This is a genomic window from Cryobacterium arcticum, assembly GCF_001679725.1.
Classification (GTDB): Bacteria; Actinomycetota; Actinomycetes; order Actinomycetales; family Microbacteriaceae; genus Cryobacterium; species Cryobacterium arcticum_A.
The window spans coordinates 3,373,332-3,827,798 of the sequence record NZ_CP016282.1 but is presented as its reverse complement, the minus strand read 5'-3'; the positions used below and the strand labels follow the sequence as shown (position 1 = coordinate 3,827,798).

At 69.1% G+C, this 454,467-nt stretch carries 426 protein-coding genes, 4 tRNA genes, 3 pseudogenes and 2 riboswitches (1 of these 435 cut by a window edge); of the genes and pseudogenes, 221 read left to right on the top strand and 212 right to left on the bottom strand.

Annotation, left to right across the window (positions count from 1 at the left end; all coding sequences use genetic code 11):
- Positions 1-746: the 5' portion of an SDR family NAD(P)-dependent oxidoreductase gene (locus PA27867_RS17420; protein WP_066600265.1), read on the bottom strand. The gene continues 7 nt to the left of window position 1, outside the view; only the first 746 of its 753 coding nucleotides appear in the window; it begins with the start codon at positions 744-746; its stop codon lies beyond the left edge, outside the window.
- Between the two features lie 200 nt (positions 747-946).
- Here PA27867_RS17420 and PA27867_RS17415 point away from each other — a divergent pair, with 200 nt between their 5' ends.
- The 9 genes from PA27867_RS17415 to PA27867_RS17375 all read left to right on the top strand — a co-directional run bounded on the left by PA27867_RS17415 (position 947) and on the right by PA27867_RS17375 (position 10,084).
- Positions 947-1,861 carry a VOC family protein gene (locus PA27867_RS17415; RefSeq protein WP_066598324.1) on the top strand — a complete coding sequence of 305 codons (915 nt, stop codon included), beginning with the start codon at positions 947-949 and terminating at the stop codon, positions 1,859-1,861.
- Entirely contained in the window at positions 1,858-2,511 is a 654-nt protein-coding gene (locus PA27867_RS17410; RefSeq protein ID WP_066598323.1) for an alpha/beta hydrolase, read from the top strand. The genes PA27867_RS17415 and PA27867_RS17410 overlap by 4 nt, the downstream gene beginning before the upstream one ends.
- Before the next feature lie 124 nt (positions 2,512-2,635).
- Positions 2,636-3,040, top strand: a complete 405-nt coding sequence (locus tag PA27867_RS17405) for a LexA family protein (protein ID WP_236900930.1) — start codon at positions 2,636-2,638, stop codon at positions 3,038-3,040.
- A 7-nt stretch (positions 3,041-3,047) separates the two neighbouring features.
- Positions 3,048-4,358 (top strand): Y-family DNA polymerase, encoded by a 1,311-nt coding sequence (locus PA27867_RS21130; RefSeq protein ID WP_066598322.1) that lies wholly within the window; start codon positions 3,048-3,050, stop codon positions 4,356-4,358.
- Between the two features lie 87 nt (positions 4,359-4,445).
- On the top strand, positions 4,446-6,608 hold the full coding sequence (locus PA27867_RS17395; RefSeq protein WP_084021284.1) for an ATP-dependent Clp protease ATP-binding subunit: 2,163 nt from the start codon (positions 4,446-4,448) through the stop codon (positions 6,606-6,608).
- Between the two features lie 123 nt (positions 6,609-6,731).
- Positions 6,732-7,070 (top strand): hypothetical protein, encoded by a 339-nt coding sequence (locus tag PA27867_RS17390; RefSeq protein ID WP_157109278.1) that lies wholly within the window; start codon positions 6,732-6,734, stop codon positions 7,068-7,070.
- Positions 7,071-7,277: 207 nt separating this feature from the next.
- A complete protein-coding gene (locus PA27867_RS17385; RefSeq protein WP_066598320.1) occupies positions 7,278-8,417 on the top strand; it encodes a sensor histidine kinase in 1,140 nt (379 codons plus the stop codon).
- A 1-nt stretch (position 8,418) separates the two neighbouring features.
- Positions 8,419-8,949: a hypothetical protein gene (locus tag PA27867_RS17380; protein WP_157109277.1), complete on the top strand. Its 531-nt coding sequence runs from the start codon at positions 8,419-8,421 to the stop codon at positions 8,947-8,949.
- An 85-nt stretch (positions 8,950-9,034) separates the two neighbouring features.
- Entirely contained in the window at positions 9,035-10,084 is a 1,050-nt protein-coding gene (locus PA27867_RS17375; RefSeq protein ID WP_066598318.1) for a zinc-dependent alcohol dehydrogenase family protein, read from the top strand.
- Positions 10,085-10,193: 109 nt separating this feature from the next.
- Here the strand turns inward: PA27867_RS17375 and PA27867_RS17370 are convergent, their stop codons facing one another.
- The 3 genes from PA27867_RS17370 to PA27867_RS17360 form a co-directional block, all read right to left on the bottom strand.
- On the bottom strand, positions 10,194-10,769 hold the full coding sequence (locus PA27867_RS17370) for a nitroreductase family protein (protein WP_066598317.1): 576 nt from the start codon (positions 10,767-10,769) through the stop codon (positions 10,194-10,196).
- A 157-nt stretch (positions 10,770-10,926) separates the two neighbouring features.
- Entirely contained in the window at positions 10,927-12,627 is a 1,701-nt protein-coding gene (locus PA27867_RS17365) for a long-chain-fatty-acid--CoA ligase (protein ID WP_066598316.1), read from the bottom strand.
- Positions 12,624-13,694, bottom strand: coding sequence for a threonine aldolase family protein (locus PA27867_RS17360; RefSeq protein ID WP_066598315.1), 1,071 nt, complete (start codon positions 13,692-13,694; stop codon positions 12,624-12,626). Before PA27867_RS17360 ends, PA27867_RS17365 begins: the two co-directional genes overlap by 4 nt.
- Before the next feature lie 190 nt (positions 13,695-13,884).
- On the opposite strand from PA27867_RS17360, the gene PA27867_RS17355 reads away from it, so the two are divergent.
- Positions 13,885-15,144, top strand: coding sequence for a phosphotransferase (locus PA27867_RS17355; protein WP_167550864.1), 1,260 nt, complete (start codon positions 13,885-13,887; stop codon positions 15,142-15,144).
- Between the two features lie 8 nt (positions 15,145-15,152).
- Here PA27867_RS17355 and PA27867_RS17350 read toward each other — a convergent pair whose 3' ends face one another.
- The 7 genes from PA27867_RS17350 to PA27867_RS17320 form a co-directional block, all read right to left on the bottom strand.
- A complete protein-coding gene (locus PA27867_RS17350) occupies positions 15,153-16,277 on the bottom strand; it encodes an ABC transporter permease (RefSeq protein WP_066600259.1) in 1,125 nt (374 codons plus the stop codon).
- A gap of 32 nt (positions 16,278-16,309) precedes the next feature.
- Positions 16,310-17,194, bottom strand: a complete 885-nt coding sequence (locus tag PA27867_RS17345; protein ID WP_066598314.1) for an ABC transporter ATP-binding protein — start codon at positions 17,192-17,194, stop codon at positions 16,310-16,312.
- 119 nt (positions 17,195-17,313) lie between these two features.
- Positions 17,314-17,820 carry a universal stress protein gene (locus PA27867_RS17340; RefSeq protein WP_066598313.1) on the bottom strand — a complete coding sequence of 169 codons (507 nt, stop codon included), beginning with the start codon at positions 17,818-17,820 and terminating at the stop codon, positions 17,314-17,316.
- A 108-nt stretch (positions 17,821-17,928) separates the two neighbouring features.
- The gene (locus PA27867_RS17335) at positions 17,929-18,507 is read right to left on the bottom strand and encodes a GrpB family protein (protein ID WP_066598312.1); all 579 of its coding nucleotides are present in this window, start codon (positions 18,505-18,507) and stop codon (positions 17,929-17,931) included.
- Between the two features lie 80 nt (positions 18,508-18,587).
- Positions 18,588-20,204 carry an HNH endonuclease signature motif containing protein gene (locus tag PA27867_RS17330; protein ID WP_066598311.1) on the bottom strand — a complete coding sequence of 539 codons (1,617 nt, stop codon included), beginning with the start codon at positions 20,202-20,204 and terminating at the stop codon, positions 18,588-18,590.
- A 131-nt stretch (positions 20,205-20,335) separates the two neighbouring features.
- Positions 20,336-21,040, bottom strand: coding sequence for a response regulator (locus tag PA27867_RS17325; RefSeq protein ID WP_066598310.1), 705 nt, complete (start codon positions 21,038-21,040; stop codon positions 20,336-20,338).
- Positions 21,037-22,467, bottom strand: coding sequence for a sensor histidine kinase (locus PA27867_RS17320; RefSeq protein ID WP_066598309.1), 1,431 nt, complete (start codon positions 22,465-22,467; stop codon positions 21,037-21,039). Before PA27867_RS17320 ends, PA27867_RS17325 begins: the two co-directional genes overlap by 4 nt.
- Before the next feature lie 129 nt (positions 22,468-22,596).
- On the opposite strand from PA27867_RS17320, the gene PA27867_RS17315 reads away from it, so the two are divergent.
- The 4 genes from PA27867_RS17315 to PA27867_RS17300 all read left to right on the top strand — a co-directional run bounded on the left by PA27867_RS17315 (position 22,597) and on the right by PA27867_RS17300 (position 27,802).
- Positions 22,597-23,241: a TetR/AcrR family transcriptional regulator gene (locus tag PA27867_RS17315; RefSeq protein WP_066598308.1), complete on the top strand. Its 645-nt coding sequence runs from the start codon at positions 22,597-22,599 to the stop codon at positions 23,239-23,241.
- Positions 23,242-23,337: 96 nt separating this feature from the next.
- Positions 23,338-25,872 (top strand): MMPL family transporter, encoded by a 2,535-nt coding sequence (locus tag PA27867_RS17310; RefSeq protein WP_066598307.1) that lies wholly within the window; start codon positions 23,338-23,340, stop codon positions 25,870-25,872.
- A 165-nt stretch (positions 25,873-26,037) separates the two neighbouring features.
- Entirely contained in the window at positions 26,038-26,634 is a 597-nt protein-coding gene (locus PA27867_RS17305; protein ID WP_066598306.1) for a TetR/AcrR family transcriptional regulator, read from the top strand.
- Between the two features lie 121 nt (positions 26,635-26,755).
- Positions 26,756-27,802 (top strand): medium chain dehydrogenase/reductase family protein, encoded by a 1,047-nt coding sequence (locus PA27867_RS17300; protein ID WP_066598305.1) that lies wholly within the window; start codon positions 26,756-26,758, stop codon positions 27,800-27,802.
- 105 nt (positions 27,803-27,907) lie between these two features.
- On the opposite strand, the gene PA27867_RS17295 is transcribed toward PA27867_RS17300, so the two are convergent.
- Positions 27,908-28,582: an SDR family NAD(P)-dependent oxidoreductase gene (locus PA27867_RS17295; RefSeq protein WP_066598304.1), complete on the bottom strand. Its 675-nt coding sequence runs from the start codon at positions 28,580-28,582 to the stop codon at positions 27,908-27,910.
- A complete protein-coding gene (locus PA27867_RS17290; RefSeq protein ID WP_066598303.1) occupies positions 28,575-29,981 on the bottom strand; it encodes a DUF6421 family protein in 1,407 nt (468 codons plus the stop codon). Before PA27867_RS17290 ends, PA27867_RS17295 begins: the two co-directional genes overlap by 8 nt.
- 407 nt (positions 29,982-30,388) lie before the next feature.
- On the opposite strand from PA27867_RS17290, the gene PA27867_RS17285 reads away from it, so the two are divergent.
- Entirely contained in the window at positions 30,389-31,021 is a 633-nt protein-coding gene (locus tag PA27867_RS17285; protein WP_066598302.1) for a hypothetical protein, read from the top strand.
- A gap of 21 nt (positions 31,022-31,042) precedes the next feature.
- On the opposite strand, the gene PA27867_RS17280 is transcribed toward PA27867_RS17285, so the two are convergent.
- Positions 31,043-31,708: a GAP family protein gene (locus tag PA27867_RS17280; RefSeq protein WP_066598301.1), complete on the bottom strand. Its 666-nt coding sequence runs from the start codon at positions 31,706-31,708 to the stop codon at positions 31,043-31,045.
- Between the two features lie 22 nt (positions 31,709-31,730).
- On the bottom strand, positions 31,731-32,942 hold the full coding sequence (locus tag PA27867_RS17275) for an ROK family transcriptional regulator (RefSeq protein ID WP_084021282.1): 1,212 nt from the start codon (positions 32,940-32,942) through the stop codon (positions 31,731-31,733).
- Positions 32,943-33,112: 170 nt separating this feature from the next.
- On the opposite strand from PA27867_RS17275, the gene PA27867_RS17270 reads away from it, so the two are divergent.
- From PA27867_RS17270 to PA27867_RS17220, 11 genes are all read left to right on the top strand, one after another.
- Positions 33,113-34,123, top strand: a complete 1,011-nt coding sequence (locus PA27867_RS17270; RefSeq protein ID WP_208857269.1) for a substrate-binding domain-containing protein — start codon at positions 33,113-33,115, stop codon at positions 34,121-34,123.
- A gap of 82 nt (positions 34,124-34,205) precedes the next feature.
- Positions 34,206-35,186 (top strand): ABC transporter permease, encoded by a 981-nt coding sequence (locus tag PA27867_RS17265; protein WP_066598298.1) that lies wholly within the window; start codon positions 34,206-34,208, stop codon positions 35,184-35,186.
- A complete protein-coding gene (locus PA27867_RS17260) occupies positions 35,183-35,968 on the top strand; it encodes an ATP-binding cassette domain-containing protein (protein WP_084021280.1) in 786 nt (261 codons plus the stop codon). Before PA27867_RS17265 ends, PA27867_RS17260 begins: the two co-directional genes overlap by 4 nt.
- A 3-nt stretch (positions 35,969-35,971) precedes the next feature.
- Complete coding sequence (locus PA27867_RS17255) at positions 35,972-36,850, top strand: sugar phosphate isomerase/epimerase family protein (protein ID WP_066598297.1); 879 nt, start codon at positions 35,972-35,974, stop codon at positions 36,848-36,850.
- Positions 36,851-36,900: 50 nt separating this feature from the next.
- Entirely contained in the window at positions 36,901-37,776 is an 876-nt protein-coding gene (locus tag PA27867_RS17250; RefSeq protein ID WP_066598296.1) for a sugar phosphate isomerase/epimerase family protein, read from the top strand.
- Entirely contained in the window at positions 37,763-38,419 is a 657-nt protein-coding gene (locus tag PA27867_RS17245) for a nucleoside/nucleotide kinase family protein (RefSeq protein ID WP_236900756.1), read from the top strand. The genes PA27867_RS17250 and PA27867_RS17245 overlap by 14 nt, the downstream gene beginning before the upstream one ends.
- Positions 38,420-38,533: 114 nt before the next feature.
- Positions 38,534-39,709 carry an ROK family transcriptional regulator gene (locus tag PA27867_RS17240; protein ID WP_066598294.1) on the top strand — a complete coding sequence of 392 codons (1,176 nt, stop codon included), beginning with the start codon at positions 38,534-38,536 and terminating at the stop codon, positions 39,707-39,709.
- A gap of 70 nt (positions 39,710-39,779) precedes the next feature.
- The gene (locus PA27867_RS17235) at positions 39,780-41,129 is read left to right on the top strand and encodes an extracellular solute-binding protein (RefSeq protein ID WP_066598293.1); all 1,350 of its coding nucleotides are present in this window, start codon (positions 39,780-39,782) and stop codon (positions 41,127-41,129) included.
- Between the two features lie 100 nt (positions 41,130-41,229).
- The gene (locus PA27867_RS17230) at positions 41,230-42,180 is read left to right on the top strand and encodes a carbohydrate ABC transporter permease (protein ID WP_066598292.1); all 951 of its coding nucleotides are present in this window, start codon (positions 41,230-41,232) and stop codon (positions 42,178-42,180) included.
- Positions 42,177-43,067, top strand: a complete 891-nt coding sequence (locus tag PA27867_RS17225) for a carbohydrate ABC transporter permease (protein ID WP_066598291.1) — start codon at positions 42,177-42,179, stop codon at positions 43,065-43,067. The genes PA27867_RS17230 and PA27867_RS17225 overlap by 4 nt, the downstream gene beginning before the upstream one ends.
- Entirely contained in the window at positions 43,064-44,617 is a 1,554-nt protein-coding gene (locus tag PA27867_RS17220; RefSeq protein ID WP_066598290.1) for a glycoside hydrolase family 3 protein, read from the top strand. Before PA27867_RS17225 ends, PA27867_RS17220 begins: the two co-directional genes overlap by 4 nt.
- Here PA27867_RS17220 and PA27867_RS17215 read toward each other — a convergent pair.
- On the bottom strand, positions 44,610-45,563 hold the full coding sequence (locus PA27867_RS17215; RefSeq protein ID WP_084021279.1) for an ROK family protein: 954 nt from the start codon (positions 45,561-45,563) through the stop codon (positions 44,610-44,612). The two genes, PA27867_RS17220 and PA27867_RS17215, sit on opposite strands and share 8 nt — an antisense overlap.
- Before the next feature lie 132 nt (positions 45,564-45,695).
- Between PA27867_RS17215 and PA27867_RS17210 the strand changes: the two genes are divergently transcribed.
- The gene (locus tag PA27867_RS17210; protein WP_084021278.1) at positions 45,696-46,724 is read left to right on the top strand and encodes a zinc-binding alcohol dehydrogenase family protein; all 1,029 of its coding nucleotides are present in this window, start codon (positions 45,696-45,698) and stop codon (positions 46,722-46,724) included.
- Between the two features lie 7 nt (positions 46,725-46,731).
- On the opposite strand, the gene PA27867_RS17205 is transcribed toward PA27867_RS17210, so the two are convergent.
- Both PA27867_RS17205 and PA27867_RS17200 read right to left on the bottom strand, forming a co-directional pair.
- Entirely contained in the window at positions 46,732-47,928 is a 1,197-nt protein-coding gene (locus PA27867_RS17205) for a hypothetical protein (protein WP_157109276.1), read from the bottom strand.
- An 81-nt stretch (positions 47,929-48,009) separates the two neighbouring features.
- The gene (locus PA27867_RS17200) at positions 48,010-50,364 is read right to left on the bottom strand and encodes an ATP-binding cassette domain-containing protein (protein ID WP_066598288.1); all 2,355 of its coding nucleotides are present in this window, start codon (positions 50,362-50,364) and stop codon (positions 48,010-48,012) included.
- Positions 50,365-50,504: 140 nt separating this feature from the next.
- Between PA27867_RS17200 and PA27867_RS17195 the strand changes: the two genes are divergently transcribed.
- From PA27867_RS17195 to PA27867_RS17180, 5 genes are all read left to right on the top strand, one after another.
- On the top strand, positions 50,505-52,127 hold the full coding sequence (locus PA27867_RS17195) for a peptide chain release factor 3 (RefSeq protein ID WP_066598287.1): 1,623 nt from the start codon (positions 50,505-50,507) through the stop codon (positions 52,125-52,127).
- 27 nt (positions 52,128-52,154) lie between these two features.
- Complete coding sequence (locus tag PA27867_RS17190) at positions 52,155-52,739, top strand: RDD family protein (RefSeq protein ID WP_084021277.1); 585 nt, start codon at positions 52,155-52,157, stop codon at positions 52,737-52,739.
- A gap of 94 nt (positions 52,740-52,833) precedes the next feature.
- Positions 52,834-53,010, top strand: coding sequence for a DUF1059 domain-containing protein (locus tag PA27867_RS20370; RefSeq protein ID WP_084021276.1), 177 nt, complete (start codon positions 52,834-52,836; stop codon positions 53,008-53,010).
- Entirely contained in the window at positions 53,007-54,122 is a 1,116-nt protein-coding gene (locus PA27867_RS17185) for an EAL domain-containing protein (protein WP_066598285.1), read from the top strand. Before PA27867_RS20370 ends, PA27867_RS17185 begins: the two co-directional genes overlap by 4 nt.
- A gap of 31 nt (positions 54,123-54,153) precedes the next feature.
- Positions 54,154-54,648 carry a hypothetical protein gene (locus PA27867_RS17180; protein ID WP_066598284.1) on the top strand — a complete coding sequence of 165 codons (495 nt, stop codon included), beginning with the start codon at positions 54,154-54,156 and terminating at the stop codon, positions 54,646-54,648.
- Positions 54,649-54,659: 11 nt separating this feature from the next.
- Here the strand turns inward: PA27867_RS17180 and PA27867_RS17175 are convergent, their stop codons facing one another.
- The 6 genes from PA27867_RS17175 to PA27867_RS17150 form a co-directional block, all read right to left on the bottom strand.
- Positions 54,660-55,100, bottom strand: a complete 441-nt coding sequence (locus PA27867_RS17175) for an SRPBCC family protein (protein WP_066598283.1) — start codon at positions 55,098-55,100, stop codon at positions 54,660-54,662.
- Positions 55,101-55,185: 85 nt separating this feature from the next.
- Entirely contained in the window at positions 55,186-56,268 is a 1,083-nt protein-coding gene (locus PA27867_RS17170; RefSeq protein ID WP_066598282.1) for a sulfate/molybdate ABC transporter ATP-binding protein, read from the bottom strand.
- Positions 56,265-57,083, bottom strand: coding sequence for an ABC transporter permease (locus PA27867_RS17165; protein WP_066598281.1), 819 nt, complete (start codon positions 57,081-57,083; stop codon positions 56,265-56,267). The genes PA27867_RS17170 and PA27867_RS17165 overlap by 4 nt, the downstream gene beginning before the upstream one ends.
- Positions 57,084-57,087: 4 nt before the next feature.
- The gene (gene modA / locus PA27867_RS17160) at positions 57,088-57,891 is read right to left on the bottom strand and encodes a molybdate ABC transporter substrate-binding protein (protein WP_066598280.1); all 804 of its coding nucleotides are present in this window, start codon (positions 57,889-57,891) and stop codon (positions 57,088-57,090) included.
- Positions 57,888-58,292 carry a TOBE domain-containing protein gene (locus PA27867_RS17155; RefSeq protein WP_066598279.1) on the bottom strand — a complete coding sequence of 135 codons (405 nt, stop codon included), beginning with the start codon at positions 58,290-58,292 and terminating at the stop codon, positions 57,888-57,890. The genes modA and PA27867_RS17155 overlap by 4 nt, the downstream gene beginning before the upstream one ends.
- A 56-nt stretch (positions 58,293-58,348) precedes the next feature.
- Positions 58,349-59,347: an epimerase gene (locus tag PA27867_RS17150; RefSeq protein WP_066598278.1), complete on the bottom strand. Its 999-nt coding sequence runs from the start codon at positions 59,345-59,347 to the stop codon at positions 58,349-58,351.
- Between the two features lie 103 nt (positions 59,348-59,450).
- Here PA27867_RS17150 and PA27867_RS17145 point away from each other — a divergent pair, with 103 nt between their 5' ends.
- Both PA27867_RS17145 and PA27867_RS17140 read left to right on the top strand, forming a co-directional pair.
- Complete coding sequence (locus tag PA27867_RS17145) at positions 59,451-59,726, top strand: helix-turn-helix transcriptional regulator (protein ID WP_066598277.1); 276 nt, start codon at positions 59,451-59,453, stop codon at positions 59,724-59,726.
- Complete coding sequence (locus PA27867_RS17140; protein ID WP_066598276.1) at positions 59,723-60,208, top strand: hypothetical protein; 486 nt, start codon at positions 59,723-59,725, stop codon at positions 60,206-60,208. The genes PA27867_RS17145 and PA27867_RS17140 overlap by 4 nt, the downstream gene beginning before the upstream one ends.
- A 153-nt stretch (positions 60,209-60,361) precedes the next feature.
- On the opposite strand, the gene PA27867_RS17135 is transcribed toward PA27867_RS17140, so the two are convergent.
- From PA27867_RS17135 to PA27867_RS17115, 5 genes are read right to left on the bottom strand one after another with little or no spacing between them, the layout of a single operon-like run.
- Positions 60,362-61,831: an amidohydrolase family protein gene (locus PA27867_RS17135; protein WP_066598275.1), complete on the bottom strand. Its 1,470-nt coding sequence runs from the start codon at positions 61,829-61,831 to the stop codon at positions 60,362-60,364.
- Positions 61,832-61,887: 56 nt separating this feature from the next.
- Complete coding sequence (locus tag PA27867_RS17130) at positions 61,888-62,253, bottom strand: hypothetical protein (protein WP_066598274.1); 366 nt, start codon at positions 62,251-62,253, stop codon at positions 61,888-61,890.
- Positions 62,250-63,110 (bottom strand): extradiol ring-cleavage dioxygenase, encoded by an 861-nt coding sequence (locus tag PA27867_RS17125; protein ID WP_066598273.1) that lies wholly within the window; start codon positions 63,108-63,110, stop codon positions 62,250-62,252. Before PA27867_RS17125 ends, PA27867_RS17130 begins: the two co-directional genes overlap by 4 nt.
- Before the next feature lie 40 nt (positions 63,111-63,150).
- Positions 63,151-63,942: a citryl-CoA lyase gene (locus PA27867_RS17120; RefSeq protein WP_066598272.1), complete on the bottom strand. Its 792-nt coding sequence runs from the start codon at positions 63,940-63,942 to the stop codon at positions 63,151-63,153.
- On the bottom strand, positions 63,939-65,189 hold the full coding sequence (locus PA27867_RS17115; RefSeq protein ID WP_084021273.1) for a CaiB/BaiF CoA transferase family protein: 1,251 nt from the start codon (positions 65,187-65,189) through the stop codon (positions 63,939-63,941). Before PA27867_RS17115 ends, PA27867_RS17120 begins: the two co-directional genes overlap by 4 nt.
- 139 nt (positions 65,190-65,328) lie before the next feature.
- On the opposite strand from PA27867_RS17115, the gene PA27867_RS17110 reads away from it, so the two are divergent.
- Positions 65,329-66,135, top strand: coding sequence for an IclR family transcriptional regulator domain-containing protein (locus PA27867_RS17110; protein WP_066598271.1), 807 nt, complete (start codon positions 65,329-65,331; stop codon positions 66,133-66,135).
- Between the two features lie 11 nt (positions 66,136-66,146).
- On the top strand, positions 66,147-66,683 hold the full coding sequence (locus PA27867_RS17105) for an NADPH-dependent FMN reductase (protein WP_208857268.1): 537 nt from the start codon (positions 66,147-66,149) through the stop codon (positions 66,681-66,683).
- Positions 66,684-66,900: 217 nt separating this feature from the next.
- Here PA27867_RS17105 and ald read toward each other — a convergent pair whose 3' ends face one another.
- Positions 66,901-68,007 (bottom strand): alanine dehydrogenase, encoded by a 1,107-nt coding sequence (gene ald, locus PA27867_RS17100; protein ID WP_066598269.1) that lies wholly within the window; start codon positions 68,005-68,007, stop codon positions 66,901-66,903.
- Positions 68,008-68,219: 212 nt separating this feature from the next.
- Positions 68,220-69,923 carry a cation:proton antiporter gene (locus tag PA27867_RS17095; protein WP_167550863.1) on the bottom strand — a complete coding sequence of 568 codons (1,704 nt, stop codon included), beginning with the start codon at positions 69,921-69,923 and terminating at the stop codon, positions 68,220-68,222.
- A gap of 67 nt (positions 69,924-69,990) precedes the next feature.
- Here PA27867_RS17095 and PA27867_RS17090 point away from each other — a divergent pair, with 67 nt between their 5' ends.
- Both PA27867_RS17090 and PA27867_RS17085 read left to right on the top strand, forming a co-directional pair.
- Positions 69,991-70,344: a VOC family protein gene (locus tag PA27867_RS17090; RefSeq protein ID WP_066598267.1), complete on the top strand. Its 354-nt coding sequence runs from the start codon at positions 69,991-69,993 to the stop codon at positions 70,342-70,344.
- Between the two features lie 157 nt (positions 70,345-70,501).
- Positions 70,502-71,881: an NAD-dependent succinate-semialdehyde dehydrogenase gene (locus PA27867_RS17085; RefSeq protein WP_066598266.1), complete on the top strand. Its 1,380-nt coding sequence runs from the start codon at positions 70,502-70,504 to the stop codon at positions 71,879-71,881.
- Positions 71,882-72,003: 122 nt separating this feature from the next.
- Here PA27867_RS17085 and PA27867_RS17080 read toward each other — a convergent pair whose 3' ends face one another.
- From PA27867_RS17080 to PA27867_RS17065, 4 genes are all read right to left on the bottom strand, one after another.
- Positions 72,004-72,387, bottom strand: a complete 384-nt coding sequence (locus PA27867_RS17080) for a fluoride efflux transporter FluC (RefSeq protein ID WP_066598265.1) — start codon at positions 72,385-72,387, stop codon at positions 72,004-72,006.
- A complete protein-coding gene (locus tag PA27867_RS17075) occupies positions 72,384-72,827 on the bottom strand; it encodes a FluC/FEX family fluoride channel (protein WP_084021272.1) in 444 nt (147 codons plus the stop codon). The genes PA27867_RS17080 and PA27867_RS17075 overlap by 4 nt, the downstream gene beginning before the upstream one ends.
- Positions 72,827-73,573 carry a 2,3-bisphosphoglycerate-dependent phosphoglycerate mutase gene (locus PA27867_RS17070; protein ID WP_066598264.1) on the bottom strand — a complete coding sequence of 249 codons (747 nt, stop codon included), beginning with the start codon at positions 73,571-73,573 and terminating at the stop codon, positions 72,827-72,829. The genes PA27867_RS17075 and PA27867_RS17070 overlap by 1 nt, the downstream gene beginning before the upstream one ends.
- Before the next feature lie 35 nt (positions 73,574-73,608).
- A riboswitch (Fluoride riboswitch) is annotated at positions 73,609-73,681 on the bottom strand.
- Positions 73,682-73,691: 10 nt separating this feature from the next.
- Positions 73,692-74,237, bottom strand: coding sequence for a universal stress protein (locus tag PA27867_RS17065; RefSeq protein ID WP_066598263.1), 546 nt, complete (start codon positions 74,235-74,237; stop codon positions 73,692-73,694).
- Positions 74,238-74,325: 88 nt separating this feature from the next.
- Here PA27867_RS17065 and PA27867_RS20365 point away from each other — a divergent pair.
- Positions 74,326-74,418, top strand: a pseudogene (locus tag PA27867_RS20365) (RidA family protein); the annotation flags it as partial.
- Here the strand turns inward: PA27867_RS20365 and PA27867_RS21245 are convergent.
- The 3 genes from PA27867_RS21245 to PA27867_RS17050 all read right to left on the bottom strand — a co-directional run bounded on the left by PA27867_RS21245 (position 74,415) and on the right by PA27867_RS17050 (position 76,589).
- Positions 74,415-75,692 (bottom strand): alpha/beta fold hydrolase, encoded by a 1,278-nt coding sequence (locus PA27867_RS21245; RefSeq protein WP_066598262.1) that lies wholly within the window; start codon positions 75,690-75,692, stop codon positions 74,415-74,417. The pseudogene PA27867_RS20365 and the gene PA27867_RS21245 sit on opposite strands and share 4 nt — an antisense overlap.
- A 95-nt stretch (positions 75,693-75,787) precedes the next feature.
- Positions 75,788-76,132, bottom strand: coding sequence for a transcriptional regulator (locus tag PA27867_RS17055; RefSeq protein ID WP_066598261.1), 345 nt, complete (start codon positions 76,130-76,132; stop codon positions 75,788-75,790).
- Positions 76,122-76,589 (bottom strand): hypothetical protein, encoded by a 468-nt coding sequence (locus PA27867_RS17050; RefSeq protein WP_157109275.1) that lies wholly within the window; start codon positions 76,587-76,589, stop codon positions 76,122-76,124. The genes PA27867_RS17055 and PA27867_RS17050 overlap by 11 nt, the downstream gene beginning before the upstream one ends.
- A 132-nt stretch (positions 76,590-76,721) precedes the next feature.
- Between PA27867_RS17050 and murJ the strand changes: the two genes are divergently transcribed.
- From murJ to PA27867_RS17025, 5 genes are all read left to right on the top strand, one after another.
- On the top strand, positions 76,722-78,293 hold the full coding sequence (murJ, locus tag PA27867_RS17045; protein ID WP_167550862.1) for a murein biosynthesis integral membrane protein MurJ: 1,572 nt from the start codon (positions 76,722-76,724) through the stop codon (positions 78,291-78,293).
- 245 nt (positions 78,294-78,538) lie between these two features.
- Positions 78,539-79,480, top strand: a complete 942-nt coding sequence (locus PA27867_RS17040; RefSeq protein ID WP_084021269.1) for a carbohydrate ABC transporter permease — start codon at positions 78,539-78,541, stop codon at positions 79,478-79,480.
- A 4-nt stretch (positions 79,481-79,484) separates the two neighbouring features.
- Positions 79,485-80,441, top strand: a complete 957-nt coding sequence (locus tag PA27867_RS17035) for a carbohydrate ABC transporter permease (protein WP_084021268.1) — start codon at positions 79,485-79,487, stop codon at positions 80,439-80,441.
- A 52-nt stretch (positions 80,442-80,493) separates the two neighbouring features.
- Positions 80,494-81,837, top strand: a complete 1,344-nt coding sequence (locus PA27867_RS17030) for an ABC transporter substrate-binding protein (protein ID WP_066598257.1) — start codon at positions 80,494-80,496, stop codon at positions 81,835-81,837.
- A 101-nt stretch (positions 81,838-81,938) separates the two neighbouring features.
- The gene (locus PA27867_RS17025) at positions 81,939-84,056 is read left to right on the top strand and encodes an alpha-galactosidase (protein WP_208857267.1); all 2,118 of its coding nucleotides are present in this window, start codon (positions 81,939-81,941) and stop codon (positions 84,054-84,056) included.
- Positions 84,057-84,084: 28 nt separating this feature from the next.
- Here the strand turns inward: PA27867_RS17025 and PA27867_RS17020 are convergent, their stop codons facing one another.
- Complete coding sequence (locus PA27867_RS17020) at positions 84,085-84,936, bottom strand: siderophore-interacting protein (RefSeq protein WP_066598256.1); 852 nt, start codon at positions 84,934-84,936, stop codon at positions 84,085-84,087.
- A 250-nt stretch (positions 84,937-85,186) separates the two neighbouring features.
- Here PA27867_RS17020 and PA27867_RS17015 point away from each other — a divergent pair, with 250 nt between their 5' ends.
- Positions 85,187-85,594, top strand: coding sequence for an SRPBCC family protein (locus PA27867_RS17015; protein ID WP_066598255.1), 408 nt, complete (start codon positions 85,187-85,189; stop codon positions 85,592-85,594).
- A 70-nt stretch (positions 85,595-85,664) separates the two neighbouring features.
- Positions 85,665-86,213, top strand: a complete 549-nt coding sequence (locus tag PA27867_RS17010; RefSeq protein ID WP_236900754.1) for a YdeI/OmpD-associated family protein — start codon at positions 85,665-85,667, stop codon at positions 86,211-86,213.
- A gap of 37 nt (positions 86,214-86,250) precedes the next feature.
- On the opposite strand, the gene PA27867_RS17005 is transcribed toward PA27867_RS17010, so the two are convergent.
- Entirely contained in the window at positions 86,251-86,964 is a 714-nt protein-coding gene (locus PA27867_RS17005; protein WP_066598253.1) for an SDR family oxidoreductase, read from the bottom strand.
- Positions 86,965-87,010: 46 nt separating this feature from the next.
- A complete protein-coding gene (locus PA27867_RS17000; protein ID WP_066598252.1) occupies positions 87,011-88,087 on the bottom strand; it encodes an alkene reductase in 1,077 nt (358 codons plus the stop codon).
- A gap of 163 nt (positions 88,088-88,250) precedes the next feature.
- Between PA27867_RS17000 and PA27867_RS16995 the strand changes: the two genes are divergently transcribed.
- Positions 88,251-88,853, top strand: coding sequence for a TetR/AcrR family transcriptional regulator (locus PA27867_RS16995; protein WP_066598251.1), 603 nt, complete (start codon positions 88,251-88,253; stop codon positions 88,851-88,853).
- A 28-nt stretch (positions 88,854-88,881) separates the two neighbouring features.
- Here PA27867_RS16995 and PA27867_RS16990 read toward each other — a convergent pair whose 3' ends face one another.
- The 4 genes from PA27867_RS16990 to PA27867_RS16975 are packed head-to-tail and all read right to left on the bottom strand — an operon-like array spanning position 88,882 to position 92,429.
- Positions 88,882-89,595 (bottom strand): SDR family oxidoreductase, encoded by a 714-nt coding sequence (locus PA27867_RS16990; RefSeq protein ID WP_066598250.1) that lies wholly within the window; start codon positions 89,593-89,595, stop codon positions 88,882-88,884.
- Positions 89,596-89,639: 44 nt separating this feature from the next.
- Positions 89,640-90,494 (bottom strand): alpha/beta fold hydrolase, encoded by an 855-nt coding sequence (locus PA27867_RS16985; RefSeq protein ID WP_066598249.1) that lies wholly within the window; start codon positions 90,492-90,494, stop codon positions 89,640-89,642.
- 43 nt (positions 90,495-90,537) lie between these two features.
- Complete coding sequence (locus tag PA27867_RS16980) at positions 90,538-91,533, bottom strand: NADP-dependent oxidoreductase (protein ID WP_066598248.1); 996 nt, start codon at positions 91,531-91,533, stop codon at positions 90,538-90,540.
- 50 nt (positions 91,534-91,583) lie between these two features.
- The gene (locus PA27867_RS16975; RefSeq protein ID WP_066598247.1) at positions 91,584-92,429 is read right to left on the bottom strand and encodes an alpha/beta fold hydrolase; all 846 of its coding nucleotides are present in this window, start codon (positions 92,427-92,429) and stop codon (positions 91,584-91,586) included.
- Positions 92,430-92,489: 60 nt separating this feature from the next.
- On the opposite strand from PA27867_RS16975, the pseudogene PA27867_RS21400 reads away from it, so the two are divergent.
- Positions 92,490-92,627 (top strand): annotated as a pseudogene (locus tag PA27867_RS21400) (TetR family transcriptional regulator); the annotation flags it as partial.
- A gap of 365 nt (positions 92,628-92,992) precedes the next feature.
- The gene (locus PA27867_RS21305; RefSeq protein WP_257783945.1) at positions 92,993-93,121 is read left to right on the top strand and encodes a hypothetical protein; all 129 of its coding nucleotides are present in this window, start codon (positions 92,993-92,995) and stop codon (positions 93,119-93,121) included.
- 18 nt (positions 93,122-93,139) lie between these two features.
- Here the strand turns inward: PA27867_RS21305 and PA27867_RS16970 are convergent, their stop codons facing one another.
- Positions 93,140-93,856, bottom strand: a complete 717-nt coding sequence (locus PA27867_RS16970; protein ID WP_066598246.1) for an MBL fold metallo-hydrolase — start codon at positions 93,854-93,856, stop codon at positions 93,140-93,142.
- Positions 93,857-93,909: 53 nt separating this feature from the next.
- On the opposite strand from PA27867_RS16970, the gene PA27867_RS16965 reads away from it, so the two are divergent.
- Positions 93,910-94,467 carry a TetR/AcrR family transcriptional regulator gene (locus PA27867_RS16965; protein WP_066598245.1) on the top strand — a complete coding sequence of 186 codons (558 nt, stop codon included), beginning with the start codon at positions 93,910-93,912 and terminating at the stop codon, positions 94,465-94,467.
- Between the two features lie 69 nt (positions 94,468-94,536).
- On the top strand, positions 94,537-95,076 hold the full coding sequence (locus PA27867_RS16960) for a hypothetical protein (protein ID WP_157109274.1): 540 nt from the start codon (positions 94,537-94,539) through the stop codon (positions 95,074-95,076).
- A gap of 120 nt (positions 95,077-95,196) precedes the next feature.
- Here PA27867_RS16960 and PA27867_RS16955 read toward each other — a convergent pair whose 3' ends face one another.
- From PA27867_RS16955 to PA27867_RS16940, 4 genes are read right to left on the bottom strand one after another with little or no spacing between them, the layout of a single operon-like run.
- The gene (locus PA27867_RS16955) at positions 95,197-96,108 is read right to left on the bottom strand and encodes a carbohydrate ABC transporter permease (RefSeq protein WP_066598243.1); all 912 of its coding nucleotides are present in this window, start codon (positions 96,106-96,108) and stop codon (positions 95,197-95,199) included.
- Positions 96,105-97,040, bottom strand: a complete 936-nt coding sequence (locus PA27867_RS16950) for a carbohydrate ABC transporter permease (RefSeq protein WP_084021267.1) — start codon at positions 97,038-97,040, stop codon at positions 96,105-96,107. The genes PA27867_RS16955 and PA27867_RS16950 overlap by 4 nt, the downstream gene beginning before the upstream one ends.
- A 1-nt stretch (position 97,041) precedes the next feature.
- Entirely contained in the window at positions 97,042-98,358 is a 1,317-nt protein-coding gene (locus tag PA27867_RS16945) for an ABC transporter substrate-binding protein (RefSeq protein ID WP_066598242.1), read from the bottom strand.
- 33 nt (positions 98,359-98,391) lie between these two features.
- Positions 98,392-100,572 carry an alpha-galactosidase gene (locus PA27867_RS16940; protein ID WP_084021266.1) on the bottom strand — a complete coding sequence of 727 codons (2,181 nt, stop codon included), beginning with the start codon at positions 100,570-100,572 and terminating at the stop codon, positions 98,392-98,394.
- A gap of 211 nt (positions 100,573-100,783) precedes the next feature.
- Here PA27867_RS16940 and PA27867_RS16935 point away from each other — a divergent pair, with 211 nt between their 5' ends.
- Positions 100,784-101,935 carry an ROK family protein gene (locus tag PA27867_RS16935; RefSeq protein WP_066598241.1) on the top strand — a complete coding sequence of 384 codons (1,152 nt, stop codon included), beginning with the start codon at positions 100,784-100,786 and terminating at the stop codon, positions 101,933-101,935.
- Positions 101,936-101,993: 58 nt separating this feature from the next.
- Here the strand turns inward: PA27867_RS16935 and PA27867_RS16930 are convergent, their stop codons facing one another.
- The 4 genes from PA27867_RS16930 to PA27867_RS16915 form a co-directional block, all read right to left on the bottom strand.
- Positions 101,994-102,191 (bottom strand): hypothetical protein, encoded by a 198-nt coding sequence (locus PA27867_RS16930; protein WP_157109273.1) that lies wholly within the window; start codon positions 102,189-102,191, stop codon positions 101,994-101,996.
- A 99-nt stretch (positions 102,192-102,290) separates the two neighbouring features.
- A complete protein-coding gene (locus tag PA27867_RS16925) occupies positions 102,291-103,373 on the bottom strand; it encodes a D-2-hydroxyacid dehydrogenase (RefSeq protein WP_066598239.1) in 1,083 nt (360 codons plus the stop codon).
- Positions 103,370-104,398 (bottom strand): sugar kinase, encoded by a 1,029-nt coding sequence (locus PA27867_RS16920; protein WP_066598238.1) that lies wholly within the window; start codon positions 104,396-104,398, stop codon positions 103,370-103,372. Before PA27867_RS16920 ends, PA27867_RS16925 begins: the two co-directional genes overlap by 4 nt.
- Positions 104,395-105,168 carry a fumarylacetoacetate hydrolase family protein gene (locus PA27867_RS16915; RefSeq protein WP_066598237.1) on the bottom strand — a complete coding sequence of 258 codons (774 nt, stop codon included), beginning with the start codon at positions 105,166-105,168 and terminating at the stop codon, positions 104,395-104,397. The genes PA27867_RS16920 and PA27867_RS16915 overlap by 4 nt, the downstream gene beginning before the upstream one ends.
- Positions 105,169-105,206: 38 nt before the next feature.
- On the opposite strand from PA27867_RS16915, the gene PA27867_RS16910 reads away from it, so the two are divergent.
- Complete coding sequence (locus PA27867_RS16910; protein ID WP_236900753.1) at positions 105,207-105,983, top strand: IclR family transcriptional regulator; 777 nt, start codon at positions 105,207-105,209, stop codon at positions 105,981-105,983.
- 25 nt (positions 105,984-106,008) lie between these two features.
- On the opposite strand, the gene PA27867_RS16905 is transcribed toward PA27867_RS16910, so the two are convergent.
- Positions 106,009-107,436, bottom strand: a complete 1,428-nt coding sequence (locus PA27867_RS16905; protein WP_066598236.1) for an MFS transporter — start codon at positions 107,434-107,436, stop codon at positions 106,009-106,011.
- Between the two features lie 222 nt (positions 107,437-107,658).
- Between PA27867_RS16905 and PA27867_RS16900 the strand changes: the two genes are divergently transcribed.
- On the top strand, positions 107,659-108,237 hold the full coding sequence (locus tag PA27867_RS16900; protein WP_066598235.1) for a TetR/AcrR family transcriptional regulator: 579 nt from the start codon (positions 107,659-107,661) through the stop codon (positions 108,235-108,237).
- Positions 108,238-108,304: 67 nt separating this feature from the next.
- On the opposite strand, the gene PA27867_RS16895 is transcribed toward PA27867_RS16900, so the two are convergent.
- From PA27867_RS16895 to PA27867_RS16885, 3 genes are all read right to left on the bottom strand, one after another.
- A complete protein-coding gene (locus PA27867_RS16895; RefSeq protein ID WP_066598234.1) occupies positions 108,305-109,411 on the bottom strand; it encodes a Gfo/Idh/MocA family protein in 1,107 nt (368 codons plus the stop codon).
- Positions 109,408-110,211 (bottom strand): sugar phosphate isomerase/epimerase family protein, encoded by an 804-nt coding sequence (locus PA27867_RS16890; RefSeq protein WP_066598233.1) that lies wholly within the window; start codon positions 110,209-110,211, stop codon positions 109,408-109,410. Before PA27867_RS16890 ends, PA27867_RS16895 begins: the two co-directional genes overlap by 4 nt.
- A gap of 105 nt (positions 110,212-110,316) precedes the next feature.
- Positions 110,317-110,682, bottom strand: a complete 366-nt coding sequence (locus PA27867_RS16885) for a VOC family protein (protein WP_066598232.1) — start codon at positions 110,680-110,682, stop codon at positions 110,317-110,319.
- A 61-nt stretch (positions 110,683-110,743) separates the two neighbouring features.
- Between PA27867_RS16885 and PA27867_RS16880 the strand changes: the two genes are divergently transcribed.
- The 3 genes from PA27867_RS16880 to PA27867_RS16870 all read left to right on the top strand — a co-directional run bounded on the left by PA27867_RS16880 (position 110,744) and on the right by PA27867_RS16870 (position 113,694).
- Positions 110,744-111,184 carry a MarR family winged helix-turn-helix transcriptional regulator gene (locus PA27867_RS16880; protein WP_066598231.1) on the top strand — a complete coding sequence of 147 codons (441 nt, stop codon included), beginning with the start codon at positions 110,744-110,746 and terminating at the stop codon, positions 111,182-111,184.
- 127 nt (positions 111,185-111,311) lie between these two features.
- Complete coding sequence (locus PA27867_RS16875) at positions 111,312-112,661, top strand: hemolysin family protein (RefSeq protein WP_066598230.1); 1,350 nt, start codon at positions 111,312-111,314, stop codon at positions 112,659-112,661.
- Positions 112,654-113,694: a hemolysin family protein gene (locus tag PA27867_RS16870; RefSeq protein ID WP_066598229.1), complete on the top strand. Its 1,041-nt coding sequence runs from the start codon at positions 112,654-112,656 to the stop codon at positions 113,692-113,694. Before PA27867_RS16875 ends, PA27867_RS16870 begins: the two co-directional genes overlap by 8 nt.
- 139 nt (positions 113,695-113,833) lie before the next feature.
- On the opposite strand, the gene PA27867_RS16865 is transcribed toward PA27867_RS16870, so the two are convergent.
- Complete coding sequence (locus PA27867_RS16865) at positions 113,834-115,099, bottom strand: MFS transporter (protein WP_066598228.1); 1,266 nt, start codon at positions 115,097-115,099, stop codon at positions 113,834-113,836.
- 307 nt (positions 115,100-115,406) lie between these two features.
- On the opposite strand from PA27867_RS16865, the gene PA27867_RS16860 reads away from it, so the two are divergent.
- From PA27867_RS16860 to PA27867_RS16850, 3 genes are all read left to right on the top strand, one after another.
- On the top strand, positions 115,407-115,946 hold the full coding sequence (locus PA27867_RS16860) for a hypothetical protein (protein ID WP_066598227.1): 540 nt from the start codon (positions 115,407-115,409) through the stop codon (positions 115,944-115,946).
- On the top strand, positions 115,943-116,377 hold the full coding sequence (locus tag PA27867_RS16855; RefSeq protein ID WP_066598226.1) for a rhodanese-like domain-containing protein: 435 nt from the start codon (positions 115,943-115,945) through the stop codon (positions 116,375-116,377). Before PA27867_RS16860 ends, PA27867_RS16855 begins: the two co-directional genes overlap by 4 nt.
- Positions 116,378-116,494: 117 nt before the next feature.
- Positions 116,495-116,860 (top strand): DUF1622 domain-containing protein, encoded by a 366-nt coding sequence (locus tag PA27867_RS16850; protein WP_066598225.1) that lies wholly within the window; start codon positions 116,495-116,497, stop codon positions 116,858-116,860.
- Positions 116,861-116,867: 7 nt separating this feature from the next.
- On the opposite strand, the gene PA27867_RS16845 is transcribed toward PA27867_RS16850, so the two are convergent.
- The 3 genes from PA27867_RS16845 to PA27867_RS16835 all read right to left on the bottom strand — a co-directional run bounded on the left by PA27867_RS16845 (position 116,868) and on the right by PA27867_RS16835 (position 119,769).
- Positions 116,868-118,028, bottom strand: a complete 1,161-nt coding sequence (locus PA27867_RS16845; RefSeq protein WP_084021265.1) for a methyltransferase — start codon at positions 118,026-118,028, stop codon at positions 116,868-116,870.
- A gap of 92 nt (positions 118,029-118,120) precedes the next feature.
- Positions 118,121-119,113, bottom strand: a complete 993-nt coding sequence (locus PA27867_RS16840) for an LLM class F420-dependent oxidoreductase (RefSeq protein ID WP_066598224.1) — start codon at positions 119,111-119,113, stop codon at positions 118,121-118,123.
- Between the two features lie 74 nt (positions 119,114-119,187).
- On the bottom strand, positions 119,188-119,769 hold the full coding sequence (locus PA27867_RS16835; protein WP_066598223.1) for a signal peptidase II: 582 nt from the start codon (positions 119,767-119,769) through the stop codon (positions 119,188-119,190).
- A 256-nt stretch (positions 119,770-120,025) separates the two neighbouring features.
- Between PA27867_RS16835 and PA27867_RS16830 the strand changes: the two genes are divergently transcribed.
- The 3 genes from PA27867_RS16830 (at position 120,026) to PA27867_RS16820 (ending at position 122,603) form a co-directional block, all read left to right on the top strand.
- Positions 120,026-121,039 (top strand): diacylglycerol/lipid kinase family protein, encoded by a 1,014-nt coding sequence (locus tag PA27867_RS16830; RefSeq protein ID WP_066598222.1) that lies wholly within the window; start codon positions 120,026-120,028, stop codon positions 121,037-121,039.
- Between the two features lie 74 nt (positions 121,040-121,113).
- Positions 121,114-121,896, top strand: coding sequence for an alpha/beta fold hydrolase (locus PA27867_RS16825; RefSeq protein WP_157109272.1), 783 nt, complete (start codon positions 121,114-121,116; stop codon positions 121,894-121,896).
- A complete protein-coding gene (locus PA27867_RS16820; RefSeq protein ID WP_236900752.1) occupies positions 121,893-122,603 on the top strand; it encodes an esterase/lipase family protein in 711 nt (236 codons plus the stop codon). Before PA27867_RS16825 ends, PA27867_RS16820 begins: the two co-directional genes overlap by 4 nt.
- Before the next feature lie 11 nt (positions 122,604-122,614).
- Here the strand turns inward: PA27867_RS16820 and acs are convergent, their stop codons facing one another.
- The 4 genes from acs to PA27867_RS16800 form a co-directional block, all read right to left on the bottom strand.
- Entirely contained in the window at positions 122,615-124,765 is a 2,151-nt protein-coding gene (gene acs, locus PA27867_RS16815) for an acetate--CoA ligase (protein WP_084021263.1), read from the bottom strand.
- 273 nt (positions 124,766-125,038) lie between these two features.
- A complete protein-coding gene (locus PA27867_RS16810; RefSeq protein ID WP_066598221.1) occupies positions 125,039-125,845 on the bottom strand; it encodes an ABC transporter permease in 807 nt (268 codons plus the stop codon).
- Between the two features lie 112 nt (positions 125,846-125,957).
- Positions 125,958-127,007, bottom strand: coding sequence for an aliphatic sulfonate ABC transporter substrate-binding protein (locus PA27867_RS16805; protein WP_066598220.1), 1,050 nt, complete (start codon positions 127,005-127,007; stop codon positions 125,958-125,960).
- Between the two features lie 101 nt (positions 127,008-127,108).
- Complete coding sequence (locus tag PA27867_RS16800) at positions 127,109-128,068, bottom strand: ABC transporter ATP-binding protein (RefSeq protein WP_084021262.1); 960 nt, start codon at positions 128,066-128,068, stop codon at positions 127,109-127,111.
- Between the two features lie 157 nt (positions 128,069-128,225).
- Here PA27867_RS16800 and PA27867_RS16795 point away from each other — a divergent pair, with 157 nt between their 5' ends.
- From PA27867_RS16795 to PA27867_RS16760, 8 genes are all read left to right on the top strand, one after another.
- Positions 128,226-129,062, top strand: a complete 837-nt coding sequence (locus PA27867_RS16795; protein WP_066598219.1) for an SDR family oxidoreductase — start codon at positions 128,226-128,228, stop codon at positions 129,060-129,062.
- A 132-nt stretch (positions 129,063-129,194) separates the two neighbouring features.
- A complete protein-coding gene (locus tag PA27867_RS16790; protein ID WP_066598218.1) occupies positions 129,195-130,229 on the top strand; it encodes a LacI family DNA-binding transcriptional regulator in 1,035 nt (344 codons plus the stop codon).
- Positions 130,226-131,731, top strand: coding sequence for a sugar ABC transporter ATP-binding protein (locus tag PA27867_RS16785; protein ID WP_066598217.1), 1,506 nt, complete (start codon positions 130,226-130,228; stop codon positions 131,729-131,731). Before PA27867_RS16790 ends, PA27867_RS16785 begins: the two co-directional genes overlap by 4 nt.
- A gap of 19 nt (positions 131,732-131,750) precedes the next feature.
- A complete protein-coding gene (locus PA27867_RS16780) occupies positions 131,751-132,737 on the top strand; it encodes an ABC transporter permease (RefSeq protein WP_066598216.1) in 987 nt (328 codons plus the stop codon).
- A 47-nt stretch (positions 132,738-132,784) separates the two neighbouring features.
- A complete protein-coding gene (locus PA27867_RS16775; protein WP_066598215.1) occupies positions 132,785-133,729 on the top strand; it encodes a substrate-binding domain-containing protein in 945 nt (314 codons plus the stop codon).
- Positions 133,726-134,709, top strand: a complete 984-nt coding sequence (locus tag PA27867_RS16770; protein WP_236900751.1) for a ribokinase — start codon at positions 133,726-133,728, stop codon at positions 134,707-134,709. The genes PA27867_RS16775 and PA27867_RS16770 overlap by 4 nt, the downstream gene beginning before the upstream one ends.
- Positions 134,706-135,089 carry a D-ribose pyranase gene (gene rbsD, locus PA27867_RS16765; RefSeq protein WP_066598214.1) on the top strand — a complete coding sequence of 128 codons (384 nt, stop codon included), beginning with the start codon at positions 134,706-134,708 and terminating at the stop codon, positions 135,087-135,089. Before PA27867_RS16770 ends, rbsD begins: the two co-directional genes overlap by 4 nt.
- Before the next feature lie 115 nt (positions 135,090-135,204).
- Complete coding sequence (locus PA27867_RS16760; protein WP_084021261.1) at positions 135,205-135,972, top strand: VIT1/CCC1 transporter family protein; 768 nt, start codon at positions 135,205-135,207, stop codon at positions 135,970-135,972.
- Positions 135,973-136,026: 54 nt separating this feature from the next.
- On the opposite strand, the gene PA27867_RS16755 is transcribed toward PA27867_RS16760, so the two are convergent.
- The 5 genes from PA27867_RS16755 to PA27867_RS16735 all read right to left on the bottom strand — a co-directional run bounded on the left by PA27867_RS16755 (position 136,027) and on the right by PA27867_RS16735 (position 140,892).
- Entirely contained in the window at positions 136,027-136,734 is a 708-nt protein-coding gene (locus PA27867_RS16755) for a M50 family metallopeptidase (protein ID WP_066598213.1), read from the bottom strand.
- A complete protein-coding gene (locus PA27867_RS16750; RefSeq protein WP_066598212.1) occupies positions 136,735-137,313 on the bottom strand; it encodes a GNAT family N-acetyltransferase in 579 nt (192 codons plus the stop codon). It lies immediately after the preceding gene.
- Between the two features lie 78 nt (positions 137,314-137,391).
- Entirely contained in the window at positions 137,392-138,240 is an 849-nt protein-coding gene (locus PA27867_RS16745; protein ID WP_084021260.1) for a hypothetical protein, read from the bottom strand.
- Between the two features lie 65 nt (positions 138,241-138,305).
- Positions 138,306-138,677 (bottom strand): DUF488 domain-containing protein, encoded by a 372-nt coding sequence (locus PA27867_RS16740; RefSeq protein ID WP_066598211.1) that lies wholly within the window; start codon positions 138,675-138,677, stop codon positions 138,306-138,308.
- A 22-nt stretch (positions 138,678-138,699) separates the two neighbouring features.
- On the bottom strand, positions 138,700-140,892 hold the full coding sequence (locus PA27867_RS16735; protein WP_066598210.1) for a heavy metal translocating P-type ATPase: 2,193 nt from the start codon (positions 140,890-140,892) through the stop codon (positions 138,700-138,702).
- 97 nt (positions 140,893-140,989) lie between these two features.
- Here PA27867_RS16735 and PA27867_RS16730 point away from each other — a divergent pair, with 97 nt between their 5' ends.
- The gene (locus PA27867_RS16730) at positions 140,990-141,241 is read left to right on the top strand and encodes an SHOCT domain-containing protein (protein ID WP_066598209.1); all 252 of its coding nucleotides are present in this window, start codon (positions 140,990-140,992) and stop codon (positions 141,239-141,241) included.
- Positions 141,242-141,269: 28 nt separating this feature from the next.
- Here PA27867_RS16730 and PA27867_RS16725 read toward each other — a convergent pair whose 3' ends face one another.
- The gene (locus PA27867_RS16725; protein WP_167550861.1) at positions 141,270-141,899 is read right to left on the bottom strand and encodes a GNAT family N-acetyltransferase; all 630 of its coding nucleotides are present in this window, start codon (positions 141,897-141,899) and stop codon (positions 141,270-141,272) included.
- Positions 141,900-141,959: 60 nt separating this feature from the next.
- Positions 141,960-147,821 carry an SCO7613 C-terminal domain-containing membrane protein gene (locus tag PA27867_RS16720; protein WP_066598208.1) on the bottom strand — a complete coding sequence of 1,954 codons (5,862 nt, stop codon included), beginning with the start codon at positions 147,819-147,821 and terminating at the stop codon, positions 141,960-141,962.
- Between the two features lie 501 nt (positions 147,822-148,322).
- Here PA27867_RS16720 and PA27867_RS16715 point away from each other — a divergent pair.
- Entirely contained in the window at positions 148,323-148,604 is a 282-nt protein-coding gene (locus tag PA27867_RS16715) for an HPr family phosphocarrier protein (protein ID WP_066598207.1), read from the top strand.
- A gap of 214 nt (positions 148,605-148,818) precedes the next feature.
- On the opposite strand, the gene PA27867_RS16710 is transcribed toward PA27867_RS16715, so the two are convergent.
- Positions 148,819-149,634 (bottom strand): alpha/beta fold hydrolase, encoded by an 816-nt coding sequence (locus tag PA27867_RS16710; protein WP_066598206.1) that lies wholly within the window; start codon positions 149,632-149,634, stop codon positions 148,819-148,821.
- A gap of 93 nt (positions 149,635-149,727) precedes the next feature.
- Here PA27867_RS16710 and PA27867_RS16705 point away from each other — a divergent pair, with 93 nt between their 5' ends.
- Complete coding sequence (locus PA27867_RS16705) at positions 149,728-150,648, top strand: AEC family transporter (RefSeq protein ID WP_066598205.1); 921 nt, start codon at positions 149,728-149,730, stop codon at positions 150,646-150,648.
- A 224-nt stretch (positions 150,649-150,872) separates the two neighbouring features.
- Positions 150,873-151,904, top strand: a complete 1,032-nt coding sequence (locus tag PA27867_RS16700; protein ID WP_066598204.1) for a phosphotransferase family protein — start codon at positions 150,873-150,875, stop codon at positions 151,902-151,904.
- On the opposite strand, the gene PA27867_RS16695 is transcribed toward PA27867_RS16700, so the two are convergent.
- Entirely contained in the window at positions 151,894-152,511 is a 618-nt protein-coding gene (locus PA27867_RS16695; RefSeq protein WP_066598203.1) for an antibiotic biosynthesis monooxygenase, read from the bottom strand. The genes PA27867_RS16700 and PA27867_RS16695 overlap by 11 nt on opposite strands.
- A 142-nt stretch (positions 152,512-152,653) precedes the next feature.
- Positions 152,654-153,490 (bottom strand): exodeoxyribonuclease III, encoded by an 837-nt coding sequence (locus PA27867_RS16690; RefSeq protein WP_066598202.1) that lies wholly within the window; start codon positions 153,488-153,490, stop codon positions 152,654-152,656.
- A gap of 69 nt (positions 153,491-153,559) precedes the next feature.
- On the opposite strand from PA27867_RS16690, the gene PA27867_RS16685 reads away from it, so the two are divergent.
- From PA27867_RS16685 to cofC, 3 genes are read left to right on the top strand one after another with little or no spacing between them, the layout of a single operon-like run.
- Positions 153,560-154,561: a TIGR03557 family F420-dependent LLM class oxidoreductase gene (locus PA27867_RS16685; RefSeq protein WP_066598201.1), complete on the top strand. Its 1,002-nt coding sequence runs from the start codon at positions 153,560-153,562 to the stop codon at positions 154,559-154,561.
- Between the two features lie 2 nt (positions 154,562-154,563).
- Positions 154,564-155,523 (top strand): coenzyme F420-0:L-glutamate ligase, encoded by a 960-nt coding sequence (locus PA27867_RS16680; protein WP_066598200.1) that lies wholly within the window; start codon positions 154,564-154,566, stop codon positions 155,521-155,523.
- A complete protein-coding gene (gene cofC, locus PA27867_RS16675) occupies positions 155,520-156,224 on the top strand; it encodes a 2-phospho-L-lactate guanylyltransferase (RefSeq protein WP_066598199.1) in 705 nt (234 codons plus the stop codon). The genes PA27867_RS16680 and cofC overlap by 4 nt, the downstream gene beginning before the upstream one ends.
- Before the next feature lie 87 nt (positions 156,225-156,311).
- Here the strand turns inward: cofC and PA27867_RS16670 are convergent, their stop codons facing one another.
- From PA27867_RS16670 to PA27867_RS16655, 4 genes are all read right to left on the bottom strand, one after another.
- Positions 156,312-157,031, bottom strand: a complete 720-nt coding sequence (locus PA27867_RS16670; protein WP_066598198.1) for a PTS sugar transporter subunit IIA — start codon at positions 157,029-157,031, stop codon at positions 156,312-156,314.
- 175 nt (positions 157,032-157,206) lie between these two features.
- Positions 157,207-159,561 carry an arylsulfatase gene (locus tag PA27867_RS16665; RefSeq protein ID WP_066598197.1) on the bottom strand — a complete coding sequence of 785 codons (2,355 nt, stop codon included), beginning with the start codon at positions 159,559-159,561 and terminating at the stop codon, positions 157,207-157,209.
- Positions 159,562-159,737: 176 nt separating this feature from the next.
- Positions 159,738-160,766 (bottom strand): formylglycine-generating enzyme family protein, encoded by a 1,029-nt coding sequence (locus PA27867_RS16660; RefSeq protein WP_084021258.1) that lies wholly within the window; start codon positions 160,764-160,766, stop codon positions 159,738-159,740.
- 684 nt (positions 160,767-161,450) lie between these two features.
- Positions 161,451-163,325: an HNH endonuclease signature motif containing protein gene (locus PA27867_RS16655; protein ID WP_157109271.1), complete on the bottom strand. Its 1,875-nt coding sequence runs from the start codon at positions 163,323-163,325 to the stop codon at positions 161,451-161,453.
- Positions 163,326-163,691: 366 nt separating this feature from the next.
- Here PA27867_RS16655 and moaA point away from each other — a divergent pair, with 366 nt between their 5' ends.
- Entirely contained in the window at positions 163,692-164,753 is a 1,062-nt protein-coding gene (gene moaA / locus PA27867_RS16650) for a GTP 3',8-cyclase MoaA (protein ID WP_236900750.1), read from the top strand.
- Positions 164,754-164,879: 126 nt separating this feature from the next.
- On the opposite strand, the gene PA27867_RS16645 is transcribed toward moaA, so the two are convergent.
- The 12 genes from PA27867_RS16645 to PA27867_RS16590 form a co-directional block, all read right to left on the bottom strand.
- A complete protein-coding gene (locus PA27867_RS16645; RefSeq protein WP_066598194.1) occupies positions 164,880-165,530 on the bottom strand; it encodes a DedA family protein in 651 nt (216 codons plus the stop codon).
- Between the two features lie 211 nt (positions 165,531-165,741).
- The gene (locus PA27867_RS16640) at positions 165,742-166,428 is read right to left on the bottom strand and encodes a lysoplasmalogenase (protein WP_066600204.1); all 687 of its coding nucleotides are present in this window, start codon (positions 166,426-166,428) and stop codon (positions 165,742-165,744) included.
- 139 nt (positions 166,429-166,567) lie between these two features.
- The gene (locus tag PA27867_RS16635; RefSeq protein ID WP_066598193.1) at positions 166,568-167,338 is read right to left on the bottom strand and encodes a DUF4386 family protein; all 771 of its coding nucleotides are present in this window, start codon (positions 167,336-167,338) and stop codon (positions 166,568-166,570) included.
- Positions 167,322-168,275, bottom strand: coding sequence for an alpha/beta fold hydrolase (locus tag PA27867_RS16630; protein WP_236900749.1), 954 nt, complete (start codon positions 168,273-168,275; stop codon positions 167,322-167,324). The genes PA27867_RS16635 and PA27867_RS16630 overlap by 17 nt, the downstream gene beginning before the upstream one ends.
- 153 nt (positions 168,276-168,428) lie before the next feature.
- Positions 168,429-168,914, bottom strand: coding sequence for an ASCH domain-containing protein (locus tag PA27867_RS16625; RefSeq protein ID WP_066598191.1), 486 nt, complete (start codon positions 168,912-168,914; stop codon positions 168,429-168,431).
- Positions 168,911-169,972 carry a 2-phospho-L-lactate transferase gene (cofD, locus tag PA27867_RS16620; RefSeq protein WP_066598190.1) on the bottom strand — a complete coding sequence of 354 codons (1,062 nt, stop codon included), beginning with the start codon at positions 169,970-169,972 and terminating at the stop codon, positions 168,911-168,913. The genes PA27867_RS16625 and cofD overlap by 4 nt, the downstream gene beginning before the upstream one ends.
- 29 nt (positions 169,973-170,001) lie before the next feature.
- The gene (locus tag PA27867_RS16615; RefSeq protein WP_066598189.1) at positions 170,002-170,781 is read right to left on the bottom strand and encodes an ABC transporter ATP-binding protein; all 780 of its coding nucleotides are present in this window, start codon (positions 170,779-170,781) and stop codon (positions 170,002-170,004) included.
- Between the two features lie 110 nt (positions 170,782-170,891).
- The gene (locus PA27867_RS16610) at positions 170,892-172,019 is read right to left on the bottom strand and encodes a putative F420-0 ABC transporter permease subunit (RefSeq protein ID WP_084021254.1); all 1,128 of its coding nucleotides are present in this window, start codon (positions 172,017-172,019) and stop codon (positions 170,892-170,894) included.
- A gap of 55 nt (positions 172,020-172,074) precedes the next feature.
- On the bottom strand, positions 172,075-173,067 hold the full coding sequence (locus tag PA27867_RS16605) for a putative F420-0 ABC transporter substrate-binding protein (RefSeq protein WP_066598188.1): 993 nt from the start codon (positions 173,065-173,067) through the stop codon (positions 172,075-172,077).
- 490 nt (positions 173,068-173,557) lie between these two features.
- Positions 173,558-174,868 carry an FAD-binding oxidoreductase gene (locus PA27867_RS16600; protein ID WP_066598187.1) on the bottom strand — a complete coding sequence of 437 codons (1,311 nt, stop codon included), beginning with the start codon at positions 174,866-174,868 and terminating at the stop codon, positions 173,558-173,560.
- 197 nt (positions 174,869-175,065) lie between these two features.
- Positions 175,066-175,542 (bottom strand): DUF2231 domain-containing protein, encoded by a 477-nt coding sequence (locus tag PA27867_RS16595; RefSeq protein ID WP_066598186.1) that lies wholly within the window; start codon positions 175,540-175,542, stop codon positions 175,066-175,068.
- Positions 175,543-175,784: 242 nt separating this feature from the next.
- Complete coding sequence (locus tag PA27867_RS16590) at positions 175,785-177,122, bottom strand: PLP-dependent aminotransferase family protein (RefSeq protein ID WP_066598185.1); 1,338 nt, start codon at positions 177,120-177,122, stop codon at positions 175,785-175,787.
- Between the two features lie 237 nt (positions 177,123-177,359).
- Here PA27867_RS16590 and PA27867_RS16585 point away from each other — a divergent pair, with 237 nt between their 5' ends.
- From PA27867_RS16585 to PA27867_RS16540, 9 genes are all read left to right on the top strand, one after another.
- A complete protein-coding gene (locus PA27867_RS16585; RefSeq protein WP_157109270.1) occupies positions 177,360-178,238 on the top strand; it encodes a nitrilase-related carbon-nitrogen hydrolase in 879 nt (292 codons plus the stop codon).
- A gap of 312 nt (positions 178,239-178,550) precedes the next feature.
- Entirely contained in the window at positions 178,551-179,987 is a 1,437-nt protein-coding gene (hydA, locus tag PA27867_RS16580) for a dihydropyrimidinase (RefSeq protein ID WP_157109374.1), read from the top strand.
- Positions 179,988-179,995: 8 nt separating this feature from the next.
- Positions 179,996-181,012: a TIGR03842 family LLM class F420-dependent oxidoreductase gene (locus PA27867_RS16575; protein ID WP_066598183.1), complete on the top strand. Its 1,017-nt coding sequence runs from the start codon at positions 179,996-179,998 to the stop codon at positions 181,010-181,012.
- Positions 181,009-181,953 carry an ABC transporter permease gene (locus PA27867_RS16570; RefSeq protein WP_084021253.1) on the top strand — a complete coding sequence of 315 codons (945 nt, stop codon included), beginning with the start codon at positions 181,009-181,011 and terminating at the stop codon, positions 181,951-181,953. Before PA27867_RS16575 ends, PA27867_RS16570 begins: the two co-directional genes overlap by 4 nt.
- Positions 181,950-182,777: an ABC transporter ATP-binding protein gene (locus PA27867_RS16565; protein WP_066598182.1), complete on the top strand. Its 828-nt coding sequence runs from the start codon at positions 181,950-181,952 to the stop codon at positions 182,775-182,777. Before PA27867_RS16570 ends, PA27867_RS16565 begins: the two co-directional genes overlap by 4 nt.
- Positions 182,774-183,604 (top strand): ABC transporter permease, encoded by an 831-nt coding sequence (locus tag PA27867_RS16560; protein ID WP_066598181.1) that lies wholly within the window; start codon positions 182,774-182,776, stop codon positions 183,602-183,604. The genes PA27867_RS16565 and PA27867_RS16560 overlap by 4 nt, the downstream gene beginning before the upstream one ends.
- 181 nt (positions 183,605-183,785) lie before the next feature.
- On the top strand, positions 183,786-184,937 hold the full coding sequence (locus PA27867_RS16555; RefSeq protein WP_066598180.1) for an ABC transporter substrate-binding protein: 1,152 nt from the start codon (positions 183,786-183,788) through the stop codon (positions 184,935-184,937).
- A gap of 94 nt (positions 184,938-185,031) precedes the next feature.
- Positions 185,032-186,375: an aspartate aminotransferase family protein gene (locus PA27867_RS16550; protein WP_066600198.1), complete on the top strand. Its 1,344-nt coding sequence runs from the start codon at positions 185,032-185,034 to the stop codon at positions 186,373-186,375.
- A 316-nt stretch (positions 186,376-186,691) separates the two neighbouring features.
- Entirely contained in the window at positions 186,692-188,191 is a 1,500-nt protein-coding gene (locus tag PA27867_RS16540; protein WP_066598178.1) for a CoA-acylating methylmalonate-semialdehyde dehydrogenase, read from the top strand.
- Between the two features lie 131 nt (positions 188,192-188,322).
- Here PA27867_RS16540 and PA27867_RS16535 read toward each other — a convergent pair whose 3' ends face one another.
- Both PA27867_RS16535 and PA27867_RS16530 read right to left on the bottom strand, forming a co-directional pair.
- Positions 188,323-188,577: a zinc-ribbon domain-containing protein gene (locus PA27867_RS16535; protein ID WP_066598177.1), complete on the bottom strand. Its 255-nt coding sequence runs from the start codon at positions 188,575-188,577 to the stop codon at positions 188,323-188,325.
- A 94-nt stretch (positions 188,578-188,671) separates the two neighbouring features.
- Complete coding sequence (locus PA27867_RS16530; RefSeq protein WP_066598176.1) at positions 188,672-188,950, bottom strand: GlsB/YeaQ/YmgE family stress response membrane protein; 279 nt, start codon at positions 188,948-188,950, stop codon at positions 188,672-188,674.
- 145 nt (positions 188,951-189,095) lie between these two features.
- On the opposite strand from PA27867_RS16530, the gene PA27867_RS16525 reads away from it, so the two are divergent.
- From PA27867_RS16525 to PA27867_RS16510, 4 genes are all read left to right on the top strand, one after another.
- Positions 189,096-189,758, top strand: a complete 663-nt coding sequence (locus PA27867_RS16525) for a LuxR C-terminal-related transcriptional regulator (protein WP_066598175.1) — start codon at positions 189,096-189,098, stop codon at positions 189,756-189,758.
- Positions 189,759-189,861: 103 nt separating this feature from the next.
- Positions 189,862-190,278, top strand: a complete 417-nt coding sequence (locus tag PA27867_RS16520) for a hypothetical protein (protein WP_066598174.1) — start codon at positions 189,862-189,864, stop codon at positions 190,276-190,278.
- A gap of 60 nt (positions 190,279-190,338) precedes the next feature.
- Positions 190,339-191,955 carry a xylulokinase gene (locus PA27867_RS16515; RefSeq protein ID WP_066598173.1) on the top strand — a complete coding sequence of 539 codons (1,617 nt, stop codon included), beginning with the start codon at positions 190,339-190,341 and terminating at the stop codon, positions 191,953-191,955.
- Between the two features lie 36 nt (positions 191,956-191,991).
- The gene (locus PA27867_RS16510) at positions 191,992-192,696 is read left to right on the top strand and encodes an alpha/beta hydrolase (protein ID WP_066598172.1); all 705 of its coding nucleotides are present in this window, start codon (positions 191,992-191,994) and stop codon (positions 192,694-192,696) included.
- Between the two features lie 12 nt (positions 192,697-192,708).
- Here PA27867_RS16510 and PA27867_RS16505 read toward each other — a convergent pair whose 3' ends face one another.
- Entirely contained in the window at positions 192,709-193,578 is an 870-nt protein-coding gene (locus PA27867_RS16505; protein ID WP_066598171.1) for a helix-turn-helix transcriptional regulator, read from the bottom strand.
- A 132-nt stretch (positions 193,579-193,710) separates the two neighbouring features.
- Here PA27867_RS16505 and PA27867_RS16500 point away from each other — a divergent pair, with 132 nt between their 5' ends.
- On the top strand, positions 193,711-194,907 hold the full coding sequence (locus PA27867_RS16500) for an MFS transporter (RefSeq protein WP_066598170.1): 1,197 nt from the start codon (positions 193,711-193,713) through the stop codon (positions 194,905-194,907).
- Between the two features lie 57 nt (positions 194,908-194,964).
- Here PA27867_RS16500 and PA27867_RS16495 read toward each other — a convergent pair whose 3' ends face one another.
- The gene (locus PA27867_RS16495; RefSeq protein ID WP_066598169.1) at positions 194,965-195,900 is read right to left on the bottom strand and encodes an AraC family transcriptional regulator; all 936 of its coding nucleotides are present in this window, start codon (positions 195,898-195,900) and stop codon (positions 194,965-194,967) included.
- Positions 195,901-196,016: 116 nt separating this feature from the next.
- Here PA27867_RS16495 and PA27867_RS16490 point away from each other — a divergent pair, with 116 nt between their 5' ends.
- Positions 196,017-196,754, top strand: coding sequence for an SDR family NAD(P)-dependent oxidoreductase (locus tag PA27867_RS16490; RefSeq protein WP_066598168.1), 738 nt, complete (start codon positions 196,017-196,019; stop codon positions 196,752-196,754).
- 64 nt (positions 196,755-196,818) lie between these two features.
- Here PA27867_RS16490 and PA27867_RS20805 read toward each other — a convergent pair whose 3' ends face one another.
- From PA27867_RS20805 to PA27867_RS16465, 6 genes are all read right to left on the bottom strand, one after another.
- Positions 196,819-196,980, bottom strand: a complete 162-nt coding sequence (locus PA27867_RS20805) for a hypothetical protein (RefSeq protein ID WP_157109269.1) — start codon at positions 196,978-196,980, stop codon at positions 196,819-196,821.
- Positions 196,981-197,255: 275 nt separating this feature from the next.
- Positions 197,256-197,873 (bottom strand): hypothetical protein, encoded by a 618-nt coding sequence (locus PA27867_RS16485; RefSeq protein ID WP_066598167.1) that lies wholly within the window; start codon positions 197,871-197,873, stop codon positions 197,256-197,258.
- The gene (locus tag PA27867_RS16480) at positions 197,870-198,445 is read right to left on the bottom strand and encodes a hypothetical protein (RefSeq protein WP_066598166.1); all 576 of its coding nucleotides are present in this window, start codon (positions 198,443-198,445) and stop codon (positions 197,870-197,872) included. Before PA27867_RS16480 ends, PA27867_RS16485 begins: the two co-directional genes overlap by 4 nt.
- Positions 198,442-198,837 carry a hypothetical protein gene (locus PA27867_RS16475; protein WP_066598165.1) on the bottom strand — a complete coding sequence of 132 codons (396 nt, stop codon included), beginning with the start codon at positions 198,835-198,837 and terminating at the stop codon, positions 198,442-198,444. Before PA27867_RS16475 ends, PA27867_RS16480 begins: the two co-directional genes overlap by 4 nt.
- The gene (locus PA27867_RS16470; protein WP_066598164.1) at positions 198,837-199,025 is read right to left on the bottom strand and encodes a DUF2273 domain-containing protein; all 189 of its coding nucleotides are present in this window, start codon (positions 199,023-199,025) and stop codon (positions 198,837-198,839) included. Before PA27867_RS16470 ends, PA27867_RS16475 begins: the two co-directional genes overlap by 1 nt.
- A complete protein-coding gene (locus PA27867_RS16465) occupies positions 199,022-199,504 on the bottom strand; it encodes an Asp23/Gls24 family envelope stress response protein (protein ID WP_066598163.1) in 483 nt (160 codons plus the stop codon). The genes PA27867_RS16470 and PA27867_RS16465 overlap by 4 nt, the downstream gene beginning before the upstream one ends.
- Positions 199,505-199,725: 221 nt before the next feature.
- On the opposite strand from PA27867_RS16465, the gene PA27867_RS16460 reads away from it, so the two are divergent.
- The 5 genes from PA27867_RS16460 to PA27867_RS16440 all read left to right on the top strand — a co-directional run bounded on the left by PA27867_RS16460 (position 199,726) and on the right by PA27867_RS16440 (position 204,964).
- Positions 199,726-200,157 carry a DUF2975 domain-containing protein gene (locus tag PA27867_RS16460; protein WP_236900747.1) on the top strand — a complete coding sequence of 144 codons (432 nt, stop codon included), beginning with the start codon at positions 199,726-199,728 and terminating at the stop codon, positions 200,155-200,157.
- 76 nt (positions 200,158-200,233) lie between these two features.
- Entirely contained in the window at positions 200,234-201,523 is a 1,290-nt protein-coding gene (locus PA27867_RS16455; RefSeq protein ID WP_066598161.1) for an ROK family transcriptional regulator, read from the top strand.
- A gap of 80 nt (positions 201,524-201,603) precedes the next feature.
- On the top strand, positions 201,604-202,689 hold the full coding sequence (locus tag PA27867_RS16450) for a sugar ABC transporter substrate-binding protein (protein WP_066598160.1): 1,086 nt from the start codon (positions 201,604-201,606) through the stop codon (positions 202,687-202,689).
- A gap of 107 nt (positions 202,690-202,796) precedes the next feature.
- The gene (locus PA27867_RS16445) at positions 202,797-203,663 is read left to right on the top strand and encodes an ATP-binding cassette domain-containing protein (RefSeq protein WP_084021251.1); all 867 of its coding nucleotides are present in this window, start codon (positions 202,797-202,799) and stop codon (positions 203,661-203,663) included.
- Complete coding sequence (locus PA27867_RS16440; protein WP_084021250.1) at positions 203,660-204,964, top strand: sugar ABC transporter permease; 1,305 nt, start codon at positions 203,660-203,662, stop codon at positions 204,962-204,964. Before PA27867_RS16445 ends, PA27867_RS16440 begins: the two co-directional genes overlap by 4 nt.
- A 154-nt stretch (positions 204,965-205,118) precedes the next feature.
- On the opposite strand, the gene PA27867_RS16435 is transcribed toward PA27867_RS16440, so the two are convergent.
- Complete coding sequence (locus PA27867_RS16435) at positions 205,119-205,673, bottom strand: GNAT family N-acetyltransferase (RefSeq protein WP_066598159.1); 555 nt, start codon at positions 205,671-205,673, stop codon at positions 205,119-205,121.
- 55 nt (positions 205,674-205,728) lie between these two features.
- Positions 205,729-206,655 carry a LysR family transcriptional regulator gene (locus PA27867_RS16430; protein ID WP_066598158.1) on the bottom strand — a complete coding sequence of 309 codons (927 nt, stop codon included), beginning with the start codon at positions 206,653-206,655 and terminating at the stop codon, positions 205,729-205,731.
- A gap of 133 nt (positions 206,656-206,788) precedes the next feature.
- Here PA27867_RS16430 and PA27867_RS21300 point away from each other — a divergent pair, with 133 nt between their 5' ends.
- From PA27867_RS21300 to PA27867_RS21120, 3 genes are all read left to right on the top strand, one after another.
- Positions 206,789-206,911 carry a hypothetical protein gene (locus tag PA27867_RS21300; RefSeq protein WP_255579372.1) on the top strand — a complete coding sequence of 41 codons (123 nt, stop codon included), beginning with the start codon at positions 206,789-206,791 and terminating at the stop codon, positions 206,909-206,911.
- Positions 206,912-206,983: 72 nt separating this feature from the next.
- Positions 206,984-207,529 carry an orotate phosphoribosyltransferase gene (pyrE, locus tag PA27867_RS16425; RefSeq protein WP_066598157.1) on the top strand — a complete coding sequence of 182 codons (546 nt, stop codon included), beginning with the start codon at positions 206,984-206,986 and terminating at the stop codon, positions 207,527-207,529.
- Complete coding sequence (locus PA27867_RS21120; RefSeq protein ID WP_066598156.1) at positions 207,529-209,526, top strand: septum formation family protein; 1,998 nt, start codon at positions 207,529-207,531, stop codon at positions 209,524-209,526. The genes pyrE and PA27867_RS21120 overlap by 1 nt, the downstream gene beginning before the upstream one ends.
- Before the next feature lie 77 nt (positions 209,527-209,603).
- On the opposite strand, the gene PA27867_RS16415 is transcribed toward PA27867_RS21120, so the two are convergent.
- The 3 genes from PA27867_RS16415 to PA27867_RS16405 all read right to left on the bottom strand — a co-directional run bounded on the left by PA27867_RS16415 (position 209,604) and on the right by PA27867_RS16405 (position 212,480).
- On the bottom strand, positions 209,604-210,404 hold the full coding sequence (locus PA27867_RS16415; protein ID WP_066598154.1) for an HAD-IIA family hydrolase: 801 nt from the start codon (positions 210,402-210,404) through the stop codon (positions 209,604-209,606).
- A 124-nt stretch (positions 210,405-210,528) separates the two neighbouring features.
- On the bottom strand, positions 210,529-211,173 hold the full coding sequence (locus PA27867_RS16410; RefSeq protein ID WP_066598152.1) for a metal-dependent transcriptional regulator: 645 nt from the start codon (positions 211,171-211,173) through the stop codon (positions 210,529-210,531).
- 26 nt (positions 211,174-211,199) lie between these two features.
- Complete coding sequence (locus PA27867_RS16405) at positions 211,200-212,480, bottom strand: Nramp family divalent metal transporter (protein ID WP_084021248.1); 1,281 nt, start codon at positions 212,478-212,480, stop codon at positions 211,200-211,202.
- Positions 212,481-212,550: 70 nt separating this feature from the next.
- On the opposite strand from PA27867_RS16405, the gene PA27867_RS16400 reads away from it, so the two are divergent.
- On the top strand, positions 212,551-212,943 hold the full coding sequence (locus tag PA27867_RS16400) for an ArsR/SmtB family transcription factor (protein WP_236900746.1): 393 nt from the start codon (positions 212,551-212,553) through the stop codon (positions 212,941-212,943).
- A 25-nt stretch (positions 212,944-212,968) separates the two neighbouring features.
- Here PA27867_RS16400 and PA27867_RS16395 read toward each other — a convergent pair whose 3' ends face one another.
- Positions 212,969-213,262 carry a hypothetical protein gene (locus tag PA27867_RS16395; RefSeq protein WP_066598149.1) on the bottom strand — a complete coding sequence of 98 codons (294 nt, stop codon included), beginning with the start codon at positions 213,260-213,262 and terminating at the stop codon, positions 212,969-212,971.
- A gap of 249 nt (positions 213,263-213,511) precedes the next feature.
- Positions 213,512-214,201 (bottom strand): DedA family protein, encoded by a 690-nt coding sequence (locus tag PA27867_RS16390; RefSeq protein WP_066598147.1) that lies wholly within the window; start codon positions 214,199-214,201, stop codon positions 213,512-213,514.
- Between the two features lie 204 nt (positions 214,202-214,405).
- Here PA27867_RS16390 and PA27867_RS16385 point away from each other — a divergent pair, with 204 nt between their 5' ends.
- The 5 genes from PA27867_RS16385 (at position 214,406) to PA27867_RS16365 (ending at position 219,343) form a co-directional block, all read left to right on the top strand.
- Entirely contained in the window at positions 214,406-215,035 is a 630-nt protein-coding gene (locus tag PA27867_RS16385; RefSeq protein ID WP_066598145.1) for a TrmH family RNA methyltransferase, read from the top strand.
- A gap of 33 nt (positions 215,036-215,068) precedes the next feature.
- Positions 215,069-215,443 carry a DUF4440 domain-containing protein gene (locus tag PA27867_RS16380; RefSeq protein ID WP_066598143.1) on the top strand — a complete coding sequence of 125 codons (375 nt, stop codon included), beginning with the start codon at positions 215,069-215,071 and terminating at the stop codon, positions 215,441-215,443.
- Between the two features lie 89 nt (positions 215,444-215,532).
- A complete protein-coding gene (locus tag PA27867_RS16375) occupies positions 215,533-216,153 on the top strand; it encodes a TetR/AcrR family transcriptional regulator (protein WP_084021246.1) in 621 nt (206 codons plus the stop codon).
- A gap of 13 nt (positions 216,154-216,166) precedes the next feature.
- On the top strand, positions 216,167-217,837 hold the full coding sequence (locus PA27867_RS16370; protein WP_066598139.1) for an MDR family MFS transporter: 1,671 nt from the start codon (positions 216,167-216,169) through the stop codon (positions 217,835-217,837).
- Positions 217,838-218,155: 318 nt separating this feature from the next.
- The gene (locus PA27867_RS16365) at positions 218,156-219,343 is read left to right on the top strand and encodes an NAD(P)-dependent malic enzyme (protein WP_066598138.1); all 1,188 of its coding nucleotides are present in this window, start codon (positions 218,156-218,158) and stop codon (positions 219,341-219,343) included.
- Between the two features lie 422 nt (positions 219,344-219,765).
- On the opposite strand, the gene PA27867_RS16360 is transcribed toward PA27867_RS16365, so the two are convergent.
- The 3 genes from PA27867_RS16360 to PA27867_RS16350 form a co-directional block, all read right to left on the bottom strand.
- Positions 219,766-220,809, bottom strand: coding sequence for a hypothetical protein (locus PA27867_RS16360; RefSeq protein ID WP_066598137.1), 1,044 nt, complete (start codon positions 220,807-220,809; stop codon positions 219,766-219,768).
- A 133-nt stretch (positions 220,810-220,942) separates the two neighbouring features.
- A complete protein-coding gene (locus PA27867_RS16355) occupies positions 220,943-223,300 on the bottom strand; it encodes a YhgE/Pip domain-containing protein (RefSeq protein WP_066598136.1) in 2,358 nt (785 codons plus the stop codon).
- On the bottom strand, positions 223,297-223,968 hold the full coding sequence (locus tag PA27867_RS16350) for a hypothetical protein (protein WP_236900745.1): 672 nt from the start codon (positions 223,966-223,968) through the stop codon (positions 223,297-223,299). Before PA27867_RS16350 ends, PA27867_RS16355 begins: the two co-directional genes overlap by 4 nt.
- A 76-nt stretch (positions 223,969-224,044) precedes the next feature.
- On the opposite strand from PA27867_RS16350, the gene PA27867_RS16345 reads away from it, so the two are divergent.
- From PA27867_RS16345 to PA27867_RS16315, 7 genes and pseudogenes are all read left to right on the top strand, one after another.
- The gene (locus tag PA27867_RS16345; RefSeq protein ID WP_167550860.1) at positions 224,045-224,617 is read left to right on the top strand and encodes a TetR/AcrR family transcriptional regulator; all 573 of its coding nucleotides are present in this window, start codon (positions 224,045-224,047) and stop codon (positions 224,615-224,617) included.
- A 66-nt stretch (positions 224,618-224,683) separates the two neighbouring features.
- Complete coding sequence (locus tag PA27867_RS16340; protein WP_335582769.1) at positions 224,684-225,244, top strand: DUF3151 domain-containing protein; 561 nt, start codon at positions 224,684-224,686, stop codon at positions 225,242-225,244.
- A gap of 3 nt (positions 225,245-225,247) precedes the next feature.
- On the top strand, positions 225,248-226,534 hold the full coding sequence (locus tag PA27867_RS16335; protein WP_066598134.1) for an adenylosuccinate synthase: 1,287 nt from the start codon (positions 225,248-225,250) through the stop codon (positions 226,532-226,534).
- A gap of 77 nt (positions 226,535-226,611) precedes the next feature.
- On the top strand, positions 226,612-227,277 hold the full coding sequence (locus tag PA27867_RS16330; protein WP_066598132.1) for a GNAT family N-acetyltransferase: 666 nt from the start codon (positions 226,612-226,614) through the stop codon (positions 227,275-227,277).
- 92 nt (positions 227,278-227,369) lie between these two features.
- The gene (locus tag PA27867_RS16325) at positions 227,370-228,311 is read left to right on the top strand and encodes a DMT family transporter (RefSeq protein WP_335582768.1); all 942 of its coding nucleotides are present in this window, start codon (positions 227,370-227,372) and stop codon (positions 228,309-228,311) included.
- Between the two features lie 83 nt (positions 228,312-228,394).
- Positions 228,395-228,712 (top strand): annotated as a pseudogene (locus PA27867_RS16320) (chorismate mutase); the annotation flags it as partial.
- A gap of 149 nt (positions 228,713-228,861) precedes the next feature.
- Positions 228,862-229,803, top strand: coding sequence for an SDR family NAD(P)-dependent oxidoreductase (locus tag PA27867_RS16315; protein ID WP_066598122.1), 942 nt, complete (start codon positions 228,862-228,864; stop codon positions 229,801-229,803).
- Between the two features lie 182 nt (positions 229,804-229,985).
- Here the strand turns inward: PA27867_RS16315 and PA27867_RS16310 are convergent, their stop codons facing one another.
- Entirely contained in the window at positions 229,986-230,900 is a 915-nt protein-coding gene (locus PA27867_RS16310; RefSeq protein WP_084021243.1) for an endonuclease domain-containing protein, read from the bottom strand.
- 372 nt (positions 230,901-231,272) lie between these two features.
- Here PA27867_RS16310 and lhgO point away from each other — a divergent pair, with 372 nt between their 5' ends.
- On the top strand, positions 231,273-232,481 hold the full coding sequence (gene lhgO, locus PA27867_RS16305) for an L-2-hydroxyglutarate oxidase (RefSeq protein WP_066598118.1): 1,209 nt from the start codon (positions 231,273-231,275) through the stop codon (positions 232,479-232,481).
- Between the two features lie 78 nt (positions 232,482-232,559).
- Here the strand turns inward: lhgO and purL are convergent, their stop codons facing one another.
- Positions 232,560-234,866 (bottom strand): phosphoribosylformylglycinamidine synthase subunit PurL, encoded by a 2,307-nt coding sequence (purL, locus tag PA27867_RS16300; protein ID WP_066598116.1) that lies wholly within the window; start codon positions 234,864-234,866, stop codon positions 232,560-232,562.
- 271 nt (positions 234,867-235,137) lie between these two features.
- Here purL and PA27867_RS16295 point away from each other — a divergent pair, with 271 nt between their 5' ends.
- A complete protein-coding gene (locus PA27867_RS16295) occupies positions 235,138-235,776 on the top strand; it encodes a TMEM175 family protein (RefSeq protein WP_066600187.1) in 639 nt (212 codons plus the stop codon).
- A gap of 42 nt (positions 235,777-235,818) precedes the next feature.
- Here the strand turns inward: PA27867_RS16295 and PA27867_RS16290 are convergent, their stop codons facing one another.
- The 5 genes from PA27867_RS16290 to PA27867_RS16270 form a co-directional block, all read right to left on the bottom strand.
- Complete coding sequence (locus PA27867_RS16290) at positions 235,819-236,622, bottom strand: energy-coupling factor transporter transmembrane component T family protein (protein ID WP_084021242.1); 804 nt, start codon at positions 236,620-236,622, stop codon at positions 235,819-235,821.
- Entirely contained in the window at positions 236,619-238,517 is a 1,899-nt protein-coding gene (locus PA27867_RS16285) for an ABC transporter ATP-binding protein (protein ID WP_066598115.1), read from the bottom strand. The genes PA27867_RS16290 and PA27867_RS16285 overlap by 4 nt, the downstream gene beginning before the upstream one ends.
- Positions 238,518-238,525: 8 nt before the next feature.
- Complete coding sequence (locus PA27867_RS16280; protein ID WP_066598113.1) at positions 238,526-239,152, bottom strand: ECF transporter S component; 627 nt, start codon at positions 239,150-239,152, stop codon at positions 238,526-238,528.
- A gap of 161 nt (positions 239,153-239,313) precedes the next feature.
- Positions 239,314-239,958: a YkoF family thiamine/hydroxymethylpyrimidine-binding protein gene (locus tag PA27867_RS16275; RefSeq protein WP_066598110.1), complete on the bottom strand. Its 645-nt coding sequence runs from the start codon at positions 239,956-239,958 to the stop codon at positions 239,314-239,316.
- Between the two features lie 33 nt (positions 239,959-239,991).
- A riboswitch (TPP riboswitch) is annotated at positions 239,992-240,101 on the bottom strand.
- 171 nt (positions 240,102-240,272) lie between these two features.
- On the bottom strand, positions 240,273-240,743 hold the full coding sequence (locus PA27867_RS16270) for a DUF3817 domain-containing protein (RefSeq protein ID WP_066598108.1): 471 nt from the start codon (positions 240,741-240,743) through the stop codon (positions 240,273-240,275).
- Between the two features lie 120 nt (positions 240,744-240,863).
- Here PA27867_RS16270 and mgrA point away from each other — a divergent pair, with 120 nt between their 5' ends.
- A complete protein-coding gene (mgrA, locus tag PA27867_RS16265; protein WP_066598106.1) occupies positions 240,864-241,889 on the top strand; it encodes an L-glyceraldehyde 3-phosphate reductase in 1,026 nt (341 codons plus the stop codon).
- 29 nt (positions 241,890-241,918) lie between these two features.
- Here the strand turns inward: mgrA and PA27867_RS16260 are convergent, their stop codons facing one another.
- The 6 genes from PA27867_RS16260 to kynA form a co-directional block, all read right to left on the bottom strand.
- Entirely contained in the window at positions 241,919-242,419 is a 501-nt protein-coding gene (locus tag PA27867_RS16260; RefSeq protein ID WP_157109268.1) for a hypothetical protein, read from the bottom strand.
- Between the two features lie 148 nt (positions 242,420-242,567).
- Positions 242,568-243,266, bottom strand: coding sequence for a phosphoribosylformylglycinamidine synthase subunit PurQ (gene purQ / locus PA27867_RS16255; RefSeq protein ID WP_066598103.1), 699 nt, complete (start codon positions 243,264-243,266; stop codon positions 242,568-242,570).
- Positions 243,266-243,535 (bottom strand): phosphoribosylformylglycinamidine synthase subunit PurS, encoded by a 270-nt coding sequence (gene purS, locus PA27867_RS16250; RefSeq protein ID WP_066598101.1) that lies wholly within the window; start codon positions 243,533-243,535, stop codon positions 243,266-243,268. Before purS ends, purQ begins: the two co-directional genes overlap by 1 nt.
- A 39-nt stretch (positions 243,536-243,574) precedes the next feature.
- Positions 243,575-244,903 (bottom strand): kynureninase, encoded by a 1,329-nt coding sequence (locus tag PA27867_RS16245; RefSeq protein ID WP_066598098.1) that lies wholly within the window; start codon positions 244,901-244,903, stop codon positions 243,575-243,577.
- Positions 244,900-245,871: an amidohydrolase family protein gene (locus tag PA27867_RS16240; protein WP_066598097.1), complete on the bottom strand. Its 972-nt coding sequence runs from the start codon at positions 245,869-245,871 to the stop codon at positions 244,900-244,902. Before PA27867_RS16240 ends, PA27867_RS16245 begins: the two co-directional genes overlap by 4 nt.
- Complete coding sequence (gene kynA, locus PA27867_RS16235) at positions 245,868-246,722, bottom strand: tryptophan 2,3-dioxygenase (protein ID WP_066598096.1); 855 nt, start codon at positions 246,720-246,722, stop codon at positions 245,868-245,870. The genes PA27867_RS16240 and kynA overlap by 4 nt, the downstream gene beginning before the upstream one ends.
- A gap of 185 nt (positions 246,723-246,907) precedes the next feature.
- Here kynA and PA27867_RS16230 point away from each other — a divergent pair, with 185 nt between their 5' ends.
- Positions 246,908-247,609 carry a TetR/AcrR family transcriptional regulator gene (locus tag PA27867_RS16230; RefSeq protein WP_066598094.1) on the top strand — a complete coding sequence of 234 codons (702 nt, stop codon included), beginning with the start codon at positions 246,908-246,910 and terminating at the stop codon, positions 247,607-247,609.
- Between the two features lie 10 nt (positions 247,610-247,619).
- Here PA27867_RS16230 and PA27867_RS16225 read toward each other — a convergent pair whose 3' ends face one another.
- The 3 genes from PA27867_RS16225 to purD form a co-directional block, all read right to left on the bottom strand.
- Positions 247,620-248,447, bottom strand: a complete 828-nt coding sequence (locus tag PA27867_RS16225; RefSeq protein ID WP_066598093.1) for a VOC family protein — start codon at positions 248,445-248,447, stop codon at positions 247,620-247,622.
- A gap of 410 nt (positions 248,448-248,857) precedes the next feature.
- Positions 248,858-249,757, bottom strand: coding sequence for a phosphoribosylaminoimidazolesuccinocarboxamide synthase (locus tag PA27867_RS16220; RefSeq protein ID WP_066598092.1), 900 nt, complete (start codon positions 249,755-249,757; stop codon positions 248,858-248,860).
- A complete protein-coding gene (purD, locus tag PA27867_RS16215) occupies positions 249,757-251,025 on the bottom strand; it encodes a phosphoribosylamine--glycine ligase (RefSeq protein ID WP_066598091.1) in 1,269 nt (422 codons plus the stop codon). Before purD ends, PA27867_RS16220 begins: the two co-directional genes overlap by 1 nt.
- An 82-nt stretch (positions 251,026-251,107) precedes the next feature.
- Between purD and PA27867_RS16210 the strand changes: the two genes are divergently transcribed.
- Together PA27867_RS16210 and PA27867_RS16205 are read left to right on the top strand one after the other, a co-directional pair.
- On the top strand, positions 251,108-251,311 hold the full coding sequence (locus tag PA27867_RS16210; protein ID WP_066598089.1) for a hypothetical protein: 204 nt from the start codon (positions 251,108-251,110) through the stop codon (positions 251,309-251,311).
- Positions 251,312-251,328: 17 nt separating this feature from the next.
- Positions 251,329-251,691, top strand: a complete 363-nt coding sequence (locus tag PA27867_RS16205; protein WP_066598087.1) for a sterol carrier family protein — start codon at positions 251,329-251,331, stop codon at positions 251,689-251,691.
- 111 nt (positions 251,692-251,802) lie between these two features.
- Here PA27867_RS16205 and PA27867_RS16200 read toward each other — a convergent pair whose 3' ends face one another.
- The 8 genes from PA27867_RS16200 to PA27867_RS16165 all read right to left on the bottom strand — a co-directional run bounded on the left by PA27867_RS16200 (position 251,803) and on the right by PA27867_RS16165 (position 261,310).
- Positions 251,803-253,371 carry a glycoside hydrolase family 32 protein gene (locus tag PA27867_RS16200; RefSeq protein WP_066598084.1) on the bottom strand — a complete coding sequence of 523 codons (1,569 nt, stop codon included), beginning with the start codon at positions 253,369-253,371 and terminating at the stop codon, positions 251,803-251,805.
- On the bottom strand, positions 253,368-254,444 hold the full coding sequence (locus tag PA27867_RS16195) for an ATP-binding cassette domain-containing protein (RefSeq protein WP_066598082.1): 1,077 nt from the start codon (positions 254,442-254,444) through the stop codon (positions 253,368-253,370). The genes PA27867_RS16200 and PA27867_RS16195 overlap by 4 nt, the downstream gene beginning before the upstream one ends.
- On the bottom strand, positions 254,441-255,424 hold the full coding sequence (locus PA27867_RS16190) for an ABC transporter ATP-binding protein (protein WP_066598079.1): 984 nt from the start codon (positions 255,422-255,424) through the stop codon (positions 254,441-254,443). Before PA27867_RS16190 ends, PA27867_RS16195 begins: the two co-directional genes overlap by 4 nt.
- Positions 255,421-256,362 (bottom strand): ABC transporter permease, encoded by a 942-nt coding sequence (locus tag PA27867_RS16185; RefSeq protein WP_066598077.1) that lies wholly within the window; start codon positions 256,360-256,362, stop codon positions 255,421-255,423. Before PA27867_RS16185 ends, PA27867_RS16190 begins: the two co-directional genes overlap by 4 nt.
- Before the next feature lie 13 nt (positions 256,363-256,375).
- Positions 256,376-257,353: an ABC transporter permease gene (locus tag PA27867_RS16180; RefSeq protein ID WP_066598075.1), complete on the bottom strand. Its 978-nt coding sequence runs from the start codon at positions 257,351-257,353 to the stop codon at positions 256,376-256,378.
- Positions 257,354-257,446: 93 nt separating this feature from the next.
- A complete protein-coding gene (locus tag PA27867_RS16175) occupies positions 257,447-259,114 on the bottom strand; it encodes an ABC transporter substrate-binding protein (RefSeq protein WP_066598074.1) in 1,668 nt (555 codons plus the stop codon).
- Between the two features lie 65 nt (positions 259,115-259,179).
- Positions 259,180-260,196, bottom strand: a complete 1,017-nt coding sequence (locus PA27867_RS16170) for a LacI family DNA-binding transcriptional regulator (RefSeq protein WP_066598073.1) — start codon at positions 260,194-260,196, stop codon at positions 259,180-259,182.
- A 133-nt stretch (positions 260,197-260,329) separates the two neighbouring features.
- Entirely contained in the window at positions 260,330-261,310 is a 981-nt protein-coding gene (locus tag PA27867_RS16165; RefSeq protein ID WP_208857266.1) for a ribokinase, read from the bottom strand.
- Positions 261,311-261,487: 177 nt separating this feature from the next.
- Between PA27867_RS16165 and PA27867_RS16160 the strand changes: the two genes are divergently transcribed.
- Genes PA27867_RS16160 through purM form a run of 3 tightly spaced genes read left to right on the top strand, consistent with a single transcriptional unit; the run spans position 261,488 to position 264,657 of the window.
- Positions 261,488-261,952, top strand: a complete 465-nt coding sequence (locus tag PA27867_RS16160) for a hypothetical protein (RefSeq protein WP_157109267.1) — start codon at positions 261,488-261,490, stop codon at positions 261,950-261,952.
- Positions 261,953-261,967: 15 nt separating this feature from the next.
- Positions 261,968-263,557, top strand: a complete 1,590-nt coding sequence (purF, locus tag PA27867_RS16155) for an amidophosphoribosyltransferase (RefSeq protein WP_084021240.1) — start codon at positions 261,968-261,970, stop codon at positions 263,555-263,557.
- Complete coding sequence (purM, locus tag PA27867_RS16150) at positions 263,554-264,657, top strand: phosphoribosylformylglycinamidine cyclo-ligase (RefSeq protein WP_066598070.1); 1,104 nt, start codon at positions 263,554-263,556, stop codon at positions 264,655-264,657. The genes purF and purM overlap by 4 nt, the downstream gene beginning before the upstream one ends.
- Positions 264,658-265,018: 361 nt before the next feature.
- Here the strand turns inward: purM and PA27867_RS16145 are convergent, their stop codons facing one another.
- On the bottom strand, positions 265,019-265,258 hold the full coding sequence (locus PA27867_RS16145) for a DUF3073 domain-containing protein (protein WP_066598068.1): 240 nt from the start codon (positions 265,256-265,258) through the stop codon (positions 265,019-265,021).
- 149 nt (positions 265,259-265,407) lie between these two features.
- Between PA27867_RS16145 and PA27867_RS16140 the strand changes: the two genes are divergently transcribed.
- Positions 265,408-266,505: an NAD(P)-binding domain-containing protein gene (locus PA27867_RS16140; protein ID WP_066598065.1), complete on the top strand. Its 1,098-nt coding sequence runs from the start codon at positions 265,408-265,410 to the stop codon at positions 266,503-266,505.
- A 368-nt stretch (positions 266,506-266,873) separates the two neighbouring features.
- On the opposite strand, the gene PA27867_RS16135 is transcribed toward PA27867_RS16140, so the two are convergent.
- The 4 genes from PA27867_RS16135 to PA27867_RS16120 all read right to left on the bottom strand — a co-directional run bounded on the left by PA27867_RS16135 (position 266,874) and on the right by PA27867_RS16120 (position 271,695).
- Positions 266,874-269,027 (bottom strand): APC family permease, encoded by a 2,154-nt coding sequence (locus PA27867_RS16135; protein ID WP_084021448.1) that lies wholly within the window; start codon positions 269,025-269,027, stop codon positions 266,874-266,876.
- Between the two features lie 190 nt (positions 269,028-269,217).
- The gene (locus PA27867_RS16130; RefSeq protein WP_066598063.1) at positions 269,218-269,838 is read right to left on the bottom strand and encodes a PadR family transcriptional regulator; all 621 of its coding nucleotides are present in this window, start codon (positions 269,836-269,838) and stop codon (positions 269,218-269,220) included.
- Positions 269,835-270,710: a DUF4097 family beta strand repeat-containing protein gene (locus tag PA27867_RS16125; RefSeq protein WP_066598059.1), complete on the bottom strand. Its 876-nt coding sequence runs from the start codon at positions 270,708-270,710 to the stop codon at positions 269,835-269,837. The genes PA27867_RS16130 and PA27867_RS16125 overlap by 4 nt, the downstream gene beginning before the upstream one ends.
- Before the next feature lie 145 nt (positions 270,711-270,855).
- Positions 270,856-271,695, bottom strand: a complete 840-nt coding sequence (locus PA27867_RS16120; RefSeq protein WP_420480678.1) for a CPBP family intramembrane glutamic endopeptidase — start codon at positions 271,693-271,695, stop codon at positions 270,856-270,858.
- Positions 271,696-271,825: 130 nt separating this feature from the next.
- On the opposite strand from PA27867_RS16120, the gene PA27867_RS16115 reads away from it, so the two are divergent.
- Positions 271,826-273,034: a M20/M25/M40 family metallo-hydrolase gene (locus tag PA27867_RS16115; RefSeq protein WP_084021239.1), complete on the top strand. Its 1,209-nt coding sequence runs from the start codon at positions 271,826-271,828 to the stop codon at positions 273,032-273,034.
- Positions 273,035-273,185: 151 nt separating this feature from the next.
- A complete protein-coding gene (locus PA27867_RS16110; RefSeq protein ID WP_066598057.1) occupies positions 273,186-273,941 on the top strand; it encodes a MerR family transcriptional regulator in 756 nt (251 codons plus the stop codon).
- Positions 273,942-273,971: 30 nt separating this feature from the next.
- Here the strand turns inward: PA27867_RS16110 and PA27867_RS16105 are convergent, their stop codons facing one another.
- The gene (locus PA27867_RS16105; protein WP_066598056.1) at positions 273,972-274,583 is read right to left on the bottom strand and encodes a YczE/YyaS/YitT family protein; all 612 of its coding nucleotides are present in this window, start codon (positions 274,581-274,583) and stop codon (positions 273,972-273,974) included.
- A 63-nt stretch (positions 274,584-274,646) separates the two neighbouring features.
- Here PA27867_RS16105 and PA27867_RS16100 point away from each other — a divergent pair, with 63 nt between their 5' ends.
- Complete coding sequence (locus PA27867_RS16100) at positions 274,647-276,098, top strand: PLP-dependent aminotransferase family protein (protein ID WP_066598055.1); 1,452 nt, start codon at positions 274,647-274,649, stop codon at positions 276,096-276,098.
- Positions 276,099-276,170: 72 nt separating this feature from the next.
- Positions 276,171-279,533, top strand: a complete 3,363-nt coding sequence (locus PA27867_RS16095) for an efflux RND transporter permease subunit (RefSeq protein WP_066598054.1) — start codon at positions 276,171-276,173, stop codon at positions 279,531-279,533.
- Between the two features lie 17 nt (positions 279,534-279,550).
- Here PA27867_RS16095 and PA27867_RS20800 read toward each other — a convergent pair whose 3' ends face one another.
- The 3 genes from PA27867_RS20800 to PA27867_RS16080 all read right to left on the bottom strand — a co-directional run bounded on the left by PA27867_RS20800 (position 279,551) and on the right by PA27867_RS16080 (position 284,069).
- Positions 279,551-281,350: a M23 family metallopeptidase gene (locus PA27867_RS20800; RefSeq protein WP_157109266.1), complete on the bottom strand. Its 1,800-nt coding sequence runs from the start codon at positions 281,348-281,350 to the stop codon at positions 279,551-279,553.
- Between the two features lie 309 nt (positions 281,351-281,659).
- The gene (locus PA27867_RS16085; protein WP_066598052.1) at positions 281,660-282,829 is read right to left on the bottom strand and encodes an alpha/beta hydrolase; all 1,170 of its coding nucleotides are present in this window, start codon (positions 282,827-282,829) and stop codon (positions 281,660-281,662) included.
- Positions 282,830-282,962: 133 nt separating this feature from the next.
- Positions 282,963-284,069 carry an FUSC family protein gene (locus tag PA27867_RS16080; protein WP_084021235.1) on the bottom strand — a complete coding sequence of 369 codons (1,107 nt, stop codon included), beginning with the start codon at positions 284,067-284,069 and terminating at the stop codon, positions 282,963-282,965.
- A gap of 308 nt (positions 284,070-284,377) precedes the next feature.
- Here PA27867_RS16080 and PA27867_RS16075 point away from each other — a divergent pair, with 308 nt between their 5' ends.
- Positions 284,378-286,558 carry a DEAD/DEAH box helicase gene (locus tag PA27867_RS16075; protein WP_066598050.1) on the top strand — a complete coding sequence of 727 codons (2,181 nt, stop codon included), beginning with the start codon at positions 284,378-284,380 and terminating at the stop codon, positions 286,556-286,558.
- 258 nt (positions 286,559-286,816) lie between these two features.
- On the opposite strand, the gene pstS is transcribed toward PA27867_RS16075, so the two are convergent.
- Entirely contained in the window at positions 286,817-287,896 is a 1,080-nt protein-coding gene (gene pstS, locus PA27867_RS16070) for a phosphate ABC transporter substrate-binding protein PstS (protein WP_066598048.1), read from the bottom strand.
- Positions 287,897-287,996: 100 nt separating this feature from the next.
- On the opposite strand from pstS, the gene PA27867_RS16065 reads away from it, so the two are divergent.
- The 10 genes from PA27867_RS16065 (at position 287,997) to PA27867_RS16020 (ending at position 300,196) form a co-directional block, all read left to right on the top strand.
- Entirely contained in the window at positions 287,997-288,614 is a 618-nt protein-coding gene (locus tag PA27867_RS16065; RefSeq protein WP_066598044.1) for a hypothetical protein, read from the top strand.
- 110 nt (positions 288,615-288,724) lie between these two features.
- Positions 288,725-289,435, top strand: a complete 711-nt coding sequence (locus tag PA27867_RS16060; RefSeq protein ID WP_066598041.1) for a YcnI family protein — start codon at positions 288,725-288,727, stop codon at positions 289,433-289,435.
- 8 nt (positions 289,436-289,443) lie between these two features.
- Positions 289,444-290,133 (top strand): copper resistance CopC family protein, encoded by a 690-nt coding sequence (locus PA27867_RS16055; protein ID WP_167550859.1) that lies wholly within the window; start codon positions 289,444-289,446, stop codon positions 290,131-290,133.
- A gap of 360 nt (positions 290,134-290,493) precedes the next feature.
- Entirely contained in the window at positions 290,494-291,927 is a 1,434-nt protein-coding gene (locus tag PA27867_RS16050; protein ID WP_066598039.1) for a PepSY-associated TM helix domain-containing protein, read from the top strand.
- A gap of 85 nt (positions 291,928-292,012) precedes the next feature.
- A complete protein-coding gene (gene recQ / locus PA27867_RS16045; RefSeq protein WP_167550858.1) occupies positions 292,013-294,067 on the top strand; it encodes a DNA helicase RecQ in 2,055 nt (684 codons plus the stop codon).
- Between the two features lie 214 nt (positions 294,068-294,281).
- A complete protein-coding gene (locus PA27867_RS16040) occupies positions 294,282-296,378 on the top strand; it encodes an acyl-CoA dehydrogenase (RefSeq protein WP_066598037.1) in 2,097 nt (698 codons plus the stop codon).
- A gap of 164 nt (positions 296,379-296,542) precedes the next feature.
- Positions 296,543-297,505, top strand: coding sequence for an ABC transporter ATP-binding protein (locus PA27867_RS16035; RefSeq protein ID WP_066598036.1), 963 nt, complete (start codon positions 296,543-296,545; stop codon positions 297,503-297,505).
- A complete protein-coding gene (locus PA27867_RS16030; RefSeq protein ID WP_066598034.1) occupies positions 297,502-298,326 on the top strand; it encodes an ABC transporter permease subunit in 825 nt (274 codons plus the stop codon). The genes PA27867_RS16035 and PA27867_RS16030 overlap by 4 nt, the downstream gene beginning before the upstream one ends.
- A gap of 85 nt (positions 298,327-298,411) precedes the next feature.
- Positions 298,412-299,368 (top strand): prolyl aminopeptidase, encoded by a 957-nt coding sequence (gene pip / locus PA27867_RS16025; protein ID WP_066598033.1) that lies wholly within the window; start codon positions 298,412-298,414, stop codon positions 299,366-299,368.
- 138 nt (positions 299,369-299,506) lie between these two features.
- On the top strand, positions 299,507-300,196 hold the full coding sequence (locus PA27867_RS16020) for a hypothetical protein (RefSeq protein ID WP_066598030.1): 690 nt from the start codon (positions 299,507-299,509) through the stop codon (positions 300,194-300,196).
- Positions 300,197-300,211: 15 nt separating this feature from the next.
- Here the strand turns inward: PA27867_RS16020 and PA27867_RS16015 are convergent, their stop codons facing one another.
- From PA27867_RS16015 to PA27867_RS16000, 4 genes are read right to left on the bottom strand one after another with little or no spacing between them, the layout of a single operon-like run.
- The gene (locus PA27867_RS16015; RefSeq protein ID WP_066598028.1) at positions 300,212-301,264 is read right to left on the bottom strand and encodes a glycosyltransferase; all 1,053 of its coding nucleotides are present in this window, start codon (positions 301,262-301,264) and stop codon (positions 300,212-300,214) included.
- A complete protein-coding gene (locus tag PA27867_RS16010) occupies positions 301,264-302,232 on the bottom strand; it encodes a glycosyltransferase family 2 protein (RefSeq protein ID WP_157109264.1) in 969 nt (322 codons plus the stop codon). The genes PA27867_RS16015 and PA27867_RS16010 overlap by 1 nt, the downstream gene beginning before the upstream one ends.
- Positions 302,229-303,497, bottom strand: a complete 1,269-nt coding sequence (locus tag PA27867_RS16005) for a glycosyltransferase (protein ID WP_066598024.1) — start codon at positions 303,495-303,497, stop codon at positions 302,229-302,231. Before PA27867_RS16005 ends, PA27867_RS16010 begins: the two co-directional genes overlap by 4 nt.
- 1 nt (position 303,498) lies before the next feature.
- Positions 303,499-305,088, bottom strand: a complete 1,590-nt coding sequence (locus tag PA27867_RS16000; RefSeq protein WP_084021233.1) for a sugar transferase — start codon at positions 305,086-305,088, stop codon at positions 303,499-303,501.
- Between the two features lie 499 nt (positions 305,089-305,587).
- Between PA27867_RS16000 and PA27867_RS15995 the strand changes: the two genes are divergently transcribed.
- From PA27867_RS15995 to PA27867_RS15940, 12 genes are all read left to right on the top strand, one after another.
- Positions 305,588-306,652 (top strand): Gfo/Idh/MocA family protein, encoded by a 1,065-nt coding sequence (locus tag PA27867_RS15995; RefSeq protein ID WP_066598017.1) that lies wholly within the window; start codon positions 305,588-305,590, stop codon positions 306,650-306,652.
- A 79-nt stretch (positions 306,653-306,731) separates the two neighbouring features.
- Complete coding sequence (locus PA27867_RS15990) at positions 306,732-310,703, top strand: DUF4082 domain-containing protein (protein WP_335582767.1); 3,972 nt, start codon at positions 306,732-306,734, stop codon at positions 310,701-310,703.
- A 137-nt stretch (positions 310,704-310,840) separates the two neighbouring features.
- Positions 310,841-311,887, top strand: a complete 1,047-nt coding sequence (locus tag PA27867_RS15985; RefSeq protein ID WP_236900744.1) for a dTDP-glucose 4,6-dehydratase — start codon at positions 310,841-310,843, stop codon at positions 311,885-311,887.
- Positions 311,887-313,035, top strand: a complete 1,149-nt coding sequence (locus PA27867_RS15980; protein WP_066598015.1) for a DegT/DnrJ/EryC1/StrS family aminotransferase — start codon at positions 311,887-311,889, stop codon at positions 313,033-313,035. Before PA27867_RS15985 ends, PA27867_RS15980 begins: the two co-directional genes overlap by 1 nt.
- Complete coding sequence (locus PA27867_RS15975) at positions 313,028-313,669, top strand: NeuD/PglB/VioB family sugar acetyltransferase (protein WP_066598013.1); 642 nt, start codon at positions 313,028-313,030, stop codon at positions 313,667-313,669. Before PA27867_RS15980 ends, PA27867_RS15975 begins: the two co-directional genes overlap by 8 nt.
- Positions 313,670-313,677: 8 nt before the next feature.
- A complete protein-coding gene (locus tag PA27867_RS15970) occupies positions 313,678-314,889 on the top strand; it encodes a glycosyltransferase family 4 protein (protein WP_157109263.1) in 1,212 nt (403 codons plus the stop codon).
- Positions 314,886-316,355 carry a lipopolysaccharide biosynthesis protein gene (locus PA27867_RS15965; protein WP_066598008.1) on the top strand — a complete coding sequence of 490 codons (1,470 nt, stop codon included), beginning with the start codon at positions 314,886-314,888 and terminating at the stop codon, positions 316,353-316,355. The genes PA27867_RS15970 and PA27867_RS15965 overlap by 4 nt, the downstream gene beginning before the upstream one ends.
- Positions 316,352-317,464, top strand: coding sequence for a DegT/DnrJ/EryC1/StrS family aminotransferase (locus PA27867_RS15960; protein ID WP_066598006.1), 1,113 nt, complete (start codon positions 316,352-316,354; stop codon positions 317,462-317,464). The genes PA27867_RS15965 and PA27867_RS15960 overlap by 4 nt, the downstream gene beginning before the upstream one ends.
- A gap of 107 nt (positions 317,465-317,571) precedes the next feature.
- Complete coding sequence (locus tag PA27867_RS15955; RefSeq protein ID WP_208857265.1) at positions 317,572-318,597, top strand: glycosyltransferase family 2 protein; 1,026 nt, start codon at positions 317,572-317,574, stop codon at positions 318,595-318,597.
- A gap of 7 nt (positions 318,598-318,604) precedes the next feature.
- A complete protein-coding gene (locus tag PA27867_RS15950) occupies positions 318,605-319,855 on the top strand; it encodes a hypothetical protein (RefSeq protein ID WP_066598003.1) in 1,251 nt (416 codons plus the stop codon).
- Positions 319,852-320,637 (top strand): hypothetical protein, encoded by a 786-nt coding sequence (locus tag PA27867_RS15945; protein WP_066597999.1) that lies wholly within the window; start codon positions 319,852-319,854, stop codon positions 320,635-320,637. The genes PA27867_RS15950 and PA27867_RS15945 overlap by 4 nt, the downstream gene beginning before the upstream one ends.
- Positions 320,638-320,729: 92 nt before the next feature.
- The gene (locus PA27867_RS15940) at positions 320,730-322,646 is read left to right on the top strand and encodes an O-antigen ligase family protein (protein WP_167550857.1); all 1,917 of its coding nucleotides are present in this window, start codon (positions 320,730-320,732) and stop codon (positions 322,644-322,646) included.
- Here PA27867_RS15940 and PA27867_RS15935 read toward each other — a convergent pair.
- Entirely contained in the window at positions 322,636-323,703 is a 1,068-nt protein-coding gene (locus tag PA27867_RS15935; protein ID WP_167550856.1) for a glycosyltransferase family 4 protein, read from the bottom strand. The genes PA27867_RS15940 and PA27867_RS15935 overlap by 11 nt on opposite strands.
- A gap of 395 nt (positions 323,704-324,098) precedes the next feature.
- Between PA27867_RS15935 and PA27867_RS20795 the strand changes: the two genes are divergently transcribed.
- Positions 324,099-325,682 (top strand): DUF4082 domain-containing protein, encoded by a 1,584-nt coding sequence (locus PA27867_RS20795; protein WP_167550855.1) that lies wholly within the window; start codon positions 324,099-324,101, stop codon positions 325,680-325,682.
- A 100-nt stretch (positions 325,683-325,782) separates the two neighbouring features.
- Here the strand turns inward: PA27867_RS20795 and PA27867_RS20335 are convergent, their stop codons facing one another.
- From PA27867_RS20335 to PA27867_RS15910, 4 genes are read right to left on the bottom strand one after another with little or no spacing between them, the layout of a single operon-like run.
- Positions 325,783-327,660, bottom strand: coding sequence for a glycosyltransferase family 2 protein (locus tag PA27867_RS20335; protein WP_167550854.1), 1,878 nt, complete (start codon positions 327,658-327,660; stop codon positions 325,783-325,785).
- Positions 327,657-329,540: an asparagine synthase (glutamine-hydrolyzing) gene (gene asnB / locus PA27867_RS15920; protein ID WP_066597987.1), complete on the bottom strand. Its 1,884-nt coding sequence runs from the start codon at positions 329,538-329,540 to the stop codon at positions 327,657-327,659. Before asnB ends, PA27867_RS20335 begins: the two co-directional genes overlap by 4 nt.
- 5 nt (positions 329,541-329,545) lie before the next feature.
- Positions 329,546-330,946: a glycosyltransferase family 4 protein gene (locus tag PA27867_RS15915; RefSeq protein WP_066597985.1), complete on the bottom strand. Its 1,401-nt coding sequence runs from the start codon at positions 330,944-330,946 to the stop codon at positions 329,546-329,548.
- Positions 330,943-331,527 (bottom strand): acyltransferase, encoded by a 585-nt coding sequence (locus PA27867_RS15910; RefSeq protein ID WP_066597983.1) that lies wholly within the window; start codon positions 331,525-331,527, stop codon positions 330,943-330,945. The genes PA27867_RS15915 and PA27867_RS15910 overlap by 4 nt, the downstream gene beginning before the upstream one ends.
- A gap of 368 nt (positions 331,528-331,895) precedes the next feature.
- On the opposite strand from PA27867_RS15910, the gene PA27867_RS15905 reads away from it, so the two are divergent.
- The 3 genes from PA27867_RS15905 (at position 331,896) to PA27867_RS15895 (ending at position 334,945) form a co-directional block, all read left to right on the top strand.
- A complete protein-coding gene (locus PA27867_RS15905) occupies positions 331,896-332,636 on the top strand; it encodes a hypothetical protein (RefSeq protein WP_157109260.1) in 741 nt (246 codons plus the stop codon).
- Positions 332,637-332,720: 84 nt separating this feature from the next.
- Entirely contained in the window at positions 332,721-333,917 is a 1,197-nt protein-coding gene (locus PA27867_RS15900) for an MFS transporter (RefSeq protein ID WP_335582766.1), read from the top strand.
- Entirely contained in the window at positions 333,914-334,945 is a 1,032-nt protein-coding gene (locus PA27867_RS15895) for a TolB family protein (protein WP_066597979.1), read from the top strand. The genes PA27867_RS15900 and PA27867_RS15895 overlap by 4 nt, the downstream gene beginning before the upstream one ends.
- Here PA27867_RS15895 and PA27867_RS15890 read toward each other — a convergent pair.
- From PA27867_RS15890 to PA27867_RS15875, 4 genes are all read right to left on the bottom strand, one after another.
- Entirely contained in the window at positions 334,942-335,733 is a 792-nt protein-coding gene (locus tag PA27867_RS15890) for a transglutaminase-like domain-containing protein (protein ID WP_066597975.1), read from the bottom strand. The genes PA27867_RS15895 and PA27867_RS15890 overlap by 4 nt on opposite strands.
- Positions 335,734-335,860: 127 nt before the next feature.
- Positions 335,861-335,933 (bottom strand) — tRNA-Phe (locus PA27867_RS15885).
- Between the two features lie 67 nt (positions 335,934-336,000).
- Positions 336,001-336,077, bottom strand: a tRNA-Asp gene (locus PA27867_RS15880).
- Between the two features lie 67 nt (positions 336,078-336,144).
- A tRNA-Glu gene (locus tag PA27867_RS15875) sits at positions 336,145-336,217 on the bottom strand.
- Between the two features lie 313 nt (positions 336,218-336,530).
- On the opposite strand from PA27867_RS15875, the gene PA27867_RS15870 reads away from it, so the two are divergent.
- Both PA27867_RS15870 and PA27867_RS15865 read left to right on the top strand, forming a co-directional pair.
- Positions 336,531-337,946 (top strand): M23 family metallopeptidase, encoded by a 1,416-nt coding sequence (locus PA27867_RS15870; RefSeq protein WP_236900743.1) that lies wholly within the window; start codon positions 336,531-336,533, stop codon positions 337,944-337,946.
- The gene (locus PA27867_RS15865) at positions 337,939-339,315 is read left to right on the top strand and encodes an NlpC/P60 family protein (protein WP_236900742.1); all 1,377 of its coding nucleotides are present in this window, start codon (positions 337,939-337,941) and stop codon (positions 339,313-339,315) included. Before PA27867_RS15870 ends, PA27867_RS15865 begins: the two co-directional genes overlap by 8 nt.
- A 72-nt stretch (positions 339,316-339,387) precedes the next feature.
- Here PA27867_RS15865 and PA27867_RS15860 read toward each other — a convergent pair whose 3' ends face one another.
- Positions 339,388-339,879 carry an inorganic diphosphatase gene (locus tag PA27867_RS15860; protein WP_066597972.1) on the bottom strand — a complete coding sequence of 164 codons (492 nt, stop codon included), beginning with the start codon at positions 339,877-339,879 and terminating at the stop codon, positions 339,388-339,390.
- Positions 339,880-339,924: 45 nt separating this feature from the next.
- On the opposite strand from PA27867_RS15860, the gene tilS reads away from it, so the two are divergent.
- The 16 genes from tilS to cls all read left to right on the top strand — a co-directional run bounded on the left by tilS (position 339,925) and on the right by cls (position 353,841).
- Positions 339,925-340,956, top strand: coding sequence for a tRNA lysidine(34) synthetase TilS (tilS, locus tag PA27867_RS15855; RefSeq protein WP_066597970.1), 1,032 nt, complete (start codon positions 339,925-339,927; stop codon positions 340,954-340,956).
- Complete coding sequence (hpt, locus tag PA27867_RS15850; protein ID WP_066597968.1) at positions 340,943-341,503, top strand: hypoxanthine phosphoribosyltransferase; 561 nt, start codon at positions 340,943-340,945, stop codon at positions 341,501-341,503. Before tilS ends, hpt begins: the two co-directional genes overlap by 14 nt.
- A gap of 83 nt (positions 341,504-341,586) precedes the next feature.
- The gene (gene ftsH / locus PA27867_RS15845; protein ID WP_066600122.1) at positions 341,587-343,599 is read left to right on the top strand and encodes an ATP-dependent zinc metalloprotease FtsH; all 2,013 of its coding nucleotides are present in this window, start codon (positions 341,587-341,589) and stop codon (positions 343,597-343,599) included.
- A gap of 10 nt (positions 343,600-343,609) precedes the next feature.
- Positions 343,610-344,179 carry a GTP cyclohydrolase I gene (gene folE, locus PA27867_RS15840; RefSeq protein WP_066597967.1) on the top strand — a complete coding sequence of 190 codons (570 nt, stop codon included), beginning with the start codon at positions 343,610-343,612 and terminating at the stop codon, positions 344,177-344,179.
- A gap of 13 nt (positions 344,180-344,192) precedes the next feature.
- Positions 344,193-344,999: a dihydropteroate synthase gene (gene folP / locus PA27867_RS15835; protein WP_066597963.1), complete on the top strand. Its 807-nt coding sequence runs from the start codon at positions 344,193-344,195 to the stop codon at positions 344,997-344,999.
- Positions 344,996-345,406, top strand: a complete 411-nt coding sequence (folB, locus tag PA27867_RS15830) for a dihydroneopterin aldolase (protein WP_066597959.1) — start codon at positions 344,996-344,998, stop codon at positions 345,404-345,406. Before folP ends, folB begins: the two co-directional genes overlap by 4 nt.
- Entirely contained in the window at positions 345,403-345,975 is a 573-nt protein-coding gene (gene folK / locus PA27867_RS15825) for a 2-amino-4-hydroxy-6-hydroxymethyldihydropteridine diphosphokinase (protein ID WP_066597955.1), read from the top strand. Before folB ends, folK begins: the two co-directional genes overlap by 4 nt.
- Positions 345,972-346,463, top strand: coding sequence for a DUF3180 domain-containing protein (locus PA27867_RS15820; RefSeq protein WP_066597953.1), 492 nt, complete (start codon positions 345,972-345,974; stop codon positions 346,461-346,463). The genes folK and PA27867_RS15820 overlap by 4 nt, the downstream gene beginning before the upstream one ends.
- Positions 346,456-346,992 carry a PH domain-containing protein gene (locus PA27867_RS15815; RefSeq protein WP_236900741.1) on the top strand — a complete coding sequence of 179 codons (537 nt, stop codon included), beginning with the start codon at positions 346,456-346,458 and terminating at the stop codon, positions 346,990-346,992. Before PA27867_RS15820 ends, PA27867_RS15815 begins: the two co-directional genes overlap by 8 nt.
- Positions 346,989-348,686, top strand: coding sequence for a PH domain-containing protein (locus PA27867_RS15810; RefSeq protein ID WP_066597952.1), 1,698 nt, complete (start codon positions 346,989-346,991; stop codon positions 348,684-348,686). The genes PA27867_RS15815 and PA27867_RS15810 overlap by 4 nt, the downstream gene beginning before the upstream one ends.
- Positions 348,683-349,444 (top strand): Rossmann-like and DUF2520 domain-containing protein, encoded by a 762-nt coding sequence (locus tag PA27867_RS15805; RefSeq protein ID WP_084021227.1) that lies wholly within the window; start codon positions 348,683-348,685, stop codon positions 349,442-349,444. Before PA27867_RS15810 ends, PA27867_RS15805 begins: the two co-directional genes overlap by 4 nt.
- A gap of 2 nt (positions 349,445-349,446) precedes the next feature.
- Positions 349,447-350,322, top strand: a complete 876-nt coding sequence (panC, locus tag PA27867_RS15800) for a pantoate--beta-alanine ligase (RefSeq protein ID WP_157109370.1) — start codon at positions 349,447-349,449, stop codon at positions 350,320-350,322.
- A 55-nt stretch (positions 350,323-350,377) separates the two neighbouring features.
- On the top strand, positions 350,378-351,928 hold the full coding sequence (lysS, locus tag PA27867_RS15795; RefSeq protein WP_066597945.1) for a lysine--tRNA ligase: 1,551 nt from the start codon (positions 350,378-350,380) through the stop codon (positions 351,926-351,928).
- A 4-nt stretch (positions 351,929-351,932) separates the two neighbouring features.
- Positions 351,933-352,085: a hypothetical protein gene (locus PA27867_RS20790; RefSeq protein WP_157109259.1), complete on the top strand. Its 153-nt coding sequence runs from the start codon at positions 351,933-351,935 to the stop codon at positions 352,083-352,085.
- A 113-nt stretch (positions 352,086-352,198) separates the two neighbouring features.
- On the top strand, positions 352,199-352,375 hold the full coding sequence (locus PA27867_RS20980; RefSeq protein WP_162942781.1) for a hypothetical protein: 177 nt from the start codon (positions 352,199-352,201) through the stop codon (positions 352,373-352,375).
- 11 nt (positions 352,376-352,386) lie between these two features.
- Positions 352,387-353,841, top strand: coding sequence for a cardiolipin synthase (cls, locus tag PA27867_RS15790; protein ID WP_066600113.1), 1,455 nt, complete (start codon positions 352,387-352,389; stop codon positions 353,839-353,841).
- Between the two features lie 6 nt (positions 353,842-353,847).
- On the opposite strand, the gene PA27867_RS15785 is transcribed toward cls, so the two are convergent.
- From PA27867_RS15785 to PA27867_RS15770, 4 genes are all read right to left on the bottom strand, one after another.
- Complete coding sequence (locus PA27867_RS15785) at positions 353,848-354,843, bottom strand: pirin family protein (RefSeq protein WP_066597940.1); 996 nt, start codon at positions 354,841-354,843, stop codon at positions 353,848-353,850.
- 9 nt (positions 354,844-354,852) lie between these two features.
- Positions 354,853-356,415: a hypothetical protein gene (locus PA27867_RS15780; protein ID WP_066597939.1), complete on the bottom strand. Its 1,563-nt coding sequence runs from the start codon at positions 356,413-356,415 to the stop codon at positions 354,853-354,855.
- Positions 356,416-356,532: 117 nt separating this feature from the next.
- Positions 356,533-356,763, bottom strand: coding sequence for a helix-turn-helix domain-containing protein (locus tag PA27867_RS15775; protein ID WP_066597938.1), 231 nt, complete (start codon positions 356,761-356,763; stop codon positions 356,533-356,535).
- Positions 356,763-357,407: a hypothetical protein gene (locus PA27867_RS15770; protein WP_066597937.1), complete on the bottom strand. Its 645-nt coding sequence runs from the start codon at positions 357,405-357,407 to the stop codon at positions 356,763-356,765. The genes PA27867_RS15775 and PA27867_RS15770 overlap by 1 nt, the downstream gene beginning before the upstream one ends.
- A 242-nt stretch (positions 357,408-357,649) precedes the next feature.
- Between PA27867_RS15770 and PA27867_RS15765 the strand changes: the two genes are divergently transcribed.
- From PA27867_RS15765 to PA27867_RS15740, 6 genes are all read left to right on the top strand, one after another.
- Positions 357,650-360,175, top strand: coding sequence for an ATP-dependent Clp protease ATP-binding subunit (locus PA27867_RS15765; protein WP_066597935.1), 2,526 nt, complete (start codon positions 357,650-357,652; stop codon positions 360,173-360,175).
- Between the two features lie 139 nt (positions 360,176-360,314).
- On the top strand, positions 360,315-360,827 hold the full coding sequence (locus tag PA27867_RS15760) for an amino-acid N-acetyltransferase (protein WP_066597933.1): 513 nt from the start codon (positions 360,315-360,317) through the stop codon (positions 360,825-360,827).
- A 279-nt stretch (positions 360,828-361,106) separates the two neighbouring features.
- A complete protein-coding gene (locus tag PA27867_RS15755) occupies positions 361,107-364,202 on the top strand; it encodes an ExeM/NucH family extracellular endonuclease (RefSeq protein WP_066597931.1) in 3,096 nt (1,031 codons plus the stop codon).
- 246 nt (positions 364,203-364,448) lie between these two features.
- Positions 364,449-366,935, top strand: a complete 2,487-nt coding sequence (locus PA27867_RS15750; RefSeq protein WP_066597929.1) for a bifunctional metallophosphatase/5'-nucleotidase — start codon at positions 364,449-364,451, stop codon at positions 366,933-366,935.
- 53 nt (positions 366,936-366,988) lie between these two features.
- Positions 366,989-367,624, top strand: a complete 636-nt coding sequence (locus PA27867_RS15745) for a hypothetical protein (RefSeq protein ID WP_066597927.1) — start codon at positions 366,989-366,991, stop codon at positions 367,622-367,624.
- 102 nt (positions 367,625-367,726) lie between these two features.
- The gene (locus PA27867_RS15740) at positions 367,727-368,137 is read left to right on the top strand and encodes a dehydrogenase (RefSeq protein ID WP_236900739.1); all 411 of its coding nucleotides are present in this window, start codon (positions 367,727-367,729) and stop codon (positions 368,135-368,137) included.
- A 48-nt stretch (positions 368,138-368,185) separates the two neighbouring features.
- On the opposite strand, the gene radA is transcribed toward PA27867_RS15740, so the two are convergent.
- The gene (gene radA, locus PA27867_RS15735; protein WP_066597924.1) at positions 368,186-369,550 is read right to left on the bottom strand and encodes a DNA repair protein RadA; all 1,365 of its coding nucleotides are present in this window, start codon (positions 369,548-369,550) and stop codon (positions 368,186-368,188) included.
- 46 nt (positions 369,551-369,596) lie between these two features.
- Positions 369,597-370,379: an SGNH/GDSL hydrolase family protein gene (locus PA27867_RS15730; protein WP_066597922.1), complete on the bottom strand. Its 783-nt coding sequence runs from the start codon at positions 370,377-370,379 to the stop codon at positions 369,597-369,599.
- Between the two features lie 76 nt (positions 370,380-370,455).
- Between PA27867_RS15730 and PA27867_RS15725 the strand changes: the two genes are divergently transcribed.
- Together PA27867_RS15725 and PA27867_RS15720 are read left to right on the top strand one after the other, a co-directional pair.
- Positions 370,456-370,545 (top strand) — tRNA-Ser (locus PA27867_RS15725).
- A gap of 210 nt (positions 370,546-370,755) precedes the next feature.
- Positions 370,756-371,217 (top strand): SRPBCC domain-containing protein, encoded by a 462-nt coding sequence (locus PA27867_RS15720; RefSeq protein WP_167550853.1) that lies wholly within the window; start codon positions 370,756-370,758, stop codon positions 371,215-371,217.
- A gap of 96 nt (positions 371,218-371,313) precedes the next feature.
- Here PA27867_RS15720 and PA27867_RS15715 read toward each other — a convergent pair whose 3' ends face one another.
- Together PA27867_RS15715 and PA27867_RS15710 are read right to left on the bottom strand one after the other, a co-directional pair.
- Entirely contained in the window at positions 371,314-371,628 is a 315-nt protein-coding gene (locus PA27867_RS15715) for a winged helix-turn-helix domain-containing protein (protein ID WP_066597920.1), read from the bottom strand.
- Positions 371,625-372,056 (bottom strand): chemotaxis protein CheY, encoded by a 432-nt coding sequence (locus PA27867_RS15710; RefSeq protein WP_066597919.1) that lies wholly within the window; start codon positions 372,054-372,056, stop codon positions 371,625-371,627. The genes PA27867_RS15715 and PA27867_RS15710 overlap by 4 nt, the downstream gene beginning before the upstream one ends.
- 110 nt (positions 372,057-372,166) lie before the next feature.
- Here PA27867_RS15710 and PA27867_RS15705 point away from each other — a divergent pair, with 110 nt between their 5' ends.
- Both PA27867_RS15705 and PA27867_RS15700 read left to right on the top strand, forming a co-directional pair.
- Positions 372,167-373,003 carry an MBL fold metallo-hydrolase gene (locus PA27867_RS15705; RefSeq protein WP_066597918.1) on the top strand — a complete coding sequence of 279 codons (837 nt, stop codon included), beginning with the start codon at positions 372,167-372,169 and terminating at the stop codon, positions 373,001-373,003.
- Positions 373,004-373,111: 108 nt separating this feature from the next.
- Positions 373,112-373,654, top strand: coding sequence for an AAA family ATPase (locus PA27867_RS15700; protein WP_066597917.1), 543 nt, complete (start codon positions 373,112-373,114; stop codon positions 373,652-373,654).
- A 73-nt stretch (positions 373,655-373,727) separates the two neighbouring features.
- On the opposite strand, the gene PA27867_RS15695 is transcribed toward PA27867_RS15700, so the two are convergent.
- From PA27867_RS15695 to PA27867_RS15650, 10 genes are all read right to left on the bottom strand, one after another.
- Positions 373,728-374,927 (bottom strand): N-acetylglucosamine-6-phosphate deacetylase, encoded by a 1,200-nt coding sequence (locus PA27867_RS15695; protein ID WP_066597914.1) that lies wholly within the window; start codon positions 374,925-374,927, stop codon positions 373,728-373,730.
- A complete protein-coding gene (locus tag PA27867_RS15690) occupies positions 374,924-375,898 on the bottom strand; it encodes a DUF4862 family protein (protein WP_066597912.1) in 975 nt (324 codons plus the stop codon). The genes PA27867_RS15695 and PA27867_RS15690 overlap by 4 nt, the downstream gene beginning before the upstream one ends.
- Positions 375,895-376,674, bottom strand: a complete 780-nt coding sequence (gene nagB / locus PA27867_RS15685) for a glucosamine-6-phosphate deaminase (RefSeq protein WP_066597908.1) — start codon at positions 376,672-376,674, stop codon at positions 375,895-375,897. Before nagB ends, PA27867_RS15690 begins: the two co-directional genes overlap by 4 nt.
- A complete protein-coding gene (locus PA27867_RS15680) occupies positions 376,674-377,378 on the bottom strand; it encodes an N-acetylmannosamine-6-phosphate 2-epimerase (RefSeq protein WP_066600107.1) in 705 nt (234 codons plus the stop codon). Before PA27867_RS15680 ends, nagB begins: the two co-directional genes overlap by 1 nt.
- On the bottom strand, positions 377,375-378,325 hold the full coding sequence (locus PA27867_RS15675; RefSeq protein WP_066597905.1) for an ROK family protein: 951 nt from the start codon (positions 378,323-378,325) through the stop codon (positions 377,375-377,377). The genes PA27867_RS15680 and PA27867_RS15675 overlap by 4 nt, the downstream gene beginning before the upstream one ends.
- Positions 378,325-379,281 carry a dihydrodipicolinate synthase family protein gene (locus tag PA27867_RS15670; protein WP_335582765.1) on the bottom strand — a complete coding sequence of 319 codons (957 nt, stop codon included), beginning with the start codon at positions 379,279-379,281 and terminating at the stop codon, positions 378,325-378,327. Before PA27867_RS15670 ends, PA27867_RS15675 begins: the two co-directional genes overlap by 1 nt.
- Positions 379,282-379,295: 14 nt before the next feature.
- Positions 379,296-380,102, bottom strand: a complete 807-nt coding sequence (locus PA27867_RS15665) for an ABC transporter ATP-binding protein (RefSeq protein ID WP_066597899.1) — start codon at positions 380,100-380,102, stop codon at positions 379,296-379,298.
- Positions 380,099-382,162 (bottom strand): dipeptide/oligopeptide/nickel ABC transporter permease/ATP-binding protein, encoded by a 2,064-nt coding sequence (locus PA27867_RS15660; RefSeq protein ID WP_066597896.1) that lies wholly within the window; start codon positions 382,160-382,162, stop codon positions 380,099-380,101. The genes PA27867_RS15665 and PA27867_RS15660 overlap by 4 nt, the downstream gene beginning before the upstream one ends.
- Positions 382,163-382,166: 4 nt before the next feature.
- Positions 382,167-383,123, bottom strand: coding sequence for an ABC transporter permease (locus PA27867_RS15655; RefSeq protein ID WP_066597894.1), 957 nt, complete (start codon positions 383,121-383,123; stop codon positions 382,167-382,169).
- An 87-nt stretch (positions 383,124-383,210) separates the two neighbouring features.
- Complete coding sequence (locus PA27867_RS15650; protein WP_208857263.1) at positions 383,211-384,806, bottom strand: ABC transporter substrate-binding protein; 1,596 nt, start codon at positions 384,804-384,806, stop codon at positions 383,211-383,213.
- 81 nt (positions 384,807-384,887) lie between these two features.
- On the opposite strand from PA27867_RS15650, the gene PA27867_RS15645 reads away from it, so the two are divergent.
- A complete protein-coding gene (locus tag PA27867_RS15645) occupies positions 384,888-385,652 on the top strand; it encodes a FadR/GntR family transcriptional regulator (RefSeq protein ID WP_236900738.1) in 765 nt (254 codons plus the stop codon).
- Between the two features lie 35 nt (positions 385,653-385,687).
- Here PA27867_RS15645 and PA27867_RS15640 read toward each other — a convergent pair whose 3' ends face one another.
- The 8 genes from PA27867_RS15640 to PA27867_RS15605 all read right to left on the bottom strand — a co-directional run bounded on the left by PA27867_RS15640 (position 385,688) and on the right by PA27867_RS15605 (position 391,767).
- A complete protein-coding gene (locus PA27867_RS15640) occupies positions 385,688-386,467 on the bottom strand; it encodes an SDR family oxidoreductase (RefSeq protein ID WP_066597891.1) in 780 nt (259 codons plus the stop codon).
- Between the two features lie 61 nt (positions 386,468-386,528).
- Positions 386,529-387,740 (bottom strand): NAD(P)/FAD-dependent oxidoreductase, encoded by a 1,212-nt coding sequence (locus PA27867_RS15635; RefSeq protein WP_066597890.1) that lies wholly within the window; start codon positions 387,738-387,740, stop codon positions 386,529-386,531.
- Between the two features lie 37 nt (positions 387,741-387,777).
- Positions 387,778-387,987 carry an RNA polymerase sigma factor gene (locus tag PA27867_RS15630; RefSeq protein WP_066597888.1) on the bottom strand — a complete coding sequence of 70 codons (210 nt, stop codon included), beginning with the start codon at positions 387,985-387,987 and terminating at the stop codon, positions 387,778-387,780.
- A 328-nt stretch (positions 387,988-388,315) separates the two neighbouring features.
- Positions 388,316-389,359 carry an NAD(P)-dependent alcohol dehydrogenase gene (locus PA27867_RS15625; protein WP_066597883.1) on the bottom strand — a complete coding sequence of 348 codons (1,044 nt, stop codon included), beginning with the start codon at positions 389,357-389,359 and terminating at the stop codon, positions 388,316-388,318.
- A 115-nt stretch (positions 389,360-389,474) separates the two neighbouring features.
- The gene (locus tag PA27867_RS15620; protein WP_066597882.1) at positions 389,475-389,786 is read right to left on the bottom strand and encodes an AzlD domain-containing protein; all 312 of its coding nucleotides are present in this window, start codon (positions 389,784-389,786) and stop codon (positions 389,475-389,477) included.
- Positions 389,783-390,526 carry an AzlC family ABC transporter permease gene (locus tag PA27867_RS15615; protein ID WP_066597880.1) on the bottom strand — a complete coding sequence of 248 codons (744 nt, stop codon included), beginning with the start codon at positions 390,524-390,526 and terminating at the stop codon, positions 389,783-389,785. Before PA27867_RS15615 ends, PA27867_RS15620 begins: the two co-directional genes overlap by 4 nt.
- Before the next feature lie 8 nt (positions 390,527-390,534).
- Positions 390,535-391,284 (bottom strand): ABC transporter permease, encoded by a 750-nt coding sequence (locus PA27867_RS15610; protein WP_066597878.1) that lies wholly within the window; start codon positions 391,282-391,284, stop codon positions 390,535-390,537.
- A gap of 42 nt (positions 391,285-391,326) precedes the next feature.
- Complete coding sequence (locus PA27867_RS15605; RefSeq protein WP_066597875.1) at positions 391,327-391,767, bottom strand: Lrp/AsnC family transcriptional regulator; 441 nt, start codon at positions 391,765-391,767, stop codon at positions 391,327-391,329.
- A 68-nt stretch (positions 391,768-391,835) separates the two neighbouring features.
- On the opposite strand from PA27867_RS15605, the gene PA27867_RS15600 reads away from it, so the two are divergent.
- A complete protein-coding gene (locus tag PA27867_RS15600; protein ID WP_066597874.1) occupies positions 391,836-392,510 on the top strand; it encodes a LysE family transporter in 675 nt (224 codons plus the stop codon).
- On the opposite strand, the gene PA27867_RS15595 is transcribed toward PA27867_RS15600, so the two are convergent.
- The 3 genes from PA27867_RS15595 to PA27867_RS15585 all read right to left on the bottom strand — a co-directional run bounded on the left by PA27867_RS15595 (position 392,507) and on the right by PA27867_RS15585 (position 395,552).
- Positions 392,507-393,292, bottom strand: coding sequence for a glucosamine-6-phosphate deaminase (locus tag PA27867_RS15595; RefSeq protein ID WP_066597873.1), 786 nt, complete (start codon positions 393,290-393,292; stop codon positions 392,507-392,509). The genes PA27867_RS15600 and PA27867_RS15595 overlap by 4 nt on opposite strands.
- A gap of 85 nt (positions 393,293-393,377) precedes the next feature.
- The gene (locus PA27867_RS15590) at positions 393,378-394,622 is read right to left on the bottom strand and encodes a PTS transporter subunit EIIC (protein ID WP_066597872.1); all 1,245 of its coding nucleotides are present in this window, start codon (positions 394,620-394,622) and stop codon (positions 393,378-393,380) included.
- 180 nt (positions 394,623-394,802) lie between these two features.
- Entirely contained in the window at positions 394,803-395,552 is a 750-nt protein-coding gene (locus tag PA27867_RS15585) for a GntR family transcriptional regulator (RefSeq protein WP_066597869.1), read from the bottom strand.
- 209 nt (positions 395,553-395,761) lie between these two features.
- On the opposite strand from PA27867_RS15585, the gene PA27867_RS15580 reads away from it, so the two are divergent.
- The 5 genes from PA27867_RS15580 to PA27867_RS15560 all read left to right on the top strand — a co-directional run bounded on the left by PA27867_RS15580 (position 395,762) and on the right by PA27867_RS15560 (position 400,273).
- On the top strand, positions 395,762-395,995 hold the full coding sequence (locus PA27867_RS15580; RefSeq protein WP_066597867.1) for a glucose PTS transporter subunit EIIB: 234 nt from the start codon (positions 395,762-395,764) through the stop codon (positions 395,993-395,995).
- Positions 395,992-396,504, top strand: a complete 513-nt coding sequence (locus PA27867_RS15575) for a PTS sugar transporter subunit IIA (RefSeq protein ID WP_236900737.1) — start codon at positions 395,992-395,994, stop codon at positions 396,502-396,504. The genes PA27867_RS15580 and PA27867_RS15575 overlap by 4 nt, the downstream gene beginning before the upstream one ends.
- 119 nt (positions 396,505-396,623) lie before the next feature.
- Positions 396,624-397,859 carry an N-acetylglucosamine-6-phosphate deacetylase gene (gene nagA, locus PA27867_RS15570; protein WP_084021225.1) on the top strand — a complete coding sequence of 412 codons (1,236 nt, stop codon included), beginning with the start codon at positions 396,624-396,626 and terminating at the stop codon, positions 397,857-397,859.
- Positions 397,860-397,928: 69 nt separating this feature from the next.
- Entirely contained in the window at positions 397,929-398,456 is a 528-nt protein-coding gene (locus tag PA27867_RS15565) for a pyridoxine/pyridoxamine 5'-phosphate oxidase (RefSeq protein ID WP_066597865.1), read from the top strand.
- 95 nt (positions 398,457-398,551) lie between these two features.
- Positions 398,552-400,273: an HNH endonuclease signature motif containing protein gene (locus PA27867_RS15560; protein WP_066597862.1), complete on the top strand. Its 1,722-nt coding sequence runs from the start codon at positions 398,552-398,554 to the stop codon at positions 400,271-400,273.
- A 4-nt stretch (positions 400,274-400,277) separates the two neighbouring features.
- Here PA27867_RS15560 and PA27867_RS15555 read toward each other — a convergent pair whose 3' ends face one another.
- Together PA27867_RS15555 and PA27867_RS15550 are read right to left on the bottom strand one after the other, a co-directional pair.
- Complete coding sequence (locus PA27867_RS15555; protein WP_066600095.1) at positions 400,278-400,673, bottom strand: ChaB family protein; 396 nt, start codon at positions 400,671-400,673, stop codon at positions 400,278-400,280.
- A gap of 174 nt (positions 400,674-400,847) precedes the next feature.
- A complete protein-coding gene (locus PA27867_RS15550) occupies positions 400,848-401,471 on the bottom strand; it encodes a superoxide dismutase (RefSeq protein ID WP_066597861.1) in 624 nt (207 codons plus the stop codon).
- Positions 401,472-401,519: 48 nt separating this feature from the next.
- On the opposite strand from PA27867_RS15550, the gene soxR reads away from it, so the two are divergent.
- Together soxR and PA27867_RS20975 are read left to right on the top strand one after the other, a co-directional pair.
- Positions 401,520-401,996 carry a redox-sensitive transcriptional activator SoxR gene (soxR, locus tag PA27867_RS15545; protein WP_236900736.1) on the top strand — a complete coding sequence of 159 codons (477 nt, stop codon included), beginning with the start codon at positions 401,520-401,522 and terminating at the stop codon, positions 401,994-401,996.
- A gap of 69 nt (positions 401,997-402,065) precedes the next feature.
- On the top strand, positions 402,066-403,175 hold the full coding sequence (locus tag PA27867_RS20975) for a hypothetical protein (RefSeq protein WP_167550852.1): 1,110 nt from the start codon (positions 402,066-402,068) through the stop codon (positions 403,173-403,175).
- A 28-nt stretch (positions 403,176-403,203) separates the two neighbouring features.
- Here PA27867_RS20975 and PA27867_RS15535 read toward each other — a convergent pair whose 3' ends face one another.
- On the bottom strand, positions 403,204-403,989 hold the full coding sequence (locus PA27867_RS15535; protein WP_066597858.1) for an IclR family transcriptional regulator: 786 nt from the start codon (positions 403,987-403,989) through the stop codon (positions 403,204-403,206).
- 300 nt (positions 403,990-404,289) lie between these two features.
- Between PA27867_RS15535 and PA27867_RS20330 the strand changes: the two genes are divergently transcribed.
- From PA27867_RS20330 to PA27867_RS15500, 7 genes are all read left to right on the top strand, one after another.
- Positions 404,290-406,701, top strand: coding sequence for a tagaturonate reductase (locus PA27867_RS20330; protein WP_167550851.1), 2,412 nt, complete (start codon positions 404,290-404,292; stop codon positions 406,699-406,701).
- A 50-nt stretch (positions 406,702-406,751) separates the two neighbouring features.
- Positions 406,752-408,137, top strand: coding sequence for a glucuronate isomerase (gene uxaC, locus PA27867_RS15525; protein WP_066597856.1), 1,386 nt, complete (start codon positions 406,752-406,754; stop codon positions 408,135-408,137).
- A gap of 120 nt (positions 408,138-408,257) precedes the next feature.
- A complete protein-coding gene (locus tag PA27867_RS15520) occupies positions 408,258-409,718 on the top strand; it encodes a glycoside-pentoside-hexuronide (GPH):cation symporter (protein ID WP_084021222.1) in 1,461 nt (486 codons plus the stop codon).
- A gap of 48 nt (positions 409,719-409,766) precedes the next feature.
- Complete coding sequence (locus PA27867_RS15515; RefSeq protein ID WP_066597854.1) at positions 409,767-411,311, top strand: UxaA family hydrolase; 1,545 nt, start codon at positions 409,767-409,769, stop codon at positions 411,309-411,311.
- Positions 411,287-412,318: a sugar kinase gene (locus tag PA27867_RS15510; protein WP_066597853.1), complete on the top strand. Its 1,032-nt coding sequence runs from the start codon at positions 411,287-411,289 to the stop codon at positions 412,316-412,318. The genes PA27867_RS15515 and PA27867_RS15510 overlap by 25 nt, the downstream gene beginning before the upstream one ends.
- Positions 412,319-412,323: 5 nt before the next feature.
- Entirely contained in the window at positions 412,324-412,965 is a 642-nt protein-coding gene (locus PA27867_RS15505; protein WP_066597851.1) for a bifunctional 4-hydroxy-2-oxoglutarate aldolase/2-dehydro-3-deoxy-phosphogluconate aldolase, read from the top strand.
- 90 nt (positions 412,966-413,055) lie between these two features.
- Positions 413,056-415,335 carry a putative bifunctional diguanylate cyclase/phosphodiesterase gene (locus PA27867_RS15500; protein ID WP_066597849.1) on the top strand — a complete coding sequence of 760 codons (2,280 nt, stop codon included), beginning with the start codon at positions 413,056-413,058 and terminating at the stop codon, positions 415,333-415,335.
- Here PA27867_RS15500 and PA27867_RS15495 read toward each other — a convergent pair.
- The gene (locus PA27867_RS15495; protein WP_066597847.1) at positions 415,321-415,734 is read right to left on the bottom strand and encodes a PLDc N-terminal domain-containing protein; all 414 of its coding nucleotides are present in this window, start codon (positions 415,732-415,734) and stop codon (positions 415,321-415,323) included. The genes PA27867_RS15500 and PA27867_RS15495 overlap by 15 nt on opposite strands.
- Before the next feature lie 183 nt (positions 415,735-415,917).
- Here PA27867_RS15495 and PA27867_RS15490 point away from each other — a divergent pair, with 183 nt between their 5' ends.
- A complete protein-coding gene (locus tag PA27867_RS15490; protein ID WP_066597845.1) occupies positions 415,918-417,483 on the top strand; it encodes a sensor domain-containing diguanylate cyclase in 1,566 nt (521 codons plus the stop codon).
- A 15-nt stretch (positions 417,484-417,498) separates the two neighbouring features.
- Here the strand turns inward: PA27867_RS15490 and araA are convergent, their stop codons facing one another.
- Together araA and PA27867_RS15480 are read right to left on the bottom strand one after the other, a co-directional pair.
- A complete protein-coding gene (gene araA / locus PA27867_RS15485) occupies positions 417,499-419,031 on the bottom strand; it encodes an L-arabinose isomerase (RefSeq protein ID WP_066597843.1) in 1,533 nt (510 codons plus the stop codon).
- A complete protein-coding gene (locus PA27867_RS15480) occupies positions 419,031-419,741 on the bottom strand; it encodes an L-ribulose-5-phosphate 4-epimerase (protein ID WP_066597840.1) in 711 nt (236 codons plus the stop codon). The genes araA and PA27867_RS15480 overlap by 1 nt, the downstream gene beginning before the upstream one ends.
- Positions 419,742-419,950: 209 nt before the next feature.
- Between PA27867_RS15480 and PA27867_RS21240 the strand changes: the two genes are divergently transcribed.
- Both PA27867_RS21240 and PA27867_RS21235 read left to right on the top strand, forming a co-directional pair.
- Positions 419,951-420,424: a LacI family DNA-binding transcriptional regulator gene (locus tag PA27867_RS21240; protein ID WP_236900735.1), complete on the top strand. Its 474-nt coding sequence runs from the start codon at positions 419,951-419,953 to the stop codon at positions 420,422-420,424.
- Between the two features lie 33 nt (positions 420,425-420,457).
- Positions 420,458-420,988: a substrate-binding domain-containing protein gene (locus tag PA27867_RS21235; RefSeq protein ID WP_236900734.1), complete on the top strand. Its 531-nt coding sequence runs from the start codon at positions 420,458-420,460 to the stop codon at positions 420,986-420,988.
- A 1,225-nt stretch (positions 420,989-422,213) separates the two neighbouring features.
- Here PA27867_RS21235 and PA27867_RS15470 read toward each other — a convergent pair.
- Positions 422,214-423,719, bottom strand: a complete 1,506-nt coding sequence (locus PA27867_RS15470) for an alpha-N-arabinofuranosidase (protein WP_066597838.1) — start codon at positions 423,717-423,719, stop codon at positions 422,214-422,216.
- The gene (locus tag PA27867_RS15465) at positions 423,716-424,771 is read right to left on the bottom strand and encodes a LacI family DNA-binding transcriptional regulator (protein WP_066597837.1); all 1,056 of its coding nucleotides are present in this window, start codon (positions 424,769-424,771) and stop codon (positions 423,716-423,718) included. The genes PA27867_RS15470 and PA27867_RS15465 overlap by 4 nt, the downstream gene beginning before the upstream one ends.
- 112 nt (positions 424,772-424,883) lie before the next feature.
- Here PA27867_RS15465 and PA27867_RS15460 point away from each other — a divergent pair, with 112 nt between their 5' ends.
- Positions 424,884-425,843, top strand: coding sequence for an ABC transporter ATP-binding protein (locus tag PA27867_RS15460; protein ID WP_236900733.1), 960 nt, complete (start codon positions 424,884-424,886; stop codon positions 425,841-425,843).
- Positions 425,840-426,682, top strand: a complete 843-nt coding sequence (locus PA27867_RS15455) for an ABC transporter permease subunit (RefSeq protein ID WP_066597831.1) — start codon at positions 425,840-425,842, stop codon at positions 426,680-426,682. Before PA27867_RS15460 ends, PA27867_RS15455 begins: the two co-directional genes overlap by 4 nt.
- 31 nt (positions 426,683-426,713) lie before the next feature.
- Here the strand turns inward: PA27867_RS15455 and PA27867_RS15450 are convergent, their stop codons facing one another.
- Positions 426,714-427,205, bottom strand: a complete 492-nt coding sequence (locus tag PA27867_RS15450; protein ID WP_066597830.1) for a glutathione peroxidase — start codon at positions 427,203-427,205, stop codon at positions 426,714-426,716.
- 121 nt (positions 427,206-427,326) lie between these two features.
- Here PA27867_RS15450 and PA27867_RS15445 point away from each other — a divergent pair, with 121 nt between their 5' ends.
- The 3 genes from PA27867_RS15445 (at position 427,327) to PA27867_RS15435 (ending at position 431,985) form a co-directional block, all read left to right on the top strand.
- Complete coding sequence (locus PA27867_RS15445; RefSeq protein WP_066597828.1) at positions 427,327-429,081, top strand: pyruvate dehydrogenase; 1,755 nt, start codon at positions 427,327-427,329, stop codon at positions 429,079-429,081.
- Between the two features lie 164 nt (positions 429,082-429,245).
- Positions 429,246-430,466, top strand: a complete 1,221-nt coding sequence (locus PA27867_RS15440) for an AI-2E family transporter (RefSeq protein ID WP_084021220.1) — start codon at positions 429,246-429,248, stop codon at positions 430,464-430,466.
- A 73-nt stretch (positions 430,467-430,539) separates the two neighbouring features.
- Positions 430,540-431,985 carry a dihydrolipoyl dehydrogenase family protein gene (locus tag PA27867_RS15435; RefSeq protein WP_066597827.1) on the top strand — a complete coding sequence of 482 codons (1,446 nt, stop codon included), beginning with the start codon at positions 430,540-430,542 and terminating at the stop codon, positions 431,983-431,985.
- 22 nt (positions 431,986-432,007) lie between these two features.
- On the opposite strand, the gene PA27867_RS15430 is transcribed toward PA27867_RS15435, so the two are convergent.
- The 3 genes from PA27867_RS15430 to PA27867_RS15420 all read right to left on the bottom strand — a co-directional run bounded on the left by PA27867_RS15430 (position 432,008) and on the right by PA27867_RS15420 (position 434,851).
- Complete coding sequence (locus PA27867_RS15430) at positions 432,008-433,453, bottom strand: MATE family efflux transporter (protein ID WP_066597826.1); 1,446 nt, start codon at positions 433,451-433,453, stop codon at positions 432,008-432,010.
- 149 nt (positions 433,454-433,602) lie between these two features.
- On the bottom strand, positions 433,603-434,046 hold the full coding sequence (locus PA27867_RS15425; protein ID WP_066597824.1) for a MarR family winged helix-turn-helix transcriptional regulator: 444 nt from the start codon (positions 434,044-434,046) through the stop codon (positions 433,603-433,605).
- A 25-nt stretch (positions 434,047-434,071) separates the two neighbouring features.
- Positions 434,072-434,851 (bottom strand): dienelactone hydrolase family protein, encoded by a 780-nt coding sequence (locus tag PA27867_RS15420; protein ID WP_066597819.1) that lies wholly within the window; start codon positions 434,849-434,851, stop codon positions 434,072-434,074.
- Between the two features lie 105 nt (positions 434,852-434,956).
- Between PA27867_RS15420 and PA27867_RS15415 the strand changes: the two genes are divergently transcribed.
- On the top strand, positions 434,957-435,199 hold the full coding sequence (locus PA27867_RS15415; RefSeq protein ID WP_066597815.1) for a three-helix bundle dimerization domain-containing protein: 243 nt from the start codon (positions 434,957-434,959) through the stop codon (positions 435,197-435,199).
- Here the strand turns inward: PA27867_RS15415 and ppk2 are convergent, their stop codons facing one another.
- Positions 435,200-436,024 carry a polyphosphate kinase 2 gene (gene ppk2 / locus PA27867_RS15410; RefSeq protein ID WP_208857352.1) on the bottom strand — a complete coding sequence of 275 codons (825 nt, stop codon included), beginning with the start codon at positions 436,022-436,024 and terminating at the stop codon, positions 435,200-435,202. It abuts the gene before it with no gap.
- Between the two features lie 183 nt (positions 436,025-436,207).
- On the opposite strand from ppk2, the gene PA27867_RS15405 reads away from it, so the two are divergent.
- The 3 genes from PA27867_RS15405 (at position 436,208) to PA27867_RS15395 (ending at position 437,898) form a co-directional block, all read left to right on the top strand.
- Complete coding sequence (locus PA27867_RS15405) at positions 436,208-436,606, top strand: DUF6855 family protein (RefSeq protein WP_066597811.1); 399 nt, start codon at positions 436,208-436,210, stop codon at positions 436,604-436,606.
- Between the two features lie 47 nt (positions 436,607-436,653).
- Entirely contained in the window at positions 436,654-437,004 is a 351-nt protein-coding gene (locus PA27867_RS15400; protein WP_066597809.1) for a DUF6412 domain-containing protein, read from the top strand.
- A 93-nt stretch (positions 437,005-437,097) separates the two neighbouring features.
- Entirely contained in the window at positions 437,098-437,898 is an 801-nt protein-coding gene (locus PA27867_RS15395; RefSeq protein WP_066597808.1) for a YidC/Oxa1 family membrane protein insertase, read from the top strand.
- A gap of 92 nt (positions 437,899-437,990) precedes the next feature.
- On the opposite strand, the gene PA27867_RS15390 is transcribed toward PA27867_RS15395, so the two are convergent.
- The 4 genes from PA27867_RS15390 to PA27867_RS15375 form a co-directional block, all read right to left on the bottom strand.
- Entirely contained in the window at positions 437,991-438,392 is a 402-nt protein-coding gene (locus PA27867_RS15390; protein ID WP_066597807.1) for an SPW repeat domain-containing protein, read from the bottom strand.
- 108 nt (positions 438,393-438,500) lie between these two features.
- Positions 438,501-439,421 carry an endo alpha-1,4 polygalactosaminidase gene (locus PA27867_RS15385; RefSeq protein ID WP_084021219.1) on the bottom strand — a complete coding sequence of 307 codons (921 nt, stop codon included), beginning with the start codon at positions 439,419-439,421 and terminating at the stop codon, positions 438,501-438,503.
- 25 nt (positions 439,422-439,446) lie between these two features.
- A complete protein-coding gene (locus tag PA27867_RS15380) occupies positions 439,447-439,947 on the bottom strand; it encodes a CarD family transcriptional regulator (protein ID WP_066597804.1) in 501 nt (166 codons plus the stop codon).
- A gap of 201 nt (positions 439,948-440,148) precedes the next feature.
- Positions 440,149-440,829 (bottom strand): potassium channel family protein, encoded by a 681-nt coding sequence (locus PA27867_RS15375; RefSeq protein WP_066597802.1) that lies wholly within the window; start codon positions 440,827-440,829, stop codon positions 440,149-440,151.
- Between the two features lie 121 nt (positions 440,830-440,950).
- On the opposite strand from PA27867_RS15375, the gene PA27867_RS15370 reads away from it, so the two are divergent.
- The 3 genes from PA27867_RS15370 to PA27867_RS15360 all read left to right on the top strand — a co-directional run bounded on the left by PA27867_RS15370 (position 440,951) and on the right by PA27867_RS15360 (position 444,162).
- On the top strand, positions 440,951-442,072 hold the full coding sequence (locus PA27867_RS15370) for a hypothetical protein (RefSeq protein ID WP_066597800.1): 1,122 nt from the start codon (positions 440,951-440,953) through the stop codon (positions 442,070-442,072).
- Between the two features lie 72 nt (positions 442,073-442,144).
- Positions 442,145-443,170, top strand: coding sequence for a hypothetical protein (locus PA27867_RS15365; RefSeq protein WP_066597798.1), 1,026 nt, complete (start codon positions 442,145-442,147; stop codon positions 443,168-443,170).
- A 20-nt stretch (positions 443,171-443,190) separates the two neighbouring features.
- Positions 443,191-444,162 carry a hypothetical protein gene (locus PA27867_RS15360; protein WP_066597796.1) on the top strand — a complete coding sequence of 324 codons (972 nt, stop codon included), beginning with the start codon at positions 443,191-443,193 and terminating at the stop codon, positions 444,160-444,162.
- Between the two features lie 17 nt (positions 444,163-444,179).
- Here the strand turns inward: PA27867_RS15360 and PA27867_RS15355 are convergent, their stop codons facing one another.
- On the bottom strand, positions 444,180-444,821 hold the full coding sequence (locus PA27867_RS15355) for a TetR/AcrR family transcriptional regulator (protein WP_066597794.1): 642 nt from the start codon (positions 444,819-444,821) through the stop codon (positions 444,180-444,182).
- Positions 444,822-444,906: 85 nt separating this feature from the next.
- Here PA27867_RS15355 and PA27867_RS15350 point away from each other — a divergent pair, with 85 nt between their 5' ends.
- The 4 genes from PA27867_RS15350 to PA27867_RS15335 are packed head-to-tail and all read left to right on the top strand — an operon-like array spanning position 444,907 to position 447,813.
- Positions 444,907-445,902, top strand: coding sequence for an ATP-binding cassette domain-containing protein (locus tag PA27867_RS15350; protein ID WP_066597792.1), 996 nt, complete (start codon positions 444,907-444,909; stop codon positions 445,900-445,902).
- Positions 445,899-446,738 carry an ABC transporter permease gene (locus PA27867_RS15345; protein ID WP_066597791.1) on the top strand — a complete coding sequence of 280 codons (840 nt, stop codon included), beginning with the start codon at positions 445,899-445,901 and terminating at the stop codon, positions 446,736-446,738. Before PA27867_RS15350 ends, PA27867_RS15345 begins: the two co-directional genes overlap by 4 nt.
- 42 nt (positions 446,739-446,780) lie before the next feature.
- On the top strand, positions 446,781-447,161 hold the full coding sequence (locus PA27867_RS15340; RefSeq protein ID WP_066597790.1) for a VOC family protein: 381 nt from the start codon (positions 446,781-446,783) through the stop codon (positions 447,159-447,161).
- A gap of 7 nt (positions 447,162-447,168) precedes the next feature.
- Positions 447,169-447,813: a GyrI-like domain-containing protein gene (locus PA27867_RS15335; protein ID WP_066597786.1), complete on the top strand. Its 645-nt coding sequence runs from the start codon at positions 447,169-447,171 to the stop codon at positions 447,811-447,813.
- Positions 447,814-447,892: 79 nt separating this feature from the next.
- On the opposite strand, the gene PA27867_RS15330 is transcribed toward PA27867_RS15335, so the two are convergent.
- Positions 447,893-448,690: a LysR family substrate-binding domain-containing protein gene (locus PA27867_RS15330; RefSeq protein ID WP_208857351.1), complete on the bottom strand. Its 798-nt coding sequence runs from the start codon at positions 448,688-448,690 to the stop codon at positions 447,893-447,895.
- A gap of 135 nt (positions 448,691-448,825) precedes the next feature.
- Here PA27867_RS15330 and PA27867_RS15325 point away from each other — a divergent pair, with 135 nt between their 5' ends.
- Positions 448,826-449,266: a DUF5997 family protein gene (locus tag PA27867_RS15325; protein ID WP_066597782.1), complete on the top strand. Its 441-nt coding sequence runs from the start codon at positions 448,826-448,828 to the stop codon at positions 449,264-449,266.
- Positions 449,267-449,425: 159 nt separating this feature from the next.
- Here PA27867_RS15325 and PA27867_RS15320 read toward each other — a convergent pair whose 3' ends face one another.
- Positions 449,426-450,085 carry an alpha/beta hydrolase gene (locus PA27867_RS15320; protein ID WP_066597780.1) on the bottom strand — a complete coding sequence of 220 codons (660 nt, stop codon included), beginning with the start codon at positions 450,083-450,085 and terminating at the stop codon, positions 449,426-449,428.
- Positions 450,086-450,295: 210 nt separating this feature from the next.
- On the opposite strand from PA27867_RS15320, the gene PA27867_RS15315 reads away from it, so the two are divergent.
- Positions 450,296-450,883, top strand: a complete 588-nt coding sequence (locus tag PA27867_RS15315) for an NUDIX hydrolase family protein (protein WP_066597778.1) — start codon at positions 450,296-450,298, stop codon at positions 450,881-450,883.
- Positions 450,884-450,976: 93 nt separating this feature from the next.
- On the opposite strand, the gene PA27867_RS15310 is transcribed toward PA27867_RS15315, so the two are convergent.
- From PA27867_RS15310 to PA27867_RS15300, 3 genes are all read right to left on the bottom strand, one after another.
- Positions 450,977-451,939: a nucleoside hydrolase gene (locus PA27867_RS15310; RefSeq protein ID WP_066597776.1), complete on the bottom strand. Its 963-nt coding sequence runs from the start codon at positions 451,937-451,939 to the stop codon at positions 450,977-450,979.
- A 146-nt stretch (positions 451,940-452,085) separates the two neighbouring features.
- On the bottom strand, positions 452,086-452,577 hold the full coding sequence (locus tag PA27867_RS15305) for a GNAT family N-acetyltransferase (protein ID WP_066597774.1): 492 nt from the start codon (positions 452,575-452,577) through the stop codon (positions 452,086-452,088).
- Between the two features lie 244 nt (positions 452,578-452,821).
- Positions 452,822-454,360: a DEAD/DEAH box helicase gene (locus PA27867_RS15300; RefSeq protein ID WP_066597772.1), complete on the bottom strand. Its 1,539-nt coding sequence runs from the start codon at positions 454,358-454,360 to the stop codon at positions 452,822-452,824.
- Between the last annotated feature and the right edge of the window lie 107 nt (positions 454,361-454,467).

Genomic DNA, 454,467 nt, shown 5'->3' with positions numbered 1-454,467 from the left:
GCGGAGTAGCCGCCGTCGACGAGGTGGTAGCTGCCGGAGATGAAGGAGGCGGCGTCACTGAGCAGGAACAGCGTGAGCGCGGCGACCTCCTTGTCGGTGCCGAGGCGGCGGGAGGCGTGCTGTGCCTCGAGGGCGGTCAGCGCCTCGGGGGAGAGGCTCGAGCGCACCAGCGGGGTGTCGATGAAGCCGGGTCCGACGGCGTTCGTGCGCACGCCATCCGCCGTGTATTCGAGGGCGGCGACCTTGGTGAGGCCGATCAGCGCGTGCTTGCTGGTGACGTAGGCGGCGTTCTCCGCGATGCCGACCGAGCCGAGCACGCTGGCCATGTTCACCACGGCGCCGCCGCCGGCGGCGACGATCGCAGGCAGCTGGAACTTGAGGCCGTAGAAGACGCCGTCGAGGTCCACCGCGCGCACGCGGTCCCAGGCGGCGATGTCGTAGTCGCCGATCTTCTGCGGTGCGGCACCGATGCCGGCGTTGTTCACGGCCAGGTGCAGGGCGCCGAAGGTCGTCTGGGCGAACGCCACGGCCGCTTCGGAGTCCTCCCACTTCGCGGTGTTCTGGCTGAAGGCGGCTGCCTTCCCGCCGGCGGCGATGATCTCGTCGACGACGCTCTGCGCGGCCTCGAGCTTGATGTCGGTGACCACGACCGAGGCACCCTCAGCGGCAAGCTCCCGGGAGATTTCCGCGCCGATACCGCTTCCGCCGCCGGTGACGATCGCTACCTTGTTCTCGAACCTGGTCATGATGACCACTTCCAATCTGATCTGTATAGATGTACTTCGCACAGCGTTGAACTGCATGCGTTCGTATAGAGGAAACCGTGATCGGCCTCGCCCTATTCCGACACGACTCTGGCCGACTGTCACATTAGTTGCAGCTACAAGCATCTCTGATATGGTTGTAGATACAAGCAACGCCATCCACCACAGCCGGGAGCGAAATCATGAGCGTCGACCTGAACCAGCGGATTCTCAACGCCGACACCTCGATGGGCGCGGTGACGCTGCGGGTCGGCGATCTCGAGACGATGTCGGACTACTACTCCCGGGCGTTCGCCATGGAGCCCTTTGAGGAGCGCAGCCGCTCCCGCGAGGTGCACCGTGTGCTCGGGCGGGGCGCGACGCCGCTCGTGCGGCTGATCCACACTCCGGACCTGCCCGGCGTGGACCCCCGCCAGGCCGGACTGTTCCACACCGCGTTCCTCTTCGAGACTCCCGAAAGCCTCGCCGCCACGGTCTACCGTGCCGCACAGGACCCGCGCAGCCGCTTCATCGGATCCAGCGACCACCTCGTGAGCGAGGCGTTCTACTTCACCGACCCGGAGGGCAACGGCGTGGAGCTGTACACCGACCGTGACCGCGACACCTGGATCCACGACGGCGAGCAGATCCGGATGGCCACCGAGTACCTCGATCCCAACGCCTACCTGCAGACGCACCTCGACCAGAGGGCCATGGATGCCGGCCCCGCCCTACCCGGCGTCGTTGGCCACGTGCACCTGCAAGTCGGCGACCTGCAGACCGCGCGGGCGTTCTACGTCGACGCGATCGGATTCGAGGCCACCCAGGGTAGCTACCCGGGCGCGCTCTTCGCCTCGGCCGGCGGCTACCACCACCACATCGCCATGAACACCTGGAACAGCCGCGGCTCGGGTCCGCGCGCGGCGAGCCTGGGCCTCGGTGATGTCTCGGTGACCGTGCCCACGCCGGCCGACCTGCAGTCCCTGACCGCGCGCCTGACCGCCCGCTCGATCCCATTCGCCGGTGACGGCCGCTCGGTGTCGATCACCGACCCCTGGGGCACGCAGGTCACGGTCTCGCTGCCCGACGTCTCCACCGACGAACTCATCGCCCGATGATCGCGCAGCGCTCCGGCATCCGTTCGCCCGGATGGGCCGCGAATGCGGCCGAGGCATCCGCCGTGGTCCTGCTGCTGCACGGCTATGGGTCGAACGAGTCCGACCTGGCCGGGCTCGCGCCGGCGCTGAGGCTCGCCCTGCCGTGGGCGGCCCTGCGCGCCCCGCTCGAGCTGGGCAACGGGGGCGCGGCGTGGTTCACCATCACGACCCCCGGAAACCCGGACGCGGAGCCCGTCGCCCAGGCCACGGACGCGATCTGGGGCTGGGTCGACGCCAACCTGGCCTCCACCACCTTGGTGATCCCCATCGGCTTCTCGCAGGGTGGCCTGATGACCAGCCAACTTCTGCGCACCCGGCCCGAGCGGGTCCTGGCGCCCGTCGTGCTCGGCGGCTTCGTGCTCGGTGCGGACCAGCCCGGCGACGCGACCCTCGCCGGGACCCGCCCACCGGTGTTCTGGGGCCGCGGCACCGACGACCGCGTCATCGGGGAGCCCGCGATCGCGCGTACGAGCGCGTTCCTGCCGACCCACTCGAGCCTGGTCGAGCGGAGATACCCGGGCCTGGCGCACGGAATCAACGCCGCCGAGATCGACGACGTGCGGTCGTTCCTGGCGCTGAACGCCGGCGCCGAATCCGTCACCGTCGGATGACGGCTTCCTGCGTCAAGGTCGACCGGCACGCGAGACAATAGGAGGAGCGCGAACGACTGGCAGCGTCGCAGAAGGGAATCACGCCGTGCACGCAGTGAACCCGATCGTCCGGCCGGTCTCCGGGGTGTCGGCGGATACCGGCCAGCGCTTCATCCAGGAAGCACTCGAGTCCGTACACGCCGGTTTCCCCTCCCCGGCGCAGGGCTACTACAACGGCCCTGTCGACCTCAACCGGCATCTGATCCGGGATCCCACCTCCACGTTCATCGTGCGGGTGAGCGGCGACAGCATGACCGGCGCCGGAATCTTCGACGGCGACGAGGTCATCGTCGACCGGTCCCTCGAGGCCCGCGACGGCAGCGTGGTGATCGCGGTGGTCGACAACGAACTCACCATCAAGCGGCTCCGCCTCGACGGCGACACCGTGCGCCTGGTGCCCGAGAACCCGGCCTACCCCGACATCGTGCTGCACGAGCTGAGCGAACTGTCGGTGTGGGGCGTCGTCACCAGGTGCCTGCACCGTGTCTAGCCATACCGTGTCTAGCCATACCGGGTCTAGCCGTACCGGGTCCCAGCCGCCCTCCATCGCGATCGTCGACGCGAACAATTTCTACGTCTCCTGCGAGCGCATCTTCGACCCGCGCCTCGAGGGCAAGCCGGTGGTCGTGTTGTCGAACAACGACGGATGCGTCATCGCCCGCTCGCAGGAAGCGAAGACCCTCGGCATCGACATGGCGGCGTCGTGGCAGAGCATCGCCGCCGAAGCCGCAGCCAAGGGCGTCATCGCTCGCTCCAGCAACTACGAGCTCTACGGCGACATCTCCGCCCGATGCGTGGAGCTGCTCGGCCGGTTCACCTCCTCGCAGGAGGTGTACTCCATCGACGAGAGCTTCATCCGGCTCACCGGCAGCGCCGAGCAGGTCAGCGGGATCGCCCGGGAGATCCGCGTGGCCACCAAGAAGATGATCGGCCTGCCGGTGAGCATCGGCATCGCGTCGAGCAAGACCCTGGCCAAGCTGGCGAACCGGGGCTCCAAGTCATCCGCGGCGCTGCAGGGGGTCTGCAACTTGGGTTCCTATGCCCCGGCGCAGGTCACCGCGATTCTCGCGTCGGTGGACGCGAGCGACGTGTGGGGGATCGGCTCCCGCACGGCACAGAAGCTGGCGGGGATGGGCATCCACACGGCGGCCGACCTGCGCGACACCGACGCCGTGCAACTGCGCCGGCGGTTCGGGGTGAACCAGGAGCGGGTGGTGCAGGAGCTGCGCGGCGTCGACTGTCTGCCGCTGGAGGAGGAACGGTCGGACCGGGAGCAGATCCAGTTCTCCCGTTCGTTCGCCGTGCCGATCAGCACCGTGGCCGAGCTCGAAGAGGTGCTCTCGGTCTACACGCAGCGGGCCGCCGCCCGGCTGCGCGAGCAGGGCTCGCTGGCCCGCATGATGGGCTGCACGGCCTCGACATCGCCGTTCCGGGACAACCATGTCAGCCACGCCGTCTCGCTCGCGTTCCCCGACCCCACCGACGACCCGGTGCAGATGTACCGGGCCGCCATCACCGCGCTCGGCCCGCAGCTGCAGGCCGGCCAGCAGTACGTGCGGGTGGGCGTGAGCCTGTACGAGTTCTCGTCGCGCGACTCGCACGCCAGCCTCGACATCTTCGGCACCGCGCCGGCCCCGTTCGCGGCCGGCGCGGTGCTCGACTCCATCGCCGCCAAGTACGGCCAGGAGAACCTGGGTCTCGGCCGGGCCGGCCTCAAGACCAACCGGGCCTGGACCATGCGCCGCGAGATGGTGTCCCCACGGGCCACCACGCACTGGGACGAACTCATCACTGTCGCTGCCAAGTGAGGTGCGCTCGCGACCGCTAGCGCATCCGCCGCCCTCGCTGTAAACTTGAGTCGAGTCAACTCAAGTATTTGCGAAGGATGTTTGTACATGGCCAACATGCAGGGCGCCCCCGGAACCGACGAGAAGCAGAAGACCGCGCTGGAACAGTACGGCGTGAACCTCACCGAAATTGCCAAGAGCGGCAAACTCGACCCCGTGATCGGGCGTGACGCCGAGATCCGCCGGATCAGCCAGGTGCTCACCCGCCGCACCAAGAACAATCCTGTGCTCATCGGCGAACCCGGGGTGGGCAAGACCGCCGTGGTGGAGGGCCTGGCCCAGCGCATCGTGGCCGGCGACGTGGCCGACTCGCTCAAGGACAAGCAGCTCGTGGCCCTCGACCTGGCCGCGCTCGTGGCCGGAGCCAAGTACCGAGGCGAGTTCGAGGAGCGGCTCAAGGCCGTGCTCAAGGAGATCAACGACGCCGACGGGCAGATCATCACCTTCGTCGACGAACTGCACACCCTGATGGGCGCCGGCGGTGGCGAAGGCTCCGTCGCCGCATCCAACATGCTCAAGCCCATGCTCGCCCGTGGCGAACTGCGGCTGATCGGCGCCACGACGCTCAACGAGTACCGCGAATTCATCGAGAAGGATGCCGCGCTCGAGCGCCGCTTCCAGCCCGTGCTCGTGGACGAACCGACTGTTGAAGACACCGTCGCCATCCTCCGCGGTCTCAAGGAGCGCTACGAGGCGCACCACAAGGTCTCCATCGCGGACGCCGCGCTGGTCGCCGCGGCCGCGCTGTCGAACCGGTACATCACCGCCCGGCAGCTGCCCGACAAGGCCATCGACCTGATCGACGAGGCCGCCAGCCGACTGCGGATGGAGATCGACTCCTCGCCGGTGGAGATCGACGAACTGCGCCGCAGCGTCGACCGGCTCAAGCTCGAGGAACTGGCCCTGAAGAAGGAGAAGGACGACGCCTCCAAGGCCCGCCTGGAGAAGCTGCGCGAAGACCTGGCCGAGCGGCAGGAGAAACTCGGCGAGCTGCAGGCCCGCTGGGACAAGGAACGGTCCTCGCTCAACCGGGTCGGCGACCTGCGCAAGCGCCTCGACAGCGCGAAGAGCCAGGCCGAGGTGGCCGAACGTCGCGGCGACCTGGAAAAGGCCTCCCGGCTGCTCTACGGCGACATCCCGGTGATCCAGCGCGAACTCGCCGAGGCCGAGCAGACCGAGCAGGAGGGCGCCCGGATGGTGGGCGACCAGGTCACCGCCGAAGACATCGCCGCCGTCGTGGCCGCGTGGACCGGTATCCCGGTGGGCCGGCTGCTGCAGGGGGAGACCGAGAAGCTGCTCAACCTCGAGGGTGAACTGGGCCACCGGCTGATCGGCCAGAAGCAGGCCGTGCGCGCCGTGGCCGACGCCGTGCGCCGCAGCCGGGCCGGTATCTCCGACCCCGACCGTCCCACCGGTTCGTTCCTCTTCCTCGGCCCCACGGGCGTGGGCAAGACCGAACTGGCCAAGGCGCTCGCCGAGTTCCTCTTCGACGATGAGAAGGCCATGGTGCGCATCGACATGAGCGAGTACGGCGAGAAATTCTCCGTGTCCCGCCTCGTCGGCGCCCCTCCCGGCTACATCGGCTACGAGCAGGGCGGCCAGCTCACCGAGGCGGTGCGCCGCCGGCCCTATTCGGTGATCCTCTTCGACGAGGTGGAGAAGGCGCACCCCGAGGTGTTCGACGTGCTGCTGCAGGTGCTCGACGACGGCCGGCTCACCGACGGCCAGGGCCGCACGGTCGACTTCCGCAACACCATCCTGGTGCTCACCTCCAACCTCGGCTCGCAGTACCTGGTCGACCCCACCCTGAGCTGGGAGGAGAAGGAGCAGGCCGTGCAGCAGATGGTGCGGCAGGCGTTCAAACCCGAGTTCGTCAACCGGCTCGACGACATCGTGGTGTTCTCGTCGCTGTCCACCGACGACCTCGCGCAGATCGTGGAGCTCTACGTCGACCGGCTGCAGCGCCGGCTGAGCGAACGCAGGCTCGAGCTGGCGGTGACCCCGGATGCCCGCGCCTGGCTGGCCGAGCGCGGCTACGACCCGATCTATGGGGCCCGGCCGTTGCGGCGGTTGATGCAGACCGAGATCGACGACAGGCTGGCGACGGCGTTGCTGGGCGGGAGCATCCGCGATGGTGAGACCGTTCTGGTGGACCTCGCCGAGAACGGCGAGTCGCTCACGGTGTCGCCGACGCCGCTCGGGCACGCCTGAGGTACGCTTCCCCGGCGGAAGAATGTCCCCGAAAAGGGGGACATTTGCGCCCGGACCTGCTTGAATGCTGAAGAGGGCGGGCGAGTGCGCCGGTGACGCCTCAGCCAGCGTGAGGATCGTCGATTGTCGCAAGCCCCTGAGTGGCCCGTTCCTGATTTTGTGGAGCCGCGCACGCGGGAAGTTCCCTATGCGCAGATCCCGTTCCTCGCCGGGGTACTCGTCATCGTGGCGTTCGCCGCCGCCGGCGCACCGGACACCCTGTCCAAGACCGGATTCCTGGTGGGGCTGGCCCTCGCTGTCGCCGTGACCGTGGCGGGCCTGGTCGTGCCGTGGGAACGGCACGGCTATCAGTGGCTCGTGATCGTGCCGCTCGTGGACGTGCTCGTGGTCGCCTTCCTCCGCGACGGTGTGCGGGAAACCCTGCCGGCCGTGAGCATGCTCGTCGTCGTGCCGGTGCTGTGACTGGCCTACGGTTTCGCCTGGTGGGCGCTCGGCCTGGCGCTGGTCGGCGCGTTCTTCGTCGGCGTCTTCCCCCTGTTCCAGATCGGCGAGCTGCCCACGGATGCGATCGGCTGGGCGAACGTCCTGCTGCTGCCGATCACGACGTCGTTCATCGCCATCACGGCCCGGGTCGCCGCCAACGGTCTGCGCGCCCAGCAACGCCGGCTGGTGGTGGTGTCCCGGGAGCTGCGGGACGCGTTGCTCGAGACCACCGACCGGCAGGCCACCTTCGAGGCGGTGATGGACACCGTCGATGCCGGGATCGAGCTCTACAACCCGCAGGGCGAGGTGGTGCTGAGCAACGCCGCCGCCCGCAGGTTGGCCGTGCGCACCGACTCGGCCACCGGCGGCTACGGCAGGGACGCCTCCCTGGTCTTCGACGTGGACCGCACCACCCTCGTCTCCCTCGACGACCAGATCGCCGCCAGGGCCCTGCGCGGCGATCTCGTGGCCAAGCGGGTCTACTGGGTCGGCGGACACGACGATCAGAGCGCCATCATCGCCTCCTCCGGGGTGGTCGAACGGGAGAACGGGTACGCCCTCGGCACGGTCGTGGTCGCCACCGACGTCACCCCGCTGGTGGAAGCGATCGCCGTGCGCGACGACTTCCTCGCCACCGTGTCGCACGAGCTGCGCACCCCGCTCACGTCGATCATCGGCTACCTCGACCTCATCGACGCCGAGGAGCTCGGCATCACCATGGAGATCGGTGTGATCGAGCGGAACGCCGAGCGCCTGCTCTCGGTGATCGCGCATCTTCTCAGCGCCACCGACGGCCAGCCGGCGATCCACCGGGTCGACGCCGACCTCGGCCTCATCCTGCAGTCGTGCCTGGACACCGCCATGCCGCGCGCGCAGTCCGCCGGCGTGACCATCAGCGCCCGGCCGGGCGCGGTGGTGTTCGCCGAGGTCGACCCGGTGGCCATCGAACAGGTCATCGACAACCTGCTCACCAACGCCATCAAGTTCTCCCGGCCGCAGGGCGCCGTCACGCTCAGCGTCGACATCGAGGGCACGGATGCGGTGCTGCGCGTGACCGACAACGGCGTGGGCCTCAGCGCGGAGGACGCGCGGCAGGTCTTCGACAGGTTCTTCCGCGCCCGCACCTCCACCGAGCTGGCGATCCCCGGAATGGGCCTGGGCCTGGCGATCGTGCGCGCTTTCGTCACCGCGCATTCCGGCGTGGTCGAGCTCAGCAGCGTCCTCGGCGAGGGCACCACCGTCACCGTGCGCCTCCCGCTCCGCCCCGCCGCCCCCGCCGACGAGGCTCCCGCCCCTGTCCTCGCGAGTTCCCCACAACACTCGTGACGTGCTGTTGACTGAACTGATGACGTCATTGCCACCGAGCTACTCACTGACCGACAGCAGCGAATGGCGTGCGGATGTGCTGCCGCAGATCGACGCGAAGCTGCGAAGCTGCATCTATGACAGCGACTGGTTGAGCGACGCCCCATCGCCCTTCGACGTCCAGCACCGGGAAACGGCTCGCTTCTACGAGACGAACTCGGGCGTCTCGCCGACGATCCTCGGTCAGTTCGACCCGGAACAACCGCGAGCGTCGATCCCACCGGACCGGACGTTTCTGGGTCTCTTCGAAAAGCGCGCGGTCATCGTCGGGGGAGAGGTGGCGCGGCTCTGGCCGCTGCGGTACGAGACCGCGCTCGCCCCTCGGGATTCGGGATATTTCGCCATCACCGAGGGCTCCATCTTCAGCCATTTGAGGGTGCAGCTGTTCTATACGATCGGCGGTGCCGTGGGCCAGGCCCAGGTGTTGTCGGCCCGCATGGGTGGCTCGCCCGTCATCGTCGCTCGGCTCCTGAGCCAGACCGACTGGTACTGACGCATCCGGGGTCGGGGGTCTGAGAAGATGCCCAGTCGTGGGCTCCGCCTGGGCGCGGGCGCGGGCTCGGCGTTAGGCTTTTTGGATGCGTGCAACAGTGATTTACGGCGAGCGGGACATCCGACTCGAAGAAGTACCCAACCCCATCCTCTCCACCGGCGGCGACGCCATCGTGCGGGTCGTCGCGGCCTGCGTCTGCGGCTCAGACCTCTGGCCGTACCGCGGAGTGACCCCCACGAACGAACCGCACCGGATCGGCCATGAGTTCGTCGGCATCGTCGACGAAATCGGGCCCGATGTGCAGACCGTCAAGGTGGGCGACTTCGTCATCGCCCCGTTCTACGACTGCGACAACACCTGCGTCAACTGCCGCAACGGCGTCAGTACCTCCTGCCTGAACGGCGGCTGGTGGGGCTCCGACGACAGGCTCGGCGGCTTCGCCGACGGCGCCCAGGGCGAGCGCGTGCGGGTTCCGCACGCCGACGGCTCGCTCGTCGCCACCCCCGTGCAGCCGACGGATGCCCAGGTTCCGGGCCTCCTCACCCTGGCCGATGTCATGGGCACCGGGCACCACGCCGCCGTCTCGGCCGGCGTCACCACCGGCAGCACCGTCGTGGTGGTCGGCGACGGGGCCGTGGGCCTCTGCGCCATCATCGCCGCCAAGCGCCTCGGCGCCTCCCGGATCGTCGCGATGTCCCGGCACGCCGACCGGCAGGCCGTGGCCCGCGAATTCGGGGCCACCGACATCGTCGAGGAGCGCGGCGACGCGGGCGTTGAGCGCATCCACGAGATGTTCGACGGCGTCGGCGCTGACTGCGTGCTCGAGTGCGTCGGCACCCAGGAATCGATGGACCAGGCGATCCGCTCGGCCCGCCCCGGCGGCATGGTGGGCTACGTGGGCGTGCCGAACGGTGGCGCCGAGCTGCCGATCAAGGCGCTCTTCGGCCGCAACGTCGGCGTGAACGGCGGCGTCGCATCCGTGCGCGGCTACGTCGAAGAGCTGCTGCCCGAGGTGCTCAGCGGAGCGATCAACCCCGGCCGGGTCTTCGACCTGCAGCTGCCGCTGACCGAGGTCGCCGAGGCCTACGCCGCGATGGACGAACGCCGCGCCATCAAGGTGCTGCTGCGCCCGTAGTCCGCACGGTTTCACCACGAACGCCCCCTCGCGCACTGCGAGGGGGCGTTCGTCATGTACCTGGGATGCGTCGTGCCGAGGTGCACCCAACTGGCACTCGGGGAACGACCTAGTCGTTGACGAGCAGCACTTCGGAGAGCGGCTTGCGGGTGCGCGGGGCGATCTCGCGCTCGAGAAGCTCGGGGCTGAGCGAGTCGGCGTCGCCGAGCACACCGAGCACCGTCACGGTGACGGCGTCCTGGCCGGCCTTGAGGTGGAACGCGTCGGCCAGGCCCTTGCGGTCGATGCCGCCGAGCTGGTGGGTGAACAGGCCCTCGTGCTGCGCCTGGATGGTGAGGTGCGCGACAGCCTGGCCGAGGTCGTACTGGGCCCAGGGGTTGTCACCCTCGGCGATGTTGAGGATCAGCACGGAGGCTTTGTCGGCCCAGGCCTGGTTGAAGCCCATCAGGTGGGAGTGGATCTTGCGGAAGCTCTCGGAGCCGCGGCGGGCGACGATGAAGCGGGCCGGCTGGTTGTTGTTGCCGGACGGCGCCCAGCGGGCGGCCTCGAGCACGGTGGTGAGGGTGTCTTCGTCGATGACGGCGGTGGGGTCGAATCCGCGGGGGCTCCAGCGCGCGGCGAGCGCGGGCAGGATCGGTGACGTGGTGTCGGCGGAACGGCTGTGGGTGTCGGTGATGAGGGTCATGGTGCCCGGCTTTCTGTGTTGCCTGTGGAAGTGGAACGGGTGCGGGGCTCCATCGACCCATGTCATGTCAACGCACAGCGCGCCAAGTTATTCCATGCGTTCGCATCCGGCACGCGCTGCGAGTGAGACCCTGCCGCGCCTGCCGCGATCGCGTGGCTCAGCTTGCCGGGGTGTCAGCCAGGCTGTCGCGCACCTGGCGGCGCATGACCTTGCCGATCAGCGACCGGGGCAGGTCGTCGACCTCGACGATGCGGCGCGGCACCTTGTAGGCGGAGATGCGGGTGCGGCAGTACTCGCGCAGGCCGTCCACATCGAGGGTGGCGCCGGCGATGAGCACGACGGCGGCCACGACATCCTCGCCGCCGCCGGCGCTCTTGAGCCCCACCACGGCGGCGTCGGCGATGTCGGGGTGCGACAGCAGCGCGGCCTCAACCTCGGACGGCGACACGTTGAAACCCCCGGTGATGATGAGTTCCTTGATGCGGTCAACGATGGTGACGTAGCCGTCGGAGGATACCGTGACGATGTCGCCGGTGCGCAGCCAGCCATCCGCCAGGAGGGTCTGGGCGGTCTCGGTGGGGCGGTCCCAGTAGCCGGAGAAGACCTGCGGGCCGCGCACGAGCAGCTCGCCCTCTTCGTCGAAGCCGCGGTCCACGGTGGGGTCGGAGGGGTCGACCACGCGGATCTCGGTGCTGGGGAACGGCACCCCCACGGTGCCGGGCCGCCGGCTCGGGCCCATCGGGTTGCCCACCGCGATGGGTGAGCACTCGGTCATGCCGTAGCCCTCCACGAGGAGGCCGTCGGTGGCGGTCTCCCACAGCTCGACGGTCTTCAGCGGCAGGCTCATCGCGCCGGAGATGGCGTACTTGGTGCCGTGCAGGCTGATGCCCTTGTCGTTCGCGGCCGTGACGAGCTTCTCGTAGATCGGCGGGACGGCGGGCAGGAAGGTAGGCGGGGTGCGCTTGACAGCGTTGAGTACCAGGCCCACGTCGAACTTGGGGAAGAGGACCAGGCGGGCGCCGATGGACATGGCGACGGTGAGGCACAGGGTGAGGCCGTAGGCGTGGAACATCGGCAGCACGCCGTAGAAGACTTCCTTGCCGCGCTCGAGCCCGGGCACCCAGGCCTCGCTTTGCTGCGCGTTGGCCTGCAGGTTGAAGTGGGTGAGGATGGCGCCCTTGGGCGCCCCGGTGGTGCCGCTGGTGTACTGCAGCACGGCGGTGTCGCCGAGCAGCGGGCGCGGATGCGCGGTGCGCAACCGGCGCGAGCCCACCAGGGCCGGCCACTCGATGGCGTCCTTGAGCGGCTGGGTCACCGTGAGGGCGGCACGGGCGGTGCGGGACTTGGGGATCGGCAGGCGCAGGGCCAGCCGGGTGGCCAGCGGCATCGACTTGGTGACGTCCACGGCCACGACGGTGTGCAGGCCCATGTCGCGCGGGAACCCGCGCACCATGGAGTAGACCTTGTCCCAGACGATGGCGACGCTCGCGCCGTGGTCCTCGAACTGGTGGCGCAGTTCACGTTCGGTGTAGAGCGGATTGTGCTCCACGACGATCGCGCCGAGGCGCAGCACGGCGTAGAACGCCACGATGTGCTGCGGGCAGTTCGGCAGCACGAGCGCCACCCGGTCGCCGGGCTTCACTCCGAGCCGGCGCAGCCCATTGGCCACCCGGGAGATCTCGTCACCGAGCTGGCCGTAGGTCATGGTGCCGCCGAAGAAGTCCAGCGCCACCTTGTCGGCAAATCGACGGGCGGAGCCCTCGATCATGTCGACCAGGGTCTCGGTGGGGTCCGCGATGGCGTTGGGCACGCCCACCGCGTAGGAACTCAGCCACGGCTTGCTCGCGAAGACGTTCATGCTGCGGCCAGCTCCTTCGTCAGGGCCGCGACAAAGTCGTCGACGTCCTCGGGGGTGGTGTCGAACCCGCACATCCAGCGCACCTCGCCGGTGGCCGGGTTCCAGTCGTAGAAACGGTACAGCTCGCGCACCTTGTCGGCCACGCCCGCGGGCAGCACGGCGAAGATCGCGTTGGCCTGGGTGGGCTGGCTGAACGAGACCCCGGTGATCGAGCCATCCGCCAGGCCCTCTTCAAGCGCACCACGCAGGCGCGCGGCCATGGCGTTGGCGTGGTCGGCGTTGCGCAGCCACAGGTCCCCGTCGAGTAGGGCGATCAACTGGGCGGAGATGAAGCGCATCTTCGAGGAGAGCTGCATGTTGAGCTTGCGCAGGTATTTCAGGCCTGTGGATGCGTCGGGGTTGAGCACCACGATGCACTCGCCGAGCATCATGCCGTTCTTGGTGCCGCCGAAGCTGAGCACGTCGACGCCGGCGTCGCGGGTGAATTCGCGGAACGGCACGCCGAGGGCCGCGGCGGCGTTGGAGATGCGGGCGCCGTCCATGTGCAGCAGCATGCCCTTGGCGTGCGCGTGGTCGGCGATGGCGCGCACCTCGGCCGGGGTATACAGCGTGCCGAGCTCGGTGGTCTGGGTGATCGACACCACGAGCGGCTGCGCGCGGTGCTCGTCCCCCCAGCCCCAGGCCTCCTGGTCGATCAGCTCGGGGGTGAGCTTGCCGTCGGGCGTCTGCACGGGCAGAAGCTTGAGGCCGCCGACCCGCTCCGGGGCTCCGCCCTCGTCGGTGTTGATGTGCGCAGTGCTCGCGCAGATCACCGCTCCCCAACGCGGCAGCATCGACTGCAGGCCGGTGACGTTCGCTCCGGTGCCGTTGAACACCGGGAACGCCTCGACGCCCTCGCCGAAGTGCCGGGCGAAGACCCGCTGCAGTTCGGCCGTGTACACGTCGTCGCCGTAGGCGATCTGGTGGGCGCCGTTGGCGCGCACGATCGCGTCGAGGATCTCCGGGTGTACGCCCGAGTAGTTGTCGGAGGCGAAGCCACGGGAGAACAGGTCATGGAGGGAAGTCACCTCACTATCTTGGCGCAAACGGATGCAGCGCATCTGTGTGTCCGCCTTGCGGCGGCACCTGAGTCGTCGGTCCCGGCCGACAGGCCGCTGGAGCGTCGTCCGTGAGAATCACGTTGGATCTAGCTCCGCGGGTATTCTCGTCAGACCGCCCCGATTCGACGGGTGCACCGCCCGACACCCGGAGGCTCCCGTGACCGATCCTGATTCTCAGACCAGCGACCTGTCGGAGATCGCGGGAGGGGCTCTCCGCTCGTCCCTGAGCCCCTATGAACTACTGGTCGACCGTGACGACGTCGTGGCGTACCTCGACGGGGCCGGTTACCTGCCCCGCCTGGCCGCAGCCGCCGACGAGATCGAGGTCGACGAGGTCACCGCGGGCAATATGAACCGGGTCTTCATCGCCCGAGGACCCCTGGGCAGCCTGGCCGTCAAGCAGGCGCCACCGTGGGTGCAGGCCGTCGGTCCCGACTGGCCGGTCGATCCCAACCGGATCGCCTCGGAGGCTCGTGCCTACGCGATGCTCGCCGACCTCGCGCCGGCGAGCGTGCCGGCCGTCGAGCCGGTCGACCTCGAGCGCTACGTGCTGGTGATGGAAGACCTCTCCGACCTCGACGTGCTGCGCGATGCGCTCGTGCGTCAGGTGGCGGATGTCGTCGCCGGCGCCGAGCCGGTTCCCCTCGACTTCGAGACCCTCGGCACCGTCGTGGGGCGCTTCAGCGCTGAACTCACCCTGGCCACGAGCCTCGTGGGCCTCGGACCGGATGAGCACGCCGCGCTCATCGAGACCGCGGCCAACCCGGAGCTGTGCGCCCTGACGGTTGACGCCGTCCTCGACGAGCCCTACCGTCTGAACGACCACAATCACTGGATCCCCGAGCTCGACGCCGAGGTGCGCGCGCTGTACACGGACGCTGAGCTGCTCGCGGCGGTGATGCAGGTGCGGGACATCTTTGCCACGCGTGCCGAGGCCCTCATCCACGGTGACCTGCACTCCGGCTCGCTCATGGTCGGCGTGCGAGACGGCGAGCAGGCCACCAAGGTCTTCGACCCCGAGTTCAGCTTCGTCGGTCCCGCCGGCATGGACCTGGGTTTGTTCTGGGCCAACCTCACTATCGCGGCTATCGCGGCGACCCAGGTGGATGCCGTCGACCTCGCCGCAGCCCGCACCTCGGCGATCGAGTCGAGCTGGAGCGCTTTCGTGGCCGTGGTCGCCGAACGCTGGCCACAACGCCTGGGCGCTCCCAACGGCTTGGACCTCGACGCCTGGCTCGCCCGCATCCGCAGCGACGCCTGGCGATTCGCCGGAGTCGAAGCGGTGCGCCGGGTGGCCGGCTACTCGCACGCCGCCGACTTCACCTCGTTGCCTGCCGACCGGATTCCGGCCGCGTACGCCGACCTGCTCGGACGGGCCCGGGCCTGGATCATCACCGGCACCGACGCGATCGACTGATCGGTGCGTCAGCCGCGCAGCGCCTGCTTGTAGGTGACCCGTCCGCCCATCCGCAGCAGTGAGTTGCGGTAGATGCGGGAGCCGAACAGGATCACGCCCGCCGTGGTCACCAGCAGGAGCGCCAGCGACAGAAGCGGCTCCCACCATTCGGCCGTGCCCAGGAAGATGCGCACAGGCATCCCGACCGGCGCCGCGAACGGAACGTACGACATGATGCCGAGCACGAGCGGGTTGTCGTTGAAGAAGATCACCGCGAAGTAGGGGATCATCACCAGGTAGGCCACCGGGGAGGTGGCGGTTCCCACGTCTTCCTGCCGGGACACCATGGATGCCGTCGCCGCGTAGAGCGAGGCGAGCATCACGAAGCCGAAGGCGAAGAACACCGCGAACCAGCCGATGGCCGGGCCCAGGTCGGCCAGCAGCACCCGTTGACCAGTGACGGCCATGCCGATGGCCACGAGCAGGGCTATCGCCACGATCTGACCGAACGCCATGATCGAGTTGCCCAGCACCTTGCCGGCCAGCAGGGCGCGCACCGGGATGGTGCTCATCAGGATCTCGACCACCCGGGTCTGCTTCTCCTCGACGACGCTCTGCGCGATGGTGGACCCGAAGGTGAGCGCCGACATGAAGAACACCAGCCCGAATCCGATTGCGACCAGGTAGACCAGGAAGCCACCCTGCGCGGCCGGGTCGAGCAGCTGCACGCTGGGCGAGACGCTGAGCGCGTTGATGACGTCCATGGGGGCGGAGTCGAGGGCGATCACGGAGACGCCGAGCAGCGAATCGTCGGCCGGCACGATGGCGGCAGCCACGGTGCCGTCACGCACGAGGGCCTCGGCGTCTGCCACGTTGTCGGCGGCTACAGCGGTGAGCCCGTCGGCCTGCCCGACCACGGCACTGGCAGAGCCGACCACGGCCACCTGGGTGCTCGACGGGTTGGCGCTGAGCAGACCGCCGGCCACGACCGAGCCGATGGCCAGCAGCAGCAGGATGCCGGTGGAGATGAGGAACGCCTTGCTGCGCATGCGCGCCGTGATCTCGCGGGTGGCCACGAGCCACACGCTGCTCCAGAAGCCGGGAGCGCTGTGGGTGGCGCGGGTGCGGGGCTGGGCGGGGGAGTCCTGACGGATGTCGGTGTCGGTGCCCGGTGTGATGTCGGTGCTCACTGCACGACCTCCTTGAAGATGCTGGCGAGGGTGGGCCGGAGATGGCCGAAGGAGTGCACCGCGCCGCGCGAGAGGGCCTCGCGGAGCACGGCCTGGCTGGCGGCATCCGAGTCGGCCTCGAAGACCGCCTCTCCGCCGTCGAAGTCGATGACGGTGATGCCCTCGACGGCGCGCATCCAGCCGGCGTCGGCGTCGGTGCTGATCTCGAAACGCGGGGTGCTGAACTGGTCGCGCAGGCGCTCGCGGGAGCCGTTGGCACGGATCTCGCCGGCGGCGATGATCACCAGGTCGTCGCAGAGCCGCTCGACGAGGTCGAGCTGGTGGGAGGAGAAAAGCACGGGGGCGCCGGCGGCTGCATGCTCCTGCAGTACGGTGAGCACCACCTCGACGGCGATCGGGTCGAGGCCGGAGAACGGTTCGTCGAGCACCAGGAACTCGGGGTCGTGCACCAGCGCGGCCGCGATCTGGGCGCGCTGCTGGTTGCCCAGGGAGAGGGCCTCGACCAGGTCGCCGGCGCGCTCGCCGAGACCGAGCCGCTCGAGCAGGTCGTCGGTGTTGCGCTTGGCGGCGGCCGGGCTCAGGCCGTGCAGCCGAGCCAGGTAGACGAGCTGTTCACCCACCTTCATCTTCGGGTACAGGCCGCGTTCTTCAGGCATGTATCCGAAGCGGCGCCGGTCGCCGTCGGTGAGCGGCGTGCCGTCGAGCAGCACCTCGCCCGAGTCGGCCGAGAGCACGCCGAGGATGATGCGCATGGTGGTGGTCTTGCCGGCGCCGTTCGCGCCGACGAACCCGGTCATCCGGCCGCTGCCCACGGTGAAGCCCACATCTGTGAGTACCTGATGCGCACCGTAGTGCTTGTTGATTCCCCTGATCTCGAGCATGGGTGCCCTTTCGTCGCGTGACTCTAACGCTAAGGATGGCCGCAGGCCGCCACATCCGCCGCGGGACGGAGCGTGCGCGTCAGCCCCGCGGGGGAGGCGGTGGGGGGAGGCACCCGCGCTCACGCCTCCTCCCAGGGCAGTTCGGTGCCGAACGGCACGGGGTTCAGCGGGATGATCACCACCGGGCGCTGCTGGCCGTGGGCGAGCCGCACGGCCACCGAGCCGGTGAAGAACGTCCGCAGGTTGTGCCGGATGGTGGGTTCTCGGGATCCCACGATGATCATCACGGCCCGCACGGTACCCGCGAGGGTGCCCAGGGCCCTCGCCGGGTCTCCAGCCAGGGCGCGCGTAGACCAGGTGACCTTCCGTCCGGCCAGCACGCGTTCGATCTGCGCGCGCAGTCCCTCATCGAAGACCGTCGTCTGCTGCTCCAGCGAATCGGGGTCGAACGAGGCCGAGGTCATACTGCCATCGGGGAGCTCCTCGAGCATGTAACGGCTCGGGTCCACGGATGCGCAGATCAACTCGGCGCCGAACATTGCGGCGAACTCGGAGGCCGCCAGCACCACCGCGTCCGGCTGGCCCGAGGTGACGCCGACGACGACAGGTGGTGGCACACGCACCATGGCAGCTCCTTTGCGAAGGAGGGCCCCGGGGTGCCGGATCACCCGGTTCCGGGCTCTCCCTCCGACACTACCGGGGAGCGCGGCCGCGAAGACAGGTACCTGACCAGATCAGCGTCCGAGAGCCGCCCGGGCTCGCGCCTTGATCGCCAGGATGACGTCGGACTTCGCGTCGGCGTAGTCGTTCATGTCGTCCCATTTCTTGTCGAGCAGGGCTCTCTTGGTGCTCTCGTACAGGGCGCGGTCGCCCGCATCGGTGCGGAGATGATCCCGGAGAAGGAGGTACTCCGTCACTGCGGGATCATCTCGGTCGTAGAGGTGCACATGCACGTCTCGGGCCGGCGTACGCACGAGGCGATGCCTGGGTTCGCGTACCCGCAGCTCGTATCCGGCGGTCAGGAGCGGTTCGAGGTAGTCCTCCTCGGCCGTGATGTCGTCCACCGCGACGACGATGTCGATGATCGGTTTCGCGGCCAGGCCGGGAACCGAGGTCGACCCGATGTGTTCGATGAGAAGGTGTTCGACATCGACGCCGGATGCGGTGAGAGCCGCCCGGATGCGCGACCGATGCTCGAGATAGGAGCCTGGCCACCCGTCGTCATAACTGTGCAGATGGATCTCGACTCGCTCGGGACCCCCGACCAGGTCGAGTGCCGTGACGTCGGGGCGTCGCTGTTCTCGATGTTTCATCACCAGAACATCCTCGCAGGGCCGGCCCCGTGACTGCCGGCCCCGTGACTGCCGGGCCCGTGCACGCCCCAGCCACAGGTCTAGAAGGGTGGCTCTTCTTCGTCTAGAGGAGGTGGCCCGGACGTTGGAGGCACCGGAGGTGGTGATGTGAGCCCCTGTGCCTCCGGCTTCCTGGGCACGACCGGTTGCAGGGCGGCGCGGACGAGGTCGTGGGCGCGGGGGTTTGTGTAGGTTTTGCCGCCGGGGGTGGTCCAGGTGAGGGTGCCGTCGGGTGATTGGCGGGTGCTGAAGCTGGATTGGTGTTTGAGGCGGTGGTCGGGTCGGCAGAGGCTGACGAGGTTGTCAGCGCTGGTGGTTCCGCCGGCGTTCCAGGCTTGGGTGTGGTCGATCTCGCTCTTGACGGCCTGGCGGTTGCAGCCAGGGGTTTGGCAGGTGTTGTCGCGGATTTGCACGTACCGGCGAAGGTCGGCGGGCGGGGTGTACGAGTCGCGGTCGACGGAGAGGATGGTCCCGGTGTGCGGGTGGGTGAGGATGCGGGTGAAACTCGTCGCTGTGCCGGTGAGGCGCCGGGCGGTTTCGAGGTCGATGGGTCCGTAGCCGTCGAGGATGGCGGGTTGGTCGCTGTGGCCGAGGAGGGTGAGGACCGGGACGGTGATGTTCACGGTGCCGCGGATGCCGCGGCCGAGTTTTCCGTCGGCGCCGATGCCGTCCAGCAGGAGGTCGCGGTAGGTGTCGGCGCGGCGCTGGTCGCGGGTGCGGCACACGATGGCGTCCGGCTGCGGTGGGGTGAACGCGCCGTCAGTGCCAGTGCCAGTGCCAGTGCCAGTGCCAGTGCCAGTGCCAGTGTCCGCGACGCTGTCCGTGTCGGCTGAGCTGGCTTCTGTGTCGTCTTCGTCGTTGAGGGTCTTGGCGATCTGGGTGAGGCGTTCGTAGATCGCTGCGGCTTCGTCGGCCTTCAGATAGGCGTTGAGCCAGGACATTCCGTTGATGTCGGGGCGGAGCACGACGCGGCGCTCGCGGATACCCGCGTTGACACGGTCCTGCAAGGGGATGGGGTGGAGGGATTCCCTGAGTTCCCGGGCGACCTTGGCGAACTTGCCGGGAGTGAGCTTCTCGGCCGCGGTCAGCGTCATCTCTTCCAGTCGCGGCAGCACATGCTCGGGCAGGTCCACCGGAAGTGATGCCGTGACCTCCATCATCTTCATGACGTGACCCCAGCCGATCCGGCCCTCGGCCAGTGCCCGCTGGAAAAGGGGGAGTTGCTCTGTGAAGCGGGCGGCGTCACAGATCATCATCGCTGCGGTTTGGAAGTTCATCCGCAGCGCGCAGCCGACCTCGGCGGCCATCGCTCGACGGGCGAGCTCCTCGTCGTTCAACGCCGGGCCGTGTTTCTGGGTGTCGGGGTCGTTGCGGCCGGACTCGATCGGGTCACCGGCGAGGCCGGCGATGATCCAGCGGTCGTGGCCGAGGCGGTCCAGCCCGGCCAGCAGCCGGGTGCGCTCGGCGTACGCGGCGGCGATGACCTTTGCGTTGGCGATCAGCGGGTCGATGACCGCTCTGATGGCTTCGGCGACCGGGTCGGCATAGTCGTCCAGCTCAGCGGCAGCGCCGGCCGTGGCGGAGTGTCCGGTGAGGCGTCCGGCAGCGTCCGGGGTGTCGTCCGGGGCGCTGTCTGGTGTGGCATTCGAGGTGGCCATAGGGACAGTGAAGCACTAGCCACTGACACCCCGCATCCCAATGAATCAGCGGTGGAGAACCCGTTCAAGCTGCCGCCTGTGGAGGAGTCGCGCGGCCGAGTGCAGCGGCCGTTGGGTCGCACGAGCGACGGTCAGCGCGGCCTGCCGGCGCCGGGTACGACGATCCCGTGCTCGTAGGCGTACACGACGGCCTGGATGCGGTCGCGAAGCTGCAGTTTCTGCAGCACCTTGGAGACGTGGGTCTTGACGGTGGCCTCGCCGAGGTAGAGGCGACCGGCGATCTCGGAATTGGCCAGGCCCAGCGCGAGCAACTCGAAGACCTCGCGCTCCCGGTCGGTGAGCTCGCCCACGGCCGACGGCTCTGGCGGACGTCCGCGCTCAATCGAGTGGGCATCCGCCGGCCCGGAATCGGCGAACCGTTCGATCACCCGGCGGGTGATCTCGGGGGAGAGCAGGGCATCGCCGCGGGCCAGCACCTGCACGGCCTCCACCAGCGCCTCGGGCGTCGAGTTCTTGAGCAGGAACCCACTGGCGCCGTGCTGCAACGCCTGGAACAGGTAGTCCTCGCGGTCGAAGGTGGTGAGCACGAGCACGGCGGCCCGGCTGGCCGGGTCGGCGACGATCGCGCGGGTGGCGGTGAGCCCGTCCATGCCGGGCATCTGCACATCCATGCAGATCACGTCGGGTTGCAGAATCGCTGCCTGACGGATGGCGGCGGCACCGTCGGCGGCGTCGCCCACCACCTCGATGCCCGGTTCGGACTCGAGGATGATGCGGAAACCCGCGCGCACCAGCGCCTGGTCGTCGACCAGGAGCACCCGGATCGGCGCGGTCATGCCTGCGTCCCTGCGCTCATATCGTGTTCGTTCCTGTCGTGTTCGTTCCTGTCGTGTTCGATGCTGCCCCGCTCGGATGGAACGCCGGGCCGGGGTGATGCCAGGGGAACCCGGGCTCGCACGAGGTAGCCGCCGCGCGGACGGTTGGCGAGTTCGAGGCTGCCGCCCACGGCCGCGATCCGCTCGCGCATGCCGCGCTGGCCCAGGCCTGCCCCAAGCCCACCTGGCCCAAGCCCACCGGCCCCAGGCCCACCTGCCGGCCGGGCGCCCCGGCCGGTGTCGGTGACCTCGAGCTCCACGGCATCCGCTTCATAGCGCAGCCTCACCTCGGCCGTGGCGCCCGCGCCGGCGTGCTTGCGGGTGTTGGTGAGGGCCTCCTGCGCGATCCGGTACAGGCTGAGCCCGATGGTGCCCGGCACCGGACGGGGGTCGCCGATCACCTGCACCCGCACGGATAGGCCGGCATTGGTGGTCTCCAGGGCGAGCTCGGCGAGCTGGTCGACTCCACGGGTGCTGGTGGTCTGGTGCGCGGGCTGGGTGCCCTCGCAGTCGTTCTCGTCGGCACGCAGGGCGCCGAGCATGGTGTGCAGCTCCTCCACGGCGGTGCGGGCGCTATCCTCGATCACCGTGATCGCCCGGGCGGCGGCAGCGGGATCACGGTCGAGGATGCGCCGCGCGGCTCCGGCCTGCACCCCCATCAATGAGACGTGGTGGGCCACCACGTCGTGCAGTTCACGGGCGATCCGCACCCGCTCCAGCGTGACGGCCTGGGTGGCCGTGCGTTCCCGTTCGGTGGCCAGCTCGCGGGTGCGGGTCTCGAGCGCGTCGGAGCGCCGGGCCGCCTGCCAGGCCGTGTCACCGAAGTGGTACGCGGCCCAGAAGTAGACCAGGTTGATCAGCACCTGCAGAAGGCCGTAGGCGGCGTAGGGCGAGAAGAAACCCTCGCGGGAGAGCTCGGGGATCGCGGTGGCCTGGTTGGCGTGCTCGAGCAGGGTCCAGAACAACCAGACGAACATGCTCGCGATGATGCCCAGGCGCGTCCAGCGGGCCACAGTGCGGCGGTGGCTCCATGCGCCCACCGAGTAGATCGCGACATAGAGGCAGATGCTCGAGAAGAGCGGGTCGGACACCCCCATGCTGCCGAAGATGCCGAACACCAGCGAGACCACCAGCGCCACGGCCTCCGGCCAACGGCGCCGGCCGGCCAGCGGCAGCGCGATCAGCACCACCCACCAGGCCGCGAGCCACCAGGGCGCCTCGTCCATGATGCCGGCGCTGCGTGTGAGCGTGAGGCTCAGCGCCGTGAAACCGGCCAGTGCCAGGGCCACCCAGGCATCCACCCGGTAGCCGGACCTCGGCCCGCGCGGCCGCCGCCAGCCGTCGGCCAACGGGTCGATGGACTCGGTCGGGAGGGTCTGGATGCTCATGCGACCACGCTAGCGCCGTGCGTCCCCGAGCACCTCAGCCCTGCGGGGGAGGAACCGGATCGCGACAGAACACGCCGATCTCGACGCATCCGGTTGCACCCCGTGCGTCGTTGCACTTAGTGTAATCATGTGAGTCCTCGTCTTATCGCCCCCGATCGCCGTGCCGAACTCAAGGCGCGGCACCGTGAGGCCATCCTGGATGCCGCCGACGCGCTCATTCGTGAGCGGGGCAAGCCGCAGTTCAGTGTCGACGAGCTCGCGGAGCGAGCGGATGTCTCCCGCCGCACCGTGTTCAACCACTTCTCGTCGCTCGACGATGTGCTCATGACCACCTGCACGCGGCTGCTCAGCGACGTCGTCAACGACTTCCGGGCAGCGACGCAGACGGCACCCGCGGCCGACGGCAGCCTTGTGGCCCTCTTCGACGAGATCACCTCGGCGGTGCGCGCGATCGACCTCCCGACCGTGGTGGCCTACCTGTGGGGTGTGCTCGCGGAGGAACGCGAGAACGGACGCTCCCCGCACGCCCTCAGCGACGTCTTCACCCGGGCCACCGAGCAGCTTTCGCTGGAGATCGCCGACCGCAACCCCGCGATCGACAGTTTCGAAGTCGCGATTCTCCTCAGCTCGGTGATGAACGGTGTCGCCGTGATCTCCGGCCACTGGATCACCCGCACCGGTGGGCTGCTCGACGCGTCCTCCCGGATCGTGTGGGACGACCTGGTCGACCGCCTGATCGCCTCGATCCGCGCCGGCTACCCTGCCGGCAGCTGACTCCCCCTCTTCCTCCGCCCGACCAGCTCTCTTCCCGATGACGCGATGCGAGATCCAGCAGTGACAACCCGACATCAAGAAAGAACCTGAAGACACATGGCATCCCTTCTCTACCGACTCGGTCGGTTCTCCGCGCACCGAGCGTGGCTGGTCATCGTCGCCTGGGTGGTCATCCTGGGCCTTGCCGGGGGCGCGTTCGCGCTCTTCGGCGGAACTCTCACCTCCTCCGTCAGCATCCCCGGCACCGCCACCCAGGCGGTCAGCGACGAGCTCGCCGAGAAGTTCCCCGCCGCCAGCGGCGGACGGGGCACCGTCGTGTTCACCACCACAGACGACTCCGCGTTCACGGACGAGCAGAAGACAGCGGTCGGTGAGCTGCTCACCGGCCTCGTCGGAAGCGATCATGTGAAGTCGGTGACGAACCCCTTCGACACCCAGGCCCAGATCGACGATCAGGCGCAGAAGGTCGTGGACGGCCGCCAGCAGATCGCGGACGGCACCACCCAGATCGACGCCGGACAGGCGCAGATCGACGCAGCCACGGCCCAGCTCACCGCCGGCCAGGCGCAGCTCGACGCAGCCCGCGCCCAAGCGGACGCCGCCGGTCAGCTCGACGCCGCCCAGGCGACGCTCGACGCACAGCAGGCCCAGCTCGACGCGGGCACTGCGGCGATCGCCCAGCAGCAGGCCACGCTCGATGCGAGCCGCACCGAGCTGGAGGCCCAGAGCGCCACGCTCGAGCAGGGCTCCGACCTGCTCGACCTGACCGAGGGCATCCGCCAGGTCTCGACCGATGAGACCACCGCCGTCGCCAGCATCCAGTTCGACACCTCGCTCAACCAGGTGCCGGCCGAGTCGAAGGAGGCGATTGTCGAGGAGATGGACAACGCCGGGATCGACAACGTCACGGCCGAGGTGTCCAACGACATCGCCGCCAGTATCCCCGAGATCCTCGGCCCGGGCGAGATCGGCGGCGTGCTCATCGCGGCCGTCGTGCTGTTCATCATGCTCGGCACGCTCATCGGCGCCGGCCTCCCGCTCCTCAATGCGCTCGTCGGAGTCGGCGTCGGCGTGCTCGCCTCGCTCGCGCTGTCCGGCTCCATCGAGATGCTTTCCGTCACCCCGGTCCTGGGTGTGATGCTCGGCCTCGCGGTCGGTATCGACTACTCGCTGTTCATCCTCAACCGGCACCGCACCCAGCTGCGCAACGGGGTGCCGATGCAGGAGTCGATCGGCCTGGCGAACGGCACCTCGGGTAACGCCGTGGTGTTCGCCGGCGCCACAGTGCTCATCGCGCTGCTCGCCCTCAACCTCACCGGCATCCCGTTCCTCGGGCTGATGGGTACCGTCGGCGCCGTCTGCGTCTTCGTCGCGATCCTCATCGCGATCACCCTCACGCCGGCACTGCTCGGCCTGGTGGGCACGAAGATCCTCACCAAGAAGGCCCGCGCACACCTGGGCACTCCCGAGGTCAAGGTCGTGGCGCCCGACAAGCCGATGAACACGGTGCGCGCGGTCGTGACCGTGATCGCCGGCATCGCGGTGCTGCTGATCGTGGCGATTCCCGCCCTATCGATGCGCCTGGGCCTCCCGGCGGGCTCGTCCGAGCCGCTCGACTCGAGCGCCTACCGCGCCTACAAGCTCGTCGACGACAAGTTCGGCGCCGGCATCAACGGCCCGCTGCTCGTGGTGGCCGACCTCGACTCGGCCATTACCGATGACGATCTCCTCGCCGAACAGGTGCGCATCGGAACGGCCCTCAAGGCCGTGAACGACGTCGTCGCGGTCGCGCCGATCGGTGCCTCAGACGACGACCTGCTGCTGGCCTTCCAGGTCATCCCCGAGGAGGGCCCGACCAGCGAATCGACCGAGCAGCTCGTGCGCGACCTGCGCGACCTCGACGTCGACGGCGTGAGCGCACTCGGCGTCGCCGGCAACGCATCCGGCAACATCGACGTGAGCGAAAAGCTCGCCGACGCGCTGCCGCTCTACCTGCTCGTGGTCGTGGGGCTCTCGCTGATCATCCTGATCTTCGTGTTCCGGTCGATCCTGGTGCCGGTCACCGCCACGCTGGGCTTCGTGCTGTCACTGTTCGCGGCGTTCGGCGCCATCACGGCGGTCTTCCAGTGGGGCTGGCTCGGATTCCTCTTCGGCATCCACGATCCGGGGCCCATCCTGAGCTTCCTGCCGATCCTCGTGGTCGGTGTGCTGTTCGGCCTGGCCATGGACTATCAGCTGTTCCTGGTGAGCGGGATGCGTGAGGCGTACACGCACGGCGCGCCGGCGCGGTTGGCGGTGCAGCGCGGTTTCCACGCCGGGCGCACCGTGGTGATCGCGGCCGCGTTGATCATGGCCTCGGTGTTCTCCGGCTTCGTCTTCTCGAACTCCGTGATGATCCAGTCGATCGGTTTCGGCCTGGCGGTCGGCGTGCTGCTGGATGCGTTCGTCGTGCGGCTGCTCATCATCCCGGCCGTGATGCACCTGCTGGGTGACGCGGCCTGGTGGCTGCCGAAGTGGCTCGACCGCATACTGCCCAACGTGGATGTCGAGGGCGCCTCGCTGGAGCGCACCCACCCGGTACACCCCACGGCTGAAGCCGAGCCCGAGCCCGTTGCGGCACCGCAGAGCTAATCGGCGATAGCGCAGCGAGCTGACCACGATGCGGCCCAGTCCTCTCCCGGACTGGGTCGCATCGTGGTATCTGGCGACGCACGCTCCCGGTTGGGTCGCAGCCACCGTGGACCGATTCCGGCCGCGGGCTTGACATCCGGCACTTGTGACTGTTCAATCACATACATGACCTCCACTCCGCAACGTGTGATTCCCGGCCGTTCCAGGTCCACCGCCGAGCAGCAGCGCACACGAATCCTGCAGAGCGCCGTGGCGGTCTTCGCCCATGCGGGCTATCACGCCACCCCGGTGACGGAGATTGCGGAGAAGGCCGCGGTCTCCCCGGCCTATGTCTTCAGGCTCTTTCCGGGCAAGCTCGCCCTCTTCGTGGCGGCGGTGAACCAGTGTTATGCACAGGTTGCCGATGCTCTGGTCGCCGGCGGAGAGGCGGCCGGCCCGGTCGGGCCCGACGGAATCCTCGACGCCATGACCGACGCCTACGTGGACCTCATCGGCGATCGCGACCTGATCATGCTTCAGGTGCACGCCCAGAGCGCGTGTGACATCCCCGAGATCCGCGAGGCGGTGCGCGCGGGGGTCTCCCTGGTCGTGCGGGCGGTGGCACGGGTGTCCGGCGCCGAGCCGGCGGCCGTGCAGCGGTTCATCGCCTACGGACAGCTGTGCCACCTGATCGTGCAGGCGGATCTGCACGACCTGACCGACAGCTGGGCCGAAACGCTGACCGACGGCATGCGTCACAACGGACCTCAGGCCGCCCGCTGAGGGCTGGCGCCCCGCACGGGCACTTTCTATACCCGAAAATGTGACTGATCAGTCACACACGTAGCACCACCCATCACCACAACCACAACCACAACCACAACCACAACCAAGGAGCACCCCGATGAACACTCTCAACCTCACCCCGGCCACCACCGTGCGCGTCGTGCTGCCCGGGCTGGTGGAACCCGACGGACTGCAACTGCAGACCGATCCGATGCCGGCGCCCGCGGCCGGCCAGCTCCTCGTAGCCGTCGAGGCCACCGGAATCTCCTACGCGGAACAGGCCATGCGACGGGGTCGCTATTTCGGCCAACCCGACTTCCCCTTCACGCCGGGCTACGACCTGGTCGGGCGGGTGCTGGCCGCCGGATCGCCCGGTGACGCCGGACTCGTCGGGCGCCGGGTCGCCACCCTGACCAAGACCGGAGCCTGGGCGACGCACGCCGTCGTCGCGGCACGCGACAGCGTCGTCGTTCCCGAGACCGTCAGCTCGGCGGATGCGGAAACCGTCGTCGTCAACGGAGTCACCGCCTGGCAGATGCTGCATCGCGCCGCCCGGGTGCAGCCGGGGCAGACGATCCTGCTCTTCGGGGCCAACGGCGGTGTCGGCGGCATCCTGATCCAGCTGGCCCGGCACGCCGGCATCCACGTGATCGGAGCGGCCTCACCCCGGCACCATGACGCCCTGCGCGCCGCCGGCGTCACCCCCGTCGACTACAACGACCCCGACCTCGCGGGCCGGGTGCGCCAGATCGCGCCCGGTGGCGTCGACGCCGTCTTCGACAACATCGGCGGCGAGATCACAAAAGCCTCCTGGAAGCTTCTGGCCTCCGGCGGGGCCCTGGTGTCATATTCGCTCATCTCCGCGCTCGGCGGGCAGCGGAGCCTGCTGATGCCGTTCGTCGCGGCCATCGGTCAGGCCCTGCTCTGGAGCGCCCTGCCCAACGGCAAGCGCGCCACCTTCTACGACCTGTGGTCCGGTCACTCGCTCCGGCCGGCTCACTTCCGTCGGCACCTCGAGGAGGACCTGGGCACCGTCTTCGGCCTCGTGGCCGATGGCGTGCTCACCGCGAACATCGCCGCGACTTTTCCCCTCACCGAGGCGGCCGCGGCGCTCACCCTCGCCGAGTCCCGCACCCTCAACGGCAAGGTCATCCTGCTGCCGTGACCTGTCGCCCTGCGCGGGTCAGGCGCCGGCTCGCGCCTGGCGCGCCACCCGCGCAGCGGCGCCTGACGCGCGTGGCGCGCCGGAGCAACTGGGAGGGCGGCGCGGTCAGGGAGCGAGGATGCGGCGGGTGTTGTTCAGGGCATCCGCAGGGGAGTCCCAGAGGGCCACGACCTCGGTAGCCAGCCGGGATTCGAGTCCCTCGAGGGCGCGCACCGCGAAGATCACGGCCGCGGCGGTGCCGCCGGACGTGGCGAAGCCGTGGCCCACCGCCCGGGTCCAGGTCTCGGCGGCTGCCTTGGCGCTCGCGTAGTTTGCGCCGCCGGGGGTGGGCGCATCCACCGACACCGACGACACGATCGCCAACCGGCCGGCGGCCGAGGCGAGCAGGTCGGCGTTGAACGCGCGCGTGGTGTTGCGCAACGTCGTGACGATGCGCTCGTGCAGAAAGTCCCAGTCCGCGTCGGTCTGGCCGGCCAGCCCGCCGCCGCCCCGCCACCCGCCGACCAGCTGCACCAGGCCATCCACGGATGCGTGCTCGGCGTGCACGGTCTCGGCCAGGGCCGTCACCTGGTCGGGGTCGGCCAGATCGCAGACGTACACGGATGCGTCCGGCGCCACCGCGAGCACCCGCTCGAGGCGCTCCGCATTGGAGCCCACGGCGAGCACCGTGGCACCGGCGCCGGCCAGGGCGGCCGCGACGGCCACCCCGGCGGCGCTGGTGGCACCCGCGATGAGCACCGTGCGCCCGGCGGCGCCGGGTGTGCCGGCGGCGTCAGGCATCCGCGGTGATGCCCACGGTCGACTCGATGACCGACTTCATCTTCTTGTCGAGTGCCTCGAAGAACATCGAGAGCGGGAACTCGTCGTCGAGAACGAGGTCGGTGTAGCCCTTGGGTGGCCCGGCGAGCACCTCGAGCGGAAGCCCGCGAGCCCAGGTGGACGCGGGGTTGGGCGTGAGGGTCTTCGTGAGCATTTCGTAGGCGGCCAGCCAGTGCGCCTTCTTCGGCCGGTCGATCGACTCCCAGTACAGCTGGTCGATCTGCGCGCCGAGCGCGACGACCACGTCGGGCACCGCGTCCCAGTCGAAGGACAGCGCCGTGTCGGTCCAGTGCAGTACGTGGTGCTGGTGCAGCCAGGCGAACAGCAGTTGTCCGCCCAGGCCGTCGTAGTTGCGCACCCTCGTGCCGGTGATCGCGAACCGGAAGATCCGGTCGAAGATCACCGCGTACTGCACGAGCTTGGCGTGCCGGCGGGCCTCGGGGCTGGCGGAGTCGTCGCGTTCGATCTTCACCGATTCGCGGAACGCGGTGAGGTCGCAGCGGAGTTCCTCGAGCGAGTAGAGGAAGAACGGCATCCGCTGCTTGATCATGAACGGGTCGAACGGCAGGTCGCCGCGCATGTGAGTGCGGTCGTGGATGAGGTCCCACATCACGAAGGTCTCTTCGGTGAGGTGCTGGTCATCCAGCAGCGCCACGGCCTCGGCAGGCAGCTCCAGCCGGGTGATCTCGGCCGCGGCCCTCACCACGGTGCGGAACCTCGCGGCTTCGCGGTCGGCGAAGATCGCGCCCCAGGTGAACGTGGGGATCTGCCGCATGGCCACGGTCTCGGGAAACAGCACCGCAGAGTTGGTGTCGTACCCGGCCGTGAAGTCGAGGAACCGGATGGGCACGAACAGCTTGTTGGTGTACTCCAGCTCCAGCTCGGCCACGAACTCCGGCCAGATCACCTCGATCAGCACGGCCTCGACCAGCCGGTTGGCACTGCCGTTCTGGGTGTACATCGGGAACACCACGAGGTGCCGGGTGCGGTCGACCCGGTGGTGCTCGGGGTGGAAGGCCATCAGCGAATCGTAGAAGTCGGGCACGCTGAAGTCCTCGGCCGCCCAGCGGTCGAAGTCCACCACAACCGCGGCCAGGTACTCCGCGTCGTGCGGGAACCGCGGCGCCAGCTCGGTGACCGCGCCCGTGATCTCGGCGACCCAGCCCCGCGCATCCGCGTGAGCGTCGGCCTCGGGGATCGAGCCGTCCTGCGCCTGCACGCCCTGCAGGGCGGTGGCGGCCTGCTTGAGCCTGAGCCACGCGGGCGACCCGGTGAGGTCGGTGGCGGCCGTGTCTTCGAGAACTGTGTCTTCGAGAACCTCGGGCTCACCGACCAGTGCATCTGCAATGTAATTCGACATGGGAACCTCCCGTCCTCGTGAGTGCCGCGGGCGCGACGTGCGTGCGACGCACACCGCTGTGCGCCGCCACCAGCGTATCCGGGCCCTCGCGGCGTTTTCATGCAGCGTCCCGCAGTGAATCGCCGCATCCGCCGGGGTGCGCGCGCGTTTGTGGCGCGTGCTGGTGCCGTGCGCGGCCGCTGTGCGGCGAGTCCGCCCGGGAGACCGCAGAAAGGATGCACGGCAGGCTCCTCCGGCACTAGTCTGTGGCTGTCCGGACTGCGGATGTTCGGGGCGGGGGATGGGCCATGACGAGTTCACGTTCAGGAAATTCGCGTTCACACAGTCGATTCGACCGGGTTCGCCGCCAAGCGCTCGTGGCCGCATTCGCTGTTGCGGGGATCGTCCTCACCGGGTGCAGCGCGCCGATGGTCGCACCGACTCCGGCGCCCGTCGCATCCGTTGCCGACACCCAGGCCCCCACGGAGCCGTCGACCGCCGCTCCCACCGCCGACACCCCGATCGACGCCCTCGCCGCCTGGGCGATGTGCAAGGCCTTCGGTGATGACGGCAACCAGAGCGTGCACGCCGTCACCCGGATCTACGGACCCGGGAACATCACCTCGACCGACGGGGGCTTCACCGTACAACTCATCGGCGAGGTCGGTGCCCGTGCCGCGACCGATTCCTGGTGCGAGGTCTTCGGGACGTTCGGCGACCCGCACGCGACCTTCCACCTGTTGCAGGCCGACCCCGCCGACTCCACCCCCAGCGCTCCCTTCACTGCTCTCGCGCCGGGGGGCGGGGAGCGCACCGAGGGCACCCCGATCGACGCTCTCACGGCGTGGACGCTCTGCAAGGGCTTCGAACGAGGGATCCCTCTGAACCTCGAGGGCGAAACCGGTACCGCGACCAACGATTACGACCCGAAATTCGTCGTGGACTCCGATGGCGTGTTCACCGTCTATATCCTCGGGTCGGCGGAGGCGGAGCAGACCGCAACCTGCACGATTTCCGGGCCGCTCGGCGATCCCACGGCGCAGTTCCTCCTGCCTCGTTAGCTTCCCCGCTCCGGGCACCGCTCACAGGTCGGCCAGACCGCCGCCGATGAGGGCGGCGCCGATGACGATCAACACCACGCTCATGATCGCCGTGTTGTGGCGCACCAGGAATCCCCTGGCCTCGTCCAGCCGGCCGCGCATCCGGTCGCCGGAAACGACGATGAGGACCACCGGCACGATCACGCTCAGACACGCGACCATCGTGTACCAGGCGGCCACAGTGACCGTCGCGACCAGGGGGAGGCCGGAACTGCCGATCGTGATGCCGGCCCCCACGCCGAGCAATAGTTCCTTCGGGTTGGCCACCGAGAGCAGAAACGCCAGCCGCGCCGCGCCGGCGGGCGAGCTGCCCTCGATCGCGCCCATCCAGCCGGGCAGGGCCGCGTCGGCGTCCGTTCGGGGACGGCCCCGCCACTTCCACAGCGCCAGCACCAGGAGCGCGATGCCCACGATCACGCGAAGCAGCGCAACGAGGGGTGACGCCTCTTCTGAGCGTTCGATGAGGTCGGAGATCGCGGACACGGCCAGAACTATCACCGCCACTCCGACGACCCGTCCGGCCAGGAACGCCAGCCCCGCCCACCGACCCGACGGGGACAAGAGCACCAGAACAACGGCGATGATGGGGAACGGGCTCAGCGCGACCGCGACGGCGACCGGGAGGACTGCGCCGAAAGCCTCGATCACGACGGATCCCCTCCAGTTCGGTTCAGCCCAATCCTGCCACCGCTGCGGCGCCGGGTGAGGGGACGTCGCCCGCGTGCGACGAGAGGGTCGCGTCGATCGAGTCGGTGTCGAGGATGCGGTCGACCGTGATGAGGGCCAGCCCGGTGACGCCGACGAACTCGCCGAGGTCCGAGGTGTGCAGGCGCAGGTTGCGGGTCGCCAGCGGCGAGGTGCGCTGGTAGATCCGCTCCCGGATGCCGCTGAGTAGCACCTCCTCGCACTCGGCCAGCTGACCCGAGATCACGATTTGGGCCGGATTGAGAATGCTCACGAGGTCGGCCACGGCATCGCCGAGTACCCGGCCGGCCTGCCGGACCAGCCGGGAGGCGTCGATATTGCCCTGCCTCACGAGCCGCACGATGTCGGCGACGCCGGCGACCTCCATGTCGAGCGCCAGGAGGTCACGGGTGAGCGCCCACCCCCCGGCGTAGGCCTCGACGCAACCGACGTTGCCGCACTGGCACGGCAGCAGAGACGCCTCATCGCCCAGCACCGCCCGCGTGTGGCCGATGTCGCCGGCGGCGCCGTCGTTGCCGCGCACGATCTGTCCGTTGAAGAAGAGTCCGGAGCCGATACCGGTGCCGAGCTTGAGGCTGATCAGGTTGTCGGAGCCGGACAGGCGCGCTTCGGCCACGGCGCGCGCGTTGGCGTCGTTCTCCACGACAACCGGAACCCGGTACCGGGAGCCGAACCAACCGGCGATGTCGAAACGGTCCCAGCCGGTCATGATCGGCGGGTTTACCACCCGACCGGCCTTGAACTCGACCGGACCCGGCACCCCCACACCCACGCCCCAGACGATCGCCGTTCCGCGCAGCTCCTCGAAGCAGTCGACCACGTCCTGCAGCACGCGTTCGGGTCCCTCCCACACGTTCACGGTGCGGTTGGCCTCGCGCAGCGGTGTGCCGGCGAGGTCGCACACGGCCACCGTGAACCCGGACGCGCCGATGTCGGCGGCGAGGATGACCGCCCGATCGAGGGCGAAAGCGAACCGGCTCGACGGGCGTCCGCCGGTGGACTCGCCGCCGCCGACCGGCGTGATCAGCCCCGCCTCGTGCAGGGATGTGAGCCTTTGGTTGACGGTGGACCTGGATAAACCGGAGATCTCAATCACGTCGGTGCGGCTGAGTTCACCATGCTCACGGAAGAGCGCGAGCACATCCGAAATATGCGAGCTGATCACCTGAGTTTTCACGACGCTCCAAAGCTGACGAAGAGGTTAATCCGATGATAGCCATATCTGTCACGCTAAAGTGCCCAGACTTTTGTATTGCCGAAAACTAAAAGTAGTGATAGTTCTTATCTACCGGCACGCAGTGGTGCCCCAGATCCACAAGGATGAAGATGTTCCGCAAAGATGCAACATTGAAGCGATCCCTCGGCGTCGTCGTTTCCCTCGGGGCGATCGCCGTTGTCCTGTCGGGATGCTCGACCCCGGCCGCCGAGACGGGAGAGGGCAGCGCGAAGGTCGCGGCCGTCATCAAGGGCCTCGACAACCCGTTCTTCCAGGCCATGGAGGACGGCATCAACGACACGGCCGACGCCGACGGCGTTGACGTCACCGTTCAGGCCGCCGCCGACATCGGCGACACCACCGGCCAGGCCGACAAACTCACCGCGCTCGCCGGGCAGAACTTCGGCTGCTTCGTCGTGAACCCGATCAGCGGCACCAACCTCGTGCAGTCGCTCAGCCAGATCTCCACGGCCGGCACGCCCATCGTCAACATCGACAACCCCATCGACGCCGACGCCGCGAAGACCGCCAACATCGACATCAAGACCTACATCGGCACCGACAACGAGGCCGCCGGAGGCAAGGCCGGCGACTTCATCGCCGAGCAGGTGGGGAGCGGCGAGGTAGCCGTCATCGGCGGCATCGCCGGCGACGTCACCAGCGCTGCCCGCATCGACGGCTTCAAGGCCGCGGTGGACGGCAAGCTGGACATCATCCAGGAGACCGCCGCCGACTGGAAGCGGGAGCTCGCCCTTACGGCGGCGACCGACATCATCGCGGCCAACCCGAACGTCAAGGCGTTCTTCGCCGCCAATGACGACATGGGCCTCGGCATCGTCAAGGCGATCGAGAACGCCGGTCTCACTGGTTCCATCGTGGTCGTGAGCGTCGACGGCAACAAGGACGCCCTGCAGTCGGTGGCCGACGGTGGCCTCACCGCCACGGTGGCGCAGTACCCCTACGCGATCGGCACCCTGGGCCTGCAGGCCTGCGAGGTCCTCGCCGGTGGCGGTGACGTGCCCGCAACTATCGAGTCGCCCACCGCTCTCGTCACCACGGATGTCGCCGCCGACGCCCTGGCCAAGTTCCCGCAGCCGTTCGAAGACTTCGAGAACCCGCTGACCGACCTGCTCGACAAGTAGCACCCCGACCCCGGTGCGCCCGCTCCTCAGCGGGTGGGCGTACCGGCCCCGCACCGACTTCCCACACGAGTATGGACACCCAATGACAACAACCGCGACCGAGCGCCCCAGTGCCCTCCACTCGCTGCTGGCCCAGACCCGCCAGCTCAGCTTCTGGGCCGAACACGCCGCTCCGATCGGCCTCGTCGGCCTGGTGATCGTCTTCTCGATCCTGAGCCCCAGCTTCCTCACCCTAGGCAACATCAGGGCCATGCTCGTGGCCGCCGCGATCCTCGTGATCCTCGCGGTGGCACAGGCCTTCGTCATCACCACCGGCGGCATCGACCTGTCCATCTCGGCCACGATGACCTTCGGCGCTGTCGGCTTCGGCATCGCCTGGCAGGCCGGGCTCGGCTTCCTTCCCTCCGCCCTGATCGCGATCCTGGCCGCCCTGATCATCGGCATCCTGAACGGCCTGCTGATCGCCAAGGGCAAGGTGACCGACTTCATCGTCACCCTCGGCACCCTGTCGATGGCCACGGGCCTCGCGCTGATCGTCTCCGACGGCAAGCCGATCACGGTGAACAGCTCCGAGTTGCTCACCCTCACCTCCGGCTCGGTCGGCCCGTTCGGCTACCCGATCATCCTCGCCGCGATCGTGGGCCTCGCGGGCTGGTTCGTGATGTTCCGCACCCGCTTCGGCCTGCACATCCAGGCGGTCGGCGGCAGCGAGGAGAGCGCCGTGGCCAACGGGGTCAGCGCCGTGAAGGTGCGCATCGCGGTGTACCTCATCTGCGCCGGCCTGGCCGGTCTCGCCTCGCTGCTGCTGGTCGCCAGGGTCGGCGCCGCCGAGCCGGCCATCAACACGGCGTACCTGCTCAACGCCATCGCCGCCGTCGTGCTCGGTGGGGTGAGCCTCACCGGCGGCAAGGCCAAGATCGTCGGCCCCATCATCGGTGCCCTGCTGCTCACCGCCCTCACCAACGGACTCACGCTGCTCGGGGTGAGCCAGTTCTACCAGCCGCTCGCCGTGGGACTCGTCGTGGTCCTGGCCGCCCTACTCACGAGGTACCAGAAGAAATGACCGACACCATGGCAACCCCCGCCGCAGGCTCGACCGACTCCGACGTGCTGCTCTCCGCGACCAACATCAAGAAGAGCTTCGGCGGCGTGCACGCGCTCAAGGGCGCCTCCATCGAACTCCGTCGCGGCGAGATCACGGCGCTGATCGGCGACAACGGCGCCGGCAAGTCCACCCTCGTCCGCTGCCTCTCCGGCATCCACCCGCCGGACTCCGGAACCATCACCCTCGACGGAGAGGTGGTCAGCTTCGGCACTCCCAAGGAGGCGCAGAAGCACAAGATCGAAACCGTGCAGCAGAACCTGGCCCTGGTCGAGGAGCTCGCCGTCTGGCAGAACTTCTTCCTCGGCCGCGAACTCACCCACGGCGTGGGGCCGTTCCGCACCCTCAACCGCAAACTGATGAAGTCCACCGCGCAGCGCCTGATCACCGACCTGGCCGTGAATGTGCCGCCGGTGGCCAGCAAGGTGCGCCGGCTCTCCGGCGGTCAGCGCCAGGCTCTGGCCATCGCCAGGGCCGCCGGCTGGGGCGGCAAGATCGTGATCATGGACGAGCCCACCGCCGCGCTCGGCGTGCAGGAGACCGAGAAGGTGGAGCAGACCATCAAGTCGCTGCGCGACAACGGGGTGGCGGTGCTGCTGATCAGCCACAACTTCGACCAGGTGATGCGGCTCTCCGACCACGTCTGGGTGATGCGGGCGGGCCTGGCCGTGGCCGGCCGGCGCACCGCTGAGACCTCCGGCGAGGAGCTCGTGGCGCTCATCACCGGGGCGAAGGAGGCGTAGGCGATGACGGGCAACCTGCTCGGCATCCACGCCGGGGTCTGGGTGGGCGACTGGGCGGATGACTCGGCGCGCTACGCGATCGAGTCGAGCGCCCAGGCCGGCTACGACCTGATCGAGATCCCCGCCGTGGATCCGCGAACCACCGATCTGGCGCTCACCGTTCGGCTGCTCGAGCAGACCGGTCTCGACGCCGTCGTGTCGCTGGCACTCGACGCCAGCACCGACATCAACACCGAGGACGCCGAGGTGTCTGCCCACGGCGAGCGGCTCCTGAGCCGCACGGTGGACTTCGCCCGCGACATCGGGGCCCGCTATATCGGCGGCGTGACGTACTCGGCGATGGTCAAGTACACGCATCCAGCCACCGAGGCGTCGCGGCAGAACTCACTCGCCGTGCTGCGGCGGATCGCCGACAAGGCCCGGGCGTCGGGCATCACGATCGGGGTGGAGTACGTCAACCGGTACGAGAGCAACCTGCTGAACACCGCCGCGCAGACCGTGCGGTTCATCGAGGACCTCGACGCCGAGAACGTGTTGCTGCACCTGGACACCTTCCACGCCAACAGCGAGGAGCTCTCGCTCGCCCAAGCGGTGCGCGACGCCGGCGCCCTGCTCGGCTACATCCACGCCAGCGAGAGCCACCGCGGCCACCTCGGCACCGGGATCCTCGACTTTCCCGGCCTGTTCCGCCAGCTCGCCCTCTCCGGCTACACCGGGCCGATCACCTTCGAGTCGTTCTCCAGCGCGATCCACCCCCGCGACACCGCTGACACCATCGGCATCTGGCGCGACCCGTGGACCGACCCGGCTCTGGCGGCCCGGAACGCGTACGCCTTCCTCCGCGCCCAGCTCGACGCGGCGGCGCTGGCGCACGCCGCGTGACCCGCACCACCCACTCACGACCCACCCACACGACCTACAAAGGAAGAACCATGCCAGTCAACAAGCTCGGAGTCCACGCCCTCGTCTTCGCCGGAGGCACCACCCCCACCGAGGTGGAGTACATCATCACCGAGACCAAGAAGGCCGGCTACGACCTCGTCGAGTTCTCGCTGCACGACTCGCCCCAGCTCGACGTGGCAGCTACCAAGGCGGCCCTGGACAAGGCCGGCCTGGGTGTCGTCGCGTCGCGCGGACTGTCGTTCACGGCGGATGTGTCGAGCGATGACGCCGACACCGTCGCCCGCGGCGCCACCCTGCTGCAGGACTCGCTGGCCATCACCGCCGGGCTCGGCGGCACCCACTTCACCGGAGCCCTGTACAGCGCCCTCGGCAAGTACATGCAGCCGCTCTCCAGCGCCGGCCGGGCCAACGTCGTGGCCGTGCTCAAGGACCTGGCGACCGAGGCCGCCGGCCGCGGCATGACCCTGGGCCTGGAGATCTGCAACCGGTACGAGACCAACGTGATCAACACGGCGGCGGATGCGCTGCGCCTGGCCGACGACATCGGTCACGACAATGTGCTCATCCACCTGGATAGTTATCACATGAACATCGAAGAAGACGACTTCACCCGGCCGGTGCTGCTGGTCGGCGACCGGCTCGGCTATGTGCACATCGGCGAGAACCACCGCGGCTATCTCGGCAGCGGCCACATCGACTTCTCCGCCTTTTTCCACGCCCTCGCCGACATCGACTACAGCGGCCCGATCACCTTCGAGTCCTTCTCCTCCGCCGTGGTCTCGCCCACCCTGTCGAACGACCTGTCGATCTGGCGCAACCTCTGGAACGACGGCCCCGAGCTGGCCCGGCACGCCCACGACTACATGGTGCACGCCATCGATGGTGCCTCCCGTGTCTACTCCTGACCCGGCGACCGTCGACGCCCTGGCCGCGCGGGCCGTCGGCCTGCTGGGCGACGCTCCCCGCATCATCGTGGGTATCACCGGCAGCCCGGGCGCCGGCAAGACCACCTTGGCCAAGGAACTCGTCGACCGGCTGAACGCCGGGGACGACGGTGCTCGGGCGGTGTACCTGCCGATGGACGGCTTCCACCTGGCCAACGCCACGCTCGACCGGCTCGGTATCCACGGCCGCAAGGGAGCCGTCGACACCTTCGACGGCTGGGGGTTCGTGGCCCTGCTCGCCCGGGTTCTCGACGAGCAGGACCACACCGTCTACGCCCCGAGCTTCGAGCGCACCGTCGACGAGGGGATCGCGGGGGAGGTCGCGATTCCGGCCGGCACGAGAATCGTGATCGTGGAGGGCAACTACCTCCTGGTCGACCAGGAACCGTGGAACCGGATTCCGGGACTCCTGGCCGAGGCCTGGTTCTGCGAGACGGCCGCGGACGAACGGCTCACCCGGCTGGTCGACCGGCACACCCGGCACGGCCGCAGCCCCGAGGCGGCGCGTACCTGGGCGAACTCGGTGGACGGGGCGAACGCCCGGCTCATCGAGACCACACGCACACGGGCCGATCTGATCGTCTCCGGCGGCGCCCGGTCCTAGCCGAGCGGCGACCGGTGCTGGTGCACCGGTCGCTGCGTTACGAATTGGTAAACAACCCGGCCAATAGTTTGTTCTCCCTTGCGCGCATTTAGTTCGTAAGATTTACTAACAAACATGACAGCCACCGGCACCCCGCGGACGATCCAGGACCGGGCCCTGCGCCCGACCACCAAGGTGCTGCCCGAGCACATCCGCCTGAACAACCGCACCCTGGTGCTGCAGACGCTCTACCGCACCGGCCTGCAGAGCCGCGCCGACCTGGCCCGCGAAACCGGGCTCACCCGGGTCACGGTGTCCGATCTGATCAGCGAGCTGATGGGGGAGAACCTCGTCATCGAGCTCGGCCAGCGCCAGGAACCTCGCCCCGGCAAGCCGGCCACGCTGCTGGACATCAACCGGGCCGCGTTCCAAATCGTCTCGCTCGATCTGTCCGGCCACACCCGGCTGCGGGGCGCCGTGCTCAGCCTCGACGGCGCCGTGCTGTCCAGCTCCGACCTCGAGCTGTCCGGGGCGCGCGGGGAGGCGGCCTACGACACCGTCGCCGAACTGCTCAAGCGCGTCATCGCCGGTGCCACCGCGCCCATCCTCGGAGTGGGGATCGGTTCGCCCGGCATCGTCGACCGGGCCGGCGTCGTGCGCAACGCCCCCAACCTCGGCTGGCGCGACCAGCCGCTGCAGGCCCGCCTGCAGGAGGCCACCGGGCTGCCGGTGCGGGTGGTCAACGACGCGAACGCCGCGGTCCTGGCCGAACACAGCTTCGGCGGCGCCGACCACGACCTGCTGCTGGTCAAGGTCGGCCACGGCGTCGGCGCCGGTCTGCTCGTCGGCGGCCGGGCCATTTTCGGCGAGCGCTTCGCCGCCGGAGAAATCGGCCACGTCGTGGTCGGCACCGACGACGGCCCGCTCTGCGCCTGCGGCAAATTCGGCTGCCTCGAAGCCTGGCTCTCCGTTCCCCGGCTGACCAGCGCCATCCAGGAGGCCACCGTCTCGGCCCGCACCCCGGCTGAGGCCGGATTGGCCGTCGACCGGGTCCTCACCGAGGCCGGCCGGCGCCTCGGCATCATCCTCGCCCCCGTCGTTGGCGCACTCAACCTGCTCGACATCGTGCTCAGCGGACCCCCCGAACTCCTCGACGGCACCCTCTCTGCCGCCACCGTCGAGACCCTCCTGGCCAGAACCATGGCCACCGAAACCGGCGACCTCACCCTCCGGATGACCGAGCAAGGCGAAGACATCGTCCTGCGCGGCGCGGCCGTCATGGTTCTTTCCGCACAACTCGGGGTCTCCTGACCCGACGGATCCACCCGGCACCAACGATGTGGCGACCGCCAACGTCGGCAATCCACGAAAGGAAGATCTCATGAAGAGACAGCTCGTATCTCTCGCCGCGTTGGCCACGGCCTCCGCTCTCGTGTTGGCAGGATGTTCGTCGGATGCCACGGACAGTGAGCCCTCCGCGGACAACAGCGACACCACCATCACGCTGTGGCTGGCCGGCGGTGACACCCCGGATGAGCTCCGCAACTACCTCAAGACCGAGTTCACCAAGGAGACCGGCGCGAACCTGGACATCCAGCAGCAGGACTGGGGAGACCTGGTCACCAAACTGACCACCTCGTTGCCCGATGCCAACAACACCCCCGACGTGACCGAGCTCGGCAACACCCAGTCCTCGACGTTCACCAATGTGGGCGCGTTCCTCGACATCACCGACATGTACGACGAGCTCGGCGGTGACAAGCTGCTGCAGTCGTTCGTCGACGCCGGCAAGGTGGGCGACAAGAACTTCGTGCTGCCGTACTACTTCGGCTCCCGCGCCGTGTTCGCCCGCTCCGATGTCTGGGCGGCTGCCGGGGTCGACACCCCCACCACCCTCGACGAGTTCAACGCCGGCGTCGCCGCGGTCAACGCGGCCAACCCGCTGAACATCCCCGGCTTCTCCGGGTTCTACCTGGGCGGCCAGGACTGGCGGAACGGCATCTCGTGGATCTTCGCCAACGACGGGGAACTCGCCACGGTCAAGGACGGCACCTGGACCTCGACCCTCGCGTCGGAGAACACCCTGACCGGGCTCGCCCAGCTGCAGGACCTGTACCGGTCCGCCTCCAACGCACCCAACGACGCGAAGGACAGCAACCAGTACATCTACCTCAACGACAGCGACGAGATCAAGGATGCCGAGGGCGCCGTCACGGCGAACACCTCCCTCTCCGCCGCCACGATCATGGCCCCCACCTGGGCGCACTGGTCGATCGGTACCCTGGGCACCGACGCCGACGGCAAGGCCACTCGCACCTGGGACGACACAAAGAATACCGTCTTCGCTCTCCCCGGCAACGACGGCAAGCCCGCTCCGGTCTTCGCCGGGGGATCCAACATCGGTATCTCGGCCACGAGCAAGCACCCCGACCTGGCCAAGAGCCTGATGAAGATCATCTTCTCGGAGGACTACCAGACCATGCTCGGCACGAACGGGCTGGGACCTGCGAACAGCGACTACGTCGACTCGCTCGGTGACGACCAGTTCGCCACGGCCCTGATCGCGTCGGCGTCGAACTCCAAGCTCACCCCGGCGGCGCCGGGCTGGGCCACGGTGGAGGGCTCGCTCGTGATGGAAGAGTTCTTCAGCAAGATCAAGGACGCGACCGATCTCAAGGCCCTCGCGCAGGAATACGACAAGAAGCTCACGCCCATGCTGAACGGCGAGTAGCCTCCCGTCAGCAGTCCTGGCCCCGGCCCGGCCGGCCCGCCCCTCCTCCCGAGGGGCGGCCGGCCGGCTCCCCACCCGGCAGTACCGAAAGGAGAGCGGCGTGAGCACGCAGAATCTCGTGGTGGACCAGGCCGCTCCGGCGGGCCCGCCGCCACCCCGCCCGCCCAAGCGCGGCAGGTCCACGCCGTACCTGCTCGTGATCCTCGCCTGCGCCATCCTGATCCTGGCGTTGGGCTACCCGCTCGTCTGGCAGTTCGTCACCTCGATGCAGAAGTTCGGGCTCTCCCAACAGTTCGGCCAGCCGCCGGAGTTCGTCTGGTTCGACAACTACGTGACCCTCTTCACCGACCCGTACATGTGGACCGTGGTGGCCAGGTCGCTGGCCTTCTGCCTAGTCACGGCCGGCGTCACCATGGCCATCGGCACCCTGATGGCCCTGCTGATGGATGCCGTGCCCGGCGCGGTGCGCATCAGCCTGCAGATCTCGCTGCTGCTGGCCTGGGCCATGCCAGTCGTGGCGGCCATGACGGTGTGGAACTGGCTGATCGACTGGCGCCGCGGCGTGCTGAACACCGTGCTCACGGGCATGGGTCTGGACTTCCAGAACCACAACTGGCTGGCCGAGCCGCTCTCGTTCTTCTTCATCGCCCTGGTGATCGTGGTGTGGATGAGCGTGCCGTTCGTGGCCTTCTCCATCTACGCCGGCCTCACCCAGGTCTCCACCGAGGTGCTCGAAGCCGCCCAGCTCGACGGAGCGGGGCTGGCCCAGCGGCTGCGGTTCATCATCGTGCCGATCATCCGGCCGGTGCTCGCCATCATCCTGCTGCTGCAGGTGATCTGGGACCTGCGGGTCTTCACCCAGATCCGGCTGCTGCAGGACGCCGGCTCGATTGCGTCCGAGACCAACCTGCTCGGCACCTACATCTACCAACTCGGCGTCGGCTCCAGCGACTTCGCCATGGCCAGCGCCGTGTCGGTCTTCGTGCTCGTGCTCACCGTGGCGCTGAGCTGGTTCTACGTGCGCAGCATGCTCAAGGAGGACGACTCATGACCGCGACAGTTCAGGCCGCCGGCACAGTTCGGCCTGCCAGCACAGTTCGGCGCCGCATCCGCCCGGTCCGGATCATTCTCGGGCTCCTGGGCATCGTGGTCGCGCTGGTCTGGGCGTTCCCGGTCTACTGGATGCTCAATTCGGCGCTGCTGCCCAACGTGGTGCTGCAGAGCAGCACTCCCACCTGGCTGCCGTTCGGCGGGTCGTTCGACAACTTCGCCGCCGTGTTCGCGGGCGGCACCTTCCTGCCCGCCCTGGGCATGAGCACCGCGATCGCCGGCATCACCGTGGTGTTCTGCCTGTTCTTCGCCTTCCTCGGCGCCCTGGCGATCAGCCGGTTCCGCTTCCGCGGCCGCACGGGGTTCGTGCTGGCCGTGCTGCTCATCCAGATGCTGCCCGCCGAGGGCCTCTTCATCGCCCAGTACAAGCTCATGGGCAGCCTCAACCTGCTCAACTCGATCGTGGGGGTGAGCGTCATCTACATCGCCGCCGTGGTGCCGTTCACCATCTGGATGCTGCGCGGTTTTGTCGCCGGGGTGCCGGCCGATCTCGAGGAGGCGGCCATGATCGACGGCCTGAGCCGCACCCAGGCGTTCCTACGCATCACCTTTCCGCTCCTCGCCCCCGGTCTCGTGGCCTCCGGCGTGTACGCCTTCCTGCAGGCCTGGAACGAATTCACCGTGGCCCTGGTGCTGCTGCAGGACAACTCCAGCCAGACGCTGCCGCTGTGGCTCCGCGGCTTCATCCAGGCCAGCGCGAGCCGGGCCACCGACTGGGGCCAGGTGATGGCGGCCTCGACGCTGGTGGCCATCCCGGTGATCATCTTCTTCCTCATCGTGCAGGGCCGGATGACCAGCGGACTGGTCAGCGGGGCGGTCAAGGGATGAGCGCGAACGAGGCCGCCGCCGGTTCCGCCGCCGAGCCAATCGCCGGGCCCGTTGACGCCGACCTGCGCCGGCACATCCGGACCACCCTGATGCCCGGCTTCGTCGGCACCGAGCTGCCCGGCTGGCTGGCCGAACGCCTGCGCGACGGGCTCGGCGCCGTCTGCCTGTTCGGGCAGAACATCGTCTCGACCGGGCAGCTGCGTGCGCTCACCGACGCCATCCGCGCCGCCAACCCGCTCGCGGTCATCGCGATCGACGAGGAGGGCGGCGACGTCACCCGGCTCTACTTCTCCTCGGGTTCGCCCTACCCCGGCAACGCCATCCTCGGCCGCATCGACGACGTCGGCTACACCGAGGAGGTGGCCCGCCAGGTCGGTTGGGAGTTGCGGAAAGTCGGCTGCACCGTGACCTTCGCGCCGGACGCCGACGTGAACTCCAACCCGCTCAACCCGGTGATCGGCGTGCGCAGCTTCGGCGCCGACCCGGCCACGACTGCCCGGCACACCGCCGCCTGGGTGCGGGGCGTGCAGTCCACCGGGGTGGCGGCGTGCCCCAAGCACTTCCCGGGCCACGGCGACACCGCGCTGGACTCCCACTTGGCCATGCCGGTGGTGGATGTGCCGCTGGCGACCCTGCGGGAGCGGGAGTTGGTGCCGTTCCAGGCCGCGATCGCCGCGGGGGCCAAGACCATCATGACCTCGCACATCCTGTTGCCCCGGATCGACCCGGAGAACCCGGCGACCCTCTCGCCCGGCGTGCTCGGCGGGCTGCTGCGCGATGAACTGGGCTTCGGCGGTGTCATCGTCAGCGACGCCCTCGACATGACGGGCGCCAGCGGCACCCTCGGCGTGCCCGGGGCGGCCGCGGCCGCCCTCGCCGCGGGCTGCGACCTGCTCTGCCTCGGCACCGAGAACACGGCCGAGCAGCTCGACCGGATCGAGGCCGCGGTGCTCGCCGCCGTCGAAACCGGCCGCCTGAGCGGCGACCGGCTCGCCGAGGCCGCCAACCGGGTGCGCGGGCTGGCCGCAGGGCTGCTCGAGGAGGCCCGGCAGGTGCAGCTGCCGGATGCCGCGCTGACGGCGGCCGAGCCGGCCTTCGACACCGCGCGCATCACGGCCTCCTTCGCCGTGAACGCGCAGGCCCGGCGCTGGCTGGCGGCGGCGGCGCCGTCCGTGACGGTGGTGCGGATCGACACCGAGAGCAACATCGCGGTGGGCGGCGCCCCGTGGGGACCGTTCTCCGAGGTGCTCGTCGACCCGGGTTCACGCCCGGCGGCGTTCTGGCAGGCCGGCCCCCTGACACGGGCGAGCGCTCAGTCCTCCGCGCCCGAACCTGCCGCCGGGATACCGGTGCTGGTGATCGGCAAGGACAACCACCGGCATCCGTTCGCCTGCGACCTGATCGATCTGCTGCGCACCCAGCGCGACGACGTGCTCGTGATCGACATGGGCTGGCCGTCGGACGACCTCGCCTATGCGGACATCGCCACCTTCGGCGCCTCCCGGCTCGTCGGCCGGGCCCTGCTCGAGCTGCTCGCGCCGGTCACCTGACCAGGTCGCGGGCGCGCAGGGCGCCGCCGAGCAGGCCGGCGTTCTCGCCGATCGACGCCGGCACGATCCGGGGCCGACGGTGGAAGCTCAGCAGGGCGTCCACCCGCTCGCGCAGCGGAACGAAGAGGCGATCGCCGGCCTGGGCCAGCCCGCCCCCGATCACCACGGCCTCCGGGGCGAGGACCGCGGCGAGCTGGGCGATGCTGAGCGCGAGGGCATCCAGCGCCTCGCTCCAGATCGCGGTCGCCGCCTTGTCGCCTGCCTCGGCCCTGGCCAGCACCTCGCGTGCGCCCGTGACCGGCGTGCCGGTGCGCTGCTCGTAGCGGCGCACGATGGCGCCCGCCGAGGCGATGGTCTCCAGGCAGCCGCGCGCGCCGCAGCCGCAGAGCGGGCCGGCCGGATCGACGATGGAGTGACCGATCTCGCCGGCGTACCCGCCTCCGGTGTGCGCCCGGGAGTCGATGAACAGGGACCCGGCGATGCCGGTGCCGATGACCAACACCACCACGGTGCCAAACGGCCGAGCCGCGCCGAGCCGGAACTCGGCCTCGCCGGCGGCCCGCACGTCGTGCGAGAACGTGGTGGGCAAGTGGATGTGTTCCTTGGTGAGCTGCGCGAAGGGCACGTTCGACCAGTGCAGGTTCGTGGACAGCACGCCGATGCCGGCGTCGTCATCGACAACTCCCGGAACCAGCAGCCCCACCGCGCGCGGGTGAATGGAAGGGAAGTCCGCGGCGAACTGCAGCCGCAGCTCCTCCACCCGGTGCACCACCGCGAGCGCGGTGCCGTCGCCCCTGCGAGGAGTGGGCGTGCGGCTGAGCCCGAGCATGCGACCTGCCTCGTCGAAGAGGGCTGCCTTGGTGTCGGTGCCGCCCACGTCGACCGCGATCACGGCCTCGCCGGAGCCGAGCGGGAGAGCCTGGTCGACCATCGAGGCGAGGGTCATGGCGGGGGCTCCTCAGCGGTCGATTGGTGTGCCAATTCTCCCACGCACAGATCGTGTTTGTAAAGGTCGGTAACAATTAGTCGCCCGGTCTGGGCCCGCGGCGTACAGTGTGCGGCGTCAGGGAATCCACCGATGCTGGAGGCGCTCGTGATCATCACCGAAGCCTGGGTCACGACCGGCGACCACGGCATCTCGCGCCGGGACCGTGCGGTCGCGGCACCCGAGGCCGACGAGGTGCTCGTGGAATGCCTGGCCTGCGGCGTCTGCCGCACCGACCTGCACGTCGTGGACGGCGAGCTGCCGCCGCACCGCAGCGCCGTGGTGCCCGGGCACCAGGTGGTCGGCCTGGTCATCGCGACGGGCCCGGCCGTGCGCCGGCTCCAACGAGGCGACCTGGTCGGGATCGCCTGGCTGAGGGAGACCTGCGGCAGCTGCGACTACTGCCTCACCGGGCGGGAGAACCTCTGCGCCTCTGCCCGCTTCACCGGCTACGACGCCGACGGCGGCTTCGCTCGGCACGCCGTGGTGCGCGAGGCGTTCGCCTACCCGCTACCGGCGGGCACCGACCCGGTCGCCGCGGCACCGCTGCTCTGCGCCGGCATCATCGGCTACCGGGCGCTGCGCCGGGCCAACCTGCCGCCCGGCGGCCACCTCGGCCTGTACGGCTTCGGCTCCAGCGCGCACATCACGGCGGCCCTCGCGTTGGCGGCAGGGGCATCCGTCTCGGCCATGACCCGCGGCGACGCCAACCGCGACCTGGCCCGCACGATGCCGCTCCGGTTCGTCGGCGACGAGGCCTCCCGACCGCCCGACGACCTGGACTCCGCGATCCTGTTCGCCCCTGCCGGCGGCCTCGTGCCCGTGGCGCTCGAGGCCACCCGGCCCGGCGGCACGGTCGTGGTCGCCGGCATCCACCTCAGCGACATCCCGGTGCTCGGCTACGAAGAGCACCTCTTCCACGAGCGCGACCTGCGCAGCGTCACCTGCAACACCCGCGCCGACGGCCGCGAGTTCCTGCGCCTGGCCCAGAACCTGAGCCTGCGCCCGACGGTCACGACCTACGGGTTCGATCAGGTCGACCGCGCGCTCGACGACCTGCGCGCCGGCCGCGCCTCGGGGTCGTTGGTGGTGTCGATCGGGCGGGCTCAGACCCCCACGTAGGTCGTGATCAGAGGCCCAGAAGGTACCCGTCCGCGTGATTCTCGCCGACCGTTCCGTCGTAGGTCACGCCACCCCAGACCAGGATGCTGTCGGGGCCGGTGATCACCGTCGCCGAGCCGCGACCGCTCCACGATGGTCGCGGGAGTGGTGTGATGACGCCCGCGACGGGGTCGAGCAGGAACTGACCGCCGACCAGGACCTGGTCCCCGACGATCTGGGGTGGGCGGCCGTTCGCGTATTCGTCAAGGGGAGTCCCCGTGGGGAGGTCGGGCAGAGCGGTCCAGCCCTGGTCGACCGGGTTGAAGATACCGCCCTCGGCGTAGGGTTGCCCGGCGCCCAGGGCGATGCGGTCGGCGGTCACTCCGTAAAAGGGGAACACGACCCGGCCGGCTACTGCGAGGGCCCCGATCCCTGTGATGTCGCTGTCGGGTAAGACTGTCCATTCGGTGAGGCTGCTGTCGAGGATCGCCAGCCGCACCACGGCAGGTCCTTCGGAGCCGGCGTCGAAGGAACCGAGGGAGTTGGCGCCGAGGATCAGTTGGTTGTCCAGCCACACCGCTTCGCGGTCATAGCTCCGACCAAGCGGATCGTCGGGCAGCGCTGTCCACGTCGAGCTGCCGGGGTCGTAGACCGAATCGACGCCGCCCGCGATTTCGTCTGACCCCGAAATGGAGAGCACCCGGTCCCCAGCCGCGATGAGCGCGCCGCCGGAGGGCGGGGACGGCAGGGTGGTCCAGGTATCTGTGTCGAGGGTATAGCGCAGGAAGGAGACCGGAACTTGGCCGTCGGGGCCGACTTCGAGGCCGCCGTTGGCGATGTCGAAGGCGAAGAGGTAGAGGTCGCCGCCCAGGACCACGGAGCTGTACTGACTCACCGGAACGGGTGCCGGCGCGATGCGCTGCCACATGTCGGTGTACGGGTTGTAGCTCGCGCCGGTCCGCTGGGCCGGTTCAGTGACGTCGCAGTCTGCGAGCGCGGGGCATGGCCGGTCCGACCAGCCGCCGACGATCACGAACCTGTCGTGGACCCAGGCGCCGACGCTGTCGCGCCGAGCCGAGAGCGGGCTCTCCGGCAGCTCGCCCCACGCTTCGTCGGTGAACATCGGGAATTCGCTGGTGGACGGACTCGGTGTGCTCGCAGCTCCTGCCGCGCATCCCGAGAGAGCGAGCGCCAGCACCGCGGCGAGACCTCTGATCCGTTTCATCGTTGCCCCTCACGCACTCTGTACCGAGAGTGCTGTACCCAGGAATGTCCGGACGGGGCAGATCGGTTCCCGGCGGCGGGCTCAGGCCCCCACGTAGGTCGCGAGGTGCTGGCCGGTGAGGGTGGACCTGTCGGCCACGAGGTCGGCGGGCGTGCCCTCGAAGACGATGCGGCCGCCGTCGTGGCCGGCGCCGGGGCCCAGGTCGATGATCCAGTCGGCGTGCGCCATCACGGCCTGGTGGTGCTCCACCACGATCACCGACTTGCCCGAGTCGACCAGCCGGTCGAGCAGGCCGAGCAGCTGCTCCACGTCGGCCAGGTGCAGGCCGGTGGTGGGTTCGTCGAGAACGTAGATGCCGCCCTTCTCCGAGAGGTGGGTGGCCAGTTTCAGCCGCTGCCGTTCGCCGCCGGAGAGGGTAGTGAGCGGCTGGCCCAGACTGAGGTAGCCGAGTCCCACATCCGCCATGCCCGTAAGGATCGTGTGCGCGGCCGGCGTCTTCGCCTCGCCGGAGGCGAAGAAGTCCACGGCCTCGGTCACCGACATCGCGAGGACCTCGCTGATGTCGCGTCCGCCCAGGTGGTACTCCAGCACGGATGCGTCGAACCGCTTGCCCTCGCACACCTCACAGGTGGTCGAGACGCTCGCCATGATGCCCAGGTCGGTGTAGATCACGCCGGCGCCGTTGCAATTGGGGCAGGCGCCCTCGGAGTTGGAGCTGAACAACGCCGGTTTCACGCCATTGGCCTTGGCGAATGCCTTGCGGATCGGTTCGAGCATTCCGGTGTAGGTGGCCGGGTTGCTGCGCCGGGACCCCTTGATGCCGGCCTGGTCGATGGACACCACGCCGGCGCCGGCGGGAATCGAGCCGTGCACGAGCGAGCTCTTGCCGGAGCCCGCCACTCCGGTGAGCACCACGAGCACGCCGAGGGGGATGTCGACGTCGACATCCTGCAGGTTGTTCGCGGTGGCGCCGCGGATCTGCAGACTGCCGGTGGCCGCGCGCACGGCCGGCTTCACGGCCGCCCGGTCGTCGAGGTGCCGCCCGGTGAGGGTGTCGCTGGCCCGCAGCCCCTCGAGGGTGCCTTCGAAGCAGATCTCGCCGCCCGCGGTGCCCGCGCCGGGGCCCAGATCGATCACGTGGTCGGCGATGGCGATCATCTCCGGCTTGTGCTCCACCACGAGCACGGTGTTGCCCTTGTCGCGCAGCCGCAGCAGCAGGTCGTTCATGCGCTGGATGTCGTGCGGGTGCAGGCCGATGGTGGGTTCGTCGAAGACGTAGGTGACGTCGGTTAGTGACGAGCCCAGGTGCCGGATGATCTTGGTGCGCTGCGCCTCACCGCCGGACAGGGTGCCGGAGGGGCGGTCGAGGGAGAGATAGCCGAGCCCGATCTCCACGAAGGAGTTGAGGGTGTGCCGCAGCTCAGCCAGCAGCGGCGCCACCGAGGGTTCGTCCAGCCGGTTCACCCACTCGGCCAGGTCGCTGATCTGCATTGAGCAGGCCTCGGCGATGTTCAGCCCATCGATGCGCGACGACCGCGCGGCGGCGCTCAGCCGACTGCCGCCGCAGTCCGGGCAGGTGGCGAAGGTCACGGCCCGGTCCACGAAGGCGCGGATGTGCGGCTGCATTGCCTCGCGGTCCTTGGACAGGAAGGACTTCTGCACCTTGGGGATCAGGCCCTCGTAGGTCATGTTGATGTCGCCGACCTTCACCTTGACCGGCTCCTTGTAGAGGAAGTCCTGCAGCTGGCGCGTGGTGTAGTCGCGGATCGGCTTGTCGGCGTCGAGGAAGCCCGAGCCGGTGAAGATGCGCACGCCCCAGCCATCCGCCGTGTAACCGGGGATGGTGAGTGCGCCCTCGTTCAGCGACTTGGAGTCGTCGTAGAGCTGGGTGAGGTCGATGTCGTTGACCGTGCCCATGCCCTCGCAACGCGGGCACATGCCGCCGGTGATGCTGAAGCTGCGCCGCTCCTTCACGGTGGTGCCACCGCGTTCCATGGTGACCGCGCCAGAGCCCGAGATGGAGGCCACGTTGAAGGAGAACGCCTGCGGCGCGCCGATGTGCGGCTCACCGAGCCGGCTGAAAAGGATGCGCAGCGCCGCATTGACGTCGGTAGCGGTGCCCACGGTGGACCGGGAGTTGGCGCCCATCCGCTCCTGGTCCACGATGATGGCCGTGGTCAGCCCGCTGAGCACGTCCACATCGGGCCGGGCCAGCGTGGGCATGAAGCCCTGCAGGAAGGCGCTGTAGGTCTCGTTGATCATCCGCTGCGACTCGGCCGCGATGGTGCCGAACACCAGCGAGCTCTTGCCGGAACCGGAGACCCCGGTGAACACCGTGAGCCGGCGCTTGGGGATCTCGACGGTGATGTCCTTGAGGTTGTTCTCCCTGGCCCCCTGCACCCGGATCAGATCGTGACTATCGGCGAGCATGCTCATGGTGTCTCCTCGTGCGTCGTCTGGCTTGATTCAAGCAGAGCGGGTGCCGCTGGTCGACCCGCGCCGGGTAGATTTGAAGGTAGTGCGCGTATTTTCGTGTACTACAAGAGGTAGGAACTGAGCACGTGGCTGACACAACCATGACCCCGGGCACCGAGGTGTCCCCGAAAGAGGTCGAGGCCCAGGCCGTGCGCCGGCGCACCTTCGCCGTCATCTCGCACCCCGACGCGGGCAAGTCCACGCTCACCGAGGCGCTGCTGCTGCACGCCCGCGCCATCACCACCGCCGGCGCCACGCATGGCAAGGCCGGCCGCCGCGGCACCGTCTCCGACTGGATGACCATGGAGCAGGAGCGTGGCATTTCGATCACCTCCGCCGCGATCCAGTTCGAGTACCGCGACAGCGTGATCAACCTCGTCGACACCCCCGGCCACGCCGACTTCTCCGAGGACACCTTCCGGGTGCTCTCCGCGGTGGATGCCGCCGTCATGCTCGTCGACGCCAGCAAGGGCCTCGAGGTGCAGACCATGAAGCTCTTCGAGGTGTGCAAGCAGCGGGGCCTGCCCGTCATCACCGTGATCAACAAGTGGGACCGGCCCGGCTCCGCCGCCCTCGACCTCATGGACGAGATCCGCACCCGCACCGGGCTCATCCCCACCCCGCTCACCTGGCCGGTCGGCATCGCGGGCGACTTCCGCGGCGTGATCGAACGGGAGAGCAGCGACTTCATCCGCTTCAACCGCACCGCCGGCGGCGCCACCCGCGCCGACTCCGAGCGCACCACCGCCGCCGAGGCCGCGATCGAAGAGGGCGACGCCTGGGTTGCCGCCGCCGAGGAGTCCGAACTCCTCGCCGAGGAGGGCCAGAACCACGACGAGGAGTCCTTCCTCGGCGGCGTCACCACCCCGGTGCTGTTCTCCGCCGCGGTGCTCAACTTCGGCGTGCAGCACATCCTCGACACCCTGGTGGACTTCGCCCCGCCCGCCGAGGCGCGCCTGGACGCCGACGGCGGCCACCGCCCGGTGACCAGCCCGTTCTCCGGCTTCGTCTTCAAGGTGCAGTCCGGCATGAACTCCTCGCACCGCGACTACGTCGCCTTCGTGCGGGTCTGCTCCGGCCAGTTCCGCCGCGGCATGGTCGTCACCCACTCCGCCACCGGCCGGCCGTTCGCCACCAAGTACGCGCAGCAGCTCTTCGGCAAGGACCGCGAGGTGGCCGAGGAGGCCTGGCCCGGCGACATCGTGGGCCTGGTCAACGCATCCGCGCTCCGCGTCGGCGACTCCATCCACGAGGGAAGCCCGGCCGTCACCTTCCCGCCGCTGCCGATGTTCGCGCCCGCGCACTTCCGCGCCGTGCGCCCCGCCGACACCAGCAAGCACAAGCAGTTCCGCCGCGGCATCGACCAGCTCGACCACGAGGGCGTCATCCAGGTGATGCGCTCCGACCTCCGCGGCGACCAGGCCCCCGTGCTCGGCGCCGTGGGCCCGATGCAGTTCGAGGTCGTCGAGGAGCGGATGTCGCACGACTTCGGCGCCGCCATCCGCAGTGATGTGCTGCCGTACCAGCTGGCGCGCCGCACCGACAAGGAGAGCGCACTGATCCTCGGCCACGACCGTCAGGTGGAGGTGCTGCGCCGCAGCGACGGCACCCTGCTGGCCCTGTTCAGCACCCCGTGGCGGCTGCGGAACACCGTGCGCGACCACCCGGAACTGCTGCTCGAAGACCTCGCCGGCGGCGGGCCCATCGACGAGGTGCGCTACTAACCCGGCCCCACACCCTAGGGTGAGCGTGTGACGCCAGCAGAGTTGAATGCCCAGACCGACCTCGCTCGGCCGCCTGCCGCCGCAGTGGCTCGAGCCGTCGCGTTCTTCATCGATGTGGTCGGCACGACGCTGCTGACTGGAATCGTGTTCTTCACCTGCTTCATGGTGGGCTTCAACCTCGACACGGTGGGTAACGTCACGGTGGCCAATGCTGTGCTCAAGCTGGGCGTCGGCTCGCTGTTCCTCGTGCCGATCGGCGTGCTGTTGCTCAACCTCCGTCTTTCCAGAACCAGACGGGCATCGATAGGTCAGCTTGCCGCGCACATCCGGCTGGTCGATGAGCGAACCGGCGGCCCGGTCAGTTACGGCGGGTTCTTTGCCCGCACCCTGGTACTCGCGGTGCCTGTCGTCGCCACCGCCTCGTCGGCCTGGACACTCTTCGGCATCGTTGCCAACGGTGGGGTGGGGAACAGCGAAAGGGGCACATCGCTTCTCTCCGTGCTGCCGATCCTGCTGGTGGTCTGGCTGGCCTTCGGCTTCCCCATGCTGTTCGGCGATCGGCGGGGATGGCAGGACAAAGCGGGAAAGACCCAGGTCGTGACCGCTGCATGACCAATCCGCAAGCGGATCGCCGCCGAACTATGCTAGGAAGCATACGAAAGCATAGAAGTCGCCCGGGTGGCGAGAACGACAGGGGGAGAGTGTTATGAAGTCATTTGCATGCGGCGACGTGGTGCCGGGCTGCACGGCGAGTTGGGTCAGTTCCACCGATGACGAGATCCTCGTGCTGGTCGCCCAGCACGCCAGCGCCGCCCACGGCATCGAGACCGTGAGCCCCGAGCTGGCCCAGAGCGTCATGGACCGGATCGTGGTCGTCTCCTGACGACTCCGCTCCCCGCCGCACCGCTCTCGGCTGCGCAGTGGAGCGCCCTGCTGGACGCGGTCAGCGCCGGAACCGGGGTGTCGGCCGCCTTCCAACCGATCGTCGACACCGCCCGTGGCGTCGTGGTGGGGTTCGAGGGACTGGCCCGCTTCGAGATGCCCGACGGCGCCGGCGTGGAAGACCTGTTCGCGCAGGCGCGCGCGACCGGCCGGGCGGCGGAGATCGAGGCGGCCTGCCTGCGCGTGATCCTCGCGGAACGAGGGACGCTGCCGGCCAACTGCTTCCTCACCGTGAACGTGTCGCCGCCGGTGCTCCGGGCCGACGTCATCCGCGCGGTCTGGCGGGAGCACTCTGACCTGCAGGGCGTCTTCGTGGAGCTCACCGAACAATCGTCGATCGAGTCCGCCACCGATCTGGAGCCGGAGCTCGACGCCATCCGTGCCGCCGGCGGCCTCATCGCCGTCGACGACCTCGGCTCGGGCTATGCCGGCCTGTCTCGCCTGCTCGCGCTCAAGCCGGCCTTGATCAAACTCGACCGTGAACTCATCCAGGGCATCGACGCCGACGAAGCGAAGCGGGCCCTCGTGGAGATGATCGGCACCTTCGCGAGCCGGATCGACTCCTGGGTGCTGGCCGAGGGCATCGAGACCGCGGCGGAGTACGACACCATCACGGCACTCGGGGTTCCGCTCGCCCAGGGGTACTACCTCGCCCGGCCCGGGCCCGCCTGGCCGGCCCTGGCGACAACGGTCCTGCCGGCAAAGGTGTCGAATCCGGTGCCCACCGTGCGCGACCTGCTCGACGTCGCCCCCGCCGTGGCGAGCGTCGCGCTGGCCGCCCAGATCTTCACCGACGAGCCCGGGGTGCGCACCGTGGTTCTCATCGACCACCACACCCGACCGGTCTCGGTTCTCGACAGCGAGAGCGCCCACCTCGGCATGGCGGTGGATGCGCTGCGGGTCACACTCGACACCCCGGTGCGGGATGCCCTGCTCCGGGCGATCACCCGCGACCGGGCCCACCGTTATGATCCGCTGATCGTGACCGACAACGCCGGCCGCTACGCCGGCATCGTGCGTCTGGAACGGCTGGTCACCACCGCGGTTCGGTGACGGGTCCCTCAGCCGCGGCTAGGGTATCGATGTGACCACTGATCGGCGCACGGCCCTGAGGCGCAGGTATCTGAACCTCGGTCTGGGTGAACTGGCCGCATGCCTCACCTTCGCCGTGGTGGCCGGCGTCATGATCGCGCCCAGGCTCGAGTCCGCCGGGGATGCCGCCGCCCTATGGTCGGCGCTGCTTCCGCTGCTCGTGGTTCTCCTGCAGGCGGGCACGTATTGGCTCCTGGCCCGGAGCTGGGTCGAACGGGCGGCGATGCCCACTTCGCTCGCGGCCGTGTACCGGGCATTCCGGCTGCTGGATGTGCTGCTGCTGGCGGGCGGCCTCGTCGGCGTAGTGATCTGGTGGCCGGAGAACATCGCCGTCGCCGTGCTCACGGTGGCCGTGTGGGCATTCGGGGTGGTGGAGTACCTCAACTACTTCGTTGTGCGCCTGGCCTACCCCGCCGCACGCTGGTCCACCTCGGTGCGCCGCGGGCAGACGCCCCGACTGGTGCTGGACCTGCGGAATTCGGCCTAGCCGCGCCCGGGTCAGTCGCGGCCGGACAGCAGCAGGTCCAGGCTGTCGAAGAACTCGTTGTAACCCACCAGGGTCTGAGCCAGCTGCTCGGTGGTGAGGTCGTCGCGGGGTTGAGTGAGCCGCATCTCGGTGCCGCCCTCGGCCGGGGCGAAGGTCACCACGACGGGTTCGACGGTGTCGGTCGCCGGGTCGTCGTCCATGGTGAAGGCCAGGAGGTGCGGTGGCTCGACCTCGGTGTAGCGGCCGTGCCATTGGATCGCGGTGCCGTCCGGAACCCGCATCTCGGCAGTCCAGAGGCCGCCCACCCGCACGTCCATCGACACCGTTTCCGGCGGCACCTCGACGGCGGCACCGCCGAACCACACGGCGAACTGCTCGGGCTTGGTCCAGGCGGCGAACACGCGCTCGGGCGGCGCCGCGATGGTTCGGGTGATGGTCAGTCCGACGCTCATCAGCGGCCTCCTCAGTCGGCGACGCGTTTCGCCACGAGAATAGCGCGCCTGCCCGCGCCGATGTGGTCGGCTGGGCCTGAGAGTCTCAATTGCCGCTGGGGTCCTCGGCTCGGGCGCTGGGATAGAGCGTGCCCGCGCTCGCCGGAAACGAGAACCAGACCGGGGAGCCGACGGCCGGGTCGAGCTGGGCCGCCTGCTGTGGGCTGACATCCGCGGCCAGCACGGAGCTGCGGACTCGCACGACGTCGCCGCGGGGTTCGAGGTCGATCATGCGCGCGCACACCCGGGTGACGGCCAGGTCGGTGGGCTGCTCGACCGTCACCGTCACCGCGGCGGGACGAACCGCGAGTGACAACCGGGCGCCCTCGGGCGCGGTCCCGTCGGCGGCGAGGGTGATCTCGTCGCCCTCCGCGGTCAGGAGGGTGTGACCGCGACGGATGCCGGTGACCAGGTTGACCCCGGAAAGTGAGGCCGCGAAGGCGCCCCGGGGAAGGTCGAAGACCTCGGCAGGGATGCCCTCGTCGCTGATCCGGCCGTTCTCCACGATGACCACCCGATCGGCGAGCGTGTACGCGTCGAGCACATCGTGCGTCACGATGACGGCACTGCGATCGACAAGCACGCGGCGCAGCATCCGCCGCACCGCCGGCGCCACCGAGACGTCAAGGGCGGCCAGCGGTTCGTCGAGCAGCAGCAGGCCGGGGTCGGAGGCCAAGGCGCGGGCCACCGCGATGCGTTGCGCCTGCCCGCCGGACAGCTCGGCCGGGCGACGCGCCGCGAGCGGTTCGGCATCCACCTCGCCCAGCCAACGGGCGGCCGTCTCGCGGGCGCCGGCCGTCGTGGCGCCGGTGCTGCGCGGGCCGAATGCGACGTTGTCGAGCACGCTGAGGTGCGGGAACAGCAGGGGTTCCTGGGCGAGGAGGGAGACGCCGCGCTGGTGCGCCGGCCGCCAGATGCCGCGGCCCGGCCCGTCCGGCAGGTCGAACAGCACCGTGCCGTTCAGCTCGCTCCGCCCGCTGTCGGGCCTGATCAGACCGGCGATCGCGCCGAGCAGCGTGGACTTGCCGGCGCCGTTCGGCCCGAGGACCGCGACGGTCTCGCCCGCCGCCACGGTGAGGTGCAGGCGCACGTCCCGCTCGGCGACATGCACGTCGACGGAGAAGCTCACGAGGGCACCCGAGCCGGCCGCAGGGAGGGCAGGCCCGCACGGTGGGCCAGGCTCACGATCACGATCGCCACGAGCACCAGCACGAGCGAGAGGGCCACCGCGGTGTCGGGGTCGGTCTCCCGCTGCAGGTAGATCTCCAGTGGCAGGGTACGGGTGGTGCCCTGCAGACTGCCGGCAAAGGTGAGGGTGGCGCCGAACTCGCCGAGCGCGCGGGCGAACGACAGCACCGCGCCGGAGATGACGGCCGGCACGACGAGCGGCAGGGTGATGCGCCGCAATACCGTCGTGGGGCTCGCCCCGAGGGTGGCCCCGACGGCCTCGTAACGGGTGCCCACCGTGCGCAACGCGCCTTCGAGGCTGAGCACCAGGAACGGCAGCGCCACAAAGGTCTGCGCGATGACGACGGCCGTGGTCGAGAAGGCGATCTCGATGCCCAGCGCCTGGAAGGTCTGGCCCAGAAGGCCCCGGCGGCCGAAGGTGTAGAGCAGGGCGATGCCGCCCACGACCGGCGGGAGCACCAGCGGCAGCAGCACCAGCGAGCGGAGCATCTTCTGCCCCCAGAAGTGGGTGCGGGCCAGCACCAGCGCCATGGGCACCCCGAAGAGCACGCAGAGCGCCGTGGCCGCGAGCGACGTGCGCAGGCTGAGCAGCAGCGCGGCAACCGAGGACTCCGAGGTGATCAACGGAATGAACTCCGCCCAGTTGACCCGCAGCACCATCGCCGCCAGGGGCAGCAGCACAAATGCCGCGCCGACCACGGCGAGGGTGGCGACCCAGGCGGGGACGCCGGAATACTGCTTCGCTGCCGGGCTCATGCGGTTACGGTGCCCCGAACCCGGCGGCCGCCAGCACGCGCTGGCCGGCGCTACCGGTGACGTAGTCGATGAAGGCCTGGGCGACATCCGCCTCGGCGGAGCCCTTGAGCGCCACGATCGGGTAGGTGTTCACGGCCTCGCCGGACTCGGCGAAGTCGATGCCCTCGACGGCGTCGCCCGCCGCCTGGACATCCGTGACGTAGACCAGGCCGGCGTCCGCCTGGCCGGAGGTGATCTTGCCGAGCACATCGGTGACCGATGACTCCTCGCTCACCGAGCTGAGGCTGACCCCGGCCGCCGACGCGACGGCGGCGGTGGCCGAACCGCACGGCACCGCGGGGGCGCAGACGACCAGTTGGAGCCCGGGCTCAGCCAGGTCGGCGAAGTCGGTGATGCCGGCGGGGTTGCCCGGCGGCACGGCGATCTCGAGCACATTGGTGGCGAAGTCGACGGGGTCTCTCTGCTGGAGGCCGGCATCCGTGAGCTTGGTCATGTTCTTGGTGTCGGCGGAGGCGAACACGTCGGCCGGGGCGCCCTCGGTGATCTGGGTGACGAGGTCGGAGGAGCCGGCGAAGTTGAGCGCCACCGTGGTGCCGGGGTGCTCGGCCTCGAAGGCGTCGACGAGTTCGGTGAACGTGGCCGTAAGTGAGGCCGCGGCGAAGACGGTGATGCTGCCCTCGAGGCCGTCGGCCGAGGCCGAGGAGGTGGAAGCCGTCCCGGCGGGTGCCGCGCAGCCGGTGAGGCCGGCGGCCAGGATGCCGAACGCGGCCAGCAGAGCGAATGGGCGGAGTCGACGTGTGCCGGTCACGACTTGCCCGCCGGGGTCTCGACGATGACTGTGGTGGCCTTGACGACGGCGATGGCCACCGAGCCGAGTTCGAGGCCGAGCTCGCGCACGGCCTCGCTGCTCATCAGCGACACCACCCGGTGCGGACCGCACTGGATCTCGACCTGCGCCATGACGGTGTCCATGACGATGTCGGTCACCAGGCCGACAAACCGGTTGCGGGCTGAGCGGCCGATCCCGGACGGGTCGTCGGGCAGCACCGCGTTCTGGCGGGCCAGCCGGGCCAGCGCGAGGCCGTCGACAACGGTGCGGGAGGAGGCATCCTTCGAGCTGGGCAGGGTGCCGTTCTCGATCCAGCGCCGCACGGTGTCGTCGCTGACGCTGAGGAACGCGGCCGCGTCTTTGATCCGTATCTGAGGCATGAAACGTACTCTATTACCGTTTTCGCGGAAATGATCCCGGATTGGGCGCAAGCATCTCAGCGGCTACGGCTGCCCCGTCGTGGCACGACGTCGTCGATCGCCGGGTCAAGGTGCGGCCAGGCGAAGGTATACCCGGCGGCGAGTAACCGTTCCGGCTCCACCCAGCGGCTCTTCAGTACTAGTTCGGGCTCGGTTCGGAGCACCCACATGGCCGGTTCGAGCATCCAGCGGAAGGCCGGCAAACCGATCGGGGCCCCCACCGCGCGGCGCAGCGTGGCCATGAGCGTGCGATTGTCGCTGGGGTGAGGCGCCGCCAGGTTGACCGGCCCGGTGATCTCATCGTGGGAGACGATGAACTTCATGGCGCCGACAACGTCGTCGATGTGGATCCAGCTGAACCGTTGGCGGCCGTGCGAACGGTGCGCGGGCGCCGAGCCGTCGCCGGAGGGGGCGTGGCCGATGCCGCGGTAGCGCCGGTGCGGAAACCACCAGCCATCGATCTGCACTCCGCCGAGGCCCCATCGAGCCAGCCGCACGAGAATCGCGGTGGCGGGACCGTCGCCGAGCACGATCGCCATCCGCAGCGCCACCCGTCGGGTCTGGGGGAGGTCGCCGGTGAAGAACTCACGCTCCCAGTCGCGCGCGATGTCGACCGAGAAGCCGGTGCCGAGCTCGCCCGTGGACTCGGTCATCGGGCGGTCGAGCGCGTATCGGTAGATCGTGGCGGTGCTCGCGTTCAGCCACAGCCGCGGCGGCTTCGCGCTCGCCGCGACCGCCCGATGCAGCGCTCTGGTGGTGTCGACGCGGGAGTGGAGGATCTCGGTGCGATTGGCCTCCGTGTACCGGCAGTTCACGATCTTTCCCGCCAGGTTCACCAGCAGATCGGCGCCGTCGACCAGTGACAGCACGGCGGCGTCGTCGCCCCACCTCGCGTCGGGACCCGAGCGGCCGATGCAGGCGACCTGGTACCCCTGGTCGAGGAGCTCGCGAATGAGCCTGTGGCCGATGAATCCGGATGCCCCGGCGACCACTGCGCGTTTTCTCGTGTCCCCCACGGGCTCAGCTTACGATGCGCGGCACGGGGCGCGAGCGTCTGACCGGGGGGTTTCTCTCCGTCGCATCTTGTGCGAATACAGACATATGTAGTACATTTACTACATGAAGAAGCAAGTGCAGGATGAGCAGCCTCAGTTCTATACGCGGCTGCCCGTGCTGCGCGCCGAGCGCGGCATGAGTCGCAAAGAGCTTGCTGAGCTGGCCGGGGTGCACTACCAAACCATCGGCTACCTCGAGCGCGGGGAGTACAGCCCGAGCCTGGTGCTCGCACTGCGAATTGCCGCGGCACTGGGGGTTCCGCTCGACGCCGTCTTCTCGCTGACCCCGTTCGCCAGCATGGCCGACCAGCTCTACAACACCGAAGGAGAACGCCGATGAACACATCCTTGACCTCCCAGCAGCGCCGGGCGGCCCGACTGGACGACCCCTCGATGGAGAGCCTGCGCAACCCGCGAGCTCGGCGCCTCTTGGCTGCCGGACTCATCGCCATCCTGGTGGTGGAAGGGGTGCTCATCGGCACCGCCGGGCTGATGCCCGTCGGCGTCTTCATCGGCGGCATGGTGGTGCTCATGATCGCGATGGTGATCACGCTCGGCGGTCTCAAGGCCTCCACGCGCGGCGTTGAAGAGCTCTCGCCCGAGGTGCTCGACGAGCGGCAGGCGCAGATCCGTGGCCTGGTCTACGCGCAGTCGTACCGGGTGCTCTCGGTGGTCTTCGTGATCACCGTGGCGCTCATGCTTCTGGCCCAGAGCCCCTGGTGGGCCGCGCCCGCCGAGGCGATGGTCATCATCCCCGTGATCGCATGGCAGCTGATCATCACCATTCCGACCTTCGTGACGGCGCTGCGGATGAAGGTCTAGGCATCCGCCGCGCGCACCTCGGCTGGGGCGAGATGCGCGGGTGGTATGCCGCTACGCAGGTGGCGTGCCCGGGGCGTAGCGGCGCCTGACCCGCGCACCTCGGCTGGGAAGCGGCGCCTGACCCGCACAGCAGCGTCCGCCTCCCAGGCCGGCTCAGACCTCCGCGGCCTCGTGCGTCGAGCTCGTGCGGTACTCCGTGTAGGTGTACGGGTTGTCGAGGATCTTCGTGGCCGGGATGTCGGGGTTCATGCCCGCGTTCCAGACCTCATCGCCGAGGGTGGACTGCAGGTGGGTGATGGTGTCCTCCACCGCGGTGCGGGCCGTCGCGAGCTGGTCGCCGACGAGGGCGTTGGCGTACTTGACGATCCTCCCGTTCACGAGCACGGTGTGCACGTCGGCCCGGTTGGCCTGCAGGGCGATGTGCCCGTAAGGGTTCAGAACCGGGAACATCGACGGTGAGGCGTCGTTCTTCACCAGCACCACATCCGCCTTCTTGCCCACCTCGATAGAGCCCAGGGTGGCCTCCTTGCCGAGTGCTGCTGCGCCGCCGCGGGTGGCCCAGTCCACCACGTGTTCGGCGCGCAGGTGCGAGTGCGTGACGGTGTCGCCCAGCTCGTGCGCCTTCATGTGCTCGATCGAGCGGTCGGCGCCGAGGGTGGTGCGCATCGCGGCGAACAGGTCGCTGCTGAACCAGACGCTGGTGTCCACCGAGAGAGACACCGGGATGCCGTGCGAGCGCAGCACCCACGACGGCGGGTAGCCCTGGCCGCAGCTCTGCTCGCTCTCGGTCGACAGCGACACCGATCCACCGGTGGCGGCGATGCGCTGGTAGGAGTCGTCGGAGAGGGTGGCCGCGTGCACGTAGACCGTGCCGGGGGTCATGAAGCCGTTCTCGTACATCAGCCGGATGCCGTCGTCGTTGGTCGCTCCCCACACCCCGGCGTGCGTGGTGACGGCCAGGTCGAGGTCGCGAGCCACCTCGAAGGCGCGCCGCTCGGGGAAGGTGGGATCGCCGGTGACGTCGAACGCCATCTGGAAGCCAAGCATCTCGTTGCCCTTCTCGCGGGCGGCGGCGAAGGCCTTGAACTCGTCGGAGTCCGACCACTCCCAGGGCCCGGCGAAGATGTTGCCGTAGGCCAGCACCGAGCGGCCGGGCGCCTCCTGCAGCGCCGCGAGCGCCGCCTCAGCGTGCTCGATGGTGCGCAGCCCGTGCGACCAGTCCACCGTGGTGGTGATGCCGGCGTCGATGGCGTCGAGCGAGGAGAGCAGGTTGCCGGCGTAGACATCCTGCGGGCGGAAGTGCTTGCCGTGTTCGAGGTAGTACCAGACGAAGTACTGGGTGAGGGTCCAGTCGGCGCCGTAGCCGCGCATCGCGGTCTGCCACATGTGCCGGTGCGTGTCGATCATGCCCGGCATCAGGATGCCGCCGGCCGCGTCGATCTCGAAGGTGCCGTCCGGCACCACGAGGTGCGGGCCGATCGCCGCAATGCTGTCGTCGACGATGAGCACATCGGTGTGCGGCAGGATCTGCCGGCCGGCATCCATCGTGAGCACGGTGGCGTCGCGGAAAACCGTGGCGGGCGGCGCGTGGTCGGGCAGGGCGGGAACGGGGGTGACGGGCATGACGGGCTCCTTTGCCTTAGTCGGGCGAATGACGAACTGGGGGCGGTGCGGCAGTGTTACAGGGCGACGCTCGGGTACTCCTTGCCCATCCAGTGGGCGAGGTTGGCGCCGTACTCCCGTTGGAAGGAGAGCGGGCCGGACCGGGCGGCGTAGTCGGCGTCGTAGATCGCGATGAAGATCGTGAGCGAGAGGAAGAAGTGCGCACCGAGTTCGAACAGGGTCACGTAGTCGTGCTCGACGAGCGCGCGGCGTTCGGTGTCGGTGAAGCCCAACCAGGTGGTGCGTTCCACCCGGTTCAACCAGGGTCCGCGCTCCGTCTCCCACCAGGCCACCAGCTCGGCCGGGTCGGCCTTGTACCGGGCGAGCAGCTCGGGGTCGGCGTCGACCTGGAACAGGAACTTGTTCACGTAGTAGATGCTCACGACGGCGCCCCCTCCGGGTACCACGTCACATAGGCCTCGCGGGTATGGAAGAGGTCGAGGCTGTCGACGTAGGACGCCTCGATCGGCCCGGCGATGCCCATCATCAGGATCAGGTCCATGAACCCGTGGGTGGCGTTGCCGGCACCCGACATGCTCTCGTGGGTGACGTTGGCGAGGATCCCGTCGATGTCACCGGTGCGCAGCCACTCGATGGCCTGCAGGTCGAACTCGGGGTCGGGGCCGGTCTCGCCGAACTGGCGCGGGCCGCCGAGCTCGAGCGAGAGGTGACCGCTGCCCACCGCCGCCACCCGCAGGTCGCTCGGCCACTCGTCGATGATCGAACGGATGGCCCGGCCCAGGTCCCAGAACCGCTTGGGGCTCGGCAGCGGGGGAGCGAAGATGTTCGTGTAGATGGGCACGATCGGCAGGTCGGCATCCGGCCGGGTGGTGATGATCGGGCAGATGATCGAGTGGTCGATCTTGAGCTCGTGGCTGACCGAGAAGTCGAAGCCGCGGTCGAGCAGCCCCTGCAACATGTAGCCGGAAAGCTCCTCGTGGCCCTGCAGCAGGAAGGTCGGCAGACCGAACTCCCGGGTCTCGTTGTAGAAGGTGGCGTCGTACATCGGCTGCTTGCCGATGAGGAAGGTGGGGTAGTTGTCGGAGAAGAACTGATGGAAGTGGTCGGCACCGACCATCACCAGGATGTCGGGCTTGGCCACCGTGAGGGTCTCGCGATAGGCCTCCACCTTGCGCTTCCACTCGTCGGCCTGCGGCATCCGCTCTTCCGGCGGCGCCGTGGTGGCTTTGAGGTAGAACGGGTGGTGGGTGGTGGCGAGCACCGCGCTCAGGGTGGCCATTTCTCTCCTTCGAGACTTCTGCTTCGAGGCTGACGCTGGACTAGTTGGTGGGGATGGCGGGCACGTACACGGCGTTGCGGTCGACCTCGGCGTAGATCGCCGGGGCGATGGGGTTGATGCGCTCCTCGGCGAGGTGGCCGATCAGCCCGGCGGTGCGGGCGAGCAGGGCGAAGCCGCGCAGCAGCTCGATGGGCAGGCCCAGGTCGGCCAGCGCGGCGCCGGCCACACCCGCGCCGTTCAGCGGCAGGTCCTTGCCCAGCACCTGGCCGTTGGTGCGGCCGATGGCCTCGAACAGGCGCAGGTGCGCACCGCGCAGGCCCTGCTCATCGGCGATGCGGATGATCACGTCAGTGCGGGGATCGCGCAGCTTGTGCACCGGATGGCCGAGGCCGGGCACCCGGCGGCCGGACTGCTTCGTCTGGGTGAGCAGGGTGAGGGCCGCGGCATCCCACTGCTCGTCGGTGAAGCCGCTCGTGTCGCCGAGGTCGGCCAGCGCGGTGTGCAGGAACATTCCGGTGTCTTCGGTGACGCCGAGGAAGCGGCTGCCACCGCCGAGCAGGCCCGCGGCTATGGCGCCTTGCAGCGAGTCGGGGGCGGAGTAGTAGGTGAGCCGGGCGGCGATGGCGGTGGGGGTGAAGCCGTGGTCGGCCAGCGAGACGAGAACGGCCTCGAACACGCGCAGCTGCCCGGGGGTGGGTCGCTGCTGGGTGGCCAGCCAGAAGGCGAGTTCGCCGAAGGTGACGGTGCCGAGCAGGTCGCCGGCGAGGTCGTGGCCGAGCAGCGAGATGGTGTCGCGGTCGCTGGTGCCCAGGCCGGTGGGGTAGTCGGTCACAGGTCGAACTCGCTCTCGTCGTAGGGGATGTTCTCGTGGTCGGCGTCAGATCGGGAGAGCCACTGGCGGATCTCCGCGGCATCCTGCCCGAGCGCGGGTGGCGGTGACAGGTAGCGGGCGGGGGTGAGGGAGAAGTCGATGGGGTTGCGCACCATGGGGATGGCCGCGTCGCCCGTGCCCACCTGCACGACCGGCTTGAGGCCCAGCCGTTCGGCCAGGGCAACGCCGTCGTCGATGGTGTTGATCGGTCCGCAGGCCACTCCGGCCAGGGTGAGCTCATCGAACCACTCTGCGGTGGTCTTCGTGGCGAGGGCGGCCACCAGTAGCGGCCGGAGCGTCTCCCGGTTCTGATTGCGGGACACGGTGCGGGCGAACCTGTCGTCTTCGGCCCACTCCGGGTGGCCGAGCGCGCCCGCGAGCTTGACGAACTGGGCATCGTTGGCCGCCACGATCACGATGTCACCGTCGCTGGCCGGCAGGGGTTCGTAGGGGAACAGGCTGGGGTGGGCATTGCCCATGCGGAACGGCACCTGGCCGCCCGCGACGTAGGTGGAACTGTGGTTGGCCATCGCCGACAGGGCGGTGGAGAGCAGGTTCACCTCCACCTGCTGGCCCTGCCCGGTGCTGTTGCGGTGGTTGAGCGCAGCCAGGATGCCGACGGTGGCCTGCATGCCCGTCATGACGTCGAACACCGAGACTCCGCTGCGGAACGGGGTGCCGTCGGCGTCGCCGGTGAGGCTCATCAGGCCGCTCATGGCCTGCACGATCAGGTCGTAGCCGGGCAGCGCGGCGCCGCCGGCGGTGCCGAAGCCGCTGATCGACGCGTAGATCACGGCCGGGTTGCCTTCGCGCACGGAGGCGTAGTCCAGGCCGAACTTGGCCAGGCCCCCCGGCTTGAAGTTCTCGATCACGATGTCGGCCCGGCGGGCGAGTTCCTGCGCGAGAGAGCGATCGCCGGCGTCGGCGAGGTTGAGGGTGATGCTGCGCTTGTTGCGGTTGACGCCCAGGTAGTACGTGGAGACGCCGTCGCGTTCGGGCGGCGCCCAGTCGCGGGTCTCGTCGCCGGAGGGGCCCTCCACCTTGACGATGGTGGCGCCGAGGTCGCCCATCAGCTGGGTGGAGTACGGGCCGGCCAAGACACGGGAGAAGTCGGCCACGAGCAGGCCGTCGAGCGGGCCGGCCTGGGGTGCGGGCGCCTCGACGGTGCGCGGGGCACCCGTGGGGGTCGATGCGAATGGGTGAGGCATCTTTGCCTTTCAATTCTGCGGACGACTGTCCGCTGGGCGGACAGTGATCTATAGTGAACCCCAGAAGCGATCGACGGTCAAGGGTGGCGGGCAGATTTCCCGTGGTCCGCCCGGCGTGGCCCGACGCGGAGAGGTTGTGATGGCGCGCGCCACCGAGAGTCCCGATTTCATCGAGGCGATTGCCCGCGGCCTGGACGTGCTCACGGTCTTCGCCCCCGGCCGCCCGGTGCTCAACCTCAGTGAGGTGGCGACCGCGACAGGGCTCGCCCGGCCCACCGCTCGGCGCATCCTGATCACCCTGGCCGAGCTCGGCTATGTGCGGAGCGACGATGCCGGCTTCAGCCTCACCCCGCGGGTGCTGGAGCTGGGCATGGCCTACGTGTGCTCGAGCAACATCTGGGAGCTCTCCCGGCCGCACCTCACCGACCTGAGCACCCGCGTGAACGAGTCCTGCTCGGTGGCCCAACTCGACGGCGCCGACGTGGTCTACGTCGCCCGGGTGGCCGTGCCCAAGCTGGTGGCGCTGTCGGTCACGATCGGCACCCGGTTTCCCGCCTACGCGACCTCGCTCGGCAAGGTGCTGCTGGCCGGGCTGACCCCGGATGCCCTCGAGGCGACGCTGAGCAAGCCGAGCCGGTCGCCCGTGACGGCGGTCTGGACGCCCAGCCGGACCGAGATCGATGCGGCGCTCGCCGAGGTGCGGGAACGCGGCTGGGCGATCACCGACCAACAGCTGGCTCCGGCCATCCGGTCGGTCGCGGCACCCATCCGCAATGGCGCGGGTGCGGTTGTCGCGGCCGTCAATCTCAACACGCATGCGTACGAGACGAGCATGCAGACCCTGGTCGACGACTACCTGCCGCAGCTGTTGCGCGCAGCCGAGGGAATCAGCGCAGATTGGGCACGCTGGGATGCGCGGCCCGTGGGAGAGGTGGCCGACAGATGAGGTTGATGGTTGTGATCGCGAGCACCCGGGTGGGCCGGGTCGGCGGGCCGGTGGGCGACTGGGTCGCGCAGGCGGCGCGGCAGGCCGGCGATGTCGAGGTGGATGTGGTGGACCTCGCCGCGTTCGTGCTGCCGATGCTGGCCGAGCCCCACCATCCTCGCCTCAAGCAGTACACGAGCGAGCTCACCTGGGAGTGGAGCCGCCGGGTGGAGGCTGTGGACGCTGTGATCTTCGTGCTGCCGGAGTACAACCACAGTTACTCCGCCCCGCTGAAGAACGCGATCGACCACCTGCACGGCGAGTGGGCGGGCAAGCCCGTTGGGCTGGTCAGCTACGGCGGGCTCTCCGGCGGCACCCGGGCGGTCACGGCGCTGCAGCCGGTGATGGTGAACCTCGGCATGCGGGTGCTCGCGGCCAATGTGGAGATCGCCTGGGTGGCCGAGCACGTCGTCGAGGGCGTGTTCCTGCCGTCCGAGCGTCACGAGCGGGCGCTCGCCTCCCAGTTGGCGGAGCTGGCCGCGCTGGTGCCGGCCGTCGACGTCGCCTGAGCGCGATCCGCAGGGGATGAGGCCCCGCGCGCCGGTGCTGCGCCGCGAGGATGGTTTCTGCCGTTGCGCGGGTGCCGCGCCGCCAGGCGGGTGGCACGCCACCCGCGAAACGGCGCGTGCCCCGCGTGGCGCGTGGGGACGCATCCGTCGGTCTCGTTGCGCGGGTGCCGCGCCGTTATGCGGGTGCCGCGCCCCGAGCGTGGCGCGCCGACTCGTGTCAGCCGCGGGCGGCGGCGAGCGGCAGGCCGAGTGCGGCGGCGACGCCGGCGTTGGTGACGGTGCCGGCGTGGATGTTCAGGCCGGCCTCGAGCGCGGCGTCATCGGCGATGGCCAGTTCCCAGCCCTTGTCGGCGAGCGCGATCACGTAGGGCAGGGTGGCGTTGGTGAGCGCCCGGGTGGACGTCTCAGGCACGGCGCCGGGCATGTTGGCGACGCAGTAGTAGACCGAGTTGTGCACGTCGAAGGTGGGTTCGTCGTGCGTGGTGGGCCGGGAACCCTCGAAGCAGCCGCCCTGGTCGATGGCGATGTCCACGAGCACCGAACCCTTCTTCATACCGGCGACCATCTCGTCGGTGACGAGCTTGGGCGCTGCGGCACCGGGGATGAGCACCGAGCCGATCACGAGGTCGGCGTCGGCAAGCTGGGCGGCGATCTCATACGCGGTGGAGACCCGGGTCTGGATCGTGCCGTCGAACCGATTCTCCAGCTCGCGCAGGCGCGGCACGGACAGGTCGATGATGGTGACGTCGGCGCCCATGCCCAGGGCGTTGGCCGCCGCGTGCTCGCCCGCGACGCCGCCGCCGATCACGACGACCTTGGCCTTGGGGGTGCCGGGCACGCCGCCGAGCAGGATGCCGCGCCCGCCGGCCGCGCTCATCAGGTGGTACGCGCCCACCTGGGTGGCCAGTCGCCCGGCGACCTCGCTCATGGGAGAGAGCAGCGGCAGGGTGCGGTTGGGCAGCTGCACGGTCTCGTAGGCGATGGCGGTGGTGCCGGAGGCGAGCAGCGCCTCGGTCTGGGCGCGATCGGCGGCGAGGTGCAGGTAGGTGAAGAGCACCTGGTCGGCGCGGAGGTAGCCGTATTCGGCCGCGATGGGCTCCTTCACCTTGAGCAGCAGCTCGGCGGCGGCCCACACCTCGGCCGCGGTGTCGAGGATGGTGGCACCGGCCAGGGCGTAGGCGTCGTCGGTGATGGAGGAGCCGAGGCCGGCCCCACGCTGGATGACCACGTCGTGGCCTCGACGGGTGAGTTCGGACACTCCCGCGGGGGTGATGGCCACTCGGTTCTCGTTGTTCTTGATCTCGCTGGGGATTCCGACGCGCATGATTGCTCCAGTTGGGGGAAGGGATTGGATGCGGGGTCAGCCCGAAGAATCAACTGGTCCCTGCAGGAAATACTGCTGGCTTCCTGTTTCAAATGGGTTTCCGCCGAATAATCGCGCGCAAACTCGGTCGGGCGGTTTTATTTTCCGACGATGATCCCTCCCTCACGCCGCGGTGACCGTAGATTGTTCGGTCGCCTGGCCGGGCGCATCCGTCAGTCGAGCAGGGGTGTCACGCCGGCTTGGAGCGCGTCGAGCTCGTGCCGCACGTCGCCGGCGCTGGCCGGGGAGATCTTGCGATCGACGACGGCCTGGGTGAGGGCGGCCCGCTGCAGGTCGAAGTACTCGCCGCTGGTGTTGTCCTCGCGCCCGGCCACGGCGGCCGCGGCTACGGCGCGGGCGTCGGCCCGCCCCTCCTCGACCTCGGCGTCTTCCGCGGTGGTATCGATGCGGAGTGTCTTGGCCAGGAGCGGCAGGGTGGAACCCTGCAGCAGCAGGGTGCCGACCGCCACGATGAACGCCACGGTCTGGATGATCGTGCGGCCGGGGAACGGGGCGCCGGAGGCGATGGTGAGCGGGATGCCCCCGGCCGCGGCGAGCGTGATGATGCCGCGCATGCCGGTCCACGACACGAGGAGGTTCTCGGCCGGGGTGAGGACGGTGATGTGCCCGCGGTCGCGTCCGCCCTGCCGGCCGCCCGGGCCGGGGCGACCGCCCCGCCGGCCGTTTGGTCCGGTCGCGCTGTCCAGCCTCTGTTGCATACGCAGCCTCTGCACGCTGTCCGGCCGCCGCGACCTGTCAGTTCTCCCCGGTCGTCCCTCGACGGGGCGCGCAGGCCCGCCGCGCCGACGCTGCCGCCGTGCGGCGGAAGGGTCGAGCGAGGCCGCCACCCGCTTGGCGTAGATCAGAAGGGCCAGCTGGGCGCGGCCGTAACTGAAGTACACCCAGGCGAACCGGCAGAGGATCACCGCGAGCAGCACGATCAGGCCCAGGCCGATGGTGGACCAGGTGGGGGTGCTCGACTCGGCGAGGTCTTCCAGCACGAACCGGAACTGCAGGCCCATGTACGCGAAGACGAACGCCTCGAGGATCAGGTCGACGACGGGCCAGAGCGCGGCCTCCTGCAGCCGGGTGCGATACGCCGTGGACGGCGCCGTGCTGGGGCGCACGGTGAAGTGCGAGATGCTCACAGTGAAGCCGGCCGCGACGACCGCGATGATGCCGGAGGCGTGCAGCTGCTCGGCGGCGAAATAGGCCAGGAACGGAACCAGTAGGTTGAGCCCGCTCTCGATGGTGGGGTTGCCCACCCGTCGGCGCACCGCGATGACGATGCGACCGATGACCACACCGAGGATCAGGCCGATCAGGGCCTCCCAGCCGAAGAGGAGGAACGGGTTCTCGATGAACTCGCTGTCCCCGGTGACGGCCGCCACCGCCACCGCGAACAGGGTCAGTGCAGCCGCATCGTTGACCAGGCTCTCCCCGGTGAGGATCGAGATCGTGCGCCGCGGCAGCCCGATCTCGCGGCCGTGGCTGACCGTGGTGACCGAGTCCGGCGGTGAGACCACGGCGGCGAGCACGAACGCCCCGGCCAGGCCGATCTCCGGGGCGATCCAGGAGGTGAGGAAGCCCACCACCACGGTGGTGAAGACCACCAGGCCCACGCCGAGGCCGAGGATGCTGCGCAAGTTCTTGACGAACGCGAAGAAGGAGAAGTTCAGGGTGGCGGAGTACAGCAGCGGCGGGATCACGACCCCGAGGATCAGCTCGGGATCGAGTTCTAGCCGGGGCAGGCCGGGTATGAACGAGATGGCCGCCGCCAGGGTGACGGTGACGATGCCGGCCTGCAGACCGCGCAGGTGGGCGAAGGCGGCGATGATCAGAGCGCCGGTCATGACGAGGAGCAGCTGGACGTCCATGATGCCTGTCTTTCCGCGATCGGTGTCGTGCCAGTCTTCCGTATCGGTGGCGTGCCAGGATGTCGGCATGGAACGTGTACTGGGAATCGGTGGATATTTCCTGCGGGCCGCGGACCCGATGGCGCTAAGCGCCTGGTACCGCGAGTGCCTGGGCCTGGATGTCGACGCCAACGGCCTGTGGAGCCAGGCGGCCGGGCCGACGGTGTTCGCGACCTTCGACGCCGATAGCGACTACTTCGGCTCGCGGACGCAACAGACCATGCTCAACTTCCGGGTGAACGACCTCGACGCGATGCTCGCACAGCTGCGCGCTGCCGGCGCGGATGTGGCCGAGGACATCCAGGATATGGACGGCGTGGGCCGGTTCGGCTGGGTCACCGACCCGGAAGGAAACAGGATCGAACTGTGGCAGCCGGCGTGAGCTCGCATCCGCGCTGGGCATATCGATCTCAGGGGTTCATATGGCACTATGGGGGCGGATTCGTCCGAAATAAGCCCGCTCGGCTGCGGAAAGAGTTGCCAAAACGATGGATCGCGCATCCATTGGCCGGACCGTGCGTCACCGAAGGAGAACCAGCATGAGCCACTACGCCGTCATCAATCCCGCCACCGGTGAGACCCTGCGGGAGTACCCCACCATTACCGCGGATGGACTGGAGGCGGCCGTGGCCACGGCCGACGCCGCCCGGAGCGACTGGTCCCGCACAGCAGGGGTTGCCGCGCGCACCGCCCTCGTGCAGAAGGTCGCCGAGCTGCACACCGACCGCCGCGACGAGCTGGCCGCGATCATCGTCCGCGAGATGGGCAAGACACTGGACCAGGCGCTGGGCGAGGTGGACTTCGCCGCCGCGATCTACCAGTACTACGCCGACAACGGCGCCGCCTTCCTCGCCGACGAGCCCATCGAGCTTTCCGACGGCGAGGGCAGCGCGTTCATCCGTCGCGGCGGCCTCGGCGTGCTCCTGGGGATCATGCCCTGGAACTTCCCGTACTACCAGGTGGCCCGTTTCGCCGGCCCGAACGTCGTGGGCGGCAACACCATCCTGCTCAAGCACGCCCCGCAGTGCCCGGAGTCCGCGGCCGCTATCGCCGAGATCTTCGCCGAGGCCGCCCAGGCTGTGGGCGCCCCGGCCGGGGTCTACGTGAATATCTACGCCACCAACGAGCAGGTCGCGACCCTGATCGCCGACCCGCGGGTGCAGGGCATCTCGGTCACCGGCTCCGAACGGGCCGGCGCGGCCGTGGCCGAGCTCGCGGGCAAGCACCTGAAGAAGGTCGTGCTCGAGCTCGGCGGCTCCGACCCGTTCATCCTGCTGTCCACCGACGATCTGGATGCCGCGGTGCAGGACGCCGTCAACGCCCGCCTGGACAACAACGGCCAGTCCTGCAACGCCGCCAAGCGGTTCATCGTGATCGACGACCTCTACGAGCAGTTCGCCGAGAAGTTCACCGCCGTGTTCACCGCCGCGCAGCCGGCCGACCCGTTCGCCGACGACACCCTGCTCGGGCCGCTCTCGTCTGCCGCCGCCACCGAACGTCTCGAGGAGCAGCTGGGCCGGGCCGTTGCCCAGGGTGCGACCGTGCTGGCCAGCGGTACTGCCACCGGCAACTTCTTCCCGCCGGCAGTGCTCGCCGATGTCACGCCCGAGATGGACGCCTACCGGGAGGAGTTCTTCGGCCCCGTCGCGGCGCTCTACCGGGTCTCTTCCGAGGACGAGGCCGTGCGGGTTGCCAACGACACGCCCTTCGGCCTGGGCTCCTACGTCTACACGACCGACCAGGACCAGGCATTGCGGGTGGCGGACGCCATCGACGCCGGCATGGTCTGGGTCAACCTGGTGCTCGGCGACGCGGCCGAGCTGCCGTTCGGCGGCGTCAAGCGCTCCGGCTCGGGCCGCGAGATGGGCCGGTTCGCCATGGAGGAGTTCACCAACAATAAGCTGATCCGCCTGGGCTGACCGCGCCGCTCCCCGGCACGTCGGTGTCAGGGCTGCTGCACGTGGCTGCGAAGCGCGGCCGCCGCGAAACGTGCGGCGGCCGCGCTGCCAGAACTGAGGTGGAAGTCCGTGGTGATGCCGACTCAGCCGTAGACGCCGAGACCGAGCCAGAGGCCGAGGAACGCGCAGGCGACCGCGAGTACGAGCATCCCGAGGCCGTTGACGAGGGCGGAGAACGAGCGGCGGTCCAGCGCCAGCCGCACCGTCTCGACGCTCGCGGTGCTGAAGGTCGTGAAGCCGCCCATCAGGCCGCCGCCGAGCACGAGGTGCCAGGCCTCCGGCAGCCAGAGCGCCAGGGTCAGGCCCGTGATCACGCCCAGCAGGAACGACCCGAGCACGTTGATGAGCAGGGTGCCCACGGGAAGCGTCGTTCGCACCCGGGCACGCACGACGCCGTCGAGGGCCAGGCGCAGCGCGGCGCCGAGCCCGCCGGCCAGGGACACGGCCACGAACAGCAGCGGGGTCACGAGTCGGCTCCCCGGCGGCGGCGGTGTTGGGCCGCTCCGCAGGCGATGCCGGCCCAGGCCGTGATGGCGCCGACGATGACGGTGCCCAGCGCGTAGAGCAGGGCCGTGCCGAGGCGGTCGTCGGCGAGGAGCAGGCTCGTGTCGGTGGCCAGGGCGCTGTAGGTGGTGAAGCCGCCGAGCACGCCGGTGCCGAGCAGCAGCCGCAGCTGGCGGCGGCGGCCGTCGTCCGGGCCGCTTCGCGCCAGGGTCTCCAGCAACAGGCCGAGCAGGAAGGCGCCGACCACGTTGATGCCCACGATCACCACGGCAACGCCGGCCACGGGCGGCACCGAGATCGCCAACAGCTCGCGGAGGGCGGTGCCGACGGTTCCGCCGGCGAACACCAGGGCCAGGTACTGCCAGCGCAGATGCACCGGACGCGCCGCGGGGGCCGCGCGCATCAGGTGCCGCCGTCGAGGGTGAGGGCCAGCGCGGCCGCCTCGGCGCGGGGAGCGTCGAGGTATCGCCGGCCGCCGTCCCGGTAGACCAACGGATGCCCGGTGGGCAGGTTGAGCGCGTGGATGGCGGACTTGTCGAGCTGCTCGAGCACGGCGCAGTAGGCGCGCAGCGAATTACCGTGCGCCACGACCAGCACGGTTCGGGCATCCGCCAACAGCGGTTCGACGCGTTCGGCGTGGAACTCGGCAACGCGGCCCATCACGTGACGCAGGGACTCGGTGCTCGTGAGCGCCCGCGCGGGCAGGCCGCGGAACAACGCGGTGGCGGCGAACTCGGCGACCTGCTCCGCCGACATCTCGGGCGGAGCCGTGTCGACCGACCGGCGCCAGGCCAGGAACTGGTCCTCGCCGAACTCGGCCCGCACGTCGTCTTTGTGCCGGCCGGTGAGGGCGCCGTAGTTACGCTCGATCAGCCGCCAGTCGATGCTGACCGCGGTCTTCGGCAGGCCCAGGTCGTCGGCGACCAGCCGGGCGGTCTGGGTGGCGCGCCGCAACGGGGAGACGAGCAGAGCATCCGGAACAAGGTCGTTGGCGGCCAGTAGGGCCGCAGCCGCGCGTGCCTCGTCGGCGCCGGGCGCCGACAGGGCGGGGTCGAGAATGCCGGTGAAGAGGCCGGCTGCGTTCGCGGTGCTCTGGCCATGTCGTAGCAGAACGAGGGATCCGCCGCTCGGCCTGCTCGTCACGCTCACCCACCAGTCTCATCGGCCGGACCCGGCACGACCTGAAGTCGGTAGGAACCATCAGCGCAATCGGCGGTTCGAGCGGGTGCTCTGGTGGGATCCATCACCACGCAAAAGGGTACACCGCTCAGTCCGACTCCCAGGGCAACTCGTCGTCGAAGGACTCCGGCGAGAGTGGGATCACCACCACGGGACGATGCTGGTGATGGGCCAGGTTCATGGCGATGGAGCCGACAAAGAACTCCTGCAGGGTGCCCCGCACGGTTCCGTCACGGGTGCCCACCACGATCATCGTCGCGCGGAGCGACTCGGCCAGGGTGCCAAGGGCGCGGGCCGGGTCGCCGCTGAGATGGCGGGTGCTCCACCGAATAGCGTGCCCACCCAGGATCCGCGTGAGGTGAGCGGAGAGGTAGGGATCGAAGGCTGCCGCGGATGTCGACGGTTCGGAGTCGCCCGCCAGTTGCGGCGCATCCGTGAGGGGGTCGATCGCCGGGGGTGCGGCCGGTTGGCGAGAGGCGGCGTCGGGATGGTGGGACCGCGGCTGCCGGCCCGGGTCGGCCCAGGCGCAGACGAGTTCGGCGTCGAAACGGGCCGCGAAGACCGCCGCCTGCAACACCACGCCGTCGGCCTGGCCGGGGTAGACGCCCACCACCACATGGGCTCGGATGCTCATGGCGCACAGGGTGGCAGAAGACCCGGGTCGGCGGTAGGCCCCTATGCAAGAGTCGGGTGCCGTGCGGGTGGGCGATCGCTTGCGTGACCACGACGCGCCGAGCATCCTGCTGGGCGTCACCGTGCTGGGCTACACCGACCAGCTGGTGGAGATCGAAGCCGTCGCCGGGGTGCTGGACTAGACAGCGAGCTCCTTGCGCATCCGGCAATTGCGCATGAGCGCGCCACGGATGACCGGATGCTGTTCCGAAACGACCACGAAGCCGTGCCGCTCGAAGAACGGCCGGGCCGTGATGCTCGCGTTCGTCCACAACGCCGGCACCGTGAGTTCTCCGGCCCGGCGCTCGACCTCCCTGAGGAGGGCGCCGGCGACGCCTCGGCGCCCGAACCGCGATGCCACGAACATCATGTCGATGTAGCCCTGATCGTCGACATCGGAGAATCCGGCGACCTCGCCGTCGACCGTCGCAACCACGGTGCCGAGCCTGCTGCGGACGAGATCCCACTCGGCCACATCACGTTCTTGCGGTGCTGACCAGGCCGCAATCTGGTCGGGGGAGTAGTCGCCGGCAGCGGTGACCGTCACGGCGTCGAGAAAGACCGCCAGAGTTCCCGCCGCGTCCGCCGACTCGTAGGGGCGAACCGTCGCCGAGCTGCCGGCAGGCCCGTCCAGGAATGCGGTGAGGGCAGCGACCCATAGATCGTGGGCTTCCAGGTGGGCATCGTGACCGCCCGCGGCAAGATCGACGTGCTGCACACGGCGACCGCGACGGAGGAATTCATGTTTGGCCACAGTGTCGAACATGCCGTCGCGACCGAAGACGGCGAGAGTGGGCACCGCCACGGTCGTCCACTCATCCCAGCGGGCGCGGGCATCGACGGGTTCGATCGTCGCGATCATGATGTCGGCATCGAAGCGACGCCAGAGTCCGTCGGGGCGACGCTCCAGGTCGTCGATCCACGCACGCGACAGGGCAGAATCGCCCAGAAAGAGCTCGGCCTCGCTCCGGTCTGCAAATGGCGTGGGCCAGGAGTCGAAGAACTGGCGCATCCCCGCCCGGCTCTCCGCGGTGCCGTCACCGCCGACGCCGGCCTCCAGAAGAACGAGCCGATCCACGAGGTCAGGCCTGGCGGATGCGACGAGCAGCGCCGTGTGCCCTCCCAGGGACTGGCCCACCAGGGCAACAGGTTCGCCGACGACCGACTCGAGCAGGTGGATCACATCGGCCACGTGAGCCTTCCGCGAGACGTCGTCGGGCCGACGGGTACTCCGGCCGTGACCGCGCGCATCCATTGTCAGGACCCGATGGTGGGGGAGCGCCCGCGCGGTGGCCAGCATCTCGGTGCTGCTCCCCGCCAAACCATGCAGAAGCACGATTGGTGACCCCGTACCCGCGGTATCGGTCACGTACAGTTCGACCGGCCCCCGCCGCACGGTGAATTCCGAGGTGCCCATGGGTCCATTCTGGGTGGCGGGGCCCGGTCGCTTCGCCGCGCACGCGGCGAACACCAGACAAGGTGTGCCTCTGGCGACAGGAACGCATCGCCTGCTTACGGCACGGGCGGTGGAGCGGTGGGGATGGCGTCGACGCGCGACGAGTCGGCCAGGTCCTGCAGTGCGGCGAGGTGCCGGTCGAAGGCCAGGCGGCCCCTGCCGGTCAGCGACACGTTCGTGCGGCGGCGTGAATCCGGTCGGTCCGGGGACGTCTCCTTCGACGTGGCGACGTAGCCGAGATCGACCAGGTTCTTGATCGTCTTGGAAAGATTCGCCTCGCTGACTGCCAGGGTCGCCGTGATGGTCGAGAATTCGGCATAGTCCACCGGCCGGAGCAACGCGCAGAGTCGCAGCCGGGTGGGCGCGTGGATGGACTCGTCGAAGCGTGCGTCAGAGCCCACGCTGCAACTCCGCTGCGTAGATTCGGTCGTAGAGCAAGCCGCCCGGGAACATGGTCAGGAAGCCGATCGCCGCGGTCGCGATCACCCAGGCGGGCTGGTCAATAGTGGTGACAAGGGACGACGCGGAGAGCATCGCCAGCACCACCGCACCCATCCCGATCAGGATCAGCAGGCTGCGTGGCCCGGGAACCCGGTTGGTGGACAGGCCCGTTTGCTTCTTGTAGGCATATTCGAGGGCGACGACGACGGCGCAGGCGCCAGCGATGAGGATCAGCATCCAGACCGGATCGGCGATCACGGGCGACGCGACGATACCGGCGGTGGACAGCCCCAGAATCGGGTACATCCATCCCGGTGCCTTCGCCCGCACAGCGAGTTGCCGCCTATCCGCCGCGATCGCGTTGAGGGACGCCTGGGCTCCCGTCGAATCTTCCCGGGCCATCGGATTACTTTCCATGTGGTTGAGTCTTTCACTTGCCAATGAGTTATGCAACCGTGGAGGCTTCGGGTTGTGGGACGCTGGGCGCATGGGGGAACATACGTCGGCGTGCCGACTCTGCCGGGCTGGTGCGGGGCATCCGCTGTGAGCGTGCGACGTTCGATCGGATCGATGATGGTCGCGACCTTCGTGTCGCGGGGCCTGGGGTTCGTGAAGACGATTCTGCTTGTCGCTGCCATCGGCGCGACGAGCGACTATGCGGGCGGCCAAGCCTTCGAGACCGCGAACACGGCCCCCACGTATCTCTTCGCGCTGATCGCCGGCGGTGTGCTCGGTGCGGTGCTCGTGCCCCAGATCGTGCGGAACCTGGACGCCGGGCCCGTCGGCCGGGAGAACACCGACCGGCTACTCACCGTGGTGCTCGTGGGCGGCGCCGCTGCCACCGTGCTGCTCACCCTCTGTGCCCCGGCCATCGTGGCGGCCTACACGGTGGGTTGGTCGGACGAGTGGCGCACCCTCGCGACCTCGATGGCCTATTGGTGCCTGCCGCAGGTGTTCTTCCTGATCGCCTTCGCCGTCTTGTCCCAGATGCTGAACGCCCGCGGCGTGTTCGGCGCCCCCGCCTGGGCGCCCGCGATCTCTAATCTGCTCGGCATCGCCGGCATTCTGGTGTTCCTGCTGGCGCTGCCGTCCGGGCTGGACGACGCCGCCTCGTGGAGCCCCCTCATGATCGCGGTGCTCGCGGGCTCCGCCACCCTCGCCATCGCGGTGCAGGCGCTGCTCCTGATCATTCCGCTGCGCCAGATCGGGTTCCGTATGCGATTCCGGTGGGGTGTCGGCGGGCTCGGCCAGATGTCGACCGTGGCCGGCTGGACACTGCTCGGCGTGGTGGCCGGCCAGGCGGCATACCTGGTCACCGCCAACGTCGCCAACAACGCGGGGCATGCCCTCAATCGGATGGAAGTGGACGGGGCCAGCCTGAATTCGCTCTCGCTCGCTTACCTCCTGGCACTGCTACCGCACGGCATCGTCACGGTGTCCCTGACCACGGCGCTCTACACCCGGATGAGCGCACTGGCCGGCCGGAACGATCTGGCGGAGACCGACAAGCACTCGTCGGTGGCGACCCGGCCGGTCGCCTACGTGTCAATCGCCGCCGCTGCCCTCTTCGTGGCCGTGGGGCCGCTGCTCACCCAGCTGATCTTCGGCAGCGCGGTCGTCGGACATGTTCTCGCGGTGCTGTCACTCGGACTGGTGGGCTTCAGCCAGGCCTACGTGCTCAACCGCACGTCCTTCGCCCTGCAGGATGCCCGGGGGCCGTTCTGCACCCAACTCGTCATCGCCGGGCTCTCCGCGGCCGGATCGGCGGCGGCCCTGCTGCTGCCCCCGGAGTCCACCGTGCTCGGCATCGCGGCGGGCATCTCCGTCGCCAACCTCGCCGGCTGGCTGACCGCCCACCTCGCGCTCCGGCGCACATTCCGGATGCGCGGCCACCTGCCCGCGCGACGACCGCACGAGGTCCTGTACTACCTGCGGCTCCTCACCGCCGCGGGCGTCAGCGCCGCGGCCGGTTCGATTCTGGTGTCCGTCGTCGGCGCCCCGGTGGGTTTTGTCGGCCGGGCGGCGCTCCTGGCCGCGGCGGCGGTCGTGGTCGCGGGTGTCTTCGTAGGTCTCACCCGGCTGCTCGGCGATCGCAGCTGGGACGGCATCCGTCGCCGGTGAGGGACTGAACGGTCGGGAAGACCGGGCTCTTCGGGGCGCCCATTCACGGGCTTGACGTCTCTCGATGTGCCCGGCCATCCACGTCACTTCATTTCGTGATTGAAAATAGTGAGGCGAAAATCACTAAATACTCCACGCGATGAGGGACGAGTGCGGCAAATGTAACGGTTTGGCCGAGTGTGTTGACGAAGTTCCTTGCAGCATGCAAGGATCTCTCTCAACAACGAAGTTATGGAGGCCGTCCCATGGTGGTGACCGCACTGAAGGAACCCGCGTCGCTCGCGACTCGGAGAACACTCAGAGTGAAGACCGGACGCAGGGACTCGCAGACGCGAGCAGCGATCCTCTTCCTCGTCCCGGCGAGCATCGGCTTCCTGGCGTTCTTCGCCTGGCCCACACTGCGCGGCCTGTACCTCAGCTTCACGGACTACAACCTGCTGCGGGCCCCCACGTTCATCGGCCTGGACAACTACATCGCGATCGCGGCCGACCCGGTGTTCTGGAACTCGCTCAAGGTGACCCTCGAGTACGTGGTCATCAACGTCGGAGTGCAGACCGTCGCGGCGCTGGCCCTGGCCGTGCTGATGCAGCGCTTCACCCGCTCGATGGTGGTGCGTGGAGTGATCATGCTGCCCTACCTGATCGCCAACGTGATTGTGGCGCTGGTCTGGTTCTGGCTGGCCGACTACAACCTCGGCCTCATCAACGCGGCCTTGGACAACTTCGGCCTCGGCAAGATCGGGTTCTTCGGCAACGAGGACCTCGCGATGGGCACCATCGCCATGGTCAACGTCTGGCGGCACCTGGGCTACACGGCCCTGCTGCTCTTCGCCGGACTTCAGGCGATCCCGCGCGACGTCTACGAGGCCGCCGAGGTCGACGGCGCCGGTGAATGGCGTGTGTTCCGCAGCGTGACCCTGCCGCTTCTGCGGCCGGTGCTCGCGTTTGTGCTCGTCGTCACGGTCGTCGGCTCGTTCCAGATCTTCGACACCATCGCCGTCACCACCGGCGGAGGCCCCATCGACGCCACTCGGGCCATCAACTACTACATCTACCAACGCGCCTTTGAGCGACTCGACTTCGGCTATGCCTCTGCCCTGGCCGTGATCCTGATGATCCTGCTCGCCGCCATCGCCCTGGTGCAGAACAAGCTGCTGCGCGCCAACGAGTCAGACCTGGAGAGATAGCACCATGGCCATCATCGCCTTCAAGACGCCCAAGCGTCCGTCCCTCTCCGCCAAGCGTGCGTCGAACGTGGAGGATGCCGCACTGGCCAAGTCCAAGGTCTCCCTGTTCTTCGGCCGGCTCGCCCTGGTCATCGTGATCCTCATCACGCTGTTCCCGATCTACTGGATGTTCCGCACTGCCTTCAGCAACAACCGGGCCATGTTCTCCGAACCGCTCAGCCTGTTGCCGGTGGACTTCACCTTCGGCCCCCTGCAGCGGGTGCTGGGCCTGGCCACAACCGAAGAGGCGCTGGCCGAGGGCGGCTCCGGCGCATCGATCAATTTCGGCCAGTACATGCTGAACTCGGTGCTGGCCTGCACCCTCATCACGGTGCTGCAGGTCACTTTCAGCTCGATGGCCGCATACTCGTTCGCCCTGCTCAATTGGAAGGGCCGCGACAAGGTCTTCGCGATCTTCCTCATCGCCCTCATGGTGCCCGGGATCTTCACCCTGCTGCCCAACTTCATCCTGGTGAAAGACCTCGGGCTGCTCAACAGCATCCTCGGCATCGCACTGCCGGCGATGTTCATGACCCCGTTCGCGATCTTCTTCCTGCGGCAATTCTTCCTGGGTGTGAACCGCAGCATCATCGAGGCGGCCGTGATCGACGGCGCCAATCACTGGCGCATCTTCAGCCGGATCGTCGTGCCACTGGCGTGGCCGCAGATCATCACCCTGGGCATCCTGCAGTTCATCCAGTACTGGAACGACTATCTCTGGCCATTCCTCGTAGGCCAGAGCGAGACCTCCAAGCTGCTCACCGTGGGCCTGGGCATCTTCAAATCTCAGACCCCGCAGGGCAACCCCGATTGGGCCGGCCTGATGGCCGGAGCCCTGGTTGCCGCCGTGCCCATCTTCATTCTGATGCTCGTCTTCGGTCGCAAGATCGTGGGCTCCATCCAGTCTTCCGGCGTCAAGTAACCGCGCCCCTCCCCATCCCGCACCAGAACCCCAAGAGAAAGAGAACACGACCATGAAGAAGAACCGACTGGCGATCCTGACCCTCGCCGCGATTCCTCTCGTCCTCACCGGATGCTCCGCGTCAGCGGGCTCCGATTCGGCCGAAGGAGTCACCCTGTCCTACGGCCTGTGGGACGCGAACCAGCTGCCCGCTTACGAGCAGTGCGCGGCGGACTTCCACGCGGCCAACCCCACCATCACCGTCGATGTGGAGCAGCTGGGCTGGGACGACTACTGGAACAAGATCAACACCGGCTTCGTCTCGGGTGAAAACTACGATGTCTTCACCGGCCACCTGGCCAACTTCCCCGAATTCATGCTCAACGAGCAGATCCTGCCGCTCGACGACTACATCAAGGCCGACGGGGTCGACCTCTCTGTCTACCAGGCCGGTCTCGCCGACCTCTGGAAGGGGTCGGACGACAAGCAGTACGGGCTGCCCAAGGACTTCGACACCGTCGCCCTGTTCTACAACAAGCAGTTCACCGACGCCGCCGGGCTCACCGCCGAGCAGCTGGGCGCCCTGGACTGGAACCCCGAAGACGGCGGCAGCTACGAGGCCGCCATCGCGCACCTCACCGTCGACACCAACGGTGTACGAGGCGACGAGGCCGGCTTCGACAAGACCAGCGTGGCGACCTACGGCCTGTGGATGGAGAACTCCGGCGGCGCCGACGGCCAGACCCAGTGGGCCTACCTGACCCACACCAACGGTTGGGACGAGACCAACGGCGCCTGGGGCGACGAGTACAACTTCGACTCCCCGGCCTTCCAGGACACCATCGACTGGTGGTACTCGCTGGTAGAGAAGGGCTACATGCCCACCTTCGAAGCGCAGACGGGTATCGGCTGGGCCGACCAGCTCGCCGCAGGCAAGGCCGCCATGGTGGGCAACGGCTCGTGGATGACCGGCGCCGTGTTCGGCTCGGCCAGCGACACCTTCACCCCGGCCATCGCCCCCACCCCCGTGGGTCCGAGTGGTGAGCGCGCTTCGATGCTCAATGGTCTGGCCGACAACATCTGGGCCGGCACCAAGCACCCGGATGAGTCCTGGGACTGGGTGAAGTACCTCGGCTCAAGCGCCTGCCAGGACGTCGTCGCCGATGCCGCCGTCGTCTTCCCCGCCATCACCACGGCGACCGACAAGGCCGTGGCGGCCTTCGCCGCCAAGGACATCGACGTGAGCCCGTTCATCATGCAGGTCGACGATAAGACCACCTTCCTCTACTCGATCACCGACCACCGCTCCGATGTGCTGGCCCTGGTGACCCCGGCGATGGAATCGATCATGTCGGGCAAGACGAAGGCCAGTTCCATGACGGCCGTGAACGAGCAGGTCAACGCGCTCTTCAAGTAACACCCGCACTATTGCGAGAGCCGATCGGCTGGGTTCCCACCAACCCAGCCGATCGGCGCACCACCCCCTGCACCTCACCTCTCGACCGCAAGGAACCAGCCGTGACCCAGTCCGTGACCCGCGCCCCCGACACCCTCATCGAACTCGTCGCCGACGGGGTGTCCCTCCGTGTCGACCTGTCCAGTGGAACGCCGGTCATCGACCACTGGGGTGCTGAACTCGGCACCGGCGAGCTGGCCGAGCTGCTGCACGACGGCGTGCCCCAGTCGAACATCGACGACCCCGAGCGTCCCGGCCTCTGGCGGGAGAACGCCCGGGGGTTCCTTGGCCGGCCGGCCGTGCTCGGACACCGGAACGGCGCCGACTGGTCGCAGTTGTTCGGCATCAGCCGGGTCGAGGCGACAGCACACAGCCTGGTCGTCGAGTCGACGGATGCCGTCGCCGGCCTCACCGTGCGCGTCAGCTTCGACCTGCAACCGGCCGGCGTGCTCCTGATCGAACAGAGCGTCACCAACGACGGTGACACCCCGTTCGACCTGACCGAGCTCACCACCTGGCTGCCGCTGCCCGATGCCGCCACCGAGACCCTCGACTTCACCGGTCGCTGGCTCAAGGAACGCCAACCGCAGCGCCGCCCGATCCAGGTGGGTACCTGGGCACGCGAGATCCGCGAGGGCCGCTCCGGCCACGACTACACGATCGTGCAACTCGCCCTCAGCGACGGGGCCGACTATCAGACCGGGTCGGTGTGGAGCACGGGCCTGCTCTGGAGCGGCAACACCCGCCACCTGGTGGAACGGCTGCCGACCGGGCAGACCTCCTTCGGCGCCGGTGAACTCCTGCTGCCGGGCGAATCCATCCTGCCGCCTGGCGCGAGCTACGTCGCCCCGACGGTCGCAGCCACCTACTCCTCCACGGGGATCGACGGCATGACCGACCGGCTGCACCGGTGGTTGCGCGCCCGTCCGCAGCATCCGGTGCGGCCGCGACCGTTGACGCTCAACGTGTGGGAGGCCGTGTACTTCGACCACGACCTGGTCAAGCTGGGCGCCCTCGTCGATGTGGCGGCCGAGGTGGGCGTTGAGAGATTCGTTCTCGACGACGGCTGGTTCCTCGGTCGTCGCAACGACTTCGCCGGGCTCGGCGACTGGGTGGTGGATACCGCCGTCTGGCCGGATGGGCTGCACCCGCTGGCCGACCGGGTGGCGGCGGCCGGGATGGAATTCGGGCTCTGGTTCGAGGGCGAGATGGTCAATGCCGATTCCGACGTCTACCGTGCCCACCCCGAGTGGATCTTCCAGGCCGGCGGGCGTGTGCCGCCGGAAGCCCGGCACCAGCAGGTGCTCGATCTCAGCCACCCGGGCGCCTATGCGCACGTGCTGGGCCAGGTCGACGCGATCCTCACGGAATACGGCATCAGCTACATCAAGTGGGACCACAACCGGGTGCTCACCGAACCCGCCCACCTCGGGGTGGCTGCGGTGCACCGCCAGACGGAAGCGATCTACCGGCTCTTCGACGAGCTCAAGCACCGCCACCCGCGGCTGGAGATCGAGTCCTGTTCCTCGGGCGGTGGCCGGGTCGATCTGGGCATGGCTCAGCACGCCGACCGGTTCTGGACCTCGGACTGCAACGACGCGCTCGAACGCCAGTACATCCAGCGGTACACCCAGTTCGCCATCCCGCCGGAACTGCTCGGCACCCACATCGGGCCGACGCACTCGCACACCACGGGGCGCACGCATGCCCTCTCGTTCCGGGCGATCACGGCACTGTTCGGGCACGCCGGCATTGAGTGGGACATTACCGAGGCCACCCCGACCGAACGCGCGGCCCTCGCATCCTGGGCCGCGTACTACAAAGACAAGCGCGCCCTGCTGCACTCGGGGCGGGTCGTGCGAGTGGAGCAGCCCGACGATACGGCGTTCGTGCACGGCGTGGTGGCGCAGAATGGCGCCGAGGCCGTGTTCGCCTATGTGCAGCTCTCGGCGCCCGGCCCCAGTAACCCGCCGCGAATCCTGCTGCCCGGGCTCGAGGCCGAGGCGGTGTATCGGGTGCGACTGGCGGAGCCGGCCGGCGCGGCGGGCACCACCCAGGCGCAGCAACCGCGCTGGTTGACCGGGCTGGAAACCACCGGGGCGGCGCTCGCGCAGATCGGTTTGCGTCCGCCGATCCTGCAACCGGAGACCGCGATCCTGATCGAACTCGAACGACTCTGAGACGCGCGAGAGCGTCAACGATGCGACGCTAGGACACCGGCAGGATCACGCCGACGGGTTCGCGTTTCTCGGCCTGGAAGCGGTCCTCGGTGCGGCCCAAGGCCCAGTAGCCCGAGAGGGAGAGTTCGGACCTGTGCACCCCGCGTCCGGCGAATACCTCGCGCAGTCCCTTCATGGCGGAGCGCTCGCCGTGGGCGAAAATCTGCGGGCGGCCGGGCAGCCAGGTGGCCGCATCCACCTCTCGCACGAGGATTGCCGGGTCGTCGCCGAACAGCCAGCGGATCTGCACCGCCGGCGGGGCTTCGAGGGGGAGGACCTCGCTGGCGTCGGGCACCTGGATGAAGGCGAGGCCAGACGCGGTGCCGGGCAACGCGGCCAGGGCCGAGGCGATGGCCGGCAGCGCCGACTGGTCGCCGGCGAACAGGTGCCAGTCGGATGCCGGATCGGGAGCGTAGCCGCCGCCGGGGGCGGAGAGGGTGAGGAGGTCGCCCGGCTGGGCGGCGTTCGCCCACGGCCCGGCCAGTCCGGTGTCGCCGTGCACGACGAAGTCGATGGTGAGCGTGCGAGCTTCCGCGTCGACGGCCCTGACGGTGTAGGTGCGGGTCACGGGCAGGTCGTCCGGGGCCAGCGTCTGGCGCAGCTCGGTGAGATCGAAGGGAGCGGTGAGGCCCAGTTCGGGCTTGGTGAAGTAGATCTTCACGTACTTGTCGGTGGAGTCGTTGGTGACGAAGTCGTCGAACTCGTCCCCGGAGAGCACGATCCGCACCAGGTGTGCGCTGAGCTGTTCGCGCCGCACGACCTGGAGGGTGATCTGCGGCCGGGCGGCCCGAGCGGGAGCGATCCGGGTGGCGGGCGTGGGTGCGGCGGTGGGGGAAGTCATCACCTTCGACACTAGGTTAGGTAACCCTCACTTGGCAATGGCGGGTGCACCACGACGGGCGGTACCGCGCCGGCGGGAGTCACACTGGCGGTCGCCGGCACCCTGTCACGCCGGTGACCAGCGGTGCGAGTTGAGCCGGTGAACGCGGGTCCACTTCGGTTACTATCTCGTCACCAGTATTCGGCGGACTGGCGTTTGTCGGTCCAGCTGGCACCTGCGCATCGACCGACTGTCAGAAGGGTTCACTCATATGACCGACTACACCGCGACGATCGACCTTCCCCAGTCGCTGGATGATTCGTTCGCTTTCATAGCCGACCCCCGCAACCTCCCCTACTACTTCCCCCGCATCACTTCGGCCGAGCTCGTGGGGCCCGAGCTGGTGCGCACGACCGCGGTCATCGATCCCAACGGTGCCGATGACGACAATGGTGAGCCGGTCACTGCCGACGCCTGGTTCCGTTCCGACCCCGCCGACCATGTCATCTCGTGGGGCTCGCCCGAGAACGACGAGTATCACGGCCGACTCAGCGCCGAAGAAAGCGACGATGTCACTCGCCTGAACCTCACCCTCACGACCTCGGCGAGCTACCCGGGAATCCAGGACAGTCTCGACGAGGCGTTGAGATCGATCGCGGCCAAGCTCGCCGACAGCTAGGTGACCGGTGGCTACCCCCGCCACAGCGCCAAGGGTGCATGCCGAGACTCGCGCTGAGTGGCGCCGGTGGTTGATCGCACACCACGAACACGAGAAAGCCGTCTGGCTGGTGTCGTGGAAGAAAGCCACGGGCAGGCCCTCGGTCAGTTACGACGATGCCGTCTCAGAGGCTTTGTGCGTGGGCTGGGTGGACAGCAAACCGCAGAAACTCGACGAGGAGCGAACGATGCTCTATTTCTCGCCCCGAAAACCGACGAGTGCCTGGTCCCGGCCGAACAAGATCCGGGTGGAGACCGGCCGTGCGGCCGGACTTATGCTGCCTGCCGGTGAAGCGGTGATCGCTCAGGCGATGAGTAGTGGCGCCTGGACGCTGCTCGATGATGTCGAGGACCTGATTGTTCCAGCGGACCTCGACGAGGCGTTCGGCGAGAAGCCTCCCGCACGGGCGAACTGGGACCGGTTTCCCCCGTCGGCCCGCCGCGGCATCCTCGAATGGATCGTCCAAGCCAAACGACCCCAAACCCGAGCCGCTCGGATCCTCGAAACCGCAGAGCGCGCCTCCCGAAACCAACGCGCAGCCCAATGGAGCAGGACCACCGCTGGCGGAGGTGCCGACTGAGTGCACCTCCGCTAGCGGTCGGGTGGTCCCGTATCGACTAGCTGGTCACCGCGACCAGCTGCGGGTAGACGGCCTCGAGCGGTGCGCTGAGCCCGGCCTTTGCCTGTACCGAGGCCTCGTCGGCGAGGACTTCGTATTCGCCGGCCTCAGTCGCGTCGAACACCCTCGCGACGAGCACCGCGGGGTCGAGCTTCGCGTCGTTCGTGTGCGCCGCCATGGCCGTGTCGACCCAGCCGACGTGAACGCCGACGACGTGTACTCCGGCCGGCGCCAGCTCGAGGCGGATGGAATTGGTCGCCGACCACAGCGCCGCCTTGGTGGCGCTGTAGATGCCGGCGACGGCATACCAGCTGAGCGCGGAGTGGATATCGATGATGGCCGCACCGGTGCGGTGCGCGAGCAGCGGCGCGTAGGCGCGGGCCAGGAACAGCGGGCCGAGGAAGTTGGTCTCCACGTTCGCGCGGATCTCCTCGTCGCTGTGCGTCAGGATGCCAGGGGTGGACGCGGAGGTTCCGGCGTTGTTGATGAGCACAGTCACGTCGGGCGCTGCGGCGATTACGGCCGCAATCGATGCCGCGTCGGTGACGTCGAGGACCAGCGGCACGATGCGCTCGTCATCCCAGTTGCGCGGGGTGCGGGCTGTCGCGTAGACCTTGGCGGCTCCGCGGGCGAGGGCTTCGTGAACGAAGTTGGTGCCGATGCCGCCGTTCGCGCCGGTGACGAGGACGACTGCTCCAGTAAGTGAGGGCATGATGGTGAACTTTCTGTTGGGGGGGTGTGGGGTGTGGGGGTGTGCGTCAGGCCGGGGTGAGAACCGGGTAGTCGGTGTAGCCGGCGGCGCCGCCGACGTAGAGCGTGGCGGGGTCCAGCTCGTTCAGCGGCGCACCGGCGCGCAGGCGTTCGACGACGTCGGGGTTCGCCAGGGCGAATCGTCCCAGTGGAGCGATGTCGGCCAGGCCGGCATCGATGTCGTCGGCGATCTGCTCGCGACCCCGTCCGTAGCGCACGACGAGGACGGCGGTCGGCCAGGCCTCCCGCAGCGAGCGCAGCAACTCGTCGTCTCCGACGTGGTGCACGTGCAGGAAGGCGAGCTGGAGCTTTGCCAGTTCGCCGACCAAGTGGTGGTACTGCAGGCGCACGGTCTCGGTGTCGCCTTCGTCGAGTCCGCCCAGCGGCATGGCCGGGGAGAGACGGATGCCGACCCGGTCCGCGCCGATCTCCTCGGCGACAGCCTGGGCGACCTCGATGGCGAATCGCGAGCGGTTCTCCACGTTGCCACCGTAGCTATCCTTGCGGTGGTTCGCGTTGGGGGAGAGGAACTGGTGGAGGAGGTAGCCGTTGGCACCATGGATCTCGACGCCGTCCGCGCCCGCGGCGATCGCCGAGGCTGCTGCATGCCGGAATTCCGCGATGGTGGACTGAATCTCCGCGACACTCAATTCGCGCGGCGTGGGGATCGGCTGCGGGCCGGTCGCAGTGAACATCTCCTGCTCGGGGTTGATGGCCGACGGTGCAACCGGCTGGCGGTGGTGCGGGGTGTTGTCAGGGTGCGAGATCCGGCCCGCGTGCATGAGCTGGATGTACAGGGCGCCGCCATTCGCGTGCACGGTGTCGGCGACCTTGCGCCAGCCGGCGATGTGCTGCTCGGTGTAGATGCCGGGGGTACCGAAGTAGCCCTGGCCATCGTCAGAGGGCTGGGTGCCCTCCGTGATGATCAGTCCGAGCGATGCGCGCTGGCCGTAGTACTCGGCAACGAGATCGCCTGGCGTGCCGTCAGTCTCCGCGCGATTTCGGGTCATCGGTGCCAGAGCGAGCCGATGTGGCAGTTCAAGGCGTCCGAGGGTGAAGGGCTGCCAGAGGGAGGGTGCGGTCATGGAGATGGGTCCTTACGTGGTCGATATGAGTCGTCACTGTCGTGCCGTCGAGGGCCAGGGGCCTTCGACCGGCGTGGGAGAATGAGCTGAGGCACATTCGAGCACGCACTGTAGTGACTTCACTCATAACTGATCATGGTCATTAAATATTTCCGGAGGAGCTATGACCGTCCAATCCCGGCCGCTCGGCCGTCGTGAGCGCAACAAGCTCGACAAGCTCGCGCGTATCACTGCCGCGGCGGGGGAGCTCTTCGCGGAGCGCGGCGTTGAGGACGTGACCACGCAGGAGGTCGCCGACCGAGCCGATATCGGCACCGGAACGCTCTTCCTGTATGCGAAGACGAAGGGCGAGCTGCTCCTGCTCGTGCAGAACTCGGCCTACGCGGGGGCGTTGGAGCAGGGCCGAGCCGATGCCGCGGCCGCCGACGGCGTTCTCGCCGGCGTTTTGGCCGTCGTCCGCCCCGTCGTCGAATGCAACCGCAAGCAGGTTGAGAACGGTCGTACCTACCTCCGCGAGATCGTCTTCGGCGATCCGGAGGAACAGCACCACCGCGAAGCCCTCACGCTCACGGGACAAACCGAACAACTCGTCGCCGAGGTCATCGCGCGCGATACGCGCGTCGCGCCCGCCACGGCGGCGACGCTGGCCCACGTCGTTTCGGCCATCATGTTCATCAGCATGGCCGCCACGGTGAACGCCGGGCGAGCGGTCGACGAGATCGTCGACGAGATCGCCGAGCAGGTCAGAGCGATCCTTCCGGGCTGACGCCCGGGCCGGGTCAACGACGCGGCAGCTAGTGCAGGGTGCCGCTCAGTTCGGGGTACAGCACGCCGATCGGGGCGGCAAGGCCCGCCTTGACCTGGGCCGTCAGGTCGTCGGCGATGACCTCGAAGGCGTCGTTCTCGACACCGTCGAGCACGGCGTCCACCAGCTCTGCCGGCTGTAACTTGGGTCCGTCGCTGTGGGCGGCCATGACGGTATCCACATAGCCCACGTGCACTCCGGTGACGAGGACGCCGCGGGGTGCGAGTTCCAGTCGGAGGGAGTTGGTCGCCGACCAGAGCGCGGCCTTCGACGCACTGTAGGGGCCTCCCCACGCGAGCCAGCTCGCGACCGAGTGCATGTCGATCAGTACGGCATTCTCGGCGGCGCTGAGGATCGGGGCAAACGCCCGCGCCACGAGCACTGGGGCGAAGAAGTTGATCTCCATCACCTTTCGCAGGTCCTCCTCGGTGACGTCCAGCATGCTGGCGGTCGGCGGGAGGCCACCGGCGTTGTTGATCAATACCGTGACATCCCCGGCAGCCGCGACCGCCGCCGCGATCGAGCCGGAATCGGTGACGTCCAGGGTCAGCGGAACGATGCGCTTGTCATTCCACTCGTGCGGCGCGCGCGCGGATGCGTACACCTTGGCGGCCCCGCGAGCGAGGGCGGCGTGCACAAACGCGCCGCCGATGCCCCCGTTCGCGCCAGTAACGAGGACGACAGCGTTGTTCAAGGACGGCATGGTGCCAACTCTCTCAGGTGGGGGAGGGATGGGGAGCGGGAGGGCTACGGGGCCAGGAACTTCACCGCCACGGGGGCGAAGTTCTCGTGGAACTGGAAGATGCCACCGTGGCCGGAATCGGGGTAGATGATCAGCTCGGAGCCGGCGATGCGCCTGTGGAGGTCGTTCGAGAGCACCGAGGGCACCATCCGGTCGTTGTCTCCGTTGGCGATGAGGGTCGGCTGGGTGATCACCGACAGATCGGAGGGGGCTGAGCGGCCGAAGCGTTGAATGGCCTTCAACTGGGTTCGGAAGGCCGTGAGCGTGATGTTTTTGTCGCGGTCGACGGTGCGTTCCTTCAGGCGATTGATGAACGCCGTGCCGGCGCGCTTGCCGGTGGTGTTGCGGTTGAAGAAGAGGAACTCTTTCGGGTCCGACCGGGTGAGGGTCGCGCGGACCAGATCCCAGCAGGTGGTGCCGACGACCTTGTCCATGCCGGTGCCGCCGCGGGGGCCGGTGCCGGTGAGCACCAGCTTCCGCACCATGTCGGGATGCTTGACGACGAAGTCCTGCACGATCATCCCGCCCATGGAGAAGGAGAAGATGTCGATCAGGGAGTACCCGAGGGCCGTCACGAATGTGTAGGCCTGATCGGCGGCCTGGTCCAGCTGGCGGGGGAACGTTCCGGTGGAGGCGCCGACGCCGGGCTGGTCAAAGGTGATCACGTGCCGGGTCGCTGCGATCGGGTCGATGATCCGCGGATCCCAATTGTCCAGGGTGGCGGCGAGGTGCACGAAGAACACCACCGGGATGCCGCCCTTCTGGCCGAGCTCCCGGTAGGCGTAGGTGATACCGCCCACGGTGATGGTCTTGGTAGGCGCTTTCGCGTACGAGGTGATGACGGGTTCGGCGGTGCCCATGAGGGGTCTCCTTGTTGTGGGTTTTTTGCGCGTGAGGGGCTGATTATGGGTTGGTGATGACGAGCTTGCCCCGGAAGCCGCCTCGCACAACGGCCTCGAGGGCTGCGGGGGTGTGGCTGAAGGGGTAGGTCTTCCCGACGATCGGGCGGACGATACCGGCGTCGACCAGGGCGGTGATTTCCCGTAACTGCTCGCCGCTGGCACGCATGAAGAGGAACTCATAGCTGACGCCGAGCTTCTTCGCCTGCCGACGCACCTTGCTGCTGAGGGCAGTGATCGCCAGGCGCAAAACCGGGTTCAGTCCGGCCGCGCGGGCGAAATCGGGGTCGGGAGGACCGGAGATTCCGATGGCCTTGCCGCCGGGAGCCAGGATGCGCAGGGATTTCTCGAGGTTCGTGCCGCCCACGCTGTCGAGCACAAAGTCGTAGCCGGAGAGCTCCTGTTCGAAGTCCTGGGTGCGGTAGTCGATGACGGTGTCGGCGCCGAGCTCGCGCAGGAAGTCGGCGTTGGATCCGCTGGCGGTGGTCGCGACATAGGCGCCGAGATGCTTGGCCAGCTGGATCGCGATGGAGCCGACCCCGCCGGAACCGGCGTGAATGAGCACTTTTTGTCCGGGCTGAACGTTGCCGCGCTCGACGAGCGCCTGCCACGCGGTCAACGCGACGAGGGGGAGCGAGGCGGCTTCCTCGGCGCTGATGGTATCGGGCGCTGGGGCAAGGTCGGACTCGGCAATGGCGATTCGTTCGGAAAAGGTGCCGATGCGACCGTCGCGGACGCGGCCGTAGACGGCGTCGCCCGGCGTGAAGCCGCGCACCCGGGACCCCACTTTGAGCACCGTTCCCGCAATGTCATGGCCGAGAGTCAGGGGCATCTTGTAGGGGAGGATCTGTTTGAATTCGCCGGTGCGAATCTTGTCGTCCAACAGGTTGAGGCCCGCGGCGAGCATCTGAACCAGGACATCCTCGTCGCCCACTGCGGGTTCAGAGACGTCCGCTTCGTGTAGCGGGCCGGTGTACGTGTCGAAGATGAATGATCGCACGGGGTGATGCTCCTTTGAAACGGGATGACGAGGTCGGGGGGAGGGGGGTATCAGCGGTACAAGAAGTCGCGGGTGGCAGCGACGAAGGCGTCATGGTTCTGGAAGACGACCCCGTGGCCGGAATCCGGGAAGACCGTGACGGTCGCGCCGGGCACAAGGCGGGCGAGGGTATGGGCGTTGGCCGGGGGCACCATCCGGTCGCTGTCGCCATGCACGATCAGAGCCGGACCGGGTGCGGAGAATGTCGCGGACGGCGCCGCGCCCCATTCCTTCACCGCGGTCAGCTGCGCCCGGTACGCGCCCGGCGTGACGCGAGCGTCCCGGTCGGTGGTGCGCTCGGCGAGCCTGTCGAGGTAGTCGTGGGCAGCTTTCCTGCCGGTCCGCGTGCGGGTGAAGAACAGTAGGGTCTTCGGGTCGGTGAATGTCAGGGCCGCGCGCAGGACGGAGCGGACCATGACCCCGGTCATTCGAGTCAGCCCGGGCCCGCCCGCTGGGCCCGCTCCGGCGAGGATGAGCCGGTCGACGAGGTCGGGCGCCTGCGTGACCAGCGCCTGGGCGACCATCCCGCCCATCGAGAGGCCGAAGAGGTCAACGCGGGTGAATCCGAGCGCGCGGACGACCGCGATCATGTCGGCCGCCATGTCGTCGATCGAGCTGCGGATGGCGCCGGTGGAGTCGCCGACTCCGCGATAGTCCACCGCGATGACGCGGCGGTCCCTGGCGAGGCCGTCGATGACGAGGGGGTCCCAGCCGTCGAGGTTCGCGCCCAGGTGGGTCAGCATGACCAGCGGGAGTTCGTCGTCGGGGCCGTACGACCGGTACGCGAAGACCGCGCCGCCGGCGGCGACGGCGCTCGTCGGCACATCCCGATACAGGGTCGCCCGTTTCGACGCCATGATGTCTCCTGCCCGTGCGCTATTTCCGACTAGGCTCAATTATGAGTGTCATCATAAACAATGTCAAGAAAGGAGAACATGCCCCTCGGGCGCCGTGAGCGCGCAAAGCGTGACAAGCGTGAACGCATCCTGAATGCGGCACGCGAACTGTTCGACCAACACGGCGTTGGGGCAGTCACGACACAGCAGATCGCCGACCGGGCGGACGTCGCGATCGGAACGCTGTTCCTGTATGCCTCGACGAAGTCGGGACTGTTGATCATGGTTCAGAACGACAAATTCGCCGCCGCCATCGAGGAGGGTCTGGTCGCGATCGCCGCGGATCCGTCGGGCGCCGCGGATGTTTTGGAATCAGTCATGGCCGTAATCCGACCTGTGGTCGTCTGTGCCAGAGAGCGGATCGACAACGGTCGGACCTACCTGCACGAACTCGTCTTCGGTGACCCCGCCGAACCGAACCGTCGAGAAGGTCTGGCACGCGCGGCCGGGCTCGAGGAGGGTGTCGCACATGCCCTCGCTCGGGACGGCGCGCTCGAAATGCCGCTGCGGCCACGTTGGCGCGCGTGGTCAGTGCGATCATCCACATCAGTGTCACTGCCATCGTCTACCTGGAATGGAACGACAATGCCGTGCTCGCTGATATCCGTGACCAGATCCGCACCGTCCTGGCGCCCATCCCAACCGGGGCCTGACTCGCTCCGGCTTGGTCGTCAGGCGTGCGCCGCCTTCTCGACCGCGGCGACCGCTGCGGCGACCCCGCCGTTCCACGGGGCGCCGTGGCCGGGCAGCACCCAGGTTGCACCGGTGGGCAGCAGAGCCCGGAGCGAGGCGATCGCCTGGTCCGGTTCGTCGGTGAACGGCGCCGGCTGTGGGCCCATCTGGCCGGTGAGCACGTGACGGGTGGTGAGTCCGTCGCCGACGAAAACGGCGTCGGCGACCGGAACGTGGATCGCGATGCTGCCGGCCGAGTGCCCGGGCAGCGCGATGATCCGGGGTGCGCCGGGCAGGTCGAGAGTCTCGCCGTCGTGCGCGAGGGCGACCTCGGTTAGGTAGGTCGCGCGTATGCCGCCCTTGCGGAGGGAGTAGCCGACGAAGCCCAAGAGGGGGCCGAGTTTCATCGACTGCTTGGCGTTGGCCGGCTTCTTACCGCCCTTCGCGCGGTCGGCGTCACCGGGGTGCACGAAGACGGGCACGCCGTGATCGCGGCGCAGGCGTTCGGCGAAGCCGACATGATCGCCGTCACCGTGGGTGAGGATCACGCCCTTCACGTCGGCGAGGGTGCGGCCCATGGAGGCGAGTTCGGTGAGTAGTTCGCGCCAGAGACCGGGCAGCCCGGCGTCGATGACGGTCACTCCCTCGTCGGTGTCGACGAGGTAGACGGCGACGATGTCGTTGCCGATGCGGTGGAGGTGAGGTCCGAGTTTCATGATGGCTATGCTACATAGCCATCATGGCTATCGTCAATAGCTATACTCGAATCATGCCCACTCCAGACCGGACTTCTCTCGACGCCATCGTGCTCGCCGCTGCTGACCTGCTCGAGCAGAGCGGGCTCGCGGGGGTGACCATGCAGGCCGTCGCCCAGCGCGTCGGTGTGCGGGCGCCGTCGCTGTACAAGAGAGTGCCCAGCCGGGAACGGCTGATCCAGCTGGTCGCGGAGACCACCATCACCGAGCTCGCCGGCCGGCTGGATGCCGCCGTCGGGCCGGTCGAGCTGGCCAACGCGCTGCGCGCGATCGGTCACGAGCGACCGGCCGCTTTTCAGCTGATCATGACGCCCGGGCCCGGCGTGCCCGCGGTCGGCGACGAATTCGTGCGGGCGGCGAGTGCGGCCATCCTGCGTGTGGCCGATGAACTGGCGGGCGAGGAACATGCCCTCGAGGCGGCCCGCACCTTGACCGCGTGGGCGGCCGGCTTCATCACCATGGAGCTGAACGGCGGCTTCAATCTCGGCGGCAACGTCGAGACCGCCTGGCAATACGGGGTCGAGCGGATCGTCGCGGCGATCACGGCCACGCGGGAGGCGCCGGTCGGCTGAGTGAGCCGTTCCGCGGACAGGCCTAGACGCCGGTCGGGGGTCGGGGCACAGTTCGTAGCAAAGCTGCCGATGCGCGGCAGGGGATGGATGCGAGTGGATGCGGATGCGACGGGCCGCTGGTCGACCGCGAGCCTGCGCCGGCGGTTCATCAGCCCGGAGCTGATCTCCGGGTCGGTGCTCGTCTGCGTCGTGATCGCAGTGGCGGACGAGGGCGGCGGCATCCTGGATGTCTTCGCGATCACGCTTCTCAGCGTGCTGGTGTTCTGGGCGACCGAGGTCTTCGCCTACACGGTCGCCGCGCAACGCAAGCGGCCGGACGCCGAGACCGTGCGGGTGGCGGCGTCGGTGCGCGGCGCGCTGGTCGAATCCGAGGGGCTGCTGCTGGCCGGGGTGCTGCCGTTGGTGTTCCTGCTGCTGGGCCTGTTCGGGGTGCACGAGGGCGAGGTGGCCTACTGGACGGCGCTGTGGGTGGAGGTAGGGCTGCTCGCCGTGGTGGGCTGGATCGCCTTCGGCGGAACCGGAGTCACCTGGTACTGGCGGGTGTGCGGCGCACTGGCCACCGCGGCGCTGGGACTGCTGGCCGTGCTGCTGAAGATCCTGGTGCATTAGCTTGCCTCGCAGGCCCGCCCAGGCCCAGGCAACCTGCCGGGCGACGTCCTGCATCGAGCGCGATTCGTGGTCGGCGCGTCGACGCAGGGCGTCGGCCTCGGTCAGGCCAGGAGGAGCCGGCTACTTCACCGAGCCGCGGGTGACCCCGCTCACCACCCACTTCTGCGCGATCACGTAGACGATCAGCAGCGGCGCCAAGGCCATCAGGTAGGACGCGAACGCCACCGGGTAGTTGGTGTTGAACTGGCCCTGGAAGATGAACTGCGCCAACGGCAGGGTCTGTGCCGACGGGTCGGAGAGCACCACCAGCGGCAGCAGGAAGTCGTTCCACGCCCAGACGCAGGTGAGGATGCCGACCGTGGCGTTCATAGGGGAGAGCAGCGGGAAGATCACCTTCCAGAACACGCCCCAGGTGCTCGCGCCGTCCAGCCGCGCCGCCTCCTCGAGCTCCACCGGAATGGAGTTGATGTAGGCGACGAAGATGAAGATGTTGAACGAGAGCCCGTAGACCGTGTACAGCAGGATCAGGCCCACCGGGGTGTCCAGGCCGAGCAGTGCGGTCTCCTTGACCACCGGGAGCATGATGATCGGGAACGGCACGAAGATCGCCGCGAGGAAGTAGAAGTACAGCCCCTTGAAGAACTTCTTGTGCATGTTGCGGGCGATCGCGTAGGCGACCAGCGAGTTGGTGAGCAGGGTGAGGAACACCGCGCCCACCGTGATCAGGGCCGTGTTCATCAGCGCCCGGGGGAAGTTCGTCAGCTGGTAGGCATCCGCGAAGTTCTCCCAGCGGATACTGGTGGGCAGCTCGAACCCGGTGCCGCCGAGCTGGTCGGGCGTCTTGAGCGCCGTGACCACGGTGAAGTACAGCGGGATCAGAACCGTGAGGGAGCACACCGCGATGAGAGCGGTGAGCCACCAGTTGGTGCCGCCGTTGCCGCCGTCGAGCCGCCGGCGGGTACGCGGGGCGCGGGTGGGCGCATCCGGACTCTCGGGCAGTGGGGCCGTGGTGCTGGTGAGTGTGTCGGTCATGAGAAGCTCGCCTCCCGGCGCTGCAGGATGCGCAGCTGGAGAAATGAAACGATGATGATGACGAAGAGGTACACGACGGCGTTGGCCATCTGGTAGCCGTATTCGCCGCCCTGGAAGCCGCCTCGGAAGATGACCAGGGCGATGGATTCGGTGGACGTGCCCGGGCCTCCCGCGGTGAGGGCCACGATCTGGTCGAAGACCTGCAGGAACGACTTGAACGACAGCACCATGTTGATGGTGAAGTACGCGCCGATCAGCGGGAAGGTGATCGACCGGAACCGGCGCCAGCCGCTCGCACCGTCGATGGCGGCGGCCTCGTAGAGGTCGGCGGAGATCGTCTGCAGCCCGGCCAGGTAGAGGATGACGTTGAACGCCGCCGCCTGCCAGACCGTTGTGATGACGATGCCGATCCAGGCGAAGTCGGGGCTGGCCAGCAGGTTGCCCGACAGGCCAGGCAGGCCCAGCGCCGTGAAGATCGTCGGGAACGAGTTGGCGAACAGGTAGTTGAACACGTAGCCGATGATCAGGATCGCGAGCACGTAGGGGATGAAGAACACCCCGCGGAACGCCGCCTGGAACTTGATCTTGGAGTTGAGGCCCAGCGCGATCGCCAACGCGATCACGTTCACCAGCACGGTCGACACGATGGCGAAGCCGAAGGTGAACCCGTAGGAGTTGAGCACCCGGTCGTCCTGGAACAGGTTGATGTAGTTGGAGAAGCCGACCAGGTCCCAGGTGCCGTAGCCGGCGTAGTTGGTGAGGCTGAAGAACATGCCGGAGAGCACCGGAATGGTGTGCAGGCCGAAGAAGATCACGACGGCCGGCACGACCATCCAGTAGAAGGTGCGGGGCGTGCGGGCGATATTCGACCGGGTGCGTGCCGGTTTGGGTGCTGCGGCGGGCTTCTCTGCCCGCGAGATCGTGTCGGTCATCTCACTTGCCCTGTCTCTGTGTCGTGGTGCGGGCGGCGACCTTGCTCCACTCGGAGTCGAGATCCTCGAGGAAGGCCTCGGTGTTCCCGGTGATCACGAGCGACTGCAGCATGTTGACCAGCGGCACCGCCGCGGGGATCTGGTGGTCGATGAAGCCGATGATCTTGCCCGCACTGAAGTACGGTTCGAGGCCGGCCAGGGCGGGGTCGCTGTTGGGCGTGGCGTCCGCCAGCGGCGAGAAGGTGCTCTGCGCCTCGGAGTACGCGGTGACGACGTCGGGCGACATGAGGTAGTCGACGAACTTCTGCGCCTCGACGGGGTGCGGGGTGTTGCGGCCGATGGCGATGCCCACGTCGACGCCGGAGACCACGACGCGGGAATCGGCGTCGTCGGTGACCGGGTACGGGAAGGAGCCGATGGCGGCGTCCGGGTTGTTGGCTCGGATGGCCGGGATCGCATAGGAGCCCTGCAGGTACATGGCCGACTCACCGTCGGCGAAGGCCTTGTTTCCGGAGTTGTAGTCGCGGCTGGCGAAGTTGTCCTGGCAGTAGCTGAACAGCTCCACCTCCTTGGCGGCGGCATCCGCGAAGTCGTTCTCGAACGACACGGCACCACCGGAGACCTCGGAGCCCTCGGCGCGGAGGGCGTCGAAGAAGCCGTCCGGCATGAGGGTGCCGCCCAGGTTGACGAAGGCGGGCGAGGCGGTCCAGGCGTCCTTGAGGGTGCAGAAGAACGGGGTGACCCCGTTGGCCTGGAAAGTATCGGCGGCCGCGATCAGCTCGGACCAGGTCGTGGGCACGTCCACGCCGTTGGCGGCGAAGATCTCGGGGTTGTAGAGGATGCCGCTGGCGTTGCTGGCGAACGGCAGCGCGTTCACTTCGTCGGCGCCGTCGGCGGAGCAGGTGCCGAGTGCTTGCACGATGTCCTGCACGGCGGGGTTCACGGTTGTGGTGACCTGCTCGTCGGCGAGGTCGGCGAAGATGCAGGCGCGGGCCAGCTCGCCGTAGTTGCCGTTGGCGTTCAGCGTGAGCACATCGGGCACCTTGTCCTTGACGAGCAGGGTGCGGATGGCGGTGTCCGGGTCGGGCACCGAGTTCTGGATGACCCGGATGCCCGGGTTCTGGGCCTCGAAGTCCTTGATGATCGCCGTGAAGTTGCCCACGGCCTCCGGCTTGAACTGGAAGAAGTTCAGCGTGACCTGACCGTCGTCGCCGGCGGAGCATCCGCTCAGAGCGGCGAGGGTGGCCGCGGCGGCCAGCACAGCTGTGGCGCGGCGGAGCCGGCGACGTCTCGGATGGGTGGAACTGGGGGACTGCATGGCGCCTCCTTGCGCTAGATCCGCTAAAAGACTTTAGGCGGACGTGATCTCAAAGACCGCGAGATGTTCGGGAAAAAGAACCGGGCCCTGCAGCCCGATCGTGCCGAGCGCCCGGCCGGAGATCGTGAGCGGCCGTTGACTCCAGGCCAGCGGCGACTGGCCGTTGCCGGTGCCGGTGGACTCGAGGGCGAGAGGCCGCACGGTGTATTGGCGGTCGTCGTCGAGGCCCGGGAAGCGGAGAGTGCCGACCGGGTAGAAGGTGCTCGCGGCCACCTGGGTGAACACGAACAGGGCGCGGCTGCGGTCTGCCGCGACAACGCCACGCAGGTCGACGGCCGGGTCGGGGTGGTCGGCGTGCACGCTGGTGCCGGTGTGGAGCAGGTCGCGGTTGGCCTTGTACAGGGCGATCCAGCCGGCCAGCTCGGTGTACTCGGCGTCGGAGAGGGCGGCGATGTCCCACTCGATGCCGAGGTGGCCGAGAAGGGCCACGCCGGCCCGCAGCGAGAGCTCGTGGCGGCGGCCGGTGGAGTGCGAGACGGGGCCGCTGATGTGGGCGCCCATCAGCTCGTAGGGAACCAGCAGACCCGTGTACTTCTGGATGGTGAGGCGCTCGATGGGGTCGATGCAGTCGCTGGTCCAGATGCGGTCGGTGTGGTCGAGGATGCCCAGGTCGACGCGGGCGCCGCCCGAGGCGCAGCTCTCGATCTCCAGTCCGGGGTGCCGGGCCTTGAGCTCGTCGAGCAGCGTGTAGAGCGCTGTCACGTTGTCGTGCACGGCGGCAGTGCCGGTCAGCGTGCTGCCCGCGTCGATGAGATCCCGGTTGTGGTCCCACTTGAGGTAGCCGATCGGGTATTCCACCAGCAGTGCGTCGAGACGGTCGAGCAGGTAGGCATACGCGCCCGGGTGTGAGAGATCGAGTACCTGCTGCTGGCGGCCCTCCACGGGGAGCCGTCCGGCGGCCTGAAGCATCCAGTCGGGGTGCGCGCGGGCCAGGTCGGATTCGGGGTTGACCATTTCGGGTTCGACCCAGAGGCCGAACTGCATGCCGAGGCCGGTGACGGTGTCGATGAGCGGGCCGAGGCCGTCCGGCCAGACGTCGGTGTCGACGACCCAGTCGCCCAGGCCGCTGGTGTCGTCGCGGCGCCCGTGGAACCAGCCGTCGTCCAGTACGTACCGTTCCACACCCACTCGGGCGGCGGCTTCCGCCAGGGTCGTGAGCCGGGCGAGGTCGTGATCGAAGTACACGGCCTCCCAGGTGTTCAGGGTGACCGGGCGCGGGGCCGCCGGGTGTGTGGGGCGGGCCCGCAGACGAGTGTGGATGCGTGCCGAGAGCTCCGTGAGTCCCTCGCCCCAGGACGCGATCACGGTCGGGGTGCTGTAACTCGCACCAGGAGCGAGCCGGATCTCGCCGGCGGCGAGGAGCTCGCCGGCTTGCAGGAAGCTGGAGCCGGTGATGAGCTTCTCGGCGGCGAGGCGGTGGTTGCCGCTCCAGGCGAGGTGCACGGCGTGCACGAGACCGCGCTCGAAGCCGAAGCCGGGAGTGCCGGCGGCCAGCAGCAGGGTTGCATCCGCGCCGGGGCGGCCCTTGCGGCTGTCCCGCTGGTGTCGGCCGATGGTGAACCCGTGCCGCTGCGGGGTGCGCTCGCGCAGGTGCCGGCCGGTGGTGTCGAGGATCTCGGTCGCCGTGGCCGGGAGGGGCAGTGTGACGCAGAGATCGGCGAGGTCGTAGTGGTCCTCACCGGTGTTGGTGAGCGTGAGCCCGGAGCCGAGCACGCCGGCGTCGTCGACGGTCAGGTCGATGCGGAGGATGAGCCCGCTGACGGCGTCGGCGGCGTGCACGGTGAGGGTGCTGCGGGTGTGCTGGATGGCGGTGGTGAGCAATGCCGGCGAGAAGAAGCGTCCGGCGCGGCTGCCGGTGAGGCCGGGGGTGCCCTGCCAGCCCGTGGACTCCTGGGGCAGCAGGCTGAGGCGCGCCGGGATGTCGAGGCCGCCGGACACCCGCTGGGGCTGGGCGGCCAACACGATGGCGTCGAGCTCCGTGGAGTCAGGTGAACCGAGGTCGGCGCCCCAGTGCACGATCACCGGGAGGGCGGGGCCGCTCGTGTCGACGAGAACACTGGTTCCGCCGTTACGGAGATGGATGACGGCCGGTTCGTTGGTGGCGCCGGCTTCGTCGGCGGGATGGCGATCAACGACGGCGTGGTGCTGGGACATGCATATATTTCTATATTGCAAGTAAAGCAAAGTCAAGTTTGGTTTCACTGTGACAAATCGAGCTGATTTAGGGCCGGAACGGCATCATTTTGTTGCGTTATGAATATAAACCGGAGGGCAGGGACCGGTATCCTGATCGTACTCACCAGCTTCTGTGTCAACGGCGCCGGGGCGCCGGTGCCGGCACTGTCCGATCGAAAGTTGCCCACCCATGTCATCCGTCGAGGCCGCCGAGCGCCGCTACCGCGCACCGTCCAGTGAGCTGGCCCGGGAGGTTCTCATCCACGGGCCGATTCTGCGCAGTGTGCTCGCCCAGCGGTTGGGCCTGTCCTTGGCCACCCTCACCCGGCTGGCCCGCCCTCTTCTCGACGGCGGTCTGTTCGTGGAGGTGACCGAAGAGCTCGACGGCGCCATGGGCCGACCGGCCAAGCCGCTCGACGTGCGCGCCGACGCGCGGCAGTTCCTCGGGGTCAAGCTCACCGGCGACACCGCTGTCGCGGTCACGACCGACCTCCGCGCCGCCGAGGGGCGCCGGGCCGAACGCCCGCTGCCGAGTCACGAGCTTGACGATGTCGTGGCGGTGATCGTGGAGCTGGCCGGAGAGCTCGCGAACGAGCAGGAGTTCACGGCCATCGGCATCAGCGTAGGCGGACAGGTCTCCGACAACCGGGTGATCGACCGGGCGCCCTTCCTCGGCTGGCGCGGGGTGCCGCTGGCGGACGCCGTCGAGGCGCGGCTCGGCGTGCCGGTCATGGTGGAGAACGATGTGGTGGCCCTCGCCGCCGCGGAGCACTGGTTCGGACTGGGCCGCGGTTTCTCCAACTTCGCGGTGCTCACCGTGGGCGCCGGCGTGGGCTACGGGCTCGTCATGCACGACCAGGTGGTCAGCACCTCGGAGGCCGGGCTCGGCCTGGGTGGTCACTTCCCGCTCGACCCCACCGGGCCGCTCTGCTTCCTGGGGCACCGGGGCTGCTCAACGGCGATGCTCACCATCCCGAGCATCCGGGCGCAGGTGGAGGTGGCCCTGGGGCATCCGGTGAGCTATGCCGAGGTGCTCGAGATGGCCGCCGCCGGCCAGCCGGTGGCCCTCGCGGTGCTGCGCGCCGCGGGCAACGCCCTCGGGCGGCTCATCGCGGCGGTCGCCAACCTCGCGATGGTCGAGCACGTGGTGCTCGCGGGTGAGGGTCTGGGTTTCCTCGACGTCGTGCGGGGCGAGATGGATGCCGCGATTCTCGCCGACCGCGACCCGGAGGCCGCCCGGGTGGACGTGCTGCTCGACCCCAGTGGCTTCATCTCCTGGGCTCAGGGCGCAGCGGCCGTCGCCATCCAGCGCACCGTAGACACCCTCGCCGCCGGCGGCTGACCTGCCCACCGGTGTTTGACTCACAGGTCGCGAGAGGTGTTTCGCGGGCTCGGCGGTGTCAGCGCTTGCGGGAGCTCCGACCGGATGCGCTGCGGGACGCACGAGGCGGGGTGGTGCGGGCGCGGGCCCGACGGGCATCCGCCGCTCGCAGCCGCTCGGGGTCGCCGTTGCCGCCGCCCACCCAGTAGAGAACGAACTGGGCGGCCTCGGTGAGGGCCGCGGTGCATCGGTGGCTGACTCGCACAAGGAGATTCATGCGGCCACCCTAGCGGTGCCACCCTCCCGCGAACTGTGAAAAAAGCCCCTCAAAATGCGCTTTCTCGGCGCTTTTGTCGCAGTTCGCGGGCGGGGGAGGCTAGTAGAACTCAACGGTGTCGACAGTGTTGAGCAGGGGACGGCCGTCGAGGAAGCGGGTGGCGTTCTCGGCGAACAGCTCGGCGATGCGGCGTTCCTCGCCGGCGTCCAGGGCGGCCGTGTGCGGACTGACGAGCACGTTCGGGAGGTCCCAGAGCGGGCTGCTTGTGGGCAGGGGTTCGCTGGCGAACACATCGAGAGCGGCGAAGCCGACTTGCCCGTTCTGCAGGGCCACGGTGAGGGCCGCCTCGTCGATGACGGTGCCGCGGCCCACGTTCACGACGGTCACGCCGGGCGTGGCAGCGGCGAAGACGGCCGCGCCCACGAGTCCGTCGGTGGCCGCGGTGCCCGGCAACGAGACCACGATGGCGTCGGCCCGGCCGGCGTGCTCGGCGAGGTCGTCGATCGAGACATACTCATCGACGTGTTCCACCGTGCTGCTGCTGCCGGGACGGCGGGTGCCGATGACGTGCATGCCGAGAGCCTGGCTGAGGCGGGCGATTTCCTTACCGATACCGCCCAGCCCCACCAGGAGCACGGTCTGGTCGCGCACCTGGCCGAGCGGTCGGCGAGCCGGCCACTCGTGCTGTCGCTGCTGCTGCTGCAGTTGTGGCAGCCGCTTGGCACCGGCGAGGATGCCGAACAGGGCGAACTCCGCCAGCGGGCCACCGTGCACACCGGCCGAGGTGGTGAAGGCCACCCGGGTGAGGTCATCGTCGGCGAGACCGGCCGACTTCACCTGGGCGCCGCCGCCGGCGGCCATCAACTGCACCCAGCGCAGCTTCGGGTTGGCCGCCACCGTGCGACCGAGGGCGGCCGGGTCCACATCCGGGATGCCGTAGAGCACGTCGGCGGAATCGACGAGGGCCTCGAACTCGGCCTGCTGGGCCGGGGTTCGGACAAACGCCGGGTCGCCGCGGTAGTCGGCCGGATGCCGCATGGGCGGCAACAGGCTCTGGTCGCGCACGAGATCGATGCGCGGCTCCGCACGCTCGATCAGCCGGCAGAGCTCCTCCGTGAGCGGAGAGGCTACGACGACACGGAGGGCGGGGGAGACCGTGGGAGAGGAGGTGGTGGCGGTCATACTGAGGCCCTTTCTGCGGGGGTGTTGTCGTGGATACGAGTCTGGTCGGTGGCGGCGAGGAAGGCGGCGAGGCCGGCGCGGTCGGGCAGGCCCTCCTGGTCGCCGTGGCTGGTGGTGGCGATGGCGCCCACCGCGGCGGCGCGGCTGAGCCACTCCGGTACGGGCCGGCCGTCGAGGGCGGCGCTGATGAACCCGGCGGCGAAGCCGTCTCCGGCTCCGACGGTGTCCACCGGGCGGACCGGGAACGGCGGGCAGACGGCGTGCAGGCCGTCGCGGGTGAACAGCTCGGCGCCGGCCGCGCCGGTTTTCACGGCCACGGCCTGCACGCCGCGATCGAGGTACCAGCGGGCAACGCCGGCGGGGGTGGTCGCTCCGGTGAGGATCCGTCCCTCGGGCAGGCCCGGCAGGACCCAGTCCGCCTGCAGCGCCAGATCGTTCACGGTGCGCACCATGGTGGCGGTATCCGGCCAGAGGGCCGGGCGCAGGTTGGGGTCCACGCTCACGGTGGCGCCGGATTGCCGCGCGGCGGCCACGGCTTGAGCGGCCAGCGCGCGCGGCCCCTCGCCGAGCGCGAGCGGGATGCCGGTGAGGTGCAGGTGCCTGGCGCGCCGCAGGTAGGCATCCGTTGCCGTCGTGGGGCCCATGCCGCGGGCGGCGGAATGCGCCCGGAAGTACACGACGGTGGGGTCGTCGCCGTCGCCGGCGCGGTTCTTGAGCTGGAAACCGGTGGGCGCGACGGGATCGACGCTGACCTGGTCGGCGTCGATGCCGAGCTCCCGCAGCCGGGAGTGCGCGAACTCGCCGAACGGGTCGGCGCCGAGGCGGGTGAGAAAGCCCACCCGGTGGCCGAGCCGGGTCAGGCCCACCGCCACGTTGAACTCCGCCCCGGCCAACCGGCGCGTGAAATGCTCGGCGCTCACCAGGGCGCCCGGCTCGTCCGCCACGAACATGGCCATGATCTCGCCGAGCGTGACGACGTCCAGTGCGGAGGCCGGAGTGGGCAGGCGAAGAGTGGCGGCGTTCATGCGAGGACCTTCCGGTAGTGCTCGAGGAGTGCGACGGGCTCGCTGGCGGCGATGACCGGGTTCTGCAGGGAGAGCCCGGCCACGCTCACGGACACTTGCCCGCCCGGGCGGAGTTCGGCATCGGCTCCGGGGGCTCCGGTGAGGATCACGTCGCCAGGCTGCAGGGTGGTGATGCTGCTCAGGAAGACGATGATCTCGGCGAAGCCGCGAGCCAGCCCGGTGGTCGTGCTGCGGGAGACCGGCGTGCCGTCGAGGTCCAGGCGAATGTCGGCCTCGTCGGGCAGGTCGGTGTCGATCACGGGGCCGAGCGGCGTGAACCCGTCGAAGCCCTTGCCCGCCAGCCACAGGGAATCCTGCGCCTGCATGGCTCGTGCGGTCACGTCGTTGGCGGCGGTGTAGCCCAGCACCACCTCGAGGGCATCGGCACGGGTGCGGTGGCGCGCCGGCCTGCCGATCACCAGCGCCAATTCGGCCTCGGCCACGACCGGGCCGATTCCCTGCGGCACCGGGATGGGATCGCCGGGGCCGATGGCAGCGTGCCCCGGCTTGAGGAACGCCTGGGGCGGCAGCATCCGGTCGGCCGGCCCGGTGTTGTGCGCCATGCCGTAGATGGTGCCCGGCACCACCGGTGCGAGCAGCAGGTGCGGGGTGAAGGGCAGCTGCACTCCCGTGGGCCGCAGGTCGGTCAGACCGTGCACCAGCAGCACCCGGTCACCGCGCACGATGCCGTGTCGGGGTCCGTCCCCGGTGGCCACCCGTGCGATCAGCACGGCGCGCCCGACCAGGCGGATGCCGGTACGATCGACGCGTGACGACCGGTGACACCGAAACGGTGGGCAAAGACATGGTGGGCAAGGCTCTGAGCCTGCTGACCGTGCTCGGCCCGCACCCCGACGGGGCCACCCTGTCGGACCTGGCGCGTTGGACCGGCTACCCGGTGACCACGACGCACCGGCTGCTCGGCTCGCTGGTGCGCGACGACTTCGTGAGTTTCAACCCGGAGACCAAGCTCTACAGCCTGGGGCTGCGCCTGTTCCAGCTCGGCGCCGCGGTGTCCAGCGCGCACGGCTTCCAGGGCGTGGCCCTGCCCGTGCTGCGCACGCTGTCCCGCGCCACGGGGGAGGCCAGCCTGATGTCGGTTCTCGACGGTGAACACCAGCTCTACATCCACCACATCGAGGCCCGCCACCACGTCGGTGTGCGCGGCGAGACCGGCAAGCTCGGACCCCTGCACTGCACCTCGATGGGCAAGGTGCTCATAGCCTTCGCTGACTGGGAAACCCGCGACCACCTGGTCACGTCGCTCCCGCTGGAACGGTTCACCACCCGCACCATCACCGACAGGGCGGCGTTCGCCGCCGAGATCGCCCGGGTGCGCTCGCAGGGCTTCGCGGTCTCCAATGAGGAGCACGAGGAGGGCATCGTGACCGTGGGCGTTCCCGTGCTGGATGCCATGGGCATCGCGGTGGCCGCCCTGTCGGTGCCGTCCCCGGCCTACCGCACCACGGTGGAGCAGGCCCTGCAGTTCCTCGGCCCGCTGCGCGAAGCCGCCGCGGAGCTGGCCGTGCTGCTGCCCCGGCGCTGAGCGCACCGCACCGACCGGGTCGCGGTCAGGCACGAGGGGTTCCGACGGGGACGGACGCGGGGGTTGCGACGGCCGCAGGGGTGAGACGCGCGTCGTCGAGGGCATCCGTCTCGAGGTCGAGGTCACGGCCCCTGGTCTCTGGTGTGATGAAGGTGACGGCGATGGTCACGCCGGTCAGCAGGAGCAGGTAGGCCGCAAGGGGAACCCAGCTGTCGGCGAACCAGGCCAGCAGCAGCGCGCCCACCAGCGGCACCAGGCCGCCGGCGATGACGGCGGAGAACTCGCGGGCCACCGAGACACCGGTGTAGCGGTGCCGGGAGCCGAACAGCTCGGGCATCAGGGCACCCTGGGCGCCGAACATGCCCCAGGTGCCGATGCCGAGGGCCACCGAGATGGCCGCAACGGTGGCGACGACGTTCCCGGTGGAGAGGATCCACCACACCGGCACCGCGATCACGAACTGGAAGATCGCGAACCCGCGGTACACCCGGACCCGACCGAACCTGTCACTGAGCAGCCCGGCGACGGGCACGGTGATCGCACCGACGGCGGCGGCGAAGACCAGCGAAATGGCACCGATCGGCCCGGCGGTGACCGACGAGCCCAGCGCGACGGTGACGACGTAGCTGATGGCGAGCACCTGGTAGATCGAGGAGCCACCGTTTTCGGCCATGCGCAGACCCATCCCGATCAGCACGGTCTTGCGTGAGGTGCGCAGCAGGTTGCGCAGGGGCTTGTCCTGAACCTGCTCGTGGGCCTTGAGCTTGGAGAACGAGGGCGACTCCTTGAGCTTGAGCCGGATGTACACGGCCACGCCGATGAGGATCGCGCTGGCCAGGAACGGAATGCGCCACAGGCCGTCCAACACGACCTGCTGGCTGGGGATGAGCAGCAGGAAGAAGACCAGCGCCGCGATCACGGTGCCGATCTGGATGCCCATGAACGGCAGCGAGGCGAAGAAGCCGCGGCGGTGCCTCGGCGCGTATTCGGTCATCAGCGTGGCCGCGCCGGCCTGTTCGGCGCCGGCCCCGAAGCCCTGCAGGATGCGCAGCACGATGAGCAGGATCGGCGCGAGGATGCCGACCTGGTCGTAGGTGGGCAGCAGGCCCATCGCGGTGCTGGCCCCACCCATCAGGAGCACGGTGAGCAGCAGCACCGACTTGCGGCCGATGCGGTCGCCGAGCGACCCGAAGAACAGGCCGCCGAGGGGGCGGACCGCGAAGCCGATGAAATAGGTGGCGAACGCCAGGATGCGTCCGGTGGTGGGATCGCTGTCGGTGAAGAACAGTTCGCTGAAGATGAGTGCCGACGCCAGGCTGTAGAGCGCGAAGTCGTAGTACTCCAGGGCGCTGCCCAGCGAGCTGGCCCAGCCGGCCCGGCGCAGATCCGCCTCGGAGATGCTCGAGTCCGCGGTGCGGGGTGGCGCGGCCGGCGCGGGGGTTGACGATGACATGGAGACCTCTCTGTCTGTTGTCTGAATCCAGTGTGCGGAATCTGCTCGTTGAGCGTGCAACCGGTGACCGGCGCGGGATCAGAATCACACAGAGTTTCCACTATGTGGGTGCGCTTTCCGCCATGCGGAAAGCCAGATCTCGCAAACCGGGAGATGAGCTCCCTCAACCTGGGGTTTGAGATGCTGTGCTCACGGTTCGCGGAACGTCGGTAGCCTGGGGCAATGGCTAGCGTGGGCAGGTACCCGAAGGGCGTGGCGAAGCGTGCCGAGATACTGGAGACCGCGCTGGCGCTCGTGGCGCGCAACGGCTTCCGCCAGACCTCGGTGCGGGACATCGCGGCGGCCGTGGGGCTCACGCAGGCCGGACTGCTGCACTACTTCGAGTCCAAGGACGACCTGTGGGTGGCCATTCTGCGCACCAGGGACGCCATCGACGAGGCGAAGGATCCGGACGACCCCGACCCGGCGGCCACGTACGCGGCACTGATCCGGCACAACGCAGAGGTGCCGGGGCTCGTGCAGATGTTCGCCAATCTCTCGGCCGCGGCGGCGACCGACCCTGGGCATCCGGCCCACGAGTATTTTCGGCAGCGGTACGCGCAGTCCCGTGCCACCATCGCGGCGGGGCTGCGCCGGATGCAGGAATCCGGGCGGCTCGACACCACGGTCGACCCCGAGATGTTCGCGTCCATCCTGATGGCGGTCAGCGATGGCATGCAGGTGCAGTGGATGTTCGATGAGACTCGCGACATGGGGGCCCATGTCGAGGCACTCATCGCGCTGGCTCGCCGCGAACTGTGAGCTAAGACCCGAGAAACCCAAGCGAGTTTCTGGGGCTCAGGTCACAGTCCGCGGGCGGCGGAGCGGCCTAGAGGGTGGCCGCGGCGGGATCCCAGTCCTCGGCCAACGGTGTCGGCTTCGTGATCCTCGACGTCACGTCCACCATGCTGCCGGTCTCGGCGGCTTCGGAGACGGCCAGCAGCACGTCGAGCACGTGCGCCGCAATCGCCCCGCTGGCACGCTCGGGGGCTCCGGCGCGGATCGACCTGGCCAGATCGAGCACGCCGGATCCGCGGCCGTACGTGGAGCCGACCGGGGCGATCGTGCTGGGTTCCTCCTGGCCGAACCGCCACAGGGTGGACTCGCCCTCGAAGGTGTTCGGGTCGGGCAGCACGATCGTGCCGTCAGTGCCGCTGATCTCGACGAAACCCATCCGGGGCAGGGCGTTCTGGAAGCTGAACGTGGACTGCGCCGACTGGCCGCTCTCGAAGGAGAGCACGGCGGCATGATGGGTGGGCACCTCGACGGGGAACTCGGTGCCGGCCCTCGGACCGCTGCCGATGGTGCGGACGGCGCTGGACTTCGACGACACCGCGCCGACCCGGCTGGCGGAACCGAAGGCGTGCACCAGGGTCGTGACGTAGTACGGTCCCATGTCGAAGAGCGGACCCGCGCCGTAGGCGAAGAGGAACTCGGGGTTCGGGTGCCAGGCGTCGGGGCCGGGCACGTGGAACATCGTGGTGGCCGTGAGCGGCTCGCCGATGTCGCCGCGAGCGATCGCGCGCATGGCCGTCTGGATGCCGGCGCCCAGCACGGTGTCCGGCGCGCAGGCGACCCGGAGGCCGGCGGCGTCGGCCGCGTCCAACAGCGCCGCGCCGGACTCGTGGTCGAGGGCCAGCGGCTTCTCGCTCCAGACGTGTTTGCCGGCGGCGATGATCCGCTGCCCGACCTCCGTGTGCACGGCGGGAATGGTGAGGTTCACCACGATCTCGATGTCGTCCCTGGCCAGCAGTTCGTCGACCGAGCCGTGGCCGGGAACTCCGTAGGCCTCAGCCTGCGCCTGGGCGCGGGCGAGGTCGAGGTCCGCGACGAAGAGCACGTCGAGGTCGGCGAACGCCGTCATGTTCTCCAGGTAGGTGCCGCTGATGACTCCGGCGCCGATGACGCCGACGCCCACGCGTCCAGTGCGGCTCACTTGTCGTTCTCCGCAAGCCAGGCGAACGACGCCGCGATGCCGTCGAAGACGTCGCCGGTGTAGCCGTCGAACTCCACGACCCGCAGGGCGTTCGGGGCGGCGGCGAGGATGTCCGCGACGCCGACGTCGCCGCTGCCCGCGGGCAGCTGGTTGGCGAAGGCCGCGGCGAGGGCCTCCGGCACGCTGAGGGCGCTCTCGCTACTGGGCAGGGCCGTGGCGATGTCGCCGCGCACGGGGCCGTCCTTGACGTGGATGAACTTGACCCGGTCGCCGAGGCGGCGAAGCAGGGCGGGGGTGTCGGTGCCGCCGACGGTGGACCAATAGGTGTCGACCTCGAGGGCCACCTCGGGCGAGAGGGCCTCCACGAACAGCTCGTAGATAGGCCGGCCGTCGACGAGGTTCGCGAATTCCCACTGGTGGTTGTGGTAACCGAAGCCCAGCCCGGCCTCGGCCGCGAGCGCCTGCAAGACATTGACCCGGTCCGCCAGCCGGGCGGCGTCATCCGCGGTCTGCCAGCGGTCGCTCGGGATGAACGGGTCGATGACCGTGCCGATGCCCAGCTGTGCCGCGGCAGCGAAGGTGCGGGCCGGGTCGTCGGAGTCGATGACCGGAGCGTGGCCGGACGGGGCCGTGATGCCCGAGGCGGCGAAGGCCTTCTCGAACTCGTCGGCCCGCTCGACGAACGCGTACGGCTCGACCTGGGTGAACCCGATCTCGGCGACCCGGGCGACCGCGCCCTGCAGGTCGGCGGAGATCGCATCCCGCACGGTGTAGAGCTGGACAGAGGGGGTGCTTGACATGCTTGCTCCTTTGAAAGTGTGGGGAGGGACCGGCGCCCGTCTCCATATCTACAGGAACAAACCTAACGTTGCTCGGTTTTAATTGCCAGCATTGTTGCCAAATGTTCAGACTCTGTCGTGCAGGGTGATCTGGTAGCCGTCGAGGTCGGCGAAAGTGAAGGTGCGGCCGAACGGGCCATCGACGGGTGCCGCGGTGATCTGGATGCCGTCGGCGACGAGGCTGTCGTGAATCGCCTGCGCATCCGGAGCGTGCAGCCAGAGGCCGACACCGAAACCGAGCTGGCCCACCGCATCCAGGTCGACGCCCGGGAGTGCCGCGCGCACCGCGAATGCCGCCGGTGCGGTGTCGAAGACGATGGCGTGCGGCGGGCCGGCCTGCCGGGTGAGGCCCAGGTAGTGCTCGTAGAAGGCTGCCGCGCGATCGATATCGCGCACCTGCAGGGAAATGAAGCCGGGGCCGGATGCAGTCATGATGGTTCTCCTTTGTGAGTGTCAGTGAATTGACATAGGACCAGTATGTCAGAATATTGACATGAGTCACAAGGATGCGCAGATCGAGCTGGAGACGTCAGTTGGATACCTGCTCAAGGAGGCCGCGAGTGCCCTGCGGTCGGCCATGGAAGCCGTGCTGCGACCGCTCGGCATGAGCATCACGCACTATTCCTGCCTCGAGCTGCTCGCCCAGCGGCCGGGACTGTCCAACTCCGACCTGGCCCGCGGTGCCTTCGTATCCCGCCAGTCCATGAACGTGCTCCTGCAGTCCCTGGAACGGGACGGGTTCGTGACCCGACCGGAGCACGCATCGGAGGGACGGGTGCTGCCCACCCGGCTGACCGCGCTGGGCCGGAGCCGCCTGGACGTGGCCAGTGCCGCAGTGCGGGGAGTGGAGGACCGGATGCGCTCGGACCTCGATGCCGTCGAGCGCGAGCAACTGCGTCTGCTGCTGCGAAAGTGCGTCGCCGCCCTGAGCTGAGCGCCCGGCATCCTGTGCGTTTGTACAGGATGCGCCGCTAAGCTCGACGGACTATGGATGACCCTCCCACGCATAAACCCATGCTCCCTGCCCGCCCCGAACGCTTCCGGGCGCAGGGAGCCACCTCGTGAACGAATGGATCATGGTGGGCCTCGGGCTCATTCTGACCTTCGGTACCGGCGTGTTCGTCGCCGCCGAGTTCGCCCTCGTCACCCTTGACCGCAATGAGCTCGAGGCCCGCCGCGATCGCGGCGAGAAACGCCTCGGCCCCACCATCAAGGCGCTGCGGATCACCTCCACGCACCTTTCCAGCGCGCAGCTGGGCATCACGCTGACCACCCTGCTCACCGGGTACACCTTCGAGCCGGCCATCAGTTCGCTGCTGCGCGGCCCGATGCTCGACCTCGGCGTGCCAGAGGGCCTCGTGCCCGTGCTGGGCACCGTGATCGGCATCTCGTTGGCCACCCTGTTCTCCATGGTGATCGGCGAGCTGGTGCCGAAGAACTTCGCACTGGCCGTGCCACTGGCCACCGCCAAGTTCGTCGTGCCCATGCAGGCCGCGTTCACGGCCGTGTTCAAGCCCGTGATCCTGCTCTTCAACAACACCGCCAACGCTCTCATCCGCCTCGTCGGCATCGAGCCCAAGGAGGAGCTCTCCGGCGCCCGTAGCGCCGAGGAGCTCGGCTTCCTGGTGCGCCGGTCGGCCATGGAGGGCCTGCTCGACGCAGACCACGCCGAGATGCTCAACCGCACGCTGCGGTTCTCCGACCACTCGGCCGCCGACGTGATGACCCCGCGGGTGCAGATGGCGTCGGTGCACGCCGACGACACCGCCGAGAGCATCGTGACGCTGGCCAGCGCCACCGGCTACTCGAGGTTCCCGGTGATCGGCCGCGACACTGACGACATCCTGGGCGTGCTGCACGTCAAGCAGGCCTTCGCCGTGGCGCTGGAGCGCCGCACCCTGGTGCGGGCGGACGAACTGATGCTGCCCGCACTGCGGGTGCCGGAGTCGATGGGCGTCGACCGGCTGCTCGGGGCTCTCCGCCAGCAGGGCCTGCAGATCGCCGTGGTGTCCGACGAGTACGGCGGCACCGCCGGCATCGTCACGCTCGAGGACCTCGTGGAGGAACTCGTCGGCGAGCTGGAGGACGAGCACGACCGTGCCAAGGCCGGGATCGTGCGCACCGGCCGCTCGATCGTGTTCGACGGCGGCCTCCGCCCCGACGAGCTCCTCGAACGGGTGGGCCTGACCGTGCCCGACGACGGTGACTACGAGACCATCGCCGGCTTCGTCACCGATCGGCTCGACCGCATGCCCGAGGTGGGCGACACCGTGCCCATCGACGTGGGCACCCTGCGGGTCGAGCGGATGGATGGTGCGCGCGTGTCGCGCATCCGTCTCACCCCCAGCGAAACCGCGGCCGACCTCGACCCGGTCACGGCCATCATCGAAGGGAGGCTGACCCATGAGTGAGTATCTCCCCGGGCTGCTCTGGCTCGTCGTGCTCCTGGCGGTCAACGCCTTCTTCGTCGGCGCCGAATTCGCCGTGATCTCGGCCCGCCGGTCGCAGATCGAACCCCTCGCCGCGCAGGGAAACAAGGCCGCCAAGACCACTCTGTGGGCAATGGAGCACGCCACCCTGATGCTGGCGACCTCACAGCTGGGCATCACCGTGTGTTCGCTGGTGATCCTCAACGTGTCGGAGCCGGCGATCCACCACCTGCTCGAGATCCCGCTGGGCTACACCGACCTGTCGCCCGCGGCCATCAGCGGAATCGCCTTCGCCGTGGCCCTGGGCCTGGTCACCTTCCTGCACGTGGTGCTGGGCGAGATGGTGCCCAAGAACATCTCGTTCTCGGTGCCCGATCGCGCGGCGCTGATTCTCGCGCCGCCGCTGGTGTTCGTGGCGCGGGTGTTCCGGCCGGTGATCTTCAGCCTCAACTGGCTGGCCAACGGGGTGCTGCGGTTGTTCCGCGTCACGCCCAAGGACGAGGCGACGAGCGCATTCACCCTCGACGAGGTGGCCGGCATCGTGCGCCAGTCCACCCGTGAGGGCATGCTGATGGATGCCTCCGGCACGTTGTCGGCCGCGTTCGAGTTCACCACCAAACGGGTCTCCGACGTGGAGGTGCCGCTCGCGGGCATCGTATTCCTGCCGGCGCATGCATCGCCGGCGGACCTGCAGCGGGCCGTGGCCGAGCACGGCTTCTCCCGGTACATCCTCACGGATGCGGCTGGGGCGCCGACCGGCTACCTGCACCTCAAGGACGTCATGGACCTCACCGGCCCCGAGGTCTTCGCCCAGCAGGTGCCGGCCAAGCGGGTGCGCCGCCTGGCCACGGTGTTGCGGGACAGTGACCTCGAGGACGCCCTGGCGGCCATGCGCCGCACGGGCTCGCACGTGGCGAGTTCGTTCGACGCGAACGGTGTGGCCACCGGGGTGCTGTTCCTGGAGGACATCATCGAGGAGCTCGTCGGCGAGGTGGACGACGTCACGAGCGTGTAGCCGCGACCGCCGCGCACTCCGGGTGAACTCATGCGCCTCGTTATGAGGACGAAGTGAGTTTGGCAGGACGGAAATCGGTAGAACGTCCTGATAATCGGCCGTTTTCCTGATAAACGAGCGGTGCTCGGCTACCTCCGCCTCAGCCGAGCGCGGGGGCGGCCGGGCGGCGCAGCAGCGACCAGATCGTGACCACGGCGACCAGCGCCATCGCGGCCACGCCGAGGCCCGAGTAGCCCACCAGAATCAGCACCGGTCCGGCCAGGGCTCCGCCGAGGGCGCCGGCGGCGTTCATCGACAGGTCGGAGAAGCCCTGCAGCGCCGAGCGGTCGTGCACGCCGACGGCCTCGGCGATGAGGGCAGAGCCGGCTACCACGGATGCCGACCAGCCCAACCCCAGCAGGATCAGCCCGGTGGTCATCGCCGCCGCATTCTCCCCGACGAGCCAGAACAGAACGAGCGAGGCAAGCAGCAGCGCCTGGCCGGCCAGGATGACCGGCATCCGCCCCACCCTGTCGGCCAGGGCGCCGAACACCGGCGACAGGGCATACATGCCAGCCACGTGCAGGCTGATGGTGAGACCCACGATGGTGAGGGATGCGCCGTGTTCGGTGAGGTGGACCGGTGCCATCGACATGAGCGCCACCATGGTGGCGTGGCTGAGGGCGACAACCATGACGGCGTAGCGCGCCAGCGAGTTGCCTCGCACGATGGCCAGGCCGCCGTGCTGCCGGGTGCTGGTCGGCCTCGCCTCCCGGGCCGCCAACGCGGTGAGCAGCGGGTCGGGCCGCAACCCCACCGTGTAGACCAGTGCGGCGCCCACCTGTGCGGCCAGCGAGAAGGCGAACGCCCCGGTGAGCGGCGGCAGGCCGAGCTGCGCGCCGACGACCTCGCCCGGACCGAACAGGTTGGGGCCGAGCACGGCACCAATCGTGGTGGACCAGACCACGATCGAGAGGTCCCGGGCGCGGGAGGTGGAGCCGGCCAAGTCGGTTGCGGCGAACCGGGCCTGCAGGTTGGTGGCCGACCCGGCACCCAGCAGCATCAGGGCGAGCAGCAGCAGCGGGAAGACGTCGATCGCGACCGACGTGATGGCCAGGATCGCGCCGATCCCGGCGATGCCCGCGCCGGTGGCCAGGGAGCGACGGCGCCCTCTGGCCTGGGCCAGGCGGGCCAGCGGCACGGCTACCAGGGCGGCACCCAGGGTGCTCATCGTGGCGGCCATACCGGACCACGCGTTCGAGCCGGAGAGCTGGGCGGCCAGCAGCGCGCCGAGGGAGAGCGTGGCTCCCATGCCGATGCCGCCCAGGACCTGGCCGAGGATGAGCACCCGCACCACCTTCCGCTGGAGGTGGGCGTGCGCCGGTACGGTCGAATCCGTCGCGGCGGGCGGGCGGCGTGCGGTCATGGTCTGGTCCCTGTCAAACGAGTGTGCGTAAGTGGCCGGCGTCGATCAGCCTACGGTATTGTGGCCTGATACCCCGAGGGGTATCACTTGTTGTCGAGAGGGCCCTCATGCAGACCGAATCGCACTCGGGAGCGCGCCAGTCGGGTGGCGGCCGCCTGCGCCTGCTCGGCACCGAATTGCGCCGCTGGCCGGCCCGGCGCTGGTTGGGCGTTCTATGCCAGGGTGACGCGGGAGAACAGCTGCCGGCTGCCGCGGGGCGGGGCGCGCGCCACCGGGGCTGTGCCTCGCACCGTCCTGGAGGCCGATCGTGCTCGTTGACCTGAGCCTGTGGTCGCGGCGGCGCTGGCTGGTCGCCACGGCGGTCGCGGTGTCAGTGAGCGTGGGGCTGGTCGTGGCGGCGTCGATGATGTCGAGTACACCAGGGCTGGGGGCGCCGTGGTGGGCGTTCGTGGCCGTCGCCGGCGGTGGCATCCTGCTCGGGCTCATCGTGGCCGGCTACCTCGAGGCGCCGATCGGCGCCGAGGCCACGGTGTGCGATCTGCGCTGGCCGGTGCTCGGGCTGCTCGGCCTTTATCTGGCCAGCGACGCCAGGGCCCTCGTGCCCACCCTCTCCGCCGAGGTGCGCCCGGTGGTGGCCCTGGCCTCGGTGGCCGTGCTGGTCTGGGCGTTGGCCGAACGGATGCGTGGGGAGCGGCACGCCCTCGCCGCCGGCCGGCAGCGCGACGCGGTGCTGCACGGTGACGCCGATGCCGGCCAGGACGCCCTCCGCACCGACGGCGAGTCCTGCAGCACCTGCCGGCCACTCTTCCCCACCCGCCCCCACACCCCTGGAGGACCCACCCCATGAAGACCCCCCGCCTCGCCCTCGTGCTGGCCCTCGCTGGTGCCCTCGGCCTCGCCGGCTGCTCGGCCGGCACGTCGTCGCCGGGCACCTCGCCGGGCACCTCGCCGGGCGCCGAGACGATCGGCCCGCAGTCAACCCCGGACTCCACCACCGCTCCGTTGACCCTGAGCACGATCATCGACGTGCGCACCCCGGCTGAGTACGCCGAGGGCCACCTCGACGGCGCGATGAACATCGACGTGCAGGCCGCTGACTTCGCCGACCGCATCGCCGAACTGCCCACCGATGCCGAGTACATCGTGTACTGCCGAACCGGCTCCCGTGCCGCGGCGGCTGTGGCGCAGATGACGGCGCTGGGCTTCATCGACGTGACCAACGCGGGCAGCCTGGCCGACGCATCCGCCAGCACTGGGATCGCCGTCGTGAGCGACTAGCGTCGTCCCGCGAACTGTGCGGAACGCCCCGGAACTTGCGAGTATTCGGGCTTAAGTTACAGTTCGCGAGCCGGAGAGCGGGTGGGGGAGTATCTTCGCGCCAGAGAGGGGGCGCGGATGACGTTCGAGGCAGTGGTCGAAGCGGCCGTGCGGGTGGTCGAGGTGGTCGGTGCGGCCATCATGGTGTTCGGTGGGCTGGCGGCCCTGCTGGCCGGCGTCCCGCGGATGCTGCGGGCCGACACCCGGCCCACGGCCTACCAGGCCATGCGGCGGGAGCTCGGCCGGGCGATCCTGCTGGGCCTGGAGGTGCTGATCGTGGCGGACATCATCCGCACCATCGTCGTGGAACCCACGGTGGAGAGCGTGTTGGTGCTCGGCGCGATCGTGATCATCCGGGTCCTGCTGAGCTTCTCGCTCGAGGTGGAGATGGACGGCGTGTGGCCGTGGGCCAGGTGGCGCACGTCGGGCAGGCCCGAGGCCTGAGTACGGGCTAGGACCGGCCGAGCCGCCAGAGCGAGGTGACCTCGGCGGCGCGCGCCGCGTGCAGCGGGTCGGTGGTGTCGGCCGCCTTACGGTGGGTGGGGCGGATGTCGAGGCGCGCGATCACGGCCAGGCCAGCGTCGTCGATGAGGTCGAGCAGCTCGCCGCGGGAGCGCAGTCCGAGCAATTCGCCGAGGTTGGAGATGATCAGCCAGCCCTCGCCGTGCTCGGTGAGGTGCCCGGCCAGGCCGGCCAGGAAGCCGCGGAGCATGCGGCTGTCCGGGTCGTACACGGCGGCGTCGGTGCTCGTGGCAGCGGAGGCGGGCAGCCAGGGCGGATTGCAGACCACGAGGTCCGCGCGGCCAGCCGGGAACAGGTCGGCCTCGATCACCTCGACCTGGTCGGCGTACCCCAGGCGCTGCAGGTTCTCGCGGGCGCAGGCCAGCGCGCGGGGCTCCATGTCGGTGGCCACCACGTGGTCGAAACCGCGCTGGGCGAGCATCGCGGCGATCACACCGGAGCCGGTGCCGATGTCGAACGCCATCCCGGTGGCCGGCAGGGGAGCCGACGCGACAAGGTCGAGGTACTCGCCGCGCACGGGCGAGAAGACGCCGTAGTGCGGGTGGATGCTCGCGCCGAGCGCTGCGACCGGAACTCCCTTGACCCGCCACTCGTGGGCGCCGATCACGCCGAGCAGTTCCCGCAGTGAGAGCACCACCGGGTCGGTGCCCGGACCGTACGCCTCGGCGCAGGCCTGCCGTGCGTCGGGGGCGCGCCGGATGTTCAGGGTGTGGTCGGCGTCGAGCGGCACGAGCACCAGGCCCAGCAGGCGCGCGCGGCGGAGGGCCTCGGTGCGGCCCGCCTCGAACGCGGCCTTCATATTTGAGGTGGGAGTGCGCCGGTGCCGGTCCACCCGGCGGGCGAGCGCGGAGAGGAGCTGCCGGGCGTTCTGGAAGTCGCCCTGCCAGAGCATGCCGATGCCGGCTTTGGCCATCCGGTAGGCGGCATCCGCGGTGAGGGTGTCGTCGACGACCAGCACACGTTGGGGGGCGGGCCAGCCGCCCTCGGAGTGCCACTGGGCGGTGTGTTCGGTGTCGCCTACCTGCCAGCGGATCGTCTCGGCGGCCGCGCTGATGGCACCGGCGGCGGCCGGGATGTTGGTGCTGGCCATGGTGTCCGCTCTTGTGCCGCTGGGTTCGGTACTACCTCGAGTATCGCATCCGCGCCCGGTGCCGGCCGGGCCGACGGATGGGACGGGGCCGGTCACAGCAGCGCGGGCATGACCTCGCGCTCGAAGAGTTCGATGCCGGAACGGTCGTAGGCCGCCTCGGGGAAGTAGTGGATGGCGTAGCCGAGGCCGCGCGCCTTCATGCCGTTCAGCCGCTCCACGATCTGTTCGGGCGTGCCGACGGCCTGCGCGGTGCCGCTGCGGTACTCGGCCATGAAGCTCGCCGCGCCCTCCTCGCCGAGGTACGGCGTGACGCGGTCCTGGATGGCGTCGAGCCGGTCGGCGACTTCGGCCTCGGTGGCCGCGATGACGGTGTTGTAGTTGGCCGACCGCACGATGGCGTCGAAGTCGGTGCCGAGCGTGGCGCAGTGCTCGCGCAGCAGGTCGCTCTTGTGGGTGAAGCCCTCGGGGGAGCCGTCGAAGTTCGTGTAGTTCGCGTATTGCGCGGCGATGCGCAGCGTGACCTTTTCGCCGCCGCCGGCGATCCAGATCGGGATGCCGCCCTCCTGCAGCGGGAGTGGCCGCACGATGGCCCCGTCTACCTGGTAGTGCTGGCCGTCCAGGGTGGCGGTGCCCGTGGTCCAGGCCTGCTGCATGATCTGTACGCCCTCGTCGAGGCGGGCGAGGCGTTCGCCGGCCCGGGGGAAGCCGTAGCCGTAGGCGCGCCACTCGTGCTCGTACCAGCCGGCGCCGATGCCCATCTCGACGCGGCCGCCGGAGATGATGTCGATCGTGGACGCCACCTTGGCCAGGTAGGCCGGGTTGCGGTAGCTCATGCAGGTGCACATCTGGCCCAGCCGCACCCGGCTGGTGGTCGCTGCGAAGGCGCTCATCAGGGTCCACGCCTCGTGGGTCGCCTCGGCGCTCGGCACCGGAACGGTGTGGAAGTGGTCGTACACCCAGATCGATTCCCAGGCGCCGGCATCCGCGTGAGCGGACAGGCCGCTCATGGCGGCCCACTGCTCGGCGGGGTCGATGCCGACCAGATCGTGACGCCAGCCCTGGGGAATGAAGAGTCCGAATCGCATGGGCCCAGCCTAGGGGCGGCAGGTTAGCGATGTATTACGCCGGCACGCCGAGTCGCCGTGCGGGTGCCCCGCGGCTACTCGGGCGGGCGGGGGGAATCGCCGGACTGCGTGGGCGCATCCGGTGTGGTGTCGGTGTCGGGGCGGATGCGCTTGCCCGTCACCGTGAGGACCAGCAGCATGACGGCGCCGGCGAAGATCGCGATGTCGGCGACATTGCCGATGAAGAGGTTGCCGTAGCCGATGAAGTCCACCACGTGGCCGCGGGCGAAGCCCGGTTCCCGGAAGAGCCGGTCGCCCAGGTGCGTCGTGGCGCCGCCGAGCAGCAGGCCGAGTGCGACCATCCAGCCGCGGGACTCCACGTGCCAGGTGAGCCGGGCGATGAACACCACGGCGGCGGCGGCGAGCAGCGCGAACACCCAGGTGAAGTCGGAGCCGATCGAGAACGCGGCGCCCGGGTTGTAGACCAGCACGAACCGGATCAGGTCGCCGATCACGGGGATGGTCTGCCCGTCGCCGAGCGCCGCCTCGGCCCACCATTTGCTGGCCTGGTCGATGATGATCACGAGAAGGGCGATGCCGAAGGCAGGCCAGGCCAGCCGGGATGCCCGCCGCGAGCGGTTGCGGGACGGCGGCGGCGTCGGGGAGGCGGAAGTCACCCCTCCATCATCTCAGCCTTCGCCTCGTGTGGGCGCCGGCGCCGGCATGCTGGAGCGGGCGTATGGTCCTCAGTGAGTTCCACGCCGCGGTGCTCACCACAGCCCCCGATCGGAGGTGCGCCGCGCGGCAGACCGTTCGTAAGAACCCTTACGGAGCGAGCCGTGTAGCGTTATTGCACCTGTACGCCGCGCCCGCCCGGTGCGGCGGGATCGACCCGAGTGTGATCATCCGCTCACGTGCCTGAGGAGACCGCACATGTCATCACCCACTGACGCCCCCACTGACCGGCCCGCGCCGTCGCCCGTTGCGGATGCCGCCGGCGTGGCCGCCGTGGTCTACAACCCCATCAAGGTGGACCTCGACGCGATCAAGCGCGCCGTAGCGACCGCAGAGGCCGAGGCCGGCTGGGGGGAGACGCTCTGGTTCGAGACCTCGAAGGAAGACCCGGGCCAGGGTGTCGCGAAGCAGGCCCTCGACGCCGGGGCCACCGTGGTGATCGCGGCGGGCGGCGACGGCACCGTGCGGGCCGTAGCCGAGGTCGTGCACGGCAGCGATGCCGCGCTGGCCCTGTTGCCGTCCGGCACGGGCAACCTGCTGGCCCGCAACCTCAACCTCACGCTCGACAACCTCGAGCACTCGATCAACACGGCCTTCACCGGAACCGACCGCAGGATCGATATCGCCCGGATCGAGATCCGGCACGACGACGACAGTGTCAGCAAGCACGCGTTCCTGGTGATGGCGGGGTTGGGTCTGGACGCCAAGATGCTCGCCAGCACCAACGACGAGCTCAAGGCCCGTATCGGCTGGCTGGCCTATGTGGGAGCGATCATCACGGCGTTGCGCGACAAGAACCAGTTGCGCATGAAGTACAGCCTCGACGGCGGCAGCACCAAGTCGGTGCGCGCGCACACCATGATCGTGGGCAACACCGGCCTGCTCACCGCGAACGTGCTGCTGCTGCCGGAAGCCGTGATCGACGACGGACAGTTCGAGATCGTGATGCTCCGCCCGGAGGGGTTCCTCAGCTGGGTGCAGATCCTGGTGAAGGTGCTCTGGGAGAACGGCGTGCTGCGTCGCACCCCGATCGGCCGCCGGATGATGTCCAAGGAGGTCGACGCGCTCAACTACGTGAAGGGCCGCGAGATCGTCGTGAAGCTCAACCATCCCGAGGAGATCGAGCTCGACGGCGACGGCTTCGGCACCGCGACGGCGTTCAAGGCCCGGGTGGATGCCGGCGGGCTGCGCGTGCGGGTCCCGCAGGCGTGAGCCGGGTTTCCACCAGTCCGAACGCTGCACCGGCGTACCCGAGACCACGCGGCCGGCGCCGCCTAGGCGAGGTGGTGCTGCCGGCCTCCGGCGCAACCGTCACCGTGGCGTCCACTCCCGGCCCTGGCACCGCGGATGCGCCGGTGTTCGTGCTGGTGCACGGGATCGGCATGTCCCACCGGTACCTCGAGAGGCTGCACCGGGAGCTCGCCGGCGCCGGTGCCGTGCACTCGGTGGACCTGCCCGGCTTCGGCCGGTCGCCCAAACCGGAGGACGGCGTCACGATCGAGCAGTACGCCGACTACCTCGGCGAACTGCTGCCGACGCTCAGCGCCGGCCCCGTCGTGTTGGTCGGCCACTCCATGGGCGCCCAATTCGTGACGGAGGCGACTGTGCGGCATCCGGCGCTGGTGTCCCACCTGGTGCTGATCGGCGGCGTCACCGACCCGGCCCGCGGGTCGGTGCTGCTGCAGGCCCTCGACCTCGCCCGGGACACCCTCAAGGAACCCGCCAGCGGCACGTTCATCGTGCTGGGCGACTACCTGCGCTGTGGTCCGCGCTGGTATCTGGCCACGCTGCGGCCGATGCTCGCCTATCGCACCGACCTGCGGCTGCGGGAGGTGTCCGCTCCCACCCTGGTGATCCGCGGGGAGGACGACCCGGTGTCGCGGCACGACTGGGGTGTGCACCTCGCCGGGCAGGTCCCGCGGGGCCGCCTGCTGGAACTGCCGGGCCGGCACCTGGTGCAGTTCAGTGCCGCTGCCTTGACGGCGGCCGGCATCCGCGCGCACGCCGGCTCTCCGGCGCCGGGCGGGGCCACGGTCGACCACGCGGTCGACGAACCGGTTGCGCCATGACCTCCCGGATGCCGACCTGGGTCGGGCTGCGACGGGTCTCGCTCAACGCGGGGTCCTGGCTGCTCGACTACAGGTACGCCGCGATCGGTCAGGTGCGGGCGGCCCTCTCCCGCACCCGCCCCGACGACTTCGCCACGGGAGACCAGGCGCCGGTGCTGATCCTGCCCGGTATCTACGAGAGCTGGCATTTCATGCGCCCGCTGATCGACGTGCTGCACGAGGCCGGGCATCCCGTGCACGTGGTGACGCTGCTGCAGAGCAACCGGCGGCCGATCATCGAATCGGCGCGCATCGTGGCCGAACACCTGCGCCGACAGGACCTGCGCGGTGTGGTGATCGTCGCCCACAGCAAGGGCGGCCTGATCGGCAAGTATCTGATGACCCAGCTGGATCCCGACGCGCGGGTGGCGCGGATGGTGGCGGTGAGCACCCCGTTCTCCGGCTCGCGGTATGCCCGGTACATGCCCACGCCCAGCCTGCGTGACTTCGGGGCGAAGCATCCGGCGCTGCTCGCCCTGGCAGCCGACGAACGGATGAACGGGAGCGTGGTGTCGATCTACGGCCGGTTCGATCCGCACATCCCCGAGGGCAGCTTCCTGCCCGGCGCCGAGAACGTCCTCATCGACACGGGCGGCCACTTCCGCATCATGAGCCACCCCGAAACGCAGCGCCAGGTGCTCGCCGCCGTCGGATCCGTCCCCCGGTAGCCGCCGCTGGGCTACCGGGCGCGCGCAGCGTCGACGATGGCCTGGATGCGGGCGGGCACCGTGTCGTCCTGCAACGAGGTGACATCGCCGAGCGTGCGGCCGTCCACGATGTCCCCGAGCAGCCGGCGCATGATCTTGCCCGAGCGGGTCTTTGGCAGGTCGGGCACCAGGAACACGTCCCGGGGCTTGGCCACCGCGCCGATCTCGTGCGTGATGTGCGCCCGCAGCTGCGGGGCCAGTTCGGCGGTCAGAGCCAGCCAGGCGGCCGGGTCATCCGTGGCCGGGGCCACCGCGGGGATCACGAACGCGGCGATGCCCTCGCCGGTGGTCGCGTCGGCGACGCCCACCACGCCGGACTCGCCGACGGCCGGGTGCGAGACCAGCGCGGACTCGATCTCGATGGTGGACAGCCGGTGGCCGGAGACGTTGATCACGTCGTCGACCCGGCCGAGCAGCCAGATGTCACCGTCGTCGTCGTACTTGGCGCCGTCGCCGGAGAAGAAGTAGCCCTGTTCACTGAACCGGGCCCAGTAGGAGTCGCGGTAGCGCTCGGGGTTGCCCCACACCGTGCGGGCCATGCCCGGCCAGGTGCCGGCCAGCACCAGGTAGCCGCCGGTGCCGTGTGCAACCGGCTGGCCCGCGTCATCCACCACCAGGGTGGTCAGCCCGGGCAGGGCGCGCAGGGCCGAGCCGGGCTTGAGGGTGCTCACCCCGGGTAGCGGCGCCATCACGGCCGCGCCGGTCTCGGACTGCCACCAGGTGTCCACGATCGGAGCGGTGCCTGCGCCGACGTTCTCCCGGAACCACACCCAGGCCTCGGGGTTGATCGCCTCGCCCACCGAGCCGAGCAGGCGGATGCTGGACAGGTCGTGCTCCGCCGGCAGGCCATCGGGGAACCAGGTCATGAAGGTGCGGATGAGCGTGGGCGCCGTGTAGTACGTGGTGACGCCGTAGCGCTGGATGATTTCGAAGTGCCGGCCGGGGTGCGGGGTGTTCGGGGTGCCCTCGTAGATCACCGAGGTGGTGCCGTTGGAGAGCGGCCCGTAGTGCACGTAGCTGTGCGCGGTGACCCACGCGAGGTCGGCGGTGCACCAGTGCACGTCGTCCTCCTTGGCGTCGAACACCGCCCAGTGGCTCCAGGACGCGTGAGTGAGGTAGCCGCCGCTGGTGTGCACGAGGCCCTTGGGCTTGCCGGTGGTGCCGGAGGTGTAGATGATGAAGAGCGGCGTCTCGGCGTCGAAGAACTCCGGCTCGTGGGTGTCGGATGCCGTGTCGACGGTGTCGTGCCACCACACGTCGCGCCCATCGGTCCAGGGGATGCCCGGGGTCAGGTCTCCGGTGCGGCGCACCACGAGGACATGCTCGATCGAGTCCACGCCGGCCACGGCCTCGTCGGCGGCGGACTTCACCGGAACGGCCTTGCCGCGGCGGAACTGGCCGTCGGTGGTGACGAGCAGCTTGGCGCCGGTGTCCTCGACGCGGAAGCGCAGCGCCTCGGCGGAGAAGCCGCCGAAGACGAGCGAGTGGATGGCGCCGATGCGGGCGACCGCGAGGGTGATGATGATGGTCTCGGGGATCACCGGGAGGTAGATGACGACCCGGTCGCCCTTCTCGATGCCGAGGTCGGTGAGCGCGTTCGCGGCGCGGGCGACCTCCTTCTCGAGGTCGGCGTAGGTGAGCGTGCGCCGGTCGCCAGGTTCGCCTTCGAAGTGGAACGCGACCTTGTCGCCGCGGCCGGCGGCCACGTGCCGGTCGACGCAGTTCACCGCCACATTGAGTTTTCCGCCGGCGAACCACTCCGCGCGCGGCACGCTCAGCACCCCGTCGGCATCCGGAGCGGTGGGCTGCCAGTTGTGGTCGGTGTGCCAGGGTTCGGCCCAGTCGAGGCGGTTGGCCTGCTCGGTCCAGAAAGCGACCGGGTCGGCGGCGGCCTTGTCGTACCAGGACGCATCGACGTTGGCCTGGGCGGCGAAGGCGGCCGGGGCCGGGTAGCGGCGGTGCTCGGTGGAGAGGTTGCGGATCGTGGCGCTGGTGTCGGTCCAGTCGGCGGTGGCGGCTCGGCTGGCCGGGGTGTGCGTGGTGCCCGTGTTCGCGCTGGAGCCGGTGCTCAGGTCAGAGCCGGTGTCGATGCTGGCACCGGTACTGGTGTCGGGGTTCGGCATGGGCACACTCCGGCGGTCGGTTCTGGGGGCGGAACTAGCGGGCACTCTCGACGCTACGCAGCGCGCGCATCCGTCGCAGTGTGCGGCGCAACGCGGCGTAACGTGCGGGTCGACCCGCGCCGGTCGGTGAGCGGATGCGCTGGCGGTCTGCCAGGGCAACCTCGTGGCGCACAGCAGCCTGACGGCGCAGGTTAGGCCTCGTGGCGCACCTTACGCGGCGACTTTTCCTGCGCCACGACGTCAATCCTGCGCCACGACGCTCAACTTGCGCGGTCAGGCCCACTTCTTGATGGCGTACTTCTCGAACACGCCCAGGATGGCGTCGGTGAGCTTGCCGAGCAGGGCGAGCAGGATGATGGCGAGCAGGATGCGATCCACCCGACCGTTGTTGCCCGAGTCGGAGAGGAGGAAGCCCAGGCCCATCGAGGCCGCGATCAATTCCGCGGCCACGAGGAACAGCCAGGCCTGGGCGAGAGCGAGGCGCAGGCCGGAGATGACGGAGGGAATGACGGCGGGTAGCTGCACGGCACCGAAGAGGCGCACGCCACGCAGTCCGAAGGCGCGTCCGGCCTCCACCAGTTGGCGGTCGACGTGCCGGAGGGCCTGGGCCACCGTCGTGTAGACCGGGAAGAACGCGCCGATGGCGATCAGCGTGATCTTCGACTCTTCGCCGATCTTGAGCCAGATAATCAGCAGCGGCACCCAAGCGAGCGACGGCACAGCGCGAATTGCGCCGAGCGTCGGTGCGAAGAAGATGTCGGCGGCGCGGGAGAGCCCGACCAAGGCACCTGTCGCCAACCCGAGTGCGGCGCCGATGGCGAAGCCGATGAGCACCCGTTGGGTGGAGATCGCCACGTACAGAGTGAGTTGGCCTCGTTCGAACAGATCGACGGCGGCGACCCACACGGATGCCGGCGGAGGCAGCTGCGAGGCGGTCACGAGGCCCAGCGAGCTGCTGAGCTGCCAGACCACCAGAATCAGCGCCGGCAGCAGCAGCCCGCCTGTCACCCGCACGCTCCGTCGAGCTGTCAGCGGGCGCCGCACGGTTGGCGCCGTGCCCGGGGTGAGGGTCTCGGTCATCGATGGTCCTTCCGTGCGGGGGTGAGGTACGGGAGATACACGTCCGGAGGGGCCGGGCCGTGGTGTGGGCTGATGCCGGGGCGACTGTGCTGCCGCCCAGGCATCCGTTGGGCTACTCGACGATCGTCGGGTCGGCCTTCGTGGCGAAGGTGTCGTTGATGATCGTGTCGAGGGCGTCGTCGACCTGCTTCTGTTCGAGAACGTCGCCGGTCTCGACAAAGATCGGGCCGATGGTGGTGAGCACCTTGAGCTGCGCCTCGCCGGGGACGTTGTCGACGTCGAGGTTGGAGCGCTCGGTGATGACCTTGGTGGCGACGGCGAGGTCGAGACCGGCCACGTCGGAGAGGATCTGGGCCGTCTCGTCCTCGTGGGTGAGGGCCCAGTCACGGGCGTGCTCGTAGACGTCGACGACGGTCTGGGCAACATCCGGCTTCTCGGTGATGAACGACTCGGTGGCGTTGAGGAAGCCGTAGCTGTTGAAGTCGACATTGCGGTAGACCAGCTTGGCTCCGGCGGCTTCGGCGCCGGCCATGATCGGGTCGAGTCCGGCCCAGGCATCGACCGAGCCGTTCTGCAGGGCGGCCCAGCCGTCGGCGTGCTGCAGGTTCTGCACGGTGACGTCCTCGGGGCTGAGTCCGGCCTCTTCGAGGGACTGCAGGAGGAAGAAGTAGGGGTCGGTGCCCTTGGTGGCGGCGATCTGCTTGCCCTTGAGGTCTTCGACCGACGTGATATCCGACCCCTCCGGAACGACGAGCGCGGACCACTCGGGCTGCGAGTAGATGTCGATCACCTGGATGGGCGAGCCGTTCGAGCGGGCCAGCAGGGCTGCCGATCCGGCGGTGGATCCCACGTCGATGGCGTTGGCGCGGAGGGCCTCGTTGGCCTTGTTGGAGCCGGCGGACTGCACCCAGTTGACGGTGATGTCCTGGTCGGCGAGGGCTTCTTCGAGCCAGCCCTTCTCCTTGATCACGAGGCTCAGCGGGTTGTAGGTGGCGAAGTCGATGTTGAGGGTGCCGCCCTCGGTGACGATGCCGGTGCTTCCGGCGGCGGAGGACGCCGACCCGGCGGCAGGCTGGTTCTCACCGGCGACGCAGCCCGTGAGCAGCAGGGCAGCGGCCGCGGCGGAGGCGATGAGGGCGGTGGCTGTGAAGCGTTTCTTCATGACAGGTCTCTCGTTGGATTCGGGAAGGGGCTCAGGGTGCGCGAGCTGGTGCGGGTATCCATTGCGGTGGATGTGGTGCGGGTGGTGCCAGCGGGTCGGTGTCAGTAGGGGAAGTGGGGGATGGTGGTGCCGGCGGCCACACCGCGGGTGTCGCCGTGCCGGTCGATGCCGAGGCCCGCGAGCAGTCGGCCGCGCAGCTCGGCGAGTTCCGCCGAACCTCGGTCGCGGGGCCGGTGGCCGGGCACGGTGAGCTCCTGCACGATCGTGGCGCCGGGGATGGCGGCATCCGTGACGGCCGGCTCCTGACCGAGCAGGATGATGCGGTCGGCCAGTTGCAGCGCCTCGTCGACGTCGTGGGTGACGAGCAGCACCGTGGTGGGGGCGGCGGCGTGCACCTCAAGCAGCAGGTCCTGCATCTTGAGCCGGGTGAGGGCATCCAGCGCCCCGAAGGGTTCGTCGAGCAGGAGCACGCCAGGGTTGCGGGCCAGGGCGCGGGCGAGCGAGGCGCGCTGGGCCATGCCGCCGGAGATCGCGGCGGGGCGGTGCCCGGCGAACGCCGACAGCCCCACCAGGTCCAGGAGCTCGGCGACGCGGGCCTGGCCGGACTCGCGGGCGGTGCCGCGCGGCAGGCCGAGGGCCACGTTGGCCGCCACGGTGCGCCAGGGCAGCAGCCGGGGCTCCTGGAACCCCACGGCGCAGCGGGTGTCGAAACCGGTGACGGGCGACCCGTCGATGCTCACGGACCCGGCGCTGGGGGAGTCCAACCCGCCGGCTATGCGCAGCAGGGTGGACTTGCCGCAGCCGCTGGTGCCGAGGATGGCGAGCACCTCGCCGGGCCGCACCGAGAGCGTCACGTCACGCAGCACCGGGCGGGCCACGGCCGGGGCGGCCGGACGCCGGCCACGTGCCGCCACGGTGGGGAACGAGCGGCCTAGACCGCTGAACTCCACGGCGAAGGCCGCGTCGGTGCCGGCCGGCCCGCTGACCTGCGCGGGCCGTGCGCCCCCGGCGGTGCCCAGGACCGGGCGGCCGGTGGCGCGCGTTGCGGGGCTGGCGGACATGGGCTGCCGATCGGGTAGTCGAGGGAAGGTTTCTTCGACGCTACCCAGGCCGCCACGGGCACGCACCCCGTGCTGAAACGTAACGTAGCAATTGAACTCGGTGTCCAACATCCGGATGGAGTGACCAGGGGCAGCCGGGACTTGGGATGATTGATCCATGACACGAACCGTTTCCGGAGCCCGGGTACTGATCACAGGTGCAGGCATGGGCATGGGCCGCCTCTACGCCGAACGGGCCGTCGCCGAGGGCGCCCGGGCCGTGATCCTCTGGGACCGGGATGCCGCGAGCCTCTCCAGTACCGCCGCGATCCTCACCGAACGCGCCGGCGGCGCCACCCAGATCGCGCCCTACGTCGTGGACATCTCCGATCTGGGTGCGATCGCGCAGACCGCGCAGCGGGTGCGTACCGAGGTCGGCAACCCCGACATCGTGATCAACAACGCCGGTATCGTGCGCGGTTCGTTCTTCTGGGAGCACGACAACGGCGACGACACCCGCGCCACCATGCAGGTGAACGCGCTCGCGCCGATGTACATCACCCGCGAGTTCCTGCCCGCCATGATGCGCAACCCTTACCGAGAGTCCCGCATCGTCAACATCGCCTCCGCCGCCGGCATGCTCTCCACCCCGCGCATGAGCGTCTACGCGGCGTCGAAGGCGGCCGTGATCGCCTGGAGCGACTCCCTGCGCCTCGAGCTCCAGCAGCAGGGCTTCGACCACGTGCGGGTGAGCACCATCGCGCCCAGCTACATCTCCACGGGCATGTTCGATGGTGCCCGGGGCCCGTTGTTCACGCCCATCATGACCCCGGAGTACGTGGTCGACCGGGTGTGGCGGGCGATGCTCGCCGGGTCGCCGCAGCTCCTGATGCCGTGGACCGTCGGGTTCTCCAAGAAGGTACGCGGAGTGCTTCCGCTCGCTGCGTGGGACGTCGTGGCCGGCCGGGTCTTCGGCGTGTACAGGTCCATGGACACCTTCGTCGGGCGTCGCTGAGCACTCCCGGCACCATCACGGCCGGTCGGAATCTCCGGTCCGGTTGACATCCTCTGAACTCCCGACGTACGATGGAAACGATTCCATGGAAACGATTCCATAGGATCCACGCACGTACACAAGGGAGTGGCTGTGGAAGCCGTAACGATCAAGGACGTCGCCGCCCTCGCGGGTGTCTCGGTGGGCACCGCATCACGGGTCCTGTCGGGTAACCCCGCCACCTCCGCCGATACCCGTGAACGGGTCGCCGCCGCGGCCGCCGAGCTCGACTACCAGCCCAACGCTCAGGCCCAGGCCCTGCGCTCCACCCGGTCCACCTCCCTCGGCCTGCTGGTGCCGGATGTGCGCAACCCGTTCTTCGCCGACCTCGCGCATGCCGCAGAGCAGGCAGCCCTCTCGGCCGGCTACGTCACGCTGCTCGGTAACGCCAACGAGCAGGGTGACCAGCAGGACCGCTACCTCGACACGCTCATCTCCCGCCGGGTCGACGGCGTGATCGTCGCCCCCGTCGGCGATGACGGCGGCCGGCTCCGCGCCCTGATCGACCGCAAGATTCCCACGGTGCTCGTGGACCGCACGGTTCCCGGCCTCGACCTGCCCAGCGTCACCACCGACAGCGAAACCGGAATCCGCCAGGCCGTGCAACACCTCGCCGAGTTGGGCCACACCCGGATCGGATACATCTCCGGCCCGCAGGCCACCTCCACCGGCCGGGACCGGTACGCGGCATTCACCCGCGCCGTCGCCGAAGCCGGCCTGAGCCAGGAACCAGAGTTGGTCTACTTCGGCGACTACCAGGCCGCCAGCGGCTCGGCCGGCGTGCACGCCCTGATGAGCCTCACGAATCCGCCGACAGCGCTGCTCGCCGCCGACAGCCTGATGGCCGTCGGCGCCATCAGCATCCTGCACAAACTCGGCCTGCGGATCGGCACCGACATCGCTCTCGTCGCCTTCGACGACATCGAGTGGTTCGCCCTGCTCAACCCGGCCCTCAGCGTTATCGCGCACAGCGTGGAGGACATGGGCCGGATTGCCATCGACCTGCTGCTGCAGGTGATCAGCGGCCAGACCCCGGACTCGGTCGTGCTGCCCAGCGAACTGATCGTGCGGGCCTCCTCGGCCACACCGATCCGCCCCACGACATCTCGGCAAGGGAGCCAGAAATGACCGACCACCCCCTGATCACCCTGCAGAACGTGACCAAGACCTTCGGCCAGGTCACCGTCATCCAGGACGTAACCGTGAGTGTCTACCCCGGCCAGGTGCAGGTGCTGCTCGGCGAGAACGGTGCCGGCAAGTCCACCCTGATCAAGATGGTCGCCGGGGTCTACCAACCCGACGGCGGCCAGATCCTCGTCGACGGCACCGTCACGAGCCTGCCCACCACCAAGGCCGCCGAAGACCACGGCATCGCCACCATCCACCAGGAACTCAACCTCGTCGCCACGATGAGCGTGGCCGAGAACGTGATGCTCGGCCGGATGCCTACCAAGTTCGGCATGGTTGACCGCAAGGAACTGCGCCGCCAGGCGCGCGCGGCCCTGGCGCTGATCGGCCTCGAGGTCGACGTGGACACCCCGGTGGGTCAGCTCGGCATCGCCCGGCAGCAGCTGGTCGAAATCGCCAAAGCCCTAAGCATAAACGCCCGGGTGCTGATCCTGGACGAACCCACCGCCGCGCTCACCCGGCACGAAACCCAGGCCCTGTTCGCCGTGATGGCGGACCTCCGCCGTCGTGGCGTCGGCATGCTCTTCATCAGTCACCACCTCGACGAGATCGCCGAGGTCGGTGACACCGTCACCGTCATCCGCGACGGCCACTTCATCGCCGAAGTCCCCGCCTCCACTCCCGAAGACGAACTCGTCAAGCTCATGGTCGGCCGCAGCATCGAAGACCAGTTCCCGCGCCGGGTCGACGAGACCCCGGCGCTCACCGAGGTGCTCACCGTGTCGAACCTCACCAGCGACGGCCAGTTCGACGACATCAGCTTCACCGTGCGTGCCGGTGAGGTGCTCGGTATCGCCGGGCTCGTCGGGGCGGGCCGCACCGAACTGATCCGAGCCATCGCCGGTGCGGACAAGTACGACACCGGCTCCGTCGCCGTGCGCGGCAAGAAGCTACCCAAGGGCGACATCAAGGCGGCGATCAGGGCCGGGATCGGCCATGTGCCCGAAGACCGCAAGGGCCAGGGCCTGGTGCTGGATGCCTCGGTCAACGACAACCTCGGCTATGCCACCCTGGCCTCCAGCTCCAAGCTCGGCCTGGCCGACTTCACCGGGCAGCGCACACGCGCCGAGGCCGTCGCCGCGAAGCTCCGCATCCGGATGCACACCATCGACCAGCCGATCCGCTCGCTGTCCGGCGGCAACCAGCAGAAGGCGGTGTTCGGCAGGTGGATCATCGCCGCGTCCACGGTGCTCCTGCTGGACGAACCGACCCGTGGCGTGGACGTGGGCGCCAAGGTCGAGATCTACGAGCTGATGAACTCGATCACCGCCGCCGGCGGAGCCATCGTCATGGTCTCCAGCGAGCTGCCCGAGATCCTGGGCATGAGCGACCGCATCCTCGTCATGCGCGACGGCCGCCTGGCCGGCGAACTCAGCGCCGCGGATGCCACCCAAGACACAGTCATGACCCTCGCCGCCCGCGACACCTCCGCGCAGCGCTGAACCAGAAGGAATCGAACCCATGTCAACGACGACCGCCACCCCGTCCACCGAGACACCCACCCGACGCTCCTTCGACTACAAGACCTTCCTGGCCAACAACGGCGCCCTGGTCGGCCTGGTGGTGCTCTGCATCGCGCTGGTGATCGCCACCCCGGACTTTCTGACCGGGCAGAACCTGCTCAACATCGGCATCCAGGTGTCGACGGTTGCCGTGCTCGCCTTCGGCATGACCTTCGTCATCGTCGCCGGCGGCATCGACCTCTCGGTCGGTGCCGTCGCGGCGCTCTCGGCCATGGCTTCCGGCTGGTTCTTCATCAGCGCCGGCCTACCAGGCTGGATGGCACTGATCGCGGGCCTGGTCGTGGGCCTTCTCGCCGGCGTCGTCAACGGCGCTGCCAATGCCTACGGCAAGCTGCCCTCGTTCATCGCCACGCTTGCGATGCTGAGCGTGGCCCGCGGCCTCACCCTGGTGATCTCCGACGGCCGGCCGATCAAGACCGCGCCGGAGGTGTCGTTCCTCGGCGGCAACATCGGCCCGGTCCCGATGCCCATCGTCATCCTGGTCCTAGCCGCGCTGGTCGCCTCGTTCATCCTCAACCGCACCGTGCTCGGCCGCTCCATGTACGCCGTCGGCGGCAACGCCGAGGCCGCCCGGCTCTCCGGACTTCCGGTCAAGCGCATCATCGTCACGGTCTTCGCCCTCGCCGGCGTCTTCGCTGCCCTGGCCGGACTCCTCCTGGCCGGCCGCCTCGACTCCGCCCAGCCCCAGGCCGCCGCCGGCTATGAGCTCGATGCGATCGCCGCGGTCGTCATCGGCGGAGCATCGCTCTCGGGCGGGCTCGGCAAGATCTCCGGCACCTTCATCGGCGCCCTGGTGCTCGTCGTCATCCGCAACGGCCTCAACCTGCTCAACGTGTCGTCGTTCTGGCAGCAGGTAGTCATCGGCCTGGTCATCGCGCTCGCGGTGGGCGCCGATGTGCTGCGCCGCAAGACCCGCAACAGCTGACCGCGTATTTTTCGCTTCTCCCGCCCCACCACAACAAAGGAAACACAATGAAGTCATCCTCCTTTCGCCGTATCGCCGCCGTCACCGCCACGGCCGCACTGATCCTCGCCGGCACCACCGCCTGCGGCCGCGGCGGCGGCGACGAGGCCAGCGGACCGAAGGTCGTGCTCGCGATCTCCACACTGAACAATCCGTTCTTCGTGGAACTGCGCGACGGCGCCCAGGCGGCCGCAGACGAGGCCGGCGTTGACCTCTACATCGTGGACGCCCAGAACGACTCGGCCACCCAGGCCAACCAGCTGGCCACGGCCACGGCCGGCAGCACCAAGGCCGTCATCGTGAACCCGGTCGACTCCGACGCCGCGAGCGCCTCGGTGAACGCGCTGACCGCAGCGAACATCCCGGTCATCGGGGTGGACCGCACGGTCAACGACGCCACACTGACCTCGCTCGTGGCCAGCGACAACGTCGCCGGCGGCAAGCAGGCCGCCGATGAACTCGCGGCGGCCATGGGGGAGAAGGGCACCGTGATCTCCCTGCAGGGCGTCTCCGGCACCTCCGCCAGCCGTGACCGCGGCGCCGGCTTCGACGAGGGCATCGCCGCGTATCCCGACATCACCGTGGTGGCCGAGCAGACCGCGAACTTCGACCGGGCATCCGCTCTGGACGTAACCACCAACCTGCTGCAGGCCAACCCGGGAGTCACCGGCATCTTCGCCGAGAACGACGAGATGGCCCTCGGCGCCATCCAGGCGCTCGGCGCCCGTGCCGGGTCAGAGGTCATGGTCGTCGGTTTCGACGGCACGGCTGATGGCCTGACCGCCATCTCGGATGGCTCGCTCTACGCCACCGTCGCGCAGCAGCCCGCCGAGCTCGGACGGCTCGCCATCGAACTGGCCATCAAGGCCATCGACGGTGACGATGTCGACGCGACCGTTCCCGTCGACGTCGTCGCCGTGACGAAGACGAACGTGGGCGACTTCTCCAAGTGATCCCGCCAACAAAGGCCCCTGTCGTCGGGGCGGTACTCAGTGGAGTGGTCGTGGTCGGCTCCATCAACGCCGACCAGGTCACCACAGTGATGCGGCATCCGTTGCCCGGCGAGACCCTGATCGGCTCATCGATCGCGATCCTGCCCGGTGGGAAGGGCGCCAATCAGGCCGTCGCTGCGGCACAGCTCGGCGCCCGGGTGAGCATGGTGGGCGCGATCGGCCAGGACGCCTATGCCCAGTCCGCCACCGCGATCCTCGAAACCGCGCACGTCGATCTGTCGGCCGTGCGGGCCGTGGATGGGCCGACCGGCTTGGCCGTGATCACCGTGGCCGCCGACGGCGAGAACACCATCATCGTGATTCCCGGTGCGAACGCTGCGGTGGATGCCGAGGCCGTCGGGCGGAGCGCGGACCTGATCGCCGGGGCCGCCGTGGTGGTCCTGCAGGGCGAGATCCCCGCGGCCGCCAGCGCGGCGGCCGCGCGACTGGCCAGCGGGCGGGTCGTGCTCAATCTGGCACCGGTGATCGACTTCGACCCGGCGACCATCGCGGCTGCCGATCCGCTGATCGTGAACGAGCACGAGGCCGCGTTGCTCCTGGCGCAACTCACGCCCGGCTCACCGTCGCCGGCCTCGGATGCCGACGCGGTGGCGAGGCTGCGCGAGTGGGGGGTGACGTCGGTCGTGCTGACCCGCGGCGCCCTCGGCGCGATCATCGCCGACGCCGAAGGCACCGCCGCCGTCGCCTCGCCCGTCGTGACGGCGGTCGACAGCTCCGGCGCCGGGGACGCTTTCGTGGGAGCGCTCAGCGCCCGGCTCGCGGCCGGGGACGGCCTCCGCAAGGCGGTCGAACTGGCCGTACGGGTCGGCGCGTTCGCCGTGCAGTCCCGGGGAACCCAGCCCTCCTACCCGCACGAGGGTGACGCTCTGCCCGAGATCGGCACCATTCCAGTACCCGAGAAGAACGAGGCACACCCGTGAAACGCACCGGCATCCTGAACGCCGACCTGAACGCTGCGCTCAGCCGCCTGGGCCACGGGGACATTGTGCTCGTGGCCGACTGCGGGATGCCGGCGCCCGCGGGTGTGACGGTGATCGACCTCGCTCTGGTGCACGGGGTTCCTCGGTTCGAGCAGGTGCTCGATGCTCTGCTCGGCGAATTGGTCGTGGAGCGCTGCGTGGCCGCGGAGGAGGCGAAGGGCACGGTGGCCGACGACTGGTTGAGCGGTCGCTTCACCGACATCGAGTACATCAGGCACAGCGACCTCAAGCAGCTGTCAGGGGCGGCCAGGGTCTTCGTGCGCACCGGTGAGGCCACCGCCTTCGCCAACGCCGCTCTCGTGTGCGGGGTGCCGTTCTAGACGTTCTCGCCGGCGGCGGGGGCAGATTAGGTTAGCCTTTCCATGCTCTGACCAGGGGGATTAGGCAAGGCTTTCCACGCTGGCGGCGCCCGTGATTGGTGCCTAGGGTGACTCTATGGCCATCCTCTCGACTCCTCTTTTTCGTCCCGTCCGGGCCGCTCAGGATGCCGCGCCGCGCGACGCGACAGCCCTCACCGCACACACGGGGAGCCTGGCCTCCCGGCTCAACTGGCTGCGCGCCGGTGTGCTCGGCGCCAACGACGGCATCGTCTCCGTGGCGGCCATCGTGGTCGGCGTCGCCGGCGCCGGTGGCAGCACCCCCGCGATCATCGCGGCAGGCACCGCGGGCCTCGTCGGCGGGGCCATCTCGATGGCGCTCGGCGAGTACGTGTCGGTGAGCAGCCAGAGCGACAGCCAGCGCGCGATGATCGAGAAGCAGAAGCGCGAGCTGCGGGACGACCCGGCCGGGGAACTGGACGTGCTCGCCGGGCTGTATGAGGCACACGGCCTCGAGCCGGCCACCGCCCGCCAGGTGGCGATCGAACTCACCGAAAAGGATGCGCTCAAGGCTCACCTGTCGCTCGAGCTGAACATCGTCGAGGAGGACGTGGCCAGCGCCTGGCACGCCGCCGGCGCATCCGCCCTGGCGTTCACCCTCGGGGCGATCCTGCCGCTGCTCGCGATCCTGCTGCCGCCGGAGGGTCTCCGGGTGCCGGTGACCTTCTTGGCCGTGCTTGTGGCGCTCGCCCTCACCGGAGCGCTCGGCGCCCGGCTGGGCGGCAGCCGCCTCGCCCGCGCCACCGTGCGCGTGGTCACGGGAGGAGCGGCAGCGCTCTTCGTCACCTGGCTGGTCGGCACCCTGCTCGGTGTTGCGGTCTTCTAACGGCCCTCTAGCTGTGTTCTCGCGGCGCTCTAGCGGCACGTTGGCGTTGTGGGTCTAGGCGGGGAAGAGCAACCGGGCCGCTCCCACGAGGCAGGCGCCGGCGACACCGATGAACACGACCACCCAGAGCAGACCGGGCAGATGGCTGAGCCGGGCCAGTTGGTCGGCATCCGAGGCGCCGCCGCCCCGTCGGGACCGGGTGATCTGCAACTCCACGACCGTGCGGAGCGCCCCGATCAGCAGGAACGCCGTGACCAGCAGCGCAAAAATGCTCTGCACGACAGGGGAACCGAACCACGTGACCCCGAACACCAGGGCCGCGGTCACGGCCACCGACCAGAGCCCGAACCAGTTGCGAATCTGCACCACCAACAGCGCCAGTGCCGCGAGCAGTGCCCAGAGCAGGCCGACGTCATGGCCGAGGCTGAGCATCCAGGCGGCACCGAGACCGAGCAGCGCGGGCGCCGTGTAGCCGGCGAGCAGCGTGAGCACCATGCCCAGGCCGCGTGGTTTGCCGCGGCTCACGGTGAGCCCCGAGGTGTCCGAGTGCAGCCGGATGCCCTGCAGCCGGCGGCCGCCGAGCGCCGCGACCAGCCCGTGCCCGCCCTCGTGCACGATGGTGATGCCGTGGCGGGTCACGGTCCAGGCCTGCGGTACGAGCACCAGCAGCGCGGCCGCGGCGATTGTGAGCCATACCGTCAGCGTGGGCAAGGGAGCGTTTCGCACCGAGACCCGCGCCCAGAATTCGAGAAGCAGGTCCATTCAGCGGGCCGTGCCGAGAACCATCTCGAGGTGGCGTTCCGTGGCCCGGCGCGGGTCGGGGATGTGCTCCCCGGTGGCCACGGCACCGTTCTTCTCGTAAAAGCGGATGGCCCGGTGATTGCTCTCGTGCACGTGCAGGTAGAGGCGGTCGAGCTGCTGCTCGGTGGTGACCCACTCGCGCACGGCGTCGAGCAGCCGGGTTGCCACTCCGGTGCGGCCACGGAAGCTGGGGTCCACCCAGACGCCGACGAGGTTGGCTCGCTCGGGGGCAGCCGTCGGTAGGGCGTCGGGCTGGTAGCTGGGTGGCCCGGTGGAGACAAAGGCGGACATGGTGCCCACCCACTGCTCACCGGGAGTGCGCGCCACGACCTGGACGCTGGTGGGTTCGGCGTTGCGGGCGCCGCGTTTCCGCCAGTCGGTTTCGGTGAGTGCCAGGGCTGCGGCGAACGATTCGAAGAAGCCCAGCGGGAAGTTCGCGATCGAGCGGAGACGGATATCGCGGAGCCCGGCCCAGTCGTCGGCGAGGGGTCGGTACAGCTCCACTTCGCGGGGCGCGGCGGGCGTGCGTATTTCGGCCATCACTGGAGGGTAGTCGCCTTAGCTGTCCGTTGGGCTCCTTTTTGGGGCCAAGGGCGGCGAAGCGGGTGCGCGGCGGGCTCAGGCGTCACGGCGCATAAGCAGTACTGCTGCCGTGCCGAGCACCGCACCGCCGAACCCGAGCATGATGAGCAGTGCCTGCCAGGGTTCGAACGGGCTCGCGAGCACGCTGTTTCCCCAGAAGAACAGTTCTTGACCGGCCACTCCGGGCAGCCAGGCCATCAGGTCCGTGGCCCACTGGGCAGGAACGAGGCGTAGCGCCGACGGCAGCACCAGGATCAGGCCCATGGTGGCGGCGATGCCGCCGGGCACCGACCGGGTGATGGCACCGATTCCCAACGCGATGACGCCGGTGAGCGCCAGGTAGAGCGCGCCGCCGGCCATCCGCAGCCAGAGGGTGGAGTCGCCGGCGTCCGGGTAGATGCCCACCCCGGCCAGAACCGGCAGGGCAGCCAGGTAGGCGATCACGATCGCCGCGAACCCGACTGCGAAGGTGAGCAGGAAGAATACGGCGGCCTTCGCCCAGAGCACCGGCAGACGGGTGGGCACAGCGGTGAGGGTGGACCGGATCTGGCCCGTCGAGTACTCCCCGCTGGTGAGTAGGACGCCCTGCACCGCGATGGCGAGTTGGGCGGCGACCAGGCCCAGGGTCGCGCTGATGACCGCGAGGTTCGTGGCCAGCGCGGTGCTCGACGCGGCGGGCATGCTCATGGTCAGTGCCATTAGCACCGCGAAGACCAGTTGCACAACCACGATGATCGAGAACGACCAGACCGTGGACCGCAGCGACAGCAGCTTGATCCACTCGCCGCGGAGGATGCCGCCGAAACTCACCGCACGACCCGCCGACCGCTGGGCGGCGACGGTCTTCGGGGCGAATGCACTGTCGAACTGGGGTGCAGGGAGCATTGTCGTGTCCTTGTCGTGAAGTGGCACCGGGATGTCTCTGGGTCAGACAATAGCGGCTGGCCGGGTCACGGATGCGGCGGTGCGGCCAGGTATTCGGCGAGGACCCGGGCGTGGTTGACATGCGGGTCCTTGGCGCCGTACAGCAGGGTGGTGGTCGGCGGGTTGTGGGCGGCCAGCTGGCGCAGCTCGTCCACCGCCCGCAGCGTGTCGGTGTCGCCTTCCAGCTCGGCACGGTACCGGGCGGTGAACTCGTCGAGCCGGGCGGGATCGTGGTTCCACCACGCACGGAGCGCCGGCGACGGGGCGACGTCCTTCAGCCAGGCATCCAGGCGGGCGCGTTCGGTCGAGACGCCGCGCGGCCAGAGCCGGTCCACGAGCACGCGGCATCCGTCGTCGGCCGACACGTCGTCGTAGATGCGCTTAATCTGGAAGGTCATGCGCACACCATAGACCGAGCGCCTACCGTGAGCCGACCGGGACGTCGTGAGCCACGGGAGGCCGCGTGCCGAGCGCCCGGGCGGCGCTGGCCTCAGGTCGCAGGTCGAGGCGGCGGAGCAGCTGGGCGTTGACGGCCACGACCACGGTCGACGCGGACATCAGCAGGGCGCCGATCTCCATGGGCAGCACGAAGCCGATCGGGGCGAGCACGCCGGCGGCCAGCGGCACGGCGAGCAGGTTGTAACCGGCGGCCCACCACAGGTTCTGTTCCATCTTGCGGTAACCGGCGCGGGAGAGCTCGATCACCGAGAGCACGGAGCGCGGGTCGTCACTGGCCAGGATGACGCCGGCCGACGCGATCGCGACATCCGTGCCGGCGCCGATGGCGATACCCACATCGGCCTGCGCCAGCGCGGGGGCGTCGTTGACGCCGTCGCCGACCATGGCCACCCGGTGGCCCTCCCGCTGCAACCGCACCACGGTTTCGGCCTTGTTGTCGGGGTGCACACCGGCGAAGACCCTGTCGATGCCGAGCTGTGCGGCCACCGACCGGGCCACTGCCTCGGCGTCTCCGGTGATCATCACGACGCTCACGCCCCGGGCGTGCAGGGCGTCGACGGCCTCGCGGGACTCCGGGCGCACCTCGTCGGCCAGGCCCAGTGCGCCGATCACGCGTCCGTCCTGCAGCACGTGCAGCACGATGGCGCCGTCGGCGGCCCAGCTGTCGGTGGCCGGGAGGGGCGCTGCGCCGTGTCGTTCGAGCAGGCTGGGACCGCCCACCGAGGTCTCCCGGCCGTCGACGATGGCCGTGACACCCACGGCGGTGGCCGCCTGGAACCCGCTGGCGAGGGGAATCTCGAGGCCTCGGCTGCGGGCCGCGGTCACGATGGCCCGGGCCAGCGGATGCTCGCTGTCGGCCTCGACCGCGGCCGTCAGGGCGATCAGCTCGTCATCGCTGTGCCCGCCGCTCGTATGCACGTGGGCCAGCACCGGCTCGCCGCGGGTGAGGGTGCCGGTCTTGTCGAACAGGACGGTGTCGATGGTGCGCATGCTCTCCAGCGCGAGCCGGTCGGTCACCAGCACTCCGCCGCGCGCGGCGCGTTCGGTGGCGATGGACACCACGAGCGGAATCGCCAGCCCCAGCGCGTGCGGGCAGGCGATCACGAGAACCGTGATGGTGCGCACGACGGCGTCCTGCGGGTTGCCGAGCAGGGTCCAGACGACCGCGGTGATCACGCCGGCCCCGAGTGCGAACCAGAACAGCCAGCCTGCTGCCCGGTCGGCGAGGCGCTGCGCCCGCGACGACGACCCCTGCGCCTCGGCGACGAGTCGGCGGATGCCCGCGAGCGCGGTGTCCTCGCCGACCGCGGTCACCCGCACGCGCAGGGCCGTGTCGGTGGCCACGGTGCCGGCCACCACCGGGGAGCCGGGCCCGCGGCTCACCGGACGGGACTCTCCCGTGATCATCGACTCGTCGACATCCGCCGTGCCCTCGGTGACCAGCCCGTCGGCGGGAATCCGGCCGCCGGGCCGCACGATCACGACGTCGCCCACGCGCAGGTCGGCCGGAGCGACGATGGTGACCTGACCGGCCTCGACCCGTTCGGCCTCGTCGGGCAGCAGCGCGGCGAGGGACTCGAGGGCCGAGGACGACTGGGCCAGCGAGCGCATCTCGATCCAGTGGCCCAGCAGCATGATCACGATCAGCAGGGCCAGTTCCCACCAGAAGTCGAGCTCCATGCTCAGGATGCCCAGGCTCGCGCCCCAGGAGGAGAGGAACGCCACGGTGATGGCCAGGGCGATGAGCAGCATCATGCCCGGGGACCGTTGTTTGAGCTCGCTGACCGCCCCGGTGAGAAACGGCCGGCCGCCCCAGACGTACATCACGGTGCCCAGCAGCGGGGAGATCCAGGCGGCCCAGGCCGCGTCGGGCAGCGGGTAGCCGATCAGGTGGGCGAACATGCCGCTGAAGCCGACCACGGGCGCGGCCAGCACCAGCATCACCCAGAACAGGCTCCGGAACTGGCCGACGTGGTCGCCGTGCCCGGCATGGCCCATGGCGGCGTGGTCCATGGTGCTGTGGACGTCGGCGCCGTGTCCATCGGCGTCGTGGTTCATCTGGCTGTGGCCCATTGCATCGTGGTTGGTCGAGCCGTGGTCGCTACTGCCGTGGTTGCTACTGCCGTGATCCCTCGTGCCGTGCGATGAAGTCATGCCTCGACCTTATACCCCCCAGGGGTACCGAACAAGGAAACGGGACTACCGTAGTGAGCAGATCCACCCGCGCTCGACCGACGAAAGGGGACCCAAGATGATGTGGGGATACGGAATGAACCCCGCCTGGCTGTGGCTCTACGGATTGCTGTCGGTGGCCGCCGTCGTGGTGCTCATCGTCTGGACCGTGCGAATCTTCCGCACCGACTCAGCCGGCCTGTCCGGTCCGCCGGGGCCCGGTCCTGTCGCGCCTCGCAGCGATGCCCGGCGTATCCTCGACGAACGCTACGCGCGCGGTGAGCTGACCACGGAGCAGTACAACGAACAGGTGCGTTCGCTGGGTCAGTGAGCGCTGCCTGCGAGCTGGGCCGGGCGAATCAGCCGAGACGGATGACCGCGGCCAGCAGGTCGGGCGCAAGCGGGCGGTCGGCGAAGATCACGCGCTGCAGCGCCGTGGTGTCCGGGCGGCCGTTCCCGGTCGGCACCCCGGCTGGGGTGCCCCCGCCGTGGCCCATCCAGACGCGCGTGAGCCCGATGCGCTCGAGCACGCGCACCGAGGCCGGATTGCCGGCCAGCGCTCGCGCGGTGACCGGGAACCTCGAGCTTCGCGCCTCGGCGAGGGCTGCCGTCGCGGCTTCGGTGGCGAGGCCGATGCCCCAGGCCGCCGGAGTGAGGCGGTAGCCGAAGTTGCGCACGCCGCAGTCCAGCAGGGTCGCCGACACCACACCGACGAGGGCGCCGGACGGAAGGCCTGGCAGAGCGGTGCGAGCGCGGACCGCCCAGCGGCCGAGACCGGAGCGCGCCCAGCTGCGCTCGCTGTCGCTGACCAGCAGCGCGGACTGCCGCAGTTCGGTGTGCCGACCGGCCGGCAGGTGCAACCAGGTGCGCGGGTCGGCATAGATATCGTGCACCTCGGCCAGGTCGGCCGCGCTCAGCGCCGCCAGGCTGAGACGCGGAGTGGTCAGACGCTCGGCGCTGGAGCCATGGGCGGAGAGGGTGGCGGGCACCTCCCTATGCTTCCACAGGCCGCGCTTCCGCAGGCCGCGCCGACTGCGTCCCAGAGGGACCTACCGCAGCGCCGAGACCCGCAGCGCCACGGCCTTGAGGTTCTGGATGCGCTGCTCGTAGCGCGCGGCCAGGGCGATCAGCAGAACACCGCCGATGCCGAGCCACAACCACCAGTACACCGCGGTGTACGCCAGCGCGATCCACGGCCACAGCTGGGCGAGACCGTGCACCAGGAGCACGACGCTGCCCAGCACGAACGGGGCCTGCAGCTTGCGCCGCACCCCGAGGAGCAGCACCGCGGTCGCGACGATCCCCAGGCCCACCACCCGCCAGAGCGGACTGGCCGTGAGGTCGAGCAGCAGCGACGGCAGCAACAGGAGCAGCAGCCCCGGAGCCAGTGCGCCCCAGCTGCGTGCGGCGGGAGCGCGGCCCAGGTGCAGCCATCCGCTCACGATGAGGACGACGGCCAGGGGCACGCTGACGAGCTCGACGGGGTCGGGCACACCACGGGCGACGCCGGCGCCGAGCATGGCGGCGGCCGCCGCGAGCGTCACCCAGGCCAGCAGCCGGCCGAGCGGGCTCGGGTCGAGGGAGAACACGGCCAGGTACGCCGCGGAGAGCAGCCACACGATCACCAGCATCCGCACGGTGGCCAGCGGATCGTACTGCAGCGCAGGCGCCTCGGCCAGGACGATCCCGATGGCGACGCCCATGGCGAGACCGTAGCCCGTGCGCCGCACGCCCTGGACCGCGGCGGCCGGCGCCCGGCCTGCCGACCAAACCAGCCCGGCACCGGTGGCCAGCACGAGACCCGCTGCCGGAAGCAGCCACGCCTCGAGCTGCCCGGTGGGCCCGGCCGGCGTGCCGTACAGGGGCAGGAGGCGCAGCCCGGACGTGACGAGCACGGCGAAGACACCCACCAGGGTGGCCGGCCCGGCGAGCACGCCCCATCGCGGATGCGCCACAAGCCGCGCACCCAGGATGCCGAGCGCGCCGGCCGCGACCAGCACGAGCACCGGCCGCAGCACCGTGCCGTCGCTACCCGCGACGGCGCTCGGCAGCAGCGCGAGCGCGAGGCCGACGGCGACAACACCCTGGTGGCGCAGCCGGGCGGATGCGGGAAGCGCCGCGCCGGTCTGCCGGCTTGCCGGTGCACCGAGCGGAGCCCTGAGGAGCCCGGCGGTGACCAGCTGCCCGGCCACGAGGGCCAGACCGAGCGGGATCGTGCCCAGTTCGATCGGGGTGAACAGGTCGCGTCCGGCGCCGGCCACGAGCGAGAGCAGCCCGGCGGCGAGGGCGAGCCAGGCCAGCACGGTGCCGGCCCGGCTGCGGTCGAACCGGAGCACGGCGACGTGCACCAGAGCGAACAGGACCACCAGGGCGATCGCGCGGCCCGGGGCGTACGGGGCGAAGCCGAGGGCGCCGGTTTCGGTGCCGAGGATTCCCAGCAGCGCCACCCCGACCAGGGCGTAGCCGACGGTGCGGCGGACGGACGGGACAGCTCCGGGTGAGGCCGGCACAGGAATACCGTTTGCCGACGTTGCCGACGTTGCCGACGTTGCCGACGTTGCCGACGTTGCCGACGTTGCCGACGTTGCCGACGTTGCCGACGTTGCCGACGTTGCCGTGATGAGCCAGCCGCCGGTCACCACGAGGAGCAGGGCCGCGGGCAGTAACCAGGCCTCGACCCGCCCGTCGGCCGGGCCTGTGGCGAGCAGCGCCTGCAGCCGCCCGCCGACGGTCACGATGATGGCGGCCACCCCGACGAGCACGGCGGGCCAGGCCAGCGGTGCCCAACGGGCCCGGCCGAAGGCGGCCGCGCCCGCCAGGGCGAGCACCCCGCCGACCACGAGGGTACCGATCTGCCGGAGCCCGTCGGCGGTGATGCCGTTCAGGATGCCGCCGGCGAGTGGCGGGGTTCCCACGGCCGCGAGGGCGCTGGGCAGCACCGCGAGGGCCAGTCCCACGCCGATCCAGATCGGCGCCGACGAGAGCGGGCGAGAAGCGGAGGGCGCCGAGCCGGTCATGCCCGCCGATTCAGCCGGTCCCGTGCTGCCGGTGGGGGCCGTCGTTCCGCCCGTGGCGAGGGTGCCCGCAGACGCAGGCGACCACGGGCGCACCCGCACCAGCTGTCCAGCCGCGAGGGCGAGCGCGACGGGCACGGCGACGAGCTCGAACGGCTGCACGGCACCGGCGAGCAGGGCCGCGGACGCCGCGACCCCGGCCAGCACGAGGGCCGGCCAAGCGGTGACGGCACCGAGGGGAGTCCGCTCTGCCCGGAACGCCACGACGGCGAACACCGAGAGCGCCGGCACCAGAATCAGGGGTCGCGCTGCGCCGAGAGCCGAGGAGTCGAACGCCGCCGCCTCCAGAAGGGTCAGCGTGATCAGGCCCACCAGCAGCAGCGCGGTGCTCGCGCGGCGTCGGATGGTCTGAGGGCGGGCATCCGGCTGCCGCAGCAGCAGTACTGCGGCCAGGATCAGCAGGCCCACGGTGGGCAGCAGCCACGCTTCGAGTGCGGGACCGGCCGGCCCGGCGGCCGTGACGATGCGTTGGGAGCGGGCGATGCCGCAGGTCAGCAGGCCGAGGGCGCCGGCCAGACCGACAGCGGCGAGGTACGCCGAGCGGGCCGGGGTGCTGCGCAGAATGCTGGCGCCCACGAGCAGCACTGCGGATGCCGTGCCCACGATCACCGGGCGTAGCACCGAGCCGGTCTGTCCGGTCACGGCGAGGGGGAGCAGGGCCACGACCAGCCCGGCCAGGGTGAGCAGCGCGGAGCCCGGGCTCGCGGCGACGGCGCGGTCGACCCGGCCGAAACGCCAGAGCAGTGCGGCCAGGAGCAGCAGCAGCCCGGCCAGCGGCAGCACATAGGCCTCGACCGGGGTGGTTCCGGCGCGCGCCAGGCCCCACCAGAGCGCCGCGGTCGCGGTGACCAGGGCGAGCCAGCCGAGGTGGCGGCGCCACGACCGCGACGCGAACAGGCCGTCGGTGTCGACCGCGGCGAGCAGCAGGATCACGCCGGTGATGAGCAGCACCAGCCAGCCGAACTCGGTCACGTTCGGTCGCAGGAACGCGGAGGCGAGCACCAGCGCGGCGCCGAGCTCGAGGCCGACGACGGCGGGCCGGCGCCCGACCAGGCGGAGGACCAGCGCGAGGGCAACGGTGACCAGGGCCGCGACCGGCGCGGCGAGCACGGATGCCGCGGCGGGCGCATCCGTGATCAGAACGAGGTTGAGCGTGAGCGACAACAGCGCCGGTGCCACGAGGAGAGCCGCCGTCAGCCGCTCCCACGACCGGGTGCCCGGGGCGCGCGAATCGCGGCCCAACGCCCAGAGCAGCAGCGCCGCCACGACCAGGACCGTGACGACAACACCGGCAACGGGTACGACCGGGGCCACCGCGGCGCGTTCGGAGAAGGACAAACCGTCGAGCAGGAGGCCGAGGGGCAGCGCGAGCACAACGAGAGTGGGGGCGCAGAGGGTCCAGAACGCCCAACGGCGTTCGGTGGTGGTCAGCCCGCCGACCCGGTTCTGCGCCGCGAAAACCTGCACCAGCCCGGTGACCAGGCCCAGGCTGAGCGCCACGAGCACCCAGAGCACGGCCGTGACCGGCGGGTCGGCCAGGGTGAGGGCGTGGGGCGTGGCGACGGCCCCGACCAGGCCGAGCACGATCGCGCCACTCAGCAGTGCACCACGGCGGCGGGCAAGGGTCTCCCTGTCGAGCAGCAGTCGGGCGAACACGAGAACCAGCACCGCCGACAGGGTTCCGAGCCACCAACTGGAGGCGGTGGCCCAGCCGATCAGGTATCCGAGGGCCTCGGCGCTCGCCAGAACCGTCACGATCAAGCTGCGGTACCCCCCGAAGGAGTACGCGCGCCGGCGGGCGGCGAACAACGCGGCCAGGGCGCCGGCGCCGAGCAACACGTAGAGGGGCAGGATCAGCCACAGCCACTGGGTGAACGGCACCGCCAGCAGCATCGCCACCGCGCCGAACCAGGCCAGGATGCGCAGCCGGGAGGCCAGCACCGCGCCGGCCCGCCAGAATCCGGCCGCCAACACCGCGACCCCTGCCAGCGTCGCCAGGGCCCACCCGCTCTGCGCGGGAACCTCGGTGAGCGGGCCGGTCGCCCGGTCCAGCGTGCTCACCAGGGCGCCGGCCAGCGGCACCGAGGCCACCAGAACCGTGAGCAGGCCGAGGGCCGTGGCCAGCACGGTCGCCGAGAGTGTTCCGGTGAGCAGCGCCTGCCGGGTCGGTCCGGCTGTGCGCCGACGCCAGGCCAGCTCCCCGCCGAGGGCGAGCACCGCGGCGGTCAGCAGTGGCACGGAAACGAGAAGCTCGGTGCTGCCGGTGCGCCAGCTGAGGGCGATGACGCCCAGCACCACGGCCAGGGCGGCCAGGCCGACGGATGCGGATGCGGCGGCCCGGTAGCCGCCATCCGTTCGCCGGCTGGTCAGCAGGGTGACGGCCTGCGCCACCGCGAGCACGGCGACGGCGCCGAAGCTGGGCAGGGGAGCGGTGTCGGTGCCGGGCTGCACGAAGCCGGCCACGGCGAGGGCGCTGACCAGGGCCAGCCCGGCCAGGATGAGCAGCGCGGCGCGTTCGGCCCGGCGGTCGAGCGCGGGCCAGAACCGGGCCGTGCCCGGCAGGGTGAACCGGTGCACGAGGGTGCCGGCGGCCACGCCGAGGGCGGCCAGGAAGAGCCGGGTGAGCGGGGGCGCATCCGTCGCGAGCCCCGCGGCCAGCAGCCCGAGGCCCGGAGCGGCGGTGGCGAAACCGGCCACGCTGGCCACGCGCAGGTTCGACACGGCGTGCCAGAGCAGGAACAGCGCGGTGCACACCAGCAGGGCGACACCCCAATAGAGCAGCGCGTCGGTGGCGCCGAGACCGCCCAGGTCGTTGCGCCGCAGCGCCCAGACGTCCAGGAGCACCAGTACCACGGCCAGGGCGCCGATGCCCTCCGCGGTGCTCACCAGGCGGCGGCGACGCAGGAGCGCCGCCGTGGCCAGGGTGGCGAGCGTGAAGGCGCCCACCACGACCGACCGGAAGGCCAGCCCGGCATTGAACCAGGCCACCGTGAGGAAGAAGATCGCGGCCACCGAGACGAGTGAGACACCCACGATGAGCAGCACGATCTGCACGCTCGACCGCCGCCGCCCGGGTGGGCCGCCGTTCGCTGCGGATGCGGGCGGTGCCGATGTGGGCGGGACCGATGCAGGCGGAGCGGACGCGGGCGGGACCGACGCGTGCGGTGCGGATGCGGGCAGGACTGACGCGGGCGGTGCGGATGCGGGCGGTGCGGACGCGGGCAGGACTGACGCGGGCGGCACGGATGCGGGCAGGACTGACGCGTGCGGGACCGGCGGTGCGAACGCTGCCGGCGCGGCCTGCGTGGCTGCGGCGTGGATCGGCGCGGTGCGTGACTCAGCGGCCGCGGTCACTGAGGGGTCGCGCGGCTGCGCCAGCGAGGCCTCGTGCGCCGCCGCCAGTGAGGCTGCCTGCGCTGCGGCCTGGGCGACAGCGTCGGCTACGGACGGTGTCGCCGACCGTGCTGCCGCCGCGGCCGCGGCGTCGCGCGCCGCCGCTTCAAGTCCCTCTCGTCGGACTGAAGCTGCGTGTGTCTCGGTCTGTGTCTTGGCCTGCTGCGCCTCGGCGGCCGAGTGGGCCGCGGCCACGTCGAAGCGGATGCGGCCGATCAACTCCACCCGGCGGTGCAACGCGGTGGCGGCATCCGTTGACGCGCTCAGGAGTTCGCGAGCGGCCGGATGGCGCAGGTCGAGCCCGCAGGACGCACAGACCGGCGACGGCAGGCGGGTCAGGCAGGCCGGGCAGAGGGTCGTGTCGGTCAGCTCGGACGCGCTCCGGGGCCAGAGGTGCCGCCCGGCGTACTGGGCGAAATCGCGTATGGAGCTGCTCGGTGACATCAATCCCCCTGATGAGTGGTGCGGCCACCACAGGTTATCGGCTGCCCGCGCGCGCCGGGCGAGTTGTGCACACACTCGCCGTGGCGCTCCCGCGCACCTGCCGGACCGGTGGCCTGGCCCGGCACCCGGCACCCCGTACCCCGCCCCGCCTCGCCCCGCCTCGCCTCGCCCCGCCTCGCGATTGCGAACGTCCGCGAAGGCGGGCGAATGGTTGCCACGGCGCGCTTGAAGGAACCGAATCACCGCTGTCGCGAGATGGCCCGTGCGATTTTGACGCCGTCGAACGGGCGGGTACAGTTCTCGTGCACTGGAAACGGTGCACTCACAGGATTGTGACCGCGTCAGTGGGCAAGACCTGATCTGAAGCTTCGGCTGATGATCGGGTCTTTTTTTTGCCCTGAGGATCTACCACCGGTACCCCGCCGGACGATCCCTCCGTATCGGTCCGGCACCCTGCCAACAGCCTCAACCGTGCCACTCTCACCATCTCCAGGAGGAACCATGTCAGAACGTACCGCCACCATCGCCAGCCGCGTCGGCCTGCACGCCCGCCCCGCGGCGATCTTCGCCGAGGCCGTGAACGCCCAGGACGTGGACGTCACCATCGCCCTCGAGGGCGACCCGGCCGAGGAGGCCATGGATGCCTCGAGCATCCTCAGCCTGATGAGCCTGGGCGCCGCACACGGCCAGGTCGTCGTGCTGCGCGCCGAGGGCGCGGGCGCCGATGAAGCCCTCGAGGCCCTCGCGCAGATCCTCGAGACGGACCACGACGCCGCCGAATAGCGCACGCGCCGCGGCCCAACGGGTTAGCAACGAAACAGAGGGCCCCGGGAGACCGGGGCCCTTCCTGTATCCCGCGCGGGTCGGCCTCCGGGCTGACACGTTCACTGCGCCTCGTATGGCCCAGTGCGCCAGCTATAGCTGGCGCAGTGGGCCACCCGGGGTGCAGCGACCGGCACGAGGTGCGGCCGCCGGGCGGGGCGCGCGAGTAGCGGGCCTAGAGGCCGTTCTCGGCCAGCCAGCCGAGCAGCACCCGCTCGACGTCGGCGGGCTGCTCCACATTGGGCAGGTGCGCGGCGTCGCGGAACACGCATCCGCTCGCCTCGGGCACCGTGCTGACCAGGTATTCGTATTGGGCGAGCACTTCGGAGATGTCGTACTCGCCGACCGTGACGAGGGTGGGCACGGTGATGTCGACGACCCTGTCGAAGGCGGGCGGGTCGAGGGGGAGCGACACCGGGTTCTCGTCGGCGTGGATGACGTTCACCCGGTTGAGGGCGTAGGCGGTCGCGACGAAGTCGGGGTCGAGGTCCTCCTCCCGCCGCAGCGGGCCGAAGTCCCAGAGCGCAGCCTCGAGGCGGGCCTGGCGGTGCCAGTCCTGGGCCTCGAAAGCCCGGTCGATCTCGTCGAACCTGGCGTCCTCCACATCGGTGAGCTCCGTGGGCGGAAATCCGCTCGGGCCGGAGCCGATGGTGACCAGCCCGGCCACACGGTCCGGGTGCTCCACAGCCAGGTCGATGGCGATGGAACCGCCACGCGAGCAGCCGATCAGGGTGGCCCGGGCCACGCCGAGGTGGTCGAGCACGGCGAGGGCATCCGCTCGATTGGAGAACTCGACGTCCTCGGTGCTCGTCTGGCCGAAGCCGCGGGTGTCGAAGCGGATGACGTAATGGTCCGCGGCCAGCGCGGGAACCTGGGGATCCCACATGCGCAGGTTCGCGATGCCCGCGTGGATCAGCAGCAGCGCGGGCTTCGACACGTGACCGTGGGCTTCGTAGTACAGGCTCGCGCCCGGAACATCGAGGTGAGGCATGATTCGAGCGTACGACGCACCACGCCGATCGGCGGGATTTTTTGCCGATCCGGCGCGCCCGGCCGCATCGAGGCGTGGTCGTAGGCTCAGAGGGTGGGCGGTGTACTGGTCGGTTTCTCGATCATCGGGTTTGTGATCCTGGTGGGCTACGTCGTCGAGCGCACCGGCGTGGCCGGCGACAGCGCCGGCCGGGTGCTCAACCGCATCGCCTTTTTCGTCGCCACCCCCGCCCTGCTGTTCACGGTGCTCGCCCACGCGGATGTGCACGTGCTGTTCTCCGCGTTCCTCGCCACCGTGCTGTGCAGCGTGATCATCGGCATGCTGCTCTACCTGCTGCTGGCGCGGTTGTTCTTCCGGGCGCCCGTGCCTGAGACCGTGCTCGGCGCGACGAGCGCCACCTATGTCAACGCGAACAACATCGGGCTGCCGGTGGCCATCTACGTGCTCGGCAGCGCCCAGTACGTGGCGCCCGTGTTGTTGCTGCAGCTGCTGGTGCTGGCGCCCATCACGCTCACCATCCTCGACTCTTCCACCCGTGGCCGGGTGTCGGTGCGCGGCATCCTCACCCAGCCGCTGCGCAACCCCATGATCATCGCCTCGGTGCTCGGCGTGCTCGTGGCCACGTTCGGCGTGACGGTGCCCGATGCCGTCATCGCGCCACTGGAGATCATCGGCGGTGCCGCGATCCCGCTGGTGCTCATGTCGTTCGGCATGTCGCTGCACGGGCAGAGGCTGCTGCAGGCCGGCACCGGGCGCAAGCAGGTGTTCGCGGCGTCGGTGATCAAGGTGGTGCTCATGCCCGTGATCGCGTACCTGTTCGGCCGGTTCGTCTTCGCCCTTGATGGCGCCGAGCTCTTCGCCGTGGTCACGGTCAGCGCACTGCCGACTGCGCAGAACATCTTCAACTTCGCCTCCCGGTACGACCGGGGCGTCGTGGTCGCCAGGGACACCGTGCTCCTGACCACGATCGGCGCGATCCCGGCGCTGGTGATCGTCGCGGCGCTGCTGGCCTGAGCCGCCCAGCCACGCTCGGCGCGCGTACCCAGGTGGAGCCGGCGAAGCGTTTAGTGCGACTCGTCTGCGTGCTCGGACGGCCAGACGACCGCGAAATGCTCGACGAGGATGTCGTCGTTCTCCGTCCACTCCGCTCAGCGCGCGGCCCTGACGCGCTTCCAGCGGATGCGCTGTTCCTTCACCACTGCCGGAAGCACAATCGATCGGAACGATAGGTTCGAACCGTGACCACTGCACCATCTACCGCGGAATCATCTACTCCGGACGTCTCGACCGGGACCCAAGCCGTGCTGCGGCGCATCCTCGACCCGATTGGCGAGGCGACCGGCGTCGAGGTGCTCACCGGGGGAATGTTCGCCACCACCTACCGGGTCGGACTGGCCGACGGCACTCGGGTGATTGTGAAGACAGCCCCCGCCGACACCGATCGACTGCTGACCTACGAACTCGACCTGGTGCGCACGGAAGCGCTCGTCTACGGGCTGGCCGCCGGCCGGCCGGAACTGCTCATGCCCCGGGTGCTGCACACCGACTTCAGCCGCCGCATCCTGCCCACCGACGTTGTCGTGGCGACTCACCTCGAGGGTGTGCCCGTGCTGGGCCGCACCACGGCCACCGGCGAATCGGCGGCCGAGCAGCCCGAGCTGCTGCACGACCTCGGCGCCGTCATGGCGCACCTGCACACGGTGACCGGCAGCGATTTCGGGTATCCCAATCGCGCGACCGGGCTCGTCGCGCCGACCTGGCCGGAGGCGTTCGGGTTGATGGTGGATGCCTTGTTGACGGATGCCGATCGCTGGGCGACGAGCGTGCCGTCGGCCGACATCCGCGCGGCTCTCCATCGGCACCGGGCAGCCCTCGCCGAAGTTACCGTCCCCGTGCTCGTACACACCGACCTCTGGGCGGGCAACCTCTTCATGGACCCCGCCACCGGACGCCTGACCGGCGTGATCGACCCGGAGCGGGCGTTCTGGGGCGACCCGTTGTTCGAGTTCGCCGGGGCCGACCAGCTCGGCGGGGGACCGGTGCCGACAGCGTTGCTGGACGGATACGTCTCGTGTGGGGCGCGCCTGGCGCTCGGGTCCCCGGCCGGGGACACCAGACTGCTGCTCTATCGGATGTACATTGCACTCGTTCAGCTGGTGGAAATCTCCCCTCGCCGCTATGCGGGCGACTGGGTCGTCGCGCACCGTGGCGCGGTCAACGAGTGCCTGCGCGCAGCCCTGACCGCTCTGGGACCCGCGGTCAGGCCCTAGGCCTCGGCGGCTTCTGCAGCCAGGGCCGCAGCCGCCGGGTGATGAAAGGCATGACGAGGTAGGTCATGGTGGGCGCCATCACGAAGGTGGTCAGCAGGATCCGCAGCACGGTCGGGATGTCGTTCCACTCAGGGTCGACCCCGGTGACCAGGTAGGTGAAGAGCACATTCAGCGGGAAGAAACCCAGCCCGATGGCCACGGCCTGCTTCCACCGCGGCGGCTGGAACGGGGAGGACGGCCCCGCGTTCTCCTGGGACTCGTCGAACCAGCCTTCGATGCCGGTGCGCTTGACCACGTGGGACTCGAGCACCAGGCCCTCGCCCTCGAGCAGCCAGGTGGTGCGGGCGATCGAGTTCTCCCAGGCCTCAAGCGACGCGGCATCCTGGAATTTGTAGAGCATGTGCCAGTGGCCGCTCCCGGCGTGCGCGCGCACCCAGCCGGAGCCGAGGAAGCCGGGGTATTCGTTGGCGAGGTCCATCCCGGTCTGCACCCAGTGGGTGGCCTCGTCGAAGCGTTCGGGCGCAACGCGGCGCCGGATGGACACGGTGACGGGAACGTCTGCGGGAGCTTGTGGCGCGCTGTCGTTCCCCGCTGCGGCAGGAGACATGCGTTAAGTATGGGCGACGGGTCGCGCCCGGATGCTGGCTCGCCGGGTTTCGACAAGCTCAACCACCGCGACAAGCTCAACCACCGCGACAAGCTCAACCACCGCGACAAGCTCAACCAGAGCAACAAGCTCCAGCGGGCAGCTAGAAGATCATCGGGCGGTCGTCGTCCTCGTCCTCGGTCTCGAGGTCCACGAGCACGGGCACGTGGTCGCTGGGCGCGTCGCCCTTGCGCTCGTCGCGGTGGATGCTCGCATCCGTCACGAGTTCCCCGAACGCCGGCGAGCCGAGGATGAAGTCGATGCGCAGGCCCTCGTTGCGGGGGAACCGCAGCGCCTTGTAGTCCCAGTAGGTGAACCCCTCGGGCACGATCGGGCGCACCACATCGGTGAAGCCCGCCGCCTCGAACGCCTCGAAGGCGCTGCGCTCCGCCGGCGAGATGTGCGTGGAGACGCCGGGAACCAGGCTCGGGTCGCCCACATCGGAGTCCAGCGGTGCCACGTTCCAGTCGCCCATCAGCGCCATCGCGAGCTCCGGGTTGCGTGCAAGTTCATCGGTGGCGTGGGTGCGCAGCCGGGCCAGCCAGTCCAGCTTGTAGACGTAGTGCGGGTCGTCGAGTGAACGGCCGTTGGGCACGTAAAGGCTCCACAGCCGCATGTCGTTCACGGTGACGCCGAGCGCGCGGGCCTCCAGCGGCAGCCCCGGGCCCTCTTCACCCTTGAGGAAGCCGGGCATCTCGGGGAACGCGGTGGCCACATCCGTCATCTCGTGGCGGCTGGCGAACGCCACGCCGTTCCACTGGCTGAGGCCGTGGATGGCCAACTCGTAGCCGGCGTCTTCGAACGCCTGCGCCGGGAACTGCTCGGGCTTGCACTTGATCTCCTGCATGGCGAGCACGTCGATGTCCTCCCGCACCATCCAATCGACCACCCGGTCGACGCGGGCACGGATGGAGTTGACGTTCCAGGTGGCAATGCGCATGCCCCCCAGCCTATTTGGCGCGGGCGCGCGAGAAACCTCGCTGACACACGTGAGTGGCAGGATGGTGGCATGTCGGAATTGCAGATCGGTTACGCGGCCATGTTGGAGCAGTTCGCCCCCGCCGAGGCGGTGGCCCTGTCGGCGTACGCGGAGGAACACGGTTTCTCCGGCGTGATGGCGGCCGACCACTTCCAGCCGTGGGTGCCCGCCCAGGGCGAATCCTCGTTCGTGTGGAGCGTGCTCGCCGCGATCGGCGAACGCACCAAGGGGGACATGGGCCCGGGCGTCACCGCGCCCACGTTCCGCTGGCACCCCGCCATGGTCGCGCAGGCCTCCGCCACGCTCGCCTCGATGTACCCGGGGCGGCACTGGCTGGGGCTGGGCTCCGGTGAGGCGCTCAACGAGCACATCGTGGGCGGCTACTGGCCCGAAGCTCCCGAGCGGATCAACCGCATGTTCGAGGCCATCGAGATCATCTCCAAGCTGTTCGCGGCGTCGATCGCCGGCAAGGACGTCAAGCACTCCGGCCAGTTCTACAAGCTCGAATCCACCCGCCTGTGGACCATGCCCGAGGTCGCGCCCGAGATCCTCGTGGCCACCGCCGGGCCGGTCACGGCCAAGCGCGCCGGCCGGCATGCCGACGGCCTCATCACGGTGGGCGCCCCGCTCGAGAAGATCTCGATGCTCTTCGGCAAGTTCGACGACGGCGCCCGGGAAGCCGGCAAGGACCCGTCGACCATGCCCAAGGTGCTGCAGTTGCACATGAGCTGGGCCGAGACCGACGAAGAGGCCATGCGCAACGCCTTGCACGAGTGGCCCAACGGCGGCATGAAGTTCCCCAAGGGCGACATCCGCTCGCCGTTCGAGTTCGAGCAGATGGCCAAGATGGTGCGCCCGGAGGACTTCGAGGGCCGCATGATCATCTCCGCCGACCCCGACGAGCACCGCAAGTACATCCAGAAGTTCGTCGACCTCGGCTTCGACAAGATCTACCTGCACAACGTGGGCCGCAACCAGCGCCAGTGGATCGACGTGTTCGGCCGCGACGTGCTGCCGAAGCTCGCCCGGTAGCGATGGGCGTTTCCGGTGCGGCCCGGCCGGATTCCCGGCTTGAGGTATTCGTGCTGCCCGGAATCGGCGAGATCCGCGCCGGCGACGACCTTGCCGCGATCATCCTGGCTGCTACCGGCACCCTGCTCGCCGATGGCGACATCCTGGCCGTGACCAGCAAGATCGTCTCCAAGGCCGAGGGGCGCCAGGTCGCCGCGACCGACCGGGAGCAGGCGATCACCGACGAGACCGTGCGCGTGGTGGCGACCCGTGCGCATCCGGGCGGCGTGACTCGCATCGTGGAGAACCGGCAGGGCCTGGTGATGGCCGCCGCCGGGGTGGACGCCAGCAACGTGACCGAGGGCACCGTGCTGCTGCTGCCGGTCGACCCGGATGCCTCCGCCCGCGCCCTCTGCACCGCCGTTCGGGAGGCCACCGGGCTGCGGGTGGGCGTGCTCATCACCGACACCGTGGGCCGCCCGTGGCGTGACGGGCAGACCGACATCGCCATCGGCGCGGCGGGCGTGGCCGTGCTCGACGACCTGCGTGGCACGACGGATGCGCACGGTCGCCGGCTCGACGTCACCGTCGCCGCGGTCGCGGACGAGATAGCCGGGGCCGCCGACCTCATCAAGGGCAAGACCAGCGGCAACCCCGTGGCCGTGGTGCGCGGGCTTGCACAGCTGGTGGGCCCGATCGACGCGGGGGACCGCGGCGCCAGGCGCCTGCTGCGCGACAGCGCGAACGACATGTTCCGCGTCGGCAGCGCGGAGGCCTACGCGGAGGGGTACGCGGCCGGGCTGGAGGCCGCGGCAACTCGCGAGATTCCGTCCGCCGAGTCGCGGCAAAGTCCCCCTTCAGAGCTCCCCACGGGGCACTTTGCGGCAACTCGCGAGACGCCCGCGAGTGACTTGCCAGTTGCGGCCCCCTCAGACAGCGCGGATGGGCCTGAAGTGGCAACTCGCGGAACCGCATCCCGGTGAGCTGGGTGTGCGTGGTGCCCGTCAAGGGCAGTGCACGCGCCAAGAGCCGGCTGGGGGAGCTACCCGAGCCCTTCCCGGCGCGCGGTGCGCTCGCCGAGGCCTTCGCGCTCGACACCGTGACGGCGCTGCTCGCGGCCGAGATGGTGCGGCGGGTCATCGTGGTGACGGCCGACCCCGCTGCCGCCGGGCCGTTGGCCGCCCTGGGCGCCCAAATCGTGCCCGAGTCACCGCAAACATCCCCCTCGGATGCCGGGAGCGGGAACTTCGCGGCTCCTCGCGACCCGCTCAACGCCGCTATCGCCGAGGGTGTGCGAGTGGCTCAGGAGCTGTATCCCCGGAGCAACGTCGCGGTGCTCACGGGCGACCTGCCCGCCCTCACCGTGGCGGATGTCGAGACGGCCCTCACCGCCGCATCCGCCCACGACCGTGCGATGGTCGCCGACGAAGAGGGCACCGGCACCACCACTCTGCTCGCCCGCGCCGGCCTGCGCCTGGTGCCGAGGTTCGGTCCGGGCTCCCGCGCTGCGCACGAGGCGGCCGGTCACGTGCCGCTGGACCTGCCCGCCACGGCGTCGATCCGCCGCGACGTCGACACCGTCGCCAACCTCGCCGAGGTCCTGCGCCGCGGCGTCGGAGCGCACACCAGCGCCCTGATCGCCCGGTCGCAGCCGATGCCCACGGAAACCCCCGACCTCGGGTGAGCCCGGGTTCATCGTCGGCCCGCTCGGGGTGAGAGCACTAGGCGTTGGGCTGGTGGCCCCGCGGCGTGGCCGGGTGCCCGGCGCGGCCTAGAGCGGCGCGGAACCAGTCGGACGCACTGTCGCGGCCAGCGCGGCGAGCACGTCGGCCGGGGTGACCGCCATTTCGATGGAGGCGCGGAACGAGGGCTTCATCAGGCTGCGGGAGAGCTGGGCCAGCACCCGCAAGTGTTCGGTGCCGGCGCCCGATTCGGGTACGGCGATCATGAAGATCAGGTGGGCCGGCGCCTCGTCGAGTGAGTTCCAGTCCACGCCGTTGCGGCTGCGGGCGAAGGCGAGCACCGGGCAGGTGGCGGCGTCGGTGGTCGCGTGCGGGATGGCGATGCCGTCGCCGATGCCGGTTGTGCTGATGAGCTCGCGCTCGAGCGCGGCGCGCACCACGGCGTCCTCATCGACGACCCGGCCGGTCGCGGCCATGAGACGGGCGAGACGACGGATGACGGCGTCCCGGTCGGCGTCGTCGACATCGAGCACGATGGTGCGGTCGTCGATGTAGTCCAGCACGGTCTTCGGCTGCGCCTCTCCAACAGCCGCTTCGTCCGTGGTCGAAGCGCCCGCATCAGGGCCCGCAGCCGCCCCGGCATCCGCTGTGACGGTCTCGCGGGCATCGGCCGTCGTCGCGGCGACCCCGGCGGCATCCGCCGACCGGCTCTTGCGCGCCCAGCGCACGATGAACAGCACCACCACGAGCACCACGACGAGCACGACGATGACGATCGCGGTGGAGGCGTCAGCCGGGATCGCGGGCATGGTGCGGTGTCCTTCCAGACGTGGCAGGGCGGCGGGTGGCCCGGGGGCCACGGCGCGGTTGCTATCCGGGTGACGGATGCGGCAGCCTGCCCAGCGTACAGTCTGCCCCTGGCAGGGCCGAGTGACTTTCGGCCCTGCCAGAGGCAGAGCGTCCGCGCGGGAATCCGCGGCCGGGCTACTCCCGCATCAGCATCGCCTGGGCCTCGCGTTCGAGGTCCACATACGGTTCGCCGCTCACGTCGACGGCCACCCGGCGGATGGTGCCACCCGTGAACGTCCACGGCGCGGTGCCGGCGTATCCGGTGACGGCCTCGCCGCTGTCCCGCCCAACGCTGAGGCCCTCGCCCGCGATCGAGAACTTGGCCGGTTGGGTCTTGATGCGGCCCTCGCCCACCTTCGTCTCGCCGTAGTACAGGCTCAGGACGCCTGTGGCCACGTGCGGCGGGTCCTCGCCGTCCTTGTCGAAGGAGGCCGACAGGATCAGGTTCTCGCCGAGCGGGAGGTCGACGTCTGCGTCGATCTTCTGCTCGAACAGGCCCACGAAGTTGTTTACGTAGTGCAGCCGGTTGTCGGCCACATAGAGGGCGTGGCCGCCGAACCGCGACCCCTGCGCGTAGAGCACACCCGAGGCGCCCGGCGCGGGAAGGTCCACCAGGGCGCCGATCACGAACGAGCGGTTGCGCAGGTTCACCGCCTGCGACTCGGGCACCTCAGCGGTGTCCGGGTAGTAGACGTACCGGTTGCGCGGCGGGGAGAGCACCGGCCGTGGGGTGACGAAGATTTCGAATGCCGACCTGTCGTCCAAGGGGAAGGCCCCGTTCGCCCCGGCCTCGGCGAACCACAGGTTCTCCAGTTCACGCACCTTTTCCGGATGCTCGGCCGCCAGGTTGTGCAGCTCGCCGCGGTCCACATCGGTGTGGTACAGCTCCCACTCGTCCTCGTTGAAGTGGCTCCAGCCGCTCAGGGTGGGGTGCGTGGTGATGGCTTTCCACCCGTCGTGCCAGACCGCGCGGGAACCCAGCATCGAGTAGAACTGGGTGCGGCGGGTGGTCGGGGCGTCGGCATCCGCGAAGCCGTAGCGCATGCTCACCCCGTCGATGTGGCTCTGCACGTGCCCCTTGAGGCGTTCGGGAGCCTGCACGCCGAGCACGTCGAGGATGGTCGGCACGATGTCGACCGCATGGTGATACTGCTCGCGCAGCTCGCCGCGGGCGGGCATCCCGGCCGGCCAGGAGATCACGCAGGGGTCACAGGTGCCGCCGTTGAACTCGTAGCGCTTCCACATCTTGAACGGGGTGTTGAACGCCATCGCCCAGCCGTTCGGGTAGTGGTTGTAGGTGGCTGGGCCGCCGAGCTCGTCGAGCATTTTCAGGTTGTCGGCCATCTCGTCGGGGATGCCGTTGGCGAACTTCATCTCGTTGACCGAGCCGTTCGGGCCGCCCTCGCCGCTGGCGCCGTTGTCGGACACCACGATGACCAGGGTGTTCTCGCGCTCGCCGAGTTCGTCGAGGTAGTCGAGCAGCCGGCCGATCTGGTGATCGGCGTGGGAGAGGAACCCGGCGTAGACCTCGGCCATGCGGGCGAAGAGGCGCTGTTCGTCGGCGGAGAGCGAATCCCACGGCCGGGTCAGGTCCATCAGCGGGAACGGCTGGCCGTCGGGGCCGGAGCGGGTGTCCGGCGTTCCGAGCGGGTTCAACGGCGGCAGCTCGGTGTCGGCCGGCACGATGCCCATCTCCTTCTGCCTGGCCAGGGTCTCCTCCCGGATCGCCTCGTAACCCATGTCGAACCGGCCGCGGTACTTGTCGGCCCACTCCTTGGGCGCGTGGTGCGGTGCGTGCGCGGCCCCGGGTGCGTAGTAGAGGAAGAACGGCTTCTCGGGGGCGATCACCTTGGAGTCCTTGATGAACTCGATCGCCTTGTCGGTGATGTCGACCGAGAAGTGATAACCGTCCTCGGGCAGCGCGGGCTGGTCGACCGGGTGGTTGTCGTAGACCAGCTCGGGGTACCACTGGTTGGTCTCGGCGCCGAGGAAGCCGTACCAGCGTTCGAAGCCGCGCCCGGTGGGCCAGTTGCGCCGAGTGGAGGCCACGTTCATCTCGTCGTCGGGGCAGAGGTGCCACTTGCCCACCATGTAGGTGTTCCAGCCGAGCTCGCCCAGGATCTCGGGGAGCATCCCGTTCTCCGGCGGGATGGTGCCGCTCGCGTTCGGGAACCCGATCGCGGCCTCGGTGATGCAGGCCATGCTGTTGCGGGTGTGGTTGCGCCCGGTGAGCAGGCACGAGCGGGTCGGCGAGCAGAGCGCCGTCGTGTGCCACTGGGTATAGCGCACCCCGGCATCCGCCACCCGGTCGATGTTCGGGGTCTGGATCGGCCCGCCATAACCGGACATGGCCGAGAAGCCCACGTCGTCGAGCACGATGTAGACCACGTTGGGGGAGCCGGCGGGCGCCTTGGGCGGTTCGAACGGCGCCCAGTCCGGCTCTGAGTCGCGGATGTCGACGTTGATGATGCCTCTGAACGGTACGGGCATGGGGTTCTCCGTTTCACAGCGGATGTTCACGATGGAGGGAGCCGCCCCACGAAGGGCCCACACGTCGGCGGACGCCGACGCGAGCGACTGTATATCCGCTCCGGCCCCTCTTCAAGCCGCGGGCCGCGGATGTTCAGCCGCGATCGACGGATGCTCGCGCCGCGGGCGACGGATGTTCAGGCGAGCGCGACCGTGCGGAAGCCCACGTTGCCGGCGGCCGAGTCGGAGGTGTTCGAGGCCCGGGCCGAGTTGCGGTACCGGTTGCAGTAGGAGTCGTGGCAGAGATACGAGCCGCCCCGCATGGAGCGTTGATCCCCGCTGGTGGGCCCGGCCGGGTTGTGGGCGGGGGAGGCGGCGTAGTAGCCCTCGGCCCACCAGTCGGCGCACCACTCCCAGACGTTGCCGACGCTTTGCCAGAGCCCGTACCCGTTCGGTTCGAACTCCCGCACCGGAGCCGTGGTCAGCCAGCCGTCTGCCAGGGTGTTCACTGCGGGGAACCGGCCCTGCCAGATGTTGCAGCGCTGCCCCTCGTCCCACTCGTCGCCCCACGGATACCGGGCGCCGGCCAGGCCGCCCCGGGCCGCGCACTCCCACTCGGCCTCGGTGGGCAAACGTCGGCCGGCCCAGGCGCAGTAGGCCTGCGCGTCGTTCCAGCTCACCTGCACCACCGGATGCTCGGCGAGCCCGGCCAACGACGACAGCGGCCCCGCCGGATGCGCCCAGTCGGCGCCGCGAACGCCCAACCACCACGGGGTTTGCGGCGGCTGCCCCACCACGTCGTCGAGTTCGGCGGCCAGCGCCAGGTGGAACACCGCCGAATAGCCGAACACCTCCGACTCGGTGCCATACCCGGTGTCGGCGACGAACCGGGCGAAAGCGGCGTTGGTGACCGTGGTGGCATCGATCGAGAAGGCATCCACCCAGACCTCGTGCACGGGAGTCTCACCGTCGCCGGGGTTGCCCGCGCCATCACCGTCGCCCATCCGGAACGACTGGCCGGGCACCGCCGCCTGCTCGATGTCGTGCCGGCTGCCGGTCGACGGCGCAGCGGTCGCCGACGATATCCCGCCGCCGCCGCCGCCGCCGCTGCCGCTGCCGCTGCTGCTGCCGTCATCGCCGTGGTCGCCGTCCCGTGCCGTGCCAGACCCGGATGCGCCGACGAACGCCTCGTGTCTGGGAGCGCAACAGCCGTGGTCGTCGTTCATCACGCACAGACCCTAGCGCGCAACCCCGCCGCCGACGAGCTCAGTTCGATCCCGCGGGACGAGCCTGCCCAAGGTTCCCGCCACGTCGGTCGAGCGCGTCGACGCCGTGCTGAGCCTGTCGAAGTAGACCGGGTGAGCCCGTCTGCGGATGGTGCCCGCCTCGTCGGTCGAGCTTGTCGAGACATGGTGACGTGCTTGCGGAAGGTTCCCACCTCGTCGGTCGAGCTTGTCGAGACCTAGTGACGTGCTCGCGGACGGTTCCCGCTTCGTCGGTCGAGCTCGTCGAGACCTAGTGACGTGCGTGCGGACGGTTCCCGCTTCGTCGGTCGAGCTTGTCGAGACCCCGTGACGTCCCTGCGGAAGGTTCCCGCTTCGTCGGTCGAGCTTGTCGAGACCCAGTGACGTGCGTGCGGACGGTTCCCGCTTCGTCGGTCGAGCGTGTCGACGCCGTGCTGAGCTTGTCGAAGTAGTCCCGGTGAGCCCGCCTGCGGTTCGTTCCCACTCGTTGGTCGAGCTTGTCGAGACCTGGTGACGTGCGTGCGGACGGTTCCCGCTTCGTCGGTCGAGCTTGTCGACACCGTGCTGAGCTTGTCGAAGTAGACCTGGTGACGTTGCTCGAGAACGCGTATCGGCGGGCGGGATCTCGTCAAGCTCGTTCAGCGTGTGGTCGCGACCCAGCGTGGGTCAGGTGGTGTGGGGCGGGGTGTGGCTGGGCATGTTGATGAGGGTCTGGCCGGGGTCGATGCTGGCTGGTGGTCGGAGCCAGTACTGGCCGGTGTTTTCGAAGATTTGCCAGCCTTGGTTGTGGAGCAGCATGTGGTGGGCGTGGCAGAGCAGGATGCCTTGGTTGATGTCGGTGCGGCCGTGGTCGCGTTTCCAGTGTTGGATGTGGTGGGCTTCGGTGAAGGCGGGTGGGCGGTCGCAGCCGGGCCAGCGGCAGCCGCCGTCGCGGGCGGCGAGGGCGCGGCGTTGGGCGCGGTTGAAGAGGCGTTGTTCGTGGCCGACGTCGAGGGGTCGGCCCAGGTCGTCGACGGTGATCTCGATGGTGGCGGAGTCGCAGATGAGGCGTTCGATGGTTTCTTGGGAGAGGGGTGCGGTGTTGCCTTCGAGGTAGCCGTGGCCGGGTTGTCCGGGTTCGCAGACCAGGATGGTGTCGGCGTCGCGGAGGAACCCCGGCGGGTACGGGCTGTCCGTTGGGCAGGGCCCGGTCTGTGCCGCTGGCCCGGGTGGTCGAGGCTGCGCGGTGGACCCGGTGGACCCGGTGGACCCGGTGGACCCGGTGGACCCGGTGAACCCGGCGGTATCGGTGGTCTTGATGGTGTCGCCGGCCGGGTTCGGGGTGGCGGGGGTGCCGCTGGTCGGGGCTTCGGTGGCTTCGGGCCGGTCGGTCGGGGCCGGAGTGGCGGCGGGGCGGGCTGCGGGGGTGGCGCTGGTGAGGATCTGCACGGTGGGGCGGCGGCCGCCGAGCATCTCGTTGGGGTTGATGGTGGTGCCGGCCTGGAGGAGGTCGATGAAGCCGTCGCAGGTGATCTGGGTGGTGCTGCGGGGGTCGTCCTGGACGCGTTTGGCCCAGGCGGCGCGGTCGGTGTCGACGAAGCGCACGCCGCCGCGGCGGGGGCTGGTGAGGCTGTCGAAGGTTGCCTTGATGAATTCGCCCTGTTCCGGTGGGAACAATCCGTCGACGCGGACCTGGCCGGTGTTCAGGGTCCAGATGCGCAGGTAGCGGTCGTCCCAGGCTTTCTGTTCTCGCACCCGGATGCCGGCTTCGTCCAGGGAGTCCCGGGTCTGCCGGGCGCGTTTGAGGAGCTGGTCCACGTTCATCGTCCCGGCGTCGGCGAGTAACCCCTCCAGGGCGTCGGAGAGGACCGGTCCGGTGACGACGGTGTCGATGTCGCCCAGGCCGGTGCGGATCGCGTGGGCGGCGTCGACGGAGAGGGTGCCGGCGTTGACCGCGCGGCTGATCGGCGCGTGCCACGGTGCCGGCAGCAGGGCAGCGCCGCCCAGTGCTGTGTCGGCCGTGTCGGGATCAAGCGGGCCGGTCACCGCCTCGTCGACGAGCCGGCGGGCGGCCTCAGCCTCGGCTTCGGCGGCCTGTGTCTCGGCGGCTTCGGCCTCGGCGAGCATCTGGCCCACGCCGACGAGTTTGCGGGACTCGACCTTGCTCGCGCCGGTCAACTCCTGGATCAACGCTTCGGGGGAGAGGAACCCCTGCTTCTTGGCCAGGCCCGCCTGGCCCAACTCCCACCGGGACCGCTGCGCGAGAGTCTTCGCCATCCACGCCTTCCGGGTGTCGAGCTCCCGTTGCGCGCGGGCGAGGGTCTGTTGCCCGGCCAGCACGTCGGCATCCGAGAGGGCGTCGTAATCGGCACTCGAACAGCCCAACCGGGCCACATTCGCCGCCGCGACCACGAGGCCGTCGCCACCGTCACCAGCAGCATCGGTCGCCAGGTCAGCAGGCCTCTCAGTAGCACCTTCAGCAGCCCCAACGCCGACACGAAAAGCACCGTCGGGAGGGTCCCCGACGGTGAACGTGTCTGCGATGCTCGACTGGATTGCCATGCCCCGAATCTAGCCCGATCTCGCATCCTCGTGTGAGCAAAACTCAACTTGTGGATAAGTTTTTTGGGCCTCGATCCCAGCCCTGGTGTGGCGAGACGGCGCCACGGCCACGCACATCCGTGAACCCGGTCGAGCATGTGCATAACTCATACAATTTTCCTCTTACCGAGCCGGGCGCCTCGGACTACTTGCAAGGATTCACCGGGCGACTAAAGCCGCAGGAATTATGCACCACCGGGAGTGCGGGGAGGGCGAACGGAGTGCTCGGCCTCGGCAACGCGAGGAACGTGGAGGATTCGGGGTTAGGGTCGATAGGTGTCCGGTACACCGCTCCCCGTACCCTTCGTCAGGCTTCAGGCCGGTGAAGTGCCGGCTTCACCTGCCCTGCACACGGATGCGCCGCTCGTCGACACCCTCAACCGGCCGCTGCACGATCTTCGGCTCTCGGTCACCGACCGGTGCAACTTCCGTTGTGTGTACTGCATGCCCAAGGAGGTCTTCGGCAAGGACTTCGCCTTCATGCCGCGCGACGAGATGCTCTCCTTCGAGGAGATGACCCGTCTGGCCCGCATCTCGGTGGCGCACGGCGTCGAAAAGATCCGGCTCACCGGCGGCGAACCCCTGCTGCGGAAGGGCCTCGAAGAACTCATCGCGATGCTCGCTGAACTACGCACCCCTGCCGGACGCCCGGTCGACATCGCCCTCACCACCAACGGTTCGGCCCTGGCGATGAAGGCCCAGGCGCTCAAGGACGCCGGCCTCAAGCGGGTGACGGTCTCGCTCGACTCGCTCGACGACACCACCTTCCGCGCCATGAACGACGTCAACTTCCCGGTCGCCCGCATCCTGGCCGGCCTCGACGCCGCGCACGCCGTGGGCCTCGGCCCGATCAAGATCAACATGGTGGTCAAGCGCGGCCAGAACGACCACGACATCGTCAACATGGCCCGCTACTTCAAGGGCACCCCCTACATCCTGCGCTTCATCGAGTTCATGGACGTGGGCACGAGTAACGGATGGGACATGGCCGCCGTGCTGCCGTCCAGCGAGGTGCTGGGCCGCATCCACGCCGAACTGCCGCTGGAAGAAGTGGCGCCGAACTACACCGGCGAGACCAGCCGGCGTTGGCGCTACGTCGACGGCGAGGGCGAGATCGGCCTCATCTCCAGCGTCACCCAGTCGTTCTGCCACACCTGCTCGCGCGCCCGCGTCTCCACCGACGGCAAGCTCTTCACCTGCCTGTTCGCCAGCGAGGGACACGACCTGCGCGCGCTGCTCCGCGACGGCAGCAGCGACGAGCAGCTGTCCGCTGCCATGGGCGCCATCTGGCGCCAGCGCACCGACCGCGCCTCCCAGCTGCGCAGTGCCCAGACCGGCGCGGTGCGATCCACGGGTACCAAGATCGAGATGTCCTACATCGGCGGATGAGCATCGGCCCGCCCGATTTGCGGCGCACGCAGCCACTCCACGGTCACAATCTCGACGGCTCTGAGCGCCGCCACTAACCCTTCGCGAGCTGGGCCTTAGACCCCCAAAAATGCCCGAAAGCGGGGCTTAGCTCCCAGTTCGCGAGGGTTGCGGGCGGGTGGGGAGTCCTGGCCGTGCCGAGGCCCGGCGGCGGGCGATCGCTGCTGCGACCCGGTCGACCAGCACGCCGAGGCAGAGGGCGAGCACTACGCCGATGGTGGCACCCAACATGGGCTGGTCCCGGAACGCGTTACCGGCCAGGATGCCGATGAGCACCGAGTACACCGCCCAACAGGCTCCGGCCAGCACCGTGAGCGGCCAGAATCGCCGGTGCGGCAGACCTGTGGCCCCGGCCGTCATGTTGACGGCCACCCGGCCCACCGGGATATACCGGGCAACGAGGAGCAGACTGGCCGGCCGGAGAGCGAGGCCGCGGCCCGCCCGGTCGAGTGCTGCGGCGGTGCGCCGGCCGCGCATCCATCGGAACCGATCGATACCGATCCGCCGACCGAGCCAGTAGGCGATGTTGTCCCCGATGGCGGCGCCGACGGCCGCCAGCACCACGATCACCACGGGGTTGGGCGTGCCCGCGCTCACACCGAGCGCGGCAGCGACCACGACGATGCTCTCACTCGGCACCGGCGGAAAGAACCCGTCGATCACAACCACGGCGAACACCACAAGGTAGACCCAGGGCGAGCTCACGGCGGCGAGCAGGAAGTCGGTGAGCAGGTCCATGGGGTCGATTCGATCGGGAGCCGATGCGCGGGATGCGTTACTTCGAGGCTAGAAAACCCCTCGTGAAACGGCGTCCACCCTCGGTGTCCTGCAGGTCATCCCCGGGAATGACATCTCGGCCGTCGCCCGGCGGAGCCCCGGCCGCCCGACATGTCAGGTGACCTCCGCGTGTGCGCAGGCCCGGTCGGGAATCAGGCGCCCGGTGCGGCCATCACCCGGCGGTGGAAGCGACCACCGGCGCCGCCACCCGAGCCCGTTCGTGCCGCAGGATGCCCCACACGATCAGGGTCTGCGCCGCGAGATAGGTGACCATGATGAGGAAATCCGCCAGGGGCAGGTCGAAACCCGGCAGGAACTTGTTCAGCGCCAGGATCGAGTCGGAGGCCACGAACAGCGCCCCGCCGGCCGCGACCCAGCGGTTGCACCGGGAGGCGACAGCTGCCATGGCGCAGAGCACGGTGCCGTAGGCGATCACCGGAATCAGCAGCGCGCCGGTGCCGGGTGCGAGAAGCGTGAGCAGCACAACGAGCCAGACCGCGTAGACGAGGGCCCACCAGCGCATCCGGTGCACGGCCAGCCGGGTGACGAAGAGCATCAGGTAGACGATGTGCGCCAGCAGGAAGCAAGCCAGCCCGATGACGAACCATCGGAGGGTGATGTCGCCCAGCCAGGAGAGGGTGAGGGCGAGCGTGCCGAGCAGGATCGCGGGCGAGCGACGCTGTGGCGCGGCCCAGAGCAGCCCGATCGCCAGCGCCGGCATGAGCAGCGGCTTCGTCCAATCCACGACGCCGTCGAGCGACAGCAGGATGGCGCCCAGGTGGATCACACCGACCACGAGGATGGGCAGGAATGCACGGACAGGCGGTGCCGGCCGGGCCGCGTCGCGGGTTTCTGGCACTGTGCTCACTTCGTCGAGGGAGGTGCGTGCCACTCACTGTAGCGACCCGGGCCCTCCGCGCATGGACGTATTTCCGGCCGGGTCGTGACGAATCCGCCCCGTTGCGCGTCACAGTAGTGGCGGCAATGACGCCGCCGACTCAGCTGCCCTGCCCTGCCTTGGATCGAGGTGGGGCCGGGGCGGTTGTGGGGTGTGACGGGCCGAGGCGGAGTAGCACGAGCCCAGTCCACACGACCCAGACCCACTGCAGCAGTGCGCCCAGGTACAGGTCGGGCACGACGAAGCGCAGCAGTTCCGCGGCCACCCCCAGCACGCCGGCGGCGACGCCGAGCCAGCCCAGGATCGCGGGGAACACGCCCCGGGTCATCACCATCGCGGCCACGACTAGGCCGATGGCCGAGAGCGGGCCGGTCAGCGTCAGGGTGTTGTTCTCCGCGACCACGGCCTCGGCCGCCGCCACGATGGCGGGCCGCTCGCTCGCCGCTGCCGCCACAAACCGGACGCTCAGCGTCACCAGGATCAGCGACCCCCGGGTGGAGACGGGGATCGCGAGCGACAGCGCCCAGGGCAGCGCACCGAGCAGCCCGGCGAGCAGTGCCCAACTGCGGCCCACCGGCGCCAGCGCCACCCCAAGGGCAACGAAGACCAACACCATCAGGTAGCCGGGCCCGATCCAGAGCACCTGCTGGGCGATGTAAACGGCATTATGGTCGGCGATGAACAGCAGCGTGTCCACGCTGCCCGTCACCGGCGGCGGGGCCACCACGTCGAGCACCAGCGCGCTCAACAGCATCAGCACGAAGAGCAGGGCGGCCACCCCGCCCACCCGGTAGAGCGGATGCCAGGCGGCATGCCACGCCGTCGCGCCCTCCGCGGCCGTGGGCGGGGAGCGGTCAGCGCGCCAGGTCATCGTGATCGGAGCGCGGTCGGGCCGAGGCGCTCGGCTGGTCGGGCCCGCCGTCGCCCGGCCGGGCGGGTGCATCGTGGGGACGCTCGGCGGTCGGCGTGCCTGCCGGGTCGTCGGCGGGCTCGTCGGGCGGGTCGAGGAAGGAGAGCACGTCGGAGACGAACCGTGGGTCGCTCGTCGTGGCGAGGTGCCCTCGGTCCGGGTAGAGGGCGAGCCGGCCGCGGGGGATCCCCGCCGCCGTCTGCCGGAACAGCTCCGGCGTGTAGAACGCGTCCCGTTCCCCGCCCACCACGAGGGTGGGTGCGGTGATGTCACCCAACCGGCTGTACAGCTCGAAACCGTCCTCGGCCCGGATGGTGGTCATCAGGTCGGCAGTGGCGTGGGCGAAGTAGTTCTTGCCGAGCAGCCAGCCGATGCCGGAAAGCACCCGCTGTGACCCGGCACCCGACCCGAGCATCCGCATGAGTTCGGCATAGGCGGTGCGCGGCCGGCCGTCGAGCACGTCATCGGCGACCCGCATCGCGGTGTCGCGGCCCTCGATGCCCAACTGGTGCGCGGCCGACACGATAACAAGGCGCTTCACCAGATCCGGATGATCCGCCGCGAGCTGCAGCGCCACGCTTCCGCCGGTGGACTGTCCCATCACGTCGACGGGGCCGTCGAAGCGCTGCCGCATGGCGAGCGCGTAGTCCGCCGCGATGTCAGCCATGGTGGCGTCGGGGTCGAGGCCGGGCCGCCGGTTGACCCACCACACCCGGCGGGTGGCGGCGAAGGGCAGCAGCATCCGGGTCTGGAATCGGCGGTCGGCGCCGGTGGGTGGCTCGTGGTTGGGGGTGAGGCCGGGCAGGAAGAGCAGCGGGGTGCCGGACCCGACGGCGAGGTACGGCATTCCGCCGGGCCAGATGCCGTGGATGCGCGGTAGCGGGGACGTTGCTGGCATGCGGCTGCCCTTCGCTCGGGTGCGGTCGGGCGACCGCGGGGCTGTGCGACGTAGGCGAGAGTAGCGCAGGCGGCCGGTGCGGGGGAGTGCCCGAGCGACCGGCCGACGGGGCGTCGGCCAGTTGGCCAGTTGGCCGGCCGGTCGGCCGCGAGGTCAGGCGCGCGGCTGTTCGCCGGGCAGGAGTTCCACCACGCGCAGCCGCTCGAGCACCACCGGGGTGTCATCGGTGACGCTGAAGGTGGGGTCGTTCAGATAGCCGCGCATGTCGGGGCTGGTCCAGAAGGCCTCGTGGGCGGCGCGCCAACCGGCCACCGAGTCGTGGCCCTCGCCCTCGTCGCGGGCATGGCGCACGTCGACGTCGGCCAGCCGCACCACCTGCACCGCCGTCGTCTCGATGACCGCCACCGGCTGCCCGGCGGAGTCGATCAGCACCTGGCGGGCCCCGACCTCGGGCAGCGGCTCATCCTCGATGCCGTATTCCACCAGCGTGGACGTGGTCGAGGTCTTCGAGCCGTCCAGAATCGCCGCCACGAGCCGGTCCCGGAGCGGGCCCGGGAACGCGAACTCGGCGACCGGAAGCGCGTCGGGTGCCGCGTGGTCCCCACCGGTGCCGACCGGTGGGTCGAGCGGACCGGTCATCGGGTGGCCACTTCGCTGCGCAGGGCCTCGGCCGCGATCTGAGCTGTGGCGGCCACATCCGTCATCCAGAGCGGCACCGCGGCCGAGCGGATGCCGGCGGCCTCGAGCGCGGGCACGGCCGCGGCATCCGTCTCGTCGACCAGCCAGGCGTCGAGCACTCCGTCGCCCTGGCGGGAGCCGTAGTGCAGCCCCACCGCGAGTGCCGACGTCTCGACGCCGATCGTGCTCAGGCAGGCGTCGGCCATGCCGCGCACCGCGGAGCCGGCGATGATGGGCGAGATGCCCACCACGCGGGCCGAGGTGGCGCGCAGGGCATCCCGGATGCCCGGAATCGCGAGGATGGTGCCCACGGACACGACGGGGTTCGATGGCGGCAGGATCACCACGTCGGCATCACGGATGGCCTCGAGCACGCCGGGCGCCGCGACGGCGTCGGCCAGACCCACCTGCACGAACTCGGTGACGGGCACGGTGGCGCGGTAGCGCACCCACCACTCCTCGAAGTGGATGAGGTCGCCGGCGCGGTGCTCATCGGCGTCCGCGGCCAGGCGCACGTGGGTCTCCACGAACTGGTCGCTCATCGGCAGCAGCCGGGCGCCGGGCTGCCAGCGGCGGCAGAGGAACTCGGTGGCGGCGCTGAGCGTGGCGCCGTTCTTGAGCAGGTCAGTGCGCACAATGTGGGTGGCCAGGTCGAGGTCGCCGAGCGTGAACCAGGACCAGCCACGGCCGTACGCGGCGATCTCGGCGGAGGTACGCCGGGACTCCTCGGCGCGACCCCAGCCCTGTTCCTCGCTGATGCCGCCGCCGAGGGTGTACATCACGGTGTCGAGGTCGGGGCAGATGCGCAGCCCGTCGAGCCACATGTCGTCGCCGGTGTTGACGATCACGGTGACCTCGCTGGCCTGCTCCTCCGCCGAGGTGCCGGAAAGTGCGCCTTCCGCGCCGCCGAAGGGGCTATTCGCCGCATCTCGCGCGTCCTCGGATGCCAGGTACTGCAACAACCCGCGAGTGAAGCGGGCGCCACCGACGCCGCCGGCGAGAACTGTGACTCGGGTCATGGGGTTCCTTCGGTAGATCCGTGGGGCTGTCAGGTGCCGGTTGGTGCGGGGCCGGAGAACACGATCACGGGGTGCCCGGTGCGGGGATGCGGCACGATGTCGCAGTCGACGCCGTAGACCGCTTCGATGATGTCGGGGCTCAGCACCTCGGCGGGCGTGCCGAACGCGGCCACCCGCCCGGCCTGCAGCAGCACGATCCGGTCGCAGTAGGCGGCCGCGAGATTGAGGTCGTGCAGGGCCAGCACCGAGGTGAGGCCGAGGCCGCGCACCTGGTGCAGCAACGACAGCTGCGCGCTCACGTCGAGGTGGTTGGTCGGCTCGTCGAGCAGCAAGAGGCTCGGACGCTGGGCCAGCGCCCGCGCGATCTGCACCCGCTGCTGCTGGCCACCGCTGAGCGTGTGCCAGCGCCGCTCGATGAGATCGGCGGCGCCCACCATCGCCAGCGCCTCGGTCGCCACACCGAGGTCGTCCTCGCCGCCGAAGCTGCCGAGCAACCGGCTCCGGTGTGGGATGCGGCCGAGTAGCACGACCTCTCGCACGGAGAGGTCCACGCTGGGTGCCACGTTCTGCTCGAGCAGGGCGATGCGCCGCGCGGCCTCCCGCCGGCGGAGCAGCCCCACGACGGTGCCGTCGAGGGTGACGGTGCCGGCATCCGCCCGGTCGATGCCCGCGATGATGCGCAGCAGGCTCGACTTGCCGGCGCCGTTGGGCCCGAGCAGTCCCGTGACGGTGCCCGACGGCAGGCGTGCCGAGATCTCGTGCAGGATGCGCGTGCCCTCGATGCTGAGGGAGATCCCGTCGAGCACCACGCCGTCGTCCGGCGCTCCCGAGTTGCGGAAAACTGCCCCTTCAGCGCTCTTTAGAGGGGGGTTTGCGGCAACTCGGGGTGCGGATGTGGCGGCAACGCCGCGTTCGCCGCTCATGCCCAGGCCGCGCTTCGCTTGCGCTTGATCAGCAGGATGAAAACGGGCACCCCGATGAACGCCGTGATGATGCCCACGGGCAGCTCCCGGGGGTCGAACACTGTGCGGGCGAGGGTGTCGGCGAGCACCAGGAACAGCGCGCCGACCACCGCGACGAGCGGCAGCAGGCGTCGGTGCCCCGGACCGCTGAGTCCGCGCACCAGGTGCGGCAGGATCAGCCCCACGAACCCGATCGCCCCGCTCACGGCCACCATCGCGCCGGTGAGCAGCGCGACCGCCACGAGGAATCCCCAGCGGGTGGCGTTCACGTTGATACCCAGCGACGCGGCGTTCGTGTCGCCGAAGGTGAACGCATCCAGTCGGCTGGCGGCGAGCAGGATGCCCGTACCCACCAGGACGAGCGCGGTGGTGGAGATCAGCACGCTGGTCCAGGAGCTGCCGGCCAGGGAGCCGAGCAGCCAGTTGAGGATCTCCCGGTAGGAGTCGCCTTTGGCCGCCCAGAAGATGATGAACGAGGTGCCCGCCGAGCCCAGCTGGGCGATTGCCAGCCCGGCCAGCACGGCGCGGCCCGGGGTGATGCTGCCGCCGACGCGGGCGATGTTGAGCGTGGCGAACAGCGCGATCAGGGCCCCGGCGAAAGCCGCAGCCGGCAGCGCGAAGCCCACGCCGAGGATGACCACGCAGACCGCCCCGAGCGACGCCCCCGACGACAGCCCGAGTAGGTACGGGTCGGCCAGCGGGTTACGGGTGACGCTCTGCATGACCGCGCCGCTGAGGGCGAGGCCCGCGCCCACCATGGCGGCCGTGAGCACGCGCGGCATCCGCAGCTGCCACACGATGGCGTCGGTCAGGGGCGGCACCGGGGTGCCGCCGGTGAGACCGGGCAGGCCGAGGTGGCTGCCCACGCTGCCCACAACCTGCGCCAGGCTCACGTTGGCCGGGCCGATCGTCACGGCAACGGCGCAGCCGAGAAGCAGGGCCACGAACGCAGTGACCAGCCAGAACAGGTATCTACCCGGCCGGCCACGACGCACTGTGACGGATGCCGCACCGCGGCTCCCGCCGGGCGCGGCACGCTTCTGCACCGACGGACGAGTGTCGCGGGGGTGCGTCGTTCCGGTCATCCCTGCTCCCTCATTCCTGCTCCTCGGTGCGAACGGTCGATGCGTTCGGCGCGGTCTACTGTGCGTCGAGCGCGGCGAGCTGGTCGATGATGGACCCGGCCGCCTCCACGTTGCGGATGCCTGCCTCGCCGGCCGCGAACGGCACGGTGATGTAGCGGTGGTTCACCACGGCGTCGAGTCCGGCGGTGGCCGGGTTGCCCTCGAGCAGAGCGATCTTGGAGTCAGCGGTGTTCCAGGTGGCGTCCACGAGCACGATCACGCTCGGGTTCGCCGCCACGACGGACTCCCAGCCGGCCGAGGTCCAGGTGTCGTGCACGTCGGCGAAGATGTTGGTGAGGCCCGCGGCGTCCATGATCATCTGCGGAGCGCCGATGCCGGCGCCGACATACGGAGTGTCGGTGCCGCTCGAGTACCAGAGCGCCGTGGTCTCCCCGGTGGCGGGCTTGAGCGCGGCCAGCGCGGCCTCCTGGTCGGAGACGAGCGTCGCGGCGGCATCCGGAACCCCGAAGAGCGTGCCGGCCTCGTCGATCTCGCCGAACACGGTGTCGAAGGTGAGCGGGTCGGGCATCGCGTCGCCCTTGCAGGCGGCCGGCGACACGTAGCTGCCGATGCCGAGCGCCGCGAGAGCGTCGCGTTCGCCCACGCCCTCGGCCGAGAAGTTGGACTCCCAGCCGCCGTAGACGAAGTCAGGGTTCAGCGTCAGCACGGCTTCCTGGCCGGGAACGAAGTCGCTGATCACATTGAGATCGGCGCCCTCTTCTGCGAGGGATGCCGGCAGCGGGCCGTCGAGGAACGCCGAGCCCACGATGCGGTCGCCGAGGCCCAGGGCCAGCAGCAGTTCGGTGGTGGTGGACTTGATCGTCACGATCCGCTCGGGCGCGGCCGTGAGGGTGAGCGAGGTGTCGCAGTTGTCGAACGACACGGGGTACGCGCCCGGGCCTCCGGGCGAGGCCGTGGCGACAGGCGCGGCACCGGTCGAGCCGGATGCGCAGCCGGCCAGCAGCAGCACGGCCGCGGCAGCGGCAAAAGTGGGGTAGCGAGTCTTCATGAGACCAATCTGAGGCGGGAGCCCGGCATCCGTCGGCGGCGCCGACACAGCGGCGACGGCGTAAGAACCACACCGCAGCGCAGTGGCGAGAGGCTGTGCCTCCAACGGAGGAGCTCGTACAAGGTGGGGGAGAGAACTGGAGGCAATGCCCCGACCTGCCGCCCAAATCCGGGCCAGCGCAACCGGTCAGATCGAACCGGGGGTCATATCCAGCCTAAACCCATCCGCTTTCGGGCGGAGGCGTTCGAGCTGCCGTCCGTCGCCTGGGCGGGGCACCCGCGCAGCGGCGCGTCCCCCGCGCTACTCGGCGTGCGGACGCTGCCCGGCGCGATGCGCGGGTCAGGCGCCGATTCGCCCCGGGCGCGCCACCCGCCCAGCGGCGTCGTGCCAGCGCAGCTGTTTCAGTCACCCCGCCCAGCCACTCTGGCTTCCCACCAGGTCGCCCGCCCCACCGGAGCGCCATGCGCCCCTCGGCCCGTCTTCCAGCGGGCTACGGCACGATGTTGTGGTTGAACGCGAGCACGTTCCCGGGGTCGTAGTGCCGCTTGGCTGCGCGCAAGCGCTCGGCGGTGGCCGGCGGGTACATGCTCGTGATGGTGCCGGAGTTCGGGTACGGGGTGAAATTGCCATAGCTACCCAGCATGGCCTCGGCCACGGCGCCCCACCCGTCCTGGATGCGTTCCTCCGCGTCGGCCGGGGCGTCCGGCGGTAGGAACGCCGCCGCCACCACGAACGCCTCGGCGTCTCGGTACGCCACCGCCGTCGCATCCGCCGGCGTCCGGTTGAAGGCTCCGCGCAGGTACCGCAGCATGAGCGTGGCCGCGCCGAACCCGCTGAGGGTGGCATGAGTGGCGGCGAGTCGCCCGATGAGATCGTCGTCAAGGTCGCTGGCGAAGCCGTTGTGGGTGACCATGCGCATCGGCGCGGGCGCCGGAGTGCCCTGCTCGAGCATCTCCAAGTACGGCTTGGGCGCCACATCCTCGGTGCGCACCCCCGGCAGGTCGAGCAGCGGCTGGATGGCCGTCAACGCCTGCCCGGCATCGTCGCCGCCGAAGCACACCAGGATCTTCGTCACCACCGGCATGCCCGGACCGAACACGGGCATCGCGATCACCGTCGAGTTCAGTTGCTCGGGCGCCTGCCGCATCACATCCCGCCAGTCGTGCAGCGTCTCGGCCAGCAGGGCCGGGTCCACGTCGATCGACCCCGCGATCACTCCGGGCAACGGATGCGCCTGGAACGTGAACCGGGTTACCACCCCGAAGTTGCCGCCACCGCCGCGCAGCGCCCAGAACAGTTCCGGCTCGGCCGTGGCGCTGGCGGTCACGATGTCCCCGCTGAGAAGCACCACCTCGGCCTCGACCAGGCTGTCGATGGCCAGGCCTTGCTGACGTACCAGCCAGCCGATGCCGCCGCCCAGGGTGAGGCCGCCGACCCCCACCGAATAGGTGTCGCCCGAGGAGATCGCCAGCCCGTACGGCTGCAGCTCCAGGGCCACGTCGCCCCAGATCGCGCCGCCGCCGATGCGCACCCGGTTGCCGTCGAGCACCTCCACCTCGCGAATGTCGCGGAGGTCCAGCACCATCCCGCCGTCATTGGTGCTGAACGGGCTGTGCCCGCCGCCGCGCACCGCCAGCGGAAGTCCCTGGGCTCGTGCGTACCGCACCGCGGCCGAGGCAGCCACCGCGGTGGTCGGTCTCGCGATCATCGCCGGGCTGCCGAGGGTGCCGAAGGCGGTCGCGGCCACCGGGTAGTCTGCCGATCCGGGCACGAGGATGGTGCCGGCAAATCCGTCGATCATGGTTCCTCCCAGGCGTCGCGCGTGCGGCGCCGGGCGAGCCCCCGCCTCTGTCCGGCCCGCACTGCTTTCGCCCCAGCATGCCCCCGGTCCAAGGCGCCCGCGACCCGGCCGTGCCCAGCAGCAACATTCAATTGCGGACTTCCGGCCTTCGATACAGAAACGAAGGCTGGAAGTCCGCAATCCAGCGGGCAGCGCGACTACTTCGGCGGCGTGCCCACGCTGTCCGACCACACGGCCGCTGCACCACTGTGCCCGATCCTGACGGCCTGCACGACGGTTCCGGTCGACACGAGGGCTGCGGCGACGATGAGCACGATGGCTACCCACTTCATCGGCTTCCGCGCCGATCGCTCCGACCAGTTCCACCAGAGCAGCACGCCGGCCACCACGACGAGGCCGATCACCCAGGGCAGCAGCCCCTCGGCCAGGTCGGCGTGGGTCTCCACCAGCCCCGACTCCGAGACGCGTTCCTCCAGGGCCTCGCCGGACTCGGTGGAGAGCGGCACGAGCACCAGTGCCGCCAGGGCCAGACCAAGCGGCAGGAAACGGGCCCAGCGGCGAAAGCGCGGCCAAGCCGCGGCGAGCAGGAGCACCAGGGCGGCTGTCGGTACGATCACCTCGGTCGCGTGCACAACGAGGGGGTGAAGCGGCAGACCGAAAAAGGTGTCGAACATGGGTCTCCTAGCTGAACGGATGCGGCTGGACCGATTCACACATCGGCGCCGGTGTGCCTGTAATGCTAGGCATCGGCCGGGTGCCCCGCCACGAAGGACAGGCTCGGCTTATGGGGCTGACTGCCGACACCGCGCGGGTTTCGGGTCGTCACGCGGGCGATTCCGGTACCGGCTGTGCAGGCTGTCTCACGAGCTGTCGACGGGCTCGACCGGCGCACCGTGCATGCTCCCCGCTGAGCCCGTCAGACCGGGAGCACCCCGGCCGCGGCCGCGATCGCCCGGGCCACCGGCAGCACGTCGTCGGGCAGCGCCCCGGCCGTCACCCGGATGAACGACTCCGGCCGCTCCGATGCGAGAAACGGGCTGCCGCCGGCCACCCGGATGCCCGAGGCCGCCAACCGCACGATGGCGTCGCGTTCGTCGGCCACCGGCACCCACGCGTTGATGCCGTCGGCGCGGGTCAGGGGCAGGCCGAACCCGGTGAGGGCATCCGCCAGCGCCTTCTGCCTCGCGAAGTACACGTGCCGGGCCTCGTTGACCTGCGCCATGCTCGCGCCGTCGGTGAGCAGTTCGTGCAGGATGGTCTGCAGCATCCGGCTGGTCCAGCCCGGCCCGAGCATGCGGCGGGCCACGATGCGGTCCACGAGCGCCGCCGGTCCGCCGAGCGCGGCGATGCGCAGGTCGGGCCCGTGCGACTTGGAGTAGCTGCGCACGTGCAGCACCCGCTCGGGCAGCCAACGGCCGAGCGACACATCCGGGGAAGTGCTGATGGCTCCGGAGTGGTCGTCCTCGATCACCACGGTGTGCGCGGCCCGGGGGCTGGCGCCCAGCAGCCGGGCGAGCTCGGCCGCGCGGTCGGCCGACATCGAGGCGCCGGTGGGGTTGTGCGCCCGGGGCTGCAGGATCACGGCGGCCGGCGACAGCGCGAGCGCCGCCTGGAACGCATCCGGCACGATGCCCTCCGCGTCCACGGCCACGGGCAGCCGCTCGATGCCCATCTGGTCGAGCAGGTCGAAGAACGGCGGGAAGCCGGGGTCCTCGACGATGACCCGGTCGCCGAATCTGGCGACCTGCTCGAGGCTGCGGGAGACGGCGTCGAGTGCACCGTCGACCACCGTGATCGCCTCGGCGGGGTAGGGCCACGAGCCCGTGAGCACGGTGAGCAGCTCGGGAATCACCGGGAGCGCCTGGTAGCTGGGCGTCATGGCCCGCTGCGAGACCCGGGAGAGCGCCGGCCCGAGAGCGGGCAAGAGCAGCGGGTCCGGGGTGCCCCGCGAGAGGTCGATCCGGGCGTCGCTCACGTGCCCGGCGAGCGTCTGGGTGCGGGCGGGCAGCCAGTGCCGGGACGGCTCCCGCACGAACGTGCCGCTGCGGCCCCGGGAGACGATCAGGCCCGCCGACGACAGTGCCTGCCAGGCGTGACTCACCGTGGCCGGGCTCACACCGAGGAGTGCGGCGAGGTCGCGCACCGTGGGCAGGCGCTCGCCGGGGGCGAGCCGGCCGGAGCTGATCAAGCGGCCCAGCGCGGCGGCGATACCGGCCGGAGTGGCCTGTTCGATCTCGTCGAGATAGAGCTGCATGATGTCCTTCCTCGCCCGGATGCTTGCCAAAAAGCATGCCCGAACGACAGGATGATTTACGCATGCGTCATATGAAGAAACAGAACAGAAATGTTTACGTCGAATAATAACAAAACCGGACACCGTAATGTGGCTCGATCTCGACAGGCTCTTCCCCGTATGGCTCGCCCATAAAGCGATGTCTTGCTTTCCTGCTGACGAGGTTCCCACCGTGTGAGACCCAGTGGAGGCAAGAGTATGAGCACCGACCCATCCAGACTCGGCACATCCAACATCGTGCGAGCGGCGATCACCCAGACCACGTGGACGGGGGATATCGACTCGATGCTCGACAAGCACGAGAAGTTCGCCCGCGATGCGGCCGCCGACGGCGCCCAGGTCATCTGCTTCCAGGAGCTGTTCTACGGCCCCTACTTCGGTATCACCGAAGACGCCAAGTACTACGACTACGCCGAACCGGCCGACGGCCCCATCGTGCAGCGCTTCGCCAAGCTGGCCAAGGAACTCAACCTGGTCATGGTGCTCCCCATTTATGAGGAGGAGCAGCCCGGCGTGTACTACAACACCGCGGTCGTGGTGGATGCCGATGGCACGATCCTCGGCAAGTACCGCAAGCACCACATCCCCCACCTCGACAAGTTCTGGGAGAAGTTCTACTTCCGCCCCGGCAACCTCGGCTACCCCGTCTTCAACACCGCCGTCGGACCGATCGGCGTGTACATCTGCTACGACCGGCACTTCCCCGAGGGCTGGCGCGAACTGGGCCTCAACGGCGCGCAGATCGTCTTCAACCCCAACGCCACCAAGCCGGGCCTCTCGAACCGGCTCTGGGAGATCGAGCAGCCGGCCGCCGCCGCCGCGAACGGATACTTCGTGGCCGCACCCAACCGGGTGGGCCGGGAGGACAACGAGTACGGCGAGGCCGCTGTGACGTTCTACGGCACGAGCCAGTTCGTCGACCCGCAGGGCAACTACGTGGGCGAGCTCGGCAGCGGCGTCGACGAGGAGGTCGTGATCCGCGACCTCGACCTCGGCATGATCCGCCAGGTGCGCAACAACTGGCAGTTCTACCGGGACCGCCGCCCGGAGTCCTACACCTCGATCCCCAAGCCGTAGCCCGGTCTCGAGGCCGCACCATCCGTCGGTCGAGCCTGTCGAGACCCCGCGACTCGGCCCTCAAGACCCAGCCCCACGGCGGTCGAGCTTGTCGACGTCGTACTGAGCTTGTCGAAGTAGACCCGGTGACCAGGCCCTCGAGACCCAGCCCCACGGTGGTCGAGCTTGTCGAGACCCGGTGACCCGGCCTACGTTCCGAAGACGGCTCACGAGGTCACTTCGACAGGCTCAGTACGGCGCTCGACAAGCTCGACCAGCGAGACGGCACGACCCACAGACGAAGTAGCGACACAGAAGCGAACAGGAGAACCACTGATGAAGACCCTGATCAAGAACGGCACCGTGGTCAATTCCACGGGCACGGCCACAGCGGATGTGCTGATCGACGGCGACATCATCGCCGCGGTGCTCGCCCCCGGCTCCACCCTGCTCGGCTTCGATATCGAGCGGAACGTCGACACCGTGATCGACGCCGCCGGCAAGTATGTGATCCCCGGCGGCATCGACGCGCACACCCACATGCAGATGCCGTTCGGCGGCACCGAGGCCAGCGACACCTTCGAGACCGGCACCCGCGCCGCCGCCTGGGGCGGCACCACGAGCATCGTCGACTTCGTGGTGCAGTACGCCGGCGAGAACGTGCTCGACCAATACGCCGCCTGGCAGGACAAGGCTCGCGGCGAGTGCGCCATCGACTACGGCTTCCACCAGATCCTCTCCGACGTGCAGGACTCCTCCCTCGTCGCGATGGACGAGCTCGTCAACGAGGGCGTCTCCAGCTTCAAGCTCTTCATGGCCTACAAGGGTGTGTTCCTCTCCGACGACGGCCAGATCGTCAAGGCGATGCAGAAGGCATCCAGCAACGGCAGCATGATCATGATGCACGCCGAGAACGGCAGCGTCATCGACCTGCTCGTGCAGCAGGCCATCGCCGCTGGCAACACCACGCCCTACTATCACGGCCTCACCCGCCCCTGGCAGGCCGAGGAGGAAGCCACCCACCGGGCCATCATGCTCGCCAACCTCACCGGGGCGCCGCTCTACGTGGTGCACGTGAGCGCCAAGCAGGCCGTCGAGCAGATCGCCATTGCCCGCGACCGCGGCCAGAACGTGTTCGGCGAGACTTGTCCTCAGTACCTCTACCTTTCTCTGGAAGACCAGCTCGGCGCCCAGAGCGACGAATGGGGCACCTTCGAGGGAGCGAAGTGGGTCTGCTCCACCCCCTTGCGCTCCAAGGCCGAGGGCCACCAGCACCACATGTGGCAGAGCCTGCGCACGAACGACATCCAGATGGTCTCCACCGACCACTGCCCGTTCTGCATGAAGGGCCAGAAGGACATGGGCCTGACCGACTTCTCCAAGATCCCCAACGGCATCGGCTCGGTCGAGCACCGGATGGACCTCTTGTACCAGGGCGTGGTCGACAAGCAGATCTCCCTCGAACGCTGGGTGGAGGTCACCTCCACCACCCCCGCGCGCATGTTCGGCATGTACGGCAAGAAGGGAGTCATCCAGCCCGGTGCCGACGGCGACGTGGTGATCTACGACCCGAACGGGCACACCTCCATCGGAGTGGACAAGACCCACCACATGAACATGGACTACTCCGCCTGGGAAGGCTACGAGATCGACGGCCACGTCGACACCGTGCTCTCCCGCGGCAAGGTCGTCATCGACAACAACCAGTACCTCGGCGCCAAGGGTGATGGCAAGTACATCAAACGCGGCCTCAGCCAGTACCTGATCTAGGGGGCACCATGGACTTCGGCGCAGTACTCCAGACCAACCCGCCCTCGGCGCGCACCGTGCAGCTGGCCGTGTTGGCCGAGAACCACGGCTTCAGCCACGTGTGGACCTTCGACTCGCACCTGCTCTGGCAGGAACCCTATGTGATCTACAGCAAAATCCTCAATGAGACCCGCAAGGTGATCGTGGGTCCCATGGTCACCAACCCGGCCACCCGGGACTGGACGGTCACGGCTTCCACGTACGCCACGCTCAACGAGATGTACGGCAACCGCACCATCTGCGGCATCGGCCGCGGTGACTCCGCGGTGCGGGTCACCAACGGCCGGCCCAGCACGCTGAAGACCCTGCGGGAGTCGATCCACGTCATCCGCGAGCTCGCCAACTCCCGGTCGGTGGAGTACAACGGCGCCACCCTGCAATTCCCCTGGAGCCAGGGCTCGACCCTCGACGTGTGGGTGGCCGCCTACGGTCCGCTCGCGCTCAAGCTCACCGGCGAGGTCGGTGACGGCTTCATCCTGCAGATGGCCGACCTCGACGTGGCCGAGTGGATGATCAAGACCGTGCGCACCGCCGCCACCAATGCGGGCCGCGACCCCGAGGCGATCAAGTTCTGCGTCGCAGCGCCCATGCACATCGGCGACGACTGGCAGCACATGCGCGACCAGAACCGCTGGTTCGGCGGCATGGTGGGCAACCACGTGGCCGACATCGTCGCCAAGTACGGCGAAGGCTCCGCAGTGCCCAAGGCCCTCACCGACTACATCAAGGGCCGCGAGGGCTACGACTACAACGAGCACGGCCGGGCCGGCAACACCCACACCGACTTCGTGCCCGATGAGATCGTCGACAGGTTCTGCCTGCTCGGCCCGGCCGAGGCGCACATCGAGAAGCTCAAGGCCCTCAAGGAGCTCGGCGTCGACCAGTTCGCCGGCTACCTGCAGCACGACAATAAAGAGGAGACGCTGCGGGTCTACGGCGAGACCGTGATCCCCGCCCTCGCCGATCACATCACGGCCAAGGTATGACCCAGACCGGCTCCGTCAGCACCGCCCCGGCGAGGGCGACCACTGCGGCGCGCGGCCGGTCCTGGCTCGGCCAGGGGATGCCGCGGCGCATCCTGGTGGGCGCGCTCGGTGTGCTCGCGCTCGCGCTGCTCTGGGAGCTGTACATCGTCGTCGGGCCCGCCGACGGCGTGATCGTCGGCGGGGTCACCGTGCTGCCGCGGGCCAGCGAGATGGCCATGCCGCACCTCTGGGTGATGCTCGAACGCATCGTCGAGCCCGTCACCGGCAGCTCCAGCGCGGTGCCGATGTGGCAGGCCGTGCTCGAGGCCTCCCTGTTCACCCTCGGCATCGCCGCGGTCGGCTGGCTCGTGGGCGTCACCGTTGGCCTCGCCCTCGCCCTGCTCATGCAGCGCTTCAAGCTCGCCGAATCGGCCATCCTGCCCTGGATCATCCTCAGCCAGACCGTGCCGCTGATCGCCCTCGCCCCGCTCGTGCGCCGCTGGGGCGCGCAGATCGAGTTCGGGGTCTTCAGCTGGGAGAACTGGATGTCGGTGGCGCTGATCGCCTCCTACCTCGCCTTCTTCCCGGTCTCGATCGGCGCCCTCAAGGGCCTCGGCTCACCCGACGCCAACCACGTGGACCTCATGCACTGTTGCGCGGTCGGCTGGTGGAAAACCCTCTGGCGACTCCGACTGCCGGCCAGCGTGGGCTACCTGCTGCCCGCCCTCCGCCTCGCGGCGGCCAGCGCCGTGATCGGCAGCGTCGTCGCCGAGGTGTCCATCGGCCTGCGCGGCGGCATCGGCCGGCTCATCGTCGAATACGCCGGCGCCGCCGGCAGCGACCCGGGCAAGCCCTGGGCCCCCATCTTCGGGTCGGTGCTGGTGGGCCTCGTGGCCGCCGGTTTCGTCGGCCTGATCTCACTGTTCCTACGTCGATTCCGCAGGGGAGAGGTGGCCGCATGACCACGGCAGCACTACCGGTACAGCACGCGGTGGAGGTGAACGCGGTCAGCCGCGTCTTCGCCGGCCGCAAGGGCGCATCCGTCACGGCCCTGGATGCGGTGAGCCTCACCGTCGCCCCCGGCGAATTCGTGTCGTTGATCGGGCCCTCCGGCTGCGGCAAGAGCACCCTGCTGCGGCTCATCGCCGACCTCGACACCCCCACCGACGGCTCGATCGAGGTGTTCGGCAAGAGCGCCAGGCAGGCCCGCATCGACCAGGACTACGGCATCGCGTTCCAGCAGGCGGGCCTCTTGCCCTGGCGTACGGTGACCGGCAACATCGAACTGCCCCTCGAACTGCACGGCACCGGCAAGGCCGCACGCCGCGACCGCGCCGCCGAGCTGATCGAGCTCGTGGGCCTGAGCGACTTCGCCGGGCACTACCCCGACCAGCTCTCCGGCGGCATGCAGCAACGGGTGGCGATCGCCCGGTCGCTGGCCGAGAGCCCGAGCCTGCTGCTGATGGACGAACCGTTCGGCGCCCTCGACGAGATGACCCGGGAGCGCATGCAGAACGAGCTCGTGCGCATCTGCGCCGAGACCAGCGCCGCCGTGGTCTTCGTCACCCACTCCATTCCGGAGGCGGTGTTCCTCTCCAACCGGGTGGTGGTGATGTCGCCTAGGCCTGGCCGCATCCGCGACGTGCTCAGCGTCAACCTCGGCCGGATGAGCGACCGCGGCGAGAACCTGCGCGAAGACGAGGACTTCTTCCACTCGGTCAGCCAGGTGCGCGAGCTCCTGCATGGCGCCACCCCCACCGGGGCGCGCGGGGTCGAGACACGATGAGCGCCGGGGCGAGCACGAGCGTGACGGCTCCGGCGGTCGCCGGGCCGGCGCGCCAGGGACCCTCGCGCTCCGGCTTGGCCCGCACCGTGCTGCCGCCGGTTCTCCTCGGCCTCGTCGCGATCCTGCTCTGGCAGGGTGCCGTCACAGTTCTGGCGATCAAGCCGTTCATCCTGCCGGGTCCGTTCGCGATCGGCGAGCAGTTCACCGCCAACCTGCAGAACGTACTGAATGGCATGGTCGTCACGGGCCGCAACGCCCTGATCGGCCTGGTACTCGGCGCGATCGTCGGCGTGCTGCTGGCCATCCTCTCGGCCCTCGTGCGGGTGTTCGACGAGATGGCCGCGCCCGTCGTGGCGGCGTTCGCGGTGGTGCCCATCGTGGCGCTGGCGCCCGTGCTCTACACGATGTTCGGCGCCAACGCCGAGACCGCCCGGCAGCTCGTGGCCGCCCTGGCAGTGTTCGTTCCGGTGTACTTCAACACCCTCAAGGGCCTGCGCATGGTGCGCCCGGTGCACCGCGACCTGATGCGCTCCTACGCCGCCTCGAGCTGGCAGGCCACCAAGACCGTCACCCTGCCCACCGCCGTGCCGTTCGTGTTCACGGGCCTTCGCATAGCGTCATCGCTCGCCGTGATCTCCGCCCTCATCGCCGAGTACTTCGGCGGCCCGGTCGGCGGCCTCGGCAAGTCGATCACCTCAGCCGCCTCCAGCTCCAACTACGGGCTGGCCTGGGCGTACGTGCTCGGCTCCATCATCCTCGGCCTCCTCTTCTACTGCGCGGCGCTCGGCCTCGAGAAACTGGTCAGCCGCCGCGCCCCCACCGCCTGAGCCCCACCCAGGCCCACAATCGTCCGACGCACCAGGTCGGTCACCCCGCAACACCCACCGCAGCACCCAACCCGCAGTACCCACACAGCAGAACCGGCAGCACCCGCACCATCCGTTACCCGCCTTGCAGCATGACCCCCCCGCAGCAGCACCCCGCAGCAGTACTACTCAGGAGGAACCCATGAAACACAGCACACGATGGCTCACGACGGCCGGCGCCGTCGCCGCGGCCAGCGCACTCGTCCTCTCCGGATGCAGCGCCACCAACGACACCGCCTCGACCGATGACTCCGCAGGTGGCGGGCTGACCCCCGTCACCCTGCAGTTGCAGTGGGTGGCCCAAGCCCAGTTCGCCGGCTACTACGCCGCCGTCGACCAGGGCTACTACGAAGACGAAGGCCTCGACGTCACCATCGAGGAGGGCGGCGCCGACATCGTGCCGCAGGACGTGCTCGCCGCCGGCGACGTGGACTACGCCATCTCCTGGGTGCCCAAGGTGCTCGGCTCGATCGAGCAGGGCGCCAACATCACCGACGTCGCGCAGATCTTCGAACGCAGCGCCACCACCCAGATCTCCTTCAAGGACAAGAACATCACCAGCCCGGCCGATCTCAAGGGCAAGAACGTCGGCAGCTGGGGCTACGGCAACGAGTGGGAACTCTTCGCCGGCATGCAGAAGGACGGCGTCGAGGTGGGCGACATCAGCCTCGTGCAGCAGGCCTTCGACATGAACGCGTTCCTGGCCGGCGACATCGACGCGGCCCAGGCCATGACGTACAACGAATACGCGCAGGTGCTGGAAACCATCAACCCCGACACCGGTGAGCTGTACCAGCCCGAGGACCTCAACGTCATCGACTGGAACAAGGAAGGCACCGCGATGCTCCAGGACGCCATCTGGGCCAACACCGACAAGCTCGCCGACGACGAGGCCTACGCCGACCAGACGGTGAAGTTCATCAAGGCCTCCATCAAGGGCTGGATCTACGCCGCCCAGAACCCGGAAGAGGCCGCGACCATCGTGGCCGACGCCGGTTCCGCCCTCCCCGCCGGACACCAGCTCTGGATGACCAACGAGGTCAGCAAGCTGATCTTCCCGTCCACCAACGGCGTCGGCCTGATCGACGAGGCCGCCTGGGCCAACACGGTCGACATCGCGATGAACACGAAGAACGAAACCGGTGCCACCATCATCACCACAGACCCGCCCGAAAGCGCCTACTCCAACGAGTACGTGCAGAAGGCCCTGGATGAACTCACCGCGGAGGGAGTCGACGTCATGGGCGCCGACTGGACTCCGACCGACGTCACCCTGAAGGAGGGCGGCGAGTAGAACAACCCCGACCGGGCGGCGGCACACCCGCCGCCCGGTCACCACCGCCCCGCCTGCGCGGGGCAGAAGCGAAGGAACAAGCATCGTGACCGACATCGACAGCACCACCGACACCGGCACATCCACCGACACCGAGCTCGGACTCAACGACCTCACCACCCGGCTCGACAAGGCCCACGTCTTCCACTCCTGGTCGGCTCAGGGGGCACTGAAGCCCCTCGTGATCGCCGGCGGTCTCGGCTGCCGGGTCTGGGACCACGAGGGTCGCACCTACCTCGACTTCTCCAGTCAGCTGGTCAACGTCAACATCGGCCACCAGCATCCCGCCGTGATCAAGGGCATCATCGAGCAAGCGCAACTGCTCACGACCATCGCCCCGTCCACGGCCAACCTGGCCCGTGGCGAGGCCGCCAAACGCATCGTCGACCGGGCACCCGACGGCTTCAACAAGGTCTTCTTCACCAATGGCGGTGCGGATGCCAACGAGAACGCCATCCGGATGGCCCGCCTGCACACCGGCCGTGACACCGTGCTCTCCACCTACCGCTCGTACCACGGCAACACCGGCGCGGCCATCGTCGCCACCGGTGACTGGCGGCGCATCCCCAACGAGTTCGCCCGCGGCCACGTGCACTTCTTCGGCCCCTATCTCTACCGCAGCGAGTTCTGGGCCCGCACCCCCGAGCGCGAGTGCGAGCGGGCTCTGCAGCACCTCGAACGGGTCATCCAGAGCGAGGGCGCCACGTCGATCGCGGCCGTGCTGCTCGAGTCCATCCCCGGCACCGCCGGGGTGCTCATGCCGCCGCCCGGCTACCTCACCGGAGTGCGGGCGCTGTGCGACAAGTACGGCATTCTGTTGATCCTCGACGAGGTCATGGTTGGTTTCGGCCGTACCGGACGCTGGTTCGCCTTCGAGGGCTCCGGCGTGGTGCCCGACCTGATCACCTTCGCCAAGGGCGTCAACTCCGGCTACGTGCCGGTGGGCGGCGTCATCATCTCGGACGCCATCGCCGCCGACTTCGACACGACGGTGTTCCCCGGCGGACTCACCTACAGCGGGCATCCGCTGGCGATGGCCTCGATCGTGGCGGCGCTGGATGCCATGGAGGACGAGGGCATCGTGGAGAACGCCGCCCGGATCGGCGCCGATGTGCTCGGCCCCGGCCTCACGGCATTGGCGGAGAAACACCCGATCATCGGGGAGGTGCGCGGCGAGGGCGTCTTCTGGGCGATCGAGCTCGTGGCCGACCGGGAGACCCGGGCGCCTGTGGCTCCCGCCGTGATGGCCCGCATCAAGACCGAGCTGCTGGCCCGCAACCTGCTGCCCTTCGTGCAGGACAACCGCATCCACGTGGTGCCGCCCTGCGTGGTCACCGACGACGAGGTCGCCGAGGCCCTGGCCATCTACGACGAGGTCCTCTGCCTCGACCTCCTGTGATCAGGTCTCGACAAGCTCGACCGACGGGATGGTGGCGACCGTCCGCTGGTCGAGCTTGTCGAGACCCCCGCGACCCGACCTCGAGAACGCACCCATGCGCTGGTCGAGCTTGTCGAGACCCCCGCGACCCGACCTCGCGAACGCACCCATGCGCTGGTCGAGCTTGCCGAGACCCCCGCGACCCGACCTCGAGAACGCACCCATGCGCTGGTCGAGCTTGTCGAGACCCCGCGACCCGACCTCGCGAACGTAGACACGGTCGCCAGATCTCGACAAGCTCGATCAACGGCTCTCACCCCCAACAGAATCGGATGACATGAACGACCTTCCCGTCCTCACCCACTGGATCGACGGTGTCCCCGGCACCGGAACCTCCACCCGCACCGCCCCCGTCTACAACCCGGCCACCGGCGCAGTGCAGCGCCTGGTGTCCCTGGCTTCCGCCGTCGACGTCGACACCGTTGTCGCCTCGGCCCAGGCCGCCTACCCCGCGTGGCGAGACGCCTCCATCGCCAAACGCCAGGGCGTCATGTTCACCTTCCGCGAGCTGCTCAACGCCCGCAAGGGCGAGCTCGCCGACATCCTCACCAACGAACACGGCAAGGTCACCTCCGACGCCCTCGGCGAGATCGCCCGTGGCCTCGAGGTCGTCGAGTTTGCGCTGGGCCTGCCGCACCTGGCCAAGGGCGAGTTCTCCGAGAACGTGTCCACCGGCGTCGACGTCTACACCCTCCGCCAGCCCCTGGGCGTGGTGGGCATCATCAGCCCGTTCAACTTCCCCGCGATGGTGCCGCTCTGGTTCTTCCCCATCGCCATCGCCGCGGGCAATTGTGTCGTGCTCAAGCCCAGCGAGAAGGACCCGTCCGCCGCCAATTGGCTCGCCGCCCTGCTCACCGAGGCCGGCCTGCCCGACGGGGTCTTCAACGTCGTGCACGGCGACAAGGAGGCCGTCGACGCCCTGCTGGTGAACCCTGACGTGCAGGCCATCTCCTTCGTCGGCTCCACCCCGATCGCCAAGTACATCTATGAGACCGCCGCCCACCACGGCAAGCGGGTGCAGGCCCTCGGCGGCGCCAAGAACCACATGTTGGTGCTGCCGGATGCCGACCTCGACCTAGCTGCGGATGCCGCGGTCAACGCGGGCTTCGGTTCGGCGGGGGAGCGCTGCATGGCCATCAGCGTGATCGTGGCCGTGGAGCCGGTCGCGGACGAGCTGATCGCCAAGATCGCCGAGCGCGTGAAGGGACTCAAGGTCGGCGACGGCATGCGCGGCTGCGACATGGGCCCGCTCATCACCGAGGCGCACCGCGACAAGGTCGCCGGTTACATCGACATCGCCCACGCGGACGGCGCGGAGGTCGTGATCGACGGTCGCGGCATCGAGGTCGACGGCGACGCATCCGGCTTCTGGCTCGGCCCCACCCTGTTCGACAAGGTGAGCGTGGACTCGGCCGTCTACCAGGATGAGATCTTCGGCCCGGTGCTGAGCGTGCTGAGGGTGGCCAGCTACACCGACGGCGTGGCGGTCATCAACGCCAGCAAGTACGGCAACGGCACCGCGATCTTCACCAACGACGGTGGGGCCGCCCGCAGGTTCCAACACGAGGTGCAGGTGGGCATGGTCGGCATCAACGTGCCGATCCCGGTGCCAGTGGCGTACCACTCGTTCGGCGGCTGGAAGGACTCCCTGTTCGGCGACGCCAAGGCCTACGGCCCGGCCGGCATCAACTTCTACACCCGGGAGAAGGCCGTCACGGCCCGCTGGCTGGACCCCAGCCACGGCGGCATCAACCTGGGCTTCCCTCAGAACACCTGACGCCGCTCGCAGCGTGCGTTAGTGCTCGCAGCGTGCGTCAGTGCTCTAAGCGGAGGGAAATGCTCGTAGCGTGCGAAAAAGTGCTCATTTTCGCACGCTGCGAGCATTTTTGCGTGCCGCGAGGCGCAGCGCTAGCCTGCGCTACGCGCTCGCGCCCAGTCCAGGGAGTGCCGCACCTGGGCGGTCGTTAGACCGGTGTGGCCGCCGCAGTTGGCGCAGACATTCACGTGGCTCGACGAGATCGGGAACAGCGGGACGAAGAAGAGCGTGACCTTCGTCGATCGCTTCACAACGTGCTGCTCGGCCATGGTGTTGCAGTAGGCGCACACGAATGAGACGACGTTGACCACGGCCTCTGAGGTCCGGGTACCGAAGAGCAGGAACATCGTTGAATTCTTTCAGGTCTCAGTGCGCGAACGAGAGCGGATGACGCCGGATCGGCCCCGGTGGCCGGCCAGGTGGCGGCCACCGAGAGGCCGGCTAGCCCCGGGCGGTGCTGCGGCCGCTGACGCGGATGTAGATCAGGAGCACGATGATCGCGCCGATGATGGATCCGATGATCCCGGCGGGCTGGAAGAACCCGTCCATCGGGTCGTGCTGGAAGATCAGGAAACCGAGGAATCCGCCGACGAAGGACCCGACGATGCCGAGCACGATGGTCATCGGGATGCTGATGTTCTGCCGACCGGGCACGACGAGGCGGGCGACGGCGCCGGCGATGATGCCGACGACGATGAGGCTGATGATGAGACCAAGCATTGTGGTCTCCTTCCTGTTTGGGAGAACTGAGCGTTCGATGTGACCAGCGGTTACTGGGCGATGAACAGCCAAACACCCGGAAGGAGGCCGCGGTACACCCCTAGGGGTGTAGCCGTTCGGCCGGCCGACGCAGTAGCGTCCTACTATGTCTTCGACCCAGCCCCTGACCGTCTCGCTGGTCGACGACTACGACATCGTGCTGAAGGGCCTGGCGCACATGTTCGACCACTACCGGGATCGTGTGCTGGTCGCCGAGATCGACGCGAACACAGGTCTGTCCGACCGAACCGACATCGTCATGTATGACTCGTTCGCGCAACCCGAGTCCGATCTCTCAGAGCTCGCCGAGCTCGTGCGGAACCCCCGCGCCGGTCGTGTCGTCATGTACACGTGGAACTTCCAGCCCGCACTCATCGCGGATGCGTTGGAGCGGGGCGTCAGCGGCTACCTGTCGAAGACACTTCCCGCCCGCGATCTCGTGGCGGCGCTTGAGTCAGTGCATGCCGGCGAGATCGTCGTGAGTGATCCGCCGAAGCGGGCGGGCAGCGCCCCCGGCCTGGACTGGCCCGGCCGGCGCGAGGGCATCACGGACCGCGAGTCCGAGATTCTGGCCCTGATCACCCAGGGCAAGAGCAACGCCGAAGTGGCGGCGCTCACCTACCTCAGTCCCAACACCGTCAAGTCCTACATCCGCAGCGTTTACGGCAAGATCGGGGCCGAGAGTCGCACCCAGGCCGTGCTCTGGGGTGTCAATCACGGATTCACCCCCGATCACCACCGGATCGACAGCTGGCTCGGCGGGCCCTGAGCCGGATCCGCGCGCGAGCGGAGCAGGATCCGAGAAGCGCGCTGCCCGGGTTGCTCCTACAGTGGTGGCCAGAGACTCATCCGGGACCAGTAAGGAACAGACCATGAGCACAACGTTCAGCAAAGAGGAGAAGGCCGCGATGCGCGCGGCGGCGGCCGAAGCCAAGGCTGCAAAACTGGGCGCCGACCTGGAGGCCGCGTGCCTCACGGCGATCGAGGAGATGTCGGGCACCGACAAGGAACTGGCCCAGATTCTGCACCGGCTAGTGAAGGAGAACACCGACCTGGGCGCCAAGACCTGGTACGGGATGCCTGCCTACGCCAACGCGGAGGGAAAGGTCGTGGTGTTCTTCCAGAGCGCCGCCAAGTTCAAGGTCCGCTATGCCACCATCGGTTTCCAGCCGGACGCCACTCTCGACGACGGTGACTTCTGGCCGACGTCGTTCGCGGTCGTCAAGCTCACCGCCGCCGACCAAAAACGACTGGTCGAATTGCTGCAGAAGGCCGTCAGTCCGGCGTAGCCCCATTCGGGGTCTCCAGAGGCGAGAATACGGCCGCTCAGATACCGCCATAATCGAGGTATGACGAGCAATGATGCACATGAGTCCGCCCGCAACTCCATCCTCAGCGGACGAACGTCGCTGGGAATCGAGCTGGGGTCGACCCGCATTAAGGCCTGCCTGATCGGCGAGGACCTGTCCGAGGTCCTTGCCGTCGGCAGCCACGAGTGGGAGAACAAGTTCGTCGACCGGGTCTGGACCTACTCCCTCGAAGACGTCTGGTCGGGCATCCAGGCCGCACACGCCGCGCTCATCGCCGACATCGATGAGAAGTTCGGCATCCGGCCCGAGGGTTACGGCGCGATCGGCGTCTCGGCGATGATGCACGGCTACCTCGCGTTCGACGCCGCCGGCGACCAGCTGGTGCCGTTCCGCACTTGGCGCAACACCACCACCGGCCCCGCTGCGGCCGAGCTGACCGAACTGTTCGGCGTGAACATCCCGCTGCGCTGGTCGATCGCCCACCTGCACCAGGCCGTCGTCGACCACGAGCCCCACGTGGCCCAGCTCGACTTCATCACGACCCTCGCCGGCTACGTGCACTGGCGCCTCACCGGCCGCAAGGTCCTCGGCGTCGGCGACGCGTCGGGCATGTTCCCCATCGACTCCGCCACCGGCGACTACGACGCCGAACTCCTCGCCCGCTACGGCGGTCTAGTCGCCGAGTCCGCGCCCGAGCTCAACCTGGCCGCGCTGCTGCCGACGGTGCTCGTGGCCGGCAAGCCGGCCGGCGAGCTCACGGCCGCGGGAGCAGCCCTCCTCGACCCCACGGGTGCGCTGCGCCCCGGCGCCGTACTCTGCCCGCCGGAGGGCGACGCCGGCACCGGCATGGTGGCCACCTGCTCAGTGGCCCCGCGCACCGGCAACGTCAGCGCCGGCACCAGCATCTTCGCGATGGTCGTGCTCGAGCGCCCGCTCACCCAGGTGCACCATGAACTCGACCTCGTCACCACCCCGGCCGGCGATCTCGTCGCCATGGTGCACTGCAACAACGGTGCGAGCGAGCTCGCTGCCTGGGCCGGCATGTTCGGCCGCTTTGCCGCGGCCGGAGGCAACCCCGTCGACAACGACGCGGTGTTCGACACCCTGTTCCGCGAGGCGCTGCTGGGCGACGCGGATGCGGGCGGGCTGCTGGCCTACAACCACCTGGCCGGTGAGCCCATCGCCGGCCTCACCGAGGGGCGGCCGCTCTTCGTGCGCACCCCCGACAGCCGGCTCACCCTGGCCAACTTCATGCGCGCCCAGCTCTACGGCGTGTTCGGCACGCTCGCCCTCGGCATGCGGGTGCTCGCCCAGGAGGGCGTCCAGCTCGACGCGATGTTCGCACACGGCGGGCTGTTCCGCACGGCCGGTGTCGCGCAGCGTTTCCTCGCCGGCTCCCTGGATGCCCCGGTCTCCGTCGCCGAGACGGCGTCGGAGGGCGGAGCCTGGGGCATCGCGGTCCTGGCGTCGTACACGGCCGCCGTGGCATCCGGTGTCGACCTCGGCCTCGACGGTTACCTGCGTGAGCGGGTCTTCGCCGGGCAGGAATTCGCCACCGTCGCCCCCGACCCGGCCGACGTCGCCGGCTTCACCAGCTACCTCGACCGGTACGCCGCGGGCCTCGCCGTCGAACGGGCGGCTGTCGACACGCTCTGACCCCACCTCTGCGCCACCCAACTGGAAGGAACAGACATGGAACTGATCTTCGTCCACGGCGCTCTAGTGAGCGACGGGCAGTGGTGGTGGCAGCAGAGCGCCGACCTGCTGCGGGAACGCACCGGCATCCGCAGCCGCGCGCTGGCGCTGCCGTCGTGCGGCGAGACCACGCCGGAGCAGGTCGCGGGTGGCTTGATCGCCGATGCTGCCGCGTTGCGTCGTGAATTGGACGATGTGGACGAGGCGATCGTGGTGGGACACTCCTACGGGGGCACCGTCATCGCCGAGGCCGGCCGGCATCCGGCTGTCGCGCACCTGCTCTACGTGTCCTCCTATCTCCCCGAGGTCGGTCAGTCCCAGGGCGCGATCCTGAGCGGCGAGAGCGACCCGGTGTCGATCGGAGCCCACGACGACGGAACCCTGAGCCTGACGGGTTACGACGTGAGCTCCTTCGGCGCCCGGTTCCTGCAGGATGCGGATGCCGAAATCCAGCAGCAGGCATGGCAGCGGCTGACGGCGCAGGCCGTCGGTGCGTTCATGACGCCGACCACCGTTGCAGGCTGGGAGGGGATCGACTCGACCTACCTCGTCTGCGGACAGGACCGCAGCACCTCGGTCGAGTTGCAGCGCTTCCATGCGGCTCGCGCCACCCGCTCCGTCGAGATCCCGACGGGCCACCATCCGTTCATCACCCGCCCAGATCTGGTCGTCGACCAGGTGGAGGCGCTCCTGCGGCCCTGACTGCTGCCGGTTCTACGACTCGACGACGGCGCTGCTGGCGGCCCAGCTGGCCAGAAGCTGCAGTCGTTCGGCGCTGGGGGAGCCGGGCTCGGCGGTGTAGATCAGCATGCCGAGTCCGGGGTCCGCGGTGATCGCGAGTTCTTCGTAGGCGAGGGTGAGCTCGCCGACGACGGGATGGTTGAAGCGTTTGGTGCCGGCACCGTGGGTGCGCACATCGTGTGCGCCCCACAGCTGCCGGAAGGTATCGCTGCGAGTGGACAGCTCGCCGACAAGGTCCTGCAGTCCCTTGTCGTTGGGGTCGCGTCCGGCCCGGGTGCGCATGATCGCAACACACATCCCGGCGAAGCGGTCCCAGTCTGGGTAGAAGTCGCGGGAGGCCGGGTCCAGGAACTGGAACCGGGCGAGGTTCGGAACGCGTCCGCCGTCGCCGATGACGGGGGAGTAGAACGCGCGGCCGAGTTCGTTGGTCGCCAGGATGTTCTGGTGCTGGTCCAGGACCACCGCGATGGCCCCGGTGAGGGTGTCGAGCGCCCACTGCAGGCTCGGCCGGGTCACGGCGCTCTTGGCCGTGCGGCGGCGCGGGCGTCCGGAGAGGGGGATGCCGTCGGCCGCGCGGGCCAGGTCGAACAGGTGGGTCCGTTCGGTGTCGTCGAGCTGCAGCGCGCGGGCGATGGCGTCAAGCACCGACGAGGATGCGCCGGCGATGGCGCCGCGCTCGAGCTTGGCGTAGTACTCGACGCTGACACCGGCCAGCGTGGCCACCTCGCTGCGGCGGAGTCCAGCCACGCGCCGGTTGGGGCCGGAGCTGAGCCCGACCAGCTCGGGGGTGAGCTTCGCGCGCCGTGACATCAGGAACTCGCGCACCTCGGGTTGATTGTCCATGCCATCGACGTTACGTCCCTTCCGGGCCGAGTGGGGTGCTCTCTCGGTACACCCTTCGACAGTGACTCCCTCCCCACGGGCCGGGCGCCTTGACTGGAGCAGTACCCCAGCCCCCACCGCCCAAGGAGCACCGTGATCAGCACCATCCCTGCCGTCGGACCGGCCGGCCGCCAGACCGTGCAGCGGCTCCCACTCGTCACCCTCATCGGCCTCGCGACGATCGGGTTCGTGCTCGTGGCCATGGAGACGATGCCGGCCGGACTGCTGCCCGTCATCGCGGCCGGCCTGAACACCAGCGAGGGGGCCGTCGGGCTCCTCGTCAGCGCCTACGCCCTGGGCACCGTGATCGTCACCATCCCCGCGATCAGCCTGACCCGACGGATGCGCCGGAAGCCCCTGCTTCTCAGCGCGCTCGCCGGGCTCATCCTCGCCAACAGCGTCACCGCGATGTCCACAGACGTCGGCCTTGCGCTGCTCTCCCGTTTCGTCGCCGGCTCCTTCTCCGGGGTCCTTTGGGGAATGCTCGCCGCCTACGGACTCAAGATCAGCCCGCCCCGCAGGGGTGGTCTGGCGTTGGCGATCGTGTCGACCGGGGCACCCATCGGCTTCGCGTTGGGCACGCCTCTCGGGTCGTGGCTCGGTACGACGTTCGATTGGCGATGGGCCTTCGCCGGCCTCACCATGGTGGCACTCGTCGCCGGCACGCTCCTGGCACTTGTCGCCCCGAACGCCCCCGGCCAGACGGGCCGTACCCGGCTCCCGGTGCTCCGGGTGCTGCGCCTGCCGGGCATCGCCGTCATCCTCGCCGTCATCTTCGCGTGGATGCTCGCCCACAACACCATCTACACGTACATCTCGCCGTACCTGCGCACCACCGGCAGCAGCTTGACCGTCGATGTCCAGCTCCTGTTCTTCGGGATCGCCTCGATCGGGGGCATCGTCCTCACCGGAGCCCTTCTCGACCGCTTCCCGCGGGCGCTGCTGCACGGCAGCCTGATGCTGTTCGTGACCGCGGCAGTCATCCTTCTCGTCTTCCACACGTCGACCCCGGCCATCATCGGCGCCACCATCGTGTGGGGCGCCACCTTCGGCGGCGCGTCCGCGCAGCTTCAGTCCTTCCTGACCCGGGCCGGCGGCGACGAGTCGGATGTCGCGAACTCGTTCCTGCCCGTCGCGTTCAACGTGGCGATCTTCGTCGCCGGGATCCTCGGCGCGGGTCTCCTGACCGTGCTGGACGGTCTGGTCCTGCCGATCGTGATGATCGTCTTCGGGGCGGCAGCGCTCCTGCTGACGTTTTACGGTCGGCGCACCGCCTTCGCTACGGAATGAGCCTCTGGTCGCGCAGGCTCTGGAAGATCCGCAGGAACATCCCCTCGGACTCGACGCTCAGGCCTTCCGTTGTGCCGAGGCCGCGCTCATCCGGGTGCGGTACGCCAGCGGAGCCTCGCCGACATGCCGCTTGAAAGCTGTGCTGAAGGCGCTCTCCGAGGAGTAGCCGAGCTCGCGCGCGAGTGCGCCCACGCGGGTGTCTCCCGAGCGGAGCTCTCGTTGGGCCAGGAGCATCCGCCAGCTGATGAGATACGCCAGGGGTGGGGTGCCGGCCGCGGCCCGGAAGCGCTCTGCGAACGTGGTGCGCGACATCGATGACGCGCGGGCGAGGTCCTCAAGACCCCAACTCCGCGCCGGTTGCTCATGGATCATGTCCAGGGCAGGCCGGAGCCGTTCATCGGTGAGTACCTTCAGCCACCCCGCGGGCATGTCGGCGTTTTGCATGAAGCCGCGCACGACATCGAGGACCAGCAGCTGTCCGTACTGGCGGATGGCGAAATCGGCGCCGACCCTGCCGGCCACGATTTCCGAGAAGAGGCGCTGCACGTGGCCGCGCAGGTGCGCACCCACCGCGCTGGTCGCCCCGACGTGGGCGACGGCAGGGAGTGCGCGCAGCAGCAGATCCTTGCCCGTGGGGTTCAGCTCGACCCGGCCCCCGATGAGGATATCGACGTCGTCTGCGGCGGCGTCGGCATCGCTGATGGTCGAGCCCGCGGATGGTGGCAGTACTGTGACGGGTTCGCCTTCTCTGTCGCCTCCCTCCAGGGTGAGCCACGAGCGGCCGTTCAGGATCGCGACATCCCCGGCGACGAGCTCTGCCCTGTCGGCGCCGTTGGTGGTCAATGATGCGCTGCCGCGGACCACCGCGATGAATTTCAGGTCATCGCTGATGGAGCTGTGCGTCCGCCAGCGCCCGCGCACCGCTGAGCCGCCGGAGACCACGCTTCGTACCTCGATGAGGTCCAGAACCTCGGACAGTCGATCCGTTGCCATGTCCGTACTATACGACACAAAAAAAGTACGGAACATGATTCAAAATCCGGACTTCTGCTTGCATGCTGGTGTGACAGCACCGCCGTGACCACTCACGGCTCGAAAAAGGAGTTCCCATGAACAACCCCATGATCGTTCTGGTCACCGGTGGCAACAAAGGCATCGGTCGCGAAATCACCGCCCAACTGGCCGCGCTCGGCCACACCGTGGTGATCGGCGCCCGCAGCCTGGACCGCGGAGAAGCGACCGCAGCACAACTGCGGTTGACCGGAGGAGACGTCACGGCCGTGGCCCTCGACGTCACGGACCCGGCAACAGTCGCGGCCGCGGCGGCGACGATCCGCGGAAAGTTCGGTCGCCTGGACGCTCTGGTCAACAACGCCGGAATCAGCCACCAGCCCGGGGCCGACTTCGCCGGGCAGGTGCCGCGCTTCGCCGACGTGAACCACGTCCGCTCGGTATTCGAGACCAACGTCTTCGGGGTCATCACCGTCACGAGCGCCTTCCTGCCCTTGCTGCGGCTCTCGACGACTCCCCGAATCGTCAATGTGTCCAGCAGCGCAGGCTCATTGGCATCGATCTCCGACTTCGCCAACACCGATCCCATCGCGCTGGGCTACGTCCCGTCCAAGACCGCGCTGACCGCGGTGACCATGATGTACGCCAGGGACCTGGTCAGTGAGGGGATCCTGGTCAACGCCGTCTGCCCCGGCTTCGTTGCCACCGACCTGAACAACCATCGCGGTATCCGAACCCCCGCAGAGGGTGCCGCTTCGGCGGTGCGAATGGCCACGATCGAGGCAGGCGGCCCCACCGGGACCTTCACCGACGATCAGGGGCCGGTTGCCTGGTAGGCCAGCCGTGTCGTGCACGGGAGTGGTCGCTGAGGGCCGCGCGACCCAGCGACGCTTCTGGCCCTTAGGAAAGGACCCCGGTGGCACGGTCGATCCAGCCCAGAATCCACGGGATGACCTGACTGCCCTGCTCCACCCCGGCCTGGGCCACGGCCACGGCCGGGTAGAGGCTGGTCAGCAGCACGCAGAACAGCGCCGCGCTTGTGAGCACCCAGGCAAGCGGCACGCTGCGCACCCGGGTGATGAGTGCGAGCAGGCCCAGGGTGAGCGAAGCCGACGGTGCACACCAGGGCGATCATTCCGAACGGGACGGGCACGAGCCAGGCCGTCCCGGCGCTGCTGCCGATCAACCCCAAGAGTGGCAAGAGCACGAGCCCGAAGAGAAGCACGCAGCCCAGCACTCCCGCGCCGAGTGCGAACCACACGCCCCGCGGCCGCGAACGGCCGAGGGACCGAGTCCAGCGGGTCATCAGGCAGGTCCGCGCATCCGGATCGAACCGCTCAGCGCACGCGCTGGTCGTGGCCGAGCTTCGCACGCAGGCCCGAATGGATGGTCAGGCACGTGGCGGGGGCGTCGCCCACGACCTGGGCGAGGTTGTCGAGCAGGATGCCGGTCTGCTCAGCGATCAGCCGGGGCGACGCGCCCTGCCGGGGGGTGACGCCGACGTGCAGCACCGGTTGGCGCTTCACGATGAAGGCTCCGACGGTGCTGCCGACCAGGTCGGGTCGCTTGTCGAGGGAGTGTGTGAGCGCTTCGGCGGCGAACGAGGTGTCCACCAGCACGTTGTCAGAGCTGCCATCCTGCTTGCTGATCGGTCGCCGATAGATCTCCCGGCTGCCGCCCCCGCCGACACTGGCGATGATCATGATCATGACGATCACGACGAGGAGAAGGACTGCGACGGCCGCGACCAGCCACCAACTGAAATCGGTGCCCGGCACGGTGCTGGCGGCGAATGCGTCGGTCAGCACCGTGTTGGCGCTCCTACCGAACTCTTGCCAGCGGGATGCCCACCAGTCCCAGAACGGTAGGGCTGCGACGGCGGCGCCGACGCCGAGCAGGATCAAGCCGACCACGAAGATGAACACCCGGTTCAGGGCTCTGTTGGTGTCGTTCATGAGCCGATCGCTCCAGTCTGTTTGATGTGCACGGTGTGGCGCAGGGCCGGGCGCACGTCATAGGAGGCGATTTCTTCCGCGACGGCCCGGCGCACGGATTCCTCGTCGACCGGGATGCCCGAGGTAGGGGTGACCTCCACGATGGCGCGCCGGTGCGAGACCGACACCGCCGCCTGCCCCTGCGGCACTCGAGCGACGGTCTCGACGCGGCGGGCGATAGCCGAAGCGAGAACCCCGTTGTCGACGATCACCGCTCGGTCGCCGAGGACCATCTCATGGCGGGCCAACCTGCCCGAGCGGATGGCATGCAGAATCAGGAGGAGGCCGACCACCGCCACGAGAGCGCCGCCGGCCGAGATGGCAGCCAGCGGTTCCAACGTGGGCAACGTCGCCAACCAGGTCCATGCATCCGCTGGGGACACCAGAAGGGCCGGTTGCCCCAGCATGCGCAGAATCAACTCGGTGCCGGCATAGGCACATGCCAGGATGATCAGCACCGCCAGCAGAATAGTTGTAGCCGTGCGGGGTGAGTGTGTCTCGCGACGCACGATGCGAGCATATGGAGCGCTCATCTGGGCACCCTTCGTTCCTGTTCTATGTGGGCACCGCGAACGCGGATGTCCACCCGCCCGACCTGATTCCCGGTGATGCGTGTCGTGCCCGATCGGATGACGGTTTGTGCGTCGCTGATCCGTTGCAGCAGCGTCGTTCCCGCGTACCCGGCGCCCACGGTGTCGAGGTCGGGAATGCTGATCGGGGTGACGACGTCGAGGCCGAGGAGGCCTGAGTCGTCACGCAGCGTGACCGATACCTGACCGGGATCGACACCGAGGGACTCGGCCGTCACCGCTCTGGCCACGGTCGTGAGTGCTCGCTGTCGCACGGTGATGTGGCCGGGATAGCCTGCCCCGTCGGCCGCGAGGGTTGACTCGCGGCCGGCGGGGTCGTCCGTAACCGTGGACATCAGGAGGTTCGTTTTCCACTCAGCGCGTTCGCGAGCCCGCGCGGGTCGAGCTTTCCGTCGAGGATCCGCCCGATCAGGAGGCCGATGGCCATGAACACGGCCACGAGAAGGAATCCCCAGAAGCCGAAGACGAGGATCGCGAACGCGAGAACGGCGCCGACGGCGATGCCGGTGACTGATGCACTCATGAGACGCGAGCCTCAGCCTGTTCGTCCTGGTCGTCGGTGGGCAGGTGGACGTCGTTGACAGCCACGTTGACCTCGACGACGTCCAGGCCCACCAGGTTGGTGATGGCGTTGGTGACCTGGGTGCGCACGGCGTCGGCCACCTGCTGGATCGGCGCGGGGTACTCCACCACGATGGTGATGTCGACGGCGGCCTGGGTCTCGCCCACTTCAACCTTGATGCCCTGGCTCAGGTCGTCCTGGCCGACCGCACCGCGGATGGCGCCAAGGGCACGGGACGCTCCGCCGCCCAGCGCGAATACGCCGGGGACCTCACGGGCAGCGATGCCGGCGACCTTGGACACGACGTTGTCGGAGATGGTGTTCTTGCCGTGGGCTTCGCCGCTCACGGAGGCCGCGGTGCGGGACTCCGGCCGATCCACGCGCGCGCCGGCGGGGCTCGCAACGGTGGGGGCGGTGGGGCGGACGTCTTCGTTAGCCATGGTGTGTCCTCAAATCTTGTTGAGTTCCGGCTGGCCGGAATGGCTCGGCCGGGGCGATCGGATCGCCATATCCCTAAGAGGTGTCGAATCGACGATTTGTCACGGAACCTGTGGAACTTCCGGTCGTGATCCAGCGAGTTCACAGAAACAGGGTGGGAGCGGCACGCAGCTGGGCTAGTGTCACAACCAGACGAGTGCCGGGGGGCAGGATGCGTTCAGGAATGTGGTCCGCGCTGACGGTGCTGCTCATCGCCGTTCTCGGTGTGGCCGTGTTGGTGCAAGTGTGGGTGCTGCCGGCTGCCGTGGCCACGGTGGTCGCCACCTTCCCCGTTGTGACGCCGATCGCGCTGCCCGGAGTGATCTGGGGCGTGCTCGCCATCGCCTGCTGGGAGGCCATCGCCGTCATCGGCCTGAGACTGGTGGCGCTCGCCAGGGGCCAGCGGCTCGAGCGGGCGCTCCGGGGCTGGCTGCGCGCCATCGTGGGTTGCCTGCTGGTGTTCGTGCTGCTCGTGGCCGCGGCCTTCATCGCGCTGAACGTGCTGGAGTATGCGACGCCGGGGCTGATGTTCGCGCTGCTCGGCAGCGGCCTCCTGGCCGTGGTCGCGGCAGCCGCAGTCCTTCATCTGGGAGCAAGACCCGCACCGCTGGTGTGACCCTGCGGAGGGGGGGCGAACCCCCGTTCTGGGCGAAACCGGATGTGACGGGTGGGGCAGTTGTATCGTGTGTCCTGTGAGCAGCCGCGGCAATCCCGGGTCGCAGTCATCCCTGCGAGAGGCCAATCGCGCGCGCATCGTCGACGCGATCACTCACCACGGCGCTCTCACCCAGGTCGAACTGGCCGCCGTGACCGGGCTGTCGCCGGCTACGGTCTCCAACATCGTCAAGGAGCAGGCCGCCGCCGGGGTACTGCAGACCGCACCCACCTCACGCAGCGGCCGCCGGGCGGTGCGGGTCACGCTTGCCCGTGAACTGGGCCTGGTGGTGGGGCTGCACGTGTCGAACCGGCAGCTGCGGGTGGCCCTGGCCGACGCCGGGCACCAGGTGCTGGCCGAACGGATGCTACCGCTCGCCCGCGACCACCGCGCCGACAGCGAACTCGACCGGGTGATGCTGCTCATCCAGGACATGGCCGAGTCGGTGGGCGCGGGGCTGACCGAGGTGCTCGCGGTGGGAGTGGGCCTGGCAGCGCCGGTGGATCCGCGCACCGGCATCATCGCCACCCGTGGGCTCCTCCGCGGCTGGGACGGTGTTCCCGTCGCGCAGGAGCTGGAGGCCCGGCTGCACCGGCCGGTCTTCGTCGACAACGAAGCCAACCTCGGCGCCCTCGGCGAGTACCGCATGGGAGCGGCGCGGGGCATCCGCCAGGCTGCCTATCTGCGCGTCTCGCACGGCGTCGGAGCGGGGCTGATCGTGGACGGCCGGGTGTACCGCGGCGGCAGCGGCAAGGCCGGTGAGATCGGGCATCTCACCCTCGACGAGCAGGGGCTCGTGTGCCGCTGCGGCAACCGCGGCTGCCTGGAGACCCTGGTGGGGGCATCCGCGCTCGCGGCCCGGTTTCCGGCCGCGCACGGCGAGGTGAGATTGCGCGACATCCTGCTGCGCGCCGAGGCCGGCGAGGCCCGCGCCCGACGGGTGATCGCCGACGCGGGCCGGCACCTTGGCATCGCGCTGGCGGGCCTGAGCAACCTCGTCGACCCGCACCGCATCGTGGTGGGCGGCGAGCTGGCCGAAGCCGGCGAACTGCTCCTCAGCCCATTGCGGCACGCGTTGGAGCGCTCCACCCTTGCCACCCAGGCTGGCGTGCCCGAGGTGGTCAAGGGCGAGTTGGGGGAGCGCGCAGAGGTGCTCGGCGCGGTGCTGTTCGCCATCGACCGGGCGGAGATCACGGCCGGCCGGCCGGGGGAGCTGCGCCGCACCCTGCCGGCGGGCCCGACCCCCGACATCCTGCCCGGAATCGGCCCGTTCGGGCCTGGGGAAACCGCTGAAATCACCGTGGACAGGGGCGGCCTGGCCTCTTGAGTTCAAGCCTTGACGGCATTTGGGACCGGGGCCATGCTCGTTACACCGCCAACGAGGGTGGTCACAGTAGGAGGCATATCATGAGAAAACCCAGGAAGAGGTTCGCGCTCCTGGCGATCACAGTGATCGCAACCACGGGCGTTTTGACCGCATGCACGTCCAACGGATCCAGCTCCTCCAGCTCCGACGGGGGCAGCTCCGGCGAGACGATCAAGATCGGCCTGCTCCTCCCTGAATCCAAGACCACCCGCTACGAGAGCTTCGACCGGCCCTTGTTCGAAGACAAGCTGACCTCACTCGGAAACTACGAGGTGATCTACGCCAACGCCGACCAGGATGCCGCCAAGCAGCAGCAGCAGGCGGAGTCAGCGTTGACCGAGGGCGTCAAGGTCCTCGTCCTCGACCCGGTTGACGGGGCGGCAGCGGCGAGCATCGCCGAATCCGCTGCGGCACAGGACGTCCCGGTGATCTCCTACGACCGGCTCATCAAGAGCGACAAGGTCGACTACTACATCTCGTTCGACAACGAACAGGTGGGCGTGCTGCAGGGCACCGCGCTCGTCGACAGGCTCAAGCAGGACAACACGACGTCCGGCCTGATCATGATCAACGGATCGCCGACCGACGCCAACGCGGCCGAGTTCAAGAAGGGCGCGCACTCAGTGATCGATCCGAGCGGCATCCCGATCCTGGCGGAGTACGACACGCCGGACTGGAGCCCGGACAAGGCCCAGGAGTGGGCGGCCGGCCAGATCACCCAGTTCGGCGCCGAGATGTCGGGTATCTACGCGGCGAATGACGGCACGGCCGGCGGTGCGATCGCCGCAGTGAAGGCTGCCGGAACCGAGCCGATCCCGCCCGTGACCGGGCAGGACGCTGAGCTCGCTGCCATCCAGCGCATCGTCGCCGGTGACCAGTTCATGACCGTCTACAAGGCCATCAAGCTCGAGGCCGAGAAGGCGGCCGAGGTTGCCCACCAGTTGGCGCAGGGCGACACCCCGAGCCCGGACACGACCTTCCAGGACATCCCATCCACGCTGCTGACCCCGGTGGTCGTCACCGTCGACAACATTCAGGAGACCGTGATCGATGACGGTTTCTACACCGTCGACGAGATCTGCACGGCTGAGTACGCCGACGCGTGCGCAGCGGCCGGACTCCAGTAGCCGCGCGCAGCCACCGCACAACTCAACAGCATCGAAACGGCCGGCCGGGATACCGCACCCACGATTCGGGTCCCGGCCGGCTCCCCTCCCAACCCAGAGGAATCACAATGTCTGTGCTTTCCAGCCCTGCGGCCCCCGCCGACGACCTTGTCCTGTCGCTGCGGGGGATCGACAAGAACTTCGGCGCCGTGCAGGCGCTCACCGACATCGACCTCGACATCTACGCGGGCGAGGTGGTCGCCCTCGTCGGTGACAACGGTGCAGGCAAGTCCACCCTGATCAAGATCCTCGCCGGAGTGCACCCGCAAGACGGCGGCACCATCAGCCACGGCGGCAAGACCGTCTCGATCAACAACCCGGCGGACTCCAACAACCTGGGCATCGCCACGGTCTACCAGGACCTGGCGCTCTGCGACAACCTCGACGTTGTCGCCAATCTCTTCCTCGGCCACGAGCTGGGACGCGGCACCATCAACGAGGTCGAGATGGAGAAACGTTCCTGGGGCCTGCTCCGTCAACTCTCCGCCCGCATCCCCTCGGTGCGCATCCCCGTTGCCTCGCTCTCCGGCGGCCAGCGGCAGACCGTGGCCATCGCCCGGTCGCTCATCGGCGATCCGCGCATCGTCATCCTCGACGAACCCACAGCGGCCTTGGGCGTGGCCCAGACCGCCGAGGTGCTCAACCTCATCGAACGCCTCCGCGAACGGGGCTTGGCCGTGGTCCTGATCAGCCACAACATGGCGGATGTTCAGGCCGTCGCCGACCGCATCGTGGTGCTGCGCCTCGGCCGCAACAACGGCGAGTTCAGGGTGGCCGACGTCACCTACGAAGACATCATTGCCGCGATCACCGGCGCCACCGACAATGCCGTCACCAGGCGGGCCCAGGCGCGGGTGGATTCTGCCGACGCCGCTGCCGTGGCCGCGGCGGGGACCGAAACCGACACCGAACTCCCCGAGGAGGAACGGCCATGACGACACCAACTTCGGCCCCGCCGCCGGCCGGCCCGGAAGACACGGCTCCGCCCACCGAGACCGTGCGGCTGGCCGCCGTGGCCGCCGACCTGCAGGACGAACGACTGATCCAGCCACATGGCCTGGGCGGCACCCTGCGGGCCTTCGGCAAGCGGGTGCGCTCCGGCGACATCGGCTCGCTACCCGTGGTGATCGGCCTCATTGTGATCTGGGTGGCGTTCTCGCTGCTCAACCCCAACTTCCTCTCCAGCACCAACCTGGTCAACCTCACCCTGCAGTGCGCGGCGGTGGGCACCATCTCCATCGGCATCGTCCTGGTGCTGCTCCTCGGCGAGATCGACCTGTCGGTCGGATCGGTCAGCGGCCTGTCCGCCGCCATCCTCGCCGTGAGTTTCGTCAACCTCGGCTGGCCGCTGCCGGTGTCCCTGTTGGCGTCGCTGCTGACCGGTGTGGTCATCGGGCTGCTCTATGGCTTCCTATACACCCGGTTCGGCGTGCCGAGCTTCGTCATCACCCTCGCCGGGCTGCTCGGTTTCCTGGGTCTGCAACTGTGGGTGCTCGGCTCGACGGGCTCGATCAACATCCCGTTCGACTCCTGGATCGTGCAGTTCGCCCAGCAGTCTTTCCTGCCCGACTGGCTGTCCTATGTGCTTGTGGTGCTCACGGCGCTCGCCTACGCGGCGCAGCTTTTCGTCACCGCCAACCGTCGTGCCGCGGCAGGGCTCTCCGCCGTGCCCGCCACCTCCATCGCGGTGCGGAGCGTGTTCCTGCTCCTGGTGCTCGGGGTGCCCACCTGGTATCTCAACCAGACCCGCGGGGTCGGCGCCATGTTCTTGCTCTTCCTGGTGCTCGTCGTCGTGATGAACTTCTTCCTCACCCGCACCAAGTGGGGCCGTTCGGTGTACGCGGTCGGCGGCAACGTCGAAGCCGCCCGGCGGTCGGGCATCAACGTCACCGGTGTGTACCTGAGCGTGTTCATGCTCTGCTCCACCTTCGCGGCCCTCGGCGGCCTGCTCGCCGCCGGGCGCCTGGCGGCGGCCAACCAGGGCTCCGGCGGCGGCGACACCAACCTCAACGCCATCGCCGCGGCGGTGATCGGCGGGGCCAGCCTCTTCGGCGGCCGGGGCAGTGCGTTCTCCGCCCTCTTGGGGATCCTGGTCATCCAGTCGATCTCCAGCGGGCTCACCCTGCTCAACCTGGACTCCTCGATCCGCTACATGATCACCGGCGCCGTGCTGTTGCTCGCGGTCATCGTCGACTCCCTGTCGCGCCGCACCCGGGTCTCGCACGGTAGAGCCTGACCGCGGTCTCGCCGACACGCGCCAAAGCGCCCTCTGGGGAGCCCCGAAGGGGTCATTTGCGTCGACTCGAAAACGGATGCCGCGCCGACTTGCTGCGAAGTGCCCCTCCGGCGCTCCCGGAGGGGGCGTTTGCGGCGACTCGGCGCCGGACGCTTCAGACCTCGAGGCCGTCCCGGATGATCGTCTGCCCGGTCGGCCAGTCGGCGAACGCCGCCCGCACGGGAAGCACCATCGCGGGGCCGGTGAATGTCTCCGGTTGCATCCGGGTGTCGATCATTCGAGTCGTCAGCCCTACGGCTTGCCGCCAGCCGCCGGTGGAGTAGAACGGCACGAGGTCGGGGGCACAAGTGAGGAACCCGAACGGCAACGCTTGGCCGTCGAGGGCCGAGGTCGCCTCGGCGAGCAGCCGGCGGCCGAGCCCCTCGCCCTGATAGTCGGGATCGACGCCGACCAGCCCCACGTCGCCGACGAGCTGTGACCCGCCGGACTCGAGGCGCAGCATCCGGCGCACGAAGCCGATGTGGGCCACCGGACGGTCGCCGTCGTAGCCGATCACGCGGGCCTCCGGGCGGGCCCCCATCCAGCTGCGGGTGCCGGTGAAGGTGGCGTGGTCTCTGGGGAAGTACCGCGCGAACAGCATTGCCAGGGCGGCGTGGTCGTCGGCCGACAGATCGGCTTCCCAACGCAGGGTCCACTCGATGTCAGCCATCCACCCAGCCTAATCGGCAGGTCAGCGCCAACCGGGGGTGGAAAGGTGCAGCGAGCTAGCCGGCCGCCGCCGCGTGCTCGGCCTGCACCTGGGCCGCTCGCTTGCGCAGAGCACCGATGACGGTGCGCACGGCCAGCCGTTCCGCGCGGTCGGGCCGCATCAGCGCCACGATCTGACGCTCGGCGTCAAGCCCGCGCAACGGCTTGAGCACCATGCGGCCGGGCTGGTTGCCGCCCGAGGTGTAGCGCGGCACCAGGGCGATGCCGAGGCCGGCCATGATGAACGACTCGATCAGGCGCATGTCGGCGAAGCGCTGGGTCACCCGGGCGCGGCCGCCGGTCTGCTGCTCGATGTCGTGCAGGATGCGTTCGAACGGGAACCCGCCCGGCACGCCGATCCAGGTCTCGCCGACCACGTCGCTCGCACCGAGCGACGCCCGCCCGGCCAGGCGGTGGTCGGCCGGCAGTCCCACATCGAGAGGCTCGGTCATCAGCGGCACCGAGGTGAGCCCGCGCCCGCCCCAGCCGAGCTGCCCGCGCATGCTGTGCGCGAGCACGATGTCGTAGTCGGAGGTGAGTGCGGGAAAGTCGCTGAGCTCCGGGTCCATGTCGGTGCAGTGCACGGCAAGGCCGTCGATCGCGTCGAGATCCTGCAGCACGCCCGGCAGCAGCATCTGCCCGGCCGTGGGGAAGGTGACCAGGCTGACGTCGCCCGTGGCGCCGTTGCGGAAGGTGTCCCACACGGCCGTCGCGCGTTCGAGGGCTACCGCGATATCCGTGGCGCTGGAGGCCAGAGCACGACCGGCGTCCGTGAGAACCAGACCGCGCCCGCTGCGCTCGGTGAGCGGCAGGCCGGCCTCCCGTTCGAGCACTTTCAGCTGCTGCGAGACCGCCGACGGCGTGCGATGGGTGGCCCGTGCCACGGCCGTCACGCTGCCGCGTTCGGCCAGTTCTCGGAGCAATTCCAGACGTTGCACATCCATGTAGCCAGCCTACATAGTCAGTGCAGAACTGTGCGATTGTGCTGAAAGGTTGTTGGTGGTCTTATAAAGGTGTCGGTTACCGGGCACGCGCCCGCAATAACGCGGCCATCCACTTCCTTCGAAAGGCACGACCGTGTTCGTTTTCATGATCCTCATCTCCCTTGTGGCCGCTGGCTCCATCGTCGGCACCGTTGTCGCCGTCAACAAGGATGGCTACGGCCGCGTGCCGGAGAAGAAGCTCGTTCGCAGCTTCTAGACTGTGCGGTCCCGTGCGCGCCTGCATCGTGCGCGGGACTCACGGCGGGTGTTGGCCTAAAGTAGCTCTGTGATGGATACCCGCAAGCAACTCATCGACTACATCTCGGCCGACGCCGTCTTCCACGGTGATTTCACCCTCACCAGCGGCAAGAAGGCCACGTACTACGTGGACCTCCGCAAGGTCAGCCTGGATCACCGGGTGGCCCCCCTGATCGGCCAGGTCATGCTCGACCTCATCCAGGACATCCCCGATGTCGTCGCCGTCGGCGGGATGACCATGGGGGCTGACCCCGTCGCCACCGCCATCCTGCACCAGGGCGCCGCTCGCGGCCTCGCCTACGACGCGTTCGTCGTTCGCAAGGAGCCCAAGGACCACGGCCGCGGCCGTCAGGTCGAGGGCCCCGATCTCGCCGGCAAGCGCGTCATCGTTCTCGAAGACACGTCGACGACGGGCGGATCGCCTCTCGCAGCCATCGAAGCCCTGCTCAAGGTGGGTGCCATCATCGCCGGCGTCGCCGTGGTCGTGGACCGCAGCACGGGAGCCCGCGAAGTCATCGAAGCTGCCGGCTACCCGTACTACGCGGCCATCGGACTCGAGGACCTGGGACTGAGCTGATGCCGGATCAGCAGGGCGGAAACGACGAGAACGACCTCGGCATCGACTGGCTCGAGGCGCAGTTGGGCGCCGATGACGGCACCGATGATTCCGACGCCGGCTCCGAGGCGTCCGACAGCGAAGCCGGTGGGGCCGCGGATGGCGACACGGCCGACCGCGACGCCGACCGGACCGCTAACCGCACTGCTGACCGCCCTGCACCGGATGCCCAACCCGACTCGGCTCCGACCGTCGCCCTGCCGATTCCGCCCGCCGAGCCTTCTGGTGCTGTCTCCGCGGCTCCTGCCGACGAGTACGTGACCCGCGCCGAGCGCGCTGCCGCCGAGAGAGCCGCCGCCGATCGAGCGGCTGCGGACCGTGCTGCTGCCGATCGGGCTGCCGCTGACCGTGCTGCTGCTGACCGCGCTGCCGCTGACCGTGCTGCTGCCGATAGGGCTGCCGCTGACCGCGCCGCCGCTGACCGCGCTGCCGCTGACCGTGCCGCCGCTGACCGCGCTGCCGCTGACCGTGCCGCTGCGGAGAGTGCCGCCGCCGACCGAGCGGCCGCCGAGAAAGCTGCCGCTGACCGCGCCGCCGCGTCCCTGGCCGAAACCGAGCTCGACGATGAGCCCGCAGACGGCGCGGCCCAGACCGCCGAGCCTGCTCCCGGTGGCTTTCGCTGGGGCCTCAGGCCCAAGATCGAGCCCGACCCGGCCGTTCCCGCGTCGAGGCGCCCCACTCCGCCCGCCGACGCTGCTGCTGCCGCTTCTTCTTCTCCTGCTGTGGCTCCTGCCGCAGCCGCTCCGCCCGCCGCACCGGCCCCGGTCGCCGCGCCCGTTCCTGCCACTGCAGCGATTCCCCCCATCGTGCCCGCGGCCCCCGTGATTCCTGAGCCTGCCGCCCCGCGCGCCACCCCGCCGGCACCGGCTGCCGCCGCACCGACCGCGACCCCGCCAGCTCCCGAGGCCGCGCCGACTCCGGCCGAGGCCCCGCCGCTGGGTGTCACCCCGGCCCGCCCCGTGCCCGCGGTTCCTTCGGCCTCCGCCGCCTCCGCGGCCTCGGAGGCTCTCACCAAGGCCCCCGCGGAACCGCGGCGTGCCGCCGACGTCGAACCTGCACCGTGGTGGACCACGCCCGCCCAGTCCCGCCTTGTCCCCACGGATGAAGAGCAGGAGGCGCGTCGCCACCGCACGCCGCCGAGCCCGCTCGACACCGGCGTGCAGCCGCCCTTCGGCGCACCCACCGCGGCGCCGCTGGCGCCCTCGCACCGCGCGGCTCCCGGCGCCACGGCCGCCCCGTCGACACGGCGTTCGCCGGTGCCCGCGGCCCTGCCCGAGTCGGTCCTCGCCGCTGCCGCCGCACCGTCCGTGACGGCCGCGGCTTCGGTTCCCGCTCCGCACGACGCCGATCGCGCCGATCGTCGCGCTGCCGCCGGCGGGCCGCCCCGGCGACCGTCCACCCGCACCCTGTTCTGGGCCGGCGGCGCCGTTCTCGCCGTGCTCGTGATCATCGGGCTCTTCTTCCTGGGCCAGGCCCTGGGCGGCACGCCCGTGGCCGCTCCCACCGCATCGACGTCGGCCCCCGCCAGTGCCACGCCCACGCCGACGCCCACCCCGACCCCGCCGCCCACCGCGCCGCAGGCGGCCGGCGTGCACGCCTGGGACACCATGTTCGGCTCCGAGTGCCTCGAGCCCTACACGTCACCGTGGGACGAAGAATTCACCGTGGTTGACTGTGCCACCCCGCACACAGCGCAGCTGGTCTACCGGGGCATCCTGGAGGGCGAGAGCGGCTCGACGTTCCCGGGCGAAGAGGCCTTCGCGCAGCAGATCAACGTGCTCTGCTCGGCTCCCGGCACCATCGACTTCGCCGCCGCCGGAGAGTACTCGGACGTGCAGCTGCAGGGCAGCTACCCGGTGACCGCCGAACAGTGGGATGCCGGCGACCGGTACTTCTACTGCTTCGCCAGCCGGTCCTCGGGCGAGCCGCTCACCACGAGCCTCGCGCCGGCGGCCTGACTCCGCCGCGCACCTTTCGCACAAAATACTCAAGCCGGGCCCAGGGGCCCGGCTTGAGTCGTATCGAGGCGGTGCGCTCAGATCTGGTCGGACTCGATGGGTTCCCGGGCGAGCAGCTGGTGCACGCCGTCGAGGATCTCGTCGGGGCGGAACGGGTAGCGGGCGATCTCCGAGTCATCGCTGATGCCGGTGAGCACGAGCACGGTGTGCAGCCCGGCCTCGATACCGGCCACGATGTCGGTGTCCATCCGGTCGCCGATCATGCCGGTGTTCTCCGAGTGTGCGCCGATGCGGTTCATCGCCGAGCGGAACATCATCGGGTTGGGCTTGCCCACCACGTAGGGCTCCATGCCGGTGGCCTTCGTGATGAGGGCGGCGATGGCGCCCGTGGCCGGCATCGGCCCCTCGGCACTGGGACCGGTCGCATCCGGGTTGGTCACGATGAACCGGGCGCCCTTGAGCAGCAGGCGGATGGCCTTGGTGATGGCCTCGAACGAGTAGTTGCGGGTCTCGCCCACCACCACGTAGTCCGGGTTGGTCTCGGTCATGATGAAGCCGGCCTCGTGCAGCGCGGTGGTGAGCCCCACCTCGCCGATAACGAAGGCCGTGCCGCCGGGGCTCTGCTGTTTGAGGAAGTCGGCGGTGGCCAGCGCCGAGGTCCAGATGCGTTCCTCGGGAACATTGAGGCCGGAGGAGCGCAGCCGCGCAGACAGGTCACGCGGGGTGAAGATGGAGTTGTTGGTGAGCACCAGGAACGGAGTGCCCGCATCGGTCCACTGCTGCAGCAGTTCGGCAGCACCGGGCAGGGCCTGGTTCTCGTGCACCAGGACTCCGTCCATGTCGGTGAGCCAGCATTCGATCTCGTCACGCGTTCTCATGGCGGGCTCCTTCGTGTGGGGGAGGTGCGGTCGGCCGTCTCTGTGACGCCGCCCTCTCAGACTATCGGGCGAGGTCCCAAGGGCGTTCGGCGGGGTGCTCTCAGCATGGACGCCCAGCAGGCGCTCAGCTGGTGAGCCAGATGGCTCCGGCCGCGTCGGGGGCGAGAGGATGCAGCCCGCCGGCGGGCAGCCGCACGGTGGCCGCATCGACGACGTGCAGCAGGCTGCCCGGCACGATGCCGGCATCCGCCAGGGCGCGCAGGATGGCCGGATCGCGATCGCTGACCCGCAGCACGGTTCCGGAGTGGCCGGGTGCGGCCTCAGCGAGAACGACCGCGGGCACCGGGGTCGTCGAACCGTCCGCGGCGGGGATGAGGTCCCCGTGCGGGTCGGCCGTGGGGTGGCCCAGGTGGGTGTCGATGGCCTCGAGGAGACGGTCGGAGATGGCGTGCTCGAGCACCTCGGCCTCGTCGTGCACCTCGTCCCAGGTGTAGCCGAGCTCCCGCACCAGCCAGGTTTCGATCAGGCGGTGCCGGCGCACCACCGCGGTCGCCTGCAACCGGCCGGCCGGGGTGAGAGTGAGCGGTCCGTAGGGCACATGGGAGATCAGGCCGTCCGCGGCCAGTTTCTTGACCATCTCGGTCACCGACGACGGCGCGATGCCCAGCCGGGTGGCCAGGGCCTTGGGCGTGATCGGCTCCGCCTGCCACTCGGTGTGGGCGTAGATGGTCTTGAGGTAGTCCTCGGCGGCTGCAGTGGGGGGTTTCATGGCGCCTTCAGGGTATCGGCCCGGTCTTACCCGGCGCTGAAGACCAGCACCAGGAGCACGGCGTTGAGTGCGACAAGCAGCACGGCAGCCACGGCCCCTGCGGCCGTGGTGAACCAGCGGTTGGTGAAGTCGCCGAGCAGGCCCCGCTGCGCCGTGAGCCAGACCAGCGGGATCAGGGCGAACGGGATGCCGAACGACAGCACCACCTGGCTGAGCACGAGGGCCTGGGTGGGGTCGAAGCCCACGCCGAGGATCAGCAGGGCCGGGATCAGGGTGACCACGCGGCGCAGCAGCAGCGGTACCCGCACCTTGAGCAGGCCGTGCATGATCTCGGCGCCGGCGTACGCGCCAACCGAGGTGGAGGCCAGCCCGGAGGCCAGCAGGCCCACGGCGAACACCGTTGCGACGACCGGGCCCAGACCGCTCTGCAGGGCCAGGTAGGCGCCCTCGAGAGAGTCGGTGCCCGGCACGCCCTGCAGGGCCGAGGCGGCGAGCAGCAGGATGGCGAGGTTCACGGTGCCGGCGATGAGCATCGCGATCGAGACATCCCACTTGGTCGCCCAGAGCAGCCGTCGGGTCGCAGCCGGGCCCTCCTGCATCGGGAACCTGTCCCGGGTGAGCGCCGAATGCGCGTAGATCGCGTGCGGCATGATCGTGGCGCCCAGGATCGACGCCGCGAGCAGCACCGAGTCGGTGCCCTCGAAGCGCGGAACGAGCCCGGCGACGACACCGCCGGCATCCGGCGGTGAAAAGAAGACGCCGGCCGTGAACCCCACCGTGATGATCAGCAGCAGCGCCACGATCACCCGTTCGAAGACGCGCGGGCCCCGCCGGGTCTGCACGGTCAGCACGATCATCGAGATCACGCCGGTGATCACACCGCCGGCCAGCAGCGGCAGCCCGAAGAGCAGGTTCAGTGCCACGGCCCCGCCGATGATCTCGGCCAGGTCGGTGGCCATGGCCACGAGCTCGGCCTGCACCCAGTACAGCCGCCGGGCCGCGGGCCGGCGCAGCCGCAAACCGAGCACCTCCGGCAGGCTCGTTCCGGTGACGATGCCGAGCTTGGCGGAGAGGTACTGGATCAGCCAGGCCATCAGGTTTCCGGCCACGACCACCCACACGAGCAGGTAGCCGTAGCGGGCGCCGGCGGTCATATTGCTGGCCACATTGCCCGGGTCGAGGTAGGCGACCCCCGCGACCAGGGCAGGGCCGAGCAGCCAGAGCAGCCGGGTGGATCCGACGCCGCGCACGGCGGGCAGCGGGGCAGGGGCTGCGACGGCGGAAGCGGACCTGTCAGTTTGAGGCATGCCTAAACCCTACGTCTTTTTTAGGGCCACCGAAAGATCAAGGGTCTCAGCGTTGGCATGGCGGCGGGCGATGACCACGAGGGTTGTCGCCGCTGAGGGGCGAGGGCTCACGCTCGTGCCCACCATGTTCGCCAACCGCGCGTCGGTACCGTCGGAGCTCGACGAGCCGCCGTTGATCCTCTACTCCGCACGCGGTCAGGGCGTGATGTGGCAGACGGAGAATCCCGTCACCGTGGCCGCGGTCTCGGCGCTCCTCGGTCGAACCCGCACGGCCCTGCTCCTGGCACTGGCCGAACCGGCGTCATCCACCGAGCTCGGCCTGCGGTTCGGGGTGTCGGCATCCGCCGTCAACCAGCATCTGCGCGCGTTGCGCGACGGGGGACTGGTCACGTCCACCCGCTATGGCCACAGCATGCTGTATTTCCGCAGCGAGTTGGGTGCGGCGCTGATCGATCACCACTGATGGTGGTGCCGGCCGGCGCCAGGTGTCAGGGGTCGATGACCAGCAACAGGCCACCCGGGCTGTTCGCCTGGGCGTACATGTCGTTGATCCGGTCCCGGTCCAGGGCGGCGCTGAGCGCCCGCCGGTAGTGGAACTGCAGGGGGATGTGCGGCGTGAGCCAGATCGTGGAGCGGTACTCGCCGGTGTTGGCCGGCCGGGTCCAGGAGAAATAGAACGACTGCTGGAGGCGAAACTTGGCGCCGATGACGGCCTGCAGGTGGCCGAGCTCCTCATCGTCCAGCAGGATGTTGAGCGTCGAGTTGTAGACGAACCGGCCCATCAGTCAGCTTCGTGAGCGCGGCGGCGCCGCCGAGTTGCAGGCAGGAGTGCACGTTCCCTGTTTCATCGCGACGCCCCCCGGGTCGTGTGTGTTGCGCGCTCGGCGGTACCGAGCAGAGCGGACGCCGAGATCGCTTCGCCCGATCCAGTGCGCCCGATTCTCAATGTACCGAGCAGCAGGGTCGGAGGTGAGTCCCCATTCCGGGGCTCACGTCGCACACCGTGCGGCCTGGCGGCGGCCCCGGCGCTTTTACTCGCGCACGTCCTCCGGAATCTCCACGGGGGGCACGACGGCCTTGCCCCGGGTGCGCAGGTTCTCCCGGCCGGCCTTGTAGAGCTCGGTGAGGATCGGGATGCCCGAGAGCAGCACGATGCCGATGATGAAGTACTCCGAGTAACGGGCCACGAAGTCGATCTGTCCGAGCAGGAAGCCCACCATGGTGAGGCCGACGCCCCAGGCGAAGGCGCCGATCAGGTTGAAGGTGACGAAGGTGCGGTAGCTCATCTTGCCCACGCCGGCCGCGAGGGGCACGAAGGCCCGGAAGACGGGCAGGAAGCGGGCGATGATCACGGCCTTGCCGCCGTGCTTGGCGAAGAACGCGTTGGTGCGTTCCACGTTCTTGGGGTTGAAGAAGCGGTTCTGCTCGCGGGCGAACACCGCGGGTCCGGCCTTGCGGCCGATGCCGTACGCCAGCTGGTCGCCCGCGAACGCCGCGACGAAGATGATTGCGCAGGTCACGAAGATGGGGAACGGGATGTCCCCGGTTGCGGTGAGCAGCCCCACGGTGAAGAGCAGCGAGTCGCCCGGCAGGAACGACAACACGATGAACCCGGTCTCCACGAAGACCACGGCGGCCACGCCGAGCAGCACGAAGGAGCCGAACCAGCCGATCAGCCACTCGGAGTCGAGGAAATCAATTCCGAAGAGTGTGGGTTGCATGGAAATACCTTCCGGTCGGGGTCATGAGTACGGTCTCGATCGGATGGTGCCGGCTTGTGGCGCGAACTCGCACCTGTCGGGCCGGCAATGAGCACCCTGCGCACAAGGCTAGCGAACGCGAAATGGGCGGAAGCTGAGTATGCGCCGCCAGTCGCGGTCGACGGCCCCGCGTTGGCGGCCGCCCAGCCGGGATACGGTGGTCGGGTGCCAGAACCGTTGAACCCCACGCCAGAGCTGTCCACCTACGGGGTCGGCCCGTGGATCGGCGAGTGGCCGGACGAGCCGTACTACGATCCCGAACTGCTCGAGCGGGGCGACACCCGCAACGTGATCGACCGCTACCGCTACTGGAAGATGGCGGCGATCGTCGCGGACCTCGATGAGAAGCGCAACCCGTTCCACGTGGCCATTGAGAACTGGCAGCACGACATGAACATCGGCTCCATCGTGCGCAGCGCCAACGCGTTCGGCGCCGACACCGTGCACATCGTGGGGCGCAAGCGCTGGAACAAGCGCGGCGCGATGGTGACCGACCGCTACCAGCACGTCATGCACCATCCGGATGTGGCGGCGTTCGTCGAGTGGGCGCGCTCGGAGTCCCTGCCCATCATCGCCATCGACAACATGCCCGGCAGCGTGATCATGGAGACTTATCGCTTCCCCGAGCGCTGTGTGATGCTCTTCGGACAGGAAGGCCCCGGCCTCTCACCGGAGGCCGTCGCCGCCGGAGACGCCATGGTGGAGATCAGCCAGTTCGGCTCGACGCGCTCGATCAACGCCTCCGCGGCGGCGGCCGTGACCATGCACTCCTGGATTCTGCAGCACAGATTCTGACCATCCGCACCCCACCGGGTCTAGCGTGGGGTCATGACTGTGATCACCGACGATCTCCCTGCCAGACTCCTGCACGAAGCCCACGACGGATGGCGCGCCATCCTCGCGGGTAAGGGCGGCGACTACTACCAACGCACCATGACCGGTGACGCCCTGCTCATCCTCCCGGGCCAGGTGGTGGACCGGGATCACGTGCGCGCAGCCCTGGCCGCCGCCGGTCCCCTCGACCGCTACGAACTGCACGATCCGGCCGTGATCCGGGTCGGCGAGCACGCCGGCGTGCTGGTCTACCGGTCGCTCGCCTGGCGGGGCGACACGGTCACCGAGCTGCAGACGTCCACGACCTATCTCTTCGACGAGAACAACGGCGGCTGGTCCATCGCGGCGCATCAGGAGTCGCCCGTCTAGACCCGGGTGACGCGCCCGGACGGGCGTCCGGCCGCGGGACACTCCGCAAGGACTTGCACTTCACTATAGAAAGTGCAAAGCTGCACTCTATGTCTGAGAGTGCAACGCCAACGCGCGTCGAGAAACGGATGCGCCAAACCGCCGCCGGCCTCACCTCCGTGTCCCGCCGTTTCACGGCCGAGCGCGGCCTGGCGGGCTTCACCATCGAGGAGGTCTGCGACTCCGTCGGAGTCTCACGCCGCACCTTCTTCAACTATTTCGCCAGCAAGGAAGACGCCGTCATCGGCGCCAACCCCGACGACGAGTACCGCAGCTTCGCCGAGCGGTTCCTGGCCCGCGGTGCCGGCACCTGGCCCCAGGTGCTCACCGACCTCATCGACCTCGCCATCGAGCACGTCGAGTCCAACGCCATGGATCCCCGGGAGCACACCGACCTCATGGCGGCCCTGGAGCGCGAGCCGCGTCTGCTGGCCCGCTTCATCGGCATGACGCGGGACCGCGACCGCCAGATGCGCGGGCTCATCGCCGAACGGCAGGGCGTCGGCGTCGACGATCCGCGTGCCGTCGCGATCGTGAGCATCCTGGCCACCCTCATGAAGGCATCCGCCGAGACCCTGGTCGACCCGGCCAACGACACCGACTTCGCCACCATCCTCACCACCTCGCTCGATGCCATGCGCCTCGTCCTGGCCGTGCCCACCCCCCTCTGAAAGGCAAGATTTCGTGACCATCACCTCCGAGGCGCCGCTGCTCCTCACCAAGCGGCGAATCTGGATCATCTTCGGAGCCCTGATCGCCGGCATGCTCCTGTCGAGCCTCGACCAGACCATCGTCTCCACGGCGATGCCCACCATCGTCGGCCAGCTCGGCGGCGTGGAGCACCAGGTCTGGCTGACCACGGCCTACCTGCTCGCGACCACCATCGTGATGCCGGTCTACGGCAAGTTCGGTGACGTGCTCGGCCGGCGCAACCTGTTCCTCATCGCCATCGCCCTGTTCACGCTCGCCTCGGTGGGCTGTGCCTTCGCGGGCGACTTCACCCAGCTGGTGGCCTGGCGCGCCGTACAGGGTCTCGGTGGCGGTGGCCTGATGATCCTCTCCCAAGCGATCATCGCCGACATCGTGCCGGCCTCCGAGCGCGGCAAGTACCTCGGCCCGCTGGGCGCCGTGTTCGGCCTCTCCGCCGTCGGCGGACCCCTGCTCGGCGGCTTCTTCGTTGACCACCTCACCTGGCAGTGGGCGTTCTACATCAACATCCCCGTGGGCATCATCGCCTTCGCGATCGCCTGGTTCACCCTGCGACTGCCGAGCAAGAAGGCCACCCAGCCCATCGACATCCTCGGCGTGGTGTTCCTGTCCGCGTTCACGACCTGCCTGATCTTCTTCACCGACTTCGGCGGCGACTCCGCCCACGGCTGGGACGCCATCGAGACCTGGCTCTTCGGTGCCGGTCTCGTCGTGGCCGCGCTGCTCTTCGTGCTCGTCGAGGCCCGCGCCAAGGACCCGATCATCCCGCTGTCGCTGTTCCGCAACCCCACCTTCATCAACGCCACCGCGATCGGCCTCACCCTGGGGCTGGGCATGTTCTCGGCGATCGGCTTCGTGCCGACCTTCCTGCAGATGTCCTCGGGCACCTCCGCCGCGGCATCCGGCCTGCTCATGCTGCCGATGATGGTGGGCCTGATCGGCACCTCGATCATCTCGGGCATCGCCATCACCAAGACCGGCAAGTACAAGATGTTCCCGATCCTCGGCACGATCCTCACCGCGCTGGCCATGGTCGCCATGACCACGCTGGCCGCCGAGACGCCGATCTGGCTGATCTGCGTCTACCTGTTCGTCTTCGGCGCCGGCCTCGGCCTGATCATGCAGGTCGTCGTGCTGGTCTCGCAGAACTCGGTCGCGCCGTCGATGATCGGCACCGCGACGAGCACGAACAACTACTTCCGCGAGGTCGGGGCGGCGCTCGGTGTGGCCGTGTTCGGCACCATCTTCACCACCCGTCTCACCGCCAACCTCACCGAGGTCTTCGCCGGCGCCGGCGCGAACGCGACGGATGCCGCCAACGCCACCGCCAGCATCGACCCGCAGACGCTCAACGCCCTGCCCGACGCCGTGCGTGACGGCGTTGTGGCGGCGTACGCGGATGCGCTGGCTCCGGTGTTCTGGTACCTGCTGCCGTTCATCGGCATCGCGTTCATCCTGGCGCTCGTGCTCAAGCAGATCCCGCTCTCCGATGTGGCCGGCATGGTCGCGCGCGGCGAGGCGGTCGGCGGAGCCGAGGCCGAGGCGCTCGAAGCCGCCCACCACGGCCACACGGGTTCGGGCGCGAGCGCTGCTGCGCCCGCGGACAACCGCTCCGACGACGCGCGGAAGGAACCAGAGCCCCGCTAGCGGATGCCGCGGCGGGCCCCGCTCGTCCGGCTCGCCGACATGCGCCACAATGCCCCTTCGCAGCGCGCGAGGGGGCATTTCGGCGCACCTCGGCGCCGCGCCCGTCATCGACTTCGGCCGAAGTGCCCCCTGAGCGCCCGCAAGGGGGCACTTCACGGCAACTCGCCGTCACAGCCGGCGCCGGCGGATGCATCCGGACCGTCGACTAGGTCTATGGTCCCGGTCGTTCGGGCCGCGGTGGCCGTAGCCTGATTCCAGGCCGGTCTCGGGATGTCCTGCGAGTGTGCGGCTTCCCCCTCGACCGCGAAGGCCCGTGCCATGTCCCTCACCCTGTCCGCTCCGCCCACCGTCCCCGGCGCCGACGTCAGCCGCCGGGTGAGCACCGACGAGATCTTCGCTGCCCACGAGGGCGGCAAGCTGCGCATCGAGCTGGCCCGCCCCATCGACACCGCGCGCGACCTGGCCGTCGTCTACACGCCCGGCGTCGCCGAGGTCAGCCGGGCCATCCACGCGGATGCCGCCGTCGCCGCGTCGCACACCTGGGCGAGCCGTCTCGTCGCCGTCGTCAGCGACGGCACCGCGGTGCTGGGCCTGGGCGACATCGGCCCGGCGGCTGCTCTGCCCGTGATGGAGGGCAAGTCGGCGCTGTTCCAGCGCTTCGCCGGGCTCAACTCGATCCCACTGGTGCTCGACACCACCGATGTCGACGAGATCGTCGAGACCCTGGTGCGACTGCGCCACAGCTTCGGCGCCGTGAACCTCGAAGACGTGTCGGCCCCGCGCTGCTTCGAGCTCGAGGCCAAGCTGATCGAGGCCCTCGACATGCCCGTGATGCATGACGACCAACACGGCACGGCCGTCGTGGTGCTCGCGGCGATCACCAACGGTGCCAAGGTGTTGGGCCGCGACCTCCGTGGTCTCCGGGTTGTCGTCTCCGGAGCGGGCGCCGCGGGCATCGCCATCGCCGCCCTCCTGCTGGAGGTGGGGATCGAAGACGTGCTGGTGCTGGACTCGAAGGGCATCCTGAGCAATCGCCGGTTCGACCTGTTGGGCGTCAAGGCCCGGTTCGCGCTGAGGTCCAACCCGCACCAGATCCACGGCGGCCCGGCCGAGGCGCTGGTGGGCGCGGACGTCTTCATCGGCGTCTCCTCCAGCACGGTCGACGAACAGCTGCTCGCCACGATGTCGGACGACGCCATGATCTTCGCGCTGTCCAACCCCGAACCGGAAGTGGAGCCCGAGGTGGCCGCCCGCTACGCCACGATCGTCGCCACGGGACGCAGCGATTATCCCAACCAGATCAACAACGTTCTGGCGTTCCCCGGCATCTTCCGGGGTGCGCTGGATGCCGGCGCCCGCCGGATCACCACCGCCATGAAGATCGCCGCCGCCACGGCCATCGCCGACCTGGTCGGTGACGACCTGGCCGCCGATTTCATCGTGCCGAGCCCGTTCGACGACCGCGTCGCACCCGCCGTGGCCGCCGCGGTGATCGCCGCCGTCTAACACCCGCGGCGCCCGCACCCGTGGCTCCCGGCATTCCCTCGGCCCCGCCATCCCGTCGGTCGACCCTGTCGAGACCCCGCGACCCGTCCTGTGGTTCGTTCCCGTCCGTCGGTCGAGCTTGTCGAGACCCCGCGACAGGTCCTGTGGTTCGTTCCCGTCCGTCGGTCGAGCCCGTCGAGACCTCGCGACCCGTCCTGTGGTTGGTTCCCGTCCGTCGGTCGAGCCCGTCGAGACCTCGCGACCCGCCCTGCGGTTCGTTCCCCGGTCGTCGGTCGAGCACGCGACCTGTCCTGCGGGCCCGGCCATCCCGTCGGTCGAGCCCGTCGAGACCTCGCGACCCGCCCCGCGGTTCGTTCCCCGGTCGTCGGTCGAGCCTGTCGAGACCTGGTGACTCTGCCCGTGATGGCGACCGCAGACCCGCGTCAGAACAGGGTGTGCTGCACCCGGTCGAGGGGGAGTAGACCGGTCAGGGAAACCCGCAGCCCGGCCAGCCGGGGCACCCGCTCGCCCGCGAGCAAATCGCCAGCCACGGCCAGCCAGGTGTCCCGGCCGGTCGTCGCCGCCATCAGCGTGCGCTTGAGCACGATCGCCTTGCCACCGAGCTCTGGGCGCAGGGTCAGCGTGATTCCCGTCCCCGCGAGCCCGGCCCGCTCCGCGCGCTTGCAGAGCCGGTCGACGCAGGCCTGCACCAGTTCGGTCGGGGTCTTGTCGGGCCGGTCGTAGCCGGCTGTCGATCCCTCCGCAGTGAGGGAGGTGCGCGCCTCGACAGGTCGCACCACGGCATCGTCGGTGCCCTCGCGGATGCGCCACAACCGGCGGGCCATGGCTGTGCCGCAGACGTGCTGCAGCTCGTTCTGCGGAATGCCGTCCACGTCGCCGAGCCGGATCACCCCGATCCGGTGGAGCCGCGCCAGAGTGGTGGCGCCGATGCCCCAGACTTCGCTGAGGGGCAGGGTCGTGCGCAGAACCGTTTCTTCTGCGACGTCGATCACGAAGAGCCCGTCGGGCTTGGCCCGGCGGGAGGCCAGCTTGGCCATGAGCTTGGTGCGGCCCACACCCACGCTGATCGGGATGCCGAGTTCGCGGGCCACCCGTCGGCGCAGAACCTGCCCGGCCTCCACGGCGCCGGCCTGATCGGCCGCGCCCACGTCGAGGAAGGCTTCCTCGATGGAGCCGGGCTCCACGGCGACGGCCGAGTTGTGGAAGATGTCGAAGAGGGCGTCTCCCACCTCCTCGATCTCGGCCCGGGGCACATCGATCAGCATCAGCTCCGGACACTGCCGAAGCGCATCCTGGGCCAGCATCCCGGCGCGCACTCCGCGAGCGCGAGCCGGATAGGTGGCGCTGGCGATGTACACGTGGGCCACCACGGCGACGGGCTGCGCGGCGAGTTCCGGTCGGGAGCGCAACGCGACAGATGCGAAGAACGAGTCGGCGTCGGCATGGAGAATCGGGCCGGCCGTCATCGATGCTCGCCCTCGATCTGTGCCATGTACTCAATAGTACATGTGTTCGATTTGCTGGGCCGGTCGTGGTCAACGGTTGTGGGGCACGGCCACGGCCGCCGCCCCGCATCGAGCGGGTCGGCGGCCGTTCCGGTCAGCCGATCAGGCTGGGCTTGAGGTCGCGCAGGGTACGGAAGTGCGTCATCCGCACCACGCCGATCGCGGCCAGCACGAGCGCGCCGGTCAGCCAGAGCAGCAGCACGCCGGCGTCGTTCAGCGCGGTGGCCGGGTTGCCGCCGTACATCAGCTGACGGATGCCGTCGACCGCGTAGCTCATCGGCATCACGTGGTGCAGGAACGCCAGGGGAGCCGGCAGGGTTTGCCACGGGAAGGTGCCGCCGGCGGTGACGAGCTGGATCACCATGAGCACGAGGCCGACGAACTGGCCCACGCTGCCCAGCCAGACGTTCAGCGCGAGGATGATCGCTGCGAACGTCATCGCGGCCAGACCCATCATTGCGTAGGTGCCCACGGGGTTGTGCACCTCGAAGTGCAGCACGCCGGTGAGGATCCCGAACAGTGCCGCCATCTGCAGCAGCCCCAGGATGCCCGGGGTGAGCCAGCCGGCGAGGGTGATCTTCAGCGGCGAGTGCAGCGCCGTGATGGCGCGGCGGGAGACCGGCTTTACGATCAGGAACAGGGCGTAGATCCCGATCCAGCCGGCCAGGCTGGCAAAGAACGGGGCGAGCCCGGCGCCGTAGGTGCCGGCGGAAGTCACGGCCGCCTTCTGCAGGTCGACCGGGTCGGCGATGGTGGAGCCCTGCAGGTCGCGGGTGGCGGCATCCGTGTCGGGGATGCTGTTGACACCGTTGGTCAGCCCGTCGCGGAGGGTGCCCGCGCCGGTCTTGAGGCCGAGCAGCCCGTCGCTGAGCGAGGATGCTCCGGTGGCGAGGCTGTCCGCACCGGTCTTCGCCGAGCTGGCTCCGGTGCTCAGAGCCGCAGCGCCGTCGGCGGCGGAGGTCGCCCCGGAACTCAGGGTGGCGGCTCCCGCGGCGGTCTGGTCCGCGCCGGCGGCCAGGGTGGCCGCGCCGCTCGCTGCTTGGCCGGCCCCGGTGGCGAGGGCGCTGGCGCCGTCGGCGCTCTGGTGGGCTCCGGTGGCGAGGGTGGCGGCGCCGTCGGCCGTCTTGCGTGCTCCGGCCGAGGCGGTGGCCGCGCCGGTGGCCAGGGTTGTGGCCCCGTCGGCGCTCTGCTGGGCGCCGGTGGCGGTCGCGGCGGCTCCGGCGGCCAGCTGGGTGGTGCCGGTCGACAGTGTCGCGATGGCGGTGCCCGCCTGGGTGAGGGCGGCTCCGCTCTGGGTGAGGGTGCCGCCGATCGGGGTCAGGGTCGCCAGCGCCTCGTCGATCTGGGCGGGGCTCAGGCCGTCGGCGGTGAGCTGGTCGGCCAGGGCGGTCTGCGCGGCGGTGTAGACCGCTCCGGCCCCGGCGACGCCGGCGGACGCTTGCTGCGCGGCCGTGTTCAGCGCCGCTGTGCCATCGGCCACCTTCTGGGCGGCGGCGGCCACCTGGGCGGCTCCGGCCGAGACTTTGCCCGTGCCGTCAGCGAGGGATGCGGCGCCCTGCGAGAGCGCGGCGGTGCCGTCGGCCACCTGGCCGGTCGCCGTCGCGAGCGAGTCGGCGCCGGTGGCGACCTGCGCCGTGCCGGAGGCCAGGCTGCCGGCGCCCGTGCTCAGGGTGCCCGCGCCCGTGGCCAGGGCATCGGCGCCCGAGGCCACCTGGCCCGTCCCGTCGGCCACCTTGCTGGCCCCGTCGGCGACCTGCCCGGTGCCATCGGCCAGGCTGCCGGCGCCCGTGGCCAGCTGGCCGGTACCGTCGGCGAGCTGGCTCGCGCCATCGGCCAGGCTGGTGCCGCCGTCGGCCGCGGTGCCCGCGCCATCCGTCAGCTGGCCCGCGCCGTCGGCCGCGTCGACCAGGCTCGAGCGGATGTCGGAAAGCCCGATGAGCAACTGGTCGGCGGCCTGCTCGTTCACCCGGGCCACGATGGCGTCCCGGATGCTCTGCGCCGCCTGGCTGCCGATCGTGGACGCGAGGTAGCTGTTGGTGTCGTTCGTGGTGAGGGTGATGGTGGCCTGGTGTGGTGAGTCGGTCGACGAGGAAGCGATCGAGCTGGAAAAGTCGGCGGGGATCGTGACGCTGAAGTCGTAGGTGGCGTCGGCGACGCCGGCCTGGGCGGTGTCGGCGGTCACTTTGTGCCAGTCGAAGGTGCCGTCGTCGATGAGCTGCTCGGCGACATCCGACCCGTAGTTGGTGGTCGTGCCGTCGGCCTCGGTGCCGGTGTCGGCCACCACCAGGGCGACCGGCACGCGGTCCAGGCCTGCGTACGGGTCCTGGTTGGCCCACAGGTATAGGCCGCCGTAGAGCACGGGCACGAGCATCAGGGCCACGAGGGCTACCCGGGACATGGTGGTGGCGGTCAGGCGCGCCAGTTCGGCGCGGATCATGGCGAAGATCTTCACAGTTCGGCTCCGGAGCGGTCAAGGGCGTTGATGGCGTGGGCCGACGCGTCGCCGGCGATGACGAGAACGGCGTAGCCGCGTACGGCGAGGTCGCCGGCGAGTTGCCACCAGCCGAGTGGATCGCCGCCGTGCCGGTCGGGGGAGGTGAGCACGATGCCCTGCACGTCATCCCGCAGTACGGCCAGTTCGGTGAGCAGGTGGATGCGGGAGTCTGGGGCGAGGTCGGCCATGTTGGCCCTGGCCTGGTCGGCGAGGCCGAGTTCGCTCAGTAGCTGGGCCACGGCACGGCGGTGGCCCACCCGGCCGGCGAACATCAGCTCCTCCGACACCACCTCGGCCACGGTCACGTCCGGCGCGGGCTCGGAGACGCCGAGCGCGTCGATCAGGGCGATGTGGCGGCGGAGGCCCGCGTAGTCGGTGTGGCCGTCGAGAGTGACGGTTCCGGCATCCGGTCGCATCCGGCCGGAGGCGATGAGCCCGAGCACCGTGGGACGACGTTCGGTTTCGGCCTGGGCGAGAGTGACGGCGCCGGACTCGAATTCGAGTGAGGTGAGGGGGAGAGCCGAGTCCTTCGGACCCTTGGTGACGTTGGTCAGGGTGATGCGCATGCTGGAGCCTTCTTCGAGGTGGGGCGGCACCCGGTAGCCGGATGTCTGTCCGGGCGGCATGCTCCATTGCAGCGGGGCCGAATCCCACTATACTGACTAGTCAGTACAAATTTCAAGGGGTGGGACCATGGTTCGGATGACCGGCACCAAGCGGGCGATTCTCGACGCGGCGCTCGAGATCGCGGCCGAGCGCGGCATCAGTGGAACCACCATGGACGACGTCGCCGAACGTGCCGGCGTGGCCAAGGGCAGTCTCTATTACAACTTCGCGTCCAAGGACAAGCTCTTCGAGGGACTGCTCGGCGAGGGCATGGCCGCGCTCACCGAGGTCCTGCGCGAGGCCCGCACCGGCGTGGAAGGCTGGAGCGCCATCGAGGCCCTCGTCACCACACTCCTCGGAAGCATCGCGCGCAACACCGCCCTGGCCAAGATCATCGCCGGCGATATCTTCCGCACCGACCGGGCCTGGCGGGAGGCCTCGTTCACCTTCCGGCACGACGCGCTCGCCGAGTTCGAGGTCGCCATCACCGAAGCGCTGCCGGAGGCATCCGCGGTCGGTGCCTCGGCGCTCATGGCCAGCAGTGTGTTCGGCGCCACCCTCATGGCCGGGCTGGAATGGCTGCTCTTCGACGAGGAACGCCCGCAGGCCGAGGTGGTCGCCGCCGTCCTATGCACCTTCTCCGGCCGCCTGGTGCCCGCCACCCACTAGGCAGCCGGCCCCCACCGTCCCCAGTTCCGCGAACTGGAGCAAAGCACCCAGAAACGCCCTGGAGGCGTGCTTAACTCACGGTTCGGCGCCGTCTTGGTAGGATTCAGTGTGACCGGCGCAAATCTGCTTGACCAGCCCGAGACCCTCCTACCCGCGGAACCGGAGGTGACTGAGGCGCTCAGCCGAACCGGAATGCAAGATATTGCAACCGTTGTGGCGGCGCATCCGAAGTCGTCACTGGCGTGGGCAGCCCTCGCGGACGTGACCCACTCTCAGGGCCGACTGCTCGAGGCCTACGCGTATGCCCGGGTGGGCTACCACCGCGGCCTCGACGCGCTGCGCAAGGCGGGCTGGCGCGGCCAGGGCCCGATCCCGTGGTCGCACGCACCCAACCGCGGGGTGCTCCGCGCCCTGTTCGCCCTCCGCCGCGCCGCGGCCGAGATCGGCGAGACCGACGAGTTCGAACGCCTCACCGAGTTCCTGAATGGGGCCGACGCCACCGTCATCCCGCTGCTGCGCTCCGAGTCGGACGACTCCCAGAAGTTCCCGGCGGCCCCGCCCGCCGTTTCACCAGGCGAGGACCCGGCCCCGCCGACCGCTGCCTTCTTTATCCAAGGAGAAAACTAAGCTATGCCAGCCATCGTTCTGATCGGCGCCCAGTGGGGCGACGAGGGTAAGGGCAAGGCCACCGACCTGCTCGGCAGCCGGGTCGACTACGTCGTCAAGTTCAACGGCGGCAACAACGCCGGCCACACCGTGGTCGTCGGCACCGAGAAGTATGCTCTGCACCTGCTGCCCTCGGGCATCCTCACGCCTGGCGTCACCCCGATCATCGCCAACGGTGTCGTCGTCGACATCGAGGTGCTCTTCGAGGAGCTCGACGCGCTCAGCTCCCGCGGTGTCGACGTGTCCAAGCTGCGCGTCAGCGCCAACGCGCACGTGATCACCCAGTACCACCGCACCATGGACAAGGTCACCGAGCGGTTCCTGGGCAAGCGCCAGATCGGCACCACCGGCCGCGGCATCGGCCCGACCTACGCCGACAAGATCAACCGGGTCGGTATCCGCATCCAGGACCTGTTCGACGAGAACATCCTGCGCCAGAAGGTGGAGGGCGCGCTCGGCCAGAAGAACCACATGCTGGTCAAGGTGTACAACCGCCGCGCCATCACCGTCGACGAGATCGTCGACGACCTGCTCAGCTACGCCGAGCGCCTGCGCCCCATGGTCGCCGACACCGCGCTGCTGCTGCACGAGGCGCTCGTTGACGGCAAGACCGTTCTGTTCGAGGGCGGCCAGGCCACCATGCTGGATGTCGACCACGGCACCTACCCGTTCGTCACGTCGTCCAACGCCACCTCGGGTGGCGCGGTGACCGGTTCCGGCATCGGCCCGAACCGCATCGACCGCATCATCGCGGTCGTCAAGGCGTACACGACCCGCGTCGGCGCCGGCCCGTTCCCCACCGAGCTGTTCGACGAGTCCGGCGAGTTCCTGCGCGCCAAGGGCTTCGAGTTCGGCACCACCACCGGCCGCCCGCGCCGCTGTGGCTGGTACGACGCCCCGATCGCCCGCTACACGGCGCGCATCAACGGTGTCACCGACTTCGTGCTCACCAAGCTCGACGTGCTCACGGGCTTGGAGACCATCCCGGTCTGCGTCGCCTACGAGGTCGACGGCGTGCGCTACGACGAGGTGCCGGTCTCGCAGTCCGACTTCCACCACGCCAAGCCCGTCTATGAGGAATTCCCCGGCTGGACCGAGGACATCACCATGGTGCGCCGCTTCGAGGACCTCCCGAAGAACGCCCAGGACTACGTCCTCGCGCTCGAGGCCATGAGCGGCGCCCGCATCTCCGCCATCGGCGTCGGCCCCGACCGCGAAGCGATCCTCACCCGCCACGACCTCATCGACTAACTCGCGACCTGTGAGCAAAGCCCCGAAAACTCGAGTTTTCGGGGCTTGACTCACGGTTCGGCGAAGGGAGAACGCCCGTGAGTGCCCAGCGGCCTGACGAGCACGTGCTCACGGGGCGTTTCGTGTGCCTGGAGCGGCTCAGCCACGCGCACCTGCCGGAGCTGCATCGTGCCATCGCGCATCCGGCGGTCTTCGCCGGCGGTTACGGTGGCGGCCCGCACGGACTGCCCGCCGACCTCGACGAGTTCGTGGCGTTCGCGTCGAAGTACTACCAGTGGGATGCGCTGCCCTACGCCGTGCGCGTGGTGTCCGGTCCGCATGCGGGCGACCTGGTGGGCACCTCCACCCTGGGCGACATCGACCTGCCCAACGAGGCGCTGCACCTGGGCTGGACCGCCTATGCCCCGCAGGTGTGGGGAACCGCGGTGAACCCCGAGACCAAGCTGCTCATGCTCGGAGCCGCGTTCGAGCACGGCTTCGGCCGCGTCAAGATCCAGGCCGACGTGCTCAACTCCCGATCCCGGGCCGCGATTCTGGGCATCGGCGCGCAATTCGAGGGCATCAACCGGCGCGTACAGCGCCGGGCGGATGGCTCCTGGCGCGACACCGCCGTCTACTCGGTGCTTGCCGACGAGTGGCCCGTCGTGCAGGCCGGGCTGCAGAAACGCCTCGAGGGTTTCGCCGGCACATCGGTCGAATACAGCAACCCGCGCGCTCCCCGCCGCCGCGTCACCCCCGCCTGATTCCGGCCATTCGCCCGCGAATTTCGGACATCACCCTCGGGCCCGCACCGGCACGGGGTGGGCGCGGCACACCGGTGGGCTAGGGTCGGCAGGTGAGTGATGTTACGACTACCCGAAGGCCCCTGGTCGCCCTGCAATTCCTGGGCATGGGCGTCGTCTGGGGTGCCAGCTTCCTGTTCATGAAGATCGCCCTCGAGGGCGTGAGTTTCGGCCAGGTGGCCTGGTCGCGCCTCGTGCTCGGTGGCCTCACGCTGGGCCTGATCGTGCTGATCACCCGCCCGCGCATCAACAACGGCCCGGTGCTGCCACGGGAGGGCGTGGTCTGGCTGCACTTCCTGGTCATCGCGTTCACCGGATGCTTCATCCCGCACCTGCTCTTCGCCTGGGCCGAGCAATACGTCTCGTCGAGCCTGGCCAGCATTTACAACGCCGTGACACCCATCATGACCGCCGTCATGGTCACCGCGGTCTTCCGGGTCGAGAAGCTCGCCCGCGACCAGATCGTCGGCGTGCTCGTCGGCATCATTGGTGTGGTCGTCATCATCGCGCCCTGGCAGTACACCGCGCTCACCGGCGACCTCTGGGGCCAGCTCGCCTGCCTCGGTGCGGCGCTCTGCTACGGCTTCACCTTCGGCTACACCCGCAAGCACCTCAGCGGTCGGCCCATCGCCGGCACCACCTTCGCGTTCCTCAACATCGGCTTGGCCGGTGCGGCGATGCTGCTGTTCACGCCGGTCCTGGCCTGGCAGCCGGTAGCACTGACCACCCCGATCGTGCTGAGCCTGGTCACCCTCGGCGCCCTCGGCACCGGCTTGGCCTACATCTGGCACATCAACGTGCTGCGCGCCTGGGGCCCCACCACGACCTCCACGGTCACCTACGTCACACCCGTCGTGGGTGTGCTGCTCGGCGTGCTCATCCTGGCCGAGACCTTCTCCTGGCACGAACCGCTCGGAGCGCTCCTGGTCCTGATGGGTATCCTGCTCACCCAGAAGCGCGTGCGCCTGCCCCTGCGGGCACCCCGCCCCGCCTGACCGCCCCGCCATGAACCTCAGGCAACAAGCCGCGACGGGCGAGCCCGGAGCGGGCATCCGGGCCGGTGCAATATCGTAAGGACATGGCTGTAAACGAGGAATTGCCCGCCGGCGCGGGACAGGATGCGATCAATGAGTTGCAGGGCATTCGCCAGAGCATCGACAACATCGATGCCGCACTCATCCACCTGTTGGCAGAGCGGTTCAAGTTCACCCAGAGCGTGGGGCGGCTGAAGGCCGAGCACGGCCTGCCGCCGGCGGACCCGGCTCGGGAGTTCCTGCAGATCCAGCGCCTGCGCGGCCTGGCCGAAGACGCCAGGCTCGACCCGGCGTTCGCCGAGAAGTTCCTCAACTTCATCATCGCCGAGGTCATCCACCACCACGAGAAGATCGCCGGCGACACCTCGAGCGGCGTTCGGTCGGCGGGCAACACTGGCGCGGGCACCGTTTCCGGCGACGCCGCCGTCAGCGCTCCGACCGGCGATGCGCCGGCCGATGCGCCGGACGCATCGGCCCCGGGCGCCGGTCAGGGCTCCGCCGGCCCCGCCGCGTGACCTGGAACCCGCGGGCGCTGCCCGATCAAACCGGCCGCACCATCGTGGTCACGGGCGCCAACGCCGGCCTGGGCTACTTCACGAGCGAGCAACTCGCGCGTGCCGGCGCCCACGTGGTGCTGGCCTGCCGCAACCCGGCCAAGGCGGCCGCGGCCGTCGCCGCGATCCGCGGGCGCGTTCCCGGCGCATCCGTCTCAACCCTCGAGCTGGACGTCGCCGACCTCACCTCGGTGCGCCGGGCAGCAGAGCGGATGCTCGACCTTCCGCAGCTGCACGGCCTCATCCTCAACGCCGGCATCGTGCACCCGCCCACCGACCGTTCGGTGAGCCTGGACGGCACCGAGCTGGTGCTCGCCACGAATTACACCGGCCATTTCTTGCTCACCAGCCTGGTTCTGCCCGTGCTGCAGCGCACCCCCGGCAGCCGGGTGGTGTCGCTCGGGTCGATGATCTCCCGGCTGATGGACTCCTCACTCGACGATCTTCAGCTGGAGGTCACCTACAACGGCTGGAAGGCTTACGCGCAGTCCAAGATCGCGATGCAGGTGTTCGGTTTCGAGCTTGACCGGCGGCTGCACGCGGCCGGCCTCGATGGCCCGACCGGGGTGCAGAGCCTGGTGTCCCACCCCGGCTACTCGATTTCGGGGCTCACGCCCGGCATCCGCGGCGTCAACGAGGTCAGCCGTGCCAAGCGGTTCGTCGACACCCTGCAGGGCTTCATCGGCGCCCAGGGCAAGGATGCCGGTGCCTGGCCGACCGTGCGGGCGGCGATCGATCCCGCTGCCGTCGGCGGCCAGTACTACGGCCCCCGTTTCCTCACCCGCGGCACTCCGACCCTGCAGCGCCCCACACGCACCTCGCTCGACCGCGGCATCGCCGACCGCCTCTTCGCCCGCACCGAGGCCCTGGTGGGCGCCCCCTTCTCCCTCCCCGCCTAACCCCACCCTGCTCGCCCCCTCGCTGTCGTTACGTCTCGCGAAAGCGGCCAAATGGCTGCCTCAGCCGGCTGAGGTCGCCGTTTCGCCGCTCTCGTGGACTGTCGTTTTCGCGAAAGCGGCCATATGGCTGCCTCAGCTGCGTGAGGTCACCGTTTCGCCGCTCTCGCGATCCCCGCCGCGGGTCATGGGCTCCACCCCGCTGCGGCGAGGGCCGTGGTGATCTTCCGCAGGGCCGGCGAAGGCGACATCCTCAGATGCGATTTATTGATGCGGATGACGCGCCAGCCGGCCTCCATGATCGCATCAAGACGGTCCACGTCCCAGTGATACTGCTCCTCGTCGGTGCGGTGCTGCTCGCCGTCGTACTCCACGAGCACCTTGTACTTGCGAAACACGAGGTCCCCGGTCGCGATCTTGCGGCCCAGCCTGTCGAAAATCTCACCGTTCACCTCCGGTTCGGGTAGCCCTGCCCGCACGATCACCAACCTGGTCGCCGTCTCCTTGGCTGAATCCGTCCGGGGCCGCACAGACTCGAAGGCCTCGCGCAGCTTCTTCGCCCCACGTTGCCCGGTGTACCGCAACACGCCAGCGCGCAGCTCATCCATGGTCGCCAGCGGCCGCTTCCGACGTACCAGAGCATCTCCCGCTTCGATCAGGGCGTCCAATGACAACATTGTGGATAGCTGACACCATGTATCGACCGGGGAGGTCACCTGCATCCCGGTCACGACGACGACGCGAACCCGGTCGCGCTGTACCTGATGCCCCACGACGCCGCGGCCGGCGTGCCTCGATGATGCGATGTGAGTCGAGACGTGCACGCGTGGATCCTGGGCGAGGCGCAACGGCAGCGGCATATTGTGGATGAGAGCAGCGCTGGTGTGGCTGAAGAACTGTTCCCCGCTGAGATGGGGCAGGTACGAGCGGATACGGGCGAGCGGGTCGGTCGAGTCAGACGGCACCACACGGATGCCGTGGTACGGCCGCGCCAGGTCGTCACCACGCATACGCGCCCGTGTCATACCCTCGGACAGCCCTTCCTGATGGCTGAATGCGCGCCCTTGCAGCGCTCGCGGTATCTCTGTGCGCCGTTTCATCCCCAGAGGATGCGCCGTGAGCGTGTTGCCGTGCCGAAGTTATCCCCAGCCTCCACCCGGTATTCCGCGAGAGCGGTCGTGTGGTCGCTTCAGCGCGCTGAGGTAGCCATTTCGCCGCTTTCGCGAGAGAGGGGAGCGTGGGAGGGACGGCGACATCTCGCGAGAGCGGCCGTGTGGTTCCTTCAACCTGGTGAGATAGCCGTTAGGCCGCTTTCGCGAGGGGTGGCAGGGGCGGGAGCTGGCCGCCGCCGGTCCTGATGAACGGGTCCGTCTAGCCGGGCATTGCCCGGGCCGCCCGGCCGGGGCAGGATGCCACCGTGCGGGGGTTCGTCGAACCGATGATCCGTCACGGGCACCTGAGAACGGATGGCTATGGGCGAACGCATCGCGATCATCGGCGGCGGCATCGTAGGGGTGGCCCTGGCGCGGGCCCTGGCCCTGCGCGGACTCGGCGGCGTCACGGTCTTCGAGAAAGAGGACCGACTCGCCGCGCACCAGACCGGACGCAACTCCGGCGTGGTGCACGCCGGCCTGTACTACCAGCCGGGCAGCCTCAAGGCCCGGCTGTGCGCCGCGGGCCGCACCAGCATCCGCGACTACTGCGCCGAGAAGAACCTGCCCTACCGCGAGGTCGGCAAACTCGTCGTCGCCGTCGACGAAAGCGAGCTGCCGGCCCTCGCCGAGATTGAACGGCGGGCGCACGCCAATGGGGTGCCGGGCCTCATCCGTCTCGACGGCGGCGCGCGGCTCCGCGAGATCGAACCACACGTGGCGGGGGTCGCCGCCGTGCACTCGCCGCAGACCGCGGCCGTGGACTACGGCGCGATCACCGAGGCCATGGCCACGGATGTTCGCAGCAACGGCGGCAGCATCCTCACCGGACACGAGGTGGTGGCGCTGCAGCTCGAGGGAGCGACAGTGCGCGTGCGCACCCGGGAGTCCGAGCATGTCGTCGACCGGGTGATCGCCTGCGCCGGGCTGCAATCCGACGTGGTCGCCCGTCTGGTCGGCGCGGACCCGTCGCCCAAGATTCTGCCCTTCCGCGGCGAGTACTGGGCGCTGGACCCGGCGCGCACCGACCTCGTGCGCGGCATGATCTACCCGGTGCCCGACCCGCGGTTCCCCTTCCTCGGCGTGCACTTCACCCGCGGCGTCTACGACGACGTGCACGTGGGGCCCAACGCGGTGCCGGCCCTGGCCCGGGAGGGGTACACCTGGCTGACCGTCTCGCCCCGGGACACCTGGGAGTCCCTGCGCTGGCCCGGTGCGGGCGCCCTGGCCAGACAGCACTGGCGGATGGGCCTCGACGAGATCAGCGGCTCCCTGGTCAAGCCCCTCTACTACCGCAAGGCCCGCCGGTTCATCCCCGAGCTGCGGATGAGCGACCTCACCAGCAAGACCGCCGCCGGCGTGCGCGCCCAGGCCTGGGGCCGCGACGGCACCCTCCTCGACGACTTCGCGGTCGACCAGGTCGGGCCGGTCACGCTGCTGCGCAACGCCCCCTCTCCAGCTGCCACCTCCTCGATGGCGATCGCCGAGCACGTGCTCGAGAACTACGTCCTGGCGCGCACCCGCGACTAGCGCGGGCGCCGAATCGCCGAAAAATGCCCCTTCCCGCAACGGGAAGGGGCATTTCGCGGCAACTCAGGACCGAAGGCGTTACGCGAACGCGTTCGGCAGCGTGCTGCGGTGACGCGACTGCAGTTCGGTCAGCGGCACCGTGAAGTAGTCCTGGATCTCCAGGACCGGAGCGGTCGCATCCGTCACGCCGATGCGCAACACCGGGTAGTCGCGACCTTCGCAGAGGCCGAGGAACTTGACGTCGTCCTCACGCGGCACGGAGACCAGCACGCGGCCGGTCGACTCCGAGAACAGGGCCACGGATGCGTCGATGCCGTCGCGCTCGAGGATGTCGCCGAGCCAGACCCGCGCGCCAACACCGAAGCGGAGCACGGCCTCGGCGAGGGCCTGCGCGAGGCCGCCGGTGGAGAGGTCGTGCGCGCTGTCGATCAAAGCCTCGATCGACGCGGCGTGCAGCAGACCGGCGAGGTCGGCTTCGCGGCCGAGGTCGACGATGGGCGGTACGCCACCGAGGTGGTCGTGCACCACGGCGCTCCACGCGGAGCCGTCGAGCTCTTCGCGGGTGATGCCGAGCAGGTAGATGTTGTGTCCGTCGTCCTGCCAGCCGCTGGGCACGCGGCGGGCGACGTCGTCGATCACGCCGAGCACGGCCACGACCGGGGTGGGGTGGATCGGCTGGTCGCCGGTCTGGTTGTAGAACGACACGTTGCCGCCGGTGACCGGGATCTCCAGCTCGAGGCAGCCATCCGCCAGGCCCTCAACGGCCTGGGAGAACTGCCACATGACCTCGGGGTTCTCGGGGGAGCCGAAGTTGAGGCAGTCGCTGATGCCCACCGGCACGGCGCCGGTGACGGCCACGTTGCGGTACGCCTCGGCCAGGGCCAGCTGGGCGCCGCGGTACGGGTCGAGCTGGCAGTAGCGGCCGTTGGCGTCGGTGGAGATGACGAAGCCGAGGCCCGACTCCTCGTCGATGCGGATCATGCCGGCGTCGTCCGGGAAGGAGAGGGCGGTGTTGCCCATCACGTAGCGGTCGTACTGGTCGGTGATCCAGCTCGGGTCGGCCAGGTTGGGCGAGCCGAGCAGCGCGAGGAACTGCTCCTGCAGGGTGGCGGCATCCGTCGCCCGGGGCAGGGCCGAGGCGGTGTCGGCCTGCAGCGCGTCGATCCAGGTGGGGTAGGCCACCGGGCGGTCGTAGACCGGGCCGTCGACGGCGACGGTGCGCGGGTCGACGTTGACGATCTCTTCACCGTGGAAGTCGATGATCAGGCGTCCGGAGTCGGTGACCTCGCCGAGCACGCTGGTCTCCACGTCCCACTTCTCCACCACGGCGAGGAAGCCGGCGAGCTTCTCCGGCGTGACGACGGCCATCATGCGTTCCTGGCTCTCGCTCATCAGGATCTCTTCGGCGGTGAGCGACGGGTCGCGCAGCAGCACCTTCTCCAGCTGGATGTACATGCCGCCGTCGCCGTTGGAGGCCAGCTCGCTGGTGGCGCAGGAGATACCCGCGGCGCCCAGGTCCTGGATGCCCTCGACGAGCTTTTCGCGGTACAGCTCGAGGCAGCACTCGATGAGCACCTTCTCGGCGAACGGGTCGCCCACCTGCACGGCGGGGCGCTTGGTGGGGCCGCCCTCGCTGAAGGTGTCCGAGGCCAGAATGGATGCGCCGCCGATGCCGTCGCCGCCGGTGCGGGCTCCGAAGAGCACCACCTTGTTGCCCGCGCCCGAGGCGTTGGCCAGGTGCAGGTCCTCGTGGCGCAGCACGCCAACGGAGAGCGCATTCACCAGCGGGTTGCCCTGGTAGACGGAGTCGAACCAGGTCTCACCGCCGATGTTGGGCAGGCCGAGGCAGTTGCCGTAGAAGCTGATGCCGGAGACCACGCCGTGCACAACACGGGCGGTGTCGGGGTCGTTGATGTCGCCGAAGCGGAGGGCATCCATCACGGCGACCGGGCGGGCGCCCATCGAGATGATGTCGCGCACGATGCCGCCGACGCCGGTCGCGGCGCCCTGGAACGGCTCGATGTAAGAGGGGTGGTTGTGCGATTCGATCTTGAAGGTGACGGCCCAGCCCTCGCCCACGTCGAGCACGCCGGCGTTCTCGCCCATGCCCACCATCAGGTTCTTCTTCATGGCGGGGGAGACCTTGTCGCCGAACTGGCGCAGGTACTTCTTCGAGCTCTTGTAGGAGCAGTGCTCGCTCCACATCACCGAGTACATGGCGAGCTCACCCGAGGTGGGGCGGCGGCCCAGGATGGTGCGGATCTCGGCGTATTCGCCGGGCGTCAACCCGAGGGCAGCGTACGGCTGCTCCTTCTCGGGAGTGTTGATCGCATTGGTCACGGTGTCAGCGACGCCGCGGGAGGATGTGTTGGAAACAGCGGTCACGAGTGGCGTTCTCCCAGAGATAGCGGATGCTTGACCGGGCAAGTCTACCCGGCGCATCCGCCCCACGGCGGCGATCTCGGCGCCCCGGTTGAGTCGCCCTCGCCGAACGCCCACTCGTCGCTCACCATGGCCAGCGGATGCCCCGCGCGGGTCCCGCGCCGGTGCGCGCGTGGCGCGCCACCCGCGCACCGGCGCCCCGCCCGCGCACCGGCGCCCCGCCCGCGTACCGGGCGCGACCGGAGGGTGTGTGCCCGAGGGGTACGGTGTCGGCATGGAATCGGCACGGGCGCGGTACCGGCGGCTGCTCGACACGGGGCGCTCCACCGAGCGGCTGGAGTTCTTCAGCGACGCCGTGTTCGCAATTGCGATGACACTGCTCGTGCTCGACATCCGGCTGCCCGACACCACCGCGGCAGACCTCGGACGCGCCCTGGCCAACCTGGCGCCGGAATACTTCGCCTACGCGCTGAGCTTCGTCGTGATCGCCCTGAACTGGGCCGGTCACCATCGCAAATTCCGGCTCATCACGGGATACGACCGGCGGCTCGTGCAACTGAATCTGCTGCTGCTCCTGCTCGTAGCGTTCCTGCCGTTTCCCACCTCGGTGCTCAGTGAATACGCCCAGACGCCGGCCGTGGTGCTGTACGCGGCCACGGTCGCCGCCATCAGCGGGGTGCAGTGCCTGATCTGGCTGGCCGCCCGGGCGTCGGGGCTGCTGGACGCCGCCGTGGATCGGCCGCTGTTCTTCTACGTGTTGCGGCTGATGCTCGTCACGGTCGTGGTCTTCACCGCGTCGATCCCGGTGGCCGTGCTCGGCTCGGCTGACTGGGCTCTGTACAGCTGGATCCTCGCCCTGCCGCTCACCATCGCCGCCGCCCGGTGGGCGCCGTCGCCGTCACCGTCAGGCTGAGACCCGCTTCACCCCCGCGCTCGCGCTGCCGCCGGTCGCTGGTCACAGCAGCATGCCCGGGCCGAGGCCCAAACCCAGCCTGCTGACCCCGACGATCACGAGCGCCAAAACGCCCAGCGTGCCGGCGAGCAGCAGCCAGTCGGCCGGGCCGAGCGGCACCGGCCGCCACACCGTGCGGGCGCCCAGGCCGAGCCCGCGGGACTCCAAGGACTGCGACATCCGTTCGCCGCGCCGCAGGGACACCACGAGAAGGGTGAACGCCGCGCGCCCGAATTCGCGGATGCCGAACCGGGTTGCACCGTCGGAGCGAAGGGGCGCCCGCACCGACTGCGCCTGGCGGATGACCTGCCATTCCCGGGGTAGCTGTTGCAGCATCCGGTAGCCGGCCAACACCGCGAAGGTCACCCGGGCGCTCAGCCGGGCGTGCTGGTGCAGGCTGGTCATCAAGGACACAGGGTCGGTCGTGCCGATGAATCCGATCGACAGGATGCCGATGGCCATCGTGCGCAGGGCCAGCGCCGATCCCACCAGCAGCCCCGCCACCGTGACCCGGATCGGTGGCAGATCGACCAGGACCTCGCCGGGACGGCTCAGGGCATTGACGACGAGGATACCCAGGGCGAAGCCGACGAACGGCAGGTGGGCCAGAGCGAGGGTGCGCAGCGGGATCCGAGCAAAGCCGAGCACTGCCGCGAGGCCGAGGAGGTAGAGCAGGCCGGGTGTGACCGGGTCGAATACGAAGAGCAGTGCCAGCGAGACGATGAAGAGGATCGCCAGCTTTACCGTGGGGTTTCGCCGGGCCAGCGGTGAGGGAGTCACCGCGCCGAGGGCGCTCGACGCATTCACTGAGCCTCCACAGTGGGCACGTGCGCACCCGCATCCACCGTCGCGTCGAGGGCGTCGAGCACCCGCCGCACCTGTGCGACGGAGTCCAGCCGGGTGACGAGCCAGCGAAGGAGCGGCGACACGGTGATCCCGGCCCGCGCGAGCAGGTCGCCCTGGCGCAGCACCTCGACGACCGAACCGTCCGCGACGATCCGGCCGTCCGCCACGACGAGGACCCGGTCGGCGAGGGTCGCGACGGTGCGCAGGTCGTGGCTGCACAGCAGGATGCCGCGCCCGGCCCGCGCGGCCCGGCGGAAGGCCGCGATCGTGGCGATGGTCGACCGACGGTCGAGGCCGAGCGTCGGCTCGTCGGCGAGCAGGCTGGGTCGTTCGTGAACGAGCATCGCCGCGAGGCTGACCTTGCGTTTCTGGCCGCCGGAGAGCCGGTACGGGTTCCGGTCGGCGAGCGGGCCGAGCCCGTGCTCGGTGAGCACCCGGTCCACCCGCGCGGAGGCAACCGGCAGCCCCACGGCGATCTCCTCCCGCACAGTGTTGCCCAGGAACTGGTGCTCCGGATTCTGGAAGACCAGGCCAGGCCGCGCACCGGTCACGGTGCCTCCGGCCGGTGCGAGCAGGCCTGCCAGGGTGAGTAGCAGCGAGGACTTGCCGGCGCCGTTACGACCGAGCACGGCCACGATCTCGCCCGCGCGCAGCTCGAGGTTGACGCCGCTGAGCAGCACCCGCCGACCCTCGGTTTGCCCGGCGCGGGCGGGAAGCCCGCCGCTGTCGGTCTGGTCGTCGTGTGCGGCCTGCCCGGCGCGTATGCTCTGCCCGTCGGGTGTCGTCTGTCCGCCGCGGGTGGCCTGTCCGTCGTCCGCGTTGTGCGCGACCCGGCGGAACGGCCACGGCCGGCGCCGCACCGCTCGCGGCGCCGCATCCCGGCTCACCGCGAGGTCCCGGCCGGCCAGCACGACGGGGCCGAACACCTCAGGCGCACCGCACCCCTCGCCCGCCAACGCCAACAGCGCCCGTTGCACGTCCGGCGCTGTGAGCCCGCCGGAGAGGCCGAGCGCGGCCTGCAGTTCGATGTCACCGGGCAGCCAGCAGCCGGCCCGGTGCAGGTCCAGAGCCGCCGCCGGCAGCACGGATGCGGTGGGCCCGTCGTGCGTGATCGCTCCGTCGGCGCCGAGCACGATGCACCGCTCCGGCAGCCCGGCGGCGCCCCGGCTGCCCGCGTACTCGTCGAGTCGGTGTTCCACCAGCAGCACCGCGACGGTGCCGGGCCGGGCCGCGGCGTCGACAGCGTCGCGCACCTGCCGCAGCCCGTCGGCATCCAGCATCGACGTCGGCTCGTCGAGCACCAGAATCTCCGGGCCGCCGATCAGCGCCGCCGCGAGCGCCACCCGCTGGCTCTCCCCGCCCGACAGCGTGCCGGTCTGCCGCTCGCGCAGCCGACCGGCACCCACCACGGCGAGGACGGCGTCGATGCGGTCGGAGATCTGCGACGGCGGCACGGCCCGGTTCTCCAGAACGAAGGCGAGCTCCTGCTCCACCCCGGGCAGGCACACGGCCGAGTCCGGATCCTGCGGCAGCACGCCGAGGTGGCGGGAGAGGTCCACCACCTCGGTGACCAGGGTGTCCCGGCCGGCCACGGTGACCGATCCGGCGACCTGGGCGATCACCGAGTGCGGCACCACCCCGCTGATCGTGGCCAGCAGGGTGGACTTGCCGGCCCCGGACGGGCCGAACAGCACCACGCGCTCGCCGGCGGCGATCGTGAAGCTGGCGCCGTGCAGCACGGCACGGTCCTGCCGGGGAAACGTGACGGTGACGTCCCGGAATTCGACGGCCGGCACGGCGCTGGCCGGCACAGCGACGGCGGGAGCCGTGACGGCGGGCTCCGCGATGTCGGACATGCCCCGGCCTAGCTGTTCAGCGCGCGGCCGATGGCGTAGTTGTCGACCACGCCCGTCTTGGCCAGCGCGTCCACGATCACCTTCGCCAGCAGCCCGCCCAGGATGACGCCGGAGGCCAGCTGGATGCCCAAGCGGAGGAAGAACAGGTCCTGGCCGAACCAGCCGGACCGGAAGGCGGAGAAGATGAACACGAATCCCGAACCGAGCAGGCCGGACAGCGCGTAGCTGCCCCAGCCGAAGGACGAGTACCGGCGCAGCGCGAACGGCAGCTCGCTGCCGGCACCTTGGATCGCCGCGGCAACGAACAGGATCGGTCCGACGGCGGAGCCGAGGAACACGACCTCGATGACGGAGGCCAGGATCTCGGCGATCACCCCGGCGAACCGGGTGCGCACGATGGCCACGGCGATGGGCGCCACGAGCAGCCAGCCGCCCAGCAGCACGTGCTGGGCGAGGTCGCCGGCCGGCCCGAGCAGGATCGACAGCCCGGTCCACGCCTGCACGAGTGCCCAGTAGAGGAAGCCGAAGACCACCCCGAGCACGACGATGAGCACGAGGTCCTTGAGGGTGAAACGGTGGATGGGGCGGGTGGCGGATGCGGGAGAGGCGGCGGTGGAGGAGGGTGCAGCAGGCATGGTGATGTCCTTTGACAGGGGAGAAGTGGGGTGGCCGGAGACGGCCTGGGGAGTGGAGGTCGAACGCGCCGCTCAGACGCGGCGATTCACTCGGTCGCCTCGGCGGGCCGATGCAACCATCGCCGGAGCGGACGGGTCAGATCAGATCAGATCAGATCAGATCAGTGCGCGGAGGGGCTGTTGATCGACAGCGTGAGGTGGCTGGTGACGTGCTGCACGCTCTGCCCCACGAGGATCCAGCCGGCCGCGGCCGTCTGCAGCACGGTGGCAAGGTCGCCCTGGAGTCGCGTCACGAAGTGCTCGGACGCGACGAAGCTGCCATTCGCCTTGGCGAAGTCGATGGCGGCGTAGATGTCGCGCATATGGTCGGGCTGCACTCCGGGGCGCCCGCCGTCGTCGAGCGGGTACAGCGCCCACTCGCCCGCGGCGATGATGCCCACGGGAGTCGCCGCGGGGATCTCGCTGCGCAGCGGCCCGGCACCGCCGGGCAGGGCGCAGACGACCTCGCCGGGGCATCCGCGGGAGAAGTGCACGGTGGCAGTCACATGATGACCGCTCTGCGCGGCCGCGCCGATGAGGTCGGTGAGGTAGCGCAGGATGTCGGCCTCGGCGCCGCCGACGAAGGTGCTCACGACACCGGTGTCCACGGTGAGGCCGGCGGTGTCGGTGCTCCGGATGGCGTCCAGGATGATGTCGGCGTAGCGGTCGCTCATCACGGCGAGCGTGATGCGGGCGCCCACGCCGAATTCGAGCGGCGTGAATGCCATCGGCGCCGGGTCGGGCAGGGTGGGGGTGGGATGTGTCATGTCGCGCCTTCTGTCGGTGAACAGGGCACGGGATGGTGTTGAGTGCGTTCTCCCTGCGCTGGCATGATCCAGATCAGGTTCAACGGTCGAAGCTTAGGAAGCTTCCTCTCAGCCCGGCTTACCGGACTCCCGTGTACAGCACCGACCATACACGGTCGCGACGTTCGCGCGTCCAGCGTGACGCCCCAGGTCAGGCGTGATGCGCGGGTCACGCGCCGCCGCGCTCGTGGCACGCCACCCGCGGAGCGGCGCGTGACCCGCGCTCGACGAACACGGGCCCGCGTCGAGCGCTGGCCGCGGTGTCGGCGACTAGGTCAGGCGCCGCCGCCTGGCGGGCCCATCACGAGCAGGGTCGTGAAGACGGCGACCAGGCCGACCACCAGAACGGATGCCAGCAGCAGCGGTCGGGCCAGCCCGACGCGGAGCAGCCGGCTCACCACGGTGTGGTCGCGGGGGTCGTCCGTGGCCTCCCGGCGCCAGGGGCCGTCGAGCAGGTTGCGGCGCTCGAGCCAGCGGTCGAACGGGATCGTGGCGTAGGGCACCACGGCGGTGGACACGGCGAGGAGCATCAGCCGGGGCCGCCAGTGCTGGTTGACGCCCACGAGCACCGCGGTGATCCCATAGGCCAGGAACACCAGCCCGTGCACGAAGCCGCCCACCCGCACCGCGCCGTCCCCGAAGTCGCCCGGCGCGAACACGTACTTGAGCAGCATCGCGGTGATCAGGATCGTCCAGGTGATCGCCTCGGCGATGGACAGGATGCGGTAGAACAGGCGGGGTGACACGGGGAGGACTCCTGGAAGCGTGATCGGCGGGCAGGTCAGAGTCCAGCCTGTCAGGCCCGCCTGAGCGGAGCATCCGTCGAAGGATGGAACCTCGACAGGCCATTGTGCCAGCATGAGGTCATGACGTACCTTCCCGCAGACACCCGTTACGAGTCCATGCCGTACCGCCGCACCGGGCGCAGCGGCCTCAAACTGCCCGCGATCTCGCTGGGCCTGTGGCAGAACTTCGGCGATGGCGCCCCGGTGGAGACGCAACGCGCGATCCTGCGGCGGGCCTTCGACCTCGGGGTCACCCACTTCGACCTCGCCAACAACTACGGCCCGCCCTACGGCAGCGCCGAGACGAACTTCGGCCGCATCTTCGCCGAGGACTTCTCCGCCCACCGCGACGAGACTGTCATCTCCACCAAGGCCGGCTACGACATGTGGCCCGGACCGTACGGCGACTTCGGCTCGCGCAAGTACCTGCTCTCCAGCCTCGATGCGTCGCTGAATCGGATGGGTCTGGACTATGTCGACATCTTCTACTCCCACCGGGCCGACCCGGAGACCCCGCTCGAGGAGACCATGGGCGCGCTGCACACGGCCGTCACGAGCGGCCGGGCGCTGTACGCCGGCATCTCCTCCTACTCACCCGAACGCACCCGGCAGGCCGCCGAAATTCTGGCCGAGATGGGCACGCCGCTGCTGATCCACCAGCCCTCGTACTCGATGTTCAACCGCTGGGTGGAGGGCGGCCTGCTCGACACCCTCGACGACCTCGGCGTGGGCTGCATCGCGTTCTCCCCGCTGGCCCAGGGGCTGCTCACCGACCGCTACCTCAATGGGGTGCCCGAGGGCTCCCGCGCCTCGCAGGCCGGGTCGATGAGCCGTGACATGGTCAACGACGCGACGGTGGGGCGCATCCGTGCCCTGACCGAGATCGCGGATGCGCGCGGCCAGTCGCTCGCGCAGCTCGCGCTTTCGTGGGTGCTTCGGCGGGGCACCGTCACATCGGCGCTCGTCGGCGCGTCCTCGGTCACGCAGTTGGAGACGAACGTCGCCGCGATCGACAATCTCGTCTTCACCGACGAGGAGGTCACCGCGATCGACGCACACGCCGTGGACCTGGGCATCAACCTCTGGGAGCCGTCCAGCGCCGTCTAGTTCCGGCAAGCCCGACGGACAGTGTGCCGTTACTTCTCCTGGCTCCGAAGCTCGTCGAGAATCTGGTCAAAGTCCCCGGGACGGCAGTCGCTGCCGCCGTTGAGGCCCATTGCCACGTCGTTGCCACCGAAGTTGATGTTGCTGCCCTTGTTGTTTGTCATTGTGAGGTCATACCCTTCTTCGCCGAACAGCCCGGATTCGAGGATCTCGTAGCCTTCGTCGGTGAGTAGCGCGGTGACGGCGGCCGTCGCCGCCTTGGCTTCGTCCATAGTGCGGGGATATACCGACATCCTGGTCGCGGTGAACTGCACGCCGTCGCCGTCGCCGTCGCCGTCGCCGTCGCCTCCGCCGCGCACGTCACACGACATCGGACTGGGGTCGTCTTGGTTCTCCCAGTCGCCGCCGACCTCGGTCTGAATGCGGTCGAACAGCACGACGAGTGTGTCTTGCGCCTCGTAGGGAGTCATCGAATCTTCTTGGTCGGCGGCGGCGCACCCGGTCAGCAGCATGGTCAGAACTGCGGTGGCCACGGCCCCGGGCCAGTGTCGGTTGCGTGTCATGGTGTTCAGTCTCTCGTGACGTGGTCGCCTCGGGCCGCACGAACCGTCGAGTCGTCTTTTAACGCACGAATTGCCCCGGCGCACCGGGGCAATTCATGTCAAACAGAGGCGCGGAAACCTACGCGTTGACCAGCGCGCGCTCGATCACCGAGGTGAAGAACGCGAGGCCGTCGACGCCGCTGCGCATCGCTAGCGCGGTGTCGGGGCCGAAGCCGGGCTCTACGGCGTGCTCGGGGTGCGGCATCAGGCCCACGACGTTGCCGCGTGCGTTGGTGACGCCGGCGATGTCGTTGAGCGAGCCGTTCGGGTTCACGTCGAGGTAGCGGGCGATGACGCGGCCCTCGCCCTCGAGGCGGGCCAGGGTGTCGGCGGAGGCGATGAAGCCGCCCTCGCCGTTCTTCAGCGGGATGGTGATCTCCTGCTTGTCGGTGAAACCGTTCGTCCAGTCCGTCGAGTTGTTCTCGATGCGCAGGCGCTGGTCGCGGCAGATGAAGGCGCCGGCCTCGTTGCGGATGAGCCCGCCCTCGAGCAGGTGCGCTTCGGTGAGCATCTGGAAGCCGTTGCAGATGCCGAGCACGGGCATCCCCTTGTTGGCGGCGTCGATGACCTCGGCCATGATCGGCGAGAGGCTGGCGATGGCGCCGCAGCGCAGGTAGTCGCCGTAGCTGAAGCCGCCGGGCAGCACGATGGCGTCCACGCCGTGCAGGTCGTGCTCGCCGTGCCAGAGGGCAACGGGCTCTGCGCCGGCCAGGCGGATGGCGCGCTGGGCGTCGCGGTCGTCGAGCGAGCCCGGGAAGGTGACGACGCCGATGCGCATCAGTGCGTTTCTCCGGCGGCGACCTCGAGAACGTAGACGTCGGTCACGTCCTCGATCACTGAGTTGGAGAGCACAGTGTCGGCGAGTTCCTGCACCTCGGCGAGCAGCGCGGCGTCCGCGGGGCCCTCCACGGTGAGTTCGAATCGCTTGCCGACGCGCACGCCGGTGAACTCGGTCTTTCCGAGGCGGCGGAGGGCGCCGGCGACGGCCTTGCCCTGGGGATCGAGCAGTTCTGCCTTGGGCATAACTTCTACGACGATGGTTGGCATGGCTCACTCCGTAAGACGTCGGGGGCGGATGCGTCGATTCTACAGGCCCGCAGCCGGGGCGAGTCCGGCCTGGCCGAGCAGGATGCCGCGCAGCACGTCGCGCACGGCCGCGACGCCCTCGTAGGTCTCCACGAAGCTGGTGCTCAGCGGCGACAGCCCGATTCGCAGGCCCGCCGGCGCACGGAAGTCGGGGATCACGTCGTGCTCCCAGAGGATCCGGGTGACCTGGCGCATCGCCGGGTGGTCCACGGTGAGGTGGCCGCCGCGGTGGGTGTACTCGCGCGGGGAGGCCACGGTGACGCCGAGCGGCACCAGCCAGGCATCCACCAGTTCGAGCGCGAACTCGGTCAGCGCAACCGACTTGGCCCGAACCTGGTCGATGCCCACCTCGTCGATCATGGCGATGGTGTCCTGCATGGCCAGCATGCCCACGATCGCCGGGGTGCCGCTCATGAAGCGACGGATGCCCTCGGCCGGCACGTACTCCGGGCCCATCGCGAACACGTCGGCGGCGCCCATCCAGCCCTGGATCGGCTGGGACAGATCGGGTTGCAGCTCGGCGCGCACGTAGCCGTACGCGGGAGCTCCCGGGCCGCCGTTGAGGTACTTGTAGCTGCAGCCCACGGCCAAGTCGACGCCGTCGAGATCGAGATTCACTGGAACGGAGCCGGCCGAGTGGCAGAGGTCCCAGAGCACGAGCGCGCCGGCCTCGTGCACGGCGGCGGTGATCGCGGGCACGTCGGCGAGGAACCCGGAGCGGTAGGCCACATGGCTGAGCACCACGAGCGCGGTCTGCGGGCCCACGACGGCGCGCACCTGGTCCACGGTGACGCCGCCGGTGGTGCTCGACTCGATCCAGCGCAGGGTGAGGCCGCGTTCGGCGGCGATGCCGGCCAGCACGTAGCGGTCGGTCGGGAAGTTGTCGGTGTCGAGCACGATCTCGCTGCGGGCCGGCAACGAGTCCACGGCCGCGCGGGCGAGCTTGTACAGCGTGACGGTGGTGGAGTCGCCGATGTACACCTGGCCGGGGGCCGCGCCGAGAGCGGCCCGGCCGAGGGCGTCGCCGATGGTGAGGGGCAGCTGCATCCACTCGTCGTCCCAGCCGCGGATCAGCCGGGTGCCCCAGGCGCCGGTGAGGAACTCGGTGATGCGCTCCACGCTGGCGATGGTGGGGCGGCCGAGGGAGTTGCCGTCGAGGTAGGCCACCGGGTTCGCCGGGGTGGATGCGCCGGCTACGCCGGCCGATCTGTCCTCGAGCCCTACGAACCGGCGGCGGTAGTGGCCGAGGCCGTCGATGCGGTCCATCCGGCGGGCGAAGGCGAGGTGGGCGTCGAGGCCCTCGGTCACGCTGCTGTCGTGCTGGGTCATGATTCGAGGTCCTCGAGGTCGGGCCGGGTGAGCGAGCGGGTGGGCACTGCGGGGGCGGGCACTGAGCGAGCGGGCTGTGAGCGAGCGCCGAGCAGCCAGTCGGTGAATCCGGCCAGGTCGTGCGGGTCGGTGGGGCGGTCGCCGGGTATAACGGTAACCCGGTGCCCGGCTGCGTCCGGCCCGGCGGCGCGGTGAACCGGGGTGCGGCTCGGGAAGTCGGCCGTGAGCGCGGCGAGCACCTCGTCGGGGGTGAGGCCGCAGGCCAGCAGCGCCTCGATCTCGCGCCGGTTCAGCCCCACCGGCAGCGGGCCGTTGCCCAGGTCGGTGCCGTAGAGCACCCGGCCACCCGCGGCGTGGAACCGGGCCAGGTTGTCGCTCGCCACCGCGAACGCCCTGGTCGGGTGTCCCCAGCCGTGGATGTCCAGGGTGCTGATCCACGTCATCCGCCCGGCCATGGCGGTGAGCAACTTCTCCGGCAGGGCCTCGCTGAACGGCGTGTGCGCGAGCAGGTCGACCCCGGCGTCGAACGCGGCGGATGCCTGGCCGGCGCCCTCGGTGTGGGCGGCGACGGGCAGCATCCGTTCGTGCGCGGCGGCCACGATCGCCGCCAGGGTATCGGCGGCGAGCACGGGCCCGGCGGCGGAGTTGAGGGTGACCTTGATCACGGATGCGCCGGCGGCGGCCTGCCGGGCCACGGCCGCGGCGGCGTCGGCCGGGGCGGCGACCGGGCAGGCGCTGCCCGCGGGGGCCCAGGCCTGTCGGCTCGGGTATCCGCCGGGGGCGCCGAGGAACTGCCCGGCAAAGCGCGCCTCGGGCCCGGCGTCGGCAGCGGGGCCGGCGTCGGTGGCCAATCGGGGCGTCCAGCCGCCCAGGTCGAGCACCCTGGAGATTCCGCCGGCGGTCAGCCCGGCCGGGTCGATCAGCGCCAGGTGCACGTGGGCGTCGAGGAACCCGGGGAGAACCGTCACCGGCCCACCTCGGTGCGCACGGCGAACAGCTCGGGGAAGAAGGTGAGTTCGAGCGCCTTCTGCAGGAAAGCCGCCCCGCTCGATCCGCCGGTGCCTGGCTTCATGCCGATGATGCGCTGCACGGTCTTGAGGTGCCGGAACCGCCAGAGCTGGAAGTTGTCCTCGAGGTCGACGAGTTCCTCGCAGGCCTCGTAGACGTTCCAGTTGTCGGTGTGGTTCTCGTATATTCCACGGAAGGTATGCACCAGGTCGGGGTGCAGCACCCAGGCCTCGGTGACGTCGCGGTCGAGTACTGTGGCCGGCACGTCGAAGCCCTGGCGGTGCAGGTAGCGCAGGAACTCGTCGTAGATGCTCGGCGCCTCGTACACCTCGGTGAGCAGAGCGTGGGCCTCGGCATCCGCGGCGAACAGCTCGAGCATGCGCGGATGCTTGTTGCCGAGCACAAACTCCACCGCGCGGTACTGGTACGACTGGAATCCCGAGGAGCTGCCGAGGAAGTCCCGGAACTGGGCGTACTCGGTGGGGGTCAGCGTGGCGAGCACCGACCACTGCTCGGTGAGGGTGCGTTGGATGTGCTTGACCCGGGCGATGCCCTTCAGCGCCGGCGGCAACCTGTCGTTGCGGAGGTTCTCCGCGGCCGCGCGCAGCTCGTGCAACACGAGCTTGAGCCAGAGCTCGGTGGTCTGGTGCTGGATGATGAAGAGCAGCTCGTCATGGTGCTCCGGGGTGCTCACTGGCTTCTGCGCCGACAGCAGGGTGTCGAGGTCGAGGTAACCGCCGTAGCTCATCCGCTCCCGGAAATCGGTGACGATCTCCGCCTCGAAGTCGCGGGTGTTGTTCTCGACTGACACAGTTTCCTTCCTGCCGGGAGCTCGTCGCACCGCGGACCGTTCCTGAATTGTGTCTGGTCGGCACCCGGCGGTGCAACACACGGTGTGCCCCGACACGCCAGGGGCGTGCGTGCCGCCCGCCCGCGTCGACCGGCGAGGAGGCGTCCCTCCGCGGCCTCGGAGGAAGGGGATCTAGAATCAACCCCATGACTACCTCTGCCCGGCCCCCGCAGGACGCGTCCCAACCGCGGCGCCGCGACGCCAGGCAGAACCGCGAACGCCTGATCGACGAGGCACGAAGCCTGATCGCCGAGCACGGCGTTGACGCCTCGCTGGAAGAGATCGCTCGCCGCGCAGACGTGGGTGTCGCCACTCTCTACCGCAACTTCCCCACCCGCGACGATCTGGTGCGGGCGCTCTATGACATTGCCTTGGCCGAACTGTTTGCCGTGCGCGCGGAGATCGAGGCGGCACCCACGGCGTGGGCTGGCGTGGTGCTCTACACCGAACGCCTCGCCGAATGGCTCGTCGCCGACCCGTCGCTGCCGCCGATTCTCAAGCGGATGGCCACCATCGACCCCACGGCCCGGCCGTCGGTGGAGTTCGAGGGTTTCATCGCGTCGCTAGTGGCGCAGGCGAAGAAGGACGGCGATCTGCGCCCCGACGTCGACTCGATGGACCTGGCCGTGCTGGTCACCATGATCGGATCCCTCGGCACGCTCGGCGGCGGCTACACCGGCCAGTGGCGCCGGCAGCTCTCCCTCGTGCTCGACGGACTGCGCATGCCGGAGAAGCCCCGGCCCAAGCTGCCCGGCCGTCCCCTGAGCGTCAAGGAGTTCCAGGCAACGGTGCACGGGCTCACCCGGCGGGCCAAACGCGCGGCACGCGGTTCCCGCTCCGCCGACTGACCCCGGCGGTTCAGGCGGTGCGCACCCGGATCTGGTTGGCCCAGGGGTCGTCGAAGCCGAGCACCTGACCGTCGTTGCTGGTCTGCACGCCGTAGTGCGCCATCCGCTCACCGAGCTGGCCGAGGTCGTCGCTTGTGGGCAACACGATCTCCACCTGGCCGAGGCCCAGCGCCAGGCGACGCTTGCCTGAGCCGGCGCTGTTCCAGGTGTTCATGGCCATGTGGTGGTGGTAGCCGCCGGCGGAGACGAACAGGGCAGAGCCGCCCATCTCGGCGGTGGACTCGAAACCGAGCCGGTTCACGTAGAACTCGCGGGCAGTGGCGACATCGCCCACCGACAGGTGCACGTGCCCCACCACGGCGTGGCCGGCCGACGGGTCGCTCAGCCCCTGCTCGGTGAGGTGTTCGGTGATGAACGCGTTCGGGTCCACATACAGGGTGGCCATCTCGATCTGGCCGTGCTTCCAGCTCCACTCCGAGCGGTCACGGTCCCAGTACAGTTCGATGCCGTTGCCCTCGGGGTCGGTGAAGTAGAACGCCTGGCTCACCAGGTGGTCGGCGCTGCCGGTGAAGGTGCCCGGATGCTTGGTGCCCACCGAGTACACGGCCGCGGCGAGCTGGGCCTGGGTGTCGAACAGGATCGCGGTGTGGAACAGCCCTGCCGCGCGCGGCTCGGCGGCGGCGAGTTCGGGGGCGTGCTGCAGGATCACGATCGGGGTCGTGCCACGGCCGAGCACCGCGACGGGGCCGTCGTGGCTGAGCAGAGTCAGCGTCACGGCGTCGCGGTAGTAGGCGATCATGGCGTCCAGGTTGCCCACCCGCAGGGTCACCGCACCCATTCCAGTGTCGGGGGCGAGCAGTTCAGCAGATGATCGAGTCACGCCTGCCACAACGGATGCGCCCGCCCGGGTATTCCCCTGAGCGGTGCCCAGCGGCGCTGTCGGCCTCCGCGCCGGGCGGCGGGCCCCTAGACCCGCCGGGCCCACTCGGCGATCATCCCGGTGGCCCGGGCGAAAACGGGTTCGCTCGGCCGGTTGAGGAAGGCATGCGCCGTGCCGGCCAGCCAGCCTGGGCGCCCTCGAGCCTCCCCGCCCGCGTGCCTGCCCGTTCGCCTTCGTGGCTGCTGGATCGTGGGTCCCGCGGCGTGGGGCATCCGTTTATGAGGACATAGTGAGATTTATAGGACGCAGGCGCGCCAGGGTGCCTCTTAACCTCACTTTTGCCTATCTTGCGGGCGCGGTGGGCGGGCCTAGACCGCGGTGAGCCGACCGAGCAGCTCGCGGTACCGGGCCGCGGTCTGCTCCACGATCTCGGCGGGCAGCACGGGCGGGGTTCCGGTCTGGTCCCAGTGGGCGGAGAGCCAGTCGCGCACGATCTGCTTGTCGAAGCTGGCCATCCGCTCTCCCGGGGTGACGCCGGCAAGCCACTGGGCGGCATCCCAGTACCGGCTGGAGTCGCTCGTGAGCACCTCGTCGCCCAGGGTGAGCACCCCGGTGGCGCGGTCGGCGCCGAATTCGAACTTGGTGTCGGCCAGGATCACGCCGGCTGCCTCCGCGATCGCGGATGCGCGGCTGAAGATCTCCAGAGATGCGTCGCGCAGCGCGGCGGCCACGTCGGCTCCCACGAGATCCACGGTGCGTTCGAACGAGATGTTCTCGTCGTGCTCGCCCATCGGGGCCTTCCAGGCGGGGGTGTAGATCGGTTCGGGCAGCCGGTCGCCGTTCTGCAGGCCGTCCGGCAACGGGATGCCGCAGACGGTGCGGCTGGCCACGTACTCGAGCCACCCCGAACCGGTGAGGTAGCCGCGCACGACGCACTCGATCGGGTACATGTCCAGGGTCTTGCAGAGCATCGCCCGGCCGGCCACGGCGGCGGGGATGAGGCTCGACGCATCCACTCGGTGGTCGGGCACGAGGTGATTGGGCACGCCGTCGAGCTGGTCGAACCACCACAGACTGAGCGTGGTGAGCAGCTCGCCCTTGCCCGGAATGCCGGGTTCGAGAACGTGGTCGAACGCGCTCACCCGGTCGCTGGCCACGACGAGCACCCGGTCGGCGGTCGCCAGGTCGGTGTCGTCCGCGGGAACGTAGAGGTCGCGTACCTTGCCCGAGTACACGTGCTGCCAGCCGTCCAGCTGCAGCGCGGCCATCAGTTCGCGACCTTGGCGGCGATGTCGCTGCGGTGCTGAGAGCCCTCGAGGTCGATCAGCGACACGGCCTCGTAGGCGCGGGCGCGAGCTTCGGTGAAGTCGCTCCCCACGGCGACGACGCTGAGCACCCGGCCACCGGTGGCGAGCAGGTCGCGACCCGAGAGTTCGGTCGCGGCGTGCGCGATGGTCACCCCGGGTACCCGGGCGGCGTCGGCCAGCCCGGTGATGGGGCGGCCGGTCACCGGGGTCTCCGGGTAGTTCTCGCTGGCGATCACCACGGTCACGGCGGCGTCGGCGGAGAACTCCGGCCGGGGCAGCCCGGCCAATTCGCCGGTCGAGGCGGCCAGCAGCAGCCCCGAGAGCGGCGTGACGAGGCGGGGCAACACGACCTGCGTCTCCGGGTCGCCGAACCGGGCGTTGAATTCGATCACGCGGATGCCGGCCTCCGTGAGAATCAGCCCGCAGTAGAGCAGCCCGATGAACGGGGTGTCTTCGCCGGCCAGCTGGCGCACTGTGGGCAGGGCGATGGTCTCGATGACCTCGTCCACGAACGCGGTCTCGCTGCCGAACCCGGCGTCGAGCCAGGGCAGCGGCGAGTAGGCGCCCATGCCGCCGGTGTTGGGGCCCTCGTCGTTGTCGGCGAGGCGCTTGTAGTCCTGGGCGGGGGAGAGCGGCAGTACCGTGTGGCCGTCGCTGAGGAGGAACAACGAGACCTCCTGGCCGGCGAGGAATTCCTCGATCAGCACGGCGCCGTGCTGCAGCCAACGCACGGCGTGCGCGAGGGCGTCGTCGCGGTCGGTGGTCACGAGCACGCCCTTGCCGGCGGCCAGGCCGTCGGCCTTGACCACGTAGGGGGCTCCGTATTCGTCGAGCGCACCTTGCGCCTCGGCGAGATTGCCGGCCCGCACGGCACGGCCGGTGGGCACGCCGGCGTCGTCCATGATGCGCTTGGCGAAGGTCTTGCTGCCTTCGAGGGCGGCCGCGGCCTGGCCCGGGCCGAAGACCGGGATGCCGCGGGTGCGCAGGGCGTCGGCGACGCCGGCCACCAGGGGAGCCTCGGGGCCCACCACGACGAGGTCGATGTTGTGCTCCTGGGCGAAGTTGGTCACCACGTCGGAGTCGGTGGGGTCGAGGTCGACCACGGGCACATCCGCGGCGATGCCGGCATTGCCGGGCGCGGCGATCACGTGGGGCCGCGGCTCCTCTCGCAGGAGGGCAGTGACGATGGCGTGCTCGCGGGCGCCGGAACCGAGGACCAGTATTCTCACCGGATCAGGCTACCCGGCCCACACGGTGGCGCGCACCTCGGCCGCCGCACGGTGTCACGCGGCCGTGCGCTAGCCTGCGCCCATGGCTCTCATTCGAACGCAGGCCCTGGTTTCCGTGTCCGTTCCCGGTTATGGCCTCGGCCGGGCGGCCGCCGCGTTGGAACAGGCGATTGTTCCCTACGCTGACGGGCGGATCGTCGCCCTCACCCGCAGCACCAACTGGGCCGGCGCGTTCTTCGGTCGCACGGAGCTGCTGGCCGTCGTGGAGTACACCCCCGCCGCCTGATCCGGCAGACTGGAGTCATGGCACGCGCGAGGATCGACGACGGATTAGGCCGCACCGCGGTGAAGGCCTACCTGGCCGATGAGGCCGGCGCGAGTCGCGACACCAAGGCGCTAGCCGTGCGCTACACCCTGCAGCTGCTCGCCGAACAGGCCGAGGGCAACACCGTCGAGGTGCGCGTGCCGCCGTTCGGCGCCGTGCAGTGCATCGCCGGCCCCCGGCACACGCGCGGCACCCCGCCCAATGTGGTCGAAACGGATGTCGCCACCTGGCTGGCGCTGGCCACCGGCGCCCTGGTCTGGGCCGACGGCATCGCCTCCGGCCGCATCCACGCCTCCGGAGCGCGCGCCGACCTCGCCGCCGAGCTGCCGCTCTTCTCCTAGCCCCGCTCGGCCACGAGGGCGGCACGAGCGCTCCGACGTCACGGCGGAGCGCTCGCTATTCCCCTCAGGTCCCAGATCGTGTCGTCGTGTCGACGGGCTCAGCCGGGATCTTTAGAGTGCCGGCCACAGCCGGCGCGGAGAGTGCCAGATGTCTGCCATACGCCACGAAGCGGCCTCCCGCACGTGCACCCGGCCTCGGACGCCGACGAACTCGACGCCCTGCGCGTCCTCACGAGTCGGGTAGACGCGGCATGCCAGAGGTTGCCCGTTGGCGAAGATCTCCAGCGCAGAGTGATCCGCGAGCACCCGCAGGTCGATCCGCCCGTCGACGTGCTTGATCGGCCCGCTGCGAGGGGTCGCGTCAACGGTCGGGTCAAGGCTGCTCGCCGTGCGGATGAGCTCAAGTGCGATGTCACCGTGCGCATCGCCCGGCCGGGTGATCCGGATGACTGTGCGCTCGGCCTCGTCCTGGGTTGCCCGCACGATCAGTTCGACCTCGGACCCCGGCTCCAGTTGCAGCTCGGCCACGATGTCGATCTGGTCGCCCCTGGTCAGGCCCGCGCGGCGTTCACCGCCGGTGAGGGTGAATCCGCCCAGCCGCACGTGGTCTCGGCGCAGAGTTTCCAGCTCCGGCACCGGCTGCTGGTGCAGGGTGCCGTCCGGGGCGCGGGTGACGAGTCGTGGCAGCGACATGACGCCCGACCACCCCGCGGTCTCGGCCGCCGCGTCGGAGCGGCCCTCCTGAAGCCAGCCGAACATCACCCGGCGGCCCCGCGCGTCCTGGGTGGATTGAGGCGCATAGAAGTACCGTCCGCCGTAGTCGAGTCGATGTAGCGCTGTGCGGTCAAAACGGGTGCCGCTGTAGCGACCCGTCAGGTACAGCGTGTGCCGGGTCACCCCGTCGTCCCACGCGGAGAACACGAGAATGTCCGGGTCGACTGGTTCGTCGTCGGCGCCCGCGGGTTCGAGGCGGAACAGGTCCACACACTCCCACATGGTGCCAGTCCAGTCGTCGGCGGTGGTCTCCCGGTCGCCGCTGTCGCCCACGATCAGCGGGCCGAGGTAACTCCAGTTGCGCAAATCCGGGGATGCGTAGAGCAGTGCGGTTCCGCCCTGTCCACTAATGCCGGAGCCGATGAGCTGACGCCAGCCACCGCCCGGGTGCGGCCACACGCAATGATCCCGAAAGGCCGTGAGGTCCAGCGATGCCGGCGGTGCGGAGATCACCGGGTTGGCCGCATCGGCGACCCACTCGGTCAGATCCATCGACCCCACGGCGACGCAGGGCAGCTCCCGGTCACCACGGCGGCCCGAATACACCAGCGTCGGCACTCCGTGGTCGTCCACGAGCACCCCAGACCAACAGCCGTCGGCATCGGCGGCGTTCGCGGCGTCCCCCGGCACCAGGGCCACAGGGGCGTCGGTCCAGGTGATCAGGTCGGGGCTCGTCGCGTGCCCCCAGTGGATGCGACTGTGCACGGCCTTGAGCGGGTTGTACTGGTAGAAGAGGTGGTACACGCCGTTCCAGTGGCTCAGGCCGTTCGGGTCGTTGAGCCAGCCGGCCGGGGACACGAAGTGGAACCGTGGACGGTGCCGGTCGCCCTCCGCGAGCGCCACGAGGGCATCCGGCTGGTCTGGGGAATCGGGGCGGTCCTCGTCTGTCGCGAGTAGCGGGTTCACTGGTCAGCCTTCCTGGCCGATGCCGGTGCGAGGTCGAGTTCGGTGTCGTGGTCGGTAAGTAGCGGATTGCTTGCGGCGGAGACCTGCGGCGCGTACAGGTGGCAGCGCACCCAGTGATCGGGGCCGACGGTGTGCCGCACCGGCACGCTGGCACTGCAGTCCGGTCCCTGCCACGGACATGAGGTCGGCGCCAGCACCGCCTGCCGCAGCCGCGCCCGCTCACGCGGGTCGTAGCGCACGGATCGACCGGGATCCGGAACGGCCGACAACAACAACTGGGTGTAGGGATGGGACGGGTTCTGCATGAGCTCCAGGGATTCTCCGCCCTCGACGAGGGCTCCGGCGAACATCACGAGTGTGGTGTCGGCGACATACCGGGCGGAGGCCAGGTCGTGCGTGATGAACAGCATCGAGATGCCGCGCTCGTCACGTAGCCGGGCCATGAGGTTGAGGATGCCGATGCGCACCGAAACGTCGAGCATCGAAGTGGGCTCGTCGGCGAGGATGATCTCGGGGTCGACGGCGAGCGCTCGGGCAATCGACACTCGTTGGCGCTGCCCGCCGGACAGCTCGTGCGGGTAGCTGTCGAGCATGTCTTCGGTCAGTCCGACCGTGCGCATCAACTCAGCGGATCGGCTGCGCACCTCGGCGCGGGTTCGTGCCTTGCCATGGATACGCAGGGGCCGTTCCAGGAAGTGCTCCACCCGGTGCGCCGGGTTCAGCGAGCCGAACGGGTCCTGGAAAACCATCTGCACCGTGCCTCGGTACCGGCGGGAGGCCGCCGACTTCTCGGTCTTGAGCACATCCCGGCCGCCGACGACGATCGACCCGGCCGTGGGCCGTTCCAGGCGGGCGAGGGCTCGAGCCACGGTGCTCTTACCGCTGCCGGATTCCCCGACCAGAGCGACGATCGTGCCGCGGGGGATGTCGAAGTCGACGTTGTCCACGGCGCGCATGTTTCGTCTGGAGAACAGCCCTCCGAGCGGGAAATCCTTCGTGAGCCCGCGCACCCGCACGCTGACGTCGTCGATCGGGGCCGTGCTGGGTCGGCGCTGGCCGGTGTCGGTCGTCATGCTGCGGTTCCTTCGATGCTCGTGCGCGGGTGCTCGGCCACAAAGCGTCCGGGCTCGACCTCGCGCAGGTCGGGGATGTCGCCGGAACAGTTGGCCCGGTCGGGTGGGCAGGAAACGTGGAAGGAACAGCTCCCCGAGGAGCCATCGCCCGCCCGCACTGAATCAGACAGGCCGGTCAGGCGAACGCGCGGACCGGTCAACGGCGGAAACGCGTTCATCAGCGACAACGTGTACGGGTGCAGGGGACTGGCGAACATAAGCTCCGCCGCGGCCATCTCCACGAGCCGCCCGCTGTGCATCACGGCCATGCGGTGGGACAGTTCCACCATGAGGGACATGTCGTGGGTGATGAAGAGCACCGAGAATCCCAGCTGCCGCTGAAGATCGCTGATCTGCGCCATGATCTCCTGTTGCACGACCACGTCGAGCGCGGTCGTCGGTTCATCCATGATCAGGAGAGAGGGCTCCAGCGCGAGGGCCATAGCGATCACGGCCCGTTGGCGCATGCCGCCGGAGAGCTGATGCGGGTAGGAGTCCAACCGCACCGGATCGATGCTCACCAGGCGCAGCAACTCGGCCGAACGGCTGCGGGCCTGCTTCACCGACAGCCCCTCGTGGGTGGTGAAGATGTCCACCATCTGGCTCCCGATGGTCATCACGGGGTTGAGCGAGTTCATCGCGCTCTGGAAGATCATCGCGATCTCCTTCCAGCGGAACCGGCGCAGTTCTTCTCCGCGCAGGGCCAGAAGGTCTCGGCCCTTGAACCTGATCTGCCCGCCGGTGATCTCGGCGGGGTCCTTCAGGAGCCGCATGATCGCGTTGGCCACCGTGGACTTGCCGCAGCCGGATTCGCCGGCCAGGCCGAAGATCTCGCCCTCACCGATGCTGAACGACACGTCGTTGACGGCGACCACCTGGCGGTTGTCGCCGTGGTACTCCACTCGCAGGTTGGTGACCTCGAGGATCGGGGTGGTACTCATGCGCGGGTCCGTCCTTTCTTCGTCGTACGCAGCCGGGGGTTCGTGACCTCGTCGACGGCGTAGTTGACCATGGCCAGGGCGAATGCCACCAGCGCGATGCACAGGCCGGAAGGTACGAAGGCCCACCACGCACCGGTGAACAGCGCTCCGTCGTTGCTTGCCCAGTACAGGTTGGTGCCCCAGCTCACGACGCTTGCGTCGCCGAGCCCGAGGAACTCGAGGCCCGCCTGGGCGCCGATGCCGAAGATGACGCAGGCCAGGAAGGTGCTCATCACGATGGAGGCCATGTTCGGCAGAATCTCGCGGAACATGATGCGCAGCGGATGCTCGCCGGTCACGACGGCGGCGGCGACGAAGTCCTTGCTGCGGATGGACAGCGCCTGTGAGCGCAGCACCCGGGCCGAACCGGCCCAGCCGGTGATGATCAGCACCACGACGACGGTTCCGATGCCCGGCGGCAGGAATGCCGCGAGTATCACCAGCAGCGGCAACCCGGGGATCAGCAGGAAGACGTTGGTGACCAGGGAGAGCAGGTCGTCGATGACCCGCCCGAAATAGGCCGAGGCCACGCCCACAAGGAGCCCGACCAGGGTCGCCGCCGCTCCCACGACGAAGCCGACCAGCAGGGAGGTCCGGGCGCCGTGCATGGTCAGGGCGAGAACGTCCTGGCCCTTGGCGGTGGTGCCGAACAGGTGCTCCAGCGACGGGGGCTGCGAGGCGATCGCCGTGATGAGCGACGGGTTTCCGGGAGCCAGCAGCGGCGCCGCAAGTGCGACCACGCCGAACAGAAGCAGCACAGCGGCCCCGAAGGCCGCCTTGCGATTGCCCAGGATGCCGCGGAGCAAGCCTCGGCGTGGCCGACGGCTGGACGCAGGCGCGGCGGAAGGGGCATCTGCTGTGGCCAGCGCCACAGTTTCAGAGGGATTGGTGACAGACATGATGTTCTCCGTCTCAGCTCACGCGTACGCGCGGGTCGAGGCGCACATACACGATGTCAACGAGGAAGTTGGCAACGAGCACGGCGGCCGTGATGGTGAGGAAAATGCCCTGCATGAGTGGGTAGTCCAGCCCCTGCACGGCGGCCAGCAGTTGATAGCCCACGCCCGGGTAGGCGAAAACCACCTCGGTGAGGAGCGCACCGCCCACGATGAAGCCGAAGGACATGCCGAAGGCGGTGACGCTGGGCAGCATGGCGTTGCGGGCGGCGTAGCGGAACATGATGCGGTTGTTCGTCAGGCCCTTCGCCTCGGCCATGAGGATGTAGTCCTCGGCGGTCGTGGCGATCATGGTGTTGCGCATGCCGAGCATCCAGCCACCGATCGAGACCAGCACAATGGTCAGCGCGGGCAGGAACAGGTGCGTGGCGACGCTGGAAACGAAGGTCCAGGAGAGCTCCGGCATCATTCCGGCGTCAAACGCGTGCCGGATGGGGAACCAGCCGAGCACCACCCCGAACAGGTAGAGCGCTGCCATGGCGAGCCAGAAGTAGGGGAACGAGCCCACGAAGACCAGAATCGGCGGGAAGACGGAGTCCAGGACTCCTCCGCGACGCCAGGCGGCGAGGATGCCCAGGAGGTTGCCGATGACGACGGCGATCACCAGGGCGGTGCCGCCGAGCAGGAGCGTCCACCCGATCTGGCTTCCGATGACCTCCGAGACGGGGGTGGGAAAGCGGGAAATCGATACGCCCATCTGACCGGTGAAAATGTTCTGCACATAGGTGAGGTATTGCTGCCAGATCGGCCGTTCGTCCAGGCCGAACAGCTGGCGAAGCTGCTCGATCTGTTCGGGCTGCATCTTGTTCGATGCCTGGGCGAACATGCGGGTGACGGGGTCACCGGGCATGAACCGAGGCAGGAGGAAGTTCAGGGTGATCGACACCCAGAAGGCGAGGAGGTAGAAAGCCAACCGCCGCACTATGAATCGCACTGGTCGTGCTCCGTTCTTGACATGGCTATCGGACGGATGCCGGTGCCCGACAGCCGCAGAGGGCGGCACCCCGCGAGGGGGTGCCGCCGAACGCTACTTCGTGACAGGTTCCAGGCTGGTCAGCACGAGAACCGTCGTGGGCGACTTGGTGGAGAGCGTCGCGTACGGGTCACTGGCTGTCGGCCATCCGGTGAAACGGGTGTCGGTGAACATCCCCCACTCCGGACCGGCGAACAGGGGGATGACCGGCGCATCGGCGGCGAACTGGGCCTGCAGTCCGTTGACGGCCTCGGTCTGGACCGCCGGGTCGGAGCTGGCGGCGAAGGTGGCGAGCAGGGCGTCCGCTTCGCCGCTGGCGAAGCGGTGGTAGTTCTCGAAGGTCTTCTCGCCGACCGGCTTCACAGTCTCGGACGACATGACACCGCGGTAGAACTGGTAGGGAGTCGGGGCGTTGTTGCTCCAGACGATGCCGGTGTCGAAACTGCCGTCTTCGTAGCTGGCTGACACCGTGGGCCAATCGGGTGAATCGACCTTCGCGGTGATGCCGACCTCGGCAAGGTTCTGCGCAATGATGGTGGCCGCGGAGAGCCAGTCCGACGAGGCGGAGCCCACCGAGATGTCCAGGGTGAACGGGGACCCGTCCGGAAGCGTGCGGGTGCCGTCGGCGCCGAGCGGGTAGCCGGCGGAGTCGAAGAGCGCATTGGCAGCGTCGACATCATGGTTGGTCCAGTCGCAGGATGCGGCGATGTCGGCATCCACCCAGGTCGTGTACGCGCCGGAGAGGCCGGTGCAGTCGGCTGGGGACGTGTAGCCGTTCATCGCGATGTCGGTGACCTGCTCGCGATCCACGGCCATGCTCAGCGCCTTGCGCACATCTACGTCATCGAAGGGAGCCTTGGTGGTGTTCAGCTGCCAGTTGATCATCGAACCCGTGGACGGGAACCAGAACTGGCGGTGTTCAGGGTCCTTTGCGACGAAGGACTTCTCGATGTCCGGCATGAACTGGTACGCCCAGTCGACCTCGCCGTTGACCGCGGCGAGGTTGGCACCGTCGTTGCCGGCGAAAGCGAGCATGCGGATACCCGCGATCTTCTGCTTCTCCGGCTGCCAATAGTTCGGATTCTTGCCCAGGTCGAAGCTCTGGCTCTGGAAGTTGGTGACCTCCGTGTATGGGCCGGTTCCCACCGGGCTGCCGTTGGTGTCCTTGGCGGGGTCGTCGATCTCCGTCCAGATGTGCTGGGGAACGATGACCTGCTGGCCGATTTCGTAGAGGGCGGGGGAGTACGGGCGGTTCAGGACGAACCGTACCGACTGATCGCTGTCTGCTTCGACGCTATCGAGGTAGTCGAAGCCGCCGAGCAACTTCTTTTGCAGTTCAAAGGTGTACGCCACGTCCCCGGCGATCATGGGTTCACCATCGGACCAGGTAACGCCGTCGCGCATCGTGAAGGTGAGCTCGAGTCCGTCGTCGCTGGCGGCCCAGTCGGTGGCCAGCCACGGGGTGGTTCCGCCATCGGCCGGGTTGTACACGAGCATCGATTCGTAGATCGCCTGCTGCGTCATCGGTGCCGCATTGGGCGTGAACGGGTTGAAGTTACGTGAGAAGGTGCCCATGTCTTCCCGGGGGATGGTGAGCAGCTGCTCGCCGGAGGTGTCCACGGCGGTGCCGCCGGCTGTGCACCCGGTCAGCAGCACCGCGCCGGTGACAAGCGCGGCCAAAGCCAAGGCCGATCGGCCCTTTCGTATGGAGTGTGGCATCATGATTGTGTCCTTTCATTAACGCTGAGCGCGTGGTGGGGTGGCAGATGCGTCGGTCTGATTCACAGTCAGACCGACGCACGTTCAAGCAGCGGACAGTCGATCAGCATCCGGTTGGTGCTGAGCGGTTCCCCGGCTATGAGCCCAGCGAGCATCGTGACGCCCATAGCGCCCATCTGCTCGAAGGGCAGCGCCACCGTCGTGAGGCGGGGGCGAAGGAATTGGGAGATGATCTCCTGGTTGTCGAAGCCGACCACGGCGATGTCCTGTGGGATGCGCAAGCCGCGCTCCTTGATGGCGTCGTAAGCACCCATGGCCATGCGGTCGTTGCCGCAGAAGAACGCCGTGGGCGGCCGAGGCGAGTCCAGGAGGGCAGCCGCGGCGTCGTACCCACCGTCGGCCTCGGCATGCCCGTACGCCACGAGGTCGGGGTCCACCGTGATGCCGGCTTCGGCGTGGGCCCGGTCGAAACCGGCTCGACGACCGACGGCAGCGGGCATCGCCGGATCAAGGTTGATGAACGCAACTCGGGAATGCCCCGCGTCAAGGAGTCGTTTCGCTGCCCGATAGCCGCCCATCTCTTCGTCAGGCACCACGCAGGCGAATCGGTCGTCGGGGTCGAAACAGTTGATCAGCACGGTGGGCACTTCCAGAGCGGCCTGCGGCAGAGTGACGGAGCGGTGCCAGGTGGTGGCGTAGATGAGCCCTTCGACCCTCTGCTCGAGCAGCTTCTCGATTGCCGCGGTCTCCATAGCCGGGTCGCCCTCGCTCGAGGCGATCAGTACGAACTTGCGCTCGTCCCAGGCTTTGTCCTGCACACCCTTGATGATGTCAACGGCGAACGGGGCGGTGACGATCTCCGTGATGAGGCCATACCAGTCGCTCTTCTGCGCGGCGAGGGCCTGCGCCCCGGCGTTGGGCCTGTAGCCGAGAGCGTCGACGGCCTCGAGGACGCGCTTGCGCGTGCTGTCAGGGATATTCGCATTCTCGCGGTTGCTCAGGACGAAGGAGACCGTGGTGCGGGATACGCCGGAACGGGTCGCGACATCCGTCATTGTCACGTTGCGGGTCCGTTTGATCGCCATTGCCCACTGCCTTTCGTCATTGAACTGCTCGTCGACTATCCCGCGTTACTAACGCGCGTTACTCGACATCGCAACTCTAGCGAGCGCAATTCGGCGGTGTCAAGAGCCCTCGCAGATCCGCGCTCGGCGAGACTCAGGCGAGGATCGCGGCGACCTCTGCCAGCGTCGGCATCGAGCTCGTGGCACCGGCTCGGGTCACCGAGATCGACGAGGCCACGGTGGCCCAGCGCACGGCGTCGATCATCCGCTCGTCGGAGATGCCGACAGGCGCGGCGCCAACGGGCGCTCCATCAACGGGCCCACCATCAGCCAGCCCACCTCCGGCCGAAGCCAGTCGGGCCACCAGGGCGCCCACGAAGGTATCGCCGGCGGCGGTGGTGTCCAGGGCTTTCACCGGGCGGGCCGGAGCGAGTCCCAGCACCTCGCCGTCGTAGGCGACGACGCACCCCTCGGAGCCGAGCGTCACGATCGCCCACGTGCCCCCGGCGCTGAGCAGCTCGGCGGCCCGCACCGGGTCGCTCTCTCCGGTGAGCTCGGCGGCCTCGATCTGGTTGGGCACCACTAGGTCGACAGAGGCCAGGAAGCCTTCGGGCAGTGGCACCACCGGAGCCGGGGTGAGCACCGTGAAAACGCCGTGGGCCCGGGCCACCGCGATGCCCGCCGCGAGCGCGTCGACGGGCAGCTCGCACTGCATGACCAGGAACGCGGACTGCCGGATGATCTCCTCCTGGCCGGCGGTGAGCGCCGTCACGGTGGCGTTGGCTCCGGAGACCACGACGATCGAGTTCTCGCCGGAGTCGACGACCGAGATGTGCGCGGTGCCCGTGGGCTCCCCGGCCTCGGCCAGGCCGGCCGCACCGATTCCCTCAGCGGCGATGAGGTCGCGCAGTTCGTGACCGTAGGCGTCCGCGCCCACCGCCCCGAGAAAGTCCACGGCACCGCCCTGCCGGGCCGCGGCGACGGCCTGGTTGAGTCCCTTGCCGCCGGGCACCGTGCCGTACCCGCTGCCGAAGATGGTCTCGCCCGGCTGGGGCAGTCTCGGCTGACGCACAACGAGGTCCATATTGGCGCTGCCGAGCACGGCGATCCGGGTGGTCTTGCTCACATCGTTCACCCGCCCAGTCTGACGGATGCGGCGCCGCACCGTTCAAGCCAGGGTTGCGCCCGTCGCGGGTCGCGCGCCGCAGCGAGGGAGGCCCGCCGCTGGCGAAACGGCGCCGACCCCGCGGATCGCACCGTGCGCACCTGGCGGGCCGGGCCGCATCCGCCGCCGTCGTGCGACAATAGAACCGTGAGCTCTGCAGATCAGCACGGTGACGCCGAGTCGCGACAGCCCGGCAATGTTTCGCCAGCCGCGGATACGCCCAGCGTCCCGGCCGGCCCCGCCGCAACCCCGGTGCCCGCCGAGCCCACCGAGACCGTCGTCTCGGAGGAGACTCTCGTTGTGCGCCGGTCGCCCCGCTACATCAGCTTCATGATCGTCGGCGCCGTCGCCGGTGCCGTCCTGGCGCTGCTGCTCACGGTGCTCTTCCCGCAGAACGCCGAATTCGATCCGGCGCAGGTGTTCGGTTTCCTACTGCTCGGCGGCGTCACGGTCGGGGTGGCGCTCAGCTGCTTGATCGCGATCGTGCTCGACCGGTTTGTGGGACGCTCGGCGACCACCGTCGTCGCGGATAGACTTGACGCGAACTTCACACGCGCCTTCGAGGCTCCGGATCCTGGATCCGACCCCCAACCTTCCAACGAGAATTCCTAGTAAAGGGGCTGCGGCTTGGCCGGTGGCGACGGACGACTGAATCACGATCTTCTTCCTGGCGAGAAGGGCCCGCAGGATGCCTGCGGAGTCTTCGGCGTCTGGGCTCCCGGTGAAGAGGTAGCCAAGCTCAGCTACTTCGGGCTCTACGCCCTCCAGCACCGCGGCCAGGAATCGGCGGGCATCGCCACGAGCGACGGCTCGAAGATCCTCATCTACAAGGACATGGGCCTGGTCTCCCAGGTCTTCAACGAGGCCTCGCTGAGCACCCTGCTCGGCCACCTCGCGGTGGGTCACACCCGCTACTCGACCACCGGCTCGTCGAGCTGGCAGAACGCGCAGCCCACGCTCGGCCGCACCGCAGGCGGCACCGTCGCGCTGGGCCACAACGGCAACCTCACCAACACCGCCGAGCTGCTCGAGCTGGTGCGTGAGCGCTACCCCAAGGTTGACGGCGAACTCGCCCGCGGCAACACCACCGACACTGCCGTGATCACCGCCCTGCTCACGGGTGACCTCGACCACACTCTCGAAGCCACCGCCATGGAGGTGCTCCCGCGTCTGCGCGGCGCCTTCTGCCTGGTCTTCATGGATGAGACCACGCTCTACGCCGCCCGCGACCCGCAGGGCGTGCGCCCGCTGGTGCTCGGCCGGCTCGAACGCGGCTGGGTCGTCGCCTCCGAGACCGCCGCCCTCGACATCGTCGGCGCCAGCTTCGTGCGCGAGGTCGAACCCGGCGAGCTCATCACCATCGACCAGAACGGTCTGCGCACCCAGCGTTTCGCCGAGGTGAAGCGCGCCGGATGCGTGTTCGAGTACGTCTACCTCGCCCGGCCGGACACCACTATCGCCGGCCGCGGCGTGCACGAGGCCCGGGTCGAAATGGGCCGTCAGCTCGCCGCGGAATACCCCGTCGAAGCCGACCTCGTCATCCCCACCCCCGAGTCCGGCACCCCGGCGGCCATCGGCTACGCGCAGGCGTCCGGCATCCCGTTCGGCCAGGGCCTGGTGAAGAACACCTACGTGGGCCGCACCTTCATCCAGCCCTCCGAGACCATCCGCCAGCGCGGCATCAAGCTCAAGCTGAACCCCCTCAAAGAGGTCATCAAGGGCAAGCGGCTGATCGTCGTCGACGATTCGATCGTGCGCGGCAACACCCAGCGCGCCCTGGTCAGCATGCTCCGCGAAGCCGGTGCCGCCGAGGTGCACGTGCGCATCTCCAGCCCGCCGATCACCTGGCCGTGCTTCTACGGCATCGACTTCGCCTCCCGCGCCGAGCTGATCGCCACCGGCCTCGGCGTCGACGAGGTCCGCCAGGCCATCGGTGCCGACTCGCTCGGGTATCTCTCCGAGGACGGCATGATCGCGTCCACCGAGCAGCCCCGCGAGAGCCTCTGCACCGCCTGCTTCACCGGCGTGTACCCGATCAAGCTGCCCGAGTCCCAGCACCTGGGCAAGAACCTCCTCGAGCGCGACTTCTCCTCCAACGGCTGCGACCCCGGTCCCGACGCCGAGTTCGAGGGAGTGCTCACCCCTGAGTCGACGCTGGCGGATACCCTCGCCCAGCACGGCCAGGTCCCGTTCGGCGATCCCGGAAGACCAGAATGAGCAACGCAACCTACGCCGCCGCCGGAGTCGACACCCACGCGGGTGACCTCGCGGTGTCGCTGATGAAGAAGGCCGTCTCGGCCACGCACGGCCCCGAGGTCCTCGGAGGCTTCGGCGGCTTCGCCGGGCTCTACGACGTGTCCTTCCTCACCAGCTACACCCGCCCGCTGCTGGCGACGTCAACGGATGGCGTGGGCACCAAGGTGGCCATCGCCCAGGCGCTCGACAAGCACGACACCATCGGGCAAGACCTGGTGGGCATGGTCGTCGACGACATCATCGTCGTGGGCGCCCGCCCTCTCTTCATGACCGACTACATCGCGTGCGGCAAGGTCGTTCCCGAGCGCATCGCGTCGATCGTCGAGGGCATCGCCAAGGCCTGCGCCGCCACCGGCACCGCCCTCGTCGGCGGCGAGACCGCCGAACACCCCGGCCTCCTCGGACCGGACGACTACGACGTCGCGGGTGCGGCGACGGGCGTTGTCGAGGCCGATCAGGTCCTCGGCGCCGAGCGGGTGCAGTCCGGTGACGTCGTCATCGCGATGGCCTCCTCAGGCCTGCACTCCAACGGCTTCTCGCTCGTGCGGCACATCCTCGCCCAGAAGGGCATCGGTTATACCGACACCTCCGCCGAACTCGGTGGCGTCGTTGGCGAGGCCCTGCTCGAGCCCACTCGCCTCTACACCGGGCCGCTGCTCAGTGTGCTGTCCGACCCTGAGCTGGCCGGTGTTGTGCACTCGCTCAGCCACGTCACCGGTGGCGGTATCGCCGCCAACCTGGCCCGCGTGCTGCCGGTCGGCAGCTGGGTCGAGGTCGACCGGTCCACCTGGTCGCCTGCTCCGGTCTTCCGGGTGCTCGGCGACATGGCCGGCACCACGCTGGAGAGCGCCGAAGGAACCTGGAACCTCGGCGTGGGCATGTTCGCCGTCGTCGCGGCCAACGCCGCGTCATCCGTGATCGCCCGCCTGAAGTCTGAGGGCATCCCGTCCTGGGTCGCCGGCCGCGTGTCGATGGCCCCGCACGACCTCACCGGCTTCGAGCAGGGTGCCAAGGGCGTCAACGGCGGCGCCGTGCGCCTCGTCGGCTCCTACGCCGAGTAGGATCGCCGCCCGTCGCGGCGCGGCCCTCCTCGGAGCGTGCGTTGAATCTCGCGGCATGGGTTGAGGCTCGCGGCGTGCGATAAACACCTGTTATCGCACGCCGCGAACCTTTTCACGAGCCGCGACACATTTCGCGCGCGGCGAGACCGAACCCGCGCGGCGAGACCGAACCTGCACTGCGAGGCAGAAGCACCTCACGCGGCGGAAGCTACTCAGGGAGCCCCAACATGGGGCGCAACCCGGCAACAGGGCGTCCACGAGCAGCCGCGGGCGCGCACGCTGGGAGTTGCCCGAAAACCGGGCTACGGGCGCGCCGGAGGGGCCGGAGCGCATCCGCCCCAGGCTGACTCAGAACAGCGACCTAGGCGCGCTTCTTCTCGTCTTCGGTGTCGTAGTGGTCGACGTAGTCGTCGGGTTCGTCGGACGTCGTCTTGTTCGCTTCGTATTCCGGCCACTTGGCCAGGTCTTCATCGAGTCGCGGGTCGGTCGCCGGATGCCCGGTGAGCTCGCGTTCGAGCGCGTTGTAGTTGGTGTCCGGGCTGAAATACTTCAGCTCACGGGCGACCTTGGTGTGCTTTGCTTTTTGACGGCCGCGCCCCATGCGTGACCCCCTAACGATGCCAGGCCGGGTGAGGAATGAGTCACCCGGGAGTTGCCGAACGGAATAGTGAAATCTAGCCGCTAGTTTAGCATGGTGGGCCTGTCGCCCCGATGACGCGGTTCTCGCCCTGGACCGGGGGAGGAGTCCGCATGGCCACGAGCACCACCACAACCACGACTGTACCCGTCGTGATCATCGGCGCCGGCCAGGCCGGACTCTCCGTGGCGTACCACCTCAAGCGCTTCGGGCTCACGGCGGGCCGTGACTTCGTGGTCTTCGATCGCGGCGTTGAGGCAGGTGGGGCTTGGCAGTACCGCTGGGAATCCCTGCGGCTGGGCGCCGCCCACCGGGTCAACGACCTCCCGGGGCTCTCCGAATTGGGGCTGAGCTTCGAGACCGCCGACCGCAGCCGACCGGCCCGCGACGTCGTGACGGAGTACTACCGCCGCTTCGAGGAGCATTTCGAGCTCAACGTCGTGCGTCCGGTCGCGGTTGACTCGGTATTCAACCGGCGCGCCGATCTGGTCGTGCGCACGAGCTCGCCGGCGTTCGGCGACCGGGAGACCCTGGCGGGCCTGTTGGTCAACGCCACGGGCACCTGGGGCGCGCCGTTCATTCCGCACTATCCGGGGGCCGCGTCCTTCACCGGTCGCCAACTGCACACCAACGGCTTTGTGGATGCGGCGGAGTTCGCCGGTCAGCGCGTCGTGGTCGTGGGCGGCGGCACCTCCGCCATCGGATTCCTGCTGGAACTCGACGGGGTGGCCGCTAGCCTCACCTGGGCGTCCCGTCGGCCGGTCGACTGGGTGCACACCGAGCACCTCGACTTGGAGGGTGCCTCGGCGGCCGTGGCCATGCAGGACGAGGCCGCCCGGGCCGGCCGGGCGCTCCCCAGCATCGTCAGCGGAACGGGCGTGCCGGTGAGCCGGCGTATCCAGGCCGGGATCGACCGAGGTCTGCTCGTGGAGCGGCCGATGTTCGCCGCCATTGAGCCGACCGGTGTGCGGTGGCCCAACGGCACGTTCACCGAGGCCGACGCCATCATCTGGGCCACCGGCTTCCGGCCGGAGCTGCGCCATCTGGCACCGCTCAAGCTGCGTGACAAGGCCGGCGGACTCGTGGTCGGGGCCGGGTCATCGTGGACCGACCCCCGCATCTTCCTGGCCGGTTACGGCCCGCAGGCCAGCACCATCGGCGCCCGGCGGGCTGGCCGCGTGATCGCTCGGCAGGTCATCGCCCTGCTCTGACCCCGTGCCGTGGTCGCCGCAGCGCGCACGGCACCAGGTCTCGACAAGCTCGACCACCGACGCGGTACCGCCGCGTAGACAGCCGCGGGTAGGCGACCCAACGTCGATCGAGCCTGTCGAGATCCGGCGACGGTGTCTGCGTTCGCGCCCGAACGTCGATCGAGCTTGTCGAGATCCGGCGACGGTGTCTGCGTTCGCGCCCGAACGTCGATCGAGCTTGTCGAGATCCGGCGACGGTGTCTGCGTTCGCGCCCGAACGTCGATCGAGCTTGTCGAGATCCCGCGACGGTGTCCGCGTTCGCGCCCGAACGTCGATCGAGCGTGTCGAGATCCCGCGAGCCGACGGCGTTCGTGCCTACGGCGGCGCGCTACTTGCGCTTGCGCCGGTTCGGATTCACCGGCCGCGCGCGCGGCTTCATCGGCGGGCTGGCCGGGCTCGACTTCGGCCCGGTCGGTGCCTGGGACACCGTGACACTGGTCGTGTCGACCGCCACCGGCTCGAGGGGCTTCCGCGGGATCGGGTGCGACCGCACGGGCTCGCCACGGCGTTCCTGGCCGGGGATCGGCCGGGACCGGCGTCCGTAGATGAGCTCGGACGAGTCCAGCAGCCACGGCACGAGCGCGATGGTCACGCCGTGCACGAGCATCAGCTTCTGGCGCAGGCGACGGGCCTTGTGGTTGTGCAGCAACGACTCCCACCAGTGTCCGACGATGTAGATCGGCGTGTACACGGTGACGACCTCAGAGCCGTATTCCTCGCGGCGGTCCTTGATGTAACAGATCAGCGGCCAGCTGATGTCGCGGTACGGCGACGCGACGATGTTCAGCGGAACCTGGATGTTCTGCTTGGCCCAGTCGATGATGAGGTTCTCGGTCTCCTCCTCGTCGATCGACACGTGCACGGCTTCGAGGCTCACGTGGCGCGCCGCGATGGCGTAGTCCAGGGCCTTGAGCACGGGCTTCTGCATCTTGCCGACGAGAACGATGGCGTGGTCGCCCTGCGAGCCGAACGTCGTGATCGGGTCGACCTCGACCTCCTTGGCGACGTCGCGGTAGTACCGGTTCACGCCCAGCATCAGCATGAACAGAATGGGCATCATCAGGAACACCAGCCACGCGCCGTGGGTGAACTTGGTGATCGTCACGACGATCAGCACCACACCGGTGAGCAGGGCGCCGAAACCGTTGATCGACAGGCTCCGGATGATCGAACCCCGGTTGGGCGGATCGGTCTTGAGCAGGGTGAGCCAGTGCTTGACCATGCCCGTCTGCCCGATCGTGAACGACACGAATACACCGATGATGTAGAGCTGGATCAGCACCGTGAGGTTGGCCTGGTAGACCACGATGATCACGATCGCGGCCAGCGCGAGCAGCACCACACCGTTCGAGTAGATCAGGCGGTCGCCGCGGGTGCTCAGCGACTTCGGCGCGTAGGAGTCGCGGGCCAGCACGCTACCCAGCAGCGGGAACCCGTTGAACGCTGTGTTCGCGGCCAGCAACAACACCATGGCCGTGGCGCCCTGCAGCACGAAGAACATCAGCGAGTTGTTGCCGAAGGTGGCCGCCGCGATCTGCGCGATCAGGCTGCGCTGCGGCTCGGTGGCACACTCGGCCCAGCCGATCAGGTCGCAGGGGTTCTCCGCGTAGTGCACCTTGGAGAACAGCGCCAGCGCGGTGAGGCCCACGAACAGCGTGATCGCGATGGCGCCCATGAGGGTCAGGGTGATCTGGGCGTTCTTGATCTTGGGGCGCTTGAAGGCCGGCACGCCGTTGGCGATGGCCTCCACGCCGGTCAGGGCGCTACATCCGCTGGCGAACGAGCGCAGCAACAGCAGGATGAACGCCGTCTGCGCCAGGTTGTGTGCCTGCACGTCGAACCCGGCCGACTCGGCCACCGGTGCGTCGCCCAGCGCCACCCGGCCCAGGCCCACCACGATCATGAGCAGCACGCTGCCGATGAACAGGTAGGTGGGCAGCGCGAAGGCCTTGCTGGATTCGGCCACACCGCGCAGGTTCACCGCGGCGAGCAGGATCACGAAGATCACGGCCAGCTCCACCCGGAAGGGCGCGAGCCCCGGCAGCGCCGAGATGATGTTGTCCACGCCGCTGGCCACCGAGACCACCACGGTCATCACGTAGTCCACGAGCAGAGCGGATGCGACGACGAGGCCGGCCTTTTCGCCGAGGTTCTTCGACGCGACTTCGTAGTCGCCGCCGCCGTTCGGGTAGGCCTTGATGAGCTGGCGGTAGGAGGCCACGACCACCACGAGGAGGAGCACGACCACGGCGGCAACCCAGGGCGCGAAGCTCAGGAAGGCCAGCCCGCCGAGGGTGAGGATCATGAGCAGTTCCTGCGGCGCGTACGCGACGCTGGAGAGCGGGTCACTGGCGAAAATCGGGAGCGCCAGGTGCTTCGGAAGCAGCTGCCCGTCCAGGTGTTCGCTGGGGAGCGGTTCGCCGATTATCCACCGTTTCGGTGATCGGGCTTCTGGTGCTGGGGGGTTCCCCTCTGGAGTCACGAGGGACGACACTACTCCGATGCACCCCACTGTCAAGTTGCCGGGGAATACCCAGGTTGCCCCGGGCGTTTTAGCAGCAACCTCGGGCGCAGGGCGTCCTGGTGTTCGTGCTGATGGGCGAGTAGATCGGCGGCAGACGGGGAGACTTCGGGCCCTCAGTGGGCGCGGAGTCTCCCCGTCGTCGTGCAGGTCACCGTTTCAGCGAGTCGAGGATGCTCGCGCGCACGGCGTCGAGCTGTCGGCGCAATTCAGGCACGGTGTCCGCCGGCATGGTGGAACGGTAGGCCTGGGTGCGCAGATCGGCGCGCAACTGCTGCCGGAAGTCGTTCAGCACCATGTCGGCCTCGCGGAGGGCCCGGTTGGCGTCGCCGGCCGGGCGGGCATCCGGAGTGGGCTTGGTGTGCTCGGCGCGAGCGTGCTCGGCCTTGGCCTGCCGGGCCGCGCTGGCCAGGTCGGCGCGCAGGCTCTTCATGGCCTCGGTGACGCCGGTGCGCACCTCGTCGGCCAGACGACGCACCGAGTCGGTCACCTCGTCCTCGATGTTCTGCAGATCGTCGGCGCGGGCGGCCAGTTCGGCTCGACCGGCGTCGGTGATCTCGTAGACAGTCTTGCGGTCGCCGGCGGTCTTGGTCACCAGGCCTTCTTCTTCGAGCTTGGCCAGGCGCGGGTAGATCGTGCCGGCACTGGGGCTGTAGGTGCCGCCGAAGCGGTCGCTCAGCGCCTGGATCAGCTCGTAGCCGTGCCGCGGACGCTCGGCCAGCAGGCTGAGCAGGTACAGGCGCAGGCTGCCGTGGGCGAATATCGGGGTCATGACCAGGCTCCTTCGCCGGTCGCACCGGCGGCTTCGCCCGCAGCACCACCAGTGTCGGCGACGTCGACGTTATGCCGACGCACGACGGAGATGTTGCCGGAGACCGAGTTCGCGCGCAGATCCAACCAGGCGCCGTCGAGCTGCCCGGTGCTGCCCTCATAGCCCTTGCCCAGGGTGCCCCGGATGGTCTGGTCGTCCAGCTGCAGAGTGCCCGAAACGGTGTTGATCTTGTACCGGGTGGGCACCTCCGCGGCCAAGCGCACGGTGAGGTTGCCGCTGACCAGGTTGGTCGAGATCTCGTCGGGGGTGCCCTCGATGTCGAGGAAGATCGCGCTGGTGACCCCGTCGACCGTGAACCGGCGGATGGTCCCGCTCGCGGTGATGTCGCCGGAGACCGTGTGCGCGAAGATGTTGCCCGTGTGGTTGCGCACCGACATCTCGCCGTTCACACCGTTGAGCTCGAGGTCGCCCGTGATGTCGTCGATGACGAGGTCGCCGGAGACCGTGCTGAGCTTGGCATCGTTGCGGAGCCCGGTGACGAGCGCATCCGCCGTGACCACGCCGAACTTCAGTGCCACGTCGCGAGGAACGGTGACGCTCACCTCGGCCTTCGCGCTGCCGCGGAAGGACGCGAACACGTCGATGAAGTTGTCCCAGCGAAGCTGGGGGTGATCGATCTCGAGGGCATCGCCCACGACGGAGACCTTGAGGTCCTTGCCGGTCACGCTGTGCACCTCGATGCGCGCGCCGGGCTCATCGCTGCCGATCACGTCGATCTTGCCGCCGATGAGGCTGACCTTGAGTGAGCGCACGAGCTCCACGTCGATGATTTTGGTCTGCCCCGGGGCGACCAACCACTTTTCCTGCGTCATGACTATTCTCCTTCGCGATATATCGCGTCTAGTTGAATCTCAAGATATATCGCGTGTGCGCCGACCGCAATGCCCTCTCGGCAAACCCGAAGGGTCGGTACAGGAAGGCCGGGCAGGCAGCCGTGCGGGCATCCGCGGACCGGGGTCAGTACAGGAAGACCGCGAGCCAGTCCCGGTTGTGGGCGTGCACCAGAACCAGGAACACCACCAGGTCGAAGAGCAGGTGCACGCACACCACGTAGGTGAGCGACTTCGTGATGGAGAAGGTGTAGCCCTGCAGCAGCGCGAACGGGATCGTCAGCAGCGGCCCCCAACTGCGGTAGCCGAGCTCCCAGAGGAATGACACGAAGATCACCATCTGCAAGAGGTTCGCTGTCCAGAAGGAGAAGTGCCGCCTGAGCAGGGCGAAAACCAGGCAGATGAAGAACAGTTCGTCCCAGATACCCACGAAGCCCACACCCACGAAGAGCCGGCCGAGTTCGTCGGGAGCGCTGATGCCCGGCCAGTTGAGGTAGGCGCCCGAGCGGATGAAATAGGTGGGCAGGATCAGGTAGCCCAGCAGCAGCACACCCACGAGATACCAGCGCTCCAGGGTGGTCCAACGCTGCCCGGTGCGGATCGGGAACCACACCTCCCGGTCGCCGAGCAGCCGCCGGGAAATCAGGTACGGCACGAAGACGGCGGCAGAGAGCACCACCCCCATCAACGCCATGTTGGGGTAGCTGATGTTCGCCTCGACCGAGATCGTGCTGATGATGAGCAGCCCCACGGCAATCAGGGCCAGGTCCCGAAAGAGCGCGCGGTCCGCCAGGAACGCCACAAGCAGCGCCGCCGCCAGTGCCGCGTAGCCGGGCAGGGGCAGCCGCAGCCCGAACAGGAGCACCGCCGACACCGACACGAGCGCCGCCGCCAGCACCCGCACCAACGCCCGGCCGGATGCCCGCCCCGGCATCATCCGCGCGGTCACGGTCGCTTCATCTCCCATCCAACAAGTCTGGCGGACATCCCCCTCCCGGTAAACAGTCCCCCCCCGTCCACCCCGCGGGGGTGCTGAGGGACGGGCGATGGGACGTCCGTCCCTCCCGGGAGCGGCCATCCGGCAGTAGGTTCGGTAGATGGCGACCCCCACCGAGCCCGGTCCCGTCGACACCGGTCGGCACAGCACGCTCGAGCCTGCCGCCAACGGCCACCTCGATCCGGTCGCGCTGGCCGCCCGCCTCATCACGATCGACTCGGTCAACCCCGACCTTGCTCCGGGCGGCGCCGGTGAGACGGAGATTGCCGCTTGGTGCTCCGAATGGCTTGCGACCCGGGGGTTCGAGGTGCACCGTCTGGAGGAAAGCGTCGGGCGGCCCTCCATCGTGGGCATCAAACGCGGCACCGGCGGCGGCCGGTCGCTGATGCTCAACGCCCACCTCGACACCGTCGGCGTCGATGGCTACGAGGGTGATCCTTTTGCGGGCGAACGGCACTCCGGCCGGCTGCACGGCCGCGGTGCGTTCGACACCAAGGGCGGCCTGGCCGCCGTGCTCGTCGCCGCGCAGCGGGCCACGCTCACGCCGCTGGCCGGCGACGTGCTCGTGACCCTGGTCGCCGACGAGGAGTTCGGCAGCTCCGGCACCGAGGAGGTGCTCCGGCGTTTCAGTGCCGACTCGGCCGTCGTGGTCGAGCCCAGCGAACTCAGCCTCACCGTCTGCCACCGGGGCTTCGCCTGGTTCGACCTCACCCTGCACGGCCGCGCGGCACACGGCTCGATGCCGGAGCAGGGCGTCGACGCCATCCGGCACGCCGGCCTGGTGCTGCGCGCCCTCGACGACCTCCGCACCGGGCTCGAGCAGAAACCCCCGCATCCGCTGCTCGGCCACGGCACGGTGCGGGTGGCCGTCATCGCCGGCGGCACGGATGCGGCCACGGTCGCCCCGTCCTGCACCCTGACGATCGAGCGGCGCACGCTCCCCAGCGAGACGCCGGACGCGGTCGAGGCGGAGCTGCGCCGCCTGCTGGACCACCTGGCGCAGGGCACCCCCGACTTCGGCTACACCCTCACCCGGCTGGTGGCCCGAGCGGCCTTCGAGGCCGATCCCGACTGGCCGATCGTGCTGGAGCTGGCCGAACAGGCCGAGCGGGTTCTCGGGCACCCGGTCGTACAGCGCGGCGAGCCCTTCTGGACCGATGCGGCCCTGGTGCTCGCGGCGGGCATCCCGTGCCTGCTCTTCGGCGTCGACGGCGGCGGGGCGCACGCGACGGCGGAGTGGGCGACCGAGCGCTCCATCCACCAGGTAGCCGAGGTGTTGGAGGCAACCATCGTCTCGATCTGCGCCTGACTCGGAAGAATCCGCGCGGCACGGCCTTGACCTTGACGTAACGTCAAGAATTACCGTCGAACGTGTTGGGCAGCCCGCCCGGCACTGTGCACCACACGACCCGGACGTTGCGGCTCATCCGCCGCCCCGCTGGGGGAGGGAGCGAGGACTCGTGGACTACTCGATCCAGGACATCGCCCGCCTCGCGGGAACCACCAGCCGCACCCTGCGCCACTACGGCGCCGAGGGGCTGCTGCCGCCCAGCCGGATCGGGAGCAACGGCTACCGCTACTACGACGAGAGGGCGCTCGTCAGGTTGCAGCGCATCCTGCTGCTGCGGGAGCTCGGTCTCGGCCTCCCGGCGATCCGCGAGGTCCTCGACCGCGAGGTCGATGAGGGAGCGGCCCTGCGCGCGCACCTCGGTTGGCTCGAGCAGGAGCAAGCGCGCCTGCAGCGTCAGATTCGGTCGGTGCACAGCACGATCACCGCATTGGAAGGAGAGGGACCCCTCATGGCAGAGACAATGTTCGACGGCTTCGACCACACCCACTATAAGAAGGAGGTCGAGGAGCGCTGGGGCCGGGACGCCTACGCCACGGGCGACGCCTGGTGGCGCTCCAAGACCCCCGCCGAGCGCGCCGAATGGCAGGCCGCATCCGGCGCCCTGCAGGCCGACTGGGCGGACGCCGCCACCCGGGGGCTCGACCCGGCCGGCGACGAGGCGCAGCTCCTGGCCCGTCGCCAGGTGGAGTGGCTCGGATCCATCCCGGGTCTGCCCCGGATCGATGGGCATCCAGCGGCGGACTACGTGCGCGGACTGGGCGAGATGTACGTCGCCGACGACAGGTTCGCGGCGAACTACGGCGGCCCCATCGGCGCCGCCTTCGTGCGCGACGCCCTCACCGTCTACGCGGCCGAGCACCTCTAGTGCTCTCGCGAAAGCGGTCGAATGGTCGGCTCAGGCGGCGGAGGCGACCACTTCGCCGCTCTCGCGAACGGGCCGCCGGGCGAACAGGGGCAGTGTCCACTGGCAGAGCGGACCCACCAAGAGCGCGAACGCCACGGTGCCCAGCCCCACGTTGCCGCCGAGTAGCCATCCGATGGCCAGCACCGAGCCCTCGATGCCGGTGCGCACCGCCCAGATCGGCCAGCCGGTGCGGGCGTGCAGGCCCGTCATCAGGCCGTCACGCGGGCCGGGCCCCAGGCTCGCCCCGATGTAGATGCCCGAGGCGACCGCCAGAAGCACCAGTCCGGCGGCGAAGAGCAGCACTCGCACCCAGAGGGCCAGGTCGGCGGGAATGAGCCAGAGCCCCACGTCCGCCGCGGGCCCCACCAGGAGCGCGTTGGCGATGGTTCCCACCCCCGGCTTCTGGCGCAGCGGAATCCAGAGCAGCAGCACGCAGCCGCTGATGATGGTGGTCACCACCCCGAAGCCCAGGTGCGTGTGGGAGTCGATGCCCTGGGTCAGCACATCCCACGGCGCCACGCCAATCGCTCCGCGCACAATCAACGCGATGCCGATTCCATACAGGAAGAGGCCAATGAGGAGCTGAATCAAGCGACGTGTCATAAGCACCAATCCAATTGCGTGAAAGGCTTGGAATCAAGTAGCCAATCTGCCTAGAGTGGCCTTATGTCGCCGAATCAGCTGACCGCTCGCGCCCTCGAAACCCTGTTGGGGGAGTGGCGCACCAACGGTACCGCCTACCGGGCACTGGCCGACCGCATCCGCCTGCTCACCCTCGACGGCCGCATCCCCACCGACAGCCGGCTGCCCGCCGAACGCGACCTTGGCACCCGGCTCGGGCTCAGCCGCACCACCGTCACCGCGGCCTACGGCCAGTTGCGCAGCGCCGGGTACCTGCACAGCGTGCAGGGCTCGGGCAGCGTGACCCGCCTTCCCGGTGCGCCCGAGCCGACGGATACGCCGTCGCAGCACCCGGTGCTCGACCTCGGCCAGGCAGTCCTGCCGGCCTGGCCCGGCCTCGCCGAGGTCGCCGCGCTCGCCGCGGCCGACCTGCCCCGGCACCTCGGCGGATCCGGCTTCGACCCGGTGGGACTGCCCGAACTCCGGCAGGCCATCGCGGAGCGGTACCGCGCACGGGGCCTGCCGACCGAACCCGACCAGATCATGGTCACCGTCGGGGCGCAGCACGCCATCGCCCTGCTGGCCCGGGTGCTGGTGAACCGCGGCGACCGGGTGCTCATCGAGACGCCCACCTACCCGCACGCCTATGAGGCCCTTCGCGCGGCCGGCGGCCGCCTGATGCCCGTGTCGGTCACGGCCGCGCTGCCCGGCGCCGACCCGGGCTGGGACGAGGCCGCCCTGCTGCAGACCCTGGAGCGCAGCAACCCGGTGCTCGGCTACCTCATGCCCGACTTCCAGAACCCCACCGGGCAGACCATGCCAGTCGCCCAGCGCGAACGGGTGCTGGCCGCCGCGGCCCGCCAGGGCACCCTGCTGATCAGCGACGAGACCATCGGCGAACTGGACATCGACCGGGTGGGCGACTTCGGCCCGTTCGCCGCCTCGGCGGATGCCGCCCGGCCCGACCTCGCCGTCACTGTCGGATCGGTCGGCAAGTCCGTCTGGGGCGGGCTGCGGGTCGGCTGGATCCGGGCCGACCCCGGCCTCATCCGCAAGCTGGCCGCGGCCCGCCTGGCCAACGACCTCGGCACCCCGGTGCTCGAGCAGCTCATCGTGACCCGGCTGATCGAACAACTGCCCGACATCCTCGAGTCCCGGCGCCTGCTTCTCCGCGCCGGCCGGGACCGGCTCACCGAGGGCCTGGCCCAGCGGTTCCCGGAATGGCAGGTGCCCGCGGTCGACGGTGGCATCACCCTCTGGGTCAACCTCGGCCGCCCGGTGAGCTCGCAGCTGGCGCTCGCCGCCCGCGCCCAGGGCCTGCTGTTGCCGGCCGGCCCGCGCTTCGGCATCGACGGGGCCTTCGAGAGGTTCCTGCGCATCCCCTTCTGCTACGGCCCCGACGACATGCCCCGGGCCCTGGATGCCCTGGCGCTGGCCTGGGAGTCGCTGCTGCGGCATCCGCTGCCCGACACAGGCTACCTCGCCGACGTCGTGTAACCGTAACGAGACCGTCACTTCTGCGGCCCCGCCTGCCGGGGGTCTGCGCGCGCTCGATGAGATACTGATCGGGTGTATTTTCTCTCGGTCTTGAGTATGAAGAACCGGGCGCTCATCGCGCTCATCACCATCGTCGCGGCGATTTTCGGCAGCCTGGCCCTCACCAGCCTCAAGCAGGAGCTGATCCCCTCCCTGCAGCTGCCCACGCTGCTGGTCTCCACAAGCTACCCGGGGGCCTCGCCCGAGGTCGTCAACGACGACGTCTCCACGCCTATCGAGCGGGCGATCCAGGGCATCGAGGGCCTCGAGTCCACGTCCACGACGAGCAGTACGAACTCCTCGCTGGTCAACGCCACGTTCACCTACGGCACCGACCTCGTCAAGGCCGAATCCAAGATCAGCCAGGCCATCAACCGCATCAAGACCACGCTGCCCGAGGACCTCGACCCGCAGGTGATCAGCGGCACCATCGATGACTTCCCGGTGCTGTCGCTGGCCGTGTCCGGCGGCGACGCCGACACCGTCGCCGACCAGCTCACCCGCAGCGTGCTCGGTGACATCCGCGACGTCGACGGGGTGCGCGACGCCACTCTCGTCGGTGACATCGGCCAGCGCGTCACCATCACGCCGGATGCCGCGCAGCTGACCGCGCGCGGCCTCACCACCGCCGCCATCCGCGACGCCCTGCAGCAGAACGGCTCGCTCATCCCGGCCGGTTCGCTCACCGAGGGCGACCAGACCCTCTCCGTTCAGGCGGGGACCAAGCTCGGCTCGGCCGACGACATCGCCGCCCTCCCTCTGATCGGCGCCGCGGATCCCACCGCCCGCCCCACCGCGGCGGCGGCACCGGTGACCATCGGCGACGTCGCCGCGGTCGCCGTGCAGGACAACCCCGTCACCAGCATCTCCCGGGTCAACGGCGAGCCCGCCCTCACCATCTCGGTCACCAAGGTGCCGGCCGCCAACACGGTCGACGTGTCCACGGCCGTGCGCGCCATCCTGCCGCAGCTCGAAGACGCCGTTCCCGGCACCAGCATGACCGTCGTGTTCGACCAGGCCCCGTTCATCCAGGAGTCCATCGACGCGCTCACCCAGGAAGGAATCCTCGGCCTGGTCTTCGCCGTCCTGGTGATCCTGGTGTTCCTGCTGTCGGTGCGCGCCACCCTCGTCACCGCCATCTCCATCCCCACCTCGGTGCTGATCACCTTCATCGGGCTGCAGGCGGTGGGCTACTCGCTCAACATCCTCACCCTCGGTGCGCTCACCATCGCCATCGGCCGGGTCGTCGACGACTCCATCGTGGTGATCGAGAACATCAAGCGGCATCTGGTCTGGGGTGCCGACCGAGCGGACACGATCGTGCGCGCCGTCCGCGAGGTGGCCGGCGCCATCACTGCGTCGACCATCACCACGGTCACGGTGTTCCTGCCGATCTCCTTCGTGGGCGGGTCCACGGGCGAGCTCTTCCGCCCGTTCGCGCTCACCGTCACGATCGCGCTGCTCGCGTCGCTGCTCGTCGCGCTCACGATCGTCCCGGTGCTGGCGTACTGGTTCCTCCGTGCACCGAAGCCCGCCGCCGTTGCTGAGACACTCGCTGCCGAGTCGTCCGTCACCGCCGCGCCCGTCACCGAGCCCGCCGTCGCCGGCACGCTCGGCACAGACTCCACCGGTGCGGATTCTCCCGTCACCGGTCCGGCCGTCGTCGTGACGGATGCCGCCGTGACGGATCCCGCCACCCCGGCCGGCGCCGCACCGACCCCGGCCGCACCCGCCACCCTGGCCTCGGTCGCCACCGGCACCGTGACCACCGCCACGGCCGTCCTGCCCCGCAACCGGCACGCCGCCCCCGATGCCGACGGCTTCGACGAACGCGATGCGCGCGAACAGCCCAGCCGCCTGCAGAAGGGCTACCTGCCGATCATCCGCTGGACCCTGCGGCACTACGTCAGCACGCTGCTGCTCGCCGCTCTCGTGCTGGTCGGCACCGTCGCGCTGCTGCCGTTCATGAAGGTCAACTTCCTCGGCTCCACCGGCCAGTCCACCTTCCAGGTGACCCAGGAACTCCCGGTGGGCACCAGCCTCGCGGCGCAGGACTCCGCGTCCACGGCCGTCGAGGACGCCATCCGCGGGGTCGAGGGCGTGAGCATCGTGCAGGTGTCGATCGGCGGCGGCAGCGCGTTCGCGGCCTTCGCCGGCGGCGGCTCGTCGTCGAGCACCGTCACCTACTCCGTCACCACCGACGATTCCGCCGATTCCGACGCCGTGCAGGCCGAGGTGCGCACCCAGCTCGACGACCTCGACAACGCCGGTGAGGTCACGGTGTCCGCCGGTTCCGGCTTCGGCGGCTCGTCCGACATCGAGATCGACATCACCGCGGCGTCCGGCGCCGATCTGCAGACCGCCTCCGACGACATCCTCGCCGCCGTCGGGGACCTCGGTTCCGTCACCCAGGTCAGCAGCAACCTCGCCGCCTCCCGCCCCTATGTGGCGGTCACCATCGACCGCACGGCCGCGGCCGCGGCGGGGCTCAGTGAACTCGCCCTCGGCACGCTGGTGTCCCAGGCGATGCAGCCGAGCACGATCGGCTCGATCGTGATCGACGAAGCCACCCTCTCGGTCTACCTGCAGTCCGCCACCTCCCCGGCCACGACGGCCGATCTCGCGGCGCTGCAGATCCCCACGCTGGCCGGGCCCGTCGCCCTCGACACCCTCGCCACCGTCGAGCAGGTCGACGGTCCGTCCACCCTCACCACGACCAAGGGGCTGCGCACCGCCACGATCTCGGCCACACCGAACAGCGACGACCTGGGCACCGCCACGGCCGAGGTGTCGACCGCGCTGACCGACACCGACCTGCCCACCGGCGCATCCGCGACAATCGGTGGCGTCTCGGCCGACCAGACGGATGCCTTCCAGCAGCTCGGAATCGCGATGCTCGTCGCCATCCTGATCGTCTACATCGTCATGGTCGCCACCTTCCGCTCACTGCTGCAGCCCCTGCTGCTGCTCGTGTCGGTGCCGTTCGCGGCCACGGGAGCGATCGCCCTGCAGGTCATCACCGGCATCCCGCTCGGCGTGGCCTCCCTCATCGGGGTGCTGATGCTCATCGGTATTGTCGTCACCAACGCCATTGTGCTCGTGGACCTGGTCAACCAGTACCGGCGACGGGGCCAGAGTGTCTTCGACGCCCTGGTGCACGGTGCCTCACGGCGGTTGCGCCCGATTCTCATGACGGCTCTGGCCACGATCTTCGCGCTGTTGCCGATGGCGGTCGGGCTCACCGGTCACGGCGGCTTCATCTCGCAGCCGCTGGCGCTCGTGGTCATCGGCGGATTGGTGTCGTCGACGGTGCTGACCCTGGTGGTGCTGCCCGTGCTCTACCTGGTCGTCGAGGGCGGGCGCGAGAACCGCCGGCTGCGCCGCGCCACGCGCTGACCGGTCCCCGGCGCTGATCAGTCCGTGCCGAGGGTGATCCCGCGGGCGGCGAAGAACGGCTGCGGGTCGATCGGCGTGCCATCGATCCGCACCTCGATGTGCAGATGGCACCCCGTTGACGCGCCGGTGCTGCCCACCCCGGCGATCACCTGGCCGGCCGTGACCGCATCGCCGACGCTCACCAGGGTCTCGCCGTCCCGAATGTGGGCGTAGCCGGTGGCGACGCCCTCACCGTGGTCGATCAGCACCCAATTACCGTAGGTGCCCAGTTGGCCGGTCTGGGCGACGATTCCGGCGCTGGCCGCGAAGACGGGCGACCCGCACTCGGCGCCCAGGTCGACGCCTGAATGGAACGCTTCGACACCGGGCAACGGCAGGGTGGGGCGTGGTCCGAAGCCATCGGTGACGCCGCCTGCCGCCGGCGTCGCCCAGCCCTGCCCGCTCAAGCGCGCGCCTGCGATACCGGCGAGCTCACTGGATGCCGCGCTCGAGCGCAGCGCCGCGGCCGAGCCCGATTCGGCCAGCGCGGTCTGCGCTCCACTCGTGGCGGCCGCGAGGGCGGCGGTCGCCTGGCCGAGAGCGACCTCCGCCGTCGCGAGCGCGGCCTGCTTGTCGGCCAAGGGGAAATTCTGGGTGGCGGCCTGGGCGACCTCGTAGTCCGCCTCGAGCCGTGCGGCCCGCTGTTGATCCTGTTCCACCCGCTGCCGCAGCTCGCCGAGACTGCCCGTCAACTCCGAGATCCGGTCCACGATCCCCAGCCGGGACAGCAGCTCGGCGGAACCTTGGTCGCCGAGCAGGGCATCCAGTGTGGTGGTGTCTGTGCCCTGCTGCACGGTCGCCCGCACCAGCGTGGCCAGGGCCCGGGAAGAGATCGCGGACTGGGTTGACGCCGCCTCGGCCAGGGCCCGCACCTCCTCGAGGCGGGTCGACGCGGATGCATGGTCGGCCACCGTTGCGGCCAGGTCGAGTCTGGCGGTGTCATAGGCGACCTGGGCGGCGGCCCTGGCTCCCTCCGCGGTCGCGACGGCCGCGGCGGCGCGAGAATAGTCCCGCGACGGCGGGCGTTCGGCGGAGCTCGACTGGGGGAGACCGGATGCCCGCGGCGCCCTCGAGGCGGGAGGTCCGGCCGGGGCGCCGTTCTCCGTTCCGCGGCCGGACTCACCGGCGGATGCCTGGGGGTCGCCGGCGCTCCCCGTGGGCGTCCCGGGGGCGGGCGGTGTGCTGTCGCCGGGGGCCGGCTCCGGGGTGACGGGGGCGCCGGGTTCGATTCCCGTCCCGTCCGGGTCGGGAACTTCCGTGGTCGACGGGTCCGGCGGGGTCCCGGGCGGGCCCGGCTCGCCGGGCGCTGTCGAGGGAGTGGGGGTGGGGTTCGGCGTCGGCGTCGGCGTTGGGGTCGGCGTTCCGCCCGGATCCGGCGGATCAGGGGTTTCTGTCGGCGGCGACGGGGTGGGAGTCTCGCTGGGTGCCGGCGAATCGGGCGTGGGAGTTGTGGTTGGAGTCGGCGTGGGTGTGGGTGTGGGTGTGGGTGTGGGTGTTGGTGTTGGTGTTGGTGTGGGCGTCATTGTCGGAGTCGGTGTGGGTGAGTCTGTCGGCATCGGTGTCGCTGCCGACGTGGACGCCTCCGGCGTGTGATCGGCTGCCGTGGCCGAGACGGCTCCCCGCGGCGCCCCGGGAGCGAGCGCGGCGTTGGCCGAGAGCGGTGCGGCCGCACTGAGCACGAGCACGACGAAGGTCAGAACACTTCCGAGGGCGACGGCGCGTGGCCGGCGGGCACGCCTGGCACGACGCTTGTCACGACCGTTCGACGTCAAATCCATGCCGTTTCGCAATCCCGGAGCGGTAGAGGGGTGGCCGGTCTACCGGCAAGTGGCGCCAGTATCGCACCGCCCCACAACCTCCGCTACGACCCCGCCCCGCACGTCGGTCGAGCTTGTCGAGACCTAGTGACCCTTTCTGCGGAACCCGGCACGAACGTCGGTCGAGCTTGTCGAGACCTCGTGACCCGCTTCGCATCCGCAACCGCGCGAGCCCTCACCCGCGACGCTCACCGCGCCCCCTCTCGGCGCCCGCGCCCGCTATAACCGGCGCGCCCAGCCGTACGAGGCGCAGCGAAGCCTGAGCGGCGGTCAGGTACCGAGGTATCTGTGCAGGAACGCGGCCACTTCGGCCCGCATGCCGGCATCGAGAATGCCGATGGAGTGCAGGCTCCCGGGAACGGTGACGAGCTGGTTGGCGATCCCGAGGGCATCGAGGTCGGCAGCGAAGCCGGTGGACTGGCTCAGCGGGATGAACTCCTCGGTGCTGCTGCCGATGAACACCGGCGGGTCCGTGCGGTCCAACGATCTGACGGCCGAGGCGTCCCTCGCGGCGGGGCAATCCAGCAGCGACGCGCAGTCGAGGTAGTCGAGCACGATCCGCTCGAGGCCCGACGAGCCACCGGACACGACAATGCCCTCGTAGCTGAGGTCGACGGGCCCGGAGAGCTCGGCGACGGCCGCGACCCGAGCCCCTTCGGTGAGCGACCCACGGCCCCGGGCGCCGAGCAGCGCCGCGAGATTGCCGCCGGCCGAGCCGCCGAAGGCCCCGATCCGGTCGGGGTCCACGCCGTAACTGCCGGCGTTCGCGCGCATCCACTCGACAGCCCGGCCCAGGTCGTCGATGGCCGCGGGGAAGGAGACCGCGGGCACGAGGCGATAGTTGACGGAGAAGCCCACGAAGCCTTCGGCTGCGAGCCATTCGCACACATTGCGCCAGTCGCTGTTGGCCTTGTCGCCGCGGGCCCAACTGCCGCCGTGGATCGACAGCACAGCCGGCAGCAGGGCCGGTTCGGCGGGAGCCTCCGTCGACGCGCTCGGATCGGTGCCCGCCGAGACCTCGGAGCCGGCATCCGCCGTCCCCGTAGCTGCATCCGCGCCGGCGTCCGTGGCAGCATCCGCGTTCGCGGCGTCCCCATCCCCGGTGGCCGTAGGCGCATCGCTGGCCGTCACCGGATCGACGGCTGCTGGCGGTGAGCAGACATCGAGGGTGAGCTGGGTGCCGTCCGGTTCGGTGGCATAGACCACGTCCTCGTCGATCACGGCGTCGCCGGGGGCCACGAAGGTGCGGATGCCCACGACGGCCGTGGTGTCGACCTCGCTGGCCGTGCCGCCGGCCTGTGCGGGCGCCACCGGGCGCAGGTTCCAGTGGAATCCGCCGAGCAACGCCGCCGCCACGACGGCCATCCCGCCCACGAGCGCGACGGAGAGAATGATGAAGCGTCGGGAGCCTAGTCCGATGGTGCGGCGACCGGTGCTCACGGATGCTCCTGAATGCGCTGGGTGCGGGTACTCCCGAGAATAGATCGGTCCGCGCGGCCCTGCTAATCGGCCCGCGTGCCCGCCCCGGCCCGGGCGCGTCGCGGGCTGCCGGGGCAGGTCCCCGCGGGTGTGCTCAGGCCGGAGCGGGCGCGTCCCGCACGATGCCCGGGCTCAGGGCCGCCAGCATCCTCGTGAGGTCCAGAGCGGCCGCACTGGCCGCCACCACGGCGTCGGCGCCCAGCTCCCGGTGGTCGTGCACGGCCTGTGTCACGGCGGCCACCGCCTCTTCTGCCGTGTGCAGGGTGTCGAGGCTCGTGGAGCCGGTGTCCCATTCGATCACCACAGCGGCCGTCGCCCGCACGGCCGCGCTCAACGGCGGGCGCAGCGCGGCCGGCAGGTCCACCGGCACCGGCGTTCCCCAGGCGGCTCCGGCCAGCACGTCGGTGAGGTCACGCACATAGAAGGTCACGTTCTCGAGCGCCGCCAGGTCGTCGTGGTCGGTGCTGAGGTCATGCGGCCGGATGCGCGCCCTCGGGTTGATCCGCCGGCTCTCGTCGGCCTCGGCCAGCGCGTGGCGTACCGCCTTCGTCGTGCTCGCCAGGGTCTGCCCCTGCGTGGACCACTCACCCTCCTCGGGCGGCCAGTTCGCGTCGAGCGCATCCGCCAGCGACTCGAGGTGCCGCCCGAGCGCGCCCCGCAGCCGGGACAGTTCCTTCACCGCGGCGGTCACCCGCAACGGCGGCGCCACCAGCAGGTTGACCGCCAATCCGACCACGATGCCCAAGCTCATCTGCGACACGTAGCCGATCGAGTAGCCATCCGCGTTCGGTCCGCCCACGATCAGCACGAAGAGCCCTGCGATCGGCACATAGTCCCGGCCGGCGCCGAGCTGCCGGATGCCGCCGAAGAGGATCCCGATGCCCACCACGAGGGAGACGGTGATCACGCTGGGTTCGCTGAAGATGATCACCGCGGCCGCGAGCGCGATGCCGATCACAAGCCCGGCCAGAGTTTGCGCGGCGTTCTTGATCGACCCCATCAGGGTGGGGAAGCTGGCCACGATCACACCGAGCGGGGCGTAATAGGGGTAGTCGTTGGCGACGCCCGGCATGTACGGGGCCAGCTTCCAGGCGATCGCCACCGCCACCGCGGTCTTCGCGGCCTGAAGGAGTCGAGGCTGCCAGACCGCCGTCTTGACACGGGAGCCCGTCGCGCGCAGGGGCAGATCGGAAGAGAGCATTTCTCGATTGTGCCCGATCGAGCCCTCCGCACCGAATCGCGCCGACGGTCGAGACCGTGCGACGGGCAAAGTCATCCGTGACTTTTGGGACTCGATCAGGTAACGTAGACAAGTCGGCTCTTGACACCGCGTGTTTCATTGTGTGCGCGGATGGGTTTGTAAGTCAGGATGGGCCGGTTTCCCAGTAATCCGCTGGTGAAAAATCACTGTATGTGAACGGCCCCGGCCATAGACTGCCCGGGTTCTCAGGTTGCGTCGCTGTGCGGCGTTGTTCTGCCATGTACTCAACACAACCCAGGAATACTTCTATGCCTACTAGCAAGAAGCCGGCCGTCGGCCGCGCAGCCAAGAACTACGACCCGAGCTACTCCAAGGGCGGCCCCAAGGGCGCACCCAAGGGTGGCAGCAAGAGCCCCGGACACCGCGGATACCGCGCTGACGAGGGCGCCCCCAAGAAGCAGCGCTGGAACGCCGACGAGCGCGCCGCGCGCTCCGGTGAGCGCTCCTCCTCCGACCGTCCCGCCTACGGCGACCGTCCGGCCTACGGCAACCGCACCGAGCGTCCGGCCGCCGGCCGCTCCGAGCGTCCCGCCTACAACGACCGCGCCCCGCGCACGGATCGTCCTGCTTACAACAACGACCGTAACAACGACCGTCCCGCCCGTGGCGGCGACCGTCCCTCCTACGGTGACCGTGCCCCGCGCACCGATCGTCCGGCCTACAACAACGACCGCAACGACCGTGGCGGCGACCGTCCCTCCTACGGCGACCGCGGCCAGCGCAGCGAGCGTCCGTCCTACGGTGACCGTGCCCCGCGCACCGATCGCCCGTCGTACAACAACGACCGTCCGTCCTACGGCGACCGTGCCCCGCGCACCGACCGTCCCGCGTACAACAACGACCGTCCCGCCCGCGGCGGCGACCGTCACTCCTACCGTGACCGTGCCCCGCGCACCGACCGTCCGGCCTACAACAGCGACCGTGGCGGCGACCGTCCCTCCTACGGCGACCGCGGCCAGCGCAGCGAGCGTCCGTCATACGGTGACCGTGCCCCGCGCACCGACCGTCCGGCGTACAACAACGACCGTCCCGCCCGCACCGAGCGTCCGTCCTACGGCGACCGCCCGGCCCGCACCGACCGTCCGGCCCGTGGCGAGCGTCCCGCGTACAGCAACGACCGCGCGGCCCGCAACGACCGCTCGAACGACGGCGGCCACTCCAGCAACTTCTACCCCGACCGCGACTCCAAGCCCAAGTTCGCCGCCGGCGACGACGTGGTCCTCGAGCGCCTCGAGGCCATCGCCACGACCGCAGCGGATGTTGTCGGCGTGACATTCGGCGACCTCGGCCTCGGTGGCAACATCGTGCGCGAGCTCGCCCTGCTCGGCGCCCCGAGCCCGTTCCCGATCCAGGCCGCGACCATCCCCGATGTGCTCGCCGGCCGCGACGTGCTCGGCCGTGGCAAGACCGGCTCCGGCAAGACCATCGCGTTCGCCGCCCCCATGATCGAGAAGCTCATGGAGAACAACGGCGCCAAGGACCGCAAGATGGCCCGCAAGCCCCGCGCGCTCATCCTGGCCCCCACCCGCGAGCTGGCCCTGCAGATCGACCGCACCGTGCAGCCCATCGCACGCAGCGTCGGCCTCTTCACCACCCAGATCTACGGCGGCGTTCCGCAGTACCGCCAGGTTAGCGCCCTCCAGCGCGGCGTGGACATCATCATCGGCACCGCCGGCCGCATCGAGGACCTCGTCGAGCAGGGTCGTCTCGACCTGTCCGAGGTTGTCATCACGGTTCTCGACGAGGCCGACTACATGTGCGACCTCGGCTTCCTCGAGCCGGTTCAGCGCATCCTGCGTCTGACCAAGAAGAACAGCCAGCGTCTGCTGTTCTCGGCCACCCTCGACAAGGGTGTCGCCTCGCTGGTCAAGGAGTTCCTGACCAACCCGGCCGTGCACGAGGTCGCCGGTGAAGACCAGGCCTCCAGCACGATCGACCACAAGGTCCTCCTCATCGAGCACCGCGACAAGGCCTCCATCATCGGCCAGCTCGTCGACCGCCAGGGCAAGACGCTCATCTTCAGCCGCACCCGTGCGTACGCTGAGCAGCTCGCCGACCAGCTCGAAGACGCCGGCGTCAAGGCCACCAGCCTGCACGGCGACCTGAACCAGGCCCGCCGTACCCGCAACCTGCAGATGCTCACCAGCGGCCGGGTCAACGTCCTGGTCGCCACGGACGTCGCCGCCCGCGGCATCCACGTGGACGACATCGACCTGGTCATCCAGGCCGACATGCCCGACGAGTACAAGACCTACCTGCACCGCGCCGGCCGCACCGGCCGCGCCGGTAAGTCCGGTACCGTCGTCACGCTGATCCCCAAGCAGCGTCGTCGTCGCATGGAAGACCTGCTCGACCGGGCCGAGATCGACTCCAGCTTTACCACGGCCACGCCGGGTGACGCGTCGATCACCGCTCTGGCGAACCTGTAACACCGCCGCACACGACAGCAGGGCACCCTCCGTTTCGGGGGGTGCCCTGCTGCTGGTTAACCGGCGTGTCGCGCCCACGGGGCGGGTCCGGCCGCCAATATCCTTCACGTGTCGCCGACCGGGATACGGTACGGTTTTCTGGTTCGGGTGCGTCCTCACAATTCGGGTTTGTGACAGCGCACACGACTCATGGATATCTGTGGGGCATCATCTGACGCTCCACAGATATCCATCTGCCGTTCAGTGCTCAGCTGCGGCTCAGCGGATGCTGTCGATCGCGTCGAGCACCCGGGCTGAGAACTCCGCAGACAACGGGGCCGATCCCGCACTCTCCGCGGCAGCGTTCTGGCCCTCCGGGCTGGCGACATAGCCCAGGTATGCGGACACGAGCTCGGCCTGGTCGGCGTCGGGGTATTCCTCGCACGCGATGAGATAGCTCACCAACACCAGCGGGTAGACCCCGGCTGCCGTCGACGTGCGATCCACGTCCACCACGAGGTCATTGGGATTGTCCCTGGCCACCAGTGGCGACTCGTCGATGATCGCGGCGGCGGCCTCCGTGGAGTAGTCGACGAAGTCGTTGCCCACCTTGAGGGCGGCCACCGACAGGTCGCCCACGCGCGACGCATCCGCGTACCCGATGGTGTTGCGCCCGTTGGCGACCGCGCTCACCACGCCCGAGTTGCCCTGCGCGCCCTCGCCCGGGTACGGGAAGGCGTCGGCGGGCTCGTTCGTCCACACATCCGGCACGTTCTGGTACAGGTAGTCGGCGAAGTTCTTCGTGGTGCCGGAGTCGTCCGAGCGGTGCACCGCGGAGATCGGCTCGTCGGGCAGCCCGGCGTCGGGGTTCAGGGCCACGAGGGCCGGGTCGTTCCACCGGGTGATGGCGCCGGAGTAGATGCTCGCAATGGTCTGCGGGTCCAGGCGCAGCGAGTCCACCCCGTCGACGTTGTAGACCAGCACCAGCGGGGACACGTAGACGGGCAGATCGATGGCGGCGGAACCCGGCGCACAGGCCCCGAAGGAGCCGGCCAGTTCGTCGTCGCTGAGCGCGGAGTCGGACCCGGCGAAGTTGACGCCGCCGCCGATGAACTGCTCGCGGCCGGCCCCGGACCCGGTGGGGTCGTAGTTGATGGTGACGCTGCCGTTGGCGCGCTGGAACTGGGAGATCCAGACGTCTTCGGCCGATGCCTGTGCGCTCGATCCGGCGCCGTCGAGGGTGCCGGCCAGGTCGCTCGGTTCGTCGCCGGCCTCATTGGCGGCGCAGCCCGATAGGAACAGGACGGTCGCTGCGACTCCCGCGCCGAGGAAGGTTGCCGGGTGCCGTTTCGTTGCCATCACGGTTCCCATTCTGCCTGACCGCACCGGGACGTACCCCGTGAGGCACCTGGATGCCGTGTCCCTGATAGATTCGATGCACGTTCGTAGAGGGAGAATCATGACCACACGCTGGGCGCGCTTCGCCCGTGGGTGGATCGTCGCGGGTTTCTCCACGTTCGTCGCCGCACTGTCGCACACCCTGGGCGGCGGCGCCGTTCCGGGGCTGCTGGCGGTCGTGGTCTCCCTGGCTTTCGCCGGCATCGTCTCGATCGCACTGTCCGGCCGCACCCTCTCCACCTGGCGTCTCGCCCTCGCGGTCCTGGTCAGCCAGGTGATCTTCCACGGCCTGTTCTCCTTCGGCGGCGCAGGCGGGCAGCTGGCCGTCGCGGATGCCCCGGCCGGCCACGCGCACGCCGCGGGCCAGGCTGTCACGCTGATGCCGGGGGAGGCCGCTGCCATGTCCGCGGCCGGCCACGGCCTCATGATGCCGATCGCGCACGTGCTTGCCGCTGTCGTCACCGTGGTGGCGCTCCGGTTCGGTGAGCGTGCCTTCTGGGGTCTGTTCACCACCCTGAAGGTGGCCTTCGGAGTTCTCGTGCGTGTCGTCGCGCTCACGCCGGTGCCCGGCATCCCGCGCGCCATTGTGGCCGTGTCTGCCGTGCTGCCGCCGCGCGACCAACTCGTTCTGCTCAGTCCCATGCGGCATCGTGGGCCGCCGCTGCGCCTCGTCGCCTGAGGTCTGCCTCAGGCCTTCCGACGTTGTGCCCCCATTTTGTCGACCCTGCCTGCCCGCCGTTCCGAGCGGTCCGCAGCCGGGGCGACCAGCCACGATCCCAAGGACTACCCATGAAGCTCTCCACGCCCGTCTTCGCCGCCACCACGCTCCTCGGTGCCGGCCTGCTCGCCCTGTCTGCCCCGCTGGCCGCCAGCGCCCACGTCGAGGTTGAACCGTCCTCGACCGCCGCCGGCTCCTACAGCCTGCTCACCTTCTCCGTCGGCCACGGCTGCGACGGCTCCGCCACCACCGGCATCACCATCGACATCCCCGACACCATCACGAGTGTCACCCCCACGGTCAACCCCGGCTGGACCGCGGCCAAGGTGGCCGTCGACCTCGCCACCCCACTCGAGGACGGCGAGGGCGACACCATCACCACGCGGGTCGGCCAGGTCACCTACACGGCCGACGCGCCTCTGGCCGACGGTTACCGCACCACCTTCGCCCTGAGTCTGCAGATCCCGGCCGACGCCGTCGGCAAGACCCTGTCGTTCCCTGTGTTGCAGACCTGTGAGGTCGGCTCCACCAGCTGGAGCGACGCCGCGGTGGAGGGCGAGGCCGAGCCGGCGCATCCGGCCCCGGCCCTCGTCGTGACCGAGGCCACGGCCGAGGCCGGCCACGGCCACGGTGGTACCGAAGCGTCGGCGGATGACGCCGACGCGAGCACCCCGGTCGCCTCCGATGATGTGCTGGCCCGTCTGCTGGGCATCGGCGGACTCGTCGTGGGCGCCGTCGGACTTGTCGTGGCCGTCGCCTCCCGTCGCAAGAACGCGGCGTAGGACTGCCCGTGGCTCGCAGTCCTCTCCCCGAACGCCGTGGAACACTCGCGACCGGTGTCCGTCGCCGCCCCTCGGCCATTCGCGTGCTCGGCCGTGCGGCGCTGACCGCTCTGGTCGTCGTGGGCGCGACGCTGGGGGCCTCCGCGGCCCCCGCTTTCGCGCACAACTCGGTGGTGAATATCTCACCCGCACCCGGGTCCGTCGTCACCGAGCAGCCCGGTGCGATCAAGATCACCACCAACGACAACCTGCTCGACCTCTCGGGCGAGGGGTCGGGCAGCGCCATGCAGGTGAGCGGGCCGACGGATGCGCCGCTCTACTACGGCGACGGCTGCGCCTCGGTCTTCGGGCCGACGCTCGAGGCCGAGGTGCAGCTCGGCCAGCCGGGGGAGTACACGGTGGTGTGGCAGACGGTGTCCACGGATGGGCACTCCATCTCCGACACCTTCACCTTCACCTGGCAGCCCGACGCCAGCCAGGTGCTCGGCGAGGGCTCGGCCACCGCTCCCACCTGTGCCACGAGTGGGACAGGCACTGGGGTTGCCGACACCGATGCGGCGACGTCTGACGCCGTCGAGGACAGTGCCGGCTCGGCCGTGCAGGGCAGCGACCTGCTCTGGATCGGGGGAGCCCTCGTGGCGATCCTGATCGCGATCGGCGTCACGCTCCTCCTCCTGCGCCGCCGCCCCACCCCCTAGTCCCGCCGACGTCACCAATCCCGCCACGGCGACCCCTGCGTCGGTCGAGCCTGTCGAGACCTCGCACCCGGTCTCGCTGACGCACCCAACACGTCGGTCGAGCCTGTCGAGACCTCGCACTCCGTCCTGCCAACGCACCCAACACGTCGGTCGAGCCTGTCGAGACCTCGCACTCCGTCCTGCCAACGCACCCAATACGTCGGTCGAGCCTGTCGAGACCGCGTGACCTGTTTCGCGGTCGCGACGATCTCGTCGGTCGAGCCTGTCGAGACCCCGCGACCAGTCCCGCTGACCTGACCAGGACCATCGGTCGGTCTAGTCGGGCACCACCACTCTCTCCACCACCCCGAAGGACCTCTCATGACCACCATCCCCACCACCGAAGACACCCCGCCGCCCACCCCGGACCAGCCAGTCACTCCACCCAGCAGGCAGCCCTGGTTCGGCGCGTTCCTCCTGCGCCTGCACTTCTACGCCGGCATCCTGGTCGGCCCGTTCATTCTCGTCGCCGCCCTCAGCGGGGCCCTCTACGCCGCCACCCCACAACTCGAGCAGGCCGTCTACGCGCACGAGCTGCACGCGCCGGTCTCCGACACGACCCTGCCGTTGGCCGACCAGATCGAAGCCGCCCAGGCCGTCGTCGGTGACGAGGGTGCCCTCGTGGCCGTGCGCCCAGCGCCCAACGACGGCGACACCACCCGGGTCATGTTCACCGCCGAGGGCCTCGGCGAGAGCGAGTCCCGGGCCATCTTCGTCGACCCCGCCACCGCAGAGGTCCGGGGCGACCTCACCGCCTACGGCACCAGCGGTGTGCTGCCGCTGCGCACTTGGATCGACCAGTTCCACCGCAACCTGCACCTGGGCGACTTCGGTCGCCTCTACAGCGAGCTCGCCGCGAGCTGGCTCGGCGTCGTGGTCCTCGCCGGCGGCGCCATGTGGGTCATCCGCATCCGCCGGGTTCGTGCCAAGAAGGACCTGCTGCGGCCCAACAACAAGGCCAGGGGATACCGCCGCTTGTTCAGCTGGCATGCCTCCACCGGCATCTGGCTTCTGGTCGGCGCCCTGTTCCTCTCGGCGACGGGCATCACCTGGTCGCAGTACGCGGGCCAAAACGTCTCCGACCTGCGGGCCGCGTTCAACCTCGGGACACCCTCGATCTCCACCGACCTCGGGCAGCCCGTGCCCGCGGTGGCCGATGAGCACGCCGGGCACGGCACCGCCACGGCATCCACGGCGGTCATCGCCCCGGCCACCTTCGACGCGGTTCTCGCCGTGGCGCAGACCGTCAACGTGAACACCGGGCTCGTCGAGATCCGTCCGCCGTCCGCCGCCGGCCAGGCCTGGGTGGTGCAGGAGATCCAGCGCAGCTTCCCCACCGAGGTGGACTCCGTCGCCGTCGACGGCAGCACCCTCCAGGTCACCGACCGGGTCGACTTCGCCGACTTCAACCTGGCCGCCAAGCTCACCCGCTGGGGCATCGACACCCACATGGGCACCATGTTCGGCCTGGCCAACCAACTCGTGCTCCTGGCCACGGCCCTCGGCCTGGCCGCGATGGTGAGCTGGGGGTACCTGATGTGGTGGAAGCGTCGCCCCACCCGCGGCGGGGCGAAGATGGGCCGCCCGGCCCCGGCCGGCGCGCTCGCCCGCGCCCCCTGGTGGGGTGTGCTGGCGGTGACCGCGGGCGCCCTCGTGGTCGGCCTGTTCTTCCCGCTGGTGGGCATCAGCCTGCTGGTCTTCATCGTGGTCGACGCGCTGCTGAGCCTCCGCGCTCCGCGGAGCACCCCGAGCTGACACCACCACCACCACCACCGGGCGGCCGCTCACAGATCGTGAGGGGCCGCCCGGCGGCGTCGGCGGGCGCGGGTAGAGTTGGCGGGTGAGTTGGAACGCCGAGATACCGTGGGATCCTGACGAGTTCGAGCCACCGGACGACTTCGATGCCCCACCGCCCCCAGACCCCTACGGTCAGGGCGGCTCCGCCGTGCCCGCCGCCCGGCAGGGCGCATCCGCCCCGGCCGGAGCCGGCCCGGTCGACTTCGGCGACTACGCCCCGCCCGCCGGCGGCGCCACGCTGCTCGCCCCGCCGCCGCCCAAGCGCGCGACCGCCAAGTTCGCGACCGCCGCCGAGGCCCTGCACACCGTCTTCGGCTACGACTCCTTCCGCGGCGAACAGGCCCAGATCATCGACCAGCTCATCGGCGGCGGCGACGCGGTCGTGCTCATGCCCACCGGTGGCGGCAAGAGCCTCTGCTACCAGATCCCGTCGCTCGTTCGCGAGGGCACCGGCATCGTCATCTCCCCGTTGATCGCACTCATGCAAGACCAGGTGGATGCGCTCACCCTCGTCGGCGTGCGAGCCGCGTTCCTCAATTCCAGCCAGGACGCCGCCGCCCGCAGCCAAGTCGAACGGGACTACCTCGCCGGCAACCTCGACCTGCTCTACGTCGCCCCGGAGCGGCTCAGCAACGAGGCCACCAAACGGTTCCTCGACCGCGGCACCATCGCCCTGTTCGCCATCGACGAGGCGCACTGTGTGTCCCAGTGGGGCCACGACTTCCGCCCCGACTACCTCGCGCTGTCCGAGCTGGCCGACCGGTGGCCCGACGTGCCGCGCATCGCGCTCACCGCCACGGCCACCGACGCCACCCACAAGGAACTCACCGAGCGCCTGCAGATGGGTGAGGCGCAGCACTTCGTCGCCAGCTTCGACCGGCCCAACATCCAGTACCGCATCGTGGGCAAGAACGAGCCGCGCAAGCAGCTGCTCAGCTTCATCAAGGCCGAGCACCCCACCGACGCCGGCATCGTCTACGCGCTCAGCCGCAAGACCGTCGAACAGACCGCCGAGTTCCTCCGCGCCAACGGCCTGAACGCCTACCCGTACCACGCGGGCCTCGACCAGGGCCTGCGCGCCCGCACCCAGTCCAGGTTCCTCCGCGAGGAGGGCGTCATCATCGTCGCCACCATCGCGTTCGGCATGGGCATCGACAAGCCGGATGTGCGCTTCGTCGCCCACATCGACCTGCCCAAGTCCGTCGAGGGCTACTACCAGGAGACCGGCCGGGCCGGCCGTGACGGCCTGCCGTCCACCGGATGGCTCGCCTACGGCCTGCAGGACGTCGTGCAGCAGCGACGCATGATCGACGAGTCGCCCGGTGACCTGGCGCATAGGCGCAAGATGAGCGCCCACCTGGACGCCATGCTCGCCCTCTGCGAGACCGTGCACTGCCGCCGGGTCAACCTGCTGCGCTACTTCGGCCAGGCCAGTGAGCCCTGCGGCAACTGCGACACCTGCCTCACCCCGCCGGAGGCCTGGGACGGCACCGTGCCCGCCCAGAAGCTGCTCTCCACGATCGTGCGCCTGCTGCGGGAGCGCAACCAGCGGTTCGGCGCCGGCCAGCTCATCGACATCCTGCGCGGAAAGACCACCCCGCGGACCACCCAGCACAGTCACGACCAGCTGGCCACCTGGGGCATCGGCGCTGACCTCACTGATCAGCAGTGGCGCGGCGTCGTGCGGCAGCTGCTCGCCCAGGGTCTCATCGCCACCTCCGGCGAGTACGGCACCCTGATTCTCACCGAGGCCGCCGCCGAGGTGCTCGCCGGCAACCGTGCCGTGCAGCTGCGCAGCGAACCCGACCGGCCGCTCAAGCGCACCCCGGCCGCACGCGCCGCCACTGCCAAGGCCGGACTCGCCGAGCTCAGCCCCGAGCAGGAGACCCTGTTCCAGGCCCTGCGCGCCTGGCGCAGCACCACCTCGAGGGAACAGGGCGTTCCCGCCTACGTCGTCTTCGGCGACGCCACCCTCGTGGCGGTCGCGGCGGCGAAGCCACGCACCCTGGCCGACCTCGACGGCATCACCGGCGTCGGCGCCAAGAAGCTCGACTCCTACGGCGAGGCCCTGCTCGAGGTCGTCGCCGCGAACGCCTGACCCGAACCCGGCAGCACTTCGCCGGCGGGCATCCGTCTTATCTTTGTGGCCCTTGGTGGGTCGCGGTGCCCGGCTGTTGTAGAAGAGCTACAGTCCGAGTGCGCCCGGCCGAGCCGTTCTTTGTAGCCCCATCACGCACTATTTCCGTGCGGGAACCACCCGACCTAACGTGGTCGAACACTCCCCAGCCCGCGCGAAGACGTAAGGACCAATGATGGTTGACACTGCCCAGCGCCCCACCCCCTCCCGGCCCAACGCGGTCGACACCGACACCGGCCCCGTCCGGGTCGCGGGAGACCCGGATGCCCCGCGCATCGACCTGCCCGCCCTGCAGCACACCCTGCTCGGCACCTGGGCCGACGTGCGCCTGAAGGCCCGCGAACTCACCGCCCGCCCTGACCTGCAGCGCATCGAGGGCCAGTCCATGGCCGACCACCGTCTCCGCGTGCTCGACCAGCTCAAGATCCTGGCGGACAACGGGCACGTGCACCGCGCGTTCCCCGTTGCGCTCGGCGGCTCCGACGACCACGGCGGCAACATCGCCGGCTTCGAGGAACTCGTCACCGCCGACCCGAGCCTGCAGATCAAGGCCGGCGTGCAGTGGGGCCTGTTCGGCGCCGCCGTCCTGCACCTGGGCACCACCGCGCACCACGAGAAGTGGCTGCCCGGCATCATGACGCTCGACGTGCCGGGCGTCTTCGCCATGACCGAGACCGGCCACGGGTCGGATGTCGCCGCCATCGGCACCACCGCGACCTACGACGTCGAGGCGGGCAACTTCGTGCTGCACACCCCGTTCCGCGCGGCCTGGAAGGACTACCTCGGCAACGCCGCCAACGACGGCATCGCGGCTGTGGTCTTCGCCCAGCTGATCAGCCAGGGCGTCAATCACGGGGTGCACGCGTTCTACGTGCCGCTTCGCGACGAGACGGGCGCCTTCCTGCCCGGTATCGGCGGGGAGGACGACGGCCTCAAGGGCGGCCTGAACGGCATCGACAATGGCCGTCTGCACTTCGATTCCGTGCGGGTGCCCCGTGAGAACCTGCTCAACCGGTACGGCGACGTCGCCGTCGACGGCAGCTACACCAGCCCGATCGGCAGCCCCGGCCGGCGCTTCTTCACCATGCTCGGCACGCTCGTGCAGGGCCGGGTGTCCCTGGATGGCGCCGCAACGCAGGCCTCAGCGCTCGCGCTCACCATCGCCATCCGTTACGGCAGCGAACGCCGCCAGTTCACCGCCGGCAGCGACACCGACGAAGAGGTCATCCTCGACTATCAGCGGCACCAGCGCCGGCTCATCCCGCGCCTGGCCACCGCCTACGCCCAGACCTTCGCCCACGACGAGTTCCTGGTCAAGTTCGACCAGGTCTTCAGCGGCGCGGCGGCCACGGATCTCGACCGGCAAGACCTGGAGACCCTCGCTGCGGCGCTCAAGCCGCTGTCCACCTGGAACGCGCTGGACACGCTGCAGGAGGCCCGCGAGGCCTGCGGCGGCGCCGGCTTCCTGGCCGAGAACCGGCTGGTGGGCCTCCGCGCCGACCTCGACGTCTACGCCACCTTCGAGGGCGACAACAACGTGCTCCTGCAGCTCGTGGCCAAGCGCCTGCTCACCGACTACAACCGCAAGTTCGCCGGTGCGGATGCCGGTGCTCTCGCCCGGTATGTCGTGCAACAGACCGCCGGCCGGGCGTACCACGGCTCGGGCCTGCGGCGGCTGGGCCAGTCGGTCGCCGACCTCGGCTCCACGGCCCGGAGCGTCGGGCAGTTGCGCGAGACAGGCACCCAGCGGGCCCTCCTCACCGACCGGGTGGAGACCATGATCGCCGGTATCGCCCAGTCGCTGCGGAATGCCAGCAAACTGCCCAAGAAGGAGGCGGCGGACCTCTTCAACAGCCACCAGAACGAACTGATCGAGGCCGCCCGCGCGCACGCCGAGCTGCTGCAGTGGGAGGCGTTCACCCGGGCGGTCGAGTCGACCACCCACGCGGGCACCCGGCAGGTGCTCACCTGGCTGCGCGACCTCTTCGGCCTCCGCCTCATCGAGGAACACGCGGCCTGGTACCTCATCAACGGCCGCCTCTCCGGCAAGCGCGCCCAGGCCGTGACCGCCTACATCGATCGCATCATCGCCCGGCTGCGGCCGCACGCGCTCGACCTCGTCAACGCCTTCGGCTACGCCCCCGAGCACCTGCGGGCGGCTATCGCCACCGGGGCCGAGCGTGAACGTCAGGTCGAGGCCCGGCAGTACTACCGCGATCAGCGTGCCGCCGGCACCGTCCCCGTCCCCGAGAAACCGGCCTGCCGCTCCTGACCTCAGCCGCCCCCGGACTGGGGGTGGGTCGGGCGCGCGGATGAGGCCGGACGCGGCAAAACCATCCGCTCGACGGATGCTGCGCCCAGCCGGTGCCCCTACTCTCGTGTGTGGGGGACGATGCGGCATGCATCTTTTCCCGCAGACGAAGGGAAGAGAACCGGATGATCCAGGCACAGTCCCTGACCAAACGCTACGGAAGTAAGACCGCCGTCGACTCCGTGGACTTCACGGTGCAGCCCGGCCGGGTGACGGGATTCCTCGGCCCGAACGGCGCAGGCAAGTCCACCACCATGCGCATGATCGTGGGCCTGGACCGGCCCAGCCACGGCTCGGTCACCGTGAACGGCAAGCAGTACCGCGAGCACAAGGCACCGCTCCGCGAAGTCGGCGTGCTCCTCGACGCGAAGGCGATCCACACCGGCCGCAGCGCCTACAACCACCTGCTCGCCATGGCCGCCACCCACTCCATCCCGGCCAGCCGGGTGAAGGAGGTCATCGAACTCACGGGGCTCGAATCCGTCGCCCGCAAGCGCGTCGGCGGCTTCTCCCTCGGCATGGGTCAGCGCCTCGGCATCGCCGCGGCCCTGCTCGGCGACCCCGCCACGCTGATCCTCGACGAACCGGTCAACGGGCTCGACCCCGAGGGCGTGCAGTGGGTGCGCCAGCTGGTGCGCCACCTGGCTTCGGAGGGCCGCACGATCATGCTCTCCTCGCACCTCATGAGCGAGATGGCCGTCACCGCCGACCACCTCATCGTGCTGGGACGCGGTCGAGTGATTGCGGATGCCCCCGTCGCCGACCTGATCGGCGCGGCCACCCGTAAGGCCGTCCGCGTGCGCACCCCGTACGCACCCGAACTCGCCGCGCTGTTCCCGGGCGCCGACGTCACCGTCACCCAGTCCGAGAAGGACCTACTCGAAATCGTCGGACTCACCGCCGCAGAGATCGGCAACCAGGCCGCCCGCGCCGGCATCGCCCTGCACGAGCTCACCCCCATCAGCGCGTCCCTCGAGGAGGCCTACATGGCCCTCACCAAGAACGACGTCGAATACCGCACGCACGGTTCGGCCGATGACCCCGCCGCAGAGCTCCGCACGGCCGACCTGCAGGAGAGTGCCCGATGACCAGCACCGTGACCCCCACAACCCCGTTCGCCCCCGCCTTCGTGGTCTCGGGCGCACCGCTCAGCTTCGCCGGTCTGTTGCGCTCCGAGTGGATCAAGCTCCGCACCGTGCGGTCGACCATCTGGTCCTACGCCACGGTCATCGTGATCTCGCTCGGCATGGCACTGCTGATGTCGAGCACCCTCAACCTCGAGGGAACCCAGGTGCCGGAGTCCGAACAGGGCAGCTGGATCATCCAGGTGTCCACCTTCGGCATCATCTTCGGCCAGCTGGTCGTCGGAGTGCTCGGGGTGCTCTCTATCAGTGGCGAGTACAGCACCGGCATGGTGCGGTCCAGCCTGACCGCGGTGCCCCGCCGGTTGCCCATGCTGGCCGCCAAGGCCATCGTGCTGTTCGTCTGCACCTACGTCGTGGGCTTGGTCAGCGTTGTCGGCTCGTACCTGGTGGCGTCGCCGATCCTGGCCGGCAAAGGCCTCTCGGCCAGTCTGGCCGACCCCGACCTCTTCCTTCCGCTGCTGGGTGCCGCGCTGTATCTGTCGCTGGTGGCCGTCTTCGCGTTGGGTATGGGCACGATCCTGCGCAGCAGCGCGGGCGGTATCGCCGCGACACTCGGCGTCATCCTGTTGCTGCCCACCGTGTTCCAGCTCATCCCGGCGGACTGGGCGGCCGACCTGTTGCCGTACATCCTCTCCAACGCCGGCACCGCGATCTTCGCCGGTAGCGATTCGATGGAGCCGTGGCAGAACATCCTGATCGTGCTCGGCTGGGTGGCCGTCTCGCTCGCCGGGGCGGCAGTGCTGCTCAAACGTCGGGACGCCTAAGGCGCGGCGGATGCTCGCGGCGCGCCTCGAGCAGGTGCGCCGCGAGCCTCCGACCTGCCCCGGGGCCGGGCCGTAGGCTCGAGACATGAGAGAGTTCTACCCCGAGATCGAACCGTACGACACCGGCATGCTCGACGTCGGCGACGGCCACACCCTCTACTACGAGGTCTCCGGCAACCCGGACGGCAAGCCGGCGGTGTACCTGCACGGCGGCCCGGGCGGCGCGTCCAGCCCCACCCAGCGCCGGGTGTTCGACCCGGAGAAGTACCGCATCGTGCTCTTCGACCAGCGCGGTTGCGGGCGAAGCACCCCGCACGCGAGCGAACCGGATGCTGACCTGTCGAGCAACACCACCTGGCACCTGGTCGCCGACATCGAGCGCCTGCGCGAGCACCTCGGCATCGACCGCTGGCTCGTCTGCGGCGGCTCCTGGGGCAGCTCGCTCGCGCTGGCCTACGCGGAGACGCACCCGGAGAAGGTCACCGAACTCGTGCTGCGCGGCATCTTCACGCTCCGCCCGATCGAGCTCGACTGGTTCTACGAGGGCGGCGCCGCGGCCATCTACCCCGACCTGTGGGAGGGCTTCATCGCCCCGGTGCCCGTCGCGGAGCGCGGCCGTCTTATCGAGGCCTACAGCCGCCTGCTGCACGACCCCGACCAGTCGGTGCGCGAACGCGCGAGTGTGGCCTGGTCCACCTGGGAGTCGTCCACCATCACCCTGCTGCAGCACCCCGAGACGATCGAACGGTTCACCGAACCGGCCTTCGCGGTGGCGTTCGCTCGCATCGAGAACCACTACTTCATGAACAAGGGCTGGTTCGAACCCGAACAGCTGATCCGCGACGCCGGCAAGCTCAAGGACATCCCCGGCGTCATCGTGCAGGGCCGCTACGACATGTGCACGCCGGCCTTCACGGCGTGGGCGCTGCACCAGGCCTGGCCGGAGGCCGACTTCCAGATGATTCCGGATGCCGGCCACTCGTTCGAGGAACCGGGCATCCGCGCCGCGTTGCTGGACGCCACCGACCGTTTCGCCGGGTAGCCCGCCGCAACCCGGGGGCTGGGCGGGGGCCTTGGCAGCGGAGCGGGACCGTGCCTAAATGTCAGGACCAGCGAACCGACTGGTGAGCCGACCCGAAACGGCCTCAGCGGCAGGAACCCGACATGCGCTTACCCGACTATGCCCAGATCCGACACCCCCAGCGGTGAAGCCCGCGTGCGCCGGTGGGGGGCCGGCGGCGGCGTCGTCCTACTCGTCGGCGTTGCCGTCGTGCTGTTCGCGGCGAGCCTCCAAATCGCCGGCCCCGCCGGGTCGCCACCGGCCGGCGCGACCGGGGAGACTGCCCGCCTGACCTCTGTGGAGGGCGGGCTCAGCGCGGTACCGGTGACCGCTCCGCCGGACGCTGGAACGCTCACTCCGGCCGGTTCCGAGACGCAGCCCTTGATAGAGCCCGTCGCCGTGAAGCCCCTGGCTGAGCTCCCTCCGGTGTCGCTGACTGCGCCGGTCGCGCCCGTGCCCGGGGTGGTTTTCGGTATTGAGCCACTGCAATCGGTCACCGCCAACGTGGTCCAGGATGGGGCAGCGGTCCCGGCCCTTCGCGTCAGCGTGGTCCTGAGAAACGACACTCCCGACGCGATGAACCTGCGATCAGTGCAGGTGACCTTGTCCGTGGGCGCCGAGCAACTGCCCATCTCCGGCCGACCGGATTCGGACGGTCATTCGTTTCCCGACAGCCTCCTGCCGGGCGCCGCTACCACGGCCGATTTCCTTTTCGCCGTTCCCGTCGACCAGCGCGCGGTGGTGAAGGTCTGCGTGACCTACGCTGCCGGTGTGCCGGCCGTTGCGTTCGTGGGTTCCGCGCCTCGGTAGACCGGCGTCCCGTCGTCAGCCGGGTTCGGCGGACGCGGGGACCGGCTCCGTCTCGCGTTTCACCAGGCGCACAGCGGTTGCGTACGCGGCCCGGTGCTGGGCGGCGATGAGCGGCCAGGCGCGTGCCGACAGGTCCGGCCGTCTGCCCGCACCGGGCTTCCCCGCCCGGCAGCCGGTGAGCGCGTCGCCGAGTGTCGCCGCGCTGAGGACCCCGGCATAGGTGAACACCCAGCCTGCACCGACTTCGGTCTGCAGCACTCGGGCGACCGGGGTGCCGGGCACCAGGATCGGTCGGGCCATCGACAGGGCGAGCACCGAGGCCTCCGAACCGTGCAGGTCCGGGTACGGGAGCACGACGAGTTCGGCCTGCTCGATTTCCGCGGCCAGCTCGGCGTCGCCGGGATGCCCGAGCGACACAGTGACCCGGGAATCGGCTCCGGCGGCCAGGAGGATCTCCGCGCCGACGGCCGTGGTCGTGGGGCTGCCCACCACCCGCAGGGACAAGGCCTCTCCATCCGGGCCGGCGCGGAGGTCGGTGAAGGCCTCGATCAGGTCCGCCACGCCCTTGTTCGGACGGATGAGTCCGAAGAACAGCAGCCGGCCCATCATCGCGGGCGACCCGTCGATCGAGCCGAACCACTCGCGGTAGTCACCGTGCTCGATCGTGCGCACGTGCGCGGCCGGGGGCATCGGAGTCGCCGGAGTGAGTCGGATCCACAGCGTCGTGCGTTGATCCAGGCGCGCCAGCAGCGCCCGTTCGGTCCGGCTACCCGCTCTCTGGCCATGGTCGTCGTGCACCGTACGCACCAGGGCGGTACGGCGGCGGCCGAGCCACAGCCGAAAGAGCAGCGCGCGAAACAGCAGACGCTTCACCAGGCTGCGCAACGAGGTCGAACCGTGCAGCAAGGCCGCGGGCCAGTGCACGTGGAACACGTCGTAGCGTTCCGTGAGGGCGCGTTCCCAGCTGAAGCCGAGAACGTCTGGATCCGGGCCCAGGTGCGTGCTGAGTTGGAGTAGATAGGGATTGGTGGTGCTCGGCGCGCCCGGGAACGACTGCAGGACCCGCATCACCCGATGGTCTTCTGTTCGGGAGCCGATCGCCGCTCGTCGGCGCGGCGCCCGCCCGGCCGATAGGGAGCCGGCCCGCTCAGCCGGCGCAGCGCCACAGCCGATCCCGCCGCAGTGCCGCGAACGGCGGCGGCCAGCATGGGCCCCGCGCGCCTCGCAGGACGCCGGCGGCCCTCGGCCCGGAGCACCTCCGCGGCGTAGCCCGGGCTGTGCAGGAGCCATCCAAGCAGCTGTCGGCGGGTCAGATGCTCAGCGGCGAAGGCGAGCCGGTTCCGGCAATTCGAGTAGAGCCGCACCAGATCGGCTCCGACGGCCGGCACGGAATCCGGCGCGCTCCGGAGCACCATGATGTCGTCACGCACGGCCAGGCTGCCGCCGGCGGCCACGCAGCGCCAGGACAGGTCGACGTCCTCCCAGAGGAGGAAGTAGGTTTCGTCGAAGCCGCCCAGCCAGTCCCACAGGGAGCCGTGGATCATCAGGCACGAGGCGCTGAGCCAGCCGTCCGGTGCTGAACCGGCCGCGCCGTCACGGGTCGGTGCGTGGCCGCGGCGGATGTCCACGGTGCCGCCGCCGTCGCATATCGAACCATCCTGGCGGCGAATGTTCGTGCCGAGGATGCGCTGGGGGTCGGCGACGCAGGCTGCAGCCAGAACGAGCACCCCGGCCGCGTCGATCCACACCGCAGGATCGAGCAGGAGCAGCAGGTTGCAGCCGCGCGAGCGCAGCAGCCGCGCCCCAGCGTTGGCTCCGGCGGCAAAGCCGAGATCGAGTCCGGGGGCGAGCAGGGTCCAGCCTTCGCGGGCACAGAGCCGAGTCGTCGCTTCCCGCTGGGCGATCCCGGAAAAATTGTCGACCACTACGACCAGGGCCGGCCGGACGCTCTGTCCGATTCCCACCAGGTTGCGTTCGAGCTGGTCGGGGTAGCCGTGGTTGACCACGACGATGCCCAGATCGGCCGACGGCATCATGTCGGTTGCTCGCGTTCGACGACGGATTCCGGTTCCGCCGGATATCCCCGAGGCACACGGTGGCGCGGGTGCGCGCTGCGCCCGGGGCTTGCCCCCTGGGTGCTGCGGCCGGAGACGAGACGTTGGGCGAGGTCCTCATAGCCGTCGGTGACGTGGCCCCAGTTGTACAGGGCGGCCGCACGACGCTGCAGCGCCTCACTGACCTCCTGCGTGTGGTGCGGGTTCAACTCCGCATCCTCGATCAACGCCGCGAGTGCGCGGGGGTCGTGGAAGTAGGCCCCGTAGGCGCCCAGCATCTCGCGGTTGACGGGCACGTCCCAGGCGATTGCGGCGGTGCGGGCACCCATTGCACGCAACAGCCATGGGTCGGCGCCTCCCACCGAGTGCGCGTGCAGGTAGCTCACCGCGTGGGCATACAGCTGATCGAGCTGCTCCTGGTCCCACGGCCCGCTCACCAGACGCACCCGGGGCTCCTCGGCCAACGCGGCGAGGCGGCGGGCCTGGGTCCCAGAGCCCGGGCTGCCGACGACGACCAACGGCAAGCGGGCGCTGCTCCGCCGGTAGCCGTCGAGAATCGCGTCCAGATGGTTGTCGGGCCCGAACCGGGCCACCGCCAGGTGGAACCCGTGCGGCCGCAGGCCCAACTCCGCCAGACGAGTGGCCGGCGGATCATGCAGCAGCCGGGTCCCGTAGCCGATCAGCTCGGTCGAAGCGGCAAACTCCCTGCTGTAGTAGTCCGCGACGTTCCGGGAGTCGGCAATGAGGGCGTCGGCCGATCGCACCGACGCCTGTTCGGCCCACTGGGAATACCGCCCGCGCCGCCGGGCCCGGCGGTCGCGTTCCCACTCGCCGCCGGACAGGTGCACGGTCGTCGGGATGCCGCGCCGGCGCAGCAGCGGCAGGAACGGGGCGTTCGCGTAGCCGAAGACGAAAGCGGCGTCGGGGCGCGCTCCGGTGGCGGCGTGCACGACCGAGACCGCGGTGTGGCTGAGGGACGCGGGGGCCTTCGACCGCAGCGCCGGCAGGTGCACGAGTCGCATGCCCAGGTAGGCGGTCCCCGGAGGAACCGGGCCGGTCGCGCCGCCGGGCGCCCGGCAGTACACCGTCACGGCATGGCCGCGGTCCACTAGCCGCCGCCCGATCTCCTCCACCACGGTCTCGAACCCGCCGAAAGTGGCAGGCACCCCACGGGTGCCGATCATCGCGATCCGCAGCGCCCGGGCGGTGAACCTGCTCTCGGGCTGGGAGTGATCCGGTGCCGGCATCTCAGTACGCGCCCAACGGCCGGAGCACGATCTTCACCGTGCGCCAGATGATCATGAGGTCGCCGGCGAGCGACCAGTTCTCGACGTAGTAGAGGTCCAGCCGCACGCTCTCCTCCCAGCTGAGGTTTGAGCGCCCGTTCACCTGCCACATGCCCGTCAGTCCGGGTTTGATGTACAACCGGCGGTGCATATGCGTCTCGTAGTTCTGCACCTCGGACGGCAACGGCGGGCGGGGCCCGACGACGCTCATCTGGCCTTTCACGATGTTCCACAGCTGGGGCAGCTCGTCCAGCGAATACTTGCGGATGAATCGGCCGACAGGCGTGATTCGAGGATCGCTGCGAATCTTGAAGAGGACACCCGCACCCTCGTTCTTGTCGAGAAGTCCGGCGAGGTCGTCTTCGGCCGTGCGCACCATCGACCGGAACTTGAGCATGTGGAATGGGCGCCCGTTGCGCCCAAGGCGTTCCTGCCGGAAGAGGGCGGGCCCCGGGGTGTCGACCTTCACCAGCACTGCGATGAAAGCGAGCAATGGGCTCAACAACAGCAGGGCCGCGGAGGCCAAGACAACGTCCAGCGCACGCTTGAGAATATGTTTCGCCCCGTCGTACTGGGGGATCTCGACGTGAATCAGCGGTAGGCCCTCGACCGGGCGGAAATGGATACGCGGGCCGGCCACATCTGTCAACCGGCTCGAGAGCACGAGTTCCGCGGAGGTCCTCTCCAGGTCCCAACCGAGACTGCGGATGTACTTGGTGCCGAGCTTGGGGTGCCCGGCTACGATCACAGCGTCGACTCGCATCAACCGGGCCGCAGAGGCGACGTTTCCGAAGTCCGCCACGATAGGCACGATGTGGTCACCCACCGCGACGGCACCGGTATTCGATCCATCGATTGCCGCGCCGACCACGTGGTAGGCAGCACCGGACTTCTCATCGATCTGCCGTACAACGTATTCGACCTCGTCGCTGTCGCCGACAACGATCGCCGTGGCGAGGTAGTGCCCGAACCGGCGCTGGCGGATGAGCCATTTCCGCCAGATCCAGCGCTCAAGCACCAACGCGGCGACGCCGAGCGGCAATGCCAGTACGAAGTAGGGGCGAGCGGTGTCGACCTGCAGGAGCAGGCAAACGATGGCCAGCATGCCGAACGCTAGAGCGCTGGCATTGATGACGAGTTTGTACTCGGTTGCCCCGACCCCGACGATTCGCGGGTCCCTGGTGCGAAAAGTGGCGAGGGCGACGATCCAGGCGAAGGCGACAAGGGCGGGAGTCAACCAGTATCCGCGCGGGATCTCCGCCGCGCTCGGGATCGGTGCGCCCAGCACGAAACGGGCCAGGAATGCGGTCCCGACCACGGCGATGATGACACCGGCATCCGTGAATCTCAGCCTCGTACGGTAGTGCCGCGCCCAGGCCGCACCGGAGAGGGCGACAGCCGGTTTGGTGGCGGGTTCGGCAGTTTGCGGCCGGGCCGGCAGCGCCTGGAACCTCGGAAGTGGTATGGCCGCTGTGCGGACCAGCTGCAGCGGGGTCCGGAAGCCGTTGGACACTCCGCCTGCCGAGGGCGAGCGCGGTTTGGGAGTACTCATCGGCGGCCCACCACTCCCGCCGGCGCAGGGTGGGTCGAGCATGGACTGACGCTGCCCAGGCGGGGTGGCGGCGTACTTGTGGGTCGACGAATAGGCCGACACTTCAAAGACGGATTCACGGTGTGTTCCCTGCATTTCGGGTTTACAGGTTCAAACGGGTGATGGAGCAGTTGCGGTTGTCGGGGTTGTGGTGGCGCGATGACACTGAGGGTGTGTGGCTCGCGAGATGAACTGACGGATGCTCAGCAAGCCACGACGTGACCATACCCTGCAATATGTTTTCGGCGCTGTGACCTGAACGGGGGCGGAATAACGGGTCGCGAGATCCCGATGGGGTGGTCCAGGCGGTAGCCCCCAGTTGGGGGCAAGCGAAACCTGGGATGCGGTGGCACTGTATGCGACTGAGTGACTCTCAACTTGTTGGGGGTCCCTTGCGAGCCGGTCGTACGGCTCTCACCACACCGAGAATCCGTTGTCCATCCCGAGCAATGAGGATCATGTGACTGAAAAGCTGCGCGCCGCCGTGATCGGAGCTGGTTATTGGGGGCCGAACCTTGCCCGTAACTTCCGGTCCAGTACACGGTGGGAACTTGCCGCCATTTGCGACCTTGATCGGGCGCGGGCGACCCGTCTAGCCGAACAGGGCGGCTCACCCCGGGTGGAGACCGCTCTCGCCGACGTGCTCGCAGACGAGGACATCGATGCAATCGCCATCGCGACCCCCGCAGGTACGCACCATCGCATCGCAATGGCGGCGCTCGCCGCGGGAAAGCACGTGCTCGTCGAGAAACCCCTCGCCGATACCGTGGAGCGCGGGGAAGACATGGTGAACTTGGCCGCGGAAAACGGCCTGGTTCTGATGGCGGATCACACCTATTGCTACACACCCGCGGTGCTCAAGATGCGCGAATTGATTGACGAGGGGGCTCTGGGCGAGATCCTCTTCATCGACTCCGTGCGCATCAACCTCGGGCTGATCCAGCCCGACGTGGACGTCTTCTGGGACCTCGCCCCTCATGACCTCGCAATCATCGACTTCCTCCTCCCCGGCGGTCTCCGACCGTTGACCGTGTCCGCGGTCGGCGCCGATCCGCTGGGATCGGGCAAGGCCTGCGTCGGCTATCTCACCCTGCCCCTGCCGCACGGGGCGATGGCTCACGTGCACGTGAACTGGCTCAGTCCAACCAAGATCCGCCAGATGATCGTCGGCGGCACCAAGCGCACCCTCGTCTGGGACGACCTCAACCCGCAACAGAGGCTCAGCGTCTACGACCGTGGAGTAGACCTCGACCTACAGGCCTTGGACGGGGTCGAACGCAGGGCGGCCACTGTTTCGTATCGCTTGGGTGACACGTGGTCCCCGGCGCTGCCGGAGAAAGAGGCCCTGGGCTCGATGGTGGACGAATTTGCCGAGGCAATCGGCGCCGGGCGACCGGCCCGCACCGACGGCCAGGCCGGCCTGAGGGTCCTCACGATTCTCGACGCCGCGCAGCGTAGTCTCGCCGGAGCCGGCACCGCAGCCCGGGTAGGCGCTGACCTCGCCCTGGCCGGTGACCACCCGTGAGGGCGGCGCGTTGTTGCCGGGTAATCAACCCCCATTCGGGGGTGTGTGCCTGATGCCGGCCCATGGCACTGTCACCTCTGTGAGAACCCACTCCGCCATTCAGCCCTCGATGTCGTCACGCCTGCGGGCGATGCTACTGGCGCTCTTGATGGTCTGTGGGCTCCTGGTAGCGGTACCGGCACCGGCGCAAGCGGCTACCGGATGTGCCGCGGCGGTCAACCCGGTCACCTGTGAGAATGCGCTCACCGGCACGAATCCGTCGGTCTGGGACATTGAAGGCTCCGGCGACCCCAGCATCCAGGGTTTCTCGACCGATATCAGTGTGAACGTCGGTGGAACGATGGGGTTCAAGATCGACACGAACGCCCGCGCCTATTCCATCGCGATCTACCGCACCGGGTGGTACCAGGGGCTGGGCGCACGCAAGATCGGCAACGTCACCCCCTCGGCTACCCTGCCCCAGTCCCAGCCGGCCTGCCTGAGCGACGTGAGCACTGAGCTGTACGACTGCGGTGCGTGGGCGCTGTCGGCATCCTGGACCGTGCCGTCCGATGCCGTATCCGGCGTCTATTTTGCACTTCTCACTCGCGCCGATACCGGCGGTCAGAGCCACATCACCTTCGTCGTGCGCAATGAGGCGAGCCGTTCAGCCGTACTCTTCCAGACCTCGGACCCGACGTGGCAGGCGTACAACACCTACGGCGGATCCGACTTTTACCAGGGCGCGGCGAACGGCCGGGCTTACAAGATCAGCTACAACCGGCCTGTGGCGACCAGAGACGGAATCGGCGGCCGGGACTTCTATTTCAGCAACGAATACCCGATGGTGCGCTTCCTGGAACGCAACGGGTATGACGTGTCTTATTTCAGCGGGGTGGACACCGATCGATACGGAGCGGCCCTGAAGAACCACAAGGTGTTCCTCTCGGTCGGACACGATGAATACTGGTCCACCGGGCAGCGCGCGAACGTCGAGGCGGCAAGGGACGCGGGCGTGAACCTGCAGTTCCTCTCGGGAAACGAGGTGTACTGGCACACGAGGTACGAGGCGGCGACGGTGGGGACCCAGACCGCTTACCGCACGTTGGTGTCTTACAAAGAAACCTGGAGCAACGACAAGATCGACCCCAGTTCCGAGTGGACCGGCACCTGGCGGGATCCCCGCTTCGCCTCCCAGGCCAACGGCGCAGGCCGGCCGGAGAACCAACTCACCGGAACTCTCTTCCAATCGAATTTCTCTGACCTGCCAGTCACGGTCTCCGCGACCGAGGGCAAGTACCGGCTCTGGCGAAACACGGGTCTGGCCAACATCGCGAGTGGGTCGACCGCCGTGCTCGCGCCGCACACCGTGGGCTACGAATCGGATGAAGACCTCGACAACGGCTTCAGGCCCGCCGGATTAATCACCCTTTCGACGACGACGGGTGCCGTACCGGAGTATCTGCAAGACTTCGGCACCGTTGTAACGCCCGGAACAACCACCCATCACCTCACGCTGTATAAGGCGCCGAGTGGAGCACTCGTGTTCTCGGCCGGGAGCGTGCAGTGGACCTGGGGACTCGACCAGACCCACGACGGTGACGGCGCACCAGCAGACGTTCGTATGCAACAGGCCCAGGTCAACCTCCTAGCCGACATGGGCGCGCAGCCCGGTACTCTCGCATCCGGCCTCGTCGCGGCAACGGCCAGCACCGACACGGCCGCACCGACCTCAACGATCACCAGCCCGGCGGCCGGGAGCTCTGCGGCCAACGGGTCCTCGGTGACGGTCACGGGCACCGCGGCCGATACCGGCGGCGGCAGCGTTGCCGTGGTGGAGGTCTCCACCGACGGCGGCACCAGCTGGCACCGCGCGACGGGCACGACCGCGTGGACCTACAGCTATATTCAGCAGGGCGTCGGTGCCGCGAGCATCCGAGTTCGTGCCGTTGACGACAGCGCCAACTACCCGGCAACGCCGCTCGTCCGCGCCGTGGCCAGCACAGGCCCATACTCGGTCTTCGGGCAGCAGACTCCGGCGACGCCTGACGCTGGGGACGGCTCTAGTGTCGAACTCGGCCTGCGCGTGACGCCCAGCCAGAGCGGCTTCATCTCCGGGGTGAGGTTCTTCAAGAGCGTGGCCAACACTGGTACTCACAACGGGTCGTTGTGGAGCGCCGCTGGCGCACGCCTGGCCACGGTCGTGTTCTCCAACGAAAGCGCCTCCGGTTGGCAGACTGCCACTTTCGCCACGCCCGTCGCGGTTACCGCAGGCGCAACCTACGTGGTCTCTTACTCTGCACCGGCCGGGCATTACGCGGCAACGAACGAATATTGGGCATACCGTGGCAACCCGGCGGCCCCACTCACGGTTGCTGGCGGATTCGGTGCAGCACCCCCTGGGGTCTATAACACCACCATCGGCGAGTTCCCCAGCAGCAGTTACCAGCAGGGCAACTACTTCGTGGATGCCGTGTTCACCGCCTCAGACACCTCCGGCCTGGCCGCCACCAACCAGTGGCCGCTTCCCGGAGCGACGAGCGTGGCGGTAGACACCACGATCAGCGCCGTGCTCTCCCGTGACGTGACGCCGGCCTCCGTGGCCTTCTCGGTGAAGGACCAGCTCGGTGCGGCGGTAAGCGGCAGCGTCTCGTACAACGCGACCACCCGCACAGCCACCTTCACCCCGGCGACGGCTCTCAGCGGGTTCGTCACCTATGCGGTGACGTTGTCAGCCACCGCATCAGTTGGTGGAGGTGCGCTCACCACCGGCGGCACCTGGTCGTTCACCACGGTGCGACCGCCGCCCGTCGACGGTCTGTGCCCGTGCGGTCTCTACACGGATGCCACAACCCCGACGATCCTGCAGGTGTCCGACCGGACCCTGGTCACTCTCGGGGTGCGCTTCTCGAGCTCGTCCGCCGGGACCATCTCCGGCATCCGCTTTTACAAGAGCGCGGGCAACACAGGAACCCACACGGGGACATTGTGGACCTCCGGCGGAACCCAGTTGGCCACGGCGACTTTCAGCGGAGAGACCGCTTCGGGCTGGCAGACGGTGACCTTCACCACGCCGGTCGCGATCACGGCGGGGACCACCTACGTCGCTTCGTACGTCAGTCCGACCGGAACATACTCTGCCACCCTGGGTGAATTCAGTGGCACGGGGGTGACCCGCGGGCCGCTCACGGCCGGCACCAGCGCCGGCGCGTACACCTACTCGTCCGGATTCCCCAGCGCCCAGTCCGGTGCCAGCTACCTCGTCGACGTGGTCTTCACGAACACCGCGGCACCGATCACTGTGACCAGCCTGAGCCCACCAGACGGGACTGTCGATGTTGACCCGGCTGCGAAGGTCGCGGCCGTGCTCTCGACCGCCATTTCACCCGGGTACGCCCTGAGCGTCGCGGCGGGGACAACGGCAGTGGCCGGCACCACGAGCCTCTCGGCGGATGGGAAGACCGTCACCTTCACGCCGACGCAGCCGCTCCCGAACGACGTCTCGCTCACGGCGACACTGAGCGGGGTGACGTCCACGACGGGCGCCGCCCTGGCGACCAAGTCCTGGAGCTTCCGGACCAGGGCCGCGGCCGGGTCCACGACATACAGCCTGGTCGCCTCGGCCACGCCGACGGTGCTCGCCGCCACCGACGACCCGTCCGCTGTGGAGCTGGGCATGACCTTCAGCTCGTCTCAACCGGGATCGATCAGGGCGATCCGATTCTTCAAAGGCGAGGGCAACACCGGCACCCACACCGGATCGATCTGGTCATCTGCGGGTGCGCGTCTGGCCACAGTGACCTTCACGGGTGAAACGGCGAGCGGATGGCAGACCGCGCAGCTCGGCACCCCGCTGGCGATCAGCGCCGGCCAGGAATACACGGTTTCGTATTTCGCCCCGGTCGGCCGCTACTCCTACACCTCGTCGTACTTCACGCAGGCACGAACGAGCGGCCCCCTGACCGCATCCGCGACGACCAACGGACGCTACCTCTATGGCACCGCGGGCGGTCGCCCGCTGTATTCCTGGAACGCCTCCAATTACTTCGTCGACGTCGTCTTCGCCCCGTAGCGGGCACAGGCCGGCCGTCAACGATGTCCAATGACCGACACAAGCAGGAGTAACTCATGAGCGAAACACCGGGGGGCCCTCATCCGAGCGGACGACGAACACAACGACACGATCACCGGGGCAGATCGGTTCGGCCGGTGACCGGTCACGAGCAGAACCCCGCCGCCGATCTGGGCGGCAGCCGAGTCCTCGTGACCGGCGGCGCCGGGTTCATCGGCAGTCACCTTGTCGACACGCTCCTGGCCCGCGGGGCCGCGCAGGTTCGGGTGCTGGACAACCTGGTCAACGGCACCCGGGAGAACCTGGCCCATCTTGACGACAACCCGTCCGTCTCCCTGATCACCGGTGATGTACGGGACCGTGCGGCCAGGGATGCCGCCCTCACCGACATCGACATCGTCTACCACCTGGCCTGCCTCGGTGTGCGCCACAGCCTGCACGACCCGGTGGAGAACCACCTCGTCAACGCGAGCGGCAGCCTCGACATGCTGATCAGCGCGCGGGAGCACGTAGTGGACCGGTTCATCTACGTCAGCACCAGCGAGGTTTTCGGCACCGCCCAATATGCCCCGATGGACGAACAACACCCCACTTGGCCGGAGACCGTCTACGGGGGAGGGAAACTCGCCGGAGAGGCCTACGCCCGGGCGTTTTATCGCACCTACGGCATGGACACGGTCGTCGTGCGGCCCTTCAACACGTACGGGCCGCGCAGCCACTTCGAGGGTGACAGCGGTGAGGTCCTGCCTCGCACCATCGTGAGATTGCTCGCCGGACACCGGCCGCTGATCTTCGGTGACGGCGAACAGACCCGGGACTTCATGCACGTGTCCGACACGGCCAACGCATTGGCACTGCTGGCCAAAGCCTCCGGCGCAGCCGGCCAAACCCTCAACCTCGGGTCAGGAACCGAGGTCACCATGAACGAGCTGTGCGCGGCCGTCGCGCTGGCCGCCCGCCGGCCCGACCTGACACCGGAACACGTCGAAGCCCGGCCGGGCGACGTGCGCAGACTCATCGGCGACCCTACCCGGATGCGAACGCTCACCGGGTTCGAACCGCGCGTCGGATTCGACGACGGCGTCGCCCAGCTCGTCGACTGGTTCTCGAACAACCGGCAGACCCGATCCGAGATGCTCGACCGAGTCGCCGACCGCAACTGGCTCACCGGGGCGGTGACCTGATGGAGCGCATCAACGTGATGAAGCCGTGGATGGGCGCGGAAGAAGTCGCCGCGGTCACCGAGGTCATCGAGTCCGGCTGGGTGGCACAGGGCCCCAGGGTGGCCGCCTTCGAAGCCCAGTTCGCCCTGGCAATGGAAGCGCCGCATGCGGTCGCCACCTCCAACTGCACGACGGCGCTGCACCTGGCACTGGTCGTGGCCGGAATCGGCGCTGGTGACGACGTCGTGCTCCCGTCGTTCTCTTTCATCGCCACGGCGAACGCCCCGTCCTACGTGGGTGCCAGAACGGTTTTCGCCGACGTGGACGCCCGTACTGGTAACGTCACCGCAGAGACACTCCGGCTTGCCCTGACCCCCCGCACCCGGGCCGTCATCGTGGTCGACCAGGGCGGTGTGCCCGTCGACCTCGATCCGATCAGGGCGCTCTGTGACGACCGCGGGATCGTCGTGATCGAGGACTCTGCCTGCGGCGCCGGGTCCACCTACCGCGGCCGGCCGGTTGGCGCGGGCGCAGAACTGACCGCCTGGTCCTTCCACCCGCGCAAGATCCTCACTACGGGCGAGGGCGGCATGCTCACGACCACACGACCCGACTGGGCCGCCCGGGCGCGCAGCCTGCGGGAGCACTCCATGAGTGTGTCCGCCACCGATCGCCACGCCTCCGTTCTGCCGGTGGTCGAGGAATACCCCGAGATCGGCTTCAACTACCGCATGACCGACCTACAGGCCGCGGTCGGCATCGTGCAGCTTGGGCGCCTGCCCGAAATCGTGCGCCGGCGCCGGGAGATCGCGGACGTCTACATCGACGCGCTCTCCGGTGTCAGGGGACTTCGTGCCAGCACCGACCCGGCCTGGGGCACGTGCAATTTCCAGTCGTTCTGGATCGAGGTGGGCTCCGATTATCCTCGCTCGCGGAACCAACTACTCAAGCAGTTCGCCGACGCCGGGATCTCGGCCAGGCCCGGCATCATGGCCGCCCACCGGCAGTCCGCTTATCGGAACCGCGACACCGGCTCGGCCGACCTCGGCGTTACCGACTGGCTCACCGAAAACACTCTCATCCTGCCCGTCTACCACCAGCTGACCGACACCGATCAGGAACGGGTCATCGACTGCCTGGTCAGTCAACTGGCGGTACGCCATGGTTGATCTGCTCTTGCTCGGTGCGAGCGGCCTGGCACGGGAAGTGCTGGCCGTGCTGGCGGGCGAGCACTATACGCGAGAGATCGCTGTACTCGACGATCGGGCCGAACTCAGGCACACCCTGGTCGGCGGCGCCCCGGTGCTGGGGACCATCGATGAGGTCGGGAACTATCCAGAAGCGGCCATCGTCATCTGTGTCGGACGAGGAACCCGGCGCGAGACCATCGCGGCCCGATTGACCCTGCTGGGCGTCGCTGACCACCGGTACGCGACCGTCGTACACCCCGCAGTCGAGATCCCTCCCGGCTGCGTCGTCGGGGCGGGCAGCATCCTCTTGGCCGGTGTGGTCTTGACCGCCTTGGTCCAGGTGGGACGTCACGTTGTTGCCATGCCGCACGTGACGCTGACGCACGACAACGTCGTGGCCGACTTCGCGACCCTGTGCGCCGGAGTGACGCTGGGCGGTTCGGTTCGGGTGGGGCGGGGCGCCTACCTGGGTATGAACGCCAGCGTTCGCGAGAACGTGACGGTGGGAGCGGGAACGGTGCTCGGTATGGGTGCGGTGCTCCTCACCGATCTTCCGGACGGGGAGACCTGGGCCGGCTTGCCGGCACGATCACTCGGCAGGCGGGCCCAGTGAGGATCCTGGTGTCCCCGGCCCGCATGGAGGTCGGCGGCAGTCAGACCAACGCGGTGGAGCTTGCCCGCGGCGTGGCCGATCTCGGGCACGACGTATCGATGTTCGGACCCGAGGGTCCACTCGTCACCATGGTCGATGACCTCGGCCTCCATTACACGGTCGCGCCTGACGATCAGCGATGGCCATCGCGCCGGAACATCTCTGCCCTGACCGCGCTGGTGCGCAGCCGCCGAGTGGACCTCGTCCACGGCTACGAGTGGGGCCCGACCATTGACCTCGCATTCGGTCCGCATCGCCGACTCGGGGTCCCCCTTGTCGCCACGGTACTGTCGATGTCGGTGCCGGATTTCCTGCCGCGGCACTGCCCCCTCGTCGTTGGGACCGCGGAGCTGGCCGAGCAACAGGCCCGCCGGTTCGCACGGGTGAGCCTGATCGAACCGCCGGTGGACACGACACGGAACGCCCCCGGTGACGTGGCCGCCGCCAGGCGCCGGTTCGGCTTCCGGCCCGATGACCTGGTGCTCACTGTGGTCGGCCGGATCGTCACCGACCTTGAGAAGGTCAAGGGCGTGCACACGGCGATCGCCGCGGTCGACGAGCTGGCCACCGAACGGCCCGTGCGGCTCCTCATTGTGGGCGACGGAGCCGAACTTCCCGATGTGCGGGCGCACTCCGATGTAGTCAACCGGCGCCACGGGCGAGAGGTCGTCACCGTCACGGGCGGACTGCTCGACCCGCGGGATGCCTACGCCGCAGCGGACGTGGTGCTCGGAATGGGCAGTTCGGCGCTCAAGGGCATGGCGTTCGCCAAGCCGCTCATCGTGCAGGGCGCAGCGGGATTCTGGTGCCTCGCCGAACCGTCGACACTGCAGAGGTTCCTCGACGAGGGCTGGTACGGCCATGGCGGAGCGGGCGCGGCCACCCTACTGGGGATACTGCACCCCCTGCTTCGTGATGCACGCCGGCGTCGGGAACTCGGTACCTTCGGCCGCGACCTGGTGGTCGACCGGTTCAGCCTGGCCAGGGCCAGCAGGGACCTCGTCGAGGTCTACAACGTGGCGCTGGCCGAACCCGGCTCCCGCGCGGCTTCCCACCGGGGCCTGGCCAGCGCCGGAATCCGGCTTGCACGCTTCAAGTTCGCCATGGCGCGCCACCGTGCCGCCGCGTTCGCTACCCGAGCGGGGCGAATCCCCGTCACCGCGAACGGGGCCGCCCGATGACCCCCGTCGAATCGGCCCAGGTGCGCGGCGCGCTGGGTTGGAGCACGATCAGCACCCTCATCCTCAGGGTGGGCACCTTCGCCGTCGGTATCGTTCTCGCCCGGCTGCTGACCCCGGAACAGTTCGGCGTTTTCGCGGTGGCGCTCACTGTGCAGGCGGTCCTGATCACCCTCGCCGACCTCGGCCTGAGCGCGGACCTGATCCGCACCCCCGACCCCAAACGGATCGCCCCGACGGTCGCCACCTTCGGTCTCGCCGCCGGCGCGGTCATGACCGCAGGGATGGCCTTGTCCGCCCACTCCGTGGCCTCGCTCCTGCGCAGCCCGGCCGCCGGGAACGTTATCGTCGTCCTCTCCTTCACACTCCTCCTCGGCGGTGCCGGCCTCGTTCCGTACTCCATGCTCCAGCGGCGCTTCCAACAGAAGCGGCTGTTCCTGATCGCGGCGATCGACTTCGTGGTGGGGACCACCATCACCCTGCTGCTCCTGTGGGCGGGGTGGGGCGTGATGGCTCTGGCCGTCGGACGGGTCGCCGCCCAATCGGTCACCCTGATCCTCCAGTTCGCGCTCTCCGGCGAACGCCCCAGATACGGCATCGATCGGGCTGTCGTGCGTCCCGTCCTCGCCTTCGGTCTCCCGATCGCTGCGGCCAACCTGCTGTCCTGGGCGCTGCTCAACATCGACAACGTCGTCATCTCCCGAATCAGCGGTCCCGTCGCGCTGGGGTTCTATTTCCTGGCCTTCAACATTTCCAGCTGGCCAATGACCGCACTCGGGCAAATCGTACGGTCGGTCGCACTACCCACATTCTCCCGAACCGTCGTGGCCCGAAACGATCCCTCGTTGGCCACCGCGACCTCGCTCACGTGGGCGGTGGCGGTACCGGCCGGCGCGTTCCTCGCGCTCCTCAGCGGCCCCCTCATCGCGGTCGTCTACGGCGACAAGTGGGCCGCCGCAGCGCCGGTGCTCGCGGCTCTCGGGTTGTTCGGTGCCGTCCGGGCGATTTTCGACCTCATCGTGTCCTACCTCCTGTCCAGGGGCGCCTCCCGGGAGGTGCTGGCCATTCAAGTGCTCTGGTTCGTCGTGCTGGTGCCCGCGACCATCTTCGGCACCCTGCGGTGGGGCATCGAGGGCGCCGCCTGGGCGCACCTCGCCGTCAGCCTGGTGATCGTGCTGCCCGCCTACCTCATCGCAGCCCGGCGCTCCGGCGCCGATGTCCGGCTGGTGCTGAAACTCGGCTGGCAGCCTGTCGCGGCCATGATTCCGGCAGCGCTGACCGTCCTGGGCGCAACCCTGCTCCTCCCGAACGACCTGCCGGCGCTCATCGGCGGAGGATTGGCCGGCGGTGCCGTCTACCTCCTCCTCATCTTCAGGTGGGTCCGGGCCCGCATCCCCGCGCGCACGCCCACGCCCGCTCCTGACCCCATCGCTACACCGAACTCGCCCGTGGAAGAGAGAAACTCATGACCGAAATCACCAAGATCCCATTGGTCGACCTCCAGCTGCAGCACGCAGCGATCGAAGACGAGGTCCGGGACGGCTTCGATCGGGTGCTGGCGAGCGGCGCCTATATCCTTGGCCCGGAGGTGGATGCCTTTGAAGCCGAATTCTCTGCCTACTGTGGGATCGGGCACGTCGTCGGCGTGGGAAACGGCACCGACGCCCTGGAGCTGGCGCTCCGAGCCGGCCGCATCGGTCCCGGCGACGACGTCATCGTTCCTGTCAACACCTACGTCGCCACCGCCGAAGCGGTGCTCCGCTCCGGCGCCTCCCTGCGCCTGGTCGATTGTGACGAGAATTTCCTGATCGACCCCGCCGCCACCGCTGCTGCCCTCGGCCCACGGGTGCGAGCCATCATCGGGGTGCACCTCTACGGACAAGCCGCGCCGATGGAGACCCTTCGGGACCTGGCGGGGAACGATGTCCTGCTGGTCGAAGACGCCGCGCAATCACAGGGAGCTCTGCGTCACGGCAGCCGGGCGGGTTCCCTGGGTGATATCGCCGGCACGAGTTTCTACCCTGGGAAGAACCTCGGTGCCTACGGCGACGCCGGCGCCGTCATGACCGACTCCGCCGAACTGGCCGAACGAGTGCGCATGATGCGCAATCACGGCGGTGTCCGCCGCTATGAGCACAACCTGATCGGCGTCAACTCCCGGCTCGATGGGCTGCAAGCCGTGGTGCTCCGGGCAAAACTGGCCCGACTCGACGGCTGGAACCAGTGGCGGAGGGACGCGGCCGCGGTCTACGACGATCTCGTAGCCGACCTTCCCGACGTTCGGGCACCCCGCGTGGTCGCGGGCAACGAGCACGTGTTCCACCTCTACGTCATCCGGGTGCCGCGCCGTGATCTGGTCGTGAACCGGTTGAACGCCGTCGGCATCGGGGCGTCCGTCCACTATCCGGCGCCGGTCCACCTCCTGCCCGCCTTCGCCTTCCTGGGGCAGGGCATCGGCGAGTTTCCCGTCGCCGAGAGTCTCGCGGGCGAGATCATGTCCCTGCCGATCTACCCCGGCATATCCCGCGGCCAGCAGGAACACATCGTGGACGAGTTGCGGCGGGCGATCGAGGCATGAGCGTGATGCGGTCGGCCAGGAGTAGGACGGAACCGGGCTTCCGGTTGCGGGCGAGTGCCGTGCGGTCAGGGCGTGCCCTGCCCCAGGTCCCGCGACGCGCACCGCTGGTGAGCGTCGTGATCCCGAACTACAACTACGGGCATTACCTGGCCACGGCAGTGCAGAGTGTCCTGTCCCAGGCCGGAGTGCGCACCGAGGTGATCATCGTCGACGACGCATCCACCGACGACTCCGTCTCGATCGCCACTCGCTTGGCGAGCTCCGATTCCCGAGTCAGGGTCATCACCCGCTCACTCAACGGTGGACCGGTCGCGACCTTCAACGAGGGACTCGCCGCTGCTACGGGCGAGTACCTGGTTCGGCTGGACGCTGACGATCTGCTCACCCCCGGATCCCTCGGGAGGTCGACCGCCGTTGCGGAGGCGTACCCCGGCGTCGGATTCGTGTACGGGCATCCGGTGCACTTTTCGGGCCCGGTGCCGGTGCGCCATCGGCGCACTGCGGCGTCGTGGACCGTTTGGCCAGGTCGAAACTGGCTTGAGCTGCGCTGTCGGCTCGGAGTGAACTGCATCACCTCGCCTGAAGTGTTGATGCGGATGAGCCTGGTACACGCGGTGGGCGGGCAGCGTGCCCTGGCGCATACCCACGATATGGAAATGTGGTTCCGGCTTGCCTGGCATGCCGATGTCGCCTGGATCAACGGTGCGGACCAGGCCTGGCATCGTGAACACGCCGACAGCCTGTCCGCCCGCGAGGTCGATGTCCTCACTGACCTGCGGGAACGAGCCGCCGCGTTCGATCTGCTCTTCGAACCGCCAGCCGAGGCCGAGGATCGTCCACGGGCCGAATCGCTCCTCCGGACAGCACACACTGCATTGGCCAATGAGGCCGTCGCCCGCGCCGCGCAATCGTATTCCGCCGGCCATGGAAACGAGACACAGACCGAACTGCTCCTCGGTTTTGCGGCTGAGCTCGACGTCCCGCCCGCGTCGATCGAACACCTGCCGGTGTTGCGCCGTGCGCAGAGACTCGGCCACCGGGCGAAGTGGTCGCCGTACCTATTCACCCGCGCGGTCGCGTACCGGGGAACGCGAGAGATCCGCAGCTTGCGCTGGCGGTCGACTGGACTGTGAGGGAATCATGACTGCAGCAGAGAACGCACGTAAAGTGTCCGCCGTCCTGCGCCGGGAGGGCTGGGGAGGTGTCGCCGAACGGTTGGCCAGGCGTGCCTCGAAACGCTGGGGCGGCGACAGCGAGCCGATGTACCTCCAGGCTGCCGACGTCGTGGATTCCGCGACCGTCAGGATCCCACCTGCCCGGACGGCCCGGGCACCGGGCGAGGCTCTCACCGTCGGCTGGGTGCTCACCGCGCCCGGTCCGGCCTCCGGGGGGCACACGACGATTTTCAGGTTCGTCGAGGCCGTTGAAGCCGCTGGGCACCGGTGCATCCTTTATTTATATGACGGCCAGGGCGGATCCGCCCAGCAGTACCAGGAGCTCATCCGGACCTGGTGGCCGCGTGTGCGGGCCGAGGTTCGTGATGTGGGCGCTCTGGGCACCCCGGGCGAGAACGTGGATGCCTTCGTCGCGACAGCGTGGCCGACAGCGCACATTCTGGCCGGCCGCAATGATGTGCCCGGGGTCCGCTTCTACCTTGTACAGGACTTCGAACCCTACTTCTACCCGCGCGGGAGCGCGTACGAACTCGCGGAAGACACCTACCGATTCGGGTTCATTCCCCTGACGGTCGGAAGGATGGTGGCCGCCGAGCTGCAGGACAGGTTCGGCGCCGAGCCGATCGTGGCGGAGTTCGGCTGCGACCGGGAGCGGTATTCGGTGACCGAGCATGCGTCACGGGACGCCGTGATCTTCTACGCCAAACCCGGAACGGCCAGACGCGGTTACGAACTCGGTCTGATGGCGTTGCAGCTCTTCCACCAGGCCAACCCGACGGTCCAGATCCACACCTTCGGGGTGGCAGCGCGACGGTTGCCATTCCCCGCCGTCGTGCACGGGCATATGAGCCCGACCGAACTCAACACGCTATACAACAGGTGTGGAGCCGGGCTCGCGCTGTCGTTTACCAACATCTCCCTCATCGCCTTCGAACTGCTTGCCGCCGGGGTGACACCGGTTGTCAACGACTCCGCCGGCACTCGCGCCGATCTGTCCAACCCACACATCGCCTGGACGCGTCCGACCCCGCGCGCGGTGGCGGAAGCACTGGAGATTGCCCTGGCCAGCCACCGGATCGCGGGCCCCGACGCATTGGCCGCTAGCGTCGCCGAGGTGTCCTGGGCTCCCGCCCAAGCGACGGTGTTGCAGGCCATCGAGGGGGCGTGCAGGAGACCACGAACAAACGCGCCACACACAGCAGGAGGAAGACTATGACGCTCAGAAAGCTCTGGCAGATGCTCACCCGTTGGCGCTGGATCGTCATCCCCGGCGTGCTCGTGGCCATGGTCGGCGGGGTGATCATGGGGGTGATGTCACCCGTGAGCTACAAGGTGCAATCCAGCTACCTCTTCCTCTCACCGGTCCTGGGCGCAGACGGCACCGCCGGCAACCCGTTCCTGCAGCTGGGCAATGGGGTCTCGACAACCGTCGATATCCTCGCGGTGTCCTTGTCTGACGTGATCACGACCGAGCATTACACCGACAACGCGCCGCAACTCACGTACACGACGTTCAGAGACACCTCCCTCTCTGCACCCCTCCTCGCCATCACGGTCGAGGACGTCAGCCGCACGAACGCCTATGCGACACTGGACTCCCTCGGCAAGGATCTAGGTGTGCGCCTCGATGCCCTGCAGGAGAGTGCGGGTGCGCCACGGAACCAGTGGGTCACCGCCACCCAGTTGACGCGCGACCCGAAGGCGGTACTCAACTACGCGGTGCCGATCCGCAACGGTGTCGGAGTGGCACTCGGCCTGCTGCTCCTGACCATCCTCGTGATGGCGCTCGCCGAACGGCGGCGGAGCCACCGCGTGCATCCGCGGGACGGCAACCGGCCAGCGCGCGGGCGTCGGCGGGATTCAACACCGGACACCGAGCCGACCGCAGGGGCAGACCGTGACACGGAGACGGCGTCGGTGCCTGACCTCGACGAGCACGATCTGGTGGACGACTTCATCCTGGTACCGGAACCGTCGGAAGCCCGTCGGCAGAGATGACCGACACCCTGCAGATCGGCCCGTCCGGAAGCGCACCGCCGCAGCAACCGGCGCCGGCGCACGTGGCGTCGAGCCGGATTTCCTATGACCCTATGGTCATTCTGCAGGTCTACGTCATTGTGCTTATCGGCTCGCCCTCGATCTACGTGATCGGGCCGCTCGGTGCCGCCGGAACCCCCGCGACAATCCTGGGGGTACTCTTCCTGCTGTTGTGGCTCATCGGCCTGGTCACCAGGCAAAACCGGCTTCTGCAGGCGACCGCGGTGCACTGGGCGCTGGCCGCGGTGTGCGTCGCCACCGTGCTGGCATTCGTCGCAGGAATGTTGCGCCCGATCACCGCAGCCGAGGTGTCGTCAGCCGTGCGCGGGCTGATCATGCTGGCGTCCTGGGCTGGGGTGATCCTCCTGGTGGCCGATACGATGCGCAGCCGCGCCAGGCTGGCTTCGTTCCTCAGGCTGCTGGTGTTGATGGGCGCCTTGCTTGCCTGCCTGGGCATCGTCCAGTTCATCTGGGGTATCAACTTCATCGAGTTGCTGCACCTGCCTGGCCTGGTGGCGAATGAGTCCGGAGGTTCGCTCTACTCCCGCTCGGGGTTCCCACGAGTGAGCGCGACGGCATTGCACTCGATCGAATTCGCCGCCGTCCTCGGCATCATCCTGCCGTTGGCGGTCTACTTGGCGTTCACCGCCACCAGCCGGCGCGCCTGGCAGTGGACCCAGCTCGGCCTGATCGGAGTCGCGATCCCGCTGACGGTGTCCCGGTCGGGCATGCTGGGCCTGATCATCGGGGTGGTCTTCGCGGTCTGCGTCGCCACCAACCGTCAGCGGCTGTGGATGTTGCTGGTCCTGCCTGTGGTGGCGGTCGCCTTCCGCCTGGCGATGCCAGGACTGCTCGGCACGATCAGAGAACTGTTTCTCGATGCCGGACAGGATCAGTCCATCGACGGCCGGGTGCGTGACTACGAGGCGGTTGAGGCCTTCTTCGTGCAGTCACCGTGGGTCGGCCGGGGACCGTTCACCTTCTTGCCGAGCATGTATCGCACCCTTGACAACCAATTCCTCGGCATCCTGGTGGAGCAGGGCGTAATCGGGCTTATCGCCTTCGTGTGCCTGCTTGGCACGGCCATCACCCTCTGCCTGGTGACCGGACTGCGGGCCAACGACCGACAGCGCAGGCTGCAGGCCTACGCGCTCGCGGCCAGCCTGACCTCGGCCGCCGTGCTCTGCGCCACCTTCGACGTCTTCGGGTTCCCGATGGCGATGGGTGCGCTGTCGTTGGTCCTGGGCGCGGCCGCAGCCGCCTGGCGATTGCGGCACACCCCGGCCGGCCGGCCGGGCCGGCCGGTGCATCGAACCCGTGTGCTTCGCGGGTGGACGAGGGCCGCGCTGGCCGGCGCCCTCGCCCTCTGCCTGGGCGGCGGTAGCATCGCGATCGGCCAGGCGACCGGCGGGTTCGAGGCCCAGGGATCCCTGCTGTTGGGTATTCCAACCGCGACCGGCCAAAACAGGTATGACAGCAAGACTGACGTGCCTGGCATGGGCGACATTGTCGTCTTCATCATGAACAGTGCCCCGGTCGCGGCGGCATTGTCCAACGACGGCGTCGAGGACTACACAGTCGCCACCGGGCAGGGCAGCCTCGAGCGTTACACCGAGGTCATCGGGAACAGCCCGCTGGTGTGGATCAGCACTCGGGCGTCGACGGCGGAAGCCGCCGCCGACCAGTCCCTCCGAGTGTTGCGCGAAATCAAGAATCAGCTGGCGATCTTGCAGAGCGACCGGGGCATCCCCTTCGGTGTACGGGTTCTCGTCAGGGACGATTTCAGCCAACCCGACGTTTTCACACGGCCCGTGTCCCGCGCGCCCGCGGTGGGCGGGCTGCTGCTGCTGCTCGGCCTGGGCGCGCTGCTCGCCGTCGCGATCCTCCGCCGTGTGCCCGCGGCTTCACGGGAGGCGTCGGCGCAGCCTGCCGCGCGCCGCCACCGCATCCCCGAACCGGCTAGACAGTGAGGCCGACAGCATCGGAGTATCGCTCGAGCAAGACCTCGCCGGCCCGATCCCAGGACAGGAAGTCGCGCCGGGCGGTTCCGTGCGTCGACAGCCTCGCCAACCCCTCGGCATCCCCTGCCATAAGAACCAGCTGGGCAGCCAGGGCTGCACGATCCCCGACGGGATGTTCAAGGTAGTCGATGCCGTCGTCGCCGAGCGCGCCGGCGGCCGTGCTGACCAGGGGAACACAACCGCTGGCCTCGGCTTCGAGGGTGACCAGCGCGCTGCCCTCCGTCCAGGTCGGGAGCAGCATCACGTCAGCGCTCCGCAACAGCGCGGACACATCGGTCACGAAGCCCAGGGTCGTCACTGTGGGCAGGGCGAGGAGGTCGGCCAGGGCGGCGGCGTAGTCGGGCTGCAAGGCCCCGGCGATCAGGAACTCGGCGTTCGGGAGGTTCGCGATCAGCCAGGCTTCGAGGGCGACATGCAGGCCTTTGGTCGGGTCACCGCGCCCTACGAACACCGCACGGAATGGTCTCTGCCCGCGGACCGCGGTGCGGGCCGGGAATCGGTCGAGATCGCAGCCGTACCGATGCTGGAGCAGGGACCTCGCGGGAAAACCCTCGGCCAGGAACTCATCCCGTGCGTAGTCGGACGGCACCAACACGGCGCTGGCCGCGGCATACTCCTCGCGTTCCCTGGCCAGGACATCCCTGTTGGACGCGTGCGAATGCGTCGCCGGCAATTCGATGCCGGCGTCGGCCGCTGCGAGCTCGGACTGCCGTATGACGCTGGCTGTGTGCGGATTCGGCGATTCTCGCAGGGCTGGGATGCCCAAAGAGCGGGCGGTGGTCAGCGTGCGCAGGCATCCGCGCGGCCAGGCGTGCACGATGTCGATGTCGGAGCCGTGCCGGGACAACCAATGGGATACCACGGCATCGTGGTAGTCGTAAGCGCGCTGAACGCCGAGGGCACGGTGCGGGACCCTGAGGGCGCCGACGCTCAGCGTGGTGTGCACCGTGACGCCCGGAGGCAGCTCGAGTGCGCCGATCGAGGTGGCGAACAACTCGACTTGCACACCGAGCCGCGCCAATCCCAAAACCTGCTGGCGCGCGGTGAGAGCTATTCCAGGACGATCCAATGAATGCGGAAAACTGTACAGAAGTCTCATGGCCGCTCTCGTCATGTGGAGGTGCAGTGGACACGCGCTTGCAACAGCACGCCAGTGCGGCTGAGCACGACCAGATACTAGCCAATACTCCCGGATTCGGCTTTAGCGAAGTCGCAGGCTATGCTCAAAAACGTGAGTTTTTCTTAGTTTGGCCCCCGATCGGGGGACGGGAAACGCTTGCAATACCCCCCAAATGGGTTACAGTAATTCAGGTTTTGATCACGACGCGGTCGAAATTGGCGCGTCGTAGGTTCCTTGGGCTTGTGATCGGCGCGCCCGATCCAGGAAAGGTTCATCGAACCATGAAGCAAATAGTACGTTCAACCACTCGGGAGCGGTCGCATACGCGTCGCAACTCCCTCGTCGCGGCACTTGCCGCCGCGGTCACGGTCAGTCTCGCGCTGGGATCGACGGCAGCACTTGCCGACACCCCGCGTGCCAGCGTGCCGCAGGCCGTCAACACGGCCACCACCACTGCCGCTACGAGCCTCTTCGCCTCTTCGAAGCCCAGCGTTGCTGCGGCAGCAGACGGCGACGCAGTCGAAGTCGGTGTTGCACTGAAGTCCTCTTCGGCCGGGTCGATCTCGGCCATCCGCTTCTACAAGGGCGCCGGTAACGGGGGCACCCACAAGGGCACCGTGTGGTCCTCGAGCGGTGAGAAGCTCGCCTCGGCGACTTTCTCCAACGAAACCGCAACCGGATGGCAGACCGCCACCCTGGCCGCCCCCGTTGACGTCAAGGCCGGACAGAAGTTCGTTGTGTCCTATCTGGCCCCCCAGGGGCACTACGCCTACTCGTCCGGCTACTTCAAGTCCGCCAAGACCGAGGGTGCGCTCACCGCTGGCACCAACGCCGGCGTGTACAAGTACGGCACCTCGGGCGGATTCCCCAGTAAGACCTACAAGTCGGCCAACTACTTCGTTGACGTCGTCTTCAGCGCAACCGGAGCCACCGCGCCTACGACCCCTGCACCGACGACCCCTGCACCTGCACCTGCACCGACGACTCCGGCACCTGCACCGACGTCTCCGGCACCCAACCCGGCTCCGGCTCCGGCACCGGCTCCCACAACTGCTCCGGCTCCCGCACCTGCTCCCGACCCCGCTCCGGCACCGACCGGATGGCCGGACGCGAGCACGACCGGTGTCCCCGCCGGTGTGTCGCTGAAGCCCTCTGGAAGCATCACGATCACCACACCCGGTGCCGTCGTCGAAGGCCTCGACATCAAGGGCGACGTGTTCATTCGCGCCGCCAACGTCACGCTCAAGAACTCCAAGGTGACCGGTCGAGTTGACACGGGAGACTCAGCGGGCAAGTACCCCGGCACGCTGATCCAGCGCGTCGAGGTCGTCGGCCCGTACAACAGCGCCGCCGACGGCGGCTTCCCCGCCGTGGGCTACACCGACCTCACCTGCGACGGCTGCAACATCCGCGGCTGGGGTAAGGGCGCCGGCCTCGTGGCCAACGTCACCATCAAGAACTCGTGGATCCACGACCTCGTCGTGCACGGCGACCCGGCGAACGGTGGCAGTCACAATGAGGCCATCATCAGCCTCGGTGGCACCAACTTCACCATCACCGGTAACCGCCTCGACGCTGGTTCAGCACCGAACTTCTCGGCTTCACTGGCCCTGTACAGCCAGATGGAGATCATCCGGAACGTCGTTGTCGACCGCAACCTCTTCAACGGTGGCGGATACTGCCTTTACGCCGGCAGCACCAACGGCAACACGGCTACCAACTCGAAGTTCACAAACAACACCTTCGGAACCTCCGTCTTCCCGAAGTGTGGCTCGTACGGCCCCGTGACCTCGTACACCTCCGGTAACGGAAACGCCTGGTCCGGCAACGTCATGTCCAACGGAACGGTCGTCAACGCCGGCTAACCGGCAGACCGACCATTTCAGAGAAGGCGCCCGAAGCTCATGCTTCGGGCGCCTTCTTCGTGCCTGCGCGGCTTCATCATCGCGGGCCGGGAGCGAGGAGTCAGACTCGCGAACTCTCGTCGCGTTCCCACGTGGTGTACCGGGCCCTGGCGGCCAAGACACGAGCCAGAGCCACGATCGTCACGTAGAGGGCAACGTCAACCAGTGCCGTCGGATGCCTGACGAGCAGCGCCACCAGGTCGCGCACTTGGCCGCGCTGACCGGCGGAGAATGTGGGCCGGCCGGCCGAGGCGATGACTTCGGACTGGGTGCGGTATGAGCGCCGCATGATCTTCATCAGGTCCGCCGTTGTGCGAGGGATGCGCACAGCGACCGGCTCTGTCGGCACTATCGTGATCTCGTTGTCTGCAAAGAGAGCATCGATGAAGGTATCGTCCGACACCAGCTCGGGAAACTCGCCGAATCGGGCACGACCGGACTCCGACAGGGCGTAGGCGCCCGCACCCCAGAGGCGGCTGGAGATCGTCGGCAGCTGGGCGCGCACGACGTACCAACGCCTCATCGGCCAGCTCGCGGCGGTCGAGTCGAAATGCACTGGCGGTCGGGCCGCCGGCGTGACGTCGCCTTCGAGTAGGCGTGCAGTGTCCCGCACCGCACGGCACGTCATCACGACGTCGGCATCAAGGTAGATGCGCGGACCAGGTCCCGCGAGCAGATCACCCGCCCTCAGCGCCAGCACTTTCGAGGCCTGATCGAGCTCCACGACCCTCACTCCATTGAACCCGCGGGCGATTGCCGCGGTTCGATCCGTACAGCCGTTGCAGACCACAATGACGCGTATCCGCCCGGCCGGGGCCAGGTCGCCGAGCGCCGCGAGAGTGCGGCCGATCACTGCCTCCTCGTTGTAGGCCGCAATGATGACGTTGGCGACGGGGTCTGGGTCGGCGGGCGACCTGTCGCTATCCGGCTGCAGCCGTCCGTCACCTGCATCGGATTCGACCGGTGCATCGATTGCCAGTGACGAGCGAGCGGGCAATGTGGCTCTGGCGCGAGGGGACATGAGCGCCCGGAGCGCGAGGCGGGCGCCCGGGTTATGTGGCCGAAGCAGTCCGTGCAGCACAGCGACGGCCCAGAACAAGGCCACCGTCAGGCTCCCGGTGGCCGCTCCGCCGTGCCACTTGCGAAAGTACCGGACCTTGTTGACCTGGAGCAGTGCGTCCAAGGCCGGCGAACTGCCGGACCCGCCCCCGGCATGAGTGACCTGCGCAGCGGGACAGAAGCGTATTGACGCTCCCGTCGCCCGAATCCTGCGACAGTAGTCGGTCTCCTCCGAGTAGAGGAAGTAACGCTCCGCATCCCATCCGCCGACGGCCGAAATGAGATGGTTCTGAACCATGAGTGCGGCCCCGGTGGCCCACTGCGCGTCGTGCCCCGCCAGGTAGTCCTTTGGCTGCCGCACCGTTTCAGAAAGCCAGCCAGGGCGTCGGGGCCAGCGATCCCCGAAGAGGGCGTCCCCCAGGGCGCGGCCCAGTGTGGGTTCCCGCCGTAGGGACAGCTGTCGTCGACCGCTCGTGTCCAAGACGACGGGGACAGCCGCCCCATTCGACCGCGACTCGCGCAGGAGGGCGACGATCGAACCCGGCCCGAGCACGAGATCAGGGTTGAGGAAGAGCGTTGCCTCTGCCGCGGGCGCGTGCGCGAGTCCCACATTGAGGCCGCCGGAGTACCCGAGATTTCCACCAGCGTCGATCACGGTGACCCGAGGACGCTGGCCGACGAGGGCGGTAATGCGGCTCGTAGCGGCCTTGTTGTCCACAATCAAGACCGCGTAGCTGAGGTCCGCGGCGGCGGCGGGCAGGGAGTCGAGGAGCCGAGGGATGTCCTCATCGCTGTCATAGGCGACCAGGATGATCGCGCAGTCGAGGACGGGTGTGGGAGAGCCGGCCGAGTCCGAGGCCGTACTCGCAGTATCCGTCACGGTTGTCCGACCCTGTTGGAGACCGCCGAGAGTCCTGGCGTTGTCGCCGTGCCGAAGAACGTCTCGTGCCACACCTCCAGGCTCATGAGCGTCCAGATGCGGCTCTCCTCGTTGAACCGGCCGCTTTCGTGCCGTTCCAGCAGGGCTCGCACCGCCCGGCGGTCGAAGGTCTGCGCGACGAACGAGTCCGTTCCGGTCAGTCTGTCCCACATGGAGTCGCGCAGGTCCGACCGGAACCAATCGCGCAGCGGCACCCGGAAGCCCGCCTTCTTCCGGTCGACGATCTCGGTCGGCAGATAGCGACGGGCCACCTCCTTGAGCACCCACTTGGTCACACCGTGCCTCACCTTCAGCGCCGACGGCAGCCGGAAAGCCAGCTCGACCAGACGATGGTCAAGGAGCGGCGGCCTCAACTCCAGGGAAGCGGCCATGGACATGCGGTCACCGCGTTCAAGTAGGTTGTCCGGCAGCCACCCGTCGAGGTCGGCGAGCAGCATCTGGCGGATGACATCGCCCTCCGGGAGCGCCCTGGTCCGTCTGGTGTCCGGCGGGCCGCCGAGTAGCTCCTGGCGTTCGGAGGAGGTGAATGGCGCGAACCAGGTGCGGTGACGCTCCGAGGGCGTGCCGGCTGCAGCGGCACGGAGCGCGATCCGGGCTCGGGACATCCGATCGGGCAGCCGATGGTCGAGCATGCCGGCGACCCCGGCCCGAATTGGCGCGGGGAGCCGCCCCACCGTGGCCACACTGCGGGCCAGCGCATACTTCGGGTAGCCGGCGAAGAGCTCGTCGCCGCCTTCCCCGGACAGGACCACGCGCACGGATTGCCGTGCGGCCTGGGCCAGCCGGAAGACCGCGATGTCGGCGGGCTCGGACACCGGAGCATCCCGGTGGTAGGTGAGTTCGGACCACAGTGACTCGAAATCAGCGGCCCGAACGAGAACCTCCTGGTGGTCGGTGCCGACGTGCTGACTCACCTGTCGTGCCCAGCGGAACTCGTCGGTGCGGGGGTCGCCGAAGCCGGCCGCGAATGTGCGTACGCGGTGGCCGGGCTGCAACTCGGCGGCCTTGGCCACGATCAGGCTGCTGTCGACCCCGCCGCTGAGGTAGGCGCCGACGGGCACGTCCGCAACCAGTGCGGATTTGACGGCCGTTGTGACGCCCTCGTCGACCGCCGCGACGGCCGATTCCGGCGTCCACTGGCCCGGTGGGTCCTCCGCGGACGGCCACCAGTATCTGGTCACGGTCACGCGACCGTCCCGGGTGACCTCGGCGCGGTGCCCGGCCGGCAGTTTGTTGATCCCGGCGAACAGAGTGTCCGGCGCTGGGACCGACCGGCCGGCAAGGTAGCTGTCCAGACTGGCCGGGTCCACCTCGGGCTGTACACCCATCGCCGGGAAGAGCGCTTTGATCTCAGACCCGAAGACCAGCTGCCCCGGGGTGTGAGCGTAATAGAGGGGGAGTACTCCCAGGCGGTCCCGAACCAGGTGGGTGGTGCCGGTGTCCCGGTCATGCAGGGCGAAGGCAAACTGGCCGACGAGGGAGTCGACGAAACCGATACCGTGTCGGCTCACCCCGGCCAGGATGACCTCGGTGTCTCCATTGGTGTGGAACGGATAGCTCAGATCGGCGCGGAGAGCTCGGTAGTTGAAGATCTCGCCGTTGAAGCTGATCACCCAGCGCCCCGTGGCGCTGGCCATCGGCTGCCGTGAGCCGGCAAGGTCGATGATGGACAGCCTGGTGTGGGCCAGTCCGGTTGAGCCCTGACGCCAGACGCCGTGGTCGTCCGGGCCACGGTGCGCCAGCGTCCGCGCCATCGCCGCAAGGACGCGCGGATCGACGGGAGCGCCGTCGAACCGTTGGATGCCCGCAATGCCACACATGATTCCTACTCCAACACCGTCGTCGTGGCCACGCGGTCCGGGGCGCCGTGCCCGGGGCGGCCGCGGGTGACCAGGAAGCGGTCGAATGCGGTCGAGTCCTGCAGGTCGACGGCATCGGCTCGGTCGGTGACCACCCTGGGGGTGAACGGCCACGCATCCGCCGCGGCGGGGTCCTGGCGGCGGCCGAGCACCTGGTCCATCGCGCCGACATACGCCTGTGCCTGAGCCTGCCAGTCGAGCACCCGTTCGGCACGTTGCCTGGCCGCCCGGCCGAGGGCCGCCCGTCGCACGGGGTCGTCCAACAGCGCTTCCACCTCGTCGGCGAACGCCGAGATGTCGCCTGAGGGCACGTAGATCGCCGCATCGCCGCCGGACAAGCGGGTCTCGGCAAGGTCGAAAGACACGGAGGGGAGGGCGAACGCCATGTATTCCATCGTCTTGTTCATCGTGGACAGGTTGTTCAGGGGAGTGTTGAGGTCAGGGCCGAGACCTATGTCGGCCGCACTGAGGATCTCGCCGATGGTGTCAGGTCCGACCCGACCGGTGAACGTGACGTACGGGTCGAGGCCGGCGGCGGTGCACTGCCCCTGCAGGGCCTCGAGGCAGTCACCGAAGCCCATGATCACCACGCGCAGGTTGGTTCGGCCGCGCACATTCACCAGCTCGTCCGTGAGGGTGAGGACTTGGTCGACGCCGTCCTGTGGGCCCATGATGCCCAGATACGCCAGCAGCGGGCCGGCGTGCCTGCGGATCTCAGAAGCCGGGTTCTTCGGGCGCATGACCGTTGTATCCGGGCCGCTGCGCACCACAGTGACCCGCTCCGGAGCCACCTTGCCCCGCCGCAACGCGATCGACCGATACGAGGCATTTGTGGAGATCACATGGTCGGCGACACGGAACGTCATCCGCTCCAGCCAGAGCAGGCCGTTGAATTGGGCGCGGGCCAGAGCCGAACGCGGGCGGCCGAACCTGGAGAGGAACAGCTCAGGATTCAGGTCGTGGTGGTCGAACACGAAACGCACGCCCATCCGCTTCCACAGCCAGGCGAGGGCCCAATACGTGTCCGGAGGATTGCAGGCCTGGATCACGTCGAAGCCGCGCTCTCGCCAGACCCTGGTGGACAGCAACGCCGTGCGCAGCCAGCAGTAGACGAACTCGACGACGAAGCCGAGTGCTCCCTTCGCTTCGGGCGGGGGCAGGTACTTGTAGATGGCGATGCCGTCGATGACCTGCCGGGCCGGGTCATGCGGCCCCTTGGGGCAGATCACCGACACCGAGTAGCCCTGAGCACTGAGCGCCTGGCATTCCAGCCAGACTCGGCGGTCGAGGGGCACAGGAAGGTTCTGAACGATGATCAGCACGCGGGGTGCGCGCTGTTTCGTCGGTTGTGCAGTTGCATGGATCATAGGAGCGTCAGTTTCCCTTCGTGTTCGCGGTACTGTTCCCCGGTGGCCGGGCAGGTGAACGTGTCGGCCCCGGTCGCCCGCAGCGGTACGCCGCTCCGGCCGACCCAGCCGACCTGCCGGGCAGGCACACCGACCATGAGGGCGAAATCAGGCACGTCCTTGGTGACTACGGCGCCGGCGGCGATGGTGGCCCAGCGTCCGATGGTGAGGGGCGCGATGCAGACGGCCCGGGCGCCGATGGATGCCCCGGTGCGCACCGTGACACCGACGAGATCCCAGTCGTCTGCGGTCTTTCTGACACCGTCGACGGTTACCGCCCGAGGGAACTGGTCGTTGGTGAGGACGGCGGCTGGGCCGACGAAGACGCCGTCCTCAAGTAGCGCGGGCTCGTAGACCAGCGCGAAGTTTTGCACTTTGCAGTTCTTGCCCAGAATCACACCCGGCCCGATGTACGAACCGCGGCCGAGGATGCAGCCCGGGCCGATCCTGGCGTACTCACGTACCTGGCTCAGATGCCAGATCATGGTACCGGGAGCTATCTCGGCCGTCGGGTCGATGTCGGCGGTGGCCGAGAACGCCATCAGCCGTTCCCCGCGTGCGGGTTCAGGGCGGGACAAGTGGGGTGCCGAAAGGCTCGGCAGGGCAATGAGGTGTTCACGGGATCCCCTGCATTTCGGGTGTACAGGTAGCGGACGAGGTTAGGAGGGCGAACCGCTGGGTGGTCGCCCCCGATCACACAGAGATTGACGAACCCTCATATGTGTTCACGAGGGACAGTAGCCCGATGCCCGTCGGCGTCGCTGCGACCCGTCCGGGGGACAATCCTGCCTCGCCGAATCGGTTGCGCCAGGCCTGCATAATGGCCCTCGAAGGTGGGCCGCCCACTCCCGAGAACCTGGATATGCTGCCCTCGCTTGCTCCCGCGAACTCCCAGATTCGAGGCTCAGAAGTGACTGCAAATACCCGGCGTCTCCGGCTGGCCGCCGCCGTGGGTGCGCTCGCCCTCCTGGTGGCGGTAGTGATCGTTATCGCCCTCACCACCCCGGCACCGGGCACGAGCGGTGCCGTAGGTTCCAGTTCCTCTCCGTCGGGGCAACCGTCCGCCTCCCCGCTGGCAGGGGGCCCAGCCGGCCTTCCGTCGTCGTCCGCCCGGCCCACACCGACTCCTGGAGCCGGTGACGAGCCGATACCCGGCCCTCCGGTGCCGACGGCATCAGACTCGCCGGACACCGCGGCGGCCCAGCCAGAGTCGGCCACGGAAATCCCGCCGGCGGTGAGCGACTCCGCTGCAGCGAGCCCGACCTTGCCGCCGTCCGTTCCGGTGCCCGCCCTGCTTTCCGGTCCGGTTCCCGACTCAGCCACGGCCCAGAACAAGGTGGTCGACGGCTTCCCCTCCGGCATTCCAGTTGCAGCCCGTTCCACGGTCTCCACCTCCGACATCACCGTGGAGAACGAGCGGGTCCGCGCATCACTGACCGCGACCACACCGACGGCCGGAACCGAGGTGCTCGCTGAATACGATGCGGCATTGGCCACCTACGGATTCAATCCGGCCGAGGCACCTGCGGTGGGTGGGTCGACAGCCAGGGAGTACAACCGCGGTGCCGAGTCAGTCACCGTCACCGTGACGCCGACCGGAAGCGGAGGAAGCGGCTACACCATCCTCGCGCTCCTCGTCCTTCCCCGGTAGCGGCACCGGATTATGTACATCTCCTTCGCCGATCGCGCCAGCATGAAGGACGAGCCGTCCGGCAGGGGCCCAGGCGCCAGAGCGGTGTCGTCAGTTGTCGTCAGCCTGGGCGTGGTCAGCCTGCTGACGGACATCTCATCGGAGTCCGTCGCGGCGATACTGCCCCTTTATCTCACCGGTGTTCTGGGCCTCACTACCATCGCCTACGGATTCATCGACGGCATCTACCAGGGCATCAGCGCGATCGTTCGAATCGGTGGCGGCTGGTTGTCGGACCGCACCGACCGGCCCAAATGGGTCGCCTTCGCAGGGTACGGCATCTCCGCTCTGGCCCGGGTCTGGTTGCTGTTCGCCAGCGGGTTCGCCTCCGTGGTCGGTGTCGTCACCGTCGACAGGCTCGGTAAGGGCATCCGCACCGCCCCGAGAGACGCGATGATCACGGCGGCGTCGGATCCCGCGATCCTCGGCCGGTCCTTCGGCGTACACCGGATGCTGGACACCATCGGCGCCGCCGTTGGTCCACTGTTGGCGTTCCTGATCCTGCTGTTGATCCCAACCGGGTTCAGCACGGTGTTCGCGCTCTCCGCCGCCTGTGCGCTGCTCGGCGTGCTGGTGCTGGGCGTCCTGGTTCCCGGCCGTATCGGTCGACCCGCCATGGCGGCCGCCGGCGGCGACGAGCCCGCCCGGCCACCCTTCCGGTGGCGTAGTCTCGCCGATCCTCGCCTCCGCCGAGTGCTCATCGTTGCCGGGGTTTTTGGCCTGTGCACCGTGGGTGACGGCTTCATCTACCTGGTGCTGCAGTCGAACACGGATTTTGCCGCGGCCTGGTTTCCGCTGCTCTACGTCGGCACCAATGCCGTCTTCCTCGCTCTGGCGGTGCCACTCGGCCGTCTGGCCGATAGGTTCGGCCGGCCCCGGATCTTTGTGCTTGGGCATGTGGCCCTGCTCTTCTCGTATTTGTGCGCGCTCGCGCCGATTGCGGGCGTGCCTCAGACGCTTGCCTGCCTGGTGCTCCTTGGTACCTTCTATGCCGCAACAGACGGGGTGCTGGCGGCGCTGGCCGCCGGGGTGGCCCCGGCGGGGGGCACTGCCAGCGGTCTGGCGGCCGCCCAGACAGTGGTCGCCCTCGCCCGGTTCGTCGCCTCCACGGTGTTCGGGGTGCTGTGGTTCGCGTTCGGGCCGGTGGTCGCTCTGGCCGGGTTCTCGATCGCGATCGCGATCGCGATCCCCACCGGACTGGTTGTCCTGCGCACGCGGGCCACCGACCGCGCCACCATATGAAGATCAGGCAGGTCGTCGTTGCGCTGTCGGCACTCCTGCTCGTGGGCGGAGCCGCCGCCTTCGGGGCGGCACAATACGCCGCGTTCCGGGCGGCACAGGACGCGCCAAGCTCGGTCGACACGGCCTCCGTCGACACCGTAGGTGGCGCCCCCCGCATCCTGTTCCGCAATACCGCAGCCGGAGCCGGATACGGACTTGTCGCCGCCGTCCCGCTGGCCGACCCATCTGCCGCCCGCGTTGTCAGTCAGGTGGCCTGTGACCGGGTGGACGCGACCGACGATGCCCAGATGTGCCTGACAATCGACCGCGGCGTGGTCACGACGTTCTCGGCCACCCTGTTCGACGCGTCCTGGCGGCCCCTGCACTCCTGGCCGCTGCCTGGCGTGCCCAGCCGCACCCGGTTCTCCGAGGATGGGGCGTATGTCGCATACAGCGCCTTCATCACCGGTGAGTCCTACGCCACTGTCGGGTTCTCCATCTCCACTCGGGTCCTCGCCCTGAAGGGCGCGGACTCGTCAACCGAGCCGGTGGACCTTGAGGACTTCACGCTCACGGTCGGCGGGCAGCCGGTGACCGGAGCCGACCGCAACTTCTGGGGCGTCACCTTCTCGGCCGACGACAACACCTTCTACGCCACGGCGGCGTCGAATGGGCAGACCTGGCTGGTGCGCGGTGACTTCGCTGCCCGCACTCTGGTCGCCGTGCGCGGCAACGCCGAATGCCCCTACCTCTCCCCGGACGGCACCCGGGTGGCGTACAAGACCCGGCCCGCCGGCACTCCGTCCGGCGATTGGGCGATCGCCGTGCTGAACCTTGCCACGAATGTCGAGACGGTGCTCCCGGGGGAGCGAAGCGTCGACGATCAGGTGGAGTGGCTGGACAACTCCACGCTGCTCTATGGCCTGCCACGCGCCGACGCTCCGGGCGACAGCGATATCTGGTCGGTCAAGGCCGATGGCAAGGCGGAGCCGGAGCTCTTCATTGAACATGCGTGGTCGCCCGCCGTCGTGCGTCCGACCTCGGGCTAGCGAAGTCGCTCGGGCTGGCTCACGTCGTCGCGGGGCAAAACCTCGGCGACCGCCGTCACGGTCAGTACGTTCAGGAGCACCGCAGCGCCCGCGGAGGAGAGGAACGCGGTGTCGGCGGCGTCCCGGCCGGTGGCGATCCGCATGAGCGACTGCCGCGGGGCCAGGCCCGTGGCGTCCACGACCTGCCAGGCCCCGTCAAGATACGCCTCGGCCACGGCGTGGAAGTCCATGGGCGAGAGCCCTGGGGCGTACACCGACACGAGTCGGGCGGGCACGTCGTGGGCGCGTAGGAACGCGATGACGAGGTGCGCGTAGTCCCGGCAGACCCCCTGCCGGGCCAGCAGGGTGCGCACCGCGCCATCCGTGGGCAGGCTGGCACCGGGAACGTAACTGAGGTGGCGGCCCACCCAGGTGGTGACAGCGTCGAGGAGCTCGGTGCCGGTGAGGCCGCGGAACTCGGCCTGGGCGGTGGGCCACAGGTGGTCGGACTCGCAGTACCGGCTCGGTCGCAGGTACCGCACGATGTCGATGTCGGTCACCTCGGCCTCCGGCGACTGGCCGGACACCTCGACGGTGTAGTCGATGTCGATCTTCCCGGCCTGCACCGACACGAGCTGCAGACGGGTGCCGTGCTGGTCCAGGGTCTCCCGATAGTCGAGCGGCCGGCCGTCCTGCAGGATCGTGAGCAGCTCGGTGGCGCTCGCATCCGCGGCGACGGCGACGGACAGGACCAGCTCGGCAGGCCCCATGGCCCGCAGCTCGAGATGTGCGGAGGCGGAGCGTTTCATGCCCAAATGGTCGCATACATCCGCGAACTGCGAGGAAAGCACCACATTCGGCGTGTTTTGGGTACTGAGCTCACGGTTGGCGGGCACAAAAAAGGCCACCTGCGGTAGAAGCCCGCAGATGGCCAAGTGGCCCCGACCGGCGTCGATCCGGTGACCTTTCGATTTTCAGTCGAACGCTCTACCAACTGAGCTACAGGGCCAGAAGACAGCTACGTGAGCGCCTTCTGTAAGGAGAAAAGCCCCTTCTTTCGAAAGGGCTTGTCGCCTTGGCGACCCTGACCGGACTTGAACCGGCGACCTCCGCCGTGACAGGGCGGCGCGCTAACCAACTGCGCTACAGGGCCAAACTTTGATGCTGTCGTGCTTTCTTGCTGTCTAACTTTTCGTGCCGAGTACAACCTACAGTATGCGTAGCCCCAACGGGATTCGAACCCGTGTTAACGCCGTGAAAGGGCGCCGTCCTAGGCCGCTAAACGATGGGGCCGAACTTCCCGGAAGCTGATGACTTCCGACGCATAACTATAAGGTGAGATACGGCCAGAGTTCAAATCGGCCGAATCCGTCGGGGCCGCCCCGACCTCGAACCTGCCCGTTTGCCGCGGAATTCCGGGCCTGGAGCCTCCTCCGGCCGAGACTTCCTTCGGCGTGTCGCATTCACCGCGCCCGCGAATGGTTGGCGATTGGGGCATCCGGCGGGTTACGTTTTTTACTGGACCCGGCCGCTCAGGCGGGTTTGTTATTGTGACTTGTGTTGCCACAGTGACGGATGTGACAACAAAAAGCCCGATCGGGGAGTTATGAAGAGTACGGCAACCGTGATCAGTCACGGCATTCGCGCCGGCCTGCACCGGATGCGGCCCGCCCGGCTGCGGACGGCGCGCCGGATCCCCGGAACACGTAACCGCGCCATGGGACTGACCGGTTTTGCCGCCGCCCTCACCCTCGCGGTCACCCTCGCCAGCCCGATCAGCCCCGCCATGGCCGTGGACTACCCAACCTGGGAAGAACTCCAGGCCGCCAAGTCGAACACCGCCGCAGCAGCCAACCAGGTCACCGAGATCCAGAACGCCATCGCCGGACTCCAGACCGAGGTCGAACGTACTCAGGCCGAGGCCGAGGCTCGCGGCGTGGAGCTGCAGACCGCCCAGGAGAAGTTCGACGACGCCAGTCGTCGGGCCAGCGACCTGCAGGCCCAGGCCGACGCGAGCAAGACCCAGGCGGACACCGCGACCCGCCAGGCCGGTCAGCTCGCCGCCCAGCTCTACCGCACCGGCGGAACCGACCTCAGCGTGAACCTCTTCATCGACGGGCAGGAAAGCGGCGAAGGCGCCGATGAACTGCTCTCGAAGCTCGGCAGCATGAGCAAGCTTGTCGAACGCAGCACCGATGTCTACGAGCAGGCCCAGACCGCGAACAACACCGCCCAGTCGCTGGGCGACCAGGCCGCCATCGCGCAGGCCGAGCGGGAGACCCTGAGGGTGGCCGCCGAGGCCGCCATGGCCGCCGCACAGGACGCCGCGGACGCCGCCGCTCAGGCCCTGTCCGAGTCCGAAGCACAGAGCGTCGTCCTCGAAGCGCAGCTCCAGTTCATGCAGGACGCAGAGGCCACCACGGCCGCCGCCTACCAGGCCGGCGTCGTCGAACGGGCCCGGCTGGCCGAAGAAGAACGCAAGCGAGTCGCGGCCGAAAAGGCCGCGGCCGCGGCCGCAGCGGCAGCCTCCCGGCCGAGCTCCTCCGGCGGCTCGGCCACCGGCAGCGCCGGCGCCGGCCTCAGCGGCGGATCGATCGGTAGCCAGGGCTGGGGCGTCCCGGCCGGCGGCCGCATCACCGACGGCTTCGGCGCCCGGGCCGTCATCTGCGGCAGCGACGGCTGCAGCGGCGGTTTCCACTACGGCACCGACATCGGCACGGGCTGCAGCGCCCCGATCTACGCGGCCGCCACCGGCACTGTCACGTACGCGGGCCGCTACGGCACCTACGGCAACTTCATCCTGATCAGCCACGGCAACGGGGTCGAGACCGGCTACGCGCACATCCGCGACGGCGGCATCTTCGTCTCCGTCGGCCAGCGCGTCGACGTGGGCCAGAACATCGCCAGCTCCGGCACCACCGGCGCCTCCACCGGCTGCCACCTGCACTTCGAGGTGCGCACCGGCGGCAACCGTATCAACGCCGTTCCATTCATGTCCGACAGGGGAGCACCACTTGGCTGACACCACGCCCATCCGCCGCTCGCGCCGCACCTCGGCAGCACTGCTGTCCGCCGCGATGATCGGCTCGGTCGCCGCATCCGCCGGCGTGGCCGCCCCCGCGTTCGCCGATGAGGACTACCCCAGCTGGGACGAGGTTGCCAAGGCCAAGGAGAGCGAAGCCGCCAAGGCGAACCAGATCGAGAACCTGACCGGGCTGCTCGAGGGCCTGCAGACCTCGTCGGCCGAAGCGTCCCAGGGCTCCCAGATGGCCGCAGAGGCCTACCGGGTGGCTCAGGACGACCTCGACGCGGCCACGGCCCGCGAGGAAAGCCTGAACAAGCAGTCAGCGGTGGCGCAGAAGGCCGCAGACACCTCGAAGATGCGCGCCGGCCTGATCGCCGCGCACCTGGCCAAGACCGGCGCCCAGGACCTGTCGCTCAACCTGTTCCTGAACGGCAACACCGCCGACGACCTGCTCAGCCAGCTCGGCACGGCCAGCAAGTTGAGCGAGCAGTCCGAGACCATCTACCGGCAGGCCGTGCAGGACAAGAACACTGCAGAGTCCCTCATCGCGCAGGCTGCGGCGGCCACCGCCGAACGCAAGCGCCTGAGCGCCGAGTCCAAGGACAAATACGACTCCGCCAACAACGCGGCCCAGAGCGCCCAGGCGGCGCTCGACACCGAACTGGCCAAGTCCGCCGAGCTCTACGAGCAGCTCGCGCTGCTCAAGGACACCACCGCCGAGGTGGAGCGCGAGTACCAGACCGGTCTGGATGCCGCCGCATCCGCCGCCGCCCTGGCGAAGGCTCAGGCCGCTGCCGCGGCTGCCGTGAAGAACACCTCCCCGGCCGCAGCCGCCCCCGCGGCCCCGGCCTCCGGCGGATCCGCACCGGCAGCGGCCGCGCCAGCTGCTCCTGCGCCGGCTGCTCCCGCGCCGGCCGCCCCTGCGCCGGCGGCACCGGCCGCTCCGGCACCGGCGACCCCCGTGACGACGACGCCCTCTGCGCCCAACGCCTCCGCGGTTGAGACGGCGATCTCGTTCGCCCGTGCCCAGCTCGGCAAGGCCTACAAGCTCGGCGGCGCGGGCCCCGACGTCTGGGATTGCTCCGGGCTCACCAAGGCGGCCTACGCCGCCGCGGGCATCTACATCGGCACTCACTCGGCCACCAACCAGTACAACACCATGGCCAGCCAGGGCAAGCTCGTGTCGTTCTCGCAGGTGCAGGTCGGCGACCTGGTCTTCTGGGGCTCGCCGGGCAACTACTACCACGTGGCGATCTACGTCGGTGGTGGACAGATCCTCGAGGCACCCGACGTGGGCAAGCCCGTGCGGGTATACAGCATCTGGTCGCCGAGCCAGGTCGCACCCTACGTGGGCCGGCCCTCCTGAGCCGCAGAGCCTCTTAACGACAGAAGCCGCTTCCCTCGGGAAGCGGCTTCTGTCGTTGATTCGTGCGTGGGGTCAGTGGCCCTCGTCCACGAGCTTCTTGAGCCCGTCGCGCACGATCTGGTCGGCCTCAGCGGCGTCGCCCCAGCCCTCGGTCTTGACCCACTTGTTGGGTTCGAGGTCCTTGTAGTGCTCGAAGAAGTGCTCGATCTCCTTGCGGGTGTACTCCGGGATGTCGGTGACGTCCTGGATGTGCTCCCAGCGCGGGTCGCCGGCGGGAACCGCGATGACCTTGGCGTCGGAGCCGCCGTCATCGGTCATGTTGAACACACCGACGGGACGCACGGACACGCCCACGCCGGGGAACAGCGGGAAGTCGAGCAGCACCAGGACGTCGACGGGGTCGCCGTCCAGGCCCAGAGTGTTCTCGAAGAACCCGTAGTCGGTCGGGTACACGAAGCTCGTGTACAGCACCCGGTCGAGGTAGACCCGACCGGTTTCGTGGTCCACCTCGTACTTGTTGCGGCTACCGCGTGGGATTTCAATGACTGCGTCGTATTCGGCCATGGCCTGGTCTCTCCCTTATTCGAAGTCTGCGGATAACGTTACTGGATGGAGTCCACCCGCCGCCCTCGACTATCGCCGGCCATCGCCGACCTGCGCCGTGCCGTGCGGGAGTTGCTGCCGGAGAGCGGCCTGGTGCTCGTGGGCCTCAGCGGCGGGGCGGACTCGCTGGCACTGGCCGCCGCGACGGCATTCGAGGCGCCGCGGGCCGGGTTGCGCGCCGGAGCCGTGATCATCGACCACGGCCTGCAGGCGGGTTCAGCCCGGATCGCCGCCGCCGCCGCGGCCCAAGCCGCCGGGCTCGGCCTCGACCCGGTCCTGGTGCAGACCGTCGACGTGACGGACACCGCCGGCGACGGTCCAGAGGCCGCCGCCCGCACCGCCCGCTACGCGGCCTTCGACACCGCACTGGAGCAGACCGGGGCGGCCGCCGTGCTGCTCGGCCACACCCTCGACGACCAGGCCGAGACGGTGCTGCTGGGCATCGCCCGGGGGTCTGGCGCCACCAGCCTGCACGGCATGGCGCCGGTCACCGGACGGTTCCGGCGCCCGCTGCTGGGCATCCGCCGTGCCCAGACCCGGCAGGCTTGCCTCGACGCGGGGCTAACCGCCTGGTCCGATCCGCAGAACCTCGACCCCCGGTACGCCAGGGTGCGGGCGCGCGAGAGCGTGCTGCCGCTGCTCGAGGCCGAGCTCGGCCCGGGTATCGCCGAGGCGCTCGCCCGCACCGCCGTGACCCTGCGGGAGGACGCCGCTGCCCTCGACGCACTGGTGCCCGCGTTGTTGGCCGGCGCGGTCACCGCGGGGGAGTCCGGCACGTCGGTGCGGGTCGCCGCGCTGGCCGCCCAGCCGGCCGCGCTCCGGCAGCGGATGATCCGGACACTGGCCGCCGACGGGTTCGGTGCGGCGCTCGAACGGAGCCACACCCTGGCCGTCGCGAGGCTGGTCACGCACTGGCACGGGCAGAAGGCGCTCGACCTGCCAGGCGTTAGAGTGGAACGGCAGGGGGACATGCTCATCTTTTCGGCAGCTCGACACACCCAGAACAAAGGACCTTTCCGCTCCCATGGAACCTCGTGACATTGACGGCGACCTCACCGAAATCCTGATCGAGGAGGCCGAGATCCGGGCCCGACTGGCCGAGATGTCACGCCAGATCGAAGCGGACTACGCCGGCAAGGACCTGCTCCTGGTTGGTGTCCTCAAGGGCGCCGTCATGGTCATGGCCGACCTGGCCCGCGAACTCGTGCACCCCGTGACCATGGACTGGATGGCCGTCTCGTCGTACGGCTCCGGCACCCAGTCCAGCGGTGTCGTGCGCATCCTCAAGGACCTCGACACCGACCTGCACGGCCGCCACGTGCTCATCGTCGAGGACATCATCGACTCCGGCCTCACCCTCTCCTGGCTGATGGCCAACCTCAATTCCCGCGGCCCCGCCTCGCTTGAGATCTGCGCCCTGCTGCGCAAGCCCGACGCCGCGCGCGTAGAGATCGACGTGAAATACCTGGGCTTCGACATCCCCAACCAGTTCGTCGTGGGCTACGGCCTGGACTACGCGGAGAAGTACCGCAACCTGCGTTCGGTCGGGGTGCTCGCACCGCACGTGTACTCCACGGGCGAGTAGCGCCACTTCCCGGCGTACTCCAGTTCCCCTTTGGGCGAACACTCGGTGTTCCCCCAGTGCGGGAGCGGTAGCCTGTGACCACCATGAACGTCAAGAAACTTCTGCGCGGGCCGCTCCTCTACATCATCCTTGCGGTAATAGCCGTCTGGGTGGGGTCGAGCCTCCTCACCATGTCGGGCTTCCGCGAGATCTCCACCCAGCAGGGGTTGGACTTCCTGAAGGACGGCAAGGTCTCCGAGGCCAAGATCGTCGACGGCGAACAGCGCGTCGACCTCACCCTCACGAAGGCCGATGCCACCTACGGCGAGCAGGTGCAGTTCTATTACGTCGCCCCGCGCGGCGAAGAGGTCGTGAACGCCGTCACGGCCGCCGACCCCAAGGATGGCTTCACCGACGAGGTGCCCCAGTCCAGCTGGTTCCTCTCACTGCTGGGCATCCTCCTGCCGGTGCTCCTGATCGGTGCGTTCTTCTGGCTGATGCTCTCCGGTATGCAGGGCGGCGGCAACAAGGTCATGCAGTTCGGCAAGTCCAAGGCCAAGCTGGTCTCCAAGGAGACCCCGCAGGTGAGCTTCGCCGACGTAGCCGGAGCCGACGAGGCCATCGAGGAACTCCAGGAGATCAAGGACTTCCTCAAGGAGCCGGCCAAGTTCCAGGCCGTCGGCGCGCGCATCCCCAAGGGTGTGCTGCTCTACGGCCCTCCCGGAACCGGTAAGACCCTGCTGGCCCGCGCCGTCGCCGGCGAGGCCGGGGTGCCGTTCTACTCCATCTCCGGATCCGACTTCGTCGAGATGTTCGTGGGTGTCGGTGCCAGCCGTGTGCGCGACCTGTTCCAGCAGGCCAAGGAAAACTCACCGGCGATCATCTTCGTCGACGAGATCGACGCCGTCGGCCGTCACCGCGGTGCCGGTATGGGCGGCGGTCATGACGAACGTGAGCAGACCCTCAACCAGCTGCTGGTGGAGATGGACGGCTTCGACGTCAAGACCAACGTGATCCTCATCGCGGCGACCAACCGCCCCGACATCCTCGACCCTGCGCTGCTGCGCCCCGGCCGCTTCGACCGGCAGATCGGCGTGGATGCGCCGGACATGCTCGGCCGCAAGCGCATCCTCGAGGTGCACGCCAAGGGCAAGCCCATGGCCGCCGGAGTCGACCTCGAGGTGCTCGCCCGCAAGACGCCGGGCTTCACCGGTGCCGACCTGGCCAACGTGCTCAACGAGGCCGCGCTGCTCACCGCGCGCTCCAACGCCCAGCTGATCGACAACCGCGCCCTCGATGAGGCCGTCGACCGTGTCATGGCCGGCCCGCAGCGTCGCACCCGCGTCATGCGCGACCAGGAGAAGCTCATCACCGCGTACCACGAAGGTGGACACGCCCTCGTGGCGACGGCCATGCGCAACACCGACCCGGTCACCAAGATCACCATCCTGCCGCGTGGCCGTGCCCTCGGTTACACGATGGTGATGCCCCTCGAGGACCGCTACTCGGTGTCGCGCAACGAACTGCTCGACCAGCTCGCCTACGCCATGGGCGGTCGAGTCGCGGAGGAGATCATCTTCCACGACCCCACCACCGGCGCGTCGAACGACATCGAGAAGGCCACAGCCACGGCCCGCAAGATGGTCACCGAATTCGGCATGAGCTCGGACGTCGGTCCGCTGAAGCTCGGCTCCGCATCCGGCGAGATGATGTTCGGCCGCGACATGGGGCACCAGCGCGACTACTCCGAGCGGCTCGCCGAGCGGGTGGACACCGAGGTGCGCCAGCTGCTCGAGAACGCCCACGACGAGGCCTACACGGTGATCAACGCGAACCGTGCGATCCTCGACGACCTCGCCGCCAAGCTGCTCGAGCACGAGACGCTCGACCAGACCGCCCTGGTGGAGATCTTCGCCGGCGTGCAGAAGCTGCCGCCGCGTCCGCAGTGGCTCTCCAGCGACAAGCGCCCGGTCTCCGACCTGCCGCCCATCGCGATGCCCGCGCCGAAGGCCCCCATCGACGGTGCGGCCGTCGATGGCGGCATCTCGAGCGGCGGCGCCGAGACCGACAAGCCCAAGCGCGCGCCGGCCCGCAAACCCCGCCCCGCGACCGCGTAGAGCGGCGCCCGTGGGAGTCGACCAGCCACGCATCCAGGCGGCCGTCGCCGAGATCCTCGCCGCCATCGGCGAGGATCCCGGGCGGCCCGGCCTGGAGACCACGCCGGAACGGGTCGCCTCGGCGTACGCGGAGTTCTTCTCCGGCCTCGGCACCGACCCGCTCGAGCACCTGCGGGACAGCGTGCCCGTGGGGGAGCGCACCGGCGAGCTCGTGCTGCTGCGCGACATCGAATTCCGGTCCGTCTGCGAACACCACCTGCTGCCCTTCCTCGGCACCGCGCACCTCGCCTACCTGCCCGGAGACCACATCGTGGGCCTGGGTAAGCTCGCCGCCGTCGTGGAGACCATCGCGGCCCGGCCCCAGCTGCAGGAACGGCTCACCGAGGAGATCGCCGACACCCTCGAGGCCGGCCTCGCGCCGCGCGGCATCCTCGTGGTTCTCGACGCCAGCCACGGATGTGTCACCACGCGCGGTCCGCGCCAGTCGCGCAGTTCCACCGTCACCATGGCCAGCCGCGGCGAGCTGGCCCAGCCGGTGGCGCGCTCCGAGATCATCGCCCTCATCGGCGGCTCGCTGTGACCGGGGCGCCCCGGTGACCCTGATCATGGGTGTGCTCAACGTCACACCGGACTCCTTCAGCGACGGCGGACGCTGGGCCAGCACCGAAGCGGCCGTTCGCCATGCCCTCGACCTGCACGCCGACGGCGCCGACCTCATCGATGTCGGCGGCGAGTCGACCCGGCCCGGTGCCGCCCGGGTGACTCCCGAGGTGGAGCAAGGCCGGGTGCTTCCGGTGATCGCCGAACTGCACCGCCGCGGCATCGTCACGAGTGTCGACACCCTCAACGCCCAGACCGCCGAGCGGGCCGCCGACGCCGGCGCCGGCATCATCAACGATGTCTCCGGCGGCCTCAACGACCCCGGCATGGCGGCCGTGGTGGCACGCACCGGCCTCACATACATCGCCATGCACTGGCGCGGCCATGCCCGCACCATGGACACTCTCGCCGTCTACGACGACGTGGTCGCCTCGGTCGTCGCCGAACTGACCGACCGGGTCGCCGCGCTCGAGGCGGCCGGCGTCAAGCGGAGCCAGATCGTCCTGGACCCCGGGCTGGGTTTCAGCAAGGACGCCGAGCAGAATTGGCGCCTGCTCGGCCGGCTGGACGCGTTCTCGGCGCTCGGACTGCCCGTCATGGTCGGCGCCTCCCGCAAGCGGTTCCTGGCCGCCCTGCTGCCGGAGGACGCGCCCATCGTGGACCGCGATCTGCCGACCGCCGTGCTCAGCGTGCTCGCCGCCCAGGCCGGCATGTGGGCCGTCCGCGTGCACGATGTGGCCGGCACCCGAACCGCCCTCAATGTGCTGGCCCGGGTCGATTCGGCCAGAATAGGGTCATGAGCACCGACTCGATCACCCTCACCGGGCTGCGGATCACCGCGCACCACGGTGTCTTCGACTTCGAACGCGAGAACGGCCAGGAGTTCGTCATCGACGTCACCGTCTGGCTGGATTTCCGGGCGGCGGCCACCGGCGACGACCTCGCCCGCACCATCCACTACGGCGAGCTGGCCGTCGAGGTGGCGGATGCCGTGCGTCGCGACCCCGTGGACCTCATCGAGACCCTGGCCGAGCGGATCGCCGAGGTGGTGCTCGCGCATGACGCCGCCGAACGTGTGCGGGTGACGGTGCACAAACCGCAGGCGCCCATCGAGATCCCGTTCGCGGATGTCTCGGTTCAGATTGAACGCGCGCAAATCGAACGCGCGCAGCCGACTTCGGCCCACTCGGAAGGGAGCAGAGCATGACGCAGACCAACGGCACGCCGCACACCGCCGTACTGGCCCTCGGCAGTAACCTCGGCGACCGGGAGGCCACCCTGGCCGCCGCCGTGCGGGAGATTGCCGACCTGTCCGGAGCGGAGCTGACCGCGATCTCGCCGGTATACGCCTCGGACGCTGTCAAGCCCGACGGCGTGGACCTCGACGCCCCCGGCTACCTCAACCTCGTGGTGAGCCTGCTCTGGTCGGGTGACCCGCATGCCCTCCTCGACGCCGTCAACGGCATCGAGAACGCGCACGGCCGGGTGCGCGAGGAACGCTGGGGGGACCGCACCCTGGACATCGACCTCATCTGCGTGGGCGACCTGCAGATCGACGACGACAGGCTCACCCTGCCGCACCCACGCGCCGCCGAGCGCGACTTCGTGCTCGCGCCCTGGGCCGACATCGACCCGGACGCCGAGATCCCCGGCCGCGGCCGGGTGACCGAACTCCTGGCCATCGCCGCCCGCACGGCCAGGGCGCATCCGGTCTCGGCCAGCACCGACCCCGCCCACACCGAGGTCGCCCCCGGTCTGCAGGAGCCCCGGCCATGAAGCGCACCTCGCCCACCCCGCTGATCGCCCTCGGGCTGGTCGGCCTCGTCGTCGGATTCCTGGCCGAATTGGCGGCCACGGCCTTCAGCGCGCCCATCTTCGTTCCGCCACTCACCCTGCCGCTCGCGCTCGTGTTGATCGCCGTGATCCTCGTCGCCCTCGCCTGGCCGATCCGGCAGGCCACCCGGGGCCGCTCCACCCGACGGGTCGACCCGTTCCGGGCCATGCGGGTGGCCCTGCTGGCCAAGGCATCCAGCCTGAGCGGCTCGCTCCTGCTCGGCGTGGGCCTGGGGATCGTGGCCTTCATCCTCACCCGCTCGGTGGTGCCGGCGGTAACATCGTTGTGGCTCGCAATCGGGATGGCGCTCGGCGCGGTGATCCTCTTGGTGGGCGGTCTCGTGGCGGAGCACTTCTGCACACTCCCGCCGGACGACGACCACGATCACGACAACGGGGGACCGAACAATGGCGGAACAGCCCATGCCTGACAACTTCGGCGGCGAGATCGCGCCGATGCCGGTTCCTCCGGTGGGAGCGCGACTGGACCTCCCCGAGGCCGGCGAGTGGAAGCGCGTGTCGCCCAAGTACGTCATGGTCGAGATCGTGGGCACCATCGTGTTCCTGCTCATCGTCTGCGCGGTCACCGGTTTTCTCTGGCTGGTCCTCGAACAAGACTGGGCCCTCTGGGTGGGGGGCGCCGTCGCCCTCATCACACTGATCTCCCTCGTGCTCGAGCCCCGCCGGGTGCGCTCGATCGGCTACCAGCTGCGTGCGGACGATCTGCTCTTCCGCCGCGGCATCATGTACCAGCGCTTCGTCTCGGTGCCCTACGGCCGCATGCAGCTCGTGGACATCACTCGCGGCCCGGTCGCCCGTATCCTCGGCCTGGCCGACCTCAAGTTCGTCACCGCCGCGGCCTCCTCCGGCGTGGCCATCCCCGGCCTGGCCGAGGCGGATGCCGACGCCCTGCGAGACCGTCTCGTGGAACTGGCCGAGAGCCGGCGGGCCGGCTTGTGACCTCCCTCGCCGACGGGGACTGGCACCGCCTGCATCCCGCGAGCCCGCTGCTGCGCGGCGGTATCTTCGTCTTCGCCCTGCTCGGGTTCGTCATCGCCAACTTCCGCGAACGCGTCGTCGACCTGGTCTTCGGCATCCCGCGGGAGTCCGGCGACCCGTTGGACACCATCTACGAGCGCGGCGCCGTGGGCTGGGCCCTGCTCATCGCCGGCGGCATCCTCGTGGTCATCCTCATCGGCTTCAGCCTCTCCTGGCGGATGCACACCTTCCGGGTGTCCGACGAGTCGGTCGAGGTGCGCAGCGGCATCCTGTTCCGCAGCCACCGGAAGGCCAGGCTGGACCGCATCCAGGGCGTCAATATCGTGCGCCCGCTCATTCCCCGCCTCTTCGGCGCCGCCAAGCTCGAGGTGAGCGTTGCCGGGCAGGACGCCAATGTGCAACTGGCCTACCTCGGCTCAGCGTTGGCCGACGGGCTGCGCCGCGACATCCTGCAGCTGGCCTCCGGCGCCCGGCAACCGCGCGTGTCGCCCGGCCAGCCCGGCGAACCCGACGAGGGCATCGGGTCCGCCGAGGCGAACGGGCACGGGCTCCGCCAGGGGCTCGGGGACTACGCCACGGCACGGGTGGGCGAATTCCTCGCGCCGGAGCTGGACCCGGATGCCGCGCCGCCGCAGTCGGTCGTGCGCATCCCGATCCTGCGACTGATCGGGTCGATCGTGTTCAGCGGGTTCACCCTGTTCCTGCTGGTGGGCGTGGTGGCCCTCATCACCTCGGTGGTCGTCGGCGGCAGCGAATGGCTGCTCATCGCCATCGTCCCCGGCCTGATCGGCAGCCTCGGTTACTACTTCTCCCGGTTCACCAAGTCGTTGCGGTACAGCATCGCGGGCACCAGCGACGGGGTGCGGGTGGGCTTCGGCCTGCTCACCACGAGCAACGAGACCCTGCCGCCCGGGCGTATCCACGCCGTAGGCGTGAACCAGCCGCTGTTGTGGCGCCCGTTCGGCTGGTGGCAGATCCGCATCAACAAGGCCGGCCACTCCACCAACGAGGGCGCGGCAGGAGCCGCGGCCACGACGGTGCTCCCGGTCGGGTCGCTGCGCGACGTCGAACGCGTGCTCGAACTGATCCTGCCGGCTTTCTCCGACGACGCCCAGCGGGCGCTCATCGGCCGTGGCCTCACCTCCCGCGGCGGCGACGACGGCTTCCACAACGCTCCGCGCCGTGCCGCATGGCTCCGGCCCTTCTCCTGGCGGCGCACCGGCTATGCGGTGGCCGCCGACGTGGCGCTGCTGCGCCGCGGAGTGCTGGCCAGGGACCTCGTGCTCGTGCCCTTGGCCCGCCTGCAAAGCGTCGGCATCGACCAGGGCCCGATCCGGCGCCGCCTGCGCCTGGCCACCGCCCGGCTGCACACCGTGGCCGGACCGGTCAGCGCGACGCTCGGCGTGATCGACAGCATCGAAGCCGTGCGCCTGTTCGAGGCAGTGTCCGCCGGCGCGGTCGCCTCGGCCGACTCCGACACCAGCCACCACTGGAGCCGCACTCCCGCCGCCGCCGCTCCCGCCGCCGCCGCTCCCGCCGCCACCGACCAGCCGTCCGCCCCCGCCCCTGAAGCGCCGCCTGCGGCGGCTCCGACCGCCGCGACTCCGCCGCCCACCACCACCCCGCTCGGCCCGAGCACCGAGGTGACCTGGTGAGCCAGCGCCCCGGCCGGCTCGGCATCGGCGTCATCGGCGCCGGGCACGTCGGCCCGATCCTCGCCGCGGCCCTCGCCGGTGCCGGACACGCCCTCGTGGGCATCTCCGCCATCTCCCAGGCCAGCCGAGACCGGGCCGAGGCCATCCTGCCGCAGGTGCCCGTGCTCACGGTGCCCGAGGTCGTGGAGCGCAGCGAACTCGTGATCATCGCCGTGCCGGACGACCAGCTGGACAGCCTGGTCACCGGGCTCGCCGCCACGGGAACCTGGCAGCACGGCCAGCTCGTGCTGCACACCTCGGCGCGGTACGGCACGGATGTGCTCCTGCCGGCCCTGCGCGCCGGCGCGATCCCGCTGGCCATCCACCCGGCCATGTCGTTCACCGGGACCAGCCTGGACATCAGCCGGCTGGCCGACAGCTACTTCGCCGTCACCGCCCCCGCCCCTGTACTGCCGATCGGTCAGGCCCTGGTGGTGGAGATGGGCGGTGAACCGGTGATCGTGGCCGAAGCCGACCGCGCCGCCTACGCCGAGGCCATCGAGACCGCCACGGCGTTCTCCACCTCGATCGTCGAGCAGTCCACCCGGCTGCTGCAGGGCATCGGCATCGAGCAGCCCGGCGCCGTGATCGCGCCGCTTGTGCGATCGGCCATCGAGAACGCGCTCACCCGCAACGGGGCCACGCATCCGCTCGACGACCTCGACACCTTGCCCCACCCGTTCGACCTGCCATACCCGTTCGACCCGGAGGACCAGTGACCGTGCTCACCAAGCCAGAAGTCATCGACACCATCGATGAGCTGCGGGGCCAACTCTGCCTCGCCAAGCAGAACGTCGCCGCCCAAGGCGGCGACGCCCATGTCGTGCTCGTACCCACCATGGGCGCCCTGCACGCCGGCCACCGCGCCCTCGTGCGCCGCGCCGCGGACCTCGGCGCCATCGTCGTGGTCTCCATCTTCGTGAACCCGCTGCAGTTCGGCGTGAACGAAGATCTCGACACCTACCCGCGCACCCTCGACGCCGACGTGGCGGTGCTGGCCAAGGAGGGCGCCGCGTTCGTGTTCGCGCCCACGATTCGCGAGATGTACCCGGACGGAGCGTCCTCCACCCGCGTCACCGCCGGCGCGATCGGCAGCCTGTACGAGGGCGCGGCCCGTCCCGGCCACTTCGACGGCATGCTCACGGTGGTGGCGAAGCTGTTCAACATCGTCGAACCCGACATCGCCGTGTTCGGCCAGAAGGACGCCCAACAAGTGTTCCTCGTGGAGCGCATGGTCGCCGACCTCAACCTCAGGCTCGGCATCGAGGTCGTTCCCACCGTGCGCGAGGACAACGGCCTGGCCCTGTCGAGCCGCAACCGCAACCTCGACGACCCCGCCCGCGACGCGGCCCGTTCGCTGTCGGTGGGCCTCGCGGCCGCCGCCGCTGCCGCCTCCGCTGGTGTGCCGGCCGCGATCGTGGCGGCGCACGCGGTAATCGGCGCTCAGCCACTGGTTAAACTGGACTATCTCGTTGTCGTGCACCCGCACACCTACCTGCCGGTCGCCGACGACTACCGAGGCCCGGCCAGAATGCTGGTCGCCGCGGTGGTCGGCAGCACCCGGCTCATCGACAACATCGCACTGGACATCCCCTAACCGCCTTTCCCAGGCGCTGGCTGCGGCCCGCGCACGCCCACCGACGGAGAACCGCATGAGCACCACCCCCGACGCCGCGCCCGGCCACACGTCCGGCACTGACGAGCAGGACGCGCAGGCCGCAGCGGCCGAACTGTCCGAGCAGAAGGCCGTTCGCCTGGCCAAGCGCGACCGCCTGAACGCGGCGGCAACCAACGCCGGCGGTGGTGCCTACCCGGTGTCGGTGCCCGTCACCCACACCATCCCCGCCGTGCGCGCCGAATACGGCGACCTCGAGGCGGATGCCGCCACGGGCGTCACAGTGGGCCTGGCCGGCCGCATCGTGCACCTGCGCAACACCGGCAAGCTGTGCTTCGCCAGCCTGCAGTCCGGCGACGGCAGCCGCATCCAGGCCATGGTGTCGCTCGCCGCCGTCGGTGAGGAGTCCCTCGCGGCCTGGAAGGACCTCGTCGACCTCGGCGACCACGTCTTCGTCTCCGGTGAGGTCATCTCCTCCCGCCGTGGCGAGCTCTCCATCATGGTCTCCGAGTGGCAGGTGGCCGCCAAGGCGCTGCTGCCGCTGCCCAACCTGCACTCCGAACTCAGCGAGGAGACCCGGGTGCGCAGCCGCTACCTCGACCTCATTGCCCGCGACCAGGCCCGCCGCACCGTCGTGCAGCGCTCGCAGGCCGTCGCGAGCCTGCGCGCCACCTTCACCGCGCGCGGCTTCCTCGAGATCGAGACGCCGATGCTGCAGACCATGCACGGCGGCGCCTCCGCCCGGCCGTTCTCCACGCACAGCAACGCCTTCGACACCGAGCTGTTCCTGCGCATCGCCCCGGAGCTCTTCCTCAAGCGCGCCGTCGTCGGCGGTATCGACCGGGTCTACGAGATCAACCGCAACTTCCGCAACGAGGGCGCCGACTCCACCCACTCGCCCGAGTTCGCCATGCTCGAGGCCTACGAGGCGTACGGCGACTACACCTCGATCGCCGAGCTCACCCAGACCCTCATCCAGGATGCCGCCGCAGCCATCACCGGCGGCTCGCACGTCGTGACCTGGGCCGACGGCACCGAGTACGACCTGGGCGGCCAGTGGGACCGCATCAGCATGTACGACAGCCTCTCGGCCGCCGTGGGACGCACCATCAGCCCCGCCACCCCGCTGGCCGAGCTGCAGCAGCTCGCCGCGGCCGAGGGGGTCGAGGTCGACCACCCGATCCACGGCAAGTACGTCGAAGAGCTCTGGGAGCACTTCGTCAAGGGCGACCTCGTGCGTCCCACCTTCGTGCTCGACTTCCCGGTGGACACCAGCCCGCTCGTACGCGGGCACCGCTCCATCGACGGTGTTGTGGAGAAGTGGGACCTCTACATCCGCGGCTTCGAACTGGCCACCGGCTACTCCGAGCTCGTCGACCCCGTCGTGCAGCGCGAACGTTTCGTGGAACAGGCCCGGCTCGCCGCGGGCGGCGACCCCGAGGCGATGCGCCTGGACGAGGAATTCCTGCGGGCGCTCGAGCACGGCATGCCGCCCACCGGTGGCATGGGAATGGGCATCGACCGGCTGCTGATGGCCCTCACCGGCCTCGGCATCCGCGAGACCATCCTCTTCCCGTTGGTAAAGTGACCGCATGATGACTTTTCTGCCCAAGGACGAGCTGAAGCCCGACGACGACGGCGGCAAGAAGGGTCCGTCGACCAACCGGATCATGATCTGGATCGTGGTGGGCGGCATCGGCCTGTACCTGCTGGGTTCGGGCATCTGGGGCATCCTCGTCAAATAACCCCCGGACCCTCCCGCGAACTGTGAGACAAGCACGCAAAACCGGGGAATCCTGGTGCTTAAGCGACAGCTCGCGGATGGGGCGGGGGCGGGACAGCGTAGGCTGGAGTGACTATGGATGACTTCTGGGCCAACGCACTGTTTTCGCTCGCGCCCACGGTTCTGGTCGGCGTGATCTTTTGGATCATCATGCGTGCCATCATCCGGGCCGACCGCACGGAGCGAAACGCCTACGCGCGCATCGAAGCCGAAGAACGGGCCAAGCTCGGCCTCGACAAACCGGCCGGCTAAACGTGTTCGGAATCGACCTGTCCACCATCCTCCTTGTGGTGGCGTTCCTTGTTGACTTCGCCATCCGGGTCGTGGCCATCATCGTGGTCCCGCGCAACCGCAGGCCCACCTCCGGGATGGCCTGGCTGCTGGCGATCTTCCTGATCCCGTACTTCGGGGCGCTCCTGTTCCTGCTGATCGGCTTCCGCACGCTGCCCAAGAAGCGCGTCGAGAAGCAGGCGGAGATCAACCAGTTCATCCTCGACAGCACCGCGGGCATGGAACGGGTCACCCGGGAACACCCCTGGCCCGGCTGGCTGGAGTCGGTGGTGGAGCTCAACCGCAACCTCGGCGCCATGCCGCTGGTGGGCGACAACCGGGCCCGCCTGCACGGCCACTACGAGGAGACCCTCGCCGCGATGGCCGCCGACATCGACAGGGCGACCAAGTACGTTCACGTGGAGTTCTACATCCTCTCCCTGGACGACACCACGGCGGGGTTCTTCGACGCCATGGAGAACGCGGTCAAGCGCGGTGTGACCGTACGGGTGCTGATGGACCACATCCAGTCGGCACGGAAGCCCGGATTCAAGCGCACCAAACGGCGCCTCACCGACTCCGGCGTGAAGTGGGAACTGATGTTGCCGCTGCAGCCGTTCAAGGGCAAGTGGCAGCGACCCGACCTGCGCAACCACCGCAAGCTCGTCATCGTGGACGGCCGGATCGGGTTCATGGGCTCGCAGAACGTGATCGACCGCACCTACAACATGAAGTCCAACATCCGCCGCGGACTCAAGTGGAAGGACCTCATGGTGCGGCTCGAGGGCCCCATCGTGTCGGGCCTGAACGCCATCTTCATCACCGACTGGTACAGCGAGACCAACGAGCTGCTCACCCGCGACATCGAGCCCGTGCACCCCGAAGACATCTCGGATGCCATCGACTGCCAGGTGGTGCCCAGCGGCCCCGGCTTCGTGGGCGAGAACAACCTGCGCCTCTTCCTCGCGCTGCTGTACTACGCGCAGGAACGCATCGTGATCACGAGCCCGTACTTCGTGCCGGACGAGTCGATCATGTACGCGATCACCACGGCGGTACAGCGCGGCCTGCACGTTGAGCTGTTCGTCTCCGAGATCGGCGACCAGGCCCTCGTGTACCACGCCCAGCGCTCGTACTACGAGGAACTGCTGCGCGCGGGCGTGAAGATCTACATGTACAAGGCGCCGTACGTCTTGCATGCCAAGCACTTCACGATCGATGACGACGTGGCCGTGATCGGCTCGAGCAACATGGACATGCGCTCGTTCAGCCTCAACTTCGAGGTGTCGCTGATGGTGCGCGGGCACTCCTTCGTGGAGGCGCTCCGCGAGGTGGAAGACGGCTACCGGGCCGACAGCCGGGAGCTCACCCTGGACGAGTGGATGAAGCAGCCGCTGCGTTCGACGATCCTGGACAACCTGGCCCGGCTGACCTCGGCCGTTCAGTAGGCGCGTTCAGTCCCGGGGCTTCAGCCGCACGGTGGGCAGAACCGGTGCCGGCAGGGCGGCGCCGTGGTACGCGACGTGGCCGAACGGGCCGGCCGCATCCGTTTCGTCGATCACGTCGGACTGCCACTGGGCCCGCCATGCGGTGATCTCCTCGTGGCTGCGGCCGATGAAGTTCCACCACATCACGATCTGCTCGCCGAGCGGCTCGCCGCCCAGCAGCAGTACGCGGGCGTGCGCCTCGCCGGTGTTCTCCACGCGGATGCGCCGGCGCCCGGCATCGACGAAGCCCAGCTCGTACTGCCGCACCGGGGTGCCGGCGACCGAGACCGCACCGGTGTCGACGAGCACCCCGTGCTCGAAGGCGCTCTGCACCTCCAGGTCGATCGAGGCCCCGGCGGGCAGGTCCAGCTGGGCGCCGACCAGGGGGGTATCGCCAAGGGCCGCCGCGGTCTGCCCGGCCAGGCTGCCGATGAACACGTGCAGGGTGACACCGTTCAGGGTGACGGGGGCGATGACGTGGTTCTCGAAGTGCGGGGCCTGGTGCCGGGTGAGCTCGGGCAGCGCGATCCACAGTTGCACGCCGTGCAGGGCCGTCGTGGCCGGCGTCGACACCTCGGAGTGGCTGATGCCGGCCCCGGCGGTCATCAGGTTGAGCTCACCCGGACGCACGAGCGCCAGGCTGCCGACGCTGTCGCGGTGCTCGACCTCACCGGCGAAGAGCCAGCTCGCGGTCTGCAGCCCGGTGTGCGGATGCGGCGGCACGACCATGCCACCGGTGACGGAGACGTCGTCTGGCCCGTAGTGGTCCACGAAGCACCAGGCGCCGATCAGGCTGCGCCGGCGCTGGGGGAGCGTGCGCCGCACACCCATGGCGCGGGGCCCACCCAGGGGCACGTCGCGCGGCTCGAGGATGACGACCGGCGCGGGCGCCTCGGTCAGGGTGCCGATCGGCGTACTGCCGTCGCAGAGGAGTTCGGCCGGTTCGGTTTCCAGGTTGCTCACCCTCCGACCCTAATCCGTGTCGCTCTTGGACGATAACGGTGGCAGAGGCTCGGTGGGCGCGGTCTGGTTGCGGTCGCCGAGTCCGTCCGGCGGCAGCGGCCTGGTGGACGCGAGGACCTCCTCACGCTGCTCGGACTCGGATGCGGTCGGCTCGGTCGGCCCCAGCGGTTCGGGGGCGATCTCGGCCGTATCGGTTCCCATCGACTCGGTGGGCGGCCGCTGCAAAAGCTCCACGAGGAGCACTGCGAGCAGCGCGAGCACGGCCGTCCAGATGATCACCGGGGGAGTCAGCGGCCGCCAGAAGATCGCGACGGCGGCAGCGGCCAGGCCGATGAGCACGTGGGCGAGCCGGCGGTATTGGTAGAGGAAGGCGCCGAACCGACCGGTGCTGACACCGGCGTCGGCCGCGGCGAGGCGGAGCCGGGCGGAGGTGTTGACCGTGGTGCGCCGCACGACGGTGGAGCCGCGGAACGGTCCGGCCAGGTAGGCGACGACAGCCACGGTCACGCCGACCAGGCCCACCGACAGCGCAGTGGCGTTGATGATCGGTACCACCGCATCGTAGAGCGCCTGGGCAGTGTCGCTGGGCAGGTAGGCGGGGGAGATTGAGTTGACGAACACGATGCGGCCCACGGCGACGCCCGCCGCCAGCAGCGCCATCGACGCCGCCAGGGTCAGCCCCGCCCAGATCAGGGTGCGCGCGCGACGCCGGGCCATCAGGATGCCGATCACGATCAGCCCCAGGCTCACCAGCGGCAGCACGAAGCCCAGCACGTTCAGCAGCTGGTACGCCGTGCGCGCCTGCACGAGGGAGGCGGATTGAGCGACCACGATGGTGCGGTTGACGTCGGGGATGTTCTGCGCCAGCGTGAAGCCCCGGTTGACCAGCTCGTTCTTGACCTCGGAGATGATCGGGCCGAGCTGGATCCCCAGCTCGCCGGAGCCGCTGATCACGAGCGCGGAGGTGGGGTCGCCCTCGAGCGCGGCGACGATCTGGGTCTGGCTCACCCGGACGGCTTGCGCCCAGAGCTGGGCGAACGCGTCCGAGGTGACGATGCTCGACGCGGCCGACCGGATCAGCCCCTGGATGCCCTGCACCGCAGGTTTCTCCAGCAGCGCCAGCGCGTCCTTGGCCTGCTGCGGCAGATCCAGGCTCTGCAGCCCGGTGAAGAGGTCGCCGGTGATGGTCTCGATGTCGACGTTGTCGTTGACCACGGTGACGATCTCGTCGACCAGATACGCCTGCACAGCCGGGTCCTTGGCCAGCGGGGCGAGGGAGGACACCACCTGGTCGGTGTTGTTGACGTACCCCTTGGTCCAGTAGGCCACCACGCTCACCGGTGCCAGGAGTACACCCACGGTGATCAGGAGCGCCGCGAAGAACGCCCGCCACCGCGCCGCCGCCCGGTGGTCGGCGGCCGGGCCGGCCTGCGCGCGCAGCCGGGCATTCTCGGCGGAGAGCCGGGCGATCTCCTCGGCCGGGTCCGGCGGGGCGGCCGCGCCGCTGGCCTGGCCGATCGCCGAGCCGCCGGCCGTGCCGTCCTGTGGAGCGAGGTTCTGAGTGCCGTCCATGGTGCCGCCGCCTTTCGCCTGCGGTTCTGGGTCGGTTGGTCGCGCTGTACTGGATGCAGCCAGTATTTGCGCACTCCCGAGCCCTGGCAAGGGCACCGCACTCGGCGAAGGCCCCGGTCAGTCGGCGCGCACCAGCAGGTCGCCGACCTCGCAGTCCAGCGCCACACAGACCGCGGCCAGGGTCGAGTAGCGGATGGCCTTGGCCCGGTCGTTCTTCAGTACCGACAGGTTGACCACGCTCACCCCGACCAGCTCGCTGAGCCGGGTGAGGGTGAGGCAGCGTTCGACCAACAGTTCGTCGAGCCGGCAGTGGATGCCGGTGCTCTCGTCGTCATCGACGGCTGCCACTAGATGAGGCCGTCGGTGTCGCGCTGCATGCGCTGGCCGATCGAGATCGCCCCGGCGGCCACGAGGAGCACGAGACCGGTGCCGGCCGGGCCGAGATCGACCACGGTGGCCAGCGGCCAGAAGCCATCGGCGCCGGCGCCGTTCAGCTCGCCGGCCGCGATCATGCGGCCGAGCCCGCCGAAGCCCTGGCCGAGGATCGTGCCCAGGAGCAGCGCGTAGCCGACCAGTGCTACCAGGGCGAAGACGGGGCGGCTGAACGGTCGGTGGCGCAGCACTCCCCAGCAGAAGTAGGCCACGGTCGCCGAGACGAGCAGCGTCGTCGCCACGGCCGTGGCGCCCTCCAGGGTGAGCAGGAACCGGGGCAGGGCGCTGAGCCCGGTGACAGTGACCTCCGCAGTGTCGAAAGAGCCGTCCACCAGGCGGGCCGTGCCGCCGGATGCCGCGTCGGGCACGGGTGTGTCCGCGAGCAGGGTCAGGTCGAAGCGGTCCTGCAGGAGCTGGGCCAGCACGGTGACGATGCCGGCAACGGTGGCCAGCAGCCCCCACCCGACGGCCCCGACGAGCACGGTCCAGGTGAGCCCGCGGGCGGACCGGCGTTCCCAACGTTCGGTGCGTTCGGTGCGGGTGAGGTGAGTGCTCGGCATGGGGTCCTGTTCCTAACGATTATCGATATGTCCAAGGCGGTAAACATATCGATTGTCGATGTGTTAGGCAAGTGGTTCCGCGGAATAGTCCGGGTTCCGCCGACCCGGGCCGCTCGTGGCGCGTGACGCCGGGTGTCGGCATCCGTCACGCCCACGGCGAACAGAGGCCCGGTTCTGCGCTCGCGCTGGTTACTCTCTTTGTATCGGTGCCATAACCGCCCTGGCGCCAAGGGAGTGTTCATATGTTTGAGAGATTTACCGACCGAGCTCGTCGTGTCGTCGTCCTGGCCCAGGAAGAGGCCAAGATGCTCAACCACAACTACATCGGAACCGAGCACATTCTGCTCGGTCTCATCCACGAGGGTGAAGGCGTGGCCGCCAAGGCCCTGGAGAGCCTCGGCATCTCCCTGGATGCCGTGCGCGAACAGGTGCAGGACATCATCGGCCAGGGCCAGCAGCAGCCCACCGGGCACATCCCGTTCACGCCTCGTGCCAAGAAGGTCCTCGAGCTGAGCCTGCGGGAAGCCCTGCAGCTCGGCCACAACTACATCGGAACCGAGCACATTCTGCTCGGGCTCATCCGCGAGGGCGAGGGCGTGGCCGCCCAGGTGCTGGTCAAGCTCGGCGCCGACCTCAACCGGGTGCGCCAGCAGGTCATCCAGCTCCTTTCCGGCTACCAGGGAAAGGAGCAGGTGCAGGTGGGCGCGAACGAGACCGCAGCCGGCCCCGCGGGCAGCCAGATTCTCGACCAGTTCGGACGCAACCTCACGCAGGCGGCGCGCGACAACAAACTCGACCCGGTCATCGGGCGCGAGAAGGAGATCGAGCGGGTCATGCAGATCCTCTCCCGCCGCTCCAAGAACAACCCCGTGCTCATCGGTGAACCCGGCGTCGGCAAGACCGCCGTCGTCGAGGGCCTCGCCCAGGCGATCGTCAAGGGCGATGTGCCCGAGACGCTCAAGGACAAGCAGCTTTACTCGCTCGACCTGGGCTCGCTGATCGCCGGCAGCCGCTACCGCGGTGACTTCGAAGAACGCCTGAAGAAGGTCACCAAGGAGATCCGCACCCGCGGTGACATCATCGTGTTCATCGACGAGATCCACACCCTCGTCGGAGCAGGTGCCGCCGAGGGCGCCATCGACGCGGCGTCGATCCTCAAGCCCCTGCTCGCCCGCGGTGAACTGCAGACCATCGGTGCGACCACGCTCGATGAGTACCGCAAGCACTTCGAGAAGGATGCCGCTCTCGAGCGTCGCTTCCAGCCCATCCAGGTGAACGAGCCGTCGCTGCCGCACACCATCAACATCCTCAAGGGTCTGCGCGACCGGTACGAGGCGCACCACAAGGTCTCCATCACCGATGGCGCCCTCGTGGCCGCGGCCAACCTCGCCGACCGCTACGTCTCCGACCGCTTCCTGCCCGACAAGGCCATCGACCTGATCGACGAGGCCGGCGCACGCCTGCGCCTCTCGATCCTGTCGAGCCCGCCGGAGCTGCGCGAATTCGACGAGAAGATCGCCGTGGTCCGTGCTGCCAAGGAGACCGCGATCGAGGACCAGGACTTCGAGAAGGCCGCTGGCCTGCGCGACGAGGAGAAGAACCTCCTCGGCGAGCGTCTGCGCCTGGAGAAGAAGTGGAAGTCCGGCGACGTCAAGACCACCGCCGTGGTCGACGAGGGCCTGATCGCCGAGGTCCTGGCGCAGGCCACCGGCATTCCCGTGTTCAAGCTCACCGAGGAGGAGTCCTCGCGGCTCGTCTTCATGGAGAAGGCACTGCACCAGCGCGTCATCGGTCAGGAAGAGGCCATCTCGGCGCTCGCCAAGACTATCCGTCGCACCCGTGCGGGCCTGAAGGACCCGAAGCGTCCGAGCGGTTCGTTCATCTTCGCCGGCCCCACCGGTGTCGGTAAGACCGAGCTCGCCAAGGCCCTCGCGGAGTTCCTCTTCGACGACGAGGCAGCCATGATCTCGCTCGACATGAGCGAGTACGGCGAGAAGCACACCGTCTCGCGACTGTTCGGTGCTCCTCCCGGGTTCGTCGGCTTCGAAGAGGGCGGCCAGCTCACCGAGAAGGTGCGCCGCAAGCCGTTCTCCGTGGTGCTGTTCGACGAGATCGAGAAGGCTCACCCCGACATCTTCAACTCGCTCCTCCAGATTCTGGAAGAGGGCCGGTTGACGGATGGCCAGGGTCGCGTGATCGACTTCAAGAACACCGTCATCATCATGACCACCAACCTCGGCACCAGGGACATCAGCGGCTCGCCCGTCGGGTTCCAGCTCGAGGGCGACACGGCGACCAGCTACGACCGGATGCGCGGAAAGGTGAACGAGGAGCTGAAGAAGCACTTCAAGCCCGAGTTCCTCAACCGTGTTGACGAGATCATCGTCTTCCCGCAGCTGTCCAAGCCGGAACTGCTGCAGATCGTGGACCTGTTCGTCAAGCGACTGGGTGACCGGCTGCTCGACCGCGACATGACCATCGACCTCACCCTGGCGGTGAAGGAACACCTCATCGAGGTGGGCTTCGACCCCGCACTCGGTGCCCGGCCGCTGCGTCGCGCGATCCAGCGTGAGGTGGAGGACCGTCTGAGCGAGAAGATCCTGCACGGCGAGCTGAACGCCGGCGACCACGTGCACGTGGACTTCGTCGACGGGGAGTACGTGTTCACCACGACGAACCGCAACGAGGCCGTCTCGGTGGGCATCAACACCGCCGCGGGAGTTGGCACCGGCCCGGGCACGCCCGACCTCGCCATCACGAGCGACTAGCACCACTCTGAGGAACGGCCCGGCGGATTCCGCCGGGCCGTTCCCTCGTTAACCCGGCCCGGACGCGGCCCAAGCGCCGCCCTAGACTGGACCTTTCAGCAACATCAACGGCCCGAAGCGGCCAAGAGAGTGGGCGGGCGTGACAGAGCAGGGTTTCACGGTCCGTCGGGCCCGCACGAGCGATGTGCCGCTCATCCAGGAACTCGTTGAACCGCTCGTTCAGCAGCGCATCCTCCTCGGCAAGGACCGGGTGGTCTTCTACGAGGCCGTGCAGGAGTTCCGGGTCGTCGAAGACGCCCACGGCGCTCTGGTGGGTTGCGGCGCCCTGCACGTCATGTGGGAGGACCTCGGCGAGGTGCGCACCCTCGCGGTATCGCAGGACTGGCTCGGCCGCGGAGTGGGTCACGCCCTGCTCGTCCGGCTCGAAGCGGATGCCCGCGAGCTCGGGCTCAGCCGGCTGTTCTGCCTCACCTTCGAGGTGGGCTTCTTCACCCGCCACGGATTCCTCGACATGGGCACTGAGACCGTCGACCCGCACGTCTATGCCGAACTCGTGCGCTCTCCCGACGAGGGTGTCGCCGAGTTCCTCGACCTCGCCCGCGTGAAGCCGAACACCCTCGGCAACACCCGGATGCTCAAGCGCCTGACCTGACATCCGCTCAGATGTGGGCCGAGGGATCATTTCCCTGCTCATTTGAGCAATTAGATCTCTCGTAACCAACCGGACACAGTCGGTCGTTAAGCTCACCGGACAGCACTTCCCGGCCGACTCGCCTCGGGTGTGCGCTGCCCGCCTCGGCGTGCGCGGCGCGCCCGAACGCCTGCTCGGTGTGCTGTTTCCGGAACCCGAATTCCACCCCGTACGACCTGCTGCCCTGCTGCCCTGCACCCTGTTCATTCAGCCGTTCATCGCATTCACCAGGAGTCTTCAATGTCGTTCGCCCCACCCCGCCCGCTCCGGCTGGCCCTCGCCTCAGCGTTGGGAGCGTGCCTGGCGCTCGCCCCGGTCGTCGCGTTCCCCGCCCAGGCCAACACGGCCGGCACCGGCGTCGTCATCAACGAGGCCTACCTCAGCGGAGGCAGCGCCGGCGCGGCCTTCTCGGCCAAGTTCGTCGAGCTGTACAACCCCACCGACACTGCCATCGACCTCTCCGCCTGGTCGCTGCAGTACCGCAAGGCCACCGGCGTCGTCACCGACAGCCCGGCGGCCGTCGCTTTGACCGGAACGATCCCGGCCAAGGGGTACTATCTCGTCTCCGGCGGGTCGAATGCGAACGGCGCGAACGGTGCGGCCCTGCCCACCCCCGACCAGGTCTCCACCCTCAACCCCAGCGGCACCACCGGTACCCTCATCCTCGCTGACTCCACCTTGCCACTCAGCCTCGAGTCCGGCAACGCCGCCGGTAACCCGAACGTGATCGACCTGGTGGGCTACGGCGCCTCCCTCACCTTCGAAGGCGCCGTCGCCCCGGCTCCGTCATCCAACACCGACGTCAAGTCACTGAACCGCACCGCGTTCGCCGACACCGACAACAACGCCACCGACATCAGCCTGTCGGCGAGCATCACACCCACCAACGCGGCCGGCCAGACGGCGGCCACCCCGACCCCGCCGCCCACTGACACACCCGAACCCACGACGCCGCCTGCGCCGCCGACCGACACCACCGCGATCAGCGCCATCCAGGGCACCGGCGACACCAGCCCGCTGGTCGGCAGCACCGTGAAAACCGTCGGCATCGTCACCGCCGCCTACCCCGTCGGCGGGTTCGCCGGCTTCTACCTGCAGACGCCGGGCACCGGAGGCAGCAGCACCGAAACGGCCTCGCAGGGCATCTTCGTGTACACCAAGACCCTGGTGAGCCCGGTCGCGGTCGGCGACTACGTGAGCGTCGTCGGGGCGGTCAGTGAGTACTACGGCCTGACCCAGTTGACCATCGGCACCCTGGCCGACATCACCCCCCTCGACGGCAGCGGCATCGCCGCACCGGTCGCCAGCGAGTTGCGGCTGCCGAGCACCGACGCCGAGCGGGAACGTCTCGAAGGGATGCTCGTCAGCCCGGTCGGCGACTTCACGGTCACCAACAACTACACCACCAACCAGTACGCCGAGATCGGCCTCGCGGCCGGCACCACGCCCCTGGTCAACCCCACCGTGACCGACCGTCCCGGCAGCGCCGGTTACACGGCCGCCGTGGCCGCGAACGCCGCCCGGGCGATCACCCTCGACGACGGCGCCAGCACCAACTACCTCAGCTCTAGCAATCAGGGCAAGCCGGTTCCCTACCTGTCCACCGAGGACCCCGTGCGCATCGGCGCGGCCGCCACCTTCACCCAGCCGGTGATCCTGGACTACCGCAACTCCGCCTGGAAGCTCCAGCCGCGCGAAGCGCTCGTGCCGGGCAACGCCGCCACCGTGCAGCCGGCCACGTTCGCCGACACCCGCACGGCGGCCCCGGAGGACGTGGGTGGCGACATCCGCCTGGGCACCTTCAACGTGCTCAACTACTTCTCCACCACGGGCGACACCCTCACCGGCTGCAGCTTCTACACCGACCGCTCCGGGGCCAACATCACCGTGCGCAGCGGATGCGACGCCCGCGGCGCCGCCGACCAGGCGAACTTCCTGCGCCAGCAGGCCAAGATCGTCGCGGCCATCAACGCCCTCGACGCGCAGGTCATCTCGCTCGAGGAGATCGAGAACTCCGCAGTGTTCGGCAAGGACCGCGACACCGCGCTGGGCACTCTCGTGGCCGCGTTGAACGCCGATCTCGGCACGGACACCTGGGCGTACGTGCCGTCCCCGGCGGCACTGCCGGCCAACGAGGACGTCATCCGCACCGCCTTCATCTACCAGAAGGCCGCGGTCGAAACCGTGGGCGCGTCGACCATCCTCACCGGCTCCGCCGCGTTCAGCAACGCCCGCCAGCCGCTCGCCCAGGCCTTCCAGCTGGTCGGCGACACCGGCAGCCGGTTCCTCACCATCGTCAACCACTTCAAGTCGAAGGGGTCCGGCACGGGCGTGGACGCCGACATGGGCGACGGGCAGGGTGCGTCCAACGCCTCCCGCGTGAACCAGGCGACCGCCCTGGTGGCCTTCGCCGACACCATGTCGGCGCAGACCGGCATCGACCGGGTGTTCCTCACCGGCGACTTTAACGCCTACGACCAGGAAGACCCGATCAAGGTGATCACCGACGCCGGATATCTCAACCAGGAGGCCAAGAGCGGCGAGTACACCTACGCCTACGACGGTTCGGTCGGCTCCCTCGACCACGTCTTCGCGTCGGTCGAGGCGGATGCCGCCGTGGCGGCGGTGGATGTGTGGAACATCAACTCGGTCGAATCGGTGGCCCTCGAGTACAGCCGGTACAACTCCAACGTCACCGACTTCTACGTCGCCGACCCGTACCGCTCCTCCGACCACGACCCCGTGGTGCTCGGCCTGAACCTGGCGACCCCGACCGAGCCGGCACCGGAGCCCAGCACCCCGGCGCCGACCCCCGGACCGACCACTCCCGCCCCGACCACGCCGGCGCCTACCCCGCCCATCACGCCGGAGACCCCCGCCGGGTCACCCACCGCCGCGCCGGAGAGCTCCCTGACCGCCGCGCTCCGTGACCGGATCAGCACGAACCTGTTGCGGTACACGGCCGGCTCGGCCATCACCATCACGGCCGGCACGCAGCACGCCGGCGAGACGGTGTCCGCCTGGGTGCGCTCCACCCCGGTCAACCTCGGCGGCTGGCTGCGGGTCAGTGCCGCGGGCACGGTGACCACCGCCCTGCCCGCCGACCTGGCCGCCGGCACGCACCGGATCATCCTGCAGGACGCCGCAGGCGGCGTGATCGGATGGACCGAGATCACCGTCGTCGCGGTCGGCACGGCAGCAACGGGCGGCCTGGCGAGCACGGGCGTGGAGCCGCTGCCCGTGCTGGGCGGCGCCCTGCTCCTGCTGCTGCTCGGCTCCGTGTTGACGGGCACCGTGCTCGCACGCCGGCGCCGCGGCACCGTCACCGGCGCCTGACCGGCGCTCCACCCCTCGACGGCCGGGCACCGACGCCACCGGTGCCCGGCCCCACCCCCACCCCCACCCGCACTGCTCACATGTTGGGCAGACCGCCACCTGGCTGCTCATCCGAGCACGTTGACGCTACGTAACCCGCCGGACATCCAGCGTCGTTAGGCTGCCGACACCGCCAGACCCATCACCGCCATCACGCACCCCGTCATCCCGCATCCCGTCATCACAGGTCGACTTTCGAGGAGAACAATGTCGCACAATCCGTCCCGCCCGCTTCGGCTGGCCTTCGCCGCATTGATCGGAGCGTGCCTCGTGGCCGCTCCCGTCGTGGCGGTGCCCGCATTCGCCGCACCGGAAGGCGCGGTGCAGCTGAACCTGCTGAACATCAACGACTTCCACGGACGCATCGACGCGAACACCGTGAAGTTCGCCGGAACCGTCGAGACACTGCGCGCCCAGCACCCCGACAGCACCCTGTTCCTCTCGGACGGTGACAACATCGGCGCCTCGCTGTACGCCTCCGCGTCGCAGAAGGACACCCCGACCCTCGATGTGCTCAACGCGCTCGAGCTGTCGGCCTCCGCGGTCGGCAACCACGAATTCGACCAGGGCGTCGCCGACCTCACCGGACGGGTCTCCGACGAGGCCGACTTCGACTACCTCGGCGCGAACGTCTACCTCGCCGGCACCGAAACCCCCGCTCTGCAGGAGTACACGATCAAGGACGTGCAGGGCGTGAAGGTCGCCATCATCGGCACCGTCACGGAGGAGACCCCCACCCTGGTCTCGCCCAACGGCATCTCGACTGTGAGCTTCGGTGACCCCGTCGCCGCGGTCAACCGGGTCGCCGCGCAGCTCACCGACGGCAACACCGAGAACGGTGAGGCCGACGTCATCATCGCCGAGTACCACGAGGGCGCCGGATCCGGCACGGTGGAGAACGCCACCCTCGAGCAGGAACTCGCCCTCACCGACAGCGCGTTCGCGAAGATCGTGACGCAGACCTCATCCGCTGTCGACGCCATCTTCACCGGCCACACCCACAAGCAGTACGCCTGGAACGCCCAGGTTCCCGGCGCAGCGGCGGGCGTGACCCGTCCGGTGCTGCAGACCGGCAGCTACGGCGAGAACATCGGCCAGGTCGTGCTCAGCTACGACCCCGCCACCCAGAGCACCAGCACGGTGACCAACCAGAACGTCAAGCGCAGCACCACCGCCGACGCCGACCTGGTCAGCGCATTCCCCCGCGTCGCCACGGTCAAGTCCATCACGGATGCCGCGCTCGCCCAGGCGGCCGTCACCGGCAGCGTCGCGGTCGGCTCGATCACCGCGCCGATCACCCGCGCCTCCATCGGCGGCGCCACCCCGGTGGTTGAGGACCGGTCCGCTCCGTCGACGCTCGGCACCCTGGTGGCCAACTCGCTGCGCGCCTCCCTGTCCGACCCGGCCAAGGGCGGCGCCGAGATCGGCATCGTGAACCCCGGCGGCATGCGCGCCGAGCTCTCGACCACCCCGGACTCGTCGGTCAGCTTCGCCGAGGCCAACGCGGTGCTGCCGTTCCTGAACAACCTGTGGACCACCACCCTCACCGGCGCCCAGTTCAAGACGGCTCTCGAGCAGCAGTGGCAGCGTGACGACAAGGGCGCCGTGCCCAGCCGCGCGTACCTGCAGCTCGGCCTGTCCGACAACGTGAACTACACGTTTGACGCGACTCGCGCCGAAGGCGATCGCATCACGGGCATTTGGATCGACGGCAAGCCCATCGACCCCGCCCGCGGCTACCGGATCGGTTCGTTCAACTTCCTGCTCACCGGCGGCGACAACTTCCGGATCTTCGCGCAGGGCACCGGCACCCGGGACTCCGGCCTGGTCGACCGGGACGCCTGGATCTCCTACATCACCGCCAACAGCCCGCTGTCACCGTTGTTCGCAGCTCGCCAGGCCTCCGTCACCGGTGTGCCGGCCACGGCCGTCAAGCCCGGCGACAGCGTCAGCTTCTCCGTCTCGCAGCTGAACCTCACCTCCACCGGCGCACCGAAGAACAGCCAGCTCGCCGTGGCCTGGGGCGGCAGCAGCACGACCTTCGCTCCGGCATCCGTTGACGCCAATGGCGCCGCCACCGTCACCGTCACGGTGCCGGCCGACGCCGCCGCCAGCAGCATCCTCACCCTGACGGCCAAGGAATCCGGCACCGTCGTGCGGGTGCCCCTTGCGGTCACCGCAGCGGTACCGACCCCGACACCCGCTCCGACGACGGAACCGACCCCGCTGCCGACGACCGGACCGTCGGCACCGGCCACCGCGCCCACGGCTGCCGCCGAGTCCGCGCTGACGGCCGCCCTCAAGGGCACCATCACGCTGTCCGACTCCACCGTGGCGCCCGGCGACAAGATCAGCATCACCGTGGGCACCGCCTTCGCCGGTCAATACGTCTCCGCCTGGGTGCGGTCCACGCCGGTCAACCTCGGCGGCTGGAAGCAGGTCAGTGCCGCGGGCGCCATCACGGCGGTCCTTCCGACCAACCTGGCCGCGGGCACCCATCGCATCATCGTGCAGGATGCCAACGGCGCCGTGATCGGTTGGACCGAGATCACCGTCTCGGCCGCCGGTACCACCGCGACGGGCCTGGCGAACACCGGGCTCGAGGCCGGCCCCTGGCTGGCCGGCGGACTGCTGATGCTCGTGCTCGGTGGCGTCCTGCTGCAGCGCCGTCGCCGGGTTTCGATGGAATCGTAACCGACACGCAAGGCATTACCGGCGGCGCCGGTAGACCTCGCTAGCCTGGAACCATGTCGACGACCAAGCACCCCGTCGGCCCCCAGGCCAGCGCCGTCTACCGGCGCCGTCGTCTTGTGGTGGGCCTTGGCCTGCTCGCTGTGCTGCTCATCATCGTGCTGATCTTCGTGCGGCCCGGCAGCGGCAGCGACCCGGCCGCCACCCCGGCCCCGGCGGCCACCGGCGCCGCGACCGACCCGCCCGCCGGCGCCGACCCTGCCGCCGAGAACCCCGCCGCCGGTGCCGCGTGCGACCCGGCGACCGTCGTCGTCGAGGCGATCACCGATCAGGGCTCCTACGACCCGGGCGACGAGCCCCAACTCTCCCTGAGCGTCACCAACACCGGCAGCGCGTCGTGCACCCTCAACGCCGGCACCTCCACCCAGGTGTTCACCATCACCAGCGGCGCGGACGTGTACTGGACCTCCACCGACTGCCAGACCGACCCGGCCGACGCCGAGGTCACGCTCGAGCCCGGAGTCGCGGTGAGCACCAAGACCCCGGTGACCTGGGACCGCACCCGGTCGAGCCCGGAGACCTGCGAGATCACCGACCGGGAGCCCGTCCCCGGCGAAGGCGCCTCGTACTATCTCTCGGTGAGCGTGGGCGGGGTCACCTCCGCCAGCCCCACCCAGTTCCTGCTCAACTGAGCCCCGCCTGCAGTGCCCACGCGCCGCATCCGCCTGCCGCGTTCGCTGCCGGCTGAGCCGCGAGGTGGGCCCCGCTCGGGTGCGGATGATTGAATGGAACACGTGACAGACGCAACCCCGGACACCCGCTCAGAAGCCCTCGCCACCGCCCTGGCCAAGCAGGATGTGGCCGCTGTGGCCTACGCCCTGCGCAACGACGTGGTGATCGTGCCGCAACTCGTGGTCAACGGCGCCGCCGAACAGGTGCGGGTCTTCGGCCGCGAGGGCAGCGACAAGCGGATGCTGCTGCTCTTCTCCTCCGGCGAGAACTACGCCCAGATGATCCCCGATGAGGTGAACCCGCAGGTGATGGTGGGCGACGCTCAGTGGCTGCGCGAGTTCCTCACCGTGCACAGCGCCACCCTCGAGATGGTGTTCTTCGACATCGCCGGCCCGCATGTGATGCAGGCGGCGCCCGCGGACCTGCTCAAGGCGCTCGGACCGATCGGCGACGAGGGCGGCCCGACGGCCTGAGCCCGCCCGCTCAGTCGCGGCCTGGCACCGAGCATTGCCCGGCCGGCCCTAGCCGAACGCCCTGTCGAGCTCGGCGTCGCGCCGGGAGAGCCCTGTGCCGAGCGCCCGGAGGACAGCCGTCTGGACGGTGCTGCTGGAGGCGTCGATGCGGGTGGTGAAGCCGAGCCGGGCGGCCTCGGTGGCGCGTTGCTTGGCGGCCGAGACGGGCCGGATCTCACCGGCCAGGCTGATCTCGCCGAACGCGACCACGTTGTGGGCGATGGGCTCGTCCTTGAGTGCGGACGCGACCGCGATCGCGATGGCCAGGTCCGCGGCGGGTTCCACCAGCCGCACCCCGCCCACCGTCGACACGTAGACGTCCTTCTTCGACAGCGGGTAGCCCACCCGCTTCTCCAGCACCGCGAGCAGCATGGCCACCCGGGACCCGTCCACGCCATTGGTGACCCGGCGCGGGTTGGGCATGGCGGTGTCGATCACGAGCGCCTGCACCTCCACAGGCAGCGCGCGGCGGCCCTCCAGCGACACCGTCACGCAGGTGCCTGAGACCGCGGTGGTGCCGCGGCTGAGGAACAGGCCGCTCGGGTCAGCGACCTCGCTGATACCGTCTCCGGTCATTTCGAAACATCCCACTTCGTCGGTGGAGCCGAATCGGTTCTTCAGCGCCCGCACGAAGCGCAGCGCCGTGTGCCGGTCGCCCTCGAACTGGCACACCACGTCGACGAGGTGCTCGAGCAGGCGGGGGCCGGCGATGGTGCCGTCCTTGGTCACGTGCCCCACCAGGAGCACCGGCAGGTTGCGGTCTTTGGCGAGCCGGATCAGCGTGGACGCCACCTCGCGCACCTGCCCGGGCTGGCCGGCCTGGCCGTCGTTGAGCGAGCTGGAGACGGTCTGTACCGAGTCGATGATCACCAGGTCGGGCTTGACCGCGTCGATCTGGCCCAGGATGGTGGCCAGGTCGGTTTCGGCGGCTATGTAGAGCTCGGGCTGCAGTGCCCCGGTGCGTTCGGCGCGCAGGCGCACCTGCGCCACCGATTCCTCGGCGCTCACGTAGAGCACCCGGGACTTGGCGATCGCGGCCTTGGACGCCACCTCGAGCAGCAGCGTGGACTTGCCCACCCCGGGCTCGCCGCTGAGCAGGATGACCGAGCCGGGCACGATGCCGCCGCCGAGCACCCGGTCGAACTCGTCGATGCCGGTGGGCCAGTGCGCCACGGCGGTCGTGTCGACGTGGGTGATCGGCCGGGCGACGCCGGGTCCGCTCACGATCGAGGGGGTGACCGAGCGGCTGATGCCGGTCTTTTCCGCGGCTTCCACCACGGTGCCCCACTGCTGGCACTCGCCGCAGCGGCCCGCCCATTTCAGCGTGGTCCAGCCACATTCGGTGCACCGGAAGTTGGAGACGGGTTTGGCCATGTCAGCGAGCCTAGCTGCGGCCGCCGACAGTCCCGGTTCGGCCGGCCTATTCGGCCAGCGCCGCCTGGGGGACCCGGCGGGCCGCCACGGCGCTCATGTCGGGCAGGAACGCCTCCGCCCAGATGCGGTAACCGCGGTCATTGGGGTGGAAGAAATCGTTGGCGACCTGGGTGAACACGCTGCGCCAGCCCTCCCGGTGGGTGGTCGCGTGCAGCGGCACCACGGTGAGGCCGTGCTCGGCGGCCACGTCGCGCACGATCCGGTTGGCCACCATGACCTTGCGCTCGTTGTGCGGCAGGTGGAAGCAGGGCAGATCGGCCACGAGGGCGTGCGGCGGCAGCGCCGCGAACACCTCCCGGATACCCGCCTCAAAGCGGGCCGCATCCCACTGGGCGATGTCGTTGGCGCCGATCGCCACGGTCACGAAGTCGGGCTGCAGTTTCGTGAACCGTGGTAGCTGGTCGCGCACGGCCAGGTCCACGGTGGCGCCGGAGACACTGAGGTTGACCACCCGCAGGCTCTGCCCGGTGGCCAGGCGGATGTGGTCGGCCAGGATCCCCACGTAGCCACGGTTGGGCGCGCTCGCGCCGATGCCCTGCGCGGCGCTGTCGCCGATCGCCACGTACAGCAGGTCGCCCTTCTCCTTGGCGTGAGTGCGCCACCAAAGCGAGTTGACCGGCAGCGTCTCATTGAGCTCGGCGGCGTTGGCCGCCAGGCGCAGCCGGAACTTACGGTAGTTGACCATGGCGGCGGCGCCGAGCCCGGCGGTAGCGGCCACGGCGCCCGCGGTGAGGGCAAGGGTGCGGGGAGTGGAGGTGTCGTTTGTCACGGAGGAGAGAGTACCTCCAGGCACTGACAGTTGCCCGGATTCGCGCCGCACGCGCAACTCAACTACAATCGCTCTCGGTACCGTGTCCGAGCGGCCGAAGGTGCAACTCTCGAAAAGTTGTGTGGGGGAGACTCCACCGTGGGTTCAAATCCCACCGGTACCGCCACGAAAAACCCCGTCAGTCCCAGTGATTACGGGGTTTTTTGCTACCTAGACGCGGCCACTGCCCGCAAGAACCGCACAGCTGAGCGGGCTCGGGCCGTGAACAGGCACGCAATCATGGGTACGCTCGATGAAGCGCGTTTGCAGAACCAGGTGACGTGCCGCTCGGCGGGCACTGCACCGTCGCGCTCAGCTCGAACGTGAAGGAATCACCGTGTCTGACCACGCAAGAATCAAGGGCCACACCGTGACCCGCACCGTGCACATCGAGGCCTCCCGTGACCGCGTCTGGGAGGCGCTGACCGACCCCGAGGTGATGGTCAAGTGGTTCGGAGACGCCGCGGGGTTTGCCGCGCTCGAACCCGGCGCTACCGGCAGCATCGAATGGGAGGATTACGGCACCTTCCCGATCGAAATCACCGAGGTGGTCCCCGCGGACTCGTTCGGCTTCCGTTGGTCGGGAATCCCCGCCGAAGCGCTCGACGAGTACTCGACTCACGTGCGCTTCACCATCACCGATGCTGACACTGGAACGGATGTCACCGTGGTGGAATCCGGTTTCGACACGCTCCCCGGCGGCACCCGCTACCGGCGCGACCGTCTCGAGCAGAACCGAGAGGGCTGGGACGTCGAACTCGACGAGCTTGCGATCTTCCTCGAGGGCGCCGACCAGTAGGTCACGATTGCGGGGAAGTCGCTGGACGCCGTGTCCGCGGTGCTCGGCCTGAAGTTCCGCTGTTGGCGGAGCTCAGCGGGTGTGGTGACCCACCGACTAGGGCGTGACGTCGCCGGCGATTTCCCTCAACGTTGCGAGGTGGGCTTTCCACACCGTCCGACCCTGACGTGTGAGGGTGAGCGAGGTGCGCGGCATCTTCCCTGCGAAAGACTTCCCAACCGAAAGGTACCCGGCGGACTCCAGCAACGTCACCTGCTTGCTCAGCGCAGAGTCGGTGATCTCGACCGCGTCGCGAACCTCTCGGAAGCCGAGCGTGCCGGCGCGGTCGAGAGCCGCCACGATTGAGAAGCGAACGGGATTCTGGAGGAGATCATCGAGCCGGTGCCTGGGGTGCTGTTCCGTGGCGGTCACGAACGTGCCTCGTGGGCTGCGCAGACGAACGCCACGATGAGCACCAGGCCGGACGCGATCCCCGCCAGGAGAACGGATCCATGCGCCCAGATCACCACGGAAATGGCGGCTGCATAGCTGACGAACCAGCTCGCGATGTACCCGGTCCAGCGGCGGCTGCGCGCGAAGGCCGACCGGCCCTGGATGCTCACCATGAAGAAGATCATGAGCGCGAACATGACGAAAAGCGTGCCGAAGTAGGCGAGGCCGAACGCACTGTCCGTCGTCAGGGCCATCGCGAAGGTCCCCATCGAGGTCGCCACGCCGAGCGCGAGGATGAACGTGATGTACGGCCAGCGGGTGGCGTTGTGCGCGGACCGGCTGACCCGATCGGCCCGATCGAGAAGGCGCCGGGCCTCCAGTGCGGTGATGGTGGGCGTGGTTCCCATGACATGCTCCCTTCGTAGATTCTCATCCTGGCAACTACTTGCTAATAATGCAAGTACTTTCTTGGGGTGCCGGTACTTGGTCCTCGTAGGGAAGCGACTAGCCTCGAGCCATGACCGAATCAGGCTGGGTCGAGGTGGGCCGTGGGGTCTTCCAGCGGCGCTACAAACCGATGGATGTCTCCGTGATCGTGGTGGTCGGGCCCACCGGTCTCACGGTCGTCGATACCCGCAACAATCCGGCCGAGGCCGAAGAAATCGTCCGGGATGTCGATGCCCGGTTCGGGCGACCGATCGTCGCGGTGGTGAACACCCACGCCCACTACGACCACACCTTCGGCAACCAGACCTTTGCCGCTCTCCCATCGGTGCCCGTCTACGGCCACCACCGCATCCCGCAGCACTTCGCTGAGTACGAGGCCCCCCGGCTCGCCGCTCAGCAGGCCGACCCGTCCCGGGAGCCAGACAAGGACTGGGCGGATGTGGTGTTGACCCCGCCCGACGTGCTCGTCACGACTCGGGCGACGCTGGTGGTCGGCGGGCGCACTCTCGAGTTGATTCCGCTGGACCCTGGCCACACCGACACCGACCTCGCGGTCCTCGTTCCGGACTGCCGCGTGTGGCTGCTCGGCGACGTCATCGAGGAATCCGGTCCGCCGATGTTCGGCTCGGGCAGCTACCCGTTCACCTGGCCCACAGTTCTGGCGGGACTGCTCGACGCGATCCGGCCGGGCGACGTCATCGTGCCCGGCCATGGCGCGGTGGTGGATCGGGATTTCGTGGTTCGCCAGATGGAGGGGTTGCAGAAGGTGGCCGACACCATCCGCGCGAGCGTGACCGCCGGAACCTCACTGCAGGACCTGCCGGCCGACCACGACCTCTTCGGCCTCTGGCCGGAGGTGATGCTCGAATCCGCCTTCTCCCGCGGCGCCGACCAGCTCGGCGGCTGAGCGGATCAGTCGTCTTGCGCCACCCCTGCTTGCGATCGAGGTTGCGCTCCTGCTTGAGAGAGTTGCCGCGCCGCGAGCACGTGGAACCGGTGTCGCTAGCATGGGCGGATGATCGTCTGGCTGAATGGCACCCATGGTGTGGGGAAGACAACCGCCGCCGCTCTGGTGCAACGGCTGATCCCCGATTCTCGGGTGTTCGATGCCGAGAAGGTCGGCGAGACACTCATGGACATCAGCCCTGGGTTACCGCACACGGATAATTTTCAGCACTGGCCTCCGTGGCGTTCGCTGGTCGTCGACACGGCTCGCCGCATTCTCGACTACACCGGGGGCACCCTGGTGATGCCGATGACCGTGCTGGTCGAGCCCTACTGGCGGGAAATCAGCGAGGGCCTGGACTCCTACGACATTCCAGTGCACCACTTCGTGCTTCACGCCGATCAAAGAACCCTCATGCGACGAATACAGGCCGACTCCGTGATGGGTCCCTCTTCATTTCGTCTCAACTACCTTTCGCCCTACGCTGATGCCTTCCAGTCCTGGTTGGGCGCCGAAGCGCACGTCATCGACACCTCGGAGCTCACGCCCGCTCAGGCCGCGTCGGAGGTCGCCACGGCGGTCAAAACCCTAGGCACTCCGACTCAACTGTGATCCCACAAGATAGCCGTTGACCACCCTCGAGCCACCGGCACAGCGTTGTTCCCTGAAGGGGTCTCGGCGCCTTTCATCCGGCCGCTGGTGGATCGTTGTGTGTACCTGTGTCCGCGCCGATACGGACACCGTCGCGCCATACGGCACGAGGGACCAGGGCGCTGTCCCAGATCACGAGGTCACCGCGGCAGCCCACCTCGAGATGGCCGAGGTCGTCGCGCTGTATCGCTCGAGCCGGCACGGCGGTGGCCGAGGCGATTGCCGCACCGAGCGGAATGCCCCACGACACAACGTTGCGGAGGGCTCGGTCCAGGGTCAAGGTCGAGCCGGCCAGAGTGCCGGTGCCGTGAAGCGTGGCAAGTCCGTCTCTCACGGTGACCTGTTGCGCGCCGAGCAGGTATTCGCCGTCGGACGCTGCCGCGGCGGCCATTGCGTCGCTGACGAGTGCCACCCTGCCGGGTGCGGCCGCGAAGAGCATCCGGACGACCGTGGGATCGACGTGACTGCCGTCAGCGATGATCTCAAGGATCATCCGGTCGTCCGCCGCCGCGGTACCGATCGGCCCCGGCGCCCGATGAAGCACCGGCGGCATCGCATTGAAAGTGTGCGTCAGCAGGCTGGCTCCGGCATCAATCGCGCACAGCGTGGTGTCCGCATCAGCGCCGGTGTGCCCAATGGCCGCAACGCTCCCGGCGACGACAATCTGGCGTACCGCCTCGATACCGCCGGTGAGCTCGGGTGCGAGCGTCACCTGCTGGACCACCCCCGTCGCCAGCAGACGGGCGAGCTCGTGCGCCTCCGGCGGGTGGAGGGCGGCTGGGTCGTGCGCTCCGCAGCGATCACCGTCGATGTATGGACCCTCGAGGTGGGCGCCAAGAATGCCGGGGTGCTCACGCCGGGCGGCGGCGATCCGGGTCAGCTGAGCCTCAAGGGCTTGGGGAGGGGCGCTCACAAGAGAAAGCACAATCCGGGTCACGCCGTGGGCGGCATGAGCGCTGACGGCCTGCAGGATCTCGTCGATGGTGCCGTCAAACGCGAAGGTCGCTCCGCCGTGGTTGTGGATATCCACGAGTCCGGACGTGATGATCGCACCCGGCCCGCCGATCTGGCGGGCATCGACAATCTCGTCCCCATCGGGGGCCCAGTCGCCGGTCGCGCCGGTGGCCGAGATGACGCCGTCGTGGATGCGCACCCAGCCGGCCGGCTCGTCGCGGATGTCACCGTGAGCGTTGGCGGTGATGAGTCGAGCGGAATGTACGAGCAGACCGGTCATGCCTTCACCTCACGGGCCGTTCGAACGTTGCGGATCGCCGTGAGGTTGCTCTCGACGGTGCGAACAATGTCCGCCGCCGTCCGATCGTGCGGTCGACGGCTGACCTTCACGCCCAGCCACTCCACGTCGCCCGCAGCCATGAGAGCCGCCCGCACATGAACGTCGTCGAGGAGCGACCCGGATGCCGGGTCGGCGCTGAGGACGGGAAGATGCGCGTCACTCCAAGCGTGACCATAGGGACCGTCGGTGGCACTCGCCCCCGAGAACGTGAGCCCCTTCAGGAGCCCGGAGTCGGCAACCGCGGCGATCTGTGAGGTGACGGAGTGTGCGCTGCGCAGTTCAATGGCCGAGCGCCCCCAGTTCACCCACATGCCGATGGACGCGCCCGACTGGGCGGCCACGGCAATCTCGTCGACGACCGGGAGGAAGCCCTTCTCGAACGGGTGGTCCGGCATGACAGTGTCGCAGTGTTCGATGACGAGCTGAGCCCCATTCCAATCGACGTCGGTGAGTTCGGCGAGCGACTCGGCAAGAGCTGCAGAGTCTGCGCCCCCGGCGGGAGCGGTGTGCAGGCTGACCAGGGCCACCTCGGCCTCAGACTGCTCGGTGAGTATCCGCACGTCGGCGGCCAGGCGCCGCAGGTCGGCGAGCGCGGCCGTCCTGCCCGCACGATCCCGAGACGCGATCCCATAGTGAGGGGCTTCCCGGCATCGCTTCATGACAAACGGCAATGCGGTCAGAGACAACTGCGCGCCGGCAGGAACATTGTGCAGGAACCACGCACTGTCGTGCGGGTGAATGGCACCCAGCCAGGGTATTTCAAGCCCGACCACATCGGGCAGCGCGCATAATCCCCGAAGCAGCTCCCCCTCGAGGACGGGATCCCAACTGCCGTGCGCGGGCGAAGCGGCATAAGCGCTGACGAGCGTTCCCCGAGGTGCCAGGGGCTCGGCCGGCGGCTCGTACCTCATCGGATCACACTGTCTCGATGAGCGTACGTGGAGCGGTAGTAGTCCGCCAGTTCCAGCTGCGCGGCCGCCGCGTCGTCGACGAACACGGTGACATGCGGGTGGTGCTGGAGGATTGTGGCCGGCCAGAGCGCCGACACCGCGCCCTCGACGAGCTGTCGCACCGCTTCAGCCTTTCCGGCGCCCGTGGCGACCAGCACGACGTGACGGGCTTCCATGATCGTTCCGAGCCCCTGGGTGAGGCAGTGCACGGGAACCGCATCGACGTTGCCGTCGAAGAACCGCGCGTTGTCGAGGCGAGTTTGGTCTGTGAGGGTCTTCACCCGCGTGCGCGAAGCGAACGACGAGGCAGGCTCGTTGAAGGCGATATGACCGTCGGTGCCGATCCCCAGAATTTGCAGGTCGACACCGCCCGCCTCCCGCATCGCGCTCTCGAAGGAGGCGCAGGCGGCAGCCAGATCGGCTGCGCCGCCGTTCGGGCCCTGCACGGCGTCTGTGGGCAGATCGACTCGGGAGACGAAGTCCTGCTCGATCACCGTGCGGTAGGAGCAGGGGTGCCCCTCAGCCAGGCCCACGTATTCATCCAACGTGAACGCACGGGCCCGGGCCAGTGAGATCGTGCCCTCGGCGACCCGGTCGGCCACAGCGTCGTAGGTGCGCAGGGGGCTTGACCCGGTGGCGAGCCCCAAGACTGCGTCAGGCTTGCGTGCCATCAGCGCCGCGATTTCGTCGGCAACGAGGTCGCCGATCCGGTCTTCCCGGACAATGATTACTTCCACTAGCTGACTCTCCCTGACGTGGTCGCCAATGCTTCGACGAACCATGACGTGATCGTGGTTGGATGCGTGATCGCGGTACCCACGCACACGGCATGGGCGCCCGCTCGACGTGCCGCTTCGGCGTCGGCCGGTGTATGGATTCGCCCCTCCGCGACGACAGGCTGGACGCAACGCGCGGCGATGCTCCGGATGAGATCAAGGTCGGGTCCTGATGTCTTATTGCGCTCCCCGGTGTAGCCGGAGAGGGTCGTGCCGAGGATGTCTGCGCCCGCTTGCTCGGCTGCGATCGCGTCGTCGAGGGAACCGCAATCGGCCATCACGAGGACGTCCGGATGTGTTGTCCGCAGCCCCGCGACGGTTTGGGCCAGCGTGAGCCCGTCAGGGCGGGGCCGACGTGTGCCGTCGATCGCGACGATGCTCGCCCCGGCGTCCGCGACGGCACGGGCATGCTCGAGCGTCGGGGTGATGAAGACGCCGGAGCCACCGTCCTTGACGAGCCCGACGATCGGAACGGTGAGGTCGGCGGCAGCCCGGATGTCGGCGATGCCCTGCAGCCGCACGCAGACGGCACCGCCGAGCACGGCCGCGCGGGCGATCTGTGCCATCGTGTTGGGGTCGCGCATAGGCTCGCCCGGGTAGGCCTGGCAGGAGACGATCAGGCCACCGGTGAGGAGGCCGAGAATGCTCTCGGCACGCGTCGTCACGACTTTCCCCTCAGCGCGGACCACGCGGATGCAGCAGCTCCGCGCAGCGGAGCGTCGCCGCCGAGGGTGCCGGCGAGGAGCGGCACCCCTTGGAGCGCGTCGATCACTTCGGCGCGGAACGCGGCGTCCATGGCACTCCACCAGGCGTCGCCGATCGTGGGCACACTGCCGGTGATGACCACGCGCTCGGGATCGAGCACGGTCACCACCGCTGCGATCGCACGTCCGACGGCCGCAGCGGAATCGCGCACGGCGCGGGCTGCGAGAACATCCCCGGTTGCGGCCCGGCCGGCCACACCCCGCGCATCCGTTTCGGCGGGATCTCCGCCGAGCCAGAGGTAGTGCCGGTACAGGCCCAGACCTGACCCGATCGCTTCGAGATGACCGGACCGCCCGCACGTGCACGTGAGGTGTTCGGCGCCGGGAGTGGGGACGTGCGCAATCTCTCCGGCGACGTGGCGCGCCCCCCGGAGCGCGCGACCGCCGAGGATCACGCCGGCGCCGACACCGGTGCCGACCGCAACGACCAGCACACTGTCGGCGCCGAGTGCTGCGCCGTGGCGAATCTCGCCGGCGGCGTGCGCGTCGACGTCGTTCTGCACATGCACAATCGCGTCGACCGGGAGTCGGGTGCCCATGCCCCTGCGCACAGCGTCGGCGAGCGGGGTGCCGGCCCAGCCGGCAAGAGTGTCGGTCGAGGACACGATCGATCCCGACCGCACGTCGACGACTCCGGCGGTACCGATGCCGACACCACGGAGAATCGCTTGGGGCATACGGTCGAGCAGCTCGGTGGCCAGGTTCACAACGGTGCTGACGACGGCACCTGGTCCTGCCGATCCCGGTGTCGGCCGTGTGGCCCGGCTGAGGATGACGTCCTCAGAGTCGACGAGGGCGACGGCCGTTTTCGTGCCTCCGATGTCGACGGCGAGCATGACGTCGTTCATCACACCGGCAACAGGTCGTGGTCCGCGAGGATCGCGCGGATCTTCGTCACAGCGGCGTCGTCAAGAGCTTCGACACCGGTCGCCACGGTGGCGTGGTCGATCAGACCGCGTGCGAGCATCGCTGCCTTGAACGCGCCGACGCCTGTCGCGTCGCCGGACAGGCCCGAGGGCTGAAAGACGACCTCGAACAGGCGGTTGATGCGGACCTGCTCTGCCCGCGTGGTGTCCCAGTCTCCGAGAGCGGCGGCCTCCCACAAACGCACGTATCCCTCGGCCTCGACGTTCGCGAAGCCGGGGACCACGCCGTCGGCACCGGCAAGAAGCATCGCATCGACGACCATTTCGTGCCCGGTAAGAACCTGCAGCGGATGCCCGGCGGCCTCATTCGCAGCCAGGAGGCGACGGAACCCGACGTCATCGCCGGATGAGTCCTTCACGCCGTGCAGAACTCCCTCAGTGGCCAGCTCCATGAGGAGGTCCAGGTTGAGTTTCGAATGGACGCGCACGGGAACGTCGTACGCCCACAGCGGCGCGTCGATGGCGGCCGCGATGGTGCGGAAATGTGCGGCGACCTCGGCAGTCGAATTCAACGTGTACAGCGGCGCGGTGGTGACGATCGCATCGACCCCGACCTTGATGAGCTGGCGGGCGACCTCGATCACGCGCACGGCCGTCAGTTCTATGGCCCCGGCGATGATCGGCACGCGCCCTGCCGTGGTGTTGACGATGGTGCGGGCGATCTCCACTCGTTGTGCATTGGTGAAGTACGCGGTCTCGCCGGTGGAACCCAGCGCGAAGAGGCCAGCGCAACCGGCGCCGATGAGGTAGTCGACGAGGCGGGCGAGGGACGCGTGGTCGATAGTCCCGTCCGGATGGAGAGGAGTCGCGACCGGGGGGATGATGCCGGCGAAACGGATGGTGGAGGGAGTGGCGAGGGAAGTCATCTGTACGTCCAATTGAGGTTGATGGGTCAGGCGGGTGTATGCGGGTTGAGCAGGGAAGGCGCGGCTCCGAGGAGGCTGCGTGTGTAGGGATCAGCGGGGTCGTTGAAGACGCGGGCAGCGTCCCCGAACTCGACAACACGGCCCTTGTTCATTACAGCGATCTCGTCGGAGAGGTAGCGCACGGTCTGGATGTCGTGGGAGATGAAGACCATGCCGAGGTTCAGTTCGTTCTTGAGATCGGTGAGCAGGTTCAGGATCTGCGCTCTCACCGAGACATCGAGGGCCGAGGTGGGCTCGTCCGCGACGATCACCTGCGGGTTGAGAGCCAGCGCTCGCGCGATTGCGACGCGTTGACGCTGACCACCGGAGAGTTGGGCGGGGAACGCGTCCAAGGCCGATGTCGGGAGGCCGACCAGGCCGATGAGCTCCTTCACTCTGCGTTCGCGGTGCGAGGGCTCGCCGACGTGGTGCACCTGCATCGGATCCAGCAGCGCATCTCGCACCGTCATCCGGGCGTTCAGGGCGGTCGCCGGGTCCTGAAAGACGACCGACAGGATGCTGCCGAGGCGTCGGCGCACACCGGGAGTGAACGAGGAGACGGCTTCGCCGGCGAACACCACCTGACCCGCCGTCGGCTGCTGCAGACCCACGAGGACTTTCGCGGCGGTGGACTTTCCCGAGCCGGATTCCCCGACGATGCCGAGGGTCTGTCCCCGCCTCACCGTGAGTGAGACACCCGCGAGCGCATCAATATAGCTCTTGGTGAACAGTCCGGACGTGCGGGTCTTGAACCGTACGTGTACGTCCTGAAGCTCGATGATGGGTTGACTCATCGGGTGCCTCCTAGTGGCAGGATCGGCGCGTCCTCGGGATGCGCGGCGTAGTAGTGATCCGTCCCGTCGAGACGGCGGCGCACGGGGGCGACCCCGCGGCCCCGTTCCGGGGTGGACGATCGTGGCGCGAAACGGTCGCCGGCCGGAAAGTCTCGCGGCGACGGTACAGTCCCGGGGACCTGGTGGAGGCGATCGGAACCGGATTCGATCGAGAGCACAGCGCCGAGCAGCCCGCGAGTGTATTCGTGCAGCGGCTGGGTGAGCAGCTCCCGGGTCGTCGCTTGCTCCACAACCTGGCCCGCGTACATCACGGTGATGCGGTGCGCGAGTTCGGCGACCAAGGCGAGGTCGTGGGAGACGAACACCATGGCGAATCCGAGTTCCTCGCGGAGCGAGTTGAGCAGATCGACGACCTGAGCCTGAACTGTCACATCCAGAGCCGTTGTCGGCTCGTCCGCGATGACCAGCCGTGGGTTCCGGGTGAGGGCCATGGCGATGAGCACTCGCTGGCGCTGCCCACCGGACAACTCGTGCGGATACGACGCCAGAGTGCGTTTCGGCTCGAGGCCGACCAGGTGCAAAAGCTCCTCCGCGCTGCGGGTGCCGCCTCGCGAGGTCAGTTGCTTCATCTGCGAACGGATCAGCATGGCGGGATTGAGCGAGCTCAGAGCATCCTGGTAGATCATCGCGATGTCGTGACCACGGAGCGCGTTGCGCTCCTTGGGCGCCATCTGCAGAAGGTCCTTGCCGTCGAAGAGGATCTGGCCGGTTATCTTCGCCCGCGGGTCGAGCAAACCCATGATGGCGAGGGAGGTGATCGACTTGCCGCACCCGGACTCGCCGACCAACGCCATGGTCTCGCCTGGGCGCACCGTGAAGTTGACGTTGTCAACGACACTGACGTCACCGTGGCGCGGGAAGGAGATCGACAGGTTCCTGACCTCGAGCAGCGGCGGCACGTCGGTGGTGAACTGCAACCGGTCCGAGCGCCCGAGCTCGATGTCACGGAGGGCGGTGAGCCGCTCTTCCAGTGGGACGGCTGCCGTGGTGGCTTCCAACGTGGGTATGGCGACCGTCACGATGGGCACCTCGGCGCCGTCGGACCTGGTGTCCCCGGTGAGTCCGGCCCCCGAGGCTGCGCCTTCCGACTGGCCGGCTTCGAGCGTGCTCGTCGCCTCGTCGGTCGCGGCCGCTTTGGTGGTGATCTTCCGCGTCTTCTGGGTGAGCATGGCATCGGTCATCCCCTCGGAGAGGATGTTCAGGCACAGCACCGAGAGCATGATGAGCAGGCCGGGGAAGAACGTCGCCCACCACGCACCGCTCATCAGGAGATTCCGACCAGACGCGATCACATTGCCCCAGGAGGGCTCAGGGTCGGGGACGCCGGCCTGAAGGAATGACAGGGACGCTTCGAAGACGATCGCGTCGGCGACGAGAACCGTGGCGAAAACCAGTACCGGTGCCATTGTGTTGCGGGCGACGTGCTTGACGATGATCCGTGGTGTTGATGCACCCATGACCCGTACGGCAGCGACGTAGTCGTCGCCGTACTGGTCGAGGATGTTGGCGCGCACGATTCGGGTCAGCTGGGGGACGTAGAGAAAGGCGATGGTGAAGATCAGGACCGGTAGTGACTTGCCAAACACCGCAACGAAAACGGCCGCCAAAGCGATTCCGGGAAATGACATGACGACGTCCATCACGCGCATCAGGGTCTCGGCGATCCACTTGGATGCCGTGGCGGCGATTGCGCCGAGTACCGATGCCACCGCGAGGGCGCTCAGCGTCGCGCCGAGGCCGATCGCCAGTGAGTACCGGCCGCCGTAGAGGAGCCGCGAGAAGATGTCGCGCCCCTGCCGGTCCGTGCCGAACCAGTGTTCAGCGCTGGGCGCCTGCACCGGCGGGCCGGATGCTAGGGGGTCGAATGGGGCCACCAGCGGTGCGAAGACCGCGGAAAGGGCGATCACAGTGATGATTGCCAGACAGATTCTTGACCCGATGGACAGGCCGGCAAGGCGCAGGCCCGGTACCGAAAGTCGTTCGGCTAGTGTGCGTCGCATGGTCTCAAACCGCCCTAATTCTTGGGTTGATCAGCACGTACAGGAGATCAACGATGATGTTGATCACGACGAAGGCCAGGGCGACCGCGAGGGTGACCCCCTGCACGAGATTGGGTTCGTTGTTGGTCACGCCGTTGAGGATCAGCGTTCCCATTCCCGGGATGGCGAAGATGACCTCGATCACCACGGCGCCGCCGATGAGATATCCCACGCGAAGTCCGAGCACCGTGACCGGGGTGATCAGAGCATTCCGCAGCACGTTCCGGGCGACCACGATGTGTCGGGGGATACCGGCGCCGAGCGCGGTCCGCACGTAGTCCCGGTCGAGTTCCTCCACCGTGGAGGTGCGGATGACTCGTGATAGCTGACCTGTCACGGGAATGGCAAGCGCGACCGCCGGCAGAGCCATCCGGGCCAACCAACCGACCGGATCCGAGCTGAAGTCCGGAAGCCTGCCTGAGGCGGGAAGGATCGACAGCTGCAGGGTGAAGAGCTGGATGAGGAGGATGGCGAGCCAGAAGGACGGCGTGGACAGTGACGCGACACCCACGATGCGGATGATCTTGTCTGGCCACCGATCGCGGTAGACGGCTGCGAGGACTCCGAGCGCCAGGGCGAGGACGACAGCGATCACCAGACCGAGGAAGGTGAGGGAGAGTGTGATGGGAAAGGCCCGGGCGACTTCTTCGCTGACGGGGAGGCTCCGAGCGGAGTAGGTGCCCAGGTCGCCGCGCAGCAGACCGGCGAGGAAGTCGCCATACCGCACGAGCAGTGGGTCATTGAGGCCTTGCGCATCTCGGTACGACTCCAGGGCATCCGGGGACGCGGTTTCGCCGAGTGCGGTGCGTGCCGGGTCGACGGGGGAAAAAGACATCACGAAGAAAACCAGGAATGTGATGCCCAGGATCATGATCGGCAGCTGCAGGAGCCGACGGCCGATGAGGCGGAGGGTGTTGGACACGGACCGCTCCTTCCTAAGAGTGGGGGCGGGGGGAGGTGCGCGCAGGTGCGCACTTCCCCCCTTGGGCGGGTGGGCGACGGACGACGGTTAGTTTGCGGCGACGCCCACGTCGAGGAAGGAGAGCCCTGTGGTGGGGACGGGCTGGAAACCGGTCAGTTCCTGCCCGCTCCACGCGGTGGGGAGCTTGCGGTGGAAGAGCGGGTACAGCACAGCCTGTTCGGAGATCAGATCGAATGCTTCGTTCCAGGTCTCCTGCTGTGCGCTGCCGTCCTCCTGCACTGCAGTGTCGAGCAGACCGCGCAGTTGGGCGTACTCCTCCGTGTCCGCCCAGTTGGTGCGGGTGTTTGACCAGACGTTGTCGCCGTACCACCAGTTCATGAGGAGGTCCGGGTCGTTGCCGAATACTGACGGGTCGCCCGGGGCGACCATGACGGTGTAGTCCCCGGAATCGACCTTGGCGTACGCAGCAGCCGACTGGCCGATGTCCAGGGTCACGTCGACTCCGATGGCGTCCAGGGACTCCTTGATCAGCGGAGCGACTTCTTTCACCCAGCCCGTGTCGGTGGTGAGGAGTGTGATCGAGAGGTCGGACGCGCCGGCCTCGTCGAGCAGTTCTTCGGCCTTGTCGGGGTCATAGGTGTAGACCGTGGACGCCTCGTGGTAGTTCGTGTAGTCCTCGGGAAGGAAGGATGTGGCCGCGGTCGCGTTGCCGAGCATGCCGGTTTCGATGATCTTGTCCATGTCGAGCGCGTAGAAGAACGCCTGGCGCACGCGAGGGTCGTCGAACGGAGCCGCATCCGTGTTGAACATCATGAACAGGAGTCCGAACGATTGGACGCTGTCGACATCGGCCGATGAGGCGAGCTGGTCGACATCGATGTACGGAACGTCTTCCATGGCCTGAATGGTGCCGGAGGACATGGCCGTCACGCGAGCGGCCGCGTCAGCCAGGAGGTTCCAGTTCATGCCGGCCGCGAGCGCAGGACGCGGGCCGTTGTAGTCGTCGTAGCGTTCGAAGACCATCTTGTCCTCGGGAACCGCGGAGACCAGCGAGTACGGTCCGGAGCCGATCGGGTTGGCGCCGAATCCTTCGGGGTCTGCCTCGACGACAGCCTTCGGAACGATTTTGACGATGCCGAGGCGTTCATTGATCAGCGAGAACGGGTAGTCGGTGGTGATTCGAACGGTGTCTTCATCGACCGCGGTGACCGAGTTGATGAAGTCGATGTACGTCGTGAACAGCGATCCGCTGTCCGGGTTGAGGACCCGCTCGTAGCTGTACACGACATCTTCCGGTGTCACGGGTTCGCCGTTCTGGAAGGTTGCGCCTTTTCGGAGGTCGATCTCGAAAGTGGTGTCGTCGACCTTCGTCGGGAGATCCGCAGCGAGCGCCGCGTAGGGCTCTTTGGTGACGGGGTCCAGATCGACGAGCCCCTCGAAGATGTGCCAGTTGGCGGCGACCGTCACTGCGCCTGAGGCGATCATCGGGTCGAAACTACCGTTCAGGGAATACGAGATTCCGGCTTCGATGATGCCGTTCGGATCGACCTCGGCTGAGGCGTTGTCCTCGCTAGGATCGGGGGTGGATGCTCCGCAGCCGGCTAACACGATGGCGGTCACGACGGTGCCAGCTACTGCGGCAGCGAGACGACCCATACGACGGCGGGTGGGTATTCGATTCATGAGTTCTCCAAGAGGGACGGGAAAGCATTGCAGGACATCTGACGTCTGATGTACTGTAGACACAAGTTCGGCCCCGACGCAATGGTGGAAACCAAATTGTCACGTCGGGGAAACCGAGGGGACGGAGACTGGATGTCACAGATCGACAAGCACACGTCGCGGATGCGGCGTTCTACCGCGGCCGACGAGATCAAGAAATTGATCCTCACCCGAAATCTCAAGCCGGGTGACCTGCTGCCGACCGAACCCGAACTCTGCGAGACCCTCGACGTGTCCCGCTCGTCAGTGCGCGAGGCGATCAGGACTCTCGCGACCCTTGACATCGTCGACGTACGCCACGGGCACGGAACCTATGTCGGCGCCATGTCGCTGGACCCCATGGTCGAGGCGCTCGTGTTCCGCGGTGTGTTGTCACCGGAGGGATCGCTGGCGGCCCTCCGCGAGGTCGTCGACGTGCGGCTCGCCCTGGACCTCGCCATGGCCGACGTCATTGTGAACGGCGCCCTTGAAGCAGACTCGACGGAGCTGGCGGCGCTCGTGGACGAAATGATCGACAAGGCATCCCGCGGCGAAGGGTTCCTCGAGGCCGACCGGGCTTTTCACACCAAGCTGTTCGCCGTCACCGGCAACCGGCTGGCCGTGCAGTTGGTGGGCGCCTTCTGGGATATCCACACCGCCGTAATTCCTCAGCTGGGAATCGCCATGCCTGCGGACATCAGACACACGGCCGAAGCCCACGGCGATATGCTCGCAGCCGCGCTGCGGGGCGACGTTGAGGGCTATCGAAAAGCGGTGGTCGAGCACTACCGCCCCCTGCAGAAGTCGATCTCCGCTGCGACGGCGTAACGTCGCCCGGGCGATCTGCCTGGGATGACCCTTCCTCAACCGAGCTTGAAGCCGCCGTTGCTGTTCAACAGCTGACCGTTGATCCACGAGCCCGGCTCGGAGAACAGGAATCGCACGAGGTTCGCCGTGTCGTGCGGGGTGCCGAGTCGGCCGGCCGCTGTCTCGGCCGTCGCCCACACGCGCACCGTGTCGTCCATCCAACCGGTGTCGATGGGGCCGGGGTTGATCACGTTCGCGCGCACGCCGCGGACGGCCAGCTCCCCGGCGGCGGCGATCACGATGCGGTCGAGCGCTCCCTTGCTGGCGCCGTAGGGCAGGTTGTTCACGGTGTGGTCACTGGTGAGGGCCACGATCCGGCCGCCGACGGTGCCCGGTATCACGGAGGCCGGCAACTGCTCGGCGAAAGCCTTGATGAGCAGCCAGGTCGCGCGGGCGTTCACGGCGAAGTGCCGGTCCCAGGCCGAGACTTCCGTGTCGAGTATCGAGCTGTCCACCGATTCGCAGTGCGACATCACCAGGCCCGTGACCGGACCGAGGGCCCGTGCCGCAGCCAGGAGCGCGGCGGGCACATCGGGGTCGCTAAGGTCGCCGGGGACGAGTTCGACTCGCACACCGAGGGCACGGCACTCGTCGGCGACGGCTTCGGGGTCGTCGGCGCTGCGCTCGTAGCCGAGCCGGTCGTCGTAGGGCCGCCAGTAGTTCAGGGCGAGGTCCCAGCCGTCCTGGGCGAGACCGAGCGCCAGGCTCGCTCCGATCGACCGGCGCCGGCCCACTCCTGTGACCACAGCGATTTGGGGCGGAACGATACTGTTCATGTCCCCAGGCTAGGCGGTGTCAGGCCGGCCCGGCGGACGGCTTCCGGCGCGCTGACCCGGGCTAGGCGCGCCCCTTGAGGATCAGGTTCCAGTAGACCCAGGGCAGAATGTGCCGGTCGAAGACCCAGGTGAGTCGGCGTTCACGGGCCAGACCCGTCCAGAAAGGGATCGTGGGCTGGGGCTGGTAGCTGTCGTCGAATTCGGCGAAGACCACGGTTCCCCGCGACACCGTGAAGGGACAGACGGAGTAGCCGGTGTACCTCTTCGCCAGGGGCTTGCCGTTCAGCACCGCGGACAGGTTCTTCGCGAGCGCCAGGGTCTGCTTGCGCAGGGCGCCGCCGGACTTGGAGTTGCGGGTGGCCGCCGCGTCGCCGAGCGCCCAGACATTGGGAAACCTCGTGTGACGCAGGGTCTCCGGGTCGACCTCGACGAAGCCCCGCGAATCGGTGGGCGCCGGCAGCGGGGTGGCCTTCAGCCAGTCCGGCGCCGACTGGGGCGGAACGGCGTGCAGGACGTCATAGGCGAGGTGCTCCCGCACACTGCCGTCGGCCCTTCCGATGACGACACTCCGGGCGTCGGCATCCACCTCGAGCAGCTCGGACTGGAGCTTGACCTCGATGCCGTATTCGGCGATCGTGCGCTCCAGCTCCTCGTCGATCAGGGGAATCCCGAAGAGCGTCGGGTCCGGCAGGACCAGCACCACGCGGATGTCGGCCAGGACGCCGATGGTGCGCCAGTAGTCGCAGGCCAGGTACATGGGCTTCTGCGCGGCGCCGGCGCAGCTGGCGGGGCCGGCCGGCTGGGTGAAGACCACCGTGCCGCGGCGCAGGTCGCGCAGCAGCCTGGACGCCTTGACCGCGAGGTCTAACTCGAAATTGGACGCCCCAGCGGGCGAGGCCATGGCGGCGGCCAGCCCGGGCACGCTGTTCCAGTCCTTCTGGATCCCCGGGCAGACCACGAGCTGGTCGTACCGCAGTGTGCGGCCGGAGCCCAGCTGTACAGAGTCGCAGTCCGGCCGGATGTCGGTCGCGCGGTCCTGCACCCAACGGATGCCGCGGGGCGTCACGGCGGCCTGCGGACGCATCGCCAGACCAGCGCGGGCGGTTCCGCCGGCGATGTGCGAGAACAGCGGCTGGTAGAGATGGTGCTCGCGGGGTTCCACCACGACGATGTCGTCGATGCCCTCTCGGCGCAGCCGGCCGGCGACCGACAGGCCGGCGTTGCCGCCGCCGATGATCACGACACGATGATGCTCGGGTGCACGGTCCGTCATACGCCGACTGTAGACGCGGCGGGACGGAACGGGAAGATCAGGCGGCGACGCGCAGCGCTTCGCGGAGGTGGGTGAGCCCCTCGCTGAGGCGGGAGTCGGCGACGTCGACGCTTACCCCGAGCAGGTTGGCGACCTGATCGTTGTTGAAGCCGGCGTAGTAGGCCAGGTGAATCGCCTGGCGGTGTTCGGGAGCCAGGGTGTCGATGGCATCCGTGGCGTTGTCGAGGTTGATGGTGGGAGTAAACATGTGAAGCAAACTTTTCGTTGTGACGTGTGAAGGCGGCGCGCAACTTTGCGCACGCCGAAATTCTGCAGCGTGAATGACCGACCGGTATTCCGGTCGAGTGGTTCCGAATGGGGATGGACCCGATCGGAGGGTGTGCGGCTCCGGCCATGGATTGGGGCAGCGGAGGGGTCGAATCGTGATAAAGATCGACGCGCAACTACCAACACTAACACAACCGGGGGTTTGGCAGGCCACGCGCTCAACAATCGCCGTCAACGAACAGGAGAAGGCGCCGGCCCCGGTCGACTAATCGGCCTGGGACGGCGCCTTCTGCGGTTATCCGGCCGGGTCAGGCCATGGTCGCGACGTCGATCACGAAGCGGTAGCGCACATCCGACGCCAGCACTCGCTCGTACGCCTCGTTGATGTAGTCGGCCGCCACGAGCTCGGTCTCGGGCGCGATGCCGTGCTCGGCGCAGAAGTCGAGCATTTCCTGGGTCTCGTGGATGCTGCCGATTCCGGATCCGGCGAAGGAACGACGGTTGCCGAACAGGCTGAACACCTGCACCGGGAGCGGCTCGGGCGGGGCGCCGACGCTCACCAGGGTGCCGTCCAGGCGCAGCAGCGACAGGTAGGCGTTGATGTCGATGGAGGCGCTCACCGAGTTGATGATGAGGTCGAATGTGTTCGCGAGGGTCTCGAAGGTGGCCGGGTCGCTCGTGGCGTAGTAGTGGTCGGCGCCCAGGCGCAGGCCGTCCTCCTGCTTGCTCAGGCTCTGCGAGAGCACGGTGACTTCGGCGCCCATGGCGTGGGCGATCTTCACGGCCATGTGGCCGAGGCCGCCCATGCCCACCACGGCGACCTTGCGGCCTGGGCCGGCCTTCCAGTGCGCCAGGGGCGAGTAGGTGGTGATGCCCGCGCAGAGCAGCGGTGCCGCGGCCTCGAACGGAATGCTCTCGGGAACCTTGAGCACGAAGTCTTCGACCACGACGATGTGTGTGGCGTAGCCGCCCTGGGTGATGGTGCCGTCGCGGTCAACGCTGGCGTAGGTGCCGGTGTTGCCGCGGAGGCAGTACTGCTCCTCACCGGCCAGGCAGTTCTCGCACTCGCGGCAGGAGTTCACCATGCAGCCCACACCCACCCGGTCGCCGACCTGGTGCAGGCTCACGTCGGAACCCACGGCGGAGACGATGCCCACGATCTCGTGGCCGACGACCTGCGGGTACTGGATGGGGCCCCATTCGCCGCGGACCGTGTGGATGTCGGAGTGGCAGATGCCGGAGTACTTGACGTCGATGAGAACGTCGGCCGGGCCGAGCTCCCGTCGCTCGATGGTGGTCTTGACGAGGGGCGCGGTCGCAGACGGCGCCGCATAGGCGGTGACGGTGAGCATGGGTCTCCAGAAATCTCTAAATCGAATGCGGGATATCTAGCATCGCTCACCAGGAAGCCCGCCGGCGCAGCGAGGGGTGCCCTGTCGTGGCACCCCACGGCCGAGCAGCGGGCGGCTACGGCATCCCGAGCAGCCGCAGCCCGGCCGCGGCGGCGGCACCCACGATCACGACCACCAGGAACGGCGCCTTGAGCCAGAGCGCCACGGCCGCGGCAGCCAGAGCGCCCAGCCGGGAATCCAACACCAGCGCCTGACCCGACGCCACGGCATTGGCCACGGTGAGTGAGGCCAGCAGCCCGATCGTCAGGGTGCCGGCCACCCGGGCGACGCGCGGGTTGGTCAGCCAGTTGCGGGGCACCAGATAGCCGAGCAGCTTAGTGAGGAACCCGGCGACGCAGGCCACCACGATCCAGAACCAGAGCGTCATGACGGAACGCCCCGTCCGTCATTGTGCGGGTACGGGTCGACGTCGGGCTCCAGACCCTCGCCGGGCGGGGCGTCCCGGTAGCCGAACCAGCCGATGAGTCCGGCCACGACGGCGGCCACGAGGATCGGGATGCCCGGCGGCACGAACGGCACGGCGAGCAGGGTGGCCAGTGCGCAGACCACGGCGATGGCGCCGGCATCGCGTGACCGCAACCGGGGCCAGAGCAGGCCGAGAAAGGCGGCGACCGCGGCCCCGTCGAGGCCCCACTGTTTGGGGTCGCCCAGCGCGTCGCCGGCGAGCGCCCCGACCAGGGTGAACAGGTTCCAGAGCACGAAGACCCCGACGCCGGCGACCCAGAAGCCGCGCTTCTGCTCGAGCGGGTCGGTTTGCCCGGTGCTGGTGGCGAGGGACTCGTCGATGGTCACGTGCGCGGCGGCGAACCGGCGCCAGCCCCGCGGATGCAGCAGAACGTTCATCTGCATCCCGTACACGGCATTGCGGATGCCCAGCAGCGCGGCCGCGCTCGCCGCGGCCACCGGGGTGCCGCCGCCGGCGATGACCCCGATGAACGCGAACTGCGAGCCGCCGGTGAACAGCAGCAGGCTCAGCGCGGCGGTCTGCCAGACGTCGAGGCCCGACGCGACCGACAGCGCGCCGAAGGAGATGCCGTACAGCCCGGTCGCCACGGCGATCGATACACCCACCCGGGTGCCGGGGGACTGGCGGAAGGAGAGGGACATGGCCGGTCTCAGCGGAGCGCTGCCGGGCGCAACCGCACGGGCGCGAGCATCCGCACCACCACGACGGCGGTGATCGAGCCGGCGGCCATGATCGACGCCAGAACGACGAGCTGGAACCGACCGGCCTCCAGCGGTGAGACGCCGCCGAAGATGGCCCCGACGAAAGCGCCGGGAAGGGTGACGAGTCCGGTGGTCTTCGTCTGGTCGGTGGACGGGATGAGCGCCGAGTAGACCGCGTTGCGCGCCAGGTCGAGGGTGGACTGCCGCGGGGTCGCGCCCAGAGCCATCCAGCCTTCCACCTCATCCCAGTGATCGTTGACGCTCTCGGTGAGGCGGCGGCCGGCGAGTGTCGCGATCGACATGGCGTTGCCGATGACGATGCCGCCGATCGCGAGGGCGTACCGCGGCGAGAATTCGATGGCGCCGCTGACGAACACGATGAGCAGGGTCGTGAGGATGCCCGCGCCCATCGCCGAGGCGACGAGCCCGAGGTGGGCGCGGCGCCCGCCGAGACGACGGGCGGCGGTGACGGCGGCCACGCTGAACATCACCAGCAGCGCCACGGTCACCCACAGCGGACTGGTGATCACCCCGCTGAGGACCACGCTGATGAGCATCAGCTGCACCGCCCCGCGGAGGATCGCCAGGGAGGGCGCGAAGGGATGCGGGGTGCGAGTTCCCCACAACACCGAAATGGTCAAGAGCACCAACGCCGCGACACCCACCAGGGTCGGGGCAAAGGTGCTGAATCCGGTCATCCTGCCAGCGTACCGAGCGGCGGCGGTGTCAGCGGCCGCGGGTCACTCCCTCGCGGTGGCCGGCGGGCGCAGGGCCAGCCGGGTCTGGGTCTGGCCCGCGCCGGCCTTCTTCTTGAGCCGGTGCAGCAGGCCGTTCAGGTGTGTGGTGTCGGCGACCCACACGTGCAGCAGGTAGTCGTAGGGGCCGGTCACGTGCACTGCGTCGCGCACCTCGGGCTCGCCCAGGGCGGCGTGCAGGAACGCCTCGGAGTCGGCGTCGGCGCGCAGCCGCACGTCAATGAACGCCTCCAGGCCGAGCGCGCCCAGCGGGGTGTCATCGGCCAGGATCGCCCGGTATCCCACGATCACACCGTTGGCCTCGAGTTTGCGCACCCGGGCCGCCGCGGCGTTCGTGCTGAGCCCCACCGCGGCGCCCAGTGCACTGAACGAAATGCGGCCATCTTCGCGCAGAATGCCGATGATTTCGCTGTCGAGACTGTCCATGCCGCGAGTGTAGCCGCGCCGCCGCAAAAATCTAGGTCACCGCGTGGGAGCCGGTGCAGGATCGGCCCATGGAGATTCTGGAGTTGTTCGGTGCGGGGGCGCTCGCCGGGTTGGGGGTGGCCGTTCCGCTCGGCGCCATCGGGCTGTTGCTCGTGCGTCAGGGGGTGGCCGGTGGGTTCGTGGTGGGCGCGGCCGGCGCTGCTGCGGTGGCGCTCGTGGACAGCGTGTATTGCATCGTCGCGCTGGGCGCCGGGGCGGTCGTGGCGCCGGTGCTGGGGGAGTGGGGCGGAGCGGCCGGGCTGCTGGCCGGCGCGGTACTGGTGGCGCTCGGTGTGGCCGGTCTGCTGCGGGAGCGGCGCCGCCCGACCGTCAGTCAGGATCAGCCGGAGCATCAGCCGGGCCGCGGCAGTGTGCGGCGGCCCGCACCCGCCCGGCTCTTCCTGCTGATGCTCGGCCTCACCGCGGTCAACCCGGCCACCCTGCTCTACTTCGCGGCGCTGACCACGGCCCTGCGGCCCACTGTGGCTGCGGCCGGCGGCGCGGCAGCTGCCACGGCGTTCGTGGCCGGGGTGGCCATCGCCTCGCTCGCTTGGCAGTTGGGGCTGGTGGCGGCCGGGGCGTTCTGGGGTGGCCGGATCACGCCGCGCGGTCAGGTCCTCGTCGGTCGCGCCGGGTATCTCCTGGTGATCCTGCTGGGTGCCGGGGCGGCGCTGGCCGCCCTGGCCGCCCCGGCGACCGCCTAGATGCCTTGCCCGGCGTACTTGTTCGCCCAGGCGTACCGGTAGTAGTCGATGTTCTCCAGTCGGGAGGCCGCCGCCTCGTCGACGAGCACGGTGACGTGCGGGTGCAGCTGGATCACCGACCCGGGTTTGCTCGAGGTGACCGGGCCCTCCACGGATGCGGCGATGGCATCCGCTTTCTCGGCGCCGAACGCGAGCAGGATGAGGTGCCGGGCCCGCCGGATGGTGCCGAGCCCCTGTGTCATGCAGTGGATCGGCACGTCGTCGGGCGAGGCGAAGAAGCGGGCGTTGTCGATGCGGGTCTTCTCGGTGAGCGTCTTGACCCGGGTGATCGACGCGAACGACGAGCCGGGTTCGTTGAACCCCACGTGGCCGCTGCGTCCGATGCCGAGGATCTGCAGGTCGATGCCGCCCGCCGCGAGGATGGCGTTCTCGTAGGCGACGCCCGCCGTGGCGAGGGTGGCGGGGTTGCCGTTGGGAACCTGGATGTTGGCGGGGGTGAGGCCGAGGGGTTCGACCACGTCGCGGGTGATGACGGCACGGTAGCTTTCCGGGTGGCCCTCCGGCAGTCCCACGTATTCGTCGAGCGCGAAGCCGCGTACCCGGGAGACGTCCAGGGGGTCCCGGCGCAGGGACTCCGCCAGCGCACTGTAGACGGAGAGCGGGGTGGATCCGGTGGCCAGTCCGAGGACGGCATCCGGCTGTCGATCGATGAGGTCGCGGATCGCGGCGGCGGCGAGGATTCCCGCCGCGGTTTCGTTCTCGAGGATGACTACTTCGGCCACTGGATGCTCCTGGTGCGGATCGGTGTTCGGTGAGGGTGGCCGCGGGCCGGGCGCTGGAGGGCGCCCGGCCCGCAGCCGGGTGAGGTTAGACGGTCGTCGCCGAGGCGGAGTCCGGCGCGCCGGCCTCCGCGATCTCGTCGTCGCCGCGACCGGGGGTGCGCAGGTTCCAGCGGCGGATGACGAACCGGAAGAGGAAGTAATAGATCGCCGCGTACGCCAGCCCGATGGGGATCAGCAGCAACGGCTTCTCCGCCAGTCCGAAGTTGAGGATGTAGTCGAAGGCGCCGGCGCTGAAGCTGAAGCCGTCCCGGATGCCCAACGCGTTGACCAGGGCGAGGGACGACCCGGTGAGCACGGCGTGGATGGCGTAGAGCGGGAACGCCACGAACATGAAGGAGAACTCGAGCGGCTCGGTGACGCCGGTGAGCATCGCCGTGAGGGCGCCGGTGAGCATGATGCCGCCCACGATCTTCTTCTGCGAGGGCTTGGCTTCCTGCCAGATGGCCAGGGCGCCGGCCGGGAGGGCGAACATCATGATGGGGAAGAACCCGGTCATGAACGAGCCCGCGGTGGGGTCGCCGGCGAAGAACCGGTGCAGGTCGCCGGTGGCGCCGTTGTAGTCGCCGATCACGAACCACATCATCGAGTTGAGGATGTGGTGCAGCCCGACCGGGATCAGCAGCCGGTTGGCCGTGCCGTAGAGGAAACCGCCCCAGATGTCGTTCGAGCTCACGAACTCGCCGAAGCCGGTGAGCCCGCTGCTGAACGCCGGGTAGACGAAGCTGAGCAGCACCCCGAGCACGAGGGCCACCACGGCGGTGATGATCGGCACGAATCGGCGGCCGCCGAAGAAGGCCAGGTAGCTGGGCAGTTTGATGCGGTGGTATTTCTGCCAGAGCACCGCCGAGACGACGCCCATGAGCACACCGCCGAGCACGTTGTAGTTGACGAGGACCTGGTCGGCACCCTCTGCGGGCAGGCCCATCACGGCCGGCGACATGGCCTTGCCCACATTGCTGAAGACGAGATAGCCCACCACGGCCGCCAGCGCCGTCGAGCCGTCGGCCTTCTTGGCGAAGCCGATCGCGACGCCGAGGGCGAACAGCAGGGGCAGGTTGTCGAACAGGGCGCCACCGGCCGAGGCGATCACGGCCGCCCCGGTCTCGAAGCCGGGGATCGCGCCGAGTAGGTCGGGCTGGCCGAGGCGCAGGAGCAGACCGGCGGCGGGAAGTGCCGCAATGGGCAGCATGAGGCTGCGACCGATGCGTTGGAGCTGGGCGAGGCCGGGGATCTTGCGTCCCGTCCCGGCATCTACGGTGGTGCTGGACATAGATTCCTCCTGATGGTTGGCGCGTGTGCATGGGGTGTGGCGGGGACTGCCGTGCGTGGTGCGTCGGTGCGGATGGTGCTCTGAACGGTGCTGCGGATAGCCTCGCGACGGCGCGCCGAATAGCGCCGGGGTGCGGCGTGGACGGGCGCTCCTGAGCGGGGCGGGGAAAGGTCTGTGGGGTTACAACTCGTGGTGCAGGTCGAGAGTCATGTGGATCTGGTACCGGTCACCGCGGTACCAGGAGGTGATGTATTCGAGCGGGGTCGACCCGGCCGAGGAGGTGCGTCGGAAAACCAGCAGGGGCGTGCCCGGCGGGGTGCCGAGCGAGTCGGCGAGCGGCGCATCCGCGGTCTCGGCCCAGGCGGTCTGTTCGGCGTGGTCGATGCGGAGCCCGTATTCGGTCGCGAAGGTCGCGTAGAGCGACCGGGTCAGGTCCTGCTCGCCCAGCCCGGGCACCAGGGCCACAGGGTAGTAGCCGCGTTCGAAGGCCATCGGGATGCCGCCGGCCAGGCGGAGCCGCTCCACCTGGTAGACCTGGGCGCCGGACTTGAGCCCGAGGGCGGCCCGCACCTCCAGCGGGGCGTCGATGAGCGCCGCCGTCATCACGACGGTCGCCGGCACCAGGCCGCGCCGCCGCATGTCTTCGGTGAACGAGGCGAGGTGCAGATCGCTCTGCACACGTTCGCCGGCGACGAAGGTGCCCTTGCCCTGGATGCGATACAGCACGCCTTCCTCCACCAGCTGCCGGATGGCTTCGCGCACCGTCGACCGGCTCACACCGTACTTGGTCATGAGCTTGCGCTCCGGGGGAATGGCGGCGTGCGGGGCCAGCGTGGTCTCTACCCGATCGAGCAGGATCGAGCGCAGTTGCGTGTGTTTGGGCACCGCGCCGCCGGCGAGTACCGGTCCTTCGTCGAGCTGTGTCGCCACGGCGAACCTTTCTTTCTGACGGTTGGCCTGTTCTGTGACCAGACCACTTTCGCTTTTTGGTCCGTACTGGTACGGTCCAATTACTTCGATAATGAAGGTGCGGCGGTTCGTTGTCAAGAGCCGGTTCGCACGGGCATCTCGATGAACGAGGTGCTCCTTCCCGACCGTTCCCGGCACCCCGGTGCCACGCAGTACCCGAGGAGAAGATGATGACGAGCAAGGCAGAGCAGATCCTGGCGGGCCTCGGTGGCTCCGGAAATATCGTGGATATCGAGGCCTGCATCACCCGGCTGCGTACCGAGGTGACGGATGCCGGCCTGGTGGACGAGGCGGCGCTCAAGGCCGCTGGTGCCCACGGTGTCTTCCGCAACGGAACCATCGTGCAGGTCGTCGTGGGCCCAGAGGCGGACAACCTGGCCGACGACATCGAGGACCTCAGGTGACCGCGGTCGAGCCGACGGTTGAGCTCGTGACCGAACAGACGCTCGCGCCGCTGGTCGTGCTGGCGCCGATCCCCGGCCGCGCTGTGGCCCTCGAGACGGTGCCAGACCCTACTTTCGCGCAGGAGATCGTGGGCCCGGGAGCGGCCATCGATCCGCCCCGCGAGGTTGTTGACGCCATCGCGCCGATCGGCGGCACGGTGCTCAAGGTCTTCCCGCACGCCTACGTCATCGTCTCCCCGCAGGGGGTCGGGGTGCTCGTGCACCTCGGCATCGACACCGTGGAACTGGCCGGTGCTGGATTCACCCTGCACGTGGCGCAGGGCGACACCGTGGCGGCCGGCGACGTGATCGTCAGTTACGACGTACCCGCCGTCGTGGCGTCGGGCCGCGACCCGATCGCTCCCGTGATCGTTCTGGACCGCACCCGAGCCGAAATCGCCCTGTCCGACGCCGTCGTGGCCGGACTCGCGCTCACGGCCGGGGATGCCTTCCTCACCGTGAACCTCTGAGCTGACGCCCGCCAGACTCCCGCGCGGCTCGCCGCACGCCCCGTCCGACCGCAGTTCGGTCCCGCCCGATCCCCGTCGGATACCCGCACCGCCCGCCGCCCATTCCCTGGAGACCCGACATGACACCGCTCACCTCCGGCCCGCCGCCCGCCCGGGCCGCGGCCGCCCCGTCGCTGCCGGGTGACGCCGGGCCGGAAACCGACACCCCGCTGCTGATCGCGGCGGGCACGGTGATCCTGCCCGACCGGGAGTTCTCCCCGGGCTGGGTCGAGGTACGCGCCGGCCTCATCGTGGGCAGCGGCGGCGGCACGCCACCCAGGCCGGCGGATGTGACGGCGCCGCACGGCATCCTGGCGCCCGGCTTCGTGGACGCGCACAGCCACGGCGGCGGCGGGGTGAGCTTCAACGACCCGGATACCCGGGCCGCGGCGCACCGCATCGTGGCGACGCACCGCGAGCACGGCACCACCACCATGATGGCCAGTCTGGTGACGGCGCCCATCGACGAGATGGAGACCCTGGTGACGGCGCTCGCCGAGCTGGTGCGCGACGGCCTGCTGGCCGGCATCCACCTGGAGGGGCCCTGGCTCAGCCCGGCGCACCGCGGGGCCCACGCCGAGCGGCTGTTGTTGCCGCCCACCCCGCAGAGCGTCGACAGGCTGATGCGGGCCGGCGCGGGGGCCGTGCGCATGGTCACCATCGCTCCGGAGCTCGACGGCGGCCTCGCCGCGGTAGCCCGGATCGTGGGGTACGGCTCGGTCGCCGCCATCGGGCACACCGATGCGGACTACGAGACTTCCCGCGCCGCCATCGAGGCGGGCGTTACCGTGGGCACCCACGTCTTCAATGCCATGCGTCCGCTGCACCACCGCGAGCCGGGGGCCGCACTGGCGGTGCTGGAGGATCCGTCGGTGTTCGCCGAGCTGATCGCCGACGGTGTGCACCTGCATCCGGCCGTGGTGCGCCTGATCATCGAGAGCCGCGCCAAGCCGGTTTTCGTGACGGACGCCATGGCCGCGGCCTGCGCCGACGAAGGCGATTACAAGCTCGGCGACCTGGATGTCACGGTCGCGAACGGCGAGGCCCGGCTGGCCGACGGCACCATCGCCGGCAGCGTGCTCACCCTGAGCAAGGCCGTGCGCTTCGCGGTGCTCACGGCCGGTGTGCCGCTGGCGTTCGCCGTGCGTGCGGCCACCCAGAACCCCGCCGATCTGCTCTCGCTCACCGACCGGGGCCGCATCCACCCCGGCCTCCGCGCCGACCTGGTGCTCCTCGACGCGGCCCTGCACGTGACCGCCACCCTGCACCACGGAACCTGGGTCCCGTCCCCGTCTCGCCCCGCCCGGGAGCTATGACCTAGTCCCCAAATCGGCCGATTTTGGTGCTTTGCTCACACGCCGCGGGCGGATGGCTAGGCTCGAACCGTGAGCGAAAACCTGAGAACTCGGCTGCGTGCCCTGCCCGACTTTCCCGATGACCTGCCGCGCTTCGACCCGGCTTCTGCTCCGGCCGATTCCATCGAACTCTTCCTGACCTGGTTGGACGAGGCGCTCGCCGCAGGTGTGCGCCAGCCACACGCCTTCAGCCTGGCCACGGTCGGCGACGCCGGCCTACCGTCGTCGCGCATGCTGATCCTCAAGAATCTGGATGCCGAGGGCTGGCAGTTCGCCACCGCGCGCACGTCACGCAAGGGTCGGGAACTGGCCGAGAACCCGCGAGCGGCCATGAACTTCTACTGGTCGGAACTGGGCCGACAGGTGCGCGTGGTCGGCTCGGTTGTCGAGCTCTCCGCTGAGGCCTCCGCCCGGGACTGGGCCGAACGCCCGGCCGCCGACCCGTCACCGAATCCGGCCTGGCAGCTGTACGCTCTCCGCCCCACCGAGGTGGAGTTCTGGCAGGCAAGCCCGGACCGCCACCACATCCGCCACCGATACGATCTGCCCGACCAGTAGCTTCGCCGCTCCTCCACAGCTAGGGGCTCTGTCGGGTTCTCCACCGCTGTTTCATTGGGATGCGGGGTGTCAGTGGGTGGTGCTTCACTGTTCCTATGGCCACCTCGAATGCCACACCAGACAGCGCCCCGGACGACACCCCGGATGATGCCGGACGCCACACCGGACACTCCGCCACGGCCGGCGTCGCCGACGAGCTGGACGACTATGCCGACCCGGTCGCCGAAGCCATCAGAGCGGTCATCGACCCGCTGATCGAGAACGCGAAGGTCATCGCCGCCGCGTACGCCGAGCGCACCCGGCTGCTAGCCGGGCTGGACCAGCTCGGCCACGACCGCTGGATCATCGCCGGCCTCGCCGGTGACCCGATCGAGTCCGGCCGCAACGACCCCGACACCCAGAAACACGGCCCGGCGTGGAACGACGAGGAGCTCGCCCGTCGGGCATTGGCGGCTGAGGTCGGCTGCGCGCTGCGGATGCACGTCCAGACCGCCGGCAGCATGATCTTCGAAGCCACCCGGCTCCTGGAACAGTTCCCCCGGTTCCACCGGGCACTGAGCGCGGGGCGGATTAGCTGGAACCACGTGGTGAAGATGCTCGACGTCACCGTCGCCCTCCCCATCGACCTGCCCGAGCACGTACTGCCCCAGCTCGAGGAGATGACCTTGACGGCGGCGGAGAAGCTCACCCCCGGCAAGTTCGCCAAGGTCGCCCGGGAACTCCTGGAATCCCTCCACCCCATCCCCCTGCAAGACCGGGTCGACGCAGGTGTCCGCGAACGCCGGGTCGTGCTCCGGCCCGACATCAACGGGATGTCCTGGCTGAACGCCTACCTCAAGGCCGATGAAGCCGCAGCCATCTACGAACGCCTCACCCAGATCGCCAAGACCCTCAACGATGAAGAGGACGCGGAAACCGACACCGGCACCGGCACTGGCACTGAAGCCGCCGAGGCGGTCGGGGTTGCCCGCGTGGGCAGCGCGGAGCCGGAGAGCGACAGTGGCGGCAGTAGTGCCACCGGCGAGACCACCGACACCTCTCCTGGCACCGCGTTCAGGGCGCCGCAGCCGGACGCCATCGTGTGCCGCACCCGCGACCAGCGCCGCGCCGACACCTACCGCGACCTCCTGCTGGACGGCATCGGCGCCGACGGGAAACTCGGCCGAGGGATCCGCGGCACCGTGAACATCACCGTGCCCGTGCTCACCCTCCTCGGCCACAGCGACCAACCCGCCATCCTCGACGGCTACGGACCCATCGACCTCGAAACCGCCCGGCGCCTCACCGGCACAGCGACGAGTTTCACCCGCATCCTCACCCATCCGCACACCGGGCCCATCCTCTCCGTCGACCGCGACTCGTACACCCCACCGGCCGACCTTCGCCGGTACGTGCAAATCCGCGACAACACCTGCCAAAGACCCGGCTGCAACCGCCAGGCCGTCAACAGCGAGATCGACCACACCCAAGCCTGGAACGCCGGCGGAACCACCAGCGCCGACAACCTCGTCAGCCTGTGCCGACCCGACCACCGCCTCAAACACCAATCCAGCTTCAGCACCCGCCAATCACCCGACGGCGCCCTCACCTGGACCACCCCCGGCGGCAAAACGTACACGAACCCCCGCGCCCACGACCTCGTCCGCGCCGCCCTGAACCCGATCACGCTGAGCCTACCCGCGCTGAACCCGCCGGCGCTGAGCCCGCCGGCGCTGCCCCCGCCCTCGCTGACCGCGCCCGCGCCGAACCGGCCAACGACTGAATCGTCTTCGTCCCCAGCGTCGCCACCCGACACGGATACCGCGCCGCCGTTCTGAGGCTCTACCGAGCTGTGGCCCGCGTGCGTTTGGCGTTCTCCTTCTTGATCGCCTCTACCAGCTCGTCTTTTGTCATCGTCGAGCGCCCGCTGATGTCGAGCTTGCGCGCGATGTCGACGAGGTGTGTCTTCGGTGCGGTGGCGTTCACGCCTTCCTGGGTGTCGGCGTCGGAATCCACACCGTTAGCCGCCTTCTCGTCGGAGGGGCCGGGCTCGGCCTTCTCCTCCCAGCGGTCGCCGACCTTCTCGTAGGAGCGCTTGAGTGCGGCAAACGCGGTGCGGTGGGCGCGCTCGCCCTCGCCGTAACTCTCGACGGCGGCATCGTGGGCCTTGGTCCAGATCTCCTGGGCGTGCTTGGGCGAACGAGCGATGGTGGAAGGCATCTCCTGGGAAGCGGGCATCATCGGTCCTCTCTGCGCTTGCGCGAACTGCGGTTGATCAGCAAAACCAACGCTAGACAGGTGCCGTCGACGCCGCAACGGGAGGGTGCGGCCGGGGACGCCGGCATCCGCGAACCGAAATGACAAAGGGGCGCCCGGCCACTGGCCGGACGCCCCTCAATTCAACGGTGTGACTTAGAGCGTGATCAGGCCCGAGGTCGTGTCGCGTGCCTTCTCGAAGCGAGCGGAGACGTTGGCCCAGTCGGTGACCGTCCAAAACGCCTTCACGTAGTCAGCGCGAACGTTCTGGTAGTCGAGGTAGTAGGCGTGCTCCCAAACGTCGAGCATGAGCAGCGGAACGATGCCGGCGGGCAGGTTGCCCTGCTGGTCGTAGAGCTGCACGATGATGGGCTGCTGGCCCAGGGTGTCCCAGGCCAGGATCGACCAGCCGGAGCCCTGTACGCCCATGGCGACAGCCGTGAAGTGCGCCTGGAACTTCTCGAACGAGCCGAAGGTGTCGTCGATCGCCGCAGCGAGCTCACCGGTGGGCTTGTCGCCACCGTTCGGCGACATGTTCGTCCAGAAGATGGAGTGGTTGACGTGGCCACCGAGGTTGAACGCCAGGTCCTTCTGCAGCTTGTTGACGAAGGTGAGGTTGCCCGACTCGCGCGCTTCGGCGAGCTGGTCCAGCGCGGCGTTCGCACCGGTCACGTAGGCCTGGTGGTGCTTGCTGTGGTGGAGTTCCATGATGCGCCCGCTGATAGCAGGCTCGAGGGCGGCGTAATCGTAGGTCAGCTGGGGGAGCGTGTATGCGGTCATTTGTTTACGCTATCGTCTCAAGTGCACTTGAGATCAAGGAGAATGTCCGTGTCAGAGCACTTATCCAGCCACGATCTCTTGCCAATCGGCCAGGTGGCCGCCCGCGCGGGCGTTCCGGTGTCCACAATTCGCTACTACGAGACGCTCGGGCTCATCCCCGCCGTGCGCTCCAGCGCCAACGCCCGGATGTTCCCCCGGCACGTTCTGCGCCGCATCGCGCTGATCCAGGTCTCCGTGCGCTACGGCATCCCCCTGGCCGAGGTAGCCGAGATGCTCAGCGACCTGCCCGACGACCGCCCGCCGAGCCGTGCCGAATGGGGCACGATCTCGACCACCTGGGGCGAGCATTTGAAGCGTCAGCAGGCCGTGCTCGAGCGGATGCAGGCCGAACTCACCGGCTGCATCGGCTGCGGCTGCCTGTCCCAATCGCGCTGTGCCGTGCTGAACTCCGATGACCGGTTGCGCACGGACGGCTCCGGCCCGCGCCGCGTGCTCGGCCCGCCCGCCACGACCGACACGGACTGACTTCTGCTGTTCACCCCCGCCGGAGCCGGCCGGCCACTAGCCTGAGGGTAATTCGAGGGGGAATCACACGTGATCAAGATTTCTATGCGCGGCCTGGCCGCCATCGCCATCGTCACCATCGGTTGTATCGCCGCACCCCAGCCTGCACTGGCTGGCACTGCTTCGATCACTTCCGGTCTGAACGGCTCATCGGTGGAGACGCCGACGCCCACGCCGGCGGCGAGCGAAACTCCGGCGCCGACCCAGGCGCCGACGCAGACGCCGACCGAGGCCCCCACCCAGACCGCGACCCCGGAGCCCAGCCCGGTTCCCACGGACCCCGCAGAGCAGACCTGGACCCTCGTCAAGATCGCCTACCTCGACACGGTCTACGAACTCGTCGACGGCGTCACGCCCACCCCGATCAGCTTCGAGCGCTACCGCGACGTCTATAAGTTCGGTGCCGTGCAGCCGGCCCCCACCGCCTACGTGAAGTACCCGTGGTCGGCCACCGTCTATGGCGTCACCTTCTGGCAGACGGATGCCGACACCTGGCAGTGGGACGAACTCACCTTCCCGCAGTACCAGAAGGCCCACTATCCGGCGGTTCGCAATGCGGGCTGGATCCTCGGCAGCTACTACTACCAGTGGTCCACCTCGGCCGAACTCTTCGTGCAGGGCGACGACGGAGTGGTACACAAGCTGAACTACTCGGAGTGGGCCGACTCGGGCTTCCAGGACTTCGAGCGGCTGGACAACGTCGGCTTCCAGAAGTTGAGCTGGTCCGCCGAGATCGGCGGGATGAACGACATCGCCGGCGGTCAGGGCGCGAAATTCAGCTACGCCGAGTGGGCGGCCGAGTCGTTCCCCACCCCGCAGGTGGTGCAGCGCTTCCCCGGTGACCAGTTCTACCGCTCCGCCGGTGACCCCACGGTCGTCTACGCCGGACCGCTGGTGAACCGTGCAGTCAGCTACCCCGAGTGGGCCGCCGCGGGCTTCCCCGCCCCGGACGTGCACGGCAGCACCGCCCCGAGCTCGCCGACGGTGTCGGCACCCGCGCGGCCTGGCGACAAGGACTGCGTCGACTTCGCCACCCGAGACGAGGCGCAGAAATGGTTCAACACCTACTACCCGACCTACGGTGACATCGCCAAACTCGACGCCGATAACGACCGGCTGGCCTGCGAGACCCTGCGCTAGCGGGCAGAGCTGGCCGGCAGGGCGTGAATTAGAGCAGCGTCATCACGTCGCGCGCCGCGGTCATCAACAGGGGCGCGTACGCCTCGAGCTTCTCCCGGGGAACCAGGGGAGCGATGGTCGTGATGCCGATTCCGCCGATGAGGTGCTGCTGCGTGTCGAAGACCGGCACGGCCATGCAGCGGATGTGCTCCTCATTCTCCTGATCGTCGATGGAGAACCCGCGGTTGCGCACCAGCCGGCCGTCGGCGAGTAGCCCGGCCACATCGGTGATGGTGTACTCGGTGCGGGTGTGCAGTCCGGTGCGGGCGGCATAGCTGCGCACCTCGCTCTCGGGCAGGTGCGCCAGGATCGCCTTGCCGATGGCGGTGGAGTGCAGCGGAATCTGCGCGCCCACCCGGGAGGCGATCTGGATGGGCTGGGCCGTGTCCTCGATCTTCTCCACGTAGGTGGCGTAGTCGCCGGTGCGCAGCGCGAAGTGGATGGTGCTGTGCACATCCGCCTGCAGACGCCGCAGCCGGTCGCCGATCAGGTCCGAGTCGTCGGGCGCGGCCGTCAACTTGAGAGCGAGCAGGCGCAACGCCCGGCCGGGCGCGTAGCTTCCGTCGGGCCGGCGGGCCACGTACCCGCTGTCGATCAGTTCCGACAGCAGACGGAACACGCTGGTCTTGGCGAGCCCGGTCTCCTTGACCAGGTCGCTGAGCCGGTGGGCGTCGCCGGGGTTCGACACGGCCTCGAGCACCCGCAGCAGCTTCTGGGCGGCGTTGTCCTTGGCCGCGGGCGCGCTCTCGAGCTCGCTGGTTGACGAAGGTCCCATGTGTCCTGCCTCTGCGCTGTCGCCGATGATCCGGCGTTCTGTCTTACGGACAGTTAACCACGGTTGTGGAATTTCCGAGCCGCTCAGCGGTCCGCGTCCCGGGATTCAATGTCGTCGGACCCTTGACAAATCCGGATCCGTCAGATTCGTGCCCCCAGTTAGGGTCTGAGGCGGATTGAGGGCCCTGGCAAGTTGCGGTCGGATTCTGAACGTGGTTATGGTGAGTTCATGTGGCGGACTTGCGTTCTGCCAGACGGAACAGCGAGAAGCTTACAAGCTGATTCTCAACGAGGAGGAAACATGAAGGCAACCGAGAACGAACCGGTGACAGGCGTCGTAACCCTGCCGTCGGGCATCCGCTTGGTGACGGCCCAGGGCGACCTACCGGCCGTCGAAGTATCTCTCCCCGCCGCCACCGCGCTGGTCTATCTGCACGGCGCCCACGTCGCCGAGTGGACGCCCGCCGGGCAGAAGCCCGTGCTGTGGATGAGCGCCAGCGGCGCCTTCACCCCCTCCGCGGCCCTGCGCGGCGGCATTCCCGTCTGCTTCCCCTGGTTCGGCCCCAACCTCAGCGACGCCACCGCGCCCAACCACGGCTGGGCCCGCATTTCCGCGTGGACCCTCACGGCCGCCACCCTCGAGGGCCCGGATGCCGTGCTCACCTTCGAACTGGCCGGCTCGCACCCGGATTCCACCGGCACGGCCCAACCGGTCTCCCTGCGCTACACCGTGCGGATCGGCGCCACCCTCACCCTCGCCCTCACGGTGCGCAACGACGGTGCCGCCCCGGTCTCGGTGGAGAGGGCCTTCCACACCTATTTCGCGGTGGGCGACGCCCGCCGCACCACCCTGCTCGGCCTGCAGGACCTGCCCTACCTCGACCGCACCGTCTCCCCGCCGGTCACCGCCTCGGCGGCCCTGCCGGTGGCCTTCACCGGCACCGAGATCGACCGGGTCTACCCGATGCCGCGGGTCGTCACCATCGATGACGCCGGCAACCACCGCAGCATCCTGGTCGGCGACACGGATGCGGCCCAGACCGTGGTCTGGAACCCGGGCAGCACCAAGGCCGCCGCGATGGGCGACTTCGGCGACGAGGAATGGACCCAGACCGTGTGCGTCGAAGCCTGCAACGTGCGTGACCAGGCCCAGGTTCTCGCCCCCGGCGCCCAGCACCGGATGGGCGTCACACTCAGCGTCGAACCCGAGCCCGCACGCCACGAGCCGACCGCCAACACGAACACCCAGCCGCACCAGAACGCAGAGGACCCCCACACCATGGAACGACTCACCCGCGCCATCCACCCCGGCGACATCCTGCCCACCCGGGCGATCCAGTTCGGTGAGGGCAACTTCCTGCGGGCGTTCGTGGACTGGCAGCTGCAGCAGATGAACACGCAGGGACTCTTCAACGGTGGTGTGACCATCGTGCAGCCGCTCGCCGGCGGACTCGTCGCCATGCTCGAGGAACAGGACAACCTCTATACGGTGCTGCTCGAGGGCAAGCAGGACGGCGAAGAGGTGCAGTCCCACGAGGTCATGACCGTCGTCACCGGCACGGTCAACCCCTACATCGACTACGAGGCCTACCTGGCCCTGGCCGAGAACGACGACATCGAGTTCATCTTCTCCAACACCACCGAGTCGGGCATCGTCTACAGCGCGGCAGACCTCCGCACCGACGCCCCGCACGCCAGCTTCCCCGGCAAGCTCACCGCCCTGCTCTACCGCCGCTTCGAGCTGGGCAAGAAGGGGTTCACGCTCATCCCGTGCGAGCTCATCGAGCACAACGGCGACAAGCTCAAGGAGACCGTGCTCGCCACGGCCGCCCACTGGGAACTCGGCGCTGACTTCGCTGCCTGGGTTGACACGGACAACACCTTCTACTCCAGCCTCGTCGACCGGATCGTTCCCGGCTACCCGAAGGACCGGGCCGGGGAACTGTGCGCCGAGTTCGGCTTCGAGGACCGCTTGATCGTCAAGGCCGAACCGTTCCTGCTCTGGGTGCTCGAGGGTCCGCAGGCGCTCACCGAAACCCTGCCGCTGGCGAAGGCCGGACTCAACGTCACCGTGACCGACGACATGACCCCGTACCGCGAACGCAAGGTCTTCCTGCTCAACGCCCCGCACACCACCATGGCTTCCCTCGCCCGCCTCGCCGGCGTCGAAACCGTGCGCGACGTCATGCTCGACCCCGACTTCGGCCCCCTCGTGCACGAGGAGATGTACGAAGAGATCATCCCCGTGCTCGACCTGCCGCACGACGAGCTCGCCGCCTACGCCGAGTCGGTCAAGGAACGCTTCGAGAACCCGTTCATGCACCACGAACTCGCCTCGATCGCCCTGAACAGCGCCTCGAAGTACAAGAGCCGCCTGCTGCCGATCCTGCTGAACTTCCACGCGAAGAACGGCACCTTCCCGCCCCGCGTCACCCTCGCCCTGTCGGCGATCCTGCTCACCTACAGCGGCGACCCGAGCGTCTCTGTCACCCCGGTCGACAGCGCCGAAATCATCGCCGGCTTCCAGGCCGCCTACGCCACGGATGCCGCGACCCCGGATGCCTACGTCGCCACGATCCTCGCCGACACCACCCTGTGGGGCACCGACCTCACCGCCCTCGACGGCCTCGTCGAGCAGGTATCCGCCGGGCTCGCCAGCCTCCGCGACCGGGGTGTGCGCGCCACCCTCGCCGACCTCTCCGTCCTCGCGTAACGCGCACCACCCACCCTCGACCACCCACCCTCGAAGAAGGACTGCAGCTCATGCTCCTGAACGACGATTTCCTGCTCGGCACCGACATGGCGAAGAAGCTGTTTCACAACCACGCCAAGAACATGCCCATCATCGACTTCCACTGCCACCTGAACCCGCAAGAGATCTACGAAGACGACAACTTCGCCAGCATCACCGAGGTCTGGCTGAAGGGCGACCACTACAAGTGGCGCCTGATGCGGGCCAACGGCGTGCCGGAGAACCTCATCACCGGCGACGGCGACGACTTCGCCAAGTTCTACGCCTGGGCCGGCACCGTGGAGAAAGCCCTCGGCAACCCGCTCTACGTGTGGACCCACCTGGAGCTGCGCCGCTTCTTCGACATCGACCTGGTCCTCAGCCGCGAGACCGCTCGTGAGGTCTACGACCGCGCCAACGCCCTGCTGGCCACCGCCGGGTTCTCCCGGCGCAGCCTCATCCGCTCCAGCAACGTCACCGCCATCTGCACCACGGATGACCCGGCCGACGACCTGCACTGGCACGAACTGCTCAAGACAGAGAAGGCCTTCACCGTCGTCCCGGCGTTCCGCCCCGACAAGGCCATCAACATCCACGCCGCCGGCTACGCCGACTACCTGGTCGCTCTCGGCGCCTCCGCCGGCGTGAAGATCGGTGCCTTCGCCGACATCGTCGTCGCCCTGTCCGCCCGGGTGGACTTCTTCCACTCGATGGGCGCCCGGCTCTCCGACCACGCCCTCGACACCGTCGTGTACGCCGAAGCCACCCAGGCTGAACTCGACGCCATCGTGACCGCGGCCATCGCCGGTGGCGAGCTGAGCACCCTGCAGATCGCCCAGTACCGCACCGCGATCCTCCAGGCGCTGATGCGCCTGTACACGGCGAAGAACTGGACCATGCAGCTGCACCTGCACGCCTTGCGCAACACCAACCGGCGCATGCTCGACATCCTCGGCCCCGACACCGGCTACGACGGGATGAACGACCGACCCGTCGCCGAACCACTGGCCGCGCTGTTCGACTCGATGGAGTCCGAAGACTCGATCCCGCGCACCATGCTCTACTCGCTCAACCCCAACGACTACCTTCCGCTGGTGACCCTGATGGGCTCGTACCAGAAGGACACCGTGCAGAAGATGCAGCTCGGTAGCGCCTGGTGGCACAACGACACCCGCTCCGGCATGCGCCTGCAACTGCAGACCTTCGCCGACGAGAGCCTGCTGTCGAACTTCGTCGGCATGCTCACCGACTCGCGCAGCTTCCTGTCCTACCCGCGGCACGAATACTTCCGCCGCATCCTCTGCGAGCTCATCGGCGAATGGGTCGAACTCGGCGAAGTCCCCGACGACGAAGCGCTCCTCGGCCGGATGGTCGAAGACATCTCGTACAACAACGCACACACCTACTTCGGCCTCTAAGCCGGCCGTTCCTGCACCACCCGCAGTCCCGCACCACCCGCAATCCCCGCACCACGACGAGCCGCACCGATGCGGCCCGTTCTGCCTGAATATCGAGAATTGAAAGAGTGTATGTGAGTCATGGCTATCCACGATGGTATTGACGTCGGCGCCCCCGCCGGCCCTGCCGGCCAGGCCGGTTCCACCTCCACGATCGACGCACCCGCCGTCATCGAGCGCATTTCCACCAAGGAAAAGGTCTCGTACGGCTTCGGCGACTTCGGCAACGGGTTCATGTTCGACCTGGGCCAGTCCTACCTGACCAAGTTCTGGATCGACACCTGCGGCATCGCCGCCGGCGTCGTCGCCCTGATCTTCTCCCTCGCCAAGATCTTCGACGCGTTCATGGACCCGATCGCCGCCGCCTACATCGACAGCCGCAAATTCGGCAAGCGCGGCAAATTCCGCCCCGTCATGATGATCTCCTCGATCCTCCTGGGCGTGATGACCGTCGTCACCTTCACGATGCCTGACGTCACCATGGGCTGGAAGATCGCGTTCGCCGCCGGCAGCTACGCCATCTGGGGCCTCATCTACTCCTTCACCAACGACCCGTACGGGTCGCTGGCCTCGGTGATGACCCGCCACGTCAAGGACCGCGCGCAGCTCGCCACCACCCGGCAGGCCGGCTCGCTCGGTGCCCAGTGGATCTGCGGGTTCGCCTTCATCCCCATCATGATGATGTTCGGGGGCATGACCGGCACCAACTATATGTGGGCCTCCGCGGTCTTCGCCCTCATCGGCATCGCGTCCTTCTACGTCTGCTACCGCGGCACCAAGGAACGCGTCTACGTCAACCGCGCCGTGGGCTTCGAGAAGAACGGCATGAAGGACTACGCCAAGGCGATCTTCACCAACCGTCCCCTCCTCGGCCTGGTGCTGATGACCCTCTTCACGATCTCCGCCATGAACGTGAACAACATGATGATGATCTTCTTCGCCCAGTACAACCTCGGCAACATCGCCCTGCAGCCGATCCTCAACCTCGTCATGATCGGTGCCTCCATCATCGGCATCATGTTCGTGCCGCGCCTGGTGGGCCGGTTCGGCAAGAAGCGCACCGCCATGGGCGGGTTCATCATCGGCGTCATCGCCAACGGCCTCAACTTCATCATCCCCACCAACCTGTGGACCTTCATGCTCCTGGTGACCATCGGCTACATGGCCCTGGCCATCCCGAACGCCGTCACCTGGGCCTTCGTCTCCGACACCATCGACTACGGCGAATGGCACACCGGGGTGCGCAAGGAGACCATGACCTACGCGGCCTTCAACTTCTCCCGCAAGATCGCCCAGTCCATCGCCGCCCTGGTGGGCGCCGGGATGCTCGCCGTCACCGGCTACATCGCGCAGGGAGCCAGCCAGTCGGAGGAGACCCTCTTCGGCATCAAGGCCGTGATGACCCTCTACCCGGCCATCGCCCTCGCCGCCGCGGCCGTGATCGTCTACTTCCTCTACAACCTGTCCGACGACAAGTACACGTCCATCGCCCTCGACCTCGAAGCCGGCCGTTGGGAAAAGGGCATCATCGGCCAGTCCTGATCGGGCCGACCACACCGCGTAACCGCAGCATCTAACGAATCGATTCTCATGTCACACATTGAAAGCATCACGACCGACACCTCCGTGCTGGTCATGGCCGAGGGCGACGACGTCGCAGTCGCCCTCCGGGACCTCCTCCCGGGGGAATCCCTTCCCGTCGGCGACGGTGTCCTCACCGTCACCACGCTCGTTCCGAGCGGCCACAAGATCGCCCTCACCGATATGAGCGTCGGATCCACCGTGCACAAGTACGGCCAGTCGATCGGCGTCGCGACGGCGCCGATCCACCGCGGCGAGCAGGTGCACAGCCAGAACATCGGCATGGACCTCGCCGCCCGCACCCACGAGTTCGGCACCGTGCACACCGAGCTGCCGGTCCCGACGGAACGTCGCTTCTTCGACGGTTTCCGCCGGGCCGACGGACGGGCCGGCACCCGCAACTACATCGCCATTCTCACCACCGTCAACTGCTCCGGCACCACCGCCAAGCTCATCGCCGACCGGTTCCGAGGCGACGCCCTCGACAGATTCGAGAATGTCGACGGTGTCATCGCCCTGACCCACCAGAGCGGATGCGGCCTGGTCCTGGAAAGCGAAGGCGCGCAGGTGCTGCTGCGCACCCTCAACGGGTACGCCCGGCACCCCAACATCGCCGGTGTACTGATGCTCAGCCTCGGCTGCGAGATGACCCCCACCAGCCTGGTGCTGGCCGCGGGCACCCTGCCCAGCGACACCGTCGTGGAGTCCCTCTCGATCCAGGAGACCGGCGGCATGCGCAACACGGTTGCCGCGGGCGTGGAGAAGATCCTCGCCCTGGCCGAGCAGATCAACACCCGCCACCGCGAACCCATCGACATCTCCGAACTCGTGCTGGGCCTGAACTGCGGTGGCTCCGACGGCTACTCCGGCATCACGGCCAACCCGGCCCTGGGCTGGGCGTCGGATGTTCTCGTGTCGCACGGTGGAACATCCGTTCTCGCCGAAACCCCCGAGATCTACGGGGCCGAGCACCTGCTCACTGCCCGCGCCGTCACGCCCGCCGTGGGCCACAAGCTGATCGAGCGCATCGATTGGTGGGAGACCTATATCCACGCCAACGGCGGCACCATGGACAACAACCCGTCCCCGGGCAACAAGGCCGGCGGTATCAGCACCATCCTGGAGAAGTCGCTGGGCGCCGTGGCCAAGGCCGGCCACGCCGACCTCGCCGCCGTGTACGAATACGCCGAACCGATCGACACCCGGGGCCTGGGGTTCATGGACACCCCCGGCTACGACCCGGTGTCGGTCACCGGCCTCGTCGCCGGCGGCGCCACGGTCGTGGTCTTCACCACCGGCCGCGGCTCGGTCTTCGGTTGCAAGCCCACCCCGAGCATCAAGGTCGGCACCAACACCGAACTGTTCCTGCGCCAGGGCGACGACATCGACATCGACGCCGGTCGCATCGCGGATGGCAACGCGAGCGTCGATGAGGTCGGCGCCGAGATCCTCGACATGATCATCGCCGTCGCCAGCGGCAAGCAGACCGTGAGCGAAGAGTTCAATGTGGGCCAGGAAGAGTTCGTCCCGTGGCACATCGGGGCCGTGACCTGATGGGCGACCACCACGCCACGACTCCCACGGTGCTGTGCTTCGGCGAGACCATGGGCATGTTCACCCCCACCACCTCGCTGCCGCTCGACGAAGCCAGTGCCTTCACCCTGGGCACCGGCGGCGCAGAGTCCAACGTGGCGATGCACCTGGCCGAGCTCGGCCACACGGTGGCCTGGGCCAGCACGGTCGGCACCGACCCCGTGGGCAGCAAGATCATCGCCGCGCTGCACGGCGCCGGCGTCGACACACGGTGGGTCGGCCGCTCATCCGATGCACCAACCGGGCTCTACCTCAAGGAGCCCGACACCGGTAGTGGAGCCCACGTGTTCTACTACCGCCAAGGCTCGGCGGCATCCACGCTGAAGATCGCGGATGCCGTCGGCTGGCCCCTGGCCGGCGCCCGGTGGGTGCACACCACCGGCATCACCCCCGCGCTGTCGGAGTCCTGCTCCTCCCTCGTGGAGCACGTGCTCGACCACGCCGCCGAATGGGGCGTCTCCGTCTCGTTCGACATCAATTTCCGCCCGGGCCTCTGGCCGGTGGCGGAGGCCGCACCACGACTGCTCGCCCTGGCCGGCAAGGCCACGGTGGTGCTCGTCGGACTCGACGAGGCCGCCGTGCTCTGGGGCTGCGTCACCGCCGCCGACGTGCGCGCCCTGCTGCCCGGCGTGCCCTACCTGGTCGTGAAGGACTCGTCGATCGACGCGACCGAGTTTGCCCTGGCAACCGGCGAAACCGACACCATCACCGTGGTGCCGGCCCGCCGGGTCGAGGTCGTCGAACCCGTGGGGGCCGGCGACGCCTTCGCGGCCGGCTACCTGTCCAGCCTGATTCTCGCTGCCCCATCCGCCGAACGCCTCGAACGCGGCCACTCCCGTGCCGCGTGGGCGCTCGGCAGCCGCGAAGACTTCCGGCCCGGGCTCGGCCGGCGCATGTCGGCAGACGAACCCACCGATCACACACACGACACGGCCGACGCCGAGCGTGTCGCCGAACTCAGGAGATGACCCGCATGACCGCACCAGCCAGCACCATCCATCCGCTCAGCACCGACCAGTGGTTCCCCCAGGACTTCTTCCGGGTTCCCGTGATCGCCGTGTTCCGGGGTCTCTCGGCCGCTGAGGCCGTGCGCCTGTCGGTGCGCGCCTGGGACGCCGGCGTCGAGCACGTCGAGATCCCGATCCAGACCAGCGACGCCGTCCCCGTACTGCAGGCCGTGGCAGATGCCGCCGCCGAACGCGGGCTCGTCATCGGCGCCGGAACCGTGACCACCCTGGAGCAGCTCGACGCCGCCACCAACGTGGGCGTCGCATTCACCGTCTCACCCGGACTCGACCCGGCCATTGTGGCCGAGAGCGTGCGCCGCGGCATCCCACACCTGCCGGGCATCGCCACCGCCACCGAGATCTTGCTGGCCCGCGCTCTTGGACTCACCTGGGTCAAGGCCTTCCCCGCCTCCCTCCTCGGCGCCGCCTGGGTGAAGGCCCAGAAGGGGCCGTACCCCGAGACGAACTTCATCGCCACGGGTGGCGTCACGGCCCTCAACGCCCCGGAGTTCCTCGCCGCCGGCACCAGCGTGGTGGGCCTCTCCGGCGCCTTCGCCGACGATGCCCAGCTCGACCTCGTGCGCGCCCTGATCGCCCGCGCGCGTTAGCCGGGTCGCCGCCGGCCGATTGATAGGCTGAGCGAAGACATGAGGGGGAGTCACGTGCGGGTGAACGGGCGTGGCGCGACGCGATCAGGCATGGCCCGGTCGGGCATCCCCCGGCCGGGCGGGAACGGTCGCGGACTCGGTGAGCGGTGGCCGATCTGGCTCGTGTTCGTCGTCGTCGTGGCGTACACGATCGGGTTGTTGCTGCACGGCGACGGCCCGAACCCGCTCGTCGACATCTGGCTGGGCGAACTCACCCAGTGGGCCCCCGTCGCGGTGTTCTGGGTCGCCACGGTGCGCACCGGCTTCGCCAGGGGCGACGTGCTCTTCGCCACCCTCGCGGTGACGCTCAACGCCGCCGCCGACACCTACTACGTCACGGCGATGGATGCCGGCGGCGAACTGCCGTTCCCGTCCCTGGCCGACGTCGGCTACCTCCTCTTCTATCCGCTGATGCTCGCCGCCCTGGTGGCGCTCGTGCGCAGCCAGATGCGCGGACTGGCCTGGTCGGTGCTGCTGGACAGCGCGGTCGGCGCCATCGGTTCCGCCGCCATCCTCACGGCCCTGCTCGGACCGGTGCTCTCCTCGGCCGTCGACGAGTCGGAGGTTCTGGCTACCGTGGTCGCGGTGGCGTATCCGGTGTTCGACCTGCTCCTCGTTGCCGCCGTCGCCGGCATCGCCGCCGCTCCGGGGCTCACCATCGGGCGGCGCTGGACCTTCCTCGTCGGTGGTCTCCTGGTGTTCGCCGCGGCCGACATCGTCTACGCGCTCCTGGAGGTGGACGGCCTCTACCTCGTTGGTCTTCCCCTCGACGCGGCCTGGGCGCTGGGACTGGCCCTCATGGCCGTGTGGGTCAACGCGGCGGGCAGGCCGAACAGCCGGCCGGCGCTCGGCGGCACGCGAACACCGGCGCTTTTCGTGCCGGCCGTCGCCGTCGCCTCGGGCCTGGGTGTGCTCGTGCTCGGCACCCAGGTGGCGCAGCCCGTCCTCGCCGTCATCCTGGCGGGCCTCACCGTGGCCCTCGCCGCGATCCCGCTGGTGTTCCGGCAGCGGATGCTGCGTCGGCAGGCCCGCACAGACGACCTGACCGGCCTGCCCAATCGGCGGGCCCTCTACGCGGATGCGCCCGCGCTGCTCGTCGTCAGCCGCACCGCGGCCCGGCAACGGCACAGCGCCCTGATGCTGCTCGACCTCGACAGATTCAAGGAGGTCAACGACAGTCTCGGCCACGACGTGGGCGACCGGCTGCTCGTGCAGGTGAGCGCCCGGCTGGCGGCGGCGCTGCCGCCGAACGCCCGGCTGGCCCGCCTCGGCGGCGACGAATTCGCCATCCTGCTCGCCGACGCCGGCGAGGCCGGGGCCACCGCTGTCGCAGTGGGTCTGCGCGATGCCCTCGCCCGCACCTTCGCCCTCGACGGCCTGTCGGTGCAGACCAGCGTGAGCATCGGCATCGCGCTGTTCCCCGAGCAGGGGCACGACCTCAGCGACCTGATGCGTCGCGCGGACATGGCGATGTACCGGGCCAAGGCCAACCGGCTGGGCCATCACGTCTACAGCTCGGAGGACGACAGCCACGGTGACACGCGGTTGCGCACCCTGCAGGAGCTGCGCACGGCCCTGAGCGAGGACCAGCTGGTGGTGTACTACCAGCCCAAGGTGGAGATGCGGAGCAACGCCGTGATCGGCGTGGAGGCGCTCGTGCGCTGGCAGCACCCGACCCGGGGGCTGCTGCTGCCCGAGGAGTTCCTCGACCTCGTCGAGGAGTCGGGGCTGATGCATTCCCTCACCCGGATCGTGCTCACCAAGGCGCTCGACCAGGCTGCGATCTGGCAGGAGCATGGCCGCACGCTGCCCATCGCCGTCAACATATCGGCCAGTTCGCTCGTCGACGTGGACCTGCCGAATGAGATCGCGGCCATGGTCGCCGCCCGGGCGCTGCCACCCTCATCACTGATGCTCGAGATCACCGAGGACTTCCTGATGAGCGACCGTGACCGGGCCAGGGACGTGCTGTTCCGGCTGCGCGAGGCGGGCATCCAGATCTCTGTGGACGACTTCGGCACCGGTTACAGCTCGTTGTCCTACCTGCGCGACCTGCCCATCGACGAGCTCAAACTCGACAGGTCCTTCGTGCTTCCCATGGCCGACGACGCGCGCGCCGCCTCCCTCGTGGCGTCCACCATCGAACTGGCCCACAGCCTGGGCCTGCGCATGGTGGCCGAGGGCGTCGAGAGCGGTGTGGCCTACGACGAACTGGCCCGGTACGGCTGCGACCTTGCGCAGGGGTTCTTCATGTCGCAGCCGGTCCCGGCACCTGAACTCGAGAACTGGTTGGCGGCCCGACCCGCCCTCCAGCCGTCAGACGACGTCTGAACGTGCCTGGGTGTTACCCAGTGCGCGATCCTTCAGTACCGCGTATTCACCCTGTGTGATGGCACCGCTGTCCAAGAGGTTCTTGGCTTGCGCGATGTCTTGGGCCGGGTTGCTGCCGGCCACCGACCGGATGTAGTCGTCGGTGCTCGCCCGCTCCTGCATTCCGGCCTTGGCCTGGCGTTCGGCCATGCCGCGGCCGCGCGCGATCACGTAGACGAGCACCGTGAGGATCGGCACGAAGACCAGGAAGATCAGCCACAGCGCCTTGAGCCAGCCGTTGAGCTCCCGATCCCGGAACACGTCGATGATCACGGCGAAGAGTGCGAACAGGTAGGACACGAACACGAATGTCCAAAAGAAGAATCCGATGAAATCCCAGAAACTAGACCAGAAACTCATGGTCGGCACCCTTTCTCGGTAACGTCTGGCCGAGGTCCTGCCGCCGCTGAGGGGCGGCAGGTCACAGTCCTTGGCTGCTCTTCACGGTAATCACACAGGCAGGATCTGGATCACCCGGACTGGGTGAGAAACACCGGGGTGGCGGCCCGTGGCGGGCGGCTAGGCTGGGGCGAAACAGGGGGAGTGATCGCAGTGGCGACGGTGGGGCACCGCACGGCGGAGGAGCGGTTGGCGTGGATCGAGCGCCAGTATTGGATCGACAAGGATGTCGCGCTCACGGCCGCCCAGGAGTGGCTTGCCGACCTGGCCGACATCGGCGTGCACGGAGTGCTGGGCCGTCGTCTCGAGGTGCAGATCGCCTCGATCCTCACCCGCCGCGGCGACCCGCGCCAGGGCGCCGTCGAGATGCAGCGCATGCTCGACTGGGCGGAGCGGCACGGCGAGCTGGCCCTGCAGTCCCGCTGCCACGAGGTGCTGGGGTCCATCTTCGAGCTCGTCGGCGACCGGGCCCTCTCCCTCGAGCACGCCGTGGCGACCAACAGCCTGCTCGATGACTCCGAGGTGCCGCTGATGCGAGCGGCGGCGCGGCTGACCCTGGCGGATGCCCTCGGCTCGGCGGGTTCGTTCGACGAGGCGCGGAGGCGCTACAACGAGGCGCTCCGGCTGGTCATCGACGACCCTGAGACCAGCATCCGCTATCAAATTCTCAACAACCTGGCCTACACCGAGTACCTCGCGGGCAACCACGACGAGGCCATGACCGCCGTGGAAAGCCTGATCGCGCTGTCGCAACTCAACAACCGCCCGATCGGCATGTACGCCCGTGACACCATCGCCAGGGTCTACCTGGTGGCCGGTCGGCTCGACGAGGCTGCGGCCACCCTCGAGACCGCCCTTGAGGCCAAGCCGGTGGACTACCACCCGGACAGCATCGCGGCGGCGCTGGTCACCCTGGCCGAGACGTATCGCACCCAGGGGCGCTTCGACGAGGCCCAGGACGTCATCGACCGGTGTCTGGCGCTGAGCGAGGCACACGGCCTGGCGCGCTGGACCACCGAGGTCACCCGGGAGCAGGCCGAGACGTACGCGGCCAGAGAAGACTTCCAGGCGGCATTCGAGTCGTACCGGAGCTACCACACCCAGTCCATCGCGCTCAGCGCCAGCGAGAACGAGGCCAAGGGGCGCATCCTCGAGGCCATGTTCCAGACCGCGGAGTCCCGTCAGGAGAGCGAACGTTACCGCGAGATGGCCGAGCGCGACCCGCTCACCGACCTGCACAATCGCCGATTCGTCGACGAGCACCTCACCATGCTGCTCATGCTGCACCGGGAGGGCGGCAGCCCGGTGGCCATCGCCATGCTCGACGTGGACCACTTCAAGCGCATCAACGACACCCTGTCGCACGAGGTGGGCGACGAGGTGCTCCGGGCGCTCGGCCGTATTCTCACGGATGCGCTCGCACCGGTCCCCGGGGCTGTCGCCGCACGGCTGGGCGGCGAGGAATTCCTGCTCATCGTCCCCGCACTGGTGGAGGACCAGGTCATCGAGCTGTCCGAGCGGGTACGGATGGCCGTGGGCTCACACGACTGGTCACCGATCTCCGCCGGACTGCACGTCACCGTAAGCCTGGGCGTGGCGCTGGCGCCCGCCGACGGCGACACCAGCACCGCGCTGTTGCGGGCCGCCGACGTGCGCATGTACCTCGCCAAACGCGACGGCCGCAACCGCGTCGTGCACGCCGACGCCTGAGGCGCGGCCCGCGGGTTACAGGCCTTGCGCGAGGCGGTAGTAGGCCTGGTTCCAGCGCACCTCGCGGGTGAAGTCCCGCAGGGTGGTGGTCTTATCGATCACGAGGAGCTCGGTGCGGGCTATCTCGGAGAAATCGTGGAACACCTCGATGCCGACGGCTGTCGACATGACGGTGTGGTGGGCGGCGCCGGCGGTGAGCCAGGCCGCGGCAGAGGTCGCGAAGTCGGGTTCGGGCGCCCAGACCGCCCGGCCCACGGGCAGCTTCGGGAGGGCCTCGGTGGGTTCGACGACGTTGACGACGTTCGCGACGAGGCGGAACCTGTCGCGCATGTCGCTCATCGCGACGACCACGGCGGGGCCGGGGTCGGCGTTGAAGACCAGGCGGACGGGGTCTTCGCGGCCGCCGATGCCCAACGGGTGGATCTCCAGGGTCGGCTTGGTCGTGGACAGGGCGGGGTTGACCTCGAGCATGTGGGCGCCGAGGATGAGTTCCGCTCCCGGGGTGAGGTCGTAGGTGTAGTCCTCCATCAGGCTTGCCCCACCGGGCAGGCCCGCGCCCATGACGCTGGCCACACGCACGAGGATCGCGGTCTTCCAGTCGCCCTCGGCGCCGAAGCCGTAGCCCTGCGCCATGAGGCGCTGCACGGCCAGGCCGGGCAGCTGCTTGAGCGCGCCGAGGTCTTCGAAGCTGGTGGTGAAAGCGCTGAACCCGCCCGCTTCCAGGAACGACTTCAACCCGAGTTCGATCGCCGCGCCGTAACGCAGTGACTCGTGCCGGTCGCCGCCCTTCCGAAGCTCCGGGACCACGTCGTAGAGGTCCTCGTATTCGGCCACCAGAGCGTCGATGTCAGCGTCGGTGGCGGCGTGTACGGCGTCGGCGAGTTCGTTGACCGACCAGGTGTTCACCTGCACGCCGAACCGCAGTTCGGCCTCGGTCTTGTCACCCTCGGTCACGGCGACGTAACGCATGTTGTCGCCGAACCTAGCCAGCTTCATGCTGCGCGATGCCGCCCACCCGGCCGCAGCGCGGGTCCAGGTGCCGATCGACGCGGTCACGGCCGGGTTCGACACGTGGCCGACGACGGTCTTCCGGGACACACCGAGACGGGTTTGGATGTAGCCGAACTCCCGGTCGCCGTGCGCGGCCTGGTTCAGGTTCATGAAGTCGAAGTCGATCTCGCTCCATGGCAGCTCCACGTTGGCCTGCGTGTGCAGGTGCAGCAGGGGCTTGCGGAGCGCGTCGAGGCCACCGATCCACATCTTCGCCGGCGAGAACGTGTGCATCCACGCGATCAACCCGATCACGTTGTCATCACTGTTCGCATCCAACGCGGCACGACGGATGGACTCCGCATCCTTCAGGACCGGCTTCCACACCACCGTGACCGGCACGGCGCTCGACGCGTTCAACGCGTCCGAGATCGCCTTCGACTGCTCGGCAACCTGCTTGAGGGTCTCTTCGCCGTAGAGGTTCTGGCTGCCGGTGAGGAACCAGACCTCGTAGGAATCCAGGGTCGTGGCCAGGGCGGTGGGGGTGGAGAGTGACATTACTTGAGTGCTCCTTGCGGTGCTTGTCCGTAGACGTTCTGGTAGCGGTTGAAGAGGGAATCGATCGCGTCCTGCGGGATCGGGATGAGCTCCCCGCCCTGACGGGCCAGGTGCACCGTACGGGCGACGTCTTCGACCATCACGGCGGCCTTGACCGCGTCGCGGGCATCCTTACCGATGGTGAACGGGCCATGGTTCTGCATCAGCACCGCACGCGACCGGTGCCCGGTGAGGGCTTCGACGATGCCTTGCCCGATGGTGTCGTCCCCGATGATCGCGAACCGGCCCACCGGAATCGGGCCGCCGAACTCATCAGCCATCGCCGTGATCACACACGGGATTTCTTCACCACGCGCCGCCCACGCGGTGGCGTAGGTCGAATGCGTGTGCACGACCCCGCCGACCTCGGGCATGTGCCGGTACACGTAGGCGTGCGCGGCCGTGTCAGACGACGGCGACCGGTCCGAACCCGGCGTCTCCGGAACGACAGCGCCGTCCAGATCGCACAGGATCATGTTCTCCGGCGCCAGATCCGCGTAATCCACCCCGCTGGGCTTGATCACGAACAGGTCCGCACCCGGTACCCGACCCGACACATTCCCGCCCGTCCACACGACCAGACCATTACTGGTCAGCTCCCCGTGCAACCGGGCGATATCCGCCCGAACCCGGGCAATCGCCACCTCAATCTGCGGTCCAAAGCTACTCATGCGCGCTGCGGCGAGGTGATGGTCACTGTCGACGTCCTTGTCAGGTGGGGTGGGATCAGACCGGCTGGTTGAGCTGATGTTAGCGCACTATCAAAGATGAAACCAGCGCACATCTGTGCAATGTGTCTAACCGACTGGCTGTGATAGTGCGCTATCACACGCCGTTGATTGGTTGAGTGCTGTGCCGTCCGTGGTCCTATCCTGAGAGGATGCAGACCGAGACCCGAGCCGTGCCGACGCCGCGCAGTGTGCGGATGATCGATGTGGCGAGGCTGGCCGGGGTGTCCCAGCAGACGGTGTCGCGGGTGGTCAACGGCCACAGCAATGTGGGCGCCGAGGTGCGCGAGCGCGTCGAACAGGCCATCGTGCAGTTGCGGTACAACCGCAACTCCGCAGCACGGGCGCTGGCGACGAACCGGTCGATGAATCTCGGGGTGATCAGCTACTCGCTTCCGGTGCACGGCTCGACCATGGTGTTGTTCGGGGTGGCGGAAGAGGCTCGCCGCAACGGGTACTCGACGAGCCTGGTGAGCATCTCGGATGTGGACCCGCGCACCATCCGCACGGCACTGGACACTCTGGTCGGGGACTCCGTCGACGGCATTGTCGTGCTCGCGCCGATGTCGGCCGCGGCGCCGGTGCTCGACGGGCTGGACCTCGCCGTTCCCATCGTGCGGTTCTAGCAGGGAACCCCGGCCGGCCCGCACACCGTGACCATGGACGACGTCCTCGGCGCACAGCTGGCCACTCGGCACCTACTGGACCTCGGCCACGAGACCGTGTGGCACGTGGCCGGGCCGCCCGGCTGGACCGCGTCGGAGGCCCGGCGCTCCGGCTGGCTCTCGGAGCTCGGCGATCGCGGGCGACCGATGAACCCCGAGTTCGCCACCACGGACTGGACAGCCGAGTCGGGTTACCGGGCCGGGCTGCGCATCGCCCAGAACCCGTCGATCACCGCTGTGCTCGCCGCCAACGATGCCATGGCCCTCGGCGTCATGAAGGCCCTCACCGAGAAGGGGCGCAGTGTGCCGGCCGACGTGAGCGTGGTCGGCTTCGACGACATGAGCGAGGCACGGTACTTCCAACCCGGCCTCACGACCATTCGGTTGGACTTCGACGAGGTGGGCCGGGTCGCCGTGGAGCGGCTGCTACACCTGATGGGCGGCGAGCCCGCCGAGCTGATCCCGGCCATCACGCCCGAGCTCATCGTGCGCGAGAGCACCGCCACGCCCCGCCCCCAAGCCTGACCTGGTGACCCTGTCTGCGGTCGCTCCCGTCTCGTCGGTCGAGCTTGTCGAGACCTCGTAACCCTGTCTGCGGTCGTTCCCGTCTCGTCGGTCGAGCTTGTCGAGACCTGGTGACCCTGTCTGCGGTCGTTCCCGTCTCGTCGGTCGAGCTTGTCGAGACCCGGTGAGTGTTGTCGCGATCGTGTTCGGCTCACGGGATCTCGACAGGCTCGATCAGCGTGTGGGTCGCGTCTGTCGCGACCCTCGCGTCGGTCGAGCTTGTCGAGACCTGGTGACCCTGTCTGTGGTCGTTCCCGTTGCGTCGGTCGAGCTTGTCGAGACCTGGTGAGCGTTGTCGCGAACGTGTTCGGCTCGCGGGATCTCGACAGGCTCGATCAGCGTGTGGGTCGCGTCTGTCGCGACCTCGCGTCGGTCGAGTTTGTCGAGGCCTGGTGACCCGGTCCGCGGTCGTTCCCGTCTCGTCGGTCGAGCTTGTCGAGACCTGGTGACCCTGTCTGTGGTCGTTCCCGTCTCGTCGGTCGAGCTTGTCGAGACCTGGTGACCCTGTCTGTGGTCGTTCCCGTGTCGTTGGTCGAGCTTGTCGAGACCCGGTGAGTGTTGTCGCGAACGTGTTCGGCTCACGGGATCTCGACAGGCTCGATCAGCGTGTGGGTCGCGTCTGTCGCAACCCTCGCGTCGGTCGAGCTTGTCGAGACCTGGTGACCCTGTCTGCGGTCGTTCCCGTCTCGTCGGTCGAGCTTGTCGAGACCTGGTGACCCTGTCTGCGGTCGCTCCCGTCTCGTCGGTCGAGCTTGTCGAGACCTGGTGAGCGTTGTCGCGAACGTGTTCGGCTCGCGGGATCTCGACAGGCTCGATCAGCGTGTGGGTCGCGTCTGTCGCGACCCTCGCGTCGGTCGAGCTTGTCGAGACCTCGTGACCCTGTCTGCGGTCGTTCCCGTCTCGTCGGTCGAGCTTGTCGAGACCTGGTGAGCGTTGTCGCGAACGTGTTCGGCTCGCGGGATCTCGACAGGCTCGATCAGCGTGTGGGTCGCGTCTGTCGCGACCTCGCGTCGGTCGAGCTTGTCGAGACCTCGTGACCCTGTCTGCGGTCGTTCCCGTCTCGTCGGTCGAGCTTGTCGAGACCTGGTGAGCGTTGTCGCGAACGTGTTCGGCTCGCGGGATCTCGACAGGCTCGATCAGCGTTTGGGTCGCGCCTGTCGCAACCCTCGCGCCGGTCGAGCGGGGTTCAAGCGCAGGAGACCGCCGACCAGGACACCGGAGGCAGCGTGACGGTGAGGATGCCGTCGGCCAGCTCCGCCCCGGCCAGTGGCGTGAGCCCCACCCGGTTCTGGTCGGCCAGGGTGTTCTTCGCGTAGGGATCGGCGTCGTGCAGGCTCACGGCCTCGACGATGCGGCCGGCGCCGACGTCGGACAGGTCGACCACCACCTCGATCGACTCGGTCTGACTGCGGTTCACCAGGAACACGGCCGACGCACCGGTCTCGGCATCCGCCGTCACCACGGCGTCGACCAGCGCGACCGAGCCGTGCAGGGCGGTGTCGTACCGGCCGGTGTCGATCCGCGGCCGCAGCACCACGCCGCGGGCCAGCCGCGACGTCACCGAGAAGGGGAAGAATGTGGTCTGGCGCCAGGAATCGCCACCGGGTTCGGTCATGATCGGTGCGATTACGTTCACCAGCTGCGCGAGCGAGGCCGAGGTGACCCTGTCGTGGTTCTGCAGCAGGGTGATCAGCAGGTTGCCCAGCACCACGGCATCCGCCACCGAGTAGACGTCTTCGAGCTGGCGCGGGGCGATGCGCCACTCGTCGTTGACTTCCTCGGACGCCTGGTGCTCGTCGAGGTACCAGATGTTCCACTCGTCGAAGGAGAGCTGCATGGTCTTCTGGCTGCGCAGCTTGTGCTTGACGTGGTCGGCAGTGGCGACGACGGTGTCGATGAAGTAGGTCATCTCCACCGAGGACGCCAGGTAGGACGCCAGGTCGCCGCCCCGCTCCTGGTAGTAGGCGTGGCAGGAGATGTAGTCGACGTGGTCGTAGCTCGCCTCGAGCACCACCCGTTCCCACTCGCCGAAGGTGGGCATGCTCGAGCCCGAGGAGCCGCAGACCACGAGCTCGAGGTTCTTGTCGGCGGTCTTCATGGCTGAGGCGGTGCGGGCGGCGATCTTGCCGTAGTCCTCGGCCGACATGTGGCCGATCTGCCACGGGCCGTCCATCTCGTTGCCCAGGCACCACATGCTGATGTCGTACGGCTCGGTGCGGCCGTTGGCCACCCGCTGGTCGGCCAGGGCGGTACCGGGCTCGCCGGTGGCGTACTCGAGCAGGTCCAGGGCCGCCTCGATGCCGCGGGTGCCCAGGTTGACCGCCATCATGAGTTCGGAGCCGGTGAGCTCGCACCAGCGGGCGAACTCGTCCAGGCCCACCTGGTTGGTCTCCAGCGAGTGCCAGGCCAGGTCGCGACGAACCGGCCGCGACTCCCGCGGGCCCACGCCGTCCTCCCACCGGTAGCTGGAGACGAAGTTGCCGCCGGGGTAGCGGATGGTGGTGGAGCCCAGCTCCTTGACCAGCTCGACCACGTCGAGGCGAAAACCGTCGGCGTTGGCGGTGGGGTGGCCGGGTTCGTAGATGCCGTCGTAGACACAGCGACCCAGGTGCTCCACGAAGGAGCCGAAGATGCGTCGGTTGAGCGGGGCGACCACGTTCGTGCGGTCGACGGTGATGTGGGTGGGGGTCACGCGGGCGGGTCCTGTCTGTTGAAGGGATGGTCTGCGTCAGCGGCGGCGCCGATGGATTCACGCTCGATCAGGCGGAAGTCGGCCTCCACGCGGCGCGGCGGCGCCTTCGGACCGGTCTCGGCGATGCGCTCGAGCAGGAGGCGCACCGCGGTGTCGGCGATCTCGTCGCGGCCGGCATCGATGGTGCTGAGCGAGGGATGCGAGTACTCGGACTCGTCCAGGTTGTCGAAGCCCACCACCGAGACGTCCTCCGGCACCCGCACGCCGGCAGCCTGCAACGCGCGGATCGCGCCGAGGGCCAGCGTGTCGTTGAGGCCGAACACGGCGTCGAAGGGCACTCCGGTCTCGAGCAGCCCGCGCACCGTCGTGGCACCGTTGGCCCGGTGCCACATGTCCGAGTGCCGGATTAGCGCGGGGTCGACAGGCAGGCCGGCCTCCTGCAGCGCCTCGCGGTAGCCGCGAATGCGCAGCGCGGCCGACCCGTACACCTCACCCTCGTGGGCGCCGATGACGGCGATGCGCGTGCGGCCGGCCGCCAGGAGGCGCCGGGTGGCGGCCGCGGCGGCCTCGACGTTGCGCATCGTGACGTGGTCGGCCGGCGCGTCGAAGATCCGCTCGCCCAGAACCACCAGCGGGTAGCCGACGGCGAGGAGGGCGGCATCCTCGTTGCCCAGCCCAAGGGGGCTGAAAATCAGGCCGTCGGTGAGTTGGCGGCGCGGGCTGGTGACCAGGTCGAGCTCGCGGTCGCGGTCGCCGTTGGTCTGCTCGATCTGCACGCTGATGCCGCGCCGGTCCGCGGCCCGGATCACGGCGTCGGCCAGCTCGGCGAAGTAGCTCAGCCGTAGTTCGGGAACCGCCAGGCCGATCACCCCGGTGCGGCCGAGACGCAGGCCGCGTGCCGTGAGATTGGGCTGGTAGCCGAGCGCGGCGATGGCCTCGAGCACCCGGGTTTTCGTGGAGTCCTTGATGTAGGGATACCCGTTCACGACGTTCGACACGGTCTTGATCGACACCTTCGCGAGCACCGCGACGTCGTGCAGGGTGGTGGCCATGCGGATCAACCTACAACGTTGTAGAAACCGCCGGCAAGGGTTTTCGACACCTTTTCCATCGTTGTAGAGATGGGCCTTGTGAGCCTGTTGGCGGATGCCTAGGCTCAGCACTGTGAGTACCTCGAACTCCAGTTCGTCTCCCGCCATCGTCGCGGTCGACCTCGTCAAGAAATTCGGCAGCACCGTAGCCCTCGACGCCGTGAGCTTCACGGTGCCCCGCGGCAGCGTGTTCGGTGTCATCGGTCCCAACGGAGCGGGCAAGACCACCATCATGCGGGCGCTGCTCGACCTGATCCGGCTGACCTCCGGCCATGCGACACTGCTGGGCACCGACTCCCGCAACGCCGGCCCGGAGCTGCGGCGCCGGATCGGGTTCCTGCCCGGGGAGCTCATCCTCGAGGGGCGCATCACGGGCCGGCGGCTGCTGCGGCACTACGCCAACATCTCCGGCCCGGTGCCGGCCGGCCGGGTCGACGAACTCGCCGACCGGCTCGGCCTCGACCTGGACCGCACCGTGCGCACCCTGTCGAAGGGCAACAAGCAGAAGCTCGGCATCGTGCAGGCGTTCATGCACCAGCCCGACCTGTTGGTGCTCGACGAACCCACCAGCGGCCTGGACCCGCTCATGCAGCAGGTCTTCCTCGGTCTCGTCGACGAGGCCAGGACGGCCGGCCAGACCGTGTTCCTCTCCTCCCACGTGATCAGCGAGATCCAGCAGGCCGCAGACCAGGTCGCCATCCTGCGGGACGGCCGCATCATCACGGTCGCCGGGGTCGAGGCGCTCCGCGACACCGCGATCCGGCACCTGCGGATGAGCGCGACCGCTGTCACGGCCGCGGAGCTGTACGCCAGGCTGTCGCCGCTGGCGGGGCTGGGCGAGCTGGACTGCCAGCCAGCCCCAGGCGGTGCCGAGGCCACGGCGATCCTCACCGGGGCGATCTCGCCGTTCGTGCAGGCCATCTCCCCGCTGCGGCTCACCGACCTCGTCGTGGAGGAGCCCGATCTCGAGGAATCGGTGTTGCGCCTCTACTCCGCGCCCGAGGTCGCCCGCACCGAGGCGGTGCACTCATGAGCGCCGCCACCGCCACTTCGCCGCGAACCTCGACCGAGCACCGCAGCGCCCTGCCGATCTTCACCAAGACGCTGACCGACGGCTGGCGCTCGCTGCTGGGCTGGTCGATCGGGCTCACCGCGGCCCTGTGCCTGTACCTGCCGATCTTCCCGAGCCTGGGCGGCAACCCGCAGATGCAGCAGCTCATCGACAGCCTGCCCACCGAACTGACCCGCACCATCAACTACCAACAGATCGACACCGGGGCCGGGTACACCCAGTCCACCTTCTTCGGATTGATCGGCTTCCTGCTCATCTGCATCGCCGCGATCAGCTGGGGTGCCGCGGCGATCGGCGGCGACGAGGAGTCCGGCCAGCTGGAACTCACCCTCGCCCACGGCGTCACCCGGGTGCAGGTGGCGGTGCAACGGTTCGCGGCCCTCGTCGTGAAGGTCCTCGCGCTGGCCCTCGTGGCGTTCCTGGTGGTGCTGTTCTGGAACGGTCCGGCCGGTCTCGACATCGACGTGGCGAACCTGGCCGTCACCTGCTTGCTCTTCGGCGGGCTCGCGCTGGTGTGCGGCAGTACGGCTCTCGTCTGCGGGGCGCTCACCGGCCGCAAGGTGTGGGGCATCGGCGGCGGCGCGGCCGTGGCCGTGATCGGCTACGTGTTCAACGCGATCGCCAACCAGAGCGCCGACCTCGAGTGGCTGCACGGCCTCTCACCGTACTACGCGGCGTTCGGACACAGCCCGCTCGCCAACGGCACGGATGCCTGGACGCTCGTGCTGTTCTACCTGGCCGTCCTGGTGCTGGGCGGCCTGGCCGCGCTGGTCCTCCGGCAGAAGGACGTCGGGGCCTGAGCCGTCCTGCCGGCCCGCCCTGCCGGCCTGATCAGGCGTTGACCGGCAGTCCCGCCTCGATCGCCGCGATGATCTCGGGCGCATCGGGCACCGTCACCGGTCGGAACCGGTGCACGGCCCCGGCGGGAGTGAGCAGGAACTTCTCGAAGTTCCAGCCGACGTCGCCGGCCGCACCGTCGGCATCCGGCGTCTGGGTGAGCATGGCGTAGAGCGGATGCCGGTCGGCCCCGTTGACCTCGACCTTGTCGAACATCGGGAAGGTCACACCGTACGTGGTGGAACAGAAGTCGAGGATGGCCTCGATGCTGCCGGGCTCCTGGCCCTTGAACTGGTTGCAGGGAAAGCCGAGCACCGTGAAGCCGCGCGGCCCGTAGGTCTTCTGCAGCTCCTCCAGCGCGCCGTACTGCACCGTGAGACCGCACTTGGAGGCGACGTTGACGATGAGCACGACCTGGTCGGCGTAGTCGGCAAGGGTCACGGTCTGCCCGGAGGCGAGGGTCAGGGGAATGCTGCGCAGGGTCATCCTCCGAGCTTAGGCACCGGGCTGGACGGTGTGCGAACGCACGGTTACAGGGGACTGGGAGTTCGCTGACTGTGACCGGCCGTACTGGAGGCCCGGGTGCCCCGCGGAGTTAACTGGGTCGATGGCTCAGACCGTCGCAGACCAACTCATCGCCCAGCTCGTCGACGCCGGGGTGCACCGCATCTACGGCATCGTGGGGGACAGCCTCAATCCAGTCGTGGATGCCGTGCGCCGCACCGGCGGCTCCGCCAAGGGCGGCATCGACTGGGTGCACGTGCGCAACGAGGAGGCCGCCGCCTTCGCCGCGGGGGCGGAGGCGCAGCTGACCGGAAAGCTGGCCGTTTGCGCGGGCAGTTGCGGGCCCGGCAACCTGCACCTGATCAACGGGCTCTACGACGCCCACCGCAGCGGGGCGCCGGTGCTCGCGATCGCCAGCCACATCCCCACCACCCAGATCGGCAGCAGCTTCTTCCAGGAGACCCACCCCGACCGGCTCTTCGTGGAGTGTTCGCACTACCGCGAGCTGATCTCCTCCGCCGCGCAGTCGCCCAAGGTCGTCAACGCGGCCATGCGGCACGCCCTGGCGCTCGGCGGGGTGTCGGTGGTGACGCTGCCCGGTGATGTCGCCGAGCTTCCCGCGGAAGGCTCGGTGCCCAAGCTGGTGCTGCCCGGCCGCCCCACCGTGGTGCCCGACCCGGCCGACGTGCGGGCCCTGGCCGATGCCATCGACAAGGCCAAGACCGTGGCGATCTTCGCCGGCGCCGGGGTGGAGGGCGCGCACGACGAGGTCGTGGCGTTCGCCGACCTCGTGGCCGCGCCCGTCGGGCACAGCCTGCGTGGCAAGCAGTGGATCCAGTACGACAACCCGTTCGACGTGGGCATGACGGGCCTGCTCGGCTACGGCGCCGCCCACGCCGGCATCCACGACGCCGACCTGGTATTGCTGCTCGGCACCGACTTCCCCTACGAGCAGTTCCTGCCCGACGGCGACAAGGTGGTCATCGCCCAGGTCGACACCGACCCGGCGCACCTGGGCCGGCGGGCCAGCGTGACCCACCCGGTGCACGGCGACGTGATCGCCACGCTTGCGGCCCTCACGGCGCTGGTGACGAAGAAGGCCGACCGGTCGTTCCTCGAGCGCACCCTCGCCAAGCACGAGAAGGTGCTCAGCAGCGTCGTGGGCACCTACACGGATGTCGACCACGGCCGGCCGATCCACCCGGAGTTCGCCGCCGCGACCCTCGACGACCTCGTCGCCGACGACGCCATCGTCACCGCCGACACCGGCATGGGCAATGTCTGGCAGGCCCGCTACCTCACCCCCAACGGCCGCCGCCGGCTGATCGGCTCGTACCTGCACGGTTCCATGGCCAACGCCGTGCCGCAGGCCATCGGCGCCCAGAGCGCCTACCCCGACCGTCAGGTGGTCACCATCAGCGGCGACGGTGGGCTCGCGATGCTGCTCGGCGAGCTCATCACCATCGCCGCCCAGAAGCTGCCGGTGAAGGTCGTGGTGTTCAACAACTCCACCCTCGGCCTGGTCAAACTCGAGATGTTCGTCGACGGCTATCCCGACTTCGCGGTCGATGTGCCCGCCGTCGACTACGCCGCCGTGGCCGCCGCGCTCGGCTTCTTCGCCGTGCGGGTGGAGGACCCGGGCCTGTTGCGCAGCGCGCTGACGGATGCGTTCGTGCACGACGGCCCAGCCCTGGTCGACATCGTCACCGACCCGCTGGCGCTGTCGCTGCCGCCGAACGTCACCGCGAAGCAGGTCAAGGGGTTCGCCCTGGCCCTGTCGAAGACCGTGCTCAACGGCGGGGTCGGGGAGGCCGTGCAGATGGCCAGGTCCAACATCCGGCACCTGCCCGGACTCTGACTCCGCATCAACTGACACCGCATCGACTGACACCGCATCGACTGACACCGCCGCGCCACCTCACCCGAACCGGGTGAGGGCACAGGGCGCGCCGGGGGTGGACACTGTGGCTGAGACCGGCCGTCACGGCCGGCACCAGCGTTCCGACCCCGGAGGGAGCCCCCATGTGGCGACGTCGACACCGCAGGGCTCCCGTCGAGGCTCCCGCGGTGCCCGGCGCGATCGAATCGGAGCTGGTCGCCACCGGAGCAGTGGCCCCGGCGATGATGCACCGCAGCACCTCGATCCTCCTCGGCCTGGGCGGGGCCACTGTGGCGGTCTTCGGGCTCGCGGCCATCGCGGGCATCGCCGCGCCGATCCTGCTGGCGCTCGTGCTGACGATCTGCGCGCATCCGGTGCGCCGCGGCCTCGAACGCCGTGGGGTGCCGCGGGGGCTGGCCACCGGGTCTGTCGTGGCCACGGTGTTCGTGGTGCTGGCCGCCTTCGTCGCCGCGCTCGGCCTGGCGCTGGGCCAGTTCGCCGCGCTGCTTCCGCAGTTCGCCAGCCAGATCAGCGATATCGGGGCGACGGTCGCCACCTGGCTGGCGAGCATCGGTTTCGGCTCCGCCCAAGTGCAGGCCGTGGAGTCGAGCTTCGACCCGAGCAACCTCGTGCCGCTCGTATCGGGACTGTTCGGCAGCATCACCAATGTCACGGTGGCCCTGGTGATCGTGCTGACCATGCTGATCCTGATGGCCGCGGACGCCGGCTACCTGCCCACGCTGCTCAGCCAGCTGCGGCCCTCCCGGCCCACCCTGGTGGCGGCCCTCACCGACTTCGCCTCCAGCGTGCGCCGTTACATGGTGGCCACGACCCTGCTCGGCATCGCCCAGGGGGTGCTCAACGCTCTCGCCCTGGTGTTGCTCGGTGTGCCCGGCGCGTTCCTCTGGGGGTTGCTGTCCTTCCTCTGCAGCTTCATCCCCAATGTGGGCTACTTCATCGCCATCATTCCGCCCACGGTGTTCGCCTTCCTCGTCGGCGGCTGGGCGCTGGCGCTGCCGGTGATCGTCATCTACGCCATCATCAACGCCGTCGTGCAGTCGATCGTGCAGCCGCGGGTGGTCGGCAACGCGGTGGCGTTGAGCCAGTCGCTGACCTTCGCATCCGTGCTCTTCTGGGCCATCGTGTTGGGCGCCATCGGCGCCATCCTGGCGATTCCGCTCACCCTGCTCATCCGCACGATCCTGGTGGATGCCGACCCCGCCGCCTCCTGGTGGCGCCCCCTGATCGGCGACCTCGACGAAACCCGCACGCTGATGAAATCCGAGGATGCCCGTAACAAGGCGTTGCGGAAGGCCGGCCGGGCGGCCAGCAAGGACGCCAAGCGCAGCTCGGGCGCCGGCTGAGACCTCCGGGTCGGGGCCGATTCCCAGCCCGGACTGGCAGTGTCAGTCTTCCGTTCGCTGCCCGGAGGTCCCGATGTCTGCTGTTCCCCCCACCGCCATCTCGCACTACGACGTGCTCGTCATCGGAGCCGGCCCGGCCGGCACCTCCGCCGCCCTGCGCGCCGCGGAACTCGGCGCCAGCGTCGCCGTGGCCGAATCGGACCGCACCGGCGGCACCTGCGTGAACACAGGCTGCGTGCCCACCCGGGCACTCGCCAAGGCCGCCCGGCTCATGCGGGAGGTGCGCACCGCTGACACCTACGGCATCGAGGCTGTCATCGAGCGCTTCGACTGGCGCACAACGGCCGCCCGGGTCACCGAATCCGTCGACCGGGTGCGGGCTATCAAACGGGAGGCCGAACGGTTCTCCGACGCCGGGATCGACCTCATTCTGGAGGGCCGTGCCCGGTTCGTCGACCCGCACACCGTCGAGCTCGGCTCGGGGCGCCGCATCAGCGCCGACAACATCCTGGTCTGCGTGGGCGGCCACTCCCGGCGGCTGCCGATCCCGGGCGCCGAGCTGGCGACGGTGCCGGAGCACGTGCTGAGCCTGCCGGCCCTGCCCGAACGCCTCGCGGTGATCGGCGGCGGCAACACCGGAGCTCAGCTGGTCACCATCTTCAGCTCGTTCGGCTCGCGGGTGACCCTGCTCGACGTGGCGCCGCGCATCCTGATGGCCTCGGACGCCGCCGTCTCGGAGGCAGTGAGCACGGCGTTCCGGGAGCAGGGCACCCGGGTCGAAACCGGCATCAGCACCGTGGAGTCGCTCGTGCGCGATGCCGACGGCTCCATCACCCTCACCTGGCAGGCGGGCGGTGAGCCCGTCTCCGATAGCTTCGACGCCGTCATCATGGCCACCGGCTGGCCGGCGGATGTGGACGACCTGGGTCTGGAGAACGCCGGCGTCGCCACCGTGCGCTCGGCGATCCCCGTCGACCAGTACTTCCGCAGCGAGGTGTCACACATCTTCGCCGTCGGCGACGCGAACGGCCGGGACATGCTCGTGCAGGCCGCCCAGTTCGAGGGCGAGGCCGCCGCCGAGAACGCGGTGCTCGGCACCAACCGCCGCACGCCGCACCACCTGCTGCCGGCCGGCGGTTTCACCGACCCCGACTACGCCGGGGTGGGGCTCACCGAGGAGCAGGCTCGCGCCAGGGACCCGCTCTGTGTCGTCGCCACCGTGCCGTACGCGAGCCTGGACCGGGCCGTGATCGACGACCGGGAACGCGGCTTCCTGATGCTCATCTCCGACCGCCGCCGGGACCTGATCCTCGGCGCGCACGCGGTGGGGGAGAACGCCATCGAGGTGGTGCAGTCGGTGACGACGGCCATCGCCGCGGGCGTTGACGTGGCCACCCTCGCCCACGTGCGCTTCGCCTATCCCACCTATAGCGCCATCATCGGCCTCGCTGCCCGTTCCCTCCTGGCCGAGGCCGCCCCCGCCGCCGCGCCCGAAGCGGTGGCCGCCACCCTGGAGTAACGCCGCCCGGCCAGTGGCCGGCTCAGCCCTGGGCGTGCTCCAGGGCCTCCTCGGCGCGCTCCGGGCTGCCGTCGGCCAAGCCGCGATCTATCGCGGCCCGGGAGGCGAACCACATGGCGATCCCGACCAGGAACACGGCACCCTCGGTGACGGTGAGCGCCCAGATGATGCCGGGCAGGCCGAACCAGAGGTTGCCGAGGAAGACGATCGGGAGGAACAACACACCCTGCGTGACCGACATCACGGTGGCCGCCGCGGCCCGCCCGGTGGCCTGGAACAGCGAGGTGAAGAGCCCGGTGAAGCTGTTCGCGATCATGGCCACGAGCTGGGCCGTGAGGATGGCGACGCCGATGCCGAGCATGTCGGGGTTGGCGACGAACGCGGCGAAGACCTGCTCGCGAAACACGAACACGGTGGACGCGAAGAGCACCGAGATGGTGGCCACAGCGGTGAAGGATGCGCGCAACGCCGCGCTGAGGCGATTCCGGTCGCCCTTGCCGTAGGAGTAAGCGAGCAGCGGCAGCACACCGATGGTCACCCCCATGACCAGGAATTCGGGTACCTGGGCGATGCGCACCGCGACGCCCATGGCCGCAAGGGGACCGTCGCCATAGGCGGCCGCGAGGTTGTTGAGCACCAGGGCGGTCACGATCAGGAAGGCGGACTGCAACAGGGTTCCCACGCCCACACCGAGCACCGGCCGCAGCACGGCTGGCGAGAGTGTGAACCACCGCGGTGCCAGGCTCGCGTGTTCACTGTTCCGGGCGAGCCAGAGGCCGAAATAGATGACGATGCCGAGGTTGGCCAACCCCATCGACAGGGCCGCTCCGGCGACTCCCCAGTGCAGCACCAGGATGAACAGCAGGTCGAAAACCAGGTTGGCGATCACCGAGGCGATCAACCCGATCATGACCTGGCGGGCGGCGCCCTCCGCCCGCACGAGCTGCTCGAGGCAGACGGCTGCGGCCAGCACGGGCACGAACGCGAGCATCACACCCACGAAGGCCGTGGTGGCCGGCCCGGCGGCGCCGTCTGCGCCGAGAAGCGACACGACCGGCTTCAACAGGAGCAGCCCGGCGGAGCCGATGACGGCTCCGGCGATCAGGGAGCCCCAGAAGGAGAACGACGACACGTGTTTGATCTGGGCGGCCGCGCCGGGATCGTGTTCCGCGGTACCGAGCAGCCGCGAGATCATCGCGCCGCCGCCGACGCCGAACACGTTGCCGACCGCCATGACCAGGCCGAGGATCGGCGAGCCGAGGGTGATCGCGGCGAGCAGCGCGGTGTCGTGAAGCGACCCGACGACGCCCGCGTTGATGAGGTTGTAGAGGGCGCCGACGATCATCGCGGCAGCCATCGGTACGCAGAGGTGGATCAGGGCGCGCAGGATCGGTGCCGTGGAGAGGTACCAGCGGTTGGTGCCGGTGACGTCGGACGGGCCTGTGGATTCGGGGGTGCTGGGGTTCATGGCTGCTTCTTTCCGGGCAGGTTCGAGCGCGCTCCGACAACGGCCGGTGCGGCAAGGAAGGGGAGGAATGGAGGGATTCGGGCGCGCCGAATAACGCCGGCATGGCCGGCCGTGACGAGCCTGGGTGTCCGGGGTGGGTGGCCCGGGGCCTAGCGGGTAGGTTGTGGCAGTTCTGCGGTGATCTTCAGAAGCAGGGCGTTGAGGGTGGCTCGCTCATCCTCGTCGAGGGGACCGAGGATGGTCTCCCCGGCCGCGGCCATTGCGTCGTCGAACCCCGAGATGAGGTCGGCTCCGGCGGACGTCGCATAGACGCGCTTTCTCCGCTCGTCACCGTCCTCGGTGCGTCGCTCCACCAGACCGCGCCGTTCGAGCCCCTGCAGAAGGCTCGACACGCTCGCGGCGGTGGTGCGGCTCACCTCGGCTAGGTCGCGCTGGATCGCCCCGGGATTCTGGACCAGGTAGTCGAGCACGAAACTCTGAGCACGACTGAGGTCGCGTTCCCTGATCCAGTCCTCGCCGGCCTTCATCTGCGCCCACCCGATCCAGCGGAAGAGGTGGAGGCTTGAAGTGAGGGAGTGCTCTGCGTCCTGCATGATTAGAACTCTAACTGTTTGATATCTAACTGTCAAGGGATGCCGCGGGGGCATCCGTCGCGAGGTGCTCGGCGAAGAACGCGTCGATGCGCCGCCAGGCATCCGCGGCCGCCACGGGGTCTGGACCGGCGCCGAGGAAGCGCTTGAGGGCGAACCGGAGGGCGACGGGCCCGCTCTCGGCGTCGTTGAGGAACGCGTGCCCGGCGCCGGGGTATTCCACCACATCGTGCGGGACGGCCAGTCGGGTCAGCGACGCATCCAGGCGCCCGGCCGCGCCGCGCAGCGACCGGTCCCGGCCGCCGTAGCTGCCCACGATGGGGCAGGCGCCGGTGAGGGCGTCGTCGAGCTCGGCGTCGGTACCGCCGGGCAGCATGCCGTAGTTGGCTGAGGCCGCATCGAACCCGCGGGTCGCCGCGGCCAGGGCGAAACCGCCGCCCATGCAGAAGCCCAGCACGCCGACCGCGCCCGTGCAGTCGTCGCGGGCGCCGAGCGCGGTGCGGGCCGACTCGATATCGACGAACGCCCGGCCCTGGCCCGCCGAGAGCGAACGGAAGGTGGCGACCAGGCAGCGACGGGCGCCGCCCTCGCTGAACAGGTCGGGCATCAGCGCGAGGTAGCCGGCCGCGGCCATCCGCTCAACCTGGCGCCGCATCACGTCGTTCAGCCCGAACGCCTCGTGCACGAGCACCACGCCCGGCCACGGCCCGGGCCCGGCCGGGACGCCCAGCACCGCGGCGAGGCCGAAACTGCCGCCCGGCGTGGCGGGCAGGGTCATGTCGATCACAGTGGGGGAGCCGGTGGCCATGGTTTCCCTTTCGAGGAACGAGGCGCCTGCACATCGGTGCAGCGCGCGGTGCTTCAGCGTAGCCCCGGAATTGACCGGACCGATCGTGAAGAACAGACTGATCCGGTGGACACTGAAGAGCGCACCGAACACGAAGACCACGCCGTGGCCCAGGTCATCGACCGTCTTGTGGAGCGATACCCTGACCGGCCCCGGTCGTTCATCGAGAACGTCGTCACCGAGGAACGCCACCTGCTCGACGGCAAACCGATCCGGGATTACGTGCCCGTGCTGATCGAGCACGGCGCGAAGGCACGGCTGCGAAACGCCACCGGGCACGGCCCGGCGCAGCGCCCCGCGCACGGCTAGCTACCCCTTGCCCTTGCCCTTCGACTTGGCCTCCGCGGCCAATTCGGTGATGCGCGCGGCATGGTCGGGCACCGGACGGTTCAGTTCGCGAGGCGGGCGTTCGTAGTCCGACGCCGGCGGCCGATGCGGGATGCGCACGAGCGGCGGTTCCATGTGCTCGTAGGGCACCATCGACAGGAAGTGGCTGATCATGTTGAGGCGGGCGGCGCGCTTGTCCTCGCTCTCGACCACCCACCACGGGGCCTCGGCGATGTCGGTGTGCACGAACATCTCGTCCTTGGCCTTGGAGTAGTCCACCCACTTGGTGATCGACAACACGTCGGTCTCGGAGAGCTTCCAACGGCGCATCGGGTCCTTCAGCCGGGAGCGGAAGCGCAGCTCCTGCTCCTTGTCCGACACCGAGAACCAGTACTTGAGCAGAATGATGCCGTCCTCGACCAGCATCCGTTCGAACAGGGGGGCCTGGTGCAGGAACCGGCGGTATTCGTCGGGTGTGCAGTAGCCCATCACCTTCTCCACTCCGGCCCGGTTGTACCAGGAGCGGTCCATCAGCACGATCTCACCGGCCGTGGGCAGGTGCTCGATGTAGCGCTGGAAATACCACTGGCCGCGCTGACGGTCGGTGGGCACCGGGAGCGCCACGATGCGGGCGATGCGCGGGTTGAGGTACTCGGTGACCCGCTTGATGGCCGAGCCCTTGCCCGCCGCATCACGGCCCTCGAAGATCACCACGATGCGGGCGCCGGACTCGCGCACCCACTCCTGCATGGTCACCAGATCGGCCTGGAGCCGGCGCAGCTCGTCTTCGTAGAGCTTCTTGTTCATGCGGGGTGTGCCGGATGCGTCCTTCTTCGCCATGCGCGGTCCCTCCAGTTCGCGTGGGCTGTCCACGTGCGCTCAGCGTACTCGGTGGTTTGGCCGCCGCTCTAGCGATAGCCCGGTCTGGTGCCTAGGCTGACGGCAAGCGGGAGTCGAGCGGCGTGCGCCGGCCCCGGAGCAGGAGACCCGATGACCCCAGGAACTGCTGCCGATCCCTGGCAGCTCACGACAGCACCCGGCTCCTCGACCTACACGATGTACCGTGAGGGCGACGAACTCGTCTGCCAGGTGGGCGCAACGACCCTGAAGTACCGGGCGCGCGCCATCGACGACCTGCACGCCTGGCTGCTTGAGCAGGGCGACTGGGTGCCGCTCGGCGCCAGCGACGAGAAGAAGCCCGCGCCGGAGGGCAGCGTCGAGGGGTGGGGCCGCTCCGCCGACAACCCGGTCGGCGGTTGGTACGGCCTGCGCTCGGGCTACCGGGGCCGGTTCGGCATGTACCTGCCTCCGCTGCTCGAACATCTCGGCCTGGCCGAACTCACCCACGAGAAGCGCAACAACCAGATGCGGGCGCTTCCCTCCGACTAGAGTGGCGGAACAAGACCGGACGGACGACTGAGCTGGAGGTGACCCGGATGCGCACACGAACGCTGCTGCCCGCCGGGGCATCGCCGACTGCCCGCCTGTCGGTCGCGCTCGGACTGAGCCTGGGCGCCGGGTTCGGCCTCGGCGCGCTGCTGCTCGGCGGACGCGGCTTCGGCGAGGTTCTCGCCCTGGCCGCCCTCTTCACCTTGAGCGCCTCGGCTCTGGCCGTCACCGGCGCGGCCCAGCAGGTGCTGGCGATGCTCGTCATGGTGCTCACCGGAGCACCCACTCCCGTCGCCCGGCCCTACCCCGAACTGGCCTCGCAGGTAGGCCAGAGCGTTCCGGATGCGCCGGGCAAGCCCCAGCCCCGAGCCCCGGGGCGCGCCCTCCCGGTCGCCTAGGAGCCTTTCCCGCGCCGCACCCACCGGGTGCCCGCCCTTCCTGTCGCGACCATACGGTTCCCCATTTTCCGTATTCCGACCGGGAGTCTCCCCATGAATTTCTATGCCTTCGGCCCCATCGCGGCCGTGCTCGACGCGGCCTATGCCGTTCTGCACAACCTCACCCTGTTCCTCACCCCGCTCACCGCGGCCAACGCGGCCGCCCTCGCGATCATCGTGCTCACCCTCGCCCTGCGCCTGGTGCTCATCCCCGTCGGGGTCTCCCAGGCCCGGGCCCAACAGCAGCGGCAACGCCTCGCTCCGCGCCTCACCGAGCTGCGCCGCCAACACGGCAGCAACCCCGAACGCCTGCAACGGGAGACCATGGCCCTGTACGCGGCCGAGAACGCGTCGCCCCTGGCCGGATGCCTGCCCCTGCTCGTGCAGGCCCCGATCCTCTCGAGCGTCTACGGCCTCTTCGTGCTGGGCACCATCAACGGTCACGACAACGCCCTCCTCGCCGGCAGCCTGTTCGGCAGCCCGCTGGGCACCAGCATCCTCTCCGGCTGGGGCGCCGGCACCACCCCGGCGGTGCTCCTGGTCGGCGGGGTGCTGCTCGCCGTGCTGCTCGCTGCCCAGCTGCTCAGCCGGCGGCTGATGCTCGCCCAGGCCGCCGCATCCGCCGCCCCGGTCGGCCCGCCATCGGCCAGTGCGGCGGTCCCGCCGGTTCCGGGAGCCCTCTCTCCGGCGGCCCAGGCGACCATGACGGGAGTGCTGAGCTGGCTGCCGCTCATCAGCGTGGTCTTCGCGGCCTTCGTGCCGCTGGCCGCGGCGATCTACCTCACGGTGAGCGCGGTGTGGAGTGCCGCAGAGCGTTCACTGCTCTGGCGCATCCTACGTCCGGTCGCCCGGTAACCACCCGCTGCCCGACGTGCCGCGGGCACACAAAAGCGGCAAGCGCCCCCAGTGCCGGGAGCGCTTGCCGCAGTCTGTGTGCGTACCGGGTATCAGGCGACGCTGCTGGCGTGCGCCTTGGAGCCGGTGACGCTGGTGCCGGGCTGGCTCTTGGAGCAGAGCACGACGAGGATCACGGCGACACCGACCGCGATGTGCGGCAGCCAGGCGTTCGGGGCCTCGTTGATGAAGCCGAACAGGAACGGGGAAGCGATCAGGAACACCGACGCGACGATGTCGAAGACCAGGTGAACGGGCATGCCGATGACCTTGACCAGGCCCAGCTCGTAGCGGGTGAAGAGGCTGTAGAGGATCAGGCCGACGCCCAGGATGCGCGGGATGATGACGGCCGCGCCGCCGACCTCTTCGAACATGAAGATCGTGGGGGCGAGGATCAGGGCGATGGCGACGACGTAGTCGAGAACGGCGTGGACCTTGGTGGGAATGAAACGCATGAGGAGCTCCTTGATGACTGGACCGCAAGGCCGGATCGCCTCACGTGTTTAGTTCGCCACCCTCACGCAGACGGATTGGTCGGCCTTCCGCCGAAACACCACAACGGGTCAGCAGCGCTCGTACACGTATCCGTCCGAGCCCGCTGTGACGAGGTCCCGGTCGCGCAAAATCATCGACAGTGGCCGGTCCGATTCGGCGCAGGCCGCGGCGAAGTCGACGCGCAAATCGTCGCTGTACTCGATCGCCAGCACGTGGTCGCCGTAGGCGGCGGTGTAGAGCCCGCACTCCTCCCAGCGGTCGCATTCCTCGGCCACGGCGAAGTCGAACGTTCCGGCGAGTTCGTCGGCGAGGTCGGCGGCGTTCTTCTGGCCGATCGCGAGCCCCTCGGCATGGGCACCGTCCACCAGCAGGGTCGCCAGCGCCACATTGTCGTCGACCGTGAGCAGCCCGGCCGAGCGGGTATACGAGTCGAGGTTATCGATCTCCACCGCGTCGAAGCCGGCGGATGCGCATCCGGCGATCTGCGGCAGCGTCAGCGCGGCGATCGCGGTGCGTTTCGCGGCGGTGCCGGTGTCGAACAGGAACTCGTCCGGCCAGTTCTCGTCGCGCACAGGCCCGCCCTCGGCGGTGAGGATCAGCTCGGGGGAGTCGGCCAGGAGCCGCTCGGAGTCGGCCGGCTGGGTCTGGAACCCGTTGAGGTAGCAGATCGAGTACAGGCCGGGGGCGGGCGCCTCGGTGCTGTCGCGGGCGACGATGCTCACCCCGTCCGGCGGGTCGTAGGCGCCGCCGAGCTGGTAGTCCAGGCCGCCGCCAACGGGCGGCAGTGTCTGGCCGGGCCCGGATGCCGCGGGCTGAGCGCCCGCGCAGCCCGCCAGTGCCAGCGCCAGCAGCGCGGCCGGCAGAACGGCGCGGGCTCGTCCGGCGGCCGTACGCCGTGCTGAGCCTGTCGAAGCACGCCGTGCTGAGCCTGTCGAAGCAGACCGGTTAATCCACAAACGTCGCCGGACGGCAACCAGGGGGCTGCTCATCCGACGACGTTGTAAGGGGTGTGAACTAGGCGACTTCGGCGACGCTGGCGTTCAGGACGTCGTCGAGGGTGACGAAGGCCTCTTCCTCGGTGGACTTCTGCGCGAGCGCGAGCTCGGAGACGAGAACCTGACGGGCCTTGATGAGCATCCGCTTCTCACCGGCGGAGACGCCGGAGATGCGGTCGCGGCGCCACAGGTCGCGAACGACCTCGCTGACGCGGTAGACGCTGCCGCTGCCCATCTTCTCGGTGTTGGCCTTGTAGCGGCGCGACCAGTTGCTCGGCTCTTCCTCGACGTCGCTGCGAAGCACGTCGAAGACAGCCTCGACACCCGCGGCGTCGATGACATCGCGAACGCCGACGAGCTCGGCGTTGTCGATGGGCAGGTTGATGGCCAGGTCACTCTGGTGCACGGTGAGCGTGATGTAGCGCTTTTCGACACCCTTGATCGTGCGGGTCTCGACCGCGGTGATCGTTGCTGCGCCGTGGTGGGGATAGACGACGGTCTCGCCGACTTCGAAAATCATCTGATGCAGCCTCATAATTCGTTGAGCGTGGTTGACGTATCACCCGGACGACCGCGCGGGGCGCAGACGTGCTCCTCCGCGGTGCTGCGACAGCCGATTCGAGGCACCCAGGGCAGGTCACTGGATACAACACGCGACTGAAAATGGCACAGCGGTTCGTTAAGGGTATTGAGAGAGTGTATCATTCCCGCCTCGCTGGCCCTATTCGGCCCGGTGACGCTCCTCCTCGAGGTCGGCGACACGCTGCACGATCCACGACGACAGGGTGGCGGTGAGCACACCGAGCACGGCCACGCCGCCGAGCATCAGGGCCGTGGCGATGGCGCGCCCGCGGATGGTGAGCGGCGTGAAGTCCCCGTATCCCACGGTGGTGATGGTCACCGCCGCCCACCAGAGCGAGTCGCCGAACGAGGTGATGTTGGCGTTCGGGTCGCTCCGTTCCGCCTCGAGCACCGCCAGCGCGGCGATATAGGTCACCAGCACCGCCGTGCCGGCCAGGTACACCAGCACCCGCGCCCGGAATGCGGTGCCCGCCGAGCTCTGGAACAGGCTGCTGCGCGCCAGCACCCGCAACAGCCGCAAGGGTCGCAGCAGCGGCAGCAGCACGAAGAGCAGATTGACGGGATGCCGCCGCGCCCACTGCCAGGCATGGTCGGCGAGCACGAGATCGATGAGGTAGCTCACCGGGAACAGCCCCCAACTGACCAGGATCACGATCCGCAGCAGCGCAGCCGTGGAGACGTCGACCGCTCCGATCACCGAGATCGAGTAGGCGACCAGGAACACCAGGGCCGCAATGGTGAGCGGCCAGTCCACGGCCTGCTGCCAGCGTGCCTGCCGGGGCCCACCCCACGGGTCCACCCGGTGTTCGGTCACGGTCATGCGGGCATCCTGCCACCGGCTCGGGGTGCGGCCAATGCCCTCCGCGCACCCTCCCGGCATCTGGCCGCGGAGGTTCGCGGGCGGCCCGAGCGGTGACAGGATGTGCGCAACGACGGGAGTGATGGTGACAGAGGCACGGGACGACGGCGATCCGTACGAACAGGCCCGGCACAATGCGGCCTTCCTGCAGGCGGTGACCCGGGCCCATCTGGGCCACTGGGACGTGCTCGACGCGCTGTGGTGGGGGTCGCACCCCGACGAGCCCACCCCCGACGGCACCACGTCACCCAACGAGCGGCTCCGCGACCTCCAGCGCCGGGTGTTCGCGGCCGACGGCGACGCTGCGGGCGACCGTGCCGTCGGCGACGCCCTGCACGCGCTGGAAGCCGAAATCACGGCCGAACAGACGGCCATCGCCGCCGCGGTGGCCGCCGCGCGCAGCGGGCGACGGGTGCCGGCCGCGGGCACGTCGGCCGCTGCCGGCAGGCAGGGTGGGTCGGGTGCCGTGCCGGCCGGGGCAGAGGTCTCCGGTGACGAGGGAGCCGTCGCCGGTCTGCCCGGCTCCGAGTCGTTCGGCACCGAGTCGTTCGGCACAGAGGCGGCCGACACGGCGGCGGGCGCCGCATCCGTCTCGATGGCGGATGCGCCGGCCGAGCCGGGCGCACCATCGCGCCTTGCGCCACGCCACCGGGTACTGCTCGGGGTGGCCCTGGCCGGCGCCGTGGGGCTCGGGGCCGTCGTGGGCAGCCAGGTTGACGACCTGGCGCCCTGGGGAGTCGCGCCTCCACCGGCCAGCGATGCCGCCCCCGTCACACCCACTCCCACCTCCACGCTGGAGGTGCCGGTGCTCGCCGCACAGGTGTTCGCGCGCGCCCAGGCGCCGCGGGACGTTCCCCTCGTGCCCATGCCCGCGGCCTTCGAACCCGGGTCGTTCCGCTACCTCGGCTCGGCGGGCTGGACCGACGCCGACGGCAACGGGCTCACCGACTCGCCCTATTACGCGGCCCGCGGCTCGGCGAACATGATCTGCCTGGTAGCCGTGCCCGAGGGCAGCGGCTACCTGTCGACGTGCTCGCTCGAATCCGACTTCCCCTCGGCGGGCCTCCGCCTCTCCTGGGAGAGCACCGACATGCTGCAGGGTGCCAGCGCCGGCACGACACCGATGGTGCTGGACATCACGGTGGCCTGGCAGCGCGACTCCACCATCGAGACGCGCGGCTCCGGCCGGGTGGTCGCTCCCTGAGCGCAGCGCCGGTGCGGCACCGCTCCGCCCGGTGCGTGTGGCAGGATGTGCACAACAATGAGGGGGGTTTCATTGGCCGGGAACAGGCACGACGATCCGTACGAGCGAGCTCTGGAGAACCCGGACTTCGCCGCCGCCGTGGCCGCCGCCCACACCGGTGCCTGGCGCCTGCCGGACGCGCTCTGGTGGGAATGGCACCCCGAGGACCCGGCCCCCAGCGGCACGCCGTCGCCCATCGCGACCCTGCGGGCGCTGCAGCGCCGAGTCTTCGCGGCGGACGGCGACGCGGCCGGCGACGCGGTCGTGGCCGAGGCCGTGCGGGGCCTCGAGGCGGAGATTGCCGCCGAGCGGCTGGCCATTGCCGAGGCCCTGCGCGCTGCCAATGCCCAGGAAATCGGCGCCTCGGCCACCGTCGTCGCATCCACCTTCGACGAGCTGGTGGGGTCGGCAGCAGGCGAGGACGCGCTGGAGCCAGAGGTCGTCGAATCGGACCGGGCGCCGCAGTGGCTGTCCGGACGATTCGGCCGCCGCCACTGGCTCCTGGCCGGCGGCATCCTGCTCGCGGTAGCCATCGGCGTGATCCTCGGCAGCCAGCTGGGCGCCGCGGGCCTCGTCAGCGGGGCTGCGCCCACGCCGTCCGGCACGCCGAGCCCCTCGCCGGCGGCGTCGATCGCCACGGTGTCCTCGGAATCGCCGAGCATGATCTTCCTCCGCGAGCAGACGCCGAAGGACATCCCGCTCGTGTCGACCGGCACGGTGTTTCAGGCCGATTCCTTCCGCTACCTCGGGTCGGCCGACTGGTCGGAGAACCCCAATGAGGTGGGCATCTCGCCCTATTACGCGGCGCTGTCCACCAGCCATATGACCTGCCTCGTCGCCATGCCGGAAAGCGGTGGCTACGTGTCGACCTGCGCACTCGAGTCAGGCTTTCCGTCGGCGGGGTTGCGGTTGTACTGGGAGAGCAACGCCGTGATGCACAGCGAGACAGGCGTGTCGCAGGTGCTCGGTGACTTCGTTGTGGTCTGGGAACTCGACGGTGGCCTGTCGGCCGAATTCAGGGGCCGGCCAACCTCTTCGGACGTGGTGGCCGAGGGGTGACTTCACACTCGGGGACTCCGATGACCGCAGGTCACCACGACGCGTATGAACGGGCCCTGGGCGACGAGGAGTTCCGCTACGCCGTGCGGGACCACTACCGGGGCAGCCGGGACGTTCTCGACGCGCTCTGGTGGCGGGCGCATCCGGACCAGGCCTCGCCGCAGGGTGAGCCGGCACCGAGCGGTCGGGTGCGCGCGCTGCAGCGCCGGGTCTTCGCCGCGGATGCCGACGCCGCCGGCGACGATGCCGTGCACCGGGCCCTGCGGGAGCTGGAGGCCGAGAGCGCGGCCGAGCGGGAGGCGATCGACGACGCGGTGCTCGCCGCGGGGCAGCAGCTCGAGGGGGCGGGTGCGGCCCGCGTCGTGCTGGTGCGCCCGATGAGTCCGCAGGATGACGAATTGCAGCATGACGCAGGGTTGGCGGTGAGTGCCGACGGGTTGCCCGCTGCCCCGGAGAAGCCCGCCGGCGCATCCCGCAACCGGCTTCGCCTGACGGCTGGCCTCATCGTCGCGGCCGTGCTCGGCGGCGTGGCCGGGGCGCAGATCGTGGGCATGGTCGCCGCAGACCGCACGGAGGGCCCGGCCGCAGCCAGCGCCAACGCCAAGGCCTTCGAGATCTTCGACACGCACCAAACGGTGGCGGACGTACCGGTGATCCCGCTCCCCGACTCCTTCCAGCCCCTGACGCTGCGCAGCCTGGGCAGCATCACCTGGGAGTCGGTCGACCCGCCCGCCGAATCCCAGTTCTATGTGGTGCGGGCCGAGCTGCACCGTGTGTGCCTGATCCTGCTGATCGACGACCCGCACTACCTGTCGAGCTGTGTGGGCGAGTCTGAGTTCACGGCGTCGGGGCTGACGCTGTACTGGACTGGCGACCAGGCGTTGGCCAGCGACGCTCTCGCTCCCTCGGCCGGGCATCGCAACTGGTTTGTGACGTGGAAGCCGGACGGCGCCATGAGCGTGGGCCCGGCCGCCGCCGAGGGCGACTTCTGAGCAGCAGCAGGTCTTGGCTACAGCCCCTGCTCCACCATGTCGATGACCCGCACGATCAGGGTCTGCTTCACCGGGGCGGGCAGCGCGCGGAGGGGCCCGTCGATGAGCAGCTCGGCGAGTCCGTGCACGGCCGACCAGGCCAGGAACTCGGCCGCCGGGCGCCGCCCGGCCGGCAGCAGCCCCACGGTGACGAGGTCGTCGAGCGACTGCGTGAGCAACTGGAACGGGGTGAGCCCGCCGGGGCCGGCCCGCGCCGCGCTGGTCGCGCTGTCCAGGTCGGACGACGCCGAGAATGCGGTCTGGAACTGACCCGGCTGCTCCAGTGCGAAGCGCAGGTAGCCGGTGCCCACGGCCCGGAACCGCAGGCGTGCGCCCTCGACCGGGTCTGTCGTGTCGACCCGGGCCTGATCGGTTTCGATCGCGCCGGCGACGAGACTCTGGCAGCTGGAGCACACGGCGTCCAGCAGAGCCTGCCGGTCGGCGAAGTGCCGGTAGGCGGCGTTGGGCGTCACCCCCACGCGCCGGGTGGCCTCCCGCAGCACCACGGCGGGCGGGCCGCCCTCCCGGGCCAGGTCCACCCCGGCCTCGATGAGCGCCCGACGCAGGTCGCCGTGCCGGTACGAAGTTCGTGCCGGAGAATCTCCCACACCCGTTGTCATGACGCATCCAGTTCGTTACGATAAAAGCTCACATGTGTACAACGTCCACATACGAGCATACCCACCGATTTGGCAGGGGCGTAGCATGACGATTATCGAAGCCTCCGGGCTCACCAAGACCTACAAATCCAAGACCGGGCCGGTGCACGCGCTCGCCGGGCTCGACCTCACCGTGCCGCGCGGCACGGTCAAGGCGATCCTCGGCCCCAACGGCGCCGGCAAGACCACGGTGGTCAAGATCCTGACCACCCTCATCAAGCCGGATGCCGGTACGGCGATCGTCGACGGAATCAACGTTCTCGACGACCCCAAGGCCGTGCGCAGCATCATCGGCGTGTCCGGCCAGTACGCGGCGGTCGATGAGAACCTCACCGGCTTCGAGAATCTGGAGATGGTCGGCCGGCTCTACCACCTGGGCGGCGCGGCCTCCCGCAAGCGGGCGCAGCAGCTCATCGACCTGTTCGAGCTCACCGCGGCGGGCAACCGGCCGGTCAAAGGGTTCTCCGGCGGCATGCGCCGGCGCATCGACCTGGCCGGCGCGCTGGTGTTCAATCCCAAGATCCTCTTCCTCGACGAACCGACCACCGGGCTCGACCCGCGCAGCCGGATCGCCCTGTGGGGCGTGATCAACCGGCTCGTCGACGACGGCACCACCGTGCTGCTGACCACCCAGTACCTGGAGGAAGCCGACCAGTTGGCCGACAGCATCGCGGTCATCGACGACGGCCGGGTGATCGCCGAGGGCACCTCGGACGAGCTCAAGGCCCAGATCGGCGGGCACCGGGTGGTCGTGGCCCTCGTGGACGCCGCCGACAGCGCGGCCGCCCGTGAGGTGCTCGCCCGCTACGGAGCAGGCGAACCGCAGGTCTCCAGCGACGGCCGCGGAATCGACGTGGCCGTCACCGACGGGCCGCCCGCGCTGCAACACGTGCTCGCGGACCTGCGCACTGCCGGCATCGAACTGCACGACGCCGGGATGCGCCGGCCCACCCTCGACGACGTGTTCCTCAAACTCACCGGGCACAAGGCCGACCTCGCAGCAGACGACAACGAAGACGAGAAGCAGGAGCTGGTGAAATGACCGCCACCGCCACCAGGCCGGCACCCACGCCCACCTGGAACCCGCTGTCCCTCTGGTATTCGGATGGTTGGACGACCACCAAGCGCAATCTCATCAAGATCAAGCGCACCCCCGACATGCTGGTGTTCGCCGTCATCCAGCCGATCATGTTCGTGCTGCTGTTCAGCCAGGTCTACGGCGGCGCGATCAACGTGCAGGGCACGGACTACACGCAGTTCCTCATGGCCGGCATCTTCGCCCAGACCGTGGTGTTCGGCTCCACCTTCTCCGGCTCCGCCATGGCGCAGGACCTCAAGGACGGCATCATCGACCGGTTCCGCAGCCTGCCGATGAGCTCATCCGCTGTGCTGGTGGGCCGCACCAACGGCGACCTGGTGCTCAACACCATCTCGATGATCATCATGATGGCCACCGGGTTCCTGGTCGGCTGGCGGGTCAACTCGTCAATGGGGGAGTTCTTCGCCGGGCTCGGGCTGCTGCTGCTGTTCAGCTACGCGTTCAGCTGGGTGATGGCACTGCTGGGCATGAGTGTGCGCTCGCCCGAGGTGATCAACAACGCGTCGTTCATCATCCTGTTCCCCATCACGTTCATCTCCAACGCGTTCGTGCCGATCGAGACGCTGCCAGACCCCTTGCGCATCTTCGCCGAGTTCAACCCGGTGTCGGCGCTGGTGCAGGCAGCCCGCGAGCTGTTCGGCAACGAGGGCACCGCGCCGGTGCCGGATGTCTGGACGCTGCAGAACCCGGTGGCGACCGTGCTCATCGGGGTTGTTGTGCTGCTCGTGGTGTTCGTGCCATTGTGCATCCGTAAGTTCGCCTCGATCAGCTCCCGCTGACCGGGTAGCCGCACCTCCACGCCTGACCAGAAGGAGCACGCCATGCCCACCATCGACCCGGAGTACCTGCACGGTTTCAGCGGATTCGCGGTGCCCGACATCGAGGCGGCGCGCACCTTCTACGGCGACGTGCTCGGTCTCGAGGTGGCGGACGGCGGCATGGGCCTGCTGCGGCTGACCCTGCCCGGCGGCGCCGACGTGATCATCTACCCCAAGCCCGACCACCAGCCGGCCGGGTTCACCATCCTCAACCTCGCCGTGGCCGACATCAACCAGTCCGTCGACGTGCTCGCCGAGCGCGGCGTGGAGTTCCTCCGCTACGACGGGTTCGAACAGGACGAGCGCGGCATCGCGAACGGCGAGCCGCGGATCGCCTGGTTCACCGACCCGGCCGGCAACATCCTCTCCGTGCTGCAGAACTGACCCGGCCGTGCCGAACGCGGCGCCGGCGCCCTACGACGTCAAGCGCGAGCTGCGGGCGCTGTACGCCCCGAAGAACCGGGACTGGGAGACCCTGACGGTACCGTCGCAGCGGTTCCTCGCCGTCGACGGGCACGGCGACCCGAACACCTCCCCGGCCTATGCTGAGGCCGTGGAGGCGCTCTACGCGGTGGCGTACACGGTGAAGTTCGCGAGCAAACGGGCGGGCCGCGACCTGGTTGTGGGTCCGCTGGAGGGGCTCTGGTACGCCGACGACGCATCTGTGTTCAGCGCACGCGACAAGGATGCCTGGAGCTGGACCATGTTGATCAGCCAGCCCGACTGGGTGAGCGATGCGGAGATCGGCGAGGCCATCGCCGCGGCACGCGCCAAAGCAGCCGCGAAGAAGAAGCCGCTGCCCGCGCTGGACCGGATGCGAGTGGAGCAGCTCGACGAGGGGCTCTGCGAGCAGGTGCTGCACGTGGGCTCCTACGACGACGAGACGCCCGTGCTGGCCCGGCTGCACGGCGAGCTGCTGCCCGCCGCCGGGCTGCGGGAACGCGGCCGGCACCACGAGGTCTACCTCGGCGACCCCCGCCGGGTCGCCCCCGACAAGCTCCGCACGGTCCTACGCCAACCCGTGGCTCCGACCTAACGCCCGCGCCCATCCGCGAACGGTAAGCAAAGCCCCACAAAAGCGCCTGATGCGTGCTTGACTCACGGTTCGCGAGCCGTCAGCGGCCTCCGCGGCGCTTGCCGGCCTGCGGGCTGGGGGAGTTGCGGGTGCGCCCGGCGCTTTGGGTCTTGCGTGCGGTCGCCGGTTTGGCCGCGGCCGCGGCGGCGCGCACGGCCTTCGCGGCCGCCTTCGCCTTCGCGGTCTTCTTTTCCTTCTTCACCGGTTCGTCGGTAGGCAGCGCGGCGTTCTTGCGGGAGCTGTCGGGCGTGCGGCCGCGCACGATGCCGATGAACTCCTCCACGTCGGGGGTGGTGTCCACGGTGCGCCAGGCCAGGGCGATGCGGCTCTCCGCGGTGTCCTCGACCGGCTTGGAGACGACATCCTTGCGGCTGTGCAGCCGGGCCACCGAGTGCGGCAGGATGACGATGCCCACGCCGGCGGCGACGAGCTCCATGGTCTCGTCCATGTCGCGCATCGGCGGCAGCGCCCGGCGGCTGCCGGTGCGTACCTCCACTGCTGCGTCCCGCCACTCGGGCACCTCGTCGGGATCCTGCAGCAGGTGCTCGTCGACGAGGTCGGCCACGACCACGCTGTCGGCATCGGCGATGAAGTGGTCCTTGGCCGCGACCACCACGGGAATCTCGTTGTAGAGGGCGATCAGGCTCAGGCCCTCTTCATTGATCGGGAGGCGCACGAGGCTCACATCGGCGCGGCCGTCGCGGAGGACGGTCTCCTGCTCAGCGGAATCGGTGCGGAACACCTCGAGCTCGACGTCCGGGCGGCGTTCGGCCCAGATGCGGGTCCACTTGGTGGGGGTGACCCCGGCGACGAAGGCAATGGAAAAGGTCACCGGCATCCTCTCGTTGTGCATGTGTCAGTGTGTGGGTGATGGCCGCGCCGGGGCGTGCGATGTGCCGGCGTCGGGTACGTTTCGAGCCGATCGGGCGCACGACACCGAAACCATAGTGCTCTCAGGCTATACGCTGGAACAATGAGCGAGAAGAAGCCCCAGACCATGAAGCCGGCCACGGCCGCCCAGAAGCTCGGGATTCTGCTCGAAGCAGCACCCGAGGAGTTCCAGTCCACCCCGGTGTCGCGCACCGAGCTGGCCGCCCTCGAGGCGAACCCGCCGGAATGGCTCAGCGAGCTGCGCGCCAACGGACCACACCCCAAGCAGGTCGTCGCCGCCAAGCTCGGCGTCTCCATCTCGGGTCTGGCCCGTGGTGAGGTCACCGAGCCGCTGACCAGCGCGGAGATCCAGGCGCTGCTCAAGCAGCCGCCGGCCTGGCTCGTCACCGAGCGCGCCACCCAGTTCGAGGTGCGCGAGGAGCAGATCCGCGTGAAGGAGCGCGACGCCGAACGCGCCCGCAAGAAGGCGCACGCCGAGCGTTTCGCCGCCCAGAACGAGGCTGCAGCCCGCAAGCGCGGCTAGCTCGCCGCACTGTCATCGAATTGCCCTGCCGCGGATGTTTTCATCCACTGGATCGGGGCAATTCGTGCGTTAACGAGGTGTTCGCTGGGGCTCACCGAGACCGCACCGGCGTCATCGCCCTGAGACGGGACACCTGAGTGGCGGGCGGGCGACCCCGGCTCAAGCGGCCGTGGCCGGGTACTGCGCGCGCAGGAACGTGACGATCTCGCCGAGCTCAGCCTGTGAGATCGAGTGCCCGAGCCCCTCATAGATGCCCTCGGTGAGCGTCGAGTGCCCCGGCAACCACGCCTGGGTGCGCACGACGGCCGCCTCGGGAATCACCGGGTCGAGCGTGCCGCGGCCCCAGAACACCGGCGGCTTGAGCTCGGCCAGGCGGGCGTCGCCCGGATGCGTGCTGCTGGCGATGAACCCCGACAGTTGCACCGCGAAGGCGAACCGCTCCGGCGCGTGCCGCATCAGCTGCAGCGTCATGGCACCGCCCTGCGAGAACCCGAGCAGCCCGATCGAGGTGGGCTGCTCGGGCAGCGCGTCGAGCCAGTCGAGGATCCCGGCCGCGGCGGCGTCGAGCGCGTCGCCGACCGGGTCGCCGGGCACGCCGATGGGGAACCAGGACCAGCCCTGGCCCACCGGCAGCGGCGCGCGCAGGGCCGCGATCGTGGGCTCCAGAGGCAGGTGCGGCGCCAGCGAGAACAGATCGCCCTCGTGCGAGCCGTAGCCGTGCAGAACGAGCAGCAGCGGACGGTCCACCCGGTCGGCGACGGCGGCCGACCACAGCACGGCGGCCGGGTCGATGGGCTCGGGGCGGATGCTGTCAGCCATTGTCGGTCCTCACACTCAGGTCGACGCGTGTCCAGCCCCGACTCCTCCCAATCCTTCCACGCCCCGCGGCTCCCCTTCCCTCCCGCGAACTGTGACTTAAGCCCAAAATCGGGCCCAAACTGGGGCTTTGCTCACAGTTCGCGGGGGTGGAACGGGGTCTGTGGGGACGTCGGTGATGCATCCGCGGCTCTCGTGAGTGAGAATGAACCTATGAGCGTGCGCACCCCTGACCCCGACCCGGACTGGACGCCTGGCGGGGACGACGCGCCGCCGCCCAACAGCAACCCCGGCTGGCTGACCGACGTGGAGCTCGCCGAGATCCGCCAGCGGCTGCCGCTGCTCTACGTGGAGGCCGTGCCCGTTCGGGTCGACGGCCTGGGTCAGGTCGTCGAGGTCGGCGTGCTGTTGCGCGCCACCCCCGAGGGCAAGATGACCCGCACCCTGGTCTCCGGCCGGGTGCTTTACGGCGAGACCCTGCGCGACGCGCTGTTCCGCCACCTCGAGAAGGACCTCGGCCCGATGGCCTTCCCGCAGCTGCCGCCGAGCCCGGTGCCGTACTCGGTCGCCGAGTACTTCCCGATGCCCGGCATCACCGCGTTCACGGATGACCGCCAGCACGCCGTCTCGCTGGCCTACGTCGTGCCCGTGACCGGCACCTGCGACCCCCGCCAGGATGCCCTCGAGCTCACCTGGATGACCCCCGAGGAGGCCGCGACCGACGCGGTCTCGGCCGAGATGGAAGGCGGCCGCGGCGGTCTGCTCCGGATGGCCCTGGCCTCGGTCGGCGCCCTGCGCTGACCTGCTCGTCCCCTCTCGCGAACTGCGCGTAAAGCCCCTCTTGGGGCGGTTCTTGCGCGCTCAGTCACGGTTCGCGGAACTAGGGCGTGAGGGCTAGGGGGTGGAGAGGCCCAGAGTGTCGAGGAAGAGGGCGGCGAAGCGCGGAGCGTCCACGTCGAGGGTGACCTCCACGACCTCCCAGCTGTCGATGCTGCCGTGCAAGGTGTCCTCGCCCACCCGGCTGCGCTGGTCGACGATGGTCTGGCCGCGGCCGTAGCCCTGCAGCTCCACGCGCACGGGCAGCATCCGGGTGCTGAGCGCCTGCGGGTCCACCAGCGCACAGATCGCGCCGGCGTCGCCGATGAGGCCGGTGTACTCGGCCACGCTGCTCTCGCCGCGCGCCACCCGGTTGGTCAGCAGCGCGCCCACCACCCGGCCCGCGGCGGAGTCGCCGTCCTCCAGCGCGGTCGCGACCTCGCGGTCGATGGCCACCTGGTTGAAGACGTCCAGCCCGTACATGAACGTGGGGATGCCCGCATCCAGCACGATCGCCGCCGCCTCGGGGTCATGCCACACGTTGAACTCGGCCACGGCCGTGGCGTTGCCCACGCTCGCCGAGCCGCCCATGAACACGATGCGTTCGATGTTCTCGGCCAGGTCGGGGTACTGGCGCAGCAGCAGCGCCAGGTTGGTCTGCGGAGCCAGCGCCACCAGGGTCACCGGGCGGGCGCTGTCGGTGATCAGCCGGCGCATCAGCTCGACGGCGTTCACCGGCTCGGGCGTGCGTGAGCTCGGTGGCAGGTGCACGGTGCCCAGGCCGCTTTCGCCGTGCACGTGCGAGGCACTCCGGGCCGGGGAGATCAGCGGCCGGCGCGCGCCGGCGGCGACGGGGATCTCGGGGGCGTTCGCCACATCGAGGATGCGCAGGGTGTTCTCCACAACCCGCTCCAGCGACGCGTTGCCGGCGACGCAGCTGATGCCGAGCACCTCGATGTCGGGATGCGCGACGGCGAACAGGATGGCGAGGGCGTCATCGACGCCGGTGTCGACGTCGAGAATGACAGGAATCGTGGGCATCCACCGATTTTACGGTGTGGGCCGGGTGTGGGCCGGTCGGAGTCGGCGGGGGCCTGTGCAGGCCGGCTGCGATCGGCGTGGGCACGCAGAAACCCGACCCCGCTGGGCGGGATCGGGCTGATGCTGGACCGGATGGCCGGGTGGAGTTAGCGCTCGAGGCGCACCTCGCGGAACGGTTCGCCGAGCACCTCTTCGGTGCGCTCCTGGCCGTCGGGCAGGTAACCGTTGCGCGCATAGAACCGGTGTGCGCGGGGGTTGTCGGCAGCCAGCCAGAGGTAGGTGGGGCCTGGGTCGACGACCGCGTCGAAGAGCGCCTGCCCGATGCCGGTACCCTGGTGGGCCTCGAGCAGGTAGACGAAGTAGAGCTCGTGTTCGGTGGGCTTGCCGGCGTCCCGGCCGGGTCCGCTGCCGGCGAAGCCGACGATCTCCCCGTCGAGCTCGGCCACGACGTGGCGGTAGGCGGGGCCCTGGGCCGAGAACCGGCGCCACATCTGGGCGAGGCGTTCCGGATGCAGCTGCGAGAGGGCAGCCTGGCTCAGGATGTGGTCATAGGACTCGTGCCAGCAAGCCGCGTGGACGCGGCCCAGGCTGTCGGCATCCGCTTCGGTGACGGGCCGAACAACAACTGTGGTGTTCATACTTCGACCCTAACCCCGGCCGCCGACCTCGTCGGACCACCAGGGCCCGGTAGCTCCCTGCCGGCGATCCCGGCAAGGAGACGTGCGCGGGCAGGGCGCCGTTGCGCGCCGGGCGCGCCACCCGCGTAGCGGCGCCTCACCCGCGCATCCGCGCCCGGCCCGGAAACCGCGAACGGGCCGGCTCCGTGTGGAGCCGGCCCGTTCGGGTCATGCGGTGCTGCAGAAAGCGGATGCTGCGGGCTGGTTAGCCCTGCGCGCGGCGCGGAGCCGAGCGGCGGGCGCCGCCGCCGGTGGAACCGGAGCCGCGCACCAGGCCGCCGACCTGCAGGCCACCGGAGCGACCGGAGCCGCCGTTGCCCGAGCCGCCGGTGCGGGGCGCGTTACCGCGGCCGCCGGATGCGGGACGCTCGGTGCGGTCGCGACGGGCGCCGCCGGCTGCAACGGCATCGCCGCTGCGGCCGCCACGGCCACCGGAGTCGCGCGAGCCGCGGCCGCCGTTGTCACGGTCGTCCCGGTTGACGCGCTTGCGCTGGGCGTTGGCGCCCTGCGAGCGGCCGCCCTGCGACTGGCCGTGCGGCTGCTCCACGCGGGGAACCGGCTTGACGTACGCGGCCACGTCGCCGGTGAGGGCGATCACGGCGGGGGAGGCGGCGTTGACGCGCTGCGGGGTCACCGTGATGGCGGCCTTGCGCAGCAGCTGGTCGGTGTCGCGCTTCTGCGCGGGCAGCACGATGGTGACAACGTCACCGGCGCTGCCGGCACGGGCGGTGCGGCCCGAGCGGTGCAGGTACGCCTTGTGCTCTGCGGGCGGGTCCACGTGGATGACCAGTTCGATGTCGTCCACGTGCACGCCGCGGGCGGCGACGTCGGTGGCGACGAGAACCTTCACGTCGCCGGCGCTGAACGCGGCGAGGTTGCGGTCACGGGCCACCTGCGAGAGGTTGCCGTGCAGGTCGACCGACGGGATGCCGGCATCCGTGAGTGCCTTGGCGAGCTTCTTGGCGTGGTGCTTGGTGCGCATGAAGAGGATGCGGCGGCCGGTGCCCGAAGCGAGCTTCTCGATGAGCTCCTTCTTCGACTCGGCGGTGTCGACCTCGAACACGTGGTGGGTCATCGCGGAGACGTGGCTGGTGGCCTCGTCGACGGAGTGCAGAACCTCGTTGTGCAGGAAGCGGCGCACGATCTTGTCCACGCCGTTGTCGAGCGTGGCGGAGAAGAGCAGGCGCTGGCCGCTGGACGGGGTCTTGTCCAGGATGCGCGTGACGACGGGCAGGAAGCCCAGGTCGGCCATGTGGTCGGCCTCGTCGAGCACGGTGATCTCGACGGAGTCGAGGTTGACGAAGCCCTGCTTCATGAGGTCCTCGAGGCGGCCGGGGCAGGCCACGACGATGTCGACGCCGGCCTTGAGCGCGGAGACCTGACGGCTCTGCGAGACGCCGCCGAAGATGGTGGTGGTGTTGAGGCCGTAGGCCTCGGCGAGCGGGGTGAGCGCTGCGGTGATCTGGGTGGCCAGCTCACGGGTCGGTGCCAGGATCAGGCCGAGCGGGCGACCCGGGCGGCGCTTGCCGCCGGCGAGCTTGCCGCCGAGACGGGCGACCATGGGGATGGAGAAGGCCAGGGTCTTGCCGGAGCCGGTCTTACCGCGGCCGAGGACGTCACGGCCCTTGAGGGTGTCCGGCAGGGTGTCGACCTGGATGGGGAAGGCGCTCTCGATGCCCTGCTGGGTGAGCACGGCAACGAGGGGAGCGGGCACGCCAAGCGCGCCAAAGGAGGTTTCAGACAAAGTGGTGCCTTTCGGGCATCAGTCTCCTCGATCGAACCGGTATCGCGACAGCGACGGCCGGAGCCAGGAGGATTCACATGGCGAAGGTGCCGATGGGCACATCCGTT

Excerpts from the sequence above, each read along its gene's own strand:
- PA27867_RS17415 (WP_066598324.1), top strand. The coding sequence starts at position 947 with ATGAGCGTCGACCTGAACCAGCGGATTCTCAACGCCGACACCTCGATG.
- PA27867_RS17410 (WP_066598323.1), top strand. The coding sequence starts at position 1,858 with ATGATCGCGCAGCGCTCCGGCATCCGTTCGCCCGGATGGGCCGCGAAT.
- PA27867_RS17395 (WP_084021284.1), top strand. The coding sequence starts at position 4,446 with ATGGCCAACATGCAGGGCGCCCCCGGAACCGACGAGAAGCAGAAGACC.
- PA27867_RS17375 (WP_066598318.1), top strand. The coding sequence starts at position 9,035 with ATGCGTGCAACAGTGATTTACGGCGAGCGGGACATCCGACTCGAAGAA.
- PA27867_RS17370 (WP_066598317.1), bottom strand. The coding sequence starts at position 10,769 with ATGACCCTCATCACCGACACCCACAGCCGTTCCGCCGACACCACGTCA.
- PA27867_RS17365 (WP_066598316.1), bottom strand. The coding sequence starts at position 12,627 with ATGAACGTCTTCGCGAGCAAGCCGTGGCTGAGTTCCTACGCGGTGGGC.
- PA27867_RS17345 (WP_066598314.1), bottom strand. The coding sequence starts at position 17,194 with ATGCTCGAGATCAGGGGAATCAACAAGCACTACGGTGCGCATCAGGTA.
- PA27867_RS17340 (WP_066598313.1), bottom strand. The coding sequence starts at position 17,820 with ATGGTGCGTGTGCCACCACCTGTCGTCGTCGGCGTCACCTCGGGCCAG.
- PA27867_RS17335 (WP_066598312.1), bottom strand. The coding sequence starts at position 18,507 with ATGAAACATCGAGAACAGCGACGCCCCGACGTCACGGCACTCGACCTG.
- PA27867_RS17330 (WP_066598311.1), bottom strand. The coding sequence starts at position 20,204 with ATGGCCACCTCGAATGCCACACCAGACAGCGCCCCGGACGACACCCCG.
- PA27867_RS17325 (WP_066598310.1), bottom strand. The coding sequence starts at position 21,040 with ATGACCGCGCCGATCCGGGTGCTCCTGGTCGACGACCAGGCGCTGGTG.
- PA27867_RS17320 (WP_066598309.1), bottom strand. The coding sequence starts at position 22,467 with ATGAGCATCCAGACCCTCCCGACCGAGTCCATCGACCCGTTGGCCGAC.
- PA27867_RS17310 (WP_066598307.1), top strand. The coding sequence starts at position 23,338 with ATGGCATCCCTTCTCTACCGACTCGGTCGGTTCTCCGCGCACCGAGCG.
- PA27867_RS17305 (WP_066598306.1), top strand. The coding sequence starts at position 26,038 with ATGACCTCCACTCCGCAACGTGTGATTCCCGGCCGTTCCAGGTCCACC.
- PA27867_RS17300 (WP_066598305.1), top strand. The coding sequence starts at position 26,756 with ATGAACACTCTCAACCTCACCCCGGCCACCACCGTGCGCGTCGTGCTG.
- PA27867_RS17295 (WP_066598304.1), bottom strand. The coding sequence starts at position 28,582 with ATGCCTGACGCCGCCGGCACACCCGGCGCCGCCGGGCGCACGGTGCTC.
- PA27867_RS17290 (WP_066598303.1), bottom strand. The coding sequence starts at position 29,981 with ATGTCGAATTACATTGCAGATGCACTGGTCGGTGAGCCCGAGGTTCTC.
- PA27867_RS17285 (WP_066598302.1), top strand. The coding sequence starts at position 30,389 with ATGGTCGCACCGACTCCGGCGCCCGTCGCATCCGTTGCCGACACCCAG.
- PA27867_RS17265 (WP_066598298.1), top strand. The coding sequence starts at position 34,206 with ATGACAACAACCGCGACCGAGCGCCCCAGTGCCCTCCACTCGCTGCTG.
- PA27867_RS17260 (WP_084021280.1), top strand. The coding sequence starts at position 35,183 with ATGACCGACACCATGGCAACCCCCGCCGCAGGCTCGACCGACTCCGAC.
- PA27867_RS17255 (WP_066598297.1), top strand. The coding sequence starts at position 35,972 with ATGACGGGCAACCTGCTCGGCATCCACGCCGGGGTCTGGGTGGGCGAC.
- PA27867_RS17250 (WP_066598296.1), top strand. The coding sequence starts at position 36,901 with ATGCCAGTCAACAAGCTCGGAGTCCACGCCCTCGTCTTCGCCGGAGGC.
- PA27867_RS17240 (WP_066598294.1), top strand. The coding sequence starts at position 38,534 with ATGACAGCCACCGGCACCCCGCGGACGATCCAGGACCGGGCCCTGCGC.
- PA27867_RS17235 (WP_066598293.1), top strand. The coding sequence starts at position 39,780 with ATGAAGAGACAGCTCGTATCTCTCGCCGCGTTGGCCACGGCCTCCGCT.
- PA27867_RS17225 (WP_066598291.1), top strand. The coding sequence starts at position 42,177 with ATGACCGCGACAGTTCAGGCCGCCGGCACAGTTCGGCCTGCCAGCACA.
- PA27867_RS17220 (WP_066598290.1), top strand. The coding sequence starts at position 43,064 with ATGAGCGCGAACGAGGCCGCCGCCGGTTCCGCCGCCGAGCCAATCGCC.
- PA27867_RS17215 (WP_084021279.1), bottom strand. The coding sequence starts at position 45,563 with ATGACCCTCGCCTCGATGGTCGACCAGGCTCTCCCGCTCGGCTCCGGC.
- PA27867_RS17210 (WP_084021278.1), top strand. The coding sequence starts at position 45,696 with ATGCTGGAGGCGCTCGTGATCATCACCGAAGCCTGGGTCACGACCGGC.
- PA27867_RS17205 (WP_157109276.1), bottom strand. The coding sequence starts at position 47,928 with ATGAAACGGATCAGAGGTCTCGCCGCGGTGCTGGCGCTCGCTCTCTCG.
- PA27867_RS17200 (WP_066598288.1), bottom strand. The coding sequence starts at position 50,364 with ATGAGCATGCTCGCCGATAGTCACGATCTGATCCGGGTGCAGGGGGCC.
- PA27867_RS17195 (WP_066598287.1), top strand. The coding sequence starts at position 50,505 with ATGACCCCGGGCACCGAGGTGTCCCCGAAAGAGGTCGAGGCCCAGGCC.
- PA27867_RS20370 (WP_084021276.1), top strand. The coding sequence starts at position 52,834 with ATGAAGTCATTTGCATGCGGCGACGTGGTGCCGGGCTGCACGGCGAGT.
- PA27867_RS17175 (WP_066598283.1), bottom strand. The coding sequence starts at position 55,100 with ATGAGCGTCGGACTGACCATCACCCGAACCATCGCGGCGCCGCCCGAG.
- PA27867_RS17165 (WP_066598281.1), bottom strand. The coding sequence starts at position 57,083 with ATGAGCCCGGCAGCGAAGCAGTATTCCGGCGTCCCCGCCTGGGTCGCC.
- PA27867_RS17155 (WP_066598279.1), bottom strand. The coding sequence starts at position 58,292 with ATGCCTCAGATACGGATCAAAGACGCGGCCGCGTTCCTCAGCGTCAGC.
- PA27867_RS17145 (WP_066598277.1), top strand. The coding sequence starts at position 59,451 with ATGAAGAAGCAAGTGCAGGATGAGCAGCCTCAGTTCTATACGCGGCTG.
- PA27867_RS17140 (WP_066598276.1), top strand. The coding sequence starts at position 59,723 with ATGAACACATCCTTGACCTCCCAGCAGCGCCGGGCGGCCCGACTGGAC.
- PA27867_RS17135 (WP_066598275.1), bottom strand. The coding sequence starts at position 61,831 with ATGCCCGTCACCCCCGTTCCCGCCCTGCCCGACCACGCGCCGCCCGCC.
- PA27867_RS17125 (WP_066598273.1), bottom strand. The coding sequence starts at position 63,110 with ATGGCCACCCTGAGCGCGGTGCTCGCCACCACCCACCACCCGTTCTAC.
- PA27867_RS17115 (WP_084021273.1), bottom strand. The coding sequence starts at position 65,189 with ATGCCTCACCCATTCGCATCGACCCCCACGGGTGCCCCGCGCACCGTC.
- PA27867_RS17110 (WP_066598271.1), top strand. The coding sequence starts at position 65,329 with ATGGCGCGCGCCACCGAGAGTCCCGATTTCATCGAGGCGATTGCCCGC.
- ald (WP_066598269.1), bottom strand. The coding sequence starts at position 68,007 with ATGCGCGTCGGAATCCCCAGCGAGATCAAGAACAACGAGAACCGAGTG.
- PA27867_RS17095 (WP_167550863.1), bottom strand. The coding sequence starts at position 69,923 with ATGGACGTCCAGCTGCTCCTCGTCATGACCGGCGCTCTGATCATCGCC.
- PA27867_RS17090 (WP_066598267.1), top strand. The coding sequence starts at position 69,991 with ATGGAACGTGTACTGGGAATCGGTGGATATTTCCTGCGGGCCGCGGAC.
- PA27867_RS17085 (WP_066598266.1), top strand. The coding sequence starts at position 70,502 with ATGAGCCACTACGCCGTCATCAATCCCGCCACCGGTGAGACCCTGCGG.
- PA27867_RS17075 (WP_084021272.1), bottom strand. The coding sequence starts at position 72,827 with ATGCGCGCGGCCCCCGCGGCGCGTCCGGTGCATCTGCGCTGGCAGTAC.
- PA27867_RS17065 (WP_066598263.1), bottom strand. The coding sequence starts at position 74,237 with ATGAGCATCCGAGCCCATGTGGTGGTGGGCGTCTACCCCGGCCAGGCC.
- PA27867_RS21245 (WP_066598262.1), bottom strand. The coding sequence starts at position 75,692 with ATGGGCACCTCGGAATTCACCGTGCGGCGGGGGCCGGTCGAACTGTAC.
- PA27867_RS17050 (WP_157109275.1), bottom strand. The coding sequence starts at position 76,589 with ATGGAAAGTAATCCGATGGCCCGGGAAGATTCGACGGGAGCCCAGGCG.
- PA27867_RS17040 (WP_084021269.1), top strand. The coding sequence starts at position 78,539 with ATGGTGGTGACCGCACTGAAGGAACCCGCGTCGCTCGCGACTCGGAGA.
- PA27867_RS17035 (WP_084021268.1), top strand. The coding sequence starts at position 79,485 with ATGGCCATCATCGCCTTCAAGACGCCCAAGCGTCCGTCCCTCTCCGCC.
- PA27867_RS17030 (WP_066598257.1), top strand. The coding sequence starts at position 80,494 with ATGAAGAAGAACCGACTGGCGATCCTGACCCTCGCCGCGATTCCTCTC.
- PA27867_RS17020 (WP_066598256.1), bottom strand. The coding sequence starts at position 84,936 with ATGACTTCCCCCACCGCCGCACCCACGCCCGCCACCCGGATCGCTCCC.
- PA27867_RS17015 (WP_066598255.1), top strand. The coding sequence starts at position 85,187 with ATGACCGACTACACCGCGACGATCGACCTTCCCCAGTCGCTGGATGAT.
- PA27867_RS17005 (WP_066598253.1), bottom strand. The coding sequence starts at position 86,964 with ATGCCCTCACTTACTGGAGCAGTCGTCCTCGTCACCGGCGCGAACGGC.
- PA27867_RS17000 (WP_066598252.1), bottom strand. The coding sequence starts at position 88,087 with ATGACCGCACCCTCCCTCTGGCAGCCCTTCACCCTCGGACGCCTTGAA.
- PA27867_RS16995 (WP_066598251.1), top strand. The coding sequence starts at position 88,251 with ATGACCGTCCAATCCCGGCCGCTCGGCCGTCGTGAGCGCAACAAGCTC.
- PA27867_RS16990 (WP_066598250.1), bottom strand. The coding sequence starts at position 89,595 with ATGCCGTCCTTGAACAACGCTGTCGTCCTCGTTACTGGCGCGAACGGG.
- PA27867_RS16985 (WP_066598249.1), bottom strand. The coding sequence starts at position 90,494 with ATGGGCACCGCCGAACCCGTCATCACCTCGTACGCGAAAGCGCCTACC.
- PA27867_RS16975 (WP_066598247.1), bottom strand. The coding sequence starts at position 92,429 with ATGGCGTCGAAACGGGCGACCCTGTATCGGGATGTGCCGACGAGCGCC.
- PA27867_RS16970 (WP_066598246.1), bottom strand. The coding sequence starts at position 93,856 with ATGAAACTCGGACCTCACCTCCACCGCATCGGCAACGACATCGTCGCC.
- PA27867_RS16965 (WP_066598245.1), top strand. The coding sequence starts at position 93,910 with ATGCCCACTCCAGACCGGACTTCTCTCGACGCCATCGTGCTCGCCGCT.
- PA27867_RS16960 (WP_157109274.1), top strand. The coding sequence starts at position 94,537 with ATGCGCGGCAGGGGATGGATGCGAGTGGATGCGGATGCGACGGGCCGC.
- PA27867_RS16955 (WP_066598243.1), bottom strand. The coding sequence starts at position 96,108 with ATGACCGACACACTCACCAGCACCACGGCCCCACTGCCCGAGAGTCCG.
- PA27867_RS16950 (WP_084021267.1), bottom strand. The coding sequence starts at position 97,040 with ATGACCGACACGATCTCGCGGGCAGAGAAGCCCGCCGCAGCACCCAAA.
- PA27867_RS16945 (WP_066598242.1), bottom strand. The coding sequence starts at position 98,358 with ATGCAGTCCCCCAGTTCCACCCATCCGAGACGTCGCCGGCTCCGCCGC.
- PA27867_RS16940 (WP_084021266.1), bottom strand. The coding sequence starts at position 100,572 with ATGTCCCAGCACCACGCCGTCGTTGATCGCCATCCCGCCGACGAAGCC.
- PA27867_RS16935 (WP_066598241.1), top strand. The coding sequence starts at position 100,784 with ATGTCATCCGTCGAGGCCGCCGAGCGCCGCTACCGCGCACCGTCCAGT.
- PA27867_RS16930 (WP_157109273.1), bottom strand. The coding sequence starts at position 102,191 with ATGAATCTCCTTGTGCGAGTCAGCCACCGATGCACCGCGGCCCTCACC.
- PA27867_RS16925 (WP_066598239.1), bottom strand. The coding sequence starts at position 103,373 with ATGACCGCCACCACCTCCTCTCCCACGGTCTCCCCCGCCCTCCGTGTC.
- PA27867_RS16920 (WP_066598238.1), bottom strand. The coding sequence starts at position 104,398 with ATGAACGCCGCCACTCTTCGCCTGCCCACTCCGGCCTCCGCACTGGAC.
- PA27867_RS16905 (WP_066598236.1), bottom strand. The coding sequence starts at position 107,436 with ATGTCATCGTCAACCCCCGCGCCGGCCGCGCCACCCCGCACCGCGGAC.
- PA27867_RS16900 (WP_066598235.1), top strand. The coding sequence starts at position 107,659 with ATGGCTAGCGTGGGCAGGTACCCGAAGGGCGTGGCGAAGCGTGCCGAG.
- PA27867_RS16890 (WP_066598233.1), bottom strand. The coding sequence starts at position 110,211 with ATGTCAAGCACCCCCTCTGTCCAGCTCTACACCGTGCGGGATGCGATC.
- PA27867_RS16885 (WP_066598232.1), bottom strand. The coding sequence starts at position 110,682 with ATGACTGCATCCGGCCCCGGCTTCATTTCCCTGCAGGTGCGCGATATC.
- PA27867_RS16880 (WP_066598231.1), top strand. The coding sequence starts at position 110,744 with ATGAGTCACAAGGATGCGCAGATCGAGCTGGAGACGTCAGTTGGATAC.
- PA27867_RS16870 (WP_066598229.1), top strand. The coding sequence starts at position 112,654 with ATGAGTGAGTATCTCCCCGGGCTGCTCTGGCTCGTCGTGCTCCTGGCG.
- PA27867_RS16865 (WP_066598228.1), bottom strand. The coding sequence starts at position 115,099 with ATGACCGCACGCCGCCCGCCCGCCGCGACGGATTCGACCGTACCGGCG.
- PA27867_RS16855 (WP_066598226.1), top strand. The coding sequence starts at position 115,943 with ATGAAGACCCCCCGCCTCGCCCTCGTGCTGGCCCTCGCTGGTGCCCTC.
- PA27867_RS16850 (WP_066598225.1), top strand. The coding sequence starts at position 116,495 with ATGACGTTCGAGGCAGTGGTCGAAGCGGCCGTGCGGGTGGTCGAGGTG.
- PA27867_RS16845 (WP_084021265.1), bottom strand. The coding sequence starts at position 118,028 with ATGGCCAGCACCAACATCCCGGCCGCCGCCGGTGCCATCAGCGCGGCC.
- PA27867_RS16840 (WP_066598224.1), bottom strand. The coding sequence starts at position 119,113 with ATGCGATTCGGACTCTTCATTCCCCAGGGCTGGCGTCACGATCTGGTC.
- PA27867_RS16830 (WP_066598222.1), top strand. The coding sequence starts at position 120,026 with ATGTCATCACCCACTGACGCCCCCACTGACCGGCCCGCGCCGTCGCCC.
- PA27867_RS16820 (WP_236900752.1), top strand. The coding sequence starts at position 121,893 with ATGACCTCCCGGATGCCGACCTGGGTCGGGCTGCGACGGGTCTCGCTC.
- acs (WP_084021263.1), bottom strand. The coding sequence starts at position 124,765 with ATGCCGAACCCCGACACCAGTACCGGTGCCAGCATCGACACCGGCTCT.
- PA27867_RS16810 (WP_066598221.1), bottom strand. The coding sequence starts at position 125,845 with ATGACCGAGACCCTCACCCCGGGCACGGCGCCAACCGTGCGGCGCCCG.
- PA27867_RS16805 (WP_066598220.1), bottom strand. The coding sequence starts at position 127,007 with ATGAAGAAACGCTTCACAGCCACCGCCCTCATCGCCTCCGCCGCGGCC.
- PA27867_RS16800 (WP_084021262.1), bottom strand. The coding sequence starts at position 128,068 with ATGTCCGCCAGCCCCGCAACGCGCGCCACCGGCCGCCCGGTCCTGGGC.
- PA27867_RS16795 (WP_066598219.1), top strand. The coding sequence starts at position 128,226 with ATGACACGAACCGTTTCCGGAGCCCGGGTACTGATCACAGGTGCAGGC.
- PA27867_RS16785 (WP_066598217.1), top strand. The coding sequence starts at position 130,226 with ATGACCGACCACCCCCTGATCACCCTGCAGAACGTGACCAAGACCTTC.
- PA27867_RS16780 (WP_066598216.1), top strand. The coding sequence starts at position 131,751 with ATGTCAACGACGACCGCCACCCCGTCCACCGAGACACCCACCCGACGC.
- PA27867_RS16775 (WP_066598215.1), top strand. The coding sequence starts at position 132,785 with ATGAAGTCATCCTCCTTTCGCCGTATCGCCGCCGTCACCGCCACGGCC.
- PA27867_RS16760 (WP_084021261.1), top strand. The coding sequence starts at position 135,205 with ATGGCCATCCTCTCGACTCCTCTTTTTCGTCCCGTCCGGGCCGCTCAG.
- PA27867_RS16755 (WP_066598213.1), bottom strand. The coding sequence starts at position 136,734 with ATGGACCTGCTTCTCGAATTCTGGGCGCGGGTCTCGGTGCGAAACGCT.
- PA27867_RS16750 (WP_066598212.1), bottom strand. The coding sequence starts at position 137,313 with ATGGCCGAAATACGCACGCCCGCCGCGCCCCGCGAAGTGGAGCTGTAC.
- PA27867_RS16745 (WP_084021260.1), bottom strand. The coding sequence starts at position 138,240 with ATGCTCCCTGCACCCCAGTTCGACAGTGCATTCGCCCCGAAGACCGTC.
- PA27867_RS16740 (WP_066598211.1), bottom strand. The coding sequence starts at position 138,677 with ATGACCTTCCAGATTAAGCGCATCTACGACGACGTGTCGGCCGACGAC.
- PA27867_RS16735 (WP_066598210.1), bottom strand. The coding sequence starts at position 140,892 with ATGACTTCATCGCACGGCACGAGGGATCACGGCAGTAGCAACCACGGC.
- PA27867_RS16730 (WP_066598209.1), top strand. The coding sequence starts at position 140,990 with ATGATGTGGGGATACGGAATGAACCCCGCCTGGCTGTGGCTCTACGGA.
- PA27867_RS16720 (WP_066598208.1), bottom strand. The coding sequence starts at position 147,821 with ATGTCACCGAGCAGCTCCATACGCGATTTCGCCCAGTACGCCGGGCGG.
- PA27867_RS16715 (WP_066598207.1), top strand. The coding sequence starts at position 148,323 with ATGTCAGAACGTACCGCCACCATCGCCAGCCGCGTCGGCCTGCACGCC.
- PA27867_RS16710 (WP_066598206.1), bottom strand. The coding sequence starts at position 149,634 with ATGCCTCACCTCGATGTTCCGGGCGCGAGCCTGTACTACGAAGCCCAC.
- PA27867_RS16695 (WP_066598203.1), bottom strand. The coding sequence starts at position 152,511 with ATGTCTCCTGCCGCAGCGGGGAACGACAGCGCGCCACAAGCTCCCGCA.
- PA27867_RS16690 (WP_066598202.1), bottom strand. The coding sequence starts at position 153,490 with ATGCGCATTGCCACCTGGAACGTCAACTCCATCCGTGCCCGCGTCGAC.
- PA27867_RS16685 (WP_066598201.1), top strand. The coding sequence starts at position 153,560 with ATGTCGGAATTGCAGATCGGTTACGCGGCCATGTTGGAGCAGTTCGCC.
- PA27867_RS16680 (WP_066598200.1), top strand. The coding sequence starts at position 154,564 with ATGGGCGTTTCCGGTGCGGCCCGGCCGGATTCCCGGCTTGAGGTATTC.
- PA27867_RS16670 (WP_066598198.1), bottom strand. The coding sequence starts at position 157,031 with ATGCCCGCGATCCCGGCTGACGCCTCCACCGCGATCGTCATCGTCGTG.
- PA27867_RS16665 (WP_066598197.1), bottom strand. The coding sequence starts at position 159,561 with ATGCCCGTACCGTTCAGAGGCATCATCAACGTCGACATCCGCGACTCA.
- PA27867_RS16660 (WP_084021258.1), bottom strand. The coding sequence starts at position 160,766 with ATGAACGACGACCACGGCTGTTGCGCTCCCAGACACGAGGCGTTCGTC.
- PA27867_RS16655 (WP_157109271.1), bottom strand. The coding sequence starts at position 163,325 with ATGGCAATCCAGTCGAGCATCGCAGACACGTTCACCGTCGGGGACCCT.
- PA27867_RS16645 (WP_066598194.1), bottom strand. The coding sequence starts at position 165,530 with ATGGACCTGCTCACCGACTTCCTGCTCGCCGCCGTGAGCTCGCCCTGG.
- PA27867_RS16635 (WP_066598193.1), bottom strand. The coding sequence starts at position 167,338 with ATGACCTGGCGCGCTGACCGCTCCCCGCCCACGGCCGCGGAGGGCGCG.
- PA27867_RS16630 (WP_236900749.1), bottom strand. The coding sequence starts at position 168,275 with ATGCCAGCAACGTCCCCGCTACCGCGCATCCACGGCATCTGGCCCGGC.
- PA27867_RS16625 (WP_066598191.1), bottom strand. The coding sequence starts at position 168,914 with ATGACCGGTCCGCTCGACCCACCGGTCGGCACCGGTGGGGACCACGCG.
- cofD (WP_066598190.1), bottom strand. The coding sequence starts at position 169,972 with ATGACCCGAGTCACAGTTCTCGCCGGCGGCGTCGGTGGCGCCCGCTTC.
- PA27867_RS16610 (WP_084021254.1), bottom strand. The coding sequence starts at position 172,019 with ATGACCGGAACGACGCACCCCCGCGACACTCGTCCGTCGGTGCAGAAG.
- PA27867_RS16605 (WP_066598188.1), bottom strand. The coding sequence starts at position 173,067 with ATGAAGACTCGCTACCCCACTTTTGCCGCTGCCGCGGCCGTGCTGCTG.
- PA27867_RS16600 (WP_066598187.1), bottom strand. The coding sequence starts at position 174,868 with ATGATCGACGGATTTGCCGGCACCATCCTCGTGCCCGGATCGGCAGAC.
- PA27867_RS16595 (WP_066598186.1), bottom strand. The coding sequence starts at position 175,542 with ATGTTCGACACCTTTTTCGGTCTGCCGCTTCACCCCCTCGTTGTGCAC.
- PA27867_RS16590 (WP_066598185.1), bottom strand. The coding sequence starts at position 177,122 with ATGCAGCTCTATCTCGACGAGATCGAACAGGCCACTCCGGCCGGTATC.
- PA27867_RS16585 (WP_157109270.1), top strand. The coding sequence starts at position 177,360 with ATGAGCACCGACCCATCCAGACTCGGCACATCCAACATCGTGCGAGCG.
- PA27867_RS16575 (WP_066598183.1), top strand. The coding sequence starts at position 179,996 with ATGGACTTCGGCGCAGTACTCCAGACCAACCCGCCCTCGGCGCGCACC.
- PA27867_RS16570 (WP_084021253.1), top strand. The coding sequence starts at position 181,009 with ATGACCCAGACCGGCTCCGTCAGCACCGCCCCGGCGAGGGCGACCACT.
- PA27867_RS16565 (WP_066598182.1), top strand. The coding sequence starts at position 181,950 with ATGACCACGGCAGCACTACCGGTACAGCACGCGGTGGAGGTGAACGCG.
- PA27867_RS16560 (WP_066598181.1), top strand. The coding sequence starts at position 182,774 with ATGAGCGCCGGGGCGAGCACGAGCGTGACGGCTCCGGCGGTCGCCGGG.
- PA27867_RS16555 (WP_066598180.1), top strand. The coding sequence starts at position 183,786 with ATGAAACACAGCACACGATGGCTCACGACGGCCGGCGCCGTCGCCGCG.
- PA27867_RS16540 (WP_066598178.1), top strand. The coding sequence starts at position 186,692 with ATGAACGACCTTCCCGTCCTCACCCACTGGATCGACGGTGTCCCCGGC.
- PA27867_RS16535 (WP_066598177.1), bottom strand. The coding sequence starts at position 188,577 with ATGTTCCTGCTCTTCGGTACCCGGACCTCAGAGGCCGTGGTCAACGTC.
- PA27867_RS16530 (WP_066598176.1), bottom strand. The coding sequence starts at position 188,950 with ATGCTTGGTCTCATCATCAGCCTCATCGTCGTCGGCATCATCGCCGGC.
- PA27867_RS16525 (WP_066598175.1), top strand. The coding sequence starts at position 189,096 with ATGTCTTCGACCCAGCCCCTGACCGTCTCGCTGGTCGACGACTACGAC.
- PA27867_RS16520 (WP_066598174.1), top strand. The coding sequence starts at position 189,862 with ATGAGCACAACGTTCAGCAAAGAGGAGAAGGCCGCGATGCGCGCGGCG.
- PA27867_RS16515 (WP_066598173.1), top strand. The coding sequence starts at position 190,339 with ATGACGAGCAATGATGCACATGAGTCCGCCCGCAACTCCATCCTCAGC.
- PA27867_RS16510 (WP_066598172.1), top strand. The coding sequence starts at position 191,992 with ATGGAACTGATCTTCGTCCACGGCGCTCTAGTGAGCGACGGGCAGTGG.
- PA27867_RS16505 (WP_066598171.1), bottom strand. The coding sequence starts at position 193,578 with ATGGACAATCAACCCGAGGTGCGCGAGTTCCTGATGTCACGGCGCGCG.
- PA27867_RS16495 (WP_066598169.1), bottom strand. The coding sequence starts at position 195,900 with ATGGCAACGGATCGACTGTCCGAGGTTCTGGACCTCATCGAGGTACGA.
- PA27867_RS16490 (WP_066598168.1), top strand. The coding sequence starts at position 196,017 with ATGAACAACCCCATGATCGTTCTGGTCACCGGTGGCAACAAAGGCATC.
- PA27867_RS16485 (WP_066598167.1), bottom strand. The coding sequence starts at position 197,873 with ATGAACGACACCAACAGAGCCCTGAACCGGGTGTTCATCTTCGTGGTC.
- PA27867_RS16480 (WP_066598166.1), bottom strand. The coding sequence starts at position 198,445 with ATGAGCGCTCCATATGCTCGCATCGTGCGTCGCGAGACACACTCACCC.
- PA27867_RS16475 (WP_066598165.1), bottom strand. The coding sequence starts at position 198,837 with ATGTCCACGGTTACGGACGACCCCGCCGGCCGCGAGTCAACCCTCGCG.
- PA27867_RS16470 (WP_066598164.1), bottom strand. The coding sequence starts at position 199,025 with ATGAGTGCATCAGTCACCGGCATCGCCGTCGGCGCCGTTCTCGCGTTC.
- PA27867_RS16465 (WP_066598163.1), bottom strand. The coding sequence starts at position 199,504 with ATGGCTAACGAAGACGTCCGCCCCACCGCCCCCACCGTTGCGAGCCCC.
- PA27867_RS16460 (WP_236900747.1), top strand. The coding sequence starts at position 199,726 with ATGTGGTCCGCGCTGACGGTGCTGCTCATCGCCGTTCTCGGTGTGGCC.
- PA27867_RS16450 (WP_066598160.1), top strand. The coding sequence starts at position 201,604 with ATGAGAAAACCCAGGAAGAGGTTCGCGCTCCTGGCGATCACAGTGATC.
- PA27867_RS16445 (WP_084021251.1), top strand. The coding sequence starts at position 202,797 with ATGTCTGTGCTTTCCAGCCCTGCGGCCCCCGCCGACGACCTTGTCCTG.
- PA27867_RS16440 (WP_084021250.1), top strand. The coding sequence starts at position 203,660 with ATGACGACACCAACTTCGGCCCCGCCGCCGGCCGGCCCGGAAGACACG.
- PA27867_RS16435 (WP_066598159.1), bottom strand. The coding sequence starts at position 205,673 with ATGGCTGACATCGAGTGGACCCTGCGTTGGGAAGCCGATCTGTCGGCC.
- PA27867_RS16430 (WP_066598158.1), bottom strand. The coding sequence starts at position 206,655 with ATGGATGTGCAACGTCTGGAATTGCTCCGAGAACTGGCCGAACGCGGC.
- pyrE (WP_066598157.1), top strand. The coding sequence starts at position 206,984 with ATGGATACCCGCAAGCAACTCATCGACTACATCTCGGCCGACGCCGTC.
- PA27867_RS21120 (WP_066598156.1), top strand. The coding sequence starts at position 207,529 with ATGCCGGATCAGCAGGGCGGAAACGACGAGAACGACCTCGGCATCGAC.
- PA27867_RS16415 (WP_066598154.1), bottom strand. The coding sequence starts at position 210,404 with ATGAGAACGCGTGACGAGATCGAATGCTGGCTCACCGACATGGACGGA.
- PA27867_RS16410 (WP_066598152.1), bottom strand. The coding sequence starts at position 211,173 with ATGAAACCCCCCACTGCAGCCGCCGAGGACTACCTCAAGACCATCTAC.
- PA27867_RS16405 (WP_084021248.1), bottom strand. The coding sequence starts at position 212,480 with ATGCCTCAAACTGACAGGTCCGCTTCCGCCGTCGCAGCCCCTGCCCCG.
- PA27867_RS16400 (WP_236900746.1), top strand. The coding sequence starts at position 212,551 with ATGACCACGAGGGTTGTCGCCGCTGAGGGGCGAGGGCTCACGCTCGTG.
- PA27867_RS16395 (WP_066598149.1), bottom strand. The coding sequence starts at position 213,262 with ATGGGCCGGTTCGTCTACAACTCGACGCTCAACATCCTGCTGGACGAT.
- PA27867_RS16390 (WP_066598147.1), bottom strand. The coding sequence starts at position 214,201 with ATGCAACCCACACTCTTCGGAATTGATTTCCTCGACTCCGAGTGGCTG.
- PA27867_RS16380 (WP_066598143.1), top strand. The coding sequence starts at position 215,069 with ATGACTGTGATCACCGACGATCTCCCTGCCAGACTCCTGCACGAAGCC.
- PA27867_RS16375 (WP_084021246.1), top strand. The coding sequence starts at position 215,533 with ATGTCTGAGAGTGCAACGCCAACGCGCGTCGAGAAACGGATGCGCCAA.
- PA27867_RS16365 (WP_066598138.1), top strand. The coding sequence starts at position 218,156 with ATGTCCCTCACCCTGTCCGCTCCGCCCACCGTCCCCGGCGCCGACGTC.
- PA27867_RS16360 (WP_066598137.1), bottom strand. The coding sequence starts at position 220,809 with ATGACGGCCGGCCCGATTCTCCATGCCGACGCCGACTCGTTCTTCGCA.
- PA27867_RS16350 (WP_236900745.1), bottom strand. The coding sequence starts at position 223,968 with ATGCCGCCCGGACAGACATCCGGCTACCGGGTGCCGCCCCACCTCGAA.
- PA27867_RS16345 (WP_167550860.1), top strand. The coding sequence starts at position 224,045 with ATGACCGGCACCAAGCGGGCGATTCTCGACGCGGCGCTCGAGATCGCG.
- PA27867_RS16335 (WP_066598134.1), top strand. The coding sequence starts at position 225,248 with ATGCCAGCCATCGTTCTGATCGGCGCCCAGTGGGGCGACGAGGGTAAG.
- PA27867_RS16310 (WP_084021243.1), bottom strand. The coding sequence starts at position 230,900 with ATGAAACGGCGCACAGAGATACCGCGAGCGCTGCAAGGGCGCGCATTC.
- lhgO (WP_066598118.1), top strand. The coding sequence starts at position 231,273 with ATGGGCGAACGCATCGCGATCATCGGCGGCGGCATCGTAGGGGTGGCC.
- PA27867_RS16295 (WP_066600187.1), top strand. The coding sequence starts at position 235,138 with ATGGAATCGGCACGGGCGCGGTACCGGCGGCTGCTCGACACGGGGCGC.
- PA27867_RS16285 (WP_066598115.1), bottom strand. The coding sequence starts at position 238,517 with ATGTCCGACATCGCGGAGCCCGCCGTCACGGCTCCCGCCGTCGCTGTG.
- PA27867_RS16280 (WP_066598113.1), bottom strand. The coding sequence starts at position 239,152 with ATGCCTGCTGCACCCTCCTCCACCGCCGCCTCTCCCGCATCCGCCACC.
- PA27867_RS16275 (WP_066598110.1), bottom strand. The coding sequence starts at position 239,958 with ATGACACATCCCACCCCCACCCTGCCCGACCCGGCGCCGATGGCATTC.
- mgrA (WP_066598106.1), top strand. The coding sequence starts at position 240,864 with ATGACGTACCTTCCCGCAGACACCCGTTACGAGTCCATGCCGTACCGC.
- purQ (WP_066598103.1), bottom strand. The coding sequence starts at position 243,266 with ATGCGCATCGGCGTCGTCACCTTCCCGGGCTCGCTCGACGACCGCGAC.
- purS (WP_066598101.1), bottom strand. The coding sequence starts at position 243,535 with ATGCCAACCATCGTCGTAGAAGTTATGCCCAAGGCAGAACTGCTCGAT.
- PA27867_RS16245 (WP_066598098.1), bottom strand. The coding sequence starts at position 244,903 with ATGACCCAGCACGACAGCAGCGTGACCGAGGGCCTCGACGCCCACCTC.
- PA27867_RS16230 (WP_066598094.1), top strand. The coding sequence starts at position 246,908 with ATGACTACCTCTGCCCGGCCCCCGCAGGACGCGTCCCAACCGCGGCGC.
- PA27867_RS16225 (WP_066598093.1), bottom strand. The coding sequence starts at position 248,447 with ATGGGTGCGGTGACCCTGCGGGTGGGCAACCTGGACGCCATGATCGCC.
- PA27867_RS16220 (WP_066598092.1), bottom strand. The coding sequence starts at position 249,757 with ATGGCCGCGCTGCAGCTGGACGGCTGGCAGCACGTGTACTCGGGCAAG.
- PA27867_RS16210 (WP_066598089.1), top strand. The coding sequence starts at position 251,108 with ATGGCTCTCATTCGAACGCAGGCCCTGGTTTCCGTGTCCGTTCCCGGT.
- PA27867_RS16205 (WP_066598087.1), top strand. The coding sequence starts at position 251,329 with ATGGCACGCGCGAGGATCGACGACGGATTAGGCCGCACCGCGGTGAAG.
- PA27867_RS16195 (WP_066598082.1), bottom strand. The coding sequence starts at position 254,444 with ATGACGACCGACACCGGCCAGCGCCGACCCAGCACGGCCCCGATCGAC.
- PA27867_RS16190 (WP_066598079.1), bottom strand. The coding sequence starts at position 255,424 with ATGAGTACCACCCCGATCCTCGAGGTCACCAACCTGCGAGTGGAGTAC.
- PA27867_RS16185 (WP_066598077.1), bottom strand. The coding sequence starts at position 256,362 with ATGTCTGTCACCAATCCCTCTGAAACTGTGGCGCTGGCCACAGCAGAT.
- PA27867_RS16175 (WP_066598074.1), bottom strand. The coding sequence starts at position 259,114 with ATGATGCCACACTCCATACGAAAGGGCCGATCGGCCTTGGCTTTGGCC.
- PA27867_RS16170 (WP_066598073.1), bottom strand. The coding sequence starts at position 260,196 with ATGGCGATCAAACGGACCCGCAACGTGACAATGACGGATGTCGCGACC.
- purM (WP_066598070.1), top strand. The coding sequence starts at position 263,554 with ATGAGCAACGCAACCTACGCCGCCGCCGGAGTCGACACCCACGCGGGT.
- PA27867_RS16145 (WP_066598068.1), bottom strand. The coding sequence starts at position 265,258 with ATGGGGCGCGGCCGTCAAAAAGCAAAGCACACCAAGGTCGCCCGTGAG.
- PA27867_RS16140 (WP_066598065.1), top strand. The coding sequence starts at position 265,408 with ATGGCCACGAGCACCACCACAACCACGACTGTACCCGTCGTGATCATC.
- PA27867_RS16130 (WP_066598063.1), bottom strand. The coding sequence starts at position 269,838 with ATGACCCCGATATTCGCCCACGGCAGCCTGCGCCTGTACCTGCTCAGC.
- PA27867_RS16125 (WP_066598059.1), bottom strand. The coding sequence starts at position 270,710 with ATGACGCAGGAAAAGTGGTTGGTCGCCCCGGGGCAGACCAAAATCATC.
- PA27867_RS16120 (WP_420480678.1), bottom strand. The coding sequence starts at position 271,695 with ATGGGAGATGAAGCGACCGTGACCGCGCGGATGATGCCGGGGCGGGCA.
- PA27867_RS16115 (WP_084021239.1), top strand. The coding sequence starts at position 271,826 with ATGGCGACCCCCACCGAGCCCGGTCCCGTCGACACCGGTCGGCACAGC.
- PA27867_RS16105 (WP_066598056.1), bottom strand. The coding sequence starts at position 274,583 with ATGACACGTCGCTTGATTCAGCTCCTCATTGGCCTCTTCCTGTATGGA.
- PA27867_RS16100 (WP_066598055.1), top strand. The coding sequence starts at position 274,647 with ATGTCGCCGAATCAGCTGACCGCTCGCGCCCTCGAAACCCTGTTGGGG.
- PA27867_RS20800 (WP_157109266.1), bottom strand. The coding sequence starts at position 281,350 with ATGGATTTGACGTCGAACGGTCGTGACAAGCGTCGTGCCAGGCGTGCC.
- PA27867_RS16080 (WP_084021235.1), bottom strand. The coding sequence starts at position 284,069 with ATGCTCTCTTCCGATCTGCCCCTGCGCGCGACGGGCTCCCGTGTCAAG.
- PA27867_RS16075 (WP_066598050.1), top strand. The coding sequence starts at position 284,378 with ATGCCTACTAGCAAGAAGCCGGCCGTCGGCCGCGCAGCCAAGAACTAC.
- pstS (WP_066598048.1), bottom strand. The coding sequence starts at position 287,896 with ATGGCAACGAAACGGCACCCGGCAACCTTCCTCGGCGCGGGAGTCGCA.
- PA27867_RS16065 (WP_066598044.1), top strand. The coding sequence starts at position 287,997 with ATGACCACACGCTGGGCGCGCTTCGCCCGTGGGTGGATCGTCGCGGGT.
- PA27867_RS16060 (WP_066598041.1), top strand. The coding sequence starts at position 288,725 with ATGAAGCTCTCCACGCCCGTCTTCGCCGCCACCACGCTCCTCGGTGCC.
- PA27867_RS16050 (WP_066598039.1), top strand. The coding sequence starts at position 290,494 with ATGACCACCATCCCCACCACCGAAGACACCCCGCCGCCCACCCCGGAC.
- PA27867_RS16040 (WP_066598037.1), top strand. The coding sequence starts at position 294,282 with ATGGTTGACACTGCCCAGCGCCCCACCCCCTCCCGGCCCAACGCGGTC.
- PA27867_RS16035 (WP_066598036.1), top strand. The coding sequence starts at position 296,543 with ATGATCCAGGCACAGTCCCTGACCAAACGCTACGGAAGTAAGACCGCC.
- PA27867_RS16030 (WP_066598034.1), top strand. The coding sequence starts at position 297,502 with ATGACCAGCACCGTGACCCCCACAACCCCGTTCGCCCCCGCCTTCGTG.
- pip (WP_066598033.1), top strand. The coding sequence starts at position 298,412 with ATGAGAGAGTTCTACCCCGAGATCGAACCGTACGACACCGGCATGCTC.
- PA27867_RS16020 (WP_066598030.1), top strand. The coding sequence starts at position 299,507 with ATGCCCAGATCCGACACCCCCAGCGGTGAAGCCCGCGTGCGCCGGTGG.
- PA27867_RS16015 (WP_066598028.1), bottom strand. The coding sequence starts at position 301,264 with ATGCGGGTCCTGCAGTCGTTCCCGGGCGCGCCGAGCACCACCAATCCC.
- PA27867_RS16010 (WP_157109264.1), bottom strand. The coding sequence starts at position 302,232 with ATGATGCCGTCGGCCGATCTGGGCATCGTCGTGGTCAACCACGGCTAC.
- PA27867_RS16005 (WP_066598024.1), bottom strand. The coding sequence starts at position 303,497 with ATGCCGGCACCGGATCACTCCCAGCCCGAGAGCAGGTTCACCGCCCGG.
- PA27867_RS16000 (WP_084021233.1), bottom strand. The coding sequence starts at position 305,088 with ATGAGTACTCCCAAACCGCGCTCGCCCTCGGCAGGCGGAGTGTCCAAC.
- PA27867_RS15980 (WP_066598015.1), top strand. The coding sequence starts at position 311,887 with ATGGAGCGCATCAACGTGATGAAGCCGTGGATGGGCGCGGAAGAAGTC.
- PA27867_RS15975 (WP_066598013.1), top strand. The coding sequence starts at position 313,028 with ATGGTTGATCTGCTCTTGCTCGGTGCGAGCGGCCTGGCACGGGAAGTG.
- PA27867_RS15965 (WP_066598008.1), top strand. The coding sequence starts at position 314,886 with ATGACCCCCGTCGAATCGGCCCAGGTGCGCGGCGCGCTGGGTTGGAGC.
- PA27867_RS15960 (WP_066598006.1), top strand. The coding sequence starts at position 316,352 with ATGACCGAAATCACCAAGATCCCATTGGTCGACCTCCAGCTGCAGCAC.
- PA27867_RS15950 (WP_066598003.1), top strand. The coding sequence starts at position 318,605 with ATGACTGCAGCAGAGAACGCACGTAAAGTGTCCGCCGTCCTGCGCCGG.
- PA27867_RS15945 (WP_066597999.1), top strand. The coding sequence starts at position 319,852 with ATGACGCTCAGAAAGCTCTGGCAGATGCTCACCCGTTGGCGCTGGATC.
- PA27867_RS15940 (WP_167550857.1), top strand. The coding sequence starts at position 320,730 with ATGGTCATTCTGCAGGTCTACGTCATTGTGCTTATCGGCTCGCCCTCG.
- PA27867_RS20795 (WP_167550855.1), top strand. The coding sequence starts at position 324,099 with ATGAAGCAAATAGTACGTTCAACCACTCGGGAGCGGTCGCATACGCGT.
- asnB (WP_066597987.1), bottom strand. The coding sequence starts at position 329,540 with ATGTGTGGCATTGCGGGCATCCAACGGTTCGACGGCGCTCCCGTCGAT.
- PA27867_RS15915 (WP_066597985.1), bottom strand. The coding sequence starts at position 330,946 with ATGATCCATGCAACTGCACAACCGACGAAACAGCGCGCACCCCGCGTG.
- PA27867_RS15910 (WP_066597983.1), bottom strand. The coding sequence starts at position 331,527 with ATGGCGTTCTCGGCCACCGCCGACATCGACCCGACGGCCGAGATAGCT.
- PA27867_RS15895 (WP_066597979.1), top strand. The coding sequence starts at position 333,914 with ATGAAGATCAGGCAGGTCGTCGTTGCGCTGTCGGCACTCCTGCTCGTG.
- PA27867_RS15890 (WP_066597975.1), bottom strand. The coding sequence starts at position 335,733 with ATGAAACGCTCCGCCTCCGCACATCTCGAGCTGCGGGCCATGGGGCCT.
- PA27867_RS15870 (WP_236900743.1), top strand. The coding sequence starts at position 336,531 with ATGAAGAGTACGGCAACCGTGATCAGTCACGGCATTCGCGCCGGCCTG.
- PA27867_RS15860 (WP_066597972.1), bottom strand. The coding sequence starts at position 339,879 with ATGGCCGAATACGACGCAGTCATTGAAATCCCACGCGGTAGCCGCAAC.
- tilS (WP_066597970.1), top strand. The coding sequence starts at position 339,925 with ATGGAGTCCACCCGCCGCCCTCGACTATCGCCGGCCATCGCCGACCTG.
- hpt (WP_066597968.1), top strand. The coding sequence starts at position 340,943 with ATGGAACCTCGTGACATTGACGGCGACCTCACCGAAATCCTGATCGAG.
- ftsH (WP_066600122.1), top strand. The coding sequence starts at position 341,587 with ATGAACGTCAAGAAACTTCTGCGCGGGCCGCTCCTCTACATCATCCTT.
- folB (WP_066597959.1), top strand. The coding sequence starts at position 344,996 with ATGAGCACCGACTCGATCACCCTCACCGGGCTGCGGATCACCGCGCAC.
- folK (WP_066597955.1), top strand. The coding sequence starts at position 345,403 with ATGACGCAGACCAACGGCACGCCGCACACCGCCGTACTGGCCCTCGGC.
- PA27867_RS15820 (WP_066597953.1), top strand. The coding sequence starts at position 345,972 with ATGAAGCGCACCTCGCCCACCCCGCTGATCGCCCTCGGGCTGGTCGGC.
- PA27867_RS15815 (WP_236900741.1), top strand. The coding sequence starts at position 346,456 with ATGCCTGACAACTTCGGCGGCGAGATCGCGCCGATGCCGGTTCCTCCG.
- lysS (WP_066597945.1), top strand. The coding sequence starts at position 350,378 with ATGAGCACCACCCCCGACGCCGCGCCCGGCCACACGTCCGGCACTGAC.
- PA27867_RS20790 (WP_157109259.1), top strand. The coding sequence starts at position 351,933 with ATGATGACTTTTCTGCCCAAGGACGAGCTGAAGCCCGACGACGACGGC.
- PA27867_RS20980 (WP_162942781.1), top strand. The coding sequence starts at position 352,199 with ATGGATGACTTCTGGGCCAACGCACTGTTTTCGCTCGCGCCCACGGTT.
- PA27867_RS15780 (WP_066597939.1), bottom strand. The coding sequence starts at position 356,415 with ATGGACGGCACTCAGAACCTCGCTCCACAGGACGGCACGGCCGGCGGC.
- PA27867_RS15770 (WP_066597937.1), bottom strand. The coding sequence starts at position 357,407 with ATGCCGAGCACTCACCTCACCCGCACCGAACGCACCGAACGTTGGGAA.
- PA27867_RS15765 (WP_066597935.1), top strand. The coding sequence starts at position 357,650 with ATGTTTGAGAGATTTACCGACCGAGCTCGTCGTGTCGTCGTCCTGGCC.
- PA27867_RS15755 (WP_066597931.1), top strand. The coding sequence starts at position 361,107 with ATGTCGTTCGCCCCACCCCGCCCGCTCCGGCTGGCCCTCGCCTCAGCG.
- PA27867_RS15750 (WP_066597929.1), top strand. The coding sequence starts at position 364,449 with ATGTCGCACAATCCGTCCCGCCCGCTTCGGCTGGCCTTCGCCGCATTG.
- PA27867_RS15745 (WP_066597927.1), top strand. The coding sequence starts at position 366,989 with ATGTCGACGACCAAGCACCCCGTCGGCCCCCAGGCCAGCGCCGTCTAC.
- radA (WP_066597924.1), bottom strand. The coding sequence starts at position 369,550 with ATGGCCAAACCCGTCTCCAACTTCCGGTGCACCGAATGTGGCTGGACC.
- PA27867_RS15710 (WP_066597919.1), bottom strand. The coding sequence starts at position 372,056 with ATGGGAACCACGCCCACCATCACCGCACTGGAGGCCCGGCGCCTTCTC.
- PA27867_RS15705 (WP_066597918.1), top strand. The coding sequence starts at position 372,167 with ATGACCGAATCAGGCTGGGTCGAGGTGGGCCGTGGGGTCTTCCAGCGG.
- PA27867_RS15700 (WP_066597917.1), top strand. The coding sequence starts at position 373,112 with ATGATCGTCTGGCTGAATGGCACCCATGGTGTGGGGAAGACAACCGCC.
- PA27867_RS15695 (WP_066597914.1), bottom strand. The coding sequence starts at position 374,927 with ATGACCGGTCTGCTCGTACATTCCGCTCGACTCATCACCGCCAACGCT.
- PA27867_RS15690 (WP_066597912.1), bottom strand. The coding sequence starts at position 375,898 with ATGAGGTACGAGCCGCCGGCCGAGCCCCTGGCACCTCGGGGAACGCTC.
- PA27867_RS15675 (WP_066597905.1), bottom strand. The coding sequence starts at position 378,325 with ATGAACGACGTCATGCTCGCCGTCGACATCGGAGGCACGAAAACGGCC.
- PA27867_RS15665 (WP_066597899.1), bottom strand. The coding sequence starts at position 380,102 with ATGAGTCAACCCATCATCGAGCTTCAGGACGTACACGTACGGTTCAAG.
- PA27867_RS15660 (WP_066597896.1), bottom strand. The coding sequence starts at position 382,162 with ATGCGACGCACACTAGCCGAACGACTTTCGGTACCGGGCCTGCGCCTT.
- PA27867_RS15650 (WP_208857263.1), bottom strand. The coding sequence starts at position 384,806 with ATGAATCGAATACCCACCCGCCGTCGTATGGGTCGTCTCGCTGCCGCA.
- PA27867_RS15645 (WP_236900738.1), top strand. The coding sequence starts at position 384,888 with ATGGTGGAAACCAAATTGTCACGTCGGGGAAACCGAGGGGACGGAGAC.
- PA27867_RS15640 (WP_066597891.1), bottom strand. The coding sequence starts at position 386,467 with ATGAACAGTATCGTTCCGCCCCAAATCGCTGTGGTCACAGGAGTGGGC.
- PA27867_RS15635 (WP_066597890.1), bottom strand. The coding sequence starts at position 387,740 with ATGACGGACCGTGCACCCGAGCATCATCGTGTCGTGATCATCGGCGGC.
- PA27867_RS15630 (WP_066597888.1), bottom strand. The coding sequence starts at position 387,987 with ATGTTTACTCCCACCATCAACCTCGACAACGCCACGGATGCCATCGAC.
- PA27867_RS15625 (WP_066597883.1), bottom strand. The coding sequence starts at position 389,359 with ATGCTCACCGTCACCGCCTATGCGGCGCCGTCTGCGACCGCGCCCCTC.
- PA27867_RS15620 (WP_066597882.1), bottom strand. The coding sequence starts at position 389,786 with ATGACGCTCTGGTTCTGGATCGTGGTGGCCTGCGTCGCCGGGTTCCTC.
- PA27867_RS15615 (WP_066597880.1), bottom strand. The coding sequence starts at position 390,526 with ATGTCCCTCTCCTTCCGCCAGTCCCCCGGCACCCGGGTGGGTGTATCG.
- PA27867_RS15610 (WP_066597878.1), bottom strand. The coding sequence starts at position 391,284 with ATGACCGGATTCAGCACCTTTGCCCCGACCCTGGTGGGTGTCGCGGCG.
- PA27867_RS15605 (WP_066597875.1), bottom strand. The coding sequence starts at position 391,767 with ATGGACAGTCTCGACAGCGAAATCATCGGCATTCTGCGCGAAGATGGC.
- PA27867_RS15600 (WP_066597874.1), top strand. The coding sequence starts at position 391,836 with ATGGAGATTCTGGAGTTGTTCGGTGCGGGGGCGCTCGCCGGGTTGGGG.
- PA27867_RS15590 (WP_066597872.1), bottom strand. The coding sequence starts at position 394,622 with ATGTCCAGCACCACCGTAGATGCCGGGACGGGACGCAAGATCCCCGGC.
- PA27867_RS15580 (WP_066597867.1), top strand. The coding sequence starts at position 395,762 with ATGACGAGCAAGGCAGAGCAGATCCTGGCGGGCCTCGGTGGCTCCGGA.
- nagA (WP_084021225.1), top strand. The coding sequence starts at position 396,624 with ATGACACCGCTCACCTCCGGCCCGCCGCCCGCCCGGGCCGCGGCCGCC.
- PA27867_RS15560 (WP_066597862.1), top strand. The coding sequence starts at position 398,552 with ATGGCCACCTCGAATGCCACACCAGACAGCGCCCCGGACGACACCCCG.
- PA27867_RS15555 (WP_066600095.1), bottom strand. The coding sequence starts at position 400,673 with ATGCCCGCTTCCCAGGAGATGCCTTCCACCATCGCTCGTTCGCCCAAG.
- PA27867_RS15550 (WP_066597861.1), bottom strand. The coding sequence starts at position 401,471 with ATGACCGCATACACGCTCCCCCAGCTGACCTACGATTACGCCGCCCTC.
- PA27867_RS15535 (WP_066597858.1), bottom strand. The coding sequence starts at position 403,989 with ATGGGACCTTCGTCAACCAGCGAGCTCGAGAGCGCGCCCGCGGCCAAG.
- PA27867_RS20330 (WP_167550851.1), top strand. The coding sequence starts at position 404,290 with ATGAAGGCAACCGAGAACGAACCGGTGACAGGCGTCGTAACCCTGCCG.
- uxaC (WP_066597856.1), top strand. The coding sequence starts at position 406,752 with ATGCTCCTGAACGACGATTTCCTGCTCGGCACCGACATGGCGAAGAAG.
- PA27867_RS15520 (WP_084021222.1), top strand. The coding sequence starts at position 408,258 with ATGGCTATCCACGATGGTATTGACGTCGGCGCCCCCGCCGGCCCTGCC.
- PA27867_RS15515 (WP_066597854.1), top strand. The coding sequence starts at position 409,767 with ATGTCACACATTGAAAGCATCACGACCGACACCTCCGTGCTGGTCATG.
- PA27867_RS15505 (WP_066597851.1), top strand. The coding sequence starts at position 412,324 with ATGACCGCACCAGCCAGCACCATCCATCCGCTCAGCACCGACCAGTGG.
- PA27867_RS15500 (WP_066597849.1), top strand. The coding sequence starts at position 413,056 with ATGGCCCGGTCGGGCATCCCCCGGCCGGGCGGGAACGGTCGCGGACTC.
- PA27867_RS15495 (WP_066597847.1), bottom strand. The coding sequence starts at position 415,734 with ATGAGTTTCTGGTCTAGTTTCTGGGATTTCATCGGATTCTTCTTTTGG.
- araA (WP_066597843.1), bottom strand. The coding sequence starts at position 419,031 with ATGTCACTCTCCACCCCCACCGCCCTGGCCACGACCCTGGATTCCTAC.
- PA27867_RS15480 (WP_066597840.1), bottom strand. The coding sequence starts at position 419,741 with ATGAGTAGCTTTGGACCGCAGATTGAGGTGGCGATTGCCCGGGTTCGG.
- PA27867_RS21240 (WP_236900735.1), top strand. The coding sequence starts at position 419,951 with ATGCAGACCGAGACCCGAGCCGTGCCGACGCCGCGCAGTGTGCGGATG.
- PA27867_RS21235 (WP_236900734.1), top strand. The coding sequence starts at position 420,458 with ATGGACGACGTCCTCGGCGCACAGCTGGCCACTCGGCACCTACTGGAC.
- PA27867_RS15465 (WP_066597837.1), bottom strand. The coding sequence starts at position 424,771 with ATGGCCACCACCCTGCACGACGTCGCGGTGCTCGCGAAGGTGTCGATC.
- PA27867_RS15455 (WP_066597831.1), top strand. The coding sequence starts at position 425,840 with ATGAGCGCCGCCACCGCCACTTCGCCGCGAACCTCGACCGAGCACCGC.
- PA27867_RS15450 (WP_066597830.1), bottom strand. The coding sequence starts at position 427,205 with ATGACCCTGCGCAGCATTCCCCTGACCCTCGCCTCCGGGCAGACCGTG.
- PA27867_RS15445 (WP_066597828.1), top strand. The coding sequence starts at position 427,327 with ATGGCTCAGACCGTCGCAGACCAACTCATCGCCCAGCTCGTCGACGCC.
- PA27867_RS15440 (WP_084021220.1), top strand. The coding sequence starts at position 429,246 with ATGTGGCGACGTCGACACCGCAGGGCTCCCGTCGAGGCTCCCGCGGTG.
- PA27867_RS15435 (WP_066597827.1), top strand. The coding sequence starts at position 430,540 with ATGTCTGCTGTTCCCCCCACCGCCATCTCGCACTACGACGTGCTCGTC.
- PA27867_RS15430 (WP_066597826.1), bottom strand. The coding sequence starts at position 433,453 with ATGAACCCCAGCACCCCCGAATCCACAGGCCCGTCCGACGTCACCGGC.
- PA27867_RS15425 (WP_066597824.1), bottom strand. The coding sequence starts at position 434,046 with ATGCAGGACGCAGAGCACTCCCTCACTTCAAGCCTCCACCTCTTCCGC.
- PA27867_RS15420 (WP_066597819.1), bottom strand. The coding sequence starts at position 434,851 with ATGGCCACCGGCTCCCCCACTGTGATCGACATGACCCTGCCCGCCACG.
- ppk2 (WP_208857352.1), bottom strand. The coding sequence starts at position 436,024 with ATGAACAAGAAGCTCTACGAAGACGAGCTGCGCCGGCTCCAGGCCGAT.
- PA27867_RS15405 (WP_066597811.1), top strand. The coding sequence starts at position 436,208 with ATGACCCCAGGAACTGCTGCCGATCCCTGGCAGCTCACGACAGCACCC.
- PA27867_RS15400 (WP_066597809.1), top strand. The coding sequence starts at position 436,654 with ATGCGCACACGAACGCTGCTGCCCGCCGGGGCATCGCCGACTGCCCGC.
- PA27867_RS15395 (WP_066597808.1), top strand. The coding sequence starts at position 437,098 with ATGAATTTCTATGCCTTCGGCCCCATCGCGGCCGTGCTCGACGCGGCC.
- PA27867_RS15390 (WP_066597807.1), bottom strand. The coding sequence starts at position 438,392 with ATGCGTTTCATTCCCACCAAGGTCCACGCCGTTCTCGACTACGTCGTC.
- PA27867_RS15385 (WP_084021219.1), bottom strand. The coding sequence starts at position 439,421 with ATGAGCAGCCCCCTGGTTGCCGTCCGGCGACGTTTGTGGATTAACCGG.
- PA27867_RS15380 (WP_066597804.1), bottom strand. The coding sequence starts at position 439,947 with ATGATTTTCGAAGTCGGCGAGACCGTCGTCTATCCCCACCACGGCGCA.
- PA27867_RS15375 (WP_066597802.1), bottom strand. The coding sequence starts at position 440,829 with ATGACCGTGACCGAACACCGGGTGGACCCGTGGGGTGGGCCCCGGCAG.
- PA27867_RS15370 (WP_066597800.1), top strand. The coding sequence starts at position 440,951 with ATGGTGACAGAGGCACGGGACGACGGCGATCCGTACGAACAGGCCCGG.
- PA27867_RS15360 (WP_066597796.1), top strand. The coding sequence starts at position 443,191 with ATGACCGCAGGTCACCACGACGCGTATGAACGGGCCCTGGGCGACGAG.
- PA27867_RS15355 (WP_066597794.1), bottom strand. The coding sequence starts at position 444,821 with ATGACAACGGGTGTGGGAGATTCTCCGGCACGAACTTCGTACCGGCAC.
- PA27867_RS15350 (WP_066597792.1), top strand. The coding sequence starts at position 444,907 with ATGACGATTATCGAAGCCTCCGGGCTCACCAAGACCTACAAATCCAAG.
- PA27867_RS15345 (WP_066597791.1), top strand. The coding sequence starts at position 445,899 with ATGACCGCCACCGCCACCAGGCCGGCACCCACGCCCACCTGGAACCCG.
- PA27867_RS15340 (WP_066597790.1), top strand. The coding sequence starts at position 446,781 with ATGCCCACCATCGACCCGGAGTACCTGCACGGTTTCAGCGGATTCGCG.
- PA27867_RS15330 (WP_208857351.1), bottom strand. The coding sequence starts at position 448,690 with ATGCCGGTGACCTTTTCCATTGCCTTCGTCGCCGGGGTCACCCCCACC.
- PA27867_RS15325 (WP_066597782.1), top strand. The coding sequence starts at position 448,826 with ATGAGCGAGAAGAAGCCCCAGACCATGAAGCCGGCCACGGCCGCCCAG.
- PA27867_RS15320 (WP_066597780.1), bottom strand. The coding sequence starts at position 450,085 with ATGGCTGACAGCATCCGCCCCGAGCCCATCGACCCGGCCGCCGTGCTG.
- PA27867_RS15315 (WP_066597778.1), top strand. The coding sequence starts at position 450,296 with ATGAGCGTGCGCACCCCTGACCCCGACCCGGACTGGACGCCTGGCGGG.
- PA27867_RS15310 (WP_066597776.1), bottom strand. The coding sequence starts at position 451,939 with ATGCCCACGATTCCTGTCATTCTCGACGTCGACACCGGCGTCGATGAC.
- PA27867_RS15305 (WP_066597774.1), bottom strand. The coding sequence starts at position 452,577 with ATGAACACCACAGTTGTTGTTCGGCCCGTCACCGAAGCGGATGCCGAC.